336 protein-coding genes, 6 tRNA genes, 1 other RNA gene and 2 pseudogenes are annotated in these 350,721 nt (G+C 60.8%); 184 read left to right on the plus strand and 161 right to left on the minus strand.

Annotation, left to right across the window (positions count from 1 at the left end; genetic code table 11):
- Nucleotides 1-155: 155 nt before the first annotated feature.
- Nucleotides 156-1,190, minus strand: coding sequence for a tRNA dihydrouridine(20/20a) synthase DusA (gene dusA, locus K7H22_RS00140; RefSeq protein WP_230798490.1), 1,035 nt, complete (start codon nt 1,188-1,190; stop codon nt 156-158).
- A 172-nt stretch (nt 1,191-1,362) separates the two neighbouring features.
- Between dusA and K7H22_RS00145 the strand changes: the two genes are divergently transcribed.
- On the plus strand, nt 1,363-1,755 hold the full coding sequence (locus tag K7H22_RS00145; RefSeq protein WP_230798491.1) for a hypothetical protein: 393 nt from the start codon (nt 1,363-1,365) through the stop codon (nt 1,753-1,755).
- An 88-nt stretch (nt 1,756-1,843) separates the two neighbouring features.
- On the opposite strand, the gene K7H22_RS00150 is transcribed toward K7H22_RS00145, so the two are convergent.
- From K7H22_RS00150 to ccmI, 3 genes are read right to left on the minus strand one after another with little or no spacing between them, the layout of a single operon-like run.
- The gene (locus K7H22_RS00150) at nt 1,844-2,077 is read right to left on the minus strand and encodes a DUF1289 domain-containing protein (RefSeq protein ID WP_269062958.1); all 234 of its coding nucleotides are present in this window, start codon (nt 2,075-2,077) and stop codon (nt 1,844-1,846) included.
- On the minus strand, nt 2,070-2,552 hold the full coding sequence (ruvX, locus tag K7H22_RS00155) for a Holliday junction resolvase RuvX (protein WP_230798493.1): 483 nt from the start codon (nt 2,550-2,552) through the stop codon (nt 2,070-2,072). The genes K7H22_RS00150 and ruvX overlap by 8 nt, the downstream gene beginning before the upstream one ends.
- A 10-nt stretch (nt 2,553-2,562) precedes the next feature.
- The gene (ccmI, locus tag K7H22_RS00160; RefSeq protein WP_230798494.1) at nt 2,563-3,804 is read right to left on the minus strand and encodes a c-type cytochrome biogenesis protein CcmI; all 1,242 of its coding nucleotides are present in this window, start codon (nt 3,802-3,804) and stop codon (nt 2,563-2,565) included.
- 187 nt (nt 3,805-3,991) lie between these two features.
- On the opposite strand from ccmI, the gene K7H22_RS00165 reads away from it, so the two are divergent.
- The 7 genes from K7H22_RS00165 (at nt 3,992) to rarD (ending at nt 11,541) form a co-directional block, all read left to right on the plus strand.
- Nucleotides 3,992-5,236 carry a sarcosine oxidase subunit beta family protein gene (locus tag K7H22_RS00165; RefSeq protein ID WP_230798495.1) on the plus strand — a complete coding sequence of 415 codons (1,245 nt, stop codon included), beginning with the start codon at nt 3,992-3,994 and terminating at the stop codon, nt 5,234-5,236.
- A 61-nt stretch (nt 5,237-5,297) separates the two neighbouring features.
- Complete coding sequence (locus K7H22_RS00170) at nt 5,298-5,627, plus strand: sarcosine oxidase subunit delta (protein ID WP_230798496.1); 330 nt, start codon at nt 5,298-5,300, stop codon at nt 5,625-5,627.
- Nucleotides 5,624-8,635 carry a sarcosine oxidase subunit alpha family protein gene (locus K7H22_RS00175; RefSeq protein WP_230798497.1) on the plus strand — a complete coding sequence of 1,004 codons (3,012 nt, stop codon included), beginning with the start codon at nt 5,624-5,626 and terminating at the stop codon, nt 8,633-8,635. Before K7H22_RS00170 ends, K7H22_RS00175 begins: the two co-directional genes overlap by 4 nt.
- Entirely contained in the window at nt 8,628-9,212 is a 585-nt protein-coding gene (locus K7H22_RS00180) for a sarcosine oxidase subunit gamma (RefSeq protein WP_230798498.1), read from the plus strand. Before K7H22_RS00175 ends, K7H22_RS00180 begins: the two co-directional genes overlap by 8 nt.
- Before the next feature lie 92 nt (nt 9,213-9,304).
- A complete protein-coding gene (locus K7H22_RS00185) occupies nt 9,305-9,904 on the plus strand; it encodes a superoxide dismutase (RefSeq protein ID WP_230798499.1) in 600 nt (199 codons plus the stop codon).
- A gap of 154 nt (nt 9,905-10,058) precedes the next feature.
- Nucleotides 10,059-10,514, plus strand: coding sequence for a host attachment family protein (locus K7H22_RS00190; RefSeq protein WP_230798500.1), 456 nt, complete (start codon nt 10,059-10,061; stop codon nt 10,512-10,514).
- 76 nt (nt 10,515-10,590) lie between these two features.
- The gene (rarD, locus tag K7H22_RS00195) at nt 10,591-11,541 is read left to right on the plus strand and encodes an EamA family transporter RarD (RefSeq protein ID WP_230798501.1); all 951 of its coding nucleotides are present in this window, start codon (nt 10,591-10,593) and stop codon (nt 11,539-11,541) included.
- Here rarD and K7H22_RS00200 read toward each other — a convergent pair.
- Nucleotides 11,427-12,011, minus strand: a complete 585-nt coding sequence (locus K7H22_RS00200) for a TIGR00730 family Rossman fold protein (RefSeq protein ID WP_230798502.1) — start codon at nt 12,009-12,011, stop codon at nt 11,427-11,429. The genes rarD and K7H22_RS00200 overlap by 115 nt on opposite strands.
- 105 nt (nt 12,012-12,116) lie before the next feature.
- Between K7H22_RS00200 and K7H22_RS00205 the strand changes: the two genes are divergently transcribed.
- Together K7H22_RS00205 and K7H22_RS00210 are read left to right on the plus strand one after the other, a co-directional pair.
- Complete coding sequence (locus K7H22_RS00205) at nt 12,117-13,574, plus strand: LysM peptidoglycan-binding domain-containing protein (RefSeq protein WP_230798503.1); 1,458 nt, start codon at nt 12,117-12,119, stop codon at nt 13,572-13,574.
- A gap of 102 nt (nt 13,575-13,676) precedes the next feature.
- Nucleotides 13,677-15,494: an ABCB family ABC transporter ATP-binding protein/permease gene (locus K7H22_RS00210; RefSeq protein WP_230798504.1), complete on the plus strand. Its 1,818-nt coding sequence runs from the start codon at nt 13,677-13,679 to the stop codon at nt 15,492-15,494.
- A 92-nt stretch (nt 15,495-15,586) separates the two neighbouring features.
- Here K7H22_RS00210 and K7H22_RS00215 read toward each other — a convergent pair whose 3' ends face one another.
- Both K7H22_RS00215 and K7H22_RS00220 read right to left on the minus strand, forming a co-directional pair.
- Nucleotides 15,587-19,195 (minus strand): efflux RND transporter permease subunit, encoded by a 3,609-nt coding sequence (locus K7H22_RS00215; RefSeq protein WP_230798505.1) that lies wholly within the window; start codon nt 19,193-19,195, stop codon nt 15,587-15,589.
- A complete protein-coding gene (locus tag K7H22_RS00220; protein ID WP_230798506.1) occupies nt 19,195-20,286 on the minus strand; it encodes an efflux RND transporter periplasmic adaptor subunit in 1,092 nt (363 codons plus the stop codon). Before K7H22_RS00220 ends, K7H22_RS00215 begins: the two co-directional genes overlap by 1 nt.
- Before the next feature lie 390 nt (nt 20,287-20,676).
- Between K7H22_RS00220 and K7H22_RS00225 the strand changes: the two genes are divergently transcribed.
- The 3 genes from K7H22_RS00225 (at nt 20,677) to der (ending at nt 24,290) form a co-directional block, all read left to right on the plus strand.
- Nucleotides 20,677-21,348 carry a hypothetical protein gene (locus K7H22_RS00225; protein ID WP_230798507.1) on the plus strand — a complete coding sequence of 224 codons (672 nt, stop codon included), beginning with the start codon at nt 20,677-20,679 and terminating at the stop codon, nt 21,346-21,348.
- A gap of 78 nt (nt 21,349-21,426) precedes the next feature.
- On the plus strand, nt 21,427-22,752 hold the full coding sequence (locus K7H22_RS00230) for a PQQ-like beta-propeller repeat protein (protein WP_230798508.1): 1,326 nt from the start codon (nt 21,427-21,429) through the stop codon (nt 22,750-22,752).
- Nucleotides 22,753-22,802: 50 nt separating this feature from the next.
- Nucleotides 22,803-24,290: a ribosome biogenesis GTPase Der gene (gene der, locus K7H22_RS00235; RefSeq protein WP_230798509.1), complete on the plus strand. Its 1,488-nt coding sequence runs from the start codon at nt 22,803-22,805 to the stop codon at nt 24,288-24,290.
- Nucleotides 24,291-24,303: 13 nt separating this feature from the next.
- On the opposite strand, the gene K7H22_RS00240 is transcribed toward der, so the two are convergent.
- Entirely contained in the window at nt 24,304-25,023 is a 720-nt protein-coding gene (locus K7H22_RS00240; RefSeq protein WP_230798510.1) for a tryptophan-rich sensory protein, read from the minus strand.
- Nucleotides 25,024-25,152: 129 nt separating this feature from the next.
- Between K7H22_RS00240 and K7H22_RS00245 the strand changes: the two genes are divergently transcribed.
- Nucleotides 25,153-26,388 carry a T6SS phospholipase effector Tle1-like catalytic domain-containing protein gene (locus K7H22_RS00245; RefSeq protein WP_230798511.1) on the plus strand — a complete coding sequence of 412 codons (1,236 nt, stop codon included), beginning with the start codon at nt 25,153-25,155 and terminating at the stop codon, nt 26,386-26,388.
- 3 nt (nt 26,389-26,391) lie between these two features.
- Here the strand turns inward: K7H22_RS00245 and serS are convergent, their stop codons facing one another.
- Complete coding sequence (gene serS / locus K7H22_RS00250) at nt 26,392-27,684, minus strand: serine--tRNA ligase (protein ID WP_230798512.1); 1,293 nt, start codon at nt 27,682-27,684, stop codon at nt 26,392-26,394.
- 220 nt (nt 27,685-27,904) lie between these two features.
- Here serS and yajC point away from each other — a divergent pair, with 220 nt between their 5' ends.
- The 10 genes from yajC to K7H22_RS00300 all read left to right on the plus strand — a co-directional run bounded on the left by yajC (nt 27,905) and on the right by K7H22_RS00300 (nt 34,809).
- A complete protein-coding gene (gene yajC, locus K7H22_RS00255) occupies nt 27,905-28,186 on the plus strand; it encodes a preprotein translocase subunit YajC (protein WP_230798513.1) in 282 nt (93 codons plus the stop codon).
- Nucleotides 28,187-28,249: 63 nt separating this feature from the next.
- Nucleotides 28,250-29,914, plus strand: a complete 1,665-nt coding sequence (gene secD / locus K7H22_RS00260) for a protein translocase subunit SecD (protein ID WP_230798514.1) — start codon at nt 28,250-28,252, stop codon at nt 29,912-29,914.
- A 1-nt stretch (nt 29,915) separates the two neighbouring features.
- Nucleotides 29,916-30,884 carry a protein translocase subunit SecF gene (secF, locus tag K7H22_RS00265; protein ID WP_230798515.1) on the plus strand — a complete coding sequence of 323 codons (969 nt, stop codon included), beginning with the start codon at nt 29,916-29,918 and terminating at the stop codon, nt 30,882-30,884.
- The gene (locus K7H22_RS00270; RefSeq protein WP_230798516.1) at nt 30,877-31,629 is read left to right on the plus strand and encodes a TSUP family transporter; all 753 of its coding nucleotides are present in this window, start codon (nt 30,877-30,879) and stop codon (nt 31,627-31,629) included. Before secF ends, K7H22_RS00270 begins: the two co-directional genes overlap by 8 nt.
- A 26-nt stretch (nt 31,630-31,655) precedes the next feature.
- Complete coding sequence (locus K7H22_RS00275) at nt 31,656-32,024, plus strand: Mth938-like domain-containing protein (RefSeq protein WP_230798517.1); 369 nt, start codon at nt 31,656-31,658, stop codon at nt 32,022-32,024.
- A 43-nt stretch (nt 32,025-32,067) separates the two neighbouring features.
- Nucleotides 32,068-32,685 (plus strand): heme ABC exporter ATP-binding protein CcmA, encoded by a 618-nt coding sequence (ccmA, locus tag K7H22_RS00280; RefSeq protein ID WP_230798518.1) that lies wholly within the window; start codon nt 32,068-32,070, stop codon nt 32,683-32,685.
- On the plus strand, nt 32,682-33,338 hold the full coding sequence (ccmB, locus tag K7H22_RS00285; protein ID WP_230798519.1) for a heme exporter protein CcmB: 657 nt from the start codon (nt 32,682-32,684) through the stop codon (nt 33,336-33,338). The genes ccmA and ccmB overlap by 4 nt, the downstream gene beginning before the upstream one ends.
- 46 nt (nt 33,339-33,384) lie before the next feature.
- Nucleotides 33,385-34,116: a heme ABC transporter permease gene (locus K7H22_RS00290; protein WP_230798520.1), complete on the plus strand. Its 732-nt coding sequence runs from the start codon at nt 33,385-33,387 to the stop codon at nt 34,114-34,116.
- Entirely contained in the window at nt 34,113-34,271 is a 159-nt protein-coding gene (gene ccmD / locus K7H22_RS00295) for a heme exporter protein CcmD (protein ID WP_230798521.1), read from the plus strand. Before K7H22_RS00290 ends, ccmD begins: the two co-directional genes overlap by 4 nt.
- Nucleotides 34,264-34,809: a DsbE family thiol:disulfide interchange protein gene (locus K7H22_RS00300; RefSeq protein ID WP_230798522.1), complete on the plus strand. Its 546-nt coding sequence runs from the start codon at nt 34,264-34,266 to the stop codon at nt 34,807-34,809. Before ccmD ends, K7H22_RS00300 begins: the two co-directional genes overlap by 8 nt.
- Before the next feature lie 109 nt (nt 34,810-34,918).
- On the opposite strand, the gene acnA is transcribed toward K7H22_RS00300, so the two are convergent.
- Nucleotides 34,919-37,693 (minus strand): aconitate hydratase AcnA, encoded by a 2,775-nt coding sequence (gene acnA, locus K7H22_RS00305; protein WP_230798523.1) that lies wholly within the window; start codon nt 37,691-37,693, stop codon nt 34,919-34,921.
- A 221-nt stretch (nt 37,694-37,914) separates the two neighbouring features.
- On the opposite strand from acnA, the gene K7H22_RS00310 reads away from it, so the two are divergent.
- A complete protein-coding gene (locus K7H22_RS00310) occupies nt 37,915-38,628 on the plus strand; it encodes a DUF1223 domain-containing protein (RefSeq protein WP_230798524.1) in 714 nt (237 codons plus the stop codon).
- On the opposite strand, the gene K7H22_RS00315 is transcribed toward K7H22_RS00310, so the two are convergent.
- The 7 genes from K7H22_RS00315 to purB form a co-directional block, all read right to left on the minus strand.
- Entirely contained in the window at nt 38,625-39,518 is an 894-nt protein-coding gene (locus K7H22_RS00315; RefSeq protein WP_230798525.1) for a DMT family transporter, read from the minus strand. The genes K7H22_RS00310 and K7H22_RS00315 overlap by 4 nt on opposite strands.
- Nucleotides 39,515-40,189, minus strand: a complete 675-nt coding sequence (gene nthA, locus K7H22_RS00320; RefSeq protein ID WP_230798526.1) for a nitrile hydratase subunit alpha — start codon at nt 40,187-40,189, stop codon at nt 39,515-39,517. Before nthA ends, K7H22_RS00315 begins: the two co-directional genes overlap by 4 nt.
- Nucleotides 40,179-40,457, minus strand: a complete 279-nt coding sequence (locus K7H22_RS20025) for an SH3-like domain-containing protein (RefSeq protein WP_269062960.1) — start codon at nt 40,455-40,457, stop codon at nt 40,179-40,181. The genes nthA and K7H22_RS20025 overlap by 11 nt, the downstream gene beginning before the upstream one ends.
- Nucleotides 40,450-40,788: an SH3-like domain-containing protein gene (locus K7H22_RS20030; RefSeq protein WP_269062961.1), complete on the minus strand. Its 339-nt coding sequence runs from the start codon at nt 40,786-40,788 to the stop codon at nt 40,450-40,452. Before K7H22_RS20030 ends, K7H22_RS20025 begins: the two co-directional genes overlap by 8 nt.
- A gap of 81 nt (nt 40,789-40,869) precedes the next feature.
- Nucleotides 40,870-41,877, minus strand: coding sequence for a FliG C-terminal domain-containing protein (locus K7H22_RS00330; protein WP_230798527.1), 1,008 nt, complete (start codon nt 41,875-41,877; stop codon nt 40,870-40,872).
- 243 nt (nt 41,878-42,120) lie between these two features.
- Complete coding sequence (locus K7H22_RS00335) at nt 42,121-42,276, minus strand: hypothetical protein (RefSeq protein ID WP_230798528.1); 156 nt, start codon at nt 42,274-42,276, stop codon at nt 42,121-42,123.
- Between the two features lie 69 nt (nt 42,277-42,345).
- Entirely contained in the window at nt 42,346-43,653 is a 1,308-nt protein-coding gene (purB, locus tag K7H22_RS00340; protein WP_230798529.1) for an adenylosuccinate lyase, read from the minus strand.
- 78 nt (nt 43,654-43,731) lie between these two features.
- Here purB and K7H22_RS00345 point away from each other — a divergent pair, with 78 nt between their 5' ends.
- The 5 genes from K7H22_RS00345 to K7H22_RS00365 all read left to right on the plus strand — a co-directional run bounded on the left by K7H22_RS00345 (nt 43,732) and on the right by K7H22_RS00365 (nt 48,361).
- The gene (locus tag K7H22_RS00345) at nt 43,732-44,163 is read left to right on the plus strand and encodes a DUF6314 family protein (RefSeq protein WP_230798530.1); all 432 of its coding nucleotides are present in this window, start codon (nt 43,732-43,734) and stop codon (nt 44,161-44,163) included.
- Nucleotides 44,164-44,238: 75 nt separating this feature from the next.
- Complete coding sequence (locus tag K7H22_RS00350; protein WP_230798531.1) at nt 44,239-44,838, plus strand: biotin transporter BioY; 600 nt, start codon at nt 44,239-44,241, stop codon at nt 44,836-44,838.
- A gap of 623 nt (nt 44,839-45,461) precedes the next feature.
- Entirely contained in the window at nt 45,462-46,112 is a 651-nt protein-coding gene (locus K7H22_RS00355) for an acyl-homoserine-lactone synthase (protein ID WP_230798532.1), read from the plus strand.
- A 247-nt stretch (nt 46,113-46,359) separates the two neighbouring features.
- Nucleotides 46,360-47,778, plus strand: coding sequence for a sensor histidine kinase (locus K7H22_RS00360; protein ID WP_230798533.1), 1,419 nt, complete (start codon nt 46,360-46,362; stop codon nt 47,776-47,778).
- Nucleotides 47,779-47,956: 178 nt separating this feature from the next.
- Nucleotides 47,957-48,361 carry a response regulator gene (locus K7H22_RS00365; RefSeq protein WP_230798534.1) on the plus strand — a complete coding sequence of 135 codons (405 nt, stop codon included), beginning with the start codon at nt 47,957-47,959 and terminating at the stop codon, nt 48,359-48,361.
- Between the two features lie 39 nt (nt 48,362-48,400).
- On the opposite strand, the gene K7H22_RS00370 is transcribed toward K7H22_RS00365, so the two are convergent.
- Complete coding sequence (locus tag K7H22_RS00370; RefSeq protein WP_230798535.1) at nt 48,401-49,615, minus strand: bifunctional alpha/beta hydrolase/OsmC family protein; 1,215 nt, start codon at nt 49,613-49,615, stop codon at nt 48,401-48,403.
- 167 nt (nt 49,616-49,782) lie between these two features.
- Here K7H22_RS00370 and K7H22_RS00375 point away from each other — a divergent pair, with 167 nt between their 5' ends.
- Nucleotides 49,783-50,541: a heme-dependent oxidative N-demethylase family protein gene (locus K7H22_RS00375; protein ID WP_230798536.1), complete on the plus strand. Its 759-nt coding sequence runs from the start codon at nt 49,783-49,785 to the stop codon at nt 50,539-50,541.
- Nucleotides 50,542-50,568: 27 nt separating this feature from the next.
- Here K7H22_RS00375 and K7H22_RS00380 read toward each other — a convergent pair whose 3' ends face one another.
- From K7H22_RS00380 to K7H22_RS00395, 4 genes are all read right to left on the minus strand, one after another.
- Nucleotides 50,569-51,384, minus strand: a complete 816-nt coding sequence (locus K7H22_RS00380) for a lytic murein transglycosylase (protein WP_230798537.1) — start codon at nt 51,382-51,384, stop codon at nt 50,569-50,571.
- Nucleotides 51,385-51,521: 137 nt separating this feature from the next.
- A complete protein-coding gene (locus K7H22_RS00385) occupies nt 51,522-52,526 on the minus strand; it encodes a hypothetical protein (protein ID WP_230798538.1) in 1,005 nt (334 codons plus the stop codon).
- 274 nt (nt 52,527-52,800) lie between these two features.
- Nucleotides 52,801-54,207: a type I glutamate--ammonia ligase gene (glnA, locus tag K7H22_RS00390; RefSeq protein ID WP_230798539.1), complete on the minus strand. Its 1,407-nt coding sequence runs from the start codon at nt 54,205-54,207 to the stop codon at nt 52,801-52,803.
- Nucleotides 54,208-54,237: 30 nt separating this feature from the next.
- Nucleotides 54,238-54,576, minus strand: coding sequence for a P-II family nitrogen regulator (locus tag K7H22_RS00395; protein WP_230798540.1), 339 nt, complete (start codon nt 54,574-54,576; stop codon nt 54,238-54,240).
- Between the two features lie 331 nt (nt 54,577-54,907).
- Here K7H22_RS00395 and K7H22_RS00400 point away from each other — a divergent pair, with 331 nt between their 5' ends.
- A complete protein-coding gene (locus K7H22_RS00400; RefSeq protein WP_230798541.1) occupies nt 54,908-55,777 on the plus strand; it encodes an NAD(P)H-hydrate dehydratase in 870 nt (289 codons plus the stop codon).
- Between the two features lie 16 nt (nt 55,778-55,793).
- On the opposite strand, the gene K7H22_RS00405 is transcribed toward K7H22_RS00400, so the two are convergent.
- Entirely contained in the window at nt 55,794-56,309 is a 516-nt protein-coding gene (locus K7H22_RS00405) for a Hint domain-containing protein (protein ID WP_230798542.1), read from the minus strand.
- Nucleotides 56,310-56,575: 266 nt separating this feature from the next.
- Between K7H22_RS00405 and K7H22_RS00410 the strand changes: the two genes are divergently transcribed.
- Nucleotides 56,576-56,659 (plus strand) — tRNA-Leu (locus tag K7H22_RS00410).
- Between the two features lie 23 nt (nt 56,660-56,682).
- Nucleotides 56,683-58,020, plus strand: a complete 1,338-nt coding sequence (gene tig / locus K7H22_RS00415; RefSeq protein WP_230798543.1) for a trigger factor — start codon at nt 56,683-56,685, stop codon at nt 58,018-58,020.
- Nucleotides 58,021-58,216: 196 nt separating this feature from the next.
- On the opposite strand, the gene rplI is transcribed toward tig, so the two are convergent.
- Genes rplI through rpsF form a run of 3 tightly spaced genes read right to left on the minus strand, consistent with a single transcriptional unit; the run spans nt 58,217 to nt 59,553 of the window.
- Nucleotides 58,217-58,816, minus strand: coding sequence for a 50S ribosomal protein L9 (rplI, locus tag K7H22_RS00420; protein ID WP_230798544.1), 600 nt, complete (start codon nt 58,814-58,816; stop codon nt 58,217-58,219).
- Nucleotides 58,817-58,828: 12 nt separating this feature from the next.
- Complete coding sequence (rpsR, locus tag K7H22_RS00425) at nt 58,829-59,056, minus strand: 30S ribosomal protein S18 (RefSeq protein WP_068292848.1); 228 nt, start codon at nt 59,054-59,056, stop codon at nt 58,829-58,831.
- Nucleotides 59,057-59,085: 29 nt separating this feature from the next.
- On the minus strand, nt 59,086-59,553 hold the full coding sequence (gene rpsF / locus K7H22_RS00430) for a 30S ribosomal protein S6 (RefSeq protein ID WP_230798545.1): 468 nt from the start codon (nt 59,551-59,553) through the stop codon (nt 59,086-59,088).
- A gap of 290 nt (nt 59,554-59,843) precedes the next feature.
- On the opposite strand from rpsF, the gene K7H22_RS00435 reads away from it, so the two are divergent.
- Entirely contained in the window at nt 59,844-60,341 is a 498-nt protein-coding gene (locus tag K7H22_RS00435) for a hypothetical protein (RefSeq protein WP_230798546.1), read from the plus strand.
- Nucleotides 60,342-60,494: 153 nt separating this feature from the next.
- Complete coding sequence (locus tag K7H22_RS00440) at nt 60,495-61,073, plus strand: YceI family protein (protein WP_230798547.1); 579 nt, start codon at nt 60,495-60,497, stop codon at nt 61,071-61,073.
- A gap of 1,919 nt (nt 61,074-62,992) precedes the next feature.
- Here the strand turns inward: K7H22_RS00440 and K7H22_RS00445 are convergent.
- Complete coding sequence (locus tag K7H22_RS00445; RefSeq protein ID WP_230798548.1) at nt 62,993-64,216, minus strand: cytochrome b/b6 domain-containing protein; 1,224 nt, start codon at nt 64,214-64,216, stop codon at nt 62,993-62,995.
- A 202-nt stretch (nt 64,217-64,418) separates the two neighbouring features.
- On the opposite strand from K7H22_RS00445, the gene fabD reads away from it, so the two are divergent.
- The 24 genes from fabD (at nt 64,419) to cysE (ending at nt 84,840) form a co-directional block, all read left to right on the plus strand.
- On the plus strand, nt 64,419-65,357 hold the full coding sequence (fabD, locus tag K7H22_RS00450) for an ACP S-malonyltransferase (RefSeq protein ID WP_230798549.1): 939 nt from the start codon (nt 64,419-64,421) through the stop codon (nt 65,355-65,357).
- Nucleotides 65,358-65,372: 15 nt separating this feature from the next.
- On the plus strand, nt 65,373-66,110 hold the full coding sequence (gene fabG / locus K7H22_RS00455) for a 3-oxoacyl-[acyl-carrier-protein] reductase (RefSeq protein WP_230798550.1): 738 nt from the start codon (nt 65,373-65,375) through the stop codon (nt 66,108-66,110).
- Between the two features lie 306 nt (nt 66,111-66,416).
- Nucleotides 66,417-66,650, plus strand: a complete 234-nt coding sequence (locus tag K7H22_RS00460; protein ID WP_068293114.1) for an acyl carrier protein — start codon at nt 66,417-66,419, stop codon at nt 66,648-66,650.
- Nucleotides 66,651-66,844: 194 nt separating this feature from the next.
- A complete protein-coding gene (gene fabF, locus K7H22_RS00465; protein WP_230798551.1) occupies nt 66,845-68,104 on the plus strand; it encodes a beta-ketoacyl-ACP synthase II in 1,260 nt (419 codons plus the stop codon).
- Complete coding sequence (gene mltG / locus K7H22_RS00470; protein WP_230798552.1) at nt 68,104-69,282, plus strand: endolytic transglycosylase MltG; 1,179 nt, start codon at nt 68,104-68,106, stop codon at nt 69,280-69,282. Before fabF ends, mltG begins: the two co-directional genes overlap by 1 nt.
- A gap of 258 nt (nt 69,283-69,540) precedes the next feature.
- Complete coding sequence (locus K7H22_RS00475; protein WP_230798553.1) at nt 69,541-69,903, plus strand: hypothetical protein; 363 nt, start codon at nt 69,541-69,543, stop codon at nt 69,901-69,903.
- Nucleotides 69,815-71,185, plus strand: coding sequence for a DNA-packaging protein (locus K7H22_RS00480; RefSeq protein WP_230798950.1), 1,371 nt, complete (start codon nt 69,815-69,817; stop codon nt 71,183-71,185). The genes K7H22_RS00475 and K7H22_RS00480 overlap by 89 nt, the downstream gene beginning before the upstream one ends.
- A gap of 123 nt (nt 71,186-71,308) precedes the next feature.
- Complete coding sequence (locus tag K7H22_RS00485; RefSeq protein WP_230798554.1) at nt 71,309-72,511, plus strand: phage portal protein; 1,203 nt, start codon at nt 71,309-71,311, stop codon at nt 72,509-72,511.
- Nucleotides 72,508-72,774, plus strand: a complete 267-nt coding sequence (locus K7H22_RS00490) for a GTA head formation protein, RCAP_rcc01685 family (RefSeq protein ID WP_230798555.1) — start codon at nt 72,508-72,510, stop codon at nt 72,772-72,774. Before K7H22_RS00485 ends, K7H22_RS00490 begins: the two co-directional genes overlap by 4 nt.
- An 11-nt stretch (nt 72,775-72,785) precedes the next feature.
- A complete protein-coding gene (locus tag K7H22_RS00495; RefSeq protein WP_230798556.1) occupies nt 72,786-73,343 on the plus strand; it encodes an HK97 family phage prohead protease in 558 nt (185 codons plus the stop codon).
- Nucleotides 73,344-73,394: 51 nt separating this feature from the next.
- The gene (locus K7H22_RS00500) at nt 73,395-74,594 is read left to right on the plus strand and encodes a phage major capsid protein (protein ID WP_230798952.1); all 1,200 of its coding nucleotides are present in this window, start codon (nt 73,395-73,397) and stop codon (nt 74,592-74,594) included.
- Between the two features lie 170 nt (nt 74,595-74,764).
- Entirely contained in the window at nt 74,765-75,379 is a 615-nt protein-coding gene (locus tag K7H22_RS00505) for a head-tail connector protein (RefSeq protein WP_230798557.1), read from the plus strand.
- A 35-nt stretch (nt 75,380-75,414) separates the two neighbouring features.
- On the plus strand, nt 75,415-75,714 hold the full coding sequence (locus K7H22_RS00510) for a head-tail adaptor protein (RefSeq protein WP_230798558.1): 300 nt from the start codon (nt 75,415-75,417) through the stop codon (nt 75,712-75,714).
- Nucleotides 75,711-76,121: a DUF3168 domain-containing protein gene (locus tag K7H22_RS00515; RefSeq protein ID WP_230798559.1), complete on the plus strand. Its 411-nt coding sequence runs from the start codon at nt 75,711-75,713 to the stop codon at nt 76,119-76,121. The genes K7H22_RS00510 and K7H22_RS00515 overlap by 4 nt, the downstream gene beginning before the upstream one ends.
- 24 nt (nt 76,122-76,145) lie before the next feature.
- Nucleotides 76,146-76,559 (plus strand): phage major tail protein, TP901-1 family, encoded by a 414-nt coding sequence (locus K7H22_RS00520; RefSeq protein ID WP_230798560.1) that lies wholly within the window; start codon nt 76,146-76,148, stop codon nt 76,557-76,559.
- A gap of 1 nt (nt 76,560) precedes the next feature.
- Nucleotides 76,561-76,902 (plus strand): gene transfer agent family protein, encoded by a 342-nt coding sequence (locus K7H22_RS00525; RefSeq protein ID WP_230798561.1) that lies wholly within the window; start codon nt 76,561-76,563, stop codon nt 76,900-76,902.
- Complete coding sequence (locus K7H22_RS00530) at nt 76,899-77,114, plus strand: rcc01693 family protein (protein WP_230798562.1); 216 nt, start codon at nt 76,899-76,901, stop codon at nt 77,112-77,114. Before K7H22_RS00525 ends, K7H22_RS00530 begins: the two co-directional genes overlap by 4 nt.
- Nucleotides 77,107-77,766, plus strand: a complete 660-nt coding sequence (locus K7H22_RS00535) for a phage tail tape measure protein (protein WP_230798563.1) — start codon at nt 77,107-77,109, stop codon at nt 77,764-77,766. The genes K7H22_RS00530 and K7H22_RS00535 overlap by 8 nt, the downstream gene beginning before the upstream one ends.
- 18 nt (nt 77,767-77,784) lie before the next feature.
- Complete coding sequence (locus tag K7H22_RS00540; protein WP_230798564.1) at nt 77,785-78,417, plus strand: DUF2460 domain-containing protein; 633 nt, start codon at nt 77,785-77,787, stop codon at nt 78,415-78,417.
- Nucleotides 78,414-79,292 carry a DUF2163 domain-containing protein gene (locus K7H22_RS00545; RefSeq protein WP_230798565.1) on the plus strand — a complete coding sequence of 293 codons (879 nt, stop codon included), beginning with the start codon at nt 78,414-78,416 and terminating at the stop codon, nt 79,290-79,292. The genes K7H22_RS00540 and K7H22_RS00545 overlap by 4 nt, the downstream gene beginning before the upstream one ends.
- The gene (locus K7H22_RS00550) at nt 79,289-79,732 is read left to right on the plus strand and encodes a peptidase (RefSeq protein ID WP_230798566.1); all 444 of its coding nucleotides are present in this window, start codon (nt 79,289-79,291) and stop codon (nt 79,730-79,732) included. The genes K7H22_RS00545 and K7H22_RS00550 overlap by 4 nt, the downstream gene beginning before the upstream one ends.
- The gene (locus K7H22_RS00555; RefSeq protein ID WP_230798567.1) at nt 79,732-83,655 is read left to right on the plus strand and encodes a baseplate multidomain protein megatron; all 3,924 of its coding nucleotides are present in this window, start codon (nt 79,732-79,734) and stop codon (nt 83,653-83,655) included. Before K7H22_RS00550 ends, K7H22_RS00555 begins: the two co-directional genes overlap by 1 nt.
- On the plus strand, nt 83,655-83,936 hold the full coding sequence (locus K7H22_RS00560) for a hypothetical protein (protein ID WP_230798568.1): 282 nt from the start codon (nt 83,655-83,657) through the stop codon (nt 83,934-83,936). The genes K7H22_RS00555 and K7H22_RS00560 overlap by 1 nt, the downstream gene beginning before the upstream one ends.
- A gap of 94 nt (nt 83,937-84,030) precedes the next feature.
- Nucleotides 84,031-84,840 (plus strand): serine O-acetyltransferase, encoded by an 810-nt coding sequence (gene cysE / locus K7H22_RS00565; protein WP_230798569.1) that lies wholly within the window; start codon nt 84,031-84,033, stop codon nt 84,838-84,840.
- Between the two features lie 37 nt (nt 84,841-84,877).
- Here the strand turns inward: cysE and K7H22_RS00570 are convergent, their stop codons facing one another.
- The 7 genes from K7H22_RS00570 to K7H22_RS00600 form a co-directional block, all read right to left on the minus strand.
- The gene (locus K7H22_RS00570) at nt 84,878-85,747 is read right to left on the minus strand and encodes a Hint domain-containing protein (RefSeq protein ID WP_230798570.1); all 870 of its coding nucleotides are present in this window, start codon (nt 85,745-85,747) and stop codon (nt 84,878-84,880) included.
- 2 nt (nt 85,748-85,749) lie between these two features.
- Nucleotides 85,750-86,358: a toxin-activating lysine-acyltransferase gene (locus K7H22_RS00575; protein WP_230798571.1), complete on the minus strand. Its 609-nt coding sequence runs from the start codon at nt 86,356-86,358 to the stop codon at nt 85,750-85,752.
- 193 nt (nt 86,359-86,551) lie between these two features.
- Nucleotides 86,552-87,862 (minus strand): pyruvate dehydrogenase complex dihydrolipoamide acetyltransferase, encoded by a 1,311-nt coding sequence (locus K7H22_RS00580; RefSeq protein ID WP_230798572.1) that lies wholly within the window; start codon nt 87,860-87,862, stop codon nt 86,552-86,554.
- A gap of 11 nt (nt 87,863-87,873) precedes the next feature.
- The gene (locus K7H22_RS00585; RefSeq protein ID WP_230798573.1) at nt 87,874-89,244 is read right to left on the minus strand and encodes a pyruvate dehydrogenase complex E1 component subunit beta; all 1,371 of its coding nucleotides are present in this window, start codon (nt 89,242-89,244) and stop codon (nt 87,874-87,876) included.
- A 14-nt stretch (nt 89,245-89,258) separates the two neighbouring features.
- The gene (gene pdhA, locus K7H22_RS00590) at nt 89,259-90,269 is read right to left on the minus strand and encodes a pyruvate dehydrogenase (acetyl-transferring) E1 component subunit alpha (protein WP_230798574.1); all 1,011 of its coding nucleotides are present in this window, start codon (nt 90,267-90,269) and stop codon (nt 89,259-89,261) included.
- Between the two features lie 146 nt (nt 90,270-90,415).
- Nucleotides 90,416-90,715, minus strand: coding sequence for an FtsB family cell division protein (locus tag K7H22_RS00595; protein ID WP_230798575.1), 300 nt, complete (start codon nt 90,713-90,715; stop codon nt 90,416-90,418).
- Nucleotides 90,716-90,883: 168 nt separating this feature from the next.
- Nucleotides 90,884-92,068 carry a phosphoglycerate kinase gene (locus K7H22_RS00600; protein ID WP_230798576.1) on the minus strand — a complete coding sequence of 395 codons (1,185 nt, stop codon included), beginning with the start codon at nt 92,066-92,068 and terminating at the stop codon, nt 90,884-90,886.
- 123 nt (nt 92,069-92,191) lie between these two features.
- On the opposite strand from K7H22_RS00600, the gene K7H22_RS00605 reads away from it, so the two are divergent.
- The 3 genes from K7H22_RS00605 to K7H22_RS00615 all read left to right on the plus strand — a co-directional run bounded on the left by K7H22_RS00605 (nt 92,192) and on the right by K7H22_RS00615 (nt 94,402).
- Nucleotides 92,192-92,698, plus strand: coding sequence for a peptidylprolyl isomerase (locus K7H22_RS00605; RefSeq protein WP_230798577.1), 507 nt, complete (start codon nt 92,192-92,194; stop codon nt 92,696-92,698).
- Entirely contained in the window at nt 92,691-93,239 is a 549-nt protein-coding gene (locus tag K7H22_RS00610) for a peptidylprolyl isomerase (protein ID WP_230798578.1), read from the plus strand. Before K7H22_RS00605 ends, K7H22_RS00610 begins: the two co-directional genes overlap by 8 nt.
- A gap of 218 nt (nt 93,240-93,457) precedes the next feature.
- A complete protein-coding gene (locus K7H22_RS00615) occupies nt 93,458-94,402 on the plus strand; it encodes a DUF3179 domain-containing protein (RefSeq protein WP_230798954.1) in 945 nt (314 codons plus the stop codon).
- A gap of 11 nt (nt 94,403-94,413) precedes the next feature.
- On the opposite strand, the gene K7H22_RS00620 is transcribed toward K7H22_RS00615, so the two are convergent.
- The gene (locus K7H22_RS00620) at nt 94,414-95,604 is read right to left on the minus strand and encodes a pyridoxal phosphate-dependent aminotransferase (protein ID WP_230798579.1); all 1,191 of its coding nucleotides are present in this window, start codon (nt 95,602-95,604) and stop codon (nt 94,414-94,416) included.
- A gap of 225 nt (nt 95,605-95,829) precedes the next feature.
- On the opposite strand from K7H22_RS00620, the gene cysS reads away from it, so the two are divergent.
- The 3 genes from cysS to K7H22_RS00635 all read left to right on the plus strand — a co-directional run bounded on the left by cysS (nt 95,830) and on the right by K7H22_RS00635 (nt 99,702).
- Complete coding sequence (cysS, locus tag K7H22_RS00625) at nt 95,830-97,200, plus strand: cysteine--tRNA ligase (protein WP_230798580.1); 1,371 nt, start codon at nt 95,830-95,832, stop codon at nt 97,198-97,200.
- Between the two features lie 109 nt (nt 97,201-97,309).
- Nucleotides 97,310-98,944 carry a citramalate synthase gene (cimA, locus tag K7H22_RS00630; RefSeq protein ID WP_230798581.1) on the plus strand — a complete coding sequence of 545 codons (1,635 nt, stop codon included), beginning with the start codon at nt 97,310-97,312 and terminating at the stop codon, nt 98,942-98,944.
- Nucleotides 98,941-99,702, plus strand: coding sequence for a squalene/phytoene synthase family protein (locus K7H22_RS00635; RefSeq protein ID WP_230798582.1), 762 nt, complete (start codon nt 98,941-98,943; stop codon nt 99,700-99,702). Before cimA ends, K7H22_RS00635 begins: the two co-directional genes overlap by 4 nt.
- Nucleotides 99,703-99,706: 4 nt before the next feature.
- Here K7H22_RS00635 and K7H22_RS00640 read toward each other — a convergent pair whose 3' ends face one another.
- Both K7H22_RS00640 and cobA read right to left on the minus strand, forming a co-directional pair.
- A complete protein-coding gene (locus tag K7H22_RS00640; RefSeq protein WP_230798583.1) occupies nt 99,707-100,924 on the minus strand; it encodes an MFS transporter in 1,218 nt (405 codons plus the stop codon).
- 76 nt (nt 100,925-101,000) lie between these two features.
- Entirely contained in the window at nt 101,001-101,837 is an 837-nt protein-coding gene (cobA, locus tag K7H22_RS00645; protein ID WP_230798584.1) for a uroporphyrinogen-III C-methyltransferase, read from the minus strand.
- Between the two features lie 277 nt (nt 101,838-102,114).
- Between cobA and K7H22_RS00650 the strand changes: the two genes are divergently transcribed.
- Both K7H22_RS00650 and K7H22_RS00655 read left to right on the plus strand, forming a co-directional pair.
- Nucleotides 102,115-102,771, plus strand: a complete 657-nt coding sequence (locus tag K7H22_RS00650; protein ID WP_230798955.1) for a DNA-3-methyladenine glycosylase family protein — start codon at nt 102,115-102,117, stop codon at nt 102,769-102,771.
- Nucleotides 102,768-103,433, plus strand: coding sequence for an alpha/beta hydrolase (locus K7H22_RS00655; RefSeq protein ID WP_230798585.1), 666 nt, complete (start codon nt 102,768-102,770; stop codon nt 103,431-103,433). Before K7H22_RS00650 ends, K7H22_RS00655 begins: the two co-directional genes overlap by 4 nt.
- On the opposite strand, the gene K7H22_RS00660 is transcribed toward K7H22_RS00655, so the two are convergent.
- Nucleotides 103,430-103,876 (minus strand): VOC family protein, encoded by a 447-nt coding sequence (locus K7H22_RS00660; RefSeq protein ID WP_230798956.1) that lies wholly within the window; start codon nt 103,874-103,876, stop codon nt 103,430-103,432. The genes K7H22_RS00655 and K7H22_RS00660 overlap by 4 nt on opposite strands.
- Nucleotides 103,877-104,108: 232 nt before the next feature.
- Here K7H22_RS00660 and K7H22_RS00665 point away from each other — a divergent pair, with 232 nt between their 5' ends.
- Entirely contained in the window at nt 104,109-104,693 is a 585-nt protein-coding gene (locus K7H22_RS00665; protein ID WP_230798586.1) for an HNH endonuclease, read from the plus strand.
- 82 nt (nt 104,694-104,775) lie between these two features.
- Here the strand turns inward: K7H22_RS00665 and K7H22_RS00670 are convergent, their stop codons facing one another.
- From K7H22_RS00670 to K7H22_RS00685, 4 genes are all read right to left on the minus strand, one after another.
- Nucleotides 104,776-105,291 (minus strand): bactofilin family protein, encoded by a 516-nt coding sequence (locus K7H22_RS00670; RefSeq protein WP_230798587.1) that lies wholly within the window; start codon nt 105,289-105,291, stop codon nt 104,776-104,778.
- Nucleotides 105,281-106,624 (minus strand): DUF5930 domain-containing protein, encoded by a 1,344-nt coding sequence (locus K7H22_RS00675; RefSeq protein ID WP_230798588.1) that lies wholly within the window; start codon nt 106,622-106,624, stop codon nt 105,281-105,283. Before K7H22_RS00675 ends, K7H22_RS00670 begins: the two co-directional genes overlap by 11 nt.
- Before the next feature lie 223 nt (nt 106,625-106,847).
- The gene (locus K7H22_RS00680) at nt 106,848-107,648 is read right to left on the minus strand and encodes a ferritin-like domain-containing protein (RefSeq protein WP_230798957.1); all 801 of its coding nucleotides are present in this window, start codon (nt 107,646-107,648) and stop codon (nt 106,848-106,850) included.
- A 14-nt stretch (nt 107,649-107,662) separates the two neighbouring features.
- Entirely contained in the window at nt 107,663-108,124 is a 462-nt protein-coding gene (locus tag K7H22_RS00685; RefSeq protein ID WP_230798589.1) for a peroxiredoxin, read from the minus strand.
- Nucleotides 108,125-108,363: 239 nt separating this feature from the next.
- On the opposite strand from K7H22_RS00685, the gene K7H22_RS00690 reads away from it, so the two are divergent.
- The 6 genes from K7H22_RS00690 (at nt 108,364) to K7H22_RS00715 (ending at nt 117,344) form a co-directional block, all read left to right on the plus strand.
- Nucleotides 108,364-111,705: an AsmA-like C-terminal region-containing protein gene (locus tag K7H22_RS00690; protein WP_230798590.1), complete on the plus strand. Its 3,342-nt coding sequence runs from the start codon at nt 108,364-108,366 to the stop codon at nt 111,703-111,705.
- Between the two features lie 86 nt (nt 111,706-111,791).
- Nucleotides 111,792-112,847: a tRNA preQ1(34) S-adenosylmethionine ribosyltransferase-isomerase QueA gene (gene queA, locus K7H22_RS00695; RefSeq protein WP_230798591.1), complete on the plus strand. Its 1,056-nt coding sequence runs from the start codon at nt 111,792-111,794 to the stop codon at nt 112,845-112,847.
- Between the two features lie 135 nt (nt 112,848-112,982).
- Entirely contained in the window at nt 112,983-114,248 is a 1,266-nt protein-coding gene (locus K7H22_RS00700; RefSeq protein WP_230798592.1) for an MFS transporter, read from the plus strand.
- 133 nt (nt 114,249-114,381) lie between these two features.
- Entirely contained in the window at nt 114,382-114,957 is a 576-nt protein-coding gene (locus tag K7H22_RS00705; RefSeq protein ID WP_230798593.1) for a DUF924 family protein, read from the plus strand.
- Nucleotides 114,958-115,040: 83 nt separating this feature from the next.
- Nucleotides 115,041-116,435 carry a dihydrolipoyl dehydrogenase gene (gene lpdA, locus K7H22_RS00710; RefSeq protein WP_230798594.1) on the plus strand — a complete coding sequence of 465 codons (1,395 nt, stop codon included), beginning with the start codon at nt 115,041-115,043 and terminating at the stop codon, nt 116,433-116,435.
- A 576-nt stretch (nt 116,436-117,011) separates the two neighbouring features.
- Entirely contained in the window at nt 117,012-117,344 is a 333-nt protein-coding gene (locus K7H22_RS00715; protein WP_230798595.1) for a hypothetical protein, read from the plus strand.
- Between the two features lie 71 nt (nt 117,345-117,415).
- Here the strand turns inward: K7H22_RS00715 and K7H22_RS00720 are convergent, their stop codons facing one another.
- Nucleotides 117,416-117,772, minus strand: a complete 357-nt coding sequence (locus tag K7H22_RS00720; RefSeq protein WP_230798597.1) for a rhodanese-like domain-containing protein — start codon at nt 117,770-117,772, stop codon at nt 117,416-117,418.
- A gap of 289 nt (nt 117,773-118,061) precedes the next feature.
- On the opposite strand from K7H22_RS00720, the gene uvrA reads away from it, so the two are divergent.
- Entirely contained in the window at nt 118,062-121,001 is a 2,940-nt protein-coding gene (uvrA, locus tag K7H22_RS00725; protein WP_230798598.1) for an excinuclease ABC subunit UvrA, read from the plus strand.
- 67 nt (nt 121,002-121,068) lie between these two features.
- On the opposite strand, the gene K7H22_RS00730 is transcribed toward uvrA, so the two are convergent.
- The 5 genes from K7H22_RS00730 to K7H22_RS00750 form a co-directional block, all read right to left on the minus strand.
- Nucleotides 121,069-121,269, minus strand: coding sequence for a YgaP family membrane protein (locus K7H22_RS00730; RefSeq protein ID WP_269062963.1), 201 nt, complete (start codon nt 121,267-121,269; stop codon nt 121,069-121,071).
- A gap of 99 nt (nt 121,270-121,368) precedes the next feature.
- The gene (gene mmsB, locus K7H22_RS00735; protein ID WP_230798599.1) at nt 121,369-122,241 is read right to left on the minus strand and encodes a 3-hydroxyisobutyrate dehydrogenase; all 873 of its coding nucleotides are present in this window, start codon (nt 122,239-122,241) and stop codon (nt 121,369-121,371) included.
- A 12-nt stretch (nt 122,242-122,253) separates the two neighbouring features.
- Entirely contained in the window at nt 122,254-123,285 is a 1,032-nt protein-coding gene (locus tag K7H22_RS00740; RefSeq protein ID WP_230798600.1) for an enoyl-CoA hydratase/isomerase family protein, read from the minus strand.
- Nucleotides 123,282-124,424: an acyl-CoA dehydrogenase family protein gene (locus tag K7H22_RS00745; protein WP_230798602.1), complete on the minus strand. Its 1,143-nt coding sequence runs from the start codon at nt 124,422-124,424 to the stop codon at nt 123,282-123,284. Before K7H22_RS00745 ends, K7H22_RS00740 begins: the two co-directional genes overlap by 4 nt.
- A gap of 179 nt (nt 124,425-124,603) precedes the next feature.
- Nucleotides 124,604-126,103 (minus strand): CoA-acylating methylmalonate-semialdehyde dehydrogenase, encoded by a 1,500-nt coding sequence (locus K7H22_RS00750; protein WP_230798604.1) that lies wholly within the window; start codon nt 126,101-126,103, stop codon nt 124,604-124,606.
- 104 nt (nt 126,104-126,207) lie between these two features.
- Here K7H22_RS00750 and K7H22_RS00755 point away from each other — a divergent pair, with 104 nt between their 5' ends.
- From K7H22_RS00755 to coaD, 3 genes are all read left to right on the plus strand, one after another.
- Complete coding sequence (locus K7H22_RS00755) at nt 126,208-127,104, plus strand: LysR family transcriptional regulator (RefSeq protein WP_230798606.1); 897 nt, start codon at nt 126,208-126,210, stop codon at nt 127,102-127,104.
- Nucleotides 127,105-127,200: 96 nt separating this feature from the next.
- The gene (locus K7H22_RS00760) at nt 127,201-127,635 is read left to right on the plus strand and encodes a CBS domain-containing protein (RefSeq protein ID WP_230798608.1); all 435 of its coding nucleotides are present in this window, start codon (nt 127,201-127,203) and stop codon (nt 127,633-127,635) included.
- A gap of 90 nt (nt 127,636-127,725) precedes the next feature.
- Nucleotides 127,726-128,235, plus strand: a complete 510-nt coding sequence (coaD, locus tag K7H22_RS00765) for a pantetheine-phosphate adenylyltransferase (RefSeq protein ID WP_230798609.1) — start codon at nt 127,726-127,728, stop codon at nt 128,233-128,235.
- On the opposite strand, the gene K7H22_RS00770 is transcribed toward coaD, so the two are convergent.
- The 3 genes from K7H22_RS00770 to gap all read right to left on the minus strand — a co-directional run bounded on the left by K7H22_RS00770 (nt 128,236) and on the right by gap (nt 130,505).
- Complete coding sequence (locus tag K7H22_RS00770) at nt 128,236-129,189, minus strand: alpha/beta fold hydrolase (RefSeq protein WP_230798611.1); 954 nt, start codon at nt 129,187-129,189, stop codon at nt 128,236-128,238. It abuts the gene before it with no gap.
- An 81-nt stretch (nt 129,190-129,270) separates the two neighbouring features.
- The gene (locus K7H22_RS00775; protein ID WP_230798613.1) at nt 129,271-129,414 is read right to left on the minus strand and encodes a hypothetical protein; all 144 of its coding nucleotides are present in this window, start codon (nt 129,412-129,414) and stop codon (nt 129,271-129,273) included.
- A gap of 89 nt (nt 129,415-129,503) precedes the next feature.
- Complete coding sequence (gap, locus tag K7H22_RS00780; RefSeq protein ID WP_230798615.1) at nt 129,504-130,505, minus strand: type I glyceraldehyde-3-phosphate dehydrogenase; 1,002 nt, start codon at nt 130,503-130,505, stop codon at nt 129,504-129,506.
- A 296-nt stretch (nt 130,506-130,801) separates the two neighbouring features.
- Here gap and K7H22_RS00785 point away from each other — a divergent pair, with 296 nt between their 5' ends.
- The gene (locus K7H22_RS00785) at nt 130,802-131,770 is read left to right on the plus strand and encodes a DUF808 domain-containing protein (protein WP_230798617.1); all 969 of its coding nucleotides are present in this window, start codon (nt 130,802-130,804) and stop codon (nt 131,768-131,770) included.
- Between the two features lie 68 nt (nt 131,771-131,838).
- Here the strand turns inward: K7H22_RS00785 and tkt are convergent, their stop codons facing one another.
- Nucleotides 131,839-133,854: a transketolase gene (gene tkt / locus K7H22_RS00790; RefSeq protein ID WP_230798619.1), complete on the minus strand. Its 2,016-nt coding sequence runs from the start codon at nt 133,852-133,854 to the stop codon at nt 131,839-131,841.
- Between the two features lie 215 nt (nt 133,855-134,069).
- On the opposite strand from tkt, the gene K7H22_RS00795 reads away from it, so the two are divergent.
- The 3 genes from K7H22_RS00795 to K7H22_RS00805 are packed head-to-tail and all read left to right on the plus strand — an operon-like array spanning nt 134,070 to nt 135,184.
- On the plus strand, nt 134,070-134,612 hold the full coding sequence (locus K7H22_RS00795; protein ID WP_230798621.1) for a hypothetical protein: 543 nt from the start codon (nt 134,070-134,072) through the stop codon (nt 134,610-134,612).
- A complete protein-coding gene (locus K7H22_RS00800; RefSeq protein ID WP_230798623.1) occupies nt 134,612-135,004 on the plus strand; it encodes a cell division protein ZapA in 393 nt (130 codons plus the stop codon). Before K7H22_RS00795 ends, K7H22_RS00800 begins: the two co-directional genes overlap by 1 nt.
- A gap of 3 nt (nt 135,005-135,007) precedes the next feature.
- Nucleotides 135,008-135,184, plus strand: a complete 177-nt coding sequence (locus K7H22_RS00805; RefSeq protein ID WP_230798625.1) for a hypothetical protein — start codon at nt 135,008-135,010, stop codon at nt 135,182-135,184.
- Between the two features lie 62 nt (nt 135,185-135,246).
- Here the strand turns inward: K7H22_RS00805 and grxD are convergent, their stop codons facing one another.
- From grxD to purL, 3 genes are all read right to left on the minus strand, one after another.
- On the minus strand, nt 135,247-135,609 hold the full coding sequence (gene grxD / locus K7H22_RS00810; protein WP_230798627.1) for a Grx4 family monothiol glutaredoxin: 363 nt from the start codon (nt 135,607-135,609) through the stop codon (nt 135,247-135,249).
- Nucleotides 135,610-135,656: 47 nt separating this feature from the next.
- Nucleotides 135,657-135,899 (minus strand): BolA/IbaG family iron-sulfur metabolism protein, encoded by a 243-nt coding sequence (locus K7H22_RS00815; RefSeq protein WP_230798629.1) that lies wholly within the window; start codon nt 135,897-135,899, stop codon nt 135,657-135,659.
- Nucleotides 135,900-136,011: 112 nt separating this feature from the next.
- Nucleotides 136,012-138,174, minus strand: a complete 2,163-nt coding sequence (gene purL / locus K7H22_RS00820) for a phosphoribosylformylglycinamidine synthase subunit PurL (RefSeq protein ID WP_230798961.1) — start codon at nt 138,172-138,174, stop codon at nt 136,012-136,014.
- 190 nt (nt 138,175-138,364) lie between these two features.
- Between purL and K7H22_RS00825 the strand changes: the two genes are divergently transcribed.
- The gene (locus K7H22_RS00825; RefSeq protein WP_230798631.1) at nt 138,365-139,120 is read left to right on the plus strand and encodes a hypothetical protein; all 756 of its coding nucleotides are present in this window, start codon (nt 138,365-138,367) and stop codon (nt 139,118-139,120) included.
- A gap of 240 nt (nt 139,121-139,360) precedes the next feature.
- Here the strand turns inward: K7H22_RS00825 and K7H22_RS00830 are convergent, their stop codons facing one another.
- Nucleotides 139,361-140,266: a LysR family transcriptional regulator gene (locus K7H22_RS00830; protein ID WP_230798963.1), complete on the minus strand. Its 906-nt coding sequence runs from the start codon at nt 140,264-140,266 to the stop codon at nt 139,361-139,363.
- A 183-nt stretch (nt 140,267-140,449) separates the two neighbouring features.
- On the opposite strand from K7H22_RS00830, the gene K7H22_RS00835 reads away from it, so the two are divergent.
- From K7H22_RS00835 to K7H22_RS00880, 10 genes are all read left to right on the plus strand, one after another.
- Entirely contained in the window at nt 140,450-143,872 is a 3,423-nt protein-coding gene (locus K7H22_RS00835; RefSeq protein ID WP_230798632.1) for an indolepyruvate ferredoxin oxidoreductase family protein, read from the plus strand.
- A gap of 128 nt (nt 143,873-144,000) precedes the next feature.
- On the plus strand, nt 144,001-144,879 hold the full coding sequence (locus tag K7H22_RS00840; protein WP_230798634.1) for a lysophospholipid acyltransferase family protein: 879 nt from the start codon (nt 144,001-144,003) through the stop codon (nt 144,877-144,879).
- 28 nt (nt 144,880-144,907) lie between these two features.
- Nucleotides 144,908-145,723, plus strand: a complete 816-nt coding sequence (gene murI / locus K7H22_RS00845; protein WP_230798636.1) for a glutamate racemase — start codon at nt 144,908-144,910, stop codon at nt 145,721-145,723.
- An 84-nt stretch (nt 145,724-145,807) separates the two neighbouring features.
- The gene (gene argC, locus K7H22_RS00850) at nt 145,808-146,836 is read left to right on the plus strand and encodes an N-acetyl-gamma-glutamyl-phosphate reductase (RefSeq protein WP_230798638.1); all 1,029 of its coding nucleotides are present in this window, start codon (nt 145,808-145,810) and stop codon (nt 146,834-146,836) included.
- A 27-nt stretch (nt 146,837-146,863) separates the two neighbouring features.
- A complete protein-coding gene (gene ccmE, locus K7H22_RS00855) occupies nt 146,864-147,322 on the plus strand; it encodes a cytochrome c maturation protein CcmE (RefSeq protein ID WP_230798965.1) in 459 nt (152 codons plus the stop codon).
- Nucleotides 147,323-147,418: 96 nt separating this feature from the next.
- Nucleotides 147,419-148,030, plus strand: coding sequence for a holin-associated N-acetylmuramidase (locus K7H22_RS00860; RefSeq protein WP_230798640.1), 612 nt, complete (start codon nt 147,419-147,421; stop codon nt 148,028-148,030).
- On the plus strand, nt 148,021-148,632 hold the full coding sequence (locus K7H22_RS00865; RefSeq protein ID WP_230798642.1) for a holin family protein: 612 nt from the start codon (nt 148,021-148,023) through the stop codon (nt 148,630-148,632). Before K7H22_RS00860 ends, K7H22_RS00865 begins: the two co-directional genes overlap by 10 nt.
- 87 nt (nt 148,633-148,719) lie before the next feature.
- On the plus strand, nt 148,720-150,696 hold the full coding sequence (locus K7H22_RS00870; protein WP_230798644.1) for a heme lyase CcmF/NrfE family subunit: 1,977 nt from the start codon (nt 148,720-148,722) through the stop codon (nt 150,694-150,696).
- Nucleotides 150,693-151,181 carry a cytochrome c-type biogenesis protein gene (locus K7H22_RS00875; RefSeq protein ID WP_230798646.1) on the plus strand — a complete coding sequence of 163 codons (489 nt, stop codon included), beginning with the start codon at nt 150,693-150,695 and terminating at the stop codon, nt 151,179-151,181. The genes K7H22_RS00870 and K7H22_RS00875 overlap by 4 nt, the downstream gene beginning before the upstream one ends.
- Nucleotides 151,182-151,259: 78 nt before the next feature.
- A complete protein-coding gene (locus tag K7H22_RS00880) occupies nt 151,260-152,036 on the plus strand; it encodes an enoyl-CoA hydratase-related protein (RefSeq protein WP_230798647.1) in 777 nt (258 codons plus the stop codon).
- 245 nt (nt 152,037-152,281) lie between these two features.
- Here the strand turns inward: K7H22_RS00880 and K7H22_RS00885 are convergent, their stop codons facing one another.
- Together K7H22_RS00885 and gltX are read right to left on the minus strand one after the other, a co-directional pair.
- Complete coding sequence (locus K7H22_RS00885; protein ID WP_230798649.1) at nt 152,282-153,577, minus strand: citrate synthase; 1,296 nt, start codon at nt 153,575-153,577, stop codon at nt 152,282-152,284.
- An 82-nt stretch (nt 153,578-153,659) separates the two neighbouring features.
- Nucleotides 153,660-155,060: a glutamate--tRNA ligase gene (gltX, locus tag K7H22_RS00890; RefSeq protein ID WP_230798651.1), complete on the minus strand. Its 1,401-nt coding sequence runs from the start codon at nt 155,058-155,060 to the stop codon at nt 153,660-153,662.
- Between the two features lie 80 nt (nt 155,061-155,140).
- Between gltX and K7H22_RS00895 the strand changes: the two genes are divergently transcribed.
- Entirely contained in the window at nt 155,141-157,180 is a 2,040-nt protein-coding gene (locus tag K7H22_RS00895; RefSeq protein ID WP_230798652.1) for a ComEC/Rec2 family competence protein, read from the plus strand.
- On the opposite strand, the gene lexA is transcribed toward K7H22_RS00895, so the two are convergent.
- The 7 genes from lexA to K7H22_RS00930 all read right to left on the minus strand — a co-directional run bounded on the left by lexA (nt 157,174) and on the right by K7H22_RS00930 (nt 163,019).
- Nucleotides 157,174-157,896: a transcriptional repressor LexA gene (gene lexA, locus K7H22_RS00900; RefSeq protein WP_230798967.1), complete on the minus strand. Its 723-nt coding sequence runs from the start codon at nt 157,894-157,896 to the stop codon at nt 157,174-157,176. The genes K7H22_RS00895 and lexA overlap by 7 nt on opposite strands.
- 133 nt (nt 157,897-158,029) lie before the next feature.
- Nucleotides 158,030-159,223 carry a gephyrin-like molybdotransferase Glp gene (gene glp / locus K7H22_RS00905; protein ID WP_230798654.1) on the minus strand — a complete coding sequence of 398 codons (1,194 nt, stop codon included), beginning with the start codon at nt 159,221-159,223 and terminating at the stop codon, nt 158,030-158,032.
- The gene (locus K7H22_RS00910) at nt 159,220-160,131 is read right to left on the minus strand and encodes a GIY-YIG nuclease family protein (RefSeq protein ID WP_230798656.1); all 912 of its coding nucleotides are present in this window, start codon (nt 160,129-160,131) and stop codon (nt 159,220-159,222) included. Before K7H22_RS00910 ends, glp begins: the two co-directional genes overlap by 4 nt.
- Entirely contained in the window at nt 160,128-160,610 is a 483-nt protein-coding gene (moaC, locus tag K7H22_RS00915) for a cyclic pyranopterin monophosphate synthase MoaC (RefSeq protein ID WP_230798658.1), read from the minus strand. Before moaC ends, K7H22_RS00910 begins: the two co-directional genes overlap by 4 nt.
- Nucleotides 160,610-161,422 carry an indole-3-glycerol phosphate synthase TrpC gene (trpC, locus tag K7H22_RS00920; protein WP_230798659.1) on the minus strand — a complete coding sequence of 271 codons (813 nt, stop codon included), beginning with the start codon at nt 161,420-161,422 and terminating at the stop codon, nt 160,610-160,612. The genes moaC and trpC overlap by 1 nt, the downstream gene beginning before the upstream one ends.
- Nucleotides 161,422-162,441, minus strand: coding sequence for an anthranilate phosphoribosyltransferase (gene trpD / locus K7H22_RS00925; protein WP_230798661.1), 1,020 nt, complete (start codon nt 162,439-162,441; stop codon nt 161,422-161,424). The genes trpC and trpD overlap by 1 nt, the downstream gene beginning before the upstream one ends.
- Complete coding sequence (locus tag K7H22_RS00930) at nt 162,438-163,019, minus strand: anthranilate synthase component II (protein ID WP_230798663.1); 582 nt, start codon at nt 163,017-163,019, stop codon at nt 162,438-162,440. The genes trpD and K7H22_RS00930 overlap by 4 nt, the downstream gene beginning before the upstream one ends.
- A gap of 227 nt (nt 163,020-163,246) precedes the next feature.
- Between K7H22_RS00930 and K7H22_RS00935 the strand changes: the two genes are divergently transcribed.
- On the plus strand, nt 163,247-164,899 hold the full coding sequence (locus tag K7H22_RS00935; protein WP_230798665.1) for a divergent polysaccharide deacteylase family protein: 1,653 nt from the start codon (nt 163,247-163,249) through the stop codon (nt 164,897-164,899).
- Nucleotides 164,900-164,903: 4 nt separating this feature from the next.
- On the opposite strand, the gene K7H22_RS00940 is transcribed toward K7H22_RS00935, so the two are convergent.
- The 6 genes from K7H22_RS00940 to fabI all read right to left on the minus strand — a co-directional run bounded on the left by K7H22_RS00940 (nt 164,904) and on the right by fabI (nt 171,651).
- A complete protein-coding gene (locus tag K7H22_RS00940; RefSeq protein WP_230798667.1) occupies nt 164,904-165,461 on the minus strand; it encodes a pseudouridine synthase in 558 nt (185 codons plus the stop codon).
- Between the two features lie 98 nt (nt 165,462-165,559).
- Nucleotides 165,560-167,068, minus strand: a complete 1,509-nt coding sequence (gene trpE / locus K7H22_RS00945; protein WP_230798669.1) for an anthranilate synthase component I — start codon at nt 167,066-167,068, stop codon at nt 165,560-165,562.
- An 11-nt stretch (nt 167,069-167,079) separates the two neighbouring features.
- Complete coding sequence (locus K7H22_RS00950) at nt 167,080-168,936, minus strand: peptidylprolyl isomerase (RefSeq protein ID WP_230798671.1); 1,857 nt, start codon at nt 168,934-168,936, stop codon at nt 167,080-167,082.
- 96 nt (nt 168,937-169,032) lie between these two features.
- Nucleotides 169,033-170,208, minus strand: a complete 1,176-nt coding sequence (locus tag K7H22_RS00955) for an aminotransferase (protein WP_230798672.1) — start codon at nt 170,206-170,208, stop codon at nt 169,033-169,035.
- 90 nt (nt 170,209-170,298) lie between these two features.
- The gene (gene gpt / locus K7H22_RS00960) at nt 170,299-170,802 is read right to left on the minus strand and encodes a xanthine phosphoribosyltransferase (RefSeq protein WP_230798674.1); all 504 of its coding nucleotides are present in this window, start codon (nt 170,800-170,802) and stop codon (nt 170,299-170,301) included.
- Nucleotides 170,803-170,829: 27 nt separating this feature from the next.
- Entirely contained in the window at nt 170,830-171,651 is an 822-nt protein-coding gene (fabI, locus tag K7H22_RS00965) for an enoyl-ACP reductase FabI (RefSeq protein ID WP_230798675.1), read from the minus strand.
- 208 nt (nt 171,652-171,859) lie between these two features.
- Here fabI and pdxH point away from each other — a divergent pair, with 208 nt between their 5' ends.
- From pdxH to K7H22_RS00985, 4 genes are all read left to right on the plus strand, one after another.
- A complete protein-coding gene (gene pdxH / locus K7H22_RS00970; protein WP_230798676.1) occupies nt 171,860-172,465 on the plus strand; it encodes a pyridoxamine 5'-phosphate oxidase in 606 nt (201 codons plus the stop codon).
- Between the two features lie 116 nt (nt 172,466-172,581).
- Nucleotides 172,582-173,118 (plus strand): cold-shock protein, encoded by a 537-nt coding sequence (locus tag K7H22_RS00975; protein WP_230798678.1) that lies wholly within the window; start codon nt 172,582-172,584, stop codon nt 173,116-173,118.
- Complete coding sequence (locus K7H22_RS00980; RefSeq protein WP_230798679.1) at nt 173,115-173,582, plus strand: DUF192 domain-containing protein; 468 nt, start codon at nt 173,115-173,117, stop codon at nt 173,580-173,582. Before K7H22_RS00975 ends, K7H22_RS00980 begins: the two co-directional genes overlap by 4 nt.
- A gap of 135 nt (nt 173,583-173,717) precedes the next feature.
- Nucleotides 173,718-173,794, plus strand: a tRNA-Pro gene (locus tag K7H22_RS00985).
- A gap of 39 nt (nt 173,795-173,833) precedes the next feature.
- Here the strand turns inward: K7H22_RS00985 and K7H22_RS00990 are convergent.
- Nucleotides 173,834-174,346, minus strand: a complete 513-nt coding sequence (locus tag K7H22_RS00990) for a hypothetical protein (protein ID WP_230798681.1) — start codon at nt 174,344-174,346, stop codon at nt 173,834-173,836.
- Nucleotides 174,347-174,876: 530 nt separating this feature from the next.
- Here K7H22_RS00990 and K7H22_RS00995 point away from each other — a divergent pair.
- From K7H22_RS00995 to K7H22_RS01005, 3 genes are all read left to right on the plus strand, one after another.
- A complete protein-coding gene (locus tag K7H22_RS00995; protein ID WP_230798683.1) occupies nt 174,877-178,554 on the plus strand; it encodes a vitamin B12-dependent ribonucleotide reductase in 3,678 nt (1,225 codons plus the stop codon).
- 958 nt (nt 178,555-179,512) lie between these two features.
- A complete protein-coding gene (locus tag K7H22_RS01000) occupies nt 179,513-179,710 on the plus strand; it encodes a CsbD family protein (RefSeq protein WP_230798684.1) in 198 nt (65 codons plus the stop codon).
- A gap of 169 nt (nt 179,711-179,879) precedes the next feature.
- Nucleotides 179,880-180,809, plus strand: a complete 930-nt coding sequence (locus K7H22_RS01005; protein WP_230798685.1) for a PRC-barrel domain-containing protein — start codon at nt 179,880-179,882, stop codon at nt 180,807-180,809.
- A gap of 79 nt (nt 180,810-180,888) precedes the next feature.
- On the opposite strand, the gene K7H22_RS01010 is transcribed toward K7H22_RS01005, so the two are convergent.
- Both K7H22_RS01010 and rocF read right to left on the minus strand, forming a co-directional pair.
- Nucleotides 180,889-181,947 carry an ornithine cyclodeaminase gene (locus K7H22_RS01010; protein WP_230798686.1) on the minus strand — a complete coding sequence of 353 codons (1,059 nt, stop codon included), beginning with the start codon at nt 181,945-181,947 and terminating at the stop codon, nt 180,889-180,891.
- Nucleotides 181,948-181,995: 48 nt separating this feature from the next.
- On the minus strand, nt 181,996-182,925 hold the full coding sequence (rocF, locus tag K7H22_RS01015) for an arginase (RefSeq protein ID WP_230798688.1): 930 nt from the start codon (nt 182,923-182,925) through the stop codon (nt 181,996-181,998).
- 117 nt (nt 182,926-183,042) lie between these two features.
- Between rocF and K7H22_RS01020 the strand changes: the two genes are divergently transcribed.
- Nucleotides 183,043-183,471 (plus strand): Lrp/AsnC family transcriptional regulator, encoded by a 429-nt coding sequence (locus K7H22_RS01020; RefSeq protein ID WP_230798690.1) that lies wholly within the window; start codon nt 183,043-183,045, stop codon nt 183,469-183,471.
- A gap of 35 nt (nt 183,472-183,506) precedes the next feature.
- Here K7H22_RS01020 and K7H22_RS01025 read toward each other — a convergent pair whose 3' ends face one another.
- On the minus strand, nt 183,507-183,980 hold the full coding sequence (locus K7H22_RS01025) for a disulfide bond formation protein B (protein WP_230798692.1): 474 nt from the start codon (nt 183,978-183,980) through the stop codon (nt 183,507-183,509).
- Nucleotides 183,977-184,555: a YqaA family protein gene (locus K7H22_RS01030; protein WP_230798693.1), complete on the minus strand. Its 579-nt coding sequence runs from the start codon at nt 184,553-184,555 to the stop codon at nt 183,977-183,979. The genes K7H22_RS01025 and K7H22_RS01030 overlap by 4 nt, the downstream gene beginning before the upstream one ends.
- Nucleotides 184,556-184,822: 267 nt before the next feature.
- Between K7H22_RS01030 and K7H22_RS01035 the strand changes: the two genes are divergently transcribed.
- Nucleotides 184,823-184,906, plus strand: a tRNA-Leu gene (locus K7H22_RS01035).
- An 895-nt stretch (nt 184,907-185,801) separates the two neighbouring features.
- Nucleotides 185,802-186,389, plus strand: a complete 588-nt coding sequence (locus K7H22_RS01040) for a Hint domain-containing protein (protein WP_330165818.1) — start codon at nt 185,802-185,804, stop codon at nt 186,387-186,389.
- 156 nt (nt 186,390-186,545) lie between these two features.
- Here the strand turns inward: K7H22_RS01040 and K7H22_RS01045 are convergent, their stop codons facing one another.
- The 6 genes from K7H22_RS01045 to K7H22_RS01070 all read right to left on the minus strand — a co-directional run bounded on the left by K7H22_RS01045 (nt 186,546) and on the right by K7H22_RS01070 (nt 193,860).
- A complete protein-coding gene (locus K7H22_RS01045) occupies nt 186,546-187,145 on the minus strand; it encodes a nucleotidyltransferase family protein (protein ID WP_230798695.1) in 600 nt (199 codons plus the stop codon).
- Between the two features lie 3 nt (nt 187,146-187,148).
- On the minus strand, nt 187,149-189,557 hold the full coding sequence (locus tag K7H22_RS01050) for a GcvT family protein (protein WP_230798697.1): 2,409 nt from the start codon (nt 189,555-189,557) through the stop codon (nt 187,149-187,151).
- A 139-nt stretch (nt 189,558-189,696) separates the two neighbouring features.
- Nucleotides 189,697-190,998, minus strand: a complete 1,302-nt coding sequence (locus K7H22_RS01055) for an HlyC/CorC family transporter (protein ID WP_230798699.1) — start codon at nt 190,996-190,998, stop codon at nt 189,697-189,699.
- Nucleotides 190,999-191,079: 81 nt separating this feature from the next.
- Nucleotides 191,080-192,006: a site-specific tyrosine recombinase XerD gene (locus K7H22_RS01060; protein WP_230798701.1), complete on the minus strand. Its 927-nt coding sequence runs from the start codon at nt 192,004-192,006 to the stop codon at nt 191,080-191,082.
- A gap of 5 nt (nt 192,007-192,011) precedes the next feature.
- On the minus strand, nt 192,012-193,721 hold the full coding sequence (locus tag K7H22_RS01065; RefSeq protein ID WP_230798703.1) for a hypothetical protein: 1,710 nt from the start codon (nt 193,719-193,721) through the stop codon (nt 192,012-192,014).
- Nucleotides 193,711-193,860 carry a hypothetical protein gene (locus K7H22_RS01070; RefSeq protein ID WP_230798704.1) on the minus strand — a complete coding sequence of 50 codons (150 nt, stop codon included), beginning with the start codon at nt 193,858-193,860 and terminating at the stop codon, nt 193,711-193,713. The genes K7H22_RS01065 and K7H22_RS01070 overlap by 11 nt, the downstream gene beginning before the upstream one ends.
- Before the next feature lie 81 nt (nt 193,861-193,941).
- Between K7H22_RS01070 and K7H22_RS01075 the strand changes: the two genes are divergently transcribed.
- Together K7H22_RS01075 and aroB are read left to right on the plus strand one after the other, a co-directional pair.
- Nucleotides 193,942-194,538 (plus strand): shikimate kinase, encoded by a 597-nt coding sequence (locus tag K7H22_RS01075; RefSeq protein ID WP_330165821.1) that lies wholly within the window; start codon nt 193,942-193,944, stop codon nt 194,536-194,538.
- Entirely contained in the window at nt 194,535-195,650 is a 1,116-nt protein-coding gene (gene aroB / locus K7H22_RS01080; protein WP_230798707.1) for a 3-dehydroquinate synthase, read from the plus strand. The genes K7H22_RS01075 and aroB overlap by 4 nt, the downstream gene beginning before the upstream one ends.
- A gap of 66 nt (nt 195,651-195,716) precedes the next feature.
- Here aroB and tyrS read toward each other — a convergent pair whose 3' ends face one another.
- Nucleotides 195,717-196,973, minus strand: coding sequence for a tyrosine--tRNA ligase (gene tyrS / locus K7H22_RS01085; RefSeq protein ID WP_230798709.1), 1,257 nt, complete (start codon nt 196,971-196,973; stop codon nt 195,717-195,719).
- A 105-nt stretch (nt 196,974-197,078) separates the two neighbouring features.
- On the opposite strand from tyrS, the gene K7H22_RS01090 reads away from it, so the two are divergent.
- The 4 genes from K7H22_RS01090 to pgi all read left to right on the plus strand — a co-directional run bounded on the left by K7H22_RS01090 (nt 197,079) and on the right by pgi (nt 202,058).
- Nucleotides 197,079-198,188: an anhydro-N-acetylmuramic acid kinase gene (locus tag K7H22_RS01090; RefSeq protein WP_230798711.1), complete on the plus strand. Its 1,110-nt coding sequence runs from the start codon at nt 197,079-197,081 to the stop codon at nt 198,186-198,188.
- Nucleotides 198,189-198,328: 140 nt separating this feature from the next.
- A complete protein-coding gene (zwf, locus tag K7H22_RS01095; protein WP_230798712.1) occupies nt 198,329-199,783 on the plus strand; it encodes a glucose-6-phosphate dehydrogenase in 1,455 nt (484 codons plus the stop codon).
- Nucleotides 199,780-200,451, plus strand: a complete 672-nt coding sequence (pgl, locus tag K7H22_RS01100) for a 6-phosphogluconolactonase (RefSeq protein WP_230798714.1) — start codon at nt 199,780-199,782, stop codon at nt 200,449-200,451. The genes zwf and pgl overlap by 4 nt, the downstream gene beginning before the upstream one ends.
- Nucleotides 200,452-200,453: 2 nt before the next feature.
- On the plus strand, nt 200,454-202,058 hold the full coding sequence (gene pgi, locus K7H22_RS01105; protein ID WP_230798968.1) for a glucose-6-phosphate isomerase: 1,605 nt from the start codon (nt 200,454-200,456) through the stop codon (nt 202,056-202,058).
- Between the two features lie 16 nt (nt 202,059-202,074).
- Here the strand turns inward: pgi and K7H22_RS01110 are convergent, their stop codons facing one another.
- From K7H22_RS01110 to K7H22_RS01135, 6 genes are all read right to left on the minus strand, one after another.
- Nucleotides 202,075-202,233 carry a hypothetical protein gene (locus K7H22_RS01110; protein ID WP_230798716.1) on the minus strand — a complete coding sequence of 53 codons (159 nt, stop codon included), beginning with the start codon at nt 202,231-202,233 and terminating at the stop codon, nt 202,075-202,077.
- Between the two features lie 128 nt (nt 202,234-202,361).
- Nucleotides 202,362-202,913: a fasciclin domain-containing protein gene (locus tag K7H22_RS01115; RefSeq protein ID WP_230798718.1), complete on the minus strand. Its 552-nt coding sequence runs from the start codon at nt 202,911-202,913 to the stop codon at nt 202,362-202,364.
- Nucleotides 202,914-203,133: 220 nt separating this feature from the next.
- Entirely contained in the window at nt 203,134-204,408 is a 1,275-nt protein-coding gene (gene eno / locus K7H22_RS01120; protein ID WP_230798719.1) for a phosphopyruvate hydratase, read from the minus strand.
- A gap of 119 nt (nt 204,409-204,527) precedes the next feature.
- Complete coding sequence (locus tag K7H22_RS01125; RefSeq protein WP_230798721.1) at nt 204,528-205,406, minus strand: DMT family transporter; 879 nt, start codon at nt 205,404-205,406, stop codon at nt 204,528-204,530.
- A gap of 60 nt (nt 205,407-205,466) precedes the next feature.
- A complete protein-coding gene (locus K7H22_RS01130) occupies nt 205,467-206,765 on the minus strand; it encodes a Coenzyme F420 hydrogenase/dehydrogenase, beta subunit C-terminal domain (protein WP_230798723.1) in 1,299 nt (432 codons plus the stop codon).
- Nucleotides 206,766-206,796: 31 nt separating this feature from the next.
- Nucleotides 206,797-207,222: a Fur family transcriptional regulator gene (locus K7H22_RS01135; RefSeq protein WP_230798725.1), complete on the minus strand. Its 426-nt coding sequence runs from the start codon at nt 207,220-207,222 to the stop codon at nt 206,797-206,799.
- A 355-nt stretch (nt 207,223-207,577) separates the two neighbouring features.
- Between K7H22_RS01135 and K7H22_RS01140 the strand changes: the two genes are divergently transcribed.
- The gene (locus K7H22_RS01140; protein ID WP_230798727.1) at nt 207,578-208,888 is read left to right on the plus strand and encodes a DEAD/DEAH box helicase; all 1,311 of its coding nucleotides are present in this window, start codon (nt 207,578-207,580) and stop codon (nt 208,886-208,888) included.
- A 43-nt stretch (nt 208,889-208,931) separates the two neighbouring features.
- Here the strand turns inward: K7H22_RS01140 and K7H22_RS01145 are convergent, their stop codons facing one another.
- Nucleotides 208,932-209,678 carry an endonuclease/exonuclease/phosphatase family protein gene (locus K7H22_RS01145; RefSeq protein WP_230798729.1) on the minus strand — a complete coding sequence of 249 codons (747 nt, stop codon included), beginning with the start codon at nt 209,676-209,678 and terminating at the stop codon, nt 208,932-208,934.
- Between the two features lie 39 nt (nt 209,679-209,717).
- Between K7H22_RS01145 and K7H22_RS01150 the strand changes: the two genes are divergently transcribed.
- Nucleotides 209,718-210,371 carry a hypothetical protein gene (locus K7H22_RS01150; protein WP_230798730.1) on the plus strand — a complete coding sequence of 218 codons (654 nt, stop codon included), beginning with the start codon at nt 209,718-209,720 and terminating at the stop codon, nt 210,369-210,371.
- Between the two features lie 51 nt (nt 210,372-210,422).
- Nucleotides 210,423-211,313 (plus strand): DMT family transporter, encoded by an 891-nt coding sequence (locus K7H22_RS01155; protein WP_230798732.1) that lies wholly within the window; start codon nt 210,423-210,425, stop codon nt 211,311-211,313.
- 14 nt (nt 211,314-211,327) lie between these two features.
- Here the strand turns inward: K7H22_RS01155 and K7H22_RS01160 are convergent, their stop codons facing one another.
- The 4 genes from K7H22_RS01160 to K7H22_RS01175 form a co-directional block, all read right to left on the minus strand.
- Complete coding sequence (locus K7H22_RS01160; protein WP_230798734.1) at nt 211,328-212,746, minus strand: protein adenylyltransferase SelO; 1,419 nt, start codon at nt 212,744-212,746, stop codon at nt 211,328-211,330.
- Nucleotides 212,747-212,776: 30 nt separating this feature from the next.
- Complete coding sequence (locus K7H22_RS01165; protein ID WP_230798735.1) at nt 212,777-213,223, minus strand: GNAT family N-acetyltransferase; 447 nt, start codon at nt 213,221-213,223, stop codon at nt 212,777-212,779.
- A complete protein-coding gene (locus K7H22_RS01170; protein WP_230798737.1) occupies nt 213,220-214,161 on the minus strand; it encodes a nucleoside hydrolase in 942 nt (313 codons plus the stop codon). Before K7H22_RS01170 ends, K7H22_RS01165 begins: the two co-directional genes overlap by 4 nt.
- 209 nt (nt 214,162-214,370) lie before the next feature.
- Nucleotides 214,371-215,327, minus strand: a complete 957-nt coding sequence (locus K7H22_RS01175) for a LicD family protein (RefSeq protein ID WP_230798739.1) — start codon at nt 215,325-215,327, stop codon at nt 214,371-214,373.
- Nucleotides 215,328-215,554: 227 nt separating this feature from the next.
- On the opposite strand from K7H22_RS01175, the gene K7H22_RS01180 reads away from it, so the two are divergent.
- Entirely contained in the window at nt 215,555-216,229 is a 675-nt protein-coding gene (locus tag K7H22_RS01180) for a class I SAM-dependent methyltransferase (protein ID WP_230798741.1), read from the plus strand.
- 107 nt (nt 216,230-216,336) lie between these two features.
- Here the strand turns inward: K7H22_RS01180 and K7H22_RS01185 are convergent, their stop codons facing one another.
- Entirely contained in the window at nt 216,337-217,350 is a 1,014-nt protein-coding gene (locus K7H22_RS01185; protein ID WP_230798742.1) for a Fe(3+) ABC transporter substrate-binding protein, read from the minus strand.
- A gap of 93 nt (nt 217,351-217,443) precedes the next feature.
- Entirely contained in the window at nt 217,444-218,283 is an 840-nt protein-coding gene (gene mazG, locus K7H22_RS01190; RefSeq protein WP_230798744.1) for a nucleoside triphosphate pyrophosphohydrolase, read from the minus strand.
- Nucleotides 218,284-218,347: 64 nt separating this feature from the next.
- Here mazG and K7H22_RS01195 point away from each other — a divergent pair, with 64 nt between their 5' ends.
- The 6 genes from K7H22_RS01195 (at nt 218,348) to K7H22_RS01220 (ending at nt 223,915) form a co-directional block, all read left to right on the plus strand.
- Nucleotides 218,348-219,514, plus strand: coding sequence for a M20 aminoacylase family protein (locus K7H22_RS01195; protein WP_230798746.1), 1,167 nt, complete (start codon nt 218,348-218,350; stop codon nt 219,512-219,514).
- Nucleotides 219,515-219,553: 39 nt separating this feature from the next.
- Nucleotides 219,554-220,513: an agmatinase gene (gene speB, locus K7H22_RS01200; protein WP_230798747.1), complete on the plus strand. Its 960-nt coding sequence runs from the start codon at nt 219,554-219,556 to the stop codon at nt 220,511-220,513.
- A 31-nt stretch (nt 220,514-220,544) separates the two neighbouring features.
- Nucleotides 220,545-220,961, plus strand: coding sequence for a DUF1499 domain-containing protein (locus K7H22_RS01205; RefSeq protein ID WP_230798749.1), 417 nt, complete (start codon nt 220,545-220,547; stop codon nt 220,959-220,961).
- A 31-nt stretch (nt 220,962-220,992) separates the two neighbouring features.
- Complete coding sequence (prfA, locus tag K7H22_RS01210) at nt 220,993-222,042, plus strand: peptide chain release factor 1 (protein ID WP_230798969.1); 1,050 nt, start codon at nt 220,993-220,995, stop codon at nt 222,040-222,042.
- Nucleotides 222,039-222,911: a peptide chain release factor N(5)-glutamine methyltransferase gene (gene prmC, locus K7H22_RS01215; RefSeq protein ID WP_230798750.1), complete on the plus strand. Its 873-nt coding sequence runs from the start codon at nt 222,039-222,041 to the stop codon at nt 222,909-222,911. Before prfA ends, prmC begins: the two co-directional genes overlap by 4 nt.
- A gap of 197 nt (nt 222,912-223,108) precedes the next feature.
- The gene (locus K7H22_RS01220; RefSeq protein WP_230798751.1) at nt 223,109-223,915 is read left to right on the plus strand and encodes a DUF4167 domain-containing protein; all 807 of its coding nucleotides are present in this window, start codon (nt 223,109-223,111) and stop codon (nt 223,913-223,915) included.
- 82 nt (nt 223,916-223,997) lie between these two features.
- Here K7H22_RS01220 and rsmA read toward each other — a convergent pair whose 3' ends face one another.
- Genes rsmA through lptF form a run of 6 tightly spaced genes read right to left on the minus strand, consistent with a single transcriptional unit; the run spans nt 223,998 to nt 231,515 of the window.
- Nucleotides 223,998-224,840: a 16S rRNA (adenine(1518)-N(6)/adenine(1519)-N(6))-dimethyltransferase RsmA gene (gene rsmA / locus K7H22_RS01225; protein WP_230798753.1), complete on the minus strand. Its 843-nt coding sequence runs from the start codon at nt 224,838-224,840 to the stop codon at nt 223,998-224,000.
- Between the two features lie 22 nt (nt 224,841-224,862).
- A complete protein-coding gene (gene pdxA, locus K7H22_RS01230; RefSeq protein ID WP_230798754.1) occupies nt 224,863-225,849 on the minus strand; it encodes a 4-hydroxythreonine-4-phosphate dehydrogenase PdxA in 987 nt (328 codons plus the stop codon).
- A complete protein-coding gene (locus K7H22_RS01235; RefSeq protein ID WP_230798756.1) occupies nt 225,846-227,081 on the minus strand; it encodes a peptidylprolyl isomerase in 1,236 nt (411 codons plus the stop codon). The genes pdxA and K7H22_RS01235 overlap by 4 nt, the downstream gene beginning before the upstream one ends.
- Nucleotides 227,082-227,086: 5 nt before the next feature.
- Complete coding sequence (locus K7H22_RS01240; protein ID WP_230798757.1) at nt 227,087-229,282, minus strand: LPS-assembly protein LptD; 2,196 nt, start codon at nt 229,280-229,282, stop codon at nt 227,087-227,089.
- Entirely contained in the window at nt 229,282-230,379 is a 1,098-nt protein-coding gene (lptG, locus tag K7H22_RS01245; RefSeq protein WP_230798759.1) for an LPS export ABC transporter permease LptG, read from the minus strand. The genes K7H22_RS01240 and lptG overlap by 1 nt, the downstream gene beginning before the upstream one ends.
- On the minus strand, nt 230,376-231,515 hold the full coding sequence (lptF, locus tag K7H22_RS01250) for an LPS export ABC transporter permease LptF (protein ID WP_230798760.1): 1,140 nt from the start codon (nt 231,513-231,515) through the stop codon (nt 230,376-230,378). Before lptF ends, lptG begins: the two co-directional genes overlap by 4 nt.
- A 148-nt stretch (nt 231,516-231,663) precedes the next feature.
- Between lptF and K7H22_RS01255 the strand changes: the two genes are divergently transcribed.
- Both K7H22_RS01255 and K7H22_RS01260 read left to right on the plus strand, forming a co-directional pair.
- Entirely contained in the window at nt 231,664-233,175 is a 1,512-nt protein-coding gene (locus tag K7H22_RS01255) for a leucyl aminopeptidase (protein ID WP_230798761.1), read from the plus strand.
- A 4-nt stretch (nt 233,176-233,179) separates the two neighbouring features.
- Nucleotides 233,180-233,641 (plus strand): DNA polymerase III subunit chi, encoded by a 462-nt coding sequence (locus K7H22_RS01260; protein WP_230798763.1) that lies wholly within the window; start codon nt 233,180-233,182, stop codon nt 233,639-233,641.
- 50 nt (nt 233,642-233,691) lie between these two features.
- On the opposite strand, the gene K7H22_RS01265 is transcribed toward K7H22_RS01260, so the two are convergent.
- The 4 genes from K7H22_RS01265 to K7H22_RS01280 all read right to left on the minus strand — a co-directional run bounded on the left by K7H22_RS01265 (nt 233,692) and on the right by K7H22_RS01280 (nt 237,204).
- On the minus strand, nt 233,692-234,273 hold the full coding sequence (locus tag K7H22_RS01265; protein ID WP_230798765.1) for a retropepsin-like aspartic protease family protein: 582 nt from the start codon (nt 234,271-234,273) through the stop codon (nt 233,692-233,694).
- Between the two features lie 59 nt (nt 234,274-234,332).
- Nucleotides 234,333-234,947 carry a MarC family protein gene (locus tag K7H22_RS01270; RefSeq protein ID WP_230798766.1) on the minus strand — a complete coding sequence of 205 codons (615 nt, stop codon included), beginning with the start codon at nt 234,945-234,947 and terminating at the stop codon, nt 234,333-234,335.
- Between the two features lie 15 nt (nt 234,948-234,962).
- Nucleotides 234,963-236,816 carry an ABC-F family ATP-binding cassette domain-containing protein gene (locus tag K7H22_RS01275; protein WP_230798767.1) on the minus strand — a complete coding sequence of 618 codons (1,854 nt, stop codon included), beginning with the start codon at nt 236,814-236,816 and terminating at the stop codon, nt 234,963-234,965.
- Nucleotides 236,817-236,895: 79 nt separating this feature from the next.
- Nucleotides 236,896-237,204 (minus strand): hypothetical protein, encoded by a 309-nt coding sequence (locus K7H22_RS01280; RefSeq protein ID WP_230798769.1) that lies wholly within the window; start codon nt 237,202-237,204, stop codon nt 236,896-236,898.
- A 196-nt stretch (nt 237,205-237,400) separates the two neighbouring features.
- Between K7H22_RS01280 and ndk the strand changes: the two genes are divergently transcribed.
- Nucleotides 237,401-237,823, plus strand: coding sequence for a nucleoside-diphosphate kinase (gene ndk / locus K7H22_RS01285; protein ID WP_230798771.1), 423 nt, complete (start codon nt 237,401-237,403; stop codon nt 237,821-237,823).
- A 66-nt stretch (nt 237,824-237,889) separates the two neighbouring features.
- On the opposite strand, the gene K7H22_RS01290 is transcribed toward ndk, so the two are convergent.
- The 7 genes from K7H22_RS01290 to K7H22_RS01315 all read right to left on the minus strand — a co-directional run bounded on the left by K7H22_RS01290 (nt 237,890) and on the right by K7H22_RS01315 (nt 243,020).
- Nucleotides 237,890-238,234, minus strand: a complete 345-nt coding sequence (locus tag K7H22_RS01290; RefSeq protein WP_230798772.1) for a TfoX/Sxy family protein — start codon at nt 238,232-238,234, stop codon at nt 237,890-237,892.
- A 50-nt stretch (nt 238,235-238,284) separates the two neighbouring features.
- Nucleotides 238,285-238,413, minus strand: coding sequence for a hypothetical protein (locus K7H22_RS20035; protein WP_269062965.1), 129 nt, complete (start codon nt 238,411-238,413; stop codon nt 238,285-238,287).
- Between the two features lie 129 nt (nt 238,414-238,542).
- A complete protein-coding gene (locus K7H22_RS01295; protein WP_230798773.1) occupies nt 238,543-238,887 on the minus strand; it encodes a RidA family protein in 345 nt (114 codons plus the stop codon).
- Nucleotides 238,888-238,957: 70 nt separating this feature from the next.
- A complete protein-coding gene (locus tag K7H22_RS01300; protein WP_230798775.1) occupies nt 238,958-239,902 on the minus strand; it encodes a 2-hydroxyacid dehydrogenase in 945 nt (314 codons plus the stop codon).
- 19 nt (nt 239,903-239,921) lie between these two features.
- Nucleotides 239,922-240,659, minus strand: coding sequence for an SDR family oxidoreductase (locus K7H22_RS01305; protein WP_230798777.1), 738 nt, complete (start codon nt 240,657-240,659; stop codon nt 239,922-239,924).
- Nucleotides 240,656-241,288, minus strand: coding sequence for a glutathione S-transferase family protein (locus K7H22_RS01310; RefSeq protein WP_230798779.1), 633 nt, complete (start codon nt 241,286-241,288; stop codon nt 240,656-240,658). The genes K7H22_RS01305 and K7H22_RS01310 overlap by 4 nt, the downstream gene beginning before the upstream one ends.
- 37 nt (nt 241,289-241,325) lie before the next feature.
- Nucleotides 241,326-243,020 (minus strand): thiamine pyrophosphate-binding protein, encoded by a 1,695-nt coding sequence (locus tag K7H22_RS01315; protein ID WP_230798780.1) that lies wholly within the window; start codon nt 243,018-243,020, stop codon nt 241,326-241,328.
- A 207-nt stretch (nt 243,021-243,227) separates the two neighbouring features.
- Between K7H22_RS01315 and K7H22_RS01320 the strand changes: the two genes are divergently transcribed.
- The gene (locus K7H22_RS01320) at nt 243,228-243,968 is read left to right on the plus strand and encodes a FadR/GntR family transcriptional regulator (RefSeq protein ID WP_230798782.1); all 741 of its coding nucleotides are present in this window, start codon (nt 243,228-243,230) and stop codon (nt 243,966-243,968) included.
- 20 nt (nt 243,969-243,988) lie between these two features.
- On the opposite strand, the gene K7H22_RS01325 is transcribed toward K7H22_RS01320, so the two are convergent.
- The gene (locus K7H22_RS01325) at nt 243,989-244,747 is read right to left on the minus strand and encodes an HpcH/HpaI aldolase family protein (protein WP_230798784.1); all 759 of its coding nucleotides are present in this window, start codon (nt 244,745-244,747) and stop codon (nt 243,989-243,991) included.
- 102 nt (nt 244,748-244,849) lie between these two features.
- Here K7H22_RS01325 and araD point away from each other — a divergent pair, with 102 nt between their 5' ends.
- Genes araD through K7H22_RS01345 form a run of 4 tightly spaced genes read left to right on the plus strand, consistent with a single transcriptional unit; the run spans nt 244,850 to nt 249,747 of the window.
- On the plus strand, nt 244,850-246,580 hold the full coding sequence (gene araD / locus K7H22_RS01330; protein WP_230798786.1) for an L-arabinonate dehydratase: 1,731 nt from the start codon (nt 244,850-244,852) through the stop codon (nt 246,578-246,580).
- A gap of 10 nt (nt 246,581-246,590) precedes the next feature.
- Nucleotides 246,591-247,499 carry a dihydrodipicolinate synthase family protein gene (locus K7H22_RS01335; RefSeq protein WP_230798788.1) on the plus strand — a complete coding sequence of 303 codons (909 nt, stop codon included), beginning with the start codon at nt 246,591-246,593 and terminating at the stop codon, nt 247,497-247,499.
- 11 nt (nt 247,500-247,510) lie between these two features.
- On the plus strand, nt 247,511-249,031 hold the full coding sequence (locus K7H22_RS01340) for an aldehyde dehydrogenase (NADP(+)) (RefSeq protein ID WP_230798790.1): 1,521 nt from the start codon (nt 247,511-247,513) through the stop codon (nt 249,029-249,031).
- Between the two features lie 5 nt (nt 249,032-249,036).
- Nucleotides 249,037-249,747: a ribonuclease activity regulator RraA gene (locus tag K7H22_RS01345; protein WP_230798792.1), complete on the plus strand. Its 711-nt coding sequence runs from the start codon at nt 249,037-249,039 to the stop codon at nt 249,745-249,747.
- A gap of 121 nt (nt 249,748-249,868) precedes the next feature.
- On the opposite strand, the gene K7H22_RS01350 is transcribed toward K7H22_RS01345, so the two are convergent.
- The 12 genes and pseudogenes from K7H22_RS01350 to K7H22_RS01405 form a co-directional block, all read right to left on the minus strand.
- On the minus strand, nt 249,869-251,785 hold the full coding sequence (locus K7H22_RS01350; RefSeq protein ID WP_230798793.1) for a TRAP transporter permease: 1,917 nt from the start codon (nt 251,783-251,785) through the stop codon (nt 249,869-249,871).
- A 170-nt stretch (nt 251,786-251,955) separates the two neighbouring features.
- The gene (locus K7H22_RS01355) at nt 251,956-252,879 is read right to left on the minus strand and encodes a TAXI family TRAP transporter solute-binding subunit (RefSeq protein ID WP_230798795.1); all 924 of its coding nucleotides are present in this window, start codon (nt 252,877-252,879) and stop codon (nt 251,956-251,958) included.
- 316 nt (nt 252,880-253,195) lie between these two features.
- Nucleotides 253,196-253,447, minus strand: coding sequence for a GlsB/YeaQ/YmgE family stress response membrane protein (locus K7H22_RS01360; RefSeq protein ID WP_230798797.1), 252 nt, complete (start codon nt 253,445-253,447; stop codon nt 253,196-253,198).
- Nucleotides 253,448-253,584: 137 nt separating this feature from the next.
- Nucleotides 253,585-254,493, minus strand: a complete 909-nt coding sequence (locus K7H22_RS01365) for an AEC family transporter (RefSeq protein WP_230798799.1) — start codon at nt 254,491-254,493, stop codon at nt 253,585-253,587.
- A 172-nt stretch (nt 254,494-254,665) separates the two neighbouring features.
- Nucleotides 254,666-255,907 carry a lytic murein transglycosylase gene (locus K7H22_RS01370; protein ID WP_230798800.1) on the minus strand — a complete coding sequence of 414 codons (1,242 nt, stop codon included), beginning with the start codon at nt 255,905-255,907 and terminating at the stop codon, nt 254,666-254,668.
- 92 nt (nt 255,908-255,999) lie between these two features.
- On the minus strand, nt 256,000-257,250 hold the full coding sequence (locus K7H22_RS01375) for a cation:proton antiporter (protein WP_230798801.1): 1,251 nt from the start codon (nt 257,248-257,250) through the stop codon (nt 256,000-256,002).
- 255 nt (nt 257,251-257,505) lie between these two features.
- Nucleotides 257,506-257,682, minus strand: a pseudogene (locus K7H22_RS01380) (IS3 family transposase); the annotation flags it as partial.
- 395 nt (nt 257,683-258,077) lie between these two features.
- On the minus strand, nt 258,078-259,367 hold the full coding sequence (locus tag K7H22_RS01385; RefSeq protein ID WP_230798803.1) for a TRAP transporter large permease: 1,290 nt from the start codon (nt 259,365-259,367) through the stop codon (nt 258,078-258,080).
- Nucleotides 259,364-259,858: a TRAP transporter small permease gene (locus K7H22_RS01390; RefSeq protein WP_230798805.1), complete on the minus strand. Its 495-nt coding sequence runs from the start codon at nt 259,856-259,858 to the stop codon at nt 259,364-259,366. Before K7H22_RS01390 ends, K7H22_RS01385 begins: the two co-directional genes overlap by 4 nt.
- A gap of 79 nt (nt 259,859-259,937) precedes the next feature.
- A complete protein-coding gene (locus tag K7H22_RS01395) occupies nt 259,938-261,071 on the minus strand; it encodes a TRAP transporter substrate-binding protein (RefSeq protein WP_230798807.1) in 1,134 nt (377 codons plus the stop codon).
- A gap of 37 nt (nt 261,072-261,108) precedes the next feature.
- On the minus strand, nt 261,109-262,830 hold the full coding sequence (locus K7H22_RS01400; protein ID WP_230798809.1) for an FAD-dependent oxidoreductase: 1,722 nt from the start codon (nt 262,828-262,830) through the stop codon (nt 261,109-261,111).
- Between the two features lie 35 nt (nt 262,831-262,865).
- Entirely contained in the window at nt 262,866-263,636 is a 771-nt protein-coding gene (locus tag K7H22_RS01405; protein WP_230798811.1) for an SDR family NAD(P)-dependent oxidoreductase, read from the minus strand.
- A 171-nt stretch (nt 263,637-263,807) separates the two neighbouring features.
- Here K7H22_RS01405 and K7H22_RS01410 point away from each other — a divergent pair, with 171 nt between their 5' ends.
- Nucleotides 263,808-264,626 (plus strand): IclR family transcriptional regulator, encoded by an 819-nt coding sequence (locus tag K7H22_RS01410; protein ID WP_230798813.1) that lies wholly within the window; start codon nt 263,808-263,810, stop codon nt 264,624-264,626.
- A 574-nt stretch (nt 264,627-265,200) separates the two neighbouring features.
- Here the strand turns inward: K7H22_RS01410 and K7H22_RS01415 are convergent.
- Nucleotides 265,201-266,262, minus strand: a complete 1,062-nt coding sequence (locus tag K7H22_RS01415; RefSeq protein ID WP_230798815.1) for a hypothetical protein — start codon at nt 266,260-266,262, stop codon at nt 265,201-265,203.
- Nucleotides 266,263-266,573: 311 nt separating this feature from the next.
- Between K7H22_RS01415 and K7H22_RS01420 the strand changes: the two genes are divergently transcribed.
- The 3 genes from K7H22_RS01420 to K7H22_RS01430 all read left to right on the plus strand — a co-directional run bounded on the left by K7H22_RS01420 (nt 266,574) and on the right by K7H22_RS01430 (nt 270,730).
- A complete protein-coding gene (locus K7H22_RS01420) occupies nt 266,574-267,746 on the plus strand; it encodes a tyrosine-type recombinase/integrase (RefSeq protein ID WP_230798817.1) in 1,173 nt (390 codons plus the stop codon).
- Between the two features lie 149 nt (nt 267,747-267,895).
- Nucleotides 267,896-268,147: a helix-turn-helix transcriptional regulator gene (locus K7H22_RS01425; RefSeq protein WP_230798819.1), complete on the plus strand. Its 252-nt coding sequence runs from the start codon at nt 267,896-267,898 to the stop codon at nt 268,145-268,147.
- A gap of 132 nt (nt 268,148-268,279) precedes the next feature.
- Entirely contained in the window at nt 268,280-270,730 is a 2,451-nt protein-coding gene (locus K7H22_RS01430) for a TOTE conflict system archaeo-eukaryotic primase domain-containing protein (RefSeq protein ID WP_230798820.1), read from the plus strand.
- 484 nt (nt 270,731-271,214) lie between these two features.
- On the opposite strand, the gene K7H22_RS01435 is transcribed toward K7H22_RS01430, so the two are convergent.
- Together K7H22_RS01435 and K7H22_RS01440 are read right to left on the minus strand one after the other, a co-directional pair.
- Nucleotides 271,215-271,772, minus strand: a complete 558-nt coding sequence (locus K7H22_RS01435) for a hypothetical protein (protein WP_230798821.1) — start codon at nt 271,770-271,772, stop codon at nt 271,215-271,217.
- Nucleotide 271,773: 1 nt separating this feature from the next.
- Nucleotides 271,774-272,364 (minus strand): ComF family protein, encoded by a 591-nt coding sequence (locus K7H22_RS01440; protein WP_230798822.1) that lies wholly within the window; start codon nt 272,362-272,364, stop codon nt 271,774-271,776.
- Between the two features lie 301 nt (nt 272,365-272,665).
- Here K7H22_RS01440 and K7H22_RS01445 point away from each other — a divergent pair, with 301 nt between their 5' ends.
- The 6 genes from K7H22_RS01445 (at nt 272,666) to K7H22_RS01470 (ending at nt 276,241) form a co-directional block, all read left to right on the plus strand.
- The gene (locus K7H22_RS01445) at nt 272,666-273,175 is read left to right on the plus strand and encodes a hypothetical protein (RefSeq protein WP_230798824.1); all 510 of its coding nucleotides are present in this window, start codon (nt 272,666-272,668) and stop codon (nt 273,173-273,175) included.
- Between the two features lie 171 nt (nt 273,176-273,346).
- Nucleotides 273,347-273,991, plus strand: a complete 645-nt coding sequence (locus K7H22_RS01450) for a hypothetical protein (protein ID WP_230798826.1) — start codon at nt 273,347-273,349, stop codon at nt 273,989-273,991.
- Nucleotides 273,972-274,364 (plus strand): hypothetical protein, encoded by a 393-nt coding sequence (locus K7H22_RS01455; protein WP_230798827.1) that lies wholly within the window; start codon nt 273,972-273,974, stop codon nt 274,362-274,364. Before K7H22_RS01450 ends, K7H22_RS01455 begins: the two co-directional genes overlap by 20 nt.
- Nucleotides 274,364-274,942: a hypothetical protein gene (locus K7H22_RS01460; RefSeq protein WP_230798829.1), complete on the plus strand. Its 579-nt coding sequence runs from the start codon at nt 274,364-274,366 to the stop codon at nt 274,940-274,942. Before K7H22_RS01455 ends, K7H22_RS01460 begins: the two co-directional genes overlap by 1 nt.
- Entirely contained in the window at nt 274,923-275,714 is a 792-nt protein-coding gene (locus tag K7H22_RS01465; protein WP_419248130.1) for a terminase large subunit domain-containing protein, read from the plus strand. The genes K7H22_RS01460 and K7H22_RS01465 overlap by 20 nt, the downstream gene beginning before the upstream one ends.
- Nucleotides 275,699-276,241 carry a hypothetical protein gene (locus K7H22_RS01470; RefSeq protein ID WP_230798832.1) on the plus strand — a complete coding sequence of 181 codons (543 nt, stop codon included), beginning with the start codon at nt 275,699-275,701 and terminating at the stop codon, nt 276,239-276,241. The genes K7H22_RS01465 and K7H22_RS01470 overlap by 16 nt, the downstream gene beginning before the upstream one ends.
- 182 nt (nt 276,242-276,423) lie before the next feature.
- Here the strand turns inward: K7H22_RS01470 and K7H22_RS01475 are convergent, their stop codons facing one another.
- The 8 genes from K7H22_RS01475 to K7H22_RS01510 all read right to left on the minus strand — a co-directional run bounded on the left by K7H22_RS01475 (nt 276,424) and on the right by K7H22_RS01510 (nt 281,631).
- The gene (locus tag K7H22_RS01475) at nt 276,424-277,029 is read right to left on the minus strand and encodes an Eco29kI family restriction endonuclease (RefSeq protein WP_230798833.1); all 606 of its coding nucleotides are present in this window, start codon (nt 277,027-277,029) and stop codon (nt 276,424-276,426) included.
- A complete protein-coding gene (locus K7H22_RS01480; RefSeq protein ID WP_230798835.1) occupies nt 276,929-278,164 on the minus strand; it encodes a DNA cytosine methyltransferase in 1,236 nt (411 codons plus the stop codon). Before K7H22_RS01480 ends, K7H22_RS01475 begins: the two co-directional genes overlap by 101 nt.
- Nucleotides 278,161-278,571, minus strand: a complete 411-nt coding sequence (locus K7H22_RS01485; protein WP_269062966.1) for a very short patch repair endonuclease — start codon at nt 278,569-278,571, stop codon at nt 278,161-278,163. The genes K7H22_RS01480 and K7H22_RS01485 overlap by 4 nt, the downstream gene beginning before the upstream one ends.
- Before the next feature lie 49 nt (nt 278,572-278,620).
- Nucleotides 278,621-278,974: a hypothetical protein gene (locus K7H22_RS01490; RefSeq protein WP_230798838.1), complete on the minus strand. Its 354-nt coding sequence runs from the start codon at nt 278,972-278,974 to the stop codon at nt 278,621-278,623.
- Nucleotides 278,971-279,591 (minus strand): hypothetical protein, encoded by a 621-nt coding sequence (locus K7H22_RS01495; RefSeq protein WP_230798840.1) that lies wholly within the window; start codon nt 279,589-279,591, stop codon nt 278,971-278,973. Before K7H22_RS01495 ends, K7H22_RS01490 begins: the two co-directional genes overlap by 4 nt.
- 44 nt (nt 279,592-279,635) lie before the next feature.
- On the minus strand, nt 279,636-280,397 hold the full coding sequence (locus tag K7H22_RS01500) for a hypothetical protein (protein WP_230798841.1): 762 nt from the start codon (nt 280,395-280,397) through the stop codon (nt 279,636-279,638).
- 166 nt (nt 280,398-280,563) lie between these two features.
- A tRNA-Asn gene (locus K7H22_RS01505) sits at nt 280,564-280,638 on the minus strand.
- An 81-nt stretch (nt 280,639-280,719) separates the two neighbouring features.
- Entirely contained in the window at nt 280,720-281,631 is a 912-nt protein-coding gene (locus K7H22_RS01510) for an MBL fold metallo-hydrolase (protein ID WP_230798842.1), read from the minus strand.
- 40 nt (nt 281,632-281,671) lie between these two features.
- Between K7H22_RS01510 and K7H22_RS01515 the strand changes: the two genes are divergently transcribed.
- Together K7H22_RS01515 and K7H22_RS01520 are read left to right on the plus strand one after the other, a co-directional pair.
- A complete protein-coding gene (locus K7H22_RS01515; RefSeq protein WP_230798844.1) occupies nt 281,672-282,988 on the plus strand; it encodes an ATP-binding protein in 1,317 nt (438 codons plus the stop codon).
- A 126-nt stretch (nt 282,989-283,114) separates the two neighbouring features.
- Nucleotides 283,115-283,549: a PACE efflux transporter gene (locus tag K7H22_RS01520; RefSeq protein ID WP_230798845.1), complete on the plus strand. Its 435-nt coding sequence runs from the start codon at nt 283,115-283,117 to the stop codon at nt 283,547-283,549.
- Between the two features lie 73 nt (nt 283,550-283,622).
- Here the strand turns inward: K7H22_RS01520 and K7H22_RS01525 are convergent, their stop codons facing one another.
- Nucleotides 283,623-284,072 carry a hypothetical protein gene (locus K7H22_RS01525; protein ID WP_230798847.1) on the minus strand — a complete coding sequence of 150 codons (450 nt, stop codon included), beginning with the start codon at nt 284,070-284,072 and terminating at the stop codon, nt 283,623-283,625.
- A gap of 209 nt (nt 284,073-284,281) precedes the next feature.
- On the opposite strand from K7H22_RS01525, the pseudogene K7H22_RS01530 reads away from it, so the two are divergent.
- The 8 genes and pseudogenes from K7H22_RS01530 to K7H22_RS01565 all read left to right on the plus strand — a co-directional run bounded on the left by K7H22_RS01530 (nt 284,282) and on the right by K7H22_RS01565 (nt 294,979).
- Nucleotides 284,282-284,938, plus strand: a pseudogene (locus K7H22_RS01530) (hypothetical protein).
- A 260-nt stretch (nt 284,939-285,198) separates the two neighbouring features.
- Nucleotides 285,199-286,848, plus strand: a complete 1,650-nt coding sequence (locus K7H22_RS01535) for a flotillin family protein (RefSeq protein WP_230798849.1) — start codon at nt 285,199-285,201, stop codon at nt 286,846-286,848.
- Nucleotides 286,849-286,906: 58 nt separating this feature from the next.
- Nucleotides 286,907-288,154, plus strand: a complete 1,248-nt coding sequence (locus K7H22_RS01540; RefSeq protein ID WP_230798851.1) for a transporter substrate-binding protein — start codon at nt 286,907-286,909, stop codon at nt 288,152-288,154.
- A gap of 87 nt (nt 288,155-288,241) precedes the next feature.
- The gene (locus K7H22_RS01545) at nt 288,242-289,102 is read left to right on the plus strand and encodes a branched-chain amino acid ABC transporter permease (protein WP_230798971.1); all 861 of its coding nucleotides are present in this window, start codon (nt 288,242-288,244) and stop codon (nt 289,100-289,102) included.
- The gene (locus tag K7H22_RS01550; protein WP_230798853.1) at nt 289,099-290,142 is read left to right on the plus strand and encodes an ABC transporter permease subunit; all 1,044 of its coding nucleotides are present in this window, start codon (nt 289,099-289,101) and stop codon (nt 290,140-290,142) included. The genes K7H22_RS01545 and K7H22_RS01550 overlap by 4 nt, the downstream gene beginning before the upstream one ends.
- Nucleotides 290,139-290,867: an ATP-binding cassette domain-containing protein gene (locus K7H22_RS01555; protein ID WP_230798855.1), complete on the plus strand. Its 729-nt coding sequence runs from the start codon at nt 290,139-290,141 to the stop codon at nt 290,865-290,867. The genes K7H22_RS01550 and K7H22_RS01555 overlap by 4 nt, the downstream gene beginning before the upstream one ends.
- The gene (locus K7H22_RS01560) at nt 290,864-293,257 is read left to right on the plus strand and encodes an amidase (RefSeq protein WP_230798857.1); all 2,394 of its coding nucleotides are present in this window, start codon (nt 290,864-290,866) and stop codon (nt 293,255-293,257) included. The genes K7H22_RS01555 and K7H22_RS01560 overlap by 4 nt, the downstream gene beginning before the upstream one ends.
- A 9-nt stretch (nt 293,258-293,266) precedes the next feature.
- Nucleotides 293,267-294,979: an AMP-binding protein gene (locus K7H22_RS01565; RefSeq protein WP_230798859.1), complete on the plus strand. Its 1,713-nt coding sequence runs from the start codon at nt 293,267-293,269 to the stop codon at nt 294,977-294,979.
- A gap of 52 nt (nt 294,980-295,031) precedes the next feature.
- On the opposite strand, the gene K7H22_RS01570 is transcribed toward K7H22_RS01565, so the two are convergent.
- The 3 genes from K7H22_RS01570 to K7H22_RS01580 form a co-directional block, all read right to left on the minus strand.
- Nucleotides 295,032-295,793, minus strand: a complete 762-nt coding sequence (locus K7H22_RS01570) for an SDR family NAD(P)-dependent oxidoreductase (protein WP_230798860.1) — start codon at nt 295,791-295,793, stop codon at nt 295,032-295,034.
- Nucleotides 295,794-295,807: 14 nt separating this feature from the next.
- Complete coding sequence (locus tag K7H22_RS01575; protein ID WP_230798861.1) at nt 295,808-296,791, minus strand: acetamidase/formamidase family protein; 984 nt, start codon at nt 296,789-296,791, stop codon at nt 295,808-295,810.
- Nucleotides 296,792-297,067: 276 nt separating this feature from the next.
- Nucleotides 297,068-297,143: transfer RNA gene (locus tag K7H22_RS01580), tRNA-Ile, on the minus strand.
- A 134-nt stretch (nt 297,144-297,277) separates the two neighbouring features.
- Between K7H22_RS01580 and purM the strand changes: the two genes are divergently transcribed.
- Both purM and purN read left to right on the plus strand, forming a co-directional pair.
- The gene (gene purM, locus K7H22_RS01585) at nt 297,278-298,345 is read left to right on the plus strand and encodes a phosphoribosylformylglycinamidine cyclo-ligase (RefSeq protein WP_230798863.1); all 1,068 of its coding nucleotides are present in this window, start codon (nt 297,278-297,280) and stop codon (nt 298,343-298,345) included.
- A complete protein-coding gene (gene purN / locus K7H22_RS01590) occupies nt 298,342-298,932 on the plus strand; it encodes a phosphoribosylglycinamide formyltransferase (protein WP_330165819.1) in 591 nt (196 codons plus the stop codon). The genes purM and purN overlap by 4 nt, the downstream gene beginning before the upstream one ends.
- On the opposite strand, the gene K7H22_RS01595 is transcribed toward purN, so the two are convergent.
- Nucleotides 298,929-300,137: an MFS transporter gene (locus tag K7H22_RS01595; protein WP_230798865.1), complete on the minus strand. Its 1,209-nt coding sequence runs from the start codon at nt 300,135-300,137 to the stop codon at nt 298,929-298,931. The two genes, purN and K7H22_RS01595, sit on opposite strands and share 4 nt — an antisense overlap.
- Nucleotides 300,138-300,302: 165 nt before the next feature.
- On the opposite strand from K7H22_RS01595, the gene rnd reads away from it, so the two are divergent.
- Entirely contained in the window at nt 300,303-301,460 is a 1,158-nt protein-coding gene (rnd, locus tag K7H22_RS01600; RefSeq protein ID WP_230798866.1) for a ribonuclease D, read from the plus strand.
- A 17-nt stretch (nt 301,461-301,477) separates the two neighbouring features.
- Here rnd and K7H22_RS01605 read toward each other — a convergent pair whose 3' ends face one another.
- Nucleotides 301,478-301,999, minus strand: a complete 522-nt coding sequence (locus K7H22_RS01605) for a hypothetical protein (RefSeq protein ID WP_230798868.1) — start codon at nt 301,997-301,999, stop codon at nt 301,478-301,480.
- A 136-nt stretch (nt 302,000-302,135) separates the two neighbouring features.
- Between K7H22_RS01605 and K7H22_RS01610 the strand changes: the two genes are divergently transcribed.
- Nucleotides 302,136-302,546, plus strand: coding sequence for a SufE family protein (locus K7H22_RS01610; RefSeq protein WP_230798870.1), 411 nt, complete (start codon nt 302,136-302,138; stop codon nt 302,544-302,546).
- Between the two features lie 80 nt (nt 302,547-302,626).
- Here the strand turns inward: K7H22_RS01610 and K7H22_RS01615 are convergent, their stop codons facing one another.
- The 4 genes from K7H22_RS01615 to K7H22_RS01630 form a co-directional block, all read right to left on the minus strand.
- Entirely contained in the window at nt 302,627-303,283 is a 657-nt protein-coding gene (locus tag K7H22_RS01615; protein WP_230798872.1) for a DUF1638 domain-containing protein, read from the minus strand.
- Nucleotides 303,284-303,360: 77 nt separating this feature from the next.
- Nucleotides 303,361-304,068, minus strand: coding sequence for a corrinoid protein (locus tag K7H22_RS01620; protein ID WP_230798874.1), 708 nt, complete (start codon nt 304,066-304,068; stop codon nt 303,361-303,363).
- A 169-nt stretch (nt 304,069-304,237) separates the two neighbouring features.
- On the minus strand, nt 304,238-305,257 hold the full coding sequence (gene bmt / locus K7H22_RS01625) for a betaine--homocysteine S-methyltransferase (RefSeq protein WP_230798875.1): 1,020 nt from the start codon (nt 305,255-305,257) through the stop codon (nt 304,238-304,240).
- A 211-nt stretch (nt 305,258-305,468) separates the two neighbouring features.
- A complete protein-coding gene (locus tag K7H22_RS01630) occupies nt 305,469-305,783 on the minus strand; it encodes a DUF1476 domain-containing protein (RefSeq protein ID WP_230798876.1) in 315 nt (104 codons plus the stop codon).
- Between the two features lie 158 nt (nt 305,784-305,941).
- Between K7H22_RS01630 and purC the strand changes: the two genes are divergently transcribed.
- From purC to K7H22_RS01660, 6 genes are all read left to right on the plus strand, one after another.
- Nucleotides 305,942-306,703, plus strand: a complete 762-nt coding sequence (purC, locus tag K7H22_RS01635; RefSeq protein ID WP_230798973.1) for a phosphoribosylaminoimidazolesuccinocarboxamide synthase — start codon at nt 305,942-305,944, stop codon at nt 306,701-306,703.
- A 96-nt stretch (nt 306,704-306,799) separates the two neighbouring features.
- A complete protein-coding gene (gene purS / locus K7H22_RS01640) occupies nt 306,800-307,039 on the plus strand; it encodes a phosphoribosylformylglycinamidine synthase subunit PurS (protein ID WP_230798878.1) in 240 nt (79 codons plus the stop codon).
- Nucleotides 307,039-307,707: a phosphoribosylformylglycinamidine synthase subunit PurQ gene (gene purQ / locus K7H22_RS01645; RefSeq protein WP_230798879.1), complete on the plus strand. Its 669-nt coding sequence runs from the start codon at nt 307,039-307,041 to the stop codon at nt 307,705-307,707. The genes purS and purQ overlap by 1 nt, the downstream gene beginning before the upstream one ends.
- Nucleotides 307,708-307,743: 36 nt before the next feature.
- Nucleotides 307,744-309,549 (plus strand): sensor histidine kinase, encoded by a 1,806-nt coding sequence (locus K7H22_RS01650; RefSeq protein WP_230798881.1) that lies wholly within the window; start codon nt 307,744-307,746, stop codon nt 309,547-309,549.
- A 5-nt stretch (nt 309,550-309,554) separates the two neighbouring features.
- Entirely contained in the window at nt 309,555-310,889 is a 1,335-nt protein-coding gene (locus tag K7H22_RS01655; RefSeq protein ID WP_230798883.1) for a sigma-54-dependent transcriptional regulator, read from the plus strand.
- Between the two features lie 483 nt (nt 310,890-311,372).
- Entirely contained in the window at nt 311,373-314,195 is a 2,823-nt protein-coding gene (locus K7H22_RS01660) for an Rne/Rng family ribonuclease (RefSeq protein WP_230798884.1), read from the plus strand.
- Nucleotides 314,196-314,290: 95 nt separating this feature from the next.
- On the opposite strand, the gene K7H22_RS01665 is transcribed toward K7H22_RS01660, so the two are convergent.
- Nucleotides 314,291-314,524 carry a sulfurtransferase TusA family protein gene (locus tag K7H22_RS01665; protein ID WP_230798885.1) on the minus strand — a complete coding sequence of 78 codons (234 nt, stop codon included), beginning with the start codon at nt 314,522-314,524 and terminating at the stop codon, nt 314,291-314,293.
- A gap of 93 nt (nt 314,525-314,617) precedes the next feature.
- On the opposite strand from K7H22_RS01665, the gene K7H22_RS01670 reads away from it, so the two are divergent.
- The 3 genes from K7H22_RS01670 (at nt 314,618) to K7H22_RS01680 (ending at nt 318,081) form a co-directional block, all read left to right on the plus strand.
- On the plus strand, nt 314,618-315,370 hold the full coding sequence (locus K7H22_RS01670; protein WP_230798887.1) for a cytochrome c biogenesis CcdA family protein: 753 nt from the start codon (nt 314,618-314,620) through the stop codon (nt 315,368-315,370).
- 84 nt (nt 315,371-315,454) lie between these two features.
- Nucleotides 315,455-316,708, plus strand: a complete 1,254-nt coding sequence (locus tag K7H22_RS01675) for a hypothetical protein (RefSeq protein WP_230798889.1) — start codon at nt 315,455-315,457, stop codon at nt 316,706-316,708.
- Complete coding sequence (locus K7H22_RS01680; RefSeq protein WP_230798890.1) at nt 316,705-318,081, plus strand: cytochrome P450; 1,377 nt, start codon at nt 316,705-316,707, stop codon at nt 318,079-318,081. The genes K7H22_RS01675 and K7H22_RS01680 overlap by 4 nt, the downstream gene beginning before the upstream one ends.
- Here the strand turns inward: K7H22_RS01680 and K7H22_RS01685 are convergent.
- The 7 genes from K7H22_RS01685 to K7H22_RS01715 all read right to left on the minus strand — a co-directional run bounded on the left by K7H22_RS01685 (nt 318,072) and on the right by K7H22_RS01715 (nt 323,034).
- Entirely contained in the window at nt 318,072-318,302 is a 231-nt protein-coding gene (locus tag K7H22_RS01685; protein WP_230798891.1) for a ribbon-helix-helix domain-containing protein, read from the minus strand. The two genes, K7H22_RS01680 and K7H22_RS01685, sit on opposite strands and share 10 nt — an antisense overlap.
- The gene (locus K7H22_RS01690; RefSeq protein WP_230798892.1) at nt 318,299-318,475 is read right to left on the minus strand and encodes a DUF4169 family protein; all 177 of its coding nucleotides are present in this window, start codon (nt 318,473-318,475) and stop codon (nt 318,299-318,301) included. The genes K7H22_RS01685 and K7H22_RS01690 overlap by 4 nt, the downstream gene beginning before the upstream one ends.
- Entirely contained in the window at nt 318,472-319,866 is a 1,395-nt protein-coding gene (gene fumC / locus K7H22_RS01695; RefSeq protein WP_230798893.1) for a class II fumarate hydratase, read from the minus strand. The genes K7H22_RS01690 and fumC overlap by 4 nt, the downstream gene beginning before the upstream one ends.
- Before the next feature lie 112 nt (nt 319,867-319,978).
- Nucleotides 319,979-320,446 carry an SspB family protein gene (locus K7H22_RS01700; RefSeq protein ID WP_230798895.1) on the minus strand — a complete coding sequence of 156 codons (468 nt, stop codon included), beginning with the start codon at nt 320,444-320,446 and terminating at the stop codon, nt 319,979-319,981.
- A 93-nt stretch (nt 320,447-320,539) separates the two neighbouring features.
- Nucleotides 320,540-321,793, minus strand: coding sequence for a chromate efflux transporter (chrA, locus tag K7H22_RS01705; protein WP_230798897.1), 1,254 nt, complete (start codon nt 321,791-321,793; stop codon nt 320,540-320,542).
- 132 nt (nt 321,794-321,925) lie between these two features.
- Nucleotides 321,926-322,277: a transfer-messenger RNA gene (gene ssrA, locus K7H22_RS01710) on the minus strand.
- A gap of 19 nt (nt 322,278-322,296) precedes the next feature.
- Nucleotides 322,297-323,034 (minus strand): FadR/GntR family transcriptional regulator, encoded by a 738-nt coding sequence (locus K7H22_RS01715; protein WP_230798899.1) that lies wholly within the window; start codon nt 323,032-323,034, stop codon nt 322,297-322,299.
- A gap of 126 nt (nt 323,035-323,160) precedes the next feature.
- Here K7H22_RS01715 and K7H22_RS01720 point away from each other — a divergent pair, with 126 nt between their 5' ends.
- The 12 genes from K7H22_RS01720 to K7H22_RS01775 all read left to right on the plus strand — a co-directional run bounded on the left by K7H22_RS01720 (nt 323,161) and on the right by K7H22_RS01775 (nt 336,191).
- Complete coding sequence (locus tag K7H22_RS01720; RefSeq protein ID WP_230798900.1) at nt 323,161-323,895, plus strand: DUF2182 domain-containing protein; 735 nt, start codon at nt 323,161-323,163, stop codon at nt 323,893-323,895.
- 15 nt (nt 323,896-323,910) lie between these two features.
- Complete coding sequence (locus tag K7H22_RS01725) at nt 323,911-324,549, plus strand: DUF1326 domain-containing protein (RefSeq protein ID WP_230798902.1); 639 nt, start codon at nt 323,911-323,913, stop codon at nt 324,547-324,549.
- A gap of 22 nt (nt 324,550-324,571) precedes the next feature.
- Entirely contained in the window at nt 324,572-325,087 is a 516-nt protein-coding gene (locus tag K7H22_RS01730) for a DinB family protein (protein ID WP_230798904.1), read from the plus strand.
- Between the two features lie 77 nt (nt 325,088-325,164).
- Nucleotides 325,165-326,154 carry an acryloyl-CoA reductase gene (gene acuI / locus K7H22_RS01735; protein WP_230798905.1) on the plus strand — a complete coding sequence of 330 codons (990 nt, stop codon included), beginning with the start codon at nt 325,165-325,167 and terminating at the stop codon, nt 326,152-326,154.
- 85 nt (nt 326,155-326,239) lie between these two features.
- A complete protein-coding gene (locus K7H22_RS01740) occupies nt 326,240-327,460 on the plus strand; it encodes an aminotransferase class V-fold PLP-dependent enzyme (RefSeq protein ID WP_230798906.1) in 1,221 nt (406 codons plus the stop codon).
- Nucleotides 327,461-327,514: 54 nt separating this feature from the next.
- Nucleotides 327,515-328,936 carry a cryptochrome/photolyase family protein gene (locus K7H22_RS01745; protein WP_230798908.1) on the plus strand — a complete coding sequence of 474 codons (1,422 nt, stop codon included), beginning with the start codon at nt 327,515-327,517 and terminating at the stop codon, nt 328,934-328,936.
- Between the two features lie 81 nt (nt 328,937-329,017).
- Nucleotides 329,018-330,226: an SAM-dependent methyltransferase gene (locus K7H22_RS01750; RefSeq protein WP_230798910.1), complete on the plus strand. Its 1,209-nt coding sequence runs from the start codon at nt 329,018-329,020 to the stop codon at nt 330,224-330,226.
- Entirely contained in the window at nt 330,227-330,667 is a 441-nt protein-coding gene (locus K7H22_RS01755) for a TrgA family protein (RefSeq protein WP_230798912.1), read from the plus strand.
- Nucleotides 330,668-330,671: 4 nt separating this feature from the next.
- On the plus strand, nt 330,672-331,811 hold the full coding sequence (locus K7H22_RS01760; RefSeq protein ID WP_230798914.1) for an NUDIX domain-containing protein: 1,140 nt from the start codon (nt 330,672-330,674) through the stop codon (nt 331,809-331,811).
- Between the two features lie 87 nt (nt 331,812-331,898).
- On the plus strand, nt 331,899-332,933 hold the full coding sequence (locus tag K7H22_RS01765) for a cysteine synthase A (RefSeq protein ID WP_230798915.1): 1,035 nt from the start codon (nt 331,899-331,901) through the stop codon (nt 332,931-332,933).
- Nucleotides 332,930-335,461, plus strand: coding sequence for a DUF3772 domain-containing protein (locus K7H22_RS01770; protein WP_419248131.1), 2,532 nt, complete (start codon nt 332,930-332,932; stop codon nt 335,459-335,461). The genes K7H22_RS01765 and K7H22_RS01770 overlap by 4 nt, the downstream gene beginning before the upstream one ends.
- A 1-nt stretch (nt 335,462) precedes the next feature.
- Nucleotides 335,463-336,191 (plus strand): alanyl-tRNA editing protein, encoded by a 729-nt coding sequence (locus K7H22_RS01775; protein ID WP_230798919.1) that lies wholly within the window; start codon nt 335,463-335,465, stop codon nt 336,189-336,191.
- A gap of 48 nt (nt 336,192-336,239) precedes the next feature.
- On the opposite strand, the gene K7H22_RS01780 is transcribed toward K7H22_RS01775, so the two are convergent.
- On the minus strand, nt 336,240-337,406 hold the full coding sequence (locus tag K7H22_RS01780; RefSeq protein ID WP_230798974.1) for an AI-2E family transporter: 1,167 nt from the start codon (nt 337,404-337,406) through the stop codon (nt 336,240-336,242).
- Nucleotides 337,407-337,709: 303 nt separating this feature from the next.
- On the opposite strand from K7H22_RS01780, the gene K7H22_RS01785 reads away from it, so the two are divergent.
- Nucleotides 337,710-337,799: transfer RNA gene (locus tag K7H22_RS01785), tRNA-Ser, on the plus strand.
- 564 nt (nt 337,800-338,363) lie between these two features.
- Here K7H22_RS01785 and K7H22_RS01790 read toward each other — a convergent pair.
- Genes K7H22_RS01790 through K7H22_RS01800 form a run of 3 tightly spaced genes read right to left on the minus strand, consistent with a single transcriptional unit; the run spans nt 338,364 to nt 340,705 of the window.
- Nucleotides 338,364-339,422, minus strand: coding sequence for a methyltetrahydrofolate cobalamin methyltransferase (locus K7H22_RS01790; protein WP_230798920.1), 1,059 nt, complete (start codon nt 339,420-339,422; stop codon nt 338,364-338,366).
- 3 nt (nt 339,423-339,425) lie between these two features.
- On the minus strand, nt 339,426-340,364 hold the full coding sequence (locus tag K7H22_RS01795; RefSeq protein ID WP_230798921.1) for a methylenetetrahydrofolate reductase: 939 nt from the start codon (nt 340,362-340,364) through the stop codon (nt 339,426-339,428).
- Between the two features lie 35 nt (nt 340,365-340,399).
- On the minus strand, nt 340,400-340,705 hold the full coding sequence (locus K7H22_RS01800) for a virulence factor (RefSeq protein WP_230798923.1): 306 nt from the start codon (nt 340,703-340,705) through the stop codon (nt 340,400-340,402).
- 238 nt (nt 340,706-340,943) lie between these two features.
- Here K7H22_RS01800 and K7H22_RS01805 point away from each other — a divergent pair, with 238 nt between their 5' ends.
- Complete coding sequence (locus K7H22_RS01805; RefSeq protein ID WP_230798925.1) at nt 340,944-342,056, plus strand: Ppx/GppA phosphatase family protein; 1,113 nt, start codon at nt 340,944-340,946, stop codon at nt 342,054-342,056.
- A gap of 90 nt (nt 342,057-342,146) precedes the next feature.
- A complete protein-coding gene (locus tag K7H22_RS01810) occupies nt 342,147-342,962 on the plus strand; it encodes an RlmE family RNA methyltransferase (protein ID WP_230798927.1) in 816 nt (271 codons plus the stop codon).
- Here K7H22_RS01810 and K7H22_RS01815 read toward each other — a convergent pair.
- On the minus strand, nt 342,920-343,174 hold the full coding sequence (locus tag K7H22_RS01815) for a hypothetical protein (protein WP_230798938.1): 255 nt from the start codon (nt 343,172-343,174) through the stop codon (nt 342,920-342,922). The two genes, K7H22_RS01810 and K7H22_RS01815, sit on opposite strands and share 43 nt — an antisense overlap.
- 232 nt (nt 343,175-343,406) lie before the next feature.
- Here K7H22_RS01815 and K7H22_RS01820 point away from each other — a divergent pair, with 232 nt between their 5' ends.
- The 6 genes from K7H22_RS01820 (at nt 343,407) to K7H22_RS01845 (ending at nt 349,370) form a co-directional block, all read left to right on the plus strand.
- Complete coding sequence (locus K7H22_RS01820; protein ID WP_230798939.1) at nt 343,407-344,885, plus strand: phospholipase D-like domain-containing protein; 1,479 nt, start codon at nt 343,407-343,409, stop codon at nt 344,883-344,885.
- Nucleotides 344,886-344,937: 52 nt separating this feature from the next.
- Nucleotides 344,938-345,351 carry a winged helix-turn-helix domain-containing protein gene (locus K7H22_RS01825; protein ID WP_419248132.1) on the plus strand — a complete coding sequence of 138 codons (414 nt, stop codon included), beginning with the start codon at nt 344,938-344,940 and terminating at the stop codon, nt 345,349-345,351.
- Nucleotides 345,352-345,414: 63 nt separating this feature from the next.
- Entirely contained in the window at nt 345,415-346,203 is a 789-nt protein-coding gene (gene modA / locus K7H22_RS01830; RefSeq protein ID WP_230798941.1) for a molybdate ABC transporter substrate-binding protein, read from the plus strand.
- Between the two features lie 3 nt (nt 346,204-346,206).
- The gene (gene modB / locus K7H22_RS01835) at nt 346,207-346,875 is read left to right on the plus strand and encodes a molybdate ABC transporter permease subunit (protein ID WP_230798943.1); all 669 of its coding nucleotides are present in this window, start codon (nt 346,207-346,209) and stop codon (nt 346,873-346,875) included.
- 13 nt (nt 346,876-346,888) lie between these two features.
- Entirely contained in the window at nt 346,889-347,986 is a 1,098-nt protein-coding gene (gene modC, locus K7H22_RS01840) for a molybdenum ABC transporter ATP-binding protein (RefSeq protein ID WP_230798944.1), read from the plus strand.
- 205 nt (nt 347,987-348,191) lie between these two features.
- Entirely contained in the window at nt 348,192-349,370 is a 1,179-nt protein-coding gene (locus K7H22_RS01845) for a DUF6538 domain-containing protein (protein ID WP_230798946.1), read from the plus strand.
- Between the two features lie 253 nt (nt 349,371-349,623).
- Here K7H22_RS01845 and K7H22_RS01850 read toward each other — a convergent pair whose 3' ends face one another.
- Entirely contained in the window at nt 349,624-350,652 is a 1,029-nt protein-coding gene (locus tag K7H22_RS01850; RefSeq protein ID WP_230798948.1) for an IS110 family transposase, read from the minus strand.
- Nucleotides 350,653-350,721: the final 69 nt, after the last annotated feature.

Below are 350,721 nucleotides of genomic sequence, written 5' to 3' on the forward strand. Positions count from 1 at the left end.
AGGTTGCCCCGGCAACGGGCGAGAAGTGACTTCATAGGAGCCTGACGGTCGGCGTACCATCACAGTCCTGTCCTCTTTGATCGCTGCCAGGGCCATTCCAGCGAAAGGGACTTCCATGGATCAGATTATCATTGGCGTTGATACGCAATCAGGCTTCAGGCAACCGCCTGGGCGCGGGCTGTCAGGACGGCATCGAGCGCGTGACTGACCAGATTGAAATCCGCACCCTGCGCCGAGGCCCCTTCGGACAGGATGCGCCGCCACTGGCGGGCGCCGGGTGTGCCTGCGAACAGCCCCAGCATGTGGCGGGTGATCTGGTGCAGCCGTCCTCCGGCATCTAGATGGGCTTCGATATAGCCGCGCATCTGCTGCACGACCTGCGCCGGATCGCTGTCGGTTCCCTGTCCCCAGATCAGCCGGTCGACCTGACAAAGGACGTCCGCAGGCTGGTGATAGGCCGCGCGTCCCACCATCACACCGTCCAGCCCTGCGTCCAGAAAGCTTTGCGCCTGATCCAGATCCGTGATCCCGCCATTGACCGAGATATGAAGTCCGCCGAACATGCCTTTCATTCGCAGCACCAGATCATAGTCCAGCGGCGGCACCTCGCGGTTTTCCTTGGGGCTTAGCCCCTGCAGCCATGCCTTGCGCGCATGGATGATGAAACGCCCGCACCCCGCTGCGCCGACACGCGACAGGAATTCGGGCAGCACGTCTTCGGGGTTCTGGTCGTCCACGCCGATGCGGCATTTCACTGTGACCTCGATATCGACCGCCGCGCGCATCGCTGCGACGCAATCGGCGACAAGTGCAGGGTTCTTCATCAGAACCGCCCCGAATGTGCCCGATTGCACGCGGTCGGATGGGCAACCGACATTGAGGTTGATCTCGTCATAGCCTGCCTGTGCGCCAAGGCGTGCGGCCTGCGCCAGTTCCTCGGGGTCGGAGCCGCCCAGTTGCAAGGCGACCGGATGCTCGGCGGGATGGTGATCCAGTAGATGCAAAGCCCCGCCACGCACCAGCGCGGGGGCTGTAACCATCTCGGTATAGAGCAACGCATGCTTCGACATCAGGCGATGCAGATAGCGGCAATGCCGGTCGGTCCAGTCCATCATCGGGGCCACACTCAGGCGCGCGGCGCGCTGGATGTCGCCGCGGGTCATAATTGCGGGTGGTGTCGTGTCAGGCATGGGCCTCGGTTCCGTGTGTTCGCGCTTCTTTGCCCTTTTTTGGCAGGGGGGTGCAACAGGTTCTTCCAACACACTCGCGCGTGTGTGCCGCCTCATACGACTGGGAAGACCGTGGATGGCCGTGCTCGTTTGCGCCGGACGGTGGCCGCCGTGTTGCGGGCTGGTACATGCTATGGACGCCCGACCCCCTGTTCCGGTTTTCGGTGTAACTGTTGCGCCTGACCCCGACACGCTTGATGGAGGCGCGGGCAAGGATTTATTGATCCTTGGTCGTGGGGACACTGTTTCTGGCGGTGCGGGTGAGGATGTTTTCGTCACCGGAATCTGGATGAACGGACCAGAGGATACCGGAGTCATTGCTGATTTCGATCCCTTGGGAGAGGAGATTGCGATCCTCTTGCCCGAAGGGTACGCAGCAGCCGGCGTGGTCACGGTTGTGGCTGACGGGACTGATGCATTGGTCAGAATGGACGGGCAGTCCTGTGCACGGGTGACCGGTGCCGCGGCAATCTTGACACCTGCATTGGTTTCCTTGGTCTCGACATCCAATATCGTTGCGGCCTGACCGGGCATCGACAGATAAGCAAGATCGCGGCGCATAGGAAAGACCGGGTGCATAAGTAAGACCGGGGCGCGCTGCTACACGGCGCGCTTTATTGATCCTGCGCCAGACGTGCCGCGCGGCCGCCCCTGCGCTGCTTCAGGCGCGGGGCGCGGGCTGGCAGATCTTCCATCACGGCGCGCCGCGCTTCGGCAGACATGCGCGACCATGCTGTGATCTCGTCTATGCTGCGCAGGCAACCGGTGCAGAGCCGTTCTGCCGGATGGATCACGCATATCTTGATGCATGGGCTTTCAATCTCGTCCCGTTTCCAAAGATCATCCATCACTTTGCACCTTCAAATGGGCCAGCCTGTCCAGCGCCCCTTGCAGGATATAGGACGCGGCCACATGGTCGATCACCTCGGCGCGACGCTTTCTAGACGTATCCGCCTCCAATAGGGCGCGTTCGGCGGCGACCGTGGACAGCCGCTCGTCCCAATAGGTGATGGGCAGTTCTGTCAGACGGCTGAGATTGCGGGCGAAAGCGCGGGTTTTCTGGCAGCGCGGCCCTTCCGAGCCGTCCATGTTGCGGGGCAGGCCCAGCACGATGCCGCCGATCTCGCGGGCGGTCAGGATGTCCAGCAGGCGGGCGGCGTCGGTTGTGAACTTGTCGCGCCGGATGGTTTCCAGCGGGGTGCCGACCGACAGCATCCGGTCGGATACGGCCACGCCGATCGTCTTGTCGCCGAAATCCAGCCCCGCCACAGCGCGGCGCGGGGGCAGGGCCGCGGCAAATTCCTCGACAGTCTCGTGGATCATCGCGGTATGCTCATTCTGTCAGGCCTGCCTGCCGCGCAGCCTCGTCGACCTCGGCCAGACCTTCGGGGCTGTCCCAGAACACGCTTTGCGCCTCCTGCCAGATGACCCGTGCCTGCCGTTCGTCGCCCAGCACACCCAATGCGCCGATCAGACGCGCCCATTCGGATGAATTACCGCCCTGCAAAGCCAGTCGGTCAGATAAGCTTTGCACCATGTTGCGGATCATCGCCATGCGGTCTTCGGGGGTCATGTCCTGTGCATTGGCAATATCTTCCGGCGAAGGGCCGGACGGGGCCGTGGCGGGGGCCTGACCTTCAGGCGGCAGGGTGTAGTTCACACCGGCGCGGAAAGCCATTTCCTCGATCTGCGCGCGGATTGCCGCGATCCATGTCGCATCGGGCGGACCATCGCGCAACGCCGCTTCCCATGTACGAAAGGCGTTGTCAGGGCGGCCCGTCTGCGCTTGAAGCAGGCCCACATAATAGCGTGCCGGTCCGTTTTGCGGGTCGCGTGTCAGGGCCGCGCGCAACGCGGCCTCGGCCTCGGGCGAAACATAGCCGCCTGCGGCCAGAACCATCATGTCGGCGTAGTCGACGTAATCATCGGCGGTGGCCTGATCGCCCTTGATCGACAAAACGCGCGCCTGCGCCTTGCGTGCGGCGGCAAAATTGCCAAGTGCCGCCTCGTTGCGGGCCAGAAGCACGGCCCCCTGAAGATCGCGCGGGCGTTCGGCTACAGCGGTGCGGAGTTGCTCCATCAGGCGGATAAAGTCGGGCGAGGGAGCTTGCACCGTGGCACCTGCGGGAACCCTCTCTTCGGCCTCGGATTGTGATACGCGGTTCACGCGCGCCGCGTCTGCGGCTTCGATCCGGCTGGCCAGCGACATATCGGGATAGCCGGGCGCGCCAAGGCTGGAATAGACCCAGACCGACCCGCCGACCATCGCCAGCAGCGCCATACCGGCCACGACCATCGCCAGCGTCTTGGGCTGCGCGCCTTCCTGCATGCCTTTTTGCAATTGCGCGTCGGCGGCCAGTATCCGACGCGACACCTCGGCACGGATGCGCTCTGCATCGTCAGGTCCGATGACGCCGCGTGCTAGGTCGCGGTCAACCTCTGTCAACTGGTCGCGGTAGACCCGCAGGTCATAGGCGGCGGGTGGTTCTTCTGCGCTGCGGCCACGGATAATGGCCAGTGCAAGCAGGATGGACACCGCAAGGGCAAGCACAGAAATGATGATCCAGAACGTCATTGGTCCTCCGAGGGGCTGGGCTTCATGTATATGCGCGCAAGCCTTGAAAAAAGAGCAAACTGTCGCAGTGGTCCACCATGTCGCAACCAAGCGTCATTGTGACGTTCTCAAACGGGGGTGAAACCTGCTCTGGGTCCAGATATCACGGCAAGGGTTCCGCACAGGATTCGAAGGATCATAACAGCCGATGAAACGCTATTCCGTCTTTGCCATCGCCCGCGAGGCCATGCGCCAGCACACCGGCTGGACCCGCGCATGGCGCGATGCTGCACCCAAGAAAAAATATGATGTGATCATTGTGGGTGCGGGCGGCCATGGCTTGGCCACGGCCTATCACCTTGGCAAGAATTACGGGATCACCAATGTCGCTATCCTTGAAAAAGGCTGGTTGGGTGGGGGCAACACTGGGCGCAACACCACGATCATCCGGTCGAACTATCTGCAAGACCCGTCGGCCGCGATCTATGAGAAATCCCGCAGTCTTTACGAGACGATGTCGCAGGACCTCAACTATAACGTGATGTTCAGCCCGCGTGGTGTGATGATGCTGGCGCAGACGCAGCATGAGGTGCGCGGCTACCAGCGCACGGCCCATGCGAATGCGTTGCAGGGTGTGAAGACAGAGTTCATTCCCCCTGCACGCGTCAAGGAACTGGTGCCCATCATCAATATCGACGGGCCGCGATACCCTGTCTTGGGCGCGCTCTGGCAGGCGCGTGGCGGCACGGCGCGCCATGATGCGGTGGCTTGGGGCTATGCGCGCGCCTGCTCCGACATGGGCATGGATGTGATCCAGCAATGCGAAGTCACAGCCGTGCGCCGTGAAGGTGCCCGCGTTGTCGGCGTCGACACCAATCGCGGCGCGATTGATTGCGACAAGCTGGGCATCGTCGTGGCGGGCAATTCATCCGTGGTGGCGGAAATGGCGGGCTTTCGTCTGCCGATTGAATCGCTGGCGCTGCAGGCGCTGGTCTCCGAGCCGATCAAGCCCTGTATGGATGTGGTGGTGATGGCCAATACCGTGCACGGCTATATGAGCCAATCCGACAAGGGCGAGATGGTCATTGGCGGCGGCACCGACGGCTATAACAACTATACCCAGCGCGGCAGCTTCCACCATATCGAGGAAACCGTCCGCGCGCTGATCGAAACCTTCCCGATGATCAGCCGCCTCAAGATGCTGCGGCAATGGGGCGGCATCGTGGACATGACCGGTGACCGCTCGCCCATCCTGTCGAAAACGCCGGTCGAGGGCGTTTTTGTCAACTGCGGCTGGGGCACGGGCGGCTTCAAGGCGATCCCCGGATCGGGCTGGGCCATGGCCGAACTGATGGCCAAGGGCCATTCGCCTTTGACGGAAGAATTCTCGATGTTCCGCTTCCGCGAAGGCAAGTTCATTGATGAATCCGTGGCAGCAGGGGTGGCGCATTGATGGCTGTCCGGTTTGCTCAGGCACAAATCCAAACGCTTCGCACCCCTATCGGAGGCATGACATGCTGACCCTTCAATGCCCCTATTGCGGTGTGCAGGCCGACGAGACGGAACTTTCCGCCGGCGGCGAGGCGCATCTGAAGCGCTATGGTCCGGGATCGGAGGACGCATCCTTCGAGAACTATCTCTTCATGCGCGAGAACCCCAAGGGCGTGCATTTCGAGCGGTGGCGGCACAGCTATGGCTGCGGCAAGTGGTTTCTGGCCGCGCGCTGCACCATGACGCTGGAGGTCTTCGGCACCTACAAGGCCCAGAGCACCGAGCCACCCCAAGAGATCAAGGACAAGATCAGCGCCAAACGGCCCGGCTGGTCATGGAGAGAGTTTCAATGAGCACGCGTCTGGCAACAGGTGGCCGCCTTCTGAACAGGGGCAAGCAGGTCACGTTCCGGTTTAACGGTAAATATCTCAAAGGGTTCGAAGGTGATACGCTGGCCTCGGCGCTTCTGGCCAATGACCAGATGCTGATGGGCCGGTCGTTCAAATACCACCGCCCGCGCGGTGTCGTGGCCTCGGGCGCCGAGGAACCCAATGCCCTTGTGGGGCTGGGCAAGGGGGCGCGGTTCGAGCCGAACCAGCGCGCCACCACGACCGATCTGTTTGACGGGTTGCAGGCCGAAAGCCAGAACCACTGGCCCAGCCTTGAATACGATATCGGTGCGGTGAACACCTACCTGTCCCGGTTCTTGCCTGCGGGCTTCTATTACAAGATGTTCCTTTATCCGCGCGCGTTCTGGAAACATGTCTACGAGCCGTTCATCCGTAAATCCGCCGGTCTTGGCAAAGCCCCGACAGATGCGGATGCCGACAGCTACGAGCATTTCAACGCAACTGTCGATGTGCTTGTGATCGGTGGCGGTGTCGCGGGTTTGCAAGCGGCTCTGGTCGCGGGACGTTCCGGCGCGCAGGTCATTGTGATGGAACAGACTGCCCATTGGGGCGGGCGCGCCGCTGTGGATGGCGGCACAATTGACGGTCAACCGGTTGGCGCATGGATCGCAACAGTCGTTTCCGAATTGGAAACAATGAGGAATGTCACACTGCGCCTGCGCTGCATGGGGGCAGGCGTCTATGACCACGGCTATGTGCTGGCCTATGAGCGTCTGCGCGACCATGCGCCCGAGGATGACGGCCCGCGCCATCGCCTGTGGCGAATTCGCACAAGCCAGATCGTGACCGCAACCGGCGCGATCGAGCGGCCCTTGTCCTTTGCCGGCAACGACATCCCCGGCGTCATGCTGGCCGGTGCCCTGCGCGACTATGCGGTGAACTGGGGTGTATCCGTCGGGGACCGCGTGGTTGTCGCCACCAACAACGATGACGCCTACCGCACAGCGATCACGCTGAAGGGGGTGGGCCTGTCCGTGCCGGTGATCCTTGATGCCCGTGCCACGGGGGGCGGAGCCTTGGCAGAGGAGGCACGCGGCCTTGGTATCCGCGTCGAGAACGGCAAGGCTATTGCCAAAGTCAAAGGCGGCAAGCGCGTCACAGGTGTCGCGATCTGCGCACAGGCTGGCGAAGGCGCCGTGCTGGAAGATCTGGCCTGCGATGCAGTCGCCATGTCGGGCGGTTGGTCGCCGGTGGTGCATCTGTGGTCCCATTGCGGGGGCAAGCTGATCTGGGACGCGGATCAGGCAATGTTCCGCCCCGATCCCAACCGCGCACCCACGGGCGCTGACGGGCAGGCGATGGTCATTGCGGCTGGCGCCGCCAATGGCGCGCTGGATCTGGCCGCTGTGCTGGCGGACGCCCACAAGGCTGGCGAGGCGGCGGCAACAGCAACCGGTCGCACCGTAAAAGCGGGCGAGGCATCCAAGGCCGACGATATGGCTTATGCCCCCATCGCACCGGTCTGGGTGATGCCGCAGGGCGCATCCTATGCGCTGAGGTCCAAATCATGGCTGGACTTCCAGAACGATGTAAAGGTTTCGGATGTGCAACTGGCCGCCCAGGAGGGTTTCACATCGGTGGAGCATGCCAAGCGCTATACCACGCTGGGCATGGCAACGGATCAGGGTAAACTAAGCAATATCAACGGCTTGGCAACGCTTGCGAAATCGTTGAACACCGATATTCCATCCGTCGGAACCACCACCTTCCGCCCTCCCTATACTCCCATCAGCATGGGTGCGATTGCAGGCGAGGCACGTGGCAGGATCTTCCAGCCTCTGCGCCGCACACCGTTGCATGACTGGCATGCCGAACATGGAGCCTATTGGGAACCTGTCGGCCATTGGCGCAGGCCCTATTGTTACCAGCGCGCAGGCGAAAGCATCCATGATGCGGTCTCGCGCGAGGTCAAACAGACCCGCGCCAGCCTTGGGCTGCTCGATGCCTCGACCCTTGGCAAACTGGTGGTGAAGGGCCCCGATGCGGGCCGCTTCCTTGACATGCTTTACACCAATATGATGAGCAACCTGCCCGTGGGCAAATGCCGCTATGGTTTGATGTGCTCGGAAAACGGGTTTCTGATGGATGATGGCGTGGTCGCGCGCATGTCGAATGACACATGGCTCTGCCACACCACCACGGGCGGCGCGGACCGTATCCATGCCCATATGGAGGAATGGCTGCAAACCGAATGGTGGGACTGGAAGGTCTATGTCGCCAACGTGACCGAGCAATTCGCGCAATTCGCCGTGGTTGGCCCCAATGCGCGCAAGGTGCTGGAAAAGCTGGGCGGTATGGATGTGTCCAAGGAAACCCTGCCTTTCATGCAATGGGTGGAAGGCACGCTTGGCGATCTGCCTGCGCGGGTTTTCCGCATCTCTTTCTCGGGCGAGTTGAGCTACGAGATAGCCGTGCCCGCAAGCCATGGCTGTGCGTTCTGGGACCGTTTGATGGTGGAAGGTGCGGAGTTCGGCGCAACCGCCTATGGCACCGAAGCGCTGCATATCATGCGCGCCGAAAAGGGCTTCATCATGATCGGGGATGAAACCGACGGAACTGTGATCCCGCAGGATCTGGGGCTGTCTTGGGCGATCTCGAAGAAAAAGGACGACTATATCGGCAAGCGCGGACAACAACGCAGCCACATGACCGATCCGAACCGCTGGCAACTGGTGGGGCTGGAAACAGTGGACGGCAGCACCCTGCCGGACGGGGCCTATGCCCTTGCTGACGGGACCAATGCCAACGGCCAGCGGAACACCCAAGGACGGGTCACCTCGACCTATCATTCGCCCACGCTAGAACGGGGCATCGCAATGGGGCTTGTGTTGAACGGTCCCGCCCGTATGGGCGAAGTAATAGAATTCGGCAAAACCGACGGAACAAGCGTCAAGGCGCGGATCGTCGATCAGGTCTTCTACGACAAAAGTGGAGAGAAGCAGAATGTCTGATCCGGTCAGTGCCCTGAACGGGGCCAGTTTCGACGGTTTGGTAACGTTGCGGGATCGTGGCCCGATGGGCATGATCACCCTGCGCGGGGATCTGGGATCGGGCGTGATGGCGAAAGCTGTCGACAAGGCCCTCGGACTGGCAATTCCGGCCTTGTGCCGTATCGAGCCTGCCAAAGGTGTCTGTCAGGGGCAATCCGCTTGGATGTCACCGGACGAACTGCTGCTGATCATGCCCTACGGTCAGGTCGGTGCTGCCTTGATCAGCTTGACGGCCGGATTGGAAGGACAGCACTATCTGGCGCAGGATGTCTCGGACGCCCGTGCGTTGATCTCGATCAGCGGGCCTGATGCGCTGGTGCGCGAGGTGATGGCCAAGGTCACACCGGCCGACCTGCATCCCGACCGCTTCAAGACCGGCGATTTTCGCAGAAGCCGTCTGGCGCAAGCGGCAGGCGCTTTCTGGATGCCCGAAGCCGGGCGGATCAATGTGGTCTGTTTCCGCTCGGTCGCGACCTATGTGTTTGACCTGCTAAGTGCGGCGGCCGATCCCGCGTCGGCTGTGGATTATTTCCGCTGAAGCAAGCGCAAGGGCAGGGCGGGGGTTGACCTTGCCCCCCTTAGACTACCATCTAGGCCCCAGATGAAACCGCAACAAAGGGGGGCCGACCCATGGCTTTCACACTTCCTGATCTTCCCTACGCCCATGACGCGCTGGCCGCACATGGCATGTCTGCCGAGACTTTCGAGTATCATCACGACATCCATCACAAGGCCTATGTCGACAATGGCAACAAACTGATTGCCGGTACCGAATGGGAAGGCAAATCGCTGGAAGACATCATCACCGGCACCTATCAGGCTGGCAGCGTTGCTCAGAACGGGATCTTCAACAACGCCTCGCAGCACTGGAACCACATGCAGTTCTGGGAAATGATGGGCCCCAATAAAACGGCCATGCCGTCCGAACTTGAGAAGGCGATCACAGAAAGCTTTGGCTCGGTCGACAAGTTCAAGGAAGAATTCGGCGCAGCAGGTGCCGGACAGTTCGGGTCCGGTTGGTGCTGGCTGGTCAAAGACAAGGACGGCGCACTGAAAGTCACCAAGACCGAGAACGGCGTGAACCCGCTGTGTTTCGGCCAGACCGCCCTGTTGGGCTGCGATGTGTGGGAACATTCCTATTACATCGACTTCCGCAACAAGCGTCCTGCCTACCTAACCAACTTCCTTGATAATCTGGTGAACTGGGAAAACGTGACCTCGCGCCTCTGATCTTTCCTGACGCCTCATACATCCATCGGCAAAACCCCGCGTCCGACCGGACGCGGGGTTTTATTATGCCGCATCGTTCATATCTTGGGTCCAGCGCGCGCACTCACAGCTTCGGTCCTGCGTGGATCGGAGGCACTTCTTTTGGAGGACGCAAATGATCAGACTTGAAAAAGACACATGGGTTGTGGTGGCTGACGGGGAAAAGGCGCTTTTCATGCGAAATGATGGCGGCGCGGCGAACCCCAGCCTGACGGTGGAGCGGGTCAAACAGCAGGATAACCCACCCCACGGGGAACAGGTGTCCGACAAGCCGGGAAGACGGGCAGACACCGGCGCGGGACAGCGCTCTGCCATGGAAGAAGCGGACTGGCATCAGCTTGCCAAGGAGCGTTTCGCGGCAGAACTGTCTGATATCCTCAAGCGGATGGTGCAGCGTGGCAAGATCAAACGGATGGTGCTGATTGCGCCGCCAAAGATCCTTGGCGAGATGCGCGACCAGATGCATGAGACAGTGACCACGACCGTGATCGCGCAGATTCCCAAGACTCTGACGGGCCACCCGCTGCCCGAACTCCAGAAAATCGTCACGGGTGACTTGGAAACGATGTAAGCTGTCGCTTTGGATCATTGAACACCCGCGCCGGTTGGGCCAATGTGCGACCTGACCGGCGCGGGAAAATCTGAACATGACAGAAGCAGGCAAAGGCGTTGCCGCATTGGTGGCCGCGTGCACCGTCTGGGGTCTGTCGGGCCTGTACTACAAATTGCTGGCCCATATCCCGCCGATCGAGATTCTGGCCCATCGCACCCTGTGGTCTTTGGTCTTTTTCACACTGGTCCTGTTGGCGCAGGGCAGGTTGGGACAACTGCGTCTGGCGCTGGGTTCGCGCCGGGCTGCTGCCATGATCGGTTTCGCCGCGCTGATGATCTCGGTCAACTGGTTCGTGTTCATCCTGTCGATCCAGATCGGCAAGGCGACCGAGGCGTCGCTGGGCTACTATCTGTTCCCGCTGGTGGCTGTAGGGATTGGACGGGTGATCTTTGGCGAAAGGCTGAGCCGGATGCAGGGGGTCGCGGTCGCATTAGCTGCCTGTGCGGTGATCCTGCTGACCATCGGGTTGGGAGTAGCCCCTTGGATCGCGGTGATTCTATCGCTTAGCTTTGGCCTCTATAGCCTTGTGAAAAAACGGCTTTCCACCGGTCCGATGGTGTCCGTCACAGCCGAGGTTCTGTTGCTGGCGCCCGTGGCGCTGGGGGTGCTGGGGGTTGCCCATCATAATGGTGGCGGCGCTTTCGGCGCCGATCTGGCAGATAGTTTGCTGCTGATGTTCGCCGGCATCCTGACCGCCGGTCCCTTGATGCTGTTCTCCTATGCCAGCAAGCGGGTCCGCATGGGCACGGTCGGTCTGGTGCAATACATCAACCCGACCCTACAATTCGTTGTCGCGGTTGCCGTTTTTGCCGAACCCTTCACGGGCTGGCAGGTGGCCAGCTTTGTCTTGATCTGGATCGCGCTGGCGCTTTATTCAGCCTCGTCCGTGTCGCTGGAACGCGTGGCGCGCAGGGCGCGGGCCAGTTCATCGACAGTCTCGACGACGGTAATGAAACCCGCCAGTGACGGATCGGCGAAACCCTGATCAATCACATGGTCGATCAGGGCCACCAACGGCGACCAGTAGCCTTTCACATTCAGCAGATAGATCGGCTTGGCGTGCAGCCCCAATTGTCGCCACGTCAGCACCTCGAAAAACTCGTCCAGCGATCCCGCCCCGCCCGGCAGCACGACAATCGCGTTTGAGTTCATATACATGACCTTTTTACGCTCGTGCATGGTCTCGGTCACGACAAAGCGGGTCAGGTCGGTCTTGCCGACCTCCATCTTCAGCAGATGCACCGGAATAACGCCCAGCGTATCACCGCCTGCCGCCTGCGCCGCCCTCGCCACGGCCCCCATCAGGCCGACATCGCCCGCGCCGTAGACCAGTTGCCATCCTTCCTGCGCCAGAACCTGCCCCAAGGCGGCCGCTTGCGTGTGATAGGCCGGATCAACTCCGTTGCGTGCGCCACAATAGACGCAGACCGCAAATCCTTTGGTTGCCGGGGACATGAGAGTTTCCGTTTCTGTGAAAAAGCTGCTTTTGACCCGTGATATCCTTGTTGCTAATCTTGCTCAACCGCTGTGCATGGAAAACGGCGGACCGGAAGGGAACAGATGAATACACAGTCTTGGATGTCGGGCGGCAAAGGGCTGGCTCTGGCAGGCGGCGCAACGGCGGCCGTGGTGGTCGCGATCATCTTGGTGTTCAGCGCGAGGGTGGCACCGCCACCGCAGGACACCGCAGGGCAGGAGGTCGTGTCAGCGCCGAGCGCGCCTGCGCTCCAACCCTCTACTACCGAAGCACCGCAGACTGACGTGCCGCCGTCCGGTGCGGATGCCACGGTCGACGCCCCGGAAGAGTTGGTCGAGCAAACGGTGCCCGTATCCGATGCGCCCCTATCCGATGTGGAAGAGGCCGCGACCGAGGCCGCGCAACCGGCCGGGGCTGCTTCCCCTGCCGATACGGCAGCGCCTGTGGCAGAGGTCGCGGATCAACCTGACCAAACCGCATCAAGCGACAGCGCGCCCGACACCAGCGCCGCGCAGGAGGATACCGCCACACCTGACACAAATACCGTGCAGCCCGAACCATCTGCCCCCGAGGGCGTTCCGAGCTTCGACACAGTGCGCCTTGCACCGGATGGAGAGGCATTGGTGGCAGGTCGCGCCATGGCCGGCACGACTGTCGAAATCCTGCTGGACGGGTCCGTGGTGGGAACAGCGACAGCAGGTGGTGACGGGGCTTTCGTGGCTTTTCTCAGTCTACCGCAAGCCGATACGCCGCGTGTGCTGACACTGTCGGTCACGCAGGACGGTGCAAAAATAGCCTCGGCCCAGCAAGTGATCATCGCACCGATGCATAGCGTGGATAGCGATATAGCGGTGGGCATGGCGGCACCGGATGCGCCTGTAACGCCGCAAACAACGCCGTCACCGCAGATTACTGCGGCACCGGTCAACACGGCGCCTGCGCTGTTGCTATCGGATGAAAAAGGACTGCGCGTCCTGCAGCCAGCCACGCCCGTCGACCCCGGATTGCGGGGCACGGGGATCGCTCTGGATGTTATCAGCTATTCCGATACGGGCGACATCCTGTTGCAGGGCCGTGGCGTAAACGCTGCCAAGGTTATAATATATATGGACAATGCGGCAGTAACCTCGGTCGATGTGGATCAGGACGGTAACTGGAGTAGCGGCCTGCCGAATGTTGCGCCGGGCGTCTATACCCTGCGCCTTGACGAGGTCGACTCTGCGGGCAAAGTCCTGTCGCGGATCGAGACCCCGTTCAAGCGTGAGGATCGCGATGAGGTTGCAGCCCTTGCTGCCGCAGGCACACCGGCGACAGCGGATAGCACGACCGGCGCGACCGCATCGGACGCAGAACCCCAGTCTGCGACAGCACCACCCGCGATCCGCGCGGTAACTGTCCAGCCGGGCAATACCCTGTGGGCCATCGCGCGAGAAAATTACGGCGAGGGTATCCTTTTCGTGCGCCTGTTCGAGGCCAATCGGGACCGCATCCGTGATCCTGATCTGATCTATCCCGGTCAGGTTTTCGAAATCCCCGACTAAAGGCAATCCGGACCAGTGGTGTTGGACTTGCCCGCATGTTGCCTCTCTGGTCTTCCTTCTGAAAGCGGCCTATCTGTGAGGCGCTGAGGAAAGGCCCTGACCATGCGACCCACGACCTATACTGCTGACGAGGCCAGCGCCGCGCGCCGGTCGGGTATACGCACCATCCGCCGTGTGATGCCCTATCTGTGGCCATCCGATCAGCCATGGGTCAAGCGGCGCGTGGTGCTGGCCTTGCTGGCGCTGTTGCTGGGCAAGATCGTCGCGGTTGGCACGCCGCTTTTGTACAAGCAAGCGGTGGATGCGCTGGCGGGCGAGGGGGTATCCCCCCTGATGCTTGGCGCAGTGGGTCTGACGGTCGCTTATGGCATGGCGCGTCTTCTTTCCAACGGTTTCCAGCAATTGCGCGACGTGATATTTGCGGCTGTCGGCCAGCGCGCCTTGCGGGCACTGGCGCTTGAAACCTTCACCCATATCCACCGCTTGTCGATGCGATATCATCTGACGCGCAAAACAGGCGGTCTGAGCCGGATCATCGAACGCGGCGTGAAGGGCGTGGATTTTCTGCTGCGCTTCCTGATCTTCTCGATCGGGCCGCTGGTGCTGGAATTGCTGATGATCGCAGGGATTTTGTTCTTCCTCTTCGATGTCTGGTATCTGGCGGTGATCGTGCTGACAATTGCGGTCTATGTCTGGTTCACCTTTGCCGTCACCGAATGGCGCGTGAAACTTCGCAAGGTGATGAACGATCAGGATACCGATGCCAACCAGAAGGCCATCGACAGCCTGCTCAATTTCGAGACAGTCAAATATTTCGGCGCAGAATCCCGCGAAGCGCGGCGCTATGACGGCGCGATGGAGCAATACGAGTCCGCTGCCCTCAAGACATCCTACTCGCTGGCCTTCCTGAATTTCGGACAGGCTTTTCTGATCACGGCAGGTCTGGTGATCGTCATGGTAATGGCCGCCATAGGGGTGGAGCGCGGGCTGATGACGGTGGGCGATTTCGTCATGGTCAATGCCTATATGATCCAGATCACCATGCCGCTGAACTTTCTGGGCACGGTCTACCGCGAGATCCGGCAGGCTTTGGTCGATATGGGTGAAATGTTCGATTTGTTAGAGCAACCCGCCGAAGTTTCCGATAAACCGGACGCCAAGGTTCTAAAAGTGCAAGGCGGCGAAGTCGAATTGCGTGATGTTCATTTCGGGTACGACCCTGAACGGGTGATCTTGCGGGGCGTCAGCCTCAAGGTTGCGGCGGGCGAGACTGTGGCCATTGTCGGCTCGTCCGGATCGGGCAAATCCACCATCGGGAGGTTACTGTTCCGCTTCTACGATGTGCAGCACGGCGCGGTGCTGATTGATGATCAGGACCTGCGGGACGTGACCCAATCCAGCCTGCATGATGCGATCGGCGTGGTGCCGCAGGACACGGTGCTGTTCAACGATACGATCCGCTACAACATCGCCTATGGCCGCGACGGGGCAACGATGGAGCAAATCGAGAAGGCGGCCAAGGATGCCCAGATCCACGACTTCATCATGCGACTGCCCGATGGCTATGACACGCAGGTGGGCGAGCGCGGCCTGAAACTGTCAGGTGGCGAGAAACAGCGCGTCGGAATTGCCCGCACGCTGCTGAAAAACCCGCCGGTCCTGTTGCTGGACGAGGCGACCTCGGCGCTGGACACCGAAACCGAGCAGGAGATTCAGGGCGCTCTGGCCCGTGCCGCCGAAGGGCGGACTGTGCTGACCATCGCGCACCGTCTGTCCACGATTGCTGATTCCGACCGGATCATCGTGCTGGAGGAAGGGCTTGTTGTGGAACAGGGCAATCATACCGATCTACTGGCGCGCAAGGGCCGCTATTGGAGCCTTTGGCAGCGTCAGGCCAGTGAGCAGGGCGAGGCAGCGTAAACCTTGGATCGTGGCCAGAGTTGCGATGTCTGCGACCTGGATATTTGAAGCAAGAAGAAGCAGCGGCGCCCCGACAAAAGGGCGCTGCGTCTTTATTCCGCAGCCCGTAGGGGCGGGACCGGCGTCAGCGGAGTGTCGCCTTGTGTTGATGCCTGCAGGATCAGGGGCGGATCGGTGGATTCGTCATCCCAGATGATTTCCGGCGCTGTCAGCTTGCGGGCCGCAAGGTTCAGCGCCCAGTCGCGCGCCGCTTGGCTGCTGCGTCCGAAGGACAGGATCGCCAGCATCCGCGACAACGCCAGTGCATAGGTGCCTGCCCAAACCCGCAGCGCGAGCAGCGAGGGCGTAAAGACCAGCGTCAGCAACGTCGCAATACCAAGCCCGAAGACAACTGCTGTCGCCAGTTGTTTCCACCACAGCGCGGTGGGACTGTCGATGGAATAGCCGCCATTCACAAAATCAAGGCTGAGGCCGAACATCATCGGGGCCAGACCTGCCATCGTCGTGATCGTGGTCAGCAGAACGGGGCGGATGCGGTCCTCTGCGGTGCGGATGATCGCTTCGATTCGTGGCATGTAGCGGGAATATTCCTGATAGGTATCAATCAGGATGATGTTGTTGTTCACCACGATCCCCGCCAGAGCGACGATCCCGGTGCCGGTCATGATGATCGAGAAGGTCTGATCCATGACCAGCATCCCGATCAGAACGCCGGTGGTCGACAGGACCACCGCCAAGAGCACTAGCACCGAGTTGTAGACCGAGTTGAATTGCGCGAGCAGGATGATGAACATCAACCCCAGCGCGCCGGCAAAGGCCTTGGCCAGAAAGTCCCCGGATTCGGCCTGATCTTCCTGATCGCCGGTCCATTCCCATTCCACACCGGCGGGCAGGGGGGTGGTGTCAAGCCATTTGGTCAATGTTTCGATCCGCTCGGTCGCGGTGATCGGTGTCTCGCTGACCGTGCCGTCTGCTGCCGTCACTGAAGTTGTCAGCCCGTTGGCCACGGCTGCCTTGACATCGAAATAGCGTTTGCCGTCAACGCGCTTGATCTCGGCCAGTTTGGGCACGGGCTGACGCGAGATAAAGTTGGCCAGTGGCACCAACCCGTCGCTGGTGCGAACCTTGAGGGTGTCGAGTGTGGACAGGACGCGGTCGCTTTGCGGTAGTCTGACGCGGATCTCGATCTCCTCGTCCGAGGTATCGACGCGCATCGTATCCAGAAGAATGCCGCGCGTCACAAGCTGCACCATGCCGCCCACCGTCGCTACATCCGCACCGAAGCGGCCTGCCTTTTGCACATCGACGTCTATCTGCCAGTCGATGCCGGGCAGGGGCAGGGTGTCTTCGATCAGGGTCAGGCCCTGCATGCCCTCGAACTGGGCGCGGGCCAGTCTTGTGGCCTCTTGCAGGGTGTCCCAGTCATTGCTTTTCAAGCGCAGATGCACCGGCTTGGCCGAAGCCGGACCGCGCGCCTGCGCGATGACCTCGACCTGCAGGCCGGGAATGGCCGCGATCGCGGCGGTCAATTCGTCAATCACCAGATCGCCGTCAAGCTCGGGCCGGTCGCGGCGATCCTCCCACGGGATGGTTTCAAGCTGGATCTGGCCGATTGTGTCCAACGGTGGCTGCGCGCCGCCCGTATTGGCGTTCAGACCGCCATCGCCGGCAAAGGCAAAGGCATTGTCCACGCCGGGATGGGCCAGCACGATGGTTTCGGCCTGACGTACAAGCGCGTCCTTTTCCGCCAGCGACAGGTTGCCCCGCGCGCGGACATAGACAATGGCCTGCTCGGGCTCGGATTCGACGAAAAACTCGACGCCGCGGCTGTTCTGCTGGAACGTGGTAAAGACGATTGCGACAAATGCCAGCACGACGGCGATGCTGACCAAAGGCATCACGGGGTTCGCGGTGATCAGTCGGATAAAATGTCCGAAAAGCGTGCGTCTGTGCCCTGATGTGATGCGGCGCGGCTTGCGTTCGATGCGTGCAGCGCCAAGCGTGATCGAGGCCGCGAAAGACCCTGCCAGAAAGAGCAGGACACCGGGCAACAGCGAGACAACGCCGCTGCCCACGGGTGTTCCGCCGAACAGATAGCCGGGGTTGATCACCTGCATCGCGCCCAGAAACACCAGATAGAGCGCGAGCGGCACCAGGGTCGCGCGCCCCCACCACGGCAAAGCGCGGCGCAAGGCGTCGGAACTGTGTCCGAACATCCGGCTCATCCGTCCGGTGACGCCACCCATGACGGGCAGGTAGATCAGGGCCACGATCAGGCTGGCCGAAAGCACGAAAATGAGCGTAACGGGCAACATGCCCATGAATTCGCCCGGCACGCCAGGCCAGAACAGCATCGGCAGAAAGGCACAAAGCGTTGTGGCAGTGGAGCTGACAATCGGCCAGAACATCCGCTTGGACGCCTCGACATAGGCTGTCATCGGGCCGCTGCCGTCCTGAATGCGCTTGTCGGCATATTCGACGACGACGATTGCCCCGTCGACCAGCATGCCGACCGCCAGAATAAGTCCGAACATGACAATGTTCGAAATAGTTACCCCCATGCTCGCCAGAAGGACAAAGCACAGCAGGAAAGAGGTCGGGATCGCAAAGCCGACGAGAAGTGCGGCACGGGTGCCGAGGCTGGCCAGAATCACGATCATCACCAGCGCAATTGCGGTCAGGACCGAGCCCTCAAGCTGGCTGACCATTGAGCCCACAACACGGCTTTGATCGTTCGAGGTGCCGACTTGCACAGCGGCCCGCATTTCCGCAGGCCATCTTTCCTGCGCTTGCGCCACGATCCGGCGCACATCCGCTGCGGTGTCGATCAGGTTGTAACCCTTGCGCTTCACGATCTGCAACGCGACGGTGGCCTCGCCATTAAAGCGCGCGGTGCCTTTGCGATCCTCGAAAGTCATGCGGATCTGGGCCAGATCGCCAAGGCTGACGACGCGGGTCCCGTTGGTCTTGACCGGCAAATCGTAGATATCACGCGGGCTGTCGAAGGAGGAGGGGATCTTGACGCTGAACGTGCCTTGCGCGCTTTCGACCTCGCCTGCGGCGATCAGCATGTTGTTGCTCTGCACGACATTGATCAGCTCACCTGCGGTCACATTGTACGCCTCAAGCCGCAGCGGATCTATGACAACCTCGACCATTTCCTCGCGGTTGCCCGCAATGCCCGCTTCCATCACGGCGTCCAGCGCCTCGATCTCGTCCTGCAGATCCTGCGCGATCCGCGCCATCGTGCGTTCAGGGACAGCGCCTGTCAGGTTCACGATGATGATCGGAAATTCCGAGAAATTGATCTCGTTGATCGAGTATTTCTCGAATCCGCTGGGGAATGCTCCCTCGGCATTGCTCATGGCTTCCCGGACATCTGCCATGATCTTTGTCTTGTCCCAGCCGAATTCGAATTCCAGCGCCACGCCAGCATAGTTCTCGGCGGCGGTCGATGTCATCTTCTTCAGACCATCAAGATCGGAAAGCTCGGTTTCCATGGTCTTGACCAGCAGGGCCTCGCTATCCTCGGCGGAAATGCCAGGAAAGGGGACCGAGACAAAAAGCGCCGGAATCTCGATATCCGGCTCACCTTCTTTCGGAAGGCTCACATAGGCGAAGGCGCCAACGCAAATCGACAGGATGATGAATGCCATCACCATCCGCGCGCGGGCTGCAGCCCAATCAACCATACCGATCATCACTGCGCCTCGCGATAGGTCGGGATCACCGGAACGCCATCAGTGACGTATTCCTGACCCACGACGATAACATCTGCTTTTTCGTCCAGACCCGAAATCCAGACCCCGTCGACCGTGTCCCGCAGCAAAGTGACAGGGGCAAAGCGGGCGATCTGTTCGGGATCGACCAGCCGCACACCCAGCGCGCCATCGTCATTCAGGGTCAGCGAGGATTGCGGCAGCAGATGCGCTGTTGCGCCGGGGGCTGCGATGATGATTTCCGCAGTCTGCCCGTCACGGATGCTCATATCGGGGTTGGGCACCTCGATATCGACTCGGAAGGTCCGTGTAGTCGGATCGGCCGAGCGCGACAGGAAGGTGACGCGGCCCTGCACCTCCTGACCGGCGGCCAGTCTTGCCCCTGCAAGCGCGCCCACTTCGATCCGGTCCACCTCGGTTTCCGGCACGAAGCCGACCAACCGGATCGGGTCAAGCTGGATCACCGTCGCGCATAGACCACCAGCCTGAAGCAGGCTGCCGATCTCGGCGCTGTCAGTTTCCAGCACACCGTCGAAAGGTGCCTTGATGGTCAGACGCTCGATTTCCTTGGCAGCCGCAGCAACAGCCGCTTCCGCGCTCCGCAGATTGGCCTCGGTTGTGGCCACGCGTGTCGAGGAAGCAAAACCGTCCTGCGACAACCTGTCCGCTGCCGAGAAATTGATCCGCGCATCTGCAAGCCGTGCCTGTGCCTCCGCCAGCATCGCCTCGCGGGTGCCGATGTCGATCTGGCAGATGATCTGGTCCTGTGCGACCATCGCACCGCGCCGCAACGGGTCGGACACGATACGCCCCGATGTTTCGGCGCGCAATTCGACGTCACGCGCGGCCTGTGTCTCGCCGCGCAGGATCACGGCATCTTCGATGCTGCGCGCGGTCGATGTCATGGCCACCACACGCACGGCACCGATCGGGGGGGCTTCTTCTGCTGCTTGCAGGGCAATGTCTGTTTCAGGGCCGCTCCCTGCAATTGCCAGCAATGTGTCGCGGTATAAAACCAGCGTCACAAGAAAGGCCGTCACAAGAACAGCAACCAGAACGGGAACGAGACGCATAAACTGTCCTTTTGGGGTGGCGGGAATGACCGGATGGGCCACCCCTTGATCAAGACTGTGAGACAGATGGCCCGTCGGTCAATCCTTCAAGGCTTAATACGCTAAACTAATCGGTTCAGATTAGACTTTTTGCGGCATTCGCGCAAGCTTGGTTGAAATCTGTGCATCCCGTCGGGCACCGCCTTGGAAACTGGCCGGAAGCCGGTAGCGGCGCGCGCCGCCTTGCACAGTATCTGGGGCGGTAGGAGATCTTTCCGAAATGACGGGCCGCCCGCGCAGCGCGGTGTTTGTTGCGACTCTTTCCGGCGGATCATGGCGCGCAGTGGTCCGGCCCCTTGGCAGGGCACTGGCTTCACGATAAGAGAGGGCAAATCAACAAAGGGGCACCGCGTGAGCCAGAGCGAAAGTTTCATCGAGGAAGTCACGGAAGAGGTCCGCCGCGACAGGCTGTTCGGCCTGATGCGCCGCTATGGGTGGATTGCCGTGATGATCGTGGTCTTGATCGTCGGTGGTGCGGCATGGAACGAATGGCGCAAGGCACGCGATGCAGCGCAAGCGCAAAGTCTAGGCGATGCCATGGTCGCAGCCCTCGAAGCCAATGACGATGCTGCCCGCGTCGCCGCGCTCGAAGCGATTGACGCGCCCACCCCAGGCGCGCGCGCCGTGCGGGATTTCACAACCGTTTCGGCGCTGATCGACGCGGGCGATCTTGCCGCCGCCCAAGACAGGCTGGACGCGATTGCCGCCGATGGACAGACCGATCCTGTCTATCGCCAGTTGGCGGGCTTCAAGTCGTTGCTACTGAAAGCGGGCGATATGGAGTTGGACGAGCGTCGCCTTGGCTTTGAAGGGCTGGCGCAGACCAGCCCGATGCTGCGTGTAGCCGCTGAGGAACAACTGGCCCTGATCGAGATCGAGAGCGGTGATACCGATGCCGCAATCGCAAGGCTGGAGCGCCTGAGGACCGACGCCGAAGCGACTGCAGGCTTGCGTCAGCGCGCTTCTCAGTTGATTGTGGCGCTTGGCGGCGTGTTGAACGGCACTGCGCCGTCCGGAAATTAAGTTGATGCCGCAGGCGTTGCGTCCTCCGTGGACCGCTCTTGTGGCAAGGAAGGCGAGGCTGGCGTGAAAGCAGGATCTATGCACAGAACGGGTTGGATCGCAGGTCTGGGCGGAATCGTCTTTCTGTCAGCTTGTGCGGCACCTCAAGTCATCCTGCCGGGGGTGCGCGAGGATCTGCGCGCGGTCCTGAGCACGGGCATCGAAGAACCTGCAAGCGCACAATCGGCGAACCTGAGCCAGCCAATCAATCTGCCTGCCCAGACCGGCAATACCGACTGGTCGCAAAAGCCGAACTCGGCGCGCACGCGCACCGAGAACGCCACACTGTCGGCGCGTCCGCAACTGGCATGGTCTGCCAATATCGGTGAAGGCGATGGTAAACGTCAGCGTATCAACACCGATCCGGTGGCGGGGCAGGGCCGTATCTTTACCCTTGATGCCGGTGCCACTGTAACGGCCACCTCCACCGAAGGCACGACGCTTTGGGCACGCGATCTGACGCCGTCGGCGGACCGGTCGGATCAGGCATCCGGTGGCGGTATCGCCCTGTCGAATGGCGTTGTCTATGTCTCGACCAGCTTTGGTTTGCTGAGTGCTCTGGACGCAGCGAGTGGCGAGTTGCGCTGGCAGCAGAAACTGGAAGCCACCGGATCGGGCACGCCCACGGTGCAGGGCGATCTGGTCTATCTGGTGTCTGGTGGCGAAACCGCTTGGGCGATCGAAACCGCGACGGGCCGCGTGCGCTGGCAGACATCGACCGCGCCGGACCAGTCAAACGTTCTGGGTGGTTCCGCCCCCGTTGTCACGGATCAACTGGCCATTTTCGCCTTCGGCAATGGCGAGGTGCAAGCGACCTTCCGGCAGGGCGGTCTGCGTGTTTGGGACGCCGTTGTCTCGGGTCAGCGCCGCTTTAGCGCCTTGGCGCGGGTGGCGGATATCACGGGCGATCCGGTTCTTGCCGGTGACACGCTGTATGTGGGCACGCATTCGGGCCGTATGGTTGCTCTGAATGCTGCCAGTGGTGAGCGGCTCTGGACCGCGCAGGACGGGGCAATCAGCCCTGTCTGGGTGGCAGGCGGTTCGGTTTTCGCCATCAGCGACCGGAATGAGTTGATCCGCCTTGATGCGGGTGACGGGGCGCGGATCTGGGGCGTGAAACTGCCCAACTTTACTGAGGCCCGGCCCCGCCGTCAGGTCGAGGTAGTGGCGCATTATGGCCCGGTCCTGGCGGGCGGGCAGCTTGTCGTTGCCTCGAACGATGGCCAGATCCGTTTCTTCGATCCGGTCTCGGGTGCGCAGACCCACGCCGCCTCCGTGCCGGGCGGCGCGACAACATCGCCCATCGTGGCGGGCGGCACCTTGTATGTTGTCGGTGCGCAGGGACAATTGCACGCTTTCCGTTAAGCCTGCGATAGTGTATCGCAGCCGCTTGATCGAGACCGGAGCCGCAGAACATGAGTTTCACACTGGCCATCGTTGGCCGTCCCAATGTGGGAAAATCCACGCTTTTCAACCGTCTGGTTGGAAAACGTCTTGCCTTGGTCGACGATCAACCGGGTGTGACCCGCGATCTGCGCGAGGGTGATGCGCGGCTGGGCGATTTGCGATTTACCGTGATCGACACGGCAGGGCTTGAGGAAGCGACAGACGAATCCCTGCAAGGCCGGATGCGCAAGCTGACCGAACGCGCCGTGGACATGGCCGATATCTGCCTGTTCATGATCGACGCGCGGGTGGGTGTCACCCCCACGGACGAGATTTTTGCCGAGATTCTGCGCAAACGCTCCAAACATGTGATTTTGGCCGCCAACAAGGGTGAGGGGCGTCAGGCCGATGCCGGTGTGATCGAAGCCTACGGCCTTGGTCTGGGCGAGCCGATCCGCCTGTCTGCCGAACATGGCGAGGGGTTGAACGACCTCTATTCCCAACTGATGCCTTTGTCGGATGCTTTCGCGGAACTGGCCAAGAACGATCAGGAAATTGCCCCCGAGATCGACGTGACCCTCGACGAGGATGACGACGAATCCGCCTATCACGTGCGCTGGCCCACGCTGGACAAACCGATGCAGATCGCTGTCGTTGGCCGCCCCAATGCGGGCAAGTCCACGTTGATCAACAAGATCCTTGGCGATGACCGTCTTCTGACTGGCCCCGAGGCGGGGATCACCCGTGATGCAATTTCCCTGACAATCGACTGGGAAGGCATGCCGATCCGTATCTGGGATACGGCAGGTATGCGCAAGAAGGCCAAGATTCAGGACAAGCTGGAAAAGATGTCTGTCTCGGACGGGTTGCGCGCGGTGAAATTCGCCGAAGTCGTGATCGTCTTGCTGGACGCGGCCATTCCCTTTGAGCAGCAGGATTTGCGGATTGCCGATCTGGCAGAACGCGAGGGCCGCGCGGTTGTTGTCGCGGTGAACAAATGGGATATCGAGGACGACAAGCAAGGCAAGATCAACATGCTGCGCGAATCCTTCGAGCGTCTGTTGCCGCAATTGCGTGGCGCGCCACTGGTGACGGTGTCGGCCAAGACAGGTAAAGGGTTGGACCGTCTGCGTCAGGCGGTCGAGAATGCCTATGACACATGGAACCGCCGCGTCACGACCGCGCAACTGAACCGCTGGCTTGCGGGCATGATGGAGGCGCATCCGCCCCCCGCACCCAGCGGCAAGCGGATCAAGCTGCGCTATATGACACAGGCCAAGACGCGCCCGCCGGGTTTCGTGGTGATGTGCTCGAACCCCGAGGCGATGCCTGCCAGCTACTCGCGCTATCTGGTGAATGGCCTGCGGACGGATTTTGACATGCCGGGCACACCGATCCGTCTTTTCATGCGGAGCCAGGGCGAGAAGAACCCCTATAAAGGCCGCAAGGAACGCAATGCCGGTGCACTGACAAAGCACCTTGGCAAGGCCCCCACACCGGGCAAGGGGCGGCGCTAGGCCGCCCGCTGTTTCAGACGAATGTTTCGGGTTGGCGCATGTTCACGATCATGCGCCAACCCAGCAATCCGATCCCGAGGATGGCAAGCGCCGATACGCTCCAGTTCAGCGGATCAAGATTGCTGATCAGCACACCGACCAGCGCCCAGATCACCGCCGCGGGATAGGCCGGTGTGTCGGGCCGCATCGCCTGAACCGCCAATCCCAGCGCCAGCGCCAGCCCGATACCCAGATAGGCCGCAATCTGCGCGGTCACATAACCGTAACCTGCCAGCAAAAGGCCAAGCGCCACGCAGGATGCGGCTGTCAGCCATCCGGCATAGAGTGCGATCGGCCCGCGCAACCACAGATGATCCGCCTCACCCGCGCGCCACAGGGTCAGAACCGCTGTGCCAAGCATGGCCCAGATCAGCAGGGTCGCCCAGAGCGGCGACAACTGCGCCACGGGAATCCAGCCCGCGCCGATCACCAGCGATACGATCAGGGCAGGGCGCATCGGCTCCCAATCGGGATCGGTGGCACGGTCCCAGATGCCGAACAAGGCCCCCGCGATCAGCCACAGATAGATCAGCCCCCAGATCGCAAAGGCATAGCCTGCAGGCTGGACCGGCGGATTATCCTGCGGAACCGGAAACTGGTCGGGCGCAAAGCCGTTGAAACCGGATGACAGAAGCGGTGACAGTGCAAAGGCCAAAGCGGCCAGCAGCGTAAGGAGTGAGGTCATACGGTTCATCTGGACGTGTCGCCTTTTGCCTGTAACATTATCCCCCAATATAGACATGCCGCAGACAAAGCCAAAGGCGGCGATACGCATAACATCCTAGACCCTTTCATTTATGTGACATTCGCGACGGAGGACGTCATGGTTTCTGACCCCGCTGCACCCAGAGAGGTACGTCCTCATAAGCGGATCGTGTTTTTCTGCGACGGCACGTGGAACAAGGCCGATGCGGACCGGCCTACCTCGATCCTGCGACTGGCGCAGGCGGTGGCGCCGACGGCTGCTGGCGGGATCAAGCAGGTCGTGTTTTATCAGCAGGGGGTCGGCACGGGGCGCGGCACCACGCGACTGGCAAGGTGGACTGACAAGTTTCTGGGCGGTGCGCTGGGATGGGGGCTTGAGGACAATATCATCGAGGCTTATCGCAATCTGGTTTTTTGCTACGAACCGGGGGACCATATCCATATCTTCGGTTTTTCGCGCGGGGCCTATACGGCAAGGTCCCTTGCCGGATTGATCCGCAAGGCCGGAATCCTGCCGCGCGACAAGGTGCATCTTGTGGGGGCCGCGATGGATCTTTATCGCCAGCGCGGTACACAGAACGCGCCCGACGAACCCGCCATCCGTGCGCGGCGCGCCGCGCTTTCCCCCGATGTCGCCACAAGCCCCGATGATGTGATGTGGCGTCTGACGGAATCGCTTCTGGACCGGCATGGCGAGTCGCCAATTCTGGTGCAGATCCGCTACCTTGGCGTTCTTGACACCGTGGGCGCGCTTGGGCTGCCCTCGTTTCTGGGGTTGTTTGCCAGATTGGTGAATGACCGCTACGCGTTCCACGATACCGACCTGTCGCATCTGGTCCTGTCGGCACGCCATGCCGTGGCACTGGACGAACGCCGCTGGCTTTACCGTCCGGCGCTTTGGGGCAATCTGGATCGTGATCCGCGCAAACCCGAGCTTGGACCGGAAGGCGGGTTGAACCGTGGCGATACAGGCCCTGACCGGCCCTATCGGCAAATCTGGTTTCCCGGCGTGCACGGGGTTGTCGGGGGCAGTGGAACGGTGCCGGGCCTGTCTGCCTTTCCTGCCGAGTGGATCGCTCAAGGCGCGCGTTCAAAGGATGTGGCCCTGGAGTTTGACCGTAGGGCGCTGCAAGAGATCACAGCCCCCGCCGATCCGGCAGCCGACGCATCCACGATGATACAAAAGCGAGGTTTCTCAAACCTTTACGGATTTTTACTGGGCGACAGAGAAGGCCCGACAAGGGCCGCCGATGTGGCCGAGTCCGCGCGTCAGCGCGTCATCAGGCTGGGCGGCTATCGCCCCGGCAGCCTGCGCCGCGTTTTGCGCGACCTCTTCGGGCCCCCCGCGGGTTAGGCGTCAGACCAGCGCACCCGACGCGTCGATCCGCGTCTTGCCGCCCAGATAGCCATGCAGGACCGCAGGCAGATCAACCGATCCATCCGCCTGCTGGCCATTCTCGAGCACCGCGATCAGGCAACGCCCGACAGCCAGGCCGGACCCGTTCAGCGTATGGACGAATTCCGGCTTGCCACCGCCCGCAGGCTTGAACCGCGCGTTCATGCGCCGCGCCTGAAAGTCGCCGCAGACCGAGATGCTGGAAATCTCGCGGTAGGTATCCTGACCGGGCAGCCAGACCTCGATATCATGGGTCTTCTGCGCGCCGAATCCCATGTCGCCGGTGCAAAGAACGACCGTGCGATAGGGCAGGCCCAGCTTTTGCAGGATCGCCTCGGCGCAGCCGGTCATGCGGTCATGTTCGGCCAGACTGTCTGCGGGGCGGGTGATGCTGACCATCTCGACCTTTTCGAACTGGTGCTGGCGCAGCATGCCCGATGTGTCCTTGCCCGCCGATCCCGCCTCGGAGCGGAAGCATAGGGTGTGGGCGGTCATGCGGATCGGCAATGCTGTATCCTCCAGCACCTCGCTGGCAACCGTGTTGGTCAGGGTTACCTCGGATGTGGGGATCAGCCACCAGCCATTTGTCGTGCGGTAGCTGTCCTCGGCGAATTTCGGCAACTGGTTGGTGCCATACATCGCCTCGTCCTTGACCAGAACAGGGGTGACCATTTCGGTCAGTCCGTGTTCGGTGACATGGGTATCCAGCATGAATTGTGCCAAGGCACGGTGCAGGCGGGCGACAGCGCCCTTGAGCACGACAAAGCGCGCCCCGCTGAGCTTTGCCGCGGTTTCGAAATCCATTCCGGGTTTCACGCCTGCGATATCGAAGTGCTCGCGCGGTTTGAAATCCAGCATGCGCGGGCTGCCCCAGCGGCGCAACTCGACATTGTCGCTCTCGTCCGTCCCTTGCGGGACGTCTTCGAGCGGACTGTTGGGCAGGGTCAGCAGCAAGTCGTTCAGTTGCTGGTCAAGTTCCTTGGCCTCGGCCTGCATCGCTGCGACCTCGGCCTTCTTGTCTGCGACAATCGCGCGCAGACGCTCGAACTCCGCTTCATTGCCGCTGGCCTTGGCTGCGCCCACCTCTTTCGAGGCGCGATTCTGTTCGGCCTGTGCGGTCTCCGCCGCCGTGATCCGTGCGCGGCGTGCCTCGTCCAGTGCCAGCACCGCTGACGCCATCGGATCGGCACCGCGTCTGGCAAGGGCGGCGTCGAATGCGGCGGGATTCTCGCGGATGGCGCGGATGTCGTGCATGGCTGGCTCCGGTCTGGATTGGGCGTTGTCCCCATATGCCGCAATCGCAACCACGATTGAAGGGGGGAATTGCGGCTGGCCCCTTTCTGAGTTGTAGCGCGGTCGGATCACACAGTATTGGCCGTTTCCTGCCTTGCAAAAGGGGGCGTGCGGACATAGGTTCCCTGCCAATTCAAGGGGGCCAGCCGGCCCCCTGACGTTTCATGACAAGGACATCCCGATGGAAGCTTTCGCGCAGTTTATCCCGCTTATCCTGATCTTCGCGATCATGTATCTTCTGCTGATCCGCCCCCAGCAGAAAAAGCTGAAGGACCATCAGGCCATGGTGGCGGCATTGCGTCGTGGTGACCAGATCGTCACGCAGGGCGGGCTGATCGGCAAGGTATCCAAGGTCAAAGACGACAACGAGATCGAAGTTGAACTGGCCGATAACGTCAAGGTGCGGGTTGTGAAATCCACCGTGGCACAGGTCATTTCCAAGACTGAACCCGCTTCGAGCTGAGGATGCCATGGCCTGCGGGCCTGACCGGTCCCAAGGCCTCCATTTTCCCAAAAGGCAGGTAATATGCTGCAAATAGATCTCTGGAAACGGTTTCTGATTTGGATGACCGTGGCCATCGGCCTTGGCCTTGCCTTGCCCAACGGGTTTTATTCGCGGGTAGAAGGGGCCAATGACGCACGTGCCGCACTCGAGATCGGCAGCACTGATCAGGGGCTCGAGGAACAGGCTGCGCGCTGGCCTTCCTTCCTGCCGTCCGGTCTGGTCAATCTTGGCCTTGATCTGCGTGGCGGCGCGCATCTGCTGGCCGAGGTACGCGTAGCCGACGTATATGAATCTCGGCTGCAGGGCATGTGGCCCGATGTGCGCGATCTGCTGCGTGACGAGCGCGCAACGGTGGGCACGATCCGCTTGCAACCCTCGGCACCGGACGAATTGCGCGTCAGCCTGAACGAGCGGCCTGATCAGGCCACGCGGGCCGCAGAACTGGTGCGCGGTCTGGCGCGCCCAGTGTCCAGCCTGTCAGGTGCAGGGGCCAGCGATATCGACGTGACGGTGGACGGCGCAGATATCGTCGTGCGCCTGTCCGAGGCCGAGCGTCAGGCGACCGATGACCGGACCGTACAACAATCGCTCGAAATCATCCGCCGCCGTATCGACGAGGTCGGCACCCGTGAGCCGACAATCCAGCGGCAGGGCGCGGACCGCATTCTGATTCAAGTGCCGGGTGTCGGATCGGCCGCCGAGTTAAAAGAGATCATCGGCACCACGGCGCAACTGACCTTCCAGCCGGTTGTCACCCGCACCACCAATGCCAATATGCCCGCCGGTGCCGGAAACGAGCTGCTGCCATCGTTGGACGAGGATGGGCAGTTTTACGTGCTGGAACAGGCCCCTGTCGTCACCGGTGAGGAACTTGTCGATGCGCAACCCGCCTTTGATCAGAACGGTCGTCCGGCTGTCAATTTCCGTTTCAACCCGACGGGCGCGCGCAAATTCGGCAATTACACGGCCGCCAATATCGGCAATCCCTTCGCCATCGTGCTGGATAACGAGGTGATCAGCGCCCCCGTGATCCAAAGCCATATTCCCGGCGGGTCAGGGATTATCACCGGCAGTTTCTCGGTCGAGGAAAGCACGCAGCTTGCCATTCTGCTGCGCGCTGGGGCTTTGCCTGCAGGGCTGGATTTCCTTGAGGAGCGCACCATTGGGCCGGAACTGGGTGCCGATAGCATCGAGGCAGGCAAGATTGCCTGTATCGTGGCCGGTATTGCCGTGCTGGTTTTCATGGTTCTCAGCTATGGTCTGTTCGGGTTATTCGCCAATATCGCGCTTGTCATCAATGTCGGCCTGATCTTTGGTCTGCTGTCCTTGATCGGATCGACCCTGACGCTGCCGGGTATAGCCGGTATCGTGCTGACCATCGGTATGGCGGTGGATGCCAATGTACTGGTGTTCGAACGGATCAAGGAAGAACTCAAGACCGCCAAAGGGCCGGCCCGCGCGATCGAGCTTGGCTATGAAAAAGCACTAAGCGCAATCGTGGATGCCAATATCACCACTTTCATGACCGCATTGATCCTTTATGTCATGGGTTCGGGTCCGGTACGCGGCTTTGCGATCACATTGGGCTTGGGCATCATGACCTCGGTCTTCACGGCGATTTTCGTCACGCGGTTGATCATTGTGATCTGGTTCGAGCGCCGCCGCCCCAAGACAATCGAGGTATGAGATGCGCCTGAGACTGGTTCCCGAAATAACGAATTTCGATTTCTTCAGTCGCCCGACTCTCTGGCTAGGGATTTCCGGCTTTATGATGGTGCTGGCGCTTGTCTCCTTCTTTGTGCAGGGTCTGAACTTCGGGATCGACTTCCGTGGCGGCACGACCATCCGCACCGAAAGCGCGCAGCCGGTTGATATTGCTGTCTACCGGACCGCTGTCGAAACGCTTGGCCTTGGCGATGTCACGATTACAGAAATTTTCGATCCAACCTTCGGGCCGGACGAGAACGTGGCGATGGTCAGGATTCAGGCTCAGGAAGGGCAGGAATCGGTAACGCCTGAACTGATCGCCTCCGTAGAAGGCGCGTTGCAGGGGGCCGTGCCGGACATCCGCTTTGTCTCGGTCGAATCGGTGGGGCCGAAAGTGTCGGGCGAGTTGATCACAACGGCCAGTATCGCCGTGGTTCTGGCGATTGCAGCGGTGCTGATCTATATCTGGTTGCGCTTCGAGTGGCAGTTTGCGGTCGGGGCCGTGGTTGCGTTGGTGCATGACGTGGTTCTGACCATCGGCGTCTTTTCAGAGCTGCAAATCAGGTTCGATCTGGCCATTATCGCGGCCCTGCTGACAATCGTCGGCTATAGTTTGAACGATACTGTGGTGGTCTTTGACCGCGTGCGCGAGAACCTCAGAAAATACAAGCAAAAGCCCCTGCGCGAAGTGCTGAACCTGTCGATCAACGAAACCCTCAGCCGCACGATGATGACATCTGTGACGACACTGATCGCGCTGATCGCGCTTTTCATTCTGGGAGGCGACGTGATCCGCGGCTTTGTCTTCGCAATGATCTGGGGTGTTGTTGTAGGGACGTATTCCTCGATTTTTGTGGCCTCGGTCATTCTGCTGAAAATGGGGATCAAGCGCGACTGGTCCAAACCCGATGGCAATGCAGGCACCAAGTTCTCGAACATAGATGCCTGAGGCGCTTGCCGCAGCACTGCAATTCGAGGGGCTTGGCTGGCTGGTTGCCGGTACGGTTCTGGCAGGCTTCGTGCGCGGCTTTTCGGGCTTTGGCACAGCGCTGATCTTCATGCCGGTTGCCGGGCAGTTGATGTCGCCGATCTGGGCGCTGACCGTGCTTGTGATCATGGATGTCTTTGGTCCTATCCCCAATCTGCCGCGCGCCAAGCGCGACGGGAATATGCGGGAGGTGGCTTTTTTGACGGGTGCCATGGCGCTGGCGCTGCCACTTGGCCTGATGGTGCTATCCGCGATCCGGCCCGAGGTGTTTCGTTATGCCGTATCGATTCTGGCGATGCTGGTACCAGTCCTGCTGCTGGCAGGGCTGCGTTATCGAGGCCCTTTGAATGCGCCCATCCTGTTGGGAACGGGCGGGCTAAGCGGCTTTTTGGGGGGCGTTGTCGGCGTGCCGGGGCCACCCGTGATCCTGCTTTATCTTGCTTCGACCCGCTTGGCGGCGCAGGTGCGGGCCAATATCCTGATCTATCTTTTCGCCTTTGATCTGGTTCTGATCGCGATACTGGCCTTTCAGGACAAGCTGGATGCAGTGCCGGTGATCCTGGGGCTGATACTTGCACTGCCTGTGATGCTGGCCAATATGGCAGGCGCTGCGATCTTCCGCCCCGCGCGCGAGCGCCTATATCGCGCAGGGGCCTATGTGATCATCGCCGCCGCCGCCATCAGCGGTCTGCCGCTGTGGGATTGAAAAACAGTGCATCGGAAGGAGCAATCATGCAGGTCACCGAAGTGAACTTTCAGGGCGTGGTCCCGATCGACGGCTACGGGCCGGGATTTTTCCGCGTGAATGATCAGGTCATCGAAGGTGCGGTTCTTGTGACTGCTGAACGCGCCCGTCAATGGGGCGGGGTGGATGATCTTGAACCTTTGCTGGCGCTTGCCGGAGAAGTGGATGTGATCTTTCTGGGAATGGGGGCTGATATCGCCCACGCACCGGCAGAGCTTCGTAACCAGTTGGAAGCGTTGGGGGTCGGCGTCGAGGTGATGAACTCGCCCGCCGCCTGTCGGACCTACAATGTCCTGTTATCCGAAGGGCGGCGTGTTGCCGCAGCACTTTTGCCCGTAGAAAAGGTGTTGCGGTGATCTGCGCCTTTCCGAATGTGTGACAATGGGATAAGGCCAGTGCATGGAGTTGACAGTCACAGGTCTGAGCGTTGCGCGCAGCGGGATTCCCGTTCTTGAAGGTATTGATTTTTCGTTGCAATCCGGTGAAGCGCTGATCCTGCGTGGACCCAATGGCGTCGGCAAGACCACGGTTTTGCGAACAGTGGCGGGCTTGCAACCCCCCTTGGCTGGCAAAGTCGGCCTTGAGCGCGAAGCGATGGCCTATGCGGGGCATGCCGACGGGATCAAATCTACGCTGACCGTGCGCGAGAATCTGGAATTTTGGGCCGATGTCTTTGGCACTGGCAGCATTGATCCCGCCCTTGGAGCCTTTGATCTTGCCGCGCTGTCGGACCGCGCGGCCGGCGGGTTGTCCGCTGGGCAGAAGCGCCGTCTGGGATTGGCGCGGATGGTCGTGACAGGGCGGCCGGTCTGGGTTCTGGACGAGCCGACCGTGTCGCTGGATACCACGGCTGTGGGGCTTTTCGCGCAAGCGGTCCGCGGACATTTGGCGGCAGGCGGTATGGCCCTGATGGCGACGCATATCGACCTTGGACTGACAGAGGCACATGTGCTGGATATGGCCCCGTTTCGCGCCAAAGCCCCCGCGCATGACGATTTTGACGGGTCTTTCCTATGAAGGCGCTGCTGCTGCGTGATATCCGGCTGGCGGTGCGGGCGGGGGGCGGCTTCGGGCTTGGCCTTGCGTTTTTTCTGATCGTGGTTGTGCTTGTGCCTTTCGGCGTCGGTCCCGATAGCGGGCTTCTCGCGCGTATTGCCCCGGGTATCCTGTGGCTGGGCGCGTTATTGTCATGCCTATTGTCACTGGATCGCATCTTTGCGTTGGACTGGGAAGACGGCTCGCTTGACCTGTTGGCCACGGCTCCCCTTCCGATGGAGGCTTTGGTCAGCATTAAGTCGCTGGCGCATTGGCTGACAACGGGTGTGCCGCTGGTGCTGGCCTCGCCGCTATTCGCGCTGCTGTTAAGCCTCCCTTCGCAAGGCTATGCCCCGCTACTGATGTCACTGGCATTGGGCACCCCTGCGCTGAGCGTGATCGGCACCTTCGGGGCGGCATTGACGGTCGGGTTGAAGCGCGGCGGCTTGCTGCTTAGCCTGCTGGTACTGCCGCTTTACGTGCCCACACTGATCTTCGGCGCTGAAGTGGCGCGGCGGGGGGCAATGGGGCTGGATTTTACCGTTCCGCTGGCGATGCTGGCCGGAATTACCTTTGGCGCGATAGCCCTGTTGCCTTTTGCCTCGGCAGCGGTGCTGCGGGTAAACTTGCGCTGACAGGGATGTGACTTGCGCCCGCAGGACGATGGAATAGGAACAAGACATGGCGTCATTCTGGGAATATGCGAACCCAAAAAAGTTCATTCAGACCACTGACAAGCTGTTGCCATGGCTGTCAGTGCTGGCGGCACTGACCCTTGTGGTCGGGCTTATCTGGGGCTTTTTCTTCACGCCGGACGATTTCCGGCAAGGTTCGACCGTCAAGATCATCTATCTGCATGTGCCCTCGGCTCTGATGGCGATCAATGCTTGGTTGATGATGCTGGTGGCGTCACTGGTCTGGATCGTGCGGCGGCACCATGTCTCCGCCCTGGCTGCACGGGCTGCAGCACCTGTGGGGGCCGTAATGACCGTGATCGCACTGGCAACAGGTGCCATCTGGGGGCAGCCGATGTGGGGGACATGGTGGGCATGGGACCCGCGACTGACATCCTTTTTGATCCTGTTCCTGTTCTATCTGGGGTACATGGCGCTTTGGGCCGCGATCGAGAATGACGACACGGCGGCAGACCTGACAGCGGTGCTTTGCCTTGTCGGGTCGGTCTTTGCGCTGCTCAGCCGCTATGCTGTCAACTTCTGGAACCAAGGCCTGCATCAGGGTGCCTCGCTGAGCCTTGATAAAGAAAAGAACGTGGCGGATGTGTTCTATTTTCCGCTTCTGTTTTGCATTGCCGGCTTTGTCCTGCTGTTCATCGCGCTGGTTTTCCTGCGTACACAAACCGAAATTCGTGCCCGCCGGATGCGGGCTCTTCTGGCAAGGGAGCGGCTGGGATGATGCCCGATCTGGGAAAATACGCGGATGCGGTCCTGTCCTCTTACGCGGTCTCGATCGTGTTGATTGTGGCCTTGGTCGCGGTCAGCGTGATGCGTGCTCGAAAGGTACGGGCGCAACTGGACGATGTGGAAAACAGGAGCCGCAAGAATGGCTAGGATTTCACCGCTGATGCTGGCACCACCTTTGGTCTTTGCAGGGCTTGCCGCGATGTTCTGGTTCGGCATGGCGCGGGATGATCCCGACCAGTTGCCCACGGCTTTGCAGGGTAAGCCCGCACCTGGCGTGCAGTTGGAAGCCCTCGGGCCGGATGCGCCTTTCACCGATGCGGATTTGCGGCAGGGAGAGGTTACGCTGGTCAACTTTTGGGCCAGTTGGTGCGCGCCTTGCCGTGTGGAGCATCCCAATCTCGAGGCGATGGCAGCATCCGGCCTGACGATCTACGGCGTGAACTACAAGGATCAGGCCGATAACGCGATGGGCTTTTTAGAAGAATTGGGCAACCCCTATGCGGCGATGGGCGCTGATGCCTCTGGCCGGATGGCGTTGAACTGGGGCCTCTACGGTGTGCCAGAAACTTATGTGATCGACGGGCAGGGCAATGTGGTTCTGCGCCACGCTGGGCCAATCACGCAGCGCGTGCTGGAAAGCACGATCAACCCTGCGATTGAAAAAGCCCGCAGCAGCGGGATGTAGGCGGTCGCAGCGAAACTCTAGCCCGGACTTCAACAAGCCCCTCATTGCAGCCCAAGAAAAAAAGCCCCGGTGCAGCGCACCGGGGCTTTTTCTGTGTCTCAGCGGATGGTTACGCCGATTTGGCCAGATTGCGCAGCACGTAGTGCAGCACTCCGCCATTCTCGACATACTCTTTTTCCACCGCGGTATCGATCCGGCATTTCACCATGATTTCGCGCGTGCTGCCATCGGCATATGTGATGGTGCAGGGCACGTCCGAAAGCGGCTTCAGATCGCCTTCCAGCCCTGTGATCGACACGGTTTCGTCGCCGGTCAGCTTCAGCGACTTGCGATTGTCGCCGCCCGTAAACTCGAACGGAATGACGCCCATGCCGACAAGGTTGGACCGGTGAATGCGCTCGAAGCTCTCGGCGATCACGGCCTTGACGCCAAGCAGTGCCGTGCCTTTGGCCGCCCAGTCACGGCTGGAACCTGCACCGTATTCGATGCCGCCAAAGATCACCAAGGGCGTGCCGTCTGCCTGATAGGCGGCAGCCGCATCAAAGATCGAGGTCTGCGCCCCGTCCGGCCCTTTGGTATAGCCACCCTCAACACCATCCAGCATCTCGTTCTTGATACGGATGTTGGCGAAGGTGCCGCGCATCATCACCTCATGGTTGCCACGACGCGACCCGTAGGAGTTGAACTCGCGTACCGGCACCTGACGCTCGATCAGATACTTGCCCGCAGGAGTGGTGTCCTTGAAAGAACCGGCAGGGCTGATGTGGTCGGTGGTGATCATGTCGCCCAGAAGCGCTAGCACGCGCGCCCCCTTGATGTCATGGATCGTGCCAGCTTCGGTGCCCATCCCGCGGAAGTAGGGCGGATTCTGGATATAGGTCGAGGACGCGGGCCAGTCATAGGTCTCACTATCCGTGGTCTCGACCGCCTGCCATTTTTCGTCGCCTTTGAACACATCGGCGTATTTCTTCAGGAAGGCCTCGCGCGTTACGGTCTTCTCGACCAGATCCGCGATTTCCTGCGTCGTGGGCCAGATGTCTTTCAGATAGACGGGCTTGCCATCCTTGGAGGTGCCGATCGCATCCTTCGTGATGTCGATATTCATATCGCCTGCGATGGCATAGGCCACGACCAGCGGCGGGCTTGCCAGATAGTTGGCGCGCACATCGGGGCTGATCCGGCCCTCGAAGTTGCGGTTGCCCGACAGGACAGAGACTGCAACCAGATCATTGTCGTTGATCGCCTTCGAGATTTCCGGCTGCAACGGGCCGGAGTTGCCGATGCAGGTTGTGCAACCATAGCCGACTAGGTTGAAACCGATCGCGTCCAGATCATCTTGCAGATTGGCCGCTTCCAGATATTCCGACACGACCTGCGAACCCGGCGCCAGCGAGGTTTTCACCCAAGGCTTGCGGGTCAGACCCAGTGCACGCGCTTTGCGGGCCACCAGACCGGCGCCGATCATCACGTAAGGATTCGATGTGTTGGTGCAGGAGGTAATGGAGGCGATCACCACCGCACCGTCATGCAGGCGATAATCCTCGCCCTCGACAGCACCGCTGGAGAAACCTGTCAGATCGCCCGGCACGTGACCGGGATCAGGCGCGCCACCTTCTTCGGTCATATCGGCCTTTTCAAGAACAGGCGATGCGGGCAGTTTACGCATGCCGCGGATGTATTCGCCGAATACCTTTGCTGCGTCAGTCAGTGGCACATGGTCCTGCGGCCGCTTGGGGCCAGAGATCGCGGGCACAACATCGCCCAGATCCAGATGCAGGGTCGAGGTATAGACCGGCGCATAATCCGCATCCCGCCAGAAGCCGTTCTCACGTGCATAGGCCTCGACCAGCGCGATACGGTCTTCGTCGCGTCCTGTCTGGCGCAGATAGCGCAGGGTTTCGCCGTCAATCGGGAAGAAGCCACAGGTCGCACCGTATTCGGGTGCCATATTTGCGATGGTCGAGCGATCGGCGAGCGGCATGTTGTCCAGACCCTCGCCATAGAATTCGACGAATTTGCCAACCACGCCATGGGCGCGCAGCATCTGCACGACCTTCAGCACCAGATCCGTGGCGGTAACACCTTCGACCATGGCGCCAGTGATCTTGAAGCCGACAACTTCGGGGATCAGCATCGACACGGGCTGCCCCAGCATCGCGGCCTCGGCCTCGATCCCGCCGACGCCCCAGCCCAGCACGGCCAGGCCGTTGACCATCGTGGTGTGGCTGTCAGTGCCGACCAACGTGTCGGGGTAGGCGACCGTATCGCCGTTCTGGTCCGTATCTGTCCAGACGGTTTGCGCCAGATATTCAAGGTTTACCTGATGGCAGATGCCTGTGCCCGGCGGCACGACACGGAAATTGTTGAACGCCTTCTGGCCCCATTTCAGGAATGTATAGCGCTCGATATTGCGCTCGTATTCGCGGTCCACATTCATCTGGAAGGCGCGGGGATTGCCGAACTCGTCGATCATCACCGAGTGGTCGATAACCAGATCGACAGGGTTCAGCGGGTTGATCTTCTGCGCGTCACCGCCCAGCGACTTGATCCCGTCGCGCATGGCCGCCAGATCGACGACCGCGGGCACGCCCGTGAAATCCTGCATCAACACGCGGGCAGGGCGATAGGCGATCTCGCGCGGGTTCTGGCCGCCCTTGTCAGCCCATTCCGAAAATGCCTTGATGTCATCCACGGAGACGGTGAAACCGCCATCCTCGAACCGCAGCATGTTTTCCAGCACCACCTTCAGCGCGGCGGGCAGGCGGGAAAAATCACCCAATCCGGCAGCTTGCGCGGCGGGGATCGAGTAATAGGAAACACTCTGTCCGCCGACCGTAAGGGTCTTGCGGGTTTTGGCGCTGTCTTGTCCGACGGTGATGGGCATCTCTGGCCTCCCTCTGATCAGGAAATAAGGGGTATTGCTGCGCCGCTTTTGACCTATCACGCGCTTTCGATCAAGGGGGGCAGATGTAAAATGTATACCATTGCACACAAAAAATCTTGTATCTATGTGACAGTCACTACGCTCTCTCGATTCCTTGATTGGTCATTTCGGTTTATGGCGACTAGAAACAAGTGAGCATCAACAACGAGAGACATTACACAATGGGGCAAGTTAGGGCTTGGATCACGGGATGGCTGTCCGGTGGATTGATGGCTGTGGCTGGGATCGCCGCGGCTGAATCGCGCCCCGTCGTTGTAGAGTTGTTCACCTCGCAAGGCTGTTCGTCTTGCCCGCCCGCAGATGCTTTTCTGCACGAGCTTAGCCAGCGTGACGATGTGATAGCACTGGCGCTGCATGTGGATTACTGGGACTATATCGGTTGGAAGGACATCTTTGCCCAGCCTGCCTTTACCAAGCGCCAGAAGGCCTATGCCAAGGCGGGGGGGCGGCGTTCAGTCTATACGCCACAGATGATTATCGGCGGTCAGGATCACGTCGTGGGCACGCATGAAGAAAACGCCTCAGCGTTGATCCAGCAGCATGCCGCAGCGGAGCGCGGGGTCACGCTGCGCGCCGAGAAGGACAGCACGGGCATGGTCACGGTGCGCGCAGAAGCGCAGGACGGGGTGAACGGACCGTTGGTGGTCTATCTCGTCCGCTACATACCGCGCAAGGAAGTTGAAATCACGCGTGGTGAAAATGCCGGCCAAACAATAGCTTATACTAACATTGTGACAGATTGGTCGGCTGTGGGCGAATGGGATCTGTCCGCGCCGCTGATGCTGCAATCCCCTGCCCAAGGTGACGCACCAGCGGTGGTGCTGCTCCAGCAAAAGGGCGCTGGTGCTATCATGGCGGCAGCGCAAATCCGCTAGTCGGCGCGCGGCACCGGCTTGCGGGTTGCCGTTCGGACGAAAGTCTCGCGATACCAGACATAGACACCGGCACCGACAATGACGGCAGCGCCTGTCATCGTCCATGTGTCGGGGTATTCATCAAAAAAGGCGATCCCCCAGACAGTTGCGAAAATCAGTCCGGTATAGGCAAAGGGAGCCAGCATACCCGCCTCGCCGATGGACAGGGCGCGGATCAGCAGAAGCTGCGAGAGCGTTCCGAAAGCCGCGATCAGGATCATCAACAGGGCCGAGGTTACATCCAGCGGTTGCCAGTAGAACGGCACCGCGATGGTCATAATCACCGCTCCGAACAGTGCCGTATAGAGCAGGGATGTCCACGGGTCTTCGTTCCGGCCCACAAAACGGGTTGTGATGTTATAGGCAGAATACGCGATGGCCGCGACCAGCGGCAAAATCGCAAAGGGTGAGAAGACGTCCGATCCCGGACGGATGATCATCAAGGCGCCGATCAGCGCGGCAGCGATTCCAACGACGCGGCGCGGGCCGATTTTCTCGCCCAGAAACAGCGCGGCACCCAGTGTGATGATCACGGGATTGATATTCATGATCGCGGTGGCTTCGGTCAGTCCGATATTGGCGACGCTGAAAAAGAAAAACACCGTGCCGAACATCAGGAAAACTGATCGCGCGAGTTGCAGCAGCGGGTAATTCGTGCGCGCCACTGTTTTCAGGCGCGGAGCGACAAGGATCAGCACGACCAGCGCCTGTCCAGCATAGCGCGCCCAGACCGCCGGAATCGTCCCGATCCGCGGGGCCAGCGCCTTGGCTGTCGCATCCATCACCGAAAAGCAGAAAATCGCCCCGATCATCAGCAGGATAGCTGTGGCATTCGGGCTGAGGGGCCTCATGCCCCCGTCGATACGACTTGCGGCGCGCGGGGCAGGGCCGTGCCGATCATACAATCGCGTGTCACCCAAGCAGCAAGCTCCTCGACCGAGAGGTTCTCGGTTCCGGCGGGGCGTGCGGGCAGCACGATGTAGCGCATATCGGCCGTGCTGTCATGCACGCGGATCGTGCTGTCTTGCGGCACATCAACCCCGAATTCGGTCAGAACGGCGCGCGGCTCACGCACGGCGCGGCTACGATAGGCGCGGGTTTTGTACCAGTCGGGCGGGAGGCCCAGCAGGTTGCGCGGATAGCAGGAGCACAGCGTGCAGACAATCAGGTTATGGGTATCGGCGGTGTTCTCGACCGCGATCAGATGCAACGGGCCGATATCGAACCCCATCTCTCGGCTGGCATCGCCCGCATTTGCCAGCAAGCGCTGCTTGAAGGCCGGATCAGTCCATGCCCGCGCCACAACAGCGGCCCCGTTGGCGGGACTGCGGCTGTCCATCAGGTCGATCTGGGCCGCGATCTCGGCGGCGGTCGTGACGCCCTTCTCGATCAGCAACTCGCGCACGGCGATTTCCATGCGCTGCCAATAGGTTAGGGCTTCGTCATTGTCGTGCCGGTAGGGGTGACCCGACGGGCTTGTCCCGTGATGGTCGTGATCATGATCGTGTTGGTCATGGGGCATGATCTGGCACCTCTTCCAGCCAATGGGCGTATATTTCGGCATCAAGCGTATCATCAGGCCGCTCGGCCGCGTTGCCCCAAAGTTCCGCCATTGTAAACCGCACGCGATAAAGTGGTTTCTTGTCGGCGGGCAGGCCATAGGCCAATTGTTCAGGATTGCCGAATGCACCAAGGCTGCGTTCGATCACACCGGTTTTGCCCCGCAGATAGGCGGGTGCGCGGACATGGCCCGGCGGCATGAACGCCCGCACGCGAACGCGGTCAGCCATGTGCCGCCTCGCCATAGGTCGCGCCGCGCGCGGCAACTTCGTCCATGCGCGTTGCCAGTTCCTCAAGCGTATAGACACCATCCTCGATCAGGTTCTGGTTCACGGCAGCGATCCAGCGTTCATAATAGCTATGTTTTTCAAAGGCATCCGCACCCATGTCTTCCAGGGCGCGGCGCAGGCCATCCACGGTGAAGTGCCCCTTGGACGAGCAAAGCACCATCAAGGCGTCCACACGCTTTTCCCACAGGGCAAAATCATGCCCTTCCATAGGGACAGGCCCTGCCTGATCCCCGCCCATATCGTGCCATCGGCGTCCTGAAATATCGCTCATACCAGTAGGTTAGGCGCGGCAAAGCGCGCTGTCCATACCGAGATTGACAAGATCGCGCGGCAGGGACAGGGCAATTGCGCCTTAGGCCTCTTCATCGGGGACGATGCCGTGCATGAAAAGCGTGCCACTGGCCTCAAGATCCCGAATGGCAGTCGTGACCGCCAGCATCGCATCCTCCCCTGCTTTTGGTTTGACCTTGCCAAGCGCTTGCATCTCGTCGCGCAACCCGTCGGCAAGCCTTGTTGAGATATTGGACAGCATGAAATCAACGGCCCGTTGCATGTCGCCGCCCATGGACCCTGCATGGACAAAGGCACTGACAAGCGCTCCTTGATCCACCGCCCTCACAATGTTGGGCACATCGCGTGGCGCGATGCGGTCCGCGATATTGGCAAATGTGAATATTGCGCGCCGCACGCCATCCGCAAAGGTTTGGTCCGCTTCATCAAGTCCTGACAGCACATCGTTGCGCGTCTCTGTCGTTGAAAGGTTAAGAATTGCGCCAACACGCTTTTCAGGATCATCTGCAAATGCGCGGTCCGGTGTCGCGTCAAGTTGCAAAACAAGTGACATCCCGATCCTGTAGACGGTATCCGGCGTGACCGCATTTGTCCGCGACATGGCATAGGCGATGTGCCGTGCCGTGGCACCGGGCAAGCGGCCCAGAAGAGTTGCTGCCTTGGCCACCTCCAGTTTGGACAGCATGACCGCTGCGACCTCGACCGCTTCCGAGGTCAGAAAGGGCAGCAAAACCTCCGCAGATGCGGCGCGCAAGCGGTCCCACGGGTCGCCGGCCTGACGCACACCGGCCTCTTTGCGGAGGCGCGCGGCGGTTTGCGGGCTGATCTTGCCATCAAGCGCCTTGAGCGCACCTGCAACATCGCGCGGAAACAACAGCGCTATCTGTTCCAACTCCCCTGCGAATTCGGCTACGACATTTGCCAACGTATTCCGATCGACGGGGCGCATCTGGCCGAACTGGACTGCCAATATGGCCTGCAGATCGTCGGGCAGGTCCGCCAGGGTCAGTTCTGCGCCCTCAGCCAGCAGGAAGCGCACGACGATCGCCGCCTTTTCCCGCTGTGACAACTGGGGGACTGCGTTACTGCGACGTTGCGAGATGGCGTTGAGATTCTGCATCGTGACCTCACCAAAGGAAGTCACAGGTAACGTGATGCGGGTGAACAAAGCCTGAACAGAGCTGTGATCAGCACAGAATTTGTGGAATAACTCTGTGGCATGTCGGGGGCAGGCAGCAGCGCCCGGTAAATACATGCAAGCTACAAATGCACCGCGCCCTGGCCGGTCACCGGAAGGGCGCGGAAATCGACATCAGCTGCTGATTTGCTTGGTGCAGCTGCGGGTCTCGCTGTCCCAGATCATGCCATCAGCGCAGGACATGGCCTGATGCGATGTGGAACATGCAGCACTGACCATCATCGGAGCGACGGACAGGGCCAGAGCGGCAAATACGGTCTTCAACTTCATTGCATACTCCCTTTTGGTTGAAAAACAACGGTAGCACGCAACTTCAATTCGTCAAAACACCGAATGGCGTTACTTTGGTCCAAACACGCGGGCGAAAATCGTGTCGACATGCTTGGTGTGATAGCCCAGATCGAATTTCTCTTCGATTTCGGCTGGCGACAGAGCCCCGGTTACATCGGGATCAGCCAGCAGTTCTGTTTTGAAATCCGCGCCCTTTTCCCAAACTTTCATCGCGTTGCGCTGCACCAGTGTATAGCTGTCCTCGCGGCTGACGCCCGCCTGCGTTAGCGCCAGCAACACCCGCTGCGACATGACCAGGCCACGGAATTTGTTCATATTTGCCAGCATGTTATCTGGATAGATCACCAGTTTATCGACCAAGCCCGTCAGACGTGCCAGCGCGAAATCCAGCGTCACTGTCGCGTCCGGCCCGATCATCCGTTCGACCGAGGAATGCGAGATATCACGCTCGTGCCAGAGGGCCACGTTCTCCATCGCAGGGATCACGGCCATCCGGACCAGTCGCGCAAGCCCTGTCAGGTTCTCGCTTAGAACCGGATTGCGCTTGTGCGGCATCGCACTCGAACCTTTTTGGCCTTTGCTGAAAAATTCCTCAGCTTCCAGCACTTCTGTGCGCTGCATATGCCGGATTTCGATGGCGATGTTCTCGATGCTCGATGCAATCACACCCAAAGTCGCGAAAAACGCGGCATGGCGGTCGCGGGGAATCACCTGCGTGCTGATCGGCTCGGGTGAAAGACCCAGTTGTGCGCAAACATGTTCCTCGACGCGGGGGTCGATGTTGGCGAACGTACCGACCGCGCCGCTGATAGCACCTGTGGCTATTTCCGTGCGCGCTGTCTTCAGGCGGGTCAGGTTACGGTCCATCTCGGCGTAGAAACGCGCGAAGGTCAGGCCCATCGTTGTGGGTTCCGCATGGATGCCGTGGCTGCGCCCGATGCGGACCGTGTCCTTGTGCTCATGGGCGCGGCGCTTGAGGGCCTCCAGCAGCGCCTCCATATCCGTGATCAGCAGATTGGCGGCGCGGGTCAGTTGCACGTTCAGGCAGGTATCCAGCACGTCGGACGAGGTCATGCCCTGATGCACAAAACGCGCGGCATCCGATCCGACATGTTCCGCTAGATGCGTCAGAAAGGCGATGACGTCATGCTTTGTGACGGCCTCGATCTCGTCGATGCGGGCGACGTCGAACTCTACATCCTTGGCTTTCCAGACCGCCTCGGCATTCTCGCGCGGGATCACGCCCAGATCGGCCATCGCATCGCAAGCATGGGCCTCGATCTCGAACCAGATGCGGAATTTCGTCTCGGGCGACCAGATCGCAACCATTTCGGGGCGGGAATAGCGGGGGATCATCGGATTTCCTTGGTTGGCAGCGGTTGGCGCTGTCTTTAACGAGGGGCAGAGGTGGCGGCAAGGGTCGGGGGGCAGAAGATGCCAAGCTTACTGGATTTCGAAGGTCGGTGGCGGTTGTCACGCAAGATCGCGGATGCGCTGGGGCCTGACGCTGCATTTGACGGCATCGCAGTCTTCTGCAGGGACGCAGAAGGATTGCATCTGCGCGAGACGGGATACTTTGAACTTGCGGGGCAGGGACGCTTTCAGGCGGAACGCTCCTATCTTTGGCGCGCGGATGGTGCGGAAATAGTCGTGCTTTTTGCGGATGGGCGCGATTTTCACCGCTTCGACCCGCAAGCGGGGCAGGCCAGGGCCGATCACTGGTGTGACCCCGACACCTATAAGGTCAGTTACGATTTCACGGACTGGCCAGTTTGGCGTGCACAATGGCGTGTGACCGGCCCGCGCAAAGACTATGTCATGCTTTCCGAATACAGGCCGGAAACCGGAATATCCGTTCCTGAATGACGCAGAGGTCTTGCGATGCGGCCATGGCTGGGGCAGAAACAGCGGCAATGACAACTCGGCATAGGAGGCCAGTATATGGCGCTTGCTCTGACAAATAAGGTTCTGACGGAGGCTGTAGCCCCGCGCGACGGCACACAGTTGCTGATCAAGCAGGTTGCATTGGTGGTATTGGGGATCGCCTTTCTGGCCGTCGCTGCAAAGATCAAGGTTCCCATGTGGCCGGTGCCGATCACGATGGGCACATTCGCTGTCTTGACGCTGGGTGCGGCCTATGGTGCGCGTCTGGGGCTTGTCACGATCCTTGGCTACATGATCCTCGGTGCGGTCGGCTTTGACGTCTTTGCTGGCTCTTCGGCCGAAGCATCCGGTCTGACCTATATGATGGGTGGCACAGGTGGCTATCTTTTGGGTTATGTCATCGCGACAGTGGCGCTTGGCTGGTTCGCGCAGGCAGGCTGGGACCGCTCGGCGGGCAAGATGGCCCTGGCGATGCTGGCCGGCAATGTGCTGATTTATGTACCGGGCCTGATCTGGCTGGGCATGCTTTACGGTTGGGACCAGCCGATCCTGCAATGGGGTCTGACACCCTTCCTGATCGGTGACGCTCTGAAACTTGCACTGGCCGCAGCCCTACTGCCTGCCTTGTGGAAATTGGTCGGCCGCGCCCGCGGCTAACCCGCCTTCAGCTTTCAGTTCGGAAAAAGCGCAGCCCAAGGTTGCGCTTTTTTCATGTCTGCAAGACATCGAAGACCCTGTGATCCGCTTGAAACAGAGCGATGGCGTTCGATCTTATTACGCCGCCTGAATAGGCCGTGCTGTCTTGCCGCGGGTGCCATGCAGTTTTCTGACGCAATTGGGCTGCGGCCAGTTCCCGACAATGACCCTCCGGAACGCGGGATGAAACCAAACGCGGCAGTGCTTTGCGCGCTGGCCAAAAAAGGCTGAACTGTCGCCTGGACGACCCTGTCCGCGAATTTTCCCTTGAAAACAACCGTCAAGCCAGATGTCTCGCGCAACCTGAAATGGTGCAAAAGGCGGAAATGCGCCGACTGTTTGACGGTTAATTGTGTTGCACCATTTCAAATGTGGAAAAAATAGGGCAGAAAAAAGATGTTATTGCCTACTTTGGTATGGACGCCGACCAACATCTCTCGTTTATTGTTAAAAAACACCATGAGCAGCAAATGAAACACAGTAGAGAAGCACCTGGAGTTGTTCCCGCCCGCTCGATTTTTCCCGAGCTTGCGCCGGCTTCGGTGGAACAACCGAGGGTTTCGCGCGGACGGACAAGGGACATCTTGACCGAATTGCCCGCCGTGAAGCCGCAGATACCTGCGGCTGCACAGATGGCGAAGGGGCATGTCAAGACGACGACTCTGTCCTTCTCGAATATCCACCTCTATGGCGATCTGTTTGTGAGCCTTCTGAAAGCCCGTAAAGCGATCTTTATCGACCGGCTGCACTGGAGCCTACCCGAAGCGGAAGGGATGGAATTCGACCAGTATGACACGCCGCTCAGCAGGTGGGTAGTCGTGCACGAGTTCGGCGAGATCCTCGCAGGCATCCGGCTGACGCCATCCACCGCGCGCTGTGGCGTCTATTCCTATATGCTGCGGGATGCGCAGAAGGGTATGCTGGAAAGCATTCCGAGCGATGTTCTTTTCTTTGAGGCACCAGTTAATCCAAGGATTTGGGAGGCGTCGCGTGTTTTCGTATCGAGCGAGGTGCCCGCGCATCGTCGTCTTGCCGTGCAGGCCGCGTTGGTCGAGCAACTGACCAAGACAGCCCGCGATCACGGTGCGACCCATGTGATCGGTATTGTTCCGGCTTTGTGGTCGCGCTGGCTGCGGCGGCTAGAGTTAAGCGCAGTACCGGTTGGCCCCAAATTTACGATTGATGACACGGCAAATCAGGCGATCCTGTTCACAGCGGCAAGATATGTAAATTGAGGCAACGACGGTCGGGCGGACATATTTGTCCTTTTCCAAACCCGTGTAAGTGGTGTAAGGTAAGGTCCGGTGCCGTTCACGCCCCTGTCGGGTCTCAATCATAGGGTTAAAATAGTCAATCCAAGATTGACATGCTGCAGCCCTTTTATCGTCATATTGTAGAAATATCTATTAATTCCGCGCGCTATGCGACGGGAGACAGCGTTTCTGACTTGAATAGGCCAGAATTTTGGAGATCCGCTCAGACATGGCACTTGCCAGACAATTCTTTTCTAAGAAAGGGACGCGGGTACCTGTCGAGCAGCTTGAGCAGCAGCTCAAGGACTATGTCAATGTTAGCGACAACCTGATCTGGCAACGTCAGGGCATTTTTCTTGCGACACTGGTTCTGGCCGGCTTCTATTTCGATCCGTTGATTTCGGCCTATTGTTATGCGGGTATCCTGTTCACCGAGGTAATGGATCTTATCCTTAGCCGCAGGGTGAAGGCCTGGCACGACAAGGACCCTTTCAAGGCGCGCCTGTTCCTGCTTTGGGTCATGTTCAATACCGTCGCAAGCGCCTTTGCGCTGTGCATATCGGTGATCATGATCACGTTGCAGCAGCCGTCCGGTGGCCATTTCACGCCCTTGTTCTTTCTATTCGCCGCATCGCTGTTTGCAGCGGTGAACAACCACCAGATATTACCTGCGTTGATCTTGCGTCTCATCATGTATGGCGCGACCTTCTTTTTTATCGCGACATGGAACATCTGGCGTCTGCGCCCGCCGATCGATTCCGAGATATGGCTTCAGTTCTTCACTGTGGCTTTCGTGATGTATTTCATCGTGGATTGTTCGTTCGTCTTTTTGCGGCTTTACCGCCGCGGTCTGGCCCAGATCGAAGAAATCACGCAGGAACACCAGAAAACCAAGGCGGCGCTTGAAATCAAGTCGCAGTTCCTGTCGACCGTTAGCCATGAATTGCGCACGCCGCTGACCTCGATCAAAGGAACGCTTGATCTGATCAATAGCGGGGTCATGGGCCCGCTGCCGGCGCAAATGCAGCCGGTTCTGGCTGTTGCAGGTAAGAACAGCAAACGGCTTGCCGATCTGATCAACGATCTTCTGGACCTGCAAAAGATCGACGCCGGCGAGATGGCCTTCCGGTTCGACCTGATTGATGTGGGATCACTGGTCGAAGACTCGGTCGCAATGAGCGTCGGCTATGCCGAGCAACTTGGGGTCTCGATGACGGTTGCGCTGCCCGAGGAAGAGATATTCATCAACGGCGATGCAGACCGTCTGGCGCAGGTGATGGCGAACTTGATTTCCAATGCGGCCAAGTTTTCGCACAAGGGCGGGATCGTCGAAGTTTCTGCCAAGCGGATCGGGGACCGTGTCAGAATCTACGTCAAAGACCATGGTGTCGGTATTCCCGAAAACGCCAAGGAACGGGTCTTCGGGCGGTTCAGCCAGGTCGACTCGTCAGACCAGCGCCGTGTCGGTGGTACGGGTCTTGGCATGAGTATCTCGAAAAAGATCGTTGAACGGCATGACGGCCAGATCGACTATGAGAGCACCTTGGGGCAGGGCACGACCTTCTTCGTCGAGTTCTCGGTGGTGCCGACGGCAGCCGCGACGGTTCCGGTTGACCCAAGGTCACAACCGAAACGCAGAACCGCCTAACCTTCAGTGACGTTAGGTTGTCAGAAAACATGTTTCTTTTGTAGAGGTTCTTTGGCCATTGTCGGGTTGATAAATGTGCCGTTCTGGTTGAGTGTGACGATATAGAATAATAAAAGCTGTGCGGTTTCGGTGTCCTATAAAGTTAAAGCCCGCTTGCGGGGCGTCAAAGGTGACTGACATGGAAAAGCTGCAGCGCATCATGCATGTGGACGATGCCGATGACATCCGGATGATCATCAAGATCACGCTGGAAATGGTTGGCGGGTATCATGTGGACCAGTTTGCCTCGGGTCAGGATGCTGTCGATAATGCTGCGGGCTGCACTCCGCAACTTTTCCTGCTGGATTTCATGATGCCCGACATGGACGGTATGGAAACTTGGAACGCGCTGCGCACGCTTTCGGGGTTCGAGAATATCCCCGCCATTTTCGTGACCGCCAAAGCGGAAGAGAACTTCTCGCAGACTATGCTGGACAAGGGGGCGTTGGCGGTGATCACAAAGCCTTTTGATCCGATGAATATCTGCGACCAGATCGAACAGGCTTGGGCCAAATTTCTGACGGATGCAACCTCGGCTGGCTAGCGCCAGAGCGCGGGATCAAGCCCGCTTGTGCGCCAAGACCTATTGCGCCAGTGTCGTCAGGATCTTGCTGGACCGCTCCAGCGTGCGATGCACAGGGCATTTGTCGGCGATTTCCAATAGACGTTTGCGCTGCGCGGCGGTCAATTCGCCCTCAAGGTAGATCTCGCGCCGGAAACTGTCGATCTTGTCGCCTGATCCCGCTTTGGCGTCCTGTGCATGCACCTTGTCATGGCTGACATCGACGCGGATATGGCGAAGCTTCCAGCCCTTGTGACGTGCATACATGCGGATCGTCATCGAGGTGCAAGCCCCCAATCCGGCAGACAGGAAGCCATAGGGCGACATGCCGCGATTTGTTCCGCCATAGGCCAGTGGCTCGTCTGCGCGCATATGATGATGGGGACCAGAGGTGACATCTTGCAAGAATCCGGCGGGATCGGCCTCTGAGACACGCACGATGCCTTCCGGCACACCCGGTGGCGGGGCAGGCGGGCGGAGGTCCAGATAGCGCGCAGACCATGTGGCGATCACATTGGCCGCATAGTCGGCATCAGCCTCTCGGGTAATCAGATGGTCTGCATCGTCCAGCGTGACAAAGCTTTTGGGATGGCGCGCGGCCATGAAAATGCGGGTGGCGTTGTCGATGCCTACGATCGCGTCGCGCGGGGCATGCAGAACCAGTAGTGCCGCCTTCATGCGTGCCAGTTCCGGTTGGATCGTCGCGCCTTCGACATCTTCGACAAACGCGCGGGTGATCCGGAAAGGACGTCCCCCCAGATCGACCTCGGCGGCGCCCTCCTTGCGGATCCTGTCCAGCGCATCGCCGAAATTGCGGGTGACATGTTCAGGATCAAACGGGGCCGCAAGTGTTGCGACGGCCTTGACCCCCGTAATTTGTGGCGCCGCTTTCAGCATCGCCGCCCCGCCCAGAGAATGGCCGATCAACAAGGTTGCAGGCGTGCCGCGCTTTTCAAGCCATACCGCTGCGGCCTTGAGGTCCTCTACATTCGAGGTGAAGTCTGTATTGGCGAACTCGCCTTCCGAATGTCCAAGTCCGGTGAAGTCGAAACGCAGAACCGCCAGCCCCATGGTCGCCAGACGCTGCGAGATGCGCCGCGCTGCCGCGATATCCTTGGAACAGGTGAAGCAGTGAGCGAAGAGCACCGTGGCCAGATGCGGTCCTTCGGGAAGGTCTAGACGGGCAGCAAGTTGACTCCCGTCATGGCCGGGAAAAGTGACATGTTCGCTGGGCATATGTTCTTCCTGAAGCTGTGTATTCAGACTGTGCCTGCGGCGGCAGGGGCGCAACCCATGTGTCAGCGGCCTCACGCCAAGGTGAGGGCAAGAGAGGCTCCGATAACCTACATTGTGCATGTCTGCGCGCCTTGCAAAGAAGAAACAATCCGGCGAAAACTGGCCGCATGACAGCGATCTTACAAACCAGCCTCGGATATGATCCGACGCGGCATCGTCCCTTGCCGAGCACTGCACCGATGAAGCCTGCCGACTGGATCATCGTCGACGATGCCCATGCCGCGCAAATGGCGGAACGGGCGCGACTGTTGGAGAACCTCCGCGACAATGTGCTGGCGATGGATGAAAGCGCGCGCCCGGCCGCAGAGGAATTGCTACAGGCCGTGCTGGATGTGCTGGCGGGCAGGCCGGATCACAGGGTGACGCAAGAGAGCGTTCTGCGTCCTGACGGTGTGACGGTGACCTTAGGGCGTCACGATCCGATGGCGACATTGGGGCATCTGGTGCAACAGGATCTGTGCCTGATGGAAAAGCACGGCAATGAACACGTGCTGACAGCAGCGGTTTTGTGCTTTCCGGCAAGTTGGACGCTGGAAGAAAAATTCTTGCGGCCCCTGACAGGCATCCATGTACCAGTGGACGAGTATGATGACACGATGGCGCGCAGGGTGCAGCGTCTGTTTGACGGGGTGCAGGTCGGCCGCCCGATCTGGCGCTTCAACGCGCTGTGGTATGCTGATCCTGTCCTGCACCAGCCCCGTCGGGAAAACGAACGCCGCCCCGAACGCCACGCTGTCGAGGCGCGCTATTTGCGGACCGAGCGTCAGAGCATCCTGCGCCTGCCCAAGACGGGGGCGGTTGTTTTCGGTATCCATACCAGCGTGCTGGAGCAGGCAACTGTGCGGGCGCTGTGGCCTGAGGCCTGATCTGGTCTCAAGGCATCGGCTGAAGTGTCAACCGTCGATGCGTTTGCCCATGATCGCGATGGCCTTCTGATAGACGCCTGCCGCGTTCCATTCCTTGATCACGCGGAAATTCGGCTCGCCTTCCTGATAGCCTTGTCCCGGTTGCCACCCTTTCTGTCGCAAGAAATTGGCGGTCGAGGCCAGCGCGTCGGTCATATTGTTCATGTCGACGCGCCCGTCGCCATTGGCGTCCACCGCGTATGTGATGACATTGCCCGGCAGGAATTGCGTATGTCCCAATTCGCCGTGTTTGGCCCCCACGGATTGCGGCGATATGGTGCCGCGATCGACAAGCTGCAGGGCCGCCAGCGCATGTCCCGAAAAGAACTCTGACCGGCGGCAGTCATAGGCCAGTGTCGCGATTGCCGATACAACATTGCTGTCACCCATGAAATTGCCGAAAGCAGTTTCCATTCCGTGGATGGCGATAATCACCCCTGCAGGCACACCGTATTGCCGTTCCAGCGCATTATAGAATGCAGCGTCGCGGGATTTGCGTTTCTTGCCCTGCGCCACGATTGTCGCGGCACCGCGCACTTCCATGAACCTCTCGAGCGTGAAGCCAAAGCTTTTCTGGTTGCGGTCCGCCGCGATGGTGCGCGTGGCATAGCTGGTGCCCGCAAGCGCGTTCAGGCCTCGCTCACCAATGCCGGATTGCGCGGCAATCCGCGCGAAATCGCGTTTCCATGCATCGAAACCGGCGGCCGTATTGCCGCACTGTGCAGCGGCCAGCGGGGTGGCAGCGAAGAGGTCCAGCAGCGCCGAGGCAAGAATTGCGCGGGCGGAAACAGGAAATGTCAGCATGTCGAATAACCTTATCTGGGAATGATCCGACCCTAGCTTCAGAGAAGCTTCAGTGCAAACAGAACAACACCCCCGCGGTTCAGGCAGGGGTGTTCCAATTTGTCAGGTTGACCGCAGCGCGCACAAGGGTGGCTTTCTCAGAAAAACACCTGCGATAGCGGCGCGCCTATTACCGGAAGCCCGCCAAGTGCCGTAACGGCCTGCTCGGTCAAACCCATTTGCGCCAGTCCGACAAAAAGACCTGTCAGGGCAAGGGCGGTGAGGGCCAGACGCAGATCCTCGCCACGGATAAGATTATAGACCATGAGGGCGATACCCACCGGAAGCGAGACAAGGCTGACAACAAGCGATACAGCCCATGTCGCCAGACGTGATGTCGTGCTCGGTTCCGAGATCACAACTTCGGGTTCCACGATGTCCTCGGCTGCCGGAATATCCTGTTCCTCGTGCTTGAACACGGCGGTCAGATAGCGCTGGTTGCTGTTCTCCTCTTTTGCGCTGGTTGACGCTTGGGCAGCGGCTAGGCGTGAATGGCTTTCCAGTCTTTCGCAGGTGTCGTCGATATCGGGAAACAGGCTTGAAACGCGGTTGGCCTGATTTTTCGCGAAAGGCAGAACGGGCGAGGGACGCTTGCGGCGCTCGGCAGGGATGCGGTTATCCAGAGCGGCGCTGGATACACGACGCGGAGTAACCTTTTCCAGAACCGACAGGAAGGAAGAGGTTTTCAGCATCATATCGGGTTGCAACCATTGAACAAAATCAGGGTCCAGCACCTGCGCCAGTTCCAGTGTGGCAAGGGCCAGCGCGGAATGGGCTGTTACCGTCGATCTTTCGGCCTCGCGCAGGCTTGGCATATCCGATGGGCGTTTGATGATCGTGACGGTAAGGGTCAGCGTCGGGGTCGAAAGATCAATCTCGACGGGTGTGTGGCGCTGGTGTGCATCGCTCAACGCGACATCCATCGTCTGCATCCCGTCGGACTGCTCTTGCGTGTCCTCGCTATACTGCGTGTGCATATGCAGTTCGAATTCGTTCAACCCCAACTTGAGATGGTCAGCCGCCATGACCTGTGAATCCTCGACGCCAAAGCCGCGTGCGCCCAGAACCCGCTCGAGGCGGCCGGAAAGAAAACGAAGATCCAAGGGTCTCGAACCGAGAAAAACCAATCCAGCAGTACACCGGGTATTGTCCATACGCATGGCAGCCTCCGCGAGGTGATGTCTGACTGCTATTTTATGGTTAACGAAAAGGGGCATTTTTTGTTCGAAATCCGTTCAGCCTGCGGCATGGCGTGGAAATGTCGTCTTTTCATACTTGTATCAGACACATTTCTGCCCAGAAATGGGGTAAGGGCGCCTCTAAAGGCGCCCTTACTGTGTCTTTCGATAAATTGCTGCGACTCAGTGGTCGGAAGGATCAGCAGCTATAGTAGTTCTTGAACTCGACCGGGTGAGGGGTCATGTCGTACTCTTCGATCTCTTCCATCTTCAGACCGATATAGCCCATGATCTGGTCTTTGGTGAAGACGTCACCGGCCAGCAGGTAATCCATGTCCTTTTGCAGCTCTTCCACGGCCTCGCGGAGCGATCCGCAGACGGTGGGGATGCCGGCCAGCTCTTCTGCGGGCAGGTCATAGAGGTTCTTGTCCATGGCTTCGCCCGGATCAATCTTGTTCTTGATCCCGTCAAGGCCAGCCATCAGCAGAGCCGAGAAAGCCAGATAGGGGTTTGCCGCGGGGTCGGGGAAGCGGGCCTCGACGCGCTTTGCCTTCGGGCTTTCCGTCCAAGGAATACGAACGCAACCCGAGCGGTTGCGGGCCGAATAGGCGCGCAGAACGGGGGCCTCATAGCCGGGCACCAGACGCTTGTAGCTGTTGGTGGTCGGGTTGGTGAAGGCGTTCAGCGACTTGGCATGCTTCAGGATGCCGCCGATGAAATACAGCGCTTCCTGGCTCAGGTCGGCGTATTTATCGCCTGCGAACAGCGGCTTGCCGTCTTTCCAGATCGACATGTTCACGTGCATGCCCGAACCGTTGTCGCCCTTGATCGGCTTTGGCATGAAGGTTGCCGAACGACCGTAGGCCAGCGCCACGTTGTGGATGACGTATTTGTACTTCTGGATGTTGTCGGCCTGTTCGGTCAGCGAGCCGAAAATCAGGCCCAGCTCGTGCTGCGAGGTTGCAACCTCGTGGTGGTGCTTATCGACCTTCATCCCCATGCGCTTCATGGTGGACAGCATTTCCGAACGGATATCCTGACCGTCATCGGCGGGGTTCACAGGGAAATAGCCGCCCTTATAGCCGGGACGGTGGCCAGTGTTGCCCATCTCGAACTCGGTATCGGTGTTCCAGGCCGCGTGGTCCGCATCGACCGAGAAGGACACTTTGTTAGGTGTCACGGAATAGCGCACGTCGTCGAACAGGAAGAATTCCGCTTCGGGGCCGAAATAGGCGGTATCACCGATGCCGCTGGACTTCAGGTAAGCCTCGGCTTTCTCGGCTGTGCCGCGCGGGTCGCGGTCATAGGATTCACCGGTGTCCGGCTCTACGATCGAGCAATGGATGCACAGTGTCTTTTCGGCATAGAACGGATCAAGATAAACGCTGTCCGTGTCGGGCATCAGCTTCATGTCCGAGGCCTCGATGGATTTCCAGCCTGCGATGGACGAGCCATCAAACATAAAGCCTTCTTCCAGAAAATCCTCGTCGACCAGATCCGCGATAACGGTTACGTGCTGCAATCTGCCGCGCGGGTCGGTGAAGCGGATGTCGACATATTCAACGTCCTCGTCCTTGATCAGCTTGAGAACTGCGTCCTTGCTCATTCTCTTGTCCCTTTCAGTTTGTGGAGTAAATTACAGCGCGTCCGAACCGGATTCACCGGTGCGGATACGAATGGCTTGTTCAACCGTGCTGACGAAAATCTTGCCGTCACCGATCTTGTCGGTTTTGGCCGCGTCGATGATTGCCTCGATCGCCGCATCGACCAGATCGTCGTCGAGAACCACCTCGATTTTGACCTTTGGCAGAAAGTCCACGACATATTCGGCGCCACGATAAAGTTCGGTGTGACCCTTCTGACGGCCGAAGCCCTTGACCTCGATCACTGAAAGCCCCTGAACGCCTGCGTCCTGCAGCGCTTCCTTGACCTCATCAAGCTTGAACGGCTTGATGATTGCTTCGATCTTCTTCATCCAAAGTCTCCTCGCCTATGCCTTTTGGGGTCAGACCATTTCTGCCCCGAGGCCACAATCAGGCAAGGCGCGCATTTCCGAGTGGCGCGACGCAAATTCGGAAGGGTGATTAATAAAGCATCGTTAAGATTAAAATTTAATCACAAAAAGAACGATATTGGTCCCGTGGACGCTAAAGTCCCGTTTCACGATGCGGATTGGCGCGGCATCGGCGCGTTGCTCAGCGCGTGTTACAGGCGCTCGGCGCTGATCGCTTTGCACCGGATCGTCGTAGGCGTAGGCTGCGGCGCAGGCAGGCCCTGCAGTTGCCGTTCTGGAACAGGATAACACTATGTCGAGAGAGCCGCGTATCTTTATGTTCTCGCCCCTGATGCAGCAGCATCTGCAAAAAGCGGCGGATGCGCATAAATACACGCACGGTCATGCCGTGATTGTGACAGGGGGCGCAGGGCGTACAGGGGCTGCGCGACTGGCGGGGCGCGGGGCCTTGCGGATCGGGGCAGGCCTGGTGACGCTGGTGGTTCCTGATGACGCGGTGGCCGAGGTTTCCAGCCAGATCACTGCGATCATGATGTCGCCGCTTGGCGGAATCGGCGATCTGGACGGCCTGCTGCGTGACCCACGATTGTCAGCTTTGTGCGTCGGGCCGGGTCTGGGGCTTGAACCAAGGCAGGCCGACATCGTGGCCGCAGTGCTGGCAAGGGCACGCCCGACAGTTCTGGATGCCGATGCCCTGACCTTGATCGCCAATTCATCGAGGTTAAGGCAGTCGCTGCATCCCACATGTATCCTGACACCGCATGAGGGAGAGTTTGCACGACTGTTTCCCGATCTGGCCGATGATCTGCCAGACCAGTCCAGGATTTCGGCGCGCGCGCAGGTGCTGCGATCGGCAGCGGCGCGGGTGGGTTGTACCGTTTTGTTGAAAGGACCGGCCACGCTGGTGGCCGATCATACCGGTCAGGCATGGGTTCATCCCTCTTCGCCGGATGGCGGGCTGTCATGGCTGGCCACCGCAGGGTCGGGCGATGTGCTGGCAGGGTTCTGTGTCGGTCTGCTGGCGCGCGGTCTGTCGCCCATGCTGGCGGCAAACCTTGCGATTCATCTGCACCGATCAGCGGCGCGGCAGTTTGGCCCTGGTCTGATTGCCGAAGACCTGCCAGAAGTTCTCCCCGCGCTGTTCCGCGATATGGGGCTTTGACAATGCGGCGACAGCATCACGCTGCCAGACTGACCTGTCCTGCCTCAAGGCAAAGTAGTTCCAGACCATCGGCATAGACAATCTGCGGGCTGTGAAAGATCAATTGCACCAAGGTCAGCGTTCGATCCTCCAGTCCGATGATTCCGGGGCCTACTGGCAGGTCGCCTGCGCGCAACAGGCCTGCGGACTCACCGGTTAGCAAGCTGGCAAGTTTTCCGCGCAGCAAAAGATGCTGGTCGGCGCCGAGGATCGTATCGGTATCGGGGCGGATATCGGCCAATGTGCCTTGCTGGATCTGCACGAAATTGCCACGGACAGTGCGGCTGTCAATCGCGGCAATGCGTACCATGCCGGCATTGCGCGTTATGATACGGTCGCCCGGACACAGGAATTCAACAGGGATTGCGCCTTCGGCAGACAGGATAATACTGCCCGCCACGATCCCGACTGCTGCACGGGAATGCTTGCTTGGACCTTGCCCTATTTGCGCAGGCGGCACATCCACGGATGTGTGCGCGTTTCGTCCTGCCATCTCTGCCTCTGTTTTTCTGCAACTTTTTTTCGTAACTCTAGGTCAACGGCGGATGGCTGTCGCGGGTTTATACGCGCTTGAATGATTTGATCCGGACATATGGCCTTTGCGCCGCATCAAGGCAGGGGCGGCAAGGGCCCGCCGCTGGTCCAGAGCGTGTTTCAAAGGCTATTTTTCCTCTCGCATCCCTCATCAGGGTTTGCTAGACAGCGCCGGAACCGCGGGCAGCCTCCATTTCCGGATGGGGCTGCCTGCGTTTGGTTTTCGCGGGTGTGGCGAAATGGTAGACGCACCAGATTTAGGTTCTGGCGCCGCAAGGCGTGGGGGTTCAAGTCCCTCCACCCGCACCATGGATATGAAAAGGACAAGTAGAATGCAGGTCACCGAGACCCTGAAAGACGGCCTCAAACGTGAATATGAGATCATCGTGACGGCTTCCGAGCTTGACGCGAAGGTCAGCGAGAAACTGGCCGAAGCGCAGCCCGAAGTCGAAATGAAGGGCTTTCGCAAGGGCAAGGTGCCGATGGCGCTGCTGAGAAAGCAGTTTGGCCCCAAGATTCTGGGCGAAGCGATGCAGGAAAGCGTCGATGGCGCGATGAGCGATCATTTCGAAGCCACTGGCGACCGTCCCGCGCTGCAGCCGCAGGTCACCATGATCGACGGCGAGACCTGGAAAGAAGGTCAGGACGTCAAGGTCAAGCTGGCCTATGAAGCCCTGCCCGAGATCCCCGAAACGGACTTTAGCGGTGTCGCGCTGGAGCGTCTGGTCGCCAAGGCCGACGATGCGGCGGTCGATGAGGCGCTGGCCTCGCTGGCTGAAACCGTTCAGGATTTCGACGATCGCAAGAAAGGCTCCAAAGCCAAGGACGGCGACCAGATCGTTATGGATTTCGTCGGCAAGGTCGACGGAGAGGCTTTCGAGGGTGGCTCTGCCGAGGATTATCCGCTGGTTCTGGGCTCCAACTCCTTCATTCCAGGCTTCGAAGAGCAACTGGTCGGTGTGAAAGCCGGTGAGGAAAAGGCCGTCACGGTCAAATTCCCTGAGGAGTACGGCGCGGCCCATCTGGCTGGCAAGGAAGCGGTGTTCGATTGCACTGTGAAAGCCGTCAAAGAGCCGAAAGCCGCCGTGATTGATGATGAACTGGCCAAGAAGTTCGGGGCCGAGGATCTGGCCGCGCTGAAAGGCCAGATCTCCGAGCGTCTGGAAGCCGAGTATGCAGGTGCTGCCCGCGCTATCGTCAAGCGTGGTCTGCTCGACGCGCTTGACGGTCTGGTCAGCTTCAATCTGCCGCCAAGCCTTGTTGACGCGGAAGCCAACCAGATCGCGCACCAACTGTGGCATGAAGAAAACCCCGATGTGCACGATCACAACCATGACAAGATCGAGCCGACGGACGAGCACAAGAAGCTGGCTGAGCGCCGCGTGCGTCTGGGGCTGCTGCTGGCTGAAACAGGCCGCAAGGCCGAGATCGAAGTGACCGACGCCGAAATGACCCAAGCGGTGATGGCGCAGGCGCGCCAGTACCCAGGGCAGGAGCGTCAGTTCTTCGAATTCATTCAGCAGAATGCCCAGATGCAGCAGCAACTGCGCGCGCCGATCTTTGAAGACAAGGTTGTCGATCACATTCTGGGTCAGGCCAAGGTGACTGACAAGGAAGTGTCCAAAGACGATCTGCAAAAGGCCGTCGAAGCATTGGACGAAGACGAATAATCGTCCTTATCCTGTGAACCGGATCAAGGAAGGGCTGCCCGCAAGGGCGGCCCTTTTTTCATGGCGCGGCCTTTTTCAGTCCGGTTAGGCACTCAGTCAAAGCAGCGCATTCCGATGACGCATGCGCATGAAAAAACCGCGCAGGATGGTCCTGCGCGGTCTGTTGCCCCCGAACGGGGAAAGATCGAGAACGAGCTTAGCCGTTGTCGCGCTCGTCGCGGTCGTAGTCTTCGTCCGAACCGGCCGAACCGATATCGTCGAAAAGCTCCGAGATCTCGAATTCCGCTTCGGCTTCGGCTTCCGCCGCCAGTTCGCGGATCGACTTGCCGGCAGCTTGAAGTTCGGCTTCTTCCGGCGAACGGGCCACGTTCAGGTGAATGGTGACCTCGACCTCGGGGTGCAGCGTGACGGATACGTCATGCAGGCCCAGTTCCTTGATCGGACGGGTCAGCACGATCTGCTTGCGGTCAACGGTGAAACCACCCTCGGCTGCTGCATCCGATGCGTCGCGCGGCGTGACCGAGCCGTAAAGCGCGCCGCCATCCGAGGCGGAGCGAATCACAACAAAGGTCTGGCCGCCAAGGCGTTCGCCCAGTGCTTCGGCTTCTTTGCGTGTCTCAAGGTTCTGTGCCTCAAGCGTCACCTTACGGGCCTCGAAATCGGCGATGTTGCGCGGCGAGGCAGACAGTGCCTTGCCCTGCGGCAGCAGGTAGTTGCGGGCAAAGCCGGATTTGACGTCGACGACGTCGCCCATCTGTCCAAGCTTTGCAACGCGCTCAAGAAGGATAACTTGCATCTGCTTTTCTCCTTACTTCACGGCATAGGGAAGCAGGGCGAGGAAACGGGCGCGCTTGATGGCACGCGACAGTTCACGCTGCTTCTTTGCCGAAACGGCGGTGATGCGGGACGGCACGATCTTGCCGCGCTCAGAGATGTAGCGCTGCAGCAGACGTGTGTCTTTGTAGTCGATCGCAGGAGCATTGTCGCCCGAGAAGGGGCAGACCTTGCGGCGGCGGAAAAATGGTTTGGTAGCCATGGTTTAGCGTCCTTTATCCTGGCTTCAGATCAACGGCGTTCGCGGCGTTCGCCGCCACGGTCACCACCACGGTCGGGACGGTCACCGCCACGATCCCCACGGTCACCACGGTCTGGGCGGTCACCACGGTCTGGGCGGTCGCCACGGTCCGGACGGTCACCACGGTCGCGGTCGTCGCGCTTCTGCATCTGCACCGAGGGGCCTGCGACATGTTCATCGACCTTGATGGTCAGAACGCGCATGACATCGTCATGCAGGCGCATCAGGCGTTCCATCTCCTGCACGGCGGTGGCCGGTGCATCGGTGCGCAGCAGGGCATAGTGACCCTTGCGGTTCTTGTTGATCTTGTAGGCCATCGTCTTGACGCCCCAGTACTCGTGATCCACGACGGTACCGCCGTTATCAGCCAGAACTGTGCCGAAATGTTCGATAAGACCCTCGGCCTGCGTATTCGACAGGTCCTGACGGGAAATGAAGACATGCTCGTAAAGCGGCATGTGCACTCCTTGTTTTTCAAGCGCATTTCATAGGAGGGTCATTCCTTCCGCGACCCATCCACGAGAGACTGCGCGGTTCAACGAAACTGCGAAAGGAAAGCGGCCTATACGCGGGTTCTGCCGCCTTGGCAAGCGCTCAACCCGCAGATGCGACAGTGGTGCTGCCTGTGTAGCAAGGCCCGCGCGCTCGGGCGTTCATGCCGCAGACTGGCCCCGAACAATCCGGGATTGTGCCGCACTGGTGCCGTTTTTCTAGCCGAGCCTGTCAGCGGTTAATGGAGGGTTTTCAAGTGGCGTATTCTTCAGATCTAACACCTGTCGCAGCCCCTGCAGCAAGGCCATTTACCGTCGTGTCCCCGAACCGGTCAGGTTCGCGCGCGCTGGCCAGCGCAGCCCGTTTCACCGGCGTGGTATTGATGCTGGCTGCTTTGGGCATTTGGATACTGAATGGTCCCCTCTGGGATGCCGAGATGATGCTGATGCGTCTTGCGGTATCGGTTCTTTTCATGTGCGCGGGGCTGGGGCTATTGCAATTCGGTCGCGCCCGTCCGCAGGATGAAATCCACTTTGACGCCAGCAAGGGCCAGTTGCGCCATGTCCTGCGCGGCGCAGATGGCATCGCCCGTGTGCGGCAACGCTTTGCGTTGTGTGATCTGGGCGAGATCGCGATTGACGTGGATAGGATGATCTTGCGCGACCGGTCCGGCGAGATCGTGATGGAGTTGTCCGGCCTGCCGCGCGCTTCCTTGCAGATTATCCGTGATGCCCTGCGGCAGCACAGCCATTGATGCACGGCATAGGTATAGATGCCGGATTCCGCACCGACGGAAAGTTCATTGTTCATCTTCTCACATGACCTGTGGCTTCCTGTGGAATTGCCGCGACGCTGAGAAACGTCATGTTGCGACCATCTGACATGAGTTCAACAGGAGAGATCAACCATGAAAATGACTTTTGCCGCCATCGGCCTTGCCGCTGCCCTTGCTACGACCCCCGCTTTGGCAGCACCCGAGAAATACACCCTTGATGCCAGCCACAGCCAGATACTGTTCTCGTACAGCCACCTTGGCTATTCGACCACCTGGGGCATGTTCTCGGGCTTTGAAGGCGAGATCATGTTTGATCAGGAAGAGCCGTCCGCGTCCAGCGTCACCGTATCCATGCCCGTCATGTCGATGCTGACAGGCTGGGAAGGCCGTTTCCAGCATTTCATGTCCGAAGATTTCTTTGGTGCCACCGAAGAGGACATGGTCAGCTTCACATCGACCGCGATTGAAGTGACCGGTGACGATACAGCCCTGATCACAGGTGACCTGACAATGAACGGCGTGACCAAATCCGTCGTTCTGGATGCCAAGCTCAACCAGGCCGGCGATCACCCGATGGAGAACAAGCCCTGGGCCGGTTTCGACGCGACAACAACGCTGCTGCGCAGCGATTTCAATGTCGGCGCTTTCGCACCCTTTGTGAGTGATGAAGTGACCGTGCAGATCTCGATCGAAGCGATGAAAGCCGAGTGATCGGTCGCCTCCATTGACATGGTTCAATTGAAAAGGCCGCCAGATCGCTCTGGCGGCCTTTGTTTTCGGGGGGTGTCCGGAAGCCGTGTTGGTTTGCTTCGCCTTAACCCGAAATGGCCCATGCAGCCCTCTTTTCCAGCCGACGATGCGCTTGCTACAACACAACTTTCGCCGTTTTCTCGATGCCCTTGACGAGCTGAGTCCGGCCTTGATCCAGCACGCCTACACGAAGTTCCAAGAGATCCGACAAATGACTGCGGCGCGGTCCGAAACCGAAGCGCGGACCATTCAAGAGCACAGGTGCCCTTTTTGAAGCGGCGAGCGACGCCAGAAGCGGGGCTGCACACGGACCAAGGTCCAACGATCTATGCAATGGCTGTCTGAAGACCTGTGCAGGCCGGACTGGAAGTGCCATGAGTCGCCTCCATCGTCCTGACCTGTTTGGCATCGCGTTCAGGGATATGCTGGCCATATCAGCGCGCAGTCGATCCGCAAGCTCTCGACGCGGCTCAAGCTCAATAAACACATAGTCTGGCGCTGGTGGACACTGGTGTTCTTGGTCATCGGCAGCGGCACTTTGCAGACCCGCAGAATGTTCCACAACCGCCGCGCCCGCTGGAAAGATTTCACGACGCAAGGACTGAAAATGATGCGGGGTCTTTCGAGAAGGAAGATCCCTATCCTCACCGGTGAAGATCGTGATGGTTTTTGCCTCTTTCAGCGGCTACCGAACTGCAAAGGAGCGGGGGGGGCGATGAAACCCTTGGTGCCAGCTGAGGCCATGCCCTGCTCGGCCGGTGCGGATGGTTACAGGCACCTCGCTGCGGCGGGTGACATCGCGCACTTCGTCGTCGGCAGCAAGCCAGGCAAGCGAGGCGCCGCAGGCTGCTGTCACATCCAGAATGTAAACGCGTTGCGTGCCCGCTATGACCGGCTTAGAAAACCCTTATGCAGAGCTGCCACGAAGAATCTGAACGGCATCATTCGGTGCATACAGGTGAGGCTGGCGGGGATACTGCCGACAGAGGTTTTTCGTGCATCATGGGCCAGGTGCTGGTCCGGTCGGACATCTGCTTTGAGCCTTTTTTGACAAAAAGCCGCCCCGTTGCATCCAACATGACCAGACCAACCTTCTTTCTGCGACTGTCCCATACCTGCTTGTGGGAACGTAGGTCCGCGATCGTCTGTGTCGCTGCAAAATTAACTTTCATTGTGCATGGGATGCCAAGGTCATTCTTGAAAGATACCAGATATCCGAATTGACCAGATTCCAGCCCTAATTCAGCCGCCCTCATCAGGGATAGTCACAACGCCCAACAGAAAAGGAAGGTGGTGTTCGAAAAAGTGATCCGGGCGACGAAGCGCTCTTTGACGAGTGCGCGCGTGTGCATCTCAAGCCTGGGAGGAAGCTTTCGCGGCGGGCAAACGGGATCGGGTTTCGCAGCCGGTCGTTCACGACAAATTATCATTTCGCGCCGCTTAGAATTCAAGGCAAAGGGAAACCATATCATTCGCGGAACTGGCTCAAACGGGCGATCCCCGAACGCAATTTGCATCACCCAATGGGAAACCCCAAAAACCACGCGTAGAATTTAACGCGACAATGATACCTCCGACCTTCGACGCCTGGCGAAAGCGGCCGGAGTAACTTTGATTTAGCTGCCTTGTGAGTCTTACGACTGCGCCTTGGATCCTGCACAACAATCCAGCAGTTCCGGAAAAGAGAACGCATTCAAAGACATATGGCAGATAATCTGCCATATGTTCAGCCGACAGTGGAAGTCTGCGTCTGAACGCCGGTGCGACATCAATCTGCCCGCGTCATGGTGTTCGCGCGTGCGGTGAGAGGCAGCTCTGTCCGCACAGCCCAAAAACACGGTTTGCAGACAGAACCTTTTCTTTTGAATACACCGCCTTTTTCAGTTTGCGCTGGCCACGCGTTGCGCGGTGAGGGCGACAGCAATGCCGACCTCGAAGGCGAGGGTTCCAGCCTCATCAACACTGGCTCCGATCCTGAAATCGCGGCGATCCAGCGTCATCTCGCCCGTCATATCGGCCTGATTGCCGTTCAACTCTAGCGCAAAGGGCAGACGCACAGGCACGGCATTACCCTTGATGCTGAGGGTTCCGTCCGCAACAAAGCCATCACCGTCGCGCAGGATATCCGCCTCGAACACAGCGCGAGGATGTTTGGCCTCGTCGAAGAAATCGGCCCCCATCGCTTGCCCTGTCACCGACCCGAGGCTGAGAGAGCCGATGGTGACCTCGACTCGCACCGAACCGTTACGGTCCTGCGCGGGATCGTCGACAAAGCTGATCTGCGCGGTCCAGTCACTGAACTTTCCCGCGACATCGCTGCCCATCTGACGGATCGTCAGTGCCAGCGTGCCATTCTCGACCTGCCAGTCACCGGCGGCGGCGGTCTGCTGCGCGGCGCTCTCGCTGTTGGCAGGCAAGCTGATCAGCGCAGGCGCGGCACCCGCGCCCAGAATGCCCAGCCAGATGATTCCAGCGGCCACCAGTGGCAGGGCATGACCTGGTTGCGCGGGGCTTGGGGTGGTTGTGGCTTTGGCCAGCGGCAACATGCGGCGCAGGGTGTCATCCTTGTCGATCAGGTGGTGTTTCAACGCGCCTGCGACATGCAACAGGATCGAGATGATCAGCACACGTGAGGCCAGAAAATGCACCGTGGACGCCGCATCCGCGACAACAGCGCTTTGTGGCACAAAGAAAAGTGTTTGGCCCAGTGGCCACCAGATCGGGGCGAAACCGCTTGTTGCAGCATGATGCACCCAGCCCGACAGCGGCGTGATCAGCATTGCCCCGTAGAGCAGCCAATGGACCGTTCCCGCCAAATTCGCCTCGGTGCGGCGTGCGCCGTTCAGCAGGCCGGGGCTTGGCTGGCTGATGGCCCAGATGATCCGCCCCAGCGCGGTGGCGAAGGCGGCAATGCCGATTGTCTTGTGCAGCGAGAACAGAAGCGTGGTCAGACCGATAAGATCGGTCTCGCCAGCCTCGATCCGGTGGGCAAGGTTTGTGGCGATCAATCCCAGCGGGATCGCGGAAAGGATCAGAAGGGCGGTCAGCCAGTGAAAGGTTTTTGTGACGCTGCCATATTCAATGGCACTGTTCCGGCGTGGCATGGGGCGGTCCTTTGATACGGTCATCTTTTTCCAGAAATAGCCCCGCCGCGTGTCAGGGCCAATCCGGGTTGGGCGCACATCCAACGTGCAGCACTGCGCGCACAGGCGTTGCGAAGATGTGGCGGGCGCGGTATTCCGACCGGATCGGATGACAAGATCGCATGGGGCAGTCTCCCTGATGCGGCACTTACGGGAGGATGCGATGAGCAGGGCATATGTATTTCCGGGGCAGGGGGCGCAGACAATCGGCATGGGCCGTGATCTGGCGCAGGCCTATCCAGAAGCCAAGGCGGTGTTCGACGAGGTCGATGACGCTTTGGGCGAGAAACTCTCGGCCCTGATCTGGGAGGGCGAGCAAGACGCGCTGACCCTGACGCAGAACGCGCAACCCGCGCTGATGGCGACATCCATCGCCGCAATGCGCGCGCTTGAGGCCGAGGGTGTCAAAGTGACCGATGCGGCCTTTGTAGCGGGCCATTCGCTGGGGGAATATTCCGCACTTGCTGCCGCGCGCGCGCTGAGCGTGGCGGATGCGGCACGGCTATTGCGGATACGCGGCCGCGCCATGCAGGACGCTGTGCCGGTCGGTGTTGGCGCGATGGCGGCCCTTCTGGGGCTGGATTTCGCCGCAGCGCAAGATGTGGCAATCGAGGCGGCGCAGGGGCAGGTCTGTCAGGCTGCCAATGACAATGATCCGGGGCAGGTTGTTGTCTCGGGCCATAAGGCGGCGGTGGAGCGCGCGGTCGAGATCGCGAAATCCAAAGGGGCGAAGCGGGCGGTGATCCTGCCGGTCAGCGCGCCTTTCCATTGCGCCCTGATGCAACCCGCCGCCGAGGTGATGCGCGCCGCATTGACCGAGGTCGCCATCAACGCACCTGTCGTGCCGCTTGTCGCCAATGTGCGCGCCGAGGCAGTGACAGACCCCGATCTGATCCGTGCCCTGCTGGTGGAACAGGTCACTGGATCGGTGCGCTGGCGCGAAAGCGTGCTGTGGATGGCGGATGCCGGTGTGACCGAATGTTGGGAAGTGGGCGCTGGCAAGGCGCTGGCAGGCATGATCCGCCGGATCGTGCGTGAACTTGAATGCCGCGCGATTGGCACCTCGGATGATGTGACCGCTGCGCTGGCCGCCGCGAATTAGGACAAAGGAACCAAAATGTTTGATTTGACAGGAAAATGCGCACTGATCACGGGTGCTTCGGGCGGAATCGGCGGTGAGATCGCCAAGGTCCTGCACGGAGCGGGCGCAACCGTCGCGCTGTCCGGCACGCGGGTCGAGCCGCTGGAGGCGCTGGCGACGGAACTGGGCGGGCGCTGCCATGTCCTGCCCTGCAACCTGAGCGATCCTCAAGCCGTCGAGTCCCTGCCGAAACAGGCGGTCGAGGCGATGGGCGCGGTCGATATTCTGGTCAATAACGCAGGGATTACCCGCGATCAGATTTTCATGCGGATGTCGGATGACGAATGGCAAAGCGTGCTGGACGTGAACCTGACCGCCACGATGCGTCTGTGCCGTGGCGTCATGCGTCCGATGATGAAGGCGCGTTGGGGGCGGATCATCAATATCTCGTCCATCGTGGGGGCCACAGGCAATCCCGGACAGGCGAATTATGCTGCCTCGAAGGCGGGTCTGGTCGGGATGACCAAATCCATCGCCTATGAGGTGGCAAGCCGCGGGATCACCGCCAATGCGGTGGCGCCGGGCTTTATCGCGACGGCGATGACCGACAAGCTGACGGATGACCAGAAGGCTGCGATCAATACGAAAATTCCCGCTGCCCGCATGGGCGCGCCCGAGGAAATCGCGGCGGCTGTTCTCTATCTTGCCAGCCCAGAGGCGGGTTATGTCACGGGCACCACGCTGCATGTGAATGGCGGCATGGCGATGATCTGAAACGGCCTTGGCAGGCCGTTCTTGTGACAAGGTTGCAAGATCGCAGGCTTAACCGGTTTTTCGGCGTTGCGGGGAAATACTTCGGGCGCGCTGATCCCGGGGAAGGGGCCGCGTGAAAGCGTTTGCCAATGGCGCGCCATGTGCTATAGGCCACGCAGATTTGCTGGGGGCACCTTTATGACTGCCCTTGGACGTCCTGCCTTGCGGGATGACGAGCCGCCCGATACACAGGGCATCACGAAGTGCCGAGCCTAAGGGCAAGGGCAGAAAATGGGCAAATCGCCCGAACGGTATGAGGACTTGGACATGAGCGATATCGCAGACCGCGTGAAGAAGATCGTGGTAGAACACCTGGGTGTGGATGAGGACAAGGTTGTCGAGAACGCCTCGTTCATCGACGATCTGGGTGCCGACAGCCTGGACACGGTCGAACTGGTGATGGCGTTCGAAGAAGAATTCGGCATCGAAATTCCTGATGATGCAGCGGAAACGATCCAGTCGTTCGGCGATGCAGTGAAATTCATCACTGAAGCCTCCTGAGGTTTCAGTTTTCTACGATATGGAATGACCCCTGCTGTAATGGCGGGGGTTTTTTCGATTCTGGTGGCACGCCTTGGACTGCGCCCGTCACGGGCCGCGATCCGCGCAGGGCGTGCCGTGTGCTGTCCCCGCTCTTGCCCATCGGGGGGCAGGCGCGCTATGAGCACGAAAGAACATGAGGGAAGGGTAACGTCATGCGTCGAGTGGTTGTCACGGGGTTGGGATTGGTCACGCCTTTGGCCTGCGGGGTCGAGGAAACCTGGACACGCCTGCTGGCGGGGGAATCGGGCGCAGGTCCGATCACGCGGTTCGACCCTTCGAATGTGCTGACGAACTATGCCTGTCAGGTGCCTCTGGGTGACGGTACGGAGGGGACATTCAACTCTGACGACTGGATGGAACCCAAAGAGCGCCGCAAGGTCGACGATTTCATTCTTTACGGCATGGCCGCGGCGACGCAGGCCGTGCAGGATGCGGGCTGGATGCCCGAAGCCGAGGAAGATCGCCTGCGGACAGGTGTGATGCTGGGGTCCGGCATAGGCGGTTTGCAGTCGATCGAGGCGACGACGCTTCTGATCAAGGAAAAAGGCCCGCGCCGCGTATCGCCTTTCTTCATTCCGGGTGCGCTGATCAACCTAATCTCGGGTCAAGTCAGCATCCGCTACGGCTTCAAAGGGCCTAACCATTCGGTGGTCACGGCCTGTTCGACCGGAGCCCATGCCATCGGCGATGCGGCACGGTTGATCCAATGGGGCGATGCCGATGTGATGGTCGCCGGCGGGGCCGAGGCCGCCATTTGCGAGATCGGGATAGCCGGTTTCAACGCCTGCAAGGCGCTGAGCACCAAGCGCGCGGACGATCCCAAAGCTGCCAGCCGTCCCTATGATGCGGACCGCGACGGCTTTGTCATGGGCGAGGGCGCAGGCGTTGTCGTTTTAGAAGAATACGAACATGCCATGGCCCGCGGTGCGAAAATCTATGCCGAGGTGCTGGGCTATGGACTGTCGGGCGACGCCTATCACATCACTGCCCCATCCGAGGATGGCGACGGTGGTTACCGGTCGATGAAAGCGGCGCTGGATCGTGCAGGGCTGCAAGCTTCGGATGTGGATTACATCAACGCCCACGGCACCAGCACGATGGCCGATGTCATCGAGCTGGCTGCGGTCGAGCGTTTGTTGGGCGATCACGCGCCGAATGTCACAATGTCCTCGACCAAATCCGCAACAGGGCACCTTCTTGGGGCGGCCGGTGCGATCGAGGCGATCTTCTCGATCCTTGCGATTCGCGATCAGGTAGCGCCCCCGACGATCAATCTGGACAATCCGGCGGTGGAAACACCGATTGATCTGGCCCCCAATGCCAAACGGGAGCGCAAGATCGACGTGGCGCTATCCAACTCCTTTGGGTTTGGTGGCACAAATGCCAGCGTGTTGTTCGGAAAGGCGCGCTGATGTGGCGCCACATTGCCTCGAACGCGGTGACCTTCCTGGTGGTGCTCGGCTTCCTGCTGGGCGGTGTGATCCTTTGGGGGCAGCGCGAATATGCGGCTGCCGGCCCGCTGGATCAGGCGATCTGTTTGCAGGTCGAACGGGGGTCATCCATGGCCCGCGTCAGTCGCACACTCGAAGATGAGGGCGCGATCACCAACGGGCGGATTTTCCGGCTTGGCGTGGATTACACCGATAAGGCCTCATTGCTGAAAGCGGGCAGTTTCCTGATTCCGCCCGGCACATCCATGTCGGAAATCGCGGATATCATCACGCGCGGCGGCCCAAGCACCTGTGGTACCGAGGTCGTCTACCGGATCGGCGTGAACAGCGCCTCGCTTGTGGTGCGCGATCTGGACCCTGCCACGACACGCTATGTCGAGCGGGTCAGCTTTGATCCGGCGAGCGAGGACGCCCCTGCAGATTACGCAACCCTGCGCGAGCGGTCCGACACCCGCTTCCGTGTGGCACTGGCCGAAGGGGTCACAAGCTGGCAGGTTGTCGACGCGCTGTCGCGTCTGGACATCATGTCGGGCGAGGTGGCCGAAGTGCCCGCCGAGGGCAGCCTTGCGCCTGATAGCTATGAGGTGGCACCAGGGGCTGACCGGACCGAACTACTGGCGCGTATGGCCTCGGCGCAGGCCGAGATTCTGGCTACTGCATGGGCTGATCGCGTTGAAGGCTTGCCATTGGCATCGCCCGAAGAGGCATTGATCCTGGCCTCTATCATCGAGAAGGAAACCGGTGTTGCAGATGAACGGCGTCAGGTCGCTTCGGTCTTTGTGAACCGGCTTAACCGTGGCATGAGGTTGCAAACCGACCCGACCGTAATTTATGGCGTCACCCGCGGCCAAGGCGTGCTCGGGCGCGGCCTGCGCCAGAGCGAATTGCGTGGTGACACACCGTGGAACACCTATGTGATCGAGGGCCTTCCCCCGACACCGATTGCCAATCCGGGTCGCGCCAGTATCGAGGCGGCACTTGATCCTGACGATACACCCTTCGTCTTCTTCGTGGCAGACGGCTCAGGGGGACATGCCTTTGCCGAGACATTGGAAGAGCATAACCGCAATGTCGCAGTCTGGCGCAGGATCGAAGCCGAGCGCGAGGCGGCAGGGCAAGAGGAAGAACAGGCGGATTGAGAACGGGATTGCGCCTACTTGGGGCTGTCGCGGTTTCGTAGTGTGTCTGTTTGCGGCATAAGGGTTTTGTTAGAATTTTCTTAATGAAACCGGACGGTTGTCAGTTTCTGGATGTCCAGTAATCTTGACATTGCGCGCGATCTAACGTATAGGTTGTGCAAGATGGAAGACATTAACCAGCGGCGTCGGGACTTTCCCGGACGCCGTTTTTTCATGTCCCGAGGACGGGGTTCCCCAGCACGAGGCAGAGCGAGCACCATGTCAGATATATTCCCGAATGCGGAACCGGAAGAGGCGCCGCCGGACCGGGCCGCCGCGCTGCAGAACACGATCGGAATCGTGGACCTGCAACTGAGGATCATGAAATCTGAACTCATCGAAATCCAGATCCGGCTGGCCGAGGGCGATCAGGGCGCAATCCGCGAGGGCGCGCGTCTTTTGTCCGACATCCGTTACTGGCTGAAACAAGCCCATGACGTGGAGACCGAAATTGAAACATATCGCAAGGCAAATGAAGGCATCGCCCATGACTATGCCATTGATTTCGACGCCGCCCGATCTCAGGTCAGGTGCCGACTGGATCGCCTGCGCGACTGCCGAGGTCCAACGGTCGTTTCTTGACGCATTGACCGAGCCCGAATTGCTGGCCTTGCCTTTCATGTTCGATTTCTGGGCCATGCCCCATCAATTGCCACCCGCAGGTGATTGGCGGTCATGGGTCATCATGGGCGGCCGGGGGGCAGGCAAGACGCGGGCTGGGTCCGAATGGGTGCGCTCTTGTGTCGAGGGTGCGCGTCCCGCCGATCCCGGGCGCTGCCGCCGGATTGCGCTGATCGGCGAGACACTGGATCAGGTGCGCGAGGTCATGGTCTTTGGTGACAGCGGCATTCTGGCTTGCTCGCCCCCCGACAGGACGCCTGTCTGGTCTGCCACGCGCCGTATGCTCATCTGGCCGAACGGGGCCACGGCGCAGGCCTTTTCCGCGCATGAGCCGGAATCCCTGCGCGGTCCGCAATTCGACGGGGCATGGACGGACGAACTGGCCAAATGGCGAAAATCCGAAGCCACATGGGACATGCTGCAATTCGCTCTGCGCCTGGGTGATGCGCCACAGGTTTGCGTCACGACAACCCCCCGCAATGTCGGGGTGCTGAAAGATCTTCTGAAAATGCCCAGCACAGTTGTGTCCCATGCCCCGACCGAGGCCAATGCCGCCAATCTTGCAAACTCGTTTCTTGAAGAAATCCGAATCCGCTATGCCGGATCGCGGCTGGAGCGGCAGGAACTGGACGGTATTCTGCTGGAGGAAACGGAAGGCGCGCTCTGGAGCGGGCAACAACTGGACGGTTTGCGGATCGCGCAATTGCCCGATCTTGACCGGATCGTCGTTGCAATTGATCCGGCAATTACATCGCATGGGCGGTCGGATGAATGCGGGATCGTGGTTGTCGGTGCTGTGACACGCGGGCCGGTTCAGGATTGGCGCGCCTATGTGCTGGAGGATGCGACTATTGCAGGGGCCAAGCCGATGCAATGGGCAGAGCGCGCGATCGTGGCGATGGAGAAATGGGGCGCGGACCGCTTGGTCGCCGAAGTCAATCAGGGCGGCGAGATGGTCGAGAACGTGATCCGCCAGATCGACCCGATGGTGCCGTTTCGCAGGCTGCACGCCGCCCGTGGCAAGGCTGCAAGGGCGGAACCGGTGGCCGCCCTGTACGAGCAGGGCAGGGTCAAGCATTTCGGCGCTTTGGGCCGGCTTGAGGACCAGATGTGCGCCATGACGGCACAAGGCTATACCGGCAAGGGCAGCCCTGATCGTCTGGATGCGTTGGTCTGGGCGCTGCACGAGCTGATCATCGAACCATCGGCGCAATGGCGGCGTCCGCAGGTGCGCGCGCTCTGATCCGGGATTGTTAATCTTTGCGTCAGATAGTCGTCACATGGGATCAAAAGTGCCTATCCGGGGAAAGTTCGCCGGACGGGTGGCGAAAGACCCCCGAGAGCGCGCCGGATCAGGGAGTGTGGCATGGTTTTTCAGTTTCTCAAGCGCGACGCGGTGCAGACCGTTCCCGAATGCAAGTCCAGTGCCACCGCTCCGGTTGTTGCCTTTCAGGGGGCAGGTCGCGTCGCCTGGAGCCCGCGTGACACGGCATCATTGACGCGCACAGGCTATACCGGCAATCCGGTCGGTTTCCGCTGCATCAAGATGTTGTCCGAAGCAGCTGCAGCCCTGCCGCTGGTCCTGCAGACAAACGGCCAGCGGTTCGAGACACATCCGGTTCTGGCGCTGCTGGGCAACCCCAACCCCGCGCAGGGCCGCGCCGAACTGCTTGAGGCGCTCTATGCCCAACTGCTTCTGACCGGAAATGCCTATCTGGAACTGGTCACCACCGAAACCGGTGCGCTGTCGGAACTGCATGTGCTGCGCTCTGACCGGATGAGCCTGATCCCCGGCGCGGATGGATGGCCTGTCGCCTATGACTACACTGTCGGCGGGCGTAAGCACCGCTTCGACGTAACGGGACTTCTCTGTCCGATCTGCCATATCAAAAGCTTCCATCCACAGGATGACCATTATGGCTTTTCGCCACTGCAGGCGGCGGCGCAGGCGCTGGATGTCCACAATGCGGCAAGCCGCTGGTCCAAGGCGCTTCTGGACAACGCCGCGCGTCCGTCAGGGGCCATCGTCTATCGCGGTGCCGAGGGGCAGGGCAGTCTGAGCAGCGATCAGTATGACCGCCTGGTCTCGGAAATGGAAAACCACCATCAGGGGGCGCGTAACGCAGGCCGCCCGATGCTGCTGGAGGGCGGGTTGGACTGGAAGCCGATGGGGTTTTCGCCCTCGGACATGGAGTTCCAGCAGACCAAGGAAAGTGCCGCGCGCGAGATCGCCTTGGCCTTCGGTGTGCCGCCGATGCTGCTGGGCATTCCCGGAGATGCGACATTCGCCAATTATCAGGAAGCCAACCGCGCGCTTTACCGTCTGACGGTCTTGCCGATGGCTACCCGCGTTGTGGCCAGCCTTGCCGAATGGCTGTCACGCTTCACTGGCGAGGCGCTGGACCTGCATCCCGATCTGGATCAGGTGCCCGCATTGGCCAGCGAGCGCGAGTCGCAATGGCGCCGCGTCGCCGAGGCGGATTTTCTCAATGACGCTGAAAAGCGCCTTCTGCTGGGGCTTCCTGCGCGTCTGGCTGCGGATGACAGCGGTGACGAGGGGCAAAGATGACCGATCCCCGTGCCAGTTCGCGCGAAACTGCCCGCTATGGGTTCGAGGCTTTCGATTGCGCGCCTGCCTTGCGTTTGGAGGCCCATGAGCGGGTGTCGAGCCTGCATATTGAAGGCCTGAACCGGCGAGCCGAAAAGCTGGAGGCGCTGGTCGAGAAACTGGAGAAACGGCTTTGGCTGGCGGTCTATGGCGTTGTCGCCGTGGTTCTGGCGCAGGCTGTCCAGTCGGTTCTGGGTGCGGTCCCGCTGGTGGGACTGCCATGAGAGGAGAGGCGATGGATACGGGACTGGAGCACAAGTTTTGCCGCCCCGAGGTCGGATTGACGCTGACCGGAGATGCGGCAGGACTGCTGATCGAAGGCTATGCCAGCCTGTTCGATGCGCCCGATCAGGGCGGCGATGTTGTGGCGCGCGGTGCCTATGCGACCTGTCTCAAGGCGATGGAGGCACAGGGGCGGCGCGTCAGGATGCTCTGGCAGCATGATCCGGCGCAGCCCATCGGCATCTGGGACGAGGTGGTCGAGGATGCGCGCGGCCTGCGTGTCAAGGGACGGCTGCTGGACTGCGTCGCACAAGGGCGCGAGGCCGCAGCCTTGATCGCCGCTGGCGCGATCGAGGGTCTGTCGATCGGCTATCGCACGATCCGCTCGGCCAAAACCGAAAAGGGCCAGCGGCTACTGACCGAGCTTGATCTGTGGGAAGTGTCCCTTGTGACGTTTCCGATGCTGCCTTCGGCCAAGGTATCCGCCAAGAGCGACATGCCGGTGGATGACGGGCTGCGCGATCTGGTGGCCCTGTTTCAATCCGGCCGCGCGATGCTGACGAAAGACTGATCCGGCTAGGATCATCACAACGGGAGAACCACAAATATGACAACCGAGCCCATGCCTCGGACCGGGGAAGGTCTGTCCGATGACCTGCCTTCTTCCTCCGGAACGCAATCCGATCTGAAAGCCGCTGTAGCAGGTTTTATGAGCGATATCAAAGGCTTTCGTGTCGATATTCACAACCGACTTCAACAGCAGGAAGAGCGACTGACCATGCTTGATCAAAAATCTTATCCGCCACGCGCCAGAACATCGCGTCCCGCCTTGTCGGCCCAGTCCGAGGGCGAGGCCCCGCATCAGAAGGCCTTTGCCGCCTATTTGCGCTCGGGCGATGATGACGGTTTGCGCGGTCTGGTTCTGGACAGCAAGGCGATGAACGCGGCCGTGGCGGGCGATGGCGGCTATCTGGTCGATCCCGAAACCGCGCAGCGTATCCACTCGGTGCTGACATCGGGCGCATCGGTCCGCGCTATTGCCAATGTCGTGCAGGTCGAGGCCACATCATACGACGTGCTGGTCGATCACTCCGATATCGGTCATGGTTGGGCCACCGAAACCGGCAGCACGGTCGAGACCGGCACGCCGGTGATCGACCGCATCACCATCCCGCTGCACGAGTTGAGCGCACTACCCAAGGCTAGCCAGCGCCTGCTGGATGACAGCGCGTTCGATCTGGAAGGCTGGCTTGCGGGCCGTGTCGCCGACCGCTTCGCCCGCGCCGAGGCGGCTGCTTTTGTCAGCGGCAACGGCATCGACAAGCCGCGCGGATTTTTGACCCACGCCACGATTGACAACGACATCTGGGTCTGGGGCAGTCTGGGCACCGTGCCGACAGGGGCGGATGGCGCCTTTGACGGGGCTGATGCCATCGTCGATCTGGTCTATGCGCTGGGGGCGGCCTACCGCGCGCGCGCGGTCTTCGTGATGAACTCGAAAACCGCGGGCGCAGTGCGCAAGATGAAAGACAATGACGGTCGCTTCCTGTGGTCTGACGGTCTGGCTGCGGCGGAACCTGCGCGATTGCTGGGATACCCTGTCCTGATTGCCGAGGATATGCCTGATATCGCGAGCGGCAGCCATGCCATCGCCTTTGGCGACTTTGCGGCAGGCTATACGATTGCCGAACGTCCCGATCTGCGGGTGTTGCGCGATCCGTTCAGTGCCAAGCCGCATGTGCTGTTCTATGCCACCAAGCGCGTCGGCGGTGATGTGAGCGATTTTGCGGCGATCAAATTGCTGCGCTTCGCCGCGGCCTGACGCCTTCCAACGGAAGGCCGGACTATCGGTCTTTCGCCGCGCGCGCCGTGCTTTAACTGCGCTGTCCTGCTGCTTCCCCGTCCGGACATCGTAGACGGCGCGCGCATCCCCGCCCCAGCGGGCGGGGGCAGCGCTGAAGGGCCCAATGGCCAAAATATTGGAGATATTCCATGATGTTGACAGAAGACACCACGCTGCCCGCTTCTGTGCTGCCGCTGACAGCCTTCAAGGCGCATCTGCATCTGGGCACGGGGTTTACCGAGGCGAATCTTCAGGACGAACTGCTAGAAAGCTTCCTGCGTGCCGCCTTGGCTGCGATCGAGTCCAGAACCGGAAAGATCCTGCTGGAACGCGGCTTCGCGCTGGAACTGGCACAGTGGAGCGATCCAAGATGTCAACCGCTGCCTTTGGGGCCGGTGCGGCAGGTGACCGAAATGGTTTTGCGCGATGCCCAAGGCATTGATGCGCCTGTCTCGCCTGCGTTCTGGCGTCTGGACAAGGATCTGCAACAACCCTGCCTGCGCGCTCCGGGAGGGGTCTTGCCGACGGTTCCGCATGGCGGGCGGGTGATCTTGCGTTTGCAAGCGGGCATGGCCGCCACGTGGGGGGAATTGCCCGCAGATTTGGCGCAGGCGGTTTTGATGCTGGCGGCGCATTTCTACGAATACCGGCAGGATACCGGTCTGGGCACGGGTTGCATGCCCTTCGGCGTGTCCAGCCTGATCGAGCGGTATCGCAACATCCGTCTGTCACTTGGGGCTGCATCCCCGCGCGGTGCGCTATGAGGGTGCCTTTGCTACGCCGCCGTATGGTGCTGGAAATGCCCCGGCGCAGCGCGGACGGGGCGGGCGGTTTTGTCCAGCATTGGCAAGCTTTGGGCGAGGTTTGGGTGGCCGTCACAGCGCTACAGGGGCGCGACACTGTGGTCGGGGCGGCCGCGATGTCGCAAGCCGCGCAGCGGATCGTGCTACGCGCTTCCCCCGAAGGATCGCCCATGCGTCCGCGCCCCGATCACCGCCTGCGTGAAGGCGCGCGTATTTTCACCATTCTGGCTGTTGGCGCCTATGACCCAGCCGGACGTTACCTGACCTGTTTCACCCGTGAGGAGGTGGCGCGATGAGCTATGCCAGTGCTGCGGCCCTCCAACAGGCAGTTTTCGCCCATCTTTCCACAGATCCGGCAGTGAGTGCCGCCCTTGACGGTGCGATCTTCGATGCCCTGCCAGCCGGAACGGTCCCACCGCTTTACCTGAGCCTCGGCCCCGAGGTGGCGCGCGATCTGTCCGATCACTCTGCAGCCGGTGCGGAGCATGATTTCACTCTCTCGTTAATCGCCGATGCGGCGGGGTTCCAGCAGGCAAAGCTGGCGGCAGCAAGCGTATGTGATGCGCTGGCGGCCCCCGATCTTGTGCTGGCACGGGGGCGGCTTGTGTCGTTGCGGTTCATCCGCGCCACGGCGAAGCGTGACGGCGCGGGCCAGCGGCGGCGGATTGATCTGACCTTCCGCGCCCGTCTGGACGACATCTGAAACCAACAAACGAAAGGGGTCGCCATGGGTGCCCAGAACGGCAAGGATCTATTGGTCAAAGTGGATCTGACCGGCGACGGACAGTTCGCTACATTGGCGGGGCTGCGCGCCACGCGGGTCAGCTTCAACGCCGAAAGCGTCGATGTAACCACGCTGGAAAGTCAGGGTGGCTGGCGCGAATTGCTGGCAGGTGCCGGCGTCAAGTCGGCCGCGATCAGCGGTTCGGGCGTGTTTCGCGATGCGGCCAGCGATGAGCGCGCGCGCCAGATCTTCTTTGACGGCGAGACACCTGCCTTCCAGATCGTAATCCCCGATTTCGGCATCGTCGAAGGCGCGTTCCAACTGACCAGCATCGACTATGCAGGCACGCATAACGGTGAGGCGACCTACGAGGTTGCGCTGGCCTCGGCCGGTGCGCTTGTGTTTACGGCGCTCTGACATGGAGGGTGGCGGCTGCAATCCCTGGGCGGGCGAAGTGGTCCTTGTCATCAACGGCCAGCGCCATGTGCTGAAGTTGACGCTGGGCGCATTGGCAGAGCTTGAGGCGGGCTTGGGCGAGGATAGTCTTGTCGCGCTGGTCACCCGTTTTGAGGGTGGCAATTTCTCAAGCCGCGATGTGCTGGCACTGGTTGTTGCAGGGCTGCGCGGTGGTGGCTGGCAAGGCGCGCCCGCCGATCTGATCCGCGCCGAGATTGCGGGCGGCCCGATGGCGGCTGCCCGTGCCGCCGCCACGCTTCTGGTGCGCGCCTTCAGCCTGCCGGATGCGGAGGGCGCTGCATGAACCGCATGGACTGGCCCGTCCTGATGCGTGCAGGGCTGCGCGGTTTGCACCTGAGCCCCGCCTCCTTCTGGGCGCTGACACCTGCCGAACTGGCGCTGCTGCTGGGGAAGGGGGGCGCGCAGGCCCCGATGGGACGCGGCGGGCTGGACCGGCTGATGCAGATCTATCCCGATCCGGCGTCCGGTTCATTGAAAGGACAGCAAGATGACTGATTTCGACGCGATGGGCAGCCTTCAGGATCAGGTCACGGCGCTTGATACCAGCTTTGGCGCTGCCGCCAATGTGGCAGGCGCCTTTGACAACGAATTACAACGCATGCGCCGTGCGCTGGCCGATACAGGGCGTGATCTGGGCACGCTTGAACGGGGTTTCAGTGGCGGATTGCGCCGTGCCTTCGACGGGCTGGCCTTTGACGGAATGAAACTGTCAGACGCGCTGAAAACCGTTGCGTCAAGCATGGTTAATACCACCTACCAGTCAGCGCTGCGTCCGGTGACCGACCATATGGGCGGTCTTTTGTCCAAGGGGATCGGGTCGCTGATGGGCGGGCTGTTGCCCTTCGCGCAGGGCGGCAGCTTTGCCCAGGGCCGCGTCATGCCCTTTGCCAGTGGCGGGATCGTCACCAGCCCCACGACCTTCCCGATGCGCGGCGGTATGGGCCTGATGGGTGAAGCAGGACCAGAGGCGATCATACCGCTGGCGCGCGGTCCGGATGGCAAGCTTGGCGTGCGCGGTGGCGGCGGACGTCGGGTCAATGTCGTGATCAATATCCAGACACCTGATGTCGCGGGTTTTGAACGCTCGCAATCGCAGATCGCGGCGCAGATGTCGCGCCTGCTGGGACAGGGCCAGCGCAACCGCTAATCCATGAGGTATCAAGCCATGAGCTTTCACGAGGTGCGATTTCCCGCCAGCCTGAGTTTCGGATCACTGGGTGGCCCCGAGCGGCGCACCGATATCGTCACCCTCGCCAACGGGTTCGAGGAACGCAATACGCCATGGGCCCATTCGCGGCGGCGCTATGATGCGGGCCTCGGGTTGCGCTCGCTGGATGATGTGGAACGCCTGATCGCTTTTTTCGAGGCGCGTCAGGCGCAGATGTATGCCTTTCGCTGGAAGGACTGGGCCGATTTCCGCTCCTGTCTGCCTTCGGCCACCCTGTCGCCCGACGATCAGGTCATTGCCCGCGCCGACGGGGTGACGCGGCAGTTCCAACTGATCAAGACCTACCGTTCCGGCGAACAGGCCTATGCGCGCCCCATCGCCAAGCCGGTCCTTGGCACCGTGACTTTGGGGATCGAGGGCACACGGCTTTATGAAGGCGTCGATTTCGAGGTCGATCTGACCACCGGACGTGTCAGCCTGACCGAAGCGCCGACTGCGGGTCTGGAGATTACAGCAGGCTTCGAATTCGACGTACCCGTGCGCTTTGACACAGACCGGATTGCCACCAGCGTCGCCAGCTTTCAGGCGGGCGAGGTGCCGCGCGTGCCGGTACTGGAGGTGCGTCTATGAGGGCGGAACTGGCGCAGCATCTGGCAGGCGGTCTGACAACGCTGTGTCACGCATGGGCGGTAACGCGCACCGATGCTGTTGTCTTCGGCTTTACCGACCACGATCTGGATCTGGCCTTTGACGGGATCACCTTCAAAGCGGATAGCGGCCTGTCCGCGCGCGCTTTGCAACAGGCCACCGGTCTGTCCGTGGACAATACCGAGGCACTGGGCGCGCTCAGCGATGCAGCGATCAGCGAGGCGGACATCCTTGCAGGTCGCTTTGACGGGGCCGAGGTGCGTTGCTGGCGCCTCAACTGGACCGATCCGGCACAGCGCCAATTGCAGTTTCGCGGCACCATCGGAGAAATGCGGCACAGCGGGAACAGCTTTACCGCCGAATTGCGCGGCCTGACTGAGGCGCTCAACAGGCCCTTGGGGCGCATTTATCAAAAGTCCTGCACTGCTGTGCTGGGCGATGCCGCCTGCGGCGTCGATCTGTCCGGCCCCGCGCATTTGCTGCAATTGCCTGTTGTCAGCGTGCAGGAAGGCCGCATCTTGTGCCTGTCGGGGATTGGGCCTCAGGCTACAGGCTGGTTCCAGCGCGGGTTGTTGCGGGTGATAAACGGGACGGCGCAGGGCCTGACCGGTGCGATCAAAAGCGATACCCTCAAGGGTAGCGAACGCCTGATCGAGCTATGGGAACCGCTGCGCGCAGCATTGGCGCAGGATGACGTGGTCGAACTCCACAGCGGATGCGACAAGCGCTTTGCGACCTGTGCCCGTAAATTTGACAACTTGGTGAATTTCCAAGGCTTCCCCGACCTTCCGGGCGATGGTTGGATGATGGTCGCGCCGGCGCAATCGGGTCGCTTGAACGGGGGATCGCGCCGATGACAACGCGTCATGACGACCGCGTCGTGACCGCTGCGCGGGACTGGATCGGCACACCCTACCGGCATCAGGCCTCGCTCAAAGGGGTAGGATGTGACTGTCTGGGCCTGATTCGTGGCCTCTGGCGCGAACTGGTCGGACCCGAACCCGCAACCGTGCCGCCCTATGCGCCCGACTGGTCCGAAACGCAGGGGCAGGAATGGCTGATGCAGGCGATGATGCAGCATTTTCCTTCTGCGGTGGCAGATCAAGCCGGCAATGTGGTGCTGTTCCGCATGCGGTCGGGCGCGGTGGCGAAACATCTTGGGATTGCCACAGACAGCCCGTCCGGTCCCGCCGTTATCCACGCCTATTCCGGTCGCGTGGTATGCGAGACCCCGCTTTGTAGCGCGTGGCAAAGGCGGATCGTGGCACGCTTCAATTTTCCTGAAAGGGTCCTGTGATGGCAACCATCCTTCTATCCGCAGCCGGCGGGGCCATTGGCGGCTCGATCGGCGGCACGGCCCTTGGTCTGTCGATGGTCGCTGTAGGGCGGCTGGTCGGGGCCACGCTTGGACGGGCGATCGACCAGCGCCTTCTGGGGCATGGCGCACAAGCGGTCGAGACCGGGCGCGTCGACCGTTTGCGCCTGACCGGATCGGGCGAGGGCGAGGCGATAGCCCGTATCTATGGCCGTATGCGGGTCGCAGGGCATGTCATCTGGGCCAGCAACTTCAAGGAAACCGTCACCGTGACCCGCAGCGGCGGTGGCAAGGGCAGCCCGAAGGTGACGCAAACCGTCTATGGCTACAGCATCAGCATCGCTATCGCTCTGTGCGAGGGCGTGATCAGCGGCGTGCCGCGCGTCTGGGCCGATGGCACGGAAATGGCGCTGCGCGATCTGAATATGCGCGTGCACCGCGGCACGGCACAACAACAACCCGATCCGCTGATCAGTGCAATTGAAGGTGCGGGGCAGGTGCCCGCCTATCGCGGCACGGCCTATGTAGTGTTCGAGGATCTGGCGCTGGAGCGATTCGGCAACCGCGTCCCGCAATTCGAATTCGAGGTGCTGCGCCCCGACCAGCGTGGCCCCGATGCCGCCGACCCCGATCCCGCCGATCTGGTACGAGCGGTCGCAATGATGCCTGGCAGCGGTGAATATGCGCTGGCCGACACCCCAGTCAGTTATGTTTTCGGTCCCGGACACTCCCGCAGCGCCAATATCAACACGCCTGCCGGACAGGCCGATCTTGTCACCTCTCTGGACCGTCTGCGGATCGAGGCGCCGCATTGTCGCGCGACATCGCTGATCGTCAGTTGGTTCGGCAACGATCTGCGCTGTGGCAGTTGCACGATCCGGCCAAAGGTCGAACAGGCGCAAGTGGACGGGCGGGAAATGCCGTGGTCCGTGTCTGGCGTCACGCGTCCACAAGCGCAGGTGATCGCGCAACTGGACGGACGGCCTGTCTATGGCGGTACGCCCGCTGATGCCTCGGTCGTTGCGGCGATCCGGCGTTTGCGGGCCGAAGGACAGGCGGTGATGGTCTATCCCTTTATCCTGATGGATCAACTGGCGGGCAACGGACGTCCCGATCCCTATAGCAACGCCGCAGACCAGCCTGTTCTGCCGTGGCGGGGGCGCATCACGGGGTCCAAGGCACCGCAGCAGGATGGCTCTCCCGATGGCACAGCGCAGGCCGAGGCCGAAGTGGCGGCGTTCTTCGGTAATGCGACCGCCGCCCATTTCACCGTCACAGCGGGGCAGGTGACCTATCATGGTCCCGACCAATGGCGCTATAACCGCTTTATCTTGCATCACGCGGCCCTCTGTGCAGCGGCGGGCGGCGTCGACAGTTTCTGCATAGGCTCCGAAATGCGCGGCCTGACGCAGTTGCGCGGGCCGGATAACAGTTTTCCCGCTGTCGCCGCCCTGCGTGCCCTGGCGGGACAGGTGCGGGCCATTCTGGGGCCGACGGTCAAGATCAGCTATGCCGCTGATTGGTCGGAATATTTCGGCTATCAGCCACAAGATGGCAGCGGCGACCGGTTCTTTCATCTTGACCCGCTCTGGGCCGATCCGGACATCGACTTTGTCGGAATCGACAATTACATGCCGCTCTCCGATTGGCGCGACGGGCGGGACCATGCCGATGCAGCTTGGCAATCCATCTACAACCCCGCTTATCTGCGCGCCAATATCGAAGGTGGCGAGGGCTATGACTGGTTCTATCACTCGGCCGAGGCGAAAGCCGCGCAGATTCGCACCCCGATCACGGATGACGCGCATCAAGAGCCGTGGATCTGGCGCTACAAGGATATCCGCAACTGGTGGGCCAATTCCCATCACGAGCGTGTCGGCGGACAGCGCAGCCCGCAGCCCACGGCATGGGTGCCGCAGTCCAAGCCTTTATGGTTTACCGAACTCGGTTGCGCGGCGGTGGACAAGGCCACCAACCAGCCCAATCTGTTCCTTGATCCGAAATCCTCGGAATCCTATCTGCCCGCTTTTTCCAACGGTCAGCGGGACGAGGTGATCCAAATGCAATATCTGCGCGCCATGCTGGGCTATTGGCGCGATCCGGCCAATAACCCAGTCTCGCCGCTCTATGGCGCCCCGATGCTGGATATGTCTCGCGCCTTTGTCTGGGCGTGGGACGCGCGGCCCTATCCGTTCTTTCCGGCCAATGGCGCGCTTTGGGGGGATGCTGCCAACTATGCGCGCGGGCACTGGGTGTCGGGACGGTTGGGATCGCGCTCGCTGGCCTCGGTCGTTGACGAAATCTGCACCAGCGCGGGCTTGAAGGGGCAAGACATATCGACCCTGCATGGGATCGTGCGCGGCTATGCCGTGGCGCAGGTGGCAGATGCCCGTGCGGCCTTGCAACCTTTGATGCTGGCCTTTGGCTTTGACGCTGTTGAACGTGACGGAACGCTGCGCTTTGTCATGCGCCGCGACGGACAGGCGCATGCCGTGTCCCCTGAATATCTGGCAGATCTGCCGGACAGCCCCGCACAGGCGCAGCATGTTCGCAGTGCCGAAGCTAATATGACCGGCCGTGTCAGACTGCGTTTCGTGCAGGCCGGTACCGATTATGACCCCGTCGCGGAAGAGGCTGTTCTGCCGGATGAGGCCACCCATGCCGTAGCCGCGTCGGAACTGCCGCTTGTGCTGACCCGTGCCGAGGGGCGCCAGATTGCCGAACGCTGGCTGGCCGAGGCGCGGATCGCGCGTGATACAGTGCGACTGGCCTTGCCTCCTTCGCTTTCGCATCTGGGGGCGGGTGACCTGCTGACGCTGCAAGGCGACAACACCGGCGCGCAATACCGGATCGACACTGTCGAACTGGGCCATGCCCAGTTGGTCGAGGCTGTGCGGGTCGAACCAGCGAACCACCAGCCCGCGGCGCTTGAGGACGAGGCCGTGGCTGTCCGGCCCTTTACAGCGCCGCTGCCGGTCCTTGGCCTGTTTCTGGACCTGCCCCTGATGACGGGCGACGAGACCCCCCATGCGCCGCATATCGCTGTCACCGCCGATCCCTGGCCGGGGCCGGTCGCGCTTTATGCTGCACCGACCGAGGCGGGCTTTACCCTGAACCATGTGATCCAGCGCCCCTCAATCATCGGGGTGACACAGGACGCGCTGGGCGCAGGTCGACCGGGGGTGCTGGACCGTGCTGCGTCGGTCACGGTCAAACTGTCCTCGGGCCGACTTGACGCCATCGACATGCCCACATTGCTGGCAGGCGGCAATCTGGCCGCAATCGGCGATGGTACGGCAGACCGCTGGGAGGTGCTGCAATTCGCCGGTGTCACGCTGGTCGGAACCGATACCTACCGTCTGTCGCTTCTGTTGCGCGGGCAATTGGGCAGCGATGCGGTGATGCCCGGTGTCTGGCCTGCGGGCAGCCTATTCGTGCTATTGGATGGCACGCCCGAACAGATCGCCTTGCCCGCGTCAGCCCGTGGGCAGTTGCGCTACTACCGGATCGGTCCTGCCGCTCAGGGGCTGGATGATCCGTCATTCACTCCTATCCAGCAGGCCTTTGACGGGATCGGTCTGAAACCCTATGCGCCTGTCCATCTGCGTGCGGTGGCGGATGCAAGTGGCGCGCTGGCCGTCACATGGATACGCCGCGGCCGTATCGACGCGGATGGATGGGACGCACCGGATATCCCGTTGGGCGAGGAGGCCGAGGTTTACCATCTGCAGGTGATACAAGGCACGACGGTCAGGCGCACAGTCGTCCTGACGGTTCCGCAGTGGCATTATAGCGCCGACGAGCGGCTTTCAGACGGGGTGCAGGGCGCATTCCGGATCGAGGTGGCGCAGGTCTCGGCACGGGTAGGGCAGGGTTATACTGCCGGTGTGGACCTGACCCTGTAATGCAGCGGGTGATGCATGGCGATCTGACAGCGCTGGCGCGGCATTTGCTGACGGTACCACCGGCACAGCGCTGGGCTGCCTGCCGGTCCTTGATCACGCAGGCCGATGCCGCTGACCGCTACCGCAAACGCTTTGGCCGCGCGCATCCGCATTGGGGCAATGGCACCCTGATGGCAGCTGCGCGGCGCGCGCCCCTGCCGACCGAGCCCCCATTGAACGATCCTGCCTATGCAAGTTGCCTGATCCTTGCGCTGACCGCCCTTTCGCAAAGAGCATCCTAGATCAAGCCATGGGCAAAATTTTTCAACTGCACGGCTTTGCGTTTGGCCTGCCATGCCTATTTGGTTTATCATGGCCGCGAAGAGGACCCGAACCATGCCAAAGACCCAGACAAAACTCGCGCAGATCGACCCGGTCTGGAACCGTATCCTGACCGAGGCGCAGAAGGCCGTGCAGGATGAACCCATGCTGGGCGGTCTGATCCATTCCAGTGTGTTGCATCACGGCTCAATCGAATGCGCGCTGGCCTATCGCACAGCGTTGAAGCTGGCTTCGGGAGAGATGTCGGAGCAGTTGATCCGCGAGATCTGCGACGAGGCCTATGGCGCTGATCCCGCGCTGGCGCTTGCCGCGCGCGCCGATATCATGGCCGTATTCGACCGCGACCCCGCCTGCCACCGTTTCCTGCAGCCCTTGTTGTTTTTCAAGGGCTTTCAAGCAGTGCAAGCCTATCGCGTCGCGCATTGGCTCTGGACTACGGGGCGTCAGGATCTGGCCTATTTCTTTCAGATGCGTGTGTCCGAGGCTTTTGGCGTCGATATCCATCCTGCCGCCCGTATCGGCAAAGGCATCATGATCGACCACGCCCATTCGATCGTGATCGGGGAAACTGCAGTCGTGGGCGACAATGTCTCGATGCTGCACTCGGTGACCCTTGGCGGCACCGGCAAGGAAGAGGAAGACCGCCACCCCAAGATCGGGGACGGTGTGCTGATCGGGGCAGGGGCGAAGGTGCTGGGCAACATCCATATTGGACGCTGCTCTCGGATTGCCGCAGGCTCTGTCGTGCTGCATGATGTGCCGCCCAAGACGACCGTGGCCGGTGTCCCTGCCAAGGTCGTGGGCGAGGCGGGATGCGCCACGCCGTCGATCACAATGGACCAGTTGCTGCGCGGCAGCCTGTGATCCTCTGAACAACGCAAAAGGCTGATCCCGCAGGGGATCAGCTTGCGATCAGTTCCGACAGAACACGCCCCTCGAACCGCCGCCCTTGCGGGCGGGCCGACAGTGTGGCACGCGCCCAACGGGCAGGGTTGCGGCTTTGCAGATCGCGGCTCCATGCGGCGACCTCCGGGATGGCGCTGGCCCATTCACCCCCTGCAAAAAAGCTCTCCGAGGGGGCACCTTCCGAAAACAGGATGTGGTGCTGCGCCAGCAGGATATGGAAATACGTCACCTCGTCACAAGGCGCGCGCAGGATCGTGGTCTCATTGATCAGATGGATGGCGGGCACCAGAAGTTCCGGCTCTCCGCTATGCAACTCGGTCAAGGGGGCCGACATCAGCATCCGGTGCTGCGGCGAGACAAAGAGATCGGCACGGTTGCCCAATGCACCTGCCTTGATCAATACCGGTGCATCTTCGCCGCGTCCGCAAACTGTCCGGCTTCCTGTCCAGATAACCGGCTGAACCCCTGCATCCAGCGTCATGACCATGTCACCGGCGCGCAGGTCCTCGACCGGCTTGGGTCCGTCGGGCGTATCTATCCTTGTGCCAAGGGCGAAACAGGGCACGCCGGTGATCGTGATGGTGATGGTCTGGAAATCGTCACCGTTCGAGGTCAGGCGCACCACGAATGTATCGGTCATCGTTTCGCCCGCATCCAGCGCATCCACCGCCGGATTGCTGTCATCCAGTACATAGGTCCATTGGCCGCTGCCGTTGATCGTGGCCGATCCGTAGGTCGGCGCGGCCGAAATACTCCATGTATCGGCAAAGCCGTTGCCATTATCCGTCAAGGTACCTGTGGCTGTCGAAACCGTCTTTTCCGTCACACTGCCCGTGGTGGTGCCGACAATATTGGGTGCGCCCATTTTCAGACTCCTTCCTGTTCCAGCAGCTCGCGGAATTGGTTGACCCCGTAAGAATTCACCGCCACCGCTGTTTCACCCGCAGCGCGGCTCCATTGCACAATTCGGTACCGGTCGCCCGCCTTGTTGTGCCAAAGCGTCCGCACACGCGTCAGATCGGGGTTCTGGGTCAGCAATGGCACAATCTCTTCGACATGACCGAAGGGGGCGACGAAGTCGATCAGCCAGACCGACGACCCGCTGGTCCAGTCCTCTGGCGCGAGCGGGCGATGCTCTACGGCAAAACCGGCCTCGGCCTGCGGCGACAATCCTGCCCATGTGATGAATGCCCGTGGAAACCCGTTGGCGCGGAACATCTTGTAATGACCCAGACGCAGGGGCGGTTCGAAATAATGCATCATGCGCGCGACTGTCTGTGCGCGGTGGTAATTGGTCAGCCCTGCCAGAAAACTCATGGCACCGTAATCGGCCAACCTGTCTTGCGGGATGTCGAACCAGTCCGCAGGATAGCTTGCCGCGGCATGCGAAGATTCTGGCCCCTGATTTCGCATCTCCGCGAAATGGCGCAACGTCTTGCGGAAAAACCGCTCGTTTTCGGGTTCGAGTGTGCCCATTGCCTGTGTTGTGCCGCCCTGTAGGTTCGCCCTGCTTGATGGTCCGGCACCATTCCTTTTTTCTACTCTGCGCAAACGATAGTCAAAGAAGGCTACTAAATCAAAAAAGAAAACACTTCGATCAACGCAGGGTTGATCGAAGTCTCTTTGTTACAACAATGGAATGGCCTGTGGTTCCGGTCAGACCAATAACTTAGGCAAGCATTGCCAGCGGATTTTCCAGATTGTCCTTGATGGCCTGCAGCAGTTGCGCGCCCAATGCACCGTCGATCACGCGGTGATCCACCGACAGGGTCACCGACATCACTGTCGCCACCGCCAACGCACCATCCTTGCCGACGACAGGCTTCTTCACGCCAGCGCCCACAGCCAGAATGGCACCGTGCGGCGGGTTGATTACGGCATCGAAATTGTCGATCCCGAACATACCCAGATTGGAAATGGCAAAGCTGCCGCCCTGATATTCATGCGGGGCCAGTTTCTTGGACTTGGCGCGCGCTGCCAGATCCTTCATCTCGGCACTTAGCGCCGACAGCGATTTCATCTCGGCATCCTTCAGAACAGGCGTGAACAGTCCGCCTTCGATCGCGACAGCCACCGCCACATCCGAGGGTGTCAGTTGCAACACACGGTCACCCGCCCAGACCGCATTGGCGGCAGGCACCTGTTGCAGCGCCAGCGCACAGGCCTTGATGATGAAATCATTGACGCTCAGTTTGACGCCTCGCGCGTCAAGCTGCGCGTTCAGCTTCGACCGGAACGCCATCAGCGCATCCAGTTCGATATCGCGGCGCAGATAGAAATGCGGGATGGTCTGCTTGGCCTCGGTCAGACGGGCGGCGATGGTTTTCCGCATCCCGTCCAGTTTGACCTCGGTATAGGTGCGCCCCTCGTACATCTTCAGAACCGCATCGGTGGACGGACCTGCAGGCATCGCCGCTGATGCCGGCGCAGATTTTGGCGCATCGGTCTTGGATGCATCCGCGGTCGCTGCCTTGGCCTGCTGCGGCGCAGCGCCCTCGACATCCGCTTTCACGATCCGCCCGTGCGGGCCTGATCCCTGGACGCCGGTGAGGTCCAACCCCTTGTCCGCCGCGATCCGCCGCGCCAGTGGCGAGGCAAAGATCCGCTCTCCATCCGGGGATGTGGGGGCGGCAGGCGCCTCTTTGGCCTCTGCCGAGGCCGTCTCGGCCTTGGGCGCATCAGCTTTCGGTGCAGCCTCAGCCTTCGGCGCCGCTGCCTTGGCATCCGAGGCGCTTTCGCCGTCCTCCAGCAGCAGCGCGATAGGGGAATTGACCTTCACCCCTTCGGTGCCTTCCGCCACCAGCAGTTTGCCGATCACGCCCTCATCCACGGCCTCGAATTCCATCGTGGCCTTGTCGGTCTCGATTTCGGCCAACAGGTCGCCCGCCGAAACGGTGTCGCCCTCCTTGACCAGCCATTTCGCCAGCGTGCCCTCTTCCATCGTGGGCGACAGTGCGGGCATCAGAATCTCAATGGACATCGCCTGTCTCCTTAGCGGTAAGTCACTTTTTTCACAGCCGCGACAACCTCGTCGGTCGTCACCAGCGCCAGTTTCTCGAGGTTGGCCGCATAGGGCATGGGCACATCCTTGCCGGTGCAGTTGATCACGGGGGCGTCCAGATAATCGAACGCGTTTTCCATGATATAGGCCGACAGATGGTTGCTGATCGAGCCCACGGGGAAGCCCTCTTCCACGGTCACGCAGCGGTTGGTCTTCATCACCGAGGCGATCACCGTGTCATAGTCGAGCGGGCGCAGCGTCCGCAGGTCGATCACTTCGGCATTGATCCCGTCCTTTTCCAGACGCTCGGCTGCCTCCAGCGCATAGGTCATGCCGATGCCGAAACTGACGATGGTCACATCGCTGCCCTCACGCCAGATTTTGGCCTTTCCGAAGGGGACGGTGTAATCCTCAAGGATCGGCACATCGAAGCTGCGCCCGTAAAGGATCTCGTTTTCGAGGAAGATCACCGGATTGGGATCACGGATCGCTGTTTTCATCAGGCCCTTATAGTCCGAGGCCGAGAAAGGCATCACCACTTTCAGACCCGGGATCGAGGCATACCATGCCGCATAGTCCTGACTATGCTGCGCGCCAACCCGAGCCGCAGCCCCGTTCGGGCCACGGAACACCATCGGCGCCCCCATCTGTCCACCCGACATATAAAGCGTCTTGGCCGCCGAGTTGATGATGTGGTCAATCGCCTGCATGGCGAAGTTGAAGGTCATGAATTCCACGATCGGGCGCAAACCCCCGAACGAAGCCCCGACCGCGATACCGGCAAAGCCGTGCTCGGTGATCGGCGTGTCGATCACGCGCTTGGGGCCGAATTCGTCCAGCATGCCTTGGGAAATCTTGTAAGCGCCCTGATACTCTGCCACTTCCTCGCCCATCAAAAAGACATTGGGATCGCGGCGCATCTCTTCGGACATGGCATCGCGCAACGCCTCGCGGACCGTCTGCTTGCGGGTCTCGGTATCTTCCGGCCAGTCAGGTTCCATCTTGGCAGCCTTGGGCGCGGCTGGGGCAAGGGCCTCTTTCGCAAGTGCTTCGGCCTTTGCCGGTGCAGCCTCGGCCTTGGGCGCGGATTTTGCGGGGGCGGCGTCATCCATGCTCTCGCCATCCTCCAGCAAAACCGCGATAGGTGAATTGACCTTCACCCCTTCGGTGCCTTCCGCAACGATGAGCTTGCCGATCACGCCCTCATCCACGGCCTCGAATTCCATCGTGGCCTTGTCGGTCTCGATCTCGGCCAGAATGTCGCCTGCCTTGACAGTATCGCCTTGCTTGACCAGCCATTTCGCCAGCGTGCCTTCTTCCATCGTTGGCGACAGGGCGGGCATCAAAATTTCAGTTGCCATGGTTCAATTCTCCCTTACGCGTTCTGCGGCACTTCGGTGGCATAGATATCGGTCCAAAGCTCGCTGAGATCAGGCTCGGGGCTTTCCTTGGCGAATTCGGCGCTTGCGTTGACGATCTCCTTGATCTCCTTGTCGATCGCTTTCAGATCATCCTCGGTCGCATGCTTGCCCGACAGCAGCAGATCGCGCACATGCGCGATCGCGTCTTTCTCGTCGCGCATCTTCTGCACTTCCTCGCGGGTCCGGTATTTCGCGGGGTCCGACATCGAATGCCCGCGATAGCGATATGTCTTGATTTCAAGGATGTAGGGCCCGTCGCCGGACCGACAGTGCGCCACAGCTTTTTCGCCAGCCGCCTTGACCGCCAGCACATCCATGCCGTCAACAGCCTCGCCAGGAATGCCGAAAGCATGGCCGCGCTCGTAGATCTCGGCAGAGGAGGTCGAGCGTTGCTGCGACGTACCCATCGCATACTGGTTGTTCTCGATCACGAAAATCACCGGCAGCTTCCACAAGGCGGCCATGTTGAAGGTCTCGTAGACCTGTCCCTGGTTGGCGGCGCCGTCACCGAAATAGGCGAATGTCACACGCTTGTTGTCCAGATACTTGTCGGCAAAAGCCAGTCCTGCCCCCAGCGGCACCTGCGCGCCGACGATGCCGTGGCCGCCGTAGAAATGCTTCTCTTTCGAGAACATATGCATCGAGCCGCCCTTGCCCTTGGAGTAGCCCCCCTCGCGGCCCGTCAACTCGGCCATCACGCCGTTCGGGTCCATCCCGCAGGCCAGCATATGACCGTGATCACGGTAGGATGTGATGCGCTTGTCACCGTCCTCGGCAGCGGCTTCCAGCCCCACAACAACGGCTTCCTGCCCGATATAGAGATGGCAGAACCCGCCGATCAGACCCATGCCGTAGAGTTGCCCTGCTTTCTCCTCGAATCGCCGGATCAGCAGCATGTCGCGGTAGAAGCCTTTCAGCTCATCGGCGGAAACATTTGAAACCTTTTGGCTTTTTTTGGCGACCATGCGGTATCCCCTCCCTGGAAGAAAGATAGTTTAGCGTTAAACTATTTAATACAGGATTCATCCCCGCGATGCGAGTGCAATTTTTGACAAGCGTCAGGGATGTGTTTCAACAAGTTGTCTGGAAGGGGAAAAGGTCGTGACCGGGTTTAGCGCACCACGATCTCGTCGCGGCGCATCATGCCCAGCACATCGCGCGCCTGCTGGTCCAGCAGGTCAAGGTCCAGATACTCGTCCGACAGGCGCTGCGTCAGGTTCTCCATCCGCGCCACGCGCGTCTGGAGCAGAACAAGCTCCTGTTGCAACTTGGCGGCATCAGCAGTGATCTCGGCGCGGCGGAACAGACCGTAATTGCCCTGCACGGCTGCAAAAGTGAAATAGGCGCCAAGGCTGAACGCCACGGCGAAAAAGATCACAACACCGAATGCCGGGGGTCTGCGGGATGTCATTGCTCTGCCCTTGTCTGCACCTGTTCCGGTGCTTTCACGGACCATGCCACAGGTGATTCGGCTTGGGAATCCCCTTTAAGGCGATTTTCCCGAAAAACTGCATAAAATTGCAGGAAAACCGCAAAGCTTGCGTCTTCCTGCCGCAAATATCCAATCTGTCCGCCCGCCTCAGGCGCTGGCCTCGAGTGCGGCCACACCGGGAAGGGTTTTGCCTTCCATCCATTCCAGAAACGCGCCGCCCGCCGTGCTGATATAGCTGAAGTCGTCCGCGACTTCGGCGGCATGCAGGGCGGCCACTGTATCACCACCGCCCGCAACCGTGATCAGCTTGCCCGCGCGGGTCAGTTCCGCCGCATGGCGTGCCGTGACCATCGTCGCCTCGTCGAACGGTTCGATCTCGAAGGCGCCCAACGGTCCGTTCCAGATCAGGGTCTCCAGACCGTCAAAGGCGTCGCAAATGGCCGCAATCGACTGCGGCCCTGCATCCAGCACCATCTGGTCTTCTTCCAGAACCGTGTCAGGCTCCATCGACACAACATCGAAGGGCACGCCGGCAGCGAATGTGCGGGCGACCTTGCCATCCACGGGCAGGATCACCTTGCAACCTGTCCTTGCGGCCTTGGCCAGAATGTCGCGGGCCGTGTCCTGAAAATCCGGCTCTTGCAGCGATTTACCCATCTGGGCGCCTTGCGCTGCCAGAAAGGTATTCGCCATGCCGCCGCCGATAATCAGCACGTCCAGCTTTTCCACCAGATTCTCCAGCAATTCGATCTTGCTAGAGACTTTCGCGCCGCCCACCACGGCCCCGACTGGGCGCTTGGGTTTGCTCAGCGCCGCTTCCAGCGCGCGCAACTCGGCCTCCATCTGGCGCCCCGCGCAAGCGGGCATCAGATGGGCCAGACCCTCGGTCGAGGCATGGGCGCGATGCGCCGCCGAAAACGCGTCATTGCAATAGATCTGCGCGAGATCTGCCAGTTCGGCGGCAAAGGCGGGATCATTGGCCTCCTCGCCGGGATGGAAACGGATGTTTTCCAGCAGAACCACATCATTTGTGGCGGCCTCGGCCCCGTCGAAGGTCTCGACAAAGGTGACATGGCGTTCCAGCACGTTTTCCAGCGCGGGAATGGTCACGCGCAGGGTCATGTCCAGCACAACCTTGCCCTTGGGACGCCCGAAATGCGCCACCAGCAACACGCGGCCCCCGCGTCTGAGGATGTCGCGCACAGTCGGCGCGATCTTCTCGATCCGCGTGGGATCGGTCACGCGGCCTTTTTCAACCGGCACATTGATATCCACCCGCACAAGGACCCGTTTGCCGTCAAGGTCCATGTCATCAAGGGTCTTCCACGTCATGCCGCTACTCCGCGCTTGTCCGCGCACCTCTTGGCGCGAACACGCGCTTGCGTCAACACCCCGCTTGGCATTCGCGTGCAGGGGCCTTAGGTATCTGCCCAGACCAACTTCAAGGAGGCCCAGATGCCCGAGATCAAAGACCCAGAGAACACCATCCTGATCGAGCTGAAAGGCGGCACCGTCACGATCGAGCTTCTGCCCGACGTCGCCCCCAAACATTGCGAGCGGATGAAGGAACTGGCCCGCGCAGGTGCTTATGACAATGTGTGTTTTCACCGCGTGATCGAAGGCTTTATGGCCCAGACAGGCGATGTGGAACATGGCGACATGGAAGATGGTTTTGATATCCGCCGTGCCGGTACAGGCGGGTCCGACCTGCCCGACCTGCCCGCCGAATTCTCGCGCCTGCCGCATGACCGTGGTTCTTTGGGCGCGGCGCGCAGCCAGAACCCGAACTCGGCCAATAGCCAGTTCTTTATCAATTTCAAGGATAACAGCTTTCTCAACGGCCAGTATACGGTCTATGGCCGCGTGATTTCGGGTATGGAACATGTCGATGCCATCACGCGCGGCGAACCGCCCGCGAACCCTGACCGCATGATCAGCGTCAAGGTGGCCGCCGATGCGTAACCTGATTGCAGCGGCAGTAATGCTGGCGGCAGGCCCCGCGCTGGCCTCGGGTCTGCAGATCGAGGTCGAGGGTCAGGCCAACGGCACCATCACTATCGACCTTCTGGAAGATGTGGCCCCCGAACACGCAGCCCAGATCGCGGCAATCGCAGCCGAGGGCGGATATGACGGTGTCGTCTTCCACCGCGTCATCGAAGGGTTCATGGCCCAGACGGGCGATGTGGAATTCGGCAAGATGGGTGGAAACATGACCCGCGCGGGCATGGGTGGTTCGAACCGTCCCGACCTCAAGGCTGAATTCTCGGATATCCCCTTTGACCGTGGCGTTGTGGGCATGGCGCGCAGCCAGAACCCGAATTCGGCCAATAGCCAGTTCTTCATCATGTTCGACGAGGGATATTTCCTCAACGGTCAATACACCGTCGTCGGCCGTGTGACCGAAGGAATGGAGGTGGTCGACGCGATCAAGCGCGGAGAAGGCCAGAACGGTCTGGTGACCGGCCAGCCCGATATGATGAAAACCGTCACAGTTACCGAGTGATCCTGCACGATATCACGACATGACACGGGGCCTTCGGGCCCCGTTCGCATTTACGGCCCTTCACCGCCAGTCACGTCTGGGTGAGGGGGCTATGCCAGTGCCCCGTCTGTGTGCATCCTCGGGATACAATTGAAAAGGATCATGCCATGCGGCGTATCGGTGCCTGTTCTGTGTCGTTTATCGCTCTTTGCGACATCCGCCGCATCGGTCTTGCTGTCATGTTCCTTGCCGCCACCACGCTGGCAGGTCATCCACAACCCGACCAGTGGCGCGGTGAATGGCCCGAGACCGATTTCACCCGCACCACCGTGCCGGACTGGTCCGAAGTGATCTCGGGCGGTCCGCCCAAGGACGGTATCCCGGCCCTTAGCGATCCCGATTTCATCCCCGTGTCACAGGAAACGCGATTGGATGCGCGCGAACCGGTCGTCGCCATCGAACTGGAGGGCCAGACCCCGCGTGCCTATCCGGTGCGCTACCTAATGTGGCACGAGATCGTCAACGACCGGATCGGCGATACACCCGTAGCCGTCACCTTCTGCCCCCTGTGCAATTCCGGCCCGACCTTTGACCGGCGCGTGAATGGCCGCACCCTCAGCTTCGGTGTCTCGGGCAAGCTGCGGAACTCGGATATGATCATGTATGACCGCGAAACCCAAAGCTGGTGGCAGCAGGCGGTGGGCTTGGGCATCGTCGGCCAGATGACCGGCGCGGAGCTGACCCAGCTTCCCACATGGATGGAAAGCTGGGCCGCATTCAGCGCCCGTAATCCGCAGGCTCTGGTGATGGACGAACCCTCCATGCGCCGCGCCTATGGCACCAATCCCTATCGCGGCTATGACAGCAACTGGCGTCCGTTTCTCTATAGCGGGGAAGACCCGCCGCACGGCATTCCCCCCCTGGCGCGCGTTGTCCGTGTGGGACAAAACGCCTGGCCGGTCCAGAGAGTGCGCGAAGCGGGCGCGATCACCGAGGAAGATGTGCAGATCACATGGTCAGCAGGGCAGGCATCCGCCCTCGATACCGCGCGGATCGGGGACGGCCGCGATGTGGGCACGATCCGCGTCAGGGACGCGGCGGGCCGCGATGTGCCCCATGATGTGATGTTTGCCTTTGCCTTCCATGCCTTCTGGCCAGAAGGGCGCTGGATGATCGGGCGCTAGGCCAGCAGGGGTTAGGCCGCCATGGCGGCCTGCTCGGCGGCGAAGTCCAGCAATTGCCCCAGCGCCGCAACGAACAGGTCATCGGCCACTGTCATGGCCACCCGCACATGCCCCGCCGCCGCGATGCCGAAACTCTCGCCCGGCATGACAGCAATCGCGTGCCGATCCAGCAGAGCCATCGCGAAGGACTCGCCCGACAGTCCGGTCGCGCGGATATCCAGCATCAGATACATCGCCCCTTGCGGTGGCTGCACGCGCACAAGGTTCTGCCGCGCCAGCAAATCCAGCGCCAGCGCACGGCGTCGCCGGAATGGGGCCGCAACCTGGGCTTCCAGCGCCGCGCCCTGAGCCAGCGCAAAGCATGCGGCATCCTGTACAAAGCCCGGCACGCCATAAGTCGTATGCGTCGCCAGATCCGCCATGCGGCTAATCGCGTCCGCCGGTCCCACGATCCAGCCGATACGACTGCCGGTCATCGCATGGGATTTCGACATCGACCCGATGACCAGCGTGCGCTCTGGCATATCGGGCAAGGCGCGCGGACTGAGATGCGCGCCGTCCCAGACCTGCGTGTCATAGACCTCGTCCGAGATCAGCCACAGATCATGCTCGCGCACGACGTCGGCAATCCCCTCCAGCGTGTCGCGCGCATAGACCCCGCCGGTCGGGTTGTTGGGGCTGTTGACCAACAGGCTGCGGGGCCGGTGCGTCGCCTTGACAGCCGCCTCCAGATCGTCCGCGCGCGGCTGGAACCCGTCCTCGGCCCGGGTGGAAATGGCCTGCGGCACCAGCCCCAGCGCGCGCAACACGCCGGGATAGGTGACATAGGCCGGATCAATATAAAGCGCGGTATCGCCCGTATCGCAGGTGGCGTGATGCGTGGCAAACAGCCCCGCCTGACCGCCCGGCGTAATCAGCACATTCTCGCGGCCCGTCGCAACACCCGTGCGTGCCTTCACCCTTGCTGCCACCGCATCGCGCAATTCGGCTGTTCCGGGAATACTGGCATAGCCTGTATGCCCGCCCATGGCCGCATCATGCATCGCGGCCAGAATACGCGGATCGGTGCGGATATCATGCTCGCCGATCGTCAATTCGGTCACCGCGCGACCTGCCGCCTTCATGGCGCGGGCGCGGTAGAACACCCCCCATCCATCACCCTCGTCGCCCAGAAGCGTGATGATCCGGTGTGAAAGCTGCATGGCGGGCCTCTCTGGTTGCTTGTCGCCAGAGGCCACAGGCCGCCCCACCGTGTCAATTCAGCGATTGTGGCGACGTGGATCAATGGCTATGATGATCGGATGAACGCTTTTGCCATCACCATCATGTGCTGCATTACCGCCTGAACCATTCCGGCGGCGCGTTCTTCTATTCCCAACCAGAGTTGAAGTTGCTAAGCCCGCCGCGGACCCGCGTGTGAGGACCCGATGACGACCATCAAACTGCACAACACGAAAACCCGCCGCAAAGAGGTGTTTACACCGCTGAACCCCGACGATGTGCGGATGTATGTCTGCGGTCCCACCGTCTATGACCGCGCCCATCTGGGCAATGCCCGACCCGTGATCGTCTTCGACGTGCTCTACCGGCTGTTGCGTCATGTCTATGGTGCGGATCACGTCACTTACGTGCGGAACTTCACCGATGTGGATGACAAGATCAACGCCAAGGCGGCAGAGACTGGCCGCACGATTGGCGGGATTACCGAGGAAACGATCCGCTGGTATCTGGACGACATGGGTGCGCTTGGTGCGCTGGAGCCGGACCACATGCCGCGCGCCACGGAATTCATCCCGCAGATGGTGACGATGATCGAAGACTTGATCGCATCGGGCCATGCCTATGCCGCCGAAGGCCATGTGCTTTTTGCCGTGGACAGCTACACCCGATACGGCGCGCTGTCGGGCCGCACGGTCGAGGATATGATCGCCGGCGCAAGGGTCGAGGTTGCGCCCTACAAGCGCAACCCGATGGATTTCGTGCTGTGGAAACCGTCCAGCGATGATCTGCCGGGATGGGACAGCCCTTGGGGCAGGGGCCGTCCCGGCTGGCATATCGAATGCTCCGCCATGGCGCATGAGCTGCTGGGGGCCAGTTTCGACATCCACGGCGGCGGGATCGACCTGCAATTCCCGCATCACGAGAACGAAATCGCCCAAAGCTGCTGCGCGAACGGCACCGACAAGATGGCCAATGTCTGGATGCATAACGAGATGCTGCTGGTCGAGGGCAAAAAGATGTCCAAGTCCCTTGGCAATTTCTTCACCGTCCGCGACCTGCTGGATCAAGGCGTGCCGGGTGAGGTGATCCGCTATGTCTTCCTGATGACGCATTACCGCAAGCCAATGGATTGGACGGCGGAAAAGGCGGCTCAGGCCGAGGCGACATTACGCAAATGGTACGCGCTGGCCGCCCAAGCACAGGACGGCTCAGTTCCCAGCCAGACAGCGGTTGATGCGCTTGCCGATGATTTGAACACCCATGGTTTTCTGTCCGAATGCCATCAGCTTGCCCTTGCGGGCGACGCGGCGACCCTGCGCGCAACCCTTCAGCTTGTTGGCGTGCTGGAGACCAACGTTCCCGCTTGGGCTGCCGCACCTGTCGTTGATCTTTCGGCGCACTCCTACCGTCTTGCCGCTGCCCGCGAAACTGCGATGCAAACCAATGATTTCGCGCAGGTGGACCGGCTGAAATCCGCGCTGATCGCCGCGGGGGTCGAGGTCCGCATGAGCAAGTCAGGGGTGGAACTGGTACCCGGCCCCGAGTTTGATCCATCTGCACTGGAGGGGTTAGAATGACACGTGTTGCGTCCGTCTCTGACTTGGCAGGGGGGCTGGCGGCCCCCAATGACCCTGCGGGCCATTCCCCCCGCGGATATTTTCGGCAAGAAGAAGCAGGGGGCCGAGGATGACCCGCGAACGCCTCTATCTCTACGATACGACGCTGCGCGACGGCCAGCAGACGCAGGGCGTGCAGTTCTCGACAGCCGAGAAGCTCCAGATTGCGGGCATGTTGGACGCTTTGGGCGTCGATTACATCGAAGGCGGCTGGCCCGGTGCGAACCCCACTGACTCGGCATTTTTCGACGCGGCACCGCAAATCCGCGCGCGCCTGACCGCTTTTGGCATGACCAAGCGGGCAGGGCGCTCGGCTGCGAATGATGATGTTCTGGCCGCTGTGACGAATGCGGGCACGCAAGCGGTCTGTCTGGTCGGCAAGGCGCATGATTTCCACGTGACCACCGCCCTTGGTGTCACTCTGGACGAGAACGTGGACAACATTGCGGCCTCCGTTGCGCATCTGGTGGACCGAGGCCGCGAGGCGCTGTTTGATGCCGAGCATTTTTTCGACGGCTACCGCGCCAATCCCGATTACGCTCTCAAGGTTCTGCGCGCAGCACTGTATGCCGGCGCGCGTTGGGTCGTGCTTTGCGATACCAATGGCGGCTGCTTGCCCGAAGAAATCGGCCAGATCACAGCCGCGGTTATCGCGGCAGGCATTCCCGGTGATCGTCTCGGCATCCACACCCATAATGACACGGAAACCGCCGTGGCCGGAGCCCTTGCCGCCATCGACGCAGGTGCGCGGCAGGTGCAGGGCACGCTCAACGGTTTGGGCGAGCGTTGCGGCAATGCGAACCTGACAACGATCATTCCGACCTTGCTGCTGAAAGAACCCTATGCCAGCCGCTATGACACGGGCGTCACGCTTGACGCCCTGTCCGGCCTTACCCGCGCCAGCCGACGCCTTGACGATATCCTGAACCGCGTTCCGATGCGGCAGGCCCCCTATGTCGGGGCCTCGGCCTTTGCCCATAAGGCGGGTCTGCATGCCAGCGCGATCCTGAAAGACCCCGCAACCTACGAGCATATCGATCCTGCTGTGGTCGGCAATGCGCGTATCATCCCGATGTCCAATCAGGCGGGCCAGTCCAACCTGCGCCGTCGTCTGGCCGAGGCGGGGCTGGAGATGGCGGCGGGTGATCCGGTACTGGGCCGCATCCTCGAGACAGTGAAAGCGCGCGAAGAGCAGGGCTATTCCTATGATACGGCGCAGGCCAGTTTCGAACTGCTGGCCCGCGCCGAGATGGGGCAGGCGCCTGACTTCTTCGAGGTCAAGCGCTACCGCGTCACCGTCGAGCGGCGCAAGAACAAGTATAACCGCATGGTCAGCCTGTCCGAAGCGGTCGTCGTGGTCAAAGTCGACGGAGACAAGAAACTGTCCGTCAGCGAGTCGATGGACGAGGACGGATCGGACCGTGGCCCGGTCAACGCCCTGTCCAAGGCACTGGCCAAGGATCTGGGGGCCTATAGCGAAGCGATTGCCGATATGCGACTGGTCGATTTCAAGGTCCGCATCACCCAGGGTGGGACCGAGGCCGTGACCCGCGTCATCATCGACAGCGAAGACGGCCAGGGCCGCCGCTGGTCCACCGTGGGCGTCAGCCCCAACATCGTCGACGCCAGTTTCGAAGCGCTGCTGGACGCGATCAACTGGAAATTGCTGCGCGAGGCCGCGCCGGGTGCAGAGGCGGCGCAGTGATCACCGAGCCCGATCTGGTCGCCTGTGCGCGGATCGTCGAACGCGGCGATCCCGACCGTTTTGCCGCTACGATGGCCGCACCTGTGGCGATGCGGCAGGTGTTGTTTCCGCTATACGCCTTTAATCTGGAAATTGCCCGCGCCCCGTGGATGAGCGCGGAACCTCTGATCGCGGAGATGCGTCTGCAATGGTGGTCTGACGCGCTGGACGAAATCTCGTCAGGTGGTCCTGTGCGGCGGCACGAGGTGGCGACACCGCTTTCGCAGGTGCTGGACGCAACAGGCGCGAACCTGCTGGCAGGCTGCGTCAACGCGCGGCGGCGCGAGGCGCAGCGCCTGCCGATGGCGGATGCAGATGACCTGCGCGACTATGTGGCCGAAACCGGCGGGGCGCTGATGTGGGTGGCGGCGCGCGCTTTGGGCGGCACGCAGGAAACCCGCGCACGCAATATCGGGGCCGCAACAGGGCTGGCCAATTACCTGCTGGGCGTGCCGCTATTTTTGGCGCGTGGCAGCAATCCCTTGCCCGAAATGACCACGGCGCAATTCACGCAGCTTGTGCAGTCCCATCTGGGTAAGGCGCGCCCGTCTTCCGGCCCGCGTCCGGCCTTGCCCCAACGTATCGCCGAGTTGGCAGGCTGGCGCACGGTCGGCATCCTCAAGCGGGCGCTGCGCGATCCGGCAGCGATCCCAGAGGGGCGGTTGGCCGAACCCGAGGTCCAGCGCCGCCTGTCGCTGATGCTCAGGCGGGTGTTTTAGGCGCTCATGCCTCGCGCGGGCGCATTGCCAGCCAGATCAATGCACCGGTCGCCAGTACCAGAAACGGCAGCATCGCCATATTCACGGCCATCCAGCCTTCTTGCGCGGTGCCGCCCGAGCAGTTCATCAGACTGCCCGAGGATAGCGAGGCCATTGTAACGCCGCCAAAGACGATAAAGTCGTTCATTCCCTGCACGCGACCGCGCTCGCTGGGCGCATGGCTGGCGGCCAGCATCGTGGTCGCCCCGATAAAACCGAAGTTCCAGCCCAGCCCCAGCAGGATCAGCGCTATAAAGAAATGCTCAAGCTCAACCCCCATCAAGGCAACGCCGCCTGCTGATGCAAGGATCAGCAGACCAAGGCCCACGATCTTTTCCACCCCGAAACGCGCGATCAGATGGCCAGTGAAGAATGAAGGCGCATACATCGCCAGAACATGCGCGCTGACCACATTAGCCGCGTCATTGGTCTCGAACCCGCAGCCCACGACAGCCAGCGGCGAAGAGGTCATGACCAGATTCATCAGCGCATAGGAAACCGTGGCGCAGATCACGGCCACAGCAACAGCGGGTGTCTTGAGCAGTTCCATCCGGCTGCGCCCCTTGGGGGCGTCTGCCGCAGGGGGCTTGGGCGTGGGGATGTCCAGAAAGAAGAACAGACCTGAGCCGATGATATTGACCGCGATCACCGCCAGATAGGTGCCAAGGAAGGGAATGACCATCGACTCGGCCGTCACCTTGACCAGTTGCGGCCCGATCACCGCACTCAGCAAACCGCCCGCCATGACGAAGGAAATCGCTTTGGGCCGGAACGCGTCCGAGGCCATGTCCGCAGCGGCGAAGCGGTAGAATCCCTGACCGGACATGTAGATTCCAGTGATGAAGCTACCCAGCAAGAAGATCGGGAATGAGGCTGTGTAAAGCCCGTAAGCCCCGACAGCCCCGCCAATGGCGCCGGCTGTGGTGCCGATCAGGAAACCGGTGCGGCGGCCGTATTTCTGCATGATGGCTGATACAGGCGTGGCCGCCAGCATGGACCCCAGCACGATCAGCGAGATCGGCAGAGTCGCCCAGCACAGATTCGACGCCAGTGACTGCCCCGCCAACCCGCCGATCGTGAAGATCATCGGCATTTGCGATCCCAAAATGGCCTGCGCCATGACCAGAATGGCTACGTTGCGCTTGGCGCGGGCATCGTCGGGGATATATGCAGTATCGCTCATGTGTGATTGCTAGACCGCACACAGCGGACCCGCAAGGGCCATAATGAATTGCGGCGCTACGGCAAAACGGGCGCGTTCAGCCCGCCGCGGCCATCGCCTGATGCTGGACAGGGGCCAGACCCAAGGCCAGAGCCTGCCAGTTCAGACCCTCGCGCAGGCGGACACCTTCGCCGATGCACAAGATCGCGGGTGGCTCCAGACCGGCAGCGGCGATATCTGCCTCCATCCGGCCCAGTGTCGTGTCGAGAACCTGTTGCTGCGCGGTGGTGGCCGAGACGACAACCGCCGCGGGCTCTTCTGGGTTGCGCCCTGCGGCGATCAGTTGCGCGGCAATCTTGCCGATATATTTCACGCCCATATAGATCACGATCATCTGGCTGCCCTGCGCAATCGCGGCCCAGTCAACCTGCGTGGGCGCCTCTCCCGTGGCGTCATGTCCGGTCACGAAGGTCACAGACTGGTTCACGCCGCGATGCGTCACCGGAATGCCCGCATAGGCCAGACCGCCGATGCCTGCCGTGATGCCGGGAATGATGCGGATCGGAATGCCCGCCGCAACCAGCACCTGCGCCTCTTCCCCGCCACGCCCGAACACGAAAGGATCGCCGCCCTTCAGTCGCAACACCCGCTTGCCGCGCTGCGCCAGATCGACCAGCCTTTGCGTGATATCGGCCTGACAAGCCGACGGCTTGCCGCCGCGCTTTCCGGCATAGACCAGTTCGGCCTGCGGTGCCCACTCCAGAATCTGGCGCTGGACCAGTGCATCATAGACGACTACATCAGCCTGCCTGAGCGCGTTCAGTGCGTGCAGGGTCAGCAGGCCCGGATCGCCCGGACCGGCGCCGGCCAGCCAGACCGATCCGGGACTCATCACCGGCCAATTGGCACTTGGAAGGGGGAACATGTTGCTCATGTCGGGAATATCGTTCCGGTATTTTCGAAAAGAAAGTGTATTCTATTCCCTGCGGATCGTAGAAACACCTTTCTATCAGAAAAAATTCCTGCTCTAGGCAGTTTCCCTTGCCGGAAATTCCTTCGTGAAACCGTGAATGGATATTTTTAGCAAGAAGAAGCAGGGTCGGGGAATGCGTGGTCTTTTCTGCATTCGTGGCTTTCTGCTGGCGCAATGGCACACGGTGATGGCCTTCGACCAGGGCTGCGATAGGCTGCGCGCGGGTCAGGACATGGTCATGCCGATTCGCGGCAAGGGGGGACGCGTGGACGAAAGGATCATCACCAGTGATGCCTGTGTGGCCGAAGGGGTGGCTTGGCTTTGCCAGCACGATCCCGCCATGGCGCGCGCCTATCGCGAGACAGGGCCGCTGCCGTTGCGGCGCAGGCCCGACGGGTTTGCCCAGCTTCTCAGCGCGATTGTCAGCCAGCAGGTCAGCGTCGCCTCGGCCCGCGCGATTTGGGGCCGGTTGGAGGCGGCGGGTCTGGTCACGCCGGATGCCGTGGCTGCCCTCGATACCGACGCGCTGCGCGCGCACGGTCTGAGCCGCCAGAAAGCCGCCTATGCCCATGCGCTGGCAGCCGCAGGGATCGACTTTGAAGGGTTGCGGGCATTGCCGACAGCGCAAGTTGTGGACAGGCTGGTCGCTGTGAAGGGCATCGGGATCTGGACAGCCGAGATCTACGCCATGTTCAGCCTTGGCCGCGCCGATGTCTTTGCCCCCGGTGATCTGGCGCTGCAGGAAGGGGCAAGGATGCTGTACAATTTGCCTGATCGCCCGCGCGAGGCTCCGCTGCGCCGGATGTCGGAAATCTGGCGCCCGTGGCGATCGGTTGCGGCGCGGATGCTTTGGGCCTACTACCATGTGCAAAAGCAAAGGGAAGGCATCGCATGACACGGGTACTGAATGCAGAGCGGCGGGCGCCGCTATCGGGTGAGACACGCTCTGTGGTGGTCTTTCTGCATGGATACGGTGCGAATGGGGCCGACCTTCTGGGTCTTGCCGATCCTTTGGGCGAACATCTGCCCGATACGCTGTTCGTGGCCCCCGACGCGCCCGAATCCTGCGCCGGCGCGCCATTCGGGTATCAGTGGTTTCCCATCCCGTGGATCGACGGATCAAGCGAGGAGGAGGCCGCGCGCGGCATGCAGGCGGCGGCGTCCGATCTGAACGCCTTTCTGGATGCCTTGCTGGTGGACGAGGATCTTTTGCCCGAACAGATGGTGTTGTTTGGTTTTTCCCAAGGCACGATGATGTCGCTACATGTCGCCCCGCGCCGCGAGGACCCATTGGCCGGTATCGTGGCCTTTTCGGGACGTTTGCTGCAACCCGAGGTTCTGCCGGACGAGACTATCAGCCGCATGCCGGTGCTTTTGGTGCATGGCGATGCCGATGATGTGGTGCCGGTCCAGTCGTTGCCGCAGGCGGCGCAGGCTTTGCAGGACGCAGGCTTTACCGATGTCTTTGCCCATATCATGAAGGGCACCGCGCATGGCATCGCGCCCGACGGGTTGTCGGTTGCACTGGCCTTCATGCGTGACAAGTTGAGCCTTTAGCTTTCGGAAAACCACAGACGCGGTTCGGCGAACTCAAGCGAATTTCCCGCCGGATCGCGGAAATAGATCGAGAGCGCGCCGTTCGGCCATTCCACTTCCGACTCGATCTTGATACCCGCCGCCTCCAGCGCCTTGCGGCCCTGTTGCAGCCCCTCGGCGGTGACCGAGAAACACATATGGCCCGGTCCCGTTGCGCCATGCGGCGGGACTTGCAGCGCGGGGGGCGGATCTGGTGGTGCGACAGTCGTCACCGGATCGAACAACAGCAGCATGCCATCCCCCACACGGAAGAACACATGCCGCCCCTCGGCCTCTGTCACGATCTCGAGCCCCAGCACCTCTGTGTAAAACTGTCGCGCTGCTACCAGATCATCGACATAGAGGGCGGTTTCCAGCACCGCAGCGGGCGAAAACCCGCTTCTTTTTGCCGTTTTCTGCGTCATCATGTCTGTAAAATAGGCAGTAAAGGCAGCCACTCCAAGGGATGTCCGGCAAAAACAAGGTAATTCGCGTCACATCCGTGTTGCATCGCGTGGTTAAGGCAATGGTGATGGCTACTGCATGTCGTGGGGCTTGCCGGAAACAAACCACGATATATAGTCATCCTACGACGGGGCGGGCGCACCCGCTCTGGAGCCAGAGACCGGCAGACAGGGCAGGGGAGCTTTGCGCCAGATGAGTGGAGATTTCAGAACAGAATTCGTCAGGGAACCGGCGGTGCTCAGGCATCACCCCGCATTGGTGCTGAACGCGGATTACCGGCCCCTGTCATACTACCCGTTATCCCTTTGGCCCTGGCAGGAGGCGGTCAAGGCGGCGTGGCTGGACCGCGTGGATATCGTGGCCGAATACGACCATGTGGTCCGAAGCCCCAGTACCGTGTTCAGGCTGCCATCGGTTGTCGTTCTCAAGGATTATGTCAAACCCCAGAAGCGCGTGGCCTTCACGCGCTTCAATCTTTTTCTGCGTGATGAATTCAGTTGCCAGTATTGCGGGGCCAAGGGCGATCTGACCTTCGATCACGTGGTGCCGCGTGCGGCAGGCGGGATCACAAGCTGGCAGAATGTCGTCGCCGCCTGCGCGCCTTGCAACCTCAGGAAAGGGTCAAAATCCCTGCGTCAGGCGGGGTTGCATCTGCGTAAACCGCCGCGCGCGCCAGGGGCCGAGGAATTGCGGAACATGGGGCGCAAATTCCCGCCGAACCATTTGCATGAAAGCTGGATGGATTACCTTTACTGGGACGCAGAACTGGAGGCTTAATGCGCCAGCAACCCGTCCTGTAGCCCATGAAAAAGGCGCCGGCTTTGATCAAGCGGCGCCTTATTTGTGAAGGTTACTGACCTTAGTTGCTTTTGTCAGCGTCTGTGCCGGAACCAGAGGCCTGTGCCGCCTTGCCTGCAGGGGCGCTACCCTTGGGGGTCAGCGGATCGTCCTGACGCTGCACGGAACCTTCGAAATGCGCGCCGCTTTCGATGGCGATGGTCTTGTGGATGATGTCACCCTCGACCCGCGCTGTCGATGTCAGGCGCACTTTCAGCCCGCGCACGCGGCCCACGATGCGACCGTTGATCACGACATCATCGGCAACCACTTCACCCTTGATGGTGGCGCTTTCGCCAACCGTCAGAAGATGTGCACGGATATCGCCGTCGATCGAGCCTTCGACCTGAATGTCACCGGTTGTCTTGAGATTGCCGGTGATATGCAGATCCGCCGACAGGATTGAGGCGGGCGGCTTCGGTTTCGGCGCGGTCGCCTTGAATTCACTGGGCGAGGCCGCAGACGCTTCTGGCATGGCAGGTTTCGGTGCTTCGGGTGTCTTTGGGCCCGGCTCGTTGATTTTGCTCTTAGAAAACATCGTTTGCAGCCTTGATATAGATCATTGGATTGACGGCCTGTCCGCCCACGCGCACTTCATAATGCAGATGGGGGCCGGTCACACGCCCAGAGGCTCCCATATCACCGATACGATCCCCGCGCGACACCTTTTGTCCCACGTTCACGTTAATTTTCGACAGATGGGCAAAGCGTGTTTCGATGCCGAACTCGTGCTTTATCTTCACAAGACGCCCATAGCCGGATTGCCAGCCGGCATGCACGACCACCCCGTCTGCGGTGGCATAAAGCGGTGTGCCCACAGGGCCTGCGAAATCAACACCCTCATGCATGCGCCGTCCGCCGGTTTTGGGGTCGCGCCGGACACCGAAGGGGCTGGTAAAACGGAAGCCCGATTGCACAGGTGTTGCAAAAGGCGCTTTCTGCGCCGCGATGCGGTAGATGTTCAGCGCATCCATCTGGTTCAGGATACGGTTCGCACGGTCGGTGTCGGGCGTTATCTCGTCACTGCCTCGCGTTGAAAAGCTTAAAGGGGTCAACGGACCCCCCTGGCCGGAATATCCGCGACGGACTTGATTGATGATTGTGTCTGTGTTCAGCCCCGCCGCGCGGAACATTTTGTCCAGAGGTTTTACGGAAACGGCCATCGCCTCTTCCAACTGGCGGAAAATCTGGTCGTTCTGGTCCTGCATCAGACGGATCTCGAATGCCATCTCGTCGGCGCGGATCAGCGCCTCCTCGGCATCGGCGCGCACCGAGTCGCGCTCGGCCGCAGTTTCGGCCAGGGCCGTTGACAGAAAGTCTATCGCTTCGCCGGCCGCACTGCCCGAAGCCATAACCTCGCCGCTGCCGTTGGTATCACCGTCCAGTTGCGACTTGATGGCGGCCAGCTCCAGACGGGCCGCCTCGCGCTCGCGCATGGTGCGGCGCAATGTGCTCTGGATCACTTCGATCCCTGTCTCCATCTCGCGGCGCCGGGTCTCGGATTGGAGTAACTCGGATTGCATGACGGAAATCTGTTCCAGTGCGGAACTGAACCTTTCTTGCGCGGCCAAGGACTCGGCGGCGCGGGCATCACGTTCGCCCGACAAGATATTCAGACGGGTCTCGTAGGTGCGCTGATCGCGCTTGGCCTGCTCGCGGAAATTGCCGGAACCGATGCTATCCATCAGCAAGATCGCAGTTGCGATGATCGTCCATGACACCACAAGGGCGCCGCCGGTAAAAGCGATCAACTGCGTTCCCGGCTTCAGCCGGATGAATCTTGTGTCTGAATCTGATCGCAGAAACAGCCGTCTTTCCGGAAACCAACGCTCAAGTGTGGCGTCGATCCGGATTGCCAGTCGTGTTCTCACCAATCTGTCCCTTGTTCCATCCCCGTGCAGGCAGCTCCAATGTCCCCAAGCCAACCCGTGAGAAGTTCGTAAACAGCCCGCAGGCTTGGGGCAAGATGTTTGCGGCAAGAATGCGGACGAAAGAGGCAAATGCCTGCAAACTGGCAGGAAACTGCCGACAAGGACGGTTATTCAGCGAGAAATCAGGCGCTCTATACTAGACGACAGCGCGGTCCGCACAGGGTCAAACGGCGCGCTGTTCTTCGGTTAGCGGCCAGTAGAAATCGGGCGGCAATCCCGCTTCGGCCCGCTTTTCCTCGTTGAATGGGGGCTTGAGCAACCCGTGGAAATAGCGCCGGACCAGATCGTGAAATACGACGCGCGGATCAAGTTCATGTCGACCACATAGAAAGTGAAACCATTTGGAGCCATAGGCGACATGGCTGACTTCTTCGGCATAGATAACGTTCAGTGCGTCAACGGTCTGCCGGTCGCCCGCTTTCTCGAACAGCGCAATCATATTCGGGGTCACATCCAGCCCCCGCGCTTCCAACACCATCGGGACAACCGCCAGCCGCCCCATCAGATCCTGCGCGGTATCCGACGCGGCCTGCCACATGCCTGCATGCGCCGGCATTGCGCCATAAGAGCTGCCATGCGCCTCAAGACAGTCGCATAACAGATTGAAATGTTTTGATTCCTCATCCGCCGCCTTGACCCAGTCATCGTAGAAGCCGGCAGGCATGGGCGTCTCTGTAAACCGTGCAATGATATCCCAGTGTAGATCGACCGCGTTCAGTTCGATATGCGCCACGGCATGCAGCATCGCTACGCGCCCCTGCCGACTGCCCGCCTTGCGGCGCGGCACATCGCGCGGGTCCAGCAAGGCGGGTGCGGCGGGGCGGGCGGGATGATCGGGCGGGCTGGCCCTGCCGATGGCCAGGGGTTTGCCTGCCGCCCGCGCGGCGCGCCAGCTTGCGGCATGGGCATGTGACAGCGCTGTTTTGGCGCGGCCGTCAGCGGTGCCCAATACCTCGACGGCCATCTCGGCAAGCGTTTTCACAGGGCTTGGGCCGCTGCCAGAACGTCCTCGGCATGGCCGGGTACTTTGACCTTGGACCAAACCTTGGCAATCTTGCCCGATCCGTCAATCAGGAAGGTGCTGCGTTCGATCCCGAAGAACTTCTTGCCATACATGGATTTTTCTTTCCAGACACCGTAATCCTCGCAGACTGTCCCCTCGGCATCCGACAACAATGGCGCGCGCAGCGCGTGTTTGTCGCGGAACTTGTCATGGCTGGCGATATCGTCCTTTGATATCCCGAAGACCTGCACGCCGGCCTTGCCAAAATTGTCCAGCAGATCGGAAAAGGCCTTGTTCTCGGTCGTGCAGCCTGATGTATCGTCACGCGGATAGAAGAACAGAACGACAGGGGCTGGGCGCAGCGCAGACAGGGTGACAGTGCCGCCGCCATCGCGCGGCAGGGTGAAATCGGGGGCTTGGTCGGAAACTGCGAGCATTGTTTTTTCCTTGGTCTGACGGGTTTCGGGTGCCGGAATATTTCCGGTCTGATGAATTTGTGAGTTTCATATTAGGACATGACGGGCGACAATAAAGTAAGGTGGGCGGAAGTTTCACCAGAATTCCCGCGGATCGCGCAAACGGGAAACGGCAATGGGGCGTTTTTTGAGGTGGCGGGGTATGATGCCTCGTCGCTTGAGCTTGCTCAGGGCGGAACAGACAGGCAGATCACGACCGGATGACGACACAGGAGCCAGACACGCACACGCCCGTCGCGCAGCCACCTGCGCCAGAGCAGCCGTGCAAGGCGCGAGCCAAGACAAGGCGCCATGTCGGTAAGTCGATGATGTGGTCGGCCATCTGGACAACCGGCGTTGTGTTGGCCATCGCAGGCGGTATCGCCTTGGCGCTGCTCTGGTCCGTTGGCCGCCCGATTGCGGCCCCTGACTGGATGCGTGACCGGATCGAGGCGCGGATCGGCGCGGTGTTGCCGGGCCACGAGATCACATTCACCGATCTGGTCTTTACCGTCGGTGAAGGATGGGCTCCCCGCATCGGGATGCGCGATGTTTCCCTGCGGGAGGTGGGCGGCGCACCGATCATGACCTTGGGAAACATGGAGGCTGGCCTTTCGGGCGAGGCTCTGTTGCGCGGGCAGTTGGAGCCGGGGCGTGTCAGCCTGTCGGGTCTGCGCCTGTCCTTGCGGCGGATGGAGGATGGCAGCTTTGATCTGGCCCTCGGCGACGCGCTTCCCCCGATTGAGCGGGCATCGAACCCCGCCGCCCTGATCGAAGGGCTGGACCGTTTGCTGAACCAGCCCCGACTTGCCGGTCTGCGCGAGATCGACGCCGACAATCTTGGGCTGACCTACGAGGATGCGCGCACCGGTCGCCTCTGGCAGGTGGATGGAGGCCGGATTGCCTTGCGGCGCAACGGCGACGATCTGACCCTGCGGGGGGACGTGGCGCTGTTGTCGGGCTATGATTATGCCACCTCGCTCAGCCTCAGCTATACCGGGCAGATTGGATCGTCGGCCGCACAGGTCGGGTTGAGCTTCGAGGATATGACCGCCTCGGATCTGGCCAGCCAGTCGACAGCGCTGGCATGGCTGGGCGTCCTGCGCGCGCCGATTTCCGGCGCGATGCGCGTTTCGGTCGATGAAGCTGGCACGCTTGGACCGCTTAGCGTGGCCCTGCAGATCGGGGCTGGTGTGGTGCAGCCCGACGATCAGGCGCAGCCGATCCCCTTCGATGCCGCGCAGACATATATGACGTTCACGCCGGAAACCGGACAGCTTGCCTTTGACGATCTGTCCGTCACCAGCAAATGGATCACCGCCCGTGCCGAAGGGCGGGCCACGATTGCCTCGGTGGCCAATGGTTGGCCATCCACCCTTCTGGGGCAGTTCCGTATTCTCGACATCGTGGCGAATCCTGCCGATCTCTATGAGACACCCGTCGCGCTGGAAGAAGCTTTGCTGGATCTGCGTCTTTCGCTTGATCCGTTCAAACTGTCACTGGGGCAGTTGACCCTGTTCGACAAGGGGCGTCGCCTGCTTCTGGATGGCGAGGTGGGCGTTGGACCGCAAGGCTGGGATGTGGCCGTGAATGGCCGGATGGATGCGATCCTGCCCGAACGCGTGCTTGAGCTGTGGCCCGATGCACTGGTGCCTGTTACGCGGAGATGGGTGGCGGAAAATGTGCATACAGCACAGATGAGCGACATCCAGCTTGGGTTTCGCCGTCGTCCCGGCACAACGGACCGCCTTTACCTTGCCTTTGCCTTTGACAAGGCCGATGTCACCTATGGCCGTGACATGCCGCGACTGACCGGTGCGACAGGGCAGGCCAGCCTGACCAACCGCCGTTTCGTGATCAGCGCTACCGAAGGACAGGTGACGCCCCCGAATGGCGGATCGCTGGACGTCGCGGGTACGAGTTTCACCATTCCCGATGTGACCATGAAACCCGCCAATGCTCAGGTCCGTTTGGCGACGCATGGCAGTATCACCGCAACTTTGGCGATGCTTGACACCCCTAACCTGCGCCTGCTCGAAAAGGCAGGACGCCCCGTCGATCTGGCCGAGGGTGTGGCCGAGGTGACAGCCGTAATCGACATGCCGCTGATACGACCGTTGATGCCGGATGATCTGCGTTTCGCAGCCAGTGCCCGCCTGCGCGATGTGGTGAGCGAGGGTATCATGCCGGGACGCCGCCTGCAGGCCGACGCGATGGAACTGAAAGCCGATACCAACACGCTTAGCATCGGAGGGCAGGGACGTTTGGGCGATGTGCCCTTCAACGCTGTCTGGAGCACGACCCTGCGCGACAATACGCAGGGCAAAAGTCAGGTCGCGGGCACGGTCACCCTGTCACAGGCCTTTGCGGATGAATTCAACCTCAGCCTGCCGCCCGGAACATTCAGCGGCGCGGGGCAGGGCCGGATTGCGCTGGATCTGGAACGCGAGCGCGCGCCAGCGTTTCGCCTGACCTCGGACTTGGCAGGGCTTGGCTTGTCGGTCCCGTCCTTGGGCTGGTCCCTGTCACGGCAGGGGACCGGCACGCTTGAGGTTGCGGGAACGCTTGGCACGCCCGCCAAGGTCGACCGGATCACGCTGGACGCGCCGGGGCTGAACCTGACGGGATCGCTGGATCTGACCGCAGCGGGCCAGTTTGCCAGTGCAAGGCTCGACAGGGTTCGTGCTGGCGGCTGGCTGGATGCGCCGGTGACCTTGACGGGACGCGGGGCAGGGCGTGCGCCTGCCATCGCGATCAACGGTGGTAGCGTCGATTTGCGCCGCAGCACCTTGCCAAGCGGTGGTGCGGGTGGCGGGCAGGCGGGCGGTCCTTTGACGCTGGCCCTGGACAGGCTGGAGATCACAGACACCATTGCCCTGACGGACTTCAGGGGTGAGTTCACCAATACAGGCGGGCTAGACGGCAGTTTCAGTGGCAACGTCAACGGCAAAGCCCCGATACTTGGGCGCGTTGTGCCGATGAACGGGCGCAGCGCCTTCCGCATTCAGGCACAGGATGCAGGTCGCGCCATCGCGGCGGCGGGCATACTGCCGCAGGCCCGCGATGGCACGCTTGACCTGACGCTGCGCCCGACCGGTACCGATGGCAGCTATAACGGTGATCTCAAGGTGCTGGACCTGCGGGTGCGTGACGTGCCTGCGCTGGCGGCGCTGATCAATGCGGTCAGCGTGGTGGGCCTGCTGGACCAGTTGAACGGCTCGGGTTTGCACTTCTCCGAAGTAGAAGCCGGTTTTCTTCTGACGCCGCAACAGCTTGTCTTGCGTTCAGGCTCTGCGGTCGGGGCCTCGCTGGGTGTGTCGCTGGATGGCTATTACGATCTGACGCGCAAGCATATGGATTTTCAGGGTGTGTTCTCACCGATCTATATGTTCAACGGAATCGGTTCGCTTCTGACCCGTAAGGGCGAGGGGCTGATCGGCTTTACCTATCAGTTGCAAGGACCGCCGGATAATCCGCGTGTGCAGATGAACCCGCTTTCAGCTCTGGCGCCCGGTATGCTGCGCGAGATTTTCCGTCGGCCGGCACCGGAACTGACGCAATGACACGACGTTGATAAATGTCCAAGGTTGCAGCCTGATCGCAGCACCTTTAATGCGGCGCGACCTATGCCACTGAACCGGAAAATCTGATGCAATTGTCCGATTTCGACTTCGACCTGCCCGAAGAGCTTATCGCGACCCGTCCTGTGCGCCCGCGCAGCGCCGCGCGCCTGCTTGTGGCGGATGGCGACACTGTTCAGGACGCCCATGTCCGCGACCTGCTGACATACCTGCGTCCCGGCGACCGTCTGATCCTGAACGACACGCGCGTGATCCCCGCACGCCTGTCCGGTCTGCGGCACCGTCACGGCGAGGCCGGCGCGACCGCCGCAAGGATCGAGGTGACATTGCTTGAACCGCGCGCTGGCGGGCTGTGGTCGGCTTTGATCAAACCGCTCAAGAAGCTGCGGACAGGCGAGAGGATCGACTTCTCGGATACGTTATCCGCCACGCTGGAGGGGCGCGACGAAGGGCAGGGCATCCTGTCCTTCAATCTGAACGGCCACGATTTCGATGCGGCCCTGGCCGCAGCGGGCGCCATGCCCTTGCCGCCCTATATTGCCGCGCGTCGTGCGGCTGACGCGCAGGATCACGAGGATTACCAAACCGTCTGGGCCCGCCGTGCCGGTGCCGTGGCTGCCCCAACAGCATCACTGCATTTCGACACGCCGCTGCTGGATGATCTGGCCACGATGGGGGTGCAATTCACCCATGTGACCCTGCATGTGGGTGCCGGCACTTTTCTGCCGGTCAAGGTCGATGACGTGACCACCCACCGGATGCATGCCGAATGGGGCGAGGTCAGTGCGCAGGCCGCAACCGAGATTGCGACCACACAGGCCGCAGGCGGGCGCATCATCCCCGTTGGCACAACCGCCCTGCGCCTGATCGAAACCGCTGCGCGCGCCACCGGACAGATTGCCCCTTGGTCAGGCGATACCGACATTTTTATCTATCCCGGCTTCACCTTCCGCGTGACCGACGCGCTGATGACCAATTTTCACCTGCCCAAGTCGACGCTGATGATGTTGGTCTCGGCCCTGATGGGGCAGGACCGTGTCAGGCGGATCTACGCGCATGCGATTGCAGAAAAATACAGGTTTTTCTCTTATGGTGATGCCTCGCTGTTGATCCCGCCGCGCTGAGATGTCAGCGAGGCGGAGCAGGCAAGTCTTGCGACTCGAAAAGGTCGCTTTTGTCCGTGACACGCGGGGATACCCCCCGTTACCCTGAATTTACATTCCCGTGGCACGAGTTGCGGCGCTGCCAAGGAGCATCCGATGCTGAAGTTTCTGTCCAATGCTTGGGCCCTCTTGCTGGGGCTGCTGTTGCTGATGATCGGCAACGGCCTGCAGGGTACGCTTCTGGGGGTGCGCGGCGAGATCGAAGGTTTTTCGACCTTCGAGATGTCGCTGATCATGTCGGCCTATTTCGTGGGCTTTCTGGGCGGCTCGAAACTGGCGCCGGAAATGATCCGCCGCGTAGGGCATGTGCGGGTCTTTGCCGCCCTTGGATCTCTGATTTCGGCTGTGCTCATCCTCTATCCCAGCCTGCCCAACCCCTGGGTCTGGATGGCCTGCCGTGTTGTGATCGGCTTTTGTTTCTGTGGCGTCTATGTGACCGCCGAAAGCTGGCTGAACAATGCCGCCACCAACGAGACGCGCGGTCAGGCGCTGTCGATGTATATGTTGGTGCAGGTCGGCGGTATCATGATCGCGCAAGGGCTGTTGCTGGTCGCCGATCCCGGCGGTTTCATCCTGTTCGTGATCCCATCGGTGCTGGTGTCCATCGCGTTCGCCCCCATCCTTTTGTCGGTGACCCCGACGCCCGCTTTCGAGACAACAAAACCGATGAGCCTTGGCGCGCTTTTCAAGACGTCGCCCTTGGGCTGCACGGGGATGTTCCTGCTGGGGGGCGTGTTTGCGGCCCAATTCGGCATGGCCGCGGTTTATGGCGCGCGCACCGGCCTGAGCCTTGCCGAGATTTCCATGTTCGTAACCGCCTTCTATCTGGGGGCCACGGTTCTGCAATTCCCGCTGGGCTGGCTGTCCGACCGGATGGACCGCCGCATGCTGATCCTGCTGGCTTCGGCAGTGGGCGGTGCAGGAGCGATGCTGGGCATGGTTGCGGGCACATCCTTCCCTGTGCTTCTGATGGCTGCCTTTCTTGTGGGTGGCACCAGTAACCCGCTCTATTCACTTCTGATTGCCTATACTAACGACTTTTTGGACCGCGACGATATGGCCTCGGCCTCGGGGGGGATGCTGTTCATCAACGGTCTGGGTGCGATTGCCGGCCCGCTGATCACGGGTTGGATGATGGGGCTTTTCGGATCGCCGGGGTATTTTCTGCTGATCGCCTTGCTGATGATCGCGCTGGCGCTTTACGCGGCCTACCGCATGACGCAGCGCCCTGCGCCGACGGTTTCGGAAACCGGTGTCTATCGTCCGATCTCGCCTACAGCGACATCCGTGGCGCTGGATGTGGCCCGCGAACATGCCATCAGCACCGCCGACGCCGAGCAAGATCGGGCAAAATCCGCCTGAAACCGCAATCATTGTCGCTGATACCGCAACCATCCGTTTGTATGTCAGGTCTGTTACACATATTTACTGTCGTAACAGGCAAAGGTTTTGTAACCTTTTCAAGATGGTCGGGCAGGGACCGAGGAGGGTCGTCATGGTTAAACCGGATGAAGTGCTATCTTTCTGGCTGGATGAATGCAGCCCTGAGGATTGGTATAAACAGGACGATGCGTTTGACCAACTGATCAGGGACCGGTTTCTGACAACATGGGAAGAAGCGACCGAAGGGGCGCTTGGCCTGTGGCTGACCTATCCTGCCGGTGCGATGGCCTATATCATTTTGACCGACCAGTTTCCGCGCAACATGTTTCGTGGCAGTCCGCAAGCCTTTGCAACAGATGCAAACGCCCTTGCTGCCGCCAAAGCCGTGATTGACCGCAAGTGGGACCTGCGGATCGCCGAACCGGGGCGTCAGTTTTTCTACCTGCCCCTGATGCATTCGGAAAACCTGTGCGATCAGGAACGCTGCGTGCGCCTTATGCACGAGCGGATGCCCGAAACCGGCGCATCCAACCTGCTGCATGCCAAGGCGCATCGCGAGGTGATCCGCCTTTTCGGGCGTTTCCCCTATCGCAACGATGCACTGGCGCGTCCGTCGACAGCGCCGGAACGCGCCTTTGTGGCGGATGGTGGGTATGGCGAAACCGTGCGCCAGTTGCAGGCCGGTTAAGCCCATCGGCGCAAGGATAAGGCGCGTTGAAGCGAGGCCAAAATTAGTTTAACGTCAAACTAATTTTGGAATCGGAGGGGCGCATGTCAGCCAAAGCATTTGATCTGATCGTGATCGGCGCAGGGCCGGGAGGCTATGTTGCGGCGATCCGTGCCGCGCAACTGGGCCTCAAGGTCGTCATTGTCGAGCGCGAAAATCTGGGCGGCATCTGCCTTAACTGGGGCTGCATTCCGACCAAGGCGATGTTGCGCTCTTCGGAAGTGTTCCACCTGATGCACCGCGCCAAGGAATTCGGACTTGGGGCCGAGAAAATCACCTATGATCTGGATGCGGTCGTCAAACGCTCGCGCGGGGTGGCCAAGCAGTTGTCCTCGGGCATCGGGCATCTGATGAAGAAGAACAAGATCACGGTGGTGATGGGCGATGCGACGATCCCCGCCAATGGCCGCGTGACCGTCAAGACAGACAAGGGAACCGAGGACCTGACCGCGCCGCATATCGTGCTGGCGACAGGGGCGCGCGCCCGCGAATTGCCGGGGCTTGAGGCAGATGGCGATATGGTCTGGTCCTACCGTCACGCGCTGGTGCCGCCGCATATGCCGAAAAAGCTGCTGGTCATCGGGTCGGGCGCGATCGGTATCGAATTTGCAAGCTTCTACAACACGCTGGGGGCTGAAACCACGGTGGTCGAGGTGATGGACCGGATTCTTCCGGTCGAGGACGAGGAGATTGCGACATTCGCGCGCAAATCCTTCCAGAAGCAGGGCATGACAATCATGGAGAAATCCACTGTCAAGCAGTTGGACCGCGGCAAGGGCAGCGTGACCGCGCATATCGAAACCGGCGGCAAGGTCGAAAAGCTGACCTTTGACACGGTCATTTCTGCTGTGGGCATCGTCGGCAATACCGAAGGCTTGGGGCTGGAAGAACTGGGCGTCAAGATCGACCGCACCCATGTGGTGACGGATGAATATTGCCGCACCGGCGTGGACGGGCTGTTCGCCATCGGTGATATCGCAGGCGCGCCCTGGCTGGCGCATAAGGCCAGCCATGAAGGCGTAATGGTCGCAGAACTGATCGCGGGCCAACATCCGCATCCCGTCAAACCCGATAGCATCGCGGGTTGCACCTATTGCCAGCCCCAGATTGCCAGCGTCGGTCTGACCGAAGCCAAGGCGAAGGCCGCAGGCTATGACATCAAGGTGGGCCGGTTCCCCTTCATCGGCAATGGCAAGGCGATTGCGCTGGGTGAGGCAGAAGGCATCATCAAAACGATCTTCGACGCCAAGACAGGTGAGCTTCTGGGGGCGCATATGGTCGGCGCGGAAGTGACCGAACTGATTCAGGGTTATGTGATTGGGCGCACTTTGGAAACAACAGAGGAAGACCTGATGAACACGGTCTTCCCGCATCCGACCCTGTCCGAGATGATGCATGAATCCGTTCTGGATGCCTACGGACGGGCGCTGCATTACTGAGCACTGCATGTTGCAAGCGGGTCGGTCTTTCAAGGTCTAGCCCCTGCATTCACGGGTCGGGACGTTGTCAGCCTATCCGCGCGCTGGTTGTGCAAGAGAATCGTATTTGCGCGGGCGGACATAATCTGTCCTTGATCGAACGGATTTTATAATTTAATTTTTCAGCATGCGGGGCAAGGCCGGTCAATTTCAGGTCGCTCCAACTTGAAAAGGCTGTATTTTCCGTCGTGCGATTGCCGCGCGGCCAAGCATTCGAGGCAATAAACCCGGATACGCCGTCAGGCAGGGTGTTGTTGCGGTGTATCGGACATTATCCAGACAAGGCGGGCCTTGGCGCCCACCTTATCAGACAGACAGGACAAACCGTACGCTGGATTAAATGGCACCCTTTCCATTCAGGATCAGGTGGGAAGGTATTTTGCATTGATATGATCCCGATCAGGCCCGCATTCCGGAGGGTTGATCGTTCCGAAAAAGAGATCGCTGCCTTTGCTTTGAGACGGTCGGAATTTCCCCGATCCGCAGTGTGGCGAGTAGAACGCTATTGAAAAACAAACTTTTGATCGAGGATTGGCCATGTGGATTTCTGTTTCGCTTTTAGCGACAATTACTGTTCTGACTCTTTTGGGTGACTACTGCATCAAACTGGCAACGAACAAGGAAACGGGCATCTACTCGACCTGGTTTGTGATCGGCGCACTTCTGTATGGCATTCCGGCTGTGGGCTGGTTCTTCCTGATGAAAAGCCACTCTCTTGCGATGATCGGGGTCATGTATAGCGCATCCACTCTGGTTCTGCTGACCATGATGGGGTTCTTTGTCTTCAAGGAAGCAATGGGCTGGCGCGAGGTGATCGGCCTGACCCTCGCGATCACCGCTGTTGTCGTGTTGAGCCAGAGTGATGCCTGAACCCGTCTGCCGGCCATGCGCCGATATCAGGGACTGGCACAAGGTTCTTGATTGCCGCAATGCGTATCGCGTCAGCGGGTTACGGTGCCACCCGCGGCGGCCCAATGATGCAACCCGCCAAGGTTATGTGTCTCGCGATAGCCAAGTTTCTTGAGGATATTTGCAGCCATCCCGGACCGGGCACCCGAGGCACAGTAGATGGCAACGGGTTTATCCGGCGCTAAAGCCGCATTGAAATCGGGATGGCGCGGATCAGCCACCATCGACAGGCGCATCAGCGGGATATGCAGCGCCCCTTCGGCGCGCCCTGTCTGGGCCAATTCAGAATGATCGCGCACATCGACCAGCGTCATCTCGCCGGCGTCGATGCGGGCGATCACATCGGAAATGGTCAGGGCAGTGGCAGTCTGGCGTTTGAAACCGAACATGGTGAAGGTCCTCTGGACTGGAAAATGCGATATACCTATGTGGAGGGGCCTTCCGGCCCTGGCAAGTGGGGCATATCTAATAAATTCCAAAAATGGAATACATAAAATGGAATGCATAAAGGTGATCCTGCCGGGACTTTGCCTGTTTTGTTCAAAAACCATGCAGTTTTGAGGTCCCACGCAACGCTTGCATTCCGGGCTAATTCCGGATGTTCTTGACTTGTTCTTAACTTTGCATTGGAGACTCAGTCACGCTCCACTATCTATAGCTGGCTGAACGGGGGCAATAATGGCTGATCTCAAGAAAATCGAAGTGCGCGGTGCGCGGGAACACAACCTCAAGAATATCGACGTGGATATTCCGCGCGACCAGCTTGTGGTGATCACCGGCCTGTCGGGGTCGGGCAAATCCAGTCTGGCCTTTGACACGATCTATGCCGAAGGACAGCGCCGCTATGTCGAAAGCCTGTCGGCCTATGCCCGCCAGTTCCTTGATATGATGCAGAAACCTGATGTGGATCATATCAGCGGCCTTAGCCCCGCAATCTCCATTGAGCAGAAAACGACAAGCAAGAATCCGCGTTCCACCGTCGGCACGGTTACCGAAATCTACGACTATATGCGCTTGCTATTCGCGCGGGTCGGCACGCCCTACAGCCCCGCCACCGGCCTGCCGATCGAGGCGCAGCAGGTGCAAGACATGGTCGATCGTGTCATGGCCATGCCCGAGGATACCCGCGCCTATCTGCTGGCCCCCATCGTGCGGGATCGCAAGGGCGAGTATCGCAAGGAATTTCTTGAACTGCGCAAGCAGGGTTTCCAACGCGTGAAGGTGGACGGGCAGTTCTACGAACTGGACGAGCCGCCCACGCTGGACAAGAAATTCCGCCACGATATTGACGTGGTGGTTGACCGTCTTGTGGTGCGAGAGGGGTTAGAGACACGGCTGGCCGACAGCTTCCGCACGGCACTGGATCTGGCTGACGGGATCGCGGTGCTGGAAATCGTGCCGCAGGGGGGCATCTCGGATGCGGCCGCATCCCCCTCGCAAGGCGCAGAGGGCGTGGTAGCGGCCGATGAGACACAGCGCATCACCTTTTCCGAGAAATTCGCCTGCCCAGTCAGCGGTTTCACTATTCCTGAAATCGAACCGCGCCTGTTCTCCTTCAACGCACCTTTCGGGGCCTGTCCCGTCTGCGATGGTCTGGGGGTCGAGCTGTTCTTCGACGAGCGCCTTGTCGTGCCGGACCAGAACCTGAAAATCAGCGATGGTGCGCTGGCCCCGTGGCGAAAGGGCAAAAGCCCCTACTTCACCCAGACGATCGAGGCGATTGCCAAGCATTACGAATTTGACAAGAACGCCAAATGGAAAGACTTGCCCGAACATGTGCAGCAGGTTTTCCTCTATGGCTCGGCCGGCGAGGAAATCGCCTTTCGCTATGACGAAGGGGGGCGTGTCTATCAGGTCAGCCGCGTGTTCGAAGGCGTCATCCCCAATATGGAACGCCGCTACCGCGAGACAGATAGTGCGTGGATCAGGGAAGAATTCGAGCGTTACCAGAACAATCGTGCCTGCGGAGCTTGCGGCGGCTACCGCCTGCGGCCCGAGGCGCTGGCGGTGCGGATCGGCCCTGCCAAGGGCGGGCCGGACCAGCTCAGGCATGTGGGACAGGTGGTGCAAATGTCGATCCGCGAGGCATTCGACTGGTGCCAGACTGTTCCACAGCATCTGACCGCCCAGAAGAACGAAATCGCCCGCGCCATTCTCAAGGAAATTCGCGAGCGTCTTGGCTTTCTGAACAACGTGGGCTTGGAATACCTGACCCTGTCGCGCAATGCAGGCACCCTGTCAGGCGGTGAAAGCCAGCGTATCCGCCTTGCCAGCCAGATCGGCAGCGGGCTGACGGGGGTGCTTTACGTGCTGGACGAGCCCTCCATCGGGTTGCACCAGCGCGACAACGACCGCCTGCTGGGTACGCTGAAAAACCTGCGCGATCAGGGCAATAGCGTGATCGTTGTGGAGCATGACGAAGAAGCGATCCGCATGGCCGACTATGTCTTCGATATCGGTCCGGGGGCAGGGGTGCATGGCGGGCAGGTCGTGTCGCATGGCACGCCCGCCGATATCATCGCCGATCCTGCCAGCCTGACGGGGCAATACCTGTCCGGCGCACGCGAGATTGCGGTGCCGGCCAAACGGCGCACGGGGAACAAAAGGAAGATCACCGTGGTCAAAGCCTCGGGCAATAACCTGCATGATCTGACGGTGGATTTCCCGCTGGCGAAATTCGTCTGTGTCACCGGCGTATCGGGCGGGGGCAAATCGACGCTGACCATCGAGACTTTGTTCAAGACCGCCTCGATGCAACTGAACGGCGCACGCCAGACACCTGCGCCCTGCGAGACGATCAAGGGGCTTGAACATCTGGACAAGGTCATCGACATCGACCAGCGTCCTATCGGACGTACGCCGCGCTCGAACCCTGCCACCTATACAGGGGCCTTCACCCCGATCCGCGACTGGTTCGCGGGCCTGCCCGAGGCCAAGGCGCGCGGCTACAAACCGGGGCGCTTCAGTTTCAACGTCAAGGGGGGCCGCTGCGAGGCCTGTCAGGGCGACGGTGTCATCAAGATCGAGATGCATTTCCTGCCCGACGTCTACGTGGAATGCGAAACCTGCAAGGGTGCGCGCTACAACCGCGAGACTCTGGAGGTGAAGTTCAAAGGCAAAAGCATCGCCGATGTGCTCGATATGACAGTGGAAGACGCGCAGGACTTTTTCAAGGCGGTGCCTTCCATCCGAGAAAAGATGGATGCGTTGATGCGTGTCGGCCTTGGCTATATCAAGGTGGGCCAACAAGCGACGACCCTGTCAGGTGGCGAGGCGCAGCGCGTGAAACTGTCCAAGGAACTTGCCAAACGCTCGACGGGTCGGACGCTTTATATCCTGGACGAGCCGACCACCGGCCTGCATTTCGAGGATGTACGCAAACTGCTGGAAGTGCTGCACGAACTGGTCGATCAGGGCAATTCGGTGATCGTGATCGAACACAACCTTGACGTGGTCAAAACCGCCGACTGGATCATCGACATCGGCCCCGAAGGCGGCGATGGCGGGGGCGAGTTGGTGGCAACGGGCACGCCCGAACAGGTGGCCGACGAACCGCGCAGCCATACAGGTCATTACCTCAAGCAGATGTTGGCAGGCCGCAAGGTCGCTGCCGAGTAAGCTGAGGGGCCCGCAACATCAACCCCCCGCGCCGCAGGGCAGCGGTCCGCTTCAATCCGTCAGGATCTTACTTCTTCATCGGGCAGGTGTTCAGACCCAGCAGTTTATAGGCAAAACAGGTCTGGAACACACCGGTCAGCAGGATCGGCAGACCCAGCAGGTAGAGCCAGCGATAGGCGCCCTCGTCATTCAGGAAAAAGCCCAACAGCAGGGCAAGGCCCAACACGATGCGCGCGATACGGTCAATGCCGCCGACATTCTTGGTCATTATAGCCTCTGGATTAAATATTCCGATAACTTAATATAACCAAAGGGAACCCGTCTGGCTAGCGCCGCAATCATCCCTGACCGCGACACTTTTACGTGATCATCCGCGTCCGCGTTTTTCGAAACGTGGCAACATGGCGCTGAAATCCTTGCCTTTGCCATCCTCGGCCTCGACGAACTGGGCATAAAGCGCGGCTGCAGCCTGTCCCATCGGCGTATCTGCATCTGCGGATTGTGCCGCCTGCTGCGACAGGCGCAGGTCTTTCAGCATCAACTCGGCTGCAAATCCGGGCTGGTAGCCGTTATCCGCAGGGCTTTGCGGCCCGACACCCGGTGCAGGGCAGTAGGCATTCATCGTCCAGCTATAGCCCGAGGAGGTCGAGACCACGTCGAACATCTTTTGCCGGTCCAGCCCCAGCTTGTCGGCCAAGGCAAAGGCCTCGCAGGTGGCGATCATGGTCACGCCCAAAATCATGTTATTGCAGATCTTGGCAGCCTGTCCCGCGCCCGCATCGCCGCAATGCACGGCTTTCTGGCCCATGATGTCGAACAGGGGCTTGGCCTTGGCAAAGGCTGCATCCGTGCCACCTGCCATGAAGGTCAGCGTGCCCGCGGTCGCCCCGCCGGTGCCGCCCGAGACTGGCGCATCCACCGCCAGCAACCCAGCCGCTTCCGCCTGCGCAGCCACGGCGCGGGCGCTGTCCACATCGACGGTCGAGCAATCTACCAAGGCCGCGCCCTTCGACATGACGGGGATCACCTCGTCAGCCACACTGCGCAGGATCGCGCCATTGGGCAGCATCGTGATCACCACATCCGCACCTGTCGCCGCAGCGGAAGACGAGCTTGCAGCCTGCACGCCCGTAACCGTCACACCGGCAGCATCGAAGCCGGTCACCTCGTGCCCTGCCTTGACCAGATTGGCCGCCATCGGCGCGCCCATATTGCCAAGCCCGATAAATCCGATTTTCATGTCATGGTCCTTTCAGAATGTGAGGGCATTGTCGCCAAGTGGCGCGAGCATATCCGCAACCGCCTGCGGCGGCAGGGTGTCGATCCCGTGTTTCCAGACCGGCTTGCGGTCCTTGTCGATGATAGCCGCGCGGATACCTTCAAGGAAATCACCATGTTCCATCGCGCGCCATGTGACGCGGTATTCCAGATCAAGTGCGGTGCGGATGGTGGCATCCGTCCCCCGCAACCGCGCCAGCATCTCAAGCGTGCAGGCCATGGCCAGCGGGGAATTGCGGGTCACAGCTTTTAGGACGGATGCGGCAAAATCGCTGTCATCCGCGCGCAATACCGCAAGGATATCTGCAAGGCTGTCACTGTGGAACAACCGGTCGATCAGCACGGCAGAGGCGCTTAGCGGCCCTTGCGGGGCCTCTTCGCTGGCCTGCGCGACCGCCTCGGGATCGCCGGTCCGGCAAAGGGTTGCTACCAGTTCCGGCCATGCGGCTTGCGGGATAAAATGATCGGCGAATCCCGCCGCAATCACATCGCCGTTCTCCAGCCGTGCCGCTGTCAGCCCCAGATAGGACCCCAACCGTCCCGGCGCGCGGGCCAGCAAAAGCGAGCCGCCAACATCGGGCACCAGACCGATCCCGCATTCGGGCATCGAGATGCGGCTTGTCTCTCCCACCACGCGGTGGCTGGCGTGACAACCCAGACCGACACCGCCGCCCATTGTGAAGCCCTGCATCAAGCTGACAACGGGCTTGGGGTACTCGGCCAGTTTCGCATTCACACGGTACTCGTCCGCCCAGAACCGCCGCCCAAAGGCAAAATCGCCCGCCGTCCCGCTGGCATAGAGCGCCGCGATATCGCCGCCCGCACAAAACGCCTTGTCACCCGCAGCATCCAGCAGAACCAGCGCCACGCCTTCATCATCGCGCCACGCATCCAGCGCCGCCTCGACCGCCAGCACCATGTCATAGGTCAGCGCATTAAGCGCCTGTGGCCGTGTCAGCGTGATACGGCCCGCGCGCCCCTCGACCCTGATCTCGATTTCGCTCATCTGTCTGCCAGCATCTGCCGCGCGACGATCACGCGCATGATCTCGTTGGTGCCTTCCAGAATCTCGTGGACGCGCAGATCGCGGACAAGTTTCTCGATGCCGTAATCGGCCAGATAGCCATAGCCGCCATGCAGTTGCAGGCACTGGTTCACGATACGGCTGCCCGCCTCGGTCACGAATTTCTTGGCCATGGCGCAGTATTTCGTGGCATCGGGCGCGCCGGTGTCCAGTTTCCATGCTGCCTGACGCAGGAACACGCGGGCCGCCTGCAATTCGATTTCCATATCGGCCAGCCGGAATTGCAGGCCCTGAAACTGGTCAATGGGTTTGCCGAAGGCCTTGCGCTCGCCCATATAGTTCAGTGTCAGGTCCAGCGCTGTCTGGGCAGCCCCGACCGAACAGGCCGCGATATTCAGCCGCCCGCCGTCCAGTCCCATCATCGCATAGGAAAAACCGCGCCCTTCCTCGCCCACCAGATTTTCCGCAGGCACCATGCAATCATCAAACTGCACCTGCCGCGTGGGCTGGCTGCGCCATCCCATCTTGTCCTCAAGCCCGCCGAAGCTCAGCCCTTTCGCACCATCTTCGACAACTACCGTAGACACGCCCTTGGGTCCGTCATCGCCGGTGCGGACCATCACCACATAAGCATCCGAATAGCCGCCACCCGAGATGAAAGCCTTGGTGCCGTTCAGCACATAACCCTCGTTACTGCGCGCCGCGCGTGTCTTGAGCGCCGCCGCATCCGATCCCGATCCCGGTTCTGTCAGGCAGTAGGACAGCACGGTCTCCATGCTCAGCACGCGCGGCATGAAGCGCGCTTTCAACGCGTCCGATCCGAAACTGTCCAGCATCTTGGCGCACATGTTGTGGATCGACAGGAATGCCGCAACCGAGGGGCAGGCCATGCTCAAGGCCTCGAACACCAGCGTCGCGTCCAGACGGCTCAGCCCCGCGCCGCCGCCTTCTTCCGAGACATAAAGCCCGCCGAACCCCAGCGCGCCGACCTGCGGCCACAACTCTTTCGGGATCGTGCCTGCGGCCTCCCATGTGCGGGCATGGGGCGCGATATGTTCTTGGCCGAAATCGCGCGCCATGTCGAAGATGGCGGCTTGTTCCTCGGTCAGGGCGAAATCCATGGGTGTCTCCTCCGAAACGACTGAATTGAACGCGTGTTTAATTCTGAACTGTTGCAGCAGTTTTTCAAGCGCCGCGACAGAAAAAGCCTCCCCTGCTTCTTCTTGCCGCAAATATCCGAAAACCGCATCTGCATCAGGAAAACGGCCCCCTATGACTCACACCGGGGGCCGCGTATCGGTCAATCCATCGGCTTGAAGTTGAACGCCGCGCCATCCTTGATGCCGCTCGGCCAGCGCGATGTGATGGTCTTGGTGCGCGTGTAGAACTTGAACGCATCCGGACCGTGCTGGTTCAGGTCGCCAAAGGCTGATTTCTTCCATCCGCCGAAGGTGTGATAGGCCAGCGGCACGGGGATCGGCACGTTGATCCCGATCATGCCCACGTTGATACGGTTGGCGAAATCGCGCGCGGCGTCGCCGTCGCGGGTAAAGATCGCGGTGCCGTTGCCATATTCATGGTCCATCGCCAGACCCAGCGCTTCTTCATAGCTTTGTGCGCGCACACAGGACAGAACGGGGCCGAAGATCTCTTTCTGGTAGATATCCATGTCGCGGGTCACGCGGTCGAACAGATGCGGGCCAACGAAAAAGCCGTCCTCATAGCCTTGCAGGTTGAAGTTGCGCCCGTCCACAACCAGATCAGCGCCCTGATCAATGCCGGACTGGACCAGACGCATGATGTTTTCCTTGGCTGCTGCCGTCACGACAGGGCCGTAATCCACATCTTTGCCACCCGTATAGGGGCCGACTTTCAGCGCTTCGATGCGCGGAACCAGCTTCTCGATCAAACGGTCCGCAGTTTCATCGCCAACGGGAACCGCGACCGAGATCGCCATGCAACGCTCGCCCGCTGCGCCATATCCGGCGCCGATCAGTGCGTCAGCGGCCTGGTCCATATCGGCATCGGGCATGATGATCATGTGGTTCTTGGCACCACCGAAGCACTGCACGCGCTTGCCGTTGGAACAGCCGCGACCATAGATATATTCCGCAATCGGGGTCGAGCCGACAAAGCCGACCGACTGGATCACCGGATGGTCAAGGATCGCGTCCACGGCCACCTTGTCGCCATTGACGACCTGCAGGATACCTTTGGGCAGGCCTGCTTCTTCCATCAATTCGGCCAGCATCAACGGCACGGACGGATCACGCTCGGAAGGTTTCAGGATGAAGGCGTTGCCGCAGGCAATCGCAGGGGCAAACATCCACATCGGGATCATGGCCGGAAAGTTGAAAGGCGTGATGCCCGCTGTCACACCCAGCGCCTGACGCATCGAATACATGTCGATACCGGGGCCGGCGCTGTCGGTGAATTCACCCTTCAGCAGTTGCGGTGCGCCGATGCAATATTCCACGACTTCCAGACCGCGCTGCACGTCACCGGCAGCATCGGGCAGGGTCTTGCCGTGCTCGCGGCTCAGTGCCTCGGCTAGTTTGTCCATGTCGCGGTTCAGCAGATCGACGAATTTCATCATCACCCGCGCGCGTCGCTGCGGGTTCACGGCTGCCCATGCGGGCTGCGCCTTGGCTGCGACTTCAACGGCATGGGCCAGTTCCTCGGGGCTGGCCAGCGGGCATTTCGCCTGCACTTCCCCTGTCGCGGGGTTGTAAATATCGGAAAAACGGCCCGACGTGCCTTTGACATGCGCGCCGCCGATGTAATGGGTCAATTCCTGCATGGGATAACTCCTCCTGAGATCTGGCCGCAGGATAGGCTTGCATAATTGATGTGGAAAGGGGCAAGTTTCCAAAAAGGTTTTGCATTTTTGCAAAAGGGGACAGTATGGACCTGCAATGGGATGACATGAAGATATTTCTGGCGGTGGCCCGTACGGAAAGCCTGTCTGGTGCCGGTCGCCTGCTCAAGGTCGATCCGGCCACCGTGGGCCGTCGTATCGCAAGGCTAGAAGAGGGGCTTGGCACGCCGCTTTTTGCCAAGTCTCCCCAAGGCTATGCGATGACGGATGCAGGCCAGCGGCTTATATCGCATGCAGAACGGGCCGAGGCGGCGATGGGATCGGCGGTCGAGGAACTGGCAGGGCAGGCGGGCGCGCTGTCGGGCCAGATCCGCATCGGTGCGCCGGATGGCTGCGCCAATTTCCTGTTGCCGCAGGTCTGCGCCGCCATCGTCGCCGAAAACCCCGATCTGGAAGTGCAGATCGTGGCCCTGCCGCGTGTCTTCAACCTGTCCAAGCGCGAGGCCGATATGGCCATCGGTGTCAGCCCGCCTGCCGCTGGCCGTCTGACCGTGCAGAAGATCACCGATTACAAGCTGCATCTGGCTGCCTCGCGCCGCTATCTGCGCCGCAACCCTTCGATCAAGACCCTCAATGATCTGAAGCAACACCGGATCGTCGGCTATATCCCCGATATGATTTTCGACAAGGAACTGGACTACCTGACAGGCATCGGGGTCGAGCGGGTGCAGCTAGCCTCGAACTCGGTGTCGGTGCAGTTCAACTGGATCAGGCAGGGCGGTGGCGTGGGCATCGTGCATGACTTCGCGATCCCCTCGGCCAAAGGGTTGGTCAAGATCTTGCCCAGCCAGATCAGCCTGACGCGGAGCTTCTACCTGATCCGTCACGCCGATGACCGCCGCATGGACCGTCTGAACCGTCTGGCCCTTGCGCTGGCCGAAGGGCTCAGACGCGAGGTCGCGCGTCTGGAAGCCGAGACATGACGCCCGCACAGGACGCTCTTTGCAGGGTTTTCTTGACAGCACAGCGCGGCTGATGGACGCTGGACCTATTGCACGTCCCGAGGAGGAGGAACATCAATGCTGGTACATCAGATCCTGAAGTCGAAAGGCGACCATTCGGTTGTGACCGTCACAGCCGAGACTGCCATCACCGATGCTGTGCAGATTCTGGCCGATAAGCGGATCGGCGGTGTTGTCGTTTCGCCTGACGGGGTCACGGTGGAAGGAATCTTGTCGGAACGCGATATCGTGCGATCTCTGGCGCTGCGCGGGGCAGGCTGCCTGAACGAGACCGTCGGCGATATGATGACCCGCAACCCGTCCTGCTGCGCGCGTGGCGACAGTATGGATGACGTGCTGGCCCGTATGACCGATGGCCGCTTTCGTCACATGCCGGTGACGGAAGCAGGCGCATTGGTGGGTATCGTGACGATTGGCGATGTGGTCAAGGCGCGGATCGACGAGCTTGCGATGGAGAAATCAGCTCTTGAAGGGATGATCATGGGCCACTGACGGTCTGCAGCTTTTGGGCTTGCATTCATCAGCGCAATAATATTGCGTGCGACGCAGAAACGACTGCAAGACCATAGACGGAGCCTGCCCATGCGCATCGGACTTTATCCCGGCACCTTCGATCCGATCACCTACGGGCATATGGATATCATCCGCCGCTCTGCCACGCTGGTGGACCGGTTGGTGATCGGTGTCGCCATCAACCGCGACAAGGGGCCGATGTTCTCGCTGGAAGAACGCGTCGGCATGATCGAGGCCGAGTGCAAGGCCCTGTCGGTCGAAACAGGGACCGAGATCGTCGCCCATCCGTTTGAGAACCTGCTGATCGACTGTGCCCGTGATGTCGGCGCGCAGATGATCGTGCGGGGGCTGCGCGCGGTGGCTGATTTCGAGTATGAATTCCAGATGGTCGGCATGAACCGCGTTCTCGACAGCTCGATCGAGACGGTGTTCCTGATGGCCGAAGCGCGGCATCAGGCGATTGCCAGCAAACTGGTCAAGGAAATCGCGCGGCTTGGGGGCGATGTGCATAAATTCGTACCGCCCGCCGTAAATATCGCCCTGCGCGCCAAGCTGGGGCAAACACCCAAGCCTTTGTGATTACGCGCTCTCGGCTATGGCCGCATCCGTGGCGCGAATGAACGCGGCACATGCGTCCGCGCGGGTTACAGGCAGCATATGCCCGCCCTCGATCACCTCCAGCCCGATATGTGGATACTGCGCGACCAGCGCGCGGCCATGCAGATCGGCCTCAAGAATGCGGTCCTGAGCGCCGTAGAGAATCTGCACCGGCACAGCCAGACTGCTATATTGTCCCGACATCCAGCGCAGGTCGCGCCCCGAGGCCAGATAATCCCGCGATGTATTGCGGAACGAGGCAGGCCGCAGCCCCAGCAATGCGCCACCTTTGACCGCGTAATCGTCGGGAACCGGATCGGGTCCGAAAATCTGTTCCAGCACCTGGGGTGCGCTGCGGATCGAGGCGGGGATTGCGACCAACCATGAAACCGCGAAACGCAAGGCAGGACTTTTGATATCAAGCCCACTGAACGCTTTGATCGGTCCGCTGGGTGGCTGGGTCAGTGGCGCCAGCAGCGCCAGTCCGCGGATCTGGTCGGGATGCTTCATCGCCAGACACAGCGCGATAGCGCCGCCCAGCGAATGCCCCACAACCAGCGGACGCTCCAGCCCCAGCGCCGCGATGACCTGCCTGACCGTTTCAGCCTGCGCGCGCGGATTGGCTGGCGCGTCGGGGGCACGGTCGGAATAGCCCATGCCGGGGCGGTCGATCACGATGACGCGGTTCGTGTCGGTCAACAGGGCGCTAAGGGCGAGAGTAAAGTTTCCTATCTGCCCGCCCAGACCATGCACCATAATGATCGCAGGGCCTTTGCCCTCGTCGGTATAATGGATGCGCCCTTCGGGTAGATCCAGAAACTGTCCGCGCGGCGGTATCGCCATCTCGGCTCCGCGCTTGGTATTCCACGTGAACCAGACCAGTGCCGCTGCCGCGAGCAGGATCATCAGCAACAGGGCAATCAGCAACATCTGCATGGGCAGGACCTTTCATCATGTATGGTCGCGCCACGATAGGGAACATATCATCAGGGGCAAGCCCCGATCCCCCTCAGCCGCCTAGCGCCAGAAGGCCAGCCATTCGATCAGTTCAGCCAGCTTGCGGCTCAGAAACAGCAGCCCCGCGCCATCATAGAGCACCGCATCAAGACCGAGACCGGCAACGATCAGCAGCCCAAGGCCGATGGCGATCTGGTTGGTCATGCGCGATCCTTGTAGCAGGGGTCGGAAAAAAAGAAGGCTGCGACAGCTATGCCGCAGCCCCCCCATCCGTGCAAGCCTTCACAAAAGGATCAGCCCAGCCGCCCCATCAATGCGGCAACATCCGCCATGCGGCAGGAAAAGCCCCATTCATTGTCATACCATGCCAGAACGCGCACAAGTCGCCCCCCGATGACCTTGGTCTGGTCGGGTGCAAAGATCGAACTTTCTTCGGTATGGTTGAAATCAATCGACACTTTGGGTTCCGGGTCATAGCCCAGAATCCCCTTCATCGGCCCTGTTGCAGCCTCGGCCACAATTGCGTTCACATCGGCCACGGTGACATCCTTGCCTGCCAAGAATGTCAGATCGACGGCGCTGACATTCGGCGTCGGCACGCGAATGGCTGATCCGTCCAGCTTGCCTTTCAACTCGGGCAGCACCTCGCCCAAGGCCTTGGCAGCGCCGGTCGAGGTCGGGATCATCGACATCGCCGCCGCGCGCGCGCGATAAAGGTCATTGTGCCGCCGGTCCAGCGTGGGCTGGTCGCCGGTATAGCTGTGAATTGTCGTCATAATGCCGCTCTCGATCCCGATGGCGTCATTCAGAACCTTGGCCAGCGGGGCCAGGCAGTTCGTGGTGCAAGACCCGTTCGAGATCATCACCTCATCCGCAGTCAGCGCGTCATGATTCACGCCGTAAACAACCGTCCGGTCCACATTCTTGCCGGGGGCCGATAGCAGCACCTTCTTCGCGCCGCGTTCCAGATGTTTCTTGGCCTTTGTGCCGTCATTGAAATTGCCCGTGCATTCCAGCACGACATCAACGCCCGACCAGTCCAACTCGTCCATATTATAGGTTGACATCATCTCGATCCGGCCTGCACCCAGATCCATCCAGCCCTCGCCGGTGGTAACAGGGTTCCCGAAACGGCCATGCACCGAGTCGTAGCGCACCAGATGCGCCGCAGTCTCAAGCGGTCCGGTCGCGTTCAGTTTGACCACGCGCACATCCTGCCGCGCGCTTTCGGCGATATGCATCAGGGTGCAACGACCGATGCGGCCAAATCCGTTGATACCAAGGGTGATGGTCATGGGGGTTCTCCTGCGGCTGGCTGGGTTGCGCGCGGTATAGCCAAGGGGCAGGCGGGCGGAAAGGTGAAAAGCGACCGCCCGCAGCAGGAAAGCGGGGTAAACCCACAGGAAAACAGCATGTTAGCGCAAACTTTTTGGCAAGCACCTGATCTGTCCCCGATGATGGCGCTAACGCCGCGCGCCCGCTAGTGTGAATACGCCGTGGACATGTCGCCGTGGGAAGGCGGCTTGCCAAGGGCGCATGTCTTGCTAGTGTCGGAGCCACCCGCGTCGCGGGCAAAGTAGCGGAGTGGACGATGAGCGGATTGCTGGCCCTGTTGGACGATGTGGCGGCAATCGCCAAGGTGGCTGCGGCCTCGGTCGATGATGTGATCGGACAGGCGGCCAAGGCGGGGGCCAAGGCGGCAGGGGCCGCCATCGACGATGCCGCCGTGACGCCGAAATATGTCCACGGGTTCGAACCTGCGCGGGAATTGCCCATCGTCTGGCGCATCGCGCGCGGGTCGCTGAAAAACAAGATGCTGATCCTGCTGCCGGCAGCCTTGGCTCTGTCGGCTTTTGCGCCCGTCCTGATCACGCCCTTGCTGATGCTGGGCGGGGCCTATTTGTGCTTCGAGGGGGCAGAAAAAGTGGCCCATGTCCTGTTTCCCCATGCCGATGAGCATGTCGCCAAGGATCTGGATGTCGGTGATCCGCTGCATCTTGAGGAAAAGCGCGTCGCAGGCGCGATCAAGACCGATTTCATCCTGTCAGCCGAGATTATGACAATTGCTTTGGCGGCCATCCCCGCAGGGTCATTCCTGATGGAGGCAGCGACGCTTGCCGTGGTCGGGATCGGGATCACGGTCATTGTCTATGGCGGTGTGGCCCTGATCGTGAAGGCAGATGATGCCGGACTTTATATGGCGAAGCATGGCTATCTTGGCCTGACCCGCGTGATTGGTCGCACTGTCGTGCGGGGTATGCCGGGTTTTCTGAAACTGCTGACCACGGTCGGCACAGCCGCGATGCTCTGGGTTGGTGGGTCGATCATCGTGCACGGGCTGCAGGTGTTGGGTTTTGCGGCACCGGCCCATTTTGTCCATGACGTCGCCGCCGCAATGGGCGCGATTCTGCCGCAGGCTAGCGGGGCGGTCACCTGGACAGCCACGGCCGCGATGGACGGTGTGTTCGGTCTGGCGCTGGGGCTGTTGCTGATCCCGCTGGTCACGCGGGTGATTGCCCCGCTCTGGTCCAGCGTCACAGGAAAAGGCCGCCCCGACTGATCGCGGGACGGCCCTGTTGCATCTTGCCAAAATACTCCTATCCGTCCTGTGCCGGATACGCGGTCTTGTCAGAGCAGCGCTTTGACCTTGTCGGCTACTGCCTGCGCTGTGATGCCGAATTGCTCGTAAAGCACTTCGGCAGGGGCGGAAGCGCCGAAATCATGCATCCCGACAAAGCCTGATTTTTCGCGCTTGCCGCCCTGTCCGAATAGCCAGCGGTCCCAGCCAAAGCGGACGGCCGCCTCGACCGCGACACGCACGGGGCCGCTTGGCAGCACACGGCGGCGATAGGTTTCGTCCTGTTCCTCGAACAGCTCCCAGCAGGGCATGGACACAACCCGTGTCCCGATGCCGTCGGCCTCAAGCAGGTCGCGTGCCGCCATCGCGATCTCGACCTCGGAACCTGTCGCCAGCAGGATCGCCTGCCGCTTGCCGGTCGCATCCGCCAGAACATAAGCGCCCTGTGCTGTCAGGTTCTTGGATTTATGCGCGGTCCGCAGCGTTTTCAGGTTCTGACGTGTCAACGACATGACCGAAGGTGTCTGCTTCGAGGTCAGCGCAAGCTCCCATGCCTCGGCGGTTTCCACCGTGTCACAGGGGCGGAACACCATTGTATTGGGCGTGGCACGGCTGATCGCCAGATGCTCGACTGGCTGGTGGGTCGGGCCATCCTCGCCCAGACCGATACTGTCATGCGTCATCACGAAAACGGTCGGGATCCTCATCAAGGCGGCCAAACGCATCGCGGGGCGGGCGTAATCGGTAAAGCACATGAAGGTGCCACCATAGGGCCGGATGCCACCATGCAGCGCCATGCCGTTCATCGCCGCAGCCATGCCGTGCTCGCGGATGCCCCAATAGACATAGCGTCCCTTGCGGTTATCGGTGTCGAACACGCCCAGATCACCGGTCTTGGTATTGTTCGATCCGGTCAGGTCAGCCGAACCACCCACGGTTTCGCCCAGCACGGGGTTGATCACTTCCAGCACCATCTCGGATGATTTGCGTGTCGCAACCGAGGGCGCTGTTTCGCTGATCTGTTTCTTCAGCGCGCGGATCACGGCGGACAGACGGGCAGGGACCTCGCGCGCATAGGCACGGTTGAATTCGTCCTGCTTTTTGCTGTTGAGTGCGGCAAAGCGAGCGTCCCAGGATGCACGATCCGCAGCCCCGCGCTGGCCGATCGCTTCCCAGCCCTGCTTGATCGCGTCGGGCACCTCGAACGGTCCGCTGGTCCAGCCATAGGCGGCTTTTGTGTCCTCGATCAGCTTGGGATCGGTCAGAGCACCATGTCCCTTCGAGGTGTCCTGCGCGGATGATCCCAGCGCGATATGCGTCTTGCAGGCGATCATCGAAGGTGTGGCGGTCTTCTTGGCCGCCGTGATGGCCGCGTCAATCGCCACAGGATCATGCCCGTCGATTTCCTGCACGTCCCAACCCGAGGCGCGGAAACGTGCCACCTGATCGGTGCGATCCGACAGCGAGACTTTGCCGTCAATCGTGATGTCGTTATTGTCCCAGAACACGACCAGCTTGGACAGCGCATGCCGCCCAGCGATACCGATCGCCTCCTGGCTGATGCCTTCCATCAGGCAGCCGTCGCCCGCGATCACGTAAGTATAGTGATCCACGACCTTGGCACCATAGCGCGCGCGCTGGATTTCTTCGGCCATCGCGAAACCCACGGCATTGGCGATGCCCTGTCCCAGCGGGCCTGTCGTGGTCTCGATCCCCGTGGCGTGGCCATATTCGGGATGGCCTGCGGTTTTGGCACCCCACTGGCGGAAGTTGCGGATCTGGTCCAGCGTCATATCGGCATAGCCCGTCAGATGCAGCAGCGCATAAAGCAGCATGGATCCGTGGCCCGCCGACAGGATAAAACGGTCGCGATCCGGCCAATGTGGGGCAGAGGCGTCGAATTTCAGATGTTTCTCGAAAAGAACCGTGGCCACATCGGCCATGCCCATCGGCATGCCGGAATGGCCGGAATTGGCGGCGTGGACCGCATCCAGCGTCAAGGTGCGGATGGCGGCGGCGCGCGCCCAATGGTCAGGATGGGCGGTTCGCAGGGCGGTAATGTCCAAGGGATCGGTCCTTCGTCTGGCGATATGACAGGATGGCTTGACGGGCTTGATAGCAGCCTGCCGCGCAAGTTCAAGCGCAGGCTGTAACCCATTGGTGGCAAAGGGGGCGCATTTTGAATAACCATTGGGTAAAGTTTCACCGTGGCACGGGGGCGATGATTCGCGCCCGCATCTGCCAGCCTTTGGTGAACGCAAACCGTGTGAAAGGTGGGCCCATGAACGATATCGCCGAACTGGAGCGCAGGATCGCCTATGCGATGGAACGCATCGCCAAGGGTGTCGAAGCATTGGACAAAGCTGCCCCGCCTGCGCAAGCGCAGGTCCCTGCGGGGGAACAGGGCGGCCATGATGATGAACTGGCCCAACTGCGCGCCCAATTGACCGAAGAGCGTCTGGCCAATGCCCAGCTTGAGGAACGCCTGCGGGTGCTGAAGCAAAAGCAGCAGGTGCAGGCCGAGCGGAGCGAGGCAGAAATGGCCGGGACTCGCAGCGCCTTGACACAACTCGACGCCGAGCTGTCGCGCCTGCGTCGTGCAAACGAGCAGCTTGAGGCCAGCAACAGCGCCCTGCGGAAAGCCAATGAGTCCGGCGTGGGAGAGCCGCATCTGATCAACAAATCCATGATGGCCGAACTGGAATCCCTGCGTGCCGCGCGTCAGACGGATATCGCCGAGGTCGAGGCGATCAAGAACGCCTTGTCGCCCTTGCTGAAGGATGCCGCCGACGCGCAAGCGACCAAACAAGAGGAGGCGAACTGATGCCCGAAGTCGAGATCAAAATCGGTGGCCGCGCCTTCGAGGTCTTCTGTCAAGATGGCGAAGAGCATTACCTGCATTCGGCTGCAAGGATGCTGGATACCGAAGCCTCGGTTCTGGCGGGCCAGATCGGGCGCCTGCCGGAAGCACGTATGCTGTTGATGGCAGGGCTGATGCTGGCCGACAAGACTGCAGGGCTTGAGGACAAGCTGCGCGAGCTTGAGACCAGACTGGTCGACAAGGATGCCGAACTGGCCCGCATGGCCGCACGCCCCGCACCCGAGCCGCAAAAGATCGAAGTGGCCGTGATCCCGCCGGAACTGACCGAAAGCCTGTCGGAACTCGCCGCCCGCGCAGAATCGCTGGCCGATGCGGTCGAAGACAAGCTGGGTTAGGGCTTGCTGCGGCAGCTCGAAACCCCGCTGCGTGAGCGCCAGCGCGAGCCCGTCGGTGATCAGGGCTTTGTCCAGAACATCGGCTTTACAGCTACCGAAGTAGCGCGCGCCATCGCCCTTGCGATTTGCGGATTGCCACTTGAAAGCAGATATGCCTCAGGTGCCTTTGTCATCCGGTGATGGCGACAGAAGAAAAAGGCCCCGCAGTGGGGGCCTTTCGCTTTCAGGGTATCAGTGACGGATCAGGCGTTGGCTTCGCGGATCTTTTCGGCGGCGTCCTTGTCATATGTGATGCCGTTTGTCTCGAACAACTGGTCCAGTTCGCCCGACAACGTCATCTCGGTCACGATATCGCAACCGCCGACAAACTCGCCTTTGACGTAAAGCTGCGGGATGGTGGGCCAGTCGGAATAATCCTTGATCCCCTGACGGATATCGGCATCCGCCAGCACGTTCACATCCGCAAAATTCACGCCCATGTAATTCAGAACACCGGCAACGCGGCTGGAAAAACCGCATTGCGGCATGTCCTTGGTGCCCTTCATGAACAGCACAACATCGTTGGCGGTCACGGTCTGCTTGATCTGGTCGGTAGCATCGGTCATCTGGTTCGTCCTTGATCAGGGGGAGGGGTCGCCCTCCCGAAAAGGTGTCAGTCGGGGGCTTTGGTCGTCAGGGCCAGTGCATGCAACTGGCCGTTCGCGCCATCCATCTTGCCTTTCAGCGTGGCATAGACGGCGCGCTGTTGCTGGACGCGGTTCATCCCCTTGAACGAGGCGTCAATCACCTCGGCAGCGTAATGGTTTCCGTCGCCCGCCAGATCGGTGACCGTGATCTTGGCCTGCGGAAAGCCCGCGCGGATCAGGTCTTCGATTTCCTGTGCTTCGATCGCCATGCGGCTTCTCCTGTTGTCTTCTGTAAGATTTAGGCCTTTGCAGGTCGCGCTGCAAGGGTTGGTGGCAAGGGGCGGCCCGCGCGCGACGGGCAGCCAACCGCGCGCCCTTCAGTCAGCCGAGTGCCGTTTCGAATGCGCCGCGATAGAGCGCGGAAAGCTCAACCAACGGGGCCTCCGACCCTCCGAAACGGACGGTGCTGCCGCCGAATTTTCCAACCGTGCGGATACTGACGCCAGCCTTGCCCGCCGCGATCATCAGCGCTTCGGCCGAGTCGAAATTGCACGCAATCAGATAGCGCGCCTGATCCTCGCCGAACAGGGCAGGGGTGTCGGCATCGTCAATTTGAACACCGACTCCTGCGGCCTCGGCCATCTCGAAGGCGGCCATGGCCAGACCGCCATCGGACAGATCGGTGCAGGCACGGATCAGTGTGTGATTGTCGCGGATGAAATCGCCGTTCTGGCGCTCGGTCTCAAGATCGACAGGCGGCGCATCGCCTTCCTCGCGGTTGAATACCTCGGCCAGCAGGGCGGATTGCCCCAGATGGCCGTGGGTCTCACCGACCAGTATGGCCAGATGCCCGTCGCGCGCCTGTCCGGTGATTGCCTGCTCGACATGCGGGATCAAGCCAACGGCGCAGATCGTGGGCGTGGGCAGGATGCCCTTGCCATCGGTCTCGTTGTAAAGGCTGACATTGCCCGACACGATCGGCATATTCAGCGCGGCGACAGCCGCACCGATGCCTTTGATCGCACCCACGAATTGCCCCATGATCTGTGGCTTTTCGGGATTGCCGAAATTCAGGTTGTCGGTCGTGGCCAGCGGTTTCGCGCCCACGGCTGTCAGGTTGCGATAGGTTTCGGCAACAGCCTGTTTGCCACCCTCGAACGGGTTGGCGAACACATAGCGCGGAGTCACATCCGAGGTGAAGGCCAGCAGCTTGTCGGTCCCGTGCACACGGATGATTCCCGCACCAAGGCCCGGTGTCTGCAAGGTATCCGCCATGACCTGACTGTCATATTGCTCGTAAACCCATTGCTTGGCCGCATAATTCGGGCTGCCGATCAGTGCGCGCAATCCGTCGATCGGATCAATTCCCGGCACATCGCCCAAAGGTTCCGCGGCAGGAGTCTCGATCCAGGGGCGGTCATATTCCGGCGCATTGCCAGACAGCGCCTTGAGCGGCAGATCGGCCTTGCAGACATTGTGATGCATGATCACAAAACGGTCTTCGGCGATGGTTTCGCCCACAATCGCGAAATCCAGATCCCATTTGTCGAAAACGGCCTTGGCCTCGGCCTCTTTTTCGGGGCGCAGAACCATCAGCATGCGTTCTTGTGATTCCGACAGCATCATCTCGTAGGCGGTCATGCCGGTTTCGCGGCACGGCACTTTCTCCAGATCCAGACGCACACCCAGATCGCCCTTGTCGCCCATCTCGACCGCCGAACAGGTCAGGCCGGCTGCGCCCATATCCTGAATGGAAATCACGGCACCTGTCTGCATCAACTCCATACAGGCTTCCATCAGGCGCTTTTCGGTGAAGGGATCACCCACCTGCACCGTAGGGCGCTTTTCTTCGATGGAATCGTCAAACTCGGCGCTGGCCATGGTCGCGCCGCCAACACCGTCACGGCCTGTCTTGGCACCCAGATAGACCACAGGCATGCCCACGCCGGAGGCGGCGGAATAGAAAATCTTGTCGGCATCTGCCAGACCGGCGGCAAAGGCGTTGACCAGACAGTTGCCGTTATAGGCAGGATGGAACCGCACCTCGCCGCCCACGGTCGGCACACCGAAGGCATTGCCGTAACCGCCGATTCCCTCGACCACGCCATGCACCAGCTGGCGCGTTTTCGGATGGTCCACAGCCCCGAAAGACAGCGAGTTCATCGCCGCGATGGGCCGCGCGCCCATTGTAAAGACGTCGCGCAGAATGCCGCCCACGCCGGTCGCAGCCCCCTGATAAGGCTCGATATACGAAGGGTGGTTATGGCTTTCCATCTTGAACACCACGGCCTGCCCGTCACCGATATCCACCACACCGGCATTCTCGCCGGGGCCACAAATCACCTGCGGGCCTGTCGTGGGCAGGGTGCGGAGCCATTTCTTCGAAGATTTGTAGGAACAGTGTTCATTCCACATGGCCGAGAAGATGCCCAACTCGGTAAATGTCGGTTCGCGTCCGATGATATCAAGGATGCGCTGGTATTCGTCGGGCTTGAGGCCATGTGCCGCGATCAGTTCAGGCGTAATGGCCGGTTCTTGTACCATGTCTTGCATGTCGTTCGTCCCCCTGGGCAGGTCTGCGAGGTCTCTTTACGACAAGGCCGCAGGCGGGGAAAGGGGCAGGGCGGCGATCCGGGCGTTGCTGCGGATGCAAAAAACTGTCGCCATCACGGTAAACTGTCCTAACTCTGGCATGTGCCGGCGCTCTGCCGGGCGGTAATGGCAGAGGCGACAGATGACGGTAGTAACAATCCTGGGCAGCGGGCCCAATGTGATCAGTTCACAAGACTGGAAAAAATCCGGTCTGGGGCATGTTCTAACCATCAACAATGCTTGGCGGGTGCGCTCTGATTGGGACGCGTTGATCCATCCCGAGGATTTTCCGCAAGACCGCAGACCTGTGGAGATTGCCACGGGGCAAACTGTTGTGACCGCCGCCGACTATATCCCCGCCAATAATGCCTATGGCGGGGTAGTCTATGCAGGCGGCACGATGGCCTTTACCGCCGCCTATTGGGCGATGTGGCGGCACCGCCCCCGCGTTCTGGCTGTCATGGGCTGCGACATGGTCTATCCCGTGGCGGTCAACACGCATTTCTATGGCACCGGCACTGCCGACCCGCTACGCCCCGACATGACCCTGCAGAGCCTTGAAGCCAAGTCGGCGCGCATCCTGTTGCTGGCCGCCAGACAGGGCTGCGCTGTGGTGAACCTGTCTGTGGATCAAAGCCGGCTGGTCTTTCCGCGCGCCAAGGTGGACCGGCCCGCGCATGTTCATACGATCTGCATCGACGAGAACGCTGTGCGGGCCGCGTTGCAAGCTGAGCAGGACTTGGGTGCTCGCATTCCGTCTGGCCGCTACTGGGCAGAAGGACAGACGATTGATCCCGCCGCATTGGCGCGGATTGATGCAATGTGGTTGCAGGCCCATGACAGCAGCCTTGCGATGGCAGTGCGACTGATGAAGGCGACACATCGCCACCGACTCTAGGCGAACAACGAGCCAGGGCCGATCTTGTCCGCGCAAATGCCCGCAGGCCCCCTTTTTTTGAAAAAAAAGGCCGAGCACTAAGCTCGGCCAAAGTCCAACAGGGAGGTATGATGGTGATGCGAACCTAATCAGCATCACCGTCAATTGCCCAATTAGGCATCCGTTTATGTACGATCAAGACAAAACATGTCGCAATACAGCAAGGCCGCTATGCACACTCTGCATAGCTTTCTTGTCTTGTTAAGTAAGTTCCTGATCTTTCATCTGTTTGCGATAACTGATGATCTCTTCCTGCACGAAATCGCGGAAGGCCCCGACGCGTTTTGACTGCCGCAATTCTTCCGGATAGGCCAGAAACACAGGCACATCTACCGATTCAATATCAGGCAGGATTCGCACCAACTCTGGAAAGTCATGTGTCAGGTAATCCGGCAGCACGCCGATCCCCAGATCATGCAACACGGCTTGCAGCACACCGAAGTAGTTGTTCACCGTCAGGGTCGAGCGGATATCATGCGTCATCAGGTACTGCACCAGATTGGCACCCGCCCCGACCTGCGCCGATTGCGGGTTCTGGCAGATTAGGCGGTGACCGGCGATATCCTCGATCCGTTCGGGTGCTGCATTCTGCGCCAGATAAGAAGGAGAGGCGTAAAGCCGCATACGGATATGCATGAGCCGCTTGCGGATCAGGTCCGCCTGACTGGGCTCTTTCATGCGGATGGCTACATCAGCCTCGCGCATGGGCAAATCCAGCACCCGTTCTTCCAGCATCAGGTCAATCTTGATGTCGGGATATTTCTTGTAAAGCGCAGGCAGGCGCGGTGCCAGCCATAGGCTGCCAAAGCCCGTTGTCGTCGTGACGCGCAATTCGCCAAAGACTTCTTCCTCGCTATCGCGGATGCGCGCCGAGGCGGTTTCCAACCGCTTGCTCATTGCGCTTGTCGCATCGAACAGCAACTCGCCTTGTTCGGTCAGAATCAGTCCGCGGGCATGGCGGTGGAAAAGCGTTGTGTTCAAGCTTTCTTCCAGCGCGCGGATCTGCCTGCTGACCGCAGATTGCGACAGATGTAATGTATCTCCCGCATGTGTGAGGCTGCCCGCATCGGCGACGGCATGAAATATTCTAAGTTTGTCCCAATCCATCATCGCAATTTTCCGTCTTCCTGTGACGCCTGTGTGAAACAGGTGCAAATCCCTGCCTGTCTGTTAGCGCCCACATCGTCTATATCCTATTGGTCAAATAAAAAATAGCTTGGTAGGTCATAATTTGTGACCTAATGTTGGGTTATAGTTAAGATCTATATCGTTCAGATGAGGAGATGCACGATGACAAGGCAGGATATCACGCTCAACGACCGGTTCGATCTGGAAAAGCCGTCGGTCTTGTTGAACGGAACGCAGGCCCTTGTCCGTCTGATGCTGATCCAGAAAGCGCGGGACCGTGCTGCCGGTCTGAATACGGCGGGTTTTGTGACCGGTTATCGAGGTTCTCCTCTTGGTGCGGTCGATATGCAGATGAACCGCGCCGCCAAACAACTGGCCGCCTCCGATGTCACCTTCGAGGAAGGTCTAAACGAGGATCTGGCCGCGACCGCCCTGTGGGGCGTGCAGCAGGCCGAGTTGCGCGGCGAGGGACGTTTCGATGGCGTCTTTGGGCTGTGGTACGGCAAAGGCCCCGGGGTGGACCGGTCGGGCGATGTGATGCGCCATGCCAATATGGCTGGTTCGTCCAAACATGGCGGCGTGCTGATGGCGATGGGCGATGACCATACCGGCGAATCCTCGACCGTGCTGCATCAATCCGAATGGGCGATGGTCGATGCTTATATGCCCGTGGTCAGCCCCGCAGGTGTGCAGGAAATCCTTGATTACGGTGTCTACGGCTATGCGCTGTCGCGCTTCTCTGGGCTTTGGGTCGGCCTCAAGACGATGAAAGACACGGTCGAGGCGACAGCCGTTGTCGACGGTCGTCCGGACCGCATGAACCTTGTGATCCCTGAATTCGAGATGCCCGAGGGCGGTCTGAATATCCGGCTTGTCGACACCCCCCACGCGCAAGAGGCGCGTATGATCGACTACAAGCGCTTCGCCGCCGAGGCGTTTTCCCATGCCAACAAGATGGATAAACGCATCTGGGGCAAACCGGGTGCGAAGATCGGCTTTGTCGCGGCAGGCAAGAACTGGCTGGATCTGGTCCATGCGTTGGCTTTGCTGAATATCGACGCGGACGAGGCCGAGCGTCTGGGCCTGACCACCTACAAGATCGGCCAGACCTTCCCGCTGGACATGAAGGGCTTTCACGACTGGGCCGAAGGGTTGGATCTGATTGTTGTGGTCGAGGAAAAGCGCAAGCTGATCGAAGTGCAGATCAAGGAAGCGATCTTTGACGACCGCCACGGCCGCCGCGTCTGGGGCTGGCATAAAGGCGGCGGTGCGGGGTCGATGCATGGCGAAGAGTTGTTCCCGACACGCGGCGCTCTGGACCCGATCATGATCGCCGAGAAACTGGGCGGTATCCTGATCGACGAGGGCCGCAGCACCGATGGCATCAAGGCAGGGCTATCCGCGCTGGCCGATGCGCGGCGCAATGACAACGCGCAGGAACTAGCCTCGCGTCTGCCCTATTTCTGCTCGGGCTGTCCGCATAACTCCTCGACCAAAGTGCCCGAAGGCAGCCGCGCTTATGCGGGAATCGGGTGTCATTATATGGTCCAGTGGATGGACCGCGAAACCACAGGTTTCACCCATATGGGGGGCGAGGGTGCGAACTGGATCGGCGAGGCCAAATTCTCGACCCGCGATCACGTGTTCCAGAACCTTGGTGACGGCACCTATAACCATTCCGGCATTCAGGCGATCCGCGCGGCCATGGCCTCGGACGTGAACATTACCTACAAGATCCTGTTCAATGATGCGGTTGCCATGACGGGCGGTCAGGGCAACGAAGGTGACTTGACCTCGCAGCGGATCGTGGCCGAGTTGAAGGCGATGGGCGTCGCCCATGTCGCTGTGGTCTATGACGAAAAGGAAGGGTTGGACCTGTCCACCTTTCCCGCCGGTGTGGAAAAACACGAGCGCGCCAATTTCGAAGACGTGCAAAAGAAATATTCCAAAATCAAAGGCGTATCTGCCATTGTTTATGTGCAGACCTGTGCCGCTGAAAAGCGCCGTCGCCGCAAGCGGGGCACATTCCCCGATCCGGACAAGCGCGTCTTCATCAATACCGATGTCTGCGAAGGCTGCGGCGATTGCGGGGTGCAGTCCAACTGCGTTTCCATCGTGCCGGTCGAAACCGAACTGGGCCGCAAACGCGCGATCGACCAGTCAAGCTGCAACAAGGATTTCAGTTGCCTCAAAGGGTTCTGCCCGTCTTTTGTGACGCTGGAAGGCGCCACACCTAAAAAGGCGGCGACAGCCTCGGTCGAACTGCCCGACATGCCTGCACCCGCACTGCCTGCGATCGACGGCACCTATAACGTGGTAATCACCGGCGTCGGCGGGACCGGCGTTGTGACCATCGGTGCCGTCTTGGCGCAGGCCGCACAGATCGACGGCAAGGGGGCCGGTATGATGGAAATGGCGGGTCTGGCGCAAAAGGGCGGCGCCGTGCATATTCATTGCCGCATCGCCAATCAGCCCGATGATATCAGCGCTGTGCGTGTCGCAACCGGCGAGGCGGATGCCCTGATCGGGGGCGATCTTGTGGTGTCCGCAGGGGCCAAGACCCTGGGTCTGACCCGCACGGGCCGCACCGGGGCTGTCGTGAACAGCCACGAGATCATCACCGGCGATTTCACCCGCAACACCGAATTCGCCCTGCCTTCCGACCGCTTGGCCTTGGCCTTGGAGGCGCGTTTGCAGGACCGTGTGATGCTGTTCGACGCATCCGAATTGGCCCGCGTCACGTTGGGGGATTCGATATACTCGAACATGATGCTGTTCGGCGCGGCGTGGCAGCGCGGGCTTGTCCCGCTCAGCTACGAGGCGCTGATGCAGGCGATCAAACTGAACGGTGCGGCGGTTGAAAAGAACCAGCGTGCCTTCGAACTGGGCCGCTGGGCGGCGCTGCATCCCGATCAGGCGGAAAAGATGCTGCGCCCCAAAGTGATTGAATTGCCCAAATCGCTGGAAGACAGAATCGCCTTCCGCGCCGATCATCTGGTGGCCTATCAGGGCAAGGGGCTGGCCAAACGCTATCGCAAGATGGTGGATGGCATCAGTGATCCGCGCCTTAAGGAAGCGGTCGCCAAGGGCTATCATAAACTGCTGGCCTACAAGGACGAATACGAGGTGGCGCGCCTTCTGCTGACCTCGCAGGAAAAGGCCGCCGAACAGTTTGACGGCGACTTCCGAATGACCTTCCATCTGGCACCGCCGATCATCTCGAAAATCGGGCCGGATGGACGCCCCGTAAAGCGGACGTTCGGGCCGTGGATGGCCAAACCGATGCGCCTGCTGGCAGGGTTGAAGATGCTGCGCGGCACGCCGCTGGATATTTTCGGCCACACGGCCGAGCGCAAGATGGAGCGCGCCCTGATTGCGCAATACGAATCCGACATGGCCAATATCCTGCCCAAAGCAACCGCAGCCACGATGGAGGCGGTCGTCGCGTTGGCCGAATTGCCCCTGTCGATCAAGGGTTTTGGCCCGGTGAAAGAGGCGCATGAGGCCAGGGCCGCCAAGCGCCGCGAGGAATTGCTGGCCGTGATCCGCGATGGCGGCAAAGGCATGGCGCAAGCAGCCGAATAGGGCGCACAGCTACCTATCGCGCTGGACGCCTCCGCCTGCCGGCGGGGGCGTTCTGCTTTTACGCGACTGTTACATGCCGGTGGTCTTCTTTTCGTGTCCCACGCAGCGCAACACCGGAGTGATCAGGCGTGACAACCCAGACCAGCATCGCCCGCGATATCAGCTATGCCCATTCGGCCAATACCCGCAGCGGCCGCGCCCTTATCCGTCTGATGGAAAACGCAACAGGCCGGATCAACTTGATCCGCCGTGCCGCAGGATACGAGCATGACCTCGCGCAGGGGCGCGATTTCTGGCAGGTCATGGTGGAACGCTACGGCCTAAGCCTCGATGTGGTGCGTGGTTCTCTTGATCTGATTCCGCGGACCGGTCCGCTGATCCTGATTGCGAATCATCCATACGGCATTCTGGACGGGCTGATGCTAGGCCATATCCTTGCGCAAACGCGCGGCGATTTCCGCATTCTGGCGCATCATGTCTTCTGCAAATCCCCCGATCTGGCGCGGGTCGTGCTGCCCGTCGCCTTTGATGAAACCAAACAATCGCTGCAAGTGAACCTCGACACCCGCAAAACCGCATTGTCCTATCTGGGGCAGGGCGGTGCTATCGGCATCTTTCCGGGCGGCACGGTATCCACGGCGCAAAGGCCCTTTGCGCAACCGATGGACCCGGGTTGGCGTGGTTTCACCGCAAGGATGGTGGCGAAATCGGGTGCCACGGTTGTGCCGCTTTACTTCGACGGGCATACAAGCCGTTTGTTCCAGATCGCCAGCCACCTGCATTACACGTTGCGGATGGGGTTGCTGATCAAGGAATTTGCCAAGCGCGTCGATACCCCCGTGCGGGTCGCCGTGGGCAACCCGATCCCGACAGACCAGATCGCGGCGTGTGCAGGGGATAGCAAAGCAATGATGGATTTCCTGCGTAAAGCGACTTATGACCTGTCTCCGACACCCCTCGGCACCTATGCCTACGGGTTCGAGTTCGAAGAGAAACACCGGGCGTGATTCCTCGCGCCCCTGCATTGGGCGCGCGATGGCAGTAGGTATTTTTGACAGCGGGCTTGGCGGTCTGACAGTGCTTGATGCGGTTGCCAAGCGGTTGCCGGATGTGGACTTCGTCTATTATGGCGACAATGCCCATGCCCCTTATGGCGTGCGGGATTCCGATGATGTTTACCAACTGACCAAGACAGCGGTGGAATATCTCTGGCTGCATGGCTGCGATCTGGTGATCTTGGCCTGCAATACCGCCAGCGCCGCCGCCCTGCGCCGTATGCAAGAGGCAGGCGTGCCCCCCGGCAAGCGGGTTCTGGGTGTTTTCGTGCCCTTGATCGAGGCGCTGACCGAACGGCAATGGGGTGACAATTCCCCGCCGCGCGAAGTGGCCGTGAAACATGTGGCTTTGTTCGCCACGCCTGCAACCGTGGCCAGCCGTGCTTTCCAGCGCGAACTGGCGTTCCGCGCCATCGGTGTCGATGTCGAGGCGCAGGCCTGTGGAGGCGTCGTTGACGCGATCGAGGATGGCGACATGATCCTTGCCGAAGCCTTGGTGCGCAGCCATGTCGACGCGCTCAAACGCAAGATGCCCCATCCCGAGGCGGCCATTCTGGGGTGCACCCATTACCCGCTGATGCAGCAGGTCTTTCAGGACGCGCTTGGGCCCGATGTGCAGGTCTACTCCCAAGCCAATCTGGTGGCCGAAAGTCTGGCGGACTATCTGTCGCGCCGTCCCGATATGCTGGGGCAGGGCAAGGACAGAGTTTTCCTGACCACAGGCAACCCGCGCCGTGTCTCGGACCGCGCGACGCAGTTTTTGCGACGACAGATCAGTTTTCAGTCGGCTGGTTGATCCCGGTCAAGGTTTCCGCTTCAGTTCGAGGCAATATTGAAAACTGTGCCGTGTCATGGGCCGGTGCAAGCAAGGACAGATAATATGCCGCATTCCATCGCGATTCTGGGGGCTTCGGGCTATACGGGCGCCGAACTTGTGCGCCTGATCGCCACCCATCCCAATATGCGGATCACGGCCTTGGGGGCCAATTCCAAGGCGGGGCAGCGCATGGCGGATGTTTTTCCGCATCTGCGCCATCTGGATCTGCCCGATCTGCAGAAAATCGACGAGATTGACTTCGCGGGCGTCGATCTGTGCTTTTGCGCGCTGCCGCACGCCACCTCGCAGGAGGTGATCCGCGATCTTCCCAAGACCCTGAAAATCGTCGATCTTTCGGCAGATTTCCGGCTGCGCGATCCGGCGGAATACAAGCGCTGGTATGGCCATGACCATGCAGCATTGGATTGTCAGGCCGAAGCGGTCTATGGCCTGACCGAATTCTACCGCAACGAGATCCGCGCGGCGCGTCTGGTCGCTGGCACAGGCTGCAACGCGGCCACCGGCCAATACGCGCTGCGTCCGCTGATCGCGGAAGGGGTGATTGATCTGGATGAGATCATCCTCGATCTGAAATGCGCAGTATCGGGGGCAGGGCGCAGCCTCAAGGAAAACCTGCTCCATGCCGAGCTGTCCGAGGGCTATCACGCCTATTCTGTCGGTGGCATACACCGGCATCTGGGCGAGTTCGATCAGGAGTTTTCCGCCGTTGCAGGGCGTCCGGTGCAGGTGCAGTTCACACCCCATCTGATCCCCGCCAATCGCGGGATTTTGGCGACCGTCTATGTCAAGGGTGACGCGGCCCGCATCCATGAGGTGCTGAAATCCACCTATGCGCAAGAGCCGTTCCTGCAGGTGCTGCCCCTTGGCCAGCATCCTAGCACACGGCATATCCGCGGCTCGAATTTCTGCCATATCGGGGTGGTTGCCGACCGGCGAGAGGGCCGCACAATCGTGATCGCGGCGTTGGATAACCTGACAAAAGGTAGCAGCGGGCAGGCGTTGCAAAACGCCAATCTGATGTTAGGTGAAGACGAGACAACGGGGCTCATGTTGGCCCCCTGTTTCCCGTAAAGCGGGATAAGGGAGAAGACGATGGCGATGGGTGGTTTGAAAAAGAAGCGGCGGATTCAGGTTGTGGCTCTTGCGGCTGTGGCGCTGCTGATCTCGACCGCATTGATCGGCTATGCCATGCGCGACGGCATCAACTTCTTCCGCGCGCCCAGCCAGATCATCGCGGAGCCTCCCGGTCCGAACGAGGTGTTCCGCATCGGTGGGCTGGTCGAGGAAGGCAGCATCGTGCGCGGCGAAAGCGAACAGATCAAGTTCAGCGTGACGGATGGCGGCGCAAGCATTCCAGTCGTCTACACCGGCGTTTTGCCTGATCTCTTCACGGAAAACGAAGGCATGGTCGGCACTGGACGACTAGTAGACGGTGTTTTTGTGGCAACCGAAATCCTGGCCAAACATGACGAGACCTACATGCCCGCCGAAGTGATCGACGCACTAAAGGAACAGGGTATCTACAAAGAGCCGGGCGCTACCCCGTCGGATAGCTGACATTCGTAAAGATCGCCCAAGCCCGCCGTGCGCGGGCTTGTCACGGTTTTAACGGCCATCATCCAGCCTGATCCCGCATAAATCGGGATGAGGCGGATGAAAAGCGTCAAGCAGATCGCACAGGAAATCGTCGCCCGCGAGGGTGGCTTTGTAAACGATCCCGCCGATCCGGGCGGGGCGACAAAACACGGTGTCACGCTTGGCACGCTGCAACGGCTGAAGCTGGACCTGACAGATGATGGCATCACCAGTGTCGCGGATGTCCAGGCCATGACACCTGCGCGGGCCGCCGAAATTTTCGTGCAGCATTATTACAACCGTCCCGGCCTGGACCAGTTGCCGCCGCGCATTCAGGCCAGCGTTTTCGACATGTATGTCAATGCAGGTGCAAACGCGGTTAAAATCCTGCAACGTCTTTTGCGCCAGATGGGGCAGAGCGTGACCGTAGACGGGATTATCGGGCCGCAAACCGTTGCGGCCGCGCGCGCGGCAGATGCGGCGGCGCCTGACCATCTGGCAGATGCCTACGGGATTGCGCGGCGCAATTACTATCTGCGGCTTGCCGATCTGCGCCCCGCCAGCCGCAAATTCGCCCGCGCACGCAATGGAACAAAAGGCGGCTGGATTCTACGAGCCGAGGAGTTCATCCATCCGCGCTATCACCTGAATCCTGCAGAATTCTCTGCGAGGACGGCACAATGGCTTTGATCGACACAATTCTGAGCGCCGTCTTCGGGAGCGGGCGCAACGTGCTGCGCGAAACCGCCGAGGTCTTCCGCGTCAACTCCGAAGAATCAGCCATCCGTGATGCCGCGCTGCGACAGGCGTCGTTGGCGCAATTCGGGGCCGAGTTCGCACAGGTCCGCAACGGCTGGTTCGACAGGGCGGTGGATGCAATCAACCGCTTGCCGCGTCCGCTGATGGCACTGGGAACATTGGGGCTTTTTACATCAGCCATGGTCGACCCCGTCTGGTTCGCCAGCCGGATGCAGGGGATCGCCCTTGTGCCTGAACCGCTCTGGTGGCTGCTCGGGGCGATCGTGTCATTTTATTTCGGCGCGCGCCATCAGGCCAAGGGACAAGAATTCCAGATCCGTGTGGCCCAGAGCATGGCCCATGTCCCGCAAGTGGTCAGCAATCTCGGAACGCTCAGGGCGCTGGAGGACGCCAGCCAGACCGCCGAGACCGACCGACCGCAAAACCATTCCGCCACGTCCGAGGCTGATAGCGGCGCAGACAATCCAGCCCTTGTCGCATGGCGCCGTAGTGGGCAAGGCTCCCGCCCCCAAGACACCCCCGATATGCGGTAGACCCGCGCAGGAAAGCCGCGACAATGTGATCATCCGCGTGCGCCGATTCCGTTTGGCCCGCCTCTGCGATGGCCCTATAACAAGGGTATGATAGTAGAACTCGGACATTTCGCCCTTATCCTCGCCTTTATCGTCGCCATTGTGCAGGCGGTGGTTCCAATGATCGGCGCGCACAAGCGCTGGCCGGGATGGATGGCCATGGCAGAACCTGCTGCCAACGCGCAATTCATGCTGACGGCTTTTGCCTTCGGCGCGCTGACCTATGCCTTCGTCTCCTCGGACTTCTCGGTCGCGCTGGTGGTGCAGAATTCGCATTCTCTCAAGCCGATGATCTACAAGATCAGCGGCGTTTGGGGAAACCATGAAGGTTCCATGCTTCTGTGGGTGCTGATTCTGACGCTGTTCGGGGCGATGGCCGCATGGTTCGGGGGCAACTTGCCACCGACGCTCAGGGCGCGTGTTCTGGCCGTGCAATCGGCCATTGCGGTGGCGTTTTTTGCCTTCACGATCTTCACATCAAACCCGTTCCTGCGCATGAGCGTGCCACCCTTTGACGGGCAGGATCTGAACCCGCTGCTGCAAGATCCCGGTCTCGCCTTCCATCCGCCGTTTCTGTATCTGGGTTATGTCGGCCTCAGCATGGCGTTCTCTTTCGCTGTGGCTGCCCTGATCGAAGGGCGCGTCGATGCCGCATGGGGCCGCTGGGTGCGCCCTTGGACGCTGGTGGCTTGGGTCAACCTGACCATCGGGATCGGCCTTGGCAGCTGGTGGGCCTATTACGAGCTTGGCTGGGGCGGTTTCTGGTTCTGGGACCCCGTGGAAAACGCAAGTTTCATGCCATGGCTGATTGCCGCCGCCCTGTTGCATTCATCCATCGTGGTGGAAAAGCGCGAAAGCCTGAAAAGCTGGACGATTTTGCTGGCCATCATCGCCTTCGGCTTCTCGTTGATCGGCACGTTCATCGTGCGCTCGGGCGTGATTACAAGTGTGCATGCCTTCGCCAACGACCCCGAGCGCGGCGTGTTCATCCTGATGATCCTCGGCTTTTTCATGGGCGGCGCGCTGATGCTGTTTGCCGCCCGTGCGGGCGCGATGGAAGCCAAGGGTGTGTTCAGCCTTGTCAGCCGCGAAAGCGCGCTGGTGTTCAATAACATCATTCTGACCGTGTCCTGTTTCGTGGTCTTCGTCGGCACGATCTGGCCGCTGGTGGCCGAAATGCTGTTTGATCGCAAGCTGTCGGTCGGGCCGCCCTTCTTCGATATGGCCTTCACGCCTTTCATGGTCGTCTTGGGGGTAATCCTGCCTCTGGGTGCGATGATGCCTTGGAAACGCGCCGAAATCGCGCGCAGCTTCCGGCCTCTGGTGCCGGCACTGGTGCTGTCCCTGGCTATTGGCGCACTGGCCTTCGCGATGCAGACCGGACGCTCGGCCTTGGGGCCAATCGGCATGTTCCTTGGGACATGGCTTGTCTTTGGCGCAATGGTCGATGTCTGGTCGCGCACCGGACGCGGCGCTTTGGCAGGCCGTTTCGGCCGCCTGACCCGTCTGCCGCGCGCGGATTGGGGCAAGGCGATTGCCCATGCCGGGTTCGGCATTACTGTTCTGGGTGTGTCGGGACTGACTGCATGGCAGCAGGAAGACATCCGCGTGGTCCAGTTCAACCAGCCATTCGAGATCGCGGGCTTTACCCTGACGCTGACCGATGTGCAGCGCGTGGAGGGGCCGAATTTCGCCTCGACCATGGGCACCGTGGACCTGGCCAAGGATGGTCGGGCGATTGCCACGCTCAACCCCGAAAAACGCTTCTATCCTGTGGCGCAGATGCCCACGACCGAAGCGGCCATTGATATCGGGTTCTGGCGTGACGTTTATGTGGTGATCGGCGACCCGCAGAACAATGGCGGCTGGGCAGTGCGGACCTATTACAAGCCGCTGGCCAACTGGATCTGGGGCGGCTCGATCTTGATGGCGCTGGGGGGCATGTTCAGCCTGAGCGACCGGCGTTTCCGTGTGGCGGCAGGTGCCGCCAAGCGCACGCCGGCGGGCGGAGTGCCTGCGGAATGACACGCCTTGCCCTGATACTCTGGCTGGCGCTGGGAACGGCTCTTGCGCCGGTGACAATCCTGATCGCACCGCAAGCGCTGGCGGTGCAACCCGACGAGGTTCTGGATAATCCCGTTCTGGAAGGCCGGGCCCGCGAATTGTCGCGCGGGCTGCGCTGCATGGTATGCCGGAATGAAAGCATCGACGAATCCAACGCGGAACTTGCGCGCGATATGCGGATTCTGGTACGTGAGCGTCTTGTGGAAGGCGACACCGATCAGGAGGTGATCGAGTTCATCGTTGACCGATACGGCGAATATGCGCTGCTGAAGCCCACGACGGGCGGGGCAAACTGGTTGCTCTGGGCCGCTGGACCCTTGATGCTGCTTCTGGCTTTGGCTGTCGGCCTTTCCTATCTGCGCGGACGCGAAACCGCCCCCGAGACAGGCGCGGCACGGCTGAACGAAGATGAGAAAGCGCGGCTGAGCAAGATTCTCGAAGACTGACGCGGGGTTTGTCCTTTTCCTTGGTATCCGCTGCGGTAAGGTAACACCCAGAGGCGGAGACAAGGAAAGGCCGGACTTATGGAGTATCAGACCATCGCGCTGGACATCACCGACGATATCGCGGTGCTGACCCTGGATCGCGCGGATAAGATGAACGCGCTGAACACACAGATGCGGGCCGAGATTGCGGATGCCGCGCGCGAAGCCGGCAAGACCGCACGCGTGCTGGTCATCACCGGATCTGGCCGCGCATTCTGTTCGGGGCAGGATCTGAGCGACCGTGCCAATGCGGCCAATCTGGATATGGAACGCACGCTGCGCGACGAATATCTGCCGATGCTCAAGGCGATCTATGACTGCCCGATCCCCACGATCAGTGCCGTAAACGGTGCTGCGGCAGGGGCAGGGGCTAATCTGGCGCTGGCCGCCGATGTCGTGATCGCGACGCAGAGCGCCTATTTCCTGCAGGCATTCACGCGGATCGGCCTGATGCCCGATGCTGGCGGCACCTATTGGATGACGCGGCAGATGGGCACGGCGAAAGCGATGGGGGCCGCACTTTTTGCCGACAAGATCAGCGCGCAGCAGGCCGATGACTGGGGCCTGATCTGGGAAGCTGTGGCGGATGACGCCTTTGACGCCACATGGCGCGCGCGGGCTGCGCAATTGGCCAAAGGTCCGACGGTGGCCTATGCCCATGTCAAACAGGCGATCCGTGGCAGTTGGGACAACAATCTTGAGGAACAGCTTGCACTGGAAGGCCGGTTTCAGGGCACCTGCGGCAAGACACGCGACTTCAAGGAGGGCGTGCTGGCCTTTCTGGAAAAACGCCCTGCCAGTTTCGAGGGGCGGTAACGCCCCTCATCCGTCCTTGCGGACGTCTTCGGCAGGGTTTGACCCTGTCAGATCAGGGGCACGAAAGGCACGCCACATCCTGACATGGCCAGTAGCGCGGCGACGATGATCCATGTCCGCATGGTCAGTCCTTCCGTGGTGTTGACCTTTCGGCAGTCTGCGTGAGCGTTCCGGAATGGCCACCAAAACCCTGGTTGAAACAGAAACGGCGCCTCGAAAGGCGCCGTTTTTTTGTCTCTATCCGCTCAGCGGTTTTCGATATCGACATAGTTGCGCTCGGTCTCGCCGCGGTAAAGCTGACGCGGACGACCGATCTTCATCTGCGGATCGGCGATCATCTCTTTCCACTGGCTCACCCAGCCGACGGTGCGCGACAGGGCGAAGACAGGCGTGAACATCGAAGTCGGGAAGCCGATCGCCTCGAGAATGATGCCCGAATAGAAATCCACGTTCGGGAACAGCTTTTTCTCGATGAAATAGGGATCGTTCAGCGCGACGTGTTCCAACTCCTTGGCAACCTGCAGCAGCGGGTTGTCCTGCACGCCTAGCAGTTCCAGAACTTCGTCCGCCGACTGTTTCAGCACCTTGGCGCGCGGATCTGTGTTTTTGTAGACGCGGTGACCGAATCCCATCAGGCGGAACGGATCGTTCTTGTCCTTGGCGCGCTCGATGAATTCTGGGATGCGGTCCACCGTGCCAATCTCGCGCAGCATTTCCAGGCAAGCCTGGTTCGCGCCTCCATGCGCCGGACCCCAGAGGCAGGCAATACCGGCGGCGATGCAGGCAAAGGGGTTCGCGCCCGAAGACGACGCCAGACGCACGGTCGAGGTCGAGGCGTTCTGCTCGTGATCTGCGTGCAGCGTCAGGATACGGTCCATGGCGCGGGCGACGATCGGGTTCACATGGTAGGTTTCGGCCGGAACCGAGAAGCACATGTGGAGAAAGTTCGCCGCGTAATCCAGATCGTTGCGCGGATAGACGAAAGGCTGGCCGATGGAATATTTGTAGGCCATCGCCGCAATGGTCGGCATCTTGGCGATCAGGCGGATCGAGGCCACCTCGCGCTGCCAGGGATCATTCACATCCAAGCTGTCGTGATAGAACGCCGACATCGCACCGACCACACCGACCATTGTGGCCATCGGATGCGCGTCACGGCGGAAGCCACGGAAGAAGTTGTGCATCTGTTCGTGGATCATCGTGTGACGTGTCACACGTGTCTCGAAATCCTCAAGCTGGGCAGAGGAGGGCAGTTCACCGTAAAGCAGCAGATAGCACACTTCGAGGAAATGCGATTTCGACGCCAACTGGTCGATCGGATAGCCGCGATGCAGCAGAATACCCTCATCCCCGTCGATATAGGTAATGGTGCTGTCGCAGCTTGCAGTCGAGGTAAAGCCCGGATCATAGGTGAATACGCCCGCCTGACCGTAAAGCTTGCGGATGTCGATCACTTCGGGGCCTGCCGTCGGTGTGAACATCGGCAGTTCAAAGCTTTGACCGTCAAAGCTCAGCGTCGCTGTTTTGCTGGTATCCGTCATTTTCGTCCCTTCCTCACCGGCGGTTCCCGCAGATCGGGTGCGCCATACTATTATATCCGCCTGAAGAAGGAGTTAACCCATCTCAGGCTGCGGCATCCGACAGGCGCGCAAGGCTTTCCTCGCGCCCGAGCACCAGCAACATGTCGAATACACTCGGTGTGGCGCTGCGCCCCGCGATGGCAGCCCGCATGGGGCCTGCCAGCTTGCCGAATGTCATTCCCTGCATCTGTGCGAATTCGTTCAGGACGTGTTCAAGATCGTCCCGCGTCCAGCTAGCATTTTGCAGATGCGGCGTCAATTCTATCAGTATACCACGGGATACATCGTTGAGTTGCTCTGCGGCTTTCGCCTCGGGTTGGATCGGGCGATCTGCTGTAATAAATGCAGCCTTATCAAGAAGTTCAAAGAAGGTTTTGGCGCGTTCCTTCAGATGTGGCATGGCTGCAAAGAACATTGCTTTCTTATGCGCGGGCAAAGCGGGCTGTCCTGTCGCTGCGAGGAAATCCATAAGCTCATGCAGCAGCGCGGCATCTGGCGTGGCAGCAATATGCTGGCCGCAGATGTTTTCGAGTTTCTTGAAATCAAGGCGCGCGGGCGATTTGCCGATTCCTTCCAGATTGAACCATGCGAGCGCCTGCGCGTCGTTGAAGAACTCGTCATCGCCATGGCTCCAGCCCAGACGCGTCAGATAGTTCCGCATGCCCGCCGCAGGATAGCCCATCGCCTGATATTCCTCGACACCCAGCGCGCCATGGCGCTTGGACAGCTTCTTGCCATCGGGCCCGTGGATCAACGGGATATGCGCCCAGACAGGCACGCTCCAGCCCATCGCGTGATAGATCATCATCTGCCGCGCCGCATTGTTGAGGTGGTCGTCGCCACGGATCACATGGGTCACGCCCATGTCGTGATCATCCACGACAACCGCCAGCATGTAGACAGGCGTGCCGTCGCCACGCAGCAGCACCATATCGTCCAACTGGTCATTGCGGATGGTCACATTACCTTGCACCTGATCCACGATCACGGTTTCGCCTTCCTGCGGGGCTTTGATACGGATCACGTAAGGCAGGTCGGGATGTGTTGACGGATCAGCGTCTCGCCAGGGGCTGCGGTAGAGCGTCGACCGGCCTTCGGCGCGGGCCGCCTCGCGAAAGGTTTCGATCTCGTCTTGCGTCGCAAAACACTTGTAGGCGCGCCCCTGGTGCAGAAGCTGGCGCGCGACATCGGCATGACGCGACGCACGCGCAAACTGACTGATCGCCTCGCCGTCATGGTCCAGTCCCAGCCAGTCAAGACCCTTGAGGATCGCGGCTGTTGCTTCAGGGGTCGAGCGTTCGCGGTCCGTATCCTCGATCCGCAGCAGGAATTTGCCGCCCTGCGCCCTTGCAAAAAGCCAGTTGAACAGCGCCGTGCGCGCCCCGCCGATATGCAGATAGCCAGTGGGAGAGGGCGCAAAACGGGTGACAACGGGGGAGGACATAGGCGGTCTTAACCTTTCGGTAATCATGGCTGGCATAGCCTTGTCGCATGTCTAGCGATGCATTGGGCAGGGGGCAAGAGTTGCAGATCACAGCCCGGATCGAGCAGGTGTTCCTGGCCCAGCGCGGGCATCTGTTCGTATGGGCGCCGGTCGTTCTGGCCGCCGGTATCGGCGTGTATTTCGCCTTGCGGTGGGAGCCTGAAATCCGGCACTACCTTGCCCTGATAGGGGGGATGGTGATCGCCGTGGTAGTGGCGCGCCGCGCCGGACCTGTTGCCGCGCCGCTGTGTTGGGCTGTGGCGCTGTTTGCCTTGGGTATCTGTCTGGCGGGAGTGCGGACCCATCTGGTCGCTGCACCCCAGATCGGATACCGCTACTACGGGCCGGTGGAGGGCCGGATCGTCGGCATCGACCGCTCGGCCGCGGATGCGCTGCGTCTGGTGCTGGACAATGTCGTGTTGGAACGGGTCGCGCCCGACGACACGCCTGCCCGCGTGCGTCTGTCCCTGCACGGGGACCAGTCCTATCTTGTGCCGAAGCCTGGGCAGATCGTGGTTCTGACAGGGCATCTGTCCGTGTCCAATGGCCCTGTCGAGCCGGGGGGCTTCGATTTTCGTCGTCATGCGTGGTTTCTGGGGCTGGGCGCTGTGGGATATACCCGCACGCCGGTTCTGCTCCTGACGCCACCCAAAGGCGAGCTACCCGTCTTTGCCGCGCGCATGTGGTTGTCGGCCCGTGTCCAGACAGCCTTGCCCGGCGAGGTGGGGGCCTTTGCAGCGGCTGTGATGACCGGTGACCGGTCCGGCATCGGGCAGGACACGCTTGAGGCGCTGCGGGTGTCCAATCTGGCGCATCTGCTGGCGATTTCGGGGCTGCATATGGGACTGCTCAGCGGCTTTGTCTTCGGACTGTTCCGTCTGGCCTTTGCCGCTGTGCCGGTGGTCGGGCTACGGGTGCCTGCGAAAAAGCTGTCGGCAGCTTTGGCGCTGCTTGTGGCGGCGGGCTATCTGGGTTTGTCGGGCGGCAATGTCGCGACCGAGAGGGCCTTTGTCATGGTCGCCGTAGTGCTGCTGGCGGTGATATTGGACCGCCGCGCCCTGACATTGCGTGCCGTGGCTGTGGCCGCCTTGATCATTCTCGTTCTGCAGCCCGAGGCGCTGATGGGGCCTGGGTTCCAGATGTCCTTTGCCGCGACCACCGCACTGGTGGCCGTGTTCGGCTGGCTGCGTGATGCGGATCTGCCGCGCTTGCCCCGTTGGGCGCGCGCCATCGCGGCGGTTTTCGTGTCCTCGGCTGTGGCAGGGCTGGCCACCGCCCCCTTTGGGGCGGCACATTTCAACCAGTTTGCCCATTACGGGCTGTTCGCCAATTTGCTGAGCGTGCCCTTTATGGGCGCGCTGGTCATGCCTGCGGCGGTGCTGGCAACCTGTCTGCTGCCCTTCGGACTGGAGGGGTGGCCACTTTGGGCCATGGGACAGGGGCTGGGCTGGATATTGCATGTCGCGCATGTGGTATCGACCCTGGATGGTGCGCGCGGGTCAATTGCGACGCCGCCTGCTGTCGTGCTGCCAATGATGGCACTGGCGGCATTGTGGATCATGCTATGGCAGGGGCGCTTGCGTTGGGCGGGGGCAGTTCCCCTGCTGCTGGCGCTTGGCCTTTGGAGCCAGACCGAACGCCCTTTTGTACTGATTGCGGGCGATGGCGGTCTGGTTGGTGTGATGACACCGCAGGGCCGCGCGCTCAGCCAGTCGCGCGGGGCGGGTTTTACCGCCCGCAACTGGCTGGATCATGATGGCAATGACATGTCACAGGAAAGCGCTGCGGGTTTGTGGCGCGCACCGATGGTTCTGCCGGATGGCGGACGGGTGATCCACCTGCGCGGCAAGACTGCCGCGGCGCAGGCCGCTTGCACGCGAAAGGACTGGCTTGTGATGAACAGCACTGCCCCCAAGGGCCTGCCTTGCCGCGTCTTTGATGCGGTAACGCTACGCTCCAGCGGGGCAGTCGCGCTTTATCTGCGGGACGGTAATCTTGCAGTAGTCACGTCAAGCGATCTGACGGGCGCGCGCTTGTGGAACCGCCGTGTCGCGCCGCGGGACAGGCGCGCGCGTCAATAGGTACGGATCAGCCCCACCAGACGGCCCTGCACCTTGACCTGATGATCGGCATAGACACGGGTTTCATAAGCCGGATTCGCCGCTTCCAAAGCGATCGCGCTGCCGCGTCGCATGAATCGCTTCAGCGTCGCTTCCTGATCCTCGACCAAGGCCACAACGATATCGCCATTATCAGCGACCGAGGTTTCACGGATCACGACAACATCACCGTCATTGATCCCCGCCTCGATCATCGAATCGCCGCGGACTTCCAGCGCGTAATGCTCGCCCCGACCGCTGATCATCGAACTCGGCACAGTCACGGAATGCGAGATCTGACTGATCGCCTCGATCGGGACACCGGCGGCAATGCGCCCCATCACCGGCAGTTCCAACGCTTCGATCGTTTGGACGGGCAAGGCGCGCGAAGGCGGCGGGTTGTCGGGGCGGTCCCCGTCAATCACGCGAGGCGCAAAGCTGCCTTGTGCGGCACCTGCCTTGAGCCCGTGCTTTTCAGCCAGCGCATCGGGCAACTTCACGATTTCCAGCGCCCTGGCGCGATGAGCCAACCGGCGGATAAAGCCGCGCTCCTCCAAAGCGGTGATCAGCCGGTGAATCCCCGATTTCGAGCGCAGATCAAGCGCTTCCTTCATTTCGTCAAAGGATGGCGGCACACCGTCGCGCTGTGTGCGTGTCTGGATAAAATCCAGCAGATCAAGTTGCTTCTTGGTCAGCATCGGGTCGGTCCCCTTGGAGCGGGCGCGATCAGAGGCATCTGGCCAGAGCGCGCGAAACAGGTAAATTCCCGTTTGTTCTGCCATTGTTCCCGTTTTGTGTCAACACCCGTGCTGAACAGCGGTTAATCCAGCATCAGCAGGACAGGGGCAGAACCGGAACAACCTCGCCCGCGTCGCGCGGGCCGTCATGGGCCGGACGCAGCACAAGGGCATTGGCCTCGGACAACACCGTCAGAAGCGAGCTGTCCTGACGGTCAAAGGCCAGAACCTCGCGCCCCTGTGTGCCCTCGCTGACATGGCCGCGCATGTAATGCGCGCGCGGACCATTGGCCGCGACCGGTGCCTGCAGCGCGGCGTGCAGAAGCGGGGGCAGGACATCTGTCAGTCCCAACATGGACCGCAGCATCGGCAACAGGAAGAGATGGCCGCAGACAATCGCCGATACCGGATTTCCGGGCAGGCCAAGATAGGGTGTGCCATCCCCGAAAGCCCCCGCGATCAGGGGTTTGCCGGGACGCATGGCAATCTTGTAGAAGCTTTGGCGCAGCCCGAAACGCGCGGCCACCTGCGCGACCAGATCATGGTCACCGACCGATGCGCCGCCGATGGTCACGATCAGATCGGCCCCCATCGCCAACTCGTAGACCGTTGTCAGCGAGGCTTCGGTATCCCGTGCAATCGGCAGGATACGGGCAAAGCCGCCGGCATCCTCGATCATGGCTTTCAGGGCAAAAAGGTTCGAGGCGATGATCTGGTCGGGGCGCGGGTCTTCGCCGGGCATGACCAACTCGTCCCCCGTGGCGATGATCGCAATCTCGGGTTTCCGCGTTACCGCGACATGGCCCGCATTCATCGCGGCCAGAAGCGCCAGTTCCGACGGACCCAGAATGCGCGGCGCAGTAAGATGGTAGTCCGCTGCAAAATCAGCACCTTGCGGGCGGATATTCGTGCCGTGATCCAGCGTGTCGTCCAAGGTGATCTGCGCCCCGATCCGGGTAACATCCTCTTGGATGACCACCCGGTCGGCCCCTGCGGGCACCGGCGCGCCGGTAAAGATGCGCAACGCCTCACCCGCGCCAAGCTGCCCCGCCCAAGCGTGGCCCGCAGCAGCCTCGCCAATCACCTGCAACACCGCGCCGGGCCTGCAATCATCCTGCCGAAGCGCATAGCCATCCATCGCCGAGGCCGCAAACGGCGGTTGCGCCCGTCCCGCTGTCACGCTTTGCGCCAGAACCCGCCCCGCCGCCTGCGCCAATGGCACACGCTGCGCCTGAAGCGGCGCCACCAGCGCCAAACACAGCGTCTGAGCCTCGTCTACGGTGATCATTCCACACGACCTTGCGAGGCTTCAACAAGTGCTTCTTCCCATTCGGCGTAGGTTTGACCTGTTGATTTAAAAACCCAGCTAGTTCGACCATTTGCCGAGCGACCAGAAACGATCGCAGCAGCGGCTGAGGGACTTGAAAAGGCATAGTTACTAGCAAAAATACGGTGATCCTCGTTTAGAACCAAAATTCCACTAGTCACGAGCTCATCATATAGTTTGAAGTAGTGTGTGTTGGAATTTCGGTCTCCAACCCAGGAAGACCTTGCCTGAGAGCCTGCTTGGACAATCAGTTCACCCGCTTCCAATACGGCAATGGCTTTTAAGCCCTGTCGAGGCATGTTGAATTCGAACACATTTCTGTCGAGCGGTGCCTCTTGTTCTTGCTTTAGCAATGATGGGCTACGCGTTTTCTTGAGGAACATGTCCACGCGGATTGCTGGAAGAACCATCATCAGAGTCTCAAGAAACCCTTCCATGTTTGAGATTGCTGCTTCCGATAGACTGCTACGCGGCGGCGTATTTCCATTCTCCAAAGGAATTGTTGCGACTTCCTTGGCAATCTCCACCAATCGCGATTCCAGATACTTTACATGAGCCTTGTGAAGATTGTTCGATGCTGACGTTATGAGGATAGCGTATTCCCACCATCCCTTTTTAACTACGTGGTCCCTGATGCGTGATCTCATGTCCTCGGCTTCACCTATGTAGGCCAGAGGCTCACCTTCGTTTTCGCCAATAAGGACATATACACCTGTATAGGACGTTTCTGAGCGCGCTAACCCTTCCATGATCTGTGTGCGTGGTACTCTGAGAACATGACCCGTCCAGTTGAAAACCTCGGCGGTCAGCATTCCGTCGGGTCGACCATCAATAAAAAACAGTTCGAGAGATCGACCTTGAACACTCATTCCGCCTCAAACCTTCCGGACTTGCCACCGTCTTTCAGCGTGACATGGATGCCGCCGATCTCCATCGCCTTATCCACGGCTTTGGTCATGTCATAGACGGTCAGCGCCGCCGTGCTCACGGCTGTCAGGGCTTCCATCTCGACGCCGGTCTGGCCTGTGGTCTTGACCGTGGCCTTGATCCGCACGCCGGGCAGGGCTGCGTCCAGCGTCAGATCCACCGTGACCTTGGTGATGGCCAGCGGGTGGCAAAGCGGGATCAGATCGGCGGTTTTCTTGGCACCCATGATTCCCGCCAGCCGCGCGACACCCAGAACATCGCCCTTCTTGGCACGACCTTCTGCAATGATTTCATATGTTTCGCTGGCCATCCTGATCCAGCCTGTGGCAACAGCCACGCGTGCGGTCACGTCTTTCTGCGACACATCGACCATATGCGCCTGACCCTGCGCGTCGAAATGGGTCAGGGTCTTGCCCGCCATCACATACCCCCGGGGCTAAGCGGATTGGCCAGCAATTGGCGCGTGGCCTGTTCGACACCGTCCTGCCGCATCAGGCTTTCCCCGATCAGGAAACAGCGCGCGCCATACATCGCCATATCGGCCAGATCCTGCGGCGTGCTCAGCCCGCTTTCGCAAACCATCAAGCCGTCCACGGGCACCTGTTTGGACAGGGTGCGCGTGGTATCGAGCGAAGTTTCGAACGTATTGAGGTTGCGGTTGTTGATCCCGATCAGGCGCGAGGACAGCAGGGTTGCACGCTCCAACTCGGCTGCATCATGCACCTCGATCAGCGCATCCATGCCCCAGTCATGCGCCACGGCCTCCAACTCCTGCGCCTGAGCATCGCTGACCGAGGCCATGATGATCAGGATGCAATCGGCCCCAAGCGCCCGCGCCTCGACCACCTGATAGGGATCATACATGAAATCCTTGCGAAGTGCGGGCAACGCGCAAGCGGCACGCGCGGCGGTCAGATAGTCCTTGGCCCCCTGAAAGCTGGGGGTATCCGTCAGAACGGACAGACAAGTCGCGCCCCCCGCGGCATAGGCCTGCGCCAATGCCGGCGGGTCGAAATCCGCACGGATCAACCCCTTGGAGGGACTCGCCTTCTTGATCTCGGCGATCAGGCCATATCCGGTGCGACTGGCGGCATGCAGCGCATCGGCAAACCCGCGCACGGGCGAGGCGGCTTTGGCCTCGTCTTCCAGATCGGCCAATGGTTTGGCAGCCTTGTCGGAGGCCACTTCGTCCAGCTTGTAGGCCTTGATGCGGTCCAGAATCGTTTCGGTCATCATGCCTCCGATGTGAGTTTGGCCAGAGCCGCCAGCTTTTGCCCAGCAGCACCGCTGTCGATACTCTCGCGGGCGCGGTCTACACCCTCGCGCAGGTCACTGGCCAGCCCTGCGACCACCAGAGCTGCGGCAGAGTTCAGCAAAACCGCGTCGCGATAGGCGTTTTTTGCCCCGTCCAGCAGGGCGCGCAGGGCAACTGCGTTCTCTTGCGGCGTGCCGCCCAGTATTTCCTCGAACGGATGGACGGGCAGGCCGAAATCCTCGGGATGCAACTCGGTCTCGCGGATCGTGCCATCCTCTTCCAGCGCGGCCACCCATGTGATGCCGGTAATGGTCATCTCGTCGGTGCCATCCGCGCCATGCACCAACCATGCGCGTTCCGATCCAAGCTGTCCCAGCACCTCGGCCATGGGCCGGATCAGGTCGCGCCGGTAAGCGCCGGTCAACTGGCGTTTGACGCCCGCAGGGTTGGTCAGCGGGCCAAGGATATTGAAGATCGTCCGCGTTCCCAATTCAGTGCGCGTTGGGCCGACATGGGCCATGGCTGGATGGTGCATCGGGGCCATCATGAAAGCGATCCCGCAAGTATCAATTGCCTTTTCAACGACTTGTGGCCCGATCATCACCTGAATTCCAAGCTGCGTCAGCGCATCTGCAGCGCCTGATTTGGAACTCAGATTGCGGTTACCATGTTTGGCCACAGGCACACCTGCCCCCGCCACAACAAAGGCAGTCGCGGTCGAGATGTTCAGCGTTCCCATCCCGTCGCCGCCGGTGCCGACAATATCCATTGCCCCCGCAGGCGCGCGCACCGCATGGCATTTACTGCGCATCACAGCAGCGGCAGCGGCATATTCGGCAACGGTTTCACCACGCGTCCGCAGCGCCATCAACAGACCGCCGATCTGGCTGGGTGTCGCCTCGCCCGCGAAAAGGATGCCAAAGGCGGTTTCCGCCTCGCTACGGGTCAGGGCGCGCTCGGCAGCAAGGCCGATCAGCGGCTTCAGCGCGTCGCTCATGCCGGAACCTTCATCACATTCAGGAAATTCTGCAACAGGGCATGACCGTGCTGCGAGGCGATGGATTCGGGGTGGAACTGCACGCCATGGATCGGCAGATCGCGATGCTGCAACCCCATGATGGTGCCGTCTTCGAGCCATGCCGTCACGTCCAGGCAATCGGGCAGGCTGTCGCGTTCGACCACCAGCGAGTGGTAGCGCGTGGCGTCAAAGGGGCTGGGCAGTCCGGCAAAAAGACCCTGTCCGGCGTGATGCATCGCCCCCATCTTCCCATGCACGATTTCGTGGCATCGCACGACTTTGCCGCCAAAGGCCTGACCGATGGTCTGATGGCCCAGACAGACGCCCAGTAGGGGGGTCTTGGTCTCTGCGGCTGCCGCAGTCAGCGCCAGACAGATTCCCGCCTGATCCGGATCGCAGGGGCCGGGCGACAGGATGATCCCTGCGGGGTTCATGGCCATCGCGGTTTGCACATCCAGCGCGTCATTGCGGCGCACTGTGATATCCGCGCCAAGATCGCCTAGATAATGCACCAGATTGTAGGTGAAACTGTCGTAGTTATCGATGAGCAGCAGCATCTGGCCTATCTTTTCCGTTTGGGGGCTGGAGACCCGCACCATGGTCGCGGTATACTTGTTCAGGCTTGCGCCGGAGCGTCAAGGGGCGCAACCCGGAAAGCGGCGCAAAACAGGGGCTGACAGGGGGCAGGTCAGGGCCATATGCGAAAGCGCATAGGCCATGCCTGCGACCGGAACAGCCAAAGGATGGCCCGGCACGAGGCCGCAGGCAAGGAAAGGGCGGTACGATGGCAACAGGTGCTTTTCGCGGAATATTGATGGGGACAGCCGTGTCGGTGATCGGCCTGTCCGCCCTGTCGATTCTGGCAGGCCCACCACAGGACAGGATGCCGCAACCGCAATCCGCCCCCGCGACGGGTCAAGCCGCAGCACCTGTGGCGCCATCGCCTGCAGAGTCCGCACCGGACACAGTGCCGCAAACGACTGAAACGACCACCACATCGCCCGATGCCGATGTTCCACCTGCAACAGCCGATGTGGATGTGCCCGCAGGCAGCGGCTTCAACGCCGCGCGCGAGGACCGGCAAGCCGCTTTGCCAAGCCCCGACACAGCCCCGCAATCGGCACCGGCCCCCGCGCTTGAGGGCGATGGCGCGCCCGCAATCTCTGCGCTGCCATCGACCGACCGGACGCCTGCCGCCGCACCGCAGACAGAACAGGGCACGGATACCATGGCCCCCCCGCCGGAAGCCGGTGATGCGCCTGAGATCGCCACCGCTACCGAACAGACCCCGTCGCGCAACGCGGCGCCCTCCGAGCCGCAAAGCCCCGCCGCGCGCGACATGACAGCAGTCCCCACGATCCCGACAGTCTCGACCGGACCGGCGCAACCCTTGGCCGATGATACCGCCGGCGCCGACAATCAGGGGCAGGATGAACCGCGCCGGCCCTTCTCGGACACCAGCCCGCGTCAGGAGGATGTGAACGGTCTGGCCGCAGCGTCACCTTTGCCTGCACAGCAACCCGCACCACGACGCCAGCCGCTGCCGATGATCGAACCGGCGCCGCCTGCTGTGGTGCCGGATCAGGACGGACCACGGGCACCCCAAGCAACGCAAGCGGTGCCCGATCTGGAACCTGTCGTGCGCCCCTCGATCGGTCGGCCTGCCACATCGCTGGTGGACAGACCTGCGCCGACCGGAGAGACAGTGATGTCCCCATCCGCCAGCAGAAGCGCCGTTCCCCTGCGCCGCAACGCGCTACCTTTTGACGACAGCGAGGACCGGCCCAAGCTGGCGATTGTCCTGATAGATCGCGGCGACAGCGTGGTCGATGTCGAAGCCCTGAAAGGTTTTCCTTATCCGCTAACCTTCGCCATCGACGCGGCGCGCCCCGATGCGCCCGAAGCCTCGGCCCTTTACCGTGCCGCCGGATTCGAGGTCATGGCGCTGGTCGACATGGCCCCCGGCTCGACCCCGCAAGATGCCGAGATCGCTATAGAGGTCTCGCTGGACGCGGTGCCGGATGCCGTGGCGGTGATGGAGGGCGACGCGACCGGATTTCAGGATACGGCGGCAGTATCGGGCCAGATCGCCGCTATTCTGGGCCAACGCGGCTATGGCTTGGTGATGTTGCCCAACGGGTTGAATACGGCGCAGAAGCTGGCCGCCAAGGATGGCGTGCCATCGGCCACCGTGTTCCGCGATTTTGACGGGGCCGGACAGGACGCCTCGGCGATCCGGCGTTTTCTTGATCAGGGCGCGTTCAAGGCCGGTCAGCAGGCCAACGGTCTGCCGGTCGTGGGCGATGGCGACGGTGTGATCATGCTGGGCCGGTTGCGGCCCGACACGATCTCGGCGCTCATGCTTTGGGGGTTGCAGGACCGCGCGCAACGCGTGGCGCTGGCCCCTGTTTCAGCGGTGCTGGGCGGGGTTGAGTGATCTCTCAGGGCAAAGGCGCGTCGCGCCATTGACCGGGCTTCAGATCGCCCAACTGCCAGTCACCGATCCGCTGGCGGATCAGGCGCAGGGTCGGATGGCCGATATGGGCCGTCATGCGGCGCACCTGCCGGTTGCGCCCCTCGGATATGGTCAGCATCAGCCAACTGTCCGGAACGGTCTTGCGATAGCGCACTGGCGGATCGCGCGGCCAGAGCCAGTCCGGCGCGGGCACAAGCTGCACCGATGCAGGCCGCGTTATCCCGTCCTTGAGGGCGACACCCTGCCGCAGCGCCTGCAATGCGGCATCGTCCGGCACGCCCTCGACCTGTGCCAGATAGGTCTTTTCCATCTTGTGTTTGGGATCGCTAATGCGGGCCTGCAACCGACCGTCATCGGTTAGCAGTAACAGCCCCTCGCTATCGCGGTCCAGACGTCCTGCGGGATAGACGCGGGGAATATCGACAAAGGTCGACAGGGTCATGCGCGGGCTGTCAGCACTGCCTTTGTCTGTGAATTGCGACAGCACGTCGAACGGCTTGTTCAGCAGGATCAGGCGCGGCATCTTGAGGCGCTTTCAAAACACGCAAAGACAGGGAATGCGGCGCGCGGATATGAGTAGTCAGGGCAAGAGGAAGGGCAGGGACGTGGCATCACATCGCCCTAGCTATTGCCGCCCGAAAACCGTGCGGCATCCGCCGCTGCCCGCCGGATCGCGTTGGATTTGTGCACGGTCTCCTGATATTCCGATTCCGGATCGCTATCATAGACCACGCCACCGCCTGCCTGAATGTAGAGCTTGGCATCCTTGACGATGGCGGTGCGCAGCGCGATGCACATATCCATGTCCCCGCCCGCGCTGAAATAGCCGACACCGCCGCCATAGACGCCCCGCTTTTCCGGCTCAAGCTCGTCGATGATCTGCATGGCGCGGACCTTGGGCGCGCCCGACACTGTGCCCGCGGGCATGCCCGCGAAAAAGGCACTGAGCGCGTCCTGATCCTCGGCCAGTTCGCCCACTACGTTGGACACGATATGCATGACATGGCTGTAGCGCTCGATGATGAATTGCTCGGTCGGGCGCACCGTGCCGATCTTGGCGACGCGGCCCACATCGTTGCGGCCCAGATCCAGCAACATCAGATGCTCTGCCAGTTCTTTCTTGTCGGCCAGCAACTCTGCCTCATAGGCGCGGTCCTGTTCGGGTGTGGCACCACGCGGACGGGTGCCTGCGATCGGGCGGATCGTCACCTCGCGGCCAAAGACCCGCACGAGGATTTCGGGGCTGGCCCCGATCACCTGAAAGCCCCCGAAGTTAAAATAGAACATGAAAGGCGAAGGGTTGGTGCGCCGCAGCGACCGGTAGAGCGTGAAGGGCGGCAGCGGGAAGTCCTGCGTCCAGCGTTGCGAGGGCACGACCTGAAAGATATCGCCCGCGCGGATGTAATCCTTGGCCTTCTCGACCGCTGCCAGATAATCCGCATGCGCGAAATTCGACTGCGGCGGGGCCGCATCGCGCGCCTCGCCCATCTCGCGGGTGGCTTGGGGCAGGGCGCGGTCCAGATCGCGCAGAGCGTCCATCACCCGCTCGGCAGCCTGCGCATAGGCCGCGCGCGCCGATTGCCCGTCACTCACCCATGCGGGCGAGACCACCGTGACATCGCCCTTGACCCCGTCCAGCACCGCCACGACCGTGGGGCGCAGCATCAGCGCGTCGGGCAGGCCCAGCGGGTCGGGGTTCACATCGGGCAGATGTTCGACCAGACGGATCATGTCATAGCCCAGATAACCGAAAAGCCCTGCAGAGGCAGCAGGCAGATCGTCCGGCAACGCGATCCGGCTTTCGGCGATCAGGGCGCGCAGGTTGTCCAACGGATCGCCTGTCTGGGTCTCGAACGCATCGGGATCGAAGCGGACGCGCCGGTTCAGGCGGCTGCTGGCCCCGTGGCACTGCCAGACCAGATCGGGTTTCATCCCGATGATCGAGTAGCGCCCCCGCACCTCGCCACCGGTGACCGATTCCAGCATGAAGGCATCCTTGGCCGCGCCTGACAGCTTGAGCATCAACGACACGGGCGTGTCGAGGTCAGCCGCCAGACGCGCATAGACGACCTGATTCTGTCCCGCCTCGTAGGCGCGGGCGAAGCTGTCGAAATCGGGGGTCAGTTCCACGGCAGGCGTCCTTACTGGAAGTTGCTATGCACCGCATTGATTGCGGGCTGGTCCAGCCGGACACCGGCCTGCGTTTGCAACTGGCCGACATAAGCCTGAAACAGATCTTGTGCCAGACCGGCTCTTGCACTGGCGTCCAGACGTTCACGCAGGGCAGCCACATTGGGATTGTCTTCATCCGTCGGCAGGATTTCGTCCAGCCGCACGATCAGAACGGTCGGGCCTGCGCCCTCGTCCGGCCCGTTGATCACGGCCAGATCACCGGGTTCCATCGCAAACACACGCTCCAGAAAACCGGGGGCAGTACCGGGAATGAACTCGTCGCGGGTCAGGCCGTTTTCTGCGATCACTGCAAGCCCCAGTGCTGCCAGATCACCCGTGCTGGCATATTCTTCCACCAGCCTGTCCGCCATCGCGCGCAACTCGGTCACGGTCTGCGCCGCACGCCATCCGGCTATGGCCTGCTCGCGCACCTCGTCCAGAGTTTGCAGACGCGGCGGCAAGTCTTCTTCCAGACGCATGGCAAAGATCCCGCCATCATCCAGTTCTGTCAGGGCAGGATAGTCATCCACCTGCAAAGCCTGCGCAGCGCTACGGAACGCAGGGTAGGCCGCGATACCTGAGTCCACTTCGGGCGACCATGTGATCTGCTGCAACTCCATCTCGGTATCGGCGACCAGTTCTTCCAGCGTGGCCCCGCCCGCCAGCATGTCGTCGATACCACCGGCCTGCGCCTCGATCACGCGGCGCGCGCGGTCGGGGGCCAGTTCGGCGGCCAGATCGTCGCGCACCTCTTCAAAACTGATGCTTTGAGCATTGAGTACGCCGTTGATGCGAAAAATCGCTGGCCCCAACGTGCTGGGATAGGGGCCGACAACCGTGCCGACCTCGGCTGCGAAAATATCGGCACCGGCACTGCCCAGATCGCTCTGCGAGACATCGCCCAGATCCACATCGGCCAGCGACAGCCCGCGATCCGCGACCAGCGTTTCAAAATCGGTCTCCCCTGCCGCCAATGCGGCAATGGCGGCCTCGGCAGCGGCGTCACCCGAAAACGCAAGACGCTCGACCAGACGGCGCTCGGGCGTGTCATATTCGTCGCGCCGCGCCTCGTATTCCGCGCGCAGGGCTTCTTCATCGACGGTGATCGTGTCGAGGATCATGTCAGGTGTCAGGGCTGCCACGGTGATGCGCTTGGCCGCAGGTGTGGTAAATGCCTCGGGATTGGCCTCGTACCAAGCGGTCAGTTGCGCCTCGTCAGGCTGGCTGACCGGAGCCTCCAGCATCGAAGCGTCCAGCGCTGCCCATGAAAAACTGCGTCGCTCTCCTGCGAAAGCCATGAGGGTATCGGCATAGGTCTGCGGCATCACGGCACTATCGACCATCGCACCTTGCAACAGGCTGCGCGCGGTCTCGCGGCGCAACTGGGTTTCGAAACGCGTCTCGCTCAGACCGGCCTGTTGCAGCGCGAAACGGTAAGCCTCGCGGTCGAAACTGCCATTGATCGACTGGAAGGCCGAAATTTGCAGGATCTGGTCGGCCACAACCTCGTCCCCGACCGACAGGCCAAGGCGAGCCGCCTCGTTATCCAGTGCCGCGGCGGTCACAAGGCGCGAGAGAACCGCGCGGTCAAGGCCGATGGCCAACGCGTCGGAAAAAGGCAGTGGCTCGCGGGTCTGGGCCTCGATCGCGCGGATTTCTTCCTGCAGGCCGCGGGCATATTCGTCGATATCAATCTCTTGATCACCGACAGAGCCGATTGAGCGCGCAGCGCCGGACAGATTGGTCGCGCCAAAGCCGGCCAGACCGACGATGAGCAGGGCCAGAAGTATCCAGACCAGAGTTTTCGTGATGCTGCCGCGTGCCATGTTGCCCCTCGTTTTTCGGGTGTTTTTACGTGTCGCAGATGTCTACGCGTTGCACAGGCGCGGGGCAAGGCTGGATCGCGCCCCTTCGCCTGACCGTCAGATTGTCAGACCGGCCAACCTGCGAAACAGCGTGTCGATTCCCTGCGTGTCCACATTGGCAAAGGCGATCCGCAAATGGCGCGCGCCGGTCGGATCGCCCTCGGGCACGAACATTGTACCGGGCAGCGCCAGAATGCCCGCAGCGCTGACCAAATGCTGCGCCAGACGATCCGAGGGTAGGTCGAAAGGATGCGCCATATAAGCGAAATAGGCCCCTACGCCGCGCAACTTCCAACCCTTGGCGGCCAGTTGCGGAAATGCGGCCTCGATTGCGGCGCGACGGGCAAGGATCTCGTCCCGCTCACCTGCCAGCCACTGATCCAGATTTTGCATCCCCCAAAGTGCGGCCATCTGGCCCAACTGGTTCGGGCAGATCGTGACCGTATCCAGAAACTTCTCGACCTGCGCCAGAAGGGCAGGGCTGGCCAGCATCGCGCCGACACGGTGGCCGGTCAGACGGTAGGCCTTGGAGAAGGAATAAAGCTGGATCAGCGTGTCATCCCATCCGGAATCGGTGAACAGATCATGCGCGGGACCGCTAACAGAGTGGAAATCGCGATAGGTCTCGTCCACGATCAGGGCGATCCCGTGCTGGCGTGCCAGATCGGCAAAGGCGCGGATCAGGGCCACGGGATATTCCACGCCTGCGGGATTGTTCGGGCTGACCAGCGTGATCGCACGGGTGCGCGGGGTGATCAGGGCCGCGGCCTTGTCCGGATCGGGAAGCATATCCGCGCCGGTTGGCAAGGGCACAGCCCGCACGCCGGACATATCCAGCCACATTTTGTGATTGAAATACCAAGGGGTTGGCAGGATAACCTCATCCCCTTCGGCGGTTAGGGCCATGGTTGCAGCGTTGAACGCCTGATTGCAGCCCGAGGTGATGGCGACCTGATTGCGCGACACGTTTCCACCGTAAAGACGCGCTGTGCGGGCCGCGACTTCGATCCGCAGATCATCATTGCCCAGAACGGGGCCATAAAGATGCGCCTGCGCGGTATGGAGCGCTGCCTCGGCAATCGCCTCGCGCATCGCCATGGGGGGCAGTTCGACAGGAGCGGCCTGACTGACATTGATCAGTGGGCGTTCGGGCGGAAACTGCACCCCGTCCAGCCAGCGCCGCGCCTCCATCACCGGAGGCGCGAAAGTCGAAGCGGTGCGGGTCACGGTCATGGCAGCCTCATTCAGGCGTGGCACGCGAAGCGCCGGCGCAGATGGATATTTATGGCAAGAAGACGCAGGGAGCGCGGGCGAAAACGCGCGCTAGTCCTTGCCGCGGTAGGGTTCGACATATTGCAGCGCCATGTCCCAAGGGAAGAAAATCCACGTGTCCTGACTGACCTCTGTGATGAAGGTATCGACCTGTGGGCGGCCCTTGGGTTTGGCATAGACGGTGGCGAAATGCGCTTGCGGGTACATGCGCCGCACCACTTCCAGGGTTTTGCCGCTATCGACCAGATCATCCACGATCAGAATGCCGGTGCCGTCACCCATCAGTTCGGGATCGGGTGCCTTCAGCACGCGTGCCTCGGACTGGGCTTGATGGTCATAGGACTTGATCGAGATTGTATCCACAACGCGAATATCCAGTTCGCGGCTGACGATCATCGCAGGCGCCATGCCGCCGCGCGTAATCGCCACGACCGCACGCCATGCACCGTTGTCGGGTCCGTATCCCTGTAACCGCCACGCAAGGGCGCGGCTGTCGCGGTGGATCTGGTCCCAACTGATGTGAAAGCCTTTTTCATGGGGCAGGCGGTCGGTCATGGCAGCATCCTTTGCGGCGTTTCAGGCTCAGTCGTTGCGGTTTTTGACGGCATCAATGTCAGGCGCATCGACCGCTTTCATGCCGACGACATGGTACCCGGCATCGACATGCAAGGTCTCGCCCGTCACACCCGATCCTAGTTCGGACAGCAGATAGAGCGCGGATTTGCCCACATCCTCGATCGTCACATTGCGGCGCAGGGGCGAGTTCAGCTCGTTCCATTTCAGAATATAGCGGAAATCGCCAATCCCGCTGGCGGCAAGTGTCTTGATCGGGCCGGCGCTGATCGCGTTGACGCGAATACCGTCCTTGCCCAGATCCTCGGCCATATATTTGACCGAAGCCTCAAGTGCGGCCTTGGCGACGCCCATCACATTGTAATGCGGCATGACCTGCTCGGCCCCGTAATAGGTCAGCGTCAGGGCGCTTGCACCATCGCCCATCAGCTTCTCGGCGCGCTGCATCACGGCGGTGAAGCTGTAGCAACTGACATCCATCGTCATCAGGAAATTGTCACGGCTTGTATCGACATAGCGGCCGCGCAATTCGTTCTTGTCGGAAAAGCCGATGGCATGCACCAGAAAGTCCAGCTTGCCCCATTTCGCCTCGATCTCGGCGAAGGCAGCATCGATGCTGGCCATGTCCGAGACATTGCAATCAATCAGCGTGGTGACACCGATACTGTCGGCCAAGGGGGCCACACGCTTGCGAAACGCCTCGCCCATATAGGTAAAGGCCATTTCGGCCCCCGCATCCGCACAGGCTTTGGCGATGCCCCATGCAATCGACTTGTCATTGGCCAGGCCCATGATCAGACCGCGCTTTCCGGCCATAAGAGTATTTGACATTGCTGTATTCCCGCCCATGCTTAACTTGTGTAAATCCTTTAGGGGATTGCAGGTGACGCATCAAGGCTTGGCGGGAAAGGTCCCCTGACGCCCTTTGCGATTTCAGGTTCGAAAGTTGTTTTTGTTGTTCTGGACGCGTCTTCAAGGCTGGACTCTGGTAGTGTTCCGCGAAAAAAAGTGACCAAACGGTAAAAAAAGGTTTGTCCTGATGAGTGACAGAGATGGTATATTCGGTGGTAATGATCCGTTCGAGATCGCGCGTCGCTGGATGGCCGAGGCGGAACAAAGCGAGTTGAACGATCCCAATGCGATCGCTTTGTCGACAGTCGACGCCGAGGGTCTGCCCAATGCGCGCATGGTTTTGCTGAAGGAAATCGAAGCGGCTGCTTTCGTTTTTTATACGAATTACGAAAGTGCAAAAGCGCAGGAGCTCGACAGTGCGGGCAAGGCGGCTTTCGTCATGCACTGGAAATCCTTGCGCCGCCAGATCCGTGTGCGCGGTTTGGTCAGCAAGGAAGAGGGCCCGCAGGCAGACGAATATTACCGCTCGCGCTCGCTCAAAAGCAGGTTGGGGGCTTGGGCTTCCGCGCAATCGCGGCCTTTGGCGTCACGCACGGCCCTGATGGCCGAAGTGGCCAAGATCACAACCATGAAAGGGACCAACCCTGACCGCCCGCCCTTTTGGGGTGGATACAGAATTGATCCGGTCGAGATCGAGTTTTGGGCAGATGGTGCATTTCGGCTGCATGACAGATTTGTCTGGCGCCGAAAGAAACCGTCTGAACCTTGGGAGATTCAGCGACTGAATCCGTGACACTGACGTCACGTGAATGGTAAAGCTTAGTATAATCAGATATTTTATACTTGAACTATGTAAACGCTTGGACGACTGATCGTTACATGAGAGTAAAAGAAAATGTGGGTGACCCAGTGACACACGACGTTACAACGACCCGCAGAGTGCTTGGATCGGTTAAGTGGTTTGATCCTGTAAAGGGTTTTGGTTTTGTAGTCGCTGACGAGGGCGGCCCGGACATTCTGCTGCATGCCAATGTGCTTCGCAACTTCGGCCAGAGTTCAGTGGCCGATGGCGCCAAAATAGAGATCGACGTGCAAGACACAGCTCGCGGCGTGCAGGCTGTCGAAGTGTTCCGCATCGAACCACCTGTCGGAAGCGAAGCCGCGATGCTGGCCGATTTCGAGGATATTGACCCCGAAATCATGCGCAACGCCCCTCTGGAGCCTTCGCGCGTTAAATGGTTCGACAAGGCCAAGGGCTTTGGCTTCGGCAATGTCTTTGGGCGTCACGAAGACGTCTTCATCCATATCGAGGTGCTGCGCCGTTCGGGTCTGGCCGATCTGCAACCCGGTGAGGCGGTATGCTTGCGGGTGATCGAGGGCAAACGTGGCCGGATGGCCACCGAAGTCTGTGCTTGGGAGGCCGCAGTAAAGGCCCGCAGCGAATGATCCAACGGACAGTGCTGGCGCTTTGGCTGATTCTTGGCGCCAGCTTGGCGCAGGGCGCCGAATGCCGCGACGATACGGTCCAGTTGCGCGGTGACTGGGGGCAAGCGCGGTTCACGGTCGATTTGGCGGATACGCCGGATACCCGCAGCCGGGGTTTGATGTTCGTCGAATCCATGCCGAAAAGCGCAGGGATGCTTTTTGTCTATGACGCGCCGCAGCGCGCGACATTCTGGATGCGAAATACCCTGATTTCCCTCGACATGATTTTCACCGACGAAACGGGCACGGTGCAGCATGTGCACCACAGTGCGATTCCCGGCGACGAGACCACGATCGACGGGGGCAGCGGTATCCTGACCGTGCTGGAAATCAATGGCGGCATGGCCCGTGCTATGGGTATCACGGAAGGTAGCCAGATGCGCCATCCGGCCTTCGCGCCTGCAAGCGCCGCCTGGCCTTGCTGACAGCTGCGATCTTGTCTTGAAACTGTTTGAGACAGGGCCTTTCCGCGCACATCATGGCATATCCGATTCAATTCGCCACGACATGCTTTAAGGGCTTTTCAAACCGGCGCGGGCGGTTTAGATGCAGTCTCGGTCCGGGGCGTAGCGCAGTCTGGTAGCGCATCTGTTTTGGGAACAGAGGGTCGGGAGTTCGAATCTCTCCGCCCCGACCATTTGACGCAAGCGGCCCCCCAAGCCCTGCTCATCTTTTCTCAAAGTAGCGTTCCACCCAGTTGGACCATGACCCGCGCAACCCGTCTTGCGATGCGGGGGTCCGGAAAGAAGACGCGCAGCACGTCACCGCCAGCGCGCGGCACCTCCAGGTAATTCGTAGCCGCCAGCACATAGCCTTCCCCCTGGCTTTCAAGGCGCAACCTGATCACGCTTTCGGGCAGTTGCGCGATTGTGCCGTCATAGCGCAGGATCGCGCCCGCCGTTGCGTCGGGTGGCAGAAGCATCCGGCATTCGATGACCCCCGCGGCGGGGCGCAGGATTCGTTGCGTGGGGGCGGTGCAGATCTGCGGCAAGGCATCAAGCAGTGCATCGGGCGGTGCCACGAAATAGGCGCGCTGCTCGGGCAATGGCTGGTTTGATGGCGGAGCAGGTGCCGGAACCCGAGAACACCCTGCCAGCGCAAGCACCATGGCCAGCCCTGCAAAGCCCGGCGTCCCGAGGCGTGATCGCCACGCAAAAAGTGCCAAAAAGAATCGCTGCCACATCATCATCTGGTAGTTGCCCGTGACCTTTCAGCATCATTTGGTAGGTTGCCTGAAATACAGGCAGTTCTCCACACGCAGGTGACGGACTAAACCTGATCCTTCAAAACTGGGTGTTAACCGTGCTGAATGCAACGTGTTTCGCCGCATATCCACAAAGCTATCCCCAAGCCCGCTAAGATGAGTCTCGCACAGCCGATTTGGCAACGCGCGTTGAAACGTGGGTCAAGGAATTTTTGTTGTGCGTAAGTCAAAAATCTAAGTTGACGTTGCAGGTCCGGATACGTCAGATTGTGCAGGCCGGATAGTCGATCCACTATATGTTGTGTGTGTGATAGGGTCACGGCGAGGGACAAAAACAAAAACCATATCGGGCAGAGGCCAGACGCTGCCAAAGCGCCGCCAAACTTGCCCGCGCATGGGATCGCCTTTTTCGAAGGCGTGGCATGCGGGATGTTTTGCTTTCTCGGCCTCTTCCGGTGCGGTGATGTCGCGCAATGACGCGGTGTCGGATTTGAACGCTACACATGAGGCACGAGATGAAGATCGACAGAAAATTTACAAAAGCCGGGCAGGACGCATATGCAGAGCTGGATTTCGTAACGACCGCTTCGGAAATCCGTAACCCCGACGGCACCGTCGTGTTCCGTCTGGACGAGGTGGAAGTTCCGGCAAGCTGGTCGCAAGTCGCATCCGACGTCATCGCACAAAAGTATTTCCGCAAGGCTGGCGTGCCGGTCAAACTCAAGAAAGTCGCCGAGAAAGGCGTGCCCGAATTCCTGTGGCGCTCGGTTCCCGATGGCGACAAGGTCGAAAAGACAGGCGAAACGTCGTCCAAGCAGGTATTCGACCGTCTGGCAGGCGCATGGGCCTATTGGGGCTGGAAGGGTGGATATTTCACCAAGGAAGAGGACGCGCGCGCCTATTACGACGAGATGCGCTATATGCTGGCCAGCCAGCGTGCGGCCCCCAACAGCCCGCAATGGTTCAACACGGGTCTGCATTGGGCTTACGGCATCGACGGTCCGTCGCAGGGGCATTACTATGTCGACTACCAGACCAAAGAGCTGACCAAATCCGCCAGCGCCTATGAGCATCCGCAGCCGCATGCCTGCTTCATCCAGTCGGTCAAGGATGATCTGGTCGGCGATGGCGGCATCATGGACCTTTGGGTGCGCGAGGCGCGCCTGTTCAAATACGGTTCGGGCACCGGCACCAACTTTTCGAGCTTGCGCGCCGATGGCGAGCGTCTGTCGGGCGGCGGAAAATCCTCGGGACTGATGGGCTTCCTCAAGATCGGTGACCGAGCGGCCGGCGCGATCAAGTCGGGCGGCACCACACGTCGCGCGGCCAAGATGGTGATCGTCGATGCGGACCACCCCGATATTCAGGAATACATCAACTGGAAGGTCAAGGAAGAGCAGAAGGTCGCCAGCATCGTCGCCGGATCGAAGATGCACGAGCAGAAGCTGAACGCGATCTTTGCCGCGATCAAGGCATGGGATGGAAGCACCGAAGATTCGGTCAATCCGGCCAAGAACCCGCAGCTCAAGGATGCGATCCGCGGCGCGAAAAAGGTGATGATCCCCGAAACCTACGTCAAGCGCGTGCTGGATTATGCCAAGCAGGGTTACGGCTCGATCGAATTCCCGACCTATGACACTGATTGGGATTCCGAGGCTTACGCTTCTGTATCCGGCCAGAACTCGAACAACTCGGTCCGCGTCACCGATGCCTTTCTCAAGGCTGTCGAAGATAACGCTGATTGGGAATTGATCCGCCGCACCGATGGATCGGTCGCCAAGACCATCAAGGCGCGCGATCTGTGGGAAGATATCGGTCACGCCGCATGGGCTTGCGCCGATCCCGGCATCCAGTATCACGATACAGTCAACGACTGGCACACATGCCCCGAAGACGGCGCGATCCGTGGATCGAACCCGTGCTCGGAATACATGTTCCTTGACGATACGGCCTGCAATCTTGCCTCGATGAACCTGCTGAAGTTCTACAAGGATGGGCAGTTTCAGGCCGAAGACTATATGCACGCAACCCGCCTGTGGACCGTGACGCTGGAAATCAGCGTGATGATGGCGCAATTCCCGTCCCGCGAAATAGCGCAGCGCTCTTACGATTTCCGTACGCTGGGTCTGGGCTATGCCAATATCGGCGGTCTGCTGATGAACATGGGCCTTGGCTATGACAGCGAAGAGGGCCGCGCGATGGCCGGTGCCCTGACCGCGATCATGACCGGTGTGGCCTATGCGACATCCGCCGAAATGGCTGGCGAGTTGGGTGCCTTCGACGGCTACAAGCGCAACAGCAAGCATATGCTGCGCGTGATCCGCAACCACCGCAACGCTGCTTATGGCGCGACAGATGGCTACGAGTCGCTGGCGACCAAGCCTGTGCCGCTCGATCACGCCAACTGTCCCGACCAGCGTCTGGTCGAACTGGCCAAATCTGCGTGGGACGAGGCCTTGACCCTTGGCAAGAAGCACGGCTACCGCAACGCCCAGACATCGGTGATCGCACCTACAGGCACGATCGGTCTGGTGATGGATTGCGATACCACGGGGATCGAGCCTGACTTCGCGCTGGTAAAATTCAAGAAGCTCGCCGGTGGCGGTTACTTCAAGATCATTAACCATTCTGTGCCCGCCGCGCTGGAAAAACTCGGCTATGGTTCCGCCCATATCGAGGAAATCGTATCCTATGCGGTCGGTCACGGCAGCATCGGCAACGCGCCCGGCATCAACACCACCAGCCTGATCGGGCACGGCTTCGGCCCGCGCGAGATCGAGAAGGTGGAAAGCGCACTGGGATCGGCTTTCGACATCCGTTTCGTCTTCAACCAGTGGACGCTGGGATCGGAATTCTGCCAGAACGTGCTGGGCATTCCAGCTGAAAAGCTGAACGATCCGACCTTCGATCTACTGCGTCATCTGGGCTATACCAAGTCGGATATCGAGGCGGCGAACGACCATGTTTGCGGTACGATGACTCTGGAAGGTGCCCCGCATCTGGACCCCGCGCATTACCACATCTTCGATTGCGCCAATCCTTGCGGAAAGAAAGGCAAGCGTTATCTTGGGGTTAACAGCCATATCTACATGATGGCGGCTGCACAGTCCTTCATCTCGGGCGCAATCTCGAAGACGATCAACATGCCTAACGATGCAACCATCGAAGACTGCCAGAAAGCCTACGAGCTGAGCTGGAAACTGGGCGTCAAAGCCAACGCGCTGTACCGTGACGGCTCGAAACTCAGCCAGCCGCTGGCATCGGCGCTGGTGGAGGATGATGACGAGGCGATGGAGATCCTCGAAAGCGGATCGGCACAGGAAAAAGCTGCCGTGATCGCCGAGAAGATCGTCGAGAAGATCATCATCAAGGAAATCGCCCGTGGCCGTGAAAAGCTTCCCGAGCGGCGCAAGGGCTACACCCAGAAGGCCATCGTCGGCGGTCACAAGGTCTACCTGCGCACCGGCGAATATGCCGATGGCCAGCTGGGTGAGATCTTCATCGACATGCACAAGGAAGGTGCGGGTTTCCGCGCGATGATGAACAACTTTGCCATCGCCGTATCTGTGGGTCTTCAGTATGGCGTGCCGCTGGAAGAATTCGTGGATGCCTTCACCTTCACCAAGTTCGAGCCGGCCGGTCTGGTGCAGGGCAACGACTCGATCAAGAACGCGACCTCGATCCTTGATTACATCTTCCGCGAACTGGCCGTGTCCTATCTGGACCGGACCGATCTGGCCCATGTGAAGCCGCAGGGCGCCAGCTTTGACGATCTGGGCCGTGGCGAGGAAGAGGGCGTGTCGAACGTGTCCGAAATTTCGGAAAACGCCGCTTCGCGCAGCCTTGAGGTGCTCAAGCAGATCAGCTCGACCGGCTATCTGCGTAAGCGCCTGCCGCAAGAACTTGTGGTGTTTCAGGGCGGGCAGAACGGCATGAACGAGTTGATGGCGACAGGGACCGATCCGGTCAGCGCGTTGCAGACCCTCGTGCCCGAAACCAGCTTCCGCGCCAGCGCCAGTGTCACAACCACCACTGCGGTGGCCAGCGGCACAGTCAGCATGGATGCCCGCGCCAAGGCCAAGATGCAAGGCTATGAAGGCGAGGCTTGCGGCGATTGCGGCAACTACACGCTGGTCCGCAACGGCACCTGCATGAAGTGCAACACCTGCGGCGCAACAAGCGGCTGTAGCTGATAAGATTGGGGTTGAGGGCAGATGTTGACGCATCTGCCCTCGGCTCTCCCGCAATAGCCTAGAACGCTGCGGGATAAGCTAGTTCGGCTCTTCCGAGTCGATACGGAAACGTAGGACATAGACCGACATAGTGATCAATAGCGTTCTGAGTAGCCCACAGGTTTGCCACCAACATATGCTCGTGGCCTGTGGATATCTTAAGGAGCCAATAGAATGGCGAAGAAGAACATTACTGTAACTCGTGAAACCGCCTCCGGCCTAAACACTCATTTCAATGTGCCGGGCCGTGGTGAGGTAACACGAGGACAACTTGTTCGCGAAGTCCAAGTAGGAAAGCATCCAGGGTATCATACCCGAGATGTAAACGGTCGGCGCATAGTCGCTTCAAACCCTGATGGTTCTGAGAGGAACCATCTTGGATAGATAGCAAGTGAACACGGGGCAGGTGCGCTTGCCCCGGGCGGATCGGGCCGCAGGCAGAACACTCCGAGCGGTGAACAGATTGAGCCTGATCAGCAAAACTGGGGGGATGCGTGCATCCCTCCTTTTTCTTTTGCAGATAGATAATTCATTTCACGGTCATGCTCTTTCACGGATTGGTAGCATGCCGCGTGTCACCAGCTTGGCTGGCACAAAAATTATATTAAGGATTCATAACGTCTTGGCCGCGTAGCTGGCCGAAATCCGCTGGATTGACGCCGCGGAAACAGGAAAAGCCTGCAACCGGAGGGAACGATTTTCGACAGGGCGACGTTGTCTTTGCATGGCGGCAGGGAAGCGCGTCACATGTCGGAAAAATCCCCGGCAGGGCATTTCTTCCCGTCGCAACACGGATCGCGGCACGATGCGGCGATGCGTGAAGACAAGGACCAGCCTCATGCATCTTTTGCATGCGACGGGCTCCTGGCGAACCTGCGTGTGCTGCGTTTTGTGGCACCGATGATAGGAGTGAGTGAAGATGAACTGGGATCAAATCCAAGGTAAATGGAAACAGTTTACGGGCAGCGCCAAAGAGAACTGGGGCAAGCTGACGGATGACGATCTGGATCAGGTTGAAGGCAAGCGTGACCAGCTTGTCGGCAAGATTCAGGAAAAATACGGAATCGCCCGCGAAGAAGCCGAACGTCAGGTTGACGATTGGAGCAACAGGAGCTGATCAGCGCGCCCTCGCGTTGAACAGGCCTGCGTGACGGCCTGATATAGGCCGTCACACCAGAACACCCGAAAATCAAAGGGGAATGGGCGCGCCCTCGCGCACAGTCCCGATCATAAAGGATGATGGGTCCGGCCGATGGTCGGGTGGCCCGCAGCCTAAGGAGAGACTCATGAAAAATCTTATGACAACCACCGCCATGGTCATCGCACTGGGCATGCCCGTTGCTGGCTACGCACAGACTGTCTCGACCACCACCGAGACTTCGGCATCTGCGACTTCGGCATCTGCGGGTGCGGAAACGGGCTTTCTGGCCGAGCGCGGCCTGAACGAGATGCTGGCCACCGACCTGATGGGCAAGGACGTCTATGTGCGTCAGGGCGCAGCAGAGACCAATGGTGAAGCAGCCACGATGACTGCAGCGGACCTCGAAAACATGGATAATATCGGTCAGATCAACGATCTGGTACTGTCCAACGACGGGTCGGTTCTGGCCGTTGTGATCGGCATTGGCGGCTTTCTGGGCGTCGCCGAGCAGGACGTGGCCGTGACGATGGATCAGGTCAGCTTTGCAACTAACGCCGACGACATGGAAGAGACCTATGTTGTCGTCAATACGTCGGTTGAACTGCTGCAATCCTCGCCCGCCTTTGACCGCACCGCTGTGATGAACGGGGCGACCGGTATGCAGGATGCAGATACGGCTGCAACCGACATGGAAAGCAGCACCGACGCGGATGCCGATGTTGCAACAGATGATGTCACGGACCGCGAGATGCTGACCGCGCCCGATACAGAGCGTGAGGGCTATACCGCTGTCACTGCAGCAGATGTGTCTGTTGACGATCTGATTGGCAAAACCGTCTATGACGCCGAGGACACGAATATCGGTACGGTCGATGATGTGATCGTTGGCGATAACGGGTCGGTTCAGGACGTGATCATCGACTTCGGCGGCTTCCTTGGACTGGGTGCAACGCAAGTGGCGCTGAACTTCGAGGAAATGACCATGCTGACCAACGAGGATGACGACCTGCGCGTCTATGTCTCGGCTACAGAAGAGCAGCTGGAAGCGATGCCGACTTATTCCGCAAACGACTGATCGGAAGCTTCGTCCTGTCTTTAGGACAGCACAAAGGGCCGTCCCCGAAAGCGGGCGGCCCTGATGTGTCTGACGCCCTTCAGCCCGTTCCGACGGGTTTGGCGCGTGCCAGCATGCCGAAAAGATCGCGCGGATCATCAGGGTCTGCAAGCAGGTCCAGCGGCTGGAAAAACTCCGTGCCTTCAATGCGGTCGCGGATAAAGCGCAGGGCGCTGAAATCCTCGATGGCGAAGCCGACACTGTCGAACAGGGTGATCTGGCCTGCGTCCGCGCGCCCTTGGGCGGCACCTGTGATGACCTCCCATAGCTCGGTCACTGGATGATCTGCGGGCAGTTGCTGAATCTCGCCCTCGATCCGTGTCTGTTCGGGATATTCCACAAAGATGGCCGCGCGCCGCAGGATATCGGGATGCAGTTCCGTCTTGCCCGGACAATCCCCGCCAATGGCGTTGATATGCACACCGGCGCCGACCATATTGTCGGTCAGGATCGTGGCGTATTGCTTGTCAGCTGTGCAGGTCGTGATGATCTGCGCGCCCTCGATCGCCTCTTGCGGGCTACTGCAGACAGTGACCTGCAAACCTGACCGCCCCAGATTGCGCGCGGCCTTGGCTGTGGCACTTGCGTCGATATCGTAAAGCCGCACATGGCTGATCCCGCAGATCGCCTGCATCGCGATACACTGGAATTCCGACTGCGCGCCATTGCCGATCATCGCCATTGTGCTGGCCCCTGACGGGGCCAGATGCCGCGCGGCCAATGCCGAGGTCGCGGCGGTCCGGATCGCGGTCAGCAACGTCATCTCGGATAGCAGCACCGGATAGCCGTTATCGACGCGGGCCAGCATGCCAAAAGCGGTCACTGTCTGCAGGCCCGCCCGCATATTGCCGGGATGGCCGTTGACATATTTGAAGCCGTAAAGCGCGCCGTCAGAGGTGGGCATCAGCTCGATCACACCGACATCGGAATGGCTGGCGACACGCGGCGTCTTGTCGAAATGCGGCCAACGGCGGAAGTCATCCTCGATACACTGGGCCAGATCGCGCAGCATGTCGGGCAGTCCCAGATGGTGGACAAGCCCCATCATGTGATCGACCGAGACAAAGGGCACCAGCGCTTTTTCAGAAGGGGTCAGCATGGCAATTATCCTGTGGGATTGCGTATTCGGGGCAAGATGAAAGGCAGATCAGGCATAGGCCCTTGTGGTGCGGTCAAAGACGCGCCGTCCAAGGGCTGAGGCGGCCAGATCGACCATTAACTGTGCGGTGCGCCCGCGCTCGTCCAAAAAGGGGTTCAACTCAACCAGATCCATCGAGGTCATCAGCCCCGAATCGTGCAGCATTTCCATCACCAGATGCGCCTCGCGTACGGTCGCACCGCCGGGAACGGTTGTGACCACGCCGGGGGCTGCCGCGGGATCAATGAAATCTACATCCAGCGAGACGTGCAGCGCGCCACCCGCTGCGGTCACCCTGTCCAGAAACGTGCCAAGCGGGCGGGCGATACCTGTCTCGTCAATCTCGCGCATATCATGCCGGTGGATTCCGCTGTCCTGCAGCGCGGCGCGCTCTGCCGGATCGACCGAGCGCAGTCCGATGATGCAGATATTCTGTTCGGGCACACTGGCGGTCAGCGCGGGGAACCCCTCGAACCCGTCGCGCCCTGTAACATAAGCCAGAGGCGTGCCGTGCAGATGGCCCGATCCTGTGGTGTGCAGGGTGTGGAAATCGCTATGGGCATCCAGCCAGAGCACGAATTGGGGCCGGCCCATCGCATGGGCATGGGCGGTCACACCGGCCACGCTACCCAGTGACAGGCTGTGATCGCCGCCCAGAAAGATTGGCAGGCCTTGATCCATCGCGGATTGTGCGGCGGCTGAAAGGGACCGGGTCCAGCCGATCGTTTCGGCCAGCGCATGCAGATGCGCAGGGGCGTCGGGCAGGGGGGCGACAGGGGCAGGGGACAAATTGCCCAGATCGCGCACATGATGGCCCAAACCGTCCAGCGCCTCGGCCAGTCCGGCGGTGCGATAGGCGTCAGGCCCCATCAGACAGCCACGGCTGCGTTTGCCGCTATCGACGGGGCAACCGATCAATACGATGTCTTGCGGGGTCATGATGCTCTCCTGTTGTTGGAAACTGGTTCAGTATTGCGCCGTTCAGGGATGGATTACAGGCGCCAGATTGATCACTATGGGGTCAGTTTGATCAAAGCGGATGGAGAAACCGACAGAATGGATGATACCGATCAGGCCCTCATCCGCGCCCTGCGCCACGATGCCCGCGCCTCGTTATCGGCGCTGGCGGACCAGTTGGGCGTGTCGCGCACCACCGTGCGCGCAAGGATCGAGCGGTTGCAGCGGCAGGGCGATATCGCTGGCTTCAGCGTTGTATTGAAAGGTGATGTGGCGCAAGATCCGGTGCGGGGGTTGATGATGATCGCTGTGGAAGGGCGCGGCGCGGATCGTATCCTGCGGCAGTTGAGCGGCTTGGCCGATGTGCGCGCCGTGCACAGCACCAACGGGCGCTGGGATATGATCGTCGAGATCGGCACAGCCACGCTGGAGGATCTGGACCGTGCGCTTGCAACAATCCGGCGCTTTGACGGTGTCGTCAGTTCCGAGACGAACCTTTTGCTGCGCACCCGCAAATCCGGGCGCTGAGAATTGCGTGCAGGGGTATGCAAGAAGCCGACCCGTCAGGCCGCGCGCGTCCAAGCCATTAACCACAGACCTGCCAGACACAGCGAGGCGACCGCGTTCCAACTGGCCATTGACAGGCCCAGCATCTCCCACGGCACCTCGTCGCAGCGCACCAGCGGGGCGGACATGATCTGCGCGAAAAGATCTTCGGTGGATTGGCCCGCAACGCCGGTGCTGCTGCAAGAGGCGGGGCCTTCCCACCAGCCGCGCTCGACTCCAGTGTGATAGAGGCCGACCCCTGCGGTTGTCAGCGCCGCGATAGTGCCAAGGCCAGCCAGAAGGCGCTGTGGAAGGATCGCCAGCAGCGCCAGAGCACCCACCGCCATGGCCGCCACATGCGGCCAGCGTTGCCAGATGCACAATTTGCAAGGGGCCATCCCGCCGATATGCTGGAAGGCCAGCGCACCGATCATCAGGGCGGCTGAACCCGCAGCAGCAAGGAGCATCCAGTGGCGGGCGGTCAGTTTCATAGGAAGCGTACTCCGTAGAATCCGGCCAGCAGCATGATGACGAAAAGCGTGAACAACAAGCCCAGACGCTTTTCGATGAAATCACGAATAGGTGCGCCGAACTTCCACAAAAGCGCGGCAACGATGAAGAACCGGAATCCCCGCGCAATGATGGAAGTCACGATGAAGGTGCCCAGCGGCAGGCCGGTCCAGCCCGACATGATGGTGATGACCTTGTAGGGAAAGGGTGTGATCCCCGCGATCAGCACCGGCCAGAAGCCAAGATCGTTAAAGCGCGTGTTGAAGGCGGCCATCGCGTCGCCCTTGCCCAGTGCCTCGAGAATGGGTTGGCCCAGCGCGTCATAGAAGAAGGCACCGATCACATAGCCCAGAATCCCCCCCAACACAGACGAAACCAGCGCCACGGTGGCGATGAGCCATGCCCGCGAGGGGCGGGCAAGGATCATCGGGATCATCAGCACATCTGGCGGGATCGGAAAGACCGAGGATTCGATGAAAGCCACGAATGCCAAAACCCAAAGCGCCCGCGGATGCTGCGCCTGCCGCAAGGTCCAGTCATAAAGTGATCGTATCATGCTGCGCCATCCTTGAGCATCGGTAGGTTGCGCCACCTGTTCAGGAAGGCTTTGAAGTTAGCTGCGGCCAAGGCTGTGGTCGGCCTGAATGCGCCCTTGGCGCGTTGTGTAGCCTTCCCTTTGTTCCGGGGCAAAGCGAAAACACGACACAGGGGCGCAAACCATGCGGTTTTCGACTGGACGCGCCGCAGGTCGGACGGTAAATCAGCACCTGTGACCGGTGGGTTTGCAGTGCCATGATGTGGACTGTCAGTCTGGTCAAGCTGTGCGGGTGTGGCGGAATGGTAGACGCGAGGGTCTCAAACACCCTTACCTCACGGTGTGTCGGTTCGAGTCCGACCACCCGCACCACCCTGAACGATCGGTTTTGACGTTTAGCAGACACGCCGATCAATCCCTCCTGAAGACTACGCGCCACGCTGGTTTATCCGCATTCCGGTGGCCGCATTGATTCGGCTGTGTTTTCGGGGGCTCTCGATCTCTGAAACGGTTCAATCCCGCCTTGCATGGCGCATTGACGCTGACCGGCGAACAAAGGAGGCAGGGAAACAGATCATAAATTCGCCACATTGGTCGCAGCCGCCGGAGGGGTAAACTGTCGCGATTAAAGCGACAGTCAGGATGACTTTTTACCGGAAAAGTTTGTGGAATATTAAAAAACTTATATTTTTTGGGCGATCTCTCAAAAAATCTGTGTTTGCGGTTGTTTCCAATACACTCTGAAAAGCTCTCAGCAAGTCGCCTCAAAATTAAGAATGCGGCGGAAATTTGTCTTTTTTTGGAAAACTCTTGTTTTTCCTGACGAAGGGTTGGGGTATCCCATACCTATGTCCGTTTTGGACATACGTTTGTCGGCTGCGGGGGCGGCCAAGAACGGACTGTGTCTTGAATAAGGCGCAAGGAAAGGCTGCTGATCGGGTTCGGTGTCACGAACCATTCTGCTGTTTGAGTATTCGCAATGCTGGCCAAGGCTGGCACCTGTGCTGCTGTCTTTGCTCTTGTCAGGTCATGGAACTGGGTTTCTGCGGTCATGTCCGAGTGGGGCAAGGTGCTGCGGGTTTACGAGTTGGGCTGGATTCATCCCCGGCCTTATCGGGTGAGTGATGTGATGACGATGAGAATCGATACGCGTGCGACTGGGACCCTCGTGCCGGGCAGCCACCCTCTTTTCAGAGGGCCCGTGCCCACTCCGGCGCAAGAGGTCGCGGTTGCGACAGCCGAAGTTGACGGCCGGAAGGAACGGATTGTGCCCTGTTTTACGCCTGGAACCGCTATTGCCACACCGCGCGGTGAGCGTCTTGTAGACGAACTGCGCGTCGGTGACCGGATCATCACGCGCGACAATGGCATCCGCGAGATCCGCTGGATCGGCGCGCAGTTCCTTGACGCATCCGACCTTGCCCGCAATCCGCATCTGCGCCCGATCCTGATCAAGCGTGGCTCGCTGGGCGAGAGCCTGCCCGAGCGCGACATGATGGTCAGCCCGAACCACCGGATTCTGGTCAGCAACGAGAAAACCTCGCTCTATTTCGAAGAGCGCGAGGTGCTGGCGGCGGCCAAGCACATGACCGGATCACAAGGAATCAAGGAAATCGAGGTGGAGCGCGCGACCTATATCCACTTCATGTTCGACCAGCACGAGGTCGTATTGTCCAATGGGTGCTGGACCGAAAGCTTCCAGCCGATGGATTATACTCTCAACGGGATCGGTACCGCTCAGCGGAACGAGATTCTCGAACTTTTTCCCGAACTGGCCACGCCGAAAGGGTTGGATGAGTATCTTCCTGCCCGCCGCTCGTTGGCCCATGACGAGGCGATGCTTTTGCATCGGTAATCCCAATCAGTTGCAGCTGTCCGGCCTGACATGATTGTCGGCGTGGACTTGACGGGGAAGGGACAGGGGGCTGCGCCTTCCTCGGAAAACACAAAGGTCCGGAAAGCGTGTGCTTTCCGGACCTTTTGCATGGGATGCAGCGCTTCGGGGAAAAGCTCAGCTATTGCCCGCACGCCACGCGGCCCAGGCCTCGGGTGTGTCCAGATCGGTTGTGGCATGTGTATCTGGCAAATCCACCATCAAAACGCAGGTAGCCTGTTCACGCAGCAGATCGCGCGCGCCGCTATCGCCGTGGCATCGGGCCAGATCGGGAAACAGAGCGGCGGGAAAGATGACCGGATGTCCCGCTTGCCCCTGACTGTCCCGCGCGCGCAGGATCGCTGCGGGGGTTGCTTCATGGGCTGCAAGCATGGTGGACAGATCGGTTTCATCCAGATCAGGCAGGTCGGCGGGCAGGATCATTACGGCATCGCAACCCGCAGGCAGGGCGCTGACGCCTGCACGGATGGATGCGCCCATGCCTTCGGCGGCATCCGGCACGATCACGGGAATGACCTCCAGCCCGGCAAGGCAGGTCATCCGTGGATGATCGGCTGCGGGCAGGGTGCAAAGCACGGGCCCTGACGCCACCGCCATCGCGCGACGTAACATCAATTGTAGCAAAGGCTGCCCCGCGACCTGTTCCAACAGCTTGTCGCCCCCCCGCATCCGCGAAGAGGCACCGGCCGCCAATATCAGGATCGCGCAGCCTGCCACGGATCAGCCCCTCATCCGCGCGCCATCCGCATCGAAAAGCGGGGTCGTGATCAGGCGGGCAGGGCGCATTTGGCCCATGATTTCGATTTCGACGTCAAGCCCCTCCTGCGCGCGGTCAGATGGCACAAAGCCAAGGGCCACAGACTTGCCCGCGTAGTGCGAATAGCCGCCCGATGTGCAGAAGCCCTGCACCTTGCCATCCAGCCAGATCGGTTCGTAAGCGACGACATCTGCATCCTCTGCATCGACTTCGAACGCGCACAGGCTGCGTGCCGCGCCGGTTTCCCGCTCGTGTTCGGCGGCTTTGCGCCCGATAAAATCGGTGTTTTTCTTGAACGAGATAAACCTGTCCAGCCCGGTTTCTGCCGCCGTATAGTCGGGCGAGAATTCGTTGAGCCAACTGCCAAAAAACTTGTCCAGCCGCAGGCTCATCATCGCGCGCATGCCGAAAGGTTTCATGCCGTGTTTCTGGCCTTCCTCCCATAGCACTGACCACAATGCGCGCTGCGCCATCGGATCGCAGTAAATCTCGAACCCCAGATCGCCGGTATAGCTGACGCGCTGCACGGTGCAATCGGCCATGCCTACTGTCATCTGCCGCACATCCATAAAGGCCATATCGCTGATATCCGTACGCGTGCAGGCGGCCAGCACCTCGCGCGCCTTGGGGCCTGCGATCTGGAAACCCGTCAGGCGGTCGCTGATATTCTCGACTGTCACGCCGCTATCCGCGTGTTGGTCGAACCAGCGCGTGTGATAGGCCTGCGCGCCATAGCTGGCGGTCAACTGGAACCGGTCTTCGGCCAGACAGGATACGGTGAAATCCCCGATCAGGCGGCCCTTGGGGGACAGCATCGGTGTCAGGCTCAGCCGTCCCGGTTGCGGGATGCGCCCCGCCATGATCCGGCTTAGCCATGCCCGCGCCCCCGCGCCCGTGACCAGATATTTGCCGAAATTCTGCACTTCGTTGATGCCGACAGCCTCGCGCACGGCCATGACCTCGCGCGCTGTCGCCTCGAACGCATTGGAGCGGCGGAAACTGGGAGTCTCGAAACGCGGCTCGTCGCCGGTCGCGAAGTAGTTGACCACCTCAAGCCCGTATTGCGCGCCCCAGACAGCGCCCATCTTGTCAAAGACATCATACATTGGCGTCGTGCGGAAAGGCCGCGCAGCGGGAAGCTCTTCATTCGGATAGCTGATGGAAAAGCGTTTCTGGTAGTTCTCGATTACCTTGGGGCGGGTGAAACCCGGCGTTGTCCAGTTGCCGAAGCGCGCGCAATCCATTGCGAATGTATCGCGCTCGGTCTCGCCCTCGATCATCCATTGCGCCAGCATCAGGCCAACGCCGCCACCTTGGGAAAAGCCGGCCATGACCGCGCAGGCCGACCAGTAGTTCCGCATTCCGGGGACAGGACCGACCAGCGGATTACCGTCAGGCGCAAAGGTGAATGGCCCGTGGATCACGGTTTTGACACCCGCACGTTCCAGGATCGGAAAGCGGCGATACGCAAAGGCGATGCTGTCCTCGATCTTGTCGAGGTTATCAGGCAGCAACTCATGCCCGAAATTCCACGGCGTGCCGTCCACAGCCCAAGGGCGGCACGGCTGTTCATAGAACCCGATGCACAGCCCGCGCCCTTCCTGCCGCAGATAGCTTTCGCCGGCAGGGTCCATCACATGCGGATGCTCTGTGTCGCGCTCGTAAATCTCGGGCAGGTCATCGGTGACGATGTATTGATGCTCCATCGGGTGCAGCGGGAAATAGACGCCTGCCATCGCGCCGACCTCGCGTGCCCAAAGCCCGCCGGCGTTGACCACATGCTCGGCATGCACTGTGCCCTTTTCGGTGACCACATCCCATGTGCCGTCGGGGCGCTGGGTGGTGGCGATCACCTTGCAATGGGTTTCGATTGTTGCCCCTCGCATCTTGGCGGCGCGGGCATAGGCATGGGTGGTGCCCGACGGGTCCAGATGCCCGTCCAAAGGATCGTATAGTCCGCCGACGATACCATCCAGATTTGTGATCGGCGCGATTTTCGCGATCTCTTCGGGCCCGACAATCTCGGTTTCCAGCCCCATATAGCGGTGCTTGGCGCGTTCCGCGACCAGCATGTCAAAGCGTTCACGATTATCGGCCAGCGTGATGCCACCGACATGATGCAGCCCGCAGGACATGCCGGTAATCGCCTCCAACTCCTTGTAAAGACGGATGGTATAGCCTTGCAGCGCGGCCATGTTGGTATCGCCGTTCAGCGTGTGAAAGCCGCCTGCCGCGTGCCATGTGCTGCCGGATGTCAGTTCCGACCGCTCGATCAGCATGACATCAGACCAACCCAGTTTGGTCAGGTGATACAATACCGAGCAGCCGACAACGCCGCCACCGATCACGGCTACTCTGGTTGTGGTTTTCATGGACATATCCCTTGCTGATCTGCCGCCAGAGTTTGCTGGACAGCGTAAAAGGGCAAGCCGGAACGCGACAATTTATGTCGTAAAATCTGCAACCGCGTTGCCGCCCCCGCGCGGGGACAGCCGCTGCGCGACTACAGCATCACAAAGGGCGGACTTTCAACTTGGTGATCCGGTTCGCCTTGCGACCTGTCACTTCGAAGCGGAATCCGTGAAAGCTGAAGACCTGCCCCACGCTGGGGATCATCTGCGCTTCGTGGATCACCAGACCCGCCACCGTATTGGCCTGATCGTCGGGCAGGTTCCAGTCCATCGCGCGGTTCAAATCGCGGATCGTCATGGCACCTTCCATCGTGAAGTGGCCATCCTTGAGTTTTTGCACCGCATGTTCTGCCGCCGTGTCGAATTCGTCTGTGATCTCGCCCACGATCTCTTCCAGAATATCTTCCAGCGTGATCAGCCCCTCAAGGCTGCCATACTCGTCCACCACAAGCGCGAAATGCGTGCGGCGGCGCAGGAACTGGCGCATCTGGTCGTCCAGCGTGGTGGTGTCAGGAATGAAATAGGGCGGCCGAACGACGTCGAGCGCCTTGAAGTCCTTCACCCCGTTGGGCGACGGTTCCGGCCCGAACATCAGCTTGTGCATGGCGCGCAGCAGGTCCTTGGCATGGACCACGCCCACGATATTGTCTGGATCGCCCTGATACACGGGCAGGCGCGTATGGCTACTGGACAGTGACAGGCGCAACAGCTCTTCAGGGTCGATATCAGCGTCGATCATTTCGATCTGGCTGCGGTGCAACATGATCTCCTCGACCGTGCGATCGCCCAGATCCAGCGCCCCAAGGATACGGTCGCGGTCTTCCTTCTGCACGACTCCCTCGGACTGTCCCAGATAAAGTGCACCCGCGATTTCCTCGCGGACCGCCAGAATATGGCTGTCGGGATCGGTCTTGACGCCAAAAAGACGCAAGACACCGCGCACCAGCAATCGCACGGCGCTGACCACGGGAGCGAAAACCTTGACCACCAACTGGATCGGGGCCGATACCATCGCCGCTGCACTTTCCGCATTGGTGATCGCATAGGTCTTGGGCAGCACTTCGGCAAAGATCAGCACCAGCAGGGTCATGACAAGTGTAGCTACAGCCACGCCGCTTTCCCCGAAAAGCCGCGTCAGAAGGGCCGTGGCCAGCGACGTGGCCAGAATGTTCACAAGGTTATTGCCCAGCAGAACCGAGCCGATCAGCCGCTCGTTATCCTCGGTGATCACCAGCGCACGAGCTGCCCCTTTCGACCCCTTATCAGCCTGCGCCCGCAATTTGCCGCGCGACGCCGCTGTCAGGGCGGTTTCACTGCCCGAGAAGAAGGCCGACATCACCAGAAGCACACCGATCCCGCTTGCGGTGATCCAGAACGCGGCATCCAGAACAGTCATATCCATTGCTTGCTTGTCCTCACAGGGTTTCAGAGGGTTATGGCGATGATATGGGCCCCGTTCAAGAGGCGCACACCTGTCCGGCCTCTACTTGCGCGCGAGCGGGTGGTGATCCATGACCAGCGCGGTCAGTCTTTCGTCCAGCACATGGGTATAGATCTCGGTCGTTGCCACATCGGCATGGCCCAGAAGCGTCTGGATCGCCCGCAGATCGGCCCCGTTGGCCAGAAGATGCGTGGCAAAGGCATGGCGCAGCGTATGCGGTGTGACCTTGGCGGGCGATATGCCGGCTTGCACGGCCATACCCTTGATCAGCATGTAGAACATATGCCGTGTGAGATGGCCCTGCTTGCCCGTTGATGGAAACAGGTATTTCGACGCAGCTTTGCCCTTGGCGCGCAACGCGTCCTGCGATGCGTCGCGCAAAGACAGCCAGATCGTCATCGCCTCGCGGGCAGGGGGCGACAGCGGCACCATACGTTCCTTGCCCCCCTTGCCCATGATGAGCAACATCCGCGGATCGCCTCGCGCTGCCGCGACCGGAAGCGACACCAACTCGCTGACCCGCATACCCGTGGCATAGAGAAGCTCCATCAGACAGGTGTTGCGGACACGGTCCTCGCGCTGGCGGCCCAGATTGCGCGCTGCGTCCAGCAGGCGGTCCACCTCTTCAACGCTCAGGATCTTGGGCAGGCGTTGGTCGCGACCGGGGCCGGTGATCTGGATCGCGGGATTGTCTTCGCGCCAGCCCTCCTCGAACGCAAAACGGTACAGCTGCCGTATCGCCGACAAGCGCCGCGCGCGGGTGGATTTGGCCAGCCCCTGCGCGTCGCAATGGATCAGGTAGGCCTCGACATCCTGCCGCGTGACTGCGCCGAAATCGCCGCGTCCCTCCAGCCAACCGGCAAAATCCTTGAGGTCGCGCCCATAGGCCAGCAAAGTATTGGTGGCCGCACCCAGTTCGGCAGCCTGCGCTTCCAGAAAGCTAGAAATCCAGCGTGCACTGTCCCGCATCCCGCTTAACCCCGCCGGTCCATCAGCACCAGTTGCAGCGCGGCCCGCCGCGCCGTGTCTTCCAGACCCACGCTGCGCAAGGTGGCAATCCCGTCGGCCAGCCCCGTCAACTCGCCCTGCGTGGCGCGTTGCAGCATCTGGATCGTGCGCAGGATCACCTCGCCCAGCCGTTGTTCTGCCAGCAGGGAGGCCATGACATCGGGTGGTGCATCGGCTTTGAAGCCCTGCAGGATCGCGGCCTGCATCGCATCAGAGGCCACCAGCCCGTCGGTCTGTCCGCGCGCGATTCCGCTGGCAAAGCCGAATAGCGGGTGGCTGCCTGCCTGCGCCAGCGCCGCAGCCTCGTAATCGGGGCCAAGCAGCGCGATCCGGTAGGCCAGTGCCGCTGTGCTGCCGGACAGGTCCAGCCGCATCAGGGCCGAGCTGTATAGGCTCGAGAACGCCACGCCCAGATCGGCCGCCAGCATCGCGGGCCAGACGCGGGGCAGGGTGACGGACACGGCATTGCTGTCGCCCGCCCGCATCGCATCGTCAAAGCGCTGGACAGCCGCGACCCTGTCCCAGACCCCGCCCGAGGCGGCGGGCTCGCGGGCCGAATAGATGCCCAGCAGACGGTTGGCGGCCAGCGCGCCGGAACTGGCCAGACGCTCCGCGGCCTCGATTTGTGCGCGCCATCCGGCCGTGTCGCGCAGGTCGGCCACCGCAAAGGCGCGAGGCAGGGGCGCCGTGGTCAGAGGTTCGCCCAAAGCCTCATAAAGCCGGAAAACCAACGGAGTCGGGCGCACGGGTGCGCGGGGCAGGTCCATGTCCTCGAATAATTCGGGGTCCATGAACCGTGCCAGCAGTTCCGCCTCGATTTCGGGCAACGCGTCCAGTGCGCGGGCTGTGTCCAGCGTTAGCATCGCACTGGCCCAGTCACCGCGACGGGCTGTGCAGAAAACCTGCGCGCCATAAGACGGGGAAAGATGGGGCGCTCGCAGCAATGCGGCACAGGCGGTATCCTCGGCGCCAGTCAGAAGTGTCGCATCGAACCAGCGCGCGAACAACTCGGGCGTTTCCGGCCCCGCCCGTTCCAGCAACGCCTGCGCGGTCTCGACAGCACCAAGGCGCATCAATGCGTCGATCCGCGCCTGCAACAGTCGGCTGTCAAGGCCGGCATCGGCGGGGGCATCCGCCTCGGCCAGCAACAGCGTATAGAGCAGGGTCTGCATGGCAGGCAGTCCGCCGCGTAAAGGCTCGTCGATCAGTGACACCAGATCCGCGGTCTGGCTGCCCTGCCACAGACTAAGCGGTAGCCCTGAAACCGAGGCAGGCAGCAGGCCCACCGCATCCAGACCCGCACTGTCCAGCGGTGTCACCGTAACATCGGGAATAACCGCCGAGTCGGACACGGGCGGCTCGGCAATCGGTAACTGTCCGGCCAGCGCTCCCCTGTCCGGTGACAGTTGCGGCAATGCCAGACCGGTGCTGTCATTTAGCCAGTCAATCGCGGACAGCGGTTGTGCGACAGGTTGGGTCACCGTGACCCCGTCCGGCAGCGCGTCGCCTTGCGCCATCAAATGGTTCGGCAACACGAGGGCCGAGATCAGCGCCACGGGCACCAACCGGCCTGCCCGTCGCTGCGACCCCTGTCGCGCAGGGCTGCTGGCAGTGCCGTCATCTTGTCGGCGCAGGTTTATGCCTGACCAGACCGGACAGGCGGCCTCATTCGGCATCCAGTGTAACCTTCTGGCGTATCTCTTGCTGCGGGCGGGAAAAATCCTCGCCCAGATGAGGACCGACATAAGCATAGATCACGACACCGATTGCCCCTAAAACAACGAGGTAAATAATGTATTTCAGAATGCGTCTCATGGTGTCCTGCTTCTCCGCCTGCCCGCGCGGTCCCTTTTTTGCAAGTTATAACTGGCATTTTCCGCAAGATCACGTCATTCAATCACGAAGTTGCAAAAAACGGCACAACTTGGCCGAAACAGGCGGGCGATGGGCTGGAAGCTGAAAAAGACTGTGGTTCTTGTTGGGATGATGGGGGCGGGGAAAACGGCTGTGGGCAAGGCGTTGGCCACCCGTCTGAATGTGTCTTTCCTTGATTCGGATGCCGAAATCGAAAAGGCCGCAGCGCGCACGATCCCCGAGATTTTTGCCCGTGACGGCGAGGAATTCTTTCGCCTGAAAGAAAGCCAGATCATCGAACGTCTGCTTGAGGGCGCGAACGGGATTCTGTCAACCGGCGGGGGTGCCTTTCTGGCGGCGCGCAACCGTGAAGCCATTTCCGCCCGTGGTGTGGCGGTCTGGCTGGATGCCGATCTGCCTTTGCTATGGCAACGTGTGCGCCACAAGGAAAGCCGCCCCTTGTTGCGGACGGCTGATCCTTTGAGCACGCTGACCGCGCTTTACGAGGCGCGTGTGGATATCTATGCACTGGCCGATCTGCGGGTAAAGGTCGATCCGGTGGCCTCGATCGAAGAGACCGCCGCGCAGGTGCTTGAGGTGCTTCTGACCCGCCCCGATGTGCTGGAGCAAAGCCAATGACCGAAATCGTCCATGTCCCCTTGGGAAGCCGCGCCTATGACGTGCATATCGGCGCGGGCCTTCTGGCGCGTTCGGGCGCGTTGATCGCGCCCTTGCTCAAGCGTCCGCGCGTGGCCGTGATCACCGACGAGACCGTGGCCGCCCTGCATCTGGACAGCCTGCGCGCAGGTCTTGCAGCGGCAGGCATCACGATGGAGGCGCTTGCCCTGCCGCCGGGCGAGGCCACCAAAAGCTGGCCACATCTGACGCGCAGCGTGGAATGGCTGCTAGAGCAGAAGGTCGAGCGCAACGACATGGTCATTGCCTTCGGTGGCGGGGTGATCGGCGATCTGGCAGGCTTTGCCGCTGCCATTCTGCGCCGCGGGGTGCGTTTTGTGCAGATCCCGACCAGCCTGCTGGCGCAGGTTGACAGTTCAGTCGGGGGCAAGACGGGAATCAACGCGCCGCAAGGCAAGAATCTGATTGGCGCGTTTCACCAGCCCAGCCTTGTGCTGGCCGATACCGATGTCTTGGGAACCCTGACAGAGCGCGATTTTCTGGCCGGATATGGCGAGGTCGTGAAATACGGTCTTCTGGGTGATTACAATTTCTTTCAATGGCTTGAAGACAATGCCTTATCCGCTGCCTCTGGTGATATGGCAGCGCGGATCGCGGCGGTGACCCGCTCGGTCCAGATGAAAGCCGATATCGTGTCGCGCGACGAGACCGAGCAGGGCGAGCGCGCACTTCTCAATCTTGGCCACACATTCTGCCACGCGCTTGAAGCCGCAACCGGCTATTCCGACCGCCTGTTGCATGGCGAGGGCGTGGCCATCGGTTGCGCGCTGGCGTTCGAATTATCCGCACGGTTGGGCCTATGCTCGCAAGAAGACCCAAGCCGCCTGCGTGCGCATTTACGCCAGATGAAGATGAAGACCGATCTGTTTGATATTGAGGGTGATTTGCCAAATGCTGATGGCCTGATCGCGTTGATGTCGCAGGATAAGAAGGTTGCCGATGGCAAACTGACCTTCATTCTGGCGCACGGAATCGGTCAGGCGTTCATTACCTCGGACGTGCCGCGCGAGATGCTGCAGGCTGTTCTGCGCGATGCTTTGGCCGCGCGCGACTGATCCGTTTCTTCTTGCGCGAAATATCCTCGGGGGGTCGGGGGGCAGACAGCCCCCCGTTGCCCGGGCTCAGCCTGCGATCCGCACCAAGGCGTGGCGTTTCTTGCCCGCACTCAGTTTGACAGTACCTGACAGGCGCGCGGCATCCAGCAGCAGCCCTGCATCGGTCACATCCGCATCATCCAGCTTGGCGCCGCCTTCGGCGATCAGGCGTTTGGCTTCCTTGCCGGAAGCCGCCAGCCCGCTGCGCACGATCAGTTGCACGATGGAAATACCGTCACCGACCTCGGCGGCAGTGACCTCAAGCGTGGGCAGATCATCGCCCGTGCCACCCTTCTCGAAAACCTCGCGCGCTGTCGCCTCGGCCGCGGCCGCCGCTTCGGCGCCGTGCAGCAGGGTTGTGACCTCGTTGGCAAGAATGATCTTGGCTGCGTTGATCTCCGCGCCTTGCAGCGCGCCCAGACGGTCGCATTCCTCCACCGGTAGATCGGTATAAAGCTTCAGAAACCGCCCCGTATCGGCATCGGTTGTGTTGCGCCAGAACTGCCAGAATGCGTAGGGCGACAGCATATCGGCATTCAGCCAGATCGCACCGCCCGCCGATTTGCCCATCTTGCGCCCGTCGCTGGTGGTCAGCAGCGGCGTCGTCAGCCCGAAGACCTGTGCGTCGATCACACGGCGGGTCAGGTCGATGCCATTGACGATATTGCCCCATTGATCCGATCCGCCCATCTGCAGGCGCACGCCATAACGACGGTTCAACTCCATGAAATCATAGGCTTGCAGGATCATGTAGTTGAATTCCAGAAACGACAGCGACTTGTCGGGATCGTTTAGCCGCGACTTGACGCTTTCGAAGCTCAGCATCCGGTTGATCGAGAAATGCCGCCCGATATCGCGCAGAAAACCAAGATAGTTCAGGTTGTCCAGCCATTCGGCATTGTTCAGCATCACGGCATCCGTGGCACCATCGCCGTAATCAAGGTAGCGGCTGAAAACCTGCCCCATGCCTGCGATATTCTCGTCGATCTGTGCTGCGTCCAGCATGGGCCGCTCGTCCGAACGGAAGCTGGGATCACCCACCTTGGTGGTTCCGCCGCCCATCAGGGTCACCGGTTTGTGGCCGGTCTTTTGCAGCCAGCGCAGCAGCATGATGTTCAAAAGATGGCCCACATGCAGCGATTTGGCCGTGGCGTCATAGCCGATATAGGCCGGAACCACCCCCGCGATCAGCGCGTCATCCAGACCTTGCAGGTCGGTGCAATCGGACATGAACCCGCGCGCGGTGATGATGCGCAGGAATTCCGATTTCGGGTGATAGGTCATCTCTCTTGTCCCTTGGTGGTTTGCGCGGCATGTATAGTGTTCAAAGCGTTTGATGCAAACCGCTATCTGGCGCGCAGCGCCGCACAAAGAGCAGGGATATACGCGATGCGAGAGGCAAGGGTGATCCGCGCATTGGGGGCCATGTCTGGCACCTCGCTTGACGGGGTCGATGCCGCCGTGGTCGAGACAGACGGCGTGCGGATCACAGGCTTCGGGCCGACCGCCTACCGCGCCTATGATGAGGCCGAGCAGAAGGTGCTGCGCGCCGCCCTTGGCAAATGGCACGGCGATGCAGGGCTTGAGGCCGCGCAAACGCTTGTCGAGGGGGCCCATTTCGAGGTTCTGTCCGGTTTTGACGCTGTGGATCTGGTCGGTTTTCACGGCCAGACCCTTGCCCATGATCCGGGCGGGCGCGGGACGCATCAACTGGGGGATGGCGCGGCGCTGTCCGAACGTCTTGGTCTGCCCGTCGTGTGGGATTTCCGCAGCAATGATATCCGGCTTGGCGGGCAGGGCGCGCCGTTGGCGCCATTTTTCCATTTCGCCTGCGCGCAATGGATCGGCGCGACCGAGCCGCTGGCCTTTCTGAACCTTGGCGGCGTGGGCAATCTGACATGGATCGACCCGACTCGCTACAAGCCGGAGGAAGAGGGCGCGCTTCTGGCCTTCGACACCGGCCCCGCCAATGCCCCGATCAATGATCTGGTCCATGCGCGGCTGGGTCTGGCCTATGACGCGGGCGGCAAGCTGGCAGCGCGGGGCCGCGTTGTCGATGGCGCGCTGGAGCTGTTTCTGGACGAGCCATATTTCCTGAAGATGCCGCCCAAGTCGCTGGACCGCGACGCCTTTGCCGACATGCTGGATCTGGTGCGTGAATTGGACGATGCCGATGCGGCCGCCACGATGACAGCCATGTCCGCCGCCGCCGTCATGCGCGGGCTTGAACACTGCCCTGTCCCGCCTGCGCGCCTTCTGGTCACAGGCGGAGGGCGGCATAATCCTGTGATGATGCAGATGCTGCGTGCAGGGCTGGATTGCGCGGTGGATCCGGTCGAATCCGTGGGTTTGGACGGCGATATGCTGGAAGCGCAGGCATTTGCCTATCTCGCGGTGCGCGTGGCGCGCGGCTTGCCGACGTCCTGCGCCAGCACCACCGGCGTGCGCGCTGCCGTGGGTGGAGGCATTATCAGCGGCAAGGGTGCCGACCGCAATTAGTTAGCGCTAACATAATTTGCATCCGGCAGGCTTGCTGCCATTGTGCCCCTGATCAGGCATGGTACAGTCTGCCGCGAAAGACAGACCGTGCCAGCCTGACAGGCAAAGGCGAACGATGTGGTAGTTGAAGGATTGTTCTGATGGCATCTCGGGTCATTCCGGTTGATCCTTTCGATCTGGTCATCTTTGGCGGAACCGGCGATCTGGCGCGGCGCAAGATCCTGCCCGCGCTGTTCAGACGCTATTGCGCCGGACAGATGCAGCCCGGCACCCGTCTGATCGGGGCGGCGCGCGCCGAACTGACCGACGCGAGCTACCGCGATTTCGTGGCAGCAGCCTTGGACGAGTTCGACATCGTCCATAACCACACGGACGAGCAGCGCAGCGCCTTTCTGGCCGATCTGCACTATGTCAGGCTGGACGCCACGGGCGAAGATGGTTGGGAGCGTCTGGCAGGCTTGATGTCGCGCGACCGGATCAAGGCCTATTACTTCTCGGTCGGTCCGTCTCTGTTCGGTCCGCTGGCGGAACGGTTGCACCGCCACGGCATGGCGGATGCGGGCGCGCGGATCGTCGTGGAAAAACCCTTTGGTCGCGATCTGGAAACCGCCCGCGATCTGAACCGCACATTGGCGCAGCATTTCGACGAATCGCAGATCTACCGGATCGACCATTATCTGGGCAAGGAAACGGTGCAGAACCTCATGGCGATCCGTTTCGGCAATATGTTGTTCGAGCCGTTGTGGAACAGCCAGTATGTCGATCACATCCAGATCACCGTGGCTGAAACTGTGGGCGTGGGCGGGCGCGGCGATTATTATGATCGTGCGGGCGCGATGCGCGATATGGTGCAGAACCATCTGATGCAGTTGTTGTGCCTGATCGCGATGGAACCGCCTGCCAAGTTCGACCCCGCTGCCGTGCGCGATGAAAAACTCAAGGTGATCCGTGCGCTTGATCCAGTCTCGCCGGCCGAGATTGTGCGCGGTCAATACCTCGCCGATGCCGACAAGCCCGGCTACCACGAGCATGTCGAAAACCCTGCCTCTACCACCGAAAGTTTCGTGGCGCTCAGGGCGCAGATCAGCAATTGGCGTTGGGCGGGCACGCCGTTCTATCTGCGGACGGGAAAACGGTTGCGGGCGCGGACCTCGGAAATCGCGGTCGTCTTCAAGGAAGCGCCGCATTCCATTTTCGGGGCCGAGGCGGGACGCCACCGCAATATCCTGACGATCCGTCTGCAACCGAACGAGGGGATAAATCTGGACGTGACGATCAAGGAACCCGGACCGGGTGGCATGCGTTTGATTGATGTGCCGCTGGATATGACCTTTACCGAAGCGCTGGGGCCTGATGCCGAGGATGTGCCGGACGCCTATGAGCGTCTGATCATGGATGTGATCCGTGGCAACCAGACATTGTTCATGCGCGGCGACGAGGTCGAGGCAGCATGGGCATGGACAGATCCGATCATCGCGGCTTGGGATGCAGACGAAGCAGAGCCGGTGCCCTATGATTCCGGCAGTGCCGGCCCCGAAGAGGCGCTGGCCCTGATGCACCGCGATGGCCGCCGCTGGAGAGAGATACGCGTATGAATATGAACGAATATCCCGACCGCGAGATGCTTGCGATCAATCTGGCCAATGTCCTTGCCGGACAATTGACCAGCGCGCTCATGCACGAGGATCGCGCGACGCTTGTGGTTCCCGGCGGCACGACACCCAGCCCCGTTTTCGACGCGCTCTGTGATGCCGATCTGGAATGGCCCCGCGTGGATGTGATGCTGAGTGACGAGCGTTGGGTTGACGAGGATGATCCGCGCTCGAATGCGCGACTGGTGCGCAAACATCTGCTGACTGGACGCGCCGCGGCGGCTCGTTTCCTGCCTTTCTATGTAGCGGGAGCGGATCCTGAGGATGTGTTGAGCGATGTTGAAAACCGGATCATGCCGCTTTTGCCGGCCTCTGTTGCCTTGCTGGGCATGGGCACTGACATGCACATCGCAAGCCTCTTTCCACGTGGCGACAACCTGCGTCTGGCGCTTGACGCGCAGGCCCCAGCCCTTGTGACCATGCGGGCGCAGGATCTGGACTGCACCCGCGTCAGCCTGAGCGCACGGGTGCTGCGTGATGCGCTGAACCTCCATCTGGTCATGACCGGAGAGGACAAGCGCGACGCGCTGGAGCGTGCCATGTCGCTGCCCCCAGAGGAGGCACCTGTCGCGGCGATCCTGAACGAGGTCGACGTGCATTGGGCCGCATGATGATAGACGCCGTCTGGTCAAAGCTTGAGGCGCATAAAATGGCGGCGCTGGCCCGTCCGATCCTGTCTCTCTTCGACGATTCCGACCGCGCGACGGATTTCGCGGCCCGTTTTGACGGAATATTGCTGGATTACGCCAAGACCACGATTGATCCTGCGATCAGGGCGAACCTGCTGGAACTGGTACAGGCTTCCGGTCTGGAAGCGCGGCGTGCGGCGATGTTCGGCGGCGAAGCCATCAACGAGACCGAAGGCCGCGCCGTGTTGCACACCGCGCTGCGCGCGCCGGATGATGCGGTGATCATGGTTGATGGTCAGGACGTCATGCCCGACCTGCGCGCGACGCGGGCACGGATGGTAGAGTTCGCGACAGCCTTGCGCGATGGCCGGATCAAGGGGCAGGGCGGTCCCTATACCGATGTGGTCAATATTGGCATCGGCGGGTCCGATCTTGGCCCGGCGATGGCGGTTCTGGCGCTGGCACCCTATCATGACGGGCCGCGCTGTCATTTCGTGTCCAACGTCGACGGGGCGCATATCGCGGATACGCTCAAGGGGCTGGACCCGGCCCGCACGCTGGTGATCATCGCCTCCAAGACCTTTACCACCATTGAAACCATGACCAACGCCGCTACCGCGCGCGACTGGCTGGCGCGAACTGTCACCGATCCGGGTGCGCAATGCGTGGCGCTGTCCTCGGCGGAGGACAAGGCGGCGGCATTCGGCATCACGCGCGAGCGCGTGTTCGGCTTTGCAGACTGGGTCGGCGGGCGCTATTCGGTCTGGGGACCGATCGGTCTGTCGCTGATGCTGGCCATCGGTCCGGACCGTTTTGCGCAGATGTTGAACGGGGCGGCCGCGATGGACGGGCATTTCCGCACAGCATCTTTGGCCGAAAACCTGCCGGTGATGCTGGCCCTGACAGGCATCTGGCACCGCCAGATCTGTGGTTATGCCAGCCGCGCGGTGCTGCCCTATGACCAGCGCCTGTCGCGGCTTCCGGCCTATCTCCAGCAGCTAGAGATGGAAAGCAACGGCAAGCGCGTGGCGATGGATGGCAGCGATCTGACGCGTCCCGCCGGGCCGATCGTCTGGGGAGAGCCGGGCACCAACGGGCAACACGCCTTCTACCAGTTGATTCATCAGGGCACCGATGTCGTGCCTTGCGAGTTCATGATCGCCGCACAGGGGCACGAGGCCGATCTGGCGCACCAGCACCGCTTGCTGATCGCCAACTGTCTGGCACAATCCGAGGCACTGATGCGTGGACGATCCTTGGACGAAGCCCGCGCCATGATGCGCGCCAAGGGGCTGGAGGGGGCCGCGCTTGAAAGGCAGGCACGGCACCGCGTCTTTCCAGGCAACCGCCCGTCGGTCACATTGGCCTATGACAAGCTGACCCCGCGACGTCTGGGCCAGATCGTGGCGCTTTACGAGCACCGTGTTTTCGTCGAGGGGGTCATTCTGGGGATCAACAGCTTCGATCAATGGGGGGTAGAGCTTGGCAAGGAACTTGCCACCGCGCTGCAACCTTTGCTGGACGGCGGCGAGACCACGTCAAAAGACGGATCGACGCGGGCTCTGATCGGCTTTTTGCGCGACCGTTGAAGGCGCGACCGGCAGATCAGGATGACATCATCCAGCCCCAGACCGCGAGCATGATAAGGACCATCAGACCCAGGACCACACATTCGCGCCGAAGCAGCCTTTGACCGGATTCGGGCGCAGGTCTTGATGCGACAGGGTGCGCGTTGATCCTGTTCATATCGTCAGTAGAGTTCATCCCTCGCTCCTTTGTGACGTTCCACATGACAAGCGGAAGCGACACCTGCTGCCACAGATGCCGCCCCCGTCGATGATCGCCTGACGCCAACCGGAAACTCCGCCGCCGTCAGATGATCAAGGCCGGCATCACTTCGGCACGAGGACCGAGTTGACGACATGGATCACGCCGTTGGACTGCATCACATCCGAGATGGTGACGCGCGAGGCGTTGCCGCTTTCGTCGAGGATATAGAGGTTGCGCCCCTTGACCTGTGCGGACAGCGCATCGCCCGAGACGGCGTTCATGTGATAGAAACCATCGCTGCTGGCCCGGGCACGGGCTGCGATCTGCGCCGTGGTCAGGTTGCCTGCGACAACATGGGCGGTGAGAACTTTTTGCAGCATGGCCTTGTTTTCGGGCATCAGCAGGGTGTCGACGGTGCCTGCGGGCAGCGCCTCAAAGGCTGCGTTGACCGGCGCGAACACGGTGAAAGGACCGGGGCCTTGCAGTGTCTCGACCAAATCGGCGGCCTGCACGGCGGCGACGAGCGTGGTGTGATCTGCCGAGTTCACCGCGTTCTCGACGATGTTGCGGTTCTCGAACATGTCGGCGCCGCCGACCTGCGGGTTTGCGGCCATCGCGGCCGAGGCTGTTGTCAGGCTGGTAGCCAGAAGAAGTGCTGTCAGTGTGCTTTTCATCGGAGTCTCCCTTGAAAGTTGCGCCCCTGTTCGGTGGGGCATGTAACAGTCACGGAAGCAGGTGCGGATAAGTTTCAGGGCGCTGGATTTTTTCTCTGGCGCTGTCCATGGCGAAGCCGTGGCCTGCCTGCGGCGCGGATATTTTCAGCAAGAAGAAGCGGGTCAATTAAAAAAGCGGCCCCGTCAGGAGCCGCTCTTGCAAGGCGGTGCTGTCACGTGTTCAGCGCAGGATCGAGCGGCCAGCATAGATGGCGGTGTCGGCCAGCGATTCCTCGATACGGATCAGCTGGTTATATTTTGCCAGCCGGTCCGAGCGCGCGAGGCTGCCGGTCTTAATTTGCCCGCAATTCGTGGCCACGGCCAGATCGGCGATGGTGGCATCCTCGGTCTCGCCCGAGCGGTGCGACATCACATTGGTCATCCGTGCGCGATGGGCCATATCCACGGCGCGCAAGGTTTCGGTCAGCGTGCCGATCTGGTTGACCTTGACCAGCATCGCATTGCCGCAACCGCGACCAATGCCCATCTGCAGACGCTCGGGATTGGTCACGAACAGATCGTCGCCCACCAGTTGCACCTTTGCGCCCAGCCGTTCGGTCAGGGCGCGCCAGCCGTCCCAGTCATCCTCGGCGCAGCCATCCTCGATCGAGATGATCGGATAATCGGCGCAAAGCGCGGCCAGATAGTCGACATTCTGGTCGCTTGTCAGGGTCTTGCCCTCGCCGGACAGGACATATTTGCCGTCGCGGAAATATTCGGTCGCGGCACAATCCAGCGCCAGATGGATATCCTCGCCGGGCTTGTAGCCGGCCTTCTCGATGGATTTCAGGATGAAGTCCAGCGCTTCGCGCGTGCTGGACAGGTTGGGGGCAAAGCCGCCCTCGTCGCCGACGCCCGTTGCCAGACCGGCGGCGCTGAGTTCCTTCTTCAGCGTGTGGAACACCTCGGCCCCCATGCGGACCGCCTCGCGGATCGAGGTGGCCGAGACCGGCATGATCATGAACTCCTGAATGTCGATCGGGTTGTCGGCATGCTCGCCGCCGTTGATGATATTCATCATCGGCACCGGTAGCACACGCGCCGATGTGCCGCCGATATAGCGGTAAAGCGGTTGGGTGGTGAAATCGGCAGCCGCCTTGGCCACCGCAAGGCTGACGCCAAGGATCGCATTGGCGCCAAGACGGGATTTATTGGGCGTCCCGTCCAGTTCGATCATACCCATGTCGAGGGCAACCTGTTCGGTCGCATCCATGCCCAGAAGTTCCTCGGCGATCTCGCCGTTCACGGCGGCGCAGGCTTCCAGCACGCCCTTGCCCATATAGCGGGCTTTGTCGCCATCGCGGCGTTCCACAGCCTCATGCGCGCCTGTCGAAGCGCCCGAGGGGACGGCGGCGCGGCCCATCGTGCCATCTTCGAGGATCACGTCCACCTCGACTGTGGGATTGCCACGGCTGTCCAGAATCTCGCGGGCGTGAATGTCGATAATCGTGCTCATGCGGGTGTCCCTTCGGGATGTCAAACTGCGTTGAGCGGGCTTGTAGTGGGCCGATTGCCCAAGGGGAAGGGGGCAGGACAGGGGTTTGCGCTAACCTGACCGAGGTTTGCGCTAACGGATCAGCCGCGCGATGCGATCCGGCGCAGACGGGCCTCGCGCCAGAAGGTGTAGATGCCGGATGCCACGATCATGGCCGAGCCAAGGAGAGTCGCCAGATCGGGACGCTCGCCGAAAAACAGCACGCCGAAGATCAGCGCAAAAACCAGCCGCGAATAGCGGAAGGGCGTGATCACCGCCACATCGCCCATCCGCATAGCGGCGACAATGGCTGAATAGGCCAGCACCGCCACACATAATGCCGCTACGAAAAGCATGGTTTCCAGACCGTTCGGCATCCGCAGGCTGTCGCCGGTAAAGGCCATGATCCCGAACCCGGCAGGCACCGTGATGGCAAAGGCATAGGAGGACAGTTGCATGGACGAAATCGCGCGCGGCACGGTGCGGGTGGCCAGATCGCGCAGGGCAAGACCCACCACGCCCATCACAGCGAACAGGGAAAACGGCTCGAACGCGTCAAATCCCGGGCGGATGATGAGCAGAACGCCTGCAAAACCTGCAAGGATCGCGCTCCAACGACGCCAGCCGACTTGCTCGCCCAGAAAAAGCGCGGCCCCCAGCGTGACGACCAGCGGCGTGGCCTGCAGGATCGCCGAGGCTGAGGAAAGCGGCGTCAGCGCGATGGCGGTGATGAAGCCCACAGTACCGATCAACTCGCCCGCGTTGCGGATCAGGACCGGGCGCGCCAACAGATCGCGCGAGAACAAAGCATCCCCGCGCAAGAGTGCCAGCAAGGCAAAGACCACCGCGCCGCCGGCACCCAGACAGGCCAGCACCATACCCAGCGGTACAGTGGCGGTCAGCATCTTGATGAACATATCCTCGATCGCAAAGCCAAGCATGGCAGCGGTCATCAGAAGCGATCCGCGCAGATTTTCCATTGCTTGCGAGCCTGTCGTTGAGGGGGAGGGCGCATCCGCAAAGGGGTCGCCTGTAAGGGGTCAGCTATCGGGCTTAGTCTTACCTGCACCCTTGCGCAAGGTCGTCTGCGCGCTTGTCCCTGTATCCGGGCGGGTTTCATCGGCCGTTGGCACGAGACCGTAGCGGGCCACCAGCCGCCAGACATGCGCGGGCACCATGTTCTTGATGCGCGCAGGATGGGCGCGGCGCAGGTGCAGCACGGTCTCGATCGCCTTCATCTCGACCCGCGTGCGGGCAAATTCCAGACCGCGCGGCCCGATGCGCGGTTGCAGGAAAGACACGATAGGGCGCAGCCAGTCGGGCATGCGACGCAGAGGCATACCACCGGCCGCGCGTTCGGTATTGGCCATGAAGCCGCGCACGGCGCTGTCGCGTTTGCCTTTGTCGGTCAGCGGTGAGGTTTTCAACTGGCCCCCCAGAAGTGCCAGCATCTCGTCGCCGCGCGGGTTGCGGCTGATGATCCATTGATCGCCATCGCCGCCCATATAGCCCACCGTGATATCGGCCAGACGGTTCGTGTAATCCACGCATGTCTTGCAGGTCATGGGAAAGAAATCGGCAGGCAGTTGCGAGATCGGCAATTGCAGGAAAGGGATCATCCGCGCCTTGCGCCCGTCGTCGAAGCGCAACTCGACCTTGAAGTCGGCGCGGAACTCCAGATAGCTGATCGCGTCCGGCGTATCGTCGAGCAGGTTCAGAAATGTATGGAAATTCTCGGTCGTTGTATTGTCTGAGCAGGGCGTGCCGATGACGAACAGACGCTCGAACCCCAGTTCGGCCTCCAGCGCGCGCAGGGCATAGATCTGGCAGGGAATGCCGATAATCGCCAGACGCTTGTATCCGGCGGCGCGGGCAGGTTCCAGCAGGGCCAGCAGCGGCGCATAACCCATCCGCATGCCACGACATCGCGTCAGCGCATCGGGATCGGTCACGATCACCGGCAGCGGTTTCCAGCGGTCGGCAGGGTCGGGGGCCACGGTCAGCACGGCTTCGACGGCCCCACAGCGCAGCAATTCGGCCGCCAGCGACGTTGTGATCCCTGTCCATTGCGCGCCTGTTGCGGGCGGGTCCAATCGGGCACGTTGCATTTGCGAATAGGGACCGAAAAAGCCTTCCTCGCCGCGCTGCGGGTCAGCGACGCGGCCATGTGCGGCTGCCTCAAGCGCTGGATAATCGGGTTGGATGAACTGGCACGCCTGCCCGCAGGCGCGCCCGTCGCCCATGCGCGAGATACCGCAATCGGTGCACAGGCCAGGGCGGGCCGACCCTGTAAGAACGGGGGCGTTCAGGCCTTGGGTGACGGGTGTTTCTTGGGTCATGGCCCAGACCTAGCGCAGCTTCCTGTCGCCGTCAGGTGTTTTCTGGTCCGCGTTTGTAAGGGACCCCGTAAAGTTCCAGCTTGTGACCCTTGAGGGTATAACCAAGCCTGCGCGCGATCTTTTCCTGCAACGCCTCGATCTCGGGATCGCAGAACTCGATCACCTCGCCGGTCTGCATATCGATCAGGTGGTCGTGATGTTCGCGTGCGCCGTCCTCGTAGCGCGCGCGACCGTCGCCGAATTCCAGCTTGTCCAGAATGCCCGCCTCTTCGAACAGTTTGACCGTGCGATAGATCGTGGCAATCGAAATCCGCGGATCAATGGCTGAAGCGCGGGCATAAAGCTCTTCGACATCGGGATGGTCGTCGGAACCTTCCAGCACTGTCGCAATTGTGCGGCGCTGCTCGGTCATTCGCAGGCCCTTAGCCTCGCAACGAGAGATGATCGTATCGGCCATGTGCCTGTCCCGGTCGTGATCCTGTCGGGCAGGGTTTAACGGCAGCGAGGCCGCAGTGCCACCCTGATTTGCTATGGCGGGTTGACTTATGGTGCAGGAAGGACGATGTAGCGTCCAACGCAAGGCCCTCTGCCGCGTGAGCAGATGAAGCAAGACCCGTGTATCCGCTGGATGCGAAGGGCGAAACAGGGCAGCGGATGTTTTTCCCAAAATCACGCGTGGGGATCAGCGCTATGGCGGCTGATCGGGCGTGTTGTCCGTCGGTTATGTCCATTGTGCAACCACGGGCGTTCCGCGACGGGACGCGCAACATCGGTATGATGGATCATCCATCATACCCGTGAAGGATATGACTTTGAACGAATTTGAAATGATGGGCCTGCCCACCGTGTTGGTGAAGCGTCTGGCCGAAACCGGAATCTCGGAACCCACCCCGATCCAGAGCCGTGCAATCCCGCATGCGCTGGACGGCAAGGACGTGATGGGGCTGGCGCAGACCGGCACCGGCAAGACGGCGGCCTTCGGTCTGCCGCTGGTCGCCCAACTGATGGCGGATCCCAAGCGCCCGATGGAAAAGCATGTGCATAGCCTGATCCTTGCGCCGACGCGCGAACTGGCCAAGCAGATCGCCGATACGTTGACAGGTTTTGTCAAAGGCACGCCGATGAAGGTGAACCTTGTGGTCGGCGGTCAGTCGATCTCGGCGCAGGCCGGGCGTCTGATCCGTGGAACGGATATTCTGGTGGCGACACCGGGCCGTCTGCTCGATCTGCTGGATCGCCGCGCCGTGCGTCTGGACGCCACGCGCTTTCTGGTGCTGGACGAGGCAGACCAGATGCTTGATCTGGGCTTTATCCACGCGCTGCGGAAAATTGCGGGCCTGCTGCCCGCGCAGCGCCAAACCATGTTGTTCTCGGCCACGATGAACAAGCAGATGGGCGAGATCGCTGCCGCCTACCTGAACAACCCTGTCCGGGTCGAGGTCAGCCCCGCAGGAAAAGTGGCCGACAAGGTCACGCAGCTTGTCCATTTCATTGCGAAATCGGAAAAGACCAACCTGCTGATCGAACTGCTGGACAAGCACCGCGATGAATTGGCGCTGGTCTTTGGTCGCACGAAACACGGCTGCGAAAAGCTGATGAAGACGCTGGAAAAAGCGGGCTTTGCAGCAGGCTCCATCCACGGCAACAAAAGCCAGGGTCAGCGCGACCGCGCGATCGAGGCGTTCAAGGCGGGCAAGATCCGCGTGCTGGTCGCCACCGATGTGGCGGCGCGTGGTCTGGATATTCCGGATGTGAAGCATGTCTATAACTACGAACTGCCCAATGTGCCGGAAAACTATGTCCACCGGATCGGCCGGACTGCGCGGGCGGGCAAGGATGGCGCGGCGATTGCATTCTGTGCGCCCGACGAGATGGGTGAACTGAAGGACATCCAGAAGGTGATGAAAATCTCGATCCCCGTTGCCTCGGGTCGTCCGTGGGAGCCGATGGATGCGCCTTCTGCGCCAAAATCCGGTGGTGGCCGCGGTCGCGGTGGCAACAAGGGTGGCGGTCCGCGTGGCGGTGGCGGTTTTGCTGGCGGCGCAAAGCCCGGCACGACCCAGCCGCGTCGCCGGCGTCGGCCCGGCGGTGGCAAGCCCAACACAAGCAGTCAGGCTGCATAAGATCTGTGAAAAGACGGGAAAGGCACTCTGCGGAGTGCCTTTTTCATGTCTCCTGCGTGACGAAGCGCAGGTTGTCTGCGCCGGATCGACCCAGATCGGCCCAGACGGGCAGGTGGTCCGAGGCAACCCGCGCGGGATGCCCGATATAGGCACCTTGTTCCAGCATCTGCAAATCCTCCGACAGCGCGAAGCGGTCCAGCTTGGCGACGGGACGGGCGGCGGGAAAGCTGGGCAGGCCCGGCATGAAGCGTAGCCCCTGCGCTATCGTATCCAGCGGCATGACCGATTTCCATTCGTTGAAATCGCCCGCAATGACCGTGGGCAGATGGGGCAATTCGCGCAAACAGCGCATGACGGCGGCCATTTGTAACAATCGGTAGCGCCGGATAAGCCCCAGATGCAGGCCGATCACCCTGAGCGGGCCTATGCCCGTTTCCAGATCGACACGGATCGCGCCGCGCGGCTCCAACCCCGGCAGGTCCAGATGGGCGGTGGCCAGAACACGCAGATGCGGGCGGATCAGCATGGCATTGCCGTGCCAGCCAAGGGATGCCCCCGGTCTGTGCCCGCCAGTGCCCACAGGCACGATCTGCCAGCCGTCATCCTCGATCATGCCATGCGGCAAGGCAGCCGGTCGGGGGGGCAGACGCTTGTCGGCCTCCTGCAAGACAACCAGATCGGCGCGCAGCCCTTCGATCACTTTCAGGCTGCGATCCGGCCTGCGCCGCAGGTCAAGGCCCACGCATTTTTGTAGGTTATAGCTTGCAATTCGGATCTGGGATGCGGACATGAAAAGGGTATAACGTTCCTATGAGGGAGGGTCACGATTGTGTTTGCAGATCAGACATGGTTGGCCCGTATCGTCTGGGTTTTGTTGGCCCTGTTCATGCTGGATGCCCTGTTCCAGCGCAACTGGCCATTGGCCTTTGTAGCGCTGGCCACGCTATTGTTATCGCTGACACCCGTTTTTGCAGCCCGGTGGGCGCAGATCATCGTGCCGCCGTCCTTCATCGCCGCCATTGTCGTGTTCGTCGGCGGCACGCTGTTTCTGGGCGAGGTGTTCGATTTCTACAACCGCTTCTGGTGGTGGGATCTGGTCATGCATGGCGGCAGCGCCATCGGCTTCGGCCTGATCGGTTTCGTGCTGGTCTTCATGATGTTCCAGGGCGACCGCTATGCCGCCCCGCCCATAGCCGTGGGTTTCTTCGCTTTCTGCTTCGCACTGGCCATCGGCGCCATCTGGGAGATTTTCGAATTCGGCATGGATCAGGTCTTCGGGCTGAACATGCAGAAATCGGGTCTGATGGACACGATGTGGGATCTGATCATGGACTTTCTAGGGGCCCTGATCGGGGCCGGTTCGGGGTATTTCTACCTGAAAGGCCGTGCCAAAGGCGGGCTAGCGGGGGTGATCGACGATTTCGTGCGGCGCAATCCGCGCTTCTTCCGTCGCCTGCGCGAGCGGGACAGCAAGAGGCACTGAACCCCTTGTAACGGCTTGACCATCTGCTGGAAATCCCGTCCACTTCTCCGCATGGATCGCAGGGACAGGATAGACGCCATCGGGGCGGTGGCGCTGATCGGCTTTGCCGCGGCCATGGCCTTCAATCAGGTGGTGATCAAGCTGGGCAATGGCGGGTTCCAACCCGTTTTCATGGCCGCTTTGCGGTCTTTCGGGGCATTGCTGGTCTTGCTGCTCTGGATGCGTCTGCGCGGTGTGCGTCTGGACTTGAGCCGCGACACGATCCTTCCCGGACTGGCCCTTGGCGCCTTGTTCGCGGCTGAATTCCTGTGTCTCTTCTGGGCGCTGGATCACACGACGGTCGCGCGGGCCTCGATCCTGCTGTATTCCATGCCGGTCATTCTGACGATCTCGGCGCATTTCCTGCTGCCGGGTGAGGGGCTGACGCGCCGCCGCTCTTTGGGTCTGGTGCTGGCAATGGCAGGCGTGGCGCTTGTGCTGGCGCAGCGCAGCAGCGGCGAGGCATCAATCCAGGGCGATCTGGCTGCATTGGGTGCGGCCTTCGGCTGGACCGGTATCGCGCTGGTGGTGCGTCTGACCCCCGCCCAGCGGCTTGCCCCCGAGATGCAGCTTTTCTGGCAGTTGAGCGTCAGTGCCGTTCTTCTGATGATCGCGGCGCCGTTTTTCGGCCCCTTGCTGCGCGATCCGGATGTCGCGCATTTTCTGGGGCTGGCCTATCAGATCGTGGCCGTCGCCAGTTTCGGTTTCCTGTTCTGGTTCTTCCTGCTCAAGCTTTATCCCGCGTCGGGCGTGGCCAGCTTTTCCTTTCTGACGCCGGTTCTGGCGGTCGGATTCGGCTGGTTGATCCTGAACGAGGAGATCGGAGCCGGAGTCCTGATCGGACTTGTGCTCGTGGCCGTCGGGATCGTGCTGATCAACCGCCGCCCGCGCGTTCCTGCCTGATCCGGCACCCCGCCTCAGGTGCCGCAAAAAGTCTGCGCGACAACTTCATGCGACAGGGGCGGTTGCGCCAGATCTGCGGCGTCGGGCTGATCGGTGAAAGGGTCGGACAGCACGCGCAACAACCGCTCGAACGGGGCCATGTCGCCACCAACCGCCGCTTTGATCATTTCCTCGACCCTGTGGTTGCGCGGGATATAGGCGGGGTTTGTGGCCAGCATCAGGGCTTGCGCCGCGTCTTCGCTGGCAAGCCGCGCCTGCCAGCGCGCATGCCATGCGTCATAGGCCTCGCGGTCGGTGAACTGGTCACGCGCATTGCCATGCGACAGCGCGCGGAAAGTGTTGGTAAAATCGGCCTGACCCGCGTGCATCAAGGCCAGAAGGTCGTCGATCAGTGCCGCGTCACCGTCTTTGGCATCAGACAGGCCCAGCTTGGCACGAAACGCGGCCACACGCTCGGCTTCGATCTGCGCGGGCATGGCATGGACCGCGTGTGTGAACTTGGCAATGGCGCTGTCCGTATCCGGCATCAGCGGCACCAACGCCGTGGCAAGCTGCGCCATGTTCCATACGATCACATTGGCCTGATTGTCATAGGCATAGCGTCCGTGCGCGTCGATCGAACTGTAGACGGTCACCGGATGGTAGATGTCCATATAGGCAGCAGGGCCGTAATCTATGGTTTCGCCAGACAGGGTTGTGTTGTCGGTATTCATCACGCCGTGGATGAAGCCCAGCGACAGCCATTTTGCCACAAGCCGCGCCTGCGCCGCGATCACCATTTCCAGCAATTCCGCAGGTGTTTGCGCCTGCGGATAATGCCGTGCGCGCGTATGAACATACAGCGCCTGCAAGCCGTCGACATCGCGGCGGGCTGCAAAATACTGGAAGGTGCCAACGCGGATATGGCTGGCGGCCACACGGGTCAGCACCGCACCGGGCAAGGGGGTTTCGCGGTAGACGGTCTCGCCCGTCAGCACGGCGGCCAACGCGCGGGTCGTGGGTACGCCTAGCTTGTGCATCGCCTCGGACAGCAGATATTCGCGCAGCACTGGCCCCAGCCATGCGCGCCCGTCACCCATGCGGCTATAGGGCGTCTGCCCCGAACCCTTGAGCTGGATATCGCGCCGCCGGCCTTGGCCGTCCACAACCTCGCCCAGCAGCAGCGCGCGCCCGTCGCCCAACTGGGGCGAGAAGCCGCCGAATTGGTGCCCCGCATAGACCTGCGCCAAGGGAGCCGCACCGTCGGGCACCGCATTGCCCGCAAAGACGGCAGCCATCTCTTCTGGTGCTCCTGTGGCAATCCCAAGATCGCGCGCCAGCGCCTCGTTGAAGGCGATCAGGCGCGGCTGGCTGACGGGTTGCGCTACCTGCCGCGTGTAAAAGCGCGGCGGCAGGGCGGCATAGCTGTTATCGAAGGGAATTTGTAGGGTCATGGCTACCATATAGGGGCTGGGCGGGCGTATTTACAGCACGCGGGACATGAACATCGTATGATCGCGGGGACTGAACCGTGCACGCGTATAGAATTTCTGCGCGCGCATATCGTCCCGGGCGACTTCCAGATGCAAGGCGCGCACGCCGCTTGCACCCAAAGCCTTGGCAATGCCGTTCAATGCCTCGAACCCCATGCCGCGCCCGCGCACGGCCGAGCGCACATAGATTTCATCGACGATACCGTCCAGCCCGCCATATTCGACCGACCAACCGAAGGATATCACGACATATCCCACAGGCGCACGGCGCGGTCCGACCAGCCAGATCGCCCCATGGGGCGAGCCGTTCAGCAAAGGCTTGACCGCCGCCATATGATGCGCGGTGTCCGTGTCATAGCCCATCTCGCCATGAAAGGCGGCGACCAGCGGCAGCAGGCTGTCGGTGTCTTCAGGTGTCGCCAGATGCAGCAGGCTCATAACCGCGCCAGCCTGTCTGTCAGCAGGGCAAAAAATCCGTCTGCATCAATATCGCCCATGAACATCGCATTGGGCGCGCGCCCCGACACGCCCCACCAATCCGCCACCGTCATGCCCATTGTCAGCTCGGACTGGGTCTCGATCTCGACATTCACATGGCGGCCTTTGAACAGATCCGGCCGGACCAGATAGGCGGTGACGCAGGGATCATGCAGCGGCGCCCCTTCCGAGCCGTACTTCTCCTTGTCGAAACGCTCGAAGAACTCGGTCATCTGGGCCACGGCGATACCAACATGGCTGCCGATGGCGCGGAAACGGTTGTTGCGCTCGGCTGTCACCAGCGCCTTGTGGGTCACATCCAGCGGCATGACGACCAAGGGCACTCCCGCGCGGAACACGATGCGCGCGGCTTGCGGGTCGACATAGATATTGAACTCGGCGGCGGGGGTAATGTTGCCGACCTGAAAATAGGCCCCGCCCATCAGTACGAGCTTGCGGATGCGCGGGATGATGTCGGGGGCTTTCTCGATCGCCATGGCGATATTGGTCAGCGGCCCCAGTGGGCAGAGCGTGACGCTGCCTTCAGGTTCGGCGCGCAGCGTGTCGATGATGAAATCGACGCCGTGCTGGTCTTGAAGCGGCATGTCAGGTTCCGGCAGCACCGGACCGTCCAGCCCGCTTTTTCCGTGCACATGTTCTGCCGTGACCAGATCGCGGCCCAAGGGCCGGTCGCAGCCTGCAAAGACGCGGATATCGCGGCGTCCTGCCAGTTCACACACCATCCGCGCGTTGCGCTGTGTCAGCGCCAAAGGCACATTGCCTGCAACGGCGGTGATCCCCAGAACCTCGATCTCGTCCGGCGAGGCCAGCGCAAGCAGGATCGCCACGGCGTCATCCTGCCCCGGATCGGTGTCGATGATGATTTTCTGCGCTGGCATGGAATGTCCCTGATCAGGCGGCGGGCGCTGTCTTGGATCAGGATGATCCGGCCCGGCAGCACGCGCTCTGTTATGTGGTCTTTATGGGATTAATTCGTCCCACCTTCAACGGGGCCGCGCGGTGATCCGCCTGTATTCAGCGAAACTCTGCCTTGCTTTTGCAGCGACACGCCCGGCCATATCCGCCGCATGCGCGGGCAGGGGCCAAGTCAGTCTTGTGCGTGATCGGTCGGCTTGCTGGCAGCACCACCCCCCAGCGCATCCATAAAGGTCTTGAACCGCCGGTTTGCCCTGTTCCACGGGAATGAAAAACCCGGATCGGGCTTGTCCCATCCCGCACCATAGTTGACTGCCAGCACATCCCGCGATTTTGCAGGGATCGGCAGCCCCGTCACCGCGCAATCCGCCAAGGGCAAAAGCGCCTCGGCGGGCAGGTCGCCGCATGTATGCGGATAGACATGCAGTTTGCCCTGCGCGATCCAAGCGGGGAACAGATCAATATTGTAGACACCCCCCGATTGCAGCTTGAACACGCCGGGATTGGGCCCTTGTTTCTTCGACAGCAGACCTGCTGCCTTCAATTTCGCGTAGGTGGCTTGCCACGCGCGTGCGGCGCTTTCCTGATCCATGGCATCCAGCAGAACAGCCAGATCCACATCATCGTCATGCGCAATCAGGCTTTTGTCGCGCACCACACCCAGAAGAGTCCCCGAGTTCAGGAAAACCGGCCCGACCACATCCTTGACGCGGCCCAGCATGGCACCGACGTCGGACCAGATGCTGTCATGGTCCTGCGTCCGGAATGTCTGCGGAAAATACAGACCCTCAAGCGAATGGCCCTTTTTGCCCAATTCGATCAACAGGGCGCTGAACTGCTCGAATGCCTCGTCCTCATGCGCGGCCACACGTGCCTTATAGAGCCGGTAGAGGGATTTCTGCGCCCTGCGAGGCCGTTTGCCCCCACCAATCACCAACAGTATAAAGGCCTCCAGATAGTCGGGCGACAGAAGCATATTCTGCTCTTTCGCCAGCGTCTCAAGCTCGGTCTCGTAGCGGGCTTTGCTAAATAGCGGGTTTCGCAGGAACAGTTGCGCAAGGGCAATATCGCGGATCTCGGACATCCTGATGCGCTGGGGCGACGCGTCACGCGGTTGCGGTGTCTTCATGGCGCACTCCGAGGGGAACCGATCAAAGCTGTAAAACGACCACCAGTTTGGTCAGGTTGCGCGGGAAAGACAATGCAGCCTTTGCCATAAAGTTACACTGACAGGAATTCCCGCGGGAAAACAACAGTGTTGATTGACCCGCTGAGGTAGGCGCAATAGTCGTTAAAGCACGTAATGTAAGAGTATGATATGCGGCAAAAATTGCAGAGCTTATCAGGGATGGGGTTATGAACGAACGGCGATTTGCGGCAATTCTGAAGCGTGGCCTCTCTCCTTACAAGCTGAGCGTCTACCAATTGCTGCGCGAGCGGGCGATTGCCGACTCGGCCTCCTACGCGGAACAGCATCTTAACACCGCGATGATCTTCAATGAGGATGTCAAACTTTGGGATTTCGCTGCTTCTGCGGCCAAGGTCGATGACGGACTGATCCTTGAATTTGGCGTATTCAAAGGACGTTCGATCACCCATTTCGCGCAGATATTCAAAGACGAGGCGTTGCACGGCTTTGACAGTTTCGAAGGGCTGGCTGAAAACTGGACAGGATATCACTTAGCCAAAGGCGCGTTCAATCTGGACGGTGCGATGCCCCAAGTCCCCGCCAATGTTACGCTGCACAAAGGCTGGTTCAACGAAACGCTTCCCGCATTTCTGAAAGCGAACAAGACCAAGCTGCGTCTGTGCCACGTGGATTGCGACACTTATGAAAGCAGCCTTTATGTGCTGACCCAGATTTCCAAACATCTGGTCAAGGGCAGCGTCATCGTTTTCGATGAATATTACGGCTATCCCAATTGGAAATTCGGCGAATACCGTGCGTGGCAGGAAGTCTGCGCAACGAAAAAGATCAGCTATCGCTATATCGCCTTCGCCAATATGCAGGTCGCCGTCGAAATCACCTGATCCGGTTGCGGAGGGCGCGAAAGCGGCCTTCGCGGTCAGTGCCACATGCAAAACGAGCGATCCCGGGACCGCTCGTTCTTGCGATTGATCTGCTCGCTCTTCGGTGATCAGCCGTCGAAATCGACAGTCTCGGTCAGACGCAGGGCGGCGCCCCGCAGTTTGGCCAGTTCCATCAGATTGACATCATCGGCGGTGAACTCGCCCCAGCTTTTGACCAGATCGTCAGGCTCTGTGCCCGGTGCGATCGGATATTCTGCATTCGCTTCGGCATAGATCTGCTGTGCGGCTGGCGAGGTCAGGAATTCCATCATTTTCAGCGCGTTGTCACGGTTGGGCGCCGCCTTTGTCATGGCCACGCCCGAGATGTTCACATGCGTGCCGCCATCCTCAAACGTCGGGAAGACGATATTGACCGACTCTGCCCAAGCCTGCTGTTCGGGGTCTTTCAGCATTTGCGCCATGTAATAGGTATTACCAAGGCTGATATCGCATTCACCGGCCCAGATCGCGCGGACCTGTCCGCGGTCGTTGCCTTCAGGCTTGCGCGCCAGATTGGCCTTCACACCTTCAAGCCATGTCTTCGCACCGTCTTCACCGTGGTGATGGATCACCGCAGCGGTCAGACCAAGGCTGTAGGAGTTGGTGCCGGAACGGGTGCAGATGCGACCTTCCCATTTCGGATCGGCCAGATCCTCGTAGGTGGTGACTTCGCCTTCGGCCACGCGTTCTTTCGAGGCATAGATGATCCGTGCACGGGTGGTCAGCCCCCACCAATGCCCCTCGGGGTCATGGTAGATCGACGGCACATTGGCGCGTAGCGTGTCGCTTTCAACCGGTTGGGTCAGACCGGCCTCGACCACTTCGGCCAGACGCGAGATATCGACGGTCAGCACCAGATCGGCCGGCGAGCGGTCGCCCTCGGCGGTCAGACGTTCGACCATGCCTTTGTCCAGATAGGCCACGTTCACGGCAATGCCGGTCTCGGCGGTGAAGGCATCGGTCAGCGGCTTGATCAACTCGGGCTGGCGATAGGAATAGACGTTCACCTCTTCGGCCAGAACGGGCAGGCCCAGCGAGATCGCGGTGGCGCTGAGCAAAGCAGTTGTCAGGGGTCTGGTCATAACATCCTCATTGGGGTCACGTGTTTCGATACCCCGTGTAAGCCTGACTTTTTTTGTCGGGTCAATACCTGAATGAAACAGTCGGAAAAAAAATTACTGACCCCGATCTGTCACTTTTTTCGCTTTATCCCGCTGTTTCGCGGCATTCCAAAGGCTGTCCATTTCCGCAAGATCGGACTGTTCCGGACTTGAACCTCGTGATGCAAGTTGTCGTTCTATATAGGTAAAGCGCCGCACGAACTTGGTATTGGCCGCACGCAGTGCCGCTTCGGGATCTATTTCCAGATGACGCCCCAAATTAGCCATGACAAAGAGTAGATCACCGAACTCCTCTTCGATCTCGGCCTGTGTCAGGCTATCGCGGGCCTCGGTCAGTTCACGCGCTTCCTCGGTGATCTTGTCCAGCACCTGTCCGATGTCGGGCCAGTCGAACCCCACACGCGCTGCCCGCTTTTGCAGTTTGAGCGCCCGCAACAAGGCGGGCAGGCCAACCGCAACACCGTCCAGAACGCCGCTTTGGGCCTTGCCCGCACGTTCGTCCGCCTTGATCCTTTCCCAGTCCACGGTCTGTTGTTCGGGGGATTTGTCGCGGCTTTCGTTGCCAAACACATGCGGATGCCGCGCGACCATCTTGTCGGATATGCGCGCGGTGATGCTGTCAAAGTCGAAATGCCCCGCTTCCTGCGCCATTTGAGCGTGATAGACGACCTGCAACAGCAGATCGCCAAGTTCGGCTTCCAACTCGGACCAGTCCCGCCGTTCGATCGCGTCTGCCACTTCATAGGCTTCCTCGATCGTGTAGGGCGCGATACTGGTGAAATCCTGCTCGATATCCCACGGACAACCGGTGTCGGGATCGCGCAACCGGCGCATGATCTCCAACAGTCGCGGAAGGCCACCATCGGGGGCGTGGATCAGATCGTTATCGGTCATTGCGGCGGCTCCGGTTTTCGGGTTTGGTGCAAAAGTGACCGCAACCACCCGAGGAGTCCAGCCAATGGCCGTGATCAACCGTATTGCCGGCTATGCCGATGACATGATCGGCTGGCGCCGCCATTTGCACATGCATCCCGAATTAGGCTTTGATTGCGTAAAGACCGCTGCATATGTAGTTGAAAAGCTGAAAGAGTTTGGCATCACAGAAATCCATGAAGGCATCGCCAAGACAGGGGTTGTCGCGATCATCGAAGGCCGGGGACCGGGGCCTGTGATCGGATTGCGCGCCGATATGGATGCGCTGCCGATCACGGAAGAGACGGGGCTGGACTACACCTCGACCGTGGCCGGCGTGATGCATGCCTGCGGCCATGACGGGCATACGACGATGCTGCTGGGGGCGGCCCGCTACCTGGCGGAAACGCGCAATTTTGCAGGTCGCGTCGCGCTGATTTTCCAGCCAGCCGAAGAAAACGGCGGCGGCGGCGGCGTCATGGTAGACGAGGGCGTCATGGACCGTTTCGGTATCACCGAGGTCTATGCCATGCACAATGCTCCGGGCTTTGCGGAAGGCGCGTTCTTTACCACGCCGGGGCCAATCATGGCGGCAGTCGATACATTCCATATCCATATCAAGGGCTTGGGCGGTCACGGTGCGATGCCGCACGAGACCCGCGATCCTGTTGTGGCGGCAGTCGGGATCGTGCAAGCGATCCAGACGATCAGCAGTCGCAACCACTATGCCCTGGATGATCTGGTGATCTCGGTCACGCAGATCCACACCGGCAGCGCCGAGAATATCGTGCCCGAAACGGCCTATGTCGGCGGCACGGTCCGCACCTTTGATCGCACCGTGCAGGCGATGGTGATGGAGCGGATGAGGGCCATTGTGGACGGGCAGGCAGCCTCTTACGGGGTCGAGGCCGAACTGATCTATGAGGTGTGGTATCCCGCTACAGTCAACGATCCGGCGCGTGCAGCTTTTGCTGCAGACGTTGCGGCAGAAGTGGTGGGCCCTGCCAATGTCGTCGCCGATTCAGGCCGCGAGATGGGGGCCGAGGATTTTGCCTATATGCTGCAGGCGCGGCCCGGTGCCTATCTGTTTCTGGGGCAGGGCGAGACAGCGGGCTTGCATCAGGCGGGGTATAATTTCAACGACTCTATCGCGCCTGTCGGGGCCTCGTTCTTCGCGCGTCTGGTGGAGCGCGCCGCACCTGTGGCGGCCTGATACAATCCATGCCGCAGTTGATCCGAGAAAGAGGGTGTCATGGCGCTTGAAGATGCAAAAAGTCAGGTGGACCAAGCTTTTACACGCGAAAGCTTGCGTGGTCTCAGCTATGAGAATGCCTTTGGCGGCGCTACGTCCTTCCTGCGTCGCCGCTATACCAAGGACTTGAGCGGCGTCGATCTGGTGGTGACGGGCGTGCCGTTTGACCAATCCGTCACGCACCGCCCCGGCACCCGTTTCGGGCCCCGCGCGATCCGCGAGGCAAGCTGCCTGCAACCCTATGATCCGCCCTATGGCTGGGGCTATGATCCGCTGGGTCAGTTCAGCATCGTGGATTATGGCGATCTGGCCTTCGATTACGCCCGCGTGCAGGACTTCCCCGAGGCCCTGCGCCAGCAGTTCCGCACGATCCTTGACGCAGGGCCGTGCACGGTGATGCTGGGGGGTGATCACTATTGCACGCTGCCCGTGCTGCAAGCCTATGCCGAGAAATACGGACCGATGTCGGTGATCCAGTTCGACGCCCATTCCGACCTATGGCAGGACGATGATATGGACCGCATCGACCATGGCACGATGATGTACAAAGCCGTCAAAACCGGTGTGGTGGACGCGTCCCGCTCGATCCAGATCGGCATCCGTACGGAATGCGACGACTATCTGGGGATGGACTATATCGACGCGCGCAAGGTGCACGAGGCTGGCCCGGCCTGGGTGGTCAATCGCGTGCGCGAGGTAGTGGGCAATCATCCAGTCTATCTGACATTCGACATCGACGCGCTTGATCCGGCCTTTGCGCCGGGAACAGGCACGCCGGTCTGGGGGGGACTGCACAGTTGGCAAGCGGCGGCGATCCTGCGTGATTTGGCGGGGATCAACCTTGTCGGTGGCGATGTCGTCGAGGTATCGCCGCCCTATGATACGACAGGGGCAACCGCCGTTGCAGGGGCCCATGTCGCTATGGAACTGATCGCCCTTTGGGGCTGGACGCGGCGCTGACATGTGATCGGAACAACTGGGGGATGATGCGATGAAGTTTCTGTCTTTGATCCTTTTGGCGGTGGTCGGTTTCGGTTTTTGGGTGCGGCTTGCCCCCTCTGATCCGGCGCGATGGCATGTGACGGCGGGCGATGCCGGCAACCGCGACTTTGCCGGCGCCGCGATCCGCACGGTGGCTGCCAGTCCGGGCGATTTCGCGCGGCTGGACAGGATCATCCGCGCCACACCGCGCACAACTGTTCTGGCGGGCACGCCCGAACAGGGGATGGTGACTTACGTGACCCGCTCGAAAGTCTGGGGGTTTCCCGATTACACCACGGTCGAGGCGCGGCAGGGCGCTTTGGTGATCCATGCCCGTTTGCGCTTTGGCTCTTCCGACCTGGGCGTTAATCGCGCGCGGGTGACAGGATGGATCGCGGCGCTTGAGGCGGGCCAAGGTCAGGCTTGACCGCCCGCAGGCTTTCGGCAAGACAGGCGGCATGATTTCAGCACATAAACTCGACCAGATTACCCAGCGCTTCCAGTATCTGGAGGCACGGTTGGCCGAAGGCGGCGGCGATATCGCGTCAATTGGGCGCGAATATGCCGAACTGCGGCCCGTCGTGGCGCAGATCGCGCTGTGGAACGACCTGAGCCGCAATCTGGACGAGGCACGCGCGATGCTGTCCGATCCTGATATGAAAGCACTGGCCGAGGACGAGGTGGCGCAATTGTCCGCGCGCCTGCCCGAGGTGGAAAAAGCGCTGCAACTGGCGCTTTTGCCGCGCGATGCAGCCGATGCCCGCCCCGCCATGATCGAGATACGCCCCGGCACCGGCGGCGACGAGGCGGCACTTTTCGCGGCGGATCTGCTCAGGATGTATCAACGCTATGCCGAGGCGCGGGGCTGGTCCTTTCAGATCATCGAATTGCAGGAAACCGAACTGGGCGGCATCCGCGAGGTTGTGGCGCGGATCGCGGGCGAGGGGGTCTTTGCCCGCCTCAAATTCGAAAGCGGCGTGCACCGTGTCCAGCGCGTGCCAACCACCGAAAGCGGCGGGCGTATCCATACATCAGCGGCCACCGTGGCTGTTCTGCCCGAGGCCGAGGAGGTGGACGTCACGATTGATCCCAACGATATCCGCATCGACACGATGCGGTCCTCCGGCGCGGGCGGGCAGCATGTGAACACAACGGATTCCGCCGTCAGAATCACCCATATTCCGACAGGGCTTGTCGTCACCAGTTCCGAGAAATCACAGCACCGCAACCGCGAGATCGCAATGGGTGTGCTGCGCGCACGCCTCTTCGATCTGGAGCGGCAGAAAATTGACAGCGCCCGCGCCGCCGACCGCAAGAATCAGGTCGGCAGCGGGGATCGCTCGGAACGCATCCGCACCTATAATTTCCCGCAAGGGCGGATGACCGATCACCGCATCAACCTGACGCTCTACCGGTTGGAGCAGATCATGCAGGGCGATCTGGACGAGATCATCAATGCGCTGATCGCTGAACATCAGGCAGGCCTACTGGCCGAGATGGAGGGATGAGCCGCACCGTCGCCGAGGCGCAGCGCGCCGCAGTTCAGGCATTGACCGCTGCGGGAATTGCGGATGCTGCCGGCGATGCGCGTCATCTGCTGGCCCATGCCATGGGCATAAGCCGTGACCGGTTGATCCTGATCGGCGCGGACCCAGTGCCTGCGGATGCGATGCTGCAACTCGCGCAAGCTCTGGCGCGGCGCATCGCGCGCGAACCTGTCGCGCGCATCATCGGGCGCAGGTTGTTCTGGGGGCGCGACTTTGCGGTGACCCCCGATGTGCTGGACCCGCGCGGCGATACCGAAACCCTGATCGCCACTGCCTTGGAAGGTCCGCCCCCCGCGCGTTTGCTGGATCTGGGCACAGGCAGCGGGGCCATCGCCGTGACCCTGTTGGCGGAATGGCCCCGCGCGCACGGCGTTGCGACAGATATCAGTGCCGCAGCGCTAGCCGTAGCAGGGCAGAACGCGCAGAACTTGGGTGTCGCGGACCGTTTGGAACTGGTTCTAACCGACTGGTGCGCGGACCTGACAGGCCCGTTCGACCTGATCCTGAGCAATCCGCCCTATATCTCGGCGCAAGAGATGGCGGGGCTCGAGCCCGAGGTCTTGCACCACGATCCGGCCCTCGCCCTCAGTCCCGGGGGGGACGGTCTGGGGGCCTATCGACAGATCGCGCAACAGACAGCCCGCGTGCTGGCACCGCAGGGCCGCGTCATAGTCGAAATCGGCTGGCAGCAGGGGCAGGACGTGCTGGAGATCTTCCGTAAAACCGGTTGGCAGGATCAACGCCTGATTGCCGATCTTGCGGGCCTTGATCGTGTTGTGGTTGCGCGGAACCCTGCTCAACAAGCTGAAATAACACGAAATGACAGATAATTCAGACAAATTTGCCGCTTTCCTCTTGTCTTGAGGGCGCGGTCATGTTTACTCAGTCATGTCGATGCGTTGGATGCCCTTGTGCCGTCCTGCTCGGCGCCAAGCCAAAAATGTCGTGGACCCGGTGTTTAAGTCAGAGCGCAAGAGGCGTGAAACGGGTCGAACGAAGCCAGAAGACGAAGGCTGGACTGCTACAGATGAGATCATCCAAATCAAGGTCGCGCAAGCCGGGCCGCAATAATGCTCCGAACCGCAGCGTCGGAAACGTGATCAACCGCGTTTTTGACAGTTCCGGTCCCGAAGGCAAAGTCCGCGGTACACCGCAACAGATCATCGACAAATACAACCAACTGGCGCGTGACGCACAGCTTGGCAATGATCGGGTGGCGATGGAAAACTTCCAGCAGCACGCCGAACATTACCTGCGCCTGCTTGCAGAAGCGCAGCGCGAGATGGATCAGCGCCGCGACCAACAGGAACGCGAAAACCGCGACCGTCAGGCCGAGCGCGACCAGAACCAGCCGCAAGGCCAGCAGCAGCGGGACCAGACCCGGGATCAAAGCCGTGACCAGAACCGCGAAGGCGGCCGTGATCAGGGACGCGACAACAATCGCAATGATGGGCAGCGGGACAACAACCGCAATGATGGTAACCGCGATCAAGGTCGCGACCGCCCGCAGCGCCAGGATCGGGACACTACGGACCGCCCAGTGGATCAACGCGTGCAGCCGGAACTGCAGTCGGAAGTGCTGGACCTTGAAGGCGATAGCGGCCTTGTCGATACACCGGAAAGCAAGTTCGAGCAGCCCGAGGTCACACAAGCGCAAGCGCCTGCCCCCCGTGTGAAAGCGGCCCCCAAACCCAAAGCCGAAGCGGGTGCTGCCGAAGCTGATGCCGAGCAGTCCAAACCCAAGCCCAAGCCACGCGCACGTGCGCCGCGAAAGCCCAAGGACCCAAGTGCCGGTTCCGGCGCGTCATCGGGCACGCCCGAGGCTGCGGAATAAAGTCGCGTCGAAATACGGGATCAGAATTACAAAGGCGCGCCGGTCACAGGCGCGCCTTTTGCTTTGGCTCGACGCTCTGCGATCAGCCTGCCTTGACCAATCGCGCCAGCGCGCAGAACTGCTCGAGCGTCAGGGTCTCTGCGCGATCTGTGGGTTTGATTCCCGCGGCGATCAGGTGATCCTCAAGATCGGGGACCAAACCCTTGCAGGCCGCACGCATCATCTTGCGGCGCTGGTTGAACGCCATGGCGATTACACGCTCCAGTGTCTTGGGGTCGGCGGGATAGCGCGGCGCGGGTAGGGCCGTCAGATGCACCACTGCGCTTGAGACTTTGGGCGGCGGCGTAAATGCCTCGGGCGGCAGGTTCAGCACGATCTGGGCATTGCAACGCCACTGTGCCAGCAACGCCAGCCGCCCATAGGCCTTGCTACCGGGTTGCGCGACGATCCGTTCGGCCACCTCGCGCTGGAACATCAGCGTCAGGCTTTCCCAGAAGGGTGGCCACTGCGGAGGCGTCAGCCAGCGGATCAACAGTTCCGTGCCGACATTGTAGGGCAGGTTGGCTGCAACACGGATCGGCGGACTCAGATGCTCCAGCGGGTTAACCTCAAGCGCGTCCCCCTCGATGATCTGCAACCGTCCCGGATAGGCGGCGGCGATTTCGTCCAGCGCGGGAATGCAGCGCGGATCTTTCTCGATGGCCAGCACGCGCCGCGCTCCCTCGGATAACAGGCCGCGTGTCAGACCACCCGGACCGGGCCCGATTTCCAGTACATCGCAACCCGACAAGTCCCCCGCCTGACGCGCGATCTTGGCGGTTAGGTTCAGATCCAGCAGGAAATTCTGCCCCAGGGCCTTTTTCGCGGCGATGCCATAAGTCTCGATCACCTGACGCAAGGGAGGAAGGCTATCGATCCCGCTCATCGTTTCATCTTGCCGAAAATACTCATATCCCACCCCGTGATGTTTGCCGCGCCCTTGCCATGACATCCGCCATTTTCAGCGCTTCAATCAGCGATGAGGGATCGGCCAGACCTTGCCCCGCGATATCGAAAGCCGTGCCATGATCGGGCGACGTGCGGATGAAAGGCAGACCCAGCGTGACATTCACACCGCCTGCGAAATCCAGTGTCTTGATCGGGATCAGGGCCTGATCGTGATACATGCAGATCGCCGCGTCATAGCGTGCGCGTGCAGCGGGGTGGAACAGTGTATCGGCCGAGAGCGGCCCGGCAATATCCAGACCCTCGGCGCGCAAGGCGTCCAGCACGGGCGCGATCATCTGGATTTCCTCCAGCCCCATCGCGCCGCCTTCGCCTGCATGCGGGTTCAGACCTGCAACAGCCAGACGTGGTGCCGTCAGGCCGAAATCGCGCCGCAAACCCGCATGGGTGATCAGGATCGTATCGGTCAGAAGCGAAGCCGTCAGCGCCTGCGGCACCTCGGCCAGTGGGATATGGATGGTCACAGGCACCACCCGCAGCGCGTCGCAGGCCAGCATCATCACCACGCGGTCAACACCTGCCAGAGCCGCCAGATATTCGGTATGGCCGGGATAGGCGAAACCAGCCCCGTCCTTGAGCGCCTTTTTGTGGATCGGCGCGGTGCAAAGCGCGCCCGCAGCTCCCGATTGCACCAGTTCCACACCACGCGCGATGGAGTCGATCACGCCTTGTGCATTGGCCGGATCAGGCTTGCCCGCTGTCGTTTCTGCCGCGAAGGGCAAGGCCAGAACCGGCAAGGCAGTTGCACTCGCCACGATCGCCTCTTGCGGGTCGGAAATGATCTGCAAAGGTGTTCCGGCAGGCAGGTGTCGAGGGTCGCCGATATAGAAAAACGGCAGATCCGCGCGCAGCACCGCCCATGCCTTGGCCGCAATTTCGGGGCCGACCCCTGCAGGCTCGCCGCAACTCAGCGCGATGGGTGCGATCATCTGTCGATGATACGCGCGTCAGAGACCAGTTGCGCCAGATATCCGCGCGCATAAGCCTCAAGCCGCTGGTTGCGCAACTGCCCCGCGACCTGCTCGCGCGAGGCGTCTTCGGCTCCGGCGGCGGTCCGGCCGCACAGCATCAGCACCATCAGCGCCTCGCTGCCATCGGTCGTGATCCGCGTCAGATTCGCCGAAATCTCGCCACGGTCGAGCTTGGCAAGCTCCAGCGCAATATCGTTTGGCAGATCGGCGGGCGTCGTGGCCAGACGCTGCAATGTTTCCTCGGGCTGCCCCTTGGCCAGTCCATATAGATCATCGCAAGTATCGACGCTGCTGCGGATGGCGGCGGCTTGTTGTAGGTTCGCCTCGGTCCGGCCACCGGGCAGATAATAGGCGGCATAGTCGATGGCCGAGAATTCCTGCGCCGCAACGCCTGTTTCCTCGATGGCGCGCAACTGGAACAGGGCGATGGCCCCTTCAAGCGGGATCGGTTGCGTGACCTGACCCACCGACAGACCCAGAATGACAGGGCGCAACGGGGCCGGCAGATTGGTCAGCGGCATCCAGTCAAGACGTCCACCATTGGCACGGCTTTGCGAGGCCGAGACTTGTCCGGCCTCAGCCGAGAATTGCTGGACCGAGTTGATCTGGCTCAACCGGTCGGCCAGCGCCTGCGCTTCGGCCGCCTGTTGTGGCGGGGCAGGCAGGATGATTTCGGATAGAAGAACCCTGACTGCGCTGCCGCCGCTGATGGCCCCGATGGCCTTGTCGATATCCGCTTCACTGATCCGGACGCGCGGCACGAAACGCGCGCGCACAAGATCACGCCAGGTGAGGGAGGAGATGATGAAATCACGGAATGTCTGTTCGGCCACACCAGCGCTTGCCAGCGCGCGGATCAACTCCTCAAGGCTAAGGTTGGCCCTGCTGGCGAATTCGGTCATCCCGTCCATGATGACCTCTTCGGACAGTTCGATTCCTGCGGAACGGGCCGCCGCCAGTTTCACCCGATCTTCGATCAATTGTGTGCGGGCCAGTTCCTCAAGGTCGCCGGGGCTGCGAAGAACCCGCAAAAGCAGCACACGCTGTTGCACCTCGTAGCGCGTGACTGCCTTGTCATCGACAGTCACGATGGGGTCGAACATGCCCTGTGCCATGGCGACCGGGGCCACGCTCGACAAGCCCAGCATTGCGACAAAGGCAAGAAAGACGGCGTGTTTCATCTGTTTCATAAAGTTCAGTTCCTGCAGGTCCGTGTGTATCTGGAATCGGCACCTGAAAGGCCGAAACCGCGAATGCCGATCGTAAACCCGATATCCGTCGATGGCTGAAGGATATCCGATGAGGTAAAGCGGCGCGAGAGGGAAAGGTTCACATTGACGCATTCGTTCTGATAACGCAGCCCCAAGCCCGCATTGGTGGCTCTGTCACGCGCCACGTCATAGCGCATATTGGCCGATCCCGTCCAGTGGCGGGCAAAGCTGTAGCTGCCATCTATAGACCATTCCGACTGGGCATCGTACCTTTCCTCGTCGGGGTCGCTGTCCAGCCAGATATAGGAGGCCCCTACACTCAAGTCCCGCCGCGTCAGACCAAGCCGCGCCTCGGCCTTGGCGACATTGAGATCCTCGTCAAAAAGCGAGCGCGCGCCCAGTGACAGCCCGAACGGATTCTTGATCTGTCCGGCCAGTAAAAGATCCGAGGTTTGACCTGTCAGACCCGAGGAATCGCTGAAATCATTATCTGCAATGTCGCGCCAGACCTGTCCTGCCGACAATGAGGTTTCCAAACCGCCGGGGGCGCTGCGCATCCAGTTCACGCCATAGGCCGCCGTTACCCCGCGTTCGCGCCGGTCCGGAGCCGGAAAGCGCGACAAGCTCAGCAAATTGCCTTCGTCGAATTCAACCCTTGTGCTTTCGTCATTGGGAATGTCGCGCCGCGTGCCACCTGTCCAGCCCACCATGGCCACGGGTTCCAGGATCTGCGTCACACCGCCGGCTGTGGATTTCACCAAAGGCCAACGCAGAGTGACCGCCGTTTGCGGCACGATTTCTGCCACATCGCCAGCAAATGTGTCGTCCTGACGGGTCCGGAAAGCGTCGATGGACAGACCGCCAAGCATTTGCGCCTGCACGCCATACGCCAGTGACCAGTTGCGCTGCCAGAGCATGTCGGCGGTGATCCGGCTGACGTCCCGTCCGATCCCGTCCGTCGGATCATCCGACGACCGGTAGCGCGCATTGGCGTCAAGACCCAGACGCATCTCGCCACCCAGAAGTCCGGGCACGAAACGGCGCTCATAGGTCAGATCGCCGATAACCGTGGGCAGCGTCGCGTTGCTTTCGGTGGCGCGCAATGTCTCGTAGCTGGTCAGGCTGACATTGGCATATTCGTCGCGCCTTGTGCGTGTGATCGCAATACCGCTGTCCAGACGCTCCTTGCCGGAATAGTCGTAATCCAGAAGATAGGCATCATCGCTGGTCATCTCGATATCGAATGTCAGGCGAAAGTCGCGTGGCAACTCGAAATTTCCCGATCCGAAAAGATAGGCGCGCCGGCTAGACGGGCCGATCTCGTCATCCGACACTGCGGTATTGATCTCGATCGAGCCGCGCCGGAAGGCTTGCCTGTAGCGCAGTTCCAACGTGCGGGTTTGGGGCGAAAGATAAGGGGTCAGGGTCAGGTCACGGTGGTCACTGAGAGCCACGAAATACGGGATTTTGACCCCAGTTCCCAAAAGCGAGGTTTGGCGCAGTTGCGGGATCAGAAAACCGGTTGCGCGATCAAGTGTCGGGTCCGGCAGGCGCAGGCGCGGGAACCACAGCACCGGCACGCCCAGAACGCGCAATTGGGCATTGTCGAAATACAGTTGCTGTTCCAACTGGTCATGCACCACCCGTTTGGCGCGGATCTGCCAGAGCGGGGGCGAGTCGCTTTCGCAAATCCTGCAGGACGTCGCAGCGGTCTTGTAAAGTTGCGTGTAGCGCCCGCCGACCCTGTCGATCCGGTTGGCCGCCAGTTGCAACTGCTGGTTCATCACCATGCGCGCGCCCTGCAGCAGGCCGTTCTCCAGCCCCGCATCCAGACTGCCTGACTCAGCCAGCACCACGATCTGCTCGTTCTCGACCAGTGTGATCGGGCCTTCAAGGGTGAGGCTGTCGGTATTGCGGTCATAGATGATCTTGGACGCCTTGAGCCTTGTCGTTCCGGTAATCGCCTCGACATTGCCCTCGGCAATCAGCAGGTCGCGCCCTTCAAGCCGCAGGCTGTCGGCAACCAGCAGGGCAGGGGCACCGGATGTGTCGGCAGCTTGTCCGTCTTGCGCGCGCAAAGGATGGGCCAGAAACACCACAAGGCAGACCACAGCGGCCAGCAAGACCGCCAGCCCAGCACCGCAGCATACAGTTGCGCGTCGTCGGATGGAAACAGGCATCACCCGTCCTCCATATTCAGGAGTAGACCCAAGGCCAGAAGGATCGAGGCTACAGGCGGCGCCCAAGCCGCCAGAAGGATGGGAATTTGCCCGTTCTCCCCCATGATTTGCGCGAAATTGCGGATGTAGAACAGGGTAAAGCCCAACATCACGGCGGACAGCACGGCGATGCCCGTGCCACCGAAACGCACATGGCGCATTGTGAATGCCGCGCCCAGCAGGACCATCGCGGTCAGAAACAGAGGGCGCGCCATTTCCATCTGGAACCAGACCTCGTGACGGCGCGCGGAAAATCCGGCTTCTTTCAACTGTGCGACATAGTCCGGCAGATCCCAGATCGAAATGGCATCGGGTTGTCCGAAACTGTCCCGTATCCTGTCCTGTGTCAGATCCGAGGGGATCATCAGCGTCTCATGGCGTTCGGCCAGCGCTTCCGAGTTGATATCCAGCCCTAGAGGCCAGAGTTTCACGCCCGTGGCCTCCCACGCGCCGTCCAGCAAGACTGCCTCGCGCGCCTCGATCAGGCGCACTGGTCCGCCATCCGTCGCATAATCAAGGAATGTGACATTGTAGAAAACCGTACCATCCGGATTGGCGCGCGCCGCACGGATCACCGTCTGTCCTTCATCCCCGCCTTGCCGCAGCCAAAGCCCTTCGCGTGAGACTGAAAGAACATCCGTGACGCCCGAGCGATAGCCCTCGAACAGGGCGGAATAGCGTTTCGACGTCGCTGCTACGATCGGGTTCAGCATGGCGACGCTCAAGCCACCGATCAGCATGGCCATCGTGACCGGCGCCAGCAGAGCGATCAGCGCCGAGCGTCCGGCAGCGCGCGTGACGACAAGCTCGCTACTGCGCGCAAGTCCGAGAAACAGCGCGATGGTCGACAGGATGACCACGAGGGGCAAGATGTCACTGATGGCCTTGGGCATGTTCAGGAGGGTCAGTTGCGCGATCTTGCCAAACCCGATTCCGTCAGAAGAAAAACGCCGCAACTGTTCTACCAGATCAATCAGGGCAACCAGCAGAAAGAATATCGTGAGAATACCCAGAAAGGTTGTCAGAAAACGGCGGGCGAAATAGCGGTGCAGGATCATGCGGCGACCCTGCTTGACGCTGTCTTTGTTTTTCGGAAACCGCCACGCGGCCTTGCGGCCCAGTGCAGCAGTCCACCCGCCATAGCGAGACCCGCGGCCGAGGGAAGATAGACCAGCGGCCATAGGTCTGCATTGGCCCGAACCGGATCGGTGACCAGCCCTTCGATCATCTTGACCAGAACCAGAAGGACCAGAGCGCCCACGATCTGCCTCCAGACCCCGAAGCGCGAGAATCCCCCGACCAGCAACGCCGAAAAACCGATCAACGCGGCCGCCAATGCCATCAGGGGCTGATTCACGCGGCCATGCAACTCGTCCGCAAGCATACCACGCGACTGGCCTGTCTCGGCCATCGCATCTTCGGGCGCAGTCAGCAATTCCCATGTGCCGACATGGCGGATATCCCGCCGGTGCGCGCCGGACGAGACCAGCATGGCGGTAATGTCATAGGTGAAATCGTCGAAATGCGTCGTGAAAAGCCGCCGGCTATCCAGAAAATAGCTTTGCGACAGACCATCAACCATCACCAGCCTTGTGCCGGCATCGTCATTGACAAGATACCCCTCGATCGCTGTGTAGGTCATGGTCCGTTCAGGGCGGCTGCGGTCCGACAGATAGACATCGCGCAGCGCACCTTCGGTAGTGATCTCGCGGATATAGAATGTCACACCGCGCGCGGGATGCAGGAACGTGCCTTCGGTCAGCAGCTTGGAGGTCACATTCTGCGCCAGTTCCGCCTCGCGCTTTTTCATTTCTTCCTGCGAGGTAGGCACCAGCGCATGTGTGAGCACCGACATCATCAACGCCACAACAAGGCCGAAGGTCGCGACAGGTCGCGCCAGACGCCACGGGCTGAAACCGGTGGCCTGCATTACGACCAGTTCGCTTTCGCGGCTCAGACGGTTGGTGACATAGACAGCGGCGGCGAATGCGGCCACCGGCAGGACCAGGCGGATCACATTCGGCAGCGTCAGAAGCGAGAATTCGACAAAGACCATCGCGGACTGACCGTCGCCGACCAGCCTGTCGAACAGCCGCACCGCCTGGTTGATCCAGTAGATCGACACCAGGATCAGGGCGAAAAAGCCGAACAGGACCATCATCTGCGACAGTAGATATCTGTCGAATCTTGCCACTGAATTCCTCCGGCTGACCGATTGCAGCCGCTCTCAGGTTACAAGATGTGGCTGTGCGGTAAAACTGCTATCTGGTCAAGGTGGCGACCCGCCGCTAGGTTGTTGTTTCGGCTGTTTTGCCGTTTTGCACCACCTTCAGGAGAATGCCATGACCACCCCCGTTTCCCTATCCGCCCAGCTAATGGATCTTGATGCCTGCGCGACGCTTGAAGGGCGTATAGCATTGCTGGTGGATGGCCCCGATGCGCTGGATGCGGCAACGCGGCGGGTCAACCGTCTGACCAAGGGTGCCGTGGCGCGGCTTCTGGCTTCGGACAGGTTTTCCAAGTTGAAACCCGGCGAGACCGTCAGCCTTGCCTTTCCCGCAGGGCTGCAGGCCGAGGCTGTGGATATCGTGCGCCTGCCGCGCCGCGCTACGCTGGCAGAGGCTCGCAAGGCTGGTGTCGGGCTTGCCAAGCTCAAGGGCAAGGCGGCCCTAACAGTCATGGCAGGCACGCAGCGCCATGCCGCCGAATTGGGCCTTGGCGTCGCGCTGCGGGCCTATGCCTATGAAGATATGAAAACCCCTGCCAAAGACGCTGCAGGCACCGCCGCGACAGGCGCGGTCACCCTGATGGTCGGCAAGCCGGACGAGATCGAGGCCGCGCTGGTCCCGCTGCGCGCCGCAGCCGAGGGTGTCTTTCTGACCCGCGATCTGATCAGCGCCCCTGCCAATATCCTGACAACGACCTCGTTCGCCGCAAGACTTGAGGAATTGCGCGAACTCGGCGTCGAGGTGGAAGTGCTGGAAGAGGCTGCCTTGGAACAGTTGGGCATGGGCAGCCTGCTCTCGGTTGGACATGGCAGCGACAGCCCGTCAAAGGTTGTCGTCATGCAATGGAAGGGCGGCGCGAACGACGCGGCCCCCCTTGCGCTGGTCGGCAAGGGCGTTGTGTTCGATACTGGCGGCTACAGCCTCAAACCCGCAGGCGGTATGGAAGATATGACCATGGACATGGGGGGCGCTGGCGTTGTGGCAGGGGTCATGCACACACTGGCGCGGCGCGGGGCGCGCGCCAATGTCGTTGGGCTGGTCGGTCTGGTCGAGAATATGATCTCGGGCCGTGCCACACGTCCCGGCGACGTGGTGCGCGCGATGAAGGGCGACACCATCGAGGTCATCAACACCGATGCCGAGGGGCGTCTGGTGCTGGCCGATGTGCTCTGGTACGCGCAGGAACGCTTCAAGCCTGCGGGCATGATTGATCTGGCCACGCTGACTGGTGCGATCATCATCGCCTTGGGACACGAGAAAGCGGGCGTGTTTTCCAACGATGATGCGCTGTGCAATGCCGTGCTGAAAGCCGCCGAGACTGAAGGTGAGGGCGCATGGCGCATGCCTTTGGGGGCAGCCTATGACAAGAAGCTGAAATCCCAGATCGCGGACATGAAGAACGTGGGCGGGCGCGATGCGGGTTCGATCACCGCCGCGCAGTTCCTGCAACGTTTTGTGAACGAGAGCACGCCCTGGGTCCATCTGGACATTGCCGGTGTCGCCAGCGTCAAGGCCGAGACTGCATATGCGCCGCAAGGGGCCAGCGGCTGGGGTGTGCTGGCGCTGAACCGGTTGGTGGCGGACAGGTTCGAGACCAAGGCGGACGCAGCAAAAGACAAGGCCTGAGCCGATGGGAGCCGCCTATTTCTACCATCTGACACGCAATCCGCTGGAAGTGGCCCTGCCGCAGCTTTTGGGCCGCGCCAGATCGGTTGGCTGGCGCGTCGCGGTCAGGGGGCGTGATCCAGAACGGCTGGACTGGCTGGACCGTCAGCTGTGGCTGGGGCCCGAGGCAGGATTTCTACCGCATGGACTGGCCGGCGGGCCGCATGATGCGTCCCAGCCGGTGCTCTTGACGACCGGAGAGGCCAGCAATGATCCGGCCTGCCTGATGACCGTGGACGGGGCCGGTCTGGACCCTGCCGAGGTGCAGGCGCTGGAGCGTGTCTGCGTGATTTTCGACGGCAATGATCCGGCGGCGCTGGATATCGCGCGGGGCCAGTGGAAAGCCCTGACCGATGCGGGTTGCGCCGCGCAATACTGGTCCGAGGAATCGGGACGTTGGGAGAAGAAAGCCGAACGCGGCGCCTGAGGCAGGTCGGGGTCCGTGAGTATTTCCCTCAAGATGAAACAGTGGTCGCGCTAACGCGTCAGGATCAGTGCGCCTTGCCGGATCTCGACCGACGAGAAGCGTTGCAGATAGCCCATGCCCAACAGCGATTCCCGCATCACGCCCTCGTTGACAAAGGCGCGCAGGTCGCGGTCCTCGATCCCGCCAAGACGGATGCTGTCCAACCTGACAGGGGCTGTGCGAACCTGTCCGTTTGCCGTCATCGCGCTGCCGACAAAGGCCAGTTCCGCCAGATCAAGCCCCGCGCTGACCGCATCCTCGCGGCTGAGAAAAATATCTGTGGCACCGGTATCAACCAAAAAGCGGATCGGTGCGCCGTTGACCTGCGCAGTCAAATAATAATGGCCGTCAGCCGCGCGCGGCAACTCGATCCGGCCTTCGGCTGTGATCACCGACTGGCTGGGGCGCACCGTCTGGCGGATATCCGACCACAGGCCCACGGCGGCGATGACCCCCAGAAACAGCAGACCCCAGATCACGACATATTGTAGCGTCTTCCCCAAAGACTGGCGGTTCTGGACGAAAAACCAAAAGGCGATGACCGATCCCAGCAGGATCAGATAGGTCAGTCTGCCAATGTCATCGCCGTCCATGCTGCCTGCCTTCTGACCCGTTCCCCGCTGATATAGGTGCAGGCAGGCGCAGTGCCAACTCAGCCCGCAAAGCCGAAGTCGCGCAACCCGTCCAGCACGAACTGCACCGACAAGGCGGCCAGCAACATACCCAGAAGGCGCGTAACCACGTTGATGCCGACACGGCCCAAGGCCCGCTCGAACAGATTGGCGGTCAGGAATAGCAGCATCACCAGCGTGAGAACCACCAGCATCACGCAGATCACCATTCCCAGCCCCGCAAGTCCGGGCTGTTGTCCTGCCAGCAGGATCATCGAGGCAATCGCACCCGGCCCCGCGATCAGCGGGATAGCAAGGGGAAAGACAGACGGGTCGGGGCGGTCCTCATCAGTCTGGTCTTCGCGCCGCTTGGCACGGCGGTCGAACAGCATGTCTAGTGCTGTGAGGAACAGAAGGATACCCCCCGCGATACGGAACGCGGGCATCGAAATGCCGACAAAGCCCAGAACAGCCTCGCCCGCATAAGCGAAAATGGTCAGCAGGATGGCCGCGACAATCACCGCCCGCAGCCCGATGGCACGACGCGCCGCAGCGCTCATCCCTTGGGTGAGGGCCACGAAGAGCGGCACCAGGCCGATCGGGTCGATGATCACGAAGAGCGTGACAAAAGCGGTGATAAGAAAGGCGCTGTCCATTCCGGAAGACTGACCCTAAGCCTCGGCCTTTTCAAGCTTTTCGAGTGCGGTCATCCACAGGCCCTCGGCGCGGTCGAGGGCCTCGCGCAGTTCGGCGTATTTTTTCTGCCAGACGACCAACTCGTCCTTGCGCTCGTCATACAGCGTGGGGTCGGCCAGTTTCTTGGCCAGTTTGTCGCCCATCTCGTTCAGCTTCTTGACGCGGTCCTCGCACTTGCGCACCTCGGCGCGCAAGGCAAGGATCTGATCGCGGCTGGGTTTCGCGGCGCTCTCTTTCGGCTTGTCCTTTTCCTTGCTCCGCGCGGGCGTGTCGGATTGTAAAAGCATTTTCCGATAGGTTTCTAGGTCTTCCTCATAGGGGCGCACGGTGCCGTCCTGCACCAGCCACAAACGGTCCGCCACCATCGACAGCAGGTGCATGTCGTGGCTGACAAGGATCACCGCGCCGGAATAGGCGGTCAGCGCCTCGACCAGGGCCTCGCGGGATTCGATATCCAGGTGGTTGGTCGGTTCATCCAAAATCAGCAGATGCGGCGCGGGCAGGGTGGCCAGCAGCAGCGACAGCCGCGCCTTTTGTCCACCCGACAGGCGGCCCACCTCGGTTTCGGCCTGTGCCGCGCCCAAACCGAAGCCTGCCAGACGCGCGCGCAGTTTCGCCTGCCCCTCGGCAGGGCGTTCGCGCAGCAGGTGCTGCAAGGGTGTTTCCTCGATCCGCAACTCGTCGACCTGATGCTGGGCAAAGAAGCCGATCCGCAACTTGCTGGATTGTGTGGTCTTGCCGCCCATCGCATCAAGGCGACCCGAGAGGAGTTTCGACAGGGTCGATTTGCCCTGACCGTTCTTGCCCAGAAGGGCGATCCGGTCATCCTGATCAATCCGCAGGTTCAACCGGTTCAGAACGACTGTGTCGCCATAACCTACGCTGCCGTTTTCAATCGAGATGATCGGCGGCGACAGTTCCTCGGGCTCTGGGAAGGAAAAGACCGTGCGCGCGGCATCTTCGGGAGCGCGGATGGTTTCCATCTTTTCCAGCATCTTGACGCGGGATTGCGCTTGTTTGGCCTTGCTGGCCTTGGCTTTGAAGCGGTCGACAAAACTCTGCAGATGGGCGCGGCGGGCGTCCTGCTTCTTGGCCGCCGCGGTCAGCACGGCGCGTTGGGCGGCGCGCTGGCGGGCGAACTGGTCGTAGTTGCCGCTGTAATAGGTCAGCTTGCGGTCTTCCAGATGCAGGATCGCACCCACGGCACGGTTCAGAAGCTCGCGGTCGTGGCTGATGATCAGCACCGTGTGCGGATATTTGATCAGGTAGTTTTCCAGCCAGAGTGCGCCCTCAAGATCAAGGTAGTTGGTTGGCTCGTCCAAAAGCAGGTAGTCGGGCTGTGCGAACAGCACAGCCGCAAGCGCCACCCGCATCCGCCAGCCACCCGAGAAGGCAGAGCAGGGCATCAGTTGCTCCTCGGCATCAAAGCCAAGTCCGCGCAGGATCGACGAGGCGCGCGCTTCGGCAGACCAAGCGTCAATATCGGCAAGGCGCGTTTGCACTTCCGAGATACGGGCCGGATCGGTGGCGGTTTCCGCCTCGGCCAGCAACGCGTTGCGCTCGGTATCAGCGGCAAGCACGGTATCGAGAAGCGACACCTCGTTGCCCGGCACCTCCTGCGCGACGCCCCCGATACGGGCGCGGGCGGGCAGGGTGATCGTGCCGCCTTCCAGCGCCAACTCACCACGGATCAGCTTGAACAGCGTGGTTTTACCCGCGCCATTGCGGCCGATCAGGCCAACCTTGTGGCCTGTCGGGATGGTGGCGCTTGCGGCCTCGAAAAGCGGGCGGCCTTCAATATTGAAGGAGAGTTCTGTGATGCGTAACATGGGCGGAGCGATGGACCACGGCCCCGCCCATGTCAATGTCGATCAAGGCAGAATCGCCGCTCTTTCACAGGCGTTGCGCCTATTTCATGAGCGCTTCGACCCCGTCGACAGGATAGCTTTGATATCCGATGGCAGGGCTGTCGCCATCCAGCGCGAAAACATAGACGTGGAAGGCATCATCATGCACCACAGCGCGGCAGAACACATCATCCCGCGCAATCGCGTCCAGCGCCAGACCCTCGGGGCAGGCCGCAAGGTCAATATGGGGAATCGAGGCCTCGAAGATCGCATAGGTCAGAGGCAGGGCCGTGGGGGTTTGCGCCACGACAATTGCAGGGACCAGCGACAAAGCCAGTATGCAGACAGGAAAGATTGGGGAACGGGCCATTGTGGACATCCTTGGTTCGGGAAAAATGCTGGCTGTATCGAATGGCTAGTCAGTGACTTACTAAAACAATCGGAAATAGCAAGGCAGAAAAGCCGAACGGCCTTCGCGCAGGGTGCAGCCTTTAGCCTCTTTAACCCCAGAAATACCCGTGTTAGAGGCAGCGCCAACATCAACCTGAACACGGGGAGTGAGCCTCATGGCCATCCAGCGCACCTTTTCGATCATCAAACCTGACGCCACCAAGCGCAACCTGACCGGCGCCATCAATGCCAAGCTGGAAGCGGCTGGCCTGCGGATCGTGGCGCAAAAGCGCATCCACCTGTCCAAGGCTCAGGCAGGCGCCTTCTATGCCGTGCATAAAGAGCGTCCCTTCTATGACGAGCTGTGCGAGTTCATGGCCTCCGAGCCGATCGTCGTGCAGGTGCTGGAAGGCGAGAATGCCGTTCTGAAGAACCGTGAAGTGATGGGCGCCACCAACCCCGCCGATGCAGCCGAAGGCACGATCCGCAAGGAATTCGCGCTGTCGATCGGCGAGAACTCGGTGCATGGTTCGGATGCCGAGGAAACAGCGGCAGAAGAAATCGCGTATTTCTTCTCGGGTCTGGAACTGGTGGGCTGAATGTCAGCTTCCAGTTAACGGCAAAGGGGCGCAGCGATGCGCCCTTTTTTGTTGTCTTGGCAAAGCCTAGCGCCGCATCAGTCTTTCGGGTGCGATAACCCCGATGGCATCCAGCACGGATTCCAGATGGCGCAGGTCGGTATCCAGATGCGTTGCCTTCAGCGCGTCAAAGCGCACCCGCAGCGCGGTCTTTTCAGCGCCTTTGCAATCGTTCCACGGGCGGCCCTGCAAAGCCATCACCAGTACATAATAGCCGATGAAATGCGGGCGAAGGCCTATGGCGATCATCCTGCCGTAAGCTTCGTCCGCCCCCAAGGCGCGCAGGTCTTCGGCGCAGGTGATGCCCGCGCGGGCGCAGTCCCGCTCCATTGCGGGGCCAAGGTTGGGAATCGAGGAGACGGGCGTGCTCATAGCGCGACTGTGCCAGTCCGCATCACCCTTGTCATCCGCGTCATGCGGCGTCAGATGCTGGCGAAATCCGTATAGACCGCGCCTTTTTTCGGTGTCGGTTGCGCGGCAACAGGGGAAGGTGCGGGCGCGGGATGCACCTGTGTTTCCGGTTGCGTTTGCGGTTTGGCTGCCTGTGCCATTGTCTGCTCCTGCCAAGGATGCCTTTGCCGCAGTCTGCGGTTCTCAAGGCGGTTGTCGAAAGGGCAAATAAGTGGCCGCCGCCAAGCCCGCAAGATCCTGCGGGAATGGCAGCGCCGGTTTTGGCGTGACTATGCCTTTTCAGCCGCAGTCACGATAATCTCGACGCGGTATTTGGGAGCCGCGAGTTTGGCCTCGCCGGTTGCGCGGGCAGGGGTATGGCCTGCGGGCACCCACCCGTCCCAAACGGCATTCATCTCGGCGAAATCGGCCATATCGGCCAGCCAGATGATGGTTTGCAGGATATGCGTCTTGTCGCTGCCGGCCTGTGCAAGCAACGCGTCGATCTGGCGCAGGCAGTCTTTGGTTTGTGCCTCGACAGTGTCACCCTCGCCGACCTGACCGGCCAGATAGATGGTGCCGTTATGCTTGACGATGGCGCTCATGCGCGGGCCGGTTCCGATACGTTCGATCATGGTCTGTTCCTTCGGCTGGGTTGCATAGGCTTGGCGATAGCTGGCGCCTGCGGCTTTCGCAAGGGGTGGTTCACGCCAAGGGAACAGGGGTCAGCAAGGGCTGGCCGGCCAGTAGCGCGCGGATATTGGCGCGCTGCAATTCGCCCATCGCGGTGCGCGTTTCAATCGTGGCCGTGCCGATATGGGGCAGGGGCAGGACTTGCGGCAAGGCGGTCAGGCGCGGATCAGGAGTTGGTTCATTGCGAAACACATCCAGCGCAGCACCTCGGAGCGTGCCGTTCTCAAGTGCGGCCAGCAACGCCGATTCATCCACAACAGAGCCGCGCGACATATTGATCAGGTGACCATCCGGGCCAAGGGCGTCAAGGATGTCTGCGGTGATCAGATTCTCGGTCTCGGCCCCGCCGATGGTGGTGACAAAAAGGTCATCCACAGCTCTCGCCAGATCAAGCGGCGTGCCGTGATGCTGCCAGCTTGCGGGCGTATCCTTGGGGCTGCGGGAGTAGTAATGCACATCGCAATTGAACGCGGCCAGACGGTTGGCCGTGGCACGACCGATCCGGCCAAGGCCGAGGATGCCGATGCGCCGCCCGCTGGCCTTGCGCGCCAGTGGCGGGCCGCCTGCCGCCCATGCGCCGCTACGCACCGAGGCGATCCCCGCCTCGACTTCGCGCAGAATGCCCAGCCACATGGCCACGGCCAGATCGGCCACGTCATCGGTCAGCACATCGGGCGTATTGGTCACGGCAATGCCGCGCGCGGCGGCGGCGGGCAGATCGACTGCATCATATCCCACACCGTAGCGCGCGATCAGTTCCAGCGCAGGCAGGGCGTCCATCTCGGCTGGGCCGAAGGCTTCATGGCTCTTGCAGGCAACGGCGCGGATCTTGGCACGCTTCGCTGAAGGAAGGCTGTTCAGATCGGCCAGACGTATCAGTGCCAGATCGCCGAAATCGGCCCTGAGTGTGGTTGCATCCATATCGGCATAGGTGCCGACGATCAGAACCTCGGACATTAAACTTTCCTTTATACGATTATCCGCGTCCGATAAATGGCATATTAGTAGCCATGACTGTCACAAACGGCACATTAGCGCCGTCCGGCAGGCTTGCCATGTGAAACAAGGTATCCGCGACAACAGACACATCCATCATCGCCTCGGGTTTGATACTGCCATCGGCCTGCGGCACGCCTTTGGCCATCCGGTCGGCCATGCCGGACATGGCGTTGCCGATGTCGATCTGGCCGCAAGCGATGTTGAAAGGGCGGCCATCCAGCGACAGCGTCCGGGTGATACCTGTCACGGCATGCTTGGCCGCTGTATAGGCGATAGAACCGGGGCGCGGCGCATGGGCCGAGATCGAGCCGTTATTGATGATGCGCCCGCCTTGCGGATTTTGGGCGCGCATCCTTGCAAAAGCCGCGCGGGCGCACAGGAAAACACCCGTGACATTCACATCCAGCACCGCGCGAAAATCGTCGGGCGCGATCTGGTCAATCGTGTTGGCCCCAAGGTTGCGACCTGCATTGTTGAAGACAAGGTCAAGGCGGCCCCATTCGTTCATCGCTCTGTCGAACAAGGCCTCGACCGTGGCCGCGTGTGTCACATCGCCTTGCAGGATCAGCGCGTTTGGATGCGCCTCGGCGCTGTCCGACAGCGCATCCGCGCGCCGCCCGATCAGTCCGACGCGCCAGCCATTGGCCAGAAACAGACGCGCTGTTGCACGGCCTATCCCGCTGCCTGCGCCTGTAACAAGGATCGTTTTTGTCATGCGGGCATCGGGATCGGGCCGACCTCGGTTGGCACCTGATAGCCGCGCTGGACTGCGGGGCGGTCAGCCAAAGCCCGATACCAGCGCAGGACATTGGGGAATTGAGTCAGATCAACCTCGTGCCACTCATGGCGTGCAGCCCAAGGAAAAATCGCCATATCGGCGATGGAATAATCCCCCGCCACATAGTCGCGCCCTTCCAATTGGCGGTCCAATACACCGTAAAGTCGTTGGGCTTCCTTGGCGAAACGCTGCTCGGCGGGTTCGGACAGGCCGCGATTGTTGCGCAAGAAATAATGTGCCTGCCCCAGCATCGGGCCGAAACCGCCCATCTGCCACATCAGCCATTGCATCACATCGGCGCGGGCCGCCATGTCGGTGGGCAGGAACTTACCCGTCTTTTCGGCCAGATAGACCATAATCGCGCCGGATTCGAACTGTTTGACGCCCGTGTCATGGTCCACAATCGCTGGGATCTTGTTGTTGGGCGAAATGGCCAGAAAATCTGGCGCGAATTGCTCGTCTTTGCCGATGTTGATGCTGTGTACGGTGTAGGGCAGGCCAAGCTCTTCCAGCAGGATCGAGACTTTGCGCCCGTTGGGGGTGCCCCATGTATAAAGATCAATCATTCTATGGTCCTTCTATCGTCCGGTTACAGGGCAAAGCTCAGCCTGGCAGTTTGGCCGAGGCGGTACGCAGCTTGGTAATCGTCGTGCGCGAGGTGATCTGTTCAGGATCGGTCACAAGCTCCAGAACCGCCGGTTTGCCCGAGGCGCGGGCGCGGGCCAGGGCGGGGCCGAAATCCTCGGTCCGTGTCACACGCTCGGCATAGCAGCCATAGCCTTCGGACATGCGGACGAAATCATGGGTCTGCAAGGTGGTGCCGGACACACGGGTGGGATGATCGCGTTCCTGATGCATGCGGATCGTGCCATAGATGCCGTTGTTGAACAAAAGCACGATGGGTGTCGCGCCATATTGCGCGGCGACGGTCAGTTCCTGACCGCTCATCATAAAGCCGCCATCGCCGACCATGGACAGGACCAGTGTGTCGGGATTCATCAAGCTGGCAGCAACGGCGGCGGGCACCGAATAGCCCATCGAACCGCAGGTCGAGCCGACCTCGCGCCCCGGACGGCCAAAGCGCAGGAAACGCTGCGCCCAGCCTGTATGGTTTCCTGCATCCAGCGTGATGATCGTGTCGGCTGGCAGGGTGTCGCGCACATCACAAAGCGCTTGGCCCATGTCGAGTGTCCAGCCAGCATCCGCAGGTCGCGCGGTATCGGCCATGTATTCGCCGCGCAACGTGCCGCACCAGTCGCCCCATGCGTTCTGGCGGGACAGGTCAATCTCGGCCAGTTGCATCGCCACTCCGTCCATATCGGCAGCAATTCCCAGATCGGGGCCGAAAACGCGCCCGATCTCGTCGGCATCGGGATGGATATGGATCAGGCGCTGCGCCGGTTCGGGCGGTGTGATATTGGTATAGCCCTTGGTCGTCATCTCGCCCAACCGCGCACCCAGCACCAGCACGACATCGGCCTCGCCCAGACGCTTATGCAGCGCAGCGGCGGTCGCCGTGCCGAATTCGCCGACATAGCTGTCCGAACGGTTGTCGATCGCGTCCTGACGCCGGAAAGAGGTGGTGACAGGCAGTTTGTTGGTTTCTACAAACTGGCGGATATGTTGTGCCGCCGCATCCGTCCAGCCAGAGCCACCCAGCAGCAGAATCGGGCGCTCGGCCTGTGCCAGAAGGGCTGTCGCCTCGGTCAGTTGGGCTTGTGTCATATGGGTGCGGGTGGCCGTATAGGGGCGGGCGTCTGCCACTGTCACTGCGGTTGTCAGCATATCCTCTGGCAGGGCCAGAACGACGGGGCCGGGGCGGCCGGACGTCGCCACGCGAAAGGCGCGGGCCATATATTCCGGCACGCGTTCGGGGCTGTCGATCTGCGCGACCCATTTGGCAAGCCCCCCGAACATCTGGCGGTAGTCCACCTCCTGAAACGCCTCGCGGTCCATCATGTCACGCCCGACCTGACCGATCAGCAGGATCATCGGCGTGCTGTCTTGTTGCGCGATATGCACACCAATGGACGCGTGGCAGGCGCCGGGGCCGCGGGTGACCATCGCGACGCCGGGACGGCCGGTCAGCTTGCCGTAAGCCTCGGCCATATTGGCGGCACCTGCCTCGTGGCGCGCATTGATCAGGGTAAAGCGGTCGGACACATCATGCAGCGCGTCCAGCACCTCAAGATAGCTTTCGCCCGGGACGCAAAAGGCTGTATCGGCACCATGCACCAGCAACTGATCGACAAGAACCTTGCCCGCCGTACGGCTGATCTGCGACGCATCCTGTTTCATTGTGTTGTCTTTCCTTGTTGCGCCCCACCTGTCTCGCCCGAAGCCGCCCTGCTTGTCAATATTGTTTACAACAGGCCCGCTCCTGTGCATGGTTAGCCTCCAACGGCGAGGCGACAGACCGCTTGCAGGTGCGAAATTCCTGAAAGACGGGTGCTTCACCAACCAAAGGCCAAATGCCAAGTGACGCCGATGCAAGAGGAAGGACAGATGGCACAGACCGGTAGATTCGATGATCCGTTGCGCCACAGCACGATCCGCAAGCGCGAGACGCTGGCCGATCAGATCTACGGGCGGATTCTGGAGCTGATCGCCTCGGGGCAGTTGGCCGAAGGCGATAAACTGCCCTCGGAACATCAGATCAGCGAGAAGTTCGAGGTGTCGCGCCCTGTGGTGCGCGAAGCCTTGGCGCGGTTGCGCGATGACGGGATTGTCTCGGCCCAGCATGGCGTGGGCAGCTTCGTGCGCCGCCGTCCGCCGCAAGGTTTGATCGAACATGCAGGGGCGGGTGACGTTGCAGGCCTGATGCGCTGCATGGAGGCCCGCCTCTCACTCGAAGCCGCCGCCGCCCGCCATGCAGCACTGCGCGCCAGCCCGCGTGACCTGATCCGCATCGAAGACGCGCTGACCTTCATGGAACAGACCATGCGCGCCCGCAAACCCGTGCGCGAGGCGGATTTCGATTTCCATATGGCCGTGGCCGAAGCCAGTGGGAACGAGATTTTCTGCGATATGCTGAACGCGACACGCGGTCTGATGATGCAGGCCATTGGCGTGGCGCAGACGCTGACCAGCACAGGCAGCGATGCGCGGATCGAGTCGGTTCTGGACGAACACCGCCAGATACTTGAGGCGATCCGCAATCGTGACGCCGAAGGCGCCGCCCTGTTGATGAGTTACCATCTGGTGCAGGCGCGCCTCCGTGTTACTGACCAGGAACGGCGCACATGACCGCGTCAGTTTTCTGCGGCCTAGTCTTTCACCGCGGCAATGATCGCGTCCATCTGGCGCGCCAGCAGCCAGCTATCGCCCGCCACCGCGACAAAGTCGAAGCCCCGCGCGAAATAGTTGCGCGCCATATCCGTGCCGAAGCCCAGAATACCGATAGGTTTGCCTGCGGCGCGTGCCAGAGCGCAGCCTTTGTCGATCATGTCCTGCACATCGGCATGGCCGGACGCGCCCAGATGCCCCATCGACGCGCCAAGATCGGCGGGGCCGATAAAGATCGCGTCGACACCCTCGACCTCGGCAATCTGCGGAATGGCGGCAATTGCTTGCGGGGTTTCGACCTGCACGATCAGGCACAGATCATCGGTGTAGCTGTGCAAGTAGTCGGGGTTGCGCCCGTAATTATTGGCCCGCGTGGTCATCGACAGCCCGCGCATGCCGCCCTGAGGATAGCGGGTATAGCTGACAACGCGCGCCGCATCGGCGGCGCTGTCGATCATCGGGAACATCAGGCTGCGCGCCCCCAGATCCAGCAGGCGCTTGACGATCACGGGCTCGGCGACCGGCACCCGCACCACGGGTTCCACAGGGCCTGCCATCGCGGCGCGCAGGTGATGCCCGATACCGGACAGGGGTGTGGGCGAATGTTCCATGTCGATCAGCAACCAGTCGGCACCCGAACCGGCGGCGATTTCCGTTGCGGCAGGCGCGTCAAGCGACAGCCACAGGCCCGCTTGCGGACACTTCTCGGCAAAGCCGGATTTCAGACGGTTGCTTGACATGATGCCTCCTCTTGCTGTCCCGCCCGCTATAGCGCGCTGCATTGGCCAAAGCCAAGCAGCAGGCCGCACATGCCCTCGATTCACGATCCTTTGGAGCCTTTCATGACCAAGACCCCCGACACTTTGCGATCCGCCCGTTGGTTCGCGCCGGACGACCTGCGCAGTTTCGGCCATCGCAGCCGGATGATGCAGCTTGGCTATGCCGAGGACGATTTTCGCGGCAAGCCGATCATTGGCGTCCTGAACACATGGTCCGAGATCAATTCCTGCCACGGGCATTTCCCCGAACGCGCCAAAGAAGTGAAGCGCGGCGTGCTGCAGGCGGGCGGTTTTCCGGTCGAGATGCCGGTGCTGTCGGTGGACGAGCAGTTTACCAAACCGACTTCGATGATCTACCGCAACATGCTGGCGATGGAGACCGAGGAGGTGATCCGCTCGCATCCCTTTGACGGGGTGGTGCTGATGGGCGGCTGCGACAAGACCACGCCTGCGTTGATCATGGGGGCGATTTCGGCGGGCGTGCCCTTCATCTTCATGCCCGCGGGGCCGATGCTGCGGGGCAATTACGCGGGCAAGGTGCTGGGGTCAGGATCCGACGCATGGAAATACTGGGACGAACGGCGCGCCGGCAATATCTCGGATGCGGAATGGCACGGGGTGCAGGGCGGCATCGCGCGCAGCCATGGTGTCTGCATGACGATGGGAACGGCCAGCACAATGACAGCGATCGCGGATTCGCTGGGCCTGACCTTGCCGGGGGCATCCAGCATTCCGGCGGTGGATGCCAATCACAGCCGCATGGCCAGCGGGTCGGGGAAACGTATTGTCGATATGGTCTGGGAGGATCTGACACCCGACAGGATCGTGACGGATGCAGCGGTGCGCAATGCCGCGATTGTGGCGATGGCGACGGGCTGCTCCACCAATGCGGTGGTCCATCTGATCGCGATGGCCCGCCGCGCCGGTGTGGGACTGACGCTGGACGATCTGGACGCCTTGGGCCGCACCACGCCCTTGCTGGCCAATATCCGCCCCTCCGGTAGCAACTACCTGATGGAGGATTTCTACTATGCGGGCGGTCTGCTGGCGATGATGAAGCAGATTGCGGACCGGCTGGATACAACCTGTCTGACCGTGGCGGGCACGACCGTGGCCGACAATATCGCGGAGGCGCAGGTTTATAATGACGATGTGATCCGCCCCCTGTCGAACCCTGTCTATAAAGAAGGTTCCTTGGCGGTGTTGCGCGGCAATCTATGCCCCGATGGTGCCGTGATCAAGCCTGCGGCTTGCGATCCGAAATTCCACACGCACCAGGGTCCAGCACTGGTTTTCGACAGCTATGCCGAGATGAAAAAGGCCGTCGATGACGAGAATCTTGAAGTGACGCCCGATCACGTGATGGTCCTGCGGAATGCGGGGCCACTCGGCGGCCCCGGCTTTCCGGAATGGGGGATGCTGCCTATCCCCAAGGCGCTGCTTAAACAGGGGCACCGCGATATGTTGCGGATCTCGGATGCGCGGATGTCGGGCACGTCCTACGGCGCGTGCGTGCTGCATGTGGCGCCCGAGGCCTTCATTGGCGGGCCGCTCGCCTTGCTGAAAACCGGCGATATCGTGCGGCTCGATCTGGCAGCACGTCGGTTGGACATGCTGGTGGACGAGGGCGAGATCGCCGCGCGCCGCGCCGCATGGACCCCGCCCGAACCACGTTACCAACGCGGCTGGGGCTATATGTTCTCGGCCCATGTCGGGCAGGCTGATACCGGCTGCGACTTTGACTACCTGACGCGTGATTTCGGCAAGACCGCTGGCGAGCCGGATATTTACTGAAGGACTGCAGATGAAAGACAAGACACGCGCGCTTGAGACAGCATTAACGGGGATTTCCGGCATTCTGGTCACGCCATATGATGCCAGCGGCGAGATCGCGCCCGAGAGGCTAGCCCCGATCATCGACCGTGCGCTGGGGGCGGGCATGCATATCCCCGTCGTCAACGGCAATACGGGCGAGTTCTACGCGCTGACCACCGATGAGGCCTGTGTGATGGCGCGCGAGGTTGTGGGCATGGTAGGCGACCGCGCGCCGGTGCTGGCCGGAATCGGGCGCGGCATAAAGGATGCCTGCGCGCTGGCAAAAGCCTCCGCCGAGGCTGGGGCGGCGGGGTTGATGGTGCATCAGCCGCCCGATCCTTTCGTGGCACCGCGCGGGATCGTGGATTACCTGACAGCGATCAGCGATGCCTCTGGCGGCTTGCCGATGATGCTTTACCTGCGCAATGACGCGATGGGCACAGCTGCGATTGCCGCCCTTTGCGCGGTTCCGGGTGTGCGCGGCGTGAAATGGGCCACCCCCAATCCTTTACGGCTGGCTGAAGCCAAAGCCGCCTGCGATCCTGCAATCGTCTGGGTCGGCGGTTTGGCCGAGACATGGGCGCCTGCGCTCTATGCCGTGGGCGCGCGGGGCTTTACCTCTGGTCTGATCAATATCTGGCCGGAACGGTCCCTGGCCATCCATGCCACACTCGAGGCGGGCGATTACACGGGTGCCAATGCCTTGATCGCCGGAATGCGGGTGTTCGAGGATATCCGCGCCGAGGAAATGAGCGGCACCAATGTCACCGGCGTGAAGGCGGCGCTGGCAGCCGCGGGGCAGGATTGCGGGCCGACGCGCCCGCCGTCGGCATGGCCCTTGACCCCGTCGCAGCAGGGAAAGCTGGACAGCTTTCTGCGCGCGAATAATTTGATCTGAAGGACAGAACAATGACGTATGAACCACATGGCAAGCACCTGATCGCAGGGGAATGGGTTGCCAGCGCCACGACATTCAATTCGGAGCCCGCACATGGACCGGCACACCGGTTCGGCGAGGCAAAGCCCGATTTGGTGGACCGCGCCTGCCAAGCGGCCGAGGATGCATTCTGGAGCTACGGCGAGGCCACGCGCGCCGAGCGGGCTGCGTTCCTGCATGCGATCGCCGACGAGATCGACGTGCGCGCCGCCCAGATCACTGCGATTGCCACGCAGGAATCGGGTCTGCCGCAAGCGCGCATCGAAGGCGAGCGCGGGCGCACAACGGGACAGTTGCGCCTTTTTGCCGAGCATATCCTGAAGGCCGCCTATCTGGACCGGCGGGTGGATCCGGCCCTGCCGGACCGTGCGCCGATGCCGCGCCCCGAAATCAGCATGATCCAGCGCCCCTTGGGGCCTGTGGCAGTATTCGGCGCATCCAATTTCCCCTTGGCCTTTTCCACGGCAGGGGGCGATACCGCCTCGGCCCTTGCGGCGGGTTGTCCTGTAGTGCTGCGCGGTCATCAGGCCCATCCCGGCACGGGCGAGATCGTGGCCGAGGCGATCCATGCCGCGATCTTGCGCTGCGACATGCCAGCGGGCGTGTTTTCCTTGATACAAGGCGGGGGAAATGCCGTGGGGCAGGCACTGGTCACCCATCCGCTGATCCGCGCCGTGGGTTTTACCGGCAGTCTGCGCGGTGGGCGGGCGCTGTTCGATCTATGTGCTGCGCGGCCCGAACCGATCCCGTTTTTCGGTGAACTGGGCAGTATCAACCCGATGTTCCTGCTGCCCGCAGCCATGGCCGCGCGCGGCGAGGCGATTGCCAAAGGATGGGCGGCCAGCCTGACGATGGGGGCAGGGCAGTTCTGCACCAATCCCGGTGTGGCACTTGCTATGGACGGTCCCGATGCTACAGGTTTCGCGGACGCGGCCAGCGCCGCTTTGGCCGATGTGGCGGCACAGACCATGCTGACCGACGGGATCGCCGAGGCCTATCGCAAGGGTTGCGCCAAAGCACTGGCCCTGCCGCAAGTTACAACCCTGACCGCCCGGGACGCCGATGGGCGCAATGCGCTGCCGGTTCTGATGCGCGTCACCGGCGATGTCTGGCAGGCCAATCCCGATCTGCATCACGAGGTCTTTGGCCCGTTGGGTATCCTGATCACGGTCAAGGATGCCGACCAGATGCTGGCGATTGCCCACGATCTGGAAGGGCAGTTGACCTGCACCTTGCATATGGACGCAGGCGATACCCAGATGGCCCGCAGCCTGATGCCTGTGCTGGAACGCAAGGCAGGGCGTTTGCTGGCCAACGGTTTCCCCACAGGGGTCGAGGTCTGCGATGCCATGGTGCATGGCGGCCCCTATCCCGCCAGCACCAATTTCGGCGCGACCAGCGTGGGCACAATGGCAATCCGCCGTTTCCTGCGTCCCGTCGCCTATCAGAATGTTCCGGCAGCGCTGCTGCCTGCCGATTTGCAAGAAGGATAAACCAGATGGACAAATCCCTGCGCGACCAGTTGATGGGCGTGTCCGTGGCGACACTTGCCACCGTTCTCTACAAGCGGGGCCTGCGCAATCAGGTGATACAGGACGTGCATCCTGTCGCCCCCAAGGGCCGCAACATGGTTGGCCCCGCCGTGACTCTGCGCTACATTCCCGCGCGCGAAGATCGCAACGGGATCGAGGTGTTCCGCAACCCCGATCATCCCCAACGCGTGGCCGTCGATACCTGCCCGGAAGGTGCGGTGCTGGTCATGGACAGCCGCAAAGACCCGCGCGCGGCCTCGGCAGGGGATATTCTGATCACAAGGCTGATGATGCGCGGTGCCGCCGGAGTCGTGACCGATGGCGGCTTTCGGGACGCGCATGATATCGCGGGGCTGGATATTCCGGCCTATCACAACCGCCCCTCAAGCCCGACCAATCTGACCCTGCACGAGGCTTATGATCTGGACATTCCCATCGGCTGCGGCGATGCGCCGGTCTTTCCTGGCGATATCATCGTGGGCGATGCCGATTGCGTCATCGTGATCCCGCAAGGGATCGCGGTCGAGGTCGCAGCCGAGGCTGTCAATATGACAGTCTACGAGGATTTCGTGGTCGAGCAGGTCAAGGCAGGTGCCTCGATCATCGGACTTTATCCCGGAACACGGGACGAACATGCCGAAGCTTTTGCTACGTGGCGCAAGGAGAAAGGGCGCTGAGTGTCGTGACTTGCAGCGCCCAAGCCAAGGGCCGGCGCGCTGCAATTCCATCCATTCAAGCATAGCAAGAGCCGGAGGTATGACCCTCCGGCTTGTTTCGTTTTGCAGGATCGAAGACCCGTCAGCGTTTGGCGCGCTGCGCGGCTTCGGCCTTGAGGGTCTGTGACAACGACACGCGCGGCTCGTTGTTTTCCTCGTCCCACGCGTCCGAGCGTTCGCGGCTGTTCAGGAACAAGGCCAGCAAGCCCAGTGACAGGCCGACAATATCGGTCACCAATCCCGGATTGATCAGCGTCAGGGCTGCGGCCACCAGCAAGATACGTGACACCCACCCCGTCGGTCTAAGCAGAAAACCCGCAAGACCTGCGGCCAGGAAGGTCACCCCCATCGTTGCCGAAAAGGCTGTCAGTACAATCTCGGTCCATGTGCCGATCATCAGCAAGGACGGCCCGAAGACGAACATGAAGGGGATGATATACCCTGTCAGACCCAGACGCACGGCCACCATCGACGTGGCCATGACAGGGGATTGCGCGATGCCGCAGGCCGCATAGACCGCAATCGCCACGGGCGGCGTGATGGCCGACAGGATCGCGTAGTAGAACACGAACATATGCGCGGCAGGAATGGACACGCCCATATTGACCAGCGCAGGGACCAGCAGCGCCACCTGCACGATATAGGCAGGCGTGGTGGGCATTCCCATGCCCAGCACGATCCCGGCCATCATCGTCAGGATCAGCGCGAAGATCAACTGTTGTCCTGCCGCTGCCTTGACCAGACTGGTAAAGGTCAGCCCCAACCCTGTCTGCGCGATCACCCCGATGACGATCCCTGCGGTCGCACAGGCCAGCGCCACGGCAACCGAGTTGACCGCACCGGAATGCAGCGCGTCGATCAGCTTGGGAAAGGTGAATTCATGCCGCGTGGTTTTCCGCATCAGCACCACAGGCACGACCGACAGAATGCCACTGAGCGCCGAAAAAGGCGCAGAATAGCCGCCCATCAGCATCCCGATGATCACAACGAGCGGCAGGAACAGATGCCCCTCATCCTTGAGAACCTGACCCACACGTGGCAGGTCGGCCTTGGGCAGACCCTTCATGCCGCGCTTGCGGGCCTCGAAATGCACAGCCAGAAAGACCGCAAGGAAGTAGAGCAGGGCAGGCATCAGTGCATAACCCGCCACCGTCAGATAGCTGACGCCCATGAATTCGGCCATCACGAAGGCTGCCGCCCCCATGATCGGTGGCATGATCTGCCCACCTGTCGAAGCCACTGCCTCGACAGCGCCTGCGAATTGCGGGCGATATCCGATGCGCTTCATCAACGGGATCGAGAACGTGCCGGTGGTCATCACATTCGCCACGGCAGAACCCGACACCGAACCGAACAGGCCCGACGTCACAACCGCCACCTTGGCGGGCCCACCTGCCGCGTGGCCTGTCAGGGCCAGCGCGAAATCCATGAAAAGCTTGCCGATCCCGAAGCGTTCAGCCAAGGCACCGAAGATCACGAAAAGCACCACATAAGTAGCCGAAACCTGCGCGGGCACCCCGAACAGCGCGTCAGTGGTCATATATTGGTATTCCAGCAGCCGGACCAGATCGGCCTGGGTGAAGAACACCTGATAGGTCAGAAAGATCAGCGCGGTCAGCGGCAGAATAAAACCGATAGCACGGCGCGTTGCCTCGAGGATCGTGACCAGCATCATCACGGCAAAGACCTGATCCATCACCGACACAGGCCCGACATAGGCCATGCGCGTGTTGAAATAGGTCTGGTTGACAATCGGATAAGCGGCTGCCGCCAAGGCTGCGGCCATGAAGGCCAGATCCAGCAGACCCGGGCCCTTTCCACGGCGGCCTTCGGTCATCGGCAGGGCCAGATAGGCCAATGCGAGGGCAAAGCCGAAATGGGTCGCGCGCAGCGTGAACGCGTTGGGCGGACCGAACCACGCCACGTAAAGGTGAAAGAGGCTCATCGTCACCGCGACCGCTACGGTCAGGCGTCGAAGCCAGACATCAACTGCCAGCATCAATCTATCCGCTCGTGAAAGCAATCTCAGGAAAACGGGTCACGCTGTTCCAGCTTGAAATTGCGACATTACATACGCTTGCGACCTATTGTTCATCTCTCGAAAGGAACCGTTGGTGCAAGGGGAAGGCACAGGCCGCAGAACATGCGGCCTGGACCGGATTGCAGGTGTCAGTTCGCGTCGTAGAACGCTTTTGCCGCCGCATGTAGCGGCACGCCGCCCTCGTCACGCATCTTTTCGATCGTAATGTCACGCATGGCCGCGCTGATGGTGGCCAGATCGCCACGCTCGGCCCACATATCTGTCAGCAGGGCGGTCACAACCGCATCGTCCAGATCGCAGCGGCCAATCAACTGGGTCATGTATCCCACCACGACGACATCGTTTTCCTGCTTGGGATAGGTTCCCGCAGGGATGGTCAGCGAGGCATAGCCGGGGTTGATCTCGGCGCGCATCTTGCTGATGAACTCCTCGGTCAGCGGGATCATCGTGATATCGGTGGAATTGGCAAGGTCCATGATCGCCGAGGCAGGGGCCGTGGTGCCAGCGGTGAACAGATCGGCGTTGCCATCCTGCACAAGACCCACACCGTCCGAATAGGATACGTAATCGACGCTACGCATATCGTCATAGCTGGTGCCTGCGGTTTGCAGGATCGCGCGCATCACCTGTTCGGCGGTATTGCCGACCGGCTGCGTCACGATACGCTTGCCCTTGAGGTCATCAACGGATGTGATGCCGCTATCAGCAGGGGCAGCCATCTGGAAATACTGCGGGTAAAGTGTGCCCATCAGACAGATATTGTCGGCCTTGCCTTCAAAAGGTGCACGACCTTCAAGGGCGTCCACGACCGAGATCGAATTGCCAAAGGCCAGATCGGTCATGCCGCCCTGAACGCCCTGCGCGTTGGCGACACCGCCGCCCGGCAGCACCTGAACGCTGATACCGTTATCGGACAGCATCGACTGAATCGCCCCGCCCAGCGGATACCACGAGCCGCCCTGCGGGCCGGTCATGATCTTGATTTGTTGGGCATGGGCCTGTCCGGCAAGTGCCGCTACAGCCACGGCTCCGGTCAAAAGAAATCTACGCATCAGTTCCTCCCTGTCAGCGCTTCATATCTGCCCTTGCGGTGACGGTGTCGCCAGCGCGGGCTTATACATCAGGTCCGGGCGCACCTCCTCGCCGGCTCCAATGCGGATACTCCACCAGATAGGGGGTGAGTTGTCAAATATATTTACAAGATAGATTTGCAGCGACAGACGCCCGCCCGATCGGGCGGGCGAGACTGGTTTTCAATCCTTTGCCCAATACCTTCGCGGCTGGGTTGGGCTGTGTTTGATTGCGAGGACAACACTTCGGCACCGCGCTCTTGGTGGCGTCGGGGCAGATGGTCGTCCTGATGTGAAATCAGCGTTTGATCGCCCTTGCACCCCAGATCAGGATACAGGCCCCGACAACCCCTGCCACAAGATAGCCGATCCAGCCGCCGAAAGAGACTCCGAGCATTCCGAACAGGAAGCCCGCAATCGCAGCGCCGATTATGCCAAGGATTATATTGAGTAAGATACCTGTGTCCGATTTCATGAAGGCGGAGGCAATCCAACCCGCCAGACCACCGATGATGATGGCTGCAATCCATCCGATCCCTGCTTCGTCCATTTTTATACTCCGTTCCGTCTTAAGGTGAATCCGCTGGTGCAAGGCATTTTTGGCAAATGCTCTGCGTATAACGGATTCGCGTGGCTTCCGTTCCCTTTTGCCCGTCGTTTTTTGCAGCGACCACGTTAGCAAAGGCGCTATCCGGCTTGCAGAAGCCACAGAACCAGCGGGATCGTCCCGACTGCGGCAAGGGTTTGCGATGTCACGATTCCCGCCATTAACCGGCCATCGCCATTAAGCTGCCGTGTCAGGACATAGGCCGTGGGCGCGGTCGGAATGGCCGAGAACACGATCAGCACCAATGCCTCGGTGCCGCCCAGACCGAAGAGGTGGCCGATCCCCGCGGCCAGAACCGGCATTGCCAGCAACCGCAATGCGCCGATCCCCGCAAGTGTCAGCATGTCCAGCCGCAGGGCCGCAGGTTGTAGCGCGGCCCCTACACAAAGCAGACCCAATGGCAAACTGGCCTGCGCGAGAAGTTCCAGAAAACGTCCGGTGCCGTAGGGCAGGCCGACTCCGCTGAGTGCCAGCGCGATACCGGCCAGACAAGCAAGGATCAGCGGGTTGCCAAGAACCTTGCGGGCAAACAACACAGGTTTCCGCATCATGGCCGCATCGGTCAATGCGATGATGGACAGCACATTCACCAACGGCACCGCAACCGCCAGATAAAGCGCCGCCCGTTCGACCCCCGGCGTGCCTGCCAACATCGCGATGATTGCCAGACCCAGATAGGTATTGAACCGCACCGCCCCTTGCAGCACCGGCCCGAAACGCGCGGATGGCACCGGATGCACCAGCCGCGCCAGCCAAAGCCCTGCCGCAGCCACCACGATAATCACAACTGCCGCACTGCCCAGACGCAGCACTTCGGGATCACGGACCGGTGCATCCGCCAGACTGGACAGCAGCAGTGCCGGAAACAACAAAAAGTAGTTCACCCTTTCGGCGGCGGCCCAGAAACCCGCATCGGGAAATCCGAAACGGACCAATCCGAACCCCAGACAGATCAGGGCGAAAAGCGGCCAGATCGTGATGAAAAGCAATGAATGACCCTTTCTGGTGCGGCCTGTCGGCACGGCTTCACCCGAAGGCACAGCGGCCAAGGGTATCAATTGCCCTGTTTAAGAACGCCTAACGGGAAGGGGCAAGATCGGAAACGTGGTAAAGGCTCTGTGACACACGGCTTTCCGGCTTTGGAAGGTCGGCAAGGCGGGTTTAGGGGACCAAAGCCGCCTTGAGGCCCGCATCGGGAAAGCATGTCGCGGCGCGGCCTGTACCCTCCTGCCAGCGCCCGATGGAGCGACGGGTTTTGAAGCCGGCCAGACCATCGGCCCCGCCAACATCATGCCCCCGCGCCTCAAGCGCGCGCTGCATGGCCGCGATGTCGGACCGCAGCATCTTGTCGACAGGGCGCCAACGGGTCGTGAAATCGCCCATGCCGTATTGGATGCGGTCGCCGACATGCCCGACAAAAAGCGCGTAAAGATCGCTCATGTTGTAGTCCTTGAGCACATAGAAATTTGGCGTCACGATAAAGGCCGGACCTTTGCGGCCAGCGGGCAGCAACAAGAAACCCTCGGCCCTGCGCTCGTGCGCGGGAAAACTCTGACCCGACACGCGGGTCACACCCAGCGCTTCCCAATCCGCGATCAACAGCCCCTGATCAGGGCCTTCAAGATGGCAGGGCAGAGAGGCCGGCAGGCTTACCTCGAACCCCCAGTCGCGGCCTGTCTGCCAGCCGTGGCGCGCAAGGTAATGCGCGATCGAGGCGATCGTATCCGCCGCCGATCCCCATATATCGGCGCGCCCGTCGCCATCCCCGTCCACGGCATATTCCAGCACATTGGAAGGCATGAATTGCGGCTGGCCCAACGCACCGGCCCAACTGCTTTTCATCGTTCCTGCCGCTAATTTGCCGCGCTCCAGCACTTGCAGCGCCGCAACCAGTTCCTGTGTGAAATACGCGGCCCGTGTGCTCATGAAACCTTTGGTTCCCAGAACGGCAAAGGCGTCATGCGGTATAGCGGCGCGCCCGAAGTTGCTTTCGCGGCCCCAGATCGCCAGAATGATGCGCGCGGGCACGCCGGTCTCGCGCGCGACCCGCTCCAGCGTGGCGGCATGCCGCGTAGCCATCTGCCGCCCGACCGCGGTTGTGCCTTCCACCGTGCCGCGGTTGAAATACCGCTCCGGTGCACCGAATTCGGCCTGCCGCTGCCGCACCGGTTGGTCGCCGGATAATCCGGGCGGCACAAGATCGGGCAGTTCCCAATTCAGCGTCACGCCGTTGAACGCCGCCTCGAAACTGCCGCGCGAGACACCTTTGGCCTGCGCCATGGGCCAGACCGTCTGTGCAAGCCATGTCTGGAACTGCCTTTCGGTCGCCGCCCGATCCTGCGCGATCAGGGGTAGGGGAAGCAGGCAGATCCACGCCAGAACAACAAGAAAACGAAGAGACAAAGGATACTCCTGTCATGTGGTCGGACGCTTTTACCCTATCCGCAGAGGCCCCGTCTGTCGCGCTTTCCCTGTGGGCATTTCCCGCTGATTCTTCAGGCAGGTTGGGATGTATATCGCTCGACCATGAAACTTGTCGCGCCGTGGATCAGGGCCGAGGCAAAAATCGTATAGGCCACCAAAGCCCATAGCTGATCTTCGTTAACAAACTCCATATGACCCGTCGCATAGCCGATATAATAGACCGAGCCGATCCCCCGCACGCCGAAAAAGCTGACAATCAGGCGGTCGGAAGGCGGCAGCCCCGTCCGCCACAGCGCGACCCAGCCGACCAGTGGCCTGATCACCAGAATCAGCCCGAAACCGATCAGGGTATGGCTCCAGTCCAGCACGGGCCAAAGGGCGGGCAACACGCCGCCCAGAAGCAGCAGAAGAAAGGCTGTCAGAACATGCTCTACCGCCTCGCTGAAACCGTGCAGGCGTTTGTGGAAATGATGCTTTTTCTGTACGCGGCGGCACACCAGACCGGCCATGAAAGCGCCGATGAAACCGTAGCCTTCGACCAGTTCGACCATGCCATAGCACAACAGGACCGCACCCAACGCCAAAACGCCCGGACCGCTTTTCTCGATCGCGGCGCTGCCCCATGACGAAAACAGGCTGCGTCCCAGAAGCCAGCCGAAAAACGCGCCGACGATGGCCCCGACTGCAATCCGGTAGATCACGTCGCGCGTCATCCATTCCACGATCCACACCGACGGATCAGCCCCCTGCGCTGCGATGATCAGGCCAAGATAGACAAACGGAAAGGCCAACCCGTCGTTCAACCCTGCCTCTGCCGTCAGCGTGAAGCGCACCGGATGCTCCTGGCCTTCAAGCGGGGGGCCGACCTGCACATCACCTGCCAGCACCGGATCGGTCGGCGATAGCACCGCGCCCAACAAGACCGCCCCCGCGACGGTCATACCTGCCAGCGCCCATCCCAGAAACGCGGTTGCCGCAATGGTCAGCGGCATCGCAATCACCAGAAGCCTCACCGTCGGTTGCCAGCGTTTCCAGCTTTCTATGTCGTCGATTTGCAATCCCGTGGCGAATAAGACGACGATCACCACGATTTCGCTGGTGATCTCCCACAAGGCGGGCGAAACGGTCGGATCGGGAATGTCCGGCATGCCGGGGATCAGATTGAAGATCACCAAACCCGCCAGCATCATGATCGCGGAAGACGAGGCCGCGCTTTTGAACAGGATACGTGGCAGCAGATGCGCAATGAACACCGCTGCCCCGACTGCTGTCATCAGCACATGCATCTGTGACAGTCCGAAAAAGGGATCAGCATCATTCATCGTGGTCTTGTATCCTTCTGATTGATCGCCATGCAATCCGGTTGACCCATGCGAGGGTCATGTCAAGGTCAGGCTGTTCCAATGTTGTTCGACCGGAATTGGTTCCAGTGGCGCGCGTTTCGTCACAGACAAGGGTATCCGTGTATGACCGGCGATGAAACCCGACCGGACCTGTCGCGGTTTGGTGCCGCTTCAGGTGCTCGGTTAAGCCACTTTCCGTTCGAAGGCGACCGGGCTTGTTCGGCCGAATGCTGAGTGGTTGATATCACCAGCCCATTTCTGGTTCAGCAAAGCCGCACTGAAGTCGTGATCCAGCAGGTTCGGGCGATGTTGAACCTGTGGTCGCTATCAGTTGTCACCCCGTAATTGCGCATCCTCTCAAAGGTAATCCCGTTTTCGCGCATTCAGACGACCCGCGCGCCGGTGCTCCATATCGAAACCGACTTCATTCACCCGCAGGGAAGCCGGGTCTGGCAGAGTTTTCTCGGTGACGATGGCGTTCAGCGTCGTTCGTTTCGTCTTGGATCGCAAACGTTTGCAGGTTCGGTCGCCGTCCTTTTGGGGATCGTGTAGATAACTGTTGCGGACCTTCTTGGAACAACAACCGTCATCTAGCCCGTCAGCCTTGATCCTTCAGAACGCTGCAGCGAGAAACAGTATGAGCGCGTCAGGCCTTGCTGCCCGTCGATCACGAATTGAGGTGATCGAATGGTATGGGTCGAAAGCTCTCCCCGACATAGAGGACGGAGCCTGCAAATTGGACCGGAATTTGAATCGCGCTCGCTGTGCGGTAGGTTGATTGACGTCATACAAGCCAAATATGAACCTCAATTTACAAGGAACAGTGCGATCTGCGGAAACACCGCCAAAAGGGCGATGAACCCCAGCATTCCCGCAACGAAGGGCATGCAGCCGAGGAAAATCCTGCTCAGTGGCACGTCCTGTGCAACCGTCTTGATGACATAAACATTCACACCAAGCGGCGGAGTCACGAGGCCGATCTCAGCGACGATGATGACATAGATCCCGAACCATACAGGATCGATCCCAAGCGCCATGGCGATCGGAAACAAGATCGGCACGGTCAGGATCAGCATCCCGAACACGTCAAGCACGCAGCCCAGCACCAGAAAAAGAAGTGTCACCGCAAGGATGAACTGGAAATACCCCAGATCCATAGCCAGCATCGCCCCTGTGATGGCTTCGATAAAGCCCGTCTGCACCAGAAAACGGGTGAACAGCGTGCCGCCGACGATGATCACGAACAGCATCGTCGACATCAGGGCCGCGTCGGTGAGCGAGGCGCGGATCGCCTCGATGTTCAGGCTGCGCTGCAGTGAGCCCAAGGCAAGCACCGCGAACACGCCGATCACAGAGCCTTCTGTCGGCGTGAAGATTCCCATATAGAGACCGCCCAGAAGCATTGCGAACAGTCCCAGCACCGGTAGCACACCCAGCAGCGCGCGAACCCGCTCGCCCAGACTGGGAATATCGATCTGGTGACCGCCCTGTTTGGGATCGACACGGACGATTAACATGATGATGGCCGCAAAAATTACTGCGATCATCAGGCCGGGAATGACGCCCGCCACGAACAGTGCCCCGATCGAGGTTTCCGTCATCAAACCGTAGAAGATCATGATAATGCTGGGCGGGATCAGGATGCCAAGCGTACCCGAGGCCGACAAGACACCCGTGGACATCGGCATGCCATAGCCATATCGGCGCATCTCTGGGATGATGATCGCGCCCATCGTGCGGGCGGTCGCCGTGCTCGATCCGCTGACGGCGCCGAACCCTGCACAGGCGAAGACCGCCGCCACTGCCAGACCGCCCGGCATCCAGCTCAGCCAGTAGGCCGCGGCGCGGAACATGTTTCGGGCAATCCCCGTGTGATAGATCAGGTTTCCCATCAGGATGTAGAAGGGGATGGAGATCAGCACGAACTTTGTTCCTTCGGACCAGAACGCAAGCGTTGTCTGGGTCATTGCCGTCGATATCGACCCTACAATCGCCAGTCCGCCGATGCCGACAGCCATGAGGCTTAGGCCGATCGGCACGCCGATGACGATCAGAAGGATCAGAAGAATGAAGGCGGCGGTTCCAACGGTGATCAAAGCGCTTCTCCCCCAACGGGGCTGTCTTCCGCGCGGCGCGACAGGAGTTTCCCTGCGGCAAGTGCCGCGCAAACCAGAGCCACTACAGCAAGCGCCGCGCGGAACCAGCTCAGTGGCAGGTCCAGATCCGTTGACCGCTCGTTGAACAACATCATCAGGTCGATATCGCGCCAGCACTGGACGGCAATCAGAACGGACACCACCAGTAGCATCAGCCAGACCAGCCGCGCCAACGCTCTATTTAGGCTTGGCCGCATCATCGCCGTCAGGAAATCCGCGCGGATGTGCACGTTGCGCCGCCAGCTTTCGGGCAGGGCGAGGATTATCGCCATGAAAAGGGCCATGGTTGACGCCTCTTGCGCCCAGATCAGCGGTGCGTTGAAGACATATCGAAGGGTGACATCAACGCCGATGAGCCCAAGGATCATGGGCAGGCAAACATAGGCAGAACAGAAGAAAAGCGCGCGGGACACGTAAGATAGAAAGGTCATGGCTGCCTCCGGTTGTGCGGGGAAGCCGGTCCCGCCTGGACGGGACCGGACGATTTCCAGATGGATCCGCGTCTCCGGATCAGCGTAGGCCCTCGACTGGGGGCAAGGCGAGGATGTCCGCATCGCTCATGGCCGCGTATTTCTCGCGCAGGGTCCGCATATCGGCTACAAAGGAGGCGGCTGTCGAACCGTCACCACCATTCTGGGCCACGAATTCTTCCCACATCGGCGTCAGAAGTTCCGCGATACGCGCCTGATCCTCGGCGCTGGCCTTGACGATGGTCACGCCTTCTTGCGACATGCGCTCAATCGCCTTTTCTGTCAGGCCCATGTACATCCGTGCATAGTCATACCCTGCCTCGTTGCCAGCCTCGGCGACAACGGCCTGAACGTCAGGTGCAAGCCCAGCCAGAAATTCCGCATTGATTGCATGGGGAATGGCGATCCGCGCAACGCCGATCTGGTAGTAGTGCTTTCCCACCTCATACATGCGATAGGCGACCATGTCGGCACTGGCCAGAATGATCCCGTCCACGACGCCCTGCTGGAACGCGGTATAGGCATCGGTGATCGACATGGTTACCGGAATACCCCCCAACCGTTCGACGATGGCGGTGGCCGTGCTGCCACCCGCGCGGATACGCAGACCACGCAGATCGTCGAGCCCACTGATCGGCTTGGATGAAAGGATATCATAGCTGGGGGTCGAGGCATTGAAGGCAAGCTTCACTTGCATGCGCTCGTATTCGTCACGTAGATATTTGGCGTAAAGTTCGTCCATCACCCGCACTGTGGCGATATCGCTGCTGGGCATGGAGCCAGGCAATTGCAAGCCGTGAAACAGCGCGAAGCTGCTGGCCTGGTAAAGCGGCCAGGCCGAGGTCACATCGGTGATGCCGGTGGCTGCGGCGCGAAAGCCGTCGGCCACGGGGTGCAACACCTCACCGGGATAGCGCGCGACAGTCAGCTTGCCGTCGCTGAGCGTCTCAAGGCGCGCGGCATAGGGCTCGATCACTTCCAGCCATGCAGCCGAAGTGGCGGGCTGATTGTAGGACAGCTTGAGTGTTGTTTGTGCCTCGGCAACCGAGGTCACTCCGACGAATGCCACGGCCATGGCGATACTTGTGGCCTTGAGTCCTGTTAGTTTCATCTTGTCCGATCCTCCCTTGATATGGCTGGCGGCATCCCCGCCAGTGGACTTCCGATACGGCATGCCGGCGTTCTTCGCCCCGGTGCCGAAAGACTGCGACTTAGGTTGATGCGCCAGAGGCGTGCTGCCCCGCGATGAACCCGAAGGCCATGCCTGGCCCCAGCGTGATACCCCCTCCCGAGTAGTTGCCGCCCAGTACGCTGGCCATGTCATTGCCCACGGCATAAAGGCCCGCGACAACAGCGCCTTCCTCGTTCAGGACGCGGGCGTGACGGTCGGTCTTGATCCCTGCAAAGGTGCCGATGCTGCCGGGAATCACACGGACGGCGTAAAACGGTCCGTCCTTGATCGGGGCCATACAGGGATTGGGCGTTATCTGCGGGTCGCCGTGGAACCGGTTATAGGCAGTGCTGCCACGGCCGAATTCGGAATCGACCCCGGTCGGCACATCTGTATTGAAACGAGCGACAGTCGATTTGAACACGGACGGATCGACCCCGGTTTTGCGGGCCAGATCCTCCAGCGTCTTGCCTTCGATCAGATAGCCGGACTTGATCGTGGGCCGCAGCGGCAAGGGTGCAGGTTTGACATAGCCAAGCCCGTATTTGCGGATGGTGCGGTGGTCACAGATCAGGAACGCCTCGGCAGGCTGGCCTGACGGCGTCGCAGCTTCCAATCCCTGAACGAAGTCGTGATAGCTGTTGGCCTCGTTCACGAAGCGGCGACCACTGCGCAGCACGGCAATCACGCCCGGCTTGCCACGGTCGATGAAATGCGGAAACGGTCCCTTGGTGCCATCCGGTCGCGGCACCAGACTGGTGGGTGCCCATGCGCCCGCGTTGGGGTAATCCATCAGTGTAGCCGCCCCGATCGCTTCGGCCATGCGCAATCCGTCACCTGTGTTGCCAGGACTTGCAGCCGACACATGTTCGCCTTCGGAAGACGGATGTTTGTAGAGCGCCTTGCGCCGCGCAACATCCTGCGGAAAGCCGCCACAGGCTAGCACCACGCCACGCCGCGCCATCACACGCCGCGGACCTTGTGGGGTCAGGACCATCGCACCTGTCACGGCGCCTGCAGCGTCACGCTCGATTGATTTGACCGGGCTGTTCAGCAACACAGTAACGCCCAGATCCTGGGCAGAGCGGAACAGTCGTGCCGACAGCGCATTGCCGTTGGTCAGAAGCTGAGACCGACCGGTCAGCGCCTTGTCGAGGCCGAACTTGGTCAGCCGCTGGGTCACATACATGAAGGAGGCGGGCGACTTGAACGCCCGGTAGAAGTGCCACAACTCTTTGCCTGATCCGATGGCCAGACCGAACAGCGTCAGTTCCTTGCGCGGCGGACGCAGCTTGTCGAGATCTCGCCCGAGGATAGACGCCTTCGCCGGTCGGACCAGAATCGACCGGCCGCCCGCGGTGCCCCCCGGCGCATCGGGGTGATAATCCGAAAAGGCTGGGGATGCCTCGAACCGCACATGTGTATGCTCGTGCATGAAGGCGACCATCGCAGGACCTGCATCAAGGAAAGCCTCGGCCCGATCCGCGTCGAACTGGTTTCCAGCCTCGTGACGCATGTAGTTGAGCGCCGCTTCCTTGCTGTCCTTGACGCCCGCCTCCTGACTGACGGGATTGTTCGGAACCCAGAGATAGCCACCCGACAGAGCCGTCGTGCCGCCAAAGACCGGTTCTTTCTCGACCACGATGACCTTTAACCCGTTCTTCGCCGCAACGATGGCGGCAGTCATTCCGCTGGCGCCTGACCCTGCCACAAGCAGGTCGCAATCAATTACGGGTAAGGTCTCGCCGGTTCCATCCGTCATGGTTCATTCTTTCTGGTGTAGGAGTATGAGGCGGTTCAGTTCGCCAGATAGCCGCCATCCACCGGCAGCATGGTGCCGGTGACATAGCTGGATAGACTTGAAGCCAGGAACAGCACCGGGCCGACCAATTCCTCAGGATCGCCCACGCGTCCCATGGGGGTATGGGCCATGAACCGCGCCATTGCTTCGGGATTGGCGCGGGTGTCTTCGGTCATCGGGGTCGCGATGACGCCGGGCGCAATGCCGTTGACCCGTATTCCATCAGCGGCAAGATCACATGCAAGCGCCTTGGTCAGTTGGATCACACCGCCCTTCGACGCAGCATAGCTGGCCGAGTTGCGATAGCCGACAAAAGAAGCGATTGAGCCGAGGTTGATGACACAGCCCCGCGTTGCCCTGAGTTGGGGCAGAAGAGCCACCACCATATGCGCAGAGCCAGTCAGGTTCACGGAGATCTGCGCGTCCAGATGGTCCAGAAAACTGGGCTCGTGCGGTGCGGTGCGCCGGGTAATGCCCGCGTTGTTCACAAGGATCGAGATATCGCCGAATATAGCGTTTGCCTGCTCTGCAAAAGCGATGCAGGCCGCGCGGTCTGTCACGTCCAGCGGCAGACCTTCCGCGCGGCCGCCATGGGCCTTGATACGCTCGGCCTCGGCCTTGGCGCCCGCTTCGTTCATGTCGCACAGCACCACTGAGGCACCGGCAGCCGCAAGCCCTCGCGCAATCGCTGCCCCATTGCCCTGCGCCGCGCCGGTGACAACAGCGACATCCCCCTTCAGCAGGTCAGCCAGTTTATCAAGTATCATCTTTCTCCCCATTGTTCGTGCCTGCAATTCCTAAAATTAAACTCCTCATTGCAAAACAAAAATTACATATTACGTAACACGCTATGATCAACGTAACATTGCTTACGGAAATTTTTCATGTCAAGGATCAATTCCGGATCGTTTGAAATGATCCGATCCAAAGGGGGTGACATGAGCATGGACGGGACTGAAAGCGGTGTTCACACGATGCTGCGCTCAGCACAGGGTGGCGTGCAGTCCGTTGAAGTAGCGGGCAAAATCCTTGATGTGCTGATCCAGGCGGATGGGTCACTGAAACTGGCAGAAATCGCTACCCAAGTCGGGATGCCTTCGGCCAAGGTGCATCGGTACCTTGTCAGCCTGATCCGAATCGGACTTGCCCTTCAGTCGAGGGAAACTTCAAAATATGATCTCGGACCAACAGCTTTTCAGCTAGGTATCAAGGGATTCGCACGGTTTGAGCCGCTCAAGGTGGCCGAACAAATGTTGCGCGACATGGTCGAGATGGTCGGCGAAACGGCCGCTTTGGCGGTCTGGACCGAGAAGGGGCCGACAATGATCCGGGTGATCGAGGCGCGCCACGATTACGCGACAACTATCGCCCCCACGCATCATTGCCCCTTGACCTTCTCGGCGACCGGTCTTCTGTTCGCCAGCTTCGAGGATGCCGCCCGCACCGATGCCGTGATCGAGCGCGAACTGGAACAGAACCGCAATGCAGGCCGCCCCAACGCGCCCAGGGACCGCACCCTTCTGGCCGAAATGATCGCCAAGACGCGCGCGCAGGGCTATGCCGTGATGAACAATGGCGGCGGCGATGGTTTCGGCGCCGTCAGCGCGCCCATTTTCGACGTGACTGGGCGCCTTTGCATGGCGCTGACTGTCTTCGGTCGTACAGAGCGTGTCGACGCGCGCCCGGATGGAACTTTAGCACGGATTGTGTCCCGGACCGCTGGCAAGGTTTCATCTGCGTTTGGGCATAAGGTATAAGCTAGCAAGAGAAGACATTTTTTCAGCGACCGTACAAGAAGGCGGCAGGTTTCGTGAAGTACTGCATCTGGTTCCGACCTATACCGACGAAAAGTGCAAAGCTAGAGAATCTCTGCTTTACCAAGAGCATAAAGCGGTCGTGGGCTGCACCGGGCGCTTGGGCTTAAGCCGTGGCAACCAAGCCCCTTCGATATCGACGGTCCAGAGCTACCCGCATGGGCGCAGGGACTTTGGGTAGCGTCTTAGGGGATGATTGCTGAGCTGCGAGCCGAACTGGAGCAAGCGGGGGTGCCAAGATGGAACCAACCGCACGCGACACGACCATTTTTTGCACGGTGAAATGTCAGGAAAACTGGCGCGGCAAAGAACGGGTCAGGAAAAGGAACGAGGTGCGGATCGAAGCGCGGCGCGACCGGCCGCCCTGCCGGTGCTGTGGTGGTGTGATCGATCCGAAGCTGCGCACCGGCACCTTTCTGTGTTCTGTGCCGTGCCGGAACAAATGGCACCGAAAGCATCGGCCGTCGAGGAGTAAGCTCAAGAAAAATGGAGACTCGAAGAAGCTACAAAGCTAAAACTATTTTGCTGCTTTGGCGACATTCCAATGGTCACACTCCAAATGGCTTACTGCCCATTCGTGTCCGTTTAAATAGTCCAAAAGGTAGAGTATATCTTTGGCAAATTTTACAAATTCTTTAACACCTTCTACGTCAACAGAATACTTCACACCGTGTGTCACTTGGTTTCGTTGAGCGACCCACTTTTTTAAGTAATTATGCGCACTCGTTTCGAGAGGAAAATACTCAAAACTGGAACCCTGCGATTCAATAATTCTTGGCAAGACTTCCTGAAAAAGTGTGCTCAGCGAAGGCGACGGCATCTTGTCAACCAAAGCCGACGCGTGAGGAAGCATCAAATTTAGTTGCAACTTAACGGCCGTTTCTAGGGCCGCAAATGCAACTAATAGGGCACTTCGAGGGGCGCTTTGTGCCAAGTCACCAGCCTCTCTTAGTAGATCATGAGATATAGGCTCTTGATAACCAGACCTTAAAACCTGCCCGACACCAAGACGTGCAGAGGTAGACACATTCATCGGACGCGACGGGATGACAGAAAATCCGGTTCTCGTTGGGAAGTAATGCCAACTCTCATGATCGATAGACCAGACAGCTCCTACAGATGCAAACGGTTGATGACTGCTTGTTGAATTTTGATACCACCTTAGCTGCTTGATAAAAATCTGAAGTTTTTTTGAGTATTCGGCATAAGTTGAGGTGAACCACGGTTTGGCACCAGATGGCAAGAGTTCGAAATTTACTATCCAATTGGGCCTAATGTTGCCATGAAGATCGACAATTGTTCCAACCGAAATAGCAGTCTGTGGCAGACCTTCCTGAATGGGATCGTCAAGTAGAAGTCGATTATCCCTTAGGGCCAACAATGTTTCCAAAGCTCTTGGAGGCGGGGTGACATCAGCTAAAATATCACAGCAAAGTTGCCGGGAAAGGTTTCCTTGGTGTTCAAGCTCTCGCATCCAGAGCCGGAACTCTACGCCGTTTGGCCCATCAAAATGCGCAGGAAGATCTGATTCCCGGCTCACATACATATCTCGCAGCGAAAAGGTGATCTTCAGCTTCATGTCCGGTCCTCAGGCGAATTTGGCCCCCCATTGGCCCCCCCAAATCGAAATCCAGCAACTAACCGCCGAGGCGGTTGGTCTGTAACTTGCTGGTTTTCTTGGGAATTTTGGCTCCGGCGGTAGGGATCGAACCTACGACCAATTGATTAGCAGGCGTTTGGCGTCGATCCGGCTTGATCGGGATTTATCCTGATAAATACTTGAAAATAAGGTGTTCTTGCGCTCTGCAACAAAAAACAAGTTGGTCATTTTCGGCTTAGATCGTACTATATCGGGACTGAATGTTGCAGAGAATGTTGCAGAGGATCGCCATGCCCACGGCCAAGCTGACTTCCCGCCCCGAGATCGCCAAGATCAAGAACCCCGCCACGGGGACGGTTTTCTACTCCCACGACGGCGATACCTTGAAGGGCATCCGCCTTGCTGTCGGTGCCCGCACGAAGCTGTGGATTCTGACGAAGCGGATCGACGGCAAGGTGCGCTCGATCAAACTCGGTGATTGGCCTGCCGTCGCGACGGGCGGGGCGGCTGAGGAGATCGCGAAGGCTAAGATTGCGGAACTTGAGACAGGGACGGATGCGAAATCGACCAACATCGCGACCCTGATGGACGCCTTCGAGTCCCACGTTGCCCGCTCCCACGCGAAGGAGGCGACGATTGCGACCTACCGCTTGCAGATCAAGAATCACCTGTCCGACCTGTTCGCGCGCCCGATTGAGCAGATCGCCTTGCCGATGCTCGAGGATGCGCTGAAAGGCAAACCGCCCTCGACCGCAAAGCACCTCGTGCAGATCATCAAAATGGCGTTCCGCCGTGCGGCTATCGTGCGGCGCTGCTTCGACGTGTCAGCCGACTTGAAGGTGACGCAGAAGCACAAGGCGTCAAGCGCCGTGCTGTTCGACCCGAAAGACAAATGGCCCGCGCTCGACCTGATCATGGACACGCGGAGCCTGATCGCCCGCACGGCATGGCTGACCATGCTGTTCACGGGCTTCCGCTCGATCAACGTGCGCACCCTGACATGGGAGCAGGTTGATCTGAAAAAGAAGACGATCACGCTGTCCGAAATGAAGAATGGCCTGTCGCGGACGTTTCCCATTGCGGACGTGCTGATTGAGGCGCTGTCCGTGCTTCCGCATCGCGAGGGGTATGTGTTCCCGGCCGAGTCGAAGACGGGTCACATGGATCAGCTCATGGCGCGCAAGGTTACGGTGGGCGAGGGTGATTACGCGAAGGACGAAAAGGCGCTGCGTCAGCATGATTGCCGTCGCTTGTTCACGACCGCTGCGCGCCGCGCCCGTCTGCCCGAATACATCATCGACGAGTTGCGCGGCGACACGGCGAAGAAGGTTCAAGACATCTACGACCAAGGTTCGGCCAACCATGACGACGTGAACGCGATTGCCGCGCGCATCATCATGGAATGCGGGTTTGCACCTGATCTCTTGGTTGAGCGCATCAAGTCCCCCGACTATGTTCGCTGACGTGGCGGGGCGTTTGTCCCGTCCACTCGTCACCGAGTGATCCCCGAGAGACGCGGCATCGGAATGCGGTCTCGGCCAAGGACGCGCCCCGATGCAGATCAACAGAGCGTCCGTCTCATACCGCAAAGTGAGACCGGAGCCTGTTGAACATGGATCTCGCCGTTGAAGTGCGCGCCCTGCGCGTTGAAGTGAAAGCCCTGACCGAACGCCTTGAGGGCGCTCTCGGTCCCAAGATGATGAACACGGCGCAATGCGCCGCTTTCCTCGGAATGTCGCCTGACCGCCTTTATGAGTGGCGCAAGGAGCGCATCGGCCCGCCCTATCTGCACCTGTCTTCGCGGTCGATCCTGTATGATCGGGATGCCGTGATCGCTTGGGCGCAAACCCATGAAGTGAAATAGCCGGAGCGGGGGTCGGGTTCCCGCTCCGGTTAGGCGTGCATGTGGTATGGAATAACCAACTTATAGACAGTTGGCGCGCGCTCTCACACCGAGTTTCGAGGTCTCGACCACGTTCCGTCAGGAGACGGACCAATGGACGAAATCAATCAGCTTCTGCAAATCACCGACCTGGCTGGCCCCGGCTATTCGGAATTGAAATGGGTCGATGGCAAGAAGGCCTATTATCCCAAGGATGCCAAGATCACGGATGACGTGATCCGCGCGCACCTTGACGGCACGCAACCTATTGGCATCAACATGAACGTGGGGGACGACAAGTCCCATTTCGCTGTCTTTGATCTCGACGATCACGGCGGAAAGCACAACGCCGGGATAATGCTCAAGCGTGTCGGCTTCGTCGCGGCTGCGCTGCACAGCTTGGGCGTGCCCTATTTCGTCGTCAGGTCTGGCGGCGGAAAAGGCTATCACCTGTGGGTTGCCTTAGCGAACGCCGCGCGCATGGACAGCATCCGCGCGCGGATGATGGAGGTTCTCGACGAGGCCAACAGGCTCCTTTCGCAATCGCCTTGGGCGCACGAGAAGTTCGTGCGCGACGATGGGCAGGGCAAGGGCATGTTCCACGAAACGGGCACCATCTGGAAACGTGACCCCCGGCGCGACATCTACGTTGTGGAACACCACGTCGAATTGCTGCCGAAGGGCGGCAAGCGGCCAGTCATCGCCTTGCCCCTCGCACTTGAAAGCGTCGTGATGATTGCGAACGGCATCGACGACTCCGGCGCCATGAAGTTCGAGGAAGGCGGCGAGATCGTTGTGACGCTAGCGCAGGCGCGCAAGAGCGGGCCGAAGTCGGGCCAACGCACCAAGGCTGTTGACGTAGCGGCGGCGTTGCGCTGCTTCATGAAGGTGCGCCCCGGTGGCGGTTACAAGGCATGGACTGATGCCGGGTTCAACATCTTCGCGGCCTTTGGTGAGGATGGCCGGGACCACTGGCTGACCTACTCGCGCGAAACGGACGGTTTCGTCTCGGAGCGTGACGTTCTCGACAAGTGGGCCGACATCGCGAAGGCGGGCAAAAGCGGGCCGGAACCGTTCTGGGCCTATGCGCGGGCGGGCGGTTATGTCGGCGGCATGCCTGACGGGGTGCAGCTTGACCGGAAGGGCGATCAGGCGAAGGTGATCCTTGACGACGTGGTCGGCTCGCTCAAGCTGTTCCGTGATCCCGATGGCACCGCTTATGCCCGCGTTGGCCCTCGGCGCATCATGCGGATCGACTCGATCGAGTTTGCGGACTGGCTGCGGCGTGCGGCCTATGCAAGCGGCGTGACGCCGAGCCAGGAGCAGATCGGCCTCGTCGTCGGCATCGCGCGGGCGCACGCCTATGACACGGTCGAAGACGTGTTTCTGCGGGTCGCAAGGCACGAGGGGCGCATCTACGTTGATCTCTGCGATGCCGCGGACCGGGTGCTGACGATCTCGGCTGATGGCGTCGCGATGATCGAGGGGGATGAAGAATGCCCGGTCGTGTTCCGGCGTTCGCGGCAGATGCCCCTGTCATATACCGAGGGCACGCTGTCGGACATTCGGGCGCTTGTGAACATGGACGACGATCAGTTCGCCATCTTCATGGCCTGCGCCGTCAAGATGTTCTTCCCTGAAACCCCGTCGCCTATTGTGAACCTGATCGGGGAATATGGCTCGGCCAAGACATCGACGACACGGGTGATGCGATCCCTCATTGATCCGGTGACGGCGATGGTCGCGCCGGGCAGCGAGAAGCCGGACGACGTGCTGATCCGGGCTTGGCACAACTATGTGCTGACCCTCGAAAACATGTCGGACCTCACCAAGCTGTCGGACACCCTCTGCGGTATCACCACGGGCATGGGGTTCGAGGTGCGCCAGTTGTTCACCAATGGCGATCTGTTTTCAATCTATGTGCGGCGGCCCGTGATCGTGAACGGCATTGATCCGTCGAAGTACGCGGCAGACCTGATCTCGCGGATGGTCGAGATCGAGTTGGTGAAGCCTGAGCGGCGGATGCTTGAATCCGAATTCGAGCAGAAACTGGCCGAATCCGCCCCGCGCATGTTTGGGGCGGTCGTTGCACTGATCGTCGAGGTGTTGAAGGTGTTGCCCGAGATCGACCCGCATGAGTTCGCGGAGAATGTGCGACTGGCTGAGTTCGGGGCGATTGGCGAGGCGACGGCGCGAGTGCTTGGCAAGGAACCTGGCTGGTTCGTCTCGGTCATGGTCGAGGCGCAGGACATCGCACAGGACGAGGCGGCAGACGACTCGGCCACGATGCAGGCGCTTGAGGCGATGCAGGAGCCTATCGGGCGGCATGGCAAATTCCTTGGCACGCCGCAGGAGTTGCTGCTTGAGATGAAGAATGCGGCGGAATCGTGCGGGATGAACCTCTCTCGACTGCCCTTGACGGCCGCAACCCTGAGCCTGGAGTTGAACCAGTTGAAGCCTGCGCTGCGCAAGCGGGGATGGGAGATCGACAAGAAGACCCGCAAGTGGCTGCTCGTGCCGCCACCTGATCCGTCGGTAGAAGAATTGGCCGCGATGTTGCGGTGATCGTTGGGGCGGTACTTCGGTGCCGCCCCTTCCGTTTGCTGGGTGATCGTCCAAGGAATTGTTTAGTCGGTGGGGCTGCACCCGGTGGGATTACAGGCATTACAGGGATTTCATGCGGTTTCAGCTATAGGGAAACATTAGTTGGTTGGTTGGTGGATAGGGGACCGACCAACCAACTAAATTTTCCTACGCGTATAAAACCGGGGTTTTCCCTGAAATGCCTGTAATGTTGGGCGGTGCTATGGGGTCGTCCAATGAATTGCTTGGTGAGTTACCCAAGAGTTCTCCGCCTTCTTCGTTTCGGCCCTTCAAAACAGGCTTGCGCGCGGTGAGCAATTGATTGGCAATCAACCAAGTTGATCGTCCATATGCTTGATTTACAAGCGTATTCTGGACGGGCCTGTTGCAGAGCACCGAATCTTTGCAACATTTGGGCATATTCCGTGAGAATGCCCCGCAATTATTCCTTTCTAAGGAAGGACCCCTACAACTCCAGACCGAACTGAGGGTTCGCTAGCTGCGAAAGCCTTTTGCTCAGTCCGATCTTCTTTTCTGCCTGTGCGCGCGCGCCACTCGACATGAAAGCTACAAGGTTGTCCAAGTCTTTCGGCTCTTTGACGTTCACGAAGGTCTTTTCTTTGTTGACGAACACGACGCATTTCTTGCCGCCTGCAACCAGTTCGAGAACATTACTTAAAGTTCCCGCGCTGGCCGCGTCCCAAAGCATCAACCCAAAGTCCGCATCTGCTGCCATCGCTTTGTCTTTGGCGGTGAAGTAGGCTCGCGTGCCTGGCTCCGCGGACGAATGGATTGGCCTCACCTTCCAGTTTCCGACGTTGTTTCGCGGTTCGTCGCCAGAGCAATACACGGTGACGTTTTGTGCGTCGAGTTTGGTGAGTTCCGCCTGAATGGAAGTGTCTGCCCCGGTCGCGTCTCCGACGACCACGGCGAGACTATCCGAGACGATGTTCTTAATCCGATCAACGAAACGCGGATCGAGGCGCTTGATTTTGATGGAACCTGCTACAAAAACCGTCGTCATTTCAATTCCAAGTCATTGTTGCAACGAAGATCTTGCCGATCTTGTCATAGGTATGCAGGGCAGCGCAAACGGCTTCCATCGACGCCCCACTGTCGAACAGGTCGTCAACGACAAGTGCGTTCCAGCACCCGTTTCCTGCGATTTGGTCTCTGATTGTAAAACGACCAGCAAGGGCGGCAACCTTTTCTTCCTTGTTTGACAAGTCCTTGAGAGCGACGGCCTGACCTTCGGCGGGTGCCTTCACAACGATGCCATCGAACGAATTGACCTTGATCTTCGACGCGACGGCCTGAGCGACCTCATAGACGGGTTGCCTAGCGCGGGTCTTGGAGGCCGGAACCGGGACGACAAGCCCAATCTGCCCAAACCGTGGGACGATGTGGTTGGCGATGGCATCCGCTAGAGGTTGCACCTGATTCCAGTCCTGACGGTACTTCAACTGATATACGGCTTCGCCAGCCTCCGTCCTTTGGTTGTCGAAACGGGGATGACCGTACTCGTCATTGCCCAGAAAGGTGCTGTGCAGCATGTGTTTGTCGAGGGCGTAGCCCTCAGTCCAGTTGCCTTCGATCTTCTTCAAATTCACTTTCACTGAAATCACCTTTTAGTTGTGGCAAGACGATATGGTGAGCGGTTTCAGTATTGTCATCCCCTGTCCAGAAAATCTTCGTGTAGGCGGAGCACGCGGGTTCCTTGGCGTGGACCTTATTCTCGACGCTTGACACCTCGAATACGCCACGAAAGGCGAAGCTCTGATGATAAAAAGTCCTGCGGGCCGGCTGGCGAAGACAGCGCGCCTTGGGGAGGCCCGTCGTGTCCTTCGCCCCCAAGGCGCGTCCCCTCGCAGTCGAGCAATGCCTTTGATCCCTGAGCAACTCTTATACCTCGCCGTCATGAAACAAGCCGTTGCCGACCTCGTGGGAGGCACGAAGGAGGAACCGCAGCGCGCCGATCTCGTCCGCAAGGAGGCGATAGCGTTCTTCACTGACCGCGCAGGCCCTTGGGCCGATATGCGCGCCGAAGTGTGCGAGGCAATCGACCGCGATCCCGACGAGGTGCGCGGGGCGATCATCGAAGTCCTTGAAGGCGCCGATCTGCCCCATCTCGGTCATATGCGCGGCGAGAACATCGAGAAATCCCGCGCCCTGTGGCGTGCGCAGACATCCCAGAACGCGCTGATCGAGGCATACCGCGCAAAACACGCATCGAAGCGCCCTATGTCGGTGCCGAAGCCTACGCCCGTGATCATCCGCAGAATGCGCCCGACGCCTGTGCCTGTCGTCGCGGTAGTACGGCCAAAAGGCCTGATCAAACCGACGCGCCGGGCCGCAAAGCCGTGGCTTTGCCCGCCGCGTGATCCTGCCGACGACTGGCTCTATGGTATCGCACCCGCGCCAAATTGAGGTCCACGGCGAGCGCGCCATATTCCACCTTTTCTTTCGGTTTAGCGTGCGATTCCAACTGTCTAATGTTCGTTCATGGCGGGCGGGTCCCGGCGTTCTCTCTGTGACGAAACGGGAACGGCAGGCGCTCGGAAGCCTGCCGTTTTCGTTTTCAGAGAAGGACCGGACGTAATGCCCGACGACACCACCGCCGCAATTCAAGCCCTCATTCAGCAAGTGACTGCGCTCACCGAGACAGTCCAGACGCAACAGAAGCATATCGCCGCCTTGAAGGCCGATATTCTCGACGAGAAAAAGGATGCTCTGCGTGAAAAGGACACCGCCCTTTCCTCCGTGGACAAGATCCTCGCCCAGCTTGAAACCCAGCAGCGCGAAAAGGCTCTGAAGCTGGCTGGCTTCGAGCGTGACGCCTCAGGCAATCTGGTGCTGGGCGGTGGCCGCGCGGAACGCGCTGTCTATCTGACCCGCGAGGAAGCCCGCGATCCGGTGAAATACCGCGAAGCGAAAGCCAAGGCGGAAGCATCGGGTTTGCCGCTGCGTGTGACCGACACGGGCGAAGACCCGACCCGGCGCAACACTGGTCAGCGGGAAATCATGAAGTCAGCCGTCTTCACCTTCGACGACGAGCACGAGCGCGTCCGGTATGTCCGGGCCGACATGCAGACCGGCAACGGCATCGTGCAGCGCCGTTTGCAGGCCGAGAAGGAGGGCTACACGATCCGCACCTTCCGCACCCTCGACGACCTGCCGGAACATGCGGCGCGGAAGTTCACGCTGATGGAAAAGGCCGCGAACCATGCCGAAACTGAAACCTGAGGAACAGGCCTGCTTCGAGGCCGCGCGCCGTGTCGTCTGCGGTGATCGGGGCGAGGTGCAGGTTCATGAAGACGGCACGTTCCTTGTGAGGGGTGCCGCCTTCAAGCTGGAGCCGTCACGCGACCCGATTGACGCGCTCATTGTCGCCATCGCGAAGGCGATGCAGCGCCATCTGCGCGGGGTCGATCTTGGCAAGCTGCGCCATGATCTCGTCGCGGCGGGCATGGGGGAACAGGCGGCGGATTTCGTCCATGATCATCTGGTCAGTTTCTCCGTTGAGGACTGGGCGCAGGTGCGCGACCGGGTCGGTTTGTATGCCGAACTTAACGCCCGGATGCGGGGCGCTGAAACCGCAGACGAAGGAACCATCTGATGAAAGGCGGGAACAAGAACAGCGGGCGGCGGGCAGTCATCGACATGCGCCCGGACAAGCAGGAGATCATCAAGGACATCGTGCTTGGGCGGCGCACCCTGACCGAGATCGCGAAGCGGATCGGCGTCGATCTGACCACGATCCAGCGGTATCGGGACAACAAGATCACAGAGGAAATGCGCCGCGCGATCATGGCCGAGCAACGTATCCGTCAGGTCGAGGCGGAAACCGAGATCGTCAACGAAGACCGGATGGACGTTGCGAACACCTACGAGGCCCTGGCGCGCCGGGTGGAAAAGCTGATCACCAAGGCCGAGCAGAATGAGGACGACGCCTTCGCCCTGGCTGCGATGGAGGGGCTGCGCAAGGTGCTGCGCGACATCGCCACCATGCAAGGCAAGCTCGCAACCGCGCTGACGGTCAACGTCACCTTGGCCGAGGCAAAGGAATGGGTGACGCTGCGCCGCATCCTGCAAGAGGTCTGCGACGAGGTGCCAGCCGCCCGCGAACCTCTGCTGCGCCGGATGCGCCACCATGTCCTCAGCGTGACCAAGGAGGATGGGGGCGTTGGCATTTGACGGTTTCCGGCTCTGGTGCGAGCAGGTTGAACGCGACCTAGACCCCGGCACGCAGATGTTGCACTTCCTGCGGCAGGAGGTGCCGACCGCGACCGAGGCCGAATGGTATCAGGTCGAGGCACTGACCTCGTCAGCATCGACCCTCGCCCTCAACATCTGCCGTCAGGCGGGCAAGTCATCGACCCTCGCCGCGATGGGCGTTCGGGAGTTGCAGGCGGGCGGCACGACGATTGCCCTGTGCCCTGCGGAACGGCAGGTGCGCGAGTTGACCCGCAAGGTGCAGCTTTACCTGCGCGCTACCGACCTGATCGTGGAGCGGGGCACGCAATCCGAGATCGAAGTCAACACGGGCGGGCGGTTCATCGCCGTGCCTGCCTCCGGCGCGACGATCCGGGGTTACACAGCAACGCGGTTGCTCGTGGACGAAGCGGCTTGGATTCAAGACGATGAATCCATCATCACGGCGCTGTTGCCTATGCTGACCGACGCCGGGGTGGTGGTTTACGCCTCGACGCCTGCGGGCCGGAACAACTTCTTCGCTCGGCTTTTCCTCGACCGGAAACCCAATGACGGCATCCACCGGATCACTGTGCCCGGCACGTCGATCCCGAGGCTTGCAGGCCGGGTTGAACGGCTGCGCCAGCAGCTTTCGGCCACGCGCTTCCGGCAGGAGGTGCTTGGCGAGTTTCTGGCCGATGGCCAGTCCTATTTCGATCTCTCCATCATCGAGAGCGCAACAAGCGAGGTGCAGGCGGTATGCCCAAGGATTTGAACCTGATCTACATGCCTGACGGGCGCGTGCTGAACGAAACCGACAACGACCCGGCGATTCCGCGCGTGACGGGGCACGAGCGGTATTGGATCGGCGCGGACCTCGGCCAAGCGAACGACTATTCCGCCGTCGCCGTGATCAAGGACACGCGCTTGCCCGTGTCGGACGGCTACCGCGTGACCCTTGGGCCTCGGGAGCGTGTCGTCGTCTATGCCGACCGCTTCCGGGGCGTGTCCTATGTGGATGTGGTCGATCACCTGATCCGGCTGCGCAATGCGCCGCCGTTCGGGGGCAAGTCGGACCTCGCCATCGACGGCACGTCGATTGGCCGGGTGGTGTCGGACATGCTGCACGTGCAGAACGTGCCGCACTTCGCCGTGCAGATGACGGGCGGGCGACCTCAAGTTCGCTACGGACCTGCCGATGCGCAAAGAGATCGAGGAAGACCTTGCATCCTTCACCATCCAGACCACGGCGGCTGGCAATCAGATCATCACGCAGTCGCGGAATGCCTCGGGCCACGGTGACGCGGGCGTGGCGCTGATCGTGTCGGCGTTTGCATCCCAGTATTTGCATCGCCAGTCGATCACCACCGCCACGCTGGCCGGGTATTACTGACAGCGCCGCAGCGCAGGCGGGGTAGCAGGCGCGCCTTGCGGTTGTGCCCTATCGGGGTGGGGCGCAGCGCCTTACCGCCATCGTTGCCGGGCTATTGAGGCGTTTCCGCGAAATGCCGTGCGATCTTTTCGCGAACATCGTCCGCAGTCGTTGTGCCTACAGCCAGTTTATCGACCCATGGTCGACCGGGATGCAGAGTGTCCCAAGGAGACCGATATTGTGTTGCTCGGCGCCCACCCGGATCGTTGTTTCCGAAGCCATCCACGACGACATTCCACACAGGTCGATACCAAGAAATTAGCATACGCTCCGCCATTCGCACCCATACATCGTCCAGAACGAGGTATCGGCAGCGAAAATCATTCAAATTCAGGTTCTGCGCCTGACTGATCGAAACCGAGTGCTTTCGAAGCCGATCAGAAAGAGCAGTGCCCGTTGGAGCATCGAAATCGCCGCCCCGTCTCCCACCTTTCGGGTCGGCCTTGCCAACGTAAATGGGGGCCTCAAGCCGCTCACGATTAGTCCCCGCGAGCGGTGAATAGGCATCGAAATCGCCAAGGTAGTAGATCGCGTATATTCCTGCACCTTCAAAAGGCTCAGGAGGCAGATTCTCCGGCTCCTGTCGCAATAGCGCGTTTGCTGCGCTTTCGGCCAGGTGCTGCTTGTCCAAGGGATTGTAAGGAGTCACTTTTCTCATGCGTCCGTTCTATCTGTTCACGGACGGCTTTAGCAACGACCTTGGCGAGTTCGACCGGCACGGCATTCCCAAGCTGGCGCATGGTTTCCGTCCATGAACCGTGGAAACGGAAGTCATCGGGGAAGGTTTGCAAGCGTGCGCTCTCGCGCTCCGAGAAATAGCGCACCGTCCCGTCAGGCCGGCGCAGCATGTTTTCGCCTCCGGGGACGCCGTGAACACCCGCCTTGAGTGTCTTCGCGGGTTCATCAAGAGGACTGCCTGTGTGACCGGGATAGGACCGTGCGCCCGAGATGAAGCGGTGATCCGCGAACTTCGACGCCACGGCAGGGTGAAACTCAGGGTCAGGAAGATCGTGCAGGGCGTCGCGCACTGTTCGCCAAGGCAACTCGGCTGGCTTCACTTTCAGCCGTGCCGCGCGCGACTGCTCTCGGGCATTGGGCACGGGCGCAATGCCGTGACGCTTCCAGTATTCGCCCGAACGCCACTTGGACCACATAAGCGCGTCGTAGGAGTGCGTTGCATCCGGGAAGTGGAAAGCCGCCGCGAGATCGTCGCGGATGCCAACGATGAAGACTCGTTCGCGTTTTTGCGGCACGCCATAGTCAGCAGCGTTCAAAAGGCGGATGACGACGTTGTAGAGCAATCCGCCGTTCGCGCCGCTCGTCTCGTAGTCCTCAAGCCGCTTTAGGTGTGTCAGCCATTCCTCGCCTTCGCGCGGCGTCAGGTCAGGGTGGCGCAGACGCAGGCGGATATACTCAAGGTAGTTTGAGAACGCCTGCCGCCGCAGCCCTTTTACGTTCTCGAAGATGAACGCCTTTGGGCGCAGCTCTCGCACGGCGCGGGCGGCTTCTGGGAACATGTCGCGCGGATCGAGAAAGGCGCGATGCCTCCCGCCCATCGAGAATGGCTGACAGGGTGGCCCACCCGTGACGAGGTTAACCGTGCCTTTAAGCGGAGTGTAGTCAAACTTCCGAACGTCGCCTTTGTCCCAACCGTGGAGCGGCCACTTGGTGTTCTCGGCCAGCGTGTCACAGGCCCAACGATCAATCTCGACGACCGCCGCGTGCTCGAACCCCGCGCCACCGACACCAAGCCCGAGGCCTCCCGCGCCCGCGAACAACTCCACAGATTTCATCCGAGGAACCCCTTTATCTTCTTGGCCAACGACTCGGCGTCGGCAGTCTCACATTCCCAAATCTCAAGCACATTCCACCCCATCGTGGTTAACGCCTCGTTGATCCGCTCGTCCCGCGCGCGATTGCCCTCCAGCTTTGGACGCCAGAAGTCCTGCCGCGACTTGGGCAGGCGAGCCAGCTTGCAGGCGGGGTCGGGATGGCGGTGCCAGAAGCAACCGTGAATGAAAATTACCTTGCGGCGAGGGCCAAACACTAGGTCGGGCCTGCCGGGGAGGTCGCGCCGATGAAGGCGATAGCGGTAGCCGAGGGCGTGGGTCAAGCGGCGCACAAGCATTTCCGGCTTGGAATCGCGTCCGCGAACCAAGCTCATGCGCCTCGAGCGTTCCTCGGGTGTAAGTGTGTCCATACTGCATATCGTGCCTCGACACGAATATGCGCACAATATCGCGCTTCGCTCAATCGCGGATTGCCGCCGCGGGCGACGTGCCGAGATAACCCACGATCAGGTCGGCATCGCCGCTGACCATCGACTTGCCGACGCGACGCAGGTCGCGTTGCGGGACTACCGCATCACAGAGCAGGAGAGACGTTCTGCGCAACAGTTCTCGGCGCGAGGCCCATCGGACAACGCGGTAGAAGCGATTTGTTGCGGCCAGCCTGAGCGGCTCAGTCCCGTCGCCGAATGTTTTCGCTTCGATGACCTGACGAAAAACTGTCCATGGAATGAACCCGTCACCTTCCGCCGTGTGATCCTCGGGGTTGTTGAAGAACAGCTTCCAGAGGTCGTCTTCGGTGGCAATCTTGGTCATGACGGCGGCTCCCGTGGCTGTTGCGGGCGTGCTGCGATGCGCTCGCGCAGGGCAAACCGATAGACAGAGCCTTCTTCGCTGAACGGCTTGACCGCTTCTTTTACCTTGGCGACGATCTTCGAGGCCTCAAGGTCAACATTGATCGGAAGGTCCGTGCGCGGCTTGCGGATCGTCACAATGATCTCGCTATCCGTCACCTGCACATCGCCCTTCTGCGACCAGCCGTCCGCTTCGAGTTCTTTCGGCAGGGTAAACTGCACCTGCTCCTTGATAGCTGCGCGCTGCTTCGCTGCTTCGTCTTCCGCGAGTTTGGCGCAATCGGGGACAAGGATTGGATCAACTTCGCCCGTTTCAACGAACCGAGCAAGCGCCTCCTGTTGATCTGCGCGCCGCTGCTGCGCCCGCTCCAACTCGCTGTTGAGCAGGGCTACCCGTTGCTCAGCGTCCCGAATCTGCTGCTTGAGGCGAGCAATCTTCTCGTCAGTCTCGGCCAATGCAGGCGCAAATGGGTTGTCGAAGCCGTGGTGCGACGAGCCGTCGGCCAACCGCTTGAGCATGTCCATCGCGGTCATGCCGTCAGGGTGAAAGAACAGGCCATCGCTCAGGATACGGGTCATGCTTGCACCCTGAACGAGGCAAGGACACCGCGCGCGTTGCCCGTTCAGAACAGCAGGCGAGAGCTTTCACTGTTCCCGATGAACTTGATCTGATCGGCCAGCTTCACCGCTGGGATGAAGCGCGCGCGATCATAGACCGTGTAAACGGGCGAGTGCGTCGCGACGGCCAAGCACACCAGCGGATGATGCCCGTCGGGCGCGGTTTCGATCCTGTCGTGGTAGATGTGAAGCAGATCACTTTCGTTGCGAGCGGGCTTTACGGAGAACTGGCCGACGATCTGGCTGCGCCATTGATCATCAACCTCGTTCATGTCTGACCAATCAAGGGAGGCAACCATGCTCGTGAGCGCGTCGGGGATTGCCGTGCGGCGCATCGGCAAGGCGAGCGTCGCCCCCGTCGCCCAGCGAAAACACAGCCAGCTTTCGTCTGTCCTTTGGTCTAGGGCTTCACCGACATGAGAAGGAGCCTCGCCAAATGCGCGCAGCAATCGCACGTCGCCCGATGCAAGGTGCATGTCGAATGGTGCCGTCCCGCCAAGATCATACTCGACGAGCGTCTTGTTGTCGGTGGCGAATGCTTTCTCGCCCGTGACATGAGCGAGAGGGAGATATGTGGCTGATCGGTCGTTGATGTCTGATCCCGTGAAGCGCGCGACGAACTCGACGCCTTCAAGGAAGCGTTCGGGGAGGGGCTTCCATTCGTCGTCCGCCAGCCGCTGCGCTGCGGGCAAAACCTCAAACGCCTCCTGCAAGGGGAAGGTGTAGGTTCGCGTAACGAGTGGTTTGATCTCCGTGATCTTGTTCAACACTGATTCTCAACGACTTAGGCGCACTTCACACCCCAGCCTGCCACGAAACCCTTAACGGATCGTTAACCAAGGCAATGTTGCAGAGTTGTTGCAGAGCGCCCCAAAAACGACAAAAGCCGCCCTGAGAGGCGGCCGTTATCGTGTTGTAATCTCTACGAGATTTTGGCTCCGGCGGTAGGGATCGAACCTACGACCAATTGATTAACAGTCAACTGCTCTACCGCTGAGCTACGCCGGAACACGAGGGCGGATATAACAACAGGGTTTTGCCGCGTCCAGTGGCAAATGGCATATTTTTTCAAAAGCTTCGGAGCAGGTTTCAACCCAAGTGAAATCTTGCGTGCCACGACATTTCAGGTTCGGCGCGTACTGTTGATTTACCCGCAAGATCAATAAGATGCGCGAAGACGTTGCGCGCGGCAGCGGGCAAGAGGAGGGCGGCCGTATCGGTGTAGATCCGGCGCGCCAAGGTCTCGGCTGTGGCCGGTCCCTCTGCGAGGGCGCGCAAAATATCGGCCTCGCGGCGGCGCCGATGCGCGATCAGCCAGTCAAGCCGTGCCCGCGGATCATTCACCGGTGCGCCGTGGCCTGACAGATACAGGCGGTCGTTGCGCCTGCGCAGTGCGATGCAGGACGCCATGAAATCGCTCAGGTCGCCATCGGGTGGCGAGACAAGTGAACTGGCCCAGCCCATCACCAGATCGCCCGAGAACAGGATATCGTTGAACCCGAAGCACAGATGGTTCCCGAAATGGCCGGGCGTCCAGACCGCCTCAAGCGTCCAGCCCGAGCCGGACACAATCGCGCCGTGGGGTAGGCACTGATCAGGCACAAAATCGCGGTCCACGCCTTCACCACCCCCGGCAAGGCCCTGCGCGGCCAATTGCTGCATCACCGGACTGCGTCCGGCCACTGCATCGCCAAAGGCCAGAACTGGCGCACCTGTGGCCTGTGACAGCGCGCGCGACAGCGGGGAATGATCGACATGCGCATGGGTGACCAGAATATGGGTGATCTGCTGATGCGGGCCGACCGCGGCGAGAATGGCCTTCAGATGGTCTGCATGATCTGGTCCGGGGTCGATAACCGCCAGATCGGTTCCGCCAATGATATAGGTATTGGTACCGTGCAGCGTCATGGGCGAGGGGTTGGGGGCGAGTATGCAGCGCACATCGGGCGCAACTTCCTGTGGGTGGCCCGGTCTGGGATCTAGGCCCGTTTGGTTCTGCATTCTGCTTCCTTTGCTGCGTGGCTCCGGCTAGGTATAGCCTATGCTATTTGCTTGGCTCAAACGCTTTTCCCCGCGCGGTCTTTATGGCCGTGCCGCACTTATCCTGATTCTGCCGGTTGTCACGCTGCAGCTTGTGGTATCCGTGGTCTTTATCCAGCGTCATTTCGAGGGTGTCACGCGCCAGATGACCTTCACCGCCTCGCGCGAGGTGCAACTTCTGTTGCAGGACATCCTGCCTGCGCCGGATCAGCAACAGGCGCTGGAACGTGTCGCGGGTGTCGCCAGCCTGTTGCAGATCGGTGTGCGCTTCGATGCCACAGACAGCCCGCCCGAGTTTGTGCGGCGCTGGTATGATCTGTCCGGTCTGGCGGTGATCTCCACCTTCGCGTCTGTTGTGCCCAATATAGCGGCGGTTCAATTGCCTGATGACGGGAATGTGGTTCTGTTCCTGCAAGTCCCGCAAGGGATGTTGGAACTGACGCTGGACCGTCGGCGCGTCGCCCCGTCCAATCCGCACCAGTTGTTTGTGAATATGGTGTTTTTCGGCGTGTTGATGACCCTGATCGCCTTTCTCTACATGCGCAACCAGTTGCGACCGATCACGCGGTTGGCCAAAGCGGCCGAAGCCTTCGGCAGGGGGCGCAATGTCGAATACAGGCCCGCAGGTGCGGTCGAGGTGCGGGCGGCCGGCAATGCGTTTCTGGACATGCGGGCGCGGATCGAACGGCAGATCGAGCAGCGCACCTTGATGCTCTCCGGTGTCAGCCATGACCTGCGCACGCCCCTCACGCGGCTGAAACTGGGCCTGTCGATGCTGGACGACGAAGACACCGCCGATCTCAAACGCGATGTCGACGAGATGCAGCGCATGCTGGACGAGTTCCTGAATTTCGCGCGCGGCATATCCGAGGCCGAGCCTGAGCCCGTTGATCCCGCCAGCCTTCTGCGTGATCTGATCGAGGATTTCACCCGCGCGGGCAAGCCTGTGACCGTCCATGCGATAGAGGGCAGTGGAACCGTCCAGCTGCGCCAGATCGCGATGCGACGGGCAGTCGAGAACCTGATCAACAATGCCGTGCGCTACGGTACCCGCGCCGAAGTGTCGATGATGCTGACGGACAAAGCGTTGCGGATTCAGGTCGAGGATGACGGACCGGGCATTCCCCCCGACCAGCGCGGCGAGGCGATCAAGCCATTCACCCGGCTTGATACCGCCCGCAATCAGAACAAGGGTTCGGGTGTCGGTCTGGGGCTTGCTATCGCCACCGATATCGCCCGCGCCCATGGTGGCGTGTTGCGGCTGACCCAAAGTGACCGTCTGGGCGGTCTGCGTGCCGATATCGTGATTGCGCGGTAAACCGAGGCGCCGCGTGAAGGCCGGTTGAACCTATCGGCAAAATTGTTATATCGGCAGTCAGCGAGGACGACCTCCCCCGTGACGGGCGATTTTTCCGGGACGACCCGGACCGACCGGGAGAGCGCCATGCGCGAGACATCAGACCGTATCCGTCACGCTATCAGCTTCGAGGTGATCGCCCTTGCCATCGTCACACCTCTGGGCGTGATGTTCTTCGGTATTTCGCTAAAAGATATGGGTGTGGTCACTCTCGTCAGCGCCACGATCGCGACGGGGTGGAACTATATTTACAATCTGGGTTTCGATCACGCGATGCAGCAACTGCGAGGTGACGTCCACAAGACACCCGCGATCAGGGTGCTGCATGCCGTGCTGTTCGAGGCTGGATTGCTGATCGTGCTGATCCCCTTTATTGCGCTCTATCTGGGCGTAGGGCTCTGGGCGGCTTTCATCATGGATATTGCCTTGGCCGGGTTCTATCTGGTCTACGCCTTCTGTTTCAACTGGGCCTATGACGTGATTTTTCCAATCCCTGATACGGTCGGGGCTAGGGAAGCGTAGCGATAAAGACGGGCCGCAATAAAACGACCAAAGCGGCGGTCCAGCACGGCGGCACTTCAGCAGATCAGCGCGGCTATTCCAGAATACTGTCCAGATTGCCGATGATACTGATAAGAAGGGCCACGCCGCAGACAAGAAGCGCCAGCCAGAAGACATATTGCATGACAATGGCCGAAACACCGATCCCGACCGCCAGATATGAAAGCCTGTGCGGCTCGTTGCGGTATAGCCCGATGCCGCCAAGCACGATGGCGATACCTGCTACGCATAGGGCTGCTGCCGTGATGATTTGCCTATTGTCTTGTGGCAAGCGTGCGGGTGCGGGCGCGGGCTGTCCTGAAATAACACGGGCAGCGGATTGCTTTATGTCGGCTGCGATCTCGCCGATGAAGCTTCCGGTGCTTGCCTCCTGTGGCTCGAACAGTGACGAGAACTGTATGAGGATAATAACAAGACTTGCGATTCCGAGGATGAACCCGACCAAGCCGAATTTTGCAGGACGTATGCTCGTTGCCTGTTCCATTGCATTGCTCCACAATCCGATCAGTATCCGACAATAAAAGAATGAAATGGCAAGAATAGGGCATGTGGAACCCGACCTTGCCGCATAGGATGCGCGGTATCACGATCGCTGCCGTTCATCCGCAAAGCCATGCAGCATACTGTGCCAGAACGCGGGCAAAGACCTTTTCCTGCGCGGCGCATTCAGCAGACAGATATAGGGGGCAGCGGATGATTCTTGTGACGGGGTTCCAAAGTTACGCAGGACGGGACGCAAATCCGTCCGAACTGGTTGCAAAGGCGCTGGACGGAACAACGATAGGGGGTGCCAAGGTGCACGGGCATGCTTTGGCTGTCGATTTTTCGGCAATGTGCCTGCAAATTCCGCAGCTACTCGCAGATTTCAACCCCGACTTGATTGTCTCGCTCGGTCTTTGGCCGGGGGAGCCGATGATCCGGATCGAACGGGTTGCGGCCAACTGGTCGTAGTTCGAACTTCCCGACAATGCCGGTCATCGCCAGAATGGCAGGGTGATCGAGGACGGTCCCGACGGGTATCTATCGTCACTTCCCGCCGATGCGATGCAAACGGCCATTCGCGCGGCCGGACTACCTTGTCGGCAATCTGGCAGTGCCGGAACCTATCTGTGCAACGCGACGTCTTATGTCACGCTACATCATTGTGCCCTGCAGAAGCGTCGCACGATGGCGGGTTTTGTACATTTGCCCTACCTGCCTTCGCAGGTCGCCGCGCTGTTGGATCAGGTGGCCGGGGAAAGCCTGCTTGAAATGCATCAAAGGGCCGATCTGGCCTCGATGCATCTGGACGATATGATCGCGGCCATACGCATCGGACTGGACGCCGCATGGTCCTTGGCGACTGACTGACCAAAGCGAGCAGATTCGTCAGCCGCCTTTTCTTGCATCTTTTCCTGCTGAGGTTGCGTGAATTTGGGGCAGGCGGAAAACCCGTATCAAACTGGCGTTATGTATCTTTGCAATCTGGTCCTAATCAGCCCGTCTAAGGCGATTGACAGCTTTTCGACTCGCCGTTTACGCTTGGTAAAGAAGCCGGAAGTCTGCCCGGTTTTGATCTGCTGTGTCTGGGAATTATGCTGTCCGGTCCACGTGATCGCGAGAGCCTTCTGATGGGAGCGCGCGTTATGACGGTGTTTGTCAGTCTGGTCATTCTTCTGATCTTCGTCATCCTGGTGATCCTGTTCCTGAACAGGTATTACCGCAAAGCGACCCGCGAGATCAGCCTTGTGCGGACAGGTGCCGGCGGACAGAGAGTCGTCCTGGACGGAGGCTGCCTTTCCTTGCCCTTCCTGCATAAAGTGTCGGAAGTAAACATGCGGACCACCAAGCTCGAGATCGAGCGACTGGGTCCGAAATCCATCATTACCAAAGACCGTTTGCGCGTCGATATCGGTGCCGAATTCTACGTTCGCGTCCGTGCTACCGCAGAAGGGGTGGCGACCGCCGCGCAGGCCTTGGCGGGAAAATCCTTCCGCTCGGCTGATCTGGCCGAAACGCTTGAAGGCAAGCTGGTGGATGCGATGCTATCCGTTGCCGCACGTTACACGATGGACGAATTGCAGGACAATCGTGCAGGCTATGCCCGCGAGGTATCCGAGGTGCTGACCGACAATCTGGCGCAAAACGGTCTGCTGCTGGAATCCGTGTCGCTGACACGGATCGACCAGACTCCGTTTCACGCACTGGACGAGAATAACGCGTTCAACGCGCTGGGTATGCGGCGTCTGGCCGAGATCATCGCGGTCAACAAGAAAGAGCGCGCCGTGATCGAGGCGGATGCCGAAGTGGCCGTCCGGCAAAGCCAGTTGGATGCCACCAAGCGAAAGCTGACGATCAACCGCGAGGAAGAAGAAGCCATGATCACGCAGCAGCGTGAGATCGAGATCGCGCGCTCGCGGTCGATGGCCGAAACCGCCGAGGAACAGGCGGATTCCGAGAAACGCCGCGAAGCGGCCCGCATTTCGCGAGAGCGCGAGGTGCGCTTGACCGAGATCAGCAAAGACCGCGAATTGCGCGAACAGTCATTGGCGGCGGAACTGTCCACATCGCTGGCCAAGACGGACAATGCCGTGCGTATGGCGGCCAAGCGCGTGGAGGAAGCCCATGCCGAGGCCGAAGCTATCGCCGCCACCGCAGCCGGTGCCGAGGCCGAAGAGCGAGTGCGCACGATCCGCGAGCAGGCCGCCGCTGACCGCGACAAGATCCTGGCGCTGATCCGTGCCTCGGAGCAGGCCGAGGTGGATGACACCCGCGTCCGCTCAGAAGTGGGCACGCTTCTGGCCATGGCCGAGGCGGAGGCCAAGGCGATGCTGGACCGCGCGCAGGCGCAAAAGGCCAAGCTTCTGGCAGAAGCCGAAGGCCGCAACGCCGTGATCACCGCCGAGAATTCCCAGAGCGCGGAACTGATGGCGATGAAATTGGACGAGGCGCGCATCAGAACCCTGCCCGATGTGGTCGAGCGCATGCTGAAACCTGCCGAGAAGATCGAAAGCATCCGCATCAACCATATCACCGGCATGGGGCGGACTACCGGAACGGGCGGCGAGGGCGGCAGCAATGATGGCGGTACGGTGAACCAGCTTGTCGATGGTGTGCTGTCGATGGCCCTGCAACTGCCCGCTGTGCAAAGGCTTGGCGAGGAAGTCGGCATGAATATCGGCGACGGCGTGCGCGGTGTGACCGCCGAACTGGACAAACGCAGCAGCGGTGCGACCCGCGCGAACAAAACGGGCGATAAAACGTCCGGAACCAAGGACTGACGTGGCGCTACCGAAACAAGCCCCTCGCATCGGTCATAACCCAACAGGAGAGACTGCCATGACTTTCACGCGTAGAAGTTTTCTTGCCGGATCATCAGCCCTTGCCTTGTCCTCTGCTCCGATCATCGGTCGCGCGCAAGGAAGCGACAATATCATCTTTGCCTCGATCCTCGATCTGTCGGGGGGGCTTGATATCTACGGTACCGCGATGGCCGATGCGACAAGCCTTGCGATTGACGATATCAACGCCGCTGGCGGTCTGTTGGGCAAGCAGGTCGAGTTGAAGATGTATGACGCACAGTCGACCATCCAGTTCTACACCCAATATGCGACGCAGGCAGCAGCGGGCGACCGCGCGGCAACCGTGCATGGCGGTATCACCTCGGCCAGCCGCGAAGCGATCCGCCCGACATTGGCACGCTTCAAGACGATGTATTTCTACAATACGCAATACGAAGGCGGCGTATGCGATTTCAACAACTTCTGCACCGGATCGACGCCCGCGCAGACCGTGGCCAAGGTTGTGCCCTACGCGATGAACAAATGGGGCAAGAAGGCTTACATCATTGCCGCCGATTACAACTATGGACAGATCATCGCGCAATGGGTGGAGCGTTTCGTCAAGGAAAACGGCGGCGAGACAGTTGCGATCGAGTTCTTTCCGCTGGATGTCACCAACTTTGGCCCGACCATCAACAAGATCCAGCAGGCCAGCCCTGACATGGTATTCTCGGGTCTGGTGGGGGGCGCGCATGTGTCCTTCTATCGTCAGTATGCAGCCGCAGGCATGAACGCAGAAATCCCGATTGCCTCGACCACCTTCGGCATCGGCAACGAGCACAAACTGATCTCGGCCGAGGAAGGCAACGGATTGCTGGCGGCTTACTCCTATTTCGAAGGTGTGCAGAACGCGGAAAACACGGCCTTCCTTGCACGAATGGATGCCAAATTCGGCGCGAACCGTGCAACGATGAACGAATTGACCGTCCGCTCCTACGAGGGTGCGATGCTTTGGGCCGAAGCGGTCAAGCTGGCCAACAGCGTCGACCACGCTGAAGTGTCGGCCGCGCTGAAATCGGGGCTTACCTATAACGGCCCGTCGGGTCCGATCACCATTGACCCGCAGACCAACCATGCGATCCAGAACGTGGTATTGGGCGAGTTGCAGGATCAGGAGTTCAACATCGTCGAAAGCTTCGAGGCGCAGCCGCCCTCGGACACACAGCTTGTCTGCGATCTGAACGCCGATCCGACGCTGTCGACCTTCTATTTCGAGAATGGTCTGGCTGCTGCCGGAATCGAGTGATCCGAACGGTCACCCGATCACTCTTTTTGCCGGGGCACGTCGCCCCGGCACACACCCTCTGATAGAACGGAGCGCCCATTGGATCTTGTGGCTGCGATCGGCTTTCAACTGGCCTATGTCATCGCGAACCTGGCACTGATCAGCCTTGGTCTGGCGATCATTTTCGGCATGATGCGGGTGATCAACCTTGCCCATGGCGAGTTTCTGATGCTGGGCGGCTATACCGTTGTCGTTGCAACCAATGCCGGTGTGAATGTGTGGGTGGCCATGCTGATCCTTGCACCCCTTGTTGTGGGGATCATCGGTGTAATCGTTGAACGCGTGCTGATCCGTTGGCTTTATGGACGGATGGTCGATACCTTGCTGGCGACATGGGGATTGTCGCTGTTGCTGGTGGGGCTTGTCACCTCGATCTTCGGGGCCTCGACCGCGACCACGGTATCGCCACCGCTGGGGGTAATCCGCTTCGGCAACTATTCCGCCTCGGGTTATGAGCTGTTCCTGATCCTGATCACCATCGCCCTGTTCTTTCTGGTCTGGCTGACCCTGCGCTTTACCAAGCTGGGGCTTCTGGCCCGCGGCACGATGCAGAATGCGGAAATGGCATCGTCCCTCGGCGTATCCACGAACCGCATCTACATGATCACTTTCGGGCTGGGCGCCGCTGTGTCCGGTCTGGCCGGAGGATTGCTGGCCCCGATGACGGGCGTATTGCCGACCATCGGCGCGACCTATATCGCAAAGGCCTTCATTACCGTGATCTCGGGCGGATCGGCCATTCTTGCGGGCACCACCGCAGGGTCTATCCTGTTGGGTGGCTTGAACGGAATCTTCTCATTCGTCGTCGGATCGACCTTTGGCGAGATTGCGCTTCTGCTTGCCGCTATAGTCTTGCTGCGTCTGATGCCCCGCGGGATCACAGGCCGCTTTTTCCGGAAATCGCTATGAACAGTAGCTTGTTGCGCCAGATGCGCTCGACCTTCTTTTTTGCCCTGCTGGGCGTGGTGTTCATGTTCGCTGCCCCACAGGTGCTGCAACTGTTCACCATCATCAACCTGACCACGGCCATTGCACTGGCGGTGCTGGCGCTCAGCCTTGCGCTGATCTGGGGCTATGGCGGCATCCTGTGTTTCGGGCAGGTGGCCTTCTTCGGGCTTGGGGCTTATGTATACACGATCTCGGCGATCAATTTCGGCGGCTCGACATGGGCTGTTCTGATGGCGGTTCTCGTCACCTCGGCCTTTGCCGCCGCCTTGGGCTATTTCATCTTCTATGGCCGCGTGTCGGATGTGTATCTGGGTGTTATTACCCTGACTGTGACGCTGATCTTCTTTTCGCTGATCCGGCGCACATCCGGACCTGAATACAAGATCGGCAATGCGCTTTTGGGCGGGTTCAACGGGGTCTCGTCACCCCCCATCAATCTACCTTGGGACAGCGGCAGCTTCCTGTTCCCCGAACATGTCTTCTATGTTGCGATGGCTGTGCTGATCCTGTGTTATGTCTTCGTGGGCTGGCTGGTGAATACTAAATTCGGTCGTGTCTGCGTGGCCATCCGCGAGAACGAATTGCGCGCCGAGTTGCTGGGATATGACACGCGGCTCTACAAGCTGGGGATCTTCACCATCGGCGCGGGCATTGCGGCCCTTGGGGGCGTTCTGTTCTGCAACGGGGTTGGCAGGATCACGCCGGATGTGTTCAGCCTGTATAACGCGGCGCTGACCATCATCTGGGTGATTGTGGGCGGACGCGGCACCCTGATCGGCCCGATCGGGGCGACCTTCGCGCTGTTTTACCTGACATCGGCCCTGGGCGGTCAAAGCCTGCTGAACAACAATCTGGTGCTGGGGATCATCCTGATCATCTTTGTGTTGCTGGTGCCCAAGGGTGTTGCCCCGACCGTGGTCGACTGGATCGCGTCGCGGCGCAAAAAGACACCTCGTCGCGCGCGGCGCAGGCGTGGCGCGCGGGCGGAGGGCATGGAATGACACGTCAACGCGGTGATGTGGTCGTCGAAACGCGCGGGTTGTGTATGCATTTCGGCGGCGTGCGGGCAGTAGATGAGGTGGATTTCACCCTGTTCGACCGTGAATTGCGCTGCCTGATCGGGCCGAACGGGGCCGGAAAATCGACTTTCTTCAAATGCCTGACGGGGCAGTTGACCCCTACGGCGGGCGATGTAATGATCCGTGGACAGGCCATGACAGGGGCTGAGCCTTTCGAAATCGCAAGCCTTGGTGTCGGGATCAAGACGCAGGTGCCAAACGTCTTCGACGGTTTGAGCGCCGAGGAAAATATCTGGATTTCCGCCCGTCGCTGGCATGACGACCGCCGCGCGCGCACCCTGACCGCCGAGACCATCGAACGCCTGCGTCTGGGTGATATCCGCCGCACGCAGCTTGGCCGGTTGGCGCATGGCCAGCGTCAATGGGTCGAACTTGGCATGGTGGTGGCGGCAGAGCCTTGGCTGGTGTTGCTGGATGAACCCGCCGCTGGAATGACACATGAGGAAACATACAGAACCGCCGAGCTGATCGAAGAGATCAACAAGACCGCAGCCCTGATCGTGGTCGAGCATGACATGCAGTTCATCCGCATGATCTCGCGTCAGGTCACGCTGTTTCATGAAGGTGGCATCCTGATGGAGGATACGATGGACGCCATTTCGGCGGACAAGCGCGCGCGCGAAGTCTATCTGGGGCACAGGGCATGAATACGCTTTTGAAAGTGTCGAACCTGCGGGCAGGCTATGGCCGCGTGCCGGTGTTGCACGGTATCGACCTGACCGTGAACGAGGGCGAAATTCTGGGTGTGCTTGGCCACAACGGGATGGGCAAGTCCACGCTGCTGAAAACGCTGATGGGGATTATTCCCGCCACCGGCGGCAGCATGATCTTCGACAAGCAGGACATGGCGCGGATGCGCTCATCCGGCCGCGCGCAGTTGGGTATCGGCTATGTGCCGCAGGGACGCGGGATTTTCCCGAACCTCAGTGTGCGGGACAACCTGCGCATGGGGGTGGCCGCGCATGATCTGGACGAAGATGCCGCGATTGACCGTGTGCTTCAGGATTTCCCCCGCCTTGTGCGCCTGCTGGAACGGGAGGGCGGGGCGCTGTCGGGGGGCGAGCAGCAATTGCTGGCACTGGCGCGCTGCCTGATCTCGGAACCGGACCTGATCCTGCTGGACGAACCGACCGAGGGCATCCAGCCTTCGATCATCGACGAGATCATCGAGCTTTTGAAAGTAATGAACCGGCGCGACGGGTTGAGCATCGTTCTGGTCGAGCAAAGCCTCGATTTTATCACCGCGCTGTCGGACCGCGTCCTGCTGATCCAGAAGGGCCGTATCATGGGCGAGGTGTCAGGCTCTGAAGCCGCCGATCCCGCCCTGATCGAGGAATTCACAGGGTTCGGAGCAGGGGCAGGGGGCAAGACGGTCAAACCCGCGCCATCCGCCATGACCGCGTTCAAGTCGGACCGCCCGCCTGCTGTTGCACCTTATCAGATACAGCAAGCGACCAAGACACCGACACAAACCGCAAGACCTGCTGCGCATGCGGCTCCGTTGCAAGAAAGGATGTCCTATATGACTGTCCAGCGCCCCACCCATTCGCAGCTGAAAACCATCGTGGAAGAACTCGGCATGCATATGTCTGATACCCGCGTGCAGGAGTTTCTGGACGTGATGCAGGGCACGCTCGACGCCTATGACATCGTGGACAGCCTGCCGGACTATCTGCCGCCGGTTCTCTATCCGCGCACATCCGGCTATCGGCCCACGGCCGAGGAGAATCCGATGAATGCGTGGTATGTGAAGACCGAGATCAAGGGCGCACCGCGCGGGCCGCTTCTGGGGCGGACCATTGCCCTCAAGGACAATGTCTGCCTTGCAGGTGTGCCGATGATGAACGGTGCCGCCACGCTGAAAGGTTATACGCCCGATATTGACGCAACCGTTGTGACCCGGTTGCTGGATGCGGGCGCCACTATCGTGGGCAAGGCACATTGCGAATATTTCTGCCTATCCGGTGGCAGCCATACCAACGCCACCGGGGCGGTGCATAACCCGCACAAGCATGGCTACTCGGCAGGCGGCTCTTCCTCCGGCTCTGGTGCGCTGGTCGGCGCGGGGCTGGTGGATATGGCCATAGGGGGCGATCAGGGCGGCTCGATCCGCATGCCCGCGTCGTTCTGCGGGGTTTACGGGATGAAAGCGACCCATGGTCTGGTGCCTTATTCCGGCATCATGCCGATCGAGAACACGATCGACCATGCCGGACCGATGACACAGACCGTCATGGACAATGCCCTGATGCTGGAAGTCATCGCGGGCGCAGACGGTCTTGATCCGCGCCAATATGATGTGGTGACGGATAAATATACCGCTGCGGTCAATCGCGGCGTGTCCGGCCTCAGGATCGGGGTGGTCAAGGAAGGTTTCAGCCATCCGCAGTCCGAGGCGGATGTAGATGCCTCCGTGCGCGCCGGAGCAGAGGTGTTCCGCCGCCTTGGGGCGACGGTAGATGACATATCCATCCCGTGGCATTTGCACGGACCTGCGATCTGGACCCCGATCGGGCTGGAGGGCCTGACCAATCAGATGATGCTGGGCAACGGTTTCGGCACAGGCTGGGAAGGTCTTTATACAACTTCCCTGCTAGATTATCATTCCAACTGGCGCAGTCGCGCAGACGAGCTGTCGGATACACTCAAGATCTCGATGTTCGTCGGCCAATATCACCTGAAACACACGCGCGGGCGTTATTATGCCAAGGCGCAGAACCTGTCGCGCCAGTTGCGCGAAGAATATAACAAGGTGCTGGCCTCCTACGACCTGCTGCTGATGCCCACCACGCCGATGAAAGCCACACCACTGCCGCCCGCCGACAGCACGCTGGCACTTTGGATACAGCGCGCCTTTGAGATGCTGCCCAATACATCGCCCTTTGACGTGACGGGCCATCCTGCCATGTCGATCCCCTGCGGCATGTCCGACGGTCTCCCGATCGGGCTGCAACTGATCGGACGGCGCTATGATGAAAGCACGATCTACCGTGCCGCAGGTGCCTTTGAACAGGCTGGCGACTGGCGCAAGATGTAAGGATGGATCATGTCGGGTAAGGTCACTTCGCGGCCGGGTATCCGCCCTGCAAACGGTCTGTCGCATGTGGCCGGATCGACAGAGCGTCCCCTGATCGACGCCACGATTCCGGACTTTCTGGCCGAGGTCGTCCGACGGCACGGTGCCCGTACCGCTGCCATATTCCGCCAGACCGGTGACCGTTGGAGTTATGACGCATTCACCCGCCTGATCGACCGGTTGGCCGCTGGGCTATTGTCCATCGGAGTCTATAAAGGTGACCGCGTCGGGATCTGGTCCCCGAACCGGCCCGAATGGGTGCTGACGCAATTCGCCACTGCGCGGATCGGTGCGATTCTTGTGAATATCAATCCCGCCTATCGGATGTCCGAGCTTGAGTATGCCCTGAACAAGGCAGGGGTTTCGGCCCTGATCGTGGCACCACAATTCAAGACCTCCGACTATATGGCGATTCTGGCAGAGCTAGCCCCCGAAATGGCATCCTGTCCGGCGGGACGTTTGCGCGCCGCGCGTCTGCCTGCCTTGCGTGCCGTGGTGCAGTTGGGGCCAAAGCCGCGCCCCGGTGCATTGGCATTCGAGGAACTGATGGAGCGCGGGAACCGTGCCATCCGCACGCGTCTGGATACGATCAGCGCCAGTTTGCGGCCCGACGATGCGATTAACATCCAGTTCACATCCGGCACGACTGGCGCGCCCAAAGGCGCAACCCTGAGCCACCGCAATATTGTGAATAACGCGATTTCCACAGCCCGCGCGATGCGCCTGCAACCGGGCGAGAGACTGTGCATTCCGGTCCCGTTCTATCATTGCTTCGGTATGGTTTTGGGCAATCTGGCTGCCTGTTCCTATGGCGCGGCAATGGTGATCCCCGGTGAGGCATTTGATGCCCGCGACACCCTTGCCGCGATAGATGCCGAAGGCTGTGCAGCCCTGCACGGCGTGCCAACCATGTTTCAGGCCATGCTGGATCATCCCGAATTTGACAACTTCGATATGCGGAGCCTGCGCACGGGCATCATGGCGGGCGCACCGTGCCCCGAACCGCTGATGCGCCGTGTGATGGAGCAGATGCATTGCCGCCAGATCACCATCGGCTATGGCATGACAGAAACCAGCCCGATTTCATTCCAGTCCGCCACGGACGACCCGATCGACAGGCGGGTGTCCACGGTCGGACGTATCCAACCCCATGCCGAATGCAAGGTCGTCGGACCAGACGGACGCACCTTGCCCGTTGGCCAGCAGGGGGAATTGCTGACACGCGGCTATCTGGTGATGAAAGGCTACTGGAACGACCCCGAGCGCACGGCTGATGCCATCCAGCGTGGCTGGATGCAGACAGGGGATCTGGCTATGATCGACGCGGAAGGCTATTGTCGCATCACAGGCCGGTCCAAGGACATGCTGATCCGTGGCGGCGAAAACGTCTATCCTGCCGAGGTCGAGGAGTTTCTGACCACCCATCCCGATATCGCGCAGGCGCAGGTTTTCGGCCTGCCCGATCCCAAATACGGCGAGGAGGTCGCAGTCTGGGCGATCCTGCGCCCCGGCGCATCCATGACCGAAGATGCTTTGCGTGACTGGTGCAAAGGCAAGATCGCGCATTACAAGGTCCCGCGCTACATCCGCTTTGTGGTGGATATGCCGATGACCGTGACCGGCAAACCGCAGAAATTCGTCATGCGCGACAAGATGATGGCCGATCTGGGGATCACTGCATGACGCCCGCCCTTGACGGGCCGGGCTATGCGATGGGCCTTGATGCTTGAATGCCTTAGAGTTGCACGCCTTTGGTCAGCGCACCGTCGATCACCAGATTGGTGCCGCTGGTAAAGCTGGAGGCGGGCGAGGACAGAAAGACCACGCCGCGCGCGATTTCCTCGGGGCGCGCCATGCGGCCCATCGGGTTCATGCCCAGCGCTTCCTTGAAAAGATCTGGGTTGTTCTTCTCGATCGACTGCCAGATGCCGCCATCGAAATAGGTATTTCCAGGCGACACGGTATTGGCGCGGATGCCCTTGGGGGCCAACTTCATCGCCAGACCTTGGGCATAATGCACCAAAGCGGCTTTGAATGCGCCATAGGCAGGGCCGGTAAAATCCACCTCGCGGCCCGACACCGACGAAATCAAGGTGATTGCCGCTGCATCCGATTTCTCCAGCCACGGCATTGCCGCATTCACCAGACGCACCGAATGCATCATGTCGGTGTCAAAACCCGACTGCCACGCCGCCTCGTCATCCGAAACGGCCAGCGCCGAGACGTTGGCCACGACAATGTCGATACCACCCAAAGCGGCGGCACTGTCCTGCACCCATGATTTCAGCGCATGGGCGTTTGACACATCAACCGCCCGCCCGAAAGCATGGGCGTCCTTGGCCTTCAATCCCTCGACCGTTGTGGTCACGCCCGTGGCGTCGCGCGCGCAGACGGACACAGCCGCACCTTCCGCCGCAAAAATCTCGGCGCAATGCAGGCCGATCCCCTTGGTGCCGCCGGTGACCAGAACCCGCAGGCCTTTCAATCCCAAATCCATTTCCGTTCGCCCCCTTAAACCAGATATTTTTTCAGCATCGACGCACCCAGCGAATATTTCGGGTCCACCATATTACCCACACGCATCTTTCCGGCCTGCGTAGCCAGAAAATACGCCTCGGATTCCTCGAACCCGTAATCCTCCACCATCCAGCGGATCAGGTCGCGGTAAGCCATCCGTGCCGCATCCTCCATCGGGCGGGCCGAGCCTACGGACATGATGAAATCCTCGGTTTCCAGCCGTACGCCGGGTATGGACCAACCTTTGATAAGGTCGATCTGAAACTCCACCGTGGCCGGAATTTCGACAGCAACACCGCAGAGTTCGCCGTCCCCTTGGCGACCGTGGCAGTCACCGATGTAGAAAAACGCCTCGTCCCGCTGGACGGGGAAATACATCACAGCCCCCGGCGCAATGGCGGGCAGGTCCATGTTGCCGCCGTAATAGTCGGGAACCAGGGACGAGATCGCCTCGATCTCGGGGGAAACCCCCATTGTGCCGACAAAGGGCTCATAGGGCAGGGTGATCCTATCCGAGAATTTGACGCCATCGGGCGTAACGTCCATCTTCTTGACGCGCTCGGCAATCGGCGCGTTCAGATGCGTCAGGCTGGAGGCGACAAGCCCGCCGAAATCGGGGATCAGCGCCGTTGTGCCCGCTGGTTGCGGGCCACGCGGCAGGATACTTTTGAGGTAAACCGCCAGCACATCACCCTTCTTGGCACCCTCAATGGCGATGGGACCGTTCTGCGGATTGACGAACGGCATGTTCAGCACTTTCGAGGGCAGATCAGCCTCTGTCTTCACCGCACCGCCAAAGGCGTCCAGTGTTTCGACCGCAACAACATCGCCGGGGGCGACATGCATCACCGGCTTTGCGTAGGGACCGTAGACATAGTGAAACGCGCCTTGATCCGTTTCGGTCAGGCTATGATGGGCCCGTTCCTGCGCTTGCGCCACACCGCGCCGCCCCATGAACGAAGATGCAAGCCACGTCATGCAGATACCCTCTCGGATTTGTTGAACCTATCAGGATGTTAGCCTTGTCCATACTCAAGGCAATAGAGATGTTGACGCTAAGGAAGGCAACGACCGGTATCTGCCCTTACTGCGGGCCGCGCCACATGGCGCAGTGCGCACAAGCGCTGAAAAATCCGGCTGGAAGCGAACGCTGACTGCCGTGGCCGGCCACGTCACCGGCTGAGGTTTGCGACCGTTCCAATCCGGCAGAATCAAATGGGCATTTCAATCAAATGCAATGCAAACCGCGTTGCATGGTAGGCCCGGAGGGACTCGAACCCCCAACCAAAGCGTTATGAGCGCTCTGCTCTAACCATTGAGCTACAGGCCCGACCTGACGTCTTGCTAGCAGAAGAGCGGGGGGCGTCAAGGCTTTCGCGCGCACGATGCGACAGGTGGGGCTTTCAGATTGCCAAAAGGCAGGCTTTGGATTAACCCGCAGGTCACGCGATGAAAGGATATTCGATGTCGGATGCAGAGCAGGCCAAGGGTGCCAAAAACGGGATTACCTATGCCGATGCGGGCGTCGATATCGACGCGGGCAACGCGCTGGTCGAGCGGATCAAGCCAGCGGCCAAGCGCACGGCGCGCAGCGGCAGCATGTCCGGGCTTGGCGGGTTCGGCGCCCTGTTCGATCTGAAAGCTGCGGGATATGCCGATCCGATCCTTGTTGCGGCCACCGATGGCGTGGGCACCAAGCTGCGGATCGCGATTGATACCGGCAATGTCGGCACGATCGGCATTGATCTGGTGGCGATGTGCGTCAACGATCTGGTCTGTCAGGGGGCGGAGCCTCTGTTCTTTCTGGACTATTTCGCCACTGGCAAGCTGGAACTGGACAGCGCGACCCGTATCATCGAAGGCATTGCCGAGGGCTGCGCCCGTTCGGGTTGCGCGCTGATCGGGGGCGAGACTGCCGAGATGCCGGGCATGTATCATGGCGGTGATTTCGATCTGGCAGGTTTTGCCGTGGGTGCGATGGAACGCGGGCAGGACCTGCCTGCCGGTGTGCAGGCGGGCGATGTGCTGCTGGGCCTGTCCAGCGACGGGGTGCACTCCAACGGCTATTCCCTTGTGCGGAAACTGGTCGAGGTGTCCGGCCTTGGCTGGCAGGATGATTGCCCCTTCGGCACAGGCACGATGGGCGAGGTTCTGCTGACCCCCACGCGGCTTTATGTGACCCAAGTGTTGCGGGCGATCCGCGCGGGCGGCGTGCATGCGCTGGCCCATATCACCGGCGGCGGTCTGACCGAAAACCTGCCACGCGTTCTGCCCGCTGATCTGGGCGCACAGATTGATCTGCATAGTTGGCAATTGCCCGGCGTGTTCCAGTGGCTGGCACAGACGGGCGGCATGGATCAGGGCGAGATGCTGAAGACCTTCAACTGCGGGATCGGCATGATCCTTGTCGTCGCCCCTGACCGCGCCAACGCACTGGCCGCACTTTTGCGCGACGCGGGCGAGGATGTGCATGTCCTTGGCCACGTGACCGACGGCGAGGCAGGCGTGTCCTACACAGGCACACTTTTGTGACTAAACGCGTGGCTATCCTGATCTCCGGGGGCGGATCGAACATGATCCGCCTTGTCGAAAGCATGACAGGCGATCATCCGGCGCGCTGTGTGCTGGTGGCCTCGAACGACCCGGCGGCCGCTGGGCTGGCGCGCGCGGCGGCGATGGGTATTCCCACAGCGGCGGTGGATCACCGTGCCTATAAAGGTGACCGACCCGCATTCGAGGCAGCCCTGCAGTCCGAGATCGACAAGGCAGCCCCTGATATCCTGTGTCTGGCGGGGTTCATGCGGGTGCTCACCGCCGGATTCGTCCAGCCATGGGAAGGTCGGATGCTGAATATCCATCCTTCGCTTTTGCCGAAATACAAAGGGCTTCACACCCATGCCCGCGCGCTGGAGGCCGGCGATCCCGAGGCAGGCTGTACCGTCCATCTGGTCACGCCTGCGCTGGATGACGGCCCGATCCTTGGGCAGGCACGGGTGCCGGTTCAGCCGGGCGATACCGAATCCAGCCTTGCGGCGCGCGTTCTGGAACAAGAACACCGGCTCTATCCGATGGTGCTGGAACGGTTTGCGCGCGGCGATCGGGAACGGATCGACCTCTAGCGCGGGATCATTCGCAGCGCCAACGCGCCAAGTATGGCGAGACATAGCATTGCCAGCAAAGCAGCGCTGGCGCTGAACCTGTCGATGATCAGCGCGATCCCGAAAGGAGCGATTGCCGCCATCACCATCCGGACCGAAGCGAGGCGCCCCAGGCGCGCTGCAAATCCGATGGGGCCGAACAGGACGAGCGGCACCGTGCCCCGCACGATGGATGTAAGACCCTGCGCCAGTCCGAAAAGCACCGCAAAGACCAGCGCGCCCACAAGCGTTGGACCCGTCAGCCACAGCACGCCAAGCGCGACAACCAGCAGCAGCGTCGATATCATCGTTGTGGTCAGCGGATGCAGGCGCAGTCCGAAAAGCATGTCCAGCACACGCACACCCACTTGGGCGGGGCCCATCAGGGTCCCTGCGGTCACGGCAGCGGCGGCGGGTAGGCCGAAGGCAGTCAATGTCGTTACCCAGCTTGCGGACAGGGCTGAAAAGACCAACCCCGCCACAGCGAAGGCGATCGCCACCCAGAGCATGGCGCGCCCGTGCTGTGCCTCAGGCAAGGGCGAGAACTGCGGCGGCGGCGGCGCCACTGCGCCGCCAGCGGGCACCAAATCGGGGGCATTGCGGAGGCCAAGGTGCAACGGCAGGCAGATAAACAGGTTCAGCGCGGCAAAAACCAGATAGGCGGTACGCCAGTCGGCCCAGACAAGAATGCCTTGTGTCAGGGGCCAGAACAGGGTTGATGCGAAACCGCCAAGCAGCGTCATATGCGTGATCGCGCGGCGCGCGCGCGCTGGACCCAGCGCCTGCGCCAAGGCTGCAAAAGCCGCATCATAAAGGACAAGGGTTGCCGTTACTTCCATCGCGACCAGCGCCAGCCCCAATGTCACCAGACCTTGCGCCTGACTAAGTGCGATCAGCGACAGGGCACCGAGAACTGATCCGACAGACATGGCGGGCCGCGCCCCGTAGCGGTCGATCAGACGTCCGGCTGTCGGGGCCGCCAGCGCGCCGGTGAGCAAGGCCAGCGAGAACGCGGCAAAAGCTGTGCCGGGGGTGATTCCCAGATCGGCGGAAAGGGCGGGAACGACGCTCCCGAACGCGTAAAAGAATGTGCCAAAGCCAATGATCTGTGTGACGCCAATGCCGATGACCAACCGCAAATGAAGCCAGCGGTCAGGGTTGGCGGGATCGGCTGCGAACAGGGGCATGTGATCATTCTTGCAGGCGCGGGGGCTGGTGCGTACTGCGCTGTCTGGTCGGAAGATTGTCAAGGGCAGAACCGCACAGCACGGACTTTCCTTTGGTGCAGCAATGACGTAAGACCCGAAGACATGCGTTGCGCGGATCGCAACGCTGCCGGAACAGGGCCCTAGATGAGAACAATCACCACAACCGAAGACCTTGCCGCTTTCTGCACCGAAGCGCGCCGCCACGACTATGTCACACTCGACACGGAATTCCTGCGAGAACGCACTTATTATTCCAAGCTTTGCCTGATCCAGATGGCGATGCCCGGCAATGATGACAGCACTGCTGTTCTGGTTGATCCGCTGGTGGATGGTCTGTCTCTGGAGCCGCTCTACGGGCTTTTTCGTGATACATCCGTGGTCAAGGTCTTCCATGCCGCGCGGCAGGATCTGGAAATATTTTTCGTCAATGCCCGCGTCTTTCCGACGCCCCTGTTCGACACGCAGGTGGCCGCGATGGTCTGCGGCTTTGGAGAGCAGGCCGGATACGAGACACTGGTCAAGAAGATCGCCAAGGCCAGCGTCGACAAGTCCTCGCGCTTTACAGACTGGTCGCGCCGTCCGCTAAGCGAGGCGCAGATGGCCTATGCGCTGGCGGATGTGACCCATCTTCGGAAGGTCTATGAATATCTGGCCAAGGAACTGAAAAAAGCCGACCGGTCCAAATGGGTCGAGGAAGAACTTGAGATCCTGACCAACCCCGAAACCTATATCTCGCGCCCCGAGGATGCATGGGAGCGGGTCAAGACCCGCACCACATCGGGTAAGTTTCTGGCCATCGTGCGCGAACTGGCGCGTTTCCGCGAGGAATATGCCCAGACCAACGATGTGCCGCGCAGCCGTGTCTACAAGGACGATGCGCTGGTCGAACTCGCCTCGACCAAACCTGTGACGATGAACGATCTGAACCGCTCGCGTCTGCTGATGCGCGAGGCGCGCAAGGGTGAGATTGCGGATGGTATTCTGGCCGCGATCAAGGCAGGCATGGATTGCGCGCCCGAAGATTATCCGCGCCCTGACCTCAGCCGCGAGAAGATGCAGGTCAATCCGGCGCTGGCCGATCTGCTGCGCGTCCTGCTGAAAGCCAAGACCGAAGATTCGGGCGTAGCATCCAAGCTGATCGCCTCAAGCGCCGATCTGGACGCGATTGCTGCGGGCGAGCGTGACGTGGCCGCCCTGCGCGGCTGGCGGTCCGAGGTATTCGGCACCGATGCGCTGCGTCTGTGTCAGGGGCAGATTGCCCTGTCGGCCAAAGGCAATGATGTCAGGATCGTCGAGCTGTAAGGCTGCGTGACGTGGGCTTAACGCCGAGTTGTGGTGGCTGCGTTGCGTTCGGCCTGCACACGGATCACGCGCACGCCATCCAGATCGGCATCGCTGACCCGCACTGCAGCAACATGGCTTCTGGCGCGTTCGGGCATGGGCATGGACCCGGCAGAAGGTGCGAAGGCGCGCAACTCATAGGTCAGCACACCATCGACTGGAACGCCGTTATTCACAGGCTGTAGTGATACATTGAACGCGCCGACCGTGTCTGACACGGCTGTGGCGCGGATCAGCGCGCCGCCCTGCACACGCAGAACCGACAGATCCCCCACCTGTGCCGCAAGTGGTGCATCCGGTAAAACATCAGCGGGGCGGCTGGCGGCGAAAAGACCGCCGGTGCCACCTCTGGGGATCAGCGGATTTGCCTCGGTCGAGGCCACAGGCTCGACCTGCGAGCGCCCGAACCAGTTGAACGGATTGATGCGCGAGTCGCGCACTCCGGCACATCCGGACAGAACCAGTGTCGAGACCAAAAGGGCCGAAGTAAGGTGTCGCATCCAGTGCCGCCCCATCCGCTATATTGTATTAAGACCTGACTACCTTATCGGTCGCGGCTTGAAAAGACGCAAGGCCGCACTGGACCTTTGCGCCACGCTTGCCTAACTGATGGGGCAAGCAAACGGGGAACGGAAAATGGCCAGCGAACGGTTCGAAGCGATTGTCGAGGATTTTGAGTTTCTCGAGGATTGGGAAGATCGCTATCGCTATGTGATTGATCAGGGCAAGGCGCTGGACCCGTTGCCAGATGCGCTGCGCGTAGCCGCCACCAAGGTGGATGGTTGCGCCAGTCAGGTCTGGTTGCATCCGGTGATCGAAAACGGGCAGTTCCGGTTCGAGGGCGACAGCGACGCGATGATCGTGCGCGGCCTGATCGCGGTGCTGCGCGCGCTCTACAACGATATTCCCGTGACCGAAGTGGGGCGCGTCGATGCGCCAGCCGAACTTGCGCGGCTTGGCCTGAACGACCACCTGTCGGCACAACGCTCGAATGGATTACGTGCGATGATTGAACGGATCAGGCTGGTCGCGGCCGAGGCCGCTTGAGGCACGGCATAACGGCCAGAACAGCCGCACGCCCCGCGCGCGACAAGGCTGAAGGAGGTCGCGGGATCGGACCGTCCTGATTATATGACCGAAACGCCAGCCAGCGCCGCTTCCAGATCGCCATAACCTGTAAAACGCCGCTCGAAGGCCAGCCCCAGCCGCGCGGCGCAGTCTTGAGCTTTCGCAGTCAGGGCGGCATCATCGGTCTGCGCCTGATAGACCAGTTTCGTGTAATGCCCGAAATAGGTGTCGCGCAATTGCGGGTGACGGTCCAGACCCAAGGGTTCCCACACGAAGGCGTCGAACTGGCGGACCAGAAAATCGGTCAGGTAGAAGGCGGTGAACTCGTCAGGGGCATTGGCCGCAAACTGCGCGTTACCCTCGAAAAAGCTGTAGCAATGCGGTCCGGCCACCATACCGACACCCAGCCTTTCGCAGACGGTCTGCAGTTGTCCACCCGTGCCGCAATCCGCATAGACCACAAAGATGCGGTCATACGCGGCACGGTGCTTCAGCACATCCTGTTCCACGGCTTGCGGTATCCGTTCGGGATGGTTGTGCAGGATCGCGGGCAGGCAGGTCAGATCCATATGGTCCCAACCGTTGCGTGCGATCAGATCAAGAATTTCGCGCGCGAGGGCACCGCAGGCGATTAGCAATACGCGCTGCAAAGGGGCAGGGGGCGCGTTCAGCGCCAGACCTTGTTGCGTCAACTGGTCATCGTCTGGCAGATCCATCCGTGATCCCTTGCTCAAAAGAAAAAGCCCGCACCTTACGGGTGCGGGCATCTGGTCCGGTCAGACGCGGCCCCCGTTCAGGCGCGCATAGCCGCCTGATTATGCTTTTGCGCAACATAGGTTTTTGCGGTTTCCACGGCAACAGCGGCATCACGGCAATAGGCATCAGCGCCAATGGCACGGCCGAATTCCTCGTTCAGCGGCGCACCGCCCACCAGCACGATATAGTCGTCGCGCATGCCTTTTTCGACCAGCGTATCAATCACGACCTTCATATAGGGCATGGTTGTGGTCAGCAGCGCGGACATGCCAAGGATATCGGGCTTTTCAGCCTCCAGGGCATCCAGATAGCTGTCGACGGCGTTGTTGATGCCAAGGTCGATCACCTCGAAACCGGCCCCTTCCATCATCATACCGACAAGGTTCTTGCCAATATCGTGGATGTCACCCTTCACGGTGCCGATGACCATCTTGCCCTGCTTGGGCGCACCGGTTTCCACCAGAAGCGGTTTGAGGATAGCCATCCCGCCCTTCATCGCATTGGCGGCCAGAAGCACCTCTGGTACGAAAAGGATACCGTCGCGGAAGTCCTTGCCCACGATGGTCATGCCCGCGACAAGCGCTTCGGTCAGGATCTCGTAGGGCTGCCAGCCGCGTTCCAGAAGGATGTTGACGCTTTCCTCGATCTCTTCGCGCAGACCGTCATAGAGGTCGTCGTACATCTGTTGAACCAGTTCCTCGTCATCGAGATCGGCGAGGATGATGTCGTCTTGGTCTTCGGACATGGCGGGTTCCTTGGCTTATGTGGCGCGAGCGCCTGCGTCTTGCTGTCGTCTGCCCATCTGGGGCCTTTATAGATAGGGCACTGGTCGGATTGCGACATCGGCGCAATCTGTTCCGACCTGAGCCTTTGAATTCTGCGTGCCGTTGCCGGAATGATGCGCTCTGGACGCCTTATCCGTCGCGTTTGATACTCCTGCGGCTGCGGCGTGGCGCGGCCGTATCGTCGCCCGTGCCATCGCCAGCCGAGGAAAACGCCCCCAGCAATTCCGTGATCCGGTCCAGCGTCGGGCGCGGCCCGCGCGGACGGCTTTCAAGAGCCGCGCGCATATGCGACAGATGCTCGGGCATGGTGCCGCAGCAGCCGCCGATGATGGTGGCACCGGCATCGCGCGCCAGAACCGCATATTCGGCCATCAGTTCGGGAGTGCCGTCATAGTGGATATGCCCGTCATGGTATTTCGGAATGCCCGCATTGCCCTTGGCGATGATCGGACGCTCAGTTCCTTGTGCGGCAAAGCCCAGCACGGTGCGCAGCAGGTCGGATGCGCCTGTGCCGCAATTGGCGCCAAAGGCCAGCGGCGGGTTCGGCAAGGCCTCGACCATCTCGACCATGGCGGCGCTGGTCACACCCATCATTGTGCGGCCTGCCGTGTCGAAACTCATGGTGCCGCACCACGGCATGTTCGCCAGCGCAAAAGCCTCGGCGGCGGCACGGTATTCCTCGGGAGCCGAGATTGTCTCCAGCCAGAGCACATCCGCCCCGCCTTCTTTCAAACCTTCGGCCTGTTCGTGAAAAATCTCGACCGCGAGGGCATGCGTCAGCGGTCCCATCGGCGCAAAAATCTCGCCGGTCGGGCCGACCGAGCCCGCCACGACGACGGTGCGGCCGGATTTGTCGGCAACAGCGCGTCCCAATTCGGCACTGAGCCGCGAGAGTTCCCGCGCGCGTTTTTCCGCGCCGTGCAGTTTTAGGCGGCTGGCATTGCCGCCAAAGGAATTGGTCAGGAAAATATCGCTGCCTGCATCCACGGCGGATTTGTAAAGCTTGGTGATCCGGTCTGGATGTTCCTCGTTCCACATCTCGGGCGCATCGCCAGAGCTTAGCCCCATATTGAACAGGTTGGTGCCGGTGGCACCATCGGCCATCAGCCAGTCGCGGGAGGCCAGAAGGCGGGAGAGGGCATCGGTCATGTCATATCCTGATCTTGTCGTTGCAACGCAAACGCACGCGTCTGGTGTCATGTTTGACGCGCGCGGGCAAATTCATATTGGTCATAATGATTGTGAACAAAGCATGAAAGCGGTCAGGCGTTCCGCCTTGCAAGCGCGGATGTGCGGGCCTGACCGCGCCGCGCACCACCATGGCGAAAACATGGCCTGACGCGGCGCGCGGCTTTGCCTATCAGAACTCGCTCAGCAGTTGGGTCTTGGCCACAACCAGCAGCTCGTCCATTTTGGCGCGCACGGTGTCGGGATCGGACAAATCGCCCAGATCGGCCGCAACCTTGCGAACCACATCCTCGTGACCCGCTTCCTCAAAGTCGGCCTTGATCACGTCACGGGCATATTCCGCGGCCTCAGCCTCGGATTTTCCCAGCAGACCTGCGGCCCAGAGACCCAGCAGTTTGTTGCGCCGCGCCTCGGCTTTGAATTTCATTTCCTCGTCATGGGCGAATTTCGCCTCGAACGCGCGTTCGCGGTCATCAAAGCCTGTCATATGTCGCTTCCTCGGGTGCCAGTTGAACCTCGTTTCGATATGCACACCCTGAGGGGTTGACGCAAGGGGCAGGGCGCATCTTGCGACAAGGCCGCCCATCGACTAAAGGGGTGGACAACTGGACGGGACTCATGCCTGTCCTCAGCACCGGAGTGGCCATGGCACGGCGCAAGAAAATCTACGAAGGCAAGGCAAAGACTTTGTATGAAGGGCCGGAGCCCGGAACGATCATCCAGTATTTCAAGGATGACGCAACCGCCTTCAACGCCGAAAAGCGCGATGTGATCGAAGGCAAGGGCGTGCTGAACAACATGTTGTCCGAGTTTTTCATGACCGGACTGGCAGCCGTTGGTGTCCCCACACATTTCATCAAGCGGATCAACATGCGCGAACAGCTTGTGCGCGCCTGCGAGATCATCCCGCTGGAAGTGGTCGTGCGGAACTATGCCGCAGGCTCGATGTCCAAGCGTCTGGGGATCGAGGAAGGTCTGCAACTGCCGCGCCCGATCATCGAATACTACTACAAGGACGACAAACTGGGCGATCCGCTGGTTACCGAAGAACATATCGCCGCCTTTGGCTGGGCCAGCCAGCAGGACATGGACGATATTTTGAGCCTTGCGCTGCGGGTCAATGATTTCCTGTCTGGCGTGATGTTCAGCGTCGGTATCAAGCTGGTCGATTTCAAGATCGAGATCGGCCGCGTCTACGAGGGTGACTTCCAGCGCCTTCTGGTTGCCGACGAGATCAGCCCAGATAGCTGCCGCCTGTGGGATATCGAAAGCGGGCGCAAGCTGGACAAGGACGTGTTCCGCCGCGATCTGGGTAGCCTGACAGATGCCTATTCCGAAGTGGCACGCCGTCTGGGTGTCATGCCCAAGAATGCAACGCCAATCACCAAGCCGACCCTGATCAACTGACATCCGCCGCCAGTCCCTGATCGGGTGCCGGTCAGGGATATTTGAAGCAAGAAGAAGCAGGGGCGCGCTTTGCCCAGCGAGACCGGAGAACGACCGATGAAAGCACGTGTGCATGTGATGCTGAAAAACGGGGTTCTGGACCCGCAGGGCGAGGCGGTACGCCACGCTTTGGGAACGCTGGGGTTCGAGGGCGTAGAATCCGTCCGTCAGGGTAAGGTGATCGAACTTGAACTGGCCGCGACCGATGCCGAAGCCGCGCGCGTCGAGGTGACCCGCATGTGCGAGGCCATCCTCGCCAATACGGTGATCGAAAGCTACACGGTGGAGATCGTCTGATGCACGCGGCGGTTATTACCTTTCCGGGATCGAACTGCGACCGCGATCTGGCTGTTGCTTTCGAGGCTGCAGGCGCAAAGGTCAGCCGTATCTGGCACAAGGAGACTGATCTGCCGCAAGGCGTTGATGTTGTGGGTATTCCTGGTGGTTTTTCCTTTGGCGACTACCTGCGTTGCGGCGCGATTGCGGCCAATTCCCCGATCTGTCATGCCGTGGTTGCCCATGCGGGGCGCGGCGGTTATGTGCTGGGAATCTGCAACGGATTTCAGGTGCTGACCGAAACGCGTCTTCTGCCGGGGGCCTTGATGCGGAATGCAGGGCTGAAATTCATCTGCCGCGCGGTCGGTTTGGCCGTGGCCACGACCGACAGCGCGTTCACAACAGGCTACCAGAAAGGGCAGGTGCTGCGCATTCCCGTGGCGCATCACGATGGTAACTACACCGCCGGTCCCGATCTTCTGGCGCAGCTTCAGGCCGAGGATCGCATCGCCTTCACCTATGCAGAGCCGGTCAACGGTTCGGTCGGTGATATCGCGGGTGTGTTGAGCGCGAACCGTCGCGTTCTCGGCATGATGCCCCATCCCGAACGCGCCGCCGAAGACACGCATGGCAGCACCGATGGCAGGCAGATCTTTGCCGGTCTGGTGGGTGCCTTGACGACTGCCTGACTTGAGCGCAGGGCCGCATCGGCGTAATCTCGCGCCATGACATCACAGCGCGCCCCATCCCCAGGACAAAAGCCGTCGAAATCACGGGGTTTGGCGCGTCGTGCGGATACCACGCGCACGGTCGGCTGGCGTGCGCGTATCGCGCTTGGTGTGCTGATGGTCATCGCTGTGGTGACCGTTGCGGTCACCAACAACCTGCTGACCGACCGCTTTACCGAAACCACCCGCAACAGGGCCGAGCTGCGTCTTGCGCTTTACAGCGGCAACCTGCTGAGCGAGTTGCGCCGAAACGCCATCGTGCCCCAGCTTCTCGCGCGCGATCCGACCCTGATTTCAGCCCTGACAACCGAGGATTATTCGCTATCCACCCAGAGGTTGATCTCTTTCGTCGAGGAGATCGGGGCGGCGTCCCTTGTGTTGTTGGACCGCGAGGGTCGCGCCGTGGCTTCGACCGACCGCAACAGGCTGGGCACGAATTACCGCAGGGAATCCTTTTTTGTCGACGCTTTGCGGGCGAATGACACAATCTTCAATGTGCAGCGCCGCGAGTCGGGTAGCTTCCATTTTTCTTATTCGCGGCGCATCTCGGCGCAGAACGTTACAGTGGGTGTAATTGTCGTCGAGGTTGATCTGCAGAAATTCGAACGTGCTTGGGCGGGGATTTCCGATGCGGTTCTGGTGACCAATTCCGAAGGGGTCATCGTGCTGGCGACCGAACCGCGTTGGCGCGGTATGACCGAGGCGGAAGCCCTGGCCCAGCAGCCGCCTGAAAGTGCGATCCAGCGTGCCATTCAGGCCACTGCCGACTGGACCGCCTTGCCGGCCGATGCCTATGTCATGGGCGAGGCGGTGATCCGCATGGAAGGTCGTATCCCGTTCCGTGGCTGGCGGATCGCCAGTTTCACGACCTACACAAGCGTCCGCGAACGCGTAAACGGCGTGCTGGCCCTGGAAATCATGGGATTCGCCATTCTTCTGGCGCTGGCCTTTTATCTGACCAGCCGCAAGAACGCGTTGCGGATGGCGCTGTTCCAGCGCGAGTCGGCAGAACTCCGCCTGCTGAACGCAAGGCTACAGCGGGAAATCGCCGAGCGCGAGAAGGTGCAGGAGACCCTTGCGGTGGCCGAACAGACCCTTGCGCAAAGCTCGAAACTGGCGGCCTTGGGCGAGATGTCGGCGGCTGTCAGCCACGAGTTGAACCAGCCCTTGGCGGCCATGAAAACCTATCTGGCCGGGGCGCGCCTGCTTCTGCGGCGCAATCGTCCGGACGAGGCTTTGTCATCCTTCCAGCGGATCGACGATCTGATCGAACGGATGGGCTCGATCACGCGGCAACTCAAGTCCTATGCGCGCAAAAGCGGCGACCAGTTGACCCCTGTAAACATGGGCGAAGCGCTGGCATCAGCCCTGTCCATGATGGAGCCACAGTTGAAACAGCGGCGTATCGCGATCAGCCGCGCCTTGCCGGATCAGCCTGTCATGGTGATGGGCGACCGGATCAGGATCGAGCAGGTGATGATCAACCTTTTGCGCAATGCAATGGACGCAACGCAGACTGTAACCGCGCCAGAGATCGACATCATTCTAGCCGCCGGAGAAACCGCCACCCTAACGGTGCGCGACAATGGCGAAGGGATCAAGGATCTGGAGAATCTGTTCGAGCCTTTCTACACGACCAAGAAACCGGGCGAGGGCGTGGGCCTTGGTCTTGCCATTTCCTCGGGGATCGTGAACGACCTTGGCGGCAGGCTGACAGCCCGCAACGCGAAAGATGGCGGCGCGGTCTTTGAAGTTCAGCTTCCGATCTTAGGTAATGACAGCGAAATAGAAGCGGCGGAGTAAGCCCTATGACCAAAGGCATGAAGATTGCCATCGTCGATGACGAACAGGATATGCGGCAGTCCATCAGTCAGTGGCTGGCCTTGTCAGGCTATGACACCGAAACTTTTGCCAGCGCCGAGGACGCACTGAAGGTTCTGGGGCCGGATTATCCGGGAATCGTGATTTCCGACATCAAGATGCCGGGTATGGACGGGATGCAGTTCCTGAAGAAACTGATGGGCAGCGACAGCACCTTGCCGGTGATCATGATCACAGGGCATGGCGATGTTCCCATGGCGGTCGAGGCGATGCGCGTGGGCGCATTCGATTTTCTGGAAAAGCCGTTCAACCCCGACCGGATGAATGAACTGGCGCGCAAGGCGACCAATAACCGCCGCCTCACGCTGGACAACCGCGCCCTGCGGCGCGAGTTGTCGGATGGCAGCCAGTTGATGAAGAAACTGATCGGCACCAGCCCCGCGATGGAGCGCCTGCGCGAGGATATTCTGGATCTCGGTCAAGCCGACGGTCACGTGCTGATCGACGGTGAAACCGGGACCGGCAAAACCCTTGTCGCCCATGCGCTGCATGCCGTGGGCGCGCGGGCAGGGCGCAAATTTGTGTTGATCTCTTGCGCCGCCTATGACGAGGACAAGCTGGCAAAGCGCCTTTTCGGGCCGATGATGCCCGAGGACAGCCAGTTGCCCGCCGTCGAGGAAGCACGCGGCGGCACCTTGGTGCTTGAGGATGTCGAGGCACTGACCGACAGCCTGCAGGCCCGTTTGATGAGCTTTATCAACGAGCAGGGCACCCCGGCCGAGACACGGATTGTGGCGATCAGTAACCTGCAGGAGCAGGACCGCACCTCGGAAGATGCGCTGCGGCCTGATCTGTTCTACCGGCTGGCGGCTCTCAGGATCACGTTGCCACCGCTGCGCCAGCGTGGTGAGGATATTCTGACGCTGTTCACCCGTCTGTCCGAGCAGTTCGCCGATGAATATGGTTGCGACGCGCCCAAGGTTAGCGCGCAGGAGGCCGCACAACTGTTGCAGGCCCCTTGGCCGGGCAATGTGCGCCAGTTGATCAACGTGGCGGAACGCGCCGTGCTGCAATCGCGGCGCGGGTCGGGAACGATCGCCTCGCTGCTGATGACCGATAACGAGGAAATGCAGCCCGTCATGACCACTGAGGGCAAACCCCTCAAGGAATATGTCGAGGCATTCGAGCGGATGCTGATCGATAATACCATGCGGCGGCACAAGGGCTCGATCGCGGCGGTCATGGATGAATTGTGCCTGCCGCGCCGGACCTTGAACGAGAAAATGGCCAAATACGGCCTGCAACGCTCGGATTACCTGTAAACGCTGGCGGACATGGCGGCGCGGGCAGGGAACAGACCCTTTGCCCGCGCCGCCTTTTCTATTTTCCCCATTGTCTTATCCACCACCCTGCCGCTATGGTGCCCCATGGGTTGTGGCACCGATGGTGGCCCGCCATAGAGTTTCGCTGCATCGGCGAAGTGTAGGATGATCCGGCACGGCTGAGGCAGACCGATTGAGCCCCGGAAACGGGACTGACGAACCCCCGAACCCCTCGTGCAAACGGGGCGGCGAAGGCCTTGAACGGGCGCCCCATCACATGCGGGCGTCGGAGAAGAAACGCGATGAGGCGCGCGAGAGCAACTGATCCCATCATCATGTCCCTTGGGGGGCACATGTCCTCGCACGGGGAATGCAGAATGACCGGACGTTGTGCGCGTGCCATTTCCCTCGCCCCTGACAGACACATGCCGCAAACGCCCCGTCCCCCGGGACCGGGCGCACGCCGCTGTGCAATTGGAAAACATGGCCAAGAAAATGCTAATCGACGCCACACACGCGGAAGAGACCCGCGTTGTTGTGGTGGATGGAAACAAAGTCGAAGAGTTTGATTTTGAATCTGAAAACAAGCGCCAGCTAGCTGGCAATATCTATCTGGCAAAAGTCACGCGGGTTGAACCCTCGCTGCAGGCAGCTTTTGTGGATTACGGCGGAAACCGTCACGGTTTTCTGGCCTTCTCGGAAATCCACCCGGATTACTACCAGATCCCCGTCGCCGACCGTAAGGCGTTGATGGAGGAAGAACAGGCCTATGCCGACGCGCAGCGCCGCGAGGATGACGAGGAAAAACCACGCTCCAGCCGTTCGCGCTCGCGGTCCGGTGGACGCAACCGCGCGGAATCCGTCAAATCCGACGACGTTGTTGCAACCCGCGATGCGGAAGGCGATGAAATCGCCGGTATGGAGACCATCGACCTCGACGAGGCCGATATCGCCGAGGGCACATCGCCGATGGAAGTGGTTGGCGAGACTCCGGTCGAAGAGCCTGAAAACGAACTGCCGGGCGATGAAGAGGATGATGACGGTCTGGTCGAGACGATGGAGCGCGATGACAGCATCGAATCCGTCGCGGATGATGACGACGCCGAAGATATCCGCCCTGTCCGCAAGCCCCGTGCACGGCGCTACAAGATCCAGGAAGTCATCAAGGTCCGGCAGATCCTGTTGGTGCAGGTCGTCAAGGAAGAACGCGGCAACAAGGGTGCTGCACTGACCACCTATCTGTCGCTGGCCGGTCGTTATTGCGTGTTGATGCCCAACACAGCCCGTGGCGGCGGTATCAGTCGCAAGATTACGAATGCCGTGGACCGCAAGAAGCTCAAGGAAATCGCCAACGAGATCGACGTGCCGCAAGGTGCAGGTCTGATCGTGCGAACTGCTGGGGCCAAGCGCACAAAGACCGAGATAAAGCGCGATTATGAATATCTGTTGCGCCTGTGGGAGCAGATCCGCGAGTTGACGCTGAAATCCATTGCGCCTGCGAAAATCTATGAAGAGGGCGATCTGATCAAACGCTCGATCCGCGACCTTTACAGCCGCGAGATTGACGAGGTGCTGGTCGAGGGCGAGCGCGGTTACCGCATTGCCAAGGACTTCATGAAAATGATCATGCCGTCCCACGCTGTGAACGTGAAACACTACCGCGACCAGATGCCGCTTTTCGCGCGCCATCAGGTCGAAAGCTATCTTTCCTCGATGTTCAACCCGACCGTGCAGTTGAAATCGGGCGGTTATATCGTGATCGGCGTGACAGAGGCGCTTGTCGCCATCGACGTCAACTCGGGGAGGGCCACCAAGGAAGGCTCGATCGAGGAAACCGCCCTCAAGACCAACCTTGAAGCCGCCGAGGAAGTGGCCCGTCAGTTGCGCCTGCGCGATCTGGCAGGTCTGATCGTGATCGACTTTATCGATATGGACGAGCGCCGCAATAACGCCGCCGTGGAAAAGAAGATCAAGGACAAGCTGAAAACCGACCGGGCCCGCATTCAGGTGGGCCGCATCAGCGGCTTCGGCCTGATGGAAATGTCGCGCCAGCGTCTGCGTCCCGGCATGATCGAGGCGACGACCCAACCCTGCGCCCATTGCCACGGAACCGGTCTGATCCGCTCGGATGACAACCTGTCGCTGTCGATCTTGCGCCAGATCGAGGAAGAAGGGGTGCGCCGCCGCTCGCGCGAGGTTCTGGTGAAAGCCCCCGTGGGCATCGCCAACTACCTGATGAACATGAAGCGCGACCATATTGCCCAGATCGAAGGGCGCTATGGCCTGTCGGTGCGGATCGAGGGTGATCCCGTTTTGATCAGCCCCGATTTCACGATGGAGAAGTTCAAGACAGCCACCCGCGTTGTCGTCGAACTGCCGCAGATCGTATCGACGGACTCCGCGTCGATGGATGAGGCGGAGAGCGGTGTGTCAGCATGGGATCTGGAAGAGGCTGAAGAGGCCGCGGCAGAAGCCGCCGCAGCAGCCGCGGCCGGTTCAGAACGCAGCGAGCAGGCCGAGCGTAGCCCGCGCAATCCCGAGACCACGGATGAAGAGGGCAAGCCCAAGAAGCGCCGTCGGCGTCGTCGGCGTGGTCGCTCGAAATCGAATGCCGATGGTGAAAACGGCAACGACAACGGCAATGACGAGGATAACGGTGCAGATGAGGGCGATGACGCTGCAGAAGACGCAGATGATCACGCCACGCCTGCCGTTGCTGTAGCAAAGCCGGTTGCCGAGACTGTAGCAGAGGCTGAGGCTGAGGCAGAGGCAGAGGCAGAAGAACCTGTCGCGGAACCTCCAGCGGAGAAAGCTCCGCGCAAGACCGTGACGCGCACGAGGTCGGCATCGAGCCGCGCCAGCACCGCGGATAAAGCGGCGGATGAAACCAAGGACAAGCCCGCCGCCAAAGCGCCGGCGAAACCACGCGCACCAGCCAAGCCCAAGGCAGCCGCAACCAAGACCGCAACGCCCAAAGCGCCGACAAAGGCAGCCGCGGCGAAAGCGGCGGCCGCAGCAGAATCTGGCAAGGGCGAAGTCGCTGACAAGCCAGCGGCCAAGAAGCCGGCGACCCGCAGTCGCGCGGTCAAACCGGCCAAGGATGCAGTGGTCGAGACGACACCCGACAAGGCTGAAGTCGCCGCTCCCGTTGCCGAACCCATAGCATCTGCGCCCGCAGAGGCACCCGTGGCACCGCAGAAAGAAGTGGCTGAGACCGTTGCGCCGTCGCCAGCGCCCGCTAAGGCCGAAGCAGTCGAAGAAGCCGACAAGCCCAAGCGCAAAGGCTGGTGGTCTTTGGGCCGCTAAGCCTTAGCTACCAGTGAAGCCAAGAAAAACCGCCCCACGGGGCGGTTTTTTCTTATCGGCGATAATGCCTTTCACTGCCCCTTGACCCGCATGCGTCAGGACGGACCCTTGCGAAGACGGTAGACGACATGATCGCTCGCTTCTCGCAGGTCCAGAAACTCATGGCCGGATTGCGCGCAGAAATGCGGCACGTCCACAATCGCTGCCGGATCGCTGGCCAACAGCCGCAGAACCGCCCCCTCAGGCAAGGTCCCAAGAGCCTTGCGCGCTTTCAGGACCGGCAGGGGACACAGCAGCCCGATCGCATCAATCTCGGTTTCATCTTGCATGGGCTGTCTCATAAAAGCGCTCTCACGCGCTGTCCACAAGGATGTGACAAAGCCGCGCGTGACCTTATCCCCAGGATACCGTAAGGCTTTGCCATGTTCGGAATCGAAATCATCGACGCAGGCTTGATGCCCGCCATGATCGTGGCCCTTTTTGCGGGGGTGCTGTCCTTTCTCAGCCCCTGCGTTCTGCCGATTGTGCCGCCCTATCTGGCCTATATGAGCGGGGTTTCACTGGCCGATTTGCAAAACGGCAAGGAAGGTCGCAACCGCGCCTTGTTGCCGGCGCTGTTCTTTGTGATGGGCCTGTCGACGGTGTTCCTGTTTCTGGGGTTCACCGCATCAGCGATTGGCGTGGCCTTCCTACAATATCAAAGCTATTTCAATACCGTAGCGGGCATTCTTGTGATGGCTTTCGGGGCGCATTTCATCGGTGTCTACCGTATACCCTTTCTGGACCGCGAGGCACGGCTGGATGCCGGTGACCGGGGCGGTTCGGCGTTTGGAGCCTATATCCTGGGCTTGGCTTTCGCCTTCGGCTGGACACCCTGCATCGGCCCGCAACTCGGCGCGATCCTGTCGATTGCCGCATCCGAAGCGTCCGTCACGCGCGGAACCTTCCTGCTTGGGATCTATGCGGCGGGGCTTGGCATCCCTTTCTTGCTGGTCGCGGCCTTCCTGCCAAGGTTGAAAGGTGTCATGGGCTGGATGAAACGCCACATGGACCGGATCGAGAAAGTCATGGGTCTGTTGCTCTGGACCATCGGGTTAATGATGCTCACAGGCGGCTTCTCGGCCTTTTCCTTCTGGCTGCTGGAAACCTTCCCCGCATTGGCCGTTCTGGGCTGACCGCCTTGCGACCAGTCTGCGCCTCGCAAATGCCTTACACATACCGGAAAGCTGCGTTACCATACCTTCGGTAACGAGGTGCGGATGAGCAGTATGTCCCCGAAAAAAGTCCTGCGGCGCAGGGTGTTCTATATTCCCGGCTATGATCCGATCCATCCGCGACGCTACCGCGAACTGTATCGCAAGGAAGGCGCTACACAGGCGGCGATCTCGGGCTATGATATCGCCTTGCGACCCAAAACGGACGGCGGTGCTTATGGCTGGCAGGTCGAGGGGCGCTTCGGGGCGGATCGCATCGACATGACCTGCGAGGTGCTGGTCTGGTCAGATATCGTGCGCGACAGCATGTCCAACACCATCCTGTCGACCTATCTGCAACTGTTGCGAACCGCGTGGATCTATGTCGGCAGCGGTGCGCTGGCGCGATTGATGCGCTTGCGGAAAGGACCGGTGATTGCCGCGCTCTATCCGGTGGTGTTCCTGCTGGCACAGCTTGCTCTGGCTCTAGTGGCAGGATGGGCCGTGGTCCGGCTGTCGGCCGGACTGACAGTTTGGGCAGGATGGGATGGGGCCTTGGGTGGCACGCTGCTGCACCTTGGTGCCTTCTGCGGCGCGCTTGGTCTGGCTTGGGCCATCCTGCGCTGGTTCCGCGCGCGTGACGGTCGCTTTTTTGCCTATTACCTGATGCATGACTATGCGTTTTCGGCGCATTTGCGCGGAGCCAATCCGCCTGCGCTGGAGCAGCGGATGCAGGAATTTGGACATGCCATCGCCGCGGCCCTGCGCGACCCTGTGGACGAGGTGCTGGTTGTGGGCCATTCATCCGGCGCACATCTGGCGGTGTCGGTGCTGGCCGATCTGATCCGTGCGGGGCGGGTGCCGGACGAAGGGCCAGACCTGGCTTTTCTGTCCTTGGGGCAGGTGGTGCCGATGCTGTCTTTTCTGCCGCAGGCTCATCGCCTGAGGGCGGATTTGCAGTATCTCAGTGAAAGCGCTGCCCTGACTTGGGTTGATGTCACAGCCCCCGGTGATGGCTGCGCTTTCGCGCTTTGCGATCCGGTCGCTGTCTCGGGCGTGGCGCGCGCGGGCAAACGCTGGCCGCTGGTCCTGTCGGCAGCTTTTACACAAACCCTCAGCCCTGCGCGCTGGAAAGAACTCCGCTGGCGGTTCTTCCGGCTGCATTTCCAGTATCTCTGTGCCTTCGATCGTCCGGGGGACTACGACTATTTCGCCATCACAGCGGGTCCTGTCACCCTTGCCGCGCGCTATGACGGGCGGGCGCCTTCGAAATCGCGGATCGAAAGGTCTGTGTCCGGTCATGTCTCGGTGGCGGCATGACGCAACTGCCACCCAAACCCCCTGTGCGCCCTGACAAGGTGTCGCTCTGGCGGTATATGCGGCTCTTTCGCGAGGATATCCTGTCGGCACAACCCGCGCGCCTGTATCGCGCGTGGATGGCCGAGTTCCGCACGCCGTTTTTTCGATCCTATCTGGCGAACCAACCCGAACTGGTCCGGCTGGTGCTGAAGGAACGGCCCCGCGACTTTCCCAAATCCATGCGCGTGGCTGAAGGCTTGCGGCCCTTGCTGGGCAATTCGGTCTTTCTGACCAATGGCGACGTCTGGGAAAGGCAAAGGCGGATCATTGATCCGGCCTTCGAGGGGGGACGCCTGCGCGACACTTTTCCGGCGATGCGGGATGCCGCACAGGCCGCAGTCGCGCGGTTAGGCGGACAGGTTGAGGCGCATGGCCACACCCCGATCGAGGTCGAGGAGGTCACCAGCCATGTTGCGGCGGATGTGATTTTCCGCACGCTGTTCTCGATCCCGATCGAGAACGAGACAGCGTCACGTGTGTTCCATGAATTCCGCGAGTATCAACGCAGCCAGCCGATCCTGAATATCGCGGCATTCCTGCCTGTGCCGCGCTGGTTTCCCCGTTTCCATCGCCGCAGTACAAGGCGCACAGCCGCCGCGATCCGCGGCCTGATCACGGCCCTGACCGCAGCACGACGGCACGAGATCGACGCTGGCAACGCCCCTGACGATCTGGCCACCAAGATCATGACAACCGCCGATCCAGAAACGGGTGCGCATTTCAGTACCGACGAGATGGTGGATCAGGTGGCGATTTTCTTTCTGGCAGGCCATGAGACAAGCGCATCCGCGCTGGCATGGACGCTGTACCTGCTGGCGACCCATCCCGACTGGCAGGACCGGATCGCCGAAGAGGCGCAGGCGCTGGACGAGATGGATTTTTCCGCAGTGTCACGCCTCAGGATCAGCCGCGATGTGTTCCGCGAGGCGTTGCGCCTCTATCCGCCCGTGCCGATGATGGTGCGCGAGACCTCCTGTCCGGAACGTCTGCGAGACCGCGATGTGGCTCCAGGCGCGCAGATCGTGATCAGCCCGTGGCATCTGCACCGCCATACACGGCTGTGGGATAACCCCGACGGGTTCGATCCTGCCCGTTGGGGTACCGAGAATGGCAAGGGCTGCCTGCGCGAGGCGTTCATCCCGTTCTCGACCGGCGCAAGGGTGTGCACAGGCGCGGGCTTTGCGATGGTCGAGGGGCCGTTGATCCTGTCGATGCTGGTGCGCGCCTTCCGGTTCAAAGCGGTGGCGGAGCGTGTGCCGGTGCCTGTCGCGCATCTGACGGTACGGGCGAAGGAGGGTATCTGGTTGCAGATCACCCCACGCGATCAACTGTGATGTGACGCCGCACGGTAATGGCGCAGGACATAGACGCGGATGGCCGAGGCAAGCCCGATATCAGCCTCGCGCGATTCATCAATTTGCGCCGCCAAGACATTGATTGGAATGTCTTTACTTGTCGCAATATCTCGAAGTGCCTGCCAGAAGTCGGGCTCGAGGGTGACACTGGTGCGGTGACCGCGTAATGTCAGGGAATGTTTGACGGGACCGCCTGTCATGGGGCCTTGCGATGCGCGTCCAGCACGCGCTGCATCTGTGCGGCTTTGGCTTTCTCAAGATCTTTGTCAGCCTTGCTGCGCCCGAATTTCACGGCGTTCTCGTCTGCGCGGGCCTTGGCTTCGGCCCGCGCCTTGTCTTTTCGTACACGGTTCAGACTGACCGGTGTGCTCACCCCTTGGGTCCGATCATGTCTTCGGGGCGCACCACGCGGTCAAATGTCTCCGCGTCCACAAGACCCAGCGCGATGGCTTCTTCCTTCAGCGTCGTGCCGTTCTTATGCGCGGTCTTGGCGACCTTGGTGGCATTGTCATAGCCGATCGTGGGCGCAAGTGCGGTGACCAGCATCAGCGATTCTTTCATCAGCTTGTCGATCCGCACCACATTGGCTTGCGTGCCTACCACCATGTTATCTGTAAACGATCCCGCCGCATCGCCCAGAAGCTGCATGCTTTGCAGCACGTTATAGGACATCATTGGGTTATAGACGTTCAATTCGAAATGGCCTTGCGATCCGGCAAAGCCAACGGCGGCGTCATTGCCCATCACATGCGCGCAGACCATGGTCAGCGCCTCGGCCTGCGTCGGGTTGACCTTCCCAGGCATGATCGACGATCCCGGCTCGTTTTCGGGCAGAATCAACTCGCCCAGACCGGACCGCGGGCCGGACCCCAGAAGGCGCATGTCATTGGCGATCTTGAACAACGATCCCGCCACGGTTTTCAGCGCGCCCGAGAACATGACCATCGCGTCATGGGCGGCCAGCGCCTCGAACTTGTTGGGGGCCGTAACGAAGGGCAGGCCGGTAATACCCGCGATTTCCGCTGCAACCTTTTCAGCAAAACCGACCCGCGTGTTCAATCCGGTGCCAACAGCCGTACCACCCTGTGCCAGTTCATAGATATCGGGCAGGCAAGCCTCGACCCGTTCAATTCCCTTTTTCACCTGATGGGCATAGCCGCCGAATTCCTGCCCCAGCGTGAGCGGGGTCGCATCCTGCGTATGGGTGCGGCCGATCTTGATGATATCCTTGAATTCATCAGATTTCGCAACCAGTGCGGCGTGGAGTTTGCGCAGACCTGGCAACAGCGTGTCACGCGCCATCATGCCGATGGCGACATGCATCGCGGTCGGGAAAGTGTCGTTGGATGACTGGCCCATATTGCAATGGTCGTTCGGGTGGACAGGGGATTTCGATCCCATAACGCCGCCCATGATCTCGATCGCGCGGTTCGAGATCACTTCGTTCGCGTTCATGTTTGACTGTGTGCCCGATCCGGTCTGCCAGACGACAAGCGGAAAGTTGTCGTCGAACTTGCCCTCGATCACCTCGGTCGCGGCTTGCTGGATTGCTTTGGACAGGTTTGCATCCAGATCACCGAAACTTTCATTGACGATGGCAGCGGCTTTCTTGATCACGCCCAGCGCGCGCACGATGGCGATGGGCTGGCGTTCCCAGCCGATGGGGAAGTTCTGGATAGAGCGTTGCGTCTGCGCGCCCCAGTATTTGTCGGCTGGAACGTCCAGAGGGCCGAAGCTGTCGGTCTCTACGCGGATATTGGTCATGGCCTTGCCCTTTGCGGTGGATTTGCGCCCCTCATACCGGAACGGGCGACAAGATCAATATTGTATGCTTTCGCATACCGCATAGAAGCCGGAAAAACGCAGTGGTTTGAGCTTATTTGCGGAAGGTATCCAGACGCACGACTTCGGCTTCCTTGTGACCGCCGGAAGGGTCGCGCGGATCATCGTCATCGCCGTCATCATCCTCGTCTTCCTCCTCGTCCTCGCGGCTATGGGTCTCAAAGCGCAGGCCAAATTCAACGGAAGGGTCCACGAAAGTCTTGATCGCGTCATAAGGGATATAAAGCGGCTCCGGGTTTTCGCCAAAATTCAGCGAGACCGAGAAACCGTCATCCTGCACATCCAGATTGTCATACCAGTGCTGCATCACCACCGTCATTTCCGACGGGTACCGGTCGCGCAGCCAATCCGCCAGCTTGGCTTGCGGATGGGTTGTGTCGAAGGTGATGAAGAAATGATGCGCGCCGGGCAAGCCATGCGCCGCGACATCCTGCAAGACTTCCTGAATCAGGCTACGCATCGCACGATGCATCAGATTGCCGTAATCAATGTTGCGCGACATATCGTTTCCCTTGGACCTACGTAGCCAGCATAGGGGATTCGGGATAAAACAAAAGACAGGTGCGCAAAAAATCCCCCAAGGACAAGAGGGCCGTCAGAAACCTGCCTGACTGAGGGCGAAACCCGCCACGGCCATCACCGCCAGAAAAGCGGGCAGGGGCAGTGCAAGCCGCAGATGCATCAATAGGGCAAGCACTGTCAGGGCGGCGGCCTGCCATTGGAAACTGTCCCAGACCGGCATAGGCCCGAACCGCGTGGTGTTCACAGCGGCAAAGATTACATGCAGGGCAAACCACAACGAAAGGTTGAGGATCACCCCCACGACGGCAGCCGTGATGCTGGCCAGAGCACCGCGCAACCGCGGGCGATGCGACAGCGCGTCGATATAGGGGGCACCGGTAAATATCCATAAAAAGCAGGGCGTAAAGGTCATCCACAGGGTCACGATCCCTGCAATGACGCCCATCAGCGGCCCGCTTTGGGCGATGCCTGTCAGAACACCCACAAACTGCGTGACCAGAATGAGCGGGCCGGGTGTGGTTTCGGCCAGACCCAGCGCATCAATCATCTGCGCGGTGCTTAACCAGCCGAAATCGGTGACGACCGCTTGGGTCATATAGGCGAGCACCGCATAAGCCCCGCCAAAGGTGACGATTGCCAGAGTCGAGAAGAACAGCCCCAGATCGGCCAGCAAACCGCGCTCGAACACCAGCAGCAGGGCGAGGGGCACCAGCCAGATAACCAGCCAGACAGATGCCGTGGCCAGCGTCCGGCGCAGCGGAACCTTCGCGGGCACAGCCATTGGCGCTGCATCGGATGCGCTGTTTGCAAAACCCCACAGGGCAGCGAGCGCGATGATGAGCGGGAAGGGCAGTTGCAACAGGAATATGCCCGCAAAAGACAACGCTGCGATAACCATATCCGCCCGTCCGCGCAGGGCCCGCGCGGCCAGCCCGCGCAACGCCATCAGAACGATCACGACAACAGCGGCCTTGATCCCCAGAAACAGCGCCTGGACAACCGGTAACTGGCCGTAGCTGGCATAGGCCAGCGCCAGTGCAAAGATCACCAGCGCGCCGGGCAGCACGAACAGCCCGCCCGCGATCAGCCCTCCCAAAGTGCCGCGCAGTCGCCATCCGGTATAGGTGGCCAATTGCATCGCCTCGGGGCCGGGCAAGAGCATGCAAAACGACAACGCGCGCAGGAATGTCGGCTGGTCCAGCCAGTTGCGCTCCTCGACCAGTTCGCGCTGCATCAGGGCGATCTGTGCTGCGGGGCCACCGAAGGACAGCAACCCGATTCGTCCAAAGACACGGATCAGGTCGCTATGGCTGGGGGCGTCACGCATCTGTGCTGGTTCCTTGTCCTGTGCGGCAGCGCATAGAGTAACGCCTGCCAACCGCAAGACCAGACCCGTGTTACCGTCGTAACAGGCGTATGTCGCAGACAAAGCGGCCATGATGGTGCGAATGGAGGAGAAAGTGCAGGCTTCTGTTGCCAGGTGCCTGCGAACCCCGCCTTAAGCTGCTAAGCCTAAGGGCTTAAGTTTCGATATCGCCGACCGCTTACGCGGCCATTGCTACCGGAGCACGATTGTCATTTGCAATTGTACTTTTCGGACCGATAACGGTGGTACCTCACCGAGACAAAGCATAACCCCTTTAGACGTTCGTCGATCCTGTTTCAGCCCCATTGCCGCCAAATGAACGGGTTTTGGTGGAGCTGCCGGGTACCGCCCCCGGGTCCGATCCGCGTATTACGAGCGCGTTTATGTCCATAGTCTGTTGCCAGACAGGTTGAATATAGGGCAGGGCGCAGCGCATTTGAAGGGGTCAAATGCAGCAGATGCTATCAGTCCCGCGCGCGGGACTGCCGCGCGGCCATCACATCGCGGCCAAGGCCCAGCGTATACTCGGCCAACTCGCTGAGGGCCGCATCAGCGGCGGCGGCATCCTGCGCTGCGATCGCACCGGCGATACGGCTGTGCAAGTCGATGATCGCGCTGCGGGACCGCGCGGTAAAGGTGATCATGTTCATCAGGGGCTGCATTGCCTCGACCGCACCTGCCAGATGATAGGACAGCACCGGATTGCCCGCCCCATCTACAAGCGCGCGGTGAAAGGCCACGTCCGAGGCGCAGAAATCCTCGTCCGACAGGGCAGGATCCGATTGCACAGCAATCTCGGTACGCATCCGGTCCAGATGGGCCTCTCCACGCCGGGCCGCGCATAAAGGGGCACAGGCCCGTTCCAGCGCATAGCGCGCCTCGCAGGCGACATCGAAACTGACCGCGTTCATCGACAAAAGCAGGGTCGAGGTCGTGATTTGCTGCCCGTAAGCCTGTTCGAACGATAACCGGTTCACAAAGGCACCGCCGGTCGCGCCGCGTTGTGTGCGGATCAGCGACTGCGCGGCAAGGCGCTTGAGCGCCTCGCGCACGGTCGGGCGCGACACCTGAAAATGCTCGGCCAGTTCCGCCTCGGAGGGCAGGCGCGCATCCACGATCAGCTTGCCAGATACGATCTCATCCCCGATTGCCGCGGCAATCTGGGCGGAGAGGTCTTTGGCGCTGGCGGGGTCAAGTTTCATATGTCTGACAATTGGGGGTTTACGAGGAAGCTAATTGTCTGACAATTTAATTGCAAGCGGAAGGCGACGAAGCGAGTCGCCCTTTCATGCTTGGGGGAGAACATGCTGTCAGACCGGATCAGAGCAATGGGCGCGCCGCATTGGTTGGCGCTGTTCGCACTGATCGTTAGCGCATGGATTGTCCTTTATGCGATGGCCCTACCTGCCGACCTGCGTGCCTCGGCGCGGATGTTCGGCGCGGCATTCTGGGAAAGCCTGTGCACCGTGACGCCGGATGCGGCCGGATTTGGCCGTGTCACTTTGATGTGGGCCTTGATGGCGGCGGCGATGATGGCACCCACGGCGCTGCCCGCATTCGCCACCTATGACGATCTGGGGCGCAGCACGCAAACCCGCTTTGGCGCGCTGGTATCGGGCTACATGGCCGTCTGGCTGGGCTTTTCCGTGCTGGCAGCAGGGCTGCAAATGGCGCTGTTCAGCGCCGGACTGGTCAGTGCCTTTGGCGACAGCCTGTCCCTTGGGCTGTCAGCGGGGCTGTTGCTGCTAGCGGGGCTCTACCAGTTTTCGCCGGTGAAAGAGGCCTGCCTGAGCAAATGCCGCGCACCGCTTACGTTTTTCATGGCCCATTGGGAGGAAGGACCGCTGCGCAACGGATTGCGCCTTGGTCTGGTCTGTTTGGGCTGCTGCTGGGCCTTGATGCTTCTGGCCTTCGTGGGCGGTGTGATGAACATCGCCTTTATGGGGCTGGCCACCCTGATCATGGTGATCGAGAAACTGCCGCAATACGGGCGTATCCTGACACGGCCACTGGGTGCGGCGCTGGTCCTGTCTGCAATAATTCTGGCGCTGCGCGCCATCTAAGGGAGAGAGAAAAACATGGCTTTGGATCAAAACGCAGTCGGAACAGTCCCTTGGGCGATCAAGGGCGAGCTGATCCTGAACTGCAACTGCACAGTATTTTGCCCCTGCGTCGTCAGTCTGGGTAAACACGCGCCCACAGAGGGCTATTGTCAGGCATGGTCGGGCATCCGCATCGACGAGGGCCATTACGGTGACGAGGATATCTCGGGCCTCAATGTCGGGCTTTTGCTGGAAATCCCCGGCCTGATGGCGCGCGGCAACTGGAAAGCGGCGGCTTACATCGACGAGCGCGCCTCGGACGCCGCCTACGAGGGGCTGGTCAACATTTTCTCGGGTGCTGCACGCGGCACGACGGGCCTGTTCAAAGTTCTGGTCAGCGAGTTTCTGGGGGCCGAGCGCGCGCCCGTGATCTTCGAAACCGAGGGCAAGACCCGCCGCCTGATGGTGGGCAAGGCGATCCACGGCGAAGTTGTGCCGGTCGCAGGCAAAGACCCCGATCAGGAGATCGTCGTGACCAATACCGAATACTGGATGGGGCCGGATATCACCGTGGCCACGGCCACAAAGGGCCGTGTGCGCGCCTTTGGCCGTGTATGGGATTTCGACGGGCGCAGCGCGGAAATCTGCCAGATCGATTGGCACGGACCCCGCTGATCGAGGGGCAGGGAGGCAAGCGATGATCAACCCCGGATACGTTCTGACAATGGCGCGCTACAATGCGTGGCAGAACCGCCAGATGAAAGCGGCGATGGAATCCCTGCCGGATGACGCGCTGCGGGCGGAACGCGGGGCGTTTTTCGGCTCGATCATTGCAACCGCGAACCACATTCTCTGGGGGGATCGCATGTGGATGGCGCGTTTCCAGCGGCAGGAACCACCCGCGGACGGGATCGAGGCCAGTACCACGATCACACCAACCTATGCCGTATGGAGTGCAGAACGCTTCCGTATGGACGGGCGCATCCTGCTCTGGGCCGAAAAGTTGCAGGCGCTGGATCTGGTGGGAGATCTGACATGGTATTCGGGTTTCATGAAACAGGATGTGACCCGTCCTGTCGGGGCATTGGTGGCGCATATGTTCAACCACCAAACACATCATCGCGGGCAGATCCATGCTATGCTGACAGCCGCCGGTGCTAAGGCTCCCGTGTCGGATCTGTTCTTCATGCCACAGGACGGCCCTTGGCTTTGACAGGGCGTTTTTGAGTAATTGACGCAAGATGAAGGCAGGGGCTGATCCCCGGCCTGACAACAGAAGGAGCAAGCGCCATGTTCAAGGCATTGGTTGTTGAGAAGGACGAGGACGGCAAGACCAGCGCCGCTGTCAAACAGCTTGGCGAGGCAGACCTGCCCGATGCCGAGGTAACAGTGGCGGTCGAATATTCGACGGTCAACTACAAGGACGGGCTGTGCATCGGGCCGGGTGGCGGGCTGGTGCGGAACTATCCACATGTGCCCGGTATCGACTTTGCCGGCACGGTCGAGACATCCAGTGACCCGCGCTACAACGCCGGTGACAAGGTGGTGCTGACCGGCTGGCGTGTCGGAGAGGCGCATTGGGGCGGTTATTCCCAGAAAGCCCGCGTGCGCGCCGACTGGCTGGTGCCCTTGCCGCAAGGCCTGAGCACGCGTCAGGCCATGGCCGTGGGCACGGCTGGCTTTACCGCAATGCTGGCGGTCATGGCGCTGGAAGATCACGGGTTGAAACCGGGGCACGGCGAGGTGTTGGTCACAGGCGCTGCGGGCGGTGTGGGATCTGTCGCGGTCGCGATCCTTGCGGCGCTGGGGCACGAGGTGGCAGCCGTCACTGGACGCCCCGAAACCGGGGATTACCTGCGCGGCTTGGGCGCAACGCGGATCGTTCCGCGCGAGGAGCTGGCCGAGACCGTCAAGCGTCCATTGGAATCCGAAACCTGGACCGGCTGCGTCGATGCCGTGGGTGGCCCGATGCTGGCGCGGGTGCTGGGGCAGATGAAATACGGTGCATCGGTTGCGGCTGTGGGACTGGCGGGTGGCGCGTCATTGCCCGCGACGGTGGTGCCATTCCTGCTGCGCGGCGTGAACCTGCTCGGGATCGACAGCGTCATGCAGCCCTATAACAACCGCCTGCGGGCATGGGAGCGGATTGCCCGTGATCTGCCGATGGACAAGCTGGAAGCGATGATCCAACCCGCCACGCTGTCCGATCTGCCGGAACTCGGCGCCGATATCCTGCAAGGGCAGGTGCGCGGGCGTGTCGTGGTGGATGTGAATGCCTGAGCGTTGACCCTGCGTCCCGCCGCGCCGGTGCTTGACGCCGTGCGGCGGGATCATCACAGTCCTTGCTAAAACAACGGGGACAGCCATGACACTTGATGTCGATTTCGTGCGCGCGCAATTTCCGGCTTTTGCGGTCGACAGCCTGCAAGGTCAAAGCTTTTTCGAGAACGCGGGCGGCTCTTACACCTGTGGCGCCGTGATCGACCGGCTGACGCGGTTCTATACTGAACGCAAGGTGCAACCCTATGGCCCCTACGCGGCGAGCCGACTGGGGGGCGCGGAAATGGACGAGGCGCGCAGCCGCCTGTCGGCCATGCTCGGCGTCGAACCGGACGAACTGTCCTTCGGGCCTTCGACCACCGCCAATACCTATGTTCTGGCGCAGGCCTTCCGGCAATGGATGAAACCGGGCGAGGCGATCATCGTGACCAATCAGGATCACGAGGCGAATTCCGGTCCGTGGCGACGTCTGGCCGATGACGGGATTGAGATCCGTGAATGGCGACATGATCCTGAAACCGGCCACCTGAACCCCGAGGATCTGGAAAACCTGCTGGACGAGTCCGTCAGGCTGGTCTGTTTTCCCCATTGCTCCAACGTCATCGGCGAGATCAATCCGGTCGTCGAGATCACCGCGATGGCCCATGCCGCCGGAGCCTTTGTCTGTGTCGACGGCGTCAGCTATGCGCCGCACGGTTTTCCTGATGTCGGGCTGATGGGGCCGGATATCTATCTGTTCTCGGCCTATAAAACCTATGGTCCGCATCAGGGTCTGATGGTGATCCGCCGTGCGCTGGGGCAGCAATTGCCCAATCAGGGGCACGGGTTCAACGGCGATACTCTCTACAAACGTTTCACCCCTGCAGGTCCTGATCATGCGCAGATCGCGGCTTGTGCGGGGATGGCCGACTATATCGACGCGCTGGCCGGTCATCACGGCTTGGGCGGCCCCCCCGCCGCGCGGGCAAGCGGCGTGCATGATATGATGCGCGCCCATGAGGTGAAGCTCTTGCAACCGTTGCTGGATCATCTGGGATCGAAGAACTCGGTACGGCTACTGGGGCCGCGTCAGGCAGCCGAACGCGCGCCCACAGTCGCCATCGAAACACGTCACGCAGGCCGCGATCTGGCCGCACGTCTGGCCCCACTGGGCATCATGGCGGGCGGCGGCGACTTCTATGCCGGACGGGCCTTGCAGGGTATGGGTGTGGACAGTGCGCGCGGTGTCTTGCGCCTGAGTTTTGTGCATTACACGGCACAAGGCGATATTGACCGTCTGATGACCGCGCTGGATGAAATTCTTTAATCCGATCAAGCCCCCGCTACGTAACCTACACAAAACAAGAACCAAGGCGGCAGCGTGTCAAACCGATCTGTGACCCTTCTCTGGCTCAGGCGCGATTTGCGGCTGACCGATCATCCTGCGCTTTGCGCGGCGGTTGCACGCAAGGGCGCCGTGATCCCTGTCTTTATCCATGATGATAGCGTGGCCGGTTTGGGGGCAGCCCCCAAATGGCGGCTTGGCCTTGGGCTTGGGGCGATCAGCAAGGCGCTTGAGACAAAGGGCAGCAAGCTGATCCTGCGGCGCGGGCCTGCGCTTGAGGTGCTACGTGACCTGATCCGCGAGACCGGCGCAGGTGCGGTGTTCTGGTCGCGCCTTTACGATCCGCAAGCGCAGGCGCGTGACAGCACCGTCAAGGATGCGTTGCGGCAGGACGGAACCGATGCGCGCAGCTTTTGCGGCCACCTGATGTTCGAACCCTGGACGGTAGAGACCAAAACCGGCGGTTTCTACCGCGTCTACACACCGATGTGGAACGCGGTGAAGGGGCGCGATGTCGAAACTCCGCTGACGGCGCCAACGCGAATTCCGCCCCCCCAGACATGGCCCGCCTCTGACAGGCTGGAAGACTGGCAACTCGGGGCCGCGATGAACCGGGGGGCAGCGGTTGTGCGACCGCATGTCAGGCTGGGAGAGCAGGCAGCACAAGAGCGCCTGGGTGCTTTTATCGACACTTGGATCGCGCGCTATGACAGGACCCGCGACCAGCCGCATGTGGCGGGCACTTCGCTTTTGTCGGAAAACCTGGCTCTGGGCGAGATCAGCCCGCACCAGTGCTGGCACGCCGGACAGCGGGCCTTGGCCGAGGGCAAACCGGGGGCCGAGACCTTCCTCAAGGAACTGGTCTGGCGTGAATTTGCCTATCACCTGATGTATCACACACCGCATCTGCTGGACAGCAACTGGAAACCCGACTGGGATCGCTTCGGCTGGAACGAGGATGAGGGCCATCCCCATGTTGTCGCATGGAAACAGGGGCGCACTGGAATCCAGTTTGTCGATGCCGCCATGCGCGAGATGTATGTGACCGGACGGATGCATAACCGTGGCCGGATGATCGTGGCCTCCTACTTGACCAAGCATTTGCTAACGCATTGGAGGATCGGCCAGAAATGGTTCGAGGACTGCCTGATTGACTGGGATCCCGCATCCAATGCAATGGGTTGGCAATGGGCGGCGGGGTCGGGGCCGGACGCGGCCCCTTATTTCCGCGTGTTCAATCCAGTGACACAACTCGACAAATTCGATCCAAAGCGCGATTATGTAGCGCAATGGATCGCCGAGGGGCGCAAGAATCCCTCGGAGACTGCGATGGCGTATTTTGACGCGATGCCAAGGCATTGGGGGCTGTCGGCGGATGATACCTATCCCGCGCCGGTCGTCGCTGCGGATAAGGGGCGCAAGGCAGCGCTTGAAGCCTATGAAAATCGCGGGTTCTAGGGTGATTTTTTCTGTGCAAACGGAAACTTGGGCGCTACGTCCCGCGTGTATAATAAGAATAACCGCCCAACGGAGATGCGGATGATCCTGACAAGCACCGAGAACCAGACCAACCTGCCGCGTTATTTCGCGCGCGGCTTTGCCGTGGCGCAGCGCCTGAACAAGGGGCGGTTGGATATCGTATTGCCGGACGGGCGGATATTCCGCGCCGAGGGCAAGAACCCCGGTCCGGTAGGAGAGTTGCATATCCACAATCCCGATTGCTTCGGTCGCCTCATCCGCGAGGGGGATCTTGGTTTCACCGATGCCTATCTCGACGGCTGGTGGAGCACACCTGACCTGATGGCCTTCATGGATGTCATGCATGCCGAGAACGACGAGATCTTTGACGGCTATCCCGGCATGGTCTTTGTCCGGGCTTTCGAAAAGCTGCGCCATTTCCTGCGCTCGAACACCAAAAAGCAGGCGCGCAAGAATATCAGCCACCATTATGATCTGGGCAACGACTTCTACAGTCTGTGGCTGGATGACACGATGACCTATTCCAGCGCCAAGTTCGAGACCGGACAGGAAAGTCTGGAAAAGGCGCAGATCGCCAAATATGCCTCGATGGTTGACCAAATGGGCGCGCAGGCAGGGGATCATATTCTAGAAATCGGCTGCGGCTGGGGTGGTTTTGCCGAATATGCCGCCAAGGAACGCGGGTTGCGGGTGACTTGCCTCACCATTTCGCAGGAGCAGTTTAACTATGCCGTGGACCGCATTGAAAAGGCAGGTCTTTCAGGAATGGTCGATTTCAAGCTACAGGATTACCGCGACGAGAAGGGCATCTATGACGGGATCGCCAGTATCGAGATGTTCGAGGCAGTGGGCGAGAAATACTGGCCCGTCTATTTCGACACGGTGCGCGAGCGGTTACGCCCCGGCAAGACGGCGACGCTACAGATCATCACGATCCACGAAAAGCGTTTTGAAATATACCGTAACGGCGTGGACTTCATCCAGAAATATATCTTTCCAGGGGGCATGCTGCCCTCGCGTTCGGCCCTTATGAAGGAAATCGACCGTGCTGGCCTGACCTATTCCCGCTCGGTCGAATTCGGCGAAAGCTACAGCCAGACCTTGCGCCGCTGGTATGACACGTTCAACGAGAAATGGGATCAAGTGTCCGAACTTGGCTTTGACGATCGTTTCCGCCGGATGTGGAATTTCTATCTGACGTCTTGCGCTGCGACCTTCCATAGCGGAAATTGTGATGTAACGCAGATCACAGTCACAAGGCCCGGATAGATGCTGACAGCCCCTCGACTTGTTGCCGCCATTGTTCTGGCTGTCGTGGGGTATCTGGCGTCCGACCTGATCAAACCGCTCCTGCCGGAGGATAAGGATTTCGGGTATTTCTCCTTTGTGAATGCCGCACTGGGGGCTGCTACGGGATGGATCGTGATTGGCAAAAGGGTCGGGCGCGGTATCTCGCCCGCCATTGGTCACGGATTTACCGCTGCGGCCGCGCTGATCTTCTGGGGCTTGTTCGTGCAATCGGGCAACGAAATGCTGCGCCTTGCCTTGCGCCGGCGCTTCGATGGCCCGCTTGAGGCGCTGACCGACATGTTACGTATCGGGCTTGAATTCGCGGTCACGATGTCGACCGTTCCGGTCTTGGGGACGTTGTTTCTTGGCGGAGTCGTCGCCGCCATTCTGGCCGAGTTCGCGTCACGGCATTGGCGCTGATCAGATGACCGCGCTTTTTGTCTACGGCACGCTGCGGCATGTGCCATTGCTCGAGGTGGTTCTGGGACATCCAGTAAAGGCTTCGCAACAACAGGCGGCAAGCCTGCAAGACCATCAGGTCCTCTGGGCTGAGGGGCAAGCCTTTCCCGTTCTGCAACCTGCGCTGCAACAGCAGGCCGCAGGTGTGCTCTTGTCCGGTCTTGATGCGCAGGACATGGCACGGCTTGATTATTACGAGGGCGGTTTCGGCTACCATCTGGCCCCTGTCTTGGTGCAGACAGCCCAAGGGCCTTGCGCGGCACAGGTCTGGTTTCCCGATGCAGGTCTTTGGCAAACCGGCGCGCCTTGGGATCTGGCAGAGTGGCAACAGCGTTGGAGTGCGATCAACATGGCCGCCGCGTCCGAAATGATGGATTTTTTCGGGCGCTTTCCGGCACAGGTGATTGCCCGCATGTATCCGATGATCATGGCGCGCGCCGCATCGCGAGTGGCCGCAGGGCAGGCGGGTCTGCCAGCCGATCCAGCACTTCCACAAAGCGGGCTGACACGTGACGATGTCACGAGCAAACGGCTGGACCGCCCCTATGCCGATTTTTTTGCGGTTGAAGAGCATCACCTGCACTTTCGCCGGTTCGAGGGCGGGCAGAGCCCCGTCGTCAAACGCGCGGTCTTTGTGGCCTCTGATGCGGCGATTCTGTTGCCCTATGATCCGCTGCGCGACCGCGTATTGGTGATCGAGCAGTTCCGCGCCGGTCCCTACGCGCGCGGCGATCTGGTGCCCTGGCCGCTGGAACCTGTTGCAGGCCGTGTCGATCCCGGAGAGACACCACAAGACGCCGCCATGCGCGAGGCGCAGGAAGAGGCGGGCCTGACCATCCGCCATTTGGAACGCATCAGCACCAACTATCCCTCGCCCGGATCGACAGCGGAGTATTTTCACATCTTTGTCGGGATCTGTGATCTGCCCGACCGCAGCGACGATCTGGGGGGCGTTGCCTCCGAAGACGAGGATATCCGCAGTCATATCCTGCCATATGCGCAGTTTCTGGACCTGCTGGACCGTGATCTTCTGACGGTGGGACCGTTGATTTTGGCGGGTCACTGGCTTGCGCGCAACCGTGCCCGCCTGCGCGCCACACCTTGAGTTTCTGCCGCCGGATGCCTACTAGGTATCTGGTGAGTATCTGGGGCGGCATGACGCTCGTTCGATCTGGAATACGGGAGACAGGCAATGCGGATAGCACAGGATCTGGCAGATGCGGTGGGCAAGACACCATTGATCCGGCTGAAAGCTGCCAGCGAGGCCACAGGATGCGAGATTCTGGGCAAGGCAGAGTTCATGAATCCCGGCCAGTCGGTCAAGGATCGCGCCGCACTCTACATCATCAAGGATGCCGTGGCGCGTGGCTTACTCAAGCCCGGCGGCACGATTGTTGAGGGCACGGCAGGCAATACCGGCATCGGTCTGGCGCTGGTGGGGGCCTCGATGGGTTTCAAGACCGTCATCGTGATTCCCGAGACCCAAAGTCAGGAAAAAAAGGATATGATCCGCTTGGCGGGCGCACAACTGGTTGAAGTGCCCGCAGCGCCCTACAAGAACCCCAACAATTATGTCCGCTATTCCGGTCGTCTGGCCGAGGCGCTGGCCAAGACAGACCCCAATGGGGTGATCTGGGCCAACCAGTTCGACAATACCGCCAACCGTCAGGCCCATATCGAAACCACCGGCCCCGAGATCTGGGAGCAGACAGGCGGCAAGGTTGATGGCTTTATCTGCGCGGTCGGATCAGGTGGCACGCTGGCGGGGGTCGGCATGGCCCTGCAGCCCAAAGGCGTCAAGATCGGTCTGGCCGATCCCGATGGTGCGGCGCTGCATGCCTTCTACACCACCGGAGAGTTGAAATCCTCGGGCGAGTCCATCACGGAAGGGATCGGGCAGGGGCGTATTACCGCGAACCTTGAAGGCTTCACCCCCGATTTCAGCTATAACATCCCCGACGCAGAGGCGCTGCCGCTGGTCTTTGATCTGCTGGCGGATGAGGGTCTGTGTCTGGGTGGATCTTCCGGGGTCAATATTGCGGGGGCCGTCCGTATGGCCCGCGAGATGGGGCCAGGCCATACGATCGTGACGATCCTTTGCGACTATGGCACGCGCTATCAGTCCAAGCTGTTCAATCCCGAATTCCTGCTAGAAAAGAAGCTGCCCGTCCCTGACTGGCTGACGGAGGTCGGACGCGTGGTGCCGTCCGTATTCGAAGAGGCATGATTCCGAAAGCGTCCCGCGTGTCTGGAAGATTCTCCTGCCGGATTTTGCCGGTCTTCTTTGCGTGGTTGGCTGTGCTCTGCCTGGCTGCTGCGTTGCCAGAACTGGCGCAAGCCCAGACAGATACATCATCTTCCCAGGCCGAGGATACTGCCGCAGGTCCGGATTACGGTGTGTGGGAGGATACGGCGGAACGCGCCGAAGCAGCGATTGAATCCCAACGCGCCTCGACACCGGTTCTGGAGGATTTGCGCGCCGAGATCGTCGGCTGGCGCGAGTCGTTTCTGTCGGCGCAATCCATCAATGCGCCGCGTATCGCGACCCTGCGAACACAGATCGACGCCTTGGGACCGGTGCCCGAAAACGGGAGCGAACCTGAGGACATCGCCGCGCGCAGAGCTGAACTGACCGAGCAACTGGCCCGTTTGCGCGCCCCCGTTCTGGCCGCAGAAGAGGCCCATACACGTGCAAGCGGTATCGTTGCCGAGATTGACCGCATCATCCGTGAACGCCAGACCGACGCCTTGCTGACCCGTAGCCACACCCCGCTTAATCTGGCGCTCTGGCCGCGGGCGGCGCAGGAACTGGCGGTCGCGGGCGGCATGATCTCGACGGAAACGGCAGAGGCGTGGGCCGATCCGGCACAACGCGAGGCCACGCTTGAAAACCTGCCGGTCACGCTGGTGCTGACCGCGATCGGTCTTGTCCTGATCCTGCGGGGCCGCCGTTGGGCCAACAGGCTGGGGGGACGTCTTTATGACCGTTGGAGCCGTGGCAAGGATGTCTGGGGCTTCCTGATATCCCTGACACAGGTTGCCATACCGCTTGCGGGTATTTTCGTACTGACCGAGGCGATTTTCGCCACCGGACTTGTAGGTCTGACGGGCGCCGAAATCGTCGAGGTCTTTCCGGTCTGGGGCGGTATCCTGCTGGGGGCCCGTTGGCTGGCCGGACGTCTGTTTCCGGCCCGCTTGTCCGAACCACCCCTTGCAGTCCAGCCCGAACGCCGCGCTGAAGCGCGCTATTACAGCACGGCAATGGCCTTTCTGATCGTCGCACAGGGCTTTATCGGATTGCTCAGCCAGATCGCGGATCTGAGCGACGAAACGCTTGTAATCGTCAGCTTTCCGGTCATCTTGCTGACCGCTCTTGTGCTCTACCGCCTGGGACAGTTTCTGACAGGCCAGATGGCCATCCAGAATGATGACACCACCATTCCCAGTTACCGTGATCGCGCAGTAAGGCTTCTGTCCAAGGGGGCAATGCTGGTTGCGGTCGTGGCATCTGTTGCTGCGGCGATCGGCTATACTGCGGCAGCCAAGGGCCTCATCTACCCCTATGTGCTGACACTTGCGATGCTCAGCGTCGTGCTGATCCTGCAAAAGCTGGTCAGCGACACCTATGCTTTTGTGACCCACGCGCCAGACGGTCAGACCGACGCGCTGATCCCTGTGCTGATCGGTTTCCTTCTGACAGTATTGGCACTGCCTGTGCTGGCGCTGATCTGGGGCGCGCGCATTGCCGATCTGACCGAGGTCTGGGCGCGTTTCCGCGAGGGGTTCAGCATCGGTGGTTCACGGATTTCACCGACCGATTTTCTGGCCTTTGTGCTGATTTTCACGATTGGCTATGCCCTCACGCGCGTCGTGCAGGGGGCTTTGCGGACATCCGTTCTGCCCAAGACCAAAATTGACCCCGGCGGTCAGAATGCCATCGTGGTGGGGCTGGGCTATGTCGGTATCTTTGTGGCCGCCTTGGTCGCCATCACCAGCGCGGGGATTGATCTGTCCTCGATCGCCATTGTCGCCGGTGCGCTTTCTGTGGGCATCGGTTTCGGCCTGCAAACCATCGTGTCGAACTTTGTCTCGGGAATCATCCTTCTGATCGAGCGCCCCATTTCCGAGGGTGACTGGATCGAGGTTGGTGGCCAGCAGGGTTATGTGCGCGATATTTCGGTCCGTTCGACGCGGATTGAAACGTTCGACCGGACAGATGTGATCGTGCCGAATGCCGATCTGGTCAGCGGTACGGTTACCAATTTCACGCGCGGCAATACCGTGGGCCGCGTGATCGTGCGTGTCGGCGTGGCTTATGGCACCGACACGCGCCGCGTCGAAACCATCCTGCGGGAGATTGCCGAGGCGCAACCGATGGTGCTGGCACAACCGGCACCGGGCATCGTGTTTCAGGGGTTTGGTGCGGATTCACTCGATTTCGAAATCCGCGCCATTCTGCGCGATGTGAACTGGATGCTCTCGGTCAAGTCCGAGATCAATCACCAGATCGCCAAGCGTTTCGCCGAGGAGGGGATCGAGATTCCCTTTGCCCAGCGCGACATATGGATACGCAATCCCGAAGCCCTGCGCGGCGAAGAGACCCCCGCCAAGATGCCCGTTGCAGCGACAATGACGGACAGGCGGGAAGGGCAGGCGGCACCGCACAAAGACAAGATCACGCCACCATCCGACACGATACGCGATGCCGAGATGGACGATGCCGGAGACAACTCCGGCGGCGAGGGAGATAAATAAAATGACAGAACCACTGTTCCGCACCGATGCCTATCTCAGGCAGTGCGAGGGACGCGTGCTGGCCTATACCGACACCGGCGGGCTGATCCTTGACCGGAGCATCTTCTATCCGCATGGCGGTGGACAGCCCGGCGACAGCGGCAAGCTGGTCTGGGAGGGCGGCGAGATAGTGCTGGCCGATACGCGCAAGGGCGAAGGCGACCGGATCGTATTGATGCCGGCAGGTGCTGAACCGGCCTTGGCAATGCCGCCCTTGGGCGCGCTGGTGCAGACCGACCTCGACTGGGATCGCCGCCACCGCCACATGCGCGTGCATACCGCGCTGCATCTTCTATCCGTCGTGATCCCCTTGCCGGTCACAGGCGGCTCGATCAGCGCCGACAAGGGACGGCTGGATTTCGACATGCCCGATGCACCCGATGACCGCGATGACCTTGAAGCCGAGTTGAACGAGCTGATCGCCCGCGATCTGGCCGTGACGGATGAATGGATCACGGATGCCGCCCTTGAGGCCAATCCCGGTCTGGTCAAAACCATGTCGGTGATGCCGCCGATGGGGTCGGGCCATGTGCGCCTTGTGCGGATCGGGCGGGGCGGGGATCAGGTCGATCTGCAACCCTGCGGCGGCACCCACGTCGCCCGCACCGCCGAAATCGGCCGTGTCAGCCTTGGCAAGTTCGAGAAAAAAGGCCGCCAGAACCGGCGGGTAACCCTGTTGCTGGATAGCTGACGGCGGCACAGCACCGGACCGGTCGCCCGCGCAGTTGACCGCGCGGGCCTATTCCCCTGCTGCGGCTGAACGGCTTTCACCCTGCGCGGGGCTATGAGGCATCGTATCCGTGGCCCCGGGTTCTTCCATCCCGCGCGGAAAATCGGGCAGATCGCTTTCGGTATCGGGCAGACCCTCGCGCGAAAGCAGCACCGCTACACCGCGCAATTCGGGAATATGGCTACAGATAATCATGATCGCCACCATGATCGGTACCGACAGGAACATCCCCGGTATGCCCCAGACAGCCGCCCAGAAGGCAAGGTTGATGATGATCCCGAATGACGAGAGCCGCAGTGCATGGCCCATCAGCATCGGGTCGATGACATTGCCGTTCAGAAACTGGATCGTCGTGACCGCGATGAAGATAGCCAGCGTCAGCGACGGGTCTTCAAGCTGCACAAAGGCGATCAGCGACACGACAATCGTGGCCAGTATCGAACCGATATTGGGAATATAGTTCAACACGAAGGTCAGAATGCCCATTGCGACAGCCAGTTCCAGCGAGAACAGCTTGCAAACGCCGAACACCATCACCCCCGTCACGATACTCACGGCGGTCTTGACCAGAAGGTAATAGTTCACGCGGTGGATGATCGAGGCGATGATGCGCCCGACTTGCTGCGCCTGTTGCTCGTCACGAAAGAAATTCGTCATCTTGGTGTCAAACCAGATACGCTCTGCGAACAAGAAACCGACAAACAGGATCACCAGGACGGTAGCCTGCAACAGATTGCCCGCCTGTCCGGCGAGCTGGCGCAGATAGCCAGAAATATCGGCTGTCCGGACAGTATTCAGGATCGAGGCTTCGATATCTTCGCCCAGCCACGAGAAAAGCGCCGCAATCGCGAAGGGCGCGCGCTCGGTGTAGGCGAGTGCTGTGGACAGCACAGTGTTGACCTGGCTCAGGATGATAGATGTCAGCGTCAGCAGCGCCGCCGAGATCAGCAGCAGCGCCGCGATACTGGCCAGCCAGTTGGGAATGCGGAACGGCCCGACCCTGATCCGCGCGATCGAGTTGATCGCATCCGAGGTCAGGCTGAACAGCACGATCGCCGTGGCCAGCGACACCAGCAGGAATTGCGCCTGCACCAGCAGGAATAATACGACTGCAAAGGCAATGATGATCAGCGCCGTCGTCTGTATTCGCGAATACTGGATGGTCTCGCTACGCATCAGCGGGCTGTCTTCGGAACCCGAAGGTTCGGCGCGCGGTTGATGCGCCTCGGAAGAGGATAGCTTTATGTGCATGCGTGGCATTGGCCTCGTGATCATCTGTACGACAGGTTTCACCCTGCATGAGAGACATATGGTGCGAAACAGCGCTTTTCCATGACTATGTGGCATCCTGTAGCAAGACTCAACGCCCAGCAGGATGCCTGTGCCGGATTGCATGGCCGGACAGGTGAAATCTGTTCAAAGCGGCAGCATTCGGGGTCTTGCATTCATCGGTCAGGTAAGGATAGAAGGCCAGCTAACGGAGAGGTGGCCGAGTGGTCGAAGGCGCACGCCTGGAAAGTGTGTAGGCGGGAGACCGTCTCCAGGGTTCGAATCCCTGTCTCTCCGCCAGAATTCCTTTTGATTGCGTTGTGCGGGTGCAGCTTGGCCGGATTGCCTTGGTGTAGGCGGGCGGGTGCTAGACCTGCTGCGCCCTTGGGGTTTTGCAATGGAGTTTGTTCGTTTGACAAAGAACGTTGCCAGCATGAGCTAAAGCCGTCCGGAACGGTTGCGCCGGACACGGTAACGGCGAATAGAAACCCGTGTCTATGCCTGTTTGGGATAGCCTCGTCAGGGTGTCAGGCGGTTTTCCCGGCAAGTCAACGGCATCGGTTGCGACGCGCTCTGCTGTGATCCCGAAATAGGCATAAAGCCTGTCTGCGTGGTCCGATGCACCGAGACTGTCATGCCGAAAAAGGCGTCATCCTCGCGCGGTGTTGGTGGAAGGCGATCATCATATCGGATACTGCCTGCTGCGATCAGGTGCGTGCTGCCAGACCTGACAGGTTGATCTGGGTCTTTTTCAGTCCGCTCGTCATTTCCATGCCTGTGGCCCATACGATGCTGGGCGCGCTTCTTTAGCACCGAACAACCGGCCAGATCCTCGGGCCGGTTTCTGACTTATTATCACGGGAATTATCCGCGACGGCGGCGGCCCCCGCCTGTGCGACCGCCACGGCTTCCATCGCCCTCGACTGCGGGAGGGCGGTTGAATCTGATCCAGTCGCCGCCCGAAGGATCGTTGTTCATCAGGAAATTCGCGGCACGGATTGCTTCCATCTCGGAGCCTGCGCGCGTTTTGGTCGAACCAAGGCCCGATAACTGGCAGAAAAGCTCCAGATCCATATCGTCGGGCACGATGATTCCAGCCGCAGCCAGTGCCAGTTTCTTTTCTTCGATTTTGGACATCGGCACCGGCAGAGCAATCGGGTTCATGATCGCGGATGTCATGCCCGCTGTGATCGCCATCGGCAAAAAGGCGTTGTTGATGCCGTGACGGTTGGGCAGGCCGAAGCTGATGTTGGACGCGCCACAAGTCGTGTTGACACCCAGTTCCTCGCGCAGACGACGGACCAGTGCGAAAACCTGTAGCCCTGCCGTTCCCATCGCGCCGATCGGCATCACCAGCGGATCAACAACAATATCATGCGCGGGAATGCCGAAATCGGCGGCGCGCTGCACAATCTTTTTGGCCACCTCGAAACGCACATCGGGGTCTTCCGAAATGCCTGTGTCATCGTTCGAGATCGCCACGACCGGCACATTATACTTTTTGACCAGAGGCAGCACGAATTCCAGCCGCTCTTCCTCGCCTGTGACCGAATTCAGCAGCGGACGGCCTTCGGTGACCTTCAGCCCTTCTTCAAGCGCGGCAGGCACCGAGCTGTCAATGCAGAGAGGCACATCCACCAGACCCTGCACCAGTTCCAGCATTTTCCGCATCAGGGGCGGCTCGGTCTCGTTCGGGTTGGGGTTGGAGTTGTAGACAACGCCCGCATTGATATCCAGAACCGTAGCCCCTGCCGCAACCTGCGCCAGCGCGTCCTTTTCGACGGTCGAAAAATCGCCCGCCTCAAGCTCGGCTGCCAGCTTCTTGCGGCCCGTGGGGTTGATCCGCTCGCCGATCACGCAGAACGGCTGGTCAAAGCCGATGATTGCGGTCTTGGTCTTGGATTCAATGATCGTGCGGGTCATGGTTTATCCTTGGGTCTGTGCGGCGGGCACACCAGAGCGCCCGCCATGTTGAATGGCCCAGTTGGCGTTGGTCGAGATGCCGCCAAGCGGGAAAAAATGGACATGTTCGATGTTGAAATCGGGGTTCGCGGCCTTGTGCGCTGCAAGATCTCCCAAAACGTCGTTCGGTTCATAGGGCAACAGCAGCTTGGTTACATCCATCGCCCGTTTTTGCAACACTTTCAGCGACGGGCCAACACCGCAGGCGATGGCGAACTTGATCAGGGTTTGCAGCTTGGCAGGTCCTGCAATGCCGATATGGATGGGCAGATCAATGCCTTCGGCGCGCAGACGGTCGGCCCATGCGATGATCGGCTTGGCGTCAAAGGCGAATTGCGTCGCAATCGCCATTTTTGCATTCGTGCGCTTGGCAAAGGCCTGTTTCCAGCGCAGCGCCTCCATCACGATCCGGTCGCCACCTTCTCTGTCGATATCGCGATTGCCCTCGGGATGGCCTGCGACATGAAGACGGGAGAACCCGTCGAAAAGCCCCGTATCCAGCAATTGCATCGAGCTGTCGAAATCGCCAGCGGGGGTGCTGACACCACCGCCCAGAACCAGCGCCTGATCGACATCCGCTTCGCCTTTGTAACGGGCGATCCAGTCGGCCAGTGTGGCCCGGTCCTTGATGATACGTGCCGGAAAATGCGGCATCACAGAATAACCGTCACGCGCCAGACGGCGGGCGGTTGCGACCATGTCCTCGATCGGGGTGCCGTCGATATGGGCGATGTAGACGCGTGTGCCTTGGGGCAGAAGTGCACGGAAATCCTCGACTTTCTCGGCAGTGCGCGGCATCACCTCGATCGAGTAACCCTGCAGAAAATCGGCAATCTGTGCCGCGCTGGGGCTGTCATGCCGACTGGAGCCGTCATCACGTTTACGAAAATTCAACAAAGCCATCGCAGCCTCCCATAGGCGCGGCGTGGTCGTGCCCATCAGGCAGCGGCCCATCCGTTATTGGCGATCAGGGCTTTGATACGGTCCTGATCATATTCTGCCTCAAGCCTTGCGGCCTCAAGCTCGGCGATTTCCAAGGGCGATGCGCCCTCGACCGGATAGGGATCGGACTTGCGCCATTCGGCCAGATAGTCATCCGTGCCGGCCGCGCCGGTCTTCATGGCAGCGCGGTCAATGGCCTGCTCGAAGCGCTCGGCCAGTTGCCGCTTTGCCCCTGTGCGCCCACGACCAACAATGACCTGTGCCGGTATATCGCGCCAGTAAACGATGGTCACATCGGGCATTGCATGATTCCCCTTGTTCGGTTCGCCCTGTCTACTGCGTCCCGTTTGCGACAAAGGGGCGATTTTCGACAGATGGGCCGCGCCTTGCGACCTCTGCATGATCTACACCGGAAGCGTTGCATGGCACCACAGGCAGGGATCGGAAAAATCCTAAAGATCATCTTGAACGATCCGTGAGGCTTGCGCGCAAGCTGCGATCCCACTACCTTGGTTCCAACTCGAATGGAGGGCGTATCCAATGACGCCCAAGCGTCCCGAAGGTGCGGGCGCGTTCCCGAAAGCGGTCGAAAGCCCCGCGCCAATACCGCCCGATACAACGCAGCTTTATGCCGCGCTGGATCTGGGCACGAATAGTTGCCGCATGCTGATTGCCCAACCCAAGGGCAACCAGTTCCATGTGGTCGACAGTTTTTCGAAATCGGTCCAGCTTGGGGCCGGTTTGGAAGGCTCGGGCCTGCTGAGCCGCGCCTCGATGGCGCGAACCATTCAGGCTATGCGGATCTGCCAGCAAAAATTGAAGCGTCACAAGGTCAAGCGCATGCGCCTTGTCGCGACCGAAGCTTGCAGGCGTGCCCGCAATGCCGGCGAGTTCATCAAACAGGTCAAGCGCGAGACCGGGCTTGAATTGGAGATCATCCAGACCGAAGAAGAAGCGCGGCTGGCGGTCATTTCCTGCGCGCCGTTGGTGTCGACCAAGACCGAACAGTTGCTGGTCGTCGATATCGGCGGCGGATCGACCGAGCTTGTCTGGATTGATCTGTCCTCGGTCCCGCACCGTGAACGCCCGCGCGCGATCATGCGGCTGCATGCCGGTTTCCACCCGCCCGAAAGCCCCTTTCCAGCGGCCAAGGTGGTTGACTGGATCTCCGTCCCGCTGGGCGTGGCAACGCTGCGCGACCAGTTCAGCGATGTCGAGGATGATGCCGCGCGTTTCGCGCTAATGAGCTGGTATTTCGAGGAAAACCTTGCCGAATTTGCCCCTTACAAGGACGAGCAGCAGCGTGAGGGGTTCCAGATCGTAGGCACATCGGGCACAGTCACGACCGTCGCGGCCAGCCATCTGGGACTGAAACGATACGACCGGACCAAGGTGGACGGGCTGCGAATGACCTCGGACCAGATCGACAAGGTCATCCGCAACTATCTGAACCTTGGCCCGCTGGGGCGCAGGCGCGATCCGCGCATTGGCACGGACCGGCAGGCGCTGATCATGTCGGGGGCGGCGATCCTGCAAGCCTTGCTGCGGTTGTGGCCGACAGACCGTCTGTCCGTCGCGGATCGGGGCCTGCGCGAGGGGCTGCTTTACGCGCAGATGAGCGCGGACGGGGTGCTCGAGGATGGGCCATTCTGACCCTTTCGCCGGTCACGCATGGCGCAGGGCTGTGATTTTGAGTATTGAGGGCAAGATGAAGGGGCGGATGCGCCTGTTTCTGGAGTGGCGATGAGCGACAAGAAGAAAACACCCGGCCAGAAGGCGCCGGGGAAGAACAAGCCGGCAGGTGCTGCCAAGGCGACATCGGGGCGTGGCCAGCGTGACCTGACGATCAAGGTCAAGACCGCGCGGGGCCGCAAGTTGAGCTCGACGCTCTGGCTGCAGCGGCAATTGAACGATCCCTATGTGAAACGCGCCAAGGCGGACGGATTTCGCGGGCGCGCAGCCTACAAGATTCTGGAACTGGACGATAAGTTCCGCTTTCTGGTGCCCGGCGCGCGGGTTGTCGATCTGGGCTGCGCGCCCGGCGGTTGGTGTCAGGTGGCGGTCACGCGCGTCAATGCCTTGGGCGAGAAACAGGGCAAGCGCGTTGGCACCATCCTGGGCGTCGATCTGCAAGAGGTTGAACCGATTGCGGGTTGCGAAATCCACCAGCTTGATTTTCTGGAAGACGATGCCGACGAGAAGGTTAAAACATGGCTGGGCGGTCGCGCCGATGTCGTGATGTCGGATATGGCGGCATCTGCATCCGGTCACAAGCAGACCGACCATTTGCGGATCATCGCGCTATGTGAGGCGGCGGCCTATTTCGCCTTTGATGTGTTGGAGGAAGGCGGCACATTCGTGGCCAAGGTTCTGGCAGGCGGCGCCGAGGGCGAGTTGCAAAAGCTGCTCAAGCTGCGGTTCAAGAAGGTGGTCAACGTAAAGCCCGCCGCGTCTCGCGCCGATAGTTCCGAGAAATTCGTCGTCGCTACCGGTTTCAAACGCGAACAGGACGACGATCAGGACAGTGACGGGTTGCGGATGTCATCCGAAGCCGGTTGAGGCTCGAACGAGGCGCCGAGGCTGGACGGTGTCGGCATGGGCGGACGGTCTTGTGACAGGCTTTGCAGGTGCAGACGCTGCAAGGCACGCTCGGCAAGGGATTGCTGGCGGATCATTTCGAACAAACGGGCATGGCGCGCGGCATCCTTGCACAGCACGTCGCCTTTCGGCGCATCATGGGTTTTCAAAGCCCTTTTGCCGAGATGTCGCATCACTTTTGGTCCCTTGCAGGGGTGTCAAACGCCGGTTCTGACCTGTCACTAGGCCTGAAATCCGGTTTTTTTAGCGCAAGAGCCGCGCTTTTCCGTGGCGACACCCATTTTGACCGAATCTTGCCGATAGCCCTTCAATTTCCTTGCCGCGCTTGCCTGTCCCCGCCAATGCTCCCACAGTCGGCGCGGCACTGCGTGAAATGGTGTCGGTGATTTGGGGAAAGACACATCTATGGACGGTGAAGAACCGATGCCGCTTCTGCGGCCCGGCCAGACCTGCTGGCGTGTCGCACAGGCAGAGCGGTTGGCCGTGATCGTGGATGCGGCGGATTACTTCGCTCATGTCCGTGAAGCGATTCTGAACGCGCGTCACAGTGTTTTCCTGATCGGTTGGGATTTCGACACCCGTATTCCGTTGCAACGCCCCTCTCATGATGCCCCCCACCCCAACAAGCTGGGCAAATTCCTGTCATGGGTGATCGACAAACGTCCGGATCTGCGGATCTATGTGTTGCGCTGGGATCTGGGCGCGCTGAACGGAATTGCACGCGGCTCGACCTCTTTGGTGATGCTGGACTGGATGACCGACAAGCGTATTCGTTTCCGGCTGGACAGCGCCCATCCCGCAGGTTCGGCGCATCACCAGAAGATCATCGTGATTGATGACGTGATGGCCTTTTGTGGCGGGATCGACATGACGGCAGACCGCTGGGATACGCGGGCGCATCTGGATGATGACCCGCTGCGCGAGAGGCCGACGACCAAGCGCAAATATGGACCGTGGCATGATGTATCGACCGCTGTCGATGGTGAGGCCGCGCAGGCCTTGGGTGAACTGGCCCGCGAACGCTGGTTCCGTGCCACAGGCGAGGACATCGCGCCGCCGCCGCCCTTGTCGGGGATCTGGCCGAAAGGATTGAAGCCCAACCTGCGCGATATGCAGGTGGCCCTGTCCCGCACCGCCCCGCAATATGAAACCCGCGAGGGCATCTACGAGATCGAGGCACTCTATCTTGACGCCATTGCAGCGGCGCAGCGCTGCATCTATATCGAAAGCCAGTATTTCGCATCGCGCAAACTGGTCAAGGCGCTGACGGCCCGTCTGCGCGAGGATGACAGCCCCGAAATCATAGTCATCAACCCTGAATCCGCCGATGGATGGCTGGAAGAGGCCGTGATGGGGGCATCGCGGGCCAAGATGCTGGACATGATCCGCAAGGCGGACCACCGGAACCGCTTTCGGATGTTCAATCCTGTCACGGCCAAACGCCGTGCGATCTATGTGCATGCCAAGGTGATGATCGTCGATGACCGATTCCTCAAGGTCGGCTCGTCCAACCTCAATAACCGGTCAATGGGCTTTGACACCGAATGCGATCTGTCGGTCGAGGTGTGTGTGACCGATGCGAACGCTGCGGCTAAATCCCGAACCATTCTTGATTTGCGTCACGATCTGCTGGCTGAACATCTGGGCGTCGAGATCGACGCGGTGGAACGGGCAATCGAAGCGGCAGATGGGTCCGTGATCGGCGGGATTGAGAGTCTTTTGTCAGATGGCAGATCGCTGGTTGAATTCGTACCGCCCGCTATCAGCGAGGCGCAGGATTCCATGCTGGCCGAAAACAGCCTGCTGGACCCCGAACGCCCTTCGGGACGCAGGAAAGGGGCAAAGCGGCTCTTGCGCCGGATCAGGCGGTTTCTGCGGTTGTGAGTAGACGGCGCGCTGCCGCCGACCTGCTGCCATCATGCAGGATTGAGGCTTGATGCAAGGCAGGAAATCCATCACTTCTTCTGACATGTCACCAAAAGCATCGCGTCCGCCCCATCCCCGTTTGCGTATCCGCATCGTCTTTGGCGAGGACGAGATGATCGGTCCCGGCAAGGCCGAGCTGCTGGAGCGGATTGACCGTTGTGGCTCGATCGCTGCGGCAGGGCGCGAGATGGGGATGAGCTACAAGCGCGCATGGCAGTTGATCGGCATGCTGAACGCGATGTTCCGTGATCCGCTGGTGGACAGCACAAGAGGCGGTCCGGGAGGTGGCGGGGCGGTTCTGACCCAAGCCGGTCGCGAGGCGCTGGCCCTCTACCGCGCGTTCGAGGAGGACGTAACGGAGGCCGGGGCCAAACGACTGGATGCGATGCAGGGCATGTTGAGGGATATATCGGAACGGAAATAACGCTTGCCACCGTTGACGCGGCAATGCGATATGTTCGCTGGACCATAAGGAAGGGGACGCTACATGCTGTGGAGCAGAAATGCGCTTGCAGGCGCTGTTTTCCTCATGGTTTCGGTGTTCTTTCCGTCTTTGGCTCCGGCGAAAACCGGCCCTGTCATCGCTGCGGCCTCAAGCATGCAATTCGCGTTGGCCGATATCGCTGCGGTATTCACGCGCGAAACCGGTCAAAATCTGCGCTTCTCTTTCGGATCGTCCGGCAACTTTGCCCGTCAGATCCGCAGCGGTGCCCCCTTTGAACTGTTTATCGCCGCGGATGAGGACATTATCCTTGATCTGCACCGTGACGGGTTTGTGGAAGATGAGGGCGATGTCTATGCCGTGGGCCGTCTGGTCCTTGTTGCTCCGCATGGTTCACCGCTTGCGCCCGATCGTGGTCTTGACGGTGTGGCGGCTATGCTTGAGGCGGGGCAGATCAGCCGCTTTGCCATCGCAAATCCCGATCACGCGCCCTACGGTATCCGCGCGCGCCAGGCACTTGAGGCGCGCGACATTTGGAAGGCGCTGCAACCCTTTCTGGTTCTGGGGGAAAACGTCACGCAAGCGGCCCAGTTTGCCCTGTCCGGCAACGCCGAGGGCGGTCTGACCGCCTATTCCCTGATGCTTTCCGCCGATATCGCACCCCGCGGCACCTATGCGCTGATCCCCGAGACAGCGCATGGCCCCTTGCGCCAGCGCATGGTTCTGTTGCCCGATGCCAGCAATACGGCCATCGCCTTTCGCGATTTTATGTACGGTGACGCGGCGCGGGCAATCCTGAAAACCTACGGCTTTGCCTTGCCGGAAGGCTATTGACCGATGGATTGGACGGCCCTCTGGCTATCGCTGCAACTGGCGGGATGGACGGTAGTGATCCTGCTGCCGGTGTCGATCCTGATGGGGCGCGTTCTGGCATATCGGAAGTTTGCCGGAAAAGGGCTGGTCGAGGCGCTGGTCATGTTGCCGCTTGTGTTGCCGCCCACGGTATTCGGTTTCTACCTGCTGGTCTCCTTCGGGGCTGCATCACCTGTCGGGCAATTCTGGCAGACCATGTTCGGCGAACCGCTTGTGTTCAGCTTCGAGGGTCTGGTGCTGGCCAGCGTGATCTTCAATCTGCCCTTCGCGATCCAGCCCGCGCAACGCGGCTTTGAATCGGTTCCGGTCGAGGTGCGCGAGGCTGCCGCCTGTTGCGGCATGTCCCCGTCGCGCAGTCTGTGGACTGTGGAACTGCCCCTTGCCTGGCCAGGGCTGTTAACGGCGATGGTGCTGACCTTCGCGCACACGCTGGGCGAATTCGGTATCGTTCTGATGGTCGGCGGTTCCATACCCGGCGAGACCAAGACCATCGCCATTGCCATCTATGATCGTGTGCAGGGCTTTGACGACAGCGGGGCCGCGATCATGTCTGCGGTTCTGGTGGCGATTTCGCTGGTCACGATCACACTGACCTACTGGCTTTCCGCCCGCGTCGGCAGGCGTTTGGGATGAAAGTGCAACGGAAATGACGCTCGATGTGATTGTGCAAGCGCAGGGGCCGATCCCGCTGGACATCGCCTTTCAGGTGGAACCGGGCGAGTTGCTGGCGCTGGTCGGTCCTTCCGGATCGGGCAAGACGACAATGCTGCGAACCATCGCGGGGCTTTGGCAACCCGACAAGGCACGGATCGCGGTGCAGGGGCAACTCTGGCTGGACAGCGCGACGGGTTTCTCTCTGCCGGTCCATCGCCGCCGTGTCGGTGTTGTCTTCCAGAACTACGCGCTGTTTCCCCATATGACCGCAGTACAGAACGTGGCCGCCGCGATCGACCATCTGCAAGGTGCCGCGCGCAAGGTCGAGGCATTGCGCCTGCTGGAACTGGTCAATCTGCACGGGCTGGAAGGGCGCAAGCCGGCGGAACTGTCTGGGGGGCAGCAACAGCGCGTCGCCGTGGCCCGCGCCTTGGCCCGGCGCCCCGATGCCCTGCTGCTGGACGAGCCTTTCTCGGCGGTGGACCGCGCCACGCGCGACAGGCTCTATACCGAGATCATCGCTTTGCGCGCCCATCTGGCAATGCCGGTGGTTCTGGTGACACATGACATGAACGAGGCGCAGCTATTGGCGGACCGTCTGGTGGTGATCGCTGGCGGGGGCATGGTGGCCGCAGGACCGACCGGCACAGTGATGGCCGATCCCAGGGCCCTGCATGCCATGGGCATCCGCGAGGCCGCCGCCATGCTGGGTGCCGTAGTCAAGGGCCATGATGCGGATGGCATGACCGCATTGCACACAAGCGCAGGCCCGCTATGGCTGCCGCGGCTTGATGTGGTCCCTGGCACCCGTGTGCGGGTACGGATCATGGCGCATGAGGTGATCCTGTCCCGCGCCCGCCCCGAAGGGCTGTCGGCCCAGAACATTCTTGTAGGCAGGGTGGTCGAACTGCTGGCCGGCGATGGCCCAGCCATGATGGTGCGGTTGGCCCTTGGCGAGGATGTCATCCTTGCCCGCATCACCCGCCGCGCCGCGCAACAACTGGCCCTCGAACCGGGCGACCAGGTACACGCGATCCTGAAATCCATGTCCGTCGCCCGCGATCATATCGCTGCAGATACGCAACCCTAAGGCCATCGCGCAGCTACAGACGTTTCCATTGCGTCAAGAAATTCTGGCGGAGAGACAGGGATTCGAGCCGTCACAGGCTGCGATAAAAACTTTATAAAAACTGTTATTTACCGCAACTCATGATTGTCTACTTTTCAAATATGTGTAGCAATATGTGGAGCACTGCTTGACGGCCACGATGGGCCATCGTCGATGGAGAAAGCGTATGACCGGATTGGTGAAGCGTGGCAAGACTTGGCATCTGCGGATGCGTGTCCCGAAAAGATTCGCAGAGGTAGAACCCCGCAAAGAAGTGCACCGCAGTCTGGAAACCGATAGCTTGCGTCGTGCGCAGGAACTGCTGCCGGCCGTCAAGGCCGGGATCATTTCCGAGTTGGAGGATCGCCTGACTGTGCGTCAGGGCGGCGGTGAAGTCCTGGCGGCGCAAGCAGCGGCAAGGGTCGCTATGGCGAGGGGCTTTGCTTATCGACCGGCGGCTGACATCGTGCAGGCGCCTCTGGGTGATCTGCTGGCCCGTGTTGAGGCCTTGCAGCCCCAGGACGGCGTGGAGGTGGCACAGGCGCTCTTGGGAGGGGGGAAGTCTGTGTCTGTGATGTTGTCCGATCTCGTGGAAACGGTCGAACAGTTTGCCACGCACGAAAACAGGTTCAAGAATGACAACCAGATGCGCCTTTGGCGCAATCCCCGGAAGCGCGCGGTGGCCAACCTGATTGCGGTCCTTGGCGGAGACAGGGAAGTGCGCGAGGTCGATCACGCGGCATCCCTCCAGCACAGGGTCTGGTGGAACAAGCGCATCATTTCCGAGGGGCAATCCATCGAAACTGCCAACAAGGATTTTGCCAATATGGCCGGGATGCTGCGACGGTTCTACGAAAGCATCGGGCGGCCCAACCCTCCTGAGCCCTATCGCAAAGTATTCATCAAGGACCGGCACAAGCGGGACGAGCGCAAGCTGGAGATTCCTGTCAAGTGGATCGTTGAAAAATGGTTTGCACCGGGCGCGTTGGATACTCTCAATGACGAAGCGCGAGACATCTTGCTGATCTCGATCGAGACGGGATGCAGACAGTCCGAGATCTACGATTTGCCGGCGTCAGCCTTCGTTCTGGATCATGAGATCCCGCACCTGAGTATCAAGCTCGAAGAGGGCGACGATAGGCGCGAGGTGAAGAACCCTGCGGCTGTGCGCCTCGTGCCTCTCGTCGGCGTTGCACTGGCAGCAGCCAGGCGGCATCCGAACGGGTTTGCTCGATATCGTGGCAAGAGCAGCTATTCTGCGGCAGTCAATAAGACTCTGCGGAGTCACGAACTTCTACCGTCCGACCGGCACACCATCGGAGGTGTGCGCCACACCTGGGAGTCACGGATGGTGCAACATGTATAACCGCCCCTTGCGCAAGAGCAATCTTCAGAGCTTATTTTAGCGCGTCATCGGGTGCGGACATGTATCCGGCCTCATGATGCGGCGTTCCAGATGCCGCGGGCCCGTATGGTGTTCGAAGGTCGGGTCCAGATCAAAGCCGCGTGCTCGATGGCACTCTGTTGCACACTGGTTCTCCCGATCCCGTCTCACGACTGTTGCGCCAAACTTCTCCTTGCCCTCTTACGCTCCGACGTCCTCGCGACCTACAGCGGGCTTATGCCGCCGGGGTCGGAGACTGATAAACGCCACCGCGGGCCATCAGGGCCCAGACGATCCGCGCCATCTTGTTAGCCAGCGCCACCCGCACCAGCATTGGTGGCTTGCGTGACAGCATCCCGCCCAGCCATGTGCCTGGCTGGGCCGCAGCATGGGTGTGCCGTTTGATGATGACGCTGTTAGCGCCGATGATCAGGAGCCGCCGCAGGGACCGTTCGCCCATCTTCGTCGTGGCTCCGAGCCGCTGTTTGCCGCCAGTGGAATGTTGTCGTGGCGTAAGCCCGAGCCAGGCCGCAAAATCCCGAGCCTTGCGGAAAGTCTCGGGCGGCGGCGCAAGGGTCGCTATGGCCGTGGCGATCAGCGGGCCGATGCCCGGAACCGTCATCAGACGCCGCGCCAATTCGTTTTCTCTGGCACGACGGGCGATCTCAGTATCGAGCTTGCCGATCTCTGCCTCCAACTGCGCCAGTGCCGCGACCAGAACCTTGAGTGTAGGGATGGCGTCAGAGGGCAGATCGCATTCTGGATCTTCGATGATTGCAATCAACTTCGTCGCGTTGGCCGCCCCTTGTGGCACGACCTGTCCGAACTCGCTCAAATGCCCTCGAAGTGCATTGATGGCCTGGGTCCGCTGCCGGATCAGAAGCTCGCGCACCCGAAACACCATAGCCGCGCCCTGCGTCTCTTCGCTCTTCACAGGCACGAACCGCATCGTCGGGCGCAGTGCAGCCTCACAGATCGCTTCGGCATCGGCCGCATCGTTTTTCTGACGCTTCACGAAGGGCTTCACATAGGCGGGCGGGATGAGCCTCACCTTATGTCCAAGCTTGCCGATTTCCCGGCCCCAGAAATGGGCGCCACCACAGGCTTCCATCGCAACGACGCAGCACGGTAGCCGTCCGAAAAACTCAAGAACCTGATCCCGTCGCAGCTTCTTGCGAAGCACCGCTTTCCCAGACCCATCTGCCCCGTGGGCTTGGAACACATTCTTCGCCAGGTCGAGCCCGACCGTGATAATCTCCGACATGACCGTCCTCCTTTGTGGATCATCGCAAACCCACCTTGGCACATTGATGCCGTCGGGGGGCGGTCACAT

The sequence above is a fragment of the Seohaeicola saemankumensis genome (genome assembly GCF_021021435.1).
Taxonomy (GTDB): domain Bacteria; phylum Pseudomonadota; class Alphaproteobacteria; order Rhodobacterales; family Rhodobacteraceae; genus Seohaeicola.

Coding starts and splice junctions, on each gene's coding strand:
- dusA (WP_230798490.1), bottom strand. CDS start 1,190: ATGCCTGACACGACACCACCCGCAATTATGACCCGCGGCGACATCCAG.
- K7H22_RS00145 (WP_230798491.1), top strand. CDS start 1,363: ATGGACGCCCGACCCCCTGTTCCGGTTTTCGGTGTAACTGTTGCGCCT.
- K7H22_RS00150 (WP_269062958.1), bottom strand. CDS start 2,077: ATGGATGATCTTTGGAAACGGGACGAGATTGAAAGCCCATGCATCAAG.
- ruvX (WP_230798493.1), bottom strand. CDS start 2,552: ATGATCCACGAGACTGTCGAGGAATTTGCCGCGGCCCTGCCCCCGCGC.
- ccmI (WP_230798494.1), bottom strand. CDS start 3,804: ATGACGTTCTGGATCATCATTTCTGTGCTTGCCCTTGCGGTGTCCATC.
- K7H22_RS00165 (WP_230798495.1), top strand. CDS start 3,992: ATGAAACGCTATTCCGTCTTTGCCATCGCCCGCGAGGCCATGCGCCAG.
- K7H22_RS00170 (WP_230798496.1), top strand. CDS start 5,298: ATGCTGACCCTTCAATGCCCCTATTGCGGTGTGCAGGCCGACGAGACG.
- K7H22_RS00175 (WP_230798497.1), top strand. CDS start 5,624: ATGAGCACGCGTCTGGCAACAGGTGGCCGCCTTCTGAACAGGGGCAAG.
- K7H22_RS00180 (WP_230798498.1), top strand. CDS start 8,628: ATGTCTGATCCGGTCAGTGCCCTGAACGGGGCCAGTTTCGACGGTTTG.
- K7H22_RS00185 (WP_230798499.1), top strand. CDS start 9,305: ATGGCTTTCACACTTCCTGATCTTCCCTACGCCCATGACGCGCTGGCC.
- K7H22_RS00190 (WP_230798500.1), top strand. CDS start 10,059: ATGATCAGACTTGAAAAAGACACATGGGTTGTGGTGGCTGACGGGGAA.
- rarD (WP_230798501.1), top strand. CDS start 10,591: ATGACAGAAGCAGGCAAAGGCGTTGCCGCATTGGTGGCCGCGTGCACC.
- K7H22_RS00200 (WP_230798502.1), bottom strand. CDS start 12,011: ATGTCCCCGGCAACCAAAGGATTTGCGGTCTGCGTCTATTGTGGCGCA.
- K7H22_RS00205 (WP_230798503.1), top strand. CDS start 12,117: ATGAATACACAGTCTTGGATGTCGGGCGGCAAAGGGCTGGCTCTGGCA.
- K7H22_RS00210 (WP_230798504.1), top strand. CDS start 13,677: ATGCGACCCACGACCTATACTGCTGACGAGGCCAGCGCCGCGCGCCGG.
- K7H22_RS00215 (WP_230798505.1), bottom strand. CDS start 19,195: ATGATCGGTATGGTTGATTGGGCTGCAGCCCGCGCGCGGATGGTGATG.
- K7H22_RS00220 (WP_230798506.1), bottom strand. CDS start 20,286: ATGCGTCTCGTTCCCGTTCTGGTTGCTGTTCTTGTGACGGCCTTTCTT.
- K7H22_RS00230 (WP_230798508.1), top strand. CDS start 21,427: ATGCACAGAACGGGTTGGATCGCAGGTCTGGGCGGAATCGTCTTTCTG.
- der (WP_230798509.1), top strand. CDS start 22,803: ATGAGTTTCACACTGGCCATCGTTGGCCGTCCCAATGTGGGAAAATCC.
- K7H22_RS00240 (WP_230798510.1), bottom strand. CDS start 25,023: ATGAACCGTATGACCTCACTCCTTACGCTGCTGGCCGCTTTGGCCTTT.
- K7H22_RS00245 (WP_230798511.1), top strand. CDS start 25,153: ATGGTTTCTGACCCCGCTGCACCCAGAGAGGTACGTCCTCATAAGCGG.
- serS (WP_230798512.1), bottom strand. CDS start 27,684: ATGCACGACATCCGCGCCATCCGCGAGAATCCCGCCGCATTCGACGCC.
- yajC (WP_230798513.1), top strand. CDS start 27,905: ATGGAAGCTTTCGCGCAGTTTATCCCGCTTATCCTGATCTTCGCGATC.
- secD (WP_230798514.1), top strand. CDS start 28,250: ATGCTGCAAATAGATCTCTGGAAACGGTTTCTGATTTGGATGACCGTG.
- secF (WP_230798515.1), top strand. CDS start 29,916: ATGCGCCTGAGACTGGTTCCCGAAATAACGAATTTCGATTTCTTCAGT.
- K7H22_RS00270 (WP_230798516.1), top strand. CDS start 30,877: ATGCCTGAGGCGCTTGCCGCAGCACTGCAATTCGAGGGGCTTGGCTGG.
- K7H22_RS00275 (WP_230798517.1), top strand. CDS start 31,656: ATGCAGGTCACCGAAGTGAACTTTCAGGGCGTGGTCCCGATCGACGGC.
- ccmA (WP_230798518.1), top strand. CDS start 32,068: ATGGAGTTGACAGTCACAGGTCTGAGCGTTGCGCGCAGCGGGATTCCC.
- ccmB (WP_230798519.1), top strand. CDS start 32,682: ATGAAGGCGCTGCTGCTGCGTGATATCCGGCTGGCGGTGCGGGCGGGG.
- K7H22_RS00290 (WP_230798520.1), top strand. CDS start 33,385: ATGGCGTCATTCTGGGAATATGCGAACCCAAAAAAGTTCATTCAGACC.
- ccmD (WP_230798521.1), top strand. CDS start 34,113: ATGATGCCCGATCTGGGAAAATACGCGGATGCGGTCCTGTCCTCTTAC.
- K7H22_RS00300 (WP_230798522.1), top strand. CDS start 34,264: ATGGCTAGGATTTCACCGCTGATGCTGGCACCACCTTTGGTCTTTGCA.
- acnA (WP_230798523.1), bottom strand. CDS start 37,693: ATGCCCATCACCGTCGGACAAGACAGCGCCAAAACCCGCAAGACCCTT.
- K7H22_RS00310 (WP_230798524.1), top strand. CDS start 37,915: ATGGGGCAAGTTAGGGCTTGGATCACGGGATGGCTGTCCGGTGGATTG.
- K7H22_RS00315 (WP_230798525.1), bottom strand. CDS start 39,518: ATGAGGCCCCTCAGCCCGAATGCCACAGCTATCCTGCTGATGATCGGG.
- nthA (WP_230798526.1), bottom strand. CDS start 40,189: ATGCCCCATGACCAACACGATCATGATCACGACCATCACGGGACAAGC.
- K7H22_RS20025 (WP_269062960.1), bottom strand. CDS start 40,457: ATGGCTGACCGCGTTCGCGTGCGGGCGTTCATGCCGCCGGGCCATGTC.
- K7H22_RS20030 (WP_269062961.1), bottom strand. CDS start 40,788: ATGAGCGATATTTCAGGACGCCGATGGCACGATATGGGCGGGGATCAG.
- K7H22_RS00335 (WP_230798528.1), bottom strand. CDS start 42,276: ATGAAGTTGAAGACCGTATTTGCCGCTCTGGCCCTGTCCGTCGCTCCG.
- purB (WP_230798529.1), bottom strand. CDS start 43,653: ATGATCCCCCGCTATTCCCGCCCCGAAATGGTTGCGATCTGGTCGCCC.
- K7H22_RS00345 (WP_230798530.1), top strand. CDS start 43,732: ATGCCAAGCTTACTGGATTTCGAAGGTCGGTGGCGGTTGTCACGCAAG.
- K7H22_RS00350 (WP_230798531.1), top strand. CDS start 44,239: ATGGCGCTTGCTCTGACAAATAAGGTTCTGACGGAGGCTGTAGCCCCG.
- K7H22_RS00360 (WP_230798533.1), top strand. CDS start 46,360: ATGGCACTTGCCAGACAATTCTTTTCTAAGAAAGGGACGCGGGTACCT.
- K7H22_RS00365 (WP_230798534.1), top strand. CDS start 47,957: ATGGAAAAGCTGCAGCGCATCATGCATGTGGACGATGCCGATGACATC.
- K7H22_RS00370 (WP_230798535.1), bottom strand. CDS start 49,615: ATGCCCAGCGAACATGTCACTTTTCCCGGCCATGACGGGAGTCAACTT.
- K7H22_RS00375 (WP_230798536.1), top strand. CDS start 49,783: ATGACAGCGATCTTACAAACCAGCCTCGGATATGATCCGACGCGGCAT.
- K7H22_RS00380 (WP_230798537.1), bottom strand. CDS start 51,384: ATGCTGACATTTCCTGTTTCCGCCCGCGCAATTCTTGCCTCGGCGCTG.
- glnA (WP_230798539.1), bottom strand. CDS start 54,207: ATGAGCAAGGACGCAGTTCTCAAGCTGATCAAGGACGAGGACGTTGAA.
- K7H22_RS00395 (WP_230798540.1), bottom strand. CDS start 54,576: ATGAAGAAGATCGAAGCAATCATCAAGCCGTTCAAGCTTGATGAGGTC.
- K7H22_RS00400 (WP_230798541.1), top strand. CDS start 54,908: ATGTCGAGAGAGCCGCGTATCTTTATGTTCTCGCCCCTGATGCAGCAG.
- K7H22_RS00405 (WP_230798542.1), bottom strand. CDS start 56,309: ATGGCAGGACGAAACGCGCACACATCCGTGGATGTGCCGCCTGCGCAA.
- tig (WP_230798543.1), top strand. CDS start 56,683: ATGCAGGTCACCGAGACCCTGAAAGACGGCCTCAAACGTGAATATGAG.
- rplI (WP_230798544.1), bottom strand. CDS start 58,816: ATGCAAGTTATCCTTCTTGAGCGCGTTGCAAAGCTTGGACAGATGGGC.
- rpsR (WP_068292848.1), bottom strand. CDS start 59,056: ATGGCTACCAAACCATTTTTCCGCCGCCGCAAGGTCTGCCCCTTCTCG.
- rpsF (WP_230798545.1), bottom strand. CDS start 59,553: ATGCCGCTTTACGAGCATGTCTTCATTTCCCGTCAGGACCTGTCGAAT.
- K7H22_RS00440 (WP_230798547.1), top strand. CDS start 60,495: ATGAAAATGACTTTTGCCGCCATCGGCCTTGCCGCTGCCCTTGCTACG.
- K7H22_RS00445 (WP_230798548.1), bottom strand. CDS start 64,216: ATGCCACGCCGGAACAGTGCCATTGAATATGGCAGCGTCACAAAAACC.
- fabD (WP_230798549.1), top strand. CDS start 64,419: ATGAGCAGGGCATATGTATTTCCGGGGCAGGGGGCGCAGACAATCGGC.
- fabG (WP_230798550.1), top strand. CDS start 65,373: ATGTTTGATTTGACAGGAAAATGCGCACTGATCACGGGTGCTTCGGGC.
- K7H22_RS00460 (WP_068293114.1), top strand. CDS start 66,417: ATGAGCGATATCGCAGACCGCGTGAAGAAGATCGTGGTAGAACACCTG.
- fabF (WP_230798551.1), top strand. CDS start 66,845: ATGCGTCGAGTGGTTGTCACGGGGTTGGGATTGGTCACGCCTTTGGCC.
- mltG (WP_230798552.1), top strand. CDS start 68,104: ATGTGGCGCCACATTGCCTCGAACGCGGTGACCTTCCTGGTGGTGCTC.
- K7H22_RS00475 (WP_230798553.1), top strand. CDS start 69,541: ATGTCAGATATATTCCCGAATGCGGAACCGGAAGAGGCGCCGCCGGAC.
- K7H22_RS00480 (WP_230798950.1), top strand. CDS start 69,815: ATGCCATTGATTTCGACGCCGCCCGATCTCAGGTCAGGTGCCGACTGG.
- K7H22_RS00485 (WP_230798554.1), top strand. CDS start 71,309: ATGGTTTTTCAGTTTCTCAAGCGCGACGCGGTGCAGACCGTTCCCGAA.
- K7H22_RS00490 (WP_230798555.1), top strand. CDS start 72,508: ATGACCGATCCCCGTGCCAGTTCGCGCGAAACTGCCCGCTATGGGTTC.
- K7H22_RS00495 (WP_230798556.1), top strand. CDS start 72,786: ATGGATACGGGACTGGAGCACAAGTTTTGCCGCCCCGAGGTCGGATTG.
- K7H22_RS00500 (WP_230798952.1), top strand. CDS start 73,395: ATGCCTCGGACCGGGGAAGGTCTGTCCGATGACCTGCCTTCTTCCTCC.
- K7H22_RS00505 (WP_230798557.1), top strand. CDS start 74,765: ATGATGTTGACAGAAGACACCACGCTGCCCGCTTCTGTGCTGCCGCTG.
- K7H22_RS00510 (WP_230798558.1), top strand. CDS start 75,415: ATGCCCCGGCGCAGCGCGGACGGGGCGGGCGGTTTTGTCCAGCATTGG.
- K7H22_RS00515 (WP_230798559.1), top strand. CDS start 75,711: ATGAGCTATGCCAGTGCTGCGGCCCTCCAACAGGCAGTTTTCGCCCAT.
- K7H22_RS00520 (WP_230798560.1), top strand. CDS start 76,146: ATGGGTGCCCAGAACGGCAAGGATCTATTGGTCAAAGTGGATCTGACC.
- K7H22_RS00525 (WP_230798561.1), top strand. CDS start 76,561: ATGGAGGGTGGCGGCTGCAATCCCTGGGCGGGCGAAGTGGTCCTTGTC.
- K7H22_RS00530 (WP_230798562.1), top strand. CDS start 76,899: ATGAACCGCATGGACTGGCCCGTCCTGATGCGTGCAGGGCTGCGCGGT.
- K7H22_RS00535 (WP_230798563.1), top strand. CDS start 77,107: ATGACTGATTTCGACGCGATGGGCAGCCTTCAGGATCAGGTCACGGCG.
- K7H22_RS00540 (WP_230798564.1), top strand. CDS start 77,785: ATGAGCTTTCACGAGGTGCGATTTCCCGCCAGCCTGAGTTTCGGATCA.
- K7H22_RS00545 (WP_230798565.1), top strand. CDS start 78,414: ATGAGGGCGGAACTGGCGCAGCATCTGGCAGGCGGTCTGACAACGCTG.
- K7H22_RS00550 (WP_230798566.1), top strand. CDS start 79,289: ATGACAACGCGTCATGACGACCGCGTCGTGACCGCTGCGCGGGACTGG.
- K7H22_RS00555 (WP_230798567.1), top strand. CDS start 79,732: ATGGCAACCATCCTTCTATCCGCAGCCGGCGGGGCCATTGGCGGCTCG.
- K7H22_RS00560 (WP_230798568.1), top strand. CDS start 83,655: ATGCAGCGGGTGATGCATGGCGATCTGACAGCGCTGGCGCGGCATTTG.
- cysE (WP_230798569.1), top strand. CDS start 84,031: ATGCCAAAGACCCAGACAAAACTCGCGCAGATCGACCCGGTCTGGAAC.
- K7H22_RS00570 (WP_230798570.1), bottom strand. CDS start 85,747: ATGGGCGCACCCAATATTGTCGGCACCACCACGGGCAGTGTGACGGAA.
- K7H22_RS00575 (WP_230798571.1), bottom strand. CDS start 86,358: ATGGGCACACTCGAACCCGAAAACGAGCGGTTTTTCCGCAAGACGTTG.
- K7H22_RS00580 (WP_230798572.1), bottom strand. CDS start 87,862: ATGTCCATTGAGATTCTGATGCCCGCACTGTCGCCCACGATGGAAGAG.
- K7H22_RS00585 (WP_230798573.1), bottom strand. CDS start 89,244: ATGGCAACTGAAATTTTGATGCCCGCCCTGTCGCCAACGATGGAAGAA.
- pdhA (WP_230798574.1), bottom strand. CDS start 90,269: ATGGTCGCCAAAAAAAGCCAAAAGGTTTCAAATGTTTCCGCCGATGAG.
- K7H22_RS00595 (WP_230798575.1), bottom strand. CDS start 90,715: ATGACATCCCGCAGACCCCCGGCATTCGGTGTTGTGATCTTTTTCGCC.
- K7H22_RS00600 (WP_230798576.1), bottom strand. CDS start 92,068: ATGACGTGGAAGACCCTTGATGACATGGACCTTGACGGCAAACGGGTC.
- K7H22_RS00605 (WP_230798577.1), top strand. CDS start 92,192: ATGCCCGAGATCAAAGACCCAGAGAACACCATCCTGATCGAGCTGAAA.
- K7H22_RS00610 (WP_230798578.1), top strand. CDS start 92,691: ATGCGTAACCTGATTGCAGCGGCAGTAATGCTGGCGGCAGGCCCCGCG.
- K7H22_RS00615 (WP_230798954.1), top strand. CDS start 93,458: ATGTTCCTTGCCGCCACCACGCTGGCAGGTCATCCACAACCCGACCAG.
- K7H22_RS00620 (WP_230798579.1), bottom strand. CDS start 95,604: ATGCAGCTTTCACACCGGATCATCACGCTTCTGGGCGACGAGGGTGAT.
- cysS (WP_230798580.1), top strand. CDS start 95,830: ATGACGACCATCAAACTGCACAACACGAAAACCCGCCGCAAAGAGGTG.
- cimA (WP_230798581.1), top strand. CDS start 97,310: ATGACCCGCGAACGCCTCTATCTCTACGATACGACGCTGCGCGACGGC.
- K7H22_RS00640 (WP_230798583.1), bottom strand. CDS start 100,924: ATGAGCGATACTGCATATATCCCCGACGATGCCCGCGCCAAGCGCAAC.
- cobA (WP_230798584.1), bottom strand. CDS start 101,837: ATGAGCAACATGTTCCCCCTTCCAAGTGCCAATTGGCCGGTGATGAGT.
- K7H22_RS00650 (WP_230798955.1), top strand. CDS start 102,115: ATGCCGATTCGCGGCAAGGGGGGACGCGTGGACGAAAGGATCATCACC.
- K7H22_RS00655 (WP_230798585.1), top strand. CDS start 102,768: ATGACACGGGTACTGAATGCAGAGCGGCGGGCGCCGCTATCGGGTGAG.
- K7H22_RS00660 (WP_230798956.1), bottom strand. CDS start 103,876: ATGACGCAGAAAACGGCAAAAAGAAGCGGGTTTTCGCCCGCTGCGGTG.
- K7H22_RS00665 (WP_230798586.1), top strand. CDS start 104,109: ATGAGTGGAGATTTCAGAACAGAATTCGTCAGGGAACCGGCGGTGCTC.
- K7H22_RS00670 (WP_230798587.1), bottom strand. CDS start 105,291: ATGTTTTCTAAGAGCAAAATCAACGAGCCGGGCCCAAAGACACCCGAA.
- K7H22_RS00680 (WP_230798957.1), bottom strand. CDS start 107,648: ATGGCCGTCGAGGTATTGGGCACCGCTGACGGCCGCGCCAAAACAGCG.
- K7H22_RS00685 (WP_230798589.1), bottom strand. CDS start 108,124: ATGCTCGCAGTTTCCGACCAAGCCCCCGATTTCACCCTGCCGCGCGAT.
- K7H22_RS00690 (WP_230798590.1), top strand. CDS start 108,364: ATGACGACACAGGAGCCAGACACGCACACGCCCGTCGCGCAGCCACCT.
- queA (WP_230798591.1), top strand. CDS start 111,792: ATGCAATTGTCCGATTTCGACTTCGACCTGCCCGAAGAGCTTATCGCG.
- K7H22_RS00700 (WP_230798592.1), top strand. CDS start 112,983: ATGCTGAAGTTTCTGTCCAATGCTTGGGCCCTCTTGCTGGGGCTGCTG.
- K7H22_RS00705 (WP_230798593.1), top strand. CDS start 114,382: ATGGTTAAACCGGATGAAGTGCTATCTTTCTGGCTGGATGAATGCAGC.
- lpdA (WP_230798594.1), top strand. CDS start 115,041: ATGTCAGCCAAAGCATTTGATCTGATCGTGATCGGCGCAGGGCCGGGA.
- K7H22_RS00715 (WP_230798595.1), top strand. CDS start 117,012: ATGTGGATTTCTGTTTCGCTTTTAGCGACAATTACTGTTCTGACTCTT.
- K7H22_RS00720 (WP_230798597.1), bottom strand. CDS start 117,772: ATGTTCGGTTTCAAACGCCAGACTGCCACTGCCCTGACCATTTCCGAT.
- uvrA (WP_230798598.1), top strand. CDS start 118,062: ATGGCTGATCTCAAGAAAATCGAAGTGCGCGGTGCGCGGGAACACAAC.
- K7H22_RS00730 (WP_269062963.1), bottom strand. CDS start 121,269: ATGACCAAGAATGTCGGCGGCATTGACCGTATCGCGCGCATCGTGTTG.
- mmsB (WP_230798599.1), bottom strand. CDS start 122,241: ATGAAAATCGGATTTATCGGGCTTGGCAATATGGGCGCGCCGATGGCG.
- K7H22_RS00740 (WP_230798600.1), bottom strand. CDS start 123,285: ATGAGCGAAATCGAGATCAGGGTCGAGGGGCGCGCGGGCCGTATCACG.
- K7H22_RS00745 (WP_230798602.1), bottom strand. CDS start 124,424: ATGGATTTCGCCCTGACCGAGGAACAAGCCGCCATCTTCGACATGGCG.
- K7H22_RS00750 (WP_230798604.1), bottom strand. CDS start 126,103: ATGCAGGAATTGACCCATTACATCGGCGGCGCGCATGTCAAAGGCACG.
- K7H22_RS00755 (WP_230798606.1), top strand. CDS start 126,208: ATGGACCTGCAATGGGATGACATGAAGATATTTCTGGCGGTGGCCCGT.
- K7H22_RS00760 (WP_230798608.1), top strand. CDS start 127,201: ATGCTGGTACATCAGATCCTGAAGTCGAAAGGCGACCATTCGGTTGTG.
- coaD (WP_230798609.1), top strand. CDS start 127,726: ATGCGCATCGGACTTTATCCCGGCACCTTCGATCCGATCACCTACGGG.
- K7H22_RS00770 (WP_230798611.1), bottom strand. CDS start 129,189: ATGCAGATGTTGCTGATTGCCCTGTTGCTGATGATCCTGCTCGCGGCA.
- K7H22_RS00775 (WP_230798613.1), bottom strand. CDS start 129,414: ATGACCAACCAGATCGCCATCGGCCTTGGGCTGCTGATCGTTGCCGGT.
- gap (WP_230798615.1), bottom strand. CDS start 130,505: ATGACCATCACCCTTGGTATCAACGGATTTGGCCGCATCGGTCGTTGC.
- K7H22_RS00785 (WP_230798617.1), top strand. CDS start 130,802: ATGAGCGGATTGCTGGCCCTGTTGGACGATGTGGCGGCAATCGCCAAG.
- K7H22_RS00795 (WP_230798621.1), top strand. CDS start 134,070: ATGAACGATATCGCCGAACTGGAGCGCAGGATCGCCTATGCGATGGAA.
- K7H22_RS00800 (WP_230798623.1), top strand. CDS start 134,612: ATGCCCGAAGTCGAGATCAAAATCGGTGGCCGCGCCTTCGAGGTCTTC.
- grxD (WP_230798627.1), bottom strand. CDS start 135,609: ATGACCGATGCTACCGACCAGATCAAGCAGACCGTGACCGCCAACGAT.
- K7H22_RS00815 (WP_230798629.1), bottom strand. CDS start 135,899: ATGGCGATCGAAGCACAGGAAATCGAAGACCTGATCCGCGCGGGCTTT.
- purL (WP_230798961.1), bottom strand. CDS start 138,174: ATGGTACAAGAACCGGCCATTACGCCTGAACTGATCGCGGCACATGGC.
- K7H22_RS00825 (WP_230798631.1), top strand. CDS start 138,365: ATGACGGTAGTAACAATCCTGGGCAGCGGGCCCAATGTGATCAGTTCA.
- K7H22_RS00830 (WP_230798963.1), bottom strand. CDS start 140,266: ATGGATTGGGACAAACTTAGAATATTTCATGCCGTCGCCGATGCGGGC.
- K7H22_RS00835 (WP_230798632.1), top strand. CDS start 140,450: ATGACAAGGCAGGATATCACGCTCAACGACCGGTTCGATCTGGAAAAG.
- murI (WP_230798636.1), top strand. CDS start 144,908: ATGGCAGTAGGTATTTTTGACAGCGGGCTTGGCGGTCTGACAGTGCTT.
- argC (WP_230798638.1), top strand. CDS start 145,808: ATGCCGCATTCCATCGCGATTCTGGGGGCTTCGGGCTATACGGGCGCC.
- ccmE (WP_230798965.1), top strand. CDS start 146,864: ATGGGTGGTTTGAAAAAGAAGCGGCGGATTCAGGTTGTGGCTCTTGCG.
- K7H22_RS00860 (WP_230798640.1), top strand. CDS start 147,419: ATGAAAAGCGTCAAGCAGATCGCACAGGAAATCGTCGCCCGCGAGGGT.
- K7H22_RS00865 (WP_230798642.1), top strand. CDS start 148,021: ATGGCTTTGATCGACACAATTCTGAGCGCCGTCTTCGGGAGCGGGCGC.
- K7H22_RS00870 (WP_230798644.1), top strand. CDS start 148,720: ATGATAGTAGAACTCGGACATTTCGCCCTTATCCTCGCCTTTATCGTC.
- K7H22_RS00875 (WP_230798646.1), top strand. CDS start 150,693: ATGACACGCCTTGCCCTGATACTCTGGCTGGCGCTGGGAACGGCTCTT.
- K7H22_RS00880 (WP_230798647.1), top strand. CDS start 151,260: ATGGAGTATCAGACCATCGCGCTGGACATCACCGACGATATCGCGGTG.
- K7H22_RS00885 (WP_230798649.1), bottom strand. CDS start 153,577: ATGACGGATACCAGCAAAACAGCGACGCTGAGCTTTGACGGTCAAAGC.
- gltX (WP_230798651.1), bottom strand. CDS start 155,060: ATGTCCTCCCCCGTTGTCACCCGTTTTGCGCCCTCTCCCACTGGCTAT.
- lexA (WP_230798967.1), bottom strand. CDS start 157,896: ATGCTGACCAAGAAGCAACTTGATCTGCTGGATTTTATCCAGACACGC.
- glp (WP_230798654.1), bottom strand. CDS start 159,223: ATGATCACCGTAGACGAGGCTCAGACGCTGTGTTTGGCGCTGGTGGCG.
- K7H22_RS00910 (WP_230798656.1), bottom strand. CDS start 160,131: ATGAGTGTTCAAGGTCGATCTCTCGAACTGTTTTTTATTGATGGTCGA.
- moaC (WP_230798658.1), bottom strand. CDS start 160,610: ATGGCGGGCAAGACCCTGACCCATTTCGACGCGCAGGGTCAGGCGCAT.
- trpC (WP_230798659.1), bottom strand. CDS start 161,422: ATGACCGAAACGATTCTGGACCGCATCAAGGCCTACAAGCTGGACGAA.
- trpD (WP_230798661.1), bottom strand. CDS start 162,441: ATGAGCGACGCGCTGAAGCCGCTGATCGGCCTTGCTGCCGAGCGCGCC.
- K7H22_RS00930 (WP_230798663.1), bottom strand. CDS start 163,019: ATGCTGCTGCTCATCGATAACTACGACAGTTTCACCTACAATCTGGTG.
- K7H22_RS00935 (WP_230798665.1), top strand. CDS start 163,247: ATGGCAACAGGTGCTTTTCGCGGAATATTGATGGGGACAGCCGTGTCG.
- K7H22_RS00940 (WP_230798667.1), bottom strand. CDS start 165,461: ATGCCGCGCCTGATCCTGCTGAACAAGCCGTTCGACGTGCTGTCGCAA.
- K7H22_RS00950 (WP_230798671.1), bottom strand. CDS start 168,936: ATGGCACGCGGCAGCATCACGAAAACTCTGGTCTGGATACTTCTGGCC.
- K7H22_RS00955 (WP_230798672.1), bottom strand. CDS start 170,208: ATGACCGTGACCCGCACCGCTTCGACTTTCGCGCCTCCGGTGATGGAG.
- gpt (WP_230798674.1), bottom strand. CDS start 170,802: ATGACCGACCGCCTGCCCCATGAAAAAGGCTTTCACATCAGTTGGGAC.
- fabI (WP_230798675.1), bottom strand. CDS start 171,651: ATGTCAAATACTCTTATGGCCGGAAAGCGCGGTCTGATCATGGGCCTG.
- pdxH (WP_230798676.1), top strand. CDS start 171,860: ATGAGTGACAGAGATGGTATATTCGGTGGTAATGATCCGTTCGAGATC.
- K7H22_RS00980 (WP_230798679.1), top strand. CDS start 173,115: ATGATCCAACGGACAGTGCTGGCGCTTTGGCTGATTCTTGGCGCCAGC.
- K7H22_RS00990 (WP_230798681.1), bottom strand. CDS start 174,346: ATGATGATGTGGCAGCGATTCTTTTTGGCACTTTTTGCGTGGCGATCA.
- K7H22_RS00995 (WP_230798683.1), top strand. CDS start 174,877: ATGAAGATCGACAGAAAATTTACAAAAGCCGGGCAGGACGCATATGCA.
- K7H22_RS01000 (WP_230798684.1), top strand. CDS start 179,513: ATGAACTGGGATCAAATCCAAGGTAAATGGAAACAGTTTACGGGCAGC.
- K7H22_RS01005 (WP_230798685.1), top strand. CDS start 179,880: ATGAAAAATCTTATGACAACCACCGCCATGGTCATCGCACTGGGCATG.
- K7H22_RS01010 (WP_230798686.1), bottom strand. CDS start 181,947: ATGCTGACCCCTTCTGAAAAAGCGCTGGTGCCCTTTGTCTCGGTCGAT.
- rocF (WP_230798688.1), bottom strand. CDS start 182,925: ATGACCCCGCAAGACATCGTATTGATCGGTTGCCCCGTCGATAGCGGC.
- K7H22_RS01020 (WP_230798690.1), top strand. CDS start 183,043: ATGGATGATACCGATCAGGCCCTCATCCGCGCCCTGCGCCACGATGCC.
- K7H22_RS01025 (WP_230798692.1), bottom strand. CDS start 183,980: ATGAAACTGACCGCCCGCCACTGGATGCTCCTTGCTGCTGCGGGTTCA.
- K7H22_RS01030 (WP_230798693.1), bottom strand. CDS start 184,555: ATGATACGATCACTTTATGACTGGACCTTGCGGCAGGCGCAGCATCCG.
- K7H22_RS01050 (WP_230798697.1), bottom strand. CDS start 189,557: ATGAAAACCACAACCAGAGTAGCCGTGATCGGTGGCGGCGTTGTCGGC.
- K7H22_RS01055 (WP_230798699.1), bottom strand. CDS start 190,998: ATGGATATGACTGTTCTGGATGCCGCGTTCTGGATCACCGCAAGCGGG.
- K7H22_RS01060 (WP_230798701.1), bottom strand. CDS start 192,006: ATGCGGGACAGTGCACGCTGGATTTCTAGCTTTCTGGAAGCGCAGGCT.
- K7H22_RS01065 (WP_230798703.1), bottom strand. CDS start 193,721: ATGCCGAATGAGGCCGCCTGTCCGGTCTGGTCAGGCATAAACCTGCGC.
- K7H22_RS01070 (WP_230798704.1), bottom strand. CDS start 193,860: ATGAGACGCATTCTGAAATACATTATTTACCTCGTTGTTTTAGGGGCA.
- aroB (WP_230798707.1), top strand. CDS start 194,535: ATGACCGAAATCGTCCATGTCCCCTTGGGAAGCCGCGCCTATGACGTG.
- tyrS (WP_230798709.1), bottom strand. CDS start 196,973: ATGACCTATCACCCGAAATCGGAATTCCTGCGCATCATCACCGCGCGC.
- K7H22_RS01090 (WP_230798711.1), top strand. CDS start 197,079: ATGCGAGAGGCAAGGGTGATCCGCGCATTGGGGGCCATGTCTGGCACC.
- zwf (WP_230798712.1), top strand. CDS start 198,329: ATGGCATCTCGGGTCATTCCGGTTGATCCTTTCGATCTGGTCATCTTT.
- pgl (WP_230798714.1), top strand. CDS start 199,780: ATGAATATGAACGAATATCCCGACCGCGAGATGCTTGCGATCAATCTG.
- K7H22_RS01110 (WP_230798716.1), bottom strand. CDS start 202,233: ATGAACTCTACTGACGATATGAACAGGATCAACGCGCACCCTGTCGCA.
- K7H22_RS01115 (WP_230798718.1), bottom strand. CDS start 202,913: ATGAAAAGCACACTGACAGCACTTCTTCTGGCTACCAGCCTGACAACA.
- eno (WP_230798719.1), bottom strand. CDS start 204,408: ATGAGCACGATTATCGACATTCACGCCCGCGAGATTCTGGACAGCCGT.
- K7H22_RS01125 (WP_230798721.1), bottom strand. CDS start 205,406: ATGGAAAATCTGCGCGGATCGCTTCTGATGACCGCTGCCATGCTTGGC.
- K7H22_RS01130 (WP_230798723.1), bottom strand. CDS start 206,765: ATGACCCAAGAAACACCCGTCACCCAAGGCCTGAACGCCCCCGTTCTT.
- K7H22_RS01135 (WP_230798725.1), bottom strand. CDS start 207,222: ATGGCCGATACGATCATCTCTCGTTGCGAGGCTAAGGGCCTGCGAATG.
- K7H22_RS01145 (WP_230798729.1), bottom strand. CDS start 209,678: ATGTCCGCATCCCAGATCCGAATTGCAAGCTATAACCTACAAAAATGC.
- K7H22_RS01155 (WP_230798732.1), top strand. CDS start 210,423: ATGGATCGCAGGGACAGGATAGACGCCATCGGGGCGGTGGCGCTGATC.
- K7H22_RS01160 (WP_230798734.1), bottom strand. CDS start 212,746: ATGACCCTACAAATTCCCTTCGATAACAGCTATGCCGCCCTGCCGCCG.
- K7H22_RS01165 (WP_230798735.1), bottom strand. CDS start 213,223: ATGAGCCTGCTGCATCTGGCGACACCTGAAGACACCGACAGCCTGCTG.
- K7H22_RS01170 (WP_230798737.1), bottom strand. CDS start 214,161: ATGCCAGCGCAGAAAATCATCATCGACACCGATCCGGGGCAGGATGAC.
- K7H22_RS01175 (WP_230798739.1), bottom strand. CDS start 215,327: ATGAAGACACCGCAACCGCGTGACGCGTCGCCCCAGCGCATCAGGATG.
- K7H22_RS01180 (WP_230798741.1), top strand. CDS start 215,555: ATGAACGAACGGCGATTTGCGGCAATTCTGAAGCGTGGCCTCTCTCCT.
- K7H22_RS01185 (WP_230798742.1), bottom strand. CDS start 217,350: ATGACCAGACCCCTGACAACTGCTTTGCTCAGCGCCACCGCGATCTCG.
- mazG (WP_230798744.1), bottom strand. CDS start 218,283: ATGACCGATAACGATCTGATCCACGCCCCCGATGGTGGCCTTCCGCGA.
- K7H22_RS01195 (WP_230798746.1), top strand. CDS start 218,348: ATGGCCGTGATCAACCGTATTGCCGGCTATGCCGATGACATGATCGGC.
- speB (WP_230798747.1), top strand. CDS start 219,554: ATGGCGCTTGAAGATGCAAAAAGTCAGGTGGACCAAGCTTTTACACGC.
- K7H22_RS01205 (WP_230798749.1), top strand. CDS start 220,545: ATGAAGTTTCTGTCTTTGATCCTTTTGGCGGTGGTCGGTTTCGGTTTT.
- prfA (WP_230798969.1), top strand. CDS start 220,993: ATGATTTCAGCACATAAACTCGACCAGATTACCCAGCGCTTCCAGTAT.
- prmC (WP_230798750.1), top strand. CDS start 222,039: ATGAGCCGCACCGTCGCCGAGGCGCAGCGCGCCGCAGTTCAGGCATTG.
- K7H22_RS01220 (WP_230798751.1), top strand. CDS start 223,109: ATGAGATCATCCAAATCAAGGTCGCGCAAGCCGGGCCGCAATAATGCT.
- rsmA (WP_230798753.1), bottom strand. CDS start 224,840: ATGAGCGGGATCGATAGCCTTCCTCCCTTGCGTCAGGTGATCGAGACT.
- pdxA (WP_230798754.1), bottom strand. CDS start 225,849: ATGATCGCACCCATCGCGCTGAGTTGCGGCGAGCCTGCAGGGGTCGGC.
- K7H22_RS01235 (WP_230798756.1), bottom strand. CDS start 227,081: ATGAAACAGATGAAACACGCCGTCTTTCTTGCCTTTGTCGCAATGCTG.
- K7H22_RS01240 (WP_230798757.1), bottom strand. CDS start 229,282: ATGCCTGTTTCCATCCGACGACGCGCAACTGTATGCTGCGGTGCTGGG.
- lptG (WP_230798759.1), bottom strand. CDS start 230,379: ATGATCCTGCACCGCTATTTCGCCCGCCGTTTTCTGACAACCTTTCTG.
- K7H22_RS01255 (WP_230798761.1), top strand. CDS start 231,664: ATGACCACCCCCGTTTCCCTATCCGCCCAGCTAATGGATCTTGATGCC.
- K7H22_RS01260 (WP_230798763.1), top strand. CDS start 233,180: ATGGGAGCCGCCTATTTCTACCATCTGACACGCAATCCGCTGGAAGTG.
- K7H22_RS01265 (WP_230798765.1), bottom strand. CDS start 234,273: ATGGACGGCGATGACATTGGCAGACTGACCTATCTGATCCTGCTGGGA.
- K7H22_RS01270 (WP_230798766.1), bottom strand. CDS start 234,947: ATGGACAGCGCCTTTCTTATCACCGCTTTTGTCACGCTCTTCGTGATC.
- K7H22_RS01275 (WP_230798767.1), bottom strand. CDS start 236,816: ATGTTACGCATCACAGAACTCTCCTTCAATATTGAAGGCCGCCCGCTT.
- K7H22_RS01280 (WP_230798769.1), bottom strand. CDS start 237,204: ATGGCCCGTTCCCCAATCTTTCCTGTCTGCATACTGGCTTTGTCGCTG.
- ndk (WP_230798771.1), top strand. CDS start 237,401: ATGGCCATCCAGCGCACCTTTTCGATCATCAAACCTGACGCCACCAAG.
- K7H22_RS01290 (WP_230798772.1), bottom strand. CDS start 238,234: ATGAGCACGCCCGTCTCCTCGATTCCCAACCTTGGCCCCGCAATGGAG.
- K7H22_RS20035 (WP_269062965.1), bottom strand. CDS start 238,413: ATGGCACAGGCAGCCAAACCGCAAACGCAACCGGAAACACAGGTGCAT.
- K7H22_RS01295 (WP_230798773.1), bottom strand. CDS start 238,887: ATGATCGAACGTATCGGAACCGGCCCGCGCATGAGCGCCATCGTCAAG.
- K7H22_RS01300 (WP_230798775.1), bottom strand. CDS start 239,902: ATGTCCGAGGTTCTGATCGTCGGCACCTATGCCGATATGGATGCAACC.
- K7H22_RS01305 (WP_230798777.1), bottom strand. CDS start 240,659: ATGACAAAAACGATCCTTGTTACAGGCGCAGGCAGCGGGATAGGCCGT.
- K7H22_RS01310 (WP_230798779.1), bottom strand. CDS start 241,288: ATGATTGATCTTTATACATGGGGCACCCCCAACGGGCGCAAAGTCTCG.
- K7H22_RS01315 (WP_230798780.1), bottom strand. CDS start 243,020: ATGAAACAGGATGCGTCGCAGATCAGCCGTACGGCGGGCAAGGTTCTT.
- K7H22_RS01320 (WP_230798782.1), top strand. CDS start 243,228: ATGGCACAGACCGGTAGATTCGATGATCCGTTGCGCCACAGCACGATC.
- K7H22_RS01325 (WP_230798784.1), bottom strand. CDS start 244,747: ATGTCAAGCAACCGTCTGAAATCCGGCTTTGCCGAGAAGTGTCCGCAA.
- araD (WP_230798786.1), top strand. CDS start 244,850: ATGACCAAGACCCCCGACACTTTGCGATCCGCCCGTTGGTTCGCGCCG.
- K7H22_RS01335 (WP_230798788.1), top strand. CDS start 246,591: ATGAAAGACAAGACACGCGCGCTTGAGACAGCATTAACGGGGATTTCC.
- K7H22_RS01340 (WP_230798790.1), top strand. CDS start 247,511: ATGACGTATGAACCACATGGCAAGCACCTGATCGCAGGGGAATGGGTT.
- K7H22_RS01345 (WP_230798792.1), top strand. CDS start 249,037: ATGGACAAATCCCTGCGCGACCAGTTGATGGGCGTGTCCGTGGCGACA.
- K7H22_RS01350 (WP_230798793.1), bottom strand. CDS start 251,785: ATGCTGGCAGTTGATGTCTGGCTTCGACGCCTGACCGTAGCGGTCGCG.
- K7H22_RS01355 (WP_230798795.1), bottom strand. CDS start 252,879: ATGCGTAGATTTCTTTTGACCGGAGCCGTGGCTGTAGCGGCACTTGCC.
- K7H22_RS01360 (WP_230798797.1), bottom strand. CDS start 253,447: ATGGACGAAGCAGGGATCGGATGGATTGCAGCCATCATCATCGGTGGT.
- K7H22_RS01375 (WP_230798801.1), bottom strand. CDS start 257,250: ATGAATGATGCTGATCCCTTTTTCGGACTGTCACAGATGCATGTGCTG.
- K7H22_RS01390 (WP_230798805.1), bottom strand. CDS start 259,858: ATGACCTTTCTATCTTACGTGTCCCGCGCGCTTTTCTTCTGTTCTGCC.
- K7H22_RS01395 (WP_230798807.1), bottom strand. CDS start 261,071: ATGCCGTATCGGAAGTCCACTGGCGGGGATGCCGCCAGCCATATCAAG.
- K7H22_RS01400 (WP_230798809.1), bottom strand. CDS start 262,830: ATGACGGATGGAACCGGCGAGACCTTACCCGTAATTGATTGCGACCTG.
- K7H22_RS01405 (WP_230798811.1), bottom strand. CDS start 263,636: ATGATACTTGATAAACTGGCTGACCTGCTGAAGGGGGATGTCGCTGTT.
- K7H22_RS01410 (WP_230798813.1), top strand. CDS start 263,808: ATGAGCATGGACGGGACTGAAAGCGGTGTTCACACGATGCTGCGCTCA.
- K7H22_RS01415 (WP_230798815.1), bottom strand. CDS start 266,262: ATGAAGCTGAAGATCACCTTTTCGCTGCGAGATATGTATGTGAGCCGG.
- K7H22_RS01420 (WP_230798817.1), top strand. CDS start 266,574: ATGCCCACGGCCAAGCTGACTTCCCGCCCCGAGATCGCCAAGATCAAG.
- K7H22_RS01425 (WP_230798819.1), top strand. CDS start 267,896: ATGGATCTCGCCGTTGAAGTGCGCGCCCTGCGCGTTGAAGTGAAAGCC.
- K7H22_RS01430 (WP_230798820.1), top strand. CDS start 268,280: ATGGACGAAATCAATCAGCTTCTGCAAATCACCGACCTGGCTGGCCCC.
- K7H22_RS01435 (WP_230798821.1), bottom strand. CDS start 271,772: ATGACGACGGTTTTTGTAGCAGGTTCCATCAAAATCAAGCGCCTCGAT.
- K7H22_RS01445 (WP_230798824.1), top strand. CDS start 272,666: ATGAAACAAGCCGTTGCCGACCTCGTGGGAGGCACGAAGGAGGAACCG.
- K7H22_RS01450 (WP_230798826.1), top strand. CDS start 273,347: ATGCCCGACGACACCACCGCCGCAATTCAAGCCCTCATTCAGCAAGTG.
- K7H22_RS01455 (WP_230798827.1), top strand. CDS start 273,972: ATGCCGAAACTGAAACCTGAGGAACAGGCCTGCTTCGAGGCCGCGCGC.
- K7H22_RS01460 (WP_230798829.1), top strand. CDS start 274,364: ATGAAAGGCGGGAACAAGAACAGCGGGCGGCGGGCAGTCATCGACATG.
- K7H22_RS01465 (WP_419248130.1), top strand. CDS start 274,923: ATGGGGGCGTTGGCATTTGACGGTTTCCGGCTCTGGTGCGAGCAGGTT.
- K7H22_RS01470 (WP_230798832.1), top strand. CDS start 275,699: ATGCCCAAGGATTTGAACCTGATCTACATGCCTGACGGGCGCGTGCTG.
- K7H22_RS01475 (WP_230798833.1), bottom strand. CDS start 277,029: ATGAGAAAAGTGACTCCTTACAATCCCTTGGACAAGCAGCACCTGGCC.
- K7H22_RS01480 (WP_230798835.1), bottom strand. CDS start 278,164: ATGAAATCTGTGGAGTTGTTCGCGGGCGCGGGAGGCCTCGGGCTTGGT.
- K7H22_RS01485 (WP_269062966.1), bottom strand. CDS start 278,571: ATGGACACACTTACACCCGAGGAACGCTCGAGGCGCATGAGCTTGGTT.
- K7H22_RS01490 (WP_230798838.1), bottom strand. CDS start 278,974: ATGACCAAGATTGCCACCGAAGACGACCTCTGGAAGCTGTTCTTCAAC.
- K7H22_RS01495 (WP_230798840.1), bottom strand. CDS start 279,591: ATGACCCGTATCCTGAGCGATGGCCTGTTCTTTCACCCTGACGGCATG.
- K7H22_RS01510 (WP_230798842.1), bottom strand. CDS start 281,631: ATGCAGAACCAAACGGGCCTAGATCCCAGACCGGGCCACCCACAGGAA.
- K7H22_RS01515 (WP_230798844.1), top strand. CDS start 281,672: ATGCTATTTGCTTGGCTCAAACGCTTTTCCCCGCGCGGTCTTTATGGC.
- K7H22_RS01520 (WP_230798845.1), top strand. CDS start 283,115: ATGCGCGAGACATCAGACCGTATCCGTCACGCTATCAGCTTCGAGGTG.
- K7H22_RS01525 (WP_230798847.1), bottom strand. CDS start 284,072: ATGGAACAGGCAACGAGCATACGTCCTGCAAAATTCGGCTTGGTCGGG.
- K7H22_RS01535 (WP_230798849.1), top strand. CDS start 285,199: ATGGGAGCGCGCGTTATGACGGTGTTTGTCAGTCTGGTCATTCTTCTG.
- K7H22_RS01540 (WP_230798851.1), top strand. CDS start 286,907: ATGACTTTCACGCGTAGAAGTTTTCTTGCCGGATCATCAGCCCTTGCC.
- K7H22_RS01550 (WP_230798853.1), top strand. CDS start 289,099: ATGAACAGTAGCTTGTTGCGCCAGATGCGCTCGACCTTCTTTTTTGCC.
- K7H22_RS01555 (WP_230798855.1), top strand. CDS start 290,139: ATGACACGTCAACGCGGTGATGTGGTCGTCGAAACGCGCGGGTTGTGT.
- K7H22_RS01560 (WP_230798857.1), top strand. CDS start 290,864: ATGAATACGCTTTTGAAAGTGTCGAACCTGCGGGCAGGCTATGGCCGC.
- K7H22_RS01565 (WP_230798859.1), top strand. CDS start 293,267: ATGTCGGGTAAGGTCACTTCGCGGCCGGGTATCCGCCCTGCAAACGGT.
- K7H22_RS01570 (WP_230798860.1), bottom strand. CDS start 295,793: ATGGATTTGGGATTGAAAGGCCTGCGGGTTCTGGTCACCGGCGGCACC.
- K7H22_RS01575 (WP_230798861.1), bottom strand. CDS start 296,791: ATGACGTGGCTTGCATCTTCGTTCATGGGGCGGCGCGGTGTGGCGCAA.
- purM (WP_230798863.1), top strand. CDS start 297,278: ATGTCGGATGCAGAGCAGGCCAAGGGTGCCAAAAACGGGATTACCTAT.
- K7H22_RS01595 (WP_230798865.1), bottom strand. CDS start 300,137: ATGCCCCTGTTCGCAGCCGATCCCGCCAACCCTGACCGCTGGCTTCAT.
- rnd (WP_230798866.1), top strand. CDS start 300,303: ATGAGAACAATCACCACAACCGAAGACCTTGCCGCTTTCTGCACCGAA.
- K7H22_RS01605 (WP_230798868.1), bottom strand. CDS start 301,999: ATGCGACACCTTACTTCGGCCCTTTTGGTCTCGACACTGGTTCTGTCC.
- K7H22_RS01610 (WP_230798870.1), top strand. CDS start 302,136: ATGGCCAGCGAACGGTTCGAAGCGATTGTCGAGGATTTTGAGTTTCTC.
- K7H22_RS01615 (WP_230798872.1), bottom strand. CDS start 303,283: ATGGATCTGCCAGACGATGACCAGTTGACGCAACAAGGTCTGGCGCTG.
- K7H22_RS01620 (WP_230798874.1), bottom strand. CDS start 304,068: ATGTCCGAAGACCAAGACGACATCATCCTCGCCGATCTCGATGACGAG.
- bmt (WP_230798875.1), bottom strand. CDS start 305,257: ATGACCGATGCCCTCTCCCGCCTTCTGGCCTCCCGCGACTGGCTGATG.
- K7H22_RS01630 (WP_230798876.1), bottom strand. CDS start 305,783: ATGACAGGCTTTGATGACCGCGAACGCGCGTTCGAGGCGAAATTCGCC.
- purC (WP_230798973.1), top strand. CDS start 305,942: ATGGCACGGCGCAAGAAAATCTACGAAGGCAAGGCAAAGACTTTGTAT.
- purS (WP_230798878.1), top strand. CDS start 306,800: ATGAAAGCACGTGTGCATGTGATGCTGAAAAACGGGGTTCTGGACCCG.
- purQ (WP_230798879.1), top strand. CDS start 307,039: ATGCACGCGGCGGTTATTACCTTTCCGGGATCGAACTGCGACCGCGAT.
- K7H22_RS01650 (WP_230798881.1), top strand. CDS start 307,744: ATGACATCACAGCGCGCCCCATCCCCAGGACAAAAGCCGTCGAAATCA.
- K7H22_RS01655 (WP_230798883.1), top strand. CDS start 309,555: ATGACCAAAGGCATGAAGATTGCCATCGTCGATGACGAACAGGATATG.
- K7H22_RS01660 (WP_230798884.1), top strand. CDS start 311,373: ATGGCCAAGAAAATGCTAATCGACGCCACACACGCGGAAGAGACCCGC.
- K7H22_RS01665 (WP_230798885.1), bottom strand. CDS start 314,524: ATGCAAGATGAAACCGAGATTGATGCGATCGGGCTGCTGTGTCCCCTG.
- K7H22_RS01670 (WP_230798887.1), top strand. CDS start 314,618: ATGTTCGGAATCGAAATCATCGACGCAGGCTTGATGCCCGCCATGATC.
- K7H22_RS01675 (WP_230798889.1), top strand. CDS start 315,455: ATGAGCAGTATGTCCCCGAAAAAAGTCCTGCGGCGCAGGGTGTTCTAT.
- K7H22_RS01680 (WP_230798890.1), top strand. CDS start 316,705: ATGACGCAACTGCCACCCAAACCCCCTGTGCGCCCTGACAAGGTGTCG.
- K7H22_RS01685 (WP_230798891.1), bottom strand. CDS start 318,302: ATGACAGGCGGTCCCGTCAAACATTCCCTGACATTACGCGGTCACCGC.
- fumC (WP_230798893.1), bottom strand. CDS start 319,866: ATGACCAATATCCGCGTAGAGACCGACAGCTTCGGCCCTCTGGACGTT.
- K7H22_RS01700 (WP_230798895.1), bottom strand. CDS start 320,446: ATGTCGCGCAACATTGATTACGGCAATCTGATGCATCGTGCGATGCGT.
- chrA (WP_230798897.1), bottom strand. CDS start 321,793: ATGCGTGACGCCCCCAGCCATAGCGACCTGATCCGTGTCTTTGGACGA.
- K7H22_RS01715 (WP_230798899.1), bottom strand. CDS start 323,034: ATGAAACTTGACCCCGCCAGCGCCAAAGACCTCTCCGCCCAGATTGCC.
- K7H22_RS01720 (WP_230798900.1), top strand. CDS start 323,161: ATGGGCGCGCCGCATTGGTTGGCGCTGTTCGCACTGATCGTTAGCGCA.
- K7H22_RS01725 (WP_230798902.1), top strand. CDS start 323,911: ATGGCTTTGGATCAAAACGCAGTCGGAACAGTCCCTTGGGCGATCAAG.
- K7H22_RS01730 (WP_230798904.1), top strand. CDS start 324,572: ATGATCAACCCCGGATACGTTCTGACAATGGCGCGCTACAATGCGTGG.
- acuI (WP_230798905.1), top strand. CDS start 325,165: ATGTTCAAGGCATTGGTTGTTGAGAAGGACGAGGACGGCAAGACCAGC.
- K7H22_RS01740 (WP_230798906.1), top strand. CDS start 326,240: ATGACACTTGATGTCGATTTCGTGCGCGCGCAATTTCCGGCTTTTGCG.
- K7H22_RS01750 (WP_230798910.1), top strand. CDS start 329,018: ATGATCCTGACAAGCACCGAGAACCAGACCAACCTGCCGCGTTATTTC.
- K7H22_RS01755 (WP_230798912.1), top strand. CDS start 330,227: ATGCTGACAGCCCCTCGACTTGTTGCCGCCATTGTTCTGGCTGTCGTG.
- K7H22_RS01760 (WP_230798914.1), top strand. CDS start 330,672: ATGACCGCGCTTTTTGTCTACGGCACGCTGCGGCATGTGCCATTGCTC.
- K7H22_RS01765 (WP_230798915.1), top strand. CDS start 331,899: ATGCGGATAGCACAGGATCTGGCAGATGCGGTGGGCAAGACACCATTG.
- K7H22_RS01770 (WP_419248131.1), top strand. CDS start 332,930: ATGATTCCGAAAGCGTCCCGCGTGTCTGGAAGATTCTCCTGCCGGATT.
- K7H22_RS01775 (WP_230798919.1), top strand. CDS start 335,463: ATGACAGAACCACTGTTCCGCACCGATGCCTATCTCAGGCAGTGCGAG.
- K7H22_RS01780 (WP_230798974.1), bottom strand. CDS start 337,406: ATGCGTAGCGAGACCATCCAGTATTCGCGAATACAGACGACGGCGCTG.
- K7H22_RS01790 (WP_230798920.1), bottom strand. CDS start 339,422: ATGACCCGCACGATCATTGAATCCAAGACCAAGACCGCAATCATCGGC.
- K7H22_RS01795 (WP_230798921.1), bottom strand. CDS start 340,364: ATGGCTTTGTTGAATTTTCGTAAACGTGATGACGGCTCCAGTCGGCAT.
- K7H22_RS01800 (WP_230798923.1), bottom strand. CDS start 340,705: ATGCCCGATGTGACCATCGTTTACTGGCGCGATATACCGGCACAGGTC.
- K7H22_RS01805 (WP_230798925.1), top strand. CDS start 340,944: ATGACGCCCAAGCGTCCCGAAGGTGCGGGCGCGTTCCCGAAAGCGGTC.
- K7H22_RS01810 (WP_230798927.1), top strand. CDS start 342,147: ATGAGCGACAAGAAGAAAACACCCGGCCAGAAGGCGCCGGGGAAGAAC.
- K7H22_RS01815 (WP_230798938.1), bottom strand. CDS start 343,174: ATGCGACATCTCGGCAAAAGGGCTTTGAAAACCCATGATGCGCCGAAA.
- K7H22_RS01820 (WP_230798939.1), top strand. CDS start 343,407: ATGGACGGTGAAGAACCGATGCCGCTTCTGCGGCCCGGCCAGACCTGC.
- K7H22_RS01825 (WP_419248132.1), top strand. CDS start 344,938: ATGCAAGGCAGGAAATCCATCACTTCTTCTGACATGTCACCAAAAGCA.
- modA (WP_230798941.1), top strand. CDS start 345,415: ATGCTGTGGAGCAGAAATGCGCTTGCAGGCGCTGTTTTCCTCATGGTT.
- modB (WP_230798943.1), top strand. CDS start 346,207: ATGGATTGGACGGCCCTCTGGCTATCGCTGCAACTGGCGGGATGGACG.
- modC (WP_230798944.1), top strand. CDS start 346,889: ATGACGCTCGATGTGATTGTGCAAGCGCAGGGGCCGATCCCGCTGGAC.
- K7H22_RS01845 (WP_230798946.1), top strand. CDS start 348,192: ATGACCGGATTGGTGAAGCGTGGCAAGACTTGGCATCTGCGGATGCGT.
- K7H22_RS01850 (WP_230798948.1), bottom strand. CDS start 350,652: ATGTCGGAGATTATCACGGTCGGGCTCGACCTGGCGAAGAATGTGTTC.